At 42.3% G+C, this 461,373-nt stretch carries 305 protein-coding genes, 7 tRNA genes, 3 rRNA genes and 5 pseudogenes (2 of these 320 only partly in view); 205 read left to right on the top strand and 115 right to left on the bottom strand.

From position 1 onward, the window contains the following. Nucleotides 1-92: the start of a helix-turn-helix domain-containing protein gene (locus GKD17_RS19340; protein WP_007832842.1), read on the bottom strand. 202 nt of this gene lie to the left of the window's left edge; the window shows 92 of its 294 coding nt (coding positions 1-92); the start codon lies at nt 90-92; its stop codon lies off the left edge, out of view. Between the two features lie 238 nt (nt 93-330). Continuing rightward, nucleotides 331-1,161 (bottom strand): phosphoribosyltransferase, encoded by an 831-nt coding sequence (locus tag GKD17_RS19335; RefSeq protein WP_170272840.1) that lies wholly within the window; start codon nt 1,159-1,161, stop codon nt 331-333. Between the two features lie 210 nt (nt 1,162-1,371). On the opposite strand from GKD17_RS19335, the gene GKD17_RS19330 reads away from it, so the two are divergent. From GKD17_RS19330 to GKD17_RS19320, 3 genes are all read left to right on the top strand, one after another. Next, on the top strand, nt 1,372-1,665 hold the full coding sequence (locus GKD17_RS19330; RefSeq protein ID WP_004288683.1) for a helix-turn-helix domain-containing protein: 294 nt from the start codon (nt 1,372-1,374) through the stop codon (nt 1,663-1,665). Then, a complete protein-coding gene (locus tag GKD17_RS19325) occupies nt 1,662-1,964 on the top strand; it encodes a helix-turn-helix domain-containing protein (protein ID WP_007832848.1) in 303 nt (100 codons plus the stop codon). The genes GKD17_RS19330 and GKD17_RS19325 overlap by 4 nt, the downstream gene beginning before the upstream one ends. A gap of 348 nt (nt 1,965-2,312) precedes the next feature. Continuing rightward, entirely contained in the window at nt 2,313-3,092 is a 780-nt protein-coding gene (locus GKD17_RS19320; RefSeq protein WP_007832853.1) for a DUF4121 family protein, read from the top strand. Between the two features lie 100 nt (nt 3,093-3,192). On the opposite strand, the gene GKD17_RS19315 is transcribed toward GKD17_RS19320, so the two are convergent. Continuing rightward, entirely contained in the window at nt 3,193-4,056 is an 864-nt protein-coding gene (locus GKD17_RS19315) for a toprim domain-containing protein (RefSeq protein WP_007832855.1), read from the bottom strand. Nucleotides 4,057-4,519: 463 nt separating this feature from the next. Between GKD17_RS19315 and GKD17_RS19310 the strand changes: the two genes are divergently transcribed. The 3 genes from GKD17_RS19310 to GKD17_RS19300 all read left to right on the top strand — a co-directional run bounded on the left by GKD17_RS19310 (nt 4,520) and on the right by GKD17_RS19300 (nt 8,179). Beyond that, complete coding sequence (locus GKD17_RS19310) at nt 4,520-5,161, top strand: hypothetical protein (protein ID WP_007832856.1); 642 nt, start codon at nt 4,520-4,522, stop codon at nt 5,159-5,161. Nucleotides 5,162-5,750: 589 nt separating this feature from the next. Next, a complete protein-coding gene (locus GKD17_RS19305; protein WP_007832857.1) occupies nt 5,751-7,358 on the top strand; it encodes an alpha-galactosidase D in 1,608 nt (535 codons plus the stop codon). Nucleotides 7,359-7,408: 50 nt separating this feature from the next. Beyond that, entirely contained in the window at nt 7,409-8,179 is a 771-nt protein-coding gene (locus GKD17_RS19300; protein ID WP_007832858.1) for a LuxR C-terminal-related transcriptional regulator, read from the top strand. Nucleotides 8,180-8,197: 18 nt separating this feature from the next. Here GKD17_RS19300 and GKD17_RS19295 read toward each other — a convergent pair whose 3' ends face one another. The 6 genes from GKD17_RS19295 to GKD17_RS19270 form a co-directional block, all read right to left on the bottom strand. Continuing rightward, nucleotides 8,198-8,782, bottom strand: coding sequence for a hypothetical protein (locus GKD17_RS19295; RefSeq protein WP_007832859.1), 585 nt, complete (start codon nt 8,780-8,782; stop codon nt 8,198-8,200). Between the two features lie 114 nt (nt 8,783-8,896). Beyond that, nucleotides 8,897-10,189 (bottom strand): MATE family efflux transporter, encoded by a 1,293-nt coding sequence (locus tag GKD17_RS19290; RefSeq protein ID WP_007832860.1) that lies wholly within the window; start codon nt 10,187-10,189, stop codon nt 8,897-8,899. A 215-nt stretch (nt 10,190-10,404) separates the two neighbouring features. Beyond that, nucleotides 10,405-11,241 carry a hypothetical protein gene (locus GKD17_RS19285; RefSeq protein ID WP_007832862.1) on the bottom strand — a complete coding sequence of 279 codons (837 nt, stop codon included), beginning with the start codon at nt 11,239-11,241 and terminating at the stop codon, nt 10,405-10,407. A gap of 142 nt (nt 11,242-11,383) precedes the next feature. Beyond that, nucleotides 11,384-12,037 (bottom strand): leucyl/phenylalanyl-tRNA--protein transferase, encoded by a 654-nt coding sequence (aat, locus tag GKD17_RS19280; RefSeq protein WP_007832864.1) that lies wholly within the window; start codon nt 12,035-12,037, stop codon nt 11,384-11,386. An 87-nt stretch (nt 12,038-12,124) separates the two neighbouring features. Continuing rightward, on the bottom strand, nt 12,125-14,362 hold the full coding sequence (locus tag GKD17_RS19275; protein WP_007832866.1) for an AAA family ATPase: 2,238 nt from the start codon (nt 14,360-14,362) through the stop codon (nt 12,125-12,127). 17 nt (nt 14,363-14,379) lie between these two features. Then, on the bottom strand, nt 14,380-14,688 hold the full coding sequence (locus GKD17_RS19270) for an ATP-dependent Clp protease adaptor ClpS (RefSeq protein WP_032935709.1): 309 nt from the start codon (nt 14,686-14,688) through the stop codon (nt 14,380-14,382). A 472-nt stretch (nt 14,689-15,160) separates the two neighbouring features. Here GKD17_RS19270 and GKD17_RS19265 point away from each other — a divergent pair, with 472 nt between their 5' ends. From GKD17_RS19265 to GKD17_RS19225, 9 genes are all read left to right on the top strand, one after another. Then, entirely contained in the window at nt 15,161-15,856 is a 696-nt protein-coding gene (locus GKD17_RS19265; protein WP_007832870.1) for a hypothetical protein, read from the top strand. A gap of 93 nt (nt 15,857-15,949) precedes the next feature. After that, entirely contained in the window at nt 15,950-18,172 is a 2,223-nt protein-coding gene (locus tag GKD17_RS19260; RefSeq protein WP_007848853.1) for a GH92 family glycosyl hydrolase, read from the top strand. A gap of 196 nt (nt 18,173-18,368) precedes the next feature. Beyond that, nucleotides 18,369-18,944, top strand: a complete 576-nt coding sequence (locus GKD17_RS19255) for an RNA polymerase sigma-70 factor (RefSeq protein WP_008654540.1) — start codon at nt 18,369-18,371, stop codon at nt 18,942-18,944. 28 nt (nt 18,945-18,972) lie between these two features. After that, on the top strand, nt 18,973-19,965 hold the full coding sequence (locus tag GKD17_RS19250; protein ID WP_007832876.1) for a FecR family protein: 993 nt from the start codon (nt 18,973-18,975) through the stop codon (nt 19,963-19,965). Between the two features lie 17 nt (nt 19,966-19,982). Next, the gene (locus GKD17_RS19245; protein ID WP_007832877.1) at nt 19,983-22,265 is read left to right on the top strand and encodes a GH92 family glycosyl hydrolase; all 2,283 of its coding nucleotides are present in this window, start codon (nt 19,983-19,985) and stop codon (nt 22,263-22,265) included. Nucleotides 22,266-22,295: 30 nt separating this feature from the next. Further along, nucleotides 22,296-24,608: a GH92 family glycosyl hydrolase gene (locus tag GKD17_RS19240; protein ID WP_007832883.1), complete on the top strand. Its 2,313-nt coding sequence runs from the start codon at nt 22,296-22,298 to the stop codon at nt 24,606-24,608. Between the two features lie 288 nt (nt 24,609-24,896). Next, nucleotides 24,897-28,298, top strand: coding sequence for a SusC/RagA family TonB-linked outer membrane protein (locus GKD17_RS19235; RefSeq protein WP_007832887.1), 3,402 nt, complete (start codon nt 24,897-24,899; stop codon nt 28,296-28,298). A 23-nt stretch (nt 28,299-28,321) separates the two neighbouring features. Then, nucleotides 28,322-30,091 carry a SusD/RagB family nutrient-binding outer membrane lipoprotein gene (locus GKD17_RS19230; RefSeq protein ID WP_007832889.1) on the top strand — a complete coding sequence of 590 codons (1,770 nt, stop codon included), beginning with the start codon at nt 28,322-28,324 and terminating at the stop codon, nt 30,089-30,091. A gap of 43 nt (nt 30,092-30,134) precedes the next feature. Next, nucleotides 30,135-30,980, top strand: coding sequence for an endonuclease/exonuclease/phosphatase family protein (locus GKD17_RS19225; protein ID WP_007832891.1), 846 nt, complete (start codon nt 30,135-30,137; stop codon nt 30,978-30,980). Nucleotides 30,981-31,041: 61 nt separating this feature from the next. Here the strand turns inward: GKD17_RS19225 and GKD17_RS19220 are convergent. After that, nucleotides 31,042-32,143, bottom strand: a pseudogene (locus GKD17_RS19220) (PDDEXK nuclease domain-containing protein). Nucleotides 32,144-32,303: 160 nt separating this feature from the next. Between GKD17_RS19220 and GKD17_RS19215 the strand changes: the two are divergent. The 3 genes from GKD17_RS19215 to GKD17_RS19205 all read left to right on the top strand — a co-directional run bounded on the left by GKD17_RS19215 (nt 32,304) and on the right by GKD17_RS19205 (nt 36,775). Next, nucleotides 32,304-34,319: a glycoside hydrolase family 97 protein gene (locus tag GKD17_RS19215; protein WP_007832894.1), complete on the top strand. Its 2,016-nt coding sequence runs from the start codon at nt 32,304-32,306 to the stop codon at nt 34,317-34,319. A 123-nt stretch (nt 34,320-34,442) separates the two neighbouring features. After that, entirely contained in the window at nt 34,443-35,741 is a 1,299-nt protein-coding gene (locus tag GKD17_RS19210; RefSeq protein ID WP_007841087.1) for an MFS transporter, read from the top strand. A 32-nt stretch (nt 35,742-35,773) separates the two neighbouring features. Further along, nucleotides 35,774-36,775, top strand: coding sequence for a glycoside hydrolase family 130 protein (locus GKD17_RS19205; RefSeq protein WP_007832896.1), 1,002 nt, complete (start codon nt 35,774-35,776; stop codon nt 36,773-36,775). 680 nt (nt 36,776-37,455) lie between these two features. On the opposite strand, the gene GKD17_RS19200 is transcribed toward GKD17_RS19205, so the two are convergent. The 4 genes from GKD17_RS19200 to GKD17_RS19185 are packed head-to-tail and all read right to left on the bottom strand — an operon-like array spanning nt 37,456 to nt 40,551. Next, nucleotides 37,456-38,013 (bottom strand): NAD(P)H-dependent oxidoreductase, encoded by a 558-nt coding sequence (locus GKD17_RS19200; RefSeq protein WP_008654555.1) that lies wholly within the window; start codon nt 38,011-38,013, stop codon nt 37,456-37,458. A gap of 26 nt (nt 38,014-38,039) precedes the next feature. Next, nucleotides 38,040-38,789: an SDR family NAD(P)-dependent oxidoreductase gene (locus GKD17_RS19195; protein WP_007832903.1), complete on the bottom strand. Its 750-nt coding sequence runs from the start codon at nt 38,787-38,789 to the stop codon at nt 38,040-38,042. Nucleotides 38,790-38,795: 6 nt separating this feature from the next. Further along, complete coding sequence (locus tag GKD17_RS19190) at nt 38,796-39,659, bottom strand: aldo/keto reductase (RefSeq protein WP_007832905.1); 864 nt, start codon at nt 39,657-39,659, stop codon at nt 38,796-38,798. Nucleotides 39,660-39,702: 43 nt separating this feature from the next. After that, nucleotides 39,703-40,551 (bottom strand): aldo/keto reductase, encoded by an 849-nt coding sequence (locus GKD17_RS19185; protein ID WP_007832907.1) that lies wholly within the window; start codon nt 40,549-40,551, stop codon nt 39,703-39,705. A gap of 23 nt (nt 40,552-40,574) precedes the next feature. Here GKD17_RS19185 and GKD17_RS19180 point away from each other — a divergent pair, with 23 nt between their 5' ends. Continuing rightward, complete coding sequence (locus tag GKD17_RS19180) at nt 40,575-41,504, top strand: helix-turn-helix domain-containing protein (RefSeq protein WP_007832909.1); 930 nt, start codon at nt 40,575-40,577, stop codon at nt 41,502-41,504. 90 nt (nt 41,505-41,594) lie between these two features. Here GKD17_RS19180 and GKD17_RS19175 read toward each other — a convergent pair. Next, nucleotides 41,595-41,861: pseudogene (locus tag GKD17_RS19175) on the bottom strand (phage integrase SAM-like domain-containing protein); the annotation flags it as partial. Between the two features lie 136 nt (nt 41,862-41,997). Between GKD17_RS19175 and GKD17_RS19170 the strand changes: the two are divergent. Beyond that, nucleotides 41,998-43,239, top strand: a complete 1,242-nt coding sequence (locus GKD17_RS19170; protein ID WP_007832913.1) for a Gfo/Idh/MocA family protein — start codon at nt 41,998-42,000, stop codon at nt 43,237-43,239. 121 nt (nt 43,240-43,360) lie between these two features. Here the strand turns inward: GKD17_RS19170 and GKD17_RS19165 are convergent, their stop codons facing one another. From GKD17_RS19165 to lacZ, 4 genes are all read right to left on the bottom strand, one after another. Then, a complete protein-coding gene (locus tag GKD17_RS19165) occupies nt 43,361-44,371 on the bottom strand; it encodes a FecR family protein (RefSeq protein WP_007832915.1) in 1,011 nt (336 codons plus the stop codon). Next, on the bottom strand, nt 44,368-44,895 hold the full coding sequence (locus GKD17_RS19160) for an RNA polymerase sigma-70 factor (protein WP_007832916.1): 528 nt from the start codon (nt 44,893-44,895) through the stop codon (nt 44,368-44,370). The genes GKD17_RS19165 and GKD17_RS19160 overlap by 4 nt, the downstream gene beginning before the upstream one ends. Before the next feature lie 54 nt (nt 44,896-44,949). After that, on the bottom strand, nt 44,950-47,517 hold the full coding sequence (locus tag GKD17_RS19155; protein WP_007832917.1) for an outer membrane beta-barrel family protein: 2,568 nt from the start codon (nt 47,515-47,517) through the stop codon (nt 44,950-44,952). Nucleotides 47,518-47,917: 400 nt separating this feature from the next. Beyond that, the gene (lacZ, locus tag GKD17_RS19150) at nt 47,918-51,013 is read right to left on the bottom strand and encodes a beta-galactosidase, LacZ type (RefSeq protein WP_007832918.1); all 3,096 of its coding nucleotides are present in this window, start codon (nt 51,011-51,013) and stop codon (nt 47,918-47,920) included. 115 nt (nt 51,014-51,128) lie between these two features. On the opposite strand from lacZ, the gene GKD17_RS19145 reads away from it, so the two are divergent. After that, the gene (locus tag GKD17_RS19145) at nt 51,129-51,986 is read left to right on the top strand and encodes an ion transporter (RefSeq protein WP_007832920.1); all 858 of its coding nucleotides are present in this window, start codon (nt 51,129-51,131) and stop codon (nt 51,984-51,986) included. 25 nt (nt 51,987-52,011) lie between these two features. On the opposite strand, the gene GKD17_RS19140 is transcribed toward GKD17_RS19145, so the two are convergent. Continuing rightward, entirely contained in the window at nt 52,012-53,010 is a 999-nt protein-coding gene (locus GKD17_RS19140) for a lytic transglycosylase domain-containing protein (protein WP_032935774.1), read from the bottom strand. A gap of 7 nt (nt 53,011-53,017) precedes the next feature. Further along, on the bottom strand, nt 53,018-53,938 hold the full coding sequence (locus GKD17_RS19135) for an AraC family transcriptional regulator (RefSeq protein ID WP_007832923.1): 921 nt from the start codon (nt 53,936-53,938) through the stop codon (nt 53,018-53,020). Nucleotides 53,939-54,086: 148 nt separating this feature from the next. Between GKD17_RS19135 and GKD17_RS19130 the strand changes: the two genes are divergently transcribed. The 4 genes from GKD17_RS19130 to GKD17_RS19115 all read left to right on the top strand — a co-directional run bounded on the left by GKD17_RS19130 (nt 54,087) and on the right by GKD17_RS19115 (nt 64,772). Then, nucleotides 54,087-58,247, top strand: a complete 4,161-nt coding sequence (locus GKD17_RS19130) for a hybrid sensor histidine kinase/response regulator transcription factor (protein ID WP_007832924.1) — start codon at nt 54,087-54,089, stop codon at nt 58,245-58,247. Nucleotides 58,248-58,387: 140 nt separating this feature from the next. Next, a complete protein-coding gene (locus GKD17_RS19125) occupies nt 58,388-61,459 on the top strand; it encodes a SusC/RagA family TonB-linked outer membrane protein (RefSeq protein WP_032935713.1) in 3,072 nt (1,023 codons plus the stop codon). 11 nt (nt 61,460-61,470) lie between these two features. Then, nucleotides 61,471-63,090: a RagB/SusD family nutrient uptake outer membrane protein gene (locus GKD17_RS19120; RefSeq protein ID WP_007832926.1), complete on the top strand. Its 1,620-nt coding sequence runs from the start codon at nt 61,471-61,473 to the stop codon at nt 63,088-63,090. Nucleotides 63,091-63,257: 167 nt separating this feature from the next. Further along, a complete protein-coding gene (locus GKD17_RS19115) occupies nt 63,258-64,772 on the top strand; it encodes a right-handed parallel beta-helix repeat-containing protein (protein ID WP_007832927.1) in 1,515 nt (504 codons plus the stop codon). Between the two features lie 100 nt (nt 64,773-64,872). On the opposite strand, the gene GKD17_RS19110 is transcribed toward GKD17_RS19115, so the two are convergent. The 5 genes from GKD17_RS19110 to rhaB form a co-directional block, all read right to left on the bottom strand. Next, entirely contained in the window at nt 64,873-65,370 is a 498-nt protein-coding gene (locus GKD17_RS19110) for a DUF4251 domain-containing protein (protein WP_007832928.1), read from the bottom strand. Between the two features lie 358 nt (nt 65,371-65,728). Further along, nucleotides 65,729-66,538, bottom strand: a complete 810-nt coding sequence (rhaD, locus tag GKD17_RS19105; protein ID WP_032935776.1) for a rhamnulose-1-phosphate aldolase — start codon at nt 66,536-66,538, stop codon at nt 65,729-65,731. Between the two features lie 85 nt (nt 66,539-66,623). Further along, nucleotides 66,624-67,643, bottom strand: a complete 1,020-nt coding sequence (gene rhaT / locus GKD17_RS19100) for an L-rhamnose/proton symporter RhaT (protein ID WP_007832930.1) — start codon at nt 67,641-67,643, stop codon at nt 66,624-66,626. Between the two features lie 93 nt (nt 67,644-67,736). Continuing rightward, nucleotides 67,737-68,993, bottom strand: coding sequence for an L-rhamnose isomerase (locus tag GKD17_RS19095; protein WP_085930143.1), 1,257 nt, complete (start codon nt 68,991-68,993; stop codon nt 67,737-67,739). A 39-nt stretch (nt 68,994-69,032) separates the two neighbouring features. Further along, nucleotides 69,033-70,511: a rhamnulokinase gene (rhaB, locus tag GKD17_RS19090; RefSeq protein WP_007832931.1), complete on the bottom strand. Its 1,479-nt coding sequence runs from the start codon at nt 70,509-70,511 to the stop codon at nt 69,033-69,035. 307 nt (nt 70,512-70,818) lie between these two features. Here rhaB and argR point away from each other — a divergent pair, with 307 nt between their 5' ends. The 10 genes from argR to GKD17_RS19040 all read left to right on the top strand — a co-directional run bounded on the left by argR (nt 70,819) and on the right by GKD17_RS19040 (nt 80,983). Then, on the top strand, nt 70,819-71,295 hold the full coding sequence (gene argR, locus GKD17_RS19085; protein ID WP_007832933.1) for an arginine repressor: 477 nt from the start codon (nt 70,819-70,821) through the stop codon (nt 71,293-71,295). 23 nt (nt 71,296-71,318) lie between these two features. Further along, complete coding sequence (locus GKD17_RS19080; RefSeq protein WP_007832935.1) at nt 71,319-71,876, top strand: GNAT family N-acetyltransferase; 558 nt, start codon at nt 71,319-71,321, stop codon at nt 71,874-71,876. 107 nt (nt 71,877-71,983) lie between these two features. Beyond that, complete coding sequence (locus GKD17_RS19075; RefSeq protein WP_007832937.1) at nt 71,984-73,192, top strand: argininosuccinate synthase; 1,209 nt, start codon at nt 71,984-71,986, stop codon at nt 73,190-73,192. Nucleotides 73,193-73,197: 5 nt separating this feature from the next. After that, nucleotides 73,198-74,166, top strand: coding sequence for an N-acetyl-gamma-glutamyl-phosphate reductase (argC, locus tag GKD17_RS19070; RefSeq protein ID WP_005841042.1), 969 nt, complete (start codon nt 73,198-73,200; stop codon nt 74,164-74,166). A gap of 13 nt (nt 74,167-74,179) precedes the next feature. Continuing rightward, nucleotides 74,180-75,304: an aspartate aminotransferase family protein gene (locus tag GKD17_RS19065; RefSeq protein WP_007832940.1), complete on the top strand. Its 1,125-nt coding sequence runs from the start codon at nt 74,180-74,182 to the stop codon at nt 75,302-75,304. A 184-nt stretch (nt 75,305-75,488) separates the two neighbouring features. Next, nucleotides 75,489-76,262, top strand: coding sequence for a pyrroline-5-carboxylate reductase (gene proC, locus GKD17_RS19060; RefSeq protein WP_007832942.1), 774 nt, complete (start codon nt 75,489-75,491; stop codon nt 76,260-76,262). Between the two features lie 271 nt (nt 76,263-76,533). Continuing rightward, nucleotides 76,534-77,430, top strand: a complete 897-nt coding sequence (locus GKD17_RS19055; RefSeq protein ID WP_007832943.1) for an alkaline phosphatase — start codon at nt 76,534-76,536, stop codon at nt 77,428-77,430. Between the two features lie 179 nt (nt 77,431-77,609). Further along, nucleotides 77,610-78,992, top strand: coding sequence for an aldo/keto reductase (locus GKD17_RS19050; protein ID WP_007832945.1), 1,383 nt, complete (start codon nt 77,610-77,612; stop codon nt 78,990-78,992). 35 nt (nt 78,993-79,027) lie between these two features. Continuing rightward, a complete protein-coding gene (locus GKD17_RS19045; protein WP_008654581.1) occupies nt 79,028-80,554 on the top strand; it encodes a 4Fe-4S binding protein in 1,527 nt (508 codons plus the stop codon). A 12-nt stretch (nt 80,555-80,566) separates the two neighbouring features. Continuing rightward, entirely contained in the window at nt 80,567-80,983 is a 417-nt protein-coding gene (locus GKD17_RS19040; protein WP_007832949.1) for a DUF1893 domain-containing protein, read from the top strand. 260 nt (nt 80,984-81,243) lie between these two features. Here GKD17_RS19040 and GKD17_RS19035 read toward each other — a convergent pair whose 3' ends face one another. Beyond that, nucleotides 81,244-81,735, bottom strand: a complete 492-nt coding sequence (locus GKD17_RS19035; RefSeq protein ID WP_007832951.1) for a pyridoxamine 5'-phosphate oxidase family protein — start codon at nt 81,733-81,735, stop codon at nt 81,244-81,246. A gap of 246 nt (nt 81,736-81,981) precedes the next feature. Between GKD17_RS19035 and GKD17_RS19030 the strand changes: the two genes are divergently transcribed. The 3 genes from GKD17_RS19030 (at nt 81,982) to GKD17_RS19020 (ending at nt 84,782) form a co-directional block, all read left to right on the top strand. Then, entirely contained in the window at nt 81,982-82,536 is a 555-nt protein-coding gene (locus tag GKD17_RS19030) for a helix-turn-helix domain-containing protein (RefSeq protein ID WP_007832953.1), read from the top strand. 84 nt (nt 82,537-82,620) lie between these two features. Then, the gene (locus GKD17_RS19025) at nt 82,621-84,273 is read left to right on the top strand and encodes an AMP-binding protein (protein ID WP_007832955.1); all 1,653 of its coding nucleotides are present in this window, start codon (nt 82,621-82,623) and stop codon (nt 84,271-84,273) included. Nucleotides 84,274-84,317: 44 nt separating this feature from the next. Then, on the top strand, nt 84,318-84,782 hold the full coding sequence (locus tag GKD17_RS19020; protein WP_005841085.1) for an amidohydrolase family protein: 465 nt from the start codon (nt 84,318-84,320) through the stop codon (nt 84,780-84,782). Nucleotides 84,783-85,093: 311 nt separating this feature from the next. On the opposite strand, the gene GKD17_RS19015 is transcribed toward GKD17_RS19020, so the two are convergent. The 4 genes from GKD17_RS19015 to GKD17_RS19000 all read right to left on the bottom strand — a co-directional run bounded on the left by GKD17_RS19015 (nt 85,094) and on the right by GKD17_RS19000 (nt 96,032). Further along, the gene (locus tag GKD17_RS19015; RefSeq protein ID WP_005841087.1) at nt 85,094-87,064 is read right to left on the bottom strand and encodes a SusD/RagB family nutrient-binding outer membrane lipoprotein; all 1,971 of its coding nucleotides are present in this window, start codon (nt 87,062-87,064) and stop codon (nt 85,094-85,096) included. A gap of 21 nt (nt 87,065-87,085) precedes the next feature. Beyond that, nucleotides 87,086-90,241, bottom strand: a complete 3,156-nt coding sequence (locus tag GKD17_RS19010; RefSeq protein ID WP_008654582.1) for a SusC/RagA family TonB-linked outer membrane protein — start codon at nt 90,239-90,241, stop codon at nt 87,086-87,088. A gap of 466 nt (nt 90,242-90,707) precedes the next feature. Then, entirely contained in the window at nt 90,708-92,594 is a 1,887-nt protein-coding gene (locus GKD17_RS19005; RefSeq protein WP_007832963.1) for a SusD/RagB family nutrient-binding outer membrane lipoprotein, read from the bottom strand. A gap of 27 nt (nt 92,595-92,621) precedes the next feature. Then, nucleotides 92,622-96,032: a SusC/RagA family TonB-linked outer membrane protein gene (locus GKD17_RS19000; protein WP_170272839.1), complete on the bottom strand. Its 3,411-nt coding sequence runs from the start codon at nt 96,030-96,032 to the stop codon at nt 92,622-92,624. 329 nt (nt 96,033-96,361) lie between these two features. On the opposite strand from GKD17_RS19000, the pseudogene GKD17_RS18995 reads away from it, so the two are divergent. Continuing rightward, a pseudogene (locus GKD17_RS18995) lies at nt 96,362-96,904 on the top strand (ATP-binding protein); the annotation flags it as partial. Between the two features lie 511 nt (nt 96,905-97,415). Here GKD17_RS18995 and GKD17_RS18990 read toward each other — a convergent pair. From GKD17_RS18990 to GKD17_RS18980, 3 genes are all read right to left on the bottom strand, one after another. Continuing rightward, a complete protein-coding gene (locus GKD17_RS18990; RefSeq protein WP_007832961.1) occupies nt 97,416-99,371 on the bottom strand; it encodes a SusD/RagB family nutrient-binding outer membrane lipoprotein in 1,956 nt (651 codons plus the stop codon). 19 nt (nt 99,372-99,390) lie between these two features. Further along, complete coding sequence (locus tag GKD17_RS18985) at nt 99,391-102,561, bottom strand: SusC/RagA family TonB-linked outer membrane protein (RefSeq protein ID WP_007840925.1); 3,171 nt, start codon at nt 102,559-102,561, stop codon at nt 99,391-99,393. 335 nt (nt 102,562-102,896) lie between these two features. Further along, nucleotides 102,897-104,048, bottom strand: a complete 1,152-nt coding sequence (locus tag GKD17_RS18980) for a VapE domain-containing protein (protein ID WP_170272838.1) — start codon at nt 104,046-104,048, stop codon at nt 102,897-102,899. 312 nt (nt 104,049-104,360) lie between these two features. On the opposite strand from GKD17_RS18980, the gene GKD17_RS18975 reads away from it, so the two are divergent. The 9 genes from GKD17_RS18975 (at nt 104,361) to nanU (ending at nt 125,176) form a co-directional block, all read left to right on the top strand. Next, entirely contained in the window at nt 104,361-104,999 is a 639-nt protein-coding gene (locus GKD17_RS18975) for an HU family DNA-binding protein (RefSeq protein ID WP_007832967.1), read from the top strand. A gap of 78 nt (nt 105,000-105,077) precedes the next feature. After that, nucleotides 105,078-106,784: a PNGase F N-terminal domain-containing protein gene (locus GKD17_RS18970; RefSeq protein ID WP_007832968.1), complete on the top strand. Its 1,707-nt coding sequence runs from the start codon at nt 105,078-105,080 to the stop codon at nt 106,782-106,784. Between the two features lie 747 nt (nt 106,785-107,531). Beyond that, complete coding sequence (locus GKD17_RS18965; RefSeq protein ID WP_170272837.1) at nt 107,532-110,933, top strand: SusC/RagA family TonB-linked outer membrane protein; 3,402 nt, start codon at nt 107,532-107,534, stop codon at nt 110,931-110,933. 21 nt (nt 110,934-110,954) lie between these two features. Further along, the gene (locus tag GKD17_RS18960) at nt 110,955-112,868 is read left to right on the top strand and encodes a SusD/RagB family nutrient-binding outer membrane lipoprotein (protein WP_007832971.1); all 1,914 of its coding nucleotides are present in this window, start codon (nt 110,955-110,957) and stop codon (nt 112,866-112,868) included. Between the two features lie 327 nt (nt 112,869-113,195). After that, on the top strand, nt 113,196-114,389 hold the full coding sequence (locus GKD17_RS18955) for an ATP-binding protein (protein WP_007848762.1): 1,194 nt from the start codon (nt 113,196-113,198) through the stop codon (nt 114,387-114,389). Between the two features lie 193 nt (nt 114,390-114,582). Continuing rightward, a complete protein-coding gene (locus tag GKD17_RS18950; RefSeq protein ID WP_007840918.1) occupies nt 114,583-117,810 on the top strand; it encodes a SusC/RagA family TonB-linked outer membrane protein in 3,228 nt (1,075 codons plus the stop codon). A 15-nt stretch (nt 117,811-117,825) separates the two neighbouring features. Further along, on the top strand, nt 117,826-119,811 hold the full coding sequence (locus GKD17_RS18945; RefSeq protein ID WP_005845767.1) for a RagB/SusD family nutrient uptake outer membrane protein: 1,986 nt from the start codon (nt 117,826-117,828) through the stop codon (nt 119,809-119,811). A 439-nt stretch (nt 119,812-120,250) separates the two neighbouring features. Next, the gene (locus tag GKD17_RS18940; RefSeq protein WP_005845769.1) at nt 120,251-123,571 is read left to right on the top strand and encodes a SusC/RagA family TonB-linked outer membrane protein; all 3,321 of its coding nucleotides are present in this window, start codon (nt 120,251-120,253) and stop codon (nt 123,569-123,571) included. Between the two features lie 15 nt (nt 123,572-123,586). Continuing rightward, nucleotides 123,587-125,176: a SusD family outer membrane lipoprotein NanU gene (gene nanU / locus GKD17_RS18935; protein ID WP_005845771.1), complete on the top strand. Its 1,590-nt coding sequence runs from the start codon at nt 123,587-123,589 to the stop codon at nt 125,174-125,176. Between the two features lie 100 nt (nt 125,177-125,276). Here the strand turns inward: nanU and GKD17_RS18930 are convergent, their stop codons facing one another. From GKD17_RS18930 to GKD17_RS18915, 4 genes are all read right to left on the bottom strand, one after another. After that, nucleotides 125,277-125,918: a hypothetical protein gene (locus tag GKD17_RS18930; RefSeq protein ID WP_007832979.1), complete on the bottom strand. Its 642-nt coding sequence runs from the start codon at nt 125,916-125,918 to the stop codon at nt 125,277-125,279. 21 nt (nt 125,919-125,939) lie between these two features. Next, nucleotides 125,940-127,070: an AAA family ATPase gene (locus GKD17_RS18925; RefSeq protein WP_007840914.1), complete on the bottom strand. Its 1,131-nt coding sequence runs from the start codon at nt 127,068-127,070 to the stop codon at nt 125,940-125,942. Nucleotides 127,071-127,394: 324 nt separating this feature from the next. Further along, a complete protein-coding gene (locus GKD17_RS18920) occupies nt 127,395-129,587 on the bottom strand; it encodes a GH92 family glycosyl hydrolase (protein ID WP_007832982.1) in 2,193 nt (730 codons plus the stop codon). A gap of 206 nt (nt 129,588-129,793) precedes the next feature. Continuing rightward, nucleotides 129,794-130,576, bottom strand: a complete 783-nt coding sequence (locus GKD17_RS18915; RefSeq protein ID WP_007832984.1) for a Cof-type HAD-IIB family hydrolase — start codon at nt 130,574-130,576, stop codon at nt 129,794-129,796. A gap of 158 nt (nt 130,577-130,734) precedes the next feature. Between GKD17_RS18915 and proB the strand changes: the two genes are divergently transcribed. The 3 genes from proB to GKD17_RS18900 are packed head-to-tail and all read left to right on the top strand — an operon-like array spanning nt 130,735 to nt 134,093. After that, nucleotides 130,735-131,817, top strand: coding sequence for a glutamate 5-kinase (gene proB / locus GKD17_RS18910; RefSeq protein ID WP_007832986.1), 1,083 nt, complete (start codon nt 130,735-130,737; stop codon nt 131,815-131,817). Between the two features lie 37 nt (nt 131,818-131,854). Next, a complete protein-coding gene (locus GKD17_RS18905; protein ID WP_007832988.1) occupies nt 131,855-133,108 on the top strand; it encodes a glutamate-5-semialdehyde dehydrogenase in 1,254 nt (417 codons plus the stop codon). A gap of 19 nt (nt 133,109-133,127) precedes the next feature. Beyond that, nucleotides 133,128-134,093 carry a Rossmann-fold NAD(P)-binding domain-containing protein gene (locus GKD17_RS18900; RefSeq protein ID WP_007832990.1) on the top strand — a complete coding sequence of 322 codons (966 nt, stop codon included), beginning with the start codon at nt 133,128-133,130 and terminating at the stop codon, nt 134,091-134,093. 385 nt (nt 134,094-134,478) lie between these two features. On the opposite strand, the gene GKD17_RS18895 is transcribed toward GKD17_RS18900, so the two are convergent. The 6 genes from GKD17_RS18895 to GKD17_RS18870 form a co-directional block, all read right to left on the bottom strand. Beyond that, on the bottom strand, nt 134,479-134,877 hold the full coding sequence (locus GKD17_RS18895) for a rhodanese-like domain-containing protein (RefSeq protein WP_007832992.1): 399 nt from the start codon (nt 134,875-134,877) through the stop codon (nt 134,479-134,481). 29 nt (nt 134,878-134,906) lie between these two features. Next, the gene (locus tag GKD17_RS18890) at nt 134,907-135,557 is read right to left on the bottom strand and encodes a NigD1/NigD2 family lipoprotein (RefSeq protein WP_007832993.1); all 651 of its coding nucleotides are present in this window, start codon (nt 135,555-135,557) and stop codon (nt 134,907-134,909) included. A 58-nt stretch (nt 135,558-135,615) separates the two neighbouring features. After that, nucleotides 135,616-136,773: a 1-acyl-sn-glycerol-3-phosphate acyltransferase gene (locus GKD17_RS18885; RefSeq protein ID WP_007832995.1), complete on the bottom strand. Its 1,158-nt coding sequence runs from the start codon at nt 136,771-136,773 to the stop codon at nt 135,616-135,618. Between the two features lie 103 nt (nt 136,774-136,876). Beyond that, nucleotides 136,877-137,851, bottom strand: a complete 975-nt coding sequence (locus GKD17_RS18880; protein WP_007832996.1) for a D-alanine--D-alanine ligase — start codon at nt 137,849-137,851, stop codon at nt 136,877-136,879. After that, nucleotides 137,848-138,921 (bottom strand): RluA family pseudouridine synthase, encoded by a 1,074-nt coding sequence (locus tag GKD17_RS18875; protein WP_007856306.1) that lies wholly within the window; start codon nt 138,919-138,921, stop codon nt 137,848-137,850. Before GKD17_RS18875 ends, GKD17_RS18880 begins: the two co-directional genes overlap by 4 nt. 18 nt (nt 138,922-138,939) lie before the next feature. Next, the gene (locus tag GKD17_RS18870) at nt 138,940-139,581 is read right to left on the bottom strand and encodes a PASTA domain-containing protein (protein ID WP_007832998.1); all 642 of its coding nucleotides are present in this window, start codon (nt 139,579-139,581) and stop codon (nt 138,940-138,942) included. Nucleotides 139,582-139,730: 149 nt separating this feature from the next. Between GKD17_RS18870 and GKD17_RS18865 the strand changes: the two genes are divergently transcribed. Beyond that, the gene (locus GKD17_RS18865; RefSeq protein ID WP_007833000.1) at nt 139,731-141,077 is read left to right on the top strand and encodes a threonine/serine exporter family protein; all 1,347 of its coding nucleotides are present in this window, start codon (nt 139,731-139,733) and stop codon (nt 141,075-141,077) included. Between the two features lie 104 nt (nt 141,078-141,181). On the opposite strand, the gene GKD17_RS18860 is transcribed toward GKD17_RS18865, so the two are convergent. The 3 genes from GKD17_RS18860 to GKD17_RS18850 form a co-directional block, all read right to left on the bottom strand. Continuing rightward, nucleotides 141,182-141,427: an RNA recognition motif domain-containing protein gene (locus GKD17_RS18860; protein ID WP_007833002.1), complete on the bottom strand. Its 246-nt coding sequence runs from the start codon at nt 141,425-141,427 to the stop codon at nt 141,182-141,184. Between the two features lie 265 nt (nt 141,428-141,692). Next, the gene (locus GKD17_RS18855; RefSeq protein WP_032935720.1) at nt 141,693-145,625 is read right to left on the bottom strand and encodes a hybrid sensor histidine kinase/response regulator transcription factor; all 3,933 of its coding nucleotides are present in this window, start codon (nt 145,623-145,625) and stop codon (nt 141,693-141,695) included. A 132-nt stretch (nt 145,626-145,757) separates the two neighbouring features. Beyond that, entirely contained in the window at nt 145,758-147,143 is a 1,386-nt protein-coding gene (locus GKD17_RS18850) for a GDSL-type esterase/lipase family protein (protein WP_007840877.1), read from the bottom strand. Nucleotides 147,144-147,424: 281 nt separating this feature from the next. On the opposite strand from GKD17_RS18850, the gene GKD17_RS18845 reads away from it, so the two are divergent. The 10 genes from GKD17_RS18845 to GKD17_RS18800 all read left to right on the top strand — a co-directional run bounded on the left by GKD17_RS18845 (nt 147,425) and on the right by GKD17_RS18800 (nt 168,143). After that, nucleotides 147,425-150,646: a SusC/RagA family TonB-linked outer membrane protein gene (locus tag GKD17_RS18845; protein ID WP_007833010.1), complete on the top strand. Its 3,222-nt coding sequence runs from the start codon at nt 147,425-147,427 to the stop codon at nt 150,644-150,646. A gap of 28 nt (nt 150,647-150,674) precedes the next feature. Next, nucleotides 150,675-152,510 (top strand): RagB/SusD family nutrient uptake outer membrane protein, encoded by a 1,836-nt coding sequence (locus GKD17_RS18840; RefSeq protein ID WP_007833012.1) that lies wholly within the window; start codon nt 150,675-150,677, stop codon nt 152,508-152,510. Between the two features lie 207 nt (nt 152,511-152,717). After that, the gene (locus GKD17_RS18835; protein WP_032935784.1) at nt 152,718-154,301 is read left to right on the top strand and encodes a sulfatase family protein; all 1,584 of its coding nucleotides are present in this window, start codon (nt 152,718-152,720) and stop codon (nt 154,299-154,301) included. 17 nt (nt 154,302-154,318) lie between these two features. Beyond that, nucleotides 154,319-156,634, top strand: a complete 2,316-nt coding sequence (locus GKD17_RS18830) for a glycoside hydrolase family 20 protein (protein ID WP_007833016.1) — start codon at nt 154,319-154,321, stop codon at nt 156,632-156,634. Nucleotides 156,635-156,642: 8 nt separating this feature from the next. Beyond that, nucleotides 156,643-159,702, top strand: coding sequence for a glycoside hydrolase family 2 TIM barrel-domain containing protein (locus GKD17_RS18825; protein WP_007833017.1), 3,060 nt, complete (start codon nt 156,643-156,645; stop codon nt 159,700-159,702). A gap of 17 nt (nt 159,703-159,719) precedes the next feature. After that, entirely contained in the window at nt 159,720-161,579 is a 1,860-nt protein-coding gene (locus GKD17_RS18820) for an alpha-L-fucosidase (RefSeq protein WP_007833019.1), read from the top strand. A gap of 249 nt (nt 161,580-161,828) precedes the next feature. Beyond that, nucleotides 161,829-164,225, top strand: a complete 2,397-nt coding sequence (locus GKD17_RS18815; protein WP_007833020.1) for a ligand-binding sensor domain-containing protein — start codon at nt 161,829-161,831, stop codon at nt 164,223-164,225. A gap of 328 nt (nt 164,226-164,553) precedes the next feature. After that, nucleotides 164,554-165,330, top strand: coding sequence for an acid phosphatase (locus GKD17_RS18810; protein ID WP_007833022.1), 777 nt, complete (start codon nt 164,554-164,556; stop codon nt 165,328-165,330). Nucleotides 165,331-165,568: 238 nt separating this feature from the next. After that, entirely contained in the window at nt 165,569-166,714 is a 1,146-nt protein-coding gene (locus GKD17_RS18805) for an OprO/OprP family phosphate-selective porin (protein WP_007856317.1), read from the top strand. Between the two features lie 193 nt (nt 166,715-166,907). Next, complete coding sequence (locus GKD17_RS18800) at nt 166,908-168,143, top strand: anaerobic sulfatase-maturation protein (protein WP_007833026.1); 1,236 nt, start codon at nt 166,908-166,910, stop codon at nt 168,141-168,143. Nucleotides 168,144-168,317: 174 nt separating this feature from the next. Here the strand turns inward: GKD17_RS18800 and rpmH are convergent, their stop codons facing one another. Further along, nucleotides 168,318-168,473 (bottom strand): 50S ribosomal protein L34, encoded by a 156-nt coding sequence (gene rpmH / locus GKD17_RS18795; protein WP_005840676.1) that lies wholly within the window; start codon nt 168,471-168,473, stop codon nt 168,318-168,320. Nucleotides 168,474-168,675: 202 nt separating this feature from the next. Here rpmH and efp point away from each other — a divergent pair, with 202 nt between their 5' ends. From efp to GKD17_RS18770, 5 genes are all read left to right on the top strand, one after another. Further along, a complete protein-coding gene (efp, locus tag GKD17_RS18790; RefSeq protein WP_007833032.1) occupies nt 168,676-169,242 on the top strand; it encodes an elongation factor P in 567 nt (188 codons plus the stop codon). Between the two features lie 101 nt (nt 169,243-169,343). Further along, nucleotides 169,344-170,333, top strand: coding sequence for a glycosyltransferase family 2 protein (locus GKD17_RS18785; protein WP_007833036.1), 990 nt, complete (start codon nt 169,344-169,346; stop codon nt 170,331-170,333). 72 nt (nt 170,334-170,405) lie between these two features. Then, the gene (radC, locus tag GKD17_RS18780) at nt 170,406-171,095 is read left to right on the top strand and encodes a RadC family protein (RefSeq protein WP_007833038.1); all 690 of its coding nucleotides are present in this window, start codon (nt 170,406-170,408) and stop codon (nt 171,093-171,095) included. A 36-nt stretch (nt 171,096-171,131) separates the two neighbouring features. Next, the gene (locus GKD17_RS18775; protein WP_005840684.1) at nt 171,132-171,452 is read left to right on the top strand and encodes an iron-sulfur cluster assembly protein; all 321 of its coding nucleotides are present in this window, start codon (nt 171,132-171,134) and stop codon (nt 171,450-171,452) included. 131 nt (nt 171,453-171,583) lie between these two features. Continuing rightward, the gene (locus tag GKD17_RS18770) at nt 171,584-172,351 is read left to right on the top strand and encodes a UDP-2,3-diacylglucosamine diphosphatase (RefSeq protein WP_007833040.1); all 768 of its coding nucleotides are present in this window, start codon (nt 171,584-171,586) and stop codon (nt 172,349-172,351) included. Between the two features lie 66 nt (nt 172,352-172,417). Here the strand turns inward: GKD17_RS18770 and GKD17_RS18765 are convergent, their stop codons facing one another. After that, nucleotides 172,418-173,614 carry an acetate kinase gene (locus GKD17_RS18765; protein ID WP_007833042.1) on the bottom strand — a complete coding sequence of 399 codons (1,197 nt, stop codon included), beginning with the start codon at nt 173,612-173,614 and terminating at the stop codon, nt 172,418-172,420. Between the two features lie 22 nt (nt 173,615-173,636). Beyond that, on the bottom strand, nt 173,637-174,650 hold the full coding sequence (gene pta / locus GKD17_RS18760) for a phosphate acetyltransferase (protein ID WP_007833044.1): 1,014 nt from the start codon (nt 174,648-174,650) through the stop codon (nt 173,637-173,639). A 202-nt stretch (nt 174,651-174,852) separates the two neighbouring features. Between pta and GKD17_RS18755 the strand changes: the two genes are divergently transcribed. The 4 genes from GKD17_RS18755 (at nt 174,853) to GKD17_RS18740 (ending at nt 178,002) form a co-directional block, all read left to right on the top strand. Beyond that, on the top strand, nt 174,853-175,206 hold the full coding sequence (locus GKD17_RS18755; RefSeq protein ID WP_005840692.1) for a CidA/LrgA family protein: 354 nt from the start codon (nt 174,853-174,855) through the stop codon (nt 175,204-175,206). Continuing rightward, nucleotides 175,187-175,882 carry an LrgB family protein gene (locus GKD17_RS18750; RefSeq protein ID WP_007833046.1) on the top strand — a complete coding sequence of 232 codons (696 nt, stop codon included), beginning with the start codon at nt 175,187-175,189 and terminating at the stop codon, nt 175,880-175,882. Before GKD17_RS18755 ends, GKD17_RS18750 begins: the two co-directional genes overlap by 20 nt. A gap of 223 nt (nt 175,883-176,105) precedes the next feature. Next, entirely contained in the window at nt 176,106-177,008 is a 903-nt protein-coding gene (locus GKD17_RS18745) for a DUF2156 domain-containing protein (protein WP_007833048.1), read from the top strand. Further along, on the top strand, nt 176,992-178,002 hold the full coding sequence (locus GKD17_RS18740; protein ID WP_007833050.1) for a GNAT family N-acetyltransferase: 1,011 nt from the start codon (nt 176,992-176,994) through the stop codon (nt 178,000-178,002). The genes GKD17_RS18745 and GKD17_RS18740 overlap by 17 nt, the downstream gene beginning before the upstream one ends. A 77-nt stretch (nt 178,003-178,079) precedes the next feature. Here GKD17_RS18740 and cdaA read toward each other — a convergent pair whose 3' ends face one another. Together cdaA and folP are read right to left on the bottom strand one after the other, a co-directional pair. Then, on the bottom strand, nt 178,080-178,844 hold the full coding sequence (cdaA, locus tag GKD17_RS18735) for a diadenylate cyclase CdaA (protein WP_005840698.1): 765 nt from the start codon (nt 178,842-178,844) through the stop codon (nt 178,080-178,082). Nucleotides 178,845-178,875: 31 nt separating this feature from the next. Continuing rightward, nucleotides 178,876-179,733 (bottom strand): dihydropteroate synthase, encoded by an 858-nt coding sequence (gene folP / locus GKD17_RS18730; protein WP_007833051.1) that lies wholly within the window; start codon nt 179,731-179,733, stop codon nt 178,876-178,878. Between the two features lie 118 nt (nt 179,734-179,851). Here folP and GKD17_RS18725 point away from each other — a divergent pair, with 118 nt between their 5' ends. From GKD17_RS18725 to GKD17_RS18710, 4 genes are all read left to right on the top strand, one after another. Beyond that, on the top strand, nt 179,852-181,150 hold the full coding sequence (locus GKD17_RS18725; RefSeq protein ID WP_007833053.1) for a UDP-N-acetylmuramoyl-tripeptide--D-alanyl-D-alanine ligase: 1,299 nt from the start codon (nt 179,852-179,854) through the stop codon (nt 181,148-181,150). A 463-nt stretch (nt 181,151-181,613) separates the two neighbouring features. Next, on the top strand, nt 181,614-182,888 hold the full coding sequence (locus GKD17_RS18720; RefSeq protein ID WP_032935730.1) for an alpha-l-rhamnosidase: 1,275 nt from the start codon (nt 181,614-181,616) through the stop codon (nt 182,886-182,888). Between the two features lie 91 nt (nt 182,889-182,979). Further along, nucleotides 182,980-185,295, top strand: a complete 2,316-nt coding sequence (locus GKD17_RS18715; protein WP_007840846.1) for a DUF2264 domain-containing protein — start codon at nt 182,980-182,982, stop codon at nt 185,293-185,295. 144 nt (nt 185,296-185,439) lie between these two features. Continuing rightward, nucleotides 185,440-186,480 (top strand): DUF3810 domain-containing protein, encoded by a 1,041-nt coding sequence (locus GKD17_RS18710; protein WP_007833061.1) that lies wholly within the window; start codon nt 185,440-185,442, stop codon nt 186,478-186,480. A gap of 217 nt (nt 186,481-186,697) precedes the next feature. On the opposite strand, the gene GKD17_RS18705 is transcribed toward GKD17_RS18710, so the two are convergent. Continuing rightward, entirely contained in the window at nt 186,698-190,732 is a 4,035-nt protein-coding gene (locus tag GKD17_RS18705) for a hybrid sensor histidine kinase/response regulator transcription factor (protein ID WP_007833063.1), read from the bottom strand. A gap of 318 nt (nt 190,733-191,050) precedes the next feature. Between GKD17_RS18705 and GKD17_RS18700 the strand changes: the two genes are divergently transcribed. The 7 genes from GKD17_RS18700 to GKD17_RS18670 all read left to right on the top strand — a co-directional run bounded on the left by GKD17_RS18700 (nt 191,051) and on the right by GKD17_RS18670 (nt 206,838). Then, on the top strand, nt 191,051-194,359 hold the full coding sequence (locus GKD17_RS18700) for a SusC/RagA family TonB-linked outer membrane protein (protein ID WP_007833065.1): 3,309 nt from the start codon (nt 191,051-191,053) through the stop codon (nt 194,357-194,359). A 15-nt stretch (nt 194,360-194,374) separates the two neighbouring features. Next, complete coding sequence (locus GKD17_RS18695; RefSeq protein ID WP_007833072.1) at nt 194,375-196,399, top strand: RagB/SusD family nutrient uptake outer membrane protein; 2,025 nt, start codon at nt 194,375-194,377, stop codon at nt 196,397-196,399. A gap of 401 nt (nt 196,400-196,800) precedes the next feature. Next, nucleotides 196,801-199,902: a SusC/RagA family TonB-linked outer membrane protein gene (locus GKD17_RS18690; protein ID WP_007833074.1), complete on the top strand. Its 3,102-nt coding sequence runs from the start codon at nt 196,801-196,803 to the stop codon at nt 199,900-199,902. Between the two features lie 13 nt (nt 199,903-199,915). Further along, nucleotides 199,916-201,607, top strand: coding sequence for a RagB/SusD family nutrient uptake outer membrane protein (locus GKD17_RS18685; protein WP_007833076.1), 1,692 nt, complete (start codon nt 199,916-199,918; stop codon nt 201,605-201,607). 279 nt (nt 201,608-201,886) lie between these two features. Continuing rightward, a complete protein-coding gene (locus GKD17_RS18680) occupies nt 201,887-204,343 on the top strand; it encodes a family 43 glycosylhydrolase (protein WP_008655949.1) in 2,457 nt (818 codons plus the stop codon). 25 nt (nt 204,344-204,368) lie between these two features. After that, entirely contained in the window at nt 204,369-205,511 is a 1,143-nt protein-coding gene (locus GKD17_RS18675) for a glycoside hydrolase family 43 protein (RefSeq protein WP_007840839.1), read from the top strand. A 325-nt stretch (nt 205,512-205,836) separates the two neighbouring features. Then, nucleotides 205,837-206,838 (top strand): glycoside hydrolase family 43 protein, encoded by a 1,002-nt coding sequence (locus tag GKD17_RS18670; RefSeq protein ID WP_007833082.1) that lies wholly within the window; start codon nt 205,837-205,839, stop codon nt 206,836-206,838. A 119-nt stretch (nt 206,839-206,957) separates the two neighbouring features. On the opposite strand, the gene GKD17_RS18665 is transcribed toward GKD17_RS18670, so the two are convergent. The 3 genes from GKD17_RS18665 to GKD17_RS18655 all read right to left on the bottom strand — a co-directional run bounded on the left by GKD17_RS18665 (nt 206,958) and on the right by GKD17_RS18655 (nt 214,623). Continuing rightward, on the bottom strand, nt 206,958-208,511 hold the full coding sequence (locus GKD17_RS18665; RefSeq protein ID WP_007833083.1) for a RagB/SusD family nutrient uptake outer membrane protein: 1,554 nt from the start codon (nt 208,509-208,511) through the stop codon (nt 206,958-206,960). Between the two features lie 12 nt (nt 208,512-208,523). Further along, a complete protein-coding gene (locus tag GKD17_RS18660; protein ID WP_007833084.1) occupies nt 208,524-211,595 on the bottom strand; it encodes a SusC/RagA family TonB-linked outer membrane protein in 3,072 nt (1,023 codons plus the stop codon). A 514-nt stretch (nt 211,596-212,109) separates the two neighbouring features. Next, a complete protein-coding gene (locus GKD17_RS18655; RefSeq protein ID WP_007833085.1) occupies nt 212,110-214,623 on the bottom strand; it encodes a helix-turn-helix domain-containing protein in 2,514 nt (837 codons plus the stop codon). Nucleotides 214,624-214,826: 203 nt separating this feature from the next. Here GKD17_RS18655 and GKD17_RS18650 point away from each other — a divergent pair, with 203 nt between their 5' ends. The 17 genes from GKD17_RS18650 (at nt 214,827) to GKD17_RS18570 (ending at nt 248,736) form a co-directional block, all read left to right on the top strand. After that, entirely contained in the window at nt 214,827-215,387 is a 561-nt protein-coding gene (locus GKD17_RS18650; RefSeq protein ID WP_005840733.1) for an RNA polymerase sigma-70 factor, read from the top strand. Nucleotides 215,388-215,460: 73 nt separating this feature from the next. Next, nucleotides 215,461-216,405 carry a FecR family protein gene (locus GKD17_RS18645; RefSeq protein WP_007833090.1) on the top strand — a complete coding sequence of 315 codons (945 nt, stop codon included), beginning with the start codon at nt 215,461-215,463 and terminating at the stop codon, nt 216,403-216,405. A gap of 150 nt (nt 216,406-216,555) precedes the next feature. Then, nucleotides 216,556-219,942 carry a TonB-dependent receptor gene (locus tag GKD17_RS18640; protein ID WP_007833092.1) on the top strand — a complete coding sequence of 1,129 codons (3,387 nt, stop codon included), beginning with the start codon at nt 216,556-216,558 and terminating at the stop codon, nt 219,940-219,942. Nucleotides 219,943-219,963: 21 nt separating this feature from the next. Further along, nucleotides 219,964-221,436 carry a RagB/SusD family nutrient uptake outer membrane protein gene (locus GKD17_RS18635; RefSeq protein ID WP_007833094.1) on the top strand — a complete coding sequence of 491 codons (1,473 nt, stop codon included), beginning with the start codon at nt 219,964-219,966 and terminating at the stop codon, nt 221,434-221,436. Nucleotides 221,437-221,562: 126 nt separating this feature from the next. After that, nucleotides 221,563-225,081 (top strand): alpha-L-rhamnosidase, encoded by a 3,519-nt coding sequence (locus GKD17_RS18630; RefSeq protein ID WP_007833096.1) that lies wholly within the window; start codon nt 221,563-221,565, stop codon nt 225,079-225,081. A 253-nt stretch (nt 225,082-225,334) separates the two neighbouring features. Continuing rightward, a complete protein-coding gene (locus GKD17_RS18625; protein ID WP_007833099.1) occupies nt 225,335-227,278 on the top strand; it encodes a family 43 glycosylhydrolase in 1,944 nt (647 codons plus the stop codon). A gap of 27 nt (nt 227,279-227,305) precedes the next feature. Further along, the gene (locus tag GKD17_RS18620; RefSeq protein ID WP_007833101.1) at nt 227,306-229,804 is read left to right on the top strand and encodes an alpha-L-arabinofuranosidase C-terminal domain-containing protein; all 2,499 of its coding nucleotides are present in this window, start codon (nt 227,306-227,308) and stop codon (nt 229,802-229,804) included. A gap of 16 nt (nt 229,805-229,820) precedes the next feature. Further along, a complete protein-coding gene (locus tag GKD17_RS18615) occupies nt 229,821-232,169 on the top strand; it encodes a beta-galactosidase (RefSeq protein ID WP_007833103.1) in 2,349 nt (782 codons plus the stop codon). A 153-nt stretch (nt 232,170-232,322) separates the two neighbouring features. Then, a complete protein-coding gene (locus GKD17_RS18610) occupies nt 232,323-235,163 on the top strand; it encodes a two-component regulator propeller domain-containing protein (protein ID WP_007833105.1) in 2,841 nt (946 codons plus the stop codon). A gap of 211 nt (nt 235,164-235,374) precedes the next feature. Beyond that, nucleotides 235,375-238,323 carry a SusC/RagA family TonB-linked outer membrane protein gene (locus GKD17_RS18605; RefSeq protein WP_007833107.1) on the top strand — a complete coding sequence of 983 codons (2,949 nt, stop codon included), beginning with the start codon at nt 235,375-235,377 and terminating at the stop codon, nt 238,321-238,323. Nucleotides 238,324-238,344: 21 nt separating this feature from the next. Next, entirely contained in the window at nt 238,345-239,979 is a 1,635-nt protein-coding gene (locus GKD17_RS18600; protein ID WP_007833110.1) for a RagB/SusD family nutrient uptake outer membrane protein, read from the top strand. A 173-nt stretch (nt 239,980-240,152) separates the two neighbouring features. Then, on the top strand, nt 240,153-242,504 hold the full coding sequence (locus tag GKD17_RS18595; protein WP_007833112.1) for a glycoside hydrolase family 127 protein: 2,352 nt from the start codon (nt 240,153-240,155) through the stop codon (nt 242,502-242,504). A 141-nt stretch (nt 242,505-242,645) separates the two neighbouring features. Then, the gene (locus tag GKD17_RS18590; RefSeq protein WP_032935739.1) at nt 242,646-243,848 is read left to right on the top strand and encodes an exonuclease SbcCD subunit D; all 1,203 of its coding nucleotides are present in this window, start codon (nt 242,646-242,648) and stop codon (nt 243,846-243,848) included. After that, entirely contained in the window at nt 243,845-246,928 is a 3,084-nt protein-coding gene (locus GKD17_RS18585; protein WP_007833120.1) for an AAA family ATPase, read from the top strand. Before GKD17_RS18590 ends, GKD17_RS18585 begins: the two co-directional genes overlap by 4 nt. A 667-nt stretch (nt 246,929-247,595) precedes the next feature. Further along, nucleotides 247,596-247,820, top strand: coding sequence for a winged helix-turn-helix domain-containing protein (locus GKD17_RS18580; protein WP_007833123.1), 225 nt, complete (start codon nt 247,596-247,598; stop codon nt 247,818-247,820). Nucleotides 247,821-247,862: 42 nt separating this feature from the next. After that, nucleotides 247,863-248,126, top strand: a complete 264-nt coding sequence (locus GKD17_RS18575) for a hypothetical protein (RefSeq protein ID WP_007833124.1) — start codon at nt 247,863-247,865, stop codon at nt 248,124-248,126. Nucleotides 248,127-248,283: 157 nt separating this feature from the next. Then, nucleotides 248,284-248,736 carry a hypothetical protein gene (locus GKD17_RS18570; protein ID WP_007833125.1) on the top strand — a complete coding sequence of 151 codons (453 nt, stop codon included), beginning with the start codon at nt 248,284-248,286 and terminating at the stop codon, nt 248,734-248,736. Between the two features lie 1,121 nt (nt 248,737-249,857). Here the strand turns inward: GKD17_RS18570 and GKD17_RS18565 are convergent. After that, nucleotides 249,858-251,168: an acyloxyacyl hydrolase gene (locus GKD17_RS18565; RefSeq protein WP_007833128.1), complete on the bottom strand. Its 1,311-nt coding sequence runs from the start codon at nt 251,166-251,168 to the stop codon at nt 249,858-249,860. 171 nt (nt 251,169-251,339) lie between these two features. Next, a complete protein-coding gene (locus GKD17_RS18560; protein ID WP_007833129.1) occupies nt 251,340-252,212 on the bottom strand; it encodes an NAD kinase in 873 nt (290 codons plus the stop codon). 118 nt (nt 252,213-252,330) lie between these two features. Between GKD17_RS18560 and GKD17_RS18555 the strand changes: the two genes are divergently transcribed. From GKD17_RS18555 to folE, 14 genes are all read left to right on the top strand, one after another. Further along, the gene (locus GKD17_RS18555) at nt 252,331-253,047 is read left to right on the top strand and encodes a pyridoxine 5'-phosphate synthase (protein WP_007833130.1); all 717 of its coding nucleotides are present in this window, start codon (nt 252,331-252,333) and stop codon (nt 253,045-253,047) included. After that, on the top strand, nt 253,044-253,760 hold the full coding sequence (locus GKD17_RS18550; RefSeq protein WP_007833131.1) for a MotA/TolQ/ExbB proton channel family protein: 717 nt from the start codon (nt 253,044-253,046) through the stop codon (nt 253,758-253,760). The genes GKD17_RS18555 and GKD17_RS18550 overlap by 4 nt, the downstream gene beginning before the upstream one ends. A 6-nt stretch (nt 253,761-253,766) precedes the next feature. Then, complete coding sequence (locus GKD17_RS18545; RefSeq protein WP_007833132.1) at nt 253,767-254,186, top strand: ExbD/TolR family protein; 420 nt, start codon at nt 253,767-253,769, stop codon at nt 254,184-254,186. Nucleotides 254,187-254,195: 9 nt separating this feature from the next. Beyond that, nucleotides 254,196-255,104 (top strand): TonB family protein, encoded by a 909-nt coding sequence (locus tag GKD17_RS18540; RefSeq protein ID WP_007833133.1) that lies wholly within the window; start codon nt 254,196-254,198, stop codon nt 255,102-255,104. A gap of 3 nt (nt 255,105-255,107) precedes the next feature. Next, entirely contained in the window at nt 255,108-255,659 is a 552-nt protein-coding gene (locus tag GKD17_RS18535; RefSeq protein WP_007833134.1) for a DJ-1 family glyoxalase III, read from the top strand. After that, nucleotides 255,656-256,315, top strand: coding sequence for a 2-C-methyl-D-erythritol 4-phosphate cytidylyltransferase (locus tag GKD17_RS18530; protein ID WP_007833135.1), 660 nt, complete (start codon nt 255,656-255,658; stop codon nt 256,313-256,315). The genes GKD17_RS18535 and GKD17_RS18530 overlap by 4 nt, the downstream gene beginning before the upstream one ends. Before the next feature lies 1 nt (nt 256,316). After that, on the top strand, nt 256,317-258,413 hold the full coding sequence (recG, locus tag GKD17_RS18525) for an ATP-dependent DNA helicase RecG (RefSeq protein ID WP_007833136.1): 2,097 nt from the start codon (nt 256,317-256,319) through the stop codon (nt 258,411-258,413). A gap of 221 nt (nt 258,414-258,634) precedes the next feature. Continuing rightward, the gene (ndk, locus tag GKD17_RS18520; protein ID WP_007840786.1) at nt 258,635-259,099 is read left to right on the top strand and encodes a nucleoside-diphosphate kinase; all 465 of its coding nucleotides are present in this window, start codon (nt 258,635-258,637) and stop codon (nt 259,097-259,099) included. Between the two features lie 21 nt (nt 259,100-259,120). After that, nucleotides 259,121-260,008, top strand: coding sequence for a M23 family metallopeptidase (locus tag GKD17_RS18515; RefSeq protein WP_007833138.1), 888 nt, complete (start codon nt 259,121-259,123; stop codon nt 260,006-260,008). Nucleotides 260,009-260,121: 113 nt separating this feature from the next. Then, entirely contained in the window at nt 260,122-260,664 is a 543-nt protein-coding gene (locus tag GKD17_RS18510; RefSeq protein ID WP_007833139.1) for a DUF1599 domain-containing protein, read from the top strand. Further along, on the top strand, nt 260,654-261,955 hold the full coding sequence (locus GKD17_RS23475; RefSeq protein WP_007833140.1) for a BT_3928 family protein: 1,302 nt from the start codon (nt 260,654-260,656) through the stop codon (nt 261,953-261,955). Before GKD17_RS18510 ends, GKD17_RS23475 begins: the two co-directional genes overlap by 11 nt. Before the next feature lie 30 nt (nt 261,956-261,985). After that, on the top strand, nt 261,986-262,741 hold the full coding sequence (tpiA, locus tag GKD17_RS23470; protein WP_007833141.1) for a triose-phosphate isomerase: 756 nt from the start codon (nt 261,986-261,988) through the stop codon (nt 262,739-262,741). Nucleotides 262,742-262,846: 105 nt separating this feature from the next. Then, nucleotides 262,847-263,305 (top strand): SPOR domain-containing protein, encoded by a 459-nt coding sequence (locus GKD17_RS18500; protein WP_007833142.1) that lies wholly within the window; start codon nt 262,847-262,849, stop codon nt 263,303-263,305. A 4-nt stretch (nt 263,306-263,309) separates the two neighbouring features. After that, nucleotides 263,310-263,903, top strand: a complete 594-nt coding sequence (gene folE / locus GKD17_RS18495) for a GTP cyclohydrolase I FolE (protein WP_007833143.1) — start codon at nt 263,310-263,312, stop codon at nt 263,901-263,903. 15 nt (nt 263,904-263,918) lie between these two features. Here the strand turns inward: folE and dnaG are convergent, their stop codons facing one another. The 5 genes from dnaG to GKD17_RS18470 form a co-directional block, all read right to left on the bottom strand. Then, on the bottom strand, nt 263,919-265,994 hold the full coding sequence (gene dnaG, locus GKD17_RS18490; protein WP_007833144.1) for a DNA primase: 2,076 nt from the start codon (nt 265,992-265,994) through the stop codon (nt 263,919-263,921). Between the two features lie 78 nt (nt 265,995-266,072). Then, on the bottom strand, nt 266,073-267,074 hold the full coding sequence (locus tag GKD17_RS18485) for a malate dehydrogenase (RefSeq protein WP_007833145.1): 1,002 nt from the start codon (nt 267,072-267,074) through the stop codon (nt 266,073-266,075). 243 nt (nt 267,075-267,317) lie between these two features. After that, on the bottom strand, nt 267,318-267,608 hold the full coding sequence (locus GKD17_RS18480) for a winged helix-turn-helix domain-containing protein (protein ID WP_007840774.1): 291 nt from the start codon (nt 267,606-267,608) through the stop codon (nt 267,318-267,320). Between the two features lie 10 nt (nt 267,609-267,618). Then, nucleotides 267,619-268,206: a hypothetical protein gene (locus GKD17_RS18475; protein ID WP_007840772.1), complete on the bottom strand. Its 588-nt coding sequence runs from the start codon at nt 268,204-268,206 to the stop codon at nt 267,619-267,621. A 29-nt stretch (nt 268,207-268,235) separates the two neighbouring features. Further along, complete coding sequence (locus GKD17_RS18470; RefSeq protein ID WP_007840770.1) at nt 268,236-268,484, bottom strand: 2TM domain-containing protein; 249 nt, start codon at nt 268,482-268,484, stop codon at nt 268,236-268,238. Between the two features lie 1,164 nt (nt 268,485-269,648). On the opposite strand from GKD17_RS18470, the gene GKD17_RS18465 reads away from it, so the two are divergent. The 10 genes from GKD17_RS18465 (at nt 269,649) to der (ending at nt 279,251) form a co-directional block, all read left to right on the top strand. Continuing rightward, a 16S ribosomal RNA gene (locus GKD17_RS18465) occupies nt 269,649-271,180 on the top strand. A 131-nt stretch (nt 271,181-271,311) separates the two neighbouring features. Continuing rightward, nucleotides 271,312-271,385: transfer RNA gene (locus GKD17_RS18460), tRNA-Ile, on the top strand. 15 nt (nt 271,386-271,400) lie between these two features. Then, nucleotides 271,401-271,474 (top strand) — tRNA-Ala (locus GKD17_RS18455). Nucleotides 271,475-271,603: 129 nt separating this feature from the next. Then, nucleotides 271,604-274,492 (top strand): 23S ribosomal RNA (locus tag GKD17_RS18450). Between the two features lie 78 nt (nt 274,493-274,570). Further along, nucleotides 274,571-274,681 (top strand): 5S ribosomal RNA (rrf, locus tag GKD17_RS18445). Together the 16S, 23S and 5S rRNA genes with 2 tRNA genes alongside form the textbook arrangement of a ribosomal RNA operon. Before the next feature lie 418 nt (nt 274,682-275,099). Next, nucleotides 275,100-275,633 (top strand): YceD family protein, encoded by a 534-nt coding sequence (locus GKD17_RS18440; protein WP_007843675.1) that lies wholly within the window; start codon nt 275,100-275,102, stop codon nt 275,631-275,633. A gap of 11 nt (nt 275,634-275,644) precedes the next feature. Next, nucleotides 275,645-275,830, top strand: coding sequence for a 50S ribosomal protein L32 (gene rpmF, locus GKD17_RS18435; protein ID WP_002562387.1), 186 nt, complete (start codon nt 275,645-275,647; stop codon nt 275,828-275,830). A gap of 104 nt (nt 275,831-275,934) precedes the next feature. After that, nucleotides 275,935-276,939, top strand: coding sequence for a beta-ketoacyl-ACP synthase III (locus tag GKD17_RS18430; protein WP_008655190.1), 1,005 nt, complete (start codon nt 275,935-275,937; stop codon nt 276,937-276,939). A gap of 82 nt (nt 276,940-277,021) precedes the next feature. Continuing rightward, the gene (gene era / locus GKD17_RS18425; RefSeq protein ID WP_007830830.1) at nt 277,022-277,903 is read left to right on the top strand and encodes a GTPase Era; all 882 of its coding nucleotides are present in this window, start codon (nt 277,022-277,024) and stop codon (nt 277,901-277,903) included. A 34-nt stretch (nt 277,904-277,937) separates the two neighbouring features. Continuing rightward, nucleotides 277,938-279,251: a ribosome biogenesis GTPase Der gene (gene der / locus GKD17_RS18420; protein WP_007855548.1), complete on the top strand. Its 1,314-nt coding sequence runs from the start codon at nt 277,938-277,940 to the stop codon at nt 279,249-279,251. Nucleotides 279,252-279,333: 82 nt separating this feature from the next. Here the strand turns inward: der and GKD17_RS18415 are convergent, their stop codons facing one another. Next, nucleotides 279,334-280,098 carry an ABC transporter ATP-binding protein gene (locus tag GKD17_RS18415; RefSeq protein ID WP_007830834.1) on the bottom strand — a complete coding sequence of 255 codons (765 nt, stop codon included), beginning with the start codon at nt 280,096-280,098 and terminating at the stop codon, nt 279,334-279,336. Next, on the bottom strand, nt 280,095-280,838 hold the full coding sequence (locus GKD17_RS18410; RefSeq protein ID WP_032934389.1) for an MlaE family ABC transporter permease: 744 nt from the start codon (nt 280,836-280,838) through the stop codon (nt 280,095-280,097). Before GKD17_RS18410 ends, GKD17_RS18415 begins: the two co-directional genes overlap by 4 nt. 128 nt (nt 280,839-280,966) lie before the next feature. Between GKD17_RS18410 and lptB the strand changes: the two genes are divergently transcribed. After that, nucleotides 280,967-281,788 carry an LPS export ABC transporter ATP-binding protein gene (lptB, locus tag GKD17_RS18405; protein ID WP_008655196.1) on the top strand — a complete coding sequence of 274 codons (822 nt, stop codon included), beginning with the start codon at nt 280,967-280,969 and terminating at the stop codon, nt 281,786-281,788. 72 nt (nt 281,789-281,860) lie between these two features. Here the strand turns inward: lptB and GKD17_RS18400 are convergent, their stop codons facing one another. Beyond that, nucleotides 281,861-282,106 carry an RNA recognition motif domain-containing protein gene (locus GKD17_RS18400; protein ID WP_005840220.1) on the bottom strand — a complete coding sequence of 82 codons (246 nt, stop codon included), beginning with the start codon at nt 282,104-282,106 and terminating at the stop codon, nt 281,861-281,863. A 382-nt stretch (nt 282,107-282,488) separates the two neighbouring features. Between GKD17_RS18400 and tig the strand changes: the two genes are divergently transcribed. From tig to GKD17_RS18310, 18 genes are all read left to right on the top strand, one after another. Beyond that, a complete protein-coding gene (gene tig / locus GKD17_RS18395; protein ID WP_007830842.1) occupies nt 282,489-283,844 on the top strand; it encodes a trigger factor in 1,356 nt (451 codons plus the stop codon). Between the two features lie 180 nt (nt 283,845-284,024). After that, nucleotides 284,025-284,696, top strand: coding sequence for an ATP-dependent Clp endopeptidase proteolytic subunit ClpP (gene clpP, locus GKD17_RS18390; protein ID WP_007830844.1), 672 nt, complete (start codon nt 284,025-284,027; stop codon nt 284,694-284,696). Between the two features lie 124 nt (nt 284,697-284,820). Beyond that, a complete protein-coding gene (gene clpX / locus GKD17_RS18385; protein ID WP_007846841.1) occupies nt 284,821-286,071 on the top strand; it encodes an ATP-dependent Clp protease ATP-binding subunit ClpX in 1,251 nt (416 codons plus the stop codon). Nucleotides 286,072-286,228: 157 nt separating this feature from the next. Beyond that, a complete protein-coding gene (recQ, locus tag GKD17_RS18380; RefSeq protein WP_005840213.1) occupies nt 286,229-288,409 on the top strand; it encodes a DNA helicase RecQ in 2,181 nt (726 codons plus the stop codon). 297 nt (nt 288,410-288,706) lie between these two features. After that, nucleotides 288,707-290,182 (top strand): IMP dehydrogenase, encoded by a 1,476-nt coding sequence (guaB, locus tag GKD17_RS18375; RefSeq protein WP_007830849.1) that lies wholly within the window; start codon nt 288,707-288,709, stop codon nt 290,180-290,182. Nucleotides 290,183-290,195: 13 nt separating this feature from the next. After that, nucleotides 290,196-291,533: a peptidylprolyl isomerase gene (locus GKD17_RS18370; protein WP_032934388.1), complete on the top strand. Its 1,338-nt coding sequence runs from the start codon at nt 290,196-290,198 to the stop codon at nt 291,531-291,533. Between the two features lie 36 nt (nt 291,534-291,569). After that, nucleotides 291,570-292,442 (top strand): peptidyl-prolyl cis-trans isomerase, encoded by an 873-nt coding sequence (locus GKD17_RS18365; protein WP_007830853.1) that lies wholly within the window; start codon nt 291,570-291,572, stop codon nt 292,440-292,442. A gap of 4 nt (nt 292,443-292,446) precedes the next feature. Beyond that, on the top strand, nt 292,447-293,805 hold the full coding sequence (locus tag GKD17_RS18360) for a peptidylprolyl isomerase (protein ID WP_007846843.1): 1,359 nt from the start codon (nt 292,447-292,449) through the stop codon (nt 293,803-293,805). Between the two features lie 17 nt (nt 293,806-293,822). Further along, nucleotides 293,823-295,490: an OstA-like protein gene (locus GKD17_RS18355; RefSeq protein WP_007830856.1), complete on the top strand. Its 1,668-nt coding sequence runs from the start codon at nt 293,823-293,825 to the stop codon at nt 295,488-295,490. Nucleotides 295,491-295,492: 2 nt separating this feature from the next. Beyond that, nucleotides 295,493-295,789: a hypothetical protein gene (locus tag GKD17_RS18350; RefSeq protein WP_007830860.1), complete on the top strand. Its 297-nt coding sequence runs from the start codon at nt 295,493-295,495 to the stop codon at nt 295,787-295,789. 21 nt (nt 295,790-295,810) lie between these two features. Continuing rightward, on the top strand, nt 295,811-297,679 hold the full coding sequence (gene mutL / locus GKD17_RS18345) for a DNA mismatch repair endonuclease MutL (RefSeq protein ID WP_007830861.1): 1,869 nt from the start codon (nt 295,811-295,813) through the stop codon (nt 297,677-297,679). 228 nt (nt 297,680-297,907) lie between these two features. Then, the gene (locus GKD17_RS18340; protein ID WP_007855555.1) at nt 297,908-299,116 is read left to right on the top strand and encodes a BamA/TamA family outer membrane protein; all 1,209 of its coding nucleotides are present in this window, start codon (nt 297,908-297,910) and stop codon (nt 299,114-299,116) included. Nucleotides 299,117-299,130: 14 nt separating this feature from the next. After that, a complete protein-coding gene (cysQ, locus tag GKD17_RS18335; protein ID WP_007843659.1) occupies nt 299,131-299,940 on the top strand; it encodes a 3'(2'),5'-bisphosphate nucleotidase CysQ in 810 nt (269 codons plus the stop codon). Nucleotides 299,941-299,952: 12 nt separating this feature from the next. Further along, nucleotides 299,953-301,509: an SLC13 family permease gene (locus GKD17_RS18330; RefSeq protein WP_007830865.1), complete on the top strand. Its 1,557-nt coding sequence runs from the start codon at nt 299,953-299,955 to the stop codon at nt 301,507-301,509. Nucleotides 301,510-301,538: 29 nt separating this feature from the next. Continuing rightward, nucleotides 301,539-302,153: an adenylyl-sulfate kinase gene (gene cysC / locus GKD17_RS18325; RefSeq protein WP_007830867.1), complete on the top strand. Its 615-nt coding sequence runs from the start codon at nt 301,539-301,541 to the stop codon at nt 302,151-302,153. 11 nt (nt 302,154-302,164) lie between these two features. Next, on the top strand, nt 302,165-303,076 hold the full coding sequence (gene cysD / locus GKD17_RS18320) for a sulfate adenylyltransferase subunit CysD (protein ID WP_007830869.1): 912 nt from the start codon (nt 302,165-302,167) through the stop codon (nt 303,074-303,076). A gap of 36 nt (nt 303,077-303,112) precedes the next feature. After that, nucleotides 303,113-304,570, top strand: a complete 1,458-nt coding sequence (gene cysN / locus GKD17_RS18315; RefSeq protein WP_007843649.1) for a sulfate adenylyltransferase subunit CysN — start codon at nt 303,113-303,115, stop codon at nt 304,568-304,570. 26 nt (nt 304,571-304,596) lie between these two features. Next, the gene (locus tag GKD17_RS18310) at nt 304,597-305,703 is read left to right on the top strand and encodes a sulfotransferase family protein (protein WP_007830872.1); all 1,107 of its coding nucleotides are present in this window, start codon (nt 304,597-304,599) and stop codon (nt 305,701-305,703) included. Nucleotides 305,704-305,778: 75 nt separating this feature from the next. On the opposite strand, the gene GKD17_RS18305 is transcribed toward GKD17_RS18310, so the two are convergent. Both GKD17_RS18305 and yaaA read right to left on the bottom strand, forming a co-directional pair. Continuing rightward, nucleotides 305,779-306,978: an OmpA family protein gene (locus tag GKD17_RS18305; RefSeq protein WP_005852854.1), complete on the bottom strand. Its 1,200-nt coding sequence runs from the start codon at nt 306,976-306,978 to the stop codon at nt 305,779-305,781. Nucleotides 306,979-307,084: 106 nt separating this feature from the next. Further along, nucleotides 307,085-307,852: a peroxide stress protein YaaA gene (gene yaaA, locus GKD17_RS18300; protein ID WP_007830876.1), complete on the bottom strand. Its 768-nt coding sequence runs from the start codon at nt 307,850-307,852 to the stop codon at nt 307,085-307,087. Nucleotides 307,853-307,939: 87 nt separating this feature from the next. Here yaaA and GKD17_RS18295 point away from each other — a divergent pair, with 87 nt between their 5' ends. Both GKD17_RS18295 and GKD17_RS18290 read left to right on the top strand, forming a co-directional pair. Next, a complete protein-coding gene (locus GKD17_RS18295; RefSeq protein WP_007830878.1) occupies nt 307,940-308,440 on the top strand; it encodes a TlpA family protein disulfide reductase in 501 nt (166 codons plus the stop codon). A 20-nt stretch (nt 308,441-308,460) separates the two neighbouring features. Further along, nucleotides 308,461-311,265 (top strand): TonB-dependent receptor, encoded by a 2,805-nt coding sequence (locus GKD17_RS18290; protein WP_007830880.1) that lies wholly within the window; start codon nt 308,461-308,463, stop codon nt 311,263-311,265. Nucleotides 311,266-311,330: 65 nt separating this feature from the next. Here GKD17_RS18290 and carB read toward each other — a convergent pair whose 3' ends face one another. Further along, on the bottom strand, nt 311,331-314,552 hold the full coding sequence (carB, locus tag GKD17_RS18285; RefSeq protein WP_007830884.1) for a carbamoyl-phosphate synthase (glutamine-hydrolyzing) large subunit: 3,222 nt from the start codon (nt 314,550-314,552) through the stop codon (nt 311,331-311,333). 250 nt (nt 314,553-314,802) lie between these two features. After that, nucleotides 314,803-315,594 (bottom strand): hypothetical protein, encoded by a 792-nt coding sequence (locus GKD17_RS18280; RefSeq protein WP_007830885.1) that lies wholly within the window; start codon nt 315,592-315,594, stop codon nt 314,803-314,805. 103 nt (nt 315,595-315,697) lie between these two features. Here GKD17_RS18280 and trpS point away from each other — a divergent pair, with 103 nt between their 5' ends. From trpS to GKD17_RS18255, 5 genes are all read left to right on the top strand, one after another. Then, nucleotides 315,698-316,792, top strand: coding sequence for a tryptophan--tRNA ligase (gene trpS / locus GKD17_RS18275; RefSeq protein WP_007830886.1), 1,095 nt, complete (start codon nt 315,698-315,700; stop codon nt 316,790-316,792). 213 nt (nt 316,793-317,005) lie between these two features. Further along, nucleotides 317,006-317,080, top strand: a tRNA-Val gene (locus GKD17_RS18270). A 34-nt stretch (nt 317,081-317,114) separates the two neighbouring features. Next, nucleotides 317,115-317,189, top strand: a tRNA-Val gene (locus tag GKD17_RS18265). A gap of 40 nt (nt 317,190-317,229) precedes the next feature. Next, nucleotides 317,230-317,307, top strand: a tRNA-Val gene (locus tag GKD17_RS18260). Between the two features lie 67 nt (nt 317,308-317,374). Further along, nucleotides 317,375-318,025 carry a response regulator transcription factor gene (locus tag GKD17_RS18255; protein ID WP_007843630.1) on the top strand — a complete coding sequence of 217 codons (651 nt, stop codon included), beginning with the start codon at nt 317,375-317,377 and terminating at the stop codon, nt 318,023-318,025. Here GKD17_RS18255 and mnmA read toward each other — a convergent pair. Further along, a complete protein-coding gene (mnmA, locus tag GKD17_RS18250) occupies nt 318,022-319,086 on the bottom strand; it encodes a tRNA 2-thiouridine(34) synthase MnmA (protein WP_007830888.1) in 1,065 nt (354 codons plus the stop codon). The two genes, GKD17_RS18255 and mnmA, sit on opposite strands and share 4 nt — an antisense overlap. Before the next feature lie 9 nt (nt 319,087-319,095). After that, nucleotides 319,096-320,043: a cysteine synthase A gene (gene cysK, locus GKD17_RS18245; protein WP_007830889.1), complete on the bottom strand. Its 948-nt coding sequence runs from the start codon at nt 320,041-320,043 to the stop codon at nt 319,096-319,098. A gap of 145 nt (nt 320,044-320,188) precedes the next feature. Between cysK and GKD17_RS18240 the strand changes: the two genes are divergently transcribed. The 5 genes from GKD17_RS18240 to GKD17_RS18220 all read left to right on the top strand — a co-directional run bounded on the left by GKD17_RS18240 (nt 320,189) and on the right by GKD17_RS18220 (nt 331,048). Beyond that, entirely contained in the window at nt 320,189-321,127 is a 939-nt protein-coding gene (locus tag GKD17_RS18240; RefSeq protein ID WP_007830890.1) for an endonuclease/exonuclease/phosphatase family protein, read from the top strand. 22 nt (nt 321,128-321,149) lie between these two features. Further along, the gene (locus GKD17_RS18235; protein WP_007830892.1) at nt 321,150-323,606 is read left to right on the top strand and encodes an outer membrane protein assembly factor BamB family protein; all 2,457 of its coding nucleotides are present in this window, start codon (nt 321,150-321,152) and stop codon (nt 323,604-323,606) included. Nucleotides 323,607-323,806: 200 nt separating this feature from the next. Continuing rightward, nucleotides 323,807-325,111: a DEAD/DEAH box helicase gene (locus GKD17_RS18230; protein ID WP_007830893.1), complete on the top strand. Its 1,305-nt coding sequence runs from the start codon at nt 323,807-323,809 to the stop codon at nt 325,109-325,111. Nucleotides 325,112-325,775: 664 nt separating this feature from the next. After that, a complete protein-coding gene (locus tag GKD17_RS18225; RefSeq protein ID WP_007830895.1) occupies nt 325,776-329,012 on the top strand; it encodes a SusC/RagA family TonB-linked outer membrane protein in 3,237 nt (1,078 codons plus the stop codon). A 20-nt stretch (nt 329,013-329,032) separates the two neighbouring features. Beyond that, a complete protein-coding gene (locus GKD17_RS18220; RefSeq protein ID WP_007830896.1) occupies nt 329,033-331,048 on the top strand; it encodes a RagB/SusD family nutrient uptake outer membrane protein in 2,016 nt (671 codons plus the stop codon). 128 nt (nt 331,049-331,176) lie between these two features. Here the strand turns inward: GKD17_RS18220 and GKD17_RS18215 are convergent, their stop codons facing one another. The 4 genes from GKD17_RS18215 to GKD17_RS18200 form a co-directional block, all read right to left on the bottom strand. Continuing rightward, a complete protein-coding gene (locus GKD17_RS18215) occupies nt 331,177-331,323 on the bottom strand; it encodes a hypothetical protein (protein ID WP_007830898.1) in 147 nt (48 codons plus the stop codon). Between the two features lie 190 nt (nt 331,324-331,513). Beyond that, nucleotides 331,514-333,064 carry an Lcl domain-containing protein gene (locus GKD17_RS18210; protein WP_032935386.1) on the bottom strand — a complete coding sequence of 517 codons (1,551 nt, stop codon included), beginning with the start codon at nt 333,062-333,064 and terminating at the stop codon, nt 331,514-331,516. Nucleotides 333,065-333,289: 225 nt separating this feature from the next. Further along, nucleotides 333,290-335,968 (bottom strand): glycoside hydrolase family 2 protein, encoded by a 2,679-nt coding sequence (locus GKD17_RS18205; RefSeq protein WP_007830905.1) that lies wholly within the window; start codon nt 335,966-335,968, stop codon nt 333,290-333,292. Between the two features lie 102 nt (nt 335,969-336,070). Next, nucleotides 336,071-336,143: transfer RNA gene (locus tag GKD17_RS18200), tRNA-Met, on the bottom strand. A 231-nt stretch (nt 336,144-336,374) separates the two neighbouring features. On the opposite strand from GKD17_RS18200, the gene GKD17_RS18195 reads away from it, so the two are divergent. Genes GKD17_RS18195 through GKD17_RS18185 form a run of 3 tightly spaced genes read left to right on the top strand, consistent with a single transcriptional unit; the run spans nt 336,375 to nt 338,425 of the window. After that, a complete protein-coding gene (locus GKD17_RS18195; RefSeq protein WP_005840108.1) occupies nt 336,375-336,974 on the top strand; it encodes a TetR/AcrR family transcriptional regulator in 600 nt (199 codons plus the stop codon). 31 nt (nt 336,975-337,005) lie between these two features. Continuing rightward, the gene (gene fabG / locus GKD17_RS18190) at nt 337,006-337,752 is read left to right on the top strand and encodes a 3-oxoacyl-[acyl-carrier-protein] reductase (protein ID WP_005840106.1); all 747 of its coding nucleotides are present in this window, start codon (nt 337,006-337,008) and stop codon (nt 337,750-337,752) included. Between the two features lies 1 nt (nt 337,753). Further along, on the top strand, nt 337,754-338,425 hold the full coding sequence (locus GKD17_RS18185; protein WP_007830909.1) for an RluA family pseudouridine synthase: 672 nt from the start codon (nt 337,754-337,756) through the stop codon (nt 338,423-338,425). Nucleotides 338,426-338,489: 64 nt separating this feature from the next. Here the strand turns inward: GKD17_RS18185 and GKD17_RS18180 are convergent, their stop codons facing one another. From GKD17_RS18180 to GKD17_RS18130, 12 genes and pseudogenes are all read right to left on the bottom strand, one after another. Next, nucleotides 338,490-338,795 carry a hypothetical protein gene (locus GKD17_RS18180; protein ID WP_007830910.1) on the bottom strand — a complete coding sequence of 102 codons (306 nt, stop codon included), beginning with the start codon at nt 338,793-338,795 and terminating at the stop codon, nt 338,490-338,492. A gap of 286 nt (nt 338,796-339,081) precedes the next feature. After that, complete coding sequence (locus GKD17_RS18175) at nt 339,082-340,464, bottom strand: sigma-54-dependent transcriptional regulator (protein ID WP_007843612.1); 1,383 nt, start codon at nt 340,462-340,464, stop codon at nt 339,082-339,084. Between the two features lie 101 nt (nt 340,465-340,565). Further along, nucleotides 340,566-343,133, bottom strand: coding sequence for a hybrid sensor histidine kinase/response regulator (locus GKD17_RS18170; protein ID WP_007830912.1), 2,568 nt, complete (start codon nt 343,131-343,133; stop codon nt 340,566-340,568). Nucleotides 343,134-343,140: 7 nt separating this feature from the next. Beyond that, complete coding sequence (locus GKD17_RS18165; protein WP_032935388.1) at nt 343,141-344,457, bottom strand: MATE family efflux transporter; 1,317 nt, start codon at nt 344,455-344,457, stop codon at nt 343,141-343,143. Nucleotides 344,458-344,553: 96 nt separating this feature from the next. Beyond that, the gene (locus GKD17_RS18160) at nt 344,554-345,798 is read right to left on the bottom strand and encodes a M16 family metallopeptidase (RefSeq protein ID WP_007830915.1); all 1,245 of its coding nucleotides are present in this window, start codon (nt 345,796-345,798) and stop codon (nt 344,554-344,556) included. Nucleotides 345,799-345,810: 12 nt separating this feature from the next. Beyond that, nucleotides 345,811-346,656 (bottom strand): peptidylprolyl isomerase, encoded by an 846-nt coding sequence (locus GKD17_RS18155; protein ID WP_007830917.1) that lies wholly within the window; start codon nt 346,654-346,656, stop codon nt 345,811-345,813. A 266-nt stretch (nt 346,657-346,922) separates the two neighbouring features. Further along, nucleotides 346,923-347,171, bottom strand: a pseudogene (locus GKD17_RS23465) (ECF transporter S component); the annotation flags it as partial. A gap of 32 nt (nt 347,172-347,203) precedes the next feature. Beyond that, a complete protein-coding gene (locus tag GKD17_RS18150; RefSeq protein WP_007830921.1) occupies nt 347,204-348,181 on the bottom strand; it encodes a DUF362 domain-containing protein in 978 nt (325 codons plus the stop codon). A 19-nt stretch (nt 348,182-348,200) separates the two neighbouring features. Beyond that, entirely contained in the window at nt 348,201-350,111 is a 1,911-nt protein-coding gene (locus GKD17_RS18145; RefSeq protein ID WP_007830923.1) for a TonB-dependent receptor, read from the bottom strand. Then, nucleotides 350,108-350,539 carry a DUF1893 domain-containing protein gene (locus GKD17_RS18140; RefSeq protein ID WP_007830925.1) on the bottom strand — a complete coding sequence of 144 codons (432 nt, stop codon included), beginning with the start codon at nt 350,537-350,539 and terminating at the stop codon, nt 350,108-350,110. Before GKD17_RS18140 ends, GKD17_RS18145 begins: the two co-directional genes overlap by 4 nt. A 13-nt stretch (nt 350,540-350,552) precedes the next feature. Further along, nucleotides 350,553-350,636, bottom strand: a pseudogene (locus tag GKD17_RS23460) (acetyltransferase); the annotation flags it as partial. Nucleotides 350,637-350,711: 75 nt separating this feature from the next. Next, nucleotides 350,712-351,545 (bottom strand): carboxymuconolactone decarboxylase family protein, encoded by an 834-nt coding sequence (locus GKD17_RS18130; protein ID WP_117719730.1) that lies wholly within the window; start codon nt 351,543-351,545, stop codon nt 350,712-350,714. 982 nt (nt 351,546-352,527) lie between these two features. Between GKD17_RS18130 and GKD17_RS18125 the strand changes: the two genes are divergently transcribed. From GKD17_RS18125 to GKD17_RS18115, 3 genes are all read left to right on the top strand, one after another. Continuing rightward, entirely contained in the window at nt 352,528-357,186 is a 4,659-nt protein-coding gene (locus GKD17_RS18125) for a translocation/assembly module TamB domain-containing protein (protein WP_007830936.1), read from the top strand. 11 nt (nt 357,187-357,197) lie between these two features. Next, nucleotides 357,198-359,540: a translocation and assembly module lipoprotein TamL gene (tamL, locus tag GKD17_RS18120; protein ID WP_007843590.1), complete on the top strand. Its 2,343-nt coding sequence runs from the start codon at nt 357,198-357,200 to the stop codon at nt 359,538-359,540. Between the two features lie 134 nt (nt 359,541-359,674). After that, nucleotides 359,675-360,586, top strand: a complete 912-nt coding sequence (locus tag GKD17_RS18115; protein WP_007830940.1) for a nucleotidyltransferase family protein — start codon at nt 359,675-359,677, stop codon at nt 360,584-360,586. A 104-nt stretch (nt 360,587-360,690) separates the two neighbouring features. On the opposite strand, the gene GKD17_RS18110 is transcribed toward GKD17_RS18115, so the two are convergent. Continuing rightward, on the bottom strand, nt 360,691-361,593 hold the full coding sequence (locus tag GKD17_RS18110) for a helix-turn-helix domain-containing protein (RefSeq protein ID WP_007830944.1): 903 nt from the start codon (nt 361,591-361,593) through the stop codon (nt 360,691-360,693). Nucleotides 361,594-361,804: 211 nt separating this feature from the next. Here GKD17_RS18110 and GKD17_RS18105 point away from each other — a divergent pair, with 211 nt between their 5' ends. The 17 genes from GKD17_RS18105 (at nt 361,805) to hisS (ending at nt 386,975) form a co-directional block, all read left to right on the top strand. Continuing rightward, nucleotides 361,805-362,485 (top strand): zinc metallopeptidase, encoded by a 681-nt coding sequence (locus GKD17_RS18105; protein WP_005842367.1) that lies wholly within the window; start codon nt 361,805-361,807, stop codon nt 362,483-362,485. Between the two features lie 159 nt (nt 362,486-362,644). Further along, nucleotides 362,645-364,027, top strand: coding sequence for an MGH1-like glycoside hydrolase domain-containing protein (locus GKD17_RS18100; protein ID WP_032935375.1), 1,383 nt, complete (start codon nt 362,645-362,647; stop codon nt 364,025-364,027). Nucleotides 364,028-364,029: 2 nt separating this feature from the next. Further along, complete coding sequence (locus tag GKD17_RS18095) at nt 364,030-364,632, top strand: RNA polymerase sigma factor (protein ID WP_007830947.1); 603 nt, start codon at nt 364,030-364,032, stop codon at nt 364,630-364,632. Nucleotides 364,633-364,696: 64 nt separating this feature from the next. After that, on the top strand, nt 364,697-365,683 hold the full coding sequence (locus GKD17_RS18090) for a FecR family protein (RefSeq protein ID WP_007830948.1): 987 nt from the start codon (nt 364,697-364,699) through the stop codon (nt 365,681-365,683). Nucleotides 365,684-365,711: 28 nt separating this feature from the next. Next, on the top strand, nt 365,712-368,981 hold the full coding sequence (locus GKD17_RS18085; protein ID WP_007830950.1) for a TonB-dependent receptor: 3,270 nt from the start codon (nt 365,712-365,714) through the stop codon (nt 368,979-368,981). A 19-nt stretch (nt 368,982-369,000) separates the two neighbouring features. Then, nucleotides 369,001-370,698: a RagB/SusD family nutrient uptake outer membrane protein gene (locus GKD17_RS18080; RefSeq protein WP_022185921.1), complete on the top strand. Its 1,698-nt coding sequence runs from the start codon at nt 369,001-369,003 to the stop codon at nt 370,696-370,698. Between the two features lie 176 nt (nt 370,699-370,874). Continuing rightward, a complete protein-coding gene (locus GKD17_RS18075; RefSeq protein WP_007830953.1) occupies nt 370,875-375,197 on the top strand; it encodes a hybrid sensor histidine kinase/response regulator transcription factor in 4,323 nt (1,440 codons plus the stop codon). A 164-nt stretch (nt 375,198-375,361) separates the two neighbouring features. Then, nucleotides 375,362-376,966, top strand: coding sequence for a DUF5060 domain-containing protein (locus tag GKD17_RS18070; protein ID WP_007830957.1), 1,605 nt, complete (start codon nt 375,362-375,364; stop codon nt 376,964-376,966). Nucleotides 376,967-377,087: 121 nt separating this feature from the next. After that, nucleotides 377,088-377,702 (top strand): 3,4-dihydroxy-2-butanone-4-phosphate synthase, encoded by a 615-nt coding sequence (ribB, locus tag GKD17_RS18065; RefSeq protein WP_007830960.1) that lies wholly within the window; start codon nt 377,088-377,090, stop codon nt 377,700-377,702. An 11-nt stretch (nt 377,703-377,713) separates the two neighbouring features. Continuing rightward, nucleotides 377,714-378,469, top strand: a complete 756-nt coding sequence (locus GKD17_RS18060) for a DeoR/GlpR family DNA-binding transcription regulator (protein WP_005842359.1) — start codon at nt 377,714-377,716, stop codon at nt 378,467-378,469. A 342-nt stretch (nt 378,470-378,811) separates the two neighbouring features. Further along, nucleotides 378,812-379,657, top strand: a complete 846-nt coding sequence (locus GKD17_RS18055) for a transketolase (RefSeq protein ID WP_007830962.1) — start codon at nt 378,812-378,814, stop codon at nt 379,655-379,657. After that, nucleotides 379,647-380,585, top strand: a complete 939-nt coding sequence (locus tag GKD17_RS18050) for a transketolase family protein (RefSeq protein WP_007830963.1) — start codon at nt 379,647-379,649, stop codon at nt 380,583-380,585. Before GKD17_RS18055 ends, GKD17_RS18050 begins: the two co-directional genes overlap by 11 nt. A 25-nt stretch (nt 380,586-380,610) precedes the next feature. After that, a complete protein-coding gene (gene glpK, locus GKD17_RS18045; RefSeq protein ID WP_007830964.1) occupies nt 380,611-382,107 on the top strand; it encodes a glycerol kinase GlpK in 1,497 nt (498 codons plus the stop codon). Between the two features lie 33 nt (nt 382,108-382,140). Then, nucleotides 382,141-383,565 (top strand): L-fucose/L-arabinose isomerase family protein, encoded by a 1,425-nt coding sequence (locus GKD17_RS18040; RefSeq protein ID WP_007830974.1) that lies wholly within the window; start codon nt 382,141-382,143, stop codon nt 383,563-383,565. Between the two features lie 12 nt (nt 383,566-383,577). After that, entirely contained in the window at nt 383,578-384,594 is a 1,017-nt protein-coding gene (locus GKD17_RS18035) for a GRP family sugar transporter (RefSeq protein WP_007843565.1), read from the top strand. 37 nt (nt 384,595-384,631) lie between these two features. Continuing rightward, the gene (locus GKD17_RS18030) at nt 384,632-385,450 is read left to right on the top strand and encodes a substrate-binding domain-containing protein (RefSeq protein WP_007843563.1); all 819 of its coding nucleotides are present in this window, start codon (nt 384,632-384,634) and stop codon (nt 385,448-385,450) included. A gap of 160 nt (nt 385,451-385,610) precedes the next feature. After that, nucleotides 385,611-386,975: a histidine--tRNA ligase gene (gene hisS / locus GKD17_RS18025; protein ID WP_007843562.1), complete on the top strand. Its 1,365-nt coding sequence runs from the start codon at nt 385,611-385,613 to the stop codon at nt 386,973-386,975. A gap of 582 nt (nt 386,976-387,557) precedes the next feature. Here the strand turns inward: hisS and hydF are convergent. The 4 genes from hydF to GKD17_RS18005 form a co-directional block, all read right to left on the bottom strand. Continuing rightward, a complete protein-coding gene (gene hydF, locus GKD17_RS18020) occupies nt 387,558-388,748 on the bottom strand; it encodes a [FeFe] hydrogenase H-cluster maturation GTPase HydF (protein WP_007830995.1) in 1,191 nt (396 codons plus the stop codon). 49 nt (nt 388,749-388,797) lie between these two features. Further along, the gene (gene hydG / locus GKD17_RS18015; RefSeq protein ID WP_007830997.1) at nt 388,798-390,216 is read right to left on the bottom strand and encodes a [FeFe] hydrogenase H-cluster radical SAM maturase HydG; all 1,419 of its coding nucleotides are present in this window, start codon (nt 390,214-390,216) and stop codon (nt 388,798-388,800) included. Nucleotides 390,217-390,228: 12 nt separating this feature from the next. Beyond that, nucleotides 390,229-391,266, bottom strand: coding sequence for a [FeFe] hydrogenase H-cluster radical SAM maturase HydE (hydE, locus tag GKD17_RS18010; RefSeq protein ID WP_007846892.1), 1,038 nt, complete (start codon nt 391,264-391,266; stop codon nt 390,229-390,231). A 199-nt stretch (nt 391,267-391,465) separates the two neighbouring features. After that, on the bottom strand, nt 391,466-392,929 hold the full coding sequence (locus GKD17_RS18005; RefSeq protein ID WP_032935391.1) for a monomeric [FeFe] hydrogenase: 1,464 nt from the start codon (nt 392,927-392,929) through the stop codon (nt 391,466-391,468). A 380-nt stretch (nt 392,930-393,309) separates the two neighbouring features. On the opposite strand from GKD17_RS18005, the gene GKD17_RS18000 reads away from it, so the two are divergent. After that, nucleotides 393,310-393,582, top strand: a complete 273-nt coding sequence (locus GKD17_RS18000) for a co-chaperone GroES (RefSeq protein ID WP_005842331.1) — start codon at nt 393,310-393,312, stop codon at nt 393,580-393,582. Nucleotides 393,583-393,623: 41 nt separating this feature from the next. Further along, nucleotides 393,624-395,261: a chaperonin GroEL gene (gene groL / locus GKD17_RS17995; RefSeq protein WP_005842327.1), complete on the top strand. Its 1,638-nt coding sequence runs from the start codon at nt 393,624-393,626 to the stop codon at nt 395,259-395,261. A gap of 239 nt (nt 395,262-395,500) precedes the next feature. Here groL and GKD17_RS17990 read toward each other — a convergent pair. Beyond that, nucleotides 395,501-395,574, bottom strand: a tRNA-Thr gene (locus tag GKD17_RS17990). A 151-nt stretch (nt 395,575-395,725) separates the two neighbouring features. Between GKD17_RS17990 and GKD17_RS17985 the strand changes: the two genes are divergently transcribed. The 3 genes from GKD17_RS17985 (at nt 395,726) to GKD17_RS17975 (ending at nt 398,427) form a co-directional block, all read left to right on the top strand. Continuing rightward, complete coding sequence (locus GKD17_RS17985; RefSeq protein WP_007831003.1) at nt 395,726-397,078, top strand: MATE family efflux transporter; 1,353 nt, start codon at nt 395,726-395,728, stop codon at nt 397,076-397,078. A gap of 35 nt (nt 397,079-397,113) precedes the next feature. Beyond that, complete coding sequence (locus tag GKD17_RS17980) at nt 397,114-397,698, top strand: Crp/Fnr family transcriptional regulator (protein ID WP_007831010.1); 585 nt, start codon at nt 397,114-397,116, stop codon at nt 397,696-397,698. Between the two features lie 189 nt (nt 397,699-397,887). Then, complete coding sequence (locus tag GKD17_RS17975; protein WP_007843492.1) at nt 397,888-398,427, top strand: beta-class carbonic anhydrase; 540 nt, start codon at nt 397,888-397,890, stop codon at nt 398,425-398,427. A 124-nt stretch (nt 398,428-398,551) separates the two neighbouring features. Here GKD17_RS17975 and GKD17_RS17970 read toward each other — a convergent pair whose 3' ends face one another. Continuing rightward, nucleotides 398,552-399,967: a Gfo/Idh/MocA family protein gene (locus tag GKD17_RS17970; protein ID WP_007831013.1), complete on the bottom strand. Its 1,416-nt coding sequence runs from the start codon at nt 399,965-399,967 to the stop codon at nt 398,552-398,554. A gap of 281 nt (nt 399,968-400,248) precedes the next feature. Then, entirely contained in the window at nt 400,249-401,220 is a 972-nt protein-coding gene (locus tag GKD17_RS17965; protein WP_007831015.1) for a hypothetical protein, read from the bottom strand. A 758-nt stretch (nt 401,221-401,978) separates the two neighbouring features. Here GKD17_RS17965 and GKD17_RS17960 point away from each other — a divergent pair. Genes GKD17_RS17960 through GKD17_RS17945 form a run of 4 tightly spaced genes read left to right on the top strand, consistent with a single transcriptional unit; the run spans nt 401,979 to nt 404,062 of the window. Then, nucleotides 401,979-402,659, top strand: coding sequence for a zinc ribbon domain-containing protein (locus GKD17_RS17960; RefSeq protein WP_007831021.1), 681 nt, complete (start codon nt 401,979-401,981; stop codon nt 402,657-402,659). 5 nt (nt 402,660-402,664) lie between these two features. Continuing rightward, nucleotides 402,665-403,009, top strand: coding sequence for a DUF3795 domain-containing protein (locus tag GKD17_RS17955; RefSeq protein WP_007831023.1), 345 nt, complete (start codon nt 402,665-402,667; stop codon nt 403,007-403,009). A 2-nt stretch (nt 403,010-403,011) separates the two neighbouring features. Continuing rightward, nucleotides 403,012-403,629, top strand: coding sequence for a DJ-1/PfpI family protein (locus tag GKD17_RS17950; protein WP_007846893.1), 618 nt, complete (start codon nt 403,012-403,014; stop codon nt 403,627-403,629). Nucleotides 403,630-403,633: 4 nt separating this feature from the next. Then, a complete protein-coding gene (locus GKD17_RS17945; RefSeq protein ID WP_007831026.1) occupies nt 403,634-404,062 on the top strand; it encodes a hypothetical protein in 429 nt (142 codons plus the stop codon). An 865-nt stretch (nt 404,063-404,927) separates the two neighbouring features. On the opposite strand, the gene GKD17_RS17940 is transcribed toward GKD17_RS17945, so the two are convergent. From GKD17_RS17940 to GKD17_RS17885, 12 genes are all read right to left on the bottom strand, one after another. Then, nucleotides 404,928-405,428 (bottom strand): NUDIX hydrolase, encoded by a 501-nt coding sequence (locus GKD17_RS17940; RefSeq protein ID WP_007831028.1) that lies wholly within the window; start codon nt 405,426-405,428, stop codon nt 404,928-404,930. Nucleotides 405,429-405,545: 117 nt separating this feature from the next. After that, nucleotides 405,546-407,042 (bottom strand): histidine ammonia-lyase, encoded by a 1,497-nt coding sequence (gene hutH, locus GKD17_RS17935; RefSeq protein WP_007831029.1) that lies wholly within the window; start codon nt 407,040-407,042, stop codon nt 405,546-405,548. Nucleotides 407,043-407,076: 34 nt separating this feature from the next. Then, on the bottom strand, nt 407,077-407,700 hold the full coding sequence (locus tag GKD17_RS17930) for a cyclodeaminase/cyclohydrolase family protein (protein WP_007831031.1): 624 nt from the start codon (nt 407,698-407,700) through the stop codon (nt 407,077-407,079). A 20-nt stretch (nt 407,701-407,720) separates the two neighbouring features. Continuing rightward, nucleotides 407,721-408,965 (bottom strand): imidazolonepropionase, encoded by a 1,245-nt coding sequence (hutI, locus tag GKD17_RS17925; protein ID WP_007831037.1) that lies wholly within the window; start codon nt 408,963-408,965, stop codon nt 407,721-407,723. Nucleotides 408,966-408,979: 14 nt separating this feature from the next. Continuing rightward, nucleotides 408,980-409,882, bottom strand: a complete 903-nt coding sequence (gene ftcD / locus GKD17_RS17920; RefSeq protein ID WP_007831038.1) for a glutamate formimidoyltransferase — start codon at nt 409,880-409,882, stop codon at nt 408,980-408,982. A gap of 8 nt (nt 409,883-409,890) precedes the next feature. Next, on the bottom strand, nt 409,891-411,888 hold the full coding sequence (locus GKD17_RS17915) for a urocanate hydratase (RefSeq protein ID WP_007831042.1): 1,998 nt from the start codon (nt 411,886-411,888) through the stop codon (nt 409,891-409,893). A gap of 243 nt (nt 411,889-412,131) precedes the next feature. Beyond that, nucleotides 412,132-413,163, bottom strand: coding sequence for a helix-turn-helix transcriptional regulator (locus GKD17_RS17910; protein WP_007831047.1), 1,032 nt, complete (start codon nt 413,161-413,163; stop codon nt 412,132-412,134). Between the two features lie 165 nt (nt 413,164-413,328). Continuing rightward, entirely contained in the window at nt 413,329-417,360 is a 4,032-nt protein-coding gene (locus GKD17_RS17905; RefSeq protein ID WP_007831053.1) for a type I restriction endonuclease subunit R, read from the bottom strand. Nucleotides 417,361-417,427: 67 nt separating this feature from the next. Further along, a complete protein-coding gene (locus GKD17_RS17900) occupies nt 417,428-418,522 on the bottom strand; it encodes a PDDEXK nuclease domain-containing protein (protein ID WP_007831054.1) in 1,095 nt (364 codons plus the stop codon). Between the two features lie 18 nt (nt 418,523-418,540). Continuing rightward, a complete protein-coding gene (locus GKD17_RS17895; protein WP_007831055.1) occupies nt 418,541-419,812 on the bottom strand; it encodes a restriction endonuclease subunit S in 1,272 nt (423 codons plus the stop codon). Nucleotides 419,813-419,820: 8 nt separating this feature from the next. Next, complete coding sequence (locus tag GKD17_RS17890) at nt 419,821-421,797, bottom strand: class I SAM-dependent DNA methyltransferase (RefSeq protein ID WP_007831056.1); 1,977 nt, start codon at nt 421,795-421,797, stop codon at nt 419,821-419,823. A gap of 309 nt (nt 421,798-422,106) precedes the next feature. Further along, nucleotides 422,107-423,324 (bottom strand): S-adenosylmethionine:tRNA ribosyltransferase-isomerase, encoded by a 1,218-nt coding sequence (locus GKD17_RS17885; protein ID WP_007831057.1) that lies wholly within the window; start codon nt 423,322-423,324, stop codon nt 422,107-422,109. A gap of 64 nt (nt 423,325-423,388) precedes the next feature. On the opposite strand from GKD17_RS17885, the gene GKD17_RS17880 reads away from it, so the two are divergent. Further along, entirely contained in the window at nt 423,389-424,477 is a 1,089-nt protein-coding gene (locus GKD17_RS17880) for a DUF2027 domain-containing protein (RefSeq protein WP_007831058.1), read from the top strand. Between the two features lie 27 nt (nt 424,478-424,504). Next, nucleotides 424,505-424,915, top strand: coding sequence for a PaaI family thioesterase (locus tag GKD17_RS17875; RefSeq protein WP_007831066.1), 411 nt, complete (start codon nt 424,505-424,507; stop codon nt 424,913-424,915). An 82-nt stretch (nt 424,916-424,997) separates the two neighbouring features. Here the strand turns inward: GKD17_RS17875 and GKD17_RS17870 are convergent, their stop codons facing one another. From GKD17_RS17870 to GKD17_RS17855, 4 genes are all read right to left on the bottom strand, one after another. Beyond that, nucleotides 424,998-425,606: a histidine decarboxylase, pyruvoyl type gene (locus GKD17_RS17870; RefSeq protein ID WP_007831068.1), complete on the bottom strand. Its 609-nt coding sequence runs from the start codon at nt 425,604-425,606 to the stop codon at nt 424,998-425,000. 454 nt (nt 425,607-426,060) lie between these two features. Then, on the bottom strand, nt 426,061-427,767 hold the full coding sequence (locus GKD17_RS17865; RefSeq protein WP_007831071.1) for an acyl-CoA dehydrogenase family protein: 1,707 nt from the start codon (nt 427,765-427,767) through the stop codon (nt 426,061-426,063). Continuing rightward, entirely contained in the window at nt 427,767-428,786 is a 1,020-nt protein-coding gene (locus tag GKD17_RS17860; protein WP_007831072.1) for an electron transfer flavoprotein subunit alpha/FixB family protein, read from the bottom strand. Before GKD17_RS17860 ends, GKD17_RS17865 begins: the two co-directional genes overlap by 1 nt. 5 nt (nt 428,787-428,791) lie before the next feature. Further along, a complete protein-coding gene (locus GKD17_RS17855) occupies nt 428,792-429,685 on the bottom strand; it encodes an electron transfer flavoprotein subunit beta/FixA family protein (protein ID WP_007831073.1) in 894 nt (297 codons plus the stop codon). Nucleotides 429,686-430,051: 366 nt separating this feature from the next. Between GKD17_RS17855 and GKD17_RS17850 the strand changes: the two genes are divergently transcribed. The 8 genes from GKD17_RS17850 (at nt 430,052) to GKD17_RS17815 (ending at nt 439,099) form a co-directional block, all read left to right on the top strand. Further along, nucleotides 430,052-430,312: an NVEALA domain-containing protein gene (locus GKD17_RS17850; protein WP_007831074.1), complete on the top strand. Its 261-nt coding sequence runs from the start codon at nt 430,052-430,054 to the stop codon at nt 430,310-430,312. Nucleotides 430,313-430,569: 257 nt separating this feature from the next. Continuing rightward, nucleotides 430,570-430,806 (top strand): hypothetical protein, encoded by a 237-nt coding sequence (locus tag GKD17_RS17845; protein WP_007831075.1) that lies wholly within the window; start codon nt 430,570-430,572, stop codon nt 430,804-430,806. A 273-nt stretch (nt 430,807-431,079) separates the two neighbouring features. Beyond that, nucleotides 431,080-431,232 carry a S26 family signal peptidase gene (locus tag GKD17_RS23630; protein ID WP_008674139.1) on the top strand — a complete coding sequence of 51 codons (153 nt, stop codon included), beginning with the start codon at nt 431,080-431,082 and terminating at the stop codon, nt 431,230-431,232. Nucleotides 431,233-431,385: 153 nt separating this feature from the next. Next, nucleotides 431,386-431,928 (top strand): hypothetical protein, encoded by a 543-nt coding sequence (locus GKD17_RS17835; protein ID WP_007831078.1) that lies wholly within the window; start codon nt 431,386-431,388, stop codon nt 431,926-431,928. A 131-nt stretch (nt 431,929-432,059) separates the two neighbouring features. Next, the gene (locus GKD17_RS17830; RefSeq protein WP_007831082.1) at nt 432,060-433,457 is read left to right on the top strand and encodes an efflux transporter outer membrane subunit; all 1,398 of its coding nucleotides are present in this window, start codon (nt 432,060-432,062) and stop codon (nt 433,455-433,457) included. Between the two features lie 55 nt (nt 433,458-433,512). Beyond that, nucleotides 433,513-434,643, top strand: coding sequence for an efflux RND transporter periplasmic adaptor subunit (locus GKD17_RS17825; RefSeq protein ID WP_007831084.1), 1,131 nt, complete (start codon nt 433,513-433,515; stop codon nt 434,641-434,643). Between the two features lie 4 nt (nt 434,644-434,647). Next, nucleotides 434,648-437,764, top strand: coding sequence for an efflux RND transporter permease subunit (locus tag GKD17_RS17820; RefSeq protein WP_007831085.1), 3,117 nt, complete (start codon nt 434,648-434,650; stop codon nt 437,762-437,764). A gap of 141 nt (nt 437,765-437,905) precedes the next feature. After that, nucleotides 437,906-439,099, top strand: a complete 1,194-nt coding sequence (locus GKD17_RS17815) for a mechanosensitive ion channel family protein (RefSeq protein ID WP_007831086.1) — start codon at nt 437,906-437,908, stop codon at nt 439,097-439,099. 116 nt (nt 439,100-439,215) lie between these two features. Here GKD17_RS17815 and GKD17_RS17810 read toward each other — a convergent pair whose 3' ends face one another. Further along, a complete protein-coding gene (locus GKD17_RS17810) occupies nt 439,216-440,712 on the bottom strand; it encodes a sensor histidine kinase (protein ID WP_007831087.1) in 1,497 nt (498 codons plus the stop codon). A 154-nt stretch (nt 440,713-440,866) separates the two neighbouring features. On the opposite strand from GKD17_RS17810, the gene GKD17_RS17805 reads away from it, so the two are divergent. The 4 genes from GKD17_RS17805 (at nt 440,867) to GKD17_RS17790 (ending at nt 449,003) form a co-directional block, all read left to right on the top strand. Then, on the top strand, nt 440,867-443,191 hold the full coding sequence (locus tag GKD17_RS17805) for a TonB-dependent receptor (protein ID WP_007831088.1): 2,325 nt from the start codon (nt 440,867-440,869) through the stop codon (nt 443,189-443,191). Nucleotides 443,192-443,335: 144 nt separating this feature from the next. Next, entirely contained in the window at nt 443,336-443,698 is a 363-nt protein-coding gene (locus GKD17_RS17800) for a YkvA family protein (protein ID WP_007831089.1), read from the top strand. A 554-nt stretch (nt 443,699-444,252) separates the two neighbouring features. Beyond that, nucleotides 444,253-447,498 carry a SusC/RagA family TonB-linked outer membrane protein gene (locus GKD17_RS17795; RefSeq protein WP_007843455.1) on the top strand — a complete coding sequence of 1,082 codons (3,246 nt, stop codon included), beginning with the start codon at nt 444,253-444,255 and terminating at the stop codon, nt 447,496-447,498. A gap of 14 nt (nt 447,499-447,512) precedes the next feature. Next, nucleotides 447,513-449,003, top strand: coding sequence for a RagB/SusD family nutrient uptake outer membrane protein (locus GKD17_RS17790; protein WP_007831093.1), 1,491 nt, complete (start codon nt 447,513-447,515; stop codon nt 449,001-449,003). A 324-nt stretch (nt 449,004-449,327) separates the two neighbouring features. On the opposite strand, the gene scpA is transcribed toward GKD17_RS17790, so the two are convergent. Next, nucleotides 449,328-451,478, bottom strand: a complete 2,151-nt coding sequence (gene scpA / locus GKD17_RS17785) for a methylmalonyl-CoA mutase (protein WP_007831094.1) — start codon at nt 451,476-451,478, stop codon at nt 449,328-449,330. A gap of 9 nt (nt 451,479-451,487) precedes the next feature. Continuing rightward, nucleotides 451,488-453,398: a methylmalonyl-CoA mutase small subunit gene (mutA, locus tag GKD17_RS17780; protein ID WP_007831095.1), complete on the bottom strand. Its 1,911-nt coding sequence runs from the start codon at nt 453,396-453,398 to the stop codon at nt 451,488-451,490. 286 nt (nt 453,399-453,684) lie between these two features. Here mutA and GKD17_RS17775 point away from each other — a divergent pair, with 286 nt between their 5' ends. From GKD17_RS17775 to GKD17_RS17755, 5 genes are all read left to right on the top strand, one after another. Then, nucleotides 453,685-455,355 (top strand): putative transporter, encoded by a 1,671-nt coding sequence (locus GKD17_RS17775; protein ID WP_007831096.1) that lies wholly within the window; start codon nt 453,685-453,687, stop codon nt 455,353-455,355. Nucleotides 455,356-455,466: 111 nt separating this feature from the next. Then, on the top strand, nt 455,467-457,101 hold the full coding sequence (locus GKD17_RS17770) for an ABC-F family ATP-binding cassette domain-containing protein (RefSeq protein WP_007831097.1): 1,635 nt from the start codon (nt 455,467-455,469) through the stop codon (nt 457,099-457,101). 39 nt (nt 457,102-457,140) lie between these two features. Next, the gene (locus GKD17_RS17765; protein ID WP_007831098.1) at nt 457,141-457,722 is read left to right on the top strand and encodes an RNA polymerase sigma-70 factor; all 582 of its coding nucleotides are present in this window, start codon (nt 457,141-457,143) and stop codon (nt 457,720-457,722) included. Between the two features lie 130 nt (nt 457,723-457,852). Continuing rightward, a complete protein-coding gene (locus GKD17_RS17760) occupies nt 457,853-458,839 on the top strand; it encodes a FecR family protein (RefSeq protein WP_007831099.1) in 987 nt (328 codons plus the stop codon). 145 nt (nt 458,840-458,984) lie between these two features. Continuing rightward, nucleotides 458,985-461,373, top strand: partial view of a TonB-dependent receptor gene (locus GKD17_RS17755; RefSeq protein ID WP_007846909.1) — the 5' portion only. Its footprint extends 1,028 nt past the window's final position; 2,389 of the gene's 3,417 nt are visible here — the first part of the coding sequence; its start codon is at nt 458,985-458,987; its stop codon lies off the right edge, out of view.

Here is a 461,373-nt window from a genome sequence, read left to right as displayed (position 1 = left end):
CCCATCCTGTCCAGTTTCTTTTCTATACGGTCAAAACCTTCCACTATGGTCATTATCATTTTTTCAAGCACTTCATTGTCTATATACATCATGGCAATTTTCTCCTGTCTTTTTAAAGGTTATTACTGGAATACCCTTTTCTTGTGCGCACTTTCAAGAGTATATGCCATGTTCAGTGAAAAATGTATGCCACATTATCCGTTTATATTGGACGGGGAATTATATAATGCTGCAAATCAATAAAATACAGATATAAAAATAGTATAGGGGAAATTGAAATGTAAAAATTCGAGGTGTAAAATTGTAAAATCCGAATGTAAACTTTACAATTTACAGGTCGTCAGACCTTCTCCGGATCAGGACTGATAGATGGCGTTTCCATACCAGGCGTTTTACTTTTGCCGGCGAAGACATCTGAAAGGTACGGGCAAGAAATACAGCACCTTCCACTTTGGCACCGGCCCTTTCCAGATTATGGGCGTATTCCATCAGGCTGGATCCGCTGGTCAGCAAATCATCGACAATCACCACGCGCTTTCCGTACAGATCGTTTGACATCATATAGTTGGCGGTATTTATTTCAGAGCGTTTTTCTGAGGCGTGTTTACACTCCCTGCTTTCCGTAATGCATATTAAATCCAGTCCTGAACGGACATAGCCATGCGTTTCCAGAAAACTGGCAATACCTGAGAAACGTCTGTAATAGCGGTCTGATGTGCTGCACGGCATAAACATGGCAGTAATATCCTCATCAGTGGAAAGAAGCAGGAATGCTTGTGAAAAATATTCCGTACAGCTGTCTTTTCCATCCTTGAAATCATATACTTTTTGCACGAATGCCAACTGGTCATCACAAAGCCAACTTTCAAAGCGTTTGGGAAAATAATAGCCGGCAAACACGCAGCGAATGCTCCCGAATGAGAACAATCGCAACGGACGGACTTTATCAAACAGCTCAGGACAAGTCAGCGCATATAGCAGCGGTGCATGAGGATTTCCTGCTATGATGGCTTGACGTAGCGGTTTCTCCCTGTCTTCCCGCTCATCGTAGGCTGCTGCATATTGGCATAGCACCTTGCCGCACTTTTTTCTCCAGTATTGTCCGTATATCCAGAGAACGATAGCCGCTAGTAATAATGTTGCATTGATTATCAGTTCCATATTTCCTGTTTTTTTATTTTCGGACAGATTGTCCGGGATAAAAATACTGTTTTTCCGGTAAAGAAACAGACTTTTAGCCATTCTTTTACTTTGCTTCCCCAAACAGAGCGGTCTCTGACATCTGATGACATCTGATGCCGTTTGATGACATCCTTTTGCCCACGACTTTTACTTCCCGTATTTTCGTGCCGGACAAAAAAAGCAGAGTTTATGGAGTTTGTATGTATCGAAGCTAAGGCATTCATGGAAATGAATGAGGCTTTGGAAGCCGTTGAAAAGAAAATGCGTGAAACATGCGGAGGAGGCATCTGTAGTATGGATGACTGGATTGATAACCAGGAAGCGTGTATGCTTATGAATGTCTCGCCCCGAAAGCTGTTGCAACTTCGGAGAAGCAGGATTATCCCTTACAGCCATATAGACCGCAAGGTATATTACAGGCGTCAGGATATTATACGTTATTTGGAAAACAGTATTCACCATGTAACCCCCGAATCCTTATGACTCAATTCATACTGACTAAAGAAAGCCCTGAGATTATACGTTTTTTTCGGAACATAAGCACCCTGTCCAAAATGCTGGATGATCAGGAAAAAAGCCTTCGTCCGGTCCTGAACGGAGAGCGTTACATTACCGACAGCGAGTTGGCGGAGAAATTGAAGCTGACACGAAGGACGCTGGCTGATTACAGAATGAACGGCAGGTTGCCCTATTACAAAGTAGGAGGCAAATTATTATATAAGGAAAAGGACATTCTTGTTCTGTTGGAAAAAAACAGGGTGGAAACATTTGATCATTGGTAATACCCGTTTCCAAGTATCACGACATAAACATAAGAAAGTCATGGAAACAATAAAAAGAGAGGGTTTCATGGCTTTCTTATTACAGAACCGGCAGATTATAAGTTTTTTTATTTTGGAATCATATATCGGTCAGCATTTCTATTTCTTACATGTAAAGGTAGCCTTTTGCTTCTGATGCGCAAGGCGGTCCTTCGGACTGGTTGGCTGAAAAAATCATCCTCGCTTCGCTGCGGTATTTTTTCGCCAAGCCTTGCACTATCAGAGCAAAAGACAAATGTCTGACATGTAAGAGATAGAAATACCGGCTTTGCCAAAGCCGGAAATGTTTAATCACAAAATAAGAAAATTATGATTCAGACAACAAACAAGTATAGCAAAGAAACTTTCATCCGCCTGAACTACTGGTATGATCGGATACACGGACTTGTACAGGAAGATATAGATAAAGTGAATACCATGGTGGAACACATCGAAAAGACACGCTCCAGCCGGTATCCACGAACAGGAGACAACCTGTTCTTTGTTTCCGGTTATGGTGAGCGTTCCCGGCTGTTCTTTATAGATGCCGTATATGGAGATAACATTATACTCCGGGATTTTTCCTGTGTTCCATTCGTGTCCCGTGACAAAGAGGGTATCAAATGCGATATGCATGGCGGTGAGTGTCTGTTGGTAAAGGCAGGCGATGTAAGGTTCAAGGCATGGACTACCAGCCGTTTCAAGCATTGGGGCCATTACGGAGCATGTGAAAACGGGGAGGTTTACTACGATGCGAAAATAGCCCTGTGGGAGTGTGGCGCACCTGAACAGCCGGAAAGCCGGGAATGGTTCAAAATCCATATTCGCAAAAACACCCGGCCGGGCGAGGATATGTACGTCGGAGAAATATCCTGCAAGGATGAGGATGGACTCAAACAGTTTGTCAACGACCATGAAGGTAGCATATTCGCAGAAGAGGATTCTCAGGAAATGGTCATGCTGTGTTTCAGGCATTCCGACATGAGGATTTCCCCGGAAGAATGGGAAAAGATGGATTGTCCGGTATCCATGCGTGAGATATACGGACAGATGCATGAAGTAAAGATTGTAAAAGACCATAAAACGCATCTGACCACATTCTACTATTAACATAGTATCGCCACATGAAAAATCACCCTTGTTTTCTTCTGCCACATATGACAGGAAGGAAACAAGGGTATATCATAAGGCAGTCTTTTCAAAACTTCTATTAGATATGGAGCAGATTGTTCTTCCCGCACAAATATTCATTCAGATCCTTATATCCGGAATATTCATGCGAAAAATCGCATAAACGGATTCCGTATTTGTCCTTTAGTGCCTGCACCGCATTTTTCCCGGCGGTATCATTATCCAGACAGCAACGGATGCCGTCATATTGTGAAAGGAAAGAAAAAGCCTTCTGTAAGTTACTGACAGAATTCAACACTATATAATCCCCCTCTTCCAAAGATGGAAAAGCCGGTCTGAAAGACAGAAAATCCATAAACCCCTCAAAAATATAGCAAATCCTGCTTTCCGGCGTGCTAATGATGCGACTGATGTCCTTGGGAGCAATACAAGCCTTGAAATACCTGTTCCTGATTTCGTACCCTCCGGAAATATTAGGGAAAGCGATGGCAAAATAATTCTTCCCATTCCGTTTAAAATGGGCTTCCCTGCATATTTTTCGGGCAGTTTCCAGATCGATGCACCGTTCCTTCAGATAAGTAAGCAGTATCCGGTTGGCAAGAGGAATGATTTTCAGATCTTGAAAGGCGGGATATGCCTTTTCAAACGGACAGGAAACAGTAACCGGTTTCAGTACGGCTCTTTTATCCTCAATACACTGTAGTACATAACCTATATCTTGTGTCCGATAAATCTCCTTGGCCAACGTTATAATGTCCCCTCCCTTCCCCAGACCGAAATCATACCACAGTTCCTTATGGAGGTCAACCTTGAAAGAGGACTCCTTTTCCGTCCTGAAGGGCGATTTGTACCATACGCTGTTCCCACGCTGTATTACCGGCTTGTATCCGAATCCGGCTAAAAAATCAACAAGCCTGATGTTCTTTGCTTCTTGTATGTTCATGGCATCTCATTTTCAAGGGTTAGTTCACTATTAATACACGACAAAGAACCGCTTTATATCCGAAACATAAAAAGCAGTGTCATCAGATGTCATTAAAAGTCATCAGATGACATCCTGTATATCCTTTTTACATGAATGGCTCAAAAACTTTTCTGTTTTGGCATGCACACCTCCTTCATGCAGCAATGCCGCAAAGTATGATAAAGGCATGAATTATAAGTAAAACAAAACTGTACAAAATAATATTTATGGAGAAGTTATGACATTCTGAATAGTATCTGTATATTTGTAAAATCCAATAACACATAATATATTTGAATGGTATAATCTGTAGACATTATATCGAATAAGGTTTTAGGATATTGATAACCAATAGCCCTGTTTCTTTTCTGTATAAAATACAGTGGAAATTTAAAATGTTGACTGCCGCTTTACTATAAACTATTAATTTAAAAAAGTATTTATGAACAACATGAAAGATTTGATTGCGTTATTTGACAACCACAAGATTTATGATACGGATATATGGACAAATGTCCTTATTCTATTGGTGTTTACAGATTTGTATTTAGGTGTGTGTTGTCCCCAAAAAGAACCTGGAATTACGTTTCAGGATTTAACTCTAATAAACCTGATTCCATTCGTAATATTAGGTATTGTCTGTATTTGGACTGTGAAATTTTTTACTTGTATCCTCTTTGCATTATGTACACTAGCAGTACCCTTAATTGGGAATTATATTTTTCTATTTAATAATGAAGAAGTTTCGATATTTACGTTGAAAGAATATGCAATGAAAACCAATAATACTGTGATTGCACAAATTGTAAGCGATATAGAGATACAAAAATCAAGAAAGGTAAAGAGTGCTTTAGGAAAGGTGGGAGCTATAATCTTATGTTTAGTAGATCTCTTTGCAGGTGCCTTCATGCCCAAGTCAGTTCCAAACTTTTTGGCGCCTAGTGAAATAGTCGTCATTTGTATTTTTGCTCTTTTAGTGCTTTTGGTTTATTCATGCAAAATAAAGATTCAAGGGGTATATCTTTCTAATGATTTGCGAAGCAAAATTTCCAACTTTAAAGTCAACACCCCAAACAATAAATAAATTCTTAATGCATTTAATTAAGCACATGTTTTTATTTTTTTTCTCTTGTTGAAAACTATAATTAAAAGGAATGAAAATATTTGCAGAAATCGAACCTGTGTATTATATTTGCAGTGTCAAAGAGACAAATTCTGTCAGATTAGTAAAGAAAAACAATGAATTTAGCGTAAGGCCAATTCAATGGTTTTCATAAAAGATAAAGCAAAAAGGTACAGTCACTCAAGGAGTTAGAATAAACCGAAGCAAAAGGTTCGATTCCTGGTGGCACCACCAAAGAAAGTACATAACTTTACTTAAAAGCGCATTAGGCAGGTAATTACATATGTAATTACCTGCTTTCTTTTATATCTTTCCTATCAGTATTTTTAGATATTTGTCAGTTTGGCTTATATTTAAAGTTCAACTAATTCCCGGATTATGATGGCCACTATCCTGCCTGCCGAAAAATTCCGGGATAGTATATGGTGGGGTAAGAGTTTTTCGTTATCTTTGCTCTCTACATGATAAAACTGATTTTATTTTCCTGTTAACCATTAGGATCATAAGATATACCTTCTTGATGATTTCTTTAAGTAAAAAATGAGAATTAATGAATATGAGAAATTTGTTTTTGACTTTAGCTTTTGGTCTATGTTCCGGCATATTCGCCCAAAATACGACAGTTTTTGAATCTCCTATTATGGGGTGGAGCTCATGGAATACCTATCGGGTTCATATCAATGACACCTTAATAATAAGACAAGCGGATGCTATGGTGCAGAAAGGGTTGAAAGAAGTGGGCTATTCCTATGTGAATGTAGATGACGGTTTTTTTGGATGGCGGGATGAAAGAGGAGTGATGCAAACACATCCCGAACGTTTTCCGAACGGATTGAAGGGGGTGGCTGATCATATTCATTCTTTAGGATTAAAAGCCGGCATTTATTCGGATGCGGGAAGCAATACTTGTGGTTCTATCTGGGATAAAGATATGAACGGAATAGGTTCCGGTTTGTATGGACATGAATTTCAGGATGCCACGTTGTATTTTAAAGAGTGGGGATTTGATTTTATCAAAATTGATTATTGCGGAGCCGGTCAGGAATTGAATTTGGAAGAGGAAAAGCGATATACAGAGATTCGTCAGGCTATAGATAATCTGGGTTGCGGACATGTTTCTATTAATATCTGTCGATGGGCTTTCCCGGGTACTTGGGCTAGAAACATTGCTCGTTCATGGCGAATCAGTGCGGATATCCGTCCGGAGTGGGGATCAGTAAAGTATATTATCAATAAAAATCTTTATCTGTCTGCCTATGCGGGAGAAGGTCATTATAATGATATGGATATGTTGGAAATAGGCCGGGGGCTAAAGCCTGAAGAGGAAGAGGTGCATTTTGGAATGTGGTGCATCATGAGTTCACCTTTGTTGATAGGATGTGATCTGACAACCATTCCGGAGGCGTCATTAAAACTGTTGAAAAATAAAGAACTGATAGCTTTGAACCAAGACCCTTTAGGATTACAGGCATACGTAGTTCAGCATGAAAATGAAGGGTATGTGTTGGTGAAAGATATAGAACGGAAGCGTGGTAATGTACGTGCGGTTGCTTTATACAATCCTTCGGACACGATTTGTAACTTTACAGTTCCGATGAATATTTTGGAATTAGGAGGAAAAGTTAAGGTACGAGACCTGATGAAACAGCAGGATTTACCGGAGATAAAAGGGGGTGTTCTGAATCGGGAATTGCCTCCCCATAGTGTGCTGATTTTACGTATGGAGTCCGAAAAGAGGTTGGAACCGACTGTTTATGAAGCGGAATGGGCTTATCTGCCTTGTTTCAATGATTTGGGAAAGACTCCGAAAAGCATCGTATATGTTCCGTTACATGAAGCATCCGGAGGCATGAAGGTAAGCTATCTGGGAGGGCGAAAAGAGAATTTTGCAGAATGGAAAGAGGTGTACAGTGAGCAAGGCGGTAAATACGAAATGACTATCCGCTATGTGCCTAAAGCAGACCGTAAGCTGGAAGTCTGTGTGAATAATGAAAAAAGGATTCTTCTTGATTCGCTGTCGGCGGATGAAACTCAAAAAATAGCTTCGATTACTGTTCCGGTGCATTTGAAAGCAGGGTATAATAAGGTACGTATGGGAAGTTCATTTTGCTGGGCTCCGGATATTGACTGTTTTACTTTGAAAAAAGTAAGTGAGTAAGCTGAGAAGATCTATCCTCTTGAAGTACTACTTTGATAAAGAGTAAGAATATGAGTGTAACAGATGTCACCCGTGAGGAATTGTGGGCAAAGCAACATTTGTCTTGCAAAAACATAGATTATGCAGTATGGGAACGGGATAAATCCATGCTCCGGAAGTTATCTAGAATCAATGGCGGCTGTTCTTTCGTGGTGGATGTATATAAAGGATGTTATGCGTATGCTTCTACGGGTTTTGTCGATTGGTTGGGATATGACAGGCACAAGATAGAAACATTGGAAAAACAGGGTGATTATCTGGAGTCGCGTATTCATCCGCATGATCGTTCCCTATTGGAAGACTTGCAAGTCAGGCTGGGGAAGTTCATTTATAACCAGCCTTTGGAACATCGGAATGACTATTGTAATGTATATAGTTTTCGTATACTCAATGCTCGTGGTAACTATGTGCGTGTAACAAGCAGGCATCAAGTTTTGGAACAGAGCCATGACGGAAAAGCATGGCTCATTATAGGGAATATGAGTATGGCCCCCGGTCAGAAAGAATCAGAACAGGTGGAATGTACTGTTCTGAATCTGAGAAATGGAGAAATGTTTTCACCCGGTGTGGTGATAATGAATCCGGTTGTCAGTCTTACCGGACGTGAAATGGAGATATTACGCCTCATCCAACGAGGATTCTTAAGCAAAGAAATTGCCGATAAATTATGTATCAGTATTTATACCGTCCATATTCACCGGCAAAATCTGTTGCGTAAGCTGGGAGTACACAACTCTTTGGAGGCGATACGCCTGGGACAGGAGTCGGGGCTGTTAAGCTGATTGCCCGATTTCATCGGGTTAAGGCATCCATTCCACTACTCCCGTAATAGGATGCTGCTTTCTCCATTCCTTAAATCCGCTATAATCCCGTACCCCATCTCGGAGGACTGCCTGATAATATTCCACTCCGATAATCTTCTCGGTTTCCGGTGTCTCATATTTTAACCTTAGAATAGTTTCCCGTATTTCATCGGTCATAATTTCCGAAATGCGTTGGGCTACCTTTTCAAAATAACCGTCATAACGTGAACCTTCCCGGATGTGAATCATATCCATCTGCCAAAGTTCGTTTTCTTCATTCTGATACCATGCATGCCATTCAATACAGGCTTCAGAGGTATGCAGTAGATTGGCACATTCTATTCTTTTGATAGACGGATTCTCTGCTAGTCTGGCCATTGCCAGAAAACTGTCCGCTAGGTTCAAGGGTGATGAATAAATATGGAAATCAATGTCCCTATGTTTCATCAGTAACCCTGTTCTGAGTGAACCTACCAGATTAATTTTTGCACCGGCATCTTCCCATATCTGGATGATGTTCGTGTTTTTGATAACTTGCCAGGCTTTCTCCTGATTCTGTTTGGCAATGTCGAAAATATTCATACGCTATCTTTTATGGTGAGTTTGCAAAAGTAGAGAAAAGCTTTCAAACTGAAGATAGTTATAAATAACTATTTATTGCCGGAATGAATCGGGAGAAAGGGTGTGGCAAGGAACTTAGTAATGCTTCCTTTTCAAGTAAATGACAGATTGTATTCCTAACATGATGACAAACAGATATTCTGTTGTCATATATACCGCTAGAGGTGCATATATACAGTGGCTCAGCCAGTAAAGATAAAGAAGATATACCATAATGGTAACCATTTGAAAGATAAAGGCAATTTTTGTCTTTCCGGTTCCAGTGACAGCACTGATGTAAACATATCCGGGCACTGCGAATACATAATTAAACAGCATAACGATGAAAGGGGGGACAGTGTGTTGCACCAGTGTTTCATTGTTGGTGTAAAATCTGATAATCCAATAATTACAAAGCAATGCGATTCCTACCAGTGGAAGACCGATGGCATATCCCATTTTGATGATTTTGTGGCAGATAGGAAAAACACCTTTTCGTTGTCCAGCTCCTACAAGATTGCTTACCAAGGAACTGTTGGTGGTTCCTAAAGAACTGACAATCACAAAAAAAAGGGTGGAAACGCTGCGGGTAATGTTGGATACGGCCAGTTCCATCTTTCCTAAATGTTCGATGGCGACGAAGAACAGGAACCATGGCGCCATGCTGATAAAAGAATGCAGCATGCTCCATACGGACAGGTAAAACAGTCTTTTCAATAGTTTTCCATCAACTACCGATTGTAGTCCATATTTGTTTTTATCAATCTTTCTCCACATATAGACAAGGAGAATGATTAAAGATACCATTTCTGCCAGCGTTGAGGCTATTGCCGATCCTGCTATCCCAAACTTTAAGGTAAATATCAATAGATAATTGAAAGGGATGTTGATAAGTACGGCTGCTATTGCAGACCAAGATAAGGTCCTGGTCTTTGTTATTCCCACAAAAAAAGCCCGGAGTGCCAGAAAGGGAAATGAAAATAAAAGTCCGAAACTGCGCCAGTCCAGATAGTCCGTTATAGCCTGATAGATTTCCGGTGAGGTAATTAATTGTTTCAAAAGGAAGGGGGAAAGGCCCTGTATCAACAAATATAAAGAGAGCGCTAGTCCGGAAAGGAAAAAGAGTCCTTGAAAGAAGGTACGTCCTGTCTCGGCATAGTTCTGTTCTCCATTCCTGCAGGCAATCATGACTTGCAGCCCTATGCTGAAACCGAAGCCTAGCATATAAGTTACCAGATAATATATTCCTGCTAAGGCAGATGCGCCAAGTTCCACTTCACCGACATGGCCCAGAAAGACGGCATCGGTAATATTGATTAATTGCTCCATTAAAACGCTCATCATTATGGGAAAGTTGATGAGCCATATTTGTCTATATGTATAATTCATTGTTTAACTTAATGTATACACCATGCTTATGCACTTATCGGTTTGGGGATGGTGCATAATCTGTATGAATTGATAATAGGGGTATAAAACTCTGTAACGAATCTTGTTTAAGATCCGTCAGAATAGCTGAATAGCTTGGGGAGGTAGTGCTATTTGTTGAATGTAGCTATATACAGAGTTGATGTTTCATTAGTTAAACAATTGTGTTTTGCAGGTTAAATCAAATCTCCTGGTTCGGCATAAATTTTGTATTCGCTCTCTAGTCCCTTGAAATCTTTTCTGAGGAGTACAATTTTAGCTTTGGGGGTAAGCCAAATGTTTAGTGGAATGGCATTCTCTTCTTGAAATGAAAATATAGTGCTGAATTCTTTTCTCAAAGATTCGTCTGAGGTTGCGGTATAATTAGGTAATGAGAAAAATGAATTTATGTAGTCATACAGTATCTGTTTACTTTTTATAGATCCCCCTTTTTCATATTTCTCACTTCTAGCATACAGCACAACAGATGGAATACCTTGATGGATATGAGTCTGTGTACTCAGATGATATTCGTCTAGATTATTTGCATAGCCTGTGATAAAACTGGAGTCGGTTACGTCTTTCCAATTGAAAGCTAGGAAATCTTTTTTATTTGTGATATCAATGGATATTGTATCACTACTATAGATTATTTCATTGTTTTTGTAACCTAGCAGATAAGTCTTGTATGTGCCGGGTGAGTAATAAACATGTGCCCATTTGAAGAATGTTGTTTCCACATATCTGGCGTAATTTGAATGACTGAATACTTTAAAACTATTTGGGGAATGAGATGATTTCCACACTATGGAATCATACACTTCGCTTAAACAAGGTGCATCTTTACCAAAATCAAAAGATTGGTAGAACACAATAGGAGCAAATATGTTTTGAGAACTTTTTTCTGCTTCTAATATAATTTTTATGTCTTTATTTTCTGTTTCTTTATTTTTGTCACCATCCATATCGGCCTCTTCTTTGGAGCAAGACAAAGCAAAGAAGGTAAGTAGCAAACAGTAGAATCTCTTTTTCATATTGTTTCTGAGGCTTGGTAAATAGTTCTGTTTGTAATGTCGAAAACAAAGTTAGCAAATATATTTGATAATCTTAGCTCTATATCCTATATTTTATTTCAGACTGATGATTTGATAATCAAAATTGGTAAAAAAGAGACATTTACAGAGACTCGAAAGGTTCCTGCACATACCTCATATACTCCTCATAGTCTATATACCTTCCACCCATTGACTTTAAGTGTGGTGTCTCAAATTGACAATCTATCAAGGTCCCTCCCAATTCTTGAAATGTTTGTGCCAGATAGATAAGCGCCAGTTTCGACGCATTAGGAACCAAAGAAAACATACTTTCACCAAAAAAACACTTTCCCAAAGTGACTCCATAGAGCCCGCCGACCAGGCAAGATTCTTCCCATACTTCCACACTGGCTGCAAAACCTTGTTCATGCAGGCGGGTGTAGGCTTTCATGATATCCTCTCCCAACCATGCTCCCGCTTCTTCCATCCGCAGATTACCGCAAGTTTGAATCACTTCATGAAATGCCTGGTTAAAACTAACTCCGTATCGTCCTTTGTTCATAAGGGTACGCATGGAGTGGGAAATGTGAATTTCGTTAGGGAAAATCACAAACCGTTTCAGGGGACACCACCATTGTATCTGTTTTTCACGGAAAGCATACCAGGGAAATATGCCATTGGAATAGGCAAGGATGAGGCGGTCTACAGAGAGGTCACCACCCACAGCCAATAGTCCGTCCGGCTCGCCATAGTAAGGGTCGGGGAAAACAAGTTTTTGAGTTAGTTGAAAGACCATAATGTTTTTTATTTGTGTGATTCATATACTGTCTCCTGTAGGGACTGACTCGTATGTATGCCCCTACGGAGGAGTTACCGGTTTCATTTAGGCTTGTTGCTCTTTGAGTACTTGCAAGCTCAATTGTCCGTTCTCTACTGTCACTTCCACTTTGCCTCCCGTTTTTAATGTTCCGAATAGAATTTCACGCATAAGCAGTGGTTTCAGATGCGAGGCAATTGCCCTGTCCATTTCTCTGGCCCCATATTCTTTGGTAAAACCTAGCTTCAGCAGATGTTTATAGGCTTCCAGGCTGAGTTCCATTTCTACATGACGCGCCGACAGCTTGTTTCTCAGTTCGCCGAGCTTTTTGTTTAGGATGAGGGAAGCCATTCCGTAATCCATATCATGGAAAACAACTGTTGCAGACAACCGGTTGATAAATTCAGGCTTGAAAGTTTTCTTAACTTGTTTCAACATTGCCTCTCCAGCAGCAACCTGTCCGCCGAAACCTATAGAGGCTTGGTGTGCGAATTGCGCTCCGGCATTGGAGGTCATGATAAGTATCACATGACGGCAGTCCGCTTTTCGTCCTTTGTTATCCGTCAGTACGGCATAGTCCATAACTTGCAGCAGAATATTGAACACATCGGGATGTGCTTTCTCGATTTCGTCAAGCAGTAACACACAATTGGGAGTTTTGCGGATAGCATCTGTCAGCAGTCCACCGTCTTCATAACCTACATATCCGGCAGGTGAGCCGATGAGTTTGGCCACTGTATGCTTTTCCGTATATTCGCTCATGTCAAAGCGTTGCAGGGCGATACCTAGTTCGGAAGCCAATACTTTGGCTACCTCTGTCTTTCCCACACCGGTGGGGCCGACGAAGAGAAGGCTTGCCAGTGGTTTGTTTTCGTCCAGTAGCCCGGCTTTGGCCATTTGTACGGCTTCCACCACTTGGCAGACAGCTTCTTCCTGACCGTATATCTTTGCACTGATGCGTTCATGCAAGGTTTCTAATGTGGCATTGTCTTCTTCCTTCATGGCAAGTACATCCACTTTACAGATACGTGCCAGTATATCGGTTATCAATGCTTTGTCCACCGTTTGTTTTTCTGTATCTGTGGGGTGGATCTCACGATAAGCACCGGCTTCGTCTACCAGGTCTATGGCCTTGTCGGGCAAGAAACGGTCGCTGATGTACCGTGCGGCGGCTGTAACGGCATACGCTATCACTCCTTCTTCATAAATCACTCCGTGGAACGTTTCGTATTTTTCTTTTAACCCTTCCACTATGTGGATGGTTTCCTCGATTCCCGGTTCTTGTATGTCAATCTGTTGGAAACGCCGTACTAATCCTCTGCTACGCGAAAAATAGCGGTTGAATTCTTCGTAAGTAGTGGAGCCGATAAATCGGATCTCTCCTCCTTCCAGATAAGGCTTGAGCATATTAGAGGCATCCATCGAACCGTCTCCCGTCCGTCCGGCGCCTATCAGGTTATGTATTTCATCTATATATACAATGGCGTGTCCTTCTTTCCGTATTCCTTCCATAATGGCTTTCAGCCTTTTCTCGAACTCACCCCGATATTGTGTACCGGCCAATAAGTTGCCTAAATCCAGCTCGTAGATACGACAACCTGTGAGACGTTCGGGAACATTGCCTGCTTCTATACGTGCGGCCAGTCCGTAGGCCAGTGCGGTTTTTCCCACTCCCGGTTCGCCCACGTGCAGAGGATTGTTCTTTTCTTTGCGGCAGAGAACCTGAATGGTGCGTTCCAATTCCACATCCCTGCCTATAAGCGGATTCCGGTCTTGCAGGCCCTCGTTGAGGCAGGTAACATAGTTACGCCAAGGCTCGCTTTTCTCTTGCTCAGAGGAAGTTTCCTCTTGAAACTGATTCATGTGCTCGTAATTTGAAATGAGGGTGCTGAAGAATTCCGGCATATCTTCGCCCACTGTTTTTTTTAACAGATAGCCAGCCCATGAATCTTCCAGTTGAAGCATTCCTTGTACCAGATGAGGAACATCCATTTCTTCTGCGCTTGAATGGCTGATTGTCATATAGGCATATTGCAGCAGCTCGGAGAGTTGACCTGAAATTTCCAATTCATATTCTATTTCTTGAGGAACTCGTTCCACTTCTTTTGACAGATATTCGGAAATGGACTGGGACAGTTCTTCCGGGGTACAAAAACACTCTGCCAATGCTTTTTGAAAAGGAACTTGTTTCAGCAATGCGCTCAATAAGTGTTCGGGCGTGATAAATTCATGCCGATATTGCATCGCTTGGCTCTGCGCAGAAGCGAAAGCGTAGTTCACCGAATCGGTATTTGGTATATCCATATCTTATTCTTGATTTTTTATTCTTCTTCCGGTGTAACCGTGAGTCGGAGAGGGAATCCCTCTTCACGAGCCATACGGGTGGCTTTTTGTACTTTTGACCGGGCGATATCATACGTATAGATGCCTACTACGGCCGATTCACTTTTATGTACCTGTATCATCAAAGCTTCTGCTTCCATCGTTGATTTGAAAAAAACGGTAGTTAATATCTTTACAACAAATTCCATTGTAGTAAAGTCGTCATTGAAAATGATAACTTTGAAGCGTCGCGGCTCGTGAAGGTCTATACGTTCTTTTTCTTTATAAGATGATTGTTGTTGTTCCATATTGGTATTTGTCATACGTACTTATGGCACAAAGGTAGGGAAAGTATTGGAAAGGTAGGGTAGGGAAGAGATGAATTTTGTCTCCCAAAGTAGCTAGAATGGCGAACTTCACAAAACTCATAACCATACCATGGATTGCATTGAAAGATTTGTATCATTCATAAATGGTATCACTAATAAAAAAGGGCAGAAACAATGCTATTATAAATAAAAAGAACAGAATATCACTCTTTTTCATAGATAGAAATGTGTTTTTCATTAATATTTGCGACAAACATACGAAAAAACTTCTAACTTCCTAACCAAACAACAATTTAAATTCGAGGTGTGAAGGAATGGCAAATAAGATTGCTTTCAGGCAATTTTATGTATAATATGGTCTGTGATTAATAATTCGACGGCTCTTTATTTGTTATCTAGCCATAATCTTTTATCTTTGTTTCCCGTCATGGAATAAAGTAAAAAGGTTATTATGAAAACAAGAGGATGGATTTTAACTGTAATTTGTAGTATGTTGTTATTGGTGGCGGGTATCACTTTTGCATCAATGGTGCTTGTCGGGCAACCGGCTTTGGCAAACGAATCATTGTGGTGGTGGATCTTGATAAATCTTGGTGTGATGGTTTTATTATTCGGGTACGGCGTGAAGCGGGGAATCCAGATATTGCGTATCTTCAGCATACCGAAAAGCAAACTGACACGGGAACCAGGTGTCGTGGTTTGTGATTATAATATCAGCCTGAAAAAGTATGCTTTGTATAAATTGTGGGACATCCGTCATTTCAGTTTTTCTTTGTTGTTTATCATTTATATTTGTATTGCATTGTGTACAGGGCACTATATTGTTCCCGAAGAGCAAAGCCTGTTCAGCCCGCTGCTGATTTGGTTCTTGTGTCTTATCTATATCTTGATTATGCTGCCTGTCAGACTAAATAAAATTTATAAGCGGAGTATTGCAGGGCAGACTTGGGTGGAAATAACTCCGGAAGGGTTGACATATGACAAGGCGAAACTGAAACAGACATTCCCTTGGGAAGAGATAGCAGGTATAGCTCTTTATAAGACCTATTGCTTTCTGTATGATAAAAGAGGCGGTGAATTTTTGATTGTAACTTCGGATGAAAAGGTGAAAGAATCCCTTCTTTACTATTTAAATACGAAAAAATAATGAATTAAAGCTAAGTGTTTTTCATAATAAGGTTGTTCGTATTATTATAATGTGTATTTTTGTAACAAAGTAATAATGAAAAACCTCTTAAGTATGAAAACACCTGTTCTCGCGCTATTCATTTCTTTAGTGGCATTTGGAGCCTGTGTGTCCAATAAACAAACCCAGCCGTCAACCGATTATACCCAATTGGTGAATCCGTTTATCGGAACCGATTTTACCGGCAATACTTATCCGGGAGCGCAAGCGCCTTTCGGAATGGTACAACTTAGTCCGGATAACGGCTTGCCCGGATGGGACCGTATTTCCGGCTATTTTTATCCGGACAGTACGATTGCCGGATTCAGTCATACCCATTTGTCGGGGACGGGAGCCGGAGACTTGTATGATATCTCTTTTATGCCTGTTACTTTGCCTTATCAGGAAGCGGAAGCTCCTTTAGGCATCTATTCCAAATTCTCTCATGCGGATGAAGAGGCTTCAGCAGGTTACTATCGCGTGTTGCTGAAAGATTATGATATCAATGTGGAATTAACTGCTACAGAGCGTTGCGGCATCCAGCGTTATACGTTTCCTGAAGGGGAGTCGGCTGTCTTTCTGAATCTGAAGAAAGCGATGAATTGGGATTTTACCAATGATTCTTATATTGAAATAATTGACTCATGCACTATTCAGGGATATCGTTTTTCTGAAGGATGGGCAAGAGACCAGCATGTGTATTTTCGTACTCGTTTCTCCAAACCGTTTGCTTCGGTAGAGATGGATACTACTGCCATTACTTTGAAAGGTAAACGTGTAGGTACGGCTTATATCGCCCGCTTTAATTTTGATACGGAAAAAGGAGAACAGATTGTTCTGAGTACTGCTCTTTCGGGAGTGAGCATGGAAGGTGCCGCTAAAAACATGGCGGCTGAGGCACCTCACAATGATTTCGATAAATATTTGGCTGAAACTAAAGATAATTGGAACCGCCAGCTAGGAAAAATAGAAATAACAGGTGACAACAAGGACGATAAGGTCAATTTCTATACAGCATTGTATCATACTATGATTGCCCCGACTATTTACAGTGATGTGGACGGGTCTTATTATGGTCCCGATAAGAAAATTCATCAGACGGATGGTTGGGTGAATTATGGAACCTTTTCATTGTGGGATACTTATCGTGCCGCACATCCGTTATTTACTTATACGGAACCTCAACGTGTCAATGATATGGTGAAATCATTCATTGCTTTTTATGAACAGAACGGACGTTTGCCGGTATGGAACTTTTGGGGAAGTGAAACTGATATGATGATTGGCTACCATGCTGTGCCTGTTATTGTTGATGCTTATTTGAAAGGTATTGGTGATTTTGATGCTGAGAAGGCATTGGAGGCTTGTGTGACTACTGCTAATTTGGATAATTATCGTGGCATTGGTTTGTATAAAAAGTTAGGATATATACCTTATAATATAAAGGATGAATATAATGCGGAAAATTGGTCGCTTTCCAAGACATTAGAATATGCTTTTGATGATTATTGCATAGCCGAAATGGCCCGGAAGATGGGGAGGACTCAATTAGCGGACGAATTCTACAAGCGTTCTCAGAATTATCGCAATGTGTTCAATCCGGCATCAAGCTTCATGCAGCCGATAGATGATAAAGGAATATTCCAACCTAATTTCAGCCCGGATGACTACACTGCCCATATTTGTGAAAGTAACGGTTGGCAGTACTTTTGGTCTGTACAGCAGGATATTAAGGGGTTAATTGCCTTGACTGGTGGTAAGGATCGTTTTACAGAAAAGTTGGATAGTATGTTTACTTATATCCCGGCTAGTAATGCAGATTTGCCTCTTTTCAGTACAGGTATGATTGGTCAGTATGCTCATGGTAATGAGCCTAGCCATCATGTGATTTATCTATATAATAAGGTACGTCAGCCTTGGAAAACTCAGAAGTATGCGGCGCAGGTCATGCATGACCTTTATTTCAATGCACCTGCCGGACTGTGTGGTAATGAGGATTGTGGACAGATGTCTGCTTGGTATGTATTCAGTGCTATGGGATTTTATCCTGTCAATCCGGTAAGTGGTGAATATGAGATTGGTACGCCGTTGTTCTCCGAAATACAGATGCATTTGGATAATGGAAAAACGTTCACAGTACTGGCCCCTGGAGTAAGTCGTGAAAATATCTATATCCAGTCGGTGAAAGTAAATGGGCAACCATACGATAAGAGCTATATCACACACCGGCAAATAATGGACGGTGCTACTGTAGAATTTGAAATGGGTCCGGAACCGGGAAATATTTGGTATAGATAATAATTGGTTCAACTTATTAAGAATTGTACAGGAGGTGAGTTAAAAGTGATATTTGTTGTTATCGTTTTGCTGTAGAGGCGGGTTGAATCTGCGTGAAAATTGTATGATGAGCGGAAGCTTTCTACCCCTGCAGTGGATGATTGGATCGTTATTTGGAACATTGGCTCCCTCCTCATACAAAGGTGAATTATATAATATGAACGAGGAACTTGATGACACCTATAAGGCCGTCTTTCGTCAATGCTATCCTAAGCTGTTGTTTTATGCGACACGGCTGGTCGGTACCGAAGAAGCCGAAGATGTAGTGCAGGATGTTTTTGTGGAGTTGTGGAGGCGGAGAGATTCAGTCGTCATAGGAGAGCAGATTTTAGCTTTCCTTTATCGTTCTGTATATACCAAGGCTATAAATTTATTGAAGCATCAGGTTATAGAGAACAACTACAGTGCGGCAATGATAGAAATCTATGAACGAAAATTGCAATATTACCAGCCGGATCATGCTGAAGTTATTAAAAAGATAGAGAATCAGGAATTACGTCAGGAAATTTTTGAAGCGATTAATGAATTGCCGGATAAATGTAAGGAGGTGTTCAAACTGAGTTATCTTCATGATATGAAAAACAAGGAAATTGCTGATACTCTTGGTATTTCTTTACGTACCGTAGAGGCACATATGTATAAGGCCTTGAAATTTTTGCGCGAACGTCTCAGCCATTTATTATTGTCATTGATTATATTTTCAGCAAAACTGCTAAGTGTTTTTACAAGTTGAATTGTTTACTATATGAATAGGGAAAAAGATGAGTAAACTTAACGAAGATATTATTATCAGGTATTTGGAAAACCGATGCTCGGAGGAGGATTTTGTTCTTATCAATGAATGGATGAAAGAATCTGATGAGAATGCCGGAGAGTTATTCCGTATGGAGGAGATTTATCAGTTAGGTAAATTCCCCTTTGAGGAGGAAAATCTGGTAGCGAAGGCAGAGCGCAGGTTGGGTAGAAGATTGGAACAGGAAAATCAAAAGAGACAGGAGGTGTTCAAGCTTAAGAGTGTGTTGCGTTATGCAGCTGCTATAGTGGGCGTGATAGTGCTGGCTGCGGGATTGGCCTATTGGTTCCGGAATAAAGCGGAGGAATTGGTGGTAGCATCGGCTGCTCATGGACAAGTGCGTGAGATGTTGTTGCCTGACGGGACAAAAGTATGGTTGAACCAGTCGTCTGTTTTAAAATATCCGCGTGCTTTTGAAGGTAAAGAACGTCATGTATATCTGGATGGGGAGGCTTATTTTGAAGTGGCACGTAATCATGAGAAACCTTTTACGGTAAAAAGCCAGGCAATGGATGTCAGGGTCTTGGGAACCTCTTTCAATATAAAATGCCGTCCGGATAACAGTTTTGCTGAAACGACTCTGGTAGAGGGGGAAGTTGAGGTAAAAGATAAATCAGATAAAGGCAGAATTACTTTGTTACCGGGACAAAAGGCTGTTTTAAACAGGGTGACAGGGCGGATGCAGGTAAAACAGGTCGATCCCAAGATGGAGATAGTCTGGCATAATGATTTGATTCCATTTGAAAAATCATCTATTTTCCAGATTGCGGCAGCATTGGAACGGTTCTATGGGGTGAAGATTATCCTTTCACCGGATGTAGACAGTACCAATACTTATTCAGGAGTGCTGAAAAAGAAAGATAATATAGAGTCTGTGCTGAATTCTTTGCGTAACTCTATTCCTTTCAATTATAAGAAAGTAGATGATAACAATATATTTATCTCATCGGAAACGAAATAATTTTTAAATAAAGAACTATGAAAATCAACATGCTCTTAAGCGGCTGTCTTCTAGGGTTATTGTGTTTCACCGCATGTGATTCTGAGGGCAATGAAATGAATGATTACACCCATTATGTCAACTCTTTTATTGGTACAGGAGGCCATGGACATACCCATCCGGGTGCTATGGTTCCCCATGGCATGATACAGCCGGGACCAGATACTCGTATTGACGGTTGGGATTCCTGTTCCGGATATTATTATGAAGATACTACGATCAATGGCTTTGCCCATACACGTCTTAGTGGTACCGGGTGTGCGGATTTCGGAGATTTCCTGTTGATGCCGACTGTAGGTGTGCAACGCACTGATTTTTTGGGAACAGAAAGCCAGAAGCGTCCTTTCGCATCGGCTTTTTCTCATGAAAAGGAACATGCCGAACCGGGATATTATTCTGTCTTCCTGGATACATACGGGGTAAAAGCCGAACTGACCTCAACAGAGCGTGCGGCAATGCATCGGTATACTTTCCCGGAAAGTAAGGAGTCAGGATTTATCTTGGATATGGACTATAATATTCAGCAACAAATCAATCAGGTCATGGAAGTGGAGGCTGTGAATGATACTGTGTTGCGGGGGCGCAAACGCAGTGCCTATTGGGCATACCGGCAGGATCTTTATTTTTATGCCGTATTTTCCAAACCCTTCACGTATACTTTGTACACGGATACTGTTCAGGAAAATGACAAACAGATTCCTGTATGCAAAATGCTTTTGCATTTTGAAACGGCGAAAGACGAACAAGTGCTGGCTAAGTTCTCTATCTCTTCTGTTGATGCGGAAGGTGCTTATAAGAACCTCCAGGCTGAGATGCCCGGTTGGAATTTTGATGGAGTGCGTGCCGATGCTAAGAAGAAATGGAATGAATGCCTGTCAAAGATTGCAGTCAAAACCAATAATGAAGACCAGCGTGCCATTTTCTATACGGCTATGTATCATGCTTTCCTAAGTCCCAATCTGTTTACTGATGTAGACGGGCGTTACTTGGGAATGGATTTGAAAGTGCATACCACCGACATGAAACATCCGGTTTATACCATTTTCTCTTTGTGGGATACTTTCCGTGCGTTACATCCGTTACTGACTATTGTCGATCCTCAGTTGAATACGGAATTTATCCGTTCATTGATAAAGAAGCATCAAGAAGGTGGTATTTTCCCGAAATGGGATTGTGTATCCAATTATACCGGAACGATGGTAGGGTATCATGCGGCTTCGTTGGTAGCCGATTCTTATGTGAAGGGATATCGCGATTTTGATGTGCAGGAAGCTTACAAGGCATGTTTGCGTGCGGCGGAATATGATACGACCGGTATTGTCGCTCCCGGTTGGCTGATTCCTTATGTAATGCCTAAAGCTCGTTACTATAAGAATACCCTTGGCTATATCCCGTGTGATCGTGAGAATGAATCGGTTGCGAAAGCGTTGGAATATGCATACGATGACTGGTGTATTTCCGTGTTGGCAGACAGCCTGGGAGATACTGAAACCAAGGAGAAATATGCCCGTTTTGCGGATGCGTACGAATTTTATTTTGATCCTGCCACCCGTTTCATGCGCGGATTGGATAGTAAAGGTGAATGGCGTACCCCGTTCAATCCCCGTTCTTCCAATCACCGTAATGATGATTATTGTGAAGGAACTGCATGGCAGTGGACTTGGTTTGTTCCGCATGATATTCCGGGATTGGTGAAGTTGATGGGTGGAGAGGATGCTTTCGTTGGAAAGCTGGATTCTTTGTTTACGGTTTCTTCCCAGTTGGAAGGAGAGGCTACCTCTGCTGATATCACAGGACTGATAGGCCAGTATGCGCATGGCAATGAGCCGAGTCATCACATTACTCACATGTATAACTATGTAAATCGTCCATGGCGTACTCAGGAATTGGTTGACAGTGTGCTGCATAACCAGTATTTCAATGCTCCTGATGGCTTGTCGGGTAATGAAGATTGCGGTCAGATGTCTGCATGGTATATTTTGAACTCCATGGGCTTCTATCAGGTATGTCCCGGCAAGCCGGTTTATTCTATCGGACGTCCGTTGTTTGAGGAGGTGACGATTAATCTGCCCGACCGCAAGACTTTCGTTATCCGTACCCACAACAACTCGAAGACCAATAAGTACATTGAGTCGGTTCTGTTGAACGGAAAACCACTGGATGTTCCTTTCTTTACCCATAATGACATAGTACGTGGGGGAACGATGGAGATTACCATGAGTCCCGTACCGACGGAATGGGGAAAACAGATAAAGAATTAAAAAGTATAACTTAACCCAAATAACAATATCATGAAAAAATTATTTCTATCAGTTGCAGTCCTGTGTGTTACACTGTTTGTGCAGGCAAAGGATTATGCAGACTATGTGAGTCCGTTGGTAGGTACACAGTCTTCCTTTGAACTCTCTACAGGAAATACTTATCCTGCCATATCCCGTCCGTGGGGTATGAATTTCTGGACTCCCCAGACAGGAAAGATGGGGGACGGATGGCAGTATGTCTATACGGCTAATAAAATCCGTGGTTTCAAACAAACCCATCAGCCCAGTCCGTGGATTAATGACTATGGTCAATTTTCCATCATGCCCGTAACTGGAAAACCGGAATTTGAGGAGGACAAGCGTGCAAGTTGGTTCTCTCATAAAGCTGAAATTGCAAAACCTTATTATTATAAGGTTTATTTGGCAGAACATGATGTGGTGACTGAAATGGTTCCTACGGAACGTGCCGCTATGTTCCGCTTTACTTTTCCTGAAAATGACTCATACGTAGTGGTTGATGCTTTTGATCGTGGCTCATCTATCAAGGTGATTCCCGGAGAAAACAAAATTGTGGGCTATACCACTCGCAACAGTGGTGGTGTTCCTGCCAACTTCAAGAATTATTTCGTTATTGAGTTTGATAAGCCGTTTACTTATGAGGCTACGTTCTCTAACGATGTACAGCCTGAAAAACCGGACGGCAGTGTTCCTGTAACCTTGAAAGAAGGTAAACTGGAGCAGACTGATTTCCATACCGGAGCCGTTATCGGTTTCAAGACAAAGAAAGGCGAAGTAGTTCATGCCCGTGTCGCTTCTTCATTCATCAGTCCTGAACAAGCAATTCAGAATCTGAAGGAATTGGGTGGAGACAGTTTTGAAGTATTGGTACAGAAAGGTAAAGATGCCTGGAATGAGGTCTTAGGTAAAGTAGAAGTGGAAGGTGGAACATTGGATCAATACCGTACTTTCTATTCCTGCTTGTACCGTTCCTTGTTGTTCCCGCGTAAATTCTATGAACTGGATGCCAATGGGCAACCTGTTCATTACAGTCCTTACAATGGGGAAACATTGCCGGGATATATGTATACGGATACAGGATTCTGGGATACATTCCGTTGCTTGTTCCCTTTCTTGAACCTGATGTATCCTTCGGTAAATCAGGAAATACAGGAAGGTTTGATTAATACTTATAAGGAAAGCGGCTTTTTCCCCGAATGGGCCAGCCCCGGTCATCGTGGTTGCATGGTCGGCAATAATTCAGCTTCTATCTTGGTCGATGCTTATCTGAAAGGAGTACGTGTGGAAGATGTGGAAACATTATACAAAGGACTGATTCATGGAACGGAAGCTGTACATCCTGAAGTTTCTTCTACCGGACGTCTGGGATATGAATATTATAACAAGCTGGGCTATGTGCCTTGTGATGTGAAGATTCATGAGAATGCAGCCCGTACATTGGAATATGCATACGATGACTGGTGTATTTATCAGCTGGCGAAAGAATTGAAACGTCCGAAGAAGGAAATCGCACTCTTTGCCAAGCGTGCCATGAATTACAAGAACCTGTTTGATTCGGAAAGCAAGCTGATGCGCGGCAAGCAGAAGGACGGCAAATTCGCTCCTAAATTCTCACCGTTAAAGTGGGGAGGTGACTTTACGGAAGGAAACAGCTGGCACTATTCTTGGTCTGTATTCCATGATCCCCAAGGCTTGATTGACTTGATGGGAGGTAAGGAAATGTTCATTACCATGCTTGATTCTGTCTTTTCGGTTCCCCCTATCTTTGATGATAGCTATTATGGACAGGTGATTCATGAAATCCGTGAAATGACAGTTATGAATATGGGTAACTATGCACATGGAAACCAGCCCATTCAGCACATGATTTATATGTATGATTATGCGGGTCAGCCTTGGAAAGCCCAATATTGGTTGCGTGAGGTGATGAACCGTATGTATACAGCCGGACCTGACGGATATTGCGGTGACGAGGATAATGGACAGACTTCGGCATGGTATGTATTCTCTGCATTAGGATTCTATCCGGTATGTCCCGGTACAGATGAATATATTCTGGGTGCTCCGTTGTTCAAGAAAGCGACACTGCATTTTGAAAACGGAAAGAACTTGGTAATAACCGCACCGGATAACAGCGATACCAACCGATATGTAGATGAAATGCGTGTAAACGGTACTGTTTATACCAAGAATTATTTGAAACACAATGAATTGTTACAAGGTGGTGTTATCGATTTCAAGATGACCGACCGTCCGAATATGCAACGTGGAACACAAGAAAGTGATTTGCCTTATTCATTTTCAAAAGACGAAACAATGAAATAAAAGTTTCACCATGCATTTCTCTCTTGTAAAGAGAGGTTGGAGGGGGATGTTCTCTTTTGGCAGCATTGCAAGAGTACATCCCCTTTTTGTTTTTAAATATTTCTTCTATACGTCAAAGTCCGATGATATCACTACTTTTGCCTTTCCTCTGTTTTTTCTAGAAAATTTAGAAAAAAGAACGAGATGGAGTAAGTGTTTTCTTTTAGCTGCCTGTTTTTATTCTCGAAAGGGGCATGAGAACCCCTTCACTGGAGAAAAATAAGTCAGTGTTAACTAATTTAATAAATTATGAAAGGCAATCAATTAATGAGAAAGCCCAAATTACTCAGGGCGCTTTTGATTCTTTTGTTTGTGGCTGCACCCATGCAATGGACTCGCGCACAAATTGTTCTTTCAACTCCCAAGACAACTCTTGGAGCGGTAATCAAGAACATCAAATCACAGTCTAACTATCAGTTTTTCTATGATGACAAACTGGCTGAAACGCCGGTGAATGCCATTGATGTAAAGAACGGTTCATTGCAGTCTGTACTTGATGCAGCTTTGCAAGGCAAAGGAATTACCTACAAGATAGAGGATAATATTGTCTATCTATCAGCACCCGGAGAACCTCAGACACCTCAACAGACAGGACAGGAGCATACAGTGACCGGAACAGTGGTTGATGCGACAGGAGAGGCCTTGATTGGTGTAAACGTACAAGTGAAAGGAAACCCTACAGCCGGTACGATTACTGACTTTGAAGGTAACTATTCTTTGTCGGTTCCCGGAAATGGCGAGATTGTGTTCTCATACATTGGTTACCGTTCGGAAACGTTGAAGCCCGATGGCAAGAATGTACTGAACGTAACCATGCAGGAAGACACACAGCAGATTGGCGAAGTGGTGGTAACCGCTTTGGGGATCAAACGTGAGAAGAAGATGTTGGGTTATGCGGTTCAGGAACTGAAAAGTGATGAACTGAACAAGACAGGTGACCCGTCTGTGACCAGTGCCTTGCAAGGTAAGGTGGCAGGTCTTCAGATGAATACTTCGGCTACAGGTTTAGGTGGTTCTACGAAAATCACCATTCGTGGTAACTCTTCTCTTACCGACAACAATCAGCCGTTATGGATTGTGGATGGCGTTCCTTTCAGCGACACTAGCACTTCAAGCGCATCCCGCTATGATGGTGTTGACCGTGGTAGCGCTTCCATGGACATTAATCCGGATGACATCGAGAGCATCTCGGTATTGAAAGGTCCGAATGCGGCTGCTCTTTACGGTTCGCGTGCAGGTAATGGCGTTATCTTGATTACGACAAAGAAAGGCAGTAAGAAAGATGGTTTCGGAATCCGTTATAGTGGTAACTTCACTTGGACAGCTATCGGCGAGACATTGGATATGCAACGCCGTTACGGACAAGGACATATTGATACAAAAGATGCCAAGACTGCGGTGTATGACAAAACGGATAGCGGAAGCTGGGGCCCGGTATTGGATGGAAGCATGAAAGAGGCTTGGAACGGAGAAACTTACGCTTACTCTAACTATGGGGATAAGTTGAAAGATTATTTTGATACCGGTTTCTCGCATACGCATAACGTATCTATCAGCAACGGTACAGAGAAATCACATTTCCGTACTTCTTTCGGATACTCAGATAATGACGGTGTATTCCCCACTGAAAGTTTGAGCCGTGTGAATGCCGACCTGAATGCAGGAACGGAATTGAACAAATGGGTGTCTATGGACGGAAAGATTTCTCTTTCACGTACAAAAGCCGATAACCGTCCACTGTATGGTGATTACGGTGCTATTTCCCAGTTGATGAGAATCCCTAACAACGTCCGTCTGGATGACTTGAAACAATATTCTGATGAAACTCATGCGCATGTGAACTGGACAGGACCTACTGCCAGTATCCGTAATCCTTATTATGTATTGCATCAGCGTCAGAATTCAGATGAACGCTGGCGTGCTTTCGGATATTATAGCATGAAAATCAATTTCACAGATTGGCTGCATCTGTCTGCCAAATACGCTTTTGACTACTACCGCACCAGAGTGCAAAGCACCAATGCGGGTGATGGTATCAATGGAGAAGCCAATACTTCCATGATTACGAATGACTCAATGGACCGTAGTGAAGAAAACTTCTTCGAGTCAAATGCTGAAGTCATTTTGATGGGTGACCGTCAGTTGACTGATAACTTCCGTCTGGGCTTCAATGTCGGTGGTAACTTTATGTACCAGCGTTCGGAAACTTTGGGTGTGGGCGTAGGTAATATGGTGGATAAAGGTAATTGGATGCTGAATGCGGCCAATTTGTTGAGAACCGGTAGTGAGGATGGTTACAAGCGTGCCATGAACTCAGTGTTCGGCTCTGTACAGATGGCATGGAAGGAATATCTGTCTTTGGATTTGACAGCTCGTAACGACTGGTCATCCACTCTTCCGTCAGGTAACAATTCTTTCTTCTATCCGTCTGCCAACCTCAGTTTCGTGGTTTCCGACTTTTTGCGCTCCATCGACAAACCGTTGCCAAGCTGGGTGACATTTGCCAAGGCACGTCTGTCTGCCGCACAGGTAGGTAAGGACACAAGCCCTTATCAGTTATACAACACCTACTCTTTCAAATTCGATAATGGTGTATTGACTCCGACCAAGGATAATGTGAAGATGAACGATCAGTTGAAGCCTGAAATCGCGACCTCTTATGAAGCAGGTCTGGACATGAAGTTCTTGAACAACCGTCTGGGCTTTGACTTTACTTACTATTACAGCAAAACAAAGAACCAGATTATGAAAGTGCCCGCAGCAGCTCCCTGGAGTGGTGGCCAATGGGTAAACGCAGGTATGGTAACCAATCAAGGTGTAGAATTTATGTTGTATTCCACTCTGGTAGAAACAAAGGATTTCGCTTTTGATTTGAATGTGAATATGGCTCACAACGTATCGAAAGTGAAAGAACTGGCTCCGGAAGAAAATGTGAACTATATGTTCTTTAACGGTGATGGAAACTTCCCTGTAAAAGTAGGTACACGCGCCGGACACAAATTAGGCGAGATTTATGCTACATCGCTTTATAAGCGCAATGAAAACGGTGATATTATCGTAAATGAAAATGGTTTGCCCATGACTGTGACCAATGAGTCTGAATATGTGAACAAACCTATCGGTAATATCCAGCCTAAGCTGACCATGTCTGTATCTCCTACCTTTACTTATAAAGGGATTACACTGTCTGCACTGTTTGATATGAAATTCGGTGGTGATATCTTCTCTTATTCCGAGATGCTGGCTACCGGAAACGGTTTGGCTAAGCGTACCTTGAACCGTGGTGAGGAAAACAACTATATGATGGTATTCCCCGGTGTGACAGAATCAGGCGAGGTGAATACAAAACAGGTTTCCGCCTCAGAATACTACGGCTCATTGCAGGCTGAGGATTTCATCTACGATGCTTCATTCATTAAACTGAAAGAATTGTCAATTGGCTATTCATTCCCTTCATCTATGCTGAAGAAGACTCCTGTCAACTCGCTGAATGTTTCATTTGTAGCACGTAACTTGTGTTATCTGATGAAGCACACGCCGGGTACAAGCCCCGAAGGCGGCTATGACACTACGATGTTCTCACAAGCCATTGACTATGCATCGTTGCCGTTTACACGTACTTTCGGTATTTCTATCAACTTAGGTTTCTAATTAATTAAAAGGAAAAACTGATTATGAAAATCAAATTATATAAATCCGTAGCCTTATGCTCATTGCTGGCTCTGGCCGGATGCCATGATTTTGAGGAATTGAATACAAATCCTTACGCACCGATTTACGACCCGACTGTGGAGAATGTATCGGCCGATGGAATAGACATTGATTACACCTTGACAGACAATGCCATGGCAAGTTTGAAAGGGATGGAAGGCGCTATCGGAAGTATTTTTGCCAATTTCACCTACGAAGGTCTTTACAATGATTATCAGACAACGACCAATCTGACTCATGATATCTATGCCGGTTATTGGGGAAACAATGTCAGCGGCTTTGTGAATCAGGCGCCTACCTATTCTTATACGGATGGATGGTCGGCCAGCCGATGGAAGCATTTCTATGATGACCGCAGCACTTCGGAATACAGTCAGTTGGTCAAGACATTCTATTTCTGTAATAAGGATTATTATCATACGGCATTCTATATTACCCGCATTTATTATGCTTTCTTGTTGTCCATGCAGACAGATACTTACGGAGATATTCCCGTCGCTTATTATGTGAAGGGAGCTATGCCGCCGGAAGAAAATGTGTCTTATACGCCTCAGAAAGAGGTCTATAATATCCTTTTCCAGCTGTTGGATCAGGCTATAACAGAGTTGCACCAGGAAAATCTTCCTGCTGTCAGTCAGTATGATTTAGGTGACAATGACAAATGCTATGGAGGTGATGTGGACAAATGGCGTCGTTTTGCCAACACACTGCGTTTGCGCCTTGCTTTGCGTGTATCCAATGTAAATCCGGAATTGGCCCAGACTCAGGCAAAAGCAGCTTTGACAGATCCGGCCGGTCTGATGCAAAGCCAGGATGACAATATGAAGCAGACTCCAAAACGTCAGTATATCGCCGGCGGTAATGAAAATATATACGCATTGTTGTTCAGCTGGACCGGCAATGCTGTATTGTCGAAAGAAATGGAACGGGCCTATAAGAATCAGGCCTTGAAAGAAGGTGCGGCAGCCGATGCCGTTACTTTCAATGAGAATTCTGAGAATTGTTATCTTGACCCTCGTTGTGAAGTTTTATGGTTCCGTCCTACTCCGTTTGATTCGTTGACTACCAGTCCGCTTCCCACAGAGAATCTGAAGAGAGATTTCAACGGGGTGATGAATGGAGAAACCAATGTAGGCGGCTCTTATCTGAACAGATACTCTGCCAACCGTTGTATTCTGTCATCTGATGCCATGAACAAGGATTATTGGTGGAATCTGGCCCGTGAAATAGTCTGGATGGGGTATTCTGAAAGTTTGTTCCTGAAAGCGGAAGCAGCATTGCGCTGGCCGTCATTGGTGGATGAAACTGCTGAAGCTCTTTATTTGAAAGGTATCAAGGCATCTATGGATTATTATGAAATTGATGCGGACAAGGCCAATGAATACATCAGTCATCTGGATGGCGTAAAAGCATTTGCCGGTGGTAGTAAGGAAGAACAATTGGAACAGATTATTACTCAGAAGTGGATTGCCGTTTTCCCGAATGGAAATGAAGGATGGGCAGAAGTGCGTCGTACCGACTATCCGCGTTATCTGCTGGCTCCGGTTAATGGAAACAATTCCAATGGAGAAGTGGCGTCCGGCAAGCTTATCAAACGCATCAACTATCCTAACAGCGAGTCCCGTAACCCTAATAAACCGGGCAATGTGAACCAGGGTAGCCGTGTATGGTGGGATGTGGCCGATACGATGAATGATAAAGGTCAGTGGCATACTCCGAATAATTTCCGATAGAAATTGCTATCTTTGTATCCTAGGGAACATAAAAAGAAACAAAATGAAGCAAATTCTATTTTTATTGGCAGCCGTCCTGTTATTGGGCGGCTGTGCGGAAGAGAAGAAGACCGACGTTCGTTGGGCTACTTTTAATGTCCGTTATGACAATCCGCAAGACAGTTTGAACAATTGGCAATATCGGAAAGACCGTGTGTGCCAGTTTATTAAGGACCGTGAACTGGATATTGTCGGTATGCAGGAAGTTTTGCATAACCAGTTTCAGGATCTTCGTGCAGGCTTGCCCGAATACGATGGTATCGGTGTGGGACGTGATGACGGGAAGACAGCAGGTGAATATGCGCCGCTATTCTATCGTAAGGACAAATATGAGGTGTTGGACTCCAATACCTTCTGGTTGGCCGAAAATCCCGATAGCGTAGGAATGATGGGATGGGATGCGGTTTGTGTCCGTATCGCCACTTGGGCGAAATTTAAAGACAAGGCCACCGGAAAGATATTCATGGCTGTCAATACTCATTTTGACCATGTAGGTGAAGAGGCTCGCCGTCAAAGCGCATTGCTCATTATCCGTAAGATAAAAGAGATCGTAGGCGAACGCCCCGCAGTGGTTACGGGTGACTTTAATGTGACCGATGCGAGCGATGCATACGAAACGATCACTACCAACGAGTTTGTGATGAAGGATGCTTATAAGACGGCTGCCCGTGTGACCGGCGTTGATTATACTTTTCATGATTTTGCCCGTATTCCGGCCGAGGATTGTGAAAAGATTGATTTCATCTTTGTCACTCCGCAAGTTCTGGTAAAGAACTGTGAGATACCGGCTGAAGTACCGGAAGCTTTGCTTTCCGATCATAATCCTCAGTTGGCTGACTTGGAATTCTGATTTTTTTAATAGGTGAACTTACGCCGGTAGAGTCTTTAAAAGGGCTTTATCGGCGTTTGTATTACAATAACTTTTTCAAATCTTCAATGTTTGGCAGAGCGTTACGAAGTCGTTCCGGCATATCTTTAGATGCACGGTAAGTGGCAACTCCCATCGGCTTGTTATAATCACGAACGGCAAACTCTACAAAGGTTTGGTTCATTTCTTTGCAAAGAATTATTCCGATAGAAGGGTTTTCGTGCGGTTTTCTGATATATGTATCTAAAGCGGATAGATAAGTATTCAACTGCCCCAAATAAGAAGTGCGGAATTTTCCGGATTTAAGCTCAACTGCGACTAAGGAGTTAAGCTCCCGATTGAAAAAGAGCAAATCAATAAACATTTCTTCTCCTGCAACTTCCATGCGATATTGATTGCCTATAAAGCTGAAATCTTGTCCGAAGGTCATAATAAATTTCTTCACATTGGCAACAATTGCCTTTTCTACTATTTTTTCGTCTAAGTCCTCTTCCTGCTTTCAGTTCCTCCACATTGATGAAATCAAGCAAGTATTCATCTTTGAATGAACAAACAACTTTTAGCGCTTGCTTAGTATCAGGCAATGTTTGTGCAAAATTGTTGGGTAAAGTTCCCCGATGGCTGTATAGATCTGCTTTTAAGTAATCCCTTAACGTGTATTTACTCCAATAGCGAATGGCGCACTCATGTATATAAAATAGTCTTGCTTCTAAAGTCTTGGCTTTGGATATTATTTCGGTATGGTGACTAAAGCCGATTGAAAAGAAGTCTGACCAATTAAATTCATCCGCCACTGGCTGATGAATTGCTACAAGAAGCAATTTTTCATTCAACACCAAATCATCAGCCAATGGCGGATGATTTAAAACTTTATCCCACTCTTCATAAAAAATACGCATATTTCTTATGCTTGTTGCTGAAAATCCCCTCAGCCCCGGCAATTCTTTTTGTAACAGAGAAGATATTTGTTCAATGGCACCTTTCCCCCAAAAGCCTGTACGGGAATTTTCCGACACGTAACGCCCGATGCCGTAATAAAGAGATAATTGTTCCTTATTTACTGATGCGGCTGCACGGTACTGGCTTCGTAAGATAGCTTCTTTTATGGCCTTTACTGCTTCTCTATAATTCTGATTTATATTCATTTGCACTTTGTTGTTATATGTGACAAAAGTACAAAATTAATGCTGTCAGTACAAATAAGCTTATCATTCCCTCTCCCATTTAAAATAATTTTCCTCCTTCGATAAGTGTAATACCTTATTTAATTGTTTTATATTTGTATCATTAATCCAATTTAATATTATGAAGGCATACAGTTACTATGTATTATTTTTGTTAGTCGTGTTTTGTGGGTGTTCTCGCCCCACAGAATTGACATCGCCGGATGGCAATATAAAATTAGTATTCAATCTCAATGAAGCGGGAGAGATGACCTACGGAGTTTCTGTAGGAGGGAATCCATTCATCACCCCCTCCGTTATGGGCTTTGAAGGCCGTGACGGGGTAAATCTTTCCAAAGGTTTTCTGATAGAAAGTACCGAGTACACCACAAAGGATGAAACTTGGACCCAACCTTGGGGAGAAAATAAATCAATCCGGAACCATTATAACGAAATGGCCGTGCGTTTGAAAGACCAGGCAAATACACAGCTGACCCTCCGTTTCCGCGTGTTCGATGACGGCCTGGGCTTCCGCTATGAATATCAAGTACCCCAAGTGGACAGTGTGTTCGTAATGGATGAGCTCACTTCATTTAATTTGGCACAAGACGGCAAGTCATGGTCTATTCCCGCCAGTTTTGAAACCTACGAATTGCTGTATCGCACCCTGCCCGTCAGCAAGGTGGATAATGCCAATACCCCGATGACTTTCAAAACAGATAACGGGGTATATGCCAGTATCCACGAAGCAGCTTTGACCGATTTCCCCGAAATGACTTTGAAGCATACCGAAGGTTGTCACTTCAAATCGGAACTGGCTTCCTGGCCCGATGGGGTGAAAGCCCGTTTTGCCGGAGGGACTTTCGTGACTCCGTGGCGCAGTATTCAGATAGCTCCCAAAGCGGTAGGTCTGATAAACTCCGGCCTGATACTGAATCTGAATGAGCCTTGTGTGCTGGAGGGGGATTTGAGCTGGATACGTCCTATGAAATACGTAGGTATCTGGTGGGGAATGCATCTGGGAGTCGAAACGTGGACGATGGATGAACGCCACGGCGCCACCACCGCTAATGCCAAACGTTATATAGACTTTGCTGCTGCCAATAACATAGAAGCGGTAATGTTCGAGGGATGGAATGAAGGCTGGGAAAGTTGGGGCGGTATGCAGACTTTTGACTATACCAAACCCTACGCCGATTTTGATATGGCAGAGGTGGCACGTTATGCCAAGGAGAAAGGGATTGAAATAATCGGTCACCACGAAACAGGTGGCAATATCTTTAATTACGAACGCCAGTTGGACAATGCTTACAAATGGTATGCCGACTTGGGAGTGCACAGCGTGAAGACCGGTTATGCCGGAGGACTGCCGGGCGGTCACAGCCATCATGGACAGTTCAATGTACGCCATTACCGCAAGGTGGTGCAGACTGCCGCCGGTTATCATACAACCGTTAATGCCCACGAACCTATCAAAGATACAGGAATTCGTCGTACTTACCCCAATATGATGACACGGGAAGGCGCCCGCGGTATGGAGTGGAACGGATGGAGTGAAGGTAATCCTCCCGAGCATCACGAGTTATTGCCGTTTACCCGCTTGCTGGGCGGTCCGATGGATTATACGCCGGGTACTTTTGATATTCTTTATGAAAAGACACGCAATTCTCCCCGTCGCAAGAAATGGAATGACTTGGATAAAGGAAACAGCCGTGTGAATACCACCTTGGCAAAGCAGATTGCCAATTGGGTAATCATTTATTCTCCATTGCAAATGGCATCGGATATGATTGAGAATTATGAAGGGCATCCTGCTTTCCAGTTCTTCCGGGATTTTGATGCGGACTGTGACTGGTCTGAAGCCTTGCAGGGCGAACCGGGAGAGTTTGTAGCCGTAGTACGGAAAGCGAAAGACAATTATTTCTTAGGAGCCACGACCAATGAGGAAGCACGTACGCTGACCATTCCTCTGGATTTCCTTGAGAAAGATAAAAAATACCATGCGGTGATTTATGCTGATGGAGAAGATGCCGACTGGAAAACAAATCCTACTTCTTATCAGATTAAGGACAGAGAGGTGACAGCAGCCGATACCTTGTCTGTAGTCATGGCAAAAGGTGGTGGACAAGCGGTAAGCTTTATTCCTGTAACTGACTGATTTACCAAATGCTTCGTCCTATTGCATTAATAGATTCCGAAAGGTAACTTCATCCCCTCTCAGAAGGAGATGAAGTTATCTTCGGTTATAGCCGAATTCAACAACCTTAAAACTTAGATATAAATGAAAACAACCGAAACCCCAACTCCGTCCAGACGCCGTAGTCCTATTTTCTGGGTTCCCACCGCTTATTTTGGTATGGGGCTCCCTTTTGTTGTCCTCAATATGGTAGCCGTACTGATGTACAAAGGTCTGGGAGTCAGTGATGCGAAAATAGCCTTCTGGACTTCCCTTATCATGCTTCCTTGGACACTGAAACCCCTTTGGAGTCCGTTGCTGGAGATGTACCGTACCAAGAAATTCTTTGTTGTCCTCACTCAGATGGTGTCGGGAGTTACTTTCGGGTTGATCGCTTTGTCGCTTCATCTTCCGTCTTTCTTTGCGGTCACTATTGCCTTGTTCGCTATTGTCGCTTTTAGCGGAGCAACGCACGATGTGGCCTGTGACGGAGTATATATGGACGAGTTGAATGCGCAGGAACAAGCTAAATATATAGGTTGGCAGGGAGCTTTTTATAATGTGGCGAAGATTATCGGTACAGGCTTGCTGGTCTATCTGGCCGGTTTTCTGAAAGATGAATACGAAGGGCCTGCAGAAGATGCGGTACTTTATTCCTGGACGGTCATTATGATTATCCTCGGAGTAGTGATGTTCGCCTTGGGAATTTATCATACCCGTATGTTACCTTCGGGCAAGCACGCCCATTCGGTCACCTCTTTTTCGCAGAGTATGACCGAGTTATGGAATGTCATCCGGAACTTCTTTACGAAAAAGCATATTGTTTACTACATTTGCTTTATTATTTTATATCGTTTTGCCGAAGGGTTTGTGATGAAAATTGTACCTTTGTTCCTGAAAGCCGGTCGTGATGTGGGTGGCTTGGGATTGACAGAACAGGAGATTGGTATTTATTATGGAACCTTCGGAGCGGCAGCTTTCGTACTCGGTTCATTGCTGGGTGGATATTATATTTCCGCACGTGGATTGAAAAAGACTTTGTTCTCCTTGTGTTGTGTGTTCAATCTGCCTTTTATGGCTTACACGCTGCTTGCCATTTTCCAACCGCAGAGTGCGCCCCTTATCGGAGGGGCCATTGTGCTGGAGTATTTCGGATATGGTTTCGGCTTTGTGGGGCTTACCTTGTTCATGATGCAGCAAGTGGCTGCCGGTCCTCATCAGATGGCGCATTATGCTTTTGCATCGGGTATCATGAATCTGGGTGTCATGTTGCCCGGTATGATGTCCGGATATGTCAGCGACTGGCTGGGCTATAAACTGTTTTTCATCTTTGTGCTGGTGGCTACCATTCCGGCCTTTCTGATGACCTGGTTTGTACCCTTCACACACGAAGACAAGAAATAGAGAAAAACCATTAACCTAACAAAAAAGAGAATATGAGTGAATTGAAGATTGCGGGCAATCCGTTGCCCGGTATGCCGTGGGAGGAGCGTCCCGAAGGTTGTAAAAATGTAATGTGGAGATGTAGTGCGAATCCTATCATTCCCCGTGATTTGCTGCCTACATCCAATAGTATATTCAATAGTGCGGTAGTACCTTTCGGCGAAGGGTATGCCGGAGTGTTCCGTTGTGATGATACAAACCGCCGGATGGCGCTTCATGTGGGATTCAGCAAGGATGCCGTTCATTGGGACATCAATCCGGAGAAGTTGCAGTTCCAGTGTGATATCCCCGAGATAGGTGAATGGGTGTATGGTTATGACCCGCGTGTCTGCTTTATCGATGACCGTTACTATGTGACTTGGTGTAACGGATATAAGGGCCAGCCCACCATCGGCGTGGCATGGACTACGGATTTCAAGACGTTCCACCAGGTGGAGAATGCTTTCCTGCCTTTCAACCGTAATGGCGTGCTGTTCCCTCGCAAGATTAATGGTAATTTTGCCATGTTGAGCCGTCCCAGTGACAACGGGCATACTCCTTTCGGAGATATTTATTATAGCGAGTCGCCCGACTTGGAGTTTTGGGGACGCCATCGGCATGTCATGTCGCCTGCGCCTTTTGAACAGAGTGCATGGCAGTGCTTGAAAATAGGTGCCGGTCCTATTCCTATCGAAACCAGTGAAGGCTGGTTGTTGTTCTACCACGGTGTGCTTCGTTCCTGCAATGGTTATGTCTATGCCTTTGGATCGGCATTGCTTGATTTGGACGAGCCTTGGAAGGTGAAGTTCCGTTCGGGACCTTATCTCCTCTCTCCGCGTGAACCTTACGAATGTATGGGTGATGTGCCCAATGTATGCTTCCCTTGTGCGGCTTTGCATGATCCGGCAACGGGACGGGTAGCCGTTTATTATGGTTGTGCCGATACGGTGACCGGTCTGGCATTCGGTTATATTCCTGAAATTATAGAATTTACCAAGCGTACTTCTATTATTTAAGCACAGTTTGTACTGTTCTCATTAGAAAACAGAGGATGTGTCCTGTGGCTGTCACTTCGGCCCGGACACATCCTCTTTGTTTTTTCCCGGAAAAGGGACCTGTCTGGTTATAAAGCGGTTCTTAAGTGCCATCTTCTCTTTGGCTAAGTGTTTTCTTCCGGATGCTTAAGGGCTTTTATATTGAAACCTTCTACAGTCCATTGTAATGGACTGTAGAGTCTGCCGTAATGGACTGTACGGTCTGCTACAGTGGACTGTACGGTCTGCACCGGAAGACTATAGAAGATAATAGGAATAAAGACCTTAGTTGTATGGATAAAAAGGCTTATGTTTACTGTTGAACGTCTTCGTCGCAGAGGATGCGGAGTGTATTGCCGAAGTCGCGGAACAGTTCTTCTGTGACGGTTTGGGTGGCGGATTCCACCAAACGATCCGCATGGTATGATGTATCATAAATGTTCGTTTTATAAGTAAATAAATCCGTTTCTTCGAGTTTGTTTAAGTGGAACTCGGTGGAGAATTATTTTTTATAAAGCGAACAGCATCAGGCCATCAAAGTAGAAAACCAGCATAAACATACACGAGTACGTGTTGCGGCATACGAAATTCATTCAGCCAGTCATCGGGTAGGAAGCAACTGAATACTATATCATCGAAATTATGTAGTCTGTCTTCAAGCATTAGAGCGTTTCGAGTAATTCGATAAGACGTTCGGTGTGCGCTACTGATATATTTCTTTGTTGCTCGATAAGTTCCGGTGTGGTACGGTTGCCGTAACTTACGCCGCAGGTATAAACACTGCCGCTATACTCCATGTGCGTCAGTCGGCAGGTTGCTTTGTAGCAAGCTAAAAATTCGTCTATGGTGTAGCCCATCGCCCCCTTGTGGCTATACAATGCTTCGGGTGCTCCCGTTGTGAAAGAGAGAACGAGTTTCTTGCCTTTGAGTTTGTCTCCGGTACTTCCGTGCGAGAATCCGTGACGGAAAGTCTCTTCCATCCAGCGTTCCAATATGGAGGGTGCGGAGTACCAGAAAAGGGGGAACTGCAATACGATGATGTCTGCCCGGAGCAATTTCTGCTGTTCGGCTTCCACGTCGATTTTGAAATCGGGATAGAGTTCATCCAGCTTTACGATTTCGGCTTCCGGCAGCCGTTCGTTCAGGGTTTCGAGAATCGTTTTATTGGCTACAGATGCGGCAAGGTTTGTATGGCCGCTGATAATCAATACATTTTTCATATTCATTCTTTTTATTGTTATTTGTTTTATGCACCTACACCACCGTCCACTTTATAGTCGGCTCCGGTTACGAAGCTGGCTTCGTCGCTCGTCAGGAAAGCGACGACGGCGGCAACCTCTTCGGGCTGTCCCATTCTACCGAGAGGCACGCTCTTCGTTACCATATCCTTGTGGGCTTTCGCGGCCTCGTCCGAAAGCTCGGTCTTGCCGTAAATAGGGGTTTCGATGGGCCCCACGCCGAGTGAATTGACACGCACGCCGTCTTTTGCCAACTCTTTCGCCCATGCACGTGTCATGGTATAGACGGCAGCTTTCGAGGCGGCATAGTTCGCCATCGTCGCGATAGGATTGGTTGTCATAGTTGTCGTGACATTCAGGATATTGCCTTTTGCTGCCTTTATCATCGGCAGGCAGGCCTGTGTCAGCATGACAACGGCACGCACGTTGATGGCGAATACCTTGTCGTATTCGTCGATTTTCATCGTTGCAAACGGGGTGACGGGTGCCCATCCGGCATTATTGACAAGAATGTCGAGACGACCGTACCGTTCTCCGACAGTACGGATGATAGTGCGTATCCCGTCTTCCGATTCGAGGTCGATGGCAAGATAGGAGATTTTATCACTGTAAGCAGCCGTTTCGACAAGTGTCGTTTCCGTGCGGCCTACAATCAATACGTTAGCACCTTCATCGGCCAGACGTTGGGCAATAGCTCTTCCGATGCCCGTCCCGGCTCCGGTTACAAGAGCGACTTTGTTGTTCAATGACTTATACATGGGTTATTATTTGTTATTAGGGTTAAATTGCTTGTCGTAATTCAGAAGGAATTTTACGAGTTCGGGATTACGGTGCGACCAGCGGAAGTCGGCAGGTTTGTCGAGCGGACGGATACTTTCCATATCTTCCGGTGTAAGTGTGAAATCGAATACATCCAGATTTTGTTTCATTCGCTCGATATGCGTGCTTTTCGGGATGGCGATGATGCCGCGTTGCACCAAGTAACGCAGGGCGACTTGCTGTACCGTTTTATTGTATCGTTCGGCCAAAGCCGTCAGTATGGGATTGGTCAGAAGGTCGGGATCGCCTTGTGCCAGTGGGGCCCAAGCCATGATACGTGTATCATAGGGCTTCATTTCAGCTTCAGCATCCCACTGCTGACTGAATACATTGGTTTTTAGTTGGTTTACGGCAGGTTTTATTTCGGCACATTCGGCCATATCCACGAAGCGGTCGGGATAGAAATTCGATAGCCCAATGGCACGGACTTTTCCGGCCTTTACCGCTTTCTCCATCGCCCGCCATGTTCCCGGATAGTCGCTAAACGGCTGATGGATAAGCAGCAGGTCGATGTAATCGGTGCGCAACTTACGGAGCGATTCGTCGATGCTGCGGGTTGCCTTTTCCTCTCCGGCATTGGTAATCCACACTTTGGTCGTGAGAAAAAGTTCATCACGGGACACGCCGCATCTGGCGACGGCATTACCCACGCCCTCTTCGTTATAATACGCCTGCGCCGTGTCTATCAACCGATAACCCGCGTCGATGGCATCGAGTACGCAACGCTCGCACTCTTCGGGCGATACTTGAAATACACCATATCCTAATACCGGCATTTCGATGCTGTTGTTCAATTTTACAGTCTGCATATGATTCTGTTTTAAGGGTTAATATTCTATTTGTTTTTTGAAATCATTCATGGATTTTGTGCAACCCGATACCTTTTACCGTAAGTAAATCCATGTCATCGTAGATAGGACTTTTCCCTGTCTCCAGCAGGGCGATGGCATCCATTTCCTCTTTGGACAGCGTAAAATCGAGAATATTGAAGTTCTCGATCATCCGTTCCTTATGTACGGATTTCGGGATAACTACGATGTTGCGCTGGTTCAGCCAGCGAAGAATCACGGCTCCGACCCCCTTATCGTGTTGCTCTGCTATCGCTTTCAATGTAGGATGATTGAATATGTCATTCTGCCCTTCGGCAAAAGGCGCCCATGCTTCGTGCTGGATGCCTTCCTGCTGTAAGAAAGCATTGGCAGCCTGCTGCTGGAAAAACGGATGCGTTTCAAGCTGGTTTACGACGGGTTTTATTTCGTTATGCAAGAAAAGGTCTTGTAGGCGTTCATTAGAGAAACTCGTAACCCCGATAGCCCGGATGCGTCCCTCTTTATAGAGCCGCTCCATCGCCCGCCATGCGGCATAGTAATTCCCGTAGGGTTTGTGCATCAAGTAGAGGTCGAGGTAGTCCAACCCGAGTTTTTTCATCGAGAGGTCGAAAGCGCGCAGAGCATCGTCGTATTCGTAGTCCTGCACCCACAATTTGGTGGTTATGAAAAACTCCTCTCGTTTAATGCCGCTTTGCCGGATGGCATTTCCCAACTGTTCCTCGTTGAAATAAGCAGCGGCCGTATCGAATTTCCGATAACCGATCTCGATAGCATCATTTACGGCTCGTTCCGTTTCGTTTTCAGGAATCTGAAAGACACCGAACCCGATAGCAGGCATCATTACTCCATTGCTTAATCTTACATTTTTCATATCCTTTATGGTTTTTAATTCTGATGCAAAGTTACAGGGTACCTATCATTTTATTGTTTCATTATTCGGGGAAGAATTTTCACTATTCGTGGTTTTTCGTTATTTTTGCAGGAAATGAAAGAGAAATGACACATACAGACTTCGACGGGATTATTTTTGCTGATACATTGCAGGAATTTAATGCTTTACGATATGCAGGAAGAGTAATCCATATTCTTTGCAGCGGAGGAAATATGGGTTTCACGTTTCAGGATACCCGTTATAACATCGCGGCCGGGGATTATGTAATTCTGCCCAACGCCACACTCGTATCGGAATTTTCGGACTCCGAAGACTTTCAAGGTATCCTGATGAACCTTTCGGATGCGTTCGTTTCCTCGATTGCTATTCGCAGCAATTACGGCATTATTGGGTATCTATCACTCTTGCAGAATCCGGTCATGAAACTTTCCTCTCATGATTTTCAAGTATGCGAGCAGGCAATGCGCTGTATCCGGCAACGTCTGAAAGATAAAGAGCATCTGTTTTGGGAAGAATTGATGGGAAGCCTGCTTACGGCGCACATCCTCGACCTTTATGATATTCATGCACGCAGTCAGAATACCATGCAGGTATCGGAGCGTATTACGGTCTTACTGCGAAATTTCATAGAACTGTTATATAACGGCGAATATATCCGAAATCGAGATCTCGATTTTTATGCATCCCGGCTTTGCATAACACCTCATTATCTGTCGGAGATATGTAAAAAGGTAAGCGGCAAACCTGCCACTTATTGGATTGATCGTTTTACTCTTCAAGAGATTACCCGCTTGCTGCGACAAAAAGAGTTGTCTTTAACTACGATTGCCGAGCGAATGAATTTCTCGTCTGTTTCTTATTTCAGTCGGTATGTGCAAAAGAGGATGAAGACAACACCGTCAGAGTATAGGAAAGATATATCTGTCCGCTAAACAACAAGATATTTGTTCAAGATACAAATAAGAACAACCGTTTTATACGGCTGTTTTTTACTTAAATTTTTATTCCTCTGTATACGACTAGATCGTGTTATTGCAGTGGTCCTTTTCCACTTTGAGGAACAACTCGAAGTCGGTGATGAATGTCGGAGTGAGCTTTTTCAGCGCAATATCACTGGCCTTGTATCGCTTTTCGACGAACTCCGCGAGGTGTTTGTAAACGACGCAGTATTTCCAATAGCTGCGCAGGCTTTTGAGTTTACCGACCTGCGTCTCGTGGTTCATGCCCAAACCTAAATAGGCATTGCGAACTTTCTCGGCGGTAACATAGTTGTCGCCCGGTTTCAGTTGGCTTTTCGATGGCTTCGGTTTGGCTTCGATATCGCAGTTCGATTCTCTCTAAATCCCTTGTTTACAACCTTCTTGCTCCAATCCGCTCCCATTCTCGAATTTTCTCTTTATCTTTGTCAGAAAAATAAAGCAGTCCATGAAACGACCCAACGTACTTAATTTAACCTGCCCTGCCATCCCCGTAGTTCGGATCGGTTTTGTCGGATTAGGAAACAGGGGCATTCTTGCACTCGAGAGATATATGCACCTGGAAGGCATTGAGGTGAAAGCGCTTTGTGATTTGCGGAAGGAAAACATAGAGCGTGCAGAGCGGATTTTGCAGGAGTCCGGCCGCCCCAAGGCTGAGAACTATTCAGAAGAGGGGATGTGGCGCAGGATGTGCGAATGTAAAGAGATAGATCTTGTTTATATTTGTACAGACTGGCTGACTCATACCGAGATTGCGGTTTATGCTTTGCAGCAGGGACGCCATGTCGCTTTGGAGGTTCCTGCCGCCATGAGTGTGGCCGATTGCTGGCGTTTGGTGGATACAGCCGAAGAAACCCGCCGTCACTGCATGATGCTGGAGAACTGTTGTTACGATGCATTTGCCCTGACTACATTGAACATGGTGCAGCAGGGGGTGTTGGGAGAGATCACTCATGCCGAGGGGGCATACATCCATGACTTGCGCAAGCATTATTTTGCAGATGAAAAAGCGGGTGGGTATCACAATCACTGGATAAAGCTTTACAGTCAGCAGCATACGGGGAATCCTTATCCTACTCACGGTTTGGGGCCTGTCTGCCAATGGATGAATATTCATCGGGGAGACCGTATGGAGTATCTGGTTTCCATGTCCTCGCGTCAGGCCGGTCTGTCTGCTTATGCCGGACAGGTGTTTGGCGCATCCTCCGAAGAAGCGGCACAGAATTATGAGATGGGGGATGTGAATACCACGCTGATTCATACCGCAAAAGGAAGAACTATCTTGTTGCAATATGATGTGACCACTCCTCGCCCGTACAGCCGCCATCAGACGGTGTGCGGCACGAAGGGATTCATGCAGAAATATCCCGTTCCCTGTCTTATGCTGGATAAATACGGAAAAGAGCCTTTGTCCGGCGAGCAGTTTGAGCGAATGATGGAGCAGTATAAACATCCTTTTACAGCTGTTATCGGAGAAGAGGCCCGGCGGAAGAATATGCCGAATGAAATGAATTATATCATGGACTATCGGCTTATTCATTGTTTGAGGAACGGTTTGCCGTTGGATCAGGATGTGTATGATGCCGCCGAATGGTCCTGCATTACGGAACTGAGCGAGCGTTCCGTGCGGCAGGGCAGTGTTCCGGTGGAGATTCCCGATTTCACACGAGGGGACTGGAAAAAGAGATAATGCTGTAGGTTCTTTAGCACAGGGGGATAAACCGAATGGTTCTCACCTGAAGATGAAAAGAACGCTGATATTTTAATCTCCAGATGAAAATATAGGCTTGTTTATTGAACTCCCATTGATGTTATCGTTTCTTGTCTTGTGGTGTTTCCACTATTATTTTTCCTTCTTTCATGGTGAACTGTGCGATTTTCAAATCATTCAGCGCATCCAGTACGGTATTCATCGGGAGTTGGCGGTTGATATGGAAATAGATGCGTTCGTCCAGCAACGGACGTGAACGGAATACGATGCTGATGTTATACCATGAACCTATTTCTTGCATGACTTGCCTCAAGTCGGTATTGTCAAAAGAAAATTTATTCTCCGCCCATCCTTTTCTCTTCTCCGTATCGACTCTTTTCAATTGGAGTTTTCCTTGTTTATCCAAGGATATTTGTTCCCCCGGGTGCATTTCCCGGCTTTGACGGCGCTTGGTATGACTTACATTCACTCGTCCTTGATAGAGGATGACATCCGGCGAGTAACGGGGATAGGCTTTCACATCGAACACCGTTCCCAATACTCGTGTTTGTAGTTGCTCGGTGCAGACTATAAAGGGGTGGGAAGCGTCTTTGGCTACTTCAAAACGGGCCTCTCCGCTTAGTTTGACACTGCGAATGGTATCTGTAAACTCTTTCTGATACTCCAGACGGCTGTTTGCGCTGAGCAATACCTTGCTTCCGTCGCTTAATTGAACGGAGGTAATGGTAGCGGGCGGGGTGCTTACAATTATCCTTTTCCCTTCTTCCCGAAAAGTAATTTCCTCAGGAACTTCCAGTGAAGTGAAGACTTCCACTTCCTGCTGCTCAGGTTGCAGTAAAGGCTGGAATACAAGTGCCAAGGCGATGACAGCGGCGGCTATACCTAGTATCATTATCCGGCGGATAGATTGGTGTCTGATACGGTGACGACGGATGAATGTCTGCCAGGCTTTCCGGGTTTCGTCCGCGGTGGGAGTATCCCCCAATGCTTCACCGAAGAGCTGTTCCAATTGATGGTCATTCCAAGTCCCGTTTTCTTGGGAGCTTTGGTTATGGGTATCCTTTCCGCTGTCCGGATGGATGTGGTCATTTGTTGAAAACTCCTTTTTCATTGTTTCTCCTCCTTTCCCAGCATCGCTTCGCGCAGAGTCCGCAATGCTTTTGATATATGTTTTTTCACGGTGTCGGGGCTGATTCCCAGTTCTTCGGCTACCTGTTGATATGTTTTTTTCTCCCAATAGCAGCTTCGTAAGATAGTACAAGTTGGTTCGGGCAAACTGCGGGCTATGTTTTCCGCTTGCTGCAACAGTGCCTCGTGTGCACGATAACCTTGATTCATTTCTGCACGGGTGGCTTCGGTGAGGCGGTCGGTGTGTTGCTGTTCCACGTTCAAATGCTTCAAACGGTTGAGGCACCCATTACGTACGGTGGCATAGAGCCAGGCGCTACGGGTGTTTTCCTTCAGTTGGTCGAACTCCTTCCAGGCTTGTTCCATGGTTTCGCTTACTATGTCCTTGGCTTCTTCCGTATTGTCCATCAAGGTAGCGGCAAAGCGGACGAGGCGTGGGTACATCTCTGCGAACAGTCGTTCGAAGTGCTCTTCTTTATGGTTTCTTCTCCTGAATAAAATCTGCATGTTTCCTTGTCTTCCGTGAACAAAGGTACGGAAATTTCCTTTTCTCCGCTGGGGTTACAGACGATTCTTTTCGCTTTGTCCGGCTCCGGTTCCTTTATATTTGCTCTTGGTTGCATTGAATTTATAGGATACTTGGAGGCCGAAGCGTTGGAAGTCGCGGTAAATCCGATTTTCCATATAAGCGTTTATGCCGTATAAATTGAAATGATAGTAACCGGTATGAAGAATGTCATTGGCGGTAAGTGCTATGTTTAATGTTTCATTTAAAAATGATTTGGATAAGCGTGCACTGATTTGTCCTTCCGTGCGCGTTACAAAAAATCCTTGCCGGGAAGCGGTGGAGAGATATCCTTCTATATTGAAGAACCAGCCTTTGGGAAGGTTGAAGTTGTTGTCCAGACTGATATAGAAACGGGGTTGGTTCCGGCGTTCGGTGATTCCTATTTTATTCGCATTCATATCCAAAAAAGCCATATTCACATTGAGTTGCGGTTCCCAATACCCTAGCTTGGGAGAGGCGTTGAGACTAATGCCGTAATTATGGGTTGTAGGAATGGTCTGTGTGGCAAATAAGAGGACGCCCGGATGTGTATCTTCCTTGTATGGCATAATTATATTGGTATACATATTGAGAATACGGCTGAAATAGGCTGAGAAATAGAGCCAATTCCAAGAGGTACTGGCCGAAAAACGGTGCGTCTTTTGTGTTTTCAGCAAAGGGTTTCCTTGAGAATACTCATATTTGCTGCGATAGCGGATGGAATTGGTCAATAAACTATAGTCGGGATTATTTTTCCTTAACCGGTAAGAGAGGCTGAAACTTTTGCCATTGTGTGACCAACTGGCGGCCAATACAGGAATAATATCATTATAGGTAGGGCTTTGTGCATCTATCTTTATTCCTTTTTCATAATAATCTGTTTGTTGATGTTCATAACGTATTCCCATATTCAGTTTCCAATGGCGGATGGATTTTGAATAGTCAGCAAATGCGGCATATACGGATTGTTTGATGTGGTCGTCGGCATCGGCAGAGAAACCGTTTTGGGTAAAGATATCATGGCGGTTGGTAAAAGTTTCTTCCGTACCGAATGAAAAACGTCCGTTCCATAAAGGGGCACTGACTACCAGCTTGGCGGCATAGAGGGAGCTGCGCATACGACTGTCTGCTTGCACGGTTGCATCGTCATTATTAATGGCGTTCTGGTCGGAATGCGAGCGTTTGAATAGATAATCGGCGTTGAAGTCAATATTCCATTTGCCCAGTTCTCCTGCGTAGTAGGCGTTTGCCGCGTGATCCCAACCTGTATGTGTTTGTTCTGCTGTAGTAAAGTTTATCCGGTCGGTTTCTTCATCGTTACGTCTGGTGACGGTTCTACCGGATGAATTTCTGTCTGCATTCCCTATTCCGGTTTCGGGCATATAGCGCAGACCGAAAGAATGGTGTTCATCCGGTTCATAATTGAATCCCAGCTCACCGGAAAAACGTTGGCTCTTATGGGTTTGCACATCATTTTTGTTGGTTTGCCAAATGGCGGAACCCTTGATGCGGTTCATATTTGTGGTTTTTCCATACGAGTTTTGTTGTGCCAGATAGCCTTTTACAAAGAGATCCAGACCGCCGGTGCGATAATTTAATGCCATATATTCGTTGGCGTTGGCAGAATGTCCTTGTGAATAAGTCGTATTGAAATGGCCGCTCAACCCTTGTCCGCGCCGGCGGATGGTGTGGAGGCGGATGACGGCTGCTACGTCCGAGGCATATTCGGCTCCGGGAGTGGTGATGACTTCCGCGGATAAGATTTCGTTGGCTCGGATACGCTCCAGTTCTGTAATGTCGCGTACCTTCTTATTATTTATATAGATTACAGGAGAACCACATCCCATTACATTGTATTCGCCGTTACGGCCGGTGACGAAAGGAAGATGGGGCAACATTTCTGCGGCAGACCCCATTCGGGCCAGGGAAGTTCCTGCCACGTTGGCTTTTAGTCCGTTGGGACCCACTTCTATCATGGGGCGTCGGGCGCTGATGGTGACTTCCTGCATCAGTTGGGTGTCGGGAAGCAGGTGAAACGTAGGAGTAGGGTGGTAAGGTTGCACTTCTGTCTTATAGCCTATGTAAGAAACCCGTATCAAGTAAGGTCTCCCTTCTTCCGCTATCATCAGGAAACTTCCGTCTTCACGGGTGACACATCCGTTTACAAAGGTGGAATCGCCGGGGGTCAATAAGAGTACATTGGAGTAGGGCAGCGGTTCATTCTTTTCATTGGTTACTTGTCCTCGTATTTCGGTGGTGGGTACATTCTTTCCCTTTTTCTGTATGACGAAGTATTCTTCCCGTTCTTTGCAAATGAAAGGAGTGCCGTTCAGGACAGTGCCGATGGCTTCAAGTTCAGTTTTTTGCCGGATGGAGGCTGTAACCCGGTAACTTTCAGTTTCGTTATAGGAGAAGATAATATTCTTTCCACCTTCCTTTTCGATTAGTTTAAGGGCAGCGGGAAGTGGTTTGTCCTTTAATTCTATAGAGAATTGCCGGGGTGTTTGTGAATGAAGCGGAAGGATGATGCTGAATAATATGGTCATGATCCACGCTGTTTTCAAATAGCCGTCTGGTCTCATTTTACTAGTGTTTAATTGTTCTTTATGAGTAATACAACCGAGGTTTGTAATCGGGTACGGTAAAATAAGGAAAAAGATTCGATGGGTTGTCGGAATGGATTCCCGTGGTTGGTTCATGCAAAGGGAACGGATATAACTTTATGAAGAATTTATGAAGGATTGGAATAAGAATGATTCATTGTAATAGTTTGATATTCAGTGTATTGGTTGTGTATGAAGGATTTGAAGGGAAAAAAGGTGGAAAATGTATCTTGAAAGGAGATGATTAGGCCAGCTACTTGTGTTACACTTGTTGCATAGGAAATTGTAGATGGCGGTAGCTATGAAGAACAGAGAGAATAGAATAGGGTGGCTGAGAACCAAATCCAGCCACCCTGTTTCTATCGTTTAAATTCTTGTCTTATTCTATTTCAATCTGATGTTTTACCGGAGTCAGGATGAAAGTAAATTCATAATCACCGTAAGGCAACATATATTGAGGCAACGGCAGAGCTCCCCAGCTGTTTACACAACCTAATCCCATCTGAGCCTTGTCGATAATCAGGTTGGTCAGGTCTGCTTTCTGTACTTCGGGCGAGTGACGCTGGTCTTTTTGTTCGCCATCATCCAGTGAACAGATGGTATAATGCAAGGCAGATGCGGAGAATGGAGCATCACCTACCACCTTCAGTCCGTTACCACCGGCATTCAGTTGCTTCCACCAACGGATATCGGTCTTGGTTCCTGTTTCCTGCGGACGGATATAGGAATAGAATTGTTCATCCACACTTTGGCGATAAATACCCAAGTCTGTGCTGTGGTTGCGGTCACTGTAGTTTTCTACCGGACCACGACCATAATATTCTACGGTTTCAAAACACTTAGGCATCTGCATTTGCATACCGAAGCGGAACATCGGAGATACTGTGGCATTCTTGTCGGCTGTCATCTTTTGGGTCACTTTGATGGCTCCTTCGTTGTTGATGACATAAGTCAGATATAATTTGGCGGAAACATTCTTCATGTCATATTCCGCATTCACTACTATCTGGTCATTTTCTGTTTTGGAATTCAAGGAAACCAGTTTCAATCCCGGGTTCTTCCATGCTGCATATTTGTTTTGCAGGCCGGCTCCCATATCATTGTCTGTCGGGGCACGCCAGAAGTTAGGGGTCAGGGCTGCGCCTTCTTTCAGCATTTCCGTTCCGTCCACTGCATATTTGCTTAAGTAACCGTTCTGTTTGTTGAACTCGGCTACGAAGTTATTGCCTTTTACGATCAGATAATGATATTGGTTGTCGATGATTTGCGGAACAACGGTGGCTACATTGGTTGTTTCCACGTTCTTCAAATCCATAGACGGTGCTTTGTAATCATTCAGTGTCAACTGATTCTTGGCGACGGTGAAACCTGCAGGCAGCAAACCTTCGCGGTTTTTCAGTTTGTAGGAAACGTTCAGCAACCATTCCTTGCAGGTACAGGTCTTGCCGATATTCAACGTAATTTTGGCTGTTTCCTGAGGAGCGATTTTTAAATCATCCACGCGTCCGGTGCGGATTATTTTTCCATCTTTCAGTACTTGCCATTCCATATAGTAGGCGGATAGGTCACGGAAGAAGTTCTCATTGAACACATTTACTTCCCCTTTGCTTAAATCGGCGGGAGTAGTCCAAATGTTCTGATAGAAATAGCCTACTTCATACATGTGCGGATTAGGAACGCGGTCGGGGCTGATCAAACCATTGTCACAGAAGTTGTTGTCAGAAGCGTCAAAGCGGTTGAAGTCTCCACCGTAAGCGTAAATCATCACACCGTCTTTTCCTTTCCAACGGCAGGACTGGTCAACGAAGTCCCAGATAAATCCACCTTGCAGGTTCGGATATTTGCGAATCAAATCCCAGTATTCTTTGAAACCACCTTGCGAGTTACCCATTGCATGGGCATATTCACACTGAATCAATGGTTTGGTAGCATCGGTACGTTGACCGTATTTTTCCATTCCTTCGTAGCCATAATACATCGGACAGAAGATGTCGGTATGGTCTTTCTGGCGTGCTTGTTCATATTGGCAGGCACGGCTGGGGTCTTCTGCTTTAATCCATTGATAGCATTGTTCGAAGTTGGGGCCGTCGCCGGCTTCATTACCCAATGACCAGAAGATGATGCTTGGGTGGTTGAATCCGCGCTGTACATTGCGCTGGTTACGTTCCAGATGGGCTTTCTTATAAGAGGGGTTCTTGGCCAGAGTCTTTTCGCCGTAGCCCATGCCGTGAGATTCTATATTGGCTTCGGCTACGACATAGATACCGTATTGGTCACATAAGTCGTACCATAAGTTGTCATCCGGGTAGTGGCAGGTACGTACAGCGTTCAGGTTGAATTGCTTCATTATCTGGATATCCTGTAGCATACGTTCGGGAGATACTACATATCCTCCGTCCGGATCCATTTCGTGGCGGTCGGCCCCCTTGAACAGGACTGCTTTACCGTTAACTAAGATCTGGTCACCTTTCAATTCAATCTTGCGGAAACCTACTTTGACGGGAATTACTTCATTGCTGCCCTGCATACTGGCACGCAACGTATATAAATAAGGTGTTTCGGCACTCCACTTTTTGGGGTTTTCTACGTTCATCGTTACCAGACCGGATTTGTTGGCGGTAGCGGTTGCCACTTGCTTGCCCTGTGCATCCACCAGTTCCAAATCGACTTTGCCACTGCCTTTCAAATCCAGATTGATAGCCAGGCTACCGTTTTGATAAGCTGCGTCCAAATCGGGAGTTACACGGATATCTTGAATGCGTTTTTTGTTGCGGGCATATAGATAGCAGTCACGTCCCACACCACTGTAGCGGAAGAAATCCTGGTCTTCCAGGTAACTACCGTCGCACCAGCGGAATACTTGGAAAGCGATCAGATTCTTCTGACCCGGTTTTAAATACGGAGTCAGGTCAAATTCGGCTTCCAGTTTGCTGTCCTCGCTGTAGCCTACATAACGTCCGTTTACCCACAAATACATGTTAGAGGTAACCGAACCGAAATGAGCGATAATATCTTTTCCATTCCATGAGGCAGGAACTACAATTTCACGTCGGTAAGAACCAACGTGGTTGTTTTCTGTCGGCACTTCGGGAGGGTTGTTCTGGAACTGGTTGCGCCAGGCATAGCCTACGTTCACATAAATAGGATCACCGTATCCGTTCAGTTCCCATACGGCGGGCACTTGCAGGTCATCCCAGCCTTTGTCGTTGAAACCGGTTTTCCAGAAATCAGTGGGGCGGGAATCCGCATCCTTCACCCAGTTGAACTTCCAGGTTCCGTTCAAAGTCATGTAGTTGGTTGATTGTTTTTTGTTCGCTTTCTTAGCTGCATCTGCATTTTCAAAAGCAAAGTAGTTCGTGTGCATCGGCGCACGGTTTACCGCATTTATTTCCGGATTGCGCCATTCTTGGAAGGTCTGCGCACCTGCTGTAAGGGCGAGGACTGTGAACAGACCTGTCATAAGTTGTTTCTTCATGCTATTATTTTATTGGTTTTGTGCAAATATAGTGAAAATAATAGTGACCAATAGGACATAAATCGGGCAATATTTGTTATAATTATGAATGATTTGCGTTCTATTATAAAAAATTATGGCATTCTTGAAGCATATTTGGAACAGGTGGCAGAATTTACTGCATGATGAGAAATTAAAGCATAAAATATATGTGATTATTTTTGAGAGTGACACACCGATGGGAAAGTTATTCGATGTGGCGTTGATAGGGTTTATTGTCTTGAGTATTCTGGTGGTTGTTGCCGAGAGTATCAAGAGTTGGGATGCTGTTATCGGGCCTTATCTGCGAGTGTCGGAGTATGTTTTTACTTTCTTCTTTACGTTGGAGTATGTGTTGAGGCTTTATTGTTCTCCTAAACCGCGCAAGTATGCTCTTAGTTTTTTCGGTATAGTGGATTTGTTGGCTACCTTACCTTTATATATAGGCTGGCTTTTCGGCACGGCACGTTATCTGCTGGTGATCCGCACTTTCCGGTTGATTCGTGTGTTCCGTATCTTTAAACTTTTCAATTATCTGAATGAAGGTAATTTCTTGTTGCGCTCTTTGGTGTTCAGCAGTCGGAAGATTATTGTTTTTTTCTTGTTTGTACTGATATTGGTGACTTCGATCGGTACATTGATGTATATGATTGAGGGACAGCGGCCGGGTACTTCTTTCAATAATATTCCGAATAGTATTTATTGGGCGATAGTGACGATGACAACAGTAGGTTATGGGGATATTACTCCGGAAACTCCGTTAGGGCGCTTCCTTTCGGCCATTGTAATGTTACTGGGCTATACCATCATTGCAGTTCCCACAGGAATTGTGTCTGCATCTATGATTCAGGAACACAGGCGCAGGGTGGCCCTGAAATGTCCGCACTGTGGTAAGGACGGACATGAGGACGGGGCTGCTTATTGTAAATACTGTGGAGGAAAACTGGTAAATTGATTATGGAATGCTGTATGATAGAAAGTTATTCTATCACCCATCGCTTATCATGCGCCACCGTCTTTTTCGGATCATAAGTCATTCCTTCTTTGGTAGGGATTTTTATCACGTAAGTCCGCCCGCTATGGTTGGACAAGGATGTTTCCCGCAACCAGGGATTCATATTCTTTAATATGGCCAGATTGATTCCTTTGCTGCGTGCGAAACGTGCCAAGTCTGCAATTCCTTTCGTCACAGTGACTTCCGTATAGGGAATGGGCGGATACAAATCCGATGCGCGCAGACGGAAACCGAAAGTAGTAGGGGCACTGAACAATTGTTTGGCTGCAAGAATGCGGTACACATACCGGGCTGTTTCTTCTACCAGTTGCAAATCCAGCGAATCGTCCACATCCTGTTTAGCCAGTTGGCTGGCAATACGTGCCTGACCAGCGTTGTATGAGGCGGCAACAGCCACCCAATCCTTATATTTTGCATACGCGTCTTTCAGATAGCGGCAGGCGGCACGAGTCGCTTTCTCAATATGGTAACGTTCATCCACATTGTTGTTAACCTCCAGTCCGTAATCCCTTCCCGTACCTTGCATGAATTGCCATAGTCCGGCGGCTCCGGCAGAGGAACGGGCGGTGGGATTCATATTACTCTCTATGACCATCAGGTATTTAAAATCATCGGGGATTCCGTTCTCTTTCAGTATGGGTTCTACAATGGGGAAATAACGGTTGGCTTTTTTCAGCATTTGCAGGGAAGTACTGTGCATATAGGTGAATGCCAATAATTCACGGTCCATACGCTCGTGGCGGTCAAAGCGGCTCAAGTCAATCACTTTACCACAAAATTCAATGCTGGAGGGAACTTTGGGACTACTGTATTTCAATGCCGTAATACCTAAATCTTCTTGTATGATAGTGGTATCTTCCTGTTCCGTTTGGGGAGTAGCACAACTGCTGCTCACTAAGGCGGGTGAGGCGACTACAATGCAAAAGGCTGCCACAGCAGCCAGATTGATGGTTATTTTTCTCATTTTTCCTTTATTCGTTTTCATTCTCTTTTTCTTTTCCTCCCCGTCCGAAGTTACGATATTCGGTAGGGGTGAAGTTGGTACGTTTTTTAAATACCGAGAAAAAGTGTTCAGTAGAGGTATAATTCAATTCATAGCATATCTCTTTCACTGACATGGAACTTTCAATCAATAATTGTTTCGCTTTGCGCAGTTTCAGCTCTTGGAAATACTTGGCAGGCGCATAGCCGGTGTATTCTTTGAATACTTTGCGGAACCAGGAATAACTGATACCTAATTTCAGTGCCAGTTCTTCCGGATCTATATCCTTGTACACATTTTCGTGCATGATGATTTTGGCACTTTCTATTTTTTGTGCCGCATTGTCCACCTCATAGCGTTTGTTCTGCGAGATAGCAAGTACGGCTCCCATAATGTGTAAAACAATGCCGGACAAATATTGTTGCGCTGCGGTCTTGTCTGCTTCCGCTACTTCCAGTGCACGGGCAAAAAGACTGGCCAGTTCTTCATTGATACCGATATCCAAAATCTGGTTTTCTTTTGAAATAAAGCTGTTTTTTACCAGATTGTCTATAATCGGACCTTCAAAACCGATGTAATATTCGTTCCATCCTGTTTTTTGCAGCGGCGCGTAGGTATGCCACTGTCCGGGAAACAGGAAAAGTATCTGTCCTTTAGATATGTCGACAGACGGAGTAGTATCGCTGGCGAAAGTTCCCCGTCCTTTAGTAATGTATACCAACTGATATTCATGCAGCACACGTCCTTTCTGGGCCGTGAAATAATAAGCGTCCGGGTGGTTGCGTGGTGGATAAACGCTCCCGGCCCTGATGGCCTGGAATCCGACGGTAGTCACCGACAAGCCGAAACGCTTGTCACGTTCATTGACAATTAGGTATTTAAAATCAGCGCCTTGGTCGTTGTAATGCATGTTTCTCTGTTTTAAAATTAGGTCACACTTATCGGCAAATATACAATTTTTTATCTTAACTGCCTCTAACCTTTTTGTCCTAAGTGTTTCTGGAGGTATAATTTTAGTTTCTTATGTATGCGGATGAGGGAAATTTAGAACAAATCTTATGGAATATTTGCTTAAAATGCTTTTTTTTGCGAATATTGCATCAAATCTTAAAGTTGAATCTATGCACTTTGCACACCGTAACTGTGAATATATTCTTGGAGTAATATATCTTTTGTGTTTTCCCGTTTGGCTTTGGGCTGATAACAAGGTCAATACCTATCATTTTAAATCTATTTCCACTTCGGTGAATTTTCCGACCAATGAAGTCCGGAAATTATTTCAGGATAGCCAGGGGTATATATGGATATCGACTTACAATGGCCTTTTGCGCTATGATGGGTATTCTATTGTGGTATATAAACCCGATGGAGTGAATCATGGACGTTCTATTGATAGTTTTGTGAACATGGTGGCCGAAGACAAGGAGAATAATTTGTGGATAGGTACGCACAATGGATTATATGTATTGCATAAGGAAACGGATGAGATAGAAAAAATAATCAGTCCTTTGTTACAGGTAAGCAATGTGGAGAGTATTCTTTATGCAAGCAACGGGGACTTATGGGTGGGAAGCAACAAAGGGTTGTTTCGCAGGAAAGCCGGAGGACGTACTTTCGATTGTGAAAAGAACATGGACATAAAGTCCGTTATCGAAGACAGGGAAGGACAAATATGGATTGGTACTTGGGAACAGGGGTTGCTGCGTTATAATCCTCAAGAGGAATTGTATTATACTTACGAGGGGATTAACCCTGGTAATTCGGCGCATGTCATATTTCAGGATGAAGCCGGGAATATTTGGATCGGTACCTGGCGGTATGGATTGGTGAAACTCATTAATCCGTATGATCCGGAACATTTCTCATTTAAAACATTCCGGAACATCAAGGGAAATTCTCATTCTCTGTTGGATAATATTATCTACGCCATTGCTCAGGATAAAAATTCCGGAAAGCTCTGGATCGGTTCACGCAGTGGAGTCAGTATTTTGGAAGATGAATCGGGGGACGGGAATTTTACCAATATTGTTCCGGGTAACCTTCAAGGAGATTTACCTTTTAATGAAGTGAATTCTCTGTTGTGCAGTAAAGACGGGCTGATGTGGCTGGGTATGTTGGGGGGAGGTGTTTGTACTGTAAATACAAATAAGTTCCGGTTTAATTATGATTCTTTGGAGGCTTTGCGTGAGCATTGCCCTACCAGCTCTGTCCGCAGTGTCTATCAGGAGGATAATGGGAATCTGTGGATGGGAATCATGGGATTCGGTCTGGTTTTTTATGATATGGAACAGCATACCATTGTTCCTTACCGCTCTCATCCTGTATTGAAGAATATGGGATATACATCGACGGTCAATGATATTATTTATCGTAAAAGGACAAATGAATTGTGTTTTGCCACTTGGGATGACGGTGTGTGGTTCTATAACGTCAAAGCCGGGAAAGCACACGTGGTAAATACCGTAACCAACCCGGAACTGAGTGATATTTGTATTTATTCTTTGTTGGAGGATTCGAAAGGGAATCTGTGGTTGGGGACACGTTCGGGAGTGTTTATTTTGGATACGGAACAAAGGCTTCATTCTTTGAATGAACTGGTGACTTTGACAAATCAGGCATTGCCCCAAATTTCTATTTTCAAAATGGCGGAAGATCAAGATGGTTTTATCTGGATAGCGACTAGCAATGAAGGGGTATGGCGGATAGATACATCCGGAGAAACATATAAGGTTAAGTTTTATACGCCTTCGGATGGTACATTATCCACTATCGGGGCGATGAGTGTTTGTGTGGATGGATACAATAGAGTATGGGTGGGGTCGAATGGTAATGGACTCGATTTGTATGACCGGAAGAATGATCGTTTTGTTTCAGTCTTGAATGATTATTTCCGGAATGGAGATGTTGTTTTCAGCATGCTGGAGGATGATGAGCATACTTTATGGCTTACTACCAATGCGGAAATGTATCACATTGATATCCCTTTGGATGGTGCTGCACCGAAAATACATACTTACACGGTAGATGATGGTTTGCAAGACCACATGTTTAACCGGAATTCTTGCTTCAAGGGGGCGGATGGGAAACTTATCTTCGGAGGATTCCGTGGATTGAACAGCTTTTATCCTGATAAAATTGTTCAGGATACTGCTTATTCTCCGGTAGTGATTACAGATATAAAGGTACATAATGTATCGGTACGTACCTACCCTCTTTCCATCAGAAAGGGGATTGTTGCAAACAGGGCTATTGATTTTATTGATAAAATTGTATTAGGATACCGGGAGAATAATTTCAGTCTTGATTTTTCAATATTGAACTATATCAATCCTGAGTTGAACCGTTATTTATATCGGTTGGAGGGATATGACAAGGAATGGTTGTCCGTTGAGGCTGGACGTCGGTTTGCCTATTATAACAATCTTCCGGCAGGTACTTATACTTTTTGTGTAAAGGGAGCCAATCAGAATGGAATCTGGTCTCCGGATATGAAATGTCTGCGTATAACTATTCTTCCGCCGCCTTGGTTATCGTGGTGGGCTTATTGCCTTTATGTCTTGTTGTTCGTTTCATTGGCATGGTATACTTATCGGATTGTCAGAAACCGTATCCGGATGAAACAGGCCATAGAGATGGGGAAGATAGAGCGGCAGAAAATGGAGGAAATCAATCATGCTAAATTACAGTTCTTTACCAATATCACTCATGAGTTGCTGACTCCGCTTTCTATTATATCGGCTTCGGTGGATGAACTGAAACAAGAAGTACCGGCAAGTTCGTCGGTTTGTCCTGTGATAGCTGATAATACTGTGCGGTTAATCCGGTTGATTCAGCAGATCTTAGAGTTCAGAAAAGTGGAGAATGGCAAGTTGCGGCTGAAAGTCTCGCATGGAAATGTCAGTATGTTCTTGAAAAAATCAGTGTCGGCTTTCGCACCTTTGGTTAAAAAGCAGAAATTGTCCATACAATTTGATTTGTCTGAAGAATATTCGGGATATTTTGATGTGGATAAATTGGATAAAGTGGTGTACAATCTGCTTTCCAATGCCGCTAAATATACTCCTGAAGGAGGAACTATTGTGGTGTCACAGGCTCATGATGAGGAAAGGGGAACTTTTAAATTGAGTGTGAACAATCCCGGCGAGTTGATTCCAAAAGAGAAGTTGGATCATATGTTCGAGAGATTTTATGAAGGGGAGTATCGCAAATTCCATACCATAGGGACGGGCATCGGTTTGTCACTGACTAAAGACTTGGTATTGTTGCATCATGGAACGATACAAGTATTTAGCGATAAGGAGGAAGGGAATACTTTTGTGGTTGAAATTCCTATAAGACGTGAGGCTTTTGATGAGGATGAGGTAGACGAGAATACCGAAAATGTGGACTATGCTATTTTATCGGCAGATGAAATGGAGAATGTTTCGGAGATTGATATGTTGGAAGAGAAACCGGCAGCATCGACTATTTTGTTGGTGGAGGATAATGAGGAATTATTGGCTTTGATGGTTCGTCTGTTGCATGGCAAATACCATATTCTGAAGGCCGCCAATGGAACGGAAGCTTTGGAGATACTTGCCAAACAGGAAGTGGATTTAATTGTTTCTGATGTTATGATGCCCGAAATGGACGGTATGGAATTGTGCCGCCGGGTGAAGACTCAATTTGAGACCTGCCATATTCCATTGATTTTGTTAACGGCCAAGACTAGTGATGAAGACCGTGTGGAAGGGTATGAGTCTGGGGCCGATGGTTATATCTGTAAACCGCTCCGCCTCTCTGTCTTGTTTGCCAAGATAGATAACTTGTTGAAACGGCGTAAACGTATGGGGGTGGATTTCCGTAAGCAGTTGGTTTTTGAAGCCAAAGAATTAAATTACACCTCGATGGACGAAGCTTTCATTCGGAAAGCGGTGGATTGTGTGAATGCCCATTTGAGTGATTGTGATTTTGAACATGCACAGTTTATGGCGGAGATGGGTATGGCCCGGACTACACTAGCAGATAAATTGAAACTGTTGACCGGACTTACTCCCTCTGCATTTATCAGCAATGTCCGTTTGCAAGCGGCTTGTCGGCTGATAGACGAGAAAAAGAAAATCCGTATAGCCGATTTGGCGTATGCTGTAGGTTTCAACGACCCTAAATATTTCAGTTCCTGCTTTAAGAAGAAATTCGGACTTTCTCCTACAGAGTATATGATGAAGTATGATGGCTGATTATTACCGGAAATAGGCTCTATAGGGAATAAACAGCCTTTTTCCGGTAATAATTCTTCCTGTTTCTTTTCTGTTCCTCTTACTTTTGCTGGCAAATAAAACGAATTATCTTTATTTGTTAGACCTTTAAAAAAAGTATTATGAACATGAAAACTCTGACAGAAACCAGTACATTCCGGGTACTGAGCCTATTGCTGTGTTTCTGCTTCTTCATCCCTGCGATGAATGTGAGCGCTTCCAGTCTGCAAGCAGACAAGTTTAAAGTTTCCGGTATTGTAAAAGATGCCACAGGCGAACCGGTCATCGGTGCTAGTGTGGTTGAAAAAGGAACAACCAATGGAACGGTAACTGACTTGGATGGTAATTTCAATCTCTCGGTGGCTTCTAATTCTACTATTGTCATTTCTTTTATAGGATATTCCGATCAGGAATTTCATATTTCGAAAGACAATATGATACTGAATGTAAATCTGAAGGAAGATACGGAAATGATTGACGAAGTGGTAGTAGTCGGTTATGGTGTGCAGAAGAAGGAAAATCTGACGGGTTCTGTTGCTGCTGTAAATTTCAAGGATGTAGCTTCTATGCCGGTAGCTAATACTGCCAATATGCTTCAGGGCCGTTTGCCGGGTGTTATGTTGACCAACAATGGTGCCCAGGCCGGTCATGACAGTCCCGAAATCCGTATCCGTGGTGTGGGAACTTTTGAACACAATGATCCGATGGTCCTGATCGACGGAGTGGAAAGCTCGGTGAGCCAGATTGCGGAAATTCCTGCTGATGATATTGAAAGTGTTTCTGTATTGAAAGATGCGGCTTCGGCTTCTATCTATGGTGTGCGTGCTGCAAACGGTGTTATTTTGGTGACTACCAAACGAGGCGGTGAGCAGAAACCTACTATTACTTATTCTGGTAGCATCGCTTTGCAGGAGGCTACCGTGTTGCCCGATTATGTGAATTCTTATGAGTGGGCGAAGATGTATAATGAATGTTGGCCTTCCAAGGCATATACGGATGATATGTTACAGAAATTGCAAAATGGATCAGATCCCGATCATTTTGCCAATACCAATTGGGCTAAGGAAATGTTCCGTACGGCAGCTATGCACCAACACCATTTGTCAGTGAATGGAGGTAGTAAGGCAGTACATTACATGATTTCCACTCAATATTTCCAGCAAGATGGTATCTTGCGTGAGACAGCTAACCAACGTTTCAATTTCCGTTCTAATCTGGATGCGCAGTTGGGTATTGTAAAATTAGGATTGAATCTTTCGGGAAGCCGCCAGAACATTGATGAGCCTACGACCAGTGTTACCGGCGAAGGTTTGATGCGCTACCTTACTTGGTTTACCCGTCCTACTGTTCCTGTACGCTATTCTAACGGACATTATGGATTCCTGGATGGAAATCCCAATATTTCCCAATCCGTATTCAAAAATCCGATTGAAGCTTTGAATATGGGATATAAGGATAACAAGCATTATCGTTTTGATGGTAAATTCTTTGGTGAGATTGATATCATGAAAGGATTGAAGTTCCGTTCAAGCCTGGCTTATAAATATTATATGAATGATGTGACTACTTTCAATCCGAAGAATAATGTAAGATACGATGCTGAAGGAAATGCGCTGACCACGGTCGGTACCAATAAACTGACAGATTATCATTATCTGGAAACGACTTATATTAATGAAAATATCCTGACTTATGATTTTTCTGTAGGAAAACATTCGTTCAATCTGTTGGCAGGCCATTCTATCCAGGCTACCCGTTGGGACAAGAATGAGGCGTCCAAGCAGGGATTTGCTACCGATAATATTTATGAAATGGATGGAGGTACTATGAATGATCATGTGACCGGATCGGCGGAAGAAAGTTCCTTGCAGTCATTCTTCGGACGCTTGAACTATAATTACGGAGGCCGTTATCTGTTAGAGATGAATGTCCGTCATGATGGTTCGTCACGTATGCCCAAGGCACATCGTTATGCTACCTTCCCTTCATTTTCGGGTGCATGGATCATGACAAATGAGAAATTTATGGAGAATGTGAAGTTCCTCCACTCATTGAAATTGCGTGGTAGCTGGGGTAAATTGGGTAATCAGGAAATTGGTAACTATGCTTATGCGGCTACATTGGCGGCTAGTGGTAGTTACTATTTTGGTGATAGCAAACAGATTGGTATGAAGACTGCCAAGATACCTAATGAGAACATTAAATGGGAAACAACTACTATTACAGACTTTGGTTTTGATGCTGCTTTTTGGGGTGGAAAGATCAATGTCACTTTTGACTGGTATGAGAAAAATACCTCGGATATTTTGATGAAACTCGCTATGCCGGGTATTTTCCTGGGATCTTTGGATGCTCCTTATCAGAATGCGGGAAAGGTCCGTAACCGTGGTTGGGAATTGGCAGCTAACTATTTCGACCAAAAAGGTGATTGGGCATGGCAGGCAGGTTTCTCACTTTCAGGCGTGAAAAATGAGATTACTGATATGAAAGGGGTGGAAGATATAAGTAATAATACCATCAATCGTGAAGGTGAAGCCATCGGTTCTTATTATGGGCTGAAAGCTATCGGTATCTATCGTACCCAGGCAGATTTGGATCGTGTAAATGCGAACGGACAGAAGATTCTGCAAAACAACCAGGAACCGCAATTAGGTGATATCATGTATGAAGATATAGATAATAATGGCAACATAAATGATGCTGACCGTACTGTTATCGGAAATCCGTTCCCTAAAATGCAGTATTCTTTTAACTTGGGATTCTCTTATAAAGATTTTGATGTTAATACATTTTGGCAAGGCATTGCAGGCGTATATCGTTATAATTGGGATGAAACTACTATTTCCAATGGCGGAAACAAGACTAGCCGTTGGTTGGACAGATGGTCTGAAAGTAATCCGGATGGAAGCATGCCTCGTTTGGGAGGAACTATTAATAATAACTACTCTTCATTTTGGCTGACAAAAGGAGATTATTTGCGCCTGAAGAACTTGGAAATTGGATATACTTTCAGACAAAGAGAGTTTTTGACCAAGTTGGGCGTTCAGAGTCTCAGACTCTATTTGGCAGGAACTAATTTGCTTACTTTCACTTCCTTGGATGATTATGATCCTGAGAAACTGAGCACAGATTCCCGTAATGATGTGCATCCCAATACAAGAACTTATTCATTTGGTGTTAACGTTAAATTTTAAAAGCAACAACTATGAAATCAATTAATAAATTTATAGGGCTAGCTCTGTTGTCAGGAGCTTTGCTGACTTCTTGCTCTGACAGTTTTTTGCAGAGGGACTCATTGACAGAATCTTCATCCAATACATTTTGGCAGACACCGGATGATGCTTTGATGGCGTTGGCATCTTGTTATGATGCTTTGCAGAGCAATCAGCTTTATAATTCCGACCAATATTCATTGGGCCCTTTATATATGGATTGTATATCAGATAATGGCGGTCATTTTAATTGGAGTGGCTGGATGGAAGGTTATGATATGGCTATGGGGATTCATACCCCAAGTTCTTCTATTATTGGCAGTTATTGGAAAGATTGCTATGAAGTGATCAGTCGTTGTAATGTGCTGATTGCTAATATTGATAGAGTGGATATGGATGCTTCCCAAAAGGCGATTTATCAGGCTGAGGCAAAGACCATACGTGCATTGATGTATATAAACTTGACTATGACGTATCAGGATGTTCCTTTCCTGACCGCCCCTTTGACCATTGACGAGGCTGAATGTGAAAAGACGGACCGTGCAGCTATTGTGGCTCATATTATGACTGATTTGCAGGACGCGGCTGAAGTACTTCCGCAAAACGCGTCTTCACGGGGACACATCACCAAAGGAGCTGCTCTTTCCCTACTGGGGCGTGTGGCTTTGTATAATGAAAAATGGGATGACGCAATTGCTGCTTATAAGCAGGTGCAAGGTTTGGGATACTCGCTTGATCCGAGTTATGCCAAACTGTTTACTCAAAGTGGAGAAACTTCTCCTGAAATCATTTTTGCAGTCCGTTATGAAGGACCGGGTATGAGTGAAGGTGCTGCTTTTAATGCGCATTGGAATACTCCGCTGGAAGCAATGAATGGTACTATAGATTTGGCGGATGCTTATTATTGCAAAGACGGTAAGCCGACTACCGATACGAAGATAGCCGAATTAAACAATGAGGGTGGCTTGGATGTTAGCAAGCCTAATCCTGCTCATTTTGAGAATCGTGATCCACGTTTGTATAGTACTTTGTTTGTTCCCGGTATGCTTTGGAACGGTAAAGGAGGTATAGATACTTCGGCTTCAAATCCGTATGTCAATGTATATGGTGGAGCTGCCGCTTCCCTGTCTACCATATATGTTTATAAGTATTTTGATCCTACGGATACTTCTAACTCTTGGGATAATGGACAAGACTTTTATGTGGTGCGTTATGCTGAAGTTTTATTATCTTTGGCGGAGGCAATGGTACAGAAAGGAGGCTATGCTTATAGTGATGTAACTGCTTTAGTGAATGAAGTGCGGCAACGTGCAGATGTGAACATGCCCACAGTAGAGGAAGTGGAAGGCACTTCTCTTTCTAAAGATGAATTGTTGGAAGTCATTAAGCATGAGCGTCGTGTGGAACTGGCCTTTGAAGGCTTGCGTTTGTTTGACCTTTATCGTTGGAAGGAATTGGATAAGGCGGTAGCTAATATAGAGAATGAACGCACTATGTATGGCTTGGCTTATGAAGCACGTAAGTTCAACGGTGAGAGGGATTATGTATGGCCTTTGCCAACTGCCGAACTGGATACTAACAAGAAACTGGTTCAGCACGACTTGTGGAAGTAATGTAGAGTGTAGGTTTTCATCACAGGATACATGGATTGTCACAAAGAAGTAGGAGGCAAACAACCTTTAAATCAAAAAACTGTGTGAATTTGCGTAATCTGTGGTGAATCCTAGTTGTTCTGACAACTTCTGGAATAAATAGATAACTTTTTAAAAACGGAAGAGAAATGAGAAAAACAATGATCCTTCTTTTATTTTCCTTCCTGTTGGCAGCATGTTCTGATAGTCCAGTGTGCTATTATCTGGATGCTACCGGCGGTGATGATAATAATAGTGGGTTAGCCCCGGATGAAGCATGGAAAAGTCTGGAAAAACTACGTGGAGTGAAATTACTGCCGGGCAATAAAGTTTTGTTGAAGCGCGGTGAGGTTTTTAATGGCGAACTTGAAATCACCGGACACGGTATACCCGAAGATCGTATTTATATAGATGCTTATGGTGATGGTGAACGGAAACCTTGCATTGTGGGATATGATACTTCCTTGTATGCAGCTCGTATCTGTAATTCGGACTATATAACGATGCAGAATTTGGAAATCGTGAATACAGGTAGACAGCCTCTGCCTTATCGTTCGGGCTTGAAGATAGAGTGTATGGATTATGGCGTATCGCAGAACATTGTTGTCAATAATGTGACTGTACGGGATGTCAATGGTTCGTTGGTAAAAGAAAAAGGCGGAGGGTGCGGTATTTATATAGTGAATGGCGGTGAAAAGAAAATTTCAACATTCAATAGGTTAACCATAGAGAACTGCCATATTTTGAGATGTACCCGTAATGCTATGATTTGGGCCGCTTATAGCGATCGGCAGAACTGGCATCCCAGCAAGCATACCGTGATACGGGGAAATTTGATAGAGGAAGTACCAGGTGATGGTATTGTACCTATCGGTTGTGACAGTACCTTGATAGAATACAACGTAATGCGTGATTGTCCTGATATGCTTCCTGACACAGAGGCGGCGGCAGGTATTTGGCCGTGGAGTTGTGATAATACTTTGGTGCAATTCAATGAGGTAAGTGGTCATAAGGCTCCGTGGGATGCACAGGGGTTTGATTCGGACTGGAATTGCCGGGGAACGGTCATTCAGTATAATTATAGTCATGATAACTATGGTGGCTTAGTATTGGTTTGCAATGACGGCACGGCCGACGCATCTTTTAATGTAGGCAACTTGGGCACTATTGTCCGTTACAATGTGAGTATAGGTGACGGAGTGCGGCCTGAACCGACTCGTGCCGGGATGTTCTCACCAGCTGTTCATCTGGCAGGTCCTGTAAAGGACAGTCGCATTACCCGTAACATTATTCATGTGAACCGTAAACCTGCGGCTGATATCGATCGTACTATGATTACTTTGGATTCATGGGGCGGATATCCGGATAGTACATTTATTAGTGGAAATATTTTTTATGCTCCAGAATCCAGCAGATTCCAATTGACAGAATCTACACATAATTTCTTTGAAGGCAATTATTACCTTGGTCGGTTCGAGAAATTACCTGAAGATGGTAAAGCCTGCCAATCAGCTGAAATTTATCAGCAGGAAGTATTGGCAAAGGATGAAAACGGTTATCAGGGCTTGGCTTTGTTGATGGATACGGTGGAAGTGACCGGAGTAAAAGGAGTTTTTGTCAATAAGGAAGCCATTGAGAATTTCTTTAGCCGGTTAGAGAAATAAGTAAATAATAGCTGTAATTTAATCAGGGGGGCAAAACTAAAATGACCTGATCATATAGCACGATAGGTTGTTTTAGTTTTGACCCCCTTTTATTTATGGCTCATTCTTTCTTCTTTAGATCCATTTCTCCGGAGAAAGAAATAGATTGTCTGTTTGTAGGGGTGACCTGTATGTTACTGCTGCCATTGGGATAAATGATGATATTGTAAAGGTAATTGTCTTCCTCGTTCCGTACTTTTAGTGTGATTTTAGCATTCCCCTTTTTATTATATGCTGAAGTATATTCTGATAAAGGAGCACTAAAATTTAATCCTTTTCCACCCCCGTAAGGAACGTTATACGCCACTCCGAAATAAGGCAGATAGGAATAAACCGAATCGTTTCTTATTTCTAAAGAATAATCGGAAGTCAGGTGTTTGCTGCCTCCTTTCATAGGCATTACCCGGTCCACATTGATTTTGTATGTCTTTGCGTCAACAGCTTCGCGTACAGCTTGTTCTGTCTGTTGCTTCTTCTCTTTCTTACTCTGAGCCGCTATAGGTGTCAGGCTGCTTGATAGAAAGAAACTTGCCAAAAGGAATAATTTATTTGCTTTCATATATCTCTGTAGGTTTAGTGAATCTGTCTTTGTCAAAGATAGCCAAAAAGAGTACTCGTTGTTCTAAAAAAAACATAAGATACTCAAACTGTCAATGAGTTAAGTACGCGATTGTCTAGGAAGTGTTTGCTGTATAGGGAGTGTTAATCTTTTTAATCAATAGAATAATGAGATACAAACATAAATTGGTCATTTTATATGCTTGTTCATTTGTGATGAATATCGTGTGATGAAAAGCTTAAGTGGCAATCTGGATCTCATTTATCTTTTAAGCTTCGATAATAAAAAAGATGATTTGTCCCCATGTGGGTTCAAATCATCTTCAAAATCTCCCCATTAGGGGAAGACCATAAAAATATTATTTGGGTAGATTAAAAGCCACACTCATTTCTTTCATCTGTTCCTGGCTCATGCCGTCGGGTTCAAATCCCATATTTTTGGCAGCGATGTAAATTAATGCGGATTTATTTAAAACATCAATTTGGTCGAATGCGGCCATTACGTCACAGTCAACAGCAAAGATACCGTGTTTTTCCCACATGACTACATCATAATCAGCCAATTCCTTGATAGTTGCATCTGCTAATTCTACAGAACTGGGTAACTGATAAGGAATCATGCCCAATCCACGTGGGCAGAATGCTTTTGTTTCGGGAATCATGCTCCATAGCAGGTTGGTTGCCACATCTTTCTCCATGAACTTTTTGTTGTGAGACAAGGCAATCAGTTCGATGGGGTGTGTGTGTACGGATGCTTTATAAGGAGAGCCTATGCTAGTGAGATAATTGTGTACGCTCAGGTGGGAGGGAACTTCCGAAGTAGGTTGAACCGGTTTGTCGGCAATAATGACATAACTAGCACAATCATCTAAAATACGGATGACAGAACCGTTATCCATAGGCCAACGTGCCAAATCCCGCATACGCATATTGGTTCCTTTGCAATAAAAATAACAGCCTTTCAAGTGAGGCAGTGTTACACCGATTTGTTTTACTTCGCTGATAGCGGGCATCTGACGGATTTCATCGTCTACATACTCGGTGATATTGACGGTGATATTACCTCCGTTACGTTCGGCCCATCCTTTTTGCCACAAATATCCGGCTACTTCGGCTACTTTATTCACCTCTTTGACCAATTCGGGGCGATTGTCTAAGATTGATTTCATATCTTCTTTTATTTGATTGTTCATAGGGTATTGTTATTCATTTTTTTATTCTGAATAACAGTATGCTACAAATATAATAATTCTTTTAGAATAAATTAGGGAATACAAGAGAAAAGATAAGAACTACCAGTCCGGTTACCAGAACAGTGATAGTTTGGGTGGATACACCTTTCCATTCTTTTAATAAAATACCCCATACGTTACTGAAAGTAACATTCAAAGCCATTAATATACACCATGAGAAGGCAAGCAGTACAGGACTTCCGGTCAGGAAACTTTTACCCATTTCCAGTCCGAAGAATTGCATGTACCACAGTACTCCTGCCAAGGCGCAGAATATCAGGTTGTTTACCCATACATTGCCTTTGGCATAATCACTCATAGTTTTGTTGGCTACATTTTGTTGCAGACAGTAAACGGCATTGGTTAAAAAACCGCCTAGTGTTACCAGAAAGATTACAGGAAGTCCCGCATAAAGACCTTCTACACCTCCAGCTAACGCAGCTTCCTTGATGGGAGTTCCTGCATCGAGTCCCAAAGCGAAACAGGCACTCATCACACCTGCCAGTAGGGCTACCAACAGTCCTTTAGTCAGAGCAAAATCTTTTACTGCCGCGCGTTTATCTTCCTCGCTCATGTTTTTGGCGCGAAGACTGCCGGCATATCCTATAATGGCAATGCCCGACAAAGTGATACATACTCCTAGTAAAAGAATAAGTCCGTTTCCTTTGAACAGGTTGGTTCCGGCAAAGATGGCGGGGAACAGTGTACCGAATCCGGCACAAGTACCCAGTGCGATACTTTGTCCTAAGGCTACTCCCAGATAACGCATGGAAAGACCAAAGGTAAGGCCGCCCACTCCCCATAATATACCATAAAAGATGCTCATTGGAGCACCTCCCGCTCCCCAAAGGTCAAACAGACTGCCTCCTTGGGGAATACCTAGCAATGCGCCCAATAGTGGGAACACCAACCAGGCGAATACACCTTGTATCAGCCAAAAACTTTCCCAACTCCATTCTTTTACTTTCTTGATAGGTACGTATGAACTGGATTGGCAGAAGCTTCCTATAGCGATAATGATTAATCCGATAATGATTTCCATTGTTTATATTCTTTAAAACCACAAATACGTTCTCTGTAGGGGCAGATACATGAGGCCACCCTTACAGAGGACGATATTGTGGTTGGATATTGATTAGCGTTTAGAAGTAACTTCTGCTTCGTATTTCTCTACTTCTGCAATGAACTCTTCGCCTACGGGTACATTGTTCTTCAAGCAGAACATATCCCATACAGCATTCCAAGGCAAAGCTTTTTCTTCTTCGAGCAGAGCCAGACGTTGGAATCCTTGTCCGTTTGCTTCGTATTCGCGCAATTTGGCAATCGGTTCCAGCAAAGCGCGTACCATACATTTCTGAGCTGCACGGCTGCCGATAACGTATGCACCGATACGGTTGATGGAAGCATCGAAGTAGTCAAGTCCATAGTGTACACGATCCAAGGCGTTGCAACGAACGATTTCGCTGAACAAATCCATAGTCGGGTCGTCCATGATGGTTACGTGGTCTGAGTCCCAACGTACGGGGCGACTTACGTGCAGCATCAGTTCGGGAACATACAACAATAAAGAAGAAACTTTGTCTGCAACACTTTCTGTCGGGTGGAAGTGCCCGGTATCCAAGGTAATCATCTTGTTGTTCTTGGCGCCATAGCCGATATAGAAATCATTAGACCCCACTGTATAGCTTTCCAGTCCGATACCGAATACTTTGGATTCGATACAGTCTTTCATGTTCTTGTATTCTGTTGCGAAAATCTGATCCAGAGAGTCTTTTAACAAAGCACGATATTTCATGCGGTTTACAGTGATGTCTTTGCTGCCATCGTGTACCCACAGGTTCATGATACAAGGATCGCCTTGAGCTTTACCCATTTCTTCGGCTACGGCACGGCAACGTTTAGTATGTTCAATCCAGAAGTTGCGGATACCTTCATCGGGATTTGACAAAGACAGATCACCGCTTTTGGGATGGGAGAATGAAGTAGAGTTGAAATCCAGTTTCATGTTGTTTTCCTTACCCCATTCAATCCAACTTTTGAAATGTTCGGGTTCTACTTCGTCACGATCTACGACTTTTCCTTGAAAGTCGCCATAAATTTCGTGCAGATTCAAACGGTGAGTACCTGGTATATATGAAGCAGCTTTCAGAATGTCTGCACGCAGTTCGTCGATGTTGCGAGCTTTGCCGGGATAGTTACCTGTAGCCTGGATACCACCGGTCAATGAACCTGCCTGAACTTCGAAACCGGTTACATCATCTGCTTGCCAGCAATGCAGTGACAGATGGAAATTCTGCATGGTTTCCATTACTTTTTCTGTGTCAACACCTACAGCGGCATAACGTTCTTTTGCAATCTCATACGCTTTATTAATCAATTCTTCTTTCATGATATTATTTGTTTATTTAATGAATAAATTTCAAGGTGAATATTAAATATCTTCTCTATAATGAGCTAAATACTTCTTATATGCTTCTTCCCATTCTTCTGCTTGCTGGGGCTCAAAAGAAACGGTTTCTATGGAAGTGCTGATTAGTTGGCGCATAGCCGCAATATCGTTTACCAGCCCGTTGGCTTTTGCCTGTAACATAATGTTGCCGATAGCTGTTCCTTCACTGGGACCTGCTATAACAGGTACGCCCACTGCGTTGCAAGTGAATTGGTTTAACAAATTGTTTCGTGAGCCTCCACCGATAATGTGCAGCTTTTCGATGGGGAACGGGGCCATTTGTTGCAAATAGCCGAATACTTGTTTGTAGCGCAGGGCAAGACTGTCGAAAATACAACGAGTGATTTCGCCATAACTCTGTGGTACAGGTTGGTTGGTTTCTTTGCAATAATGTCCGATGGCTTGAATCATAGATGACGGATTGGCGAAGCAGGGAGCATCGGGATTGATGACACTGCGGAAAGCGGGAACTGCCAGGGCTGCATCTATCAGTTCTGTATAAGAATAGTTGTTGGTTGCTTCCCATTCTTTGCGGCAACGTTCCAACAACCACATGCCACAGATATTTTTCAGGAACCGGGTCGTTCCTTCCACACCTCCTTCGTTGGTGAAGTTCTGTTCAAAGCTTTCCTTATTTATAATAGCATCTTTCACTTCAATCCCCATCAAGCTCCACGTGCCGGAACTCAGATATGCGAATTTTTCGTTTTGTGCAGGTACGGCAGCTACGGCTGAACCTGTGTCATGACCGGCAACGGCAATAACAGGAATAGCTCCCAGACCTGTAATTTTTTGCACTTCTTCTGTCAGCACTCCAATAGGTTCCCCTGGAAAAACAAAACGGCCGAACTGTTCTTTCTTGATATCTGCTACATCCAGTAGTTCCTTTTCGAAGCATTTGGTGCGCGGATTCAACATCTGGGAAGTAGAAGCGATGGTATATTCTGTTACCATTTTACCGGTCAGCATATAACTTAAAGCATCCGGCATAAACAGTATTTTATCTGCTGCTTCCAAGGCCGAGCAATGATTGCGGTGGAGTGTTGATAATTGGAACAAGGAATTGAAATTCATAATCTGGATTCCAGTGATGTCATATACTCGTTCACGGGGAATATGGGTAAAATATTCTTCGGGTGCACCTATTGTGTGAGGGTCGCGATAACAATAAGGATTGCGGAGTAACTCTCCATCTTTGCCCACTAATACGAAATCCACCCCCCAAGTATCAATACCGATAGACTGGATAGGCAGATTGTCTTTGGCTACCACTTTCAGTCCCTTGATAATTTCATTGTATAAGGCATAAATATCCCAATAACAATGTCCTCCGGTTTCTATAATATGGTTAGGGAAACGAGTCAGTTCTTTCAACTCCATTTTGCCTTCTCCCAGGCAACCTAAGATGGTACGTCCGCTGGTGGCTCCCAGGTCTACCGCAAAGAAATAAGTGTGTTCCATGCCTTTATTTTTTGATTTTAAGGAATTAATAGTGATGCAAAAATAGTTTATTCCCCGAAAGTCGTCCTTGTTTTTTTGATATTATAACTGTTGGATTTGGTTGTACCTGTCGTAAAACATAATATTACCGTCTTTTTAAGAAGATTGCATTGAAAAGAAAAATTTGGTATGATTTTGGTTTATTCTTAGGATGATAGATAAAAGCTTTATTGAAAATATGCATAAAGTCGCAAAAATATTCTCTTTTTTGTATCTATATTCCCGAATATTCTGTAATTTTGCAGCCGAATTAGAATAATTATGCAGTATGAAGAGCAAGAATAGCAGACTTGATGCCATTAAGATTATTATTTCGAGTAAGGAAGTAGGTAGCCAGGAAGAGTTGTTGCAGGAATTGGCGAAAGAAGGATTCCAATTGACCCAAGCTACTTTGTCTCGTGACTTGAAGCAGTTGAAAGTGGCGAAGGCAGCCAGTATGAACGGAAATTATGTATATGTATTACCAAACAATACCATGTACAAACGTATGACTGAGCAACATTCGGCCAGTGAGATGTTGATGCATAATGGATTTATTTCCATTGAATTTTCGGCTAATCTGGCAGTAATCAAGACTCGTCCCGGATATGCTAGTAGTTTGGCTTATGATATTGATAACCGGAACTTTGATGAAATATTGGGAACTATTGCTGGTGATGATACTATTATGCTTGTCATTCGTGAAGGTTGCACAAGAGCGGGAGTGAAGAATGCACTTTCATTGATTATACCGAATATACAATAATATAATAATAGATAAAAAAGGAGATGGATGCTAAACAAGTGGATGTGATGGTGGCAGATGCCTCACATGAAGTTTACGTTGATAAAATTTTAGATACTATTAGAGAAGCTGCTAAGGTACGCGGAACAGGCATTGCAGAACGCACACATGAATATGTGACTACAAAGATGAAAGAAGGAAAGGCGATTATTGCCTTATGTGGAGATGATTTTGCAGGATTTACCTATATTGAGTCATGGGGAAACAAGCAATATGTAGCAACCTCGGGATTGATTGTGCATCCTAATTATCGTGGAATAGGTTTGGCCAAGCGTATAAAGGCGGCTTCGTTCCGATTGGCACGTCTACGATGGCCTAAAGCAAAGATATTCAGTCTGACCAGTGGCGCGGCGGTAATGAAAATGAATACAGAACTGGGATATGTTCCTGTAACTTTCAATGAACTGACTGATGATGAGGCCTTTTGGAAAGGTTGTGAAGGCTGTATCAATCACGATATATTAGTGGCGAAGAACCGTAAGTTCTGTATTTGTACAGCCATGCTTTACGATCCGGCTTTGCACGAAGAAGACACTATTTAATAAATTAAAAATTAAGAATTAAAAATTAAGAATTAAAAGATGGCTGCGCATTCATGTACTTATTTCTCAGTTTTCAATTTTTAATTCTCAATTAAAATAATATCATTATGGAAGAAAAGAAGAAAAAAGTAGTAGTGGCATTCAGCGGGGGGCTTGATACCTCTTTCACTGTAATGTATCTGGCTAAGGAAAAAGGGTATGAAGTGTATGCAGCTTGTGCAAACACGGGTGGTTTCAGTGAGGAGCAGCTGAAGCAGAACGAAGAGAACGCTTACAAACTGGGTGCTGTGAAGTATGTGACATTGGATGTGACCCAGGAATACTATGAGAAGAGCTTGAAATATATGGTATTCGGTAATGTGCTCCGTAATGGTACTTATCCTATTTCTGTAAGTTCTGAACGTATCTTCCAAGGGTTGGCTATAGCGCGTTATGCTAATGAAATAGGTGCGGACGCTATCGCACACGGCTCGACTGGTGCGGGTAATGACCAGATTCGTTTCGATATGACTTTTTTGGTACTGGCTCCGGGAGTTGAGATCATTACATTGACCCGTGACATGGCATTAAGCCGTCAGCAGGAAATCGATTATTTGAACGAACATGGTTTTGCCGCTGACTTTACAAAATTGAAATATTCTTATAATGTAGGTCTTTGGGGGACTTCTATCTGCGGTGGGGAAATATTGGACTCTGCGCAGGGTTTGCCCGAAAGTGCTTATTTAAAACAGGTGACCAAGGAAGGAAGCGAACAACTTCGTCTTACATTTGAAAAAGGTGAACTGAAAGCTGTTAATGACGAGAAGTTTGATGATCCTATCAAGGCTATTCAAAAAGTGGAGGAGATCGGTGCGCCCTACGGTATCGGCCGCGACATGCACGTTGGGGATACCATTATCGGTATCAAAGGGCGTGTAGGATTCGAGGCTGCTGCTCCTATGCTGATTATCGGTGCCCATCGTTTCCTTGAAAAATATACGTTGAGCAAGTGGCAGCAATATTGGAAAGACCAGGTTGCCAATTGGTACGGAATGTTCTTGCATGAAAGTCAGTATCTGGAACCGGTAATGCGCGATATTGAGGCAATGTTGCAGGAGTCTCAGCGTAATGTAAATGGTACAGCTATCTTGGAACTCCGTCCGCTTTCATTCTCTACTGTGGGTGTTGAATCAAAAGACGATCTGGTGAAGACCAAATTTGGTGAATATGGTGAAATGCAGAAGGGATGGACAGCAGAAGATGCTAAAGGCTTTATCAAAGTGACTTCTACACCTTTGCGTGTTTATTATAATAACCACAAGGACGAAGAAATTTAATAAGTATGATTAAAGCAGGAATTATCGGTGGGGCAGGTTATACGGCGGGCGAATTGATTCGTCTGCTGATTAATCACCCTGATGTAGACATAAAGTTTATAAATAGCAGCAGTAACGCTGGCAATAAGATTACCGACGTACATGAGGGACTCTATGGTGAAACGGATTTGGTTTTTACAGACGAACTTCCTCTGGATGAGATTGATGTATTGTTCTTCTGTACGGCTCATGGAGATACAAAGAAGTTTATGGATAGTCACAATGTACCCGAGGATTTGAAAATCATAGACCTCAGTATGGACTACCGTATCAAGAGTGATGACCATGACTTCATTTATGGTTTGCCGGAACTGAACCGTCGTGCTATCTGCCATAGCAAGCACGTGGCCAATCCGGGATGTTTTGCCACTTGTATTCAATTGGGTTTATTGCCGTTAGCCAAACATCTGTTACTGAACGAGGATGTAATGGTAAATGCCATTACCGGAAGTACAGGGGCAGGGGTGAAACCGGGTGCTACCAGTCATTTCAGTTGGCGTAATAATAATATGAGCATTTATAAACCGTTTTCTCATCAGCATGTTCCCGAAATCAAGCAATCATTGAAACAGTTGCAAAACAGCTTTAATGCTGAAATAGATTTTATTCCTTACCGGGGTGATTTCCCGCGTGGTATCTTTGCTACTCTGGTAGTCAAATGCAAGGTGGAACTGGAAGAACTGGTGAAGATGTATCAAGACTATTATGCCGAGGATTCTTTCGTTCATATTGTAGACAAAAATATAGATTTGAAGCAGGTGGTGAACACCAACAAGTGTTTGATTCATTTGGAGAAACATGGCGATAAGCTGCTGGTTATCTCTTGCATTGACAACTTGTTGAAGGGGGCAAGCGGACAAGCGGTTCATAATATGAATCTCATGTTCAATTTGGAAGAAACCGTAGGGTTGAGGTTGAAACCGTCTGCTTTTTAATAAAGAAGAGTTTATGAAATTATTTGATGTATATCCTCTTTTTGACATAAATATTGTCAAAGGAAAAGGTTGTCATGTCTGGGATGACCAAGGTACGGAATACCTTGATTTGTATGGTGGTCATGCGGTTATTTCTATCGGTCACGCACATCCATATTATGTGGAAATGATAAGCAAGCAGGTTGCACAGTTGGGATTTTATTCCAATTCGGTGGTTAACAAGCTACAGCAGGAAGTGGCAGACCGTTTAGGGAAACTTTCGGGTTATGATGATTATCAATTGTTTTTGATAAACAGTGGAGCTGAAGCTAATGAAAATGCGTTGAAACTGGCTTCTTTTTACAATGGTCGCAACCGTGTGCTTTCTTTTTGCAAAGCATTTCACGGACGTACTTCACTGGCAGTGGAGGTAACCCACAATCCGAAAATTATAGCCCCAATCAATGACAATGGGCATGTGACTTATCTGCCTTTGAACGATATAGAAGCAGCTAAAGCGGAATTGGCAAAAGGAGATGTCTGTGCGGTGATTATTGAAGGTATTCAAGGAGTAGGCGGTATTCAGGTTCCGGAAGTAAAATTCTTGAAAGAACTGAGTAAGGCTTGCGAAGAAGTGGATGCAGCCCTTGTTTTGGATGAAATACAATCCGGCTACGGGCGTAGCGGTAAATTTTTTGCTCACCAACATGCAGGTATCCGTCCCGATATAATTACGGTAGCAAAGGGGATTGGTAATGGCTTTCCGATGGCTGGTGTCCTGATCAGTCCGAAATTCAAGCCGGTATATGGACAATTGGGAACCACTTTTGGTGGTAACCACCTAGCTTGTGCTGCTGCTATCGCGGTGCTTGATGTTATGAAAGGTGAGAATCTGGTAGAGAATGCTGCCAAGGTAGGTGCTCATCTGCTGAAAGAATTGAAACAATTCTCACAGATTAAAGAGGTGCGTGGCGAAGGTTTGATGATCGGTATGGAATTTGAAGAACCGATTAAGGAATTGCGTCAGCGTTTGCTGTTCGAACAGAAAGTATTTACCGGAGTCAGTGGTACTAATGTGATTCGTCTGCTTCCGCCTTTGTGCCTTACTATGGCAGAGGCTGATGAATTTCTTGAACGCTTTCGTAAAGTGTTGGTATAAGCTGGAGATTCAAAAGGGATAATAATCTACGAAAGAAAATGAGGTCTCGTCAGGAAACATTTCGGTTCCGGCGAGGCTTTTTGATTTAATCTTCTTCAAAGTAATTTTATTTTTAGCTTTTCATAATACGTTCTTCTCCTTTTTTTCCCTTATCTTTGTAGCTATAGACTTAATCTTTAATAATATGAAAGTAGCAATTATTGGTGCGGGAAATATGGGAGGGGCTATTGCTCGCGGCCTTGCCCAAGGCACTATCATTCCTGCGAGTGATGTAACAGTAGCCGATCCGTTCAGCGGAAGTCTGGAAACTCTACAGGCGGATTATCCGGAGATTAATGTAACAACGGAAAACCCGAAAGCGATAAAGGATGCCGATATCGTTATTCTGGCTGTAAAACCGTGGTTGATAGATCAGGTATTGAGTGTGATTCATTTGACTCCTCAACAAGTATTAGTTTCTATCGCAGGCGGTGTAACCTTTGAGCAATTGGTGAAGAGTGTAGGCCCGGAACAGACTATATTCCGTCTGATTCCCAATACTGCTATATCTCAGCTGGAAAGTATGACCTTGATATCCAGTCGTAACGCCAGTAAGGAACAAGAACAACTGATGCTGGATATCTTTAATGAATTAGGATTGGCTATTCTTATTCCTGAAAGTCAGATGGCTGCTACTACGGCTTTGACTTCATGTGGTATCGCATATGTTTTGAAATATATTCAGGCAGCTATGCAGGCAGGTATTGAATTAGGAATTTATCCGAAAGATGCACAGAAAATGGTTGCTCAATCTGTGAAAGGGGCTGCTTCCTTGATATTGAATAATGATACTCATCCCAGTGTGGAAATAGATAAGGTGTGTACGCCCGGTGGTATGACTATCAAGGGTATTAATGAATTGGATCACGAAGGGTTTGACTCAGCGATCATTAAAGCAATGAAGGCTTGTCTGAAATAGATAATAGGTATGATGGAGCTGTGATGGAAATCAGCTTTTATGTCTCTATTTGAACTGAGCAGGCGTTTGGAGAAAGGAAACCAGCGCTTGCTCATCTTTTAATTTTTCATATTATAGGGATATCTCCCAATATTGGGATTAGATATCGTTTCCACCTTTCTTGATGAAATATTGTGTGTAAGTGGAAGTTTATCCGATGGAGAGTATCCAATCATTTCATAGTGTGGAGAATTGTTAAGATAATATGTATAACTGAAAAATATAAGTTGCTATGAAAAAAAATCGTTTATTTGCTATATTGATAGCATTCTTTACTTTTTCTTGCTTTGCTCAGAATTGGAAAGCCGACCATGTGTTCTTGATTGGCCTTGACGGTTGGGGGGCTTATAGTGTGGAAAAGGCTGAGATGCCAAATGTTAAAACTTTAATGGATGCAGGTTGCTATACTTTGAAAAAACGTAGTGTGCTTCCTTCTTCAAGTGCAGTAAACTGGGCTTCTATGTTTATGGGGGCAGGACCTGAACTCCATGGATATACAGAATGGGGGTCTAAAACTCCCGAACTTCCTTCACGTGTAGTAAATGAGCATCATATATTTCCAACTATTTTCAGTGAACTTCGTAAAGCTGTTCCTGATGCTGAAATAGGAGTGTTGTATGAGTGGGATGGTATTAAATATCTAGTAGATACTTTGGCTTTGAATTATCATGTGCAGGCTCCTGACTATAATCTATATCCCGCTGCTCTATGTGAGATGGCATGTAAGTATATTACAGAAAAGAAGCCGGTCTTGACTGCAATTTGTTTTGATAATCCTGACCATGTAGGTCATGTGGATGGACATGATACTCCGGCTTATTATGCAAAATTGAAAGAATTAGACGGATATGTAGGTCGGATAGTAGATGCTATCAAGGAGGCAGGTATTTATGATAATAGTATTATTATTGTTACAGCCGATCATGGAGGAATAAATAAGGGGCATGGTGGAAAAACGATGCAAGAAATGGAAACTCCATTTATTATTGCTGGAAAGAATGTAAAAAAAGGAGGAATTTTTGATGAAAGTATGATGCAGTTTGATTGTGCTTCTACAGTTGCTTTTATTTTTGGCTTGAAACAACCGCAGGTTTGGATAGGCCGCCCTATGATACAGTTGTTTAAATAATTATTTTCAATAGTGATCTATGTGAATTAAAAAGTGATTTGCTTTCTGTAATTAAAGTTGTTTTGATTATTAAGGTTGTGTTGCAAGGAATTTCATGAATTCTAATTAACTTTGCATTAACTGATGATCAGGCTATAGTGGTGGTTTACAGTAAATAAAGGAAGGTTAAGTAAAAGACTATGGACAAAAGAGACAAAAAGGAAATGAACCGTAGAGAATTTCTAAAAATTGTGGGTGTTAGTACAGTTGCATCTACGGTGGCAATGTATGGTTGTGCATCCGGCGAGAAGTCGAATGCGTCTGAGGCTTCTATTTTAGGCGAAGTGCCTGTTGATAAAATGACTTATCGTACTTCTCCAAAGGGAGAACATGTTTCACTTTTAGGATATGGATGTATGCGCTGGCCGTTGAAACCAGCGCCGGACAGTGATGGAAATGTGATAGACCAGGATGCGGTGAATGAGCTGGTGGATTATGCTATCGCTCACGGAGTGAATTATTTCGATACATCTCCTGTTTATTGCCAGGGATTTTCTGAAAGGGCCACTGGTGTGGCTTTGAAACGTCATCCTCGTGAAAGACTGTTGATTGCGACAAAGATGTCTAATTTTCAAAATTATACTCGTGAGAATTCCATCAAGATGTACCATCAGTCGATGAAAGAATTGCAGACGGATTATCTGGATTATTATTTGCTTCATTCTGTAGGTGGAGGGGAAGGGATCAAAACTTTCCATGACCGTTATATTGACAATGGAGTTCTTGACTTTTTACTAAAAGAGCGTGAAGAAGGCCGTATTCGTAATTTGGGATGGTCATTTCACGGATCGGTGGAAGTGTTTGATTATTTGCTGTCGCTGGATGTGAAATGGGATTTTGTGCAAATTCAGATGAACTATGTAGATTGGCGCCATGCTTCGGGTCGAAATGTTAATGCGGAATATTTGTATGGAGAGTTGGCCAAGCGTGGAATTCCGGCTGTGATTATGGAGCCTCTGTTAGGAGGACGTTTGTCTAAACTGAACGACCATCTGGTGGCGCGCTTGAAGCAGCGTCGTCCGGAGAACAGTGTGGCATCGTGGGCATTCCGTTTTGCCGGTACGTATCCCAATGTGTTGTGTGTGCTGAGTGGAATGACTTATATGGAACATTTGCAGGATAACCTTCGGACTTATTCTCCCTTAGAACCTTTGAATGAGGAGGAAAAAGAGTTCTTGGAAGAAACAGCCCAATTGATGCTGAAGTTCCCTACGATTCCTTGCAATGACTGCAAATATTGTATGCCCTGTCCTTACGGCTTGGATATTCCGGCGATTCTGGTGCATTATAATAAATGTGTCAACGAAGGAAATGTGCCTAAAAGCAGTCAGGATGAGAATTACCGCCGTGCACGGCGTGCTTTCCTGATAGGTTATGACCGTAGTGTGCCCAAACTGCGGCAGGCAAGTCATTGTACCGGATGTAACCAGTGTAACCCGCATTGCCCTCAAAGTATTGATATTCCCAAAGAACTGCATCGTATAGACGCATATGTGGAGCAGTTGAAACAAGAGACTTTATAATGGAATGGATAAACATGATAAAATAACGAATGCTTATGTTACGTAAAATAAGACTCGTCGCCGCCCTTTTGTTCTTTACAATGATCACGTTGCTGTTTCTGGATTTTACAGGAACTGTGCATAGTTGGTTTGGCTGGATGGCGAAAATACAGTTTCTTCCTGCCGTGCTGGCACTGAATGTGGGGGTGATGATAGCCCTTGTTTTGTTGACGTTGCTTTTGGGGCGTGTCTATTGTTCGGTTGTCTGCCCGTTAGGTGTGTTTCAAGATATTATTTCCTGGGTTTCGGGAAGGGTAAAGAAGAATCGTTTCCACTACTCGCCTGCTTTGTCGTGGTTGCGCTATGGGGTATTGGCGGTGTTTATCGTCGCTTTGGTAGCAGGGGTAGTTTCATTGACGGCATTGATTGCTCCTTACAGTGCATACGGCCGTATCATTTCTAACCTGCTGACACCTTTGTATCAGTGGGGGAACAATGTACTTGCCCTGTGGGCGGAGCGTGTAGACAGTTATGCTTTTTATTCGGTAGATGTTTGGATGAAAGGTCTTTCTACTTTTGTAGTTGCAGTGGGTACTGTGATAGTGCTTTTTATTTTGGCATGGCGTGGAGGAAGAACTTATTGCAATACCATTTGTCCGGTGGGTACAGTATTGGGACTCTTATCTAGATATTCTTATTTTAAACCGGTTATTGATACGTCTAAATGTAATGGTTGCGGACTTTGTGCTCGTAATTGCAAGTCTTCCTGCATTAATCCCAAAGCACATGAGATTGATTATTCCCGTTGTGTTGCTTGTATGGATTGTTTAGGTAAATGTCGTCAGGATGCGATAAAGTATGTATCTGGAGCAATAATTCAGAAAAAGCAGGTTTTGAGAAGAGAAGAAACAGGTCAGTCAGCTTCTCAATCGTCTTCAAATTCAGAAAAGGTGAATACGTCGCGGCGAAATTTTTTTACGGTTTCTGCTTTACTTGCTACAAGTGCCGTAATGAAAGCGCAGGAAAAGAAAGTGGATGGAGGATTGGCGCCTCTTATTGATAAAAAGAATCCTAAACGTGCCACTTCTATTGTTCCTGCAGGAGCGAGAGGTCTTCGTCATTTTGCACAGCATTGTACGGCTTGTCAGCTTTGTGTGTCGGTGTGCCCTAATCAGATATTGCGTCCATCGGGTGATCTGAAGCGGTTGATGCAGCCTGAGATGTCCTATGAACGTGGATATTGTCGCCCCGAATGTGCGAAATGTGCAGAAGTATGTCCTACTGATGCCATTCATTTGACTAGTTTGGCTGAAAAGTCGGCTATTCAAATAGGGCATGCCGTGTGGATTGCTCAAAATTGTATAGTGAATACGGATAAGGTAAGTTGTGGAAATTGTGCTCGTCATTGTCCTACTGGTGCTATTCAAATGATACCTAAAGATGAGAATGATGAAAGTTCACCTAAAATACCGGTTGTGAATACAGAACGTTGCATCGGTTGTGGCGCTTGTGAAAATCTTTGTCCGGCACGTCCGTTCAGTGCCATTTATGTGGAAGGACACGAAATGCATCGTGTTATTTGAATGAAATAAAAAATGGATAAATTAATCAAACTGTTGCATGAAGGTAATTATTCTTGTGTAATAAAGAATAAGGAAATCAGCACTTTTACACAGCGTGGAATAACTGATTTGTATGATTTGTTGAATACGGATCCGGCTTTTCTGCGTGGGGCTCAGATTGCTGACAAGGTGATAGGAAAAGCTGCTGCTGTTTTGATGGTATTAGGTAGAGTACAGGAAGTTTATACAGATATTATCAGTGAACCTGCATTGGTTTTATTGCGGCGTGCGAATATAAAGCTAGATTGTATGCAGGTAGTTCCTCGTATTCAGAATAGGGACCGGACAGGTTGGTGTCCTTTGGAAACTCTTTGTTATGAGGAGAATTCTTTGGAGATTTTGTATTCCATTATTCATGATTTTGTAGAAAGAATGAGAAATAATTTATAATGTGTACAACTTTTATGGTTGTTAAGATGGTTGCTTTTCCAAATACCTAATCTGAAAAAGGATAACATAAAGAAAATTTATTCCGGTAATATTGTTTTGCCGGAATAATGTTTTTATAGCATGTAATTTTCTCAATGATCCTTTATAAAAGTTGTATCGTGTTTCTTTTCGTCTTTCTCAATTATCTCCTTTTAACTCTCTTTTATCGGGGGAATAATAGTTGAGAATATTAGAGGAATAGTTCAATGAACTTTTAATACTTATTTCATAGGTATATGTTTGCATTTTCCGCTTGCCTCTTCTATATCTAGTCGGATAATTTCTGTTCTGTGAAAAGATTTTTGGGCATATTGGTTACCAATTACTTTGTCGTTTGGAGAGTATTTTTCTATTAATAAATGTAAAGCGTTTATTCGTTCTTCTTCATTTAAGCCAATGTATGCCCGACATTTCAATATAATGCTCTCATATTCAGTTGTGAATTGATTGGATATGATATGAGTCTTTCCTATAATACAGAAAGAAACGGTGTTGCAGCGTTTGATACAATGTAATTTTCGTCCTTCGGGAGCACAGTGAATGTAAATGGAATTTTTCTTGTTCCATACATAATTGATAGGAACTCCATAAGCGCCGTTTTCTTCATCTTGCATGGACAAAACTCCGTATTCTCCGTTTTTCAATAAGCTGATAGCTTTTTCTTTTTCTAACAGACGGTCTTGGCGTCTGATTTGTTCATTCGTATAATTCATTCTATTTCATTTTTCTGCAAAGTAAGTATAAATATGGTTATAAGAAAGGTTATGGGACAAAGATTATTTTATAGTTTCAAATGAAAGTATTTGAATGATCACTTTCTGTAAAAGGTTTGTTTGTGCTCATTGTAAGCGTGTTTGTGCAGTTTTATTGTCTGTTAGATAGTTTTCTTCGAAACTTAATGAAACTTTGCTAGGAATTCTCAAATCTTCATTATCTTTGAGGCATAAAACAATAAGATTATGAGTGACCAGATAAAACAAATAGCTGAGCGTCTCCAGGGATTAAGAGACGTTCTGGAACTGACTCCTGATGAAGTGGCTAAAAGTTGCCAGCTTTCAGTGGAAGAGTATTTGGGTATGGAAAGCGGGGAGAAAGATATTTCTGTCAGTGCTTTACAGAAAATAGCCCGTAAATACGGTATTGCATTGGATGTATTAATGTTTGGTGAAGAACCTAAGATGAGTTCTTATTTTCTGACTCGTTGTGGTTCAGGAGTGTCGGTAGAGCGTACCAAGGCGTATAAATATCAGTCATTGGCTTCCGGTTTTCGTGGGCGTAAGGCTGATCCTTTTATTGTAACTGTAGAACCGAAACCGGAAAATACTCCGATTCATTTTAACTCACATGAGGGACAAGAATTCAATTTGGTTATTGAAGGAAGAATGTTACTTAATATAAATGGAAAAGAATTGATCTTGAATCCAGGTGACAGTCTTTATTTTGATTCTTCTATTCCACATGGTATGTTGGCATTGGACGATAAGACTGTGAAATTCTTGGCAGTAATATTATAATAAATTGAGATTAAAAAGACTGTGTTGTCATTGACCGCATAATATTTCTAATTTTTAGTTCTCAATTTTTAATTGAATAAGATTATGGTAGAAAAATTCTTAGAACAGACCACATTTACCTCACAAGAGGACTTTATAAAGAATTTAAAGATTAAAATCCCTGAAAATTTTAATTTTGGTTATGATATAGTAGATGCTTGGGCTGCCGAAGAACCCGATAAGAAAGCATTGTTATGGACTAATGATAAAGGGGAGCATATACAATATACTTATGCTGACTTGAAAAAGTATACGGATATGACTGCTTCTTATTTTCAGAGCCTTGGTATTGGTCATGGCGATATGGTGATGCTTATTTTAAAGCGTCGTTATGAGTTCTGGTACTCTATTATTGCCTTGCATAAATTAGGAGCTGTGGTTATTCCTGCGACTCATCTGTTGACGAAAAAGGATATCGTGTATCGTTGTAATGCTGCTGATATCAAGATGATTGTAGCTGCAGGAGAAGATGTGATAACAAAGCATATTATAGATGCCATGCCCGATTGTCCTTCAGTAAAAAAGTTGGTCAGTGTAGGACCGGATATTCCGGAGGGTTTTGAAGATTTTCATAAAGGTATTGAGAAGGCTACTCCTTTTGTTAAACCGGAACATCCTAATACGAATGAAGATACTTCATTGATGTATTTCACTTCGGGTACTACAGGAGAACCTAAGATGGTGGCACATGATTTTACATATCCTTTGGGACATATTGTAACTGCCAGTTTCTGGCATAATTTGCATCGTGACAGTCTTCATCTTACCATTGCCGATACAGGTTGGGGGAAAGCTGTTTGGGGAAAACTTTATGGACAGATGATAGCAGGAGCCAATATTTTTGTGTATGATCATGAGAAATTTACACCGGCAGATATTCTTGGAAAGATTCAGGATTATCATATCACTTCTTTATGTGCTCCTCCCACTATTTATCGTTTTTTAATTAAGGAGGACATTAGTAAATATGATCTTTCTTCTTTGGAATACTGTACTACGGCGGGAGAGGCTTTGAACTATTCTGTATATGAAACGTTCAAGAAAATCACAGGTATTCGTCTGATGGAAGGTTTTGGACAAACGGAAACCACGTTGACTTTAGGTACTTTTCCCTGGATGGAGCCTAAACCTGGAAGTATGGGGGTACCTAATCCTCAATATGATATAGATTTGTTGACCCACGACGGGCGTTCTGCTGAAGATGGAGAACAAGGTCAGATTGTTATTCGTACAGATAGGGGTAAACCATTGGGATTGTTCAAAGAATATTATCGTGCTTCGGAATTAACGGAAGATGCTTGGCATGATGGTATTTATTATACAGGTGATGTGGCTTGGCGTGATGAGGATGGTTATTTTTGGTTTGTAGGTCGTGCTGATGATGTGATCAAGAGTTCGGGTTATCGTATAGGCCCGTTCGAGGTGGAAAGTGCTTTGATGACTCATCCGGCTGTTGTGGAATGTGCCATTACCGGTGTGCCTGATGAAATCCGTGGTCAGGTGGTAAAGGCGACGATTGTCCTTTCTAAAACTTTTAAGGGTAAGGAAGGACCTGAGTTGGTAAAGGAGTTACAAGATCATGTGAAGCGTGTGACTGCTCCGTACAAGTACCCACGTGTCATAGAGTTTGTAGAAGAACTTCCAAAGACCATCAGTGGAAAGATTCGTCGCGTGGAAATCCGTGAAAAGGATAAATAATCAGTTGTGGACTGATCGGAGTTTTATTGGTAAAATAATTAAAAATGAAAAAGGTTTTACTTCTTGTGTTTTTAAGTCTGGCTTGGCTATCAGTAAGTGCGCAAGCTTTGGTTCCTATTACATGGACAGCCTATGGTCTGACTTTTGAGGCTCCAAAAGGGATTTTGGTGGAGGAGGATACAGAGGAGACTTTTCTTCTGAACAATTCCAAGTTTTATATCACCATTCAGTCTTTGGATTCGGATGGTATGACAAAAAGTGACTTGAAAAGTGTATTAAAAGACTATGCCAATGATGACGGGGTGAAAGACCAGTCGGCAGTGCAGGAGTTTGAGTTACCACAGTTTTTCGGTACTTATTTAAGAGGGAGCTGCGAAACAGATCATTGCCTTTATGCTTGTTTGATGACTAAGACGGCAGGTAGTGGATTTTATATATCTATTATCTATAGCAAGGAAAATGAAAATATTGCCGAAAAAATACTGAAAAGTTTTATAATGGAGGAATAAACAAAAGAGCGTTAATGCTTGTTTCTTAGATAAGAGAGCGTTCAAAATTTACCAGAAAATTACTAGATTATTAATAGCAAATGAAAGGGCTGTCTTCGTGAGAAGGTAGTCCTTCTTTTTTGTGTAGTTATGAATGTTAAAGGACTCTATGATCCATGTGTAATATGCTTTGCCGGCATCAGAAAATCAAATGATTTTGGGCATAATAAGGGACACTCATAGAATATAAGTTAGCCAACTAATTCGCAATACTTTAAGTATGAATTAGCTGGCTAACTTATATTATTCTATGAATGTCCTAGGTTAAGACATTAACGTCCGGTCCACCATAAAGGAGTGATGATATTATCTGAGCCTCCTAACAACTCTACAGCTTGTTTATAGCCTTCGGGATCTGCATTCTCCAGACTGGAAGGATATCGCATACGTTGTGGATAAAATTCCCACTTCTGTCCGTCTTTCCAAGAATTAGGATTCCAAGCATTAACCATGTCTGAACCAGTCATTGAACTTTCGTTTGCAGGAATCTCAAAGAATGGTAATCCCAAACGGCGGAAATCCGACCACATTTCCAATACCAAATACGGAGTTTGTGCAATGAATTTTTGAGTGATAATTTTAGTCAAGTGGTCATTCAATGCTTTTCCATATAAAGTTTTAGAAGCTGTAGGATATTCATAAGTAACAGTTTTCTGTTCTTTGCTGTATCCATCCACATAAGTCATTTGTTCAGCAGTCGGTTCAGTGGTATGATCAAATTTGACTGAAGTACCTACACGATTGTAGTTGGTGGAATTCAGATAATCATTCACATATTCGCTAACACCAAAGTATTCAAAACTAGCTTTAATACCGTTCTCATAGGCTTCTTTTGCTGTTGTTCCAGTGTTCCAACCATACAATGAAGCTTCTGCTAACAAGAAATAAGTTTCCCATGCTGCAAAGAATATGCGAGATTTGCCCTGACAATAGTCTTTACCCAACATTGGAAGAGTACAGCCGGGGCCATATCCATTTGTCACTAGTTGGTTATAAGCCAAGGTTGGCGACCATCCACCGCGCGAACCAGCGGGATAACCATTCCAACAACGAGTTGCATCAATCTTTATTTCCCCAGGATTATCCTTATTAGGAATCGGATTCCCGTTTTCGTCTACTGTGTAAAGAACGAAATCTTTAGCTGTTCTATCATTATATTTATCTATGTAGTTCTCAGCATTTTCATCATCAGGTAAACAGAATATCTTTAATGCACGCGGATCAAGATTTTCCGGCATACCATCCAGCCAATATTGTTTAGTAGGATTATCTGTATTAGCAACATAATGTCTGTCATATTTAATACCTAAATAATTAGCTGGTTTAACATAACTAGCCAAATCGGAACGTTGTTCTGTTACTTTAATACCACCTAAATTGGTCAGAAGATTAGCAACTGTTGAGGAAAGAACCTGATCGTCAAATGAACGGGTATATACTCCGGAAAAGACATCCCATCCATCATTTTCTTTTACTGCAAACATCTCATCAGCCGTTAAAATCTTGTTACCTTTAGCCGCATCCTCAAATTCGGTCTGCGCAGTTGCCTTGTCGATGTTTGATAAACGCATAGCCAGACGCATACGGAGTGAATTTGCATATTTCTGCCACTTCACAGGATCATATTTTACATTGTCAAACGGGTCGCATTTACCTTCTGCCTCAACAGGTAGGACAGAGGTGTTGATAGCTGCTGCGGCTTCTTTCAACTCCTTTAAAATGAATTCATAATCATCTTTCTCTGAGTTGAAAACAGGATTTTCCCCTAGGAAACTTTCAATAGGATAAGGTCCGAAATTATCGACAAACTCACTGATAAGATAGGCACGCCAAATACGGGCAAACTGCTTTACGTTCGGGAAAAATTCTTTTTCATGTGCAGTGGTAGTGGCCGCTTCGAGTTGGTTCTCTACTGCTGTAATAGCCAACGTCGCATTTTTAATACTGGCGCTGAGATCAGGATAATAATAAGCAGATGTATAATCATCACTATAGCGGCCTACGTTCAGAAAACTCATTTCTCCACAAATTCTGGCAGCACTAGCCCAATTATAGACTACTATACGTTCTGCAGTACCGGGATTCATCTGTGCCTGTCCTATAGAATTATTCAATGCATATTGAGGTTTTACATATTCCTCACCGGCAGCTGTGGGATTGGTATTGACTTCATCAAAGTCAGAGCAGGAAACTAATCCGGCGCAAAAGCCAAGCCCCAAAAATAATTTATTCATTGTTTTCATTGTTCTTTTTCTTTTTTATGATTAGAAACCAAGAGTCACATTAAACAGGTAAGAACGTGATGTCGGAGCTGACGAGTTCTCCAAACCTGTTGCATTAGTGCTTGTAGCATATACTGATTCCGGATCAATACCATCCAAATGGCTTGAAATCATCCATACATTATTCACAGTGAAACCAAGCTTAACCTGTTGGAACGGAGTCTTTTTCAACATAGATGACGGGAAACGATAACTCAAGGCGATGTTACGCAAACGGATGTTGGTAGCATCATAAATATAAGCTTCCGAAATACCGGCGCGGCCTGTAGCCAAAGCTTTATAATAACGTTCTAAAGAAACACTTTGATCATTTACCTTATAACCATTACCATCTTTGATAACTCCCGCTACAACGATATCCTCACGTTTACCGCCAGGAGCAGTACATTCAGAAATACCACTACGTTGCAAGTTCATATTGGTGAATGAGAAAATATCACCACCAAAACGTCCGTCAATCAGGAAACTAAGTGTGAAGTTTTTATAATTAAATGTATTTGTCCATCCTAATAAGAAGTCAGGCTGTTGTTCACCAATCTTATGCTTGTCACTAGTGGCCTGTGGCAGTCCTGATTCATTGAGTAATAATTGTCCTTTAAATTCTCCTTCTTCTACTCGTTGATATTTGGTACCCCAGATTTCACCATAAGCACCTCCCGCAACTGCATAGACCTGCAATGCGTCAGAACCTCCTAAAGCATACTGCATACCTGGTTTTCCCGGCAATAATTCAATAATCTTACTCTTGTTCTGAGAGAAGTTCAATTGAGTATCCCAACTAAATTGAGTTGTTTCGATAGGGCGTGCATTCAACATGATTTCGATACCGGTATTTTGAATGTTACCTGCATTTACTTTCATGTTATCATAACCGGAAAGGTTATTTAAAGGAATATTCATTAACTGGCGTTTTGCGTTTGTCTTGTACCATGCAAAATCAACTCCTAAACGGTTATTGAAGAATTTCAATTCAGCACCGGCTTCCCAAGAAGTAATCAACTCACTGCGTACATCTGCATCGTATTTAGTTTTTCCTTGTCCGGCAGTTGTATTGCCATTAGGGTCTGAACCAATACTATATGTATTATATAACTGATATGCATCCATATCGTTACCTACTTGTGCGAAAGATGCACGTGCTTTAGCATAAGTAAACCATTCGGGCATACCTTTGCCGACTTTACCCACCATATCACTGATCACCCATGACAATGAAACAGACGGATAGAAGAATGAACGGTTTTCTTTATTCAAAGCTGATGACCAGTCATTACGGAAAGTTGCATCCAAGAATGCCCAACCATTATAGTTGATTCCAAGAGTTCCATACAAAGAATTGATTTTTTTATGAATATAGGTTTCGGTTATTGACAAATCTTTTTTGTCACCATTGGCTAGAGAGAATAAATCGGGCGCAGTCAATTTTCCCATAGCATTGTCCAAACCTGTAGATTTTCTTTCCATTAAGTTACCACCAAAAGAGAAATTGCCACCAAATTTTCCAAACAATTCATCTTTATGGCCACTGATCAAAAAGCTGAAATTATTTTCGAAGAACTTTTTCTCGCTAGTGCTATAACGGCTGTTCTTATTATTAGTAGGACTTCCTGCATACAATTTCTCTTCACCCTCAGTGAAATACATATCACTACCGGCTTTGATTTCAGCATCCAGCCAATCTGTGAATTTGTACTTCAATGATCCGTTCATCAAGAAACGATTACGGCTATCTTTATTTGGATTATAATCTTTGGACCAGTAAGGGTTGATTCCCCCTTTACTCCACCAGATCATTTCGCCATATTCGTCTTTGACAGGGCTGGAAAAGTCACGGATGTCAATAGTCGTAGGCATATTGAAAATAGTATAAAATGCATTATTCCCACGTGCACCACTGATAGGACGGTTTTCTGCGAGGGTATTGATGTATTGTACTTTTGCATCGATGCTCCAACGATCATCTTTACCAAAAGTAGAAGATGCACGCAAAGTTAAGTTTGTACGGCTTAAGTTAGCGCCCGGTATCATGCTGGAGTCATCCATACGATTCAATGAGGTGTAAATGGATGTTTTATCATATTGCTGCTGGAATGATATGCTTTCTGATAAGTTCACACCTGTATCAAAGAAATTTTTTACGTTATCAAAGATTTGCATATTTGCAGTTGTACCATCCCATTTTGTATAGCTTTGCCCTGTTACTTCAGGTCCCCAGCTATAGCCGTTAGTTGAATCGAACACACCATTCTCACCTTGTCCAAAGGTCTTTTGGCGTTTAGGGAGCATAAATGTTGTCTCAGCAGAAACTGAACCTGAGATGGTGATACCCAAACCTTCACGCTTTGTTCCTTTTTTAGTTGTAATCAAAATAACACCATTACCGGCACGAGAACCATAAAGTGCAGCAGCTGACGCACCTTTCAACACAGACATGGACTCAATATCTTCAGCATTAATATCTGAAAGTCCATTACCCATATCCAATGTCGGGTTATCAATATCATTATTACTTGCTCCTGTAAAGTTATCCATTGGCACACCATCGACAACAATTAACGGCTGGTTCAAACCTGTTACAGAATTCGCACCACGAAGCTGGATTTTGGAAGAGCCACCAGGACCATTGCTTGAACGAATAATCTGGACACCTGAAACTTTACCTGTCAAAGCATTTGCGAGGTTCGTTTCACGAGCTTCAAGTAACGCGTCACCCTTTACCTCCTGCATGGCATAACCTAGCGCTTTTTTCTCACGTTTGATACCAAGAGCAGTCACTACAACTTCGCCCAATGTTTGTGTGTCATCTTGTAAAGTTACATTCATGGGTTGTCCATTCCAAGGAATCTCTACTGTTTGATAACCTACAAATGAAATTTGAATGATATCCCCTTTTTTCACATTGGATAAAGAGAAGTCGCCATCAAGTCCGGTTATCGTACCATTAGTCGTACCTTTCACTATAACAGACGCACCAATGACAGTTTCACCTGTAGCGTCTACTACAACTCCTGTACAAGCTCCATTTTGTTGTGTGATTTTCACACCGGCAACGCCAGGATTGGCGACCGCGTATGCTGCTCCGGTAGAGGCACCCATTAGGAACAGCAACATACTGACTGATTTTAGTCGTTTTAACATAGCTGTGATTTTTTTAATATTTATTGAAAATCAGATAATTACATCTTCATTAGTTCCTTCAGAACTACTCTTACAGCTATATATCTGAATATCAGTGTATTTTATTTTTGTATCTCAAAAAGAAAAATTGTATTTAAAAGTCTATAGAAGGGCTTTTAAATACAATTTTCTATCTATTTTCTACCGAAATCACTACTTTGTACAAACAAATAAGGGAGTATTATATTCCGTAAAAGAATAAGAACTTCCAATAATTGATTGGGAAAGTTTTTCATCTTACAAATGAAAATAGCATCGGTTCATTGTTTTAAAAGGTCCTTATCTTTTTCAAGAAGAATCAATTCTCTACTTGCATATAAATAATATTTGCAAAATAATTCTATGTATAGTCCTGAGGGTCAAAATAAAACAATCCCCTTGTTCTTACAGGAAAAACAAGGGGAACTGCTATTCTTTAATTTTATTTTCAGTTCTTCGGTCCGTTACCAAAATCAGGATTTTCTTTATCCATCCATACACGTTCGTCATGCAAAACCTGTGGATTCTTTGCATTTGTACCTTGATATGTATAACCTTGTGCTTTATATGCAGCGATAGTTATGTCATGTAACTGATCTGATTCCAAAGGCTCCGTAACAGCAAATCTTCTAGGGATAGGATAGGAATCACCCAATTGTTCGTCAAATTCCTTACGCGGTAAAAGGGAACTATTTTTCATAGGAACACCAGAACGCATAATGTTAACATATTGATCAATCGGTGCATTAAAATAATGGAGATATTCTTGGATATACACTTTCTCCAGATCAGAAACTTTATCTCCACTTAAAATATAAGCCTCTTTCTTAAGCAGTTCTGTCAGCCATTCATCTTGCAGCTTAATAGATACATCATGAGGATCATTTACGTAGGGACTGTCATAATAAGGTATATGATTCTGACTGGCAACATAATCATATCCTTTTACTGAAGCAGTGATACCATCTGTAAAATACTCTTGGGCACTTTTTTGTCCATTCCAAGTGGCTCCCAACAGGGTGAATTCAGCCAAGAAGAAATTGGTTTCCGCTGCCGAAAAATACAGTCCATACCAACCATATTGTTGAGTGTCTTGAACCGGAGTAACATCCGGGGCATCCGGATAAGTATATGTCAACAGACCTTTTACCATTTCTTGATTCCGGTAAGTACACGGATAATAGCTTTTCTTGGCACCAGCTGCCGAGTACAAGACAAACAATTGTCCTGTGGGATCAAAATAATCCTCGTATTTGTCCATCTGCCCTGCACCTATTTCCACAGGAAGACCATAATAACGTACCCAAGGTTCACCTGGCCCCCCCCATTCTTTAAAGACTTTCTTTCCGTCTTTAACCTCAGAAATTACATTCTTCTCTACAAAATCCGGCATTTCTCTTTTTTGATCAAAATAAGCCTGTACAACATTAGAATTGTAGTCATTCTTTTGGAAGAAATAAAGCAAACGCGGATCTTTGTTGTTTACTAAAAAGTCTATAAGATGTTGCGTACCTACTCCTACAGAAAAATCATTATTCCAATTGTTATCGAACTTACCCTTGTTATATACAAAATCATCATCCGTAGTAGCAATTAAGCCAACAGGACTTTCTGCTACCTGTTTTACTATTTCAAAAGCGCGGTTCCGATCTTTGTTTATCAAACGGGCTGCAATTTTCAATTTCAAAGAATTGGCCAGTTTGCCCCATTTTTTCAAATCACCTTTATAAATAAAGTCCTGATTATTCAAAACATCTTTGATTTCATTACTGCTCAGATAATTAATAGTCTGGTCCAGTTCTTTCAGCCATACTTCCAAAAGTTCCTCTTGAGTGTCATATTTAGGCAATAACAAAGGAGGATTGGTATATCTGGCTTGTTCTGCTTCTGTATATTGACGTGATCCATATAGGTCAGCATCTTGGATACTTAAGTAAACCAACAAAGGATTACAAAGATATTGGATGTATTCATAAGTCGCTTTTTCCTCTTCAGGCAACAGGCTGATTTGATATCGAATCTCATTAGCATAACGAAGCACTTCGTTTACTTCATAACCACAACCATTGGCTTCATCAGTCGGACGATTTGAACGAGTTGTATTACCTCCTGATGAAACTGTTGTTTGCGACCAGGTAGAAAGGTCATTAAATCCTCCAAACCATTGTGCATAATCTCCCGGTTGGAAGGAAGCTTCACATTTAGTGAACAGGAAACGGATATCAGGCTTTGTAATAGTAGACGGATCTGAATTTAATTCAGAAAATTCATCTACACAGGAAGTGAACATTACACTTCCTAAAAGCAGTGCGGCTGCTAAAGTTCTATATTTCATTGTTGATAATTCTTTTAAAGTTAACAATTAGAAATTGGCATTAATTGTAAATATGTAACTTGCTGTATAAGGTTCGAAACCACGAATACGGAACTCTGAAGCTGAATTAGAACGTACAGATTCCGGATTTAGATTATTAGGTAATGAATTATACAGATATCCCAAATTACGTGCACTGAATGATAGGTTCAACCCTTTTGCACCCAATTTATGACTGATGCTATTAGGCAAACGATAATTTACAGTAATATTACGCAAAGCGATATAACTCAACTTGTGTACCCAAATGTCATCAATTGTCTGTGCTCCCCATGCATAATTATTTCCATACCATGAACCGGCATGAGTGGGCTCCAGTTTTCCTTCCTGTACCAACTGTGCGTAAGACAGACCGCTGACATCCATTTTTGTTCCATCCACCAAGGTCGCAATTGTTCCTTCTTTAAAAACACCTTCCGGAATCATACCATCAGTATATTGAATACCTTTAGAATCGGCATATTGACTAGTCCAAGTCATACCTCCATGTTCCGGATCACGGTATTGCAAAGAGCTTTCCGTCCAACCGGCCTGAGTTCCGTATAAGTTACAGTAAGATGCCACCAAACCTCCAAAACGCATATCCAGTCCAATATTCAAACTTAAATCTTTCCAAGTTAATGTTGTTGCTACAGATCCCAGAAAATCCGGTGTCATGTTACCTACTACTTCCGCTGTTTTGCTTTGTGCTCTATATGCGCCTCTCCAACTGTCATCCCACTCCAACAAAGGTACACCGTTTTCATTACGTGCCTGAGTGACATCTGACATCAACACACCATAAGACTCACCGACTTTTGCTACAGAGCCGATATGATAGTCGTATGCGTTTACATAACCGGACAATTCAATATAGTTGGCAACATTAGGATGCAAGGATACAATTTTACTTCTGTTTCGTGTATAAGTGAAGTCCAGATCCCACTGCCAGTCTTTAGTTTTGATAGGAGTGGTATTTAATGCGATTTCAATACCTGAGTTTTGGATATTACCAGCATTTACCAACTGTTGGGTAACACCGGAAATAGCAGGAACATTGATTTTCATAATCTGGTCTGTGGTATTTTCCTTATAATAAGTGAAATCCAAATTCAAACGATTATTAAAAGTACGGAAATCCAAACCTATTTCCCATGAATTCTTACGTTCCGGTTTAAGGTCAGCAATCTTCATCAGTTTGTCCAATTCATTGGTATAGATATTGCCGTCATACATTTCCATTGTGGCAAAAGAATACGTCTGATTGACTGTATATGGGTCTGTATCATTACCTACTTGTGCCCATGATGCACGAAGTTTTGCCAAGTTAATCCATGAAGGCATACTTTCACGGAAAGTTTCATTAATCAACCATGAACCTGATACGGAAGGATAGAAGTATGAGTGATTACCTGTACGATTGGCATATACCAATGCAGAAGACCAGTCATTACGTCCTGTAACATCCAAATAGACTTGATTCTTCCATCCTAAATTTAAAGCAAAAATGGTAGAAATAATTCTTTTGCTACCCGATATTGTCGCTTCGCTCTTTTTAGTCTTTTTTGAGTTCTCCACGAACCATTCTCCAGGCACCACCATTCCTCCGTCAGTTGATACTTTTGAATGTTTGGAAGAGGTGTTGTAATACTCAAATCGTGCGAATCCACCGAGTGAAAAATCTTTTATCTGCTTGCTGGCAGTAAAAGTTCCCCCTACGGTAAATTGTTCTTTTATATCTTGCGTAATACCATAATACCCTCCTTCGTTTGCATAACCGGAACCTAATTGCTTATCTTCTATTGAAGTATAATAACGGTTCATATTAGCGTCTGCTTTAAATTTCAGCCAATCTGTCATCTTTACATTTACTTCAAATGTAGGACGAATAACAGTTTCCTTCCGCACATAATCATAATTATCTACTTTGAAGAAATAATTTTTAGCGCTGGAAGGAACCGAACCATATTGGTCACCATAGCTGGTACTAGCGATACCACCATGCTCACCTAAATATTTGTTCCGGAAATAATCTACATCAAATAGCGGGTTAATCACATTGGTATTTGCATTGACAAATAATTCACCCGCATTCAGTTGTGCATTACGCGGTTTTGAGTTGGCAAAGCTAAAAGAAGCGGCAACGTCCACCCAATCGTTCAACTTATGGCTAGCTTTCAACAACATGGAGTAACGCTCAAAAGTATTGTTTTCTGTTGTTGATTTGGCATTTTTATAAGATAAAGATGTATAAAATGATGTTTTTTCATTACCACCGCGAATAGAAACATTCGTATTTGTATTGAACCCTAATTTATATAAATCCAGCATATTATTTTTACGTGGAGAATAGGTAGTCCATGTACCATCATAATTGCGGATTTGAGAGCCATCATATTTAGGTCCAAAACCAAAGTTGGGTACCCCTACTAATGTATGTTCTCCATTCTGATTTACCGTAAACTGATGTGCATCCCATATACTTCCATTTTGGTCGGCATCAGATTGTCCCGGCATATATCCAGGACCATATAAAGTTTGAATATCCGGAGTCTTGAAAGCATGGTCAATACCAAATGTTTGAGAAACGCTAATACCCAGTCCTTGCGTACCTTTACCGGATTTGGTAGTAATTACAACCGCACCATTCAAACCACGAGAACCATACAATGCTGTTGCTGCCGCACCTTTCAATACTGATACAGTTTCAAAATCATCAGGATTTAAGTTTTTCAACTCATTACCATAATCGCTGGCGTTGTTGGCACCTGCATCCCAGTCTGCTGTCGTATTACCAGATACACCGTTATCTAAAATCACTCCATCCACCACATAGATAGGCTGGTTGTTGGAACTTAAGGTTGAAGCTCCACGAATCTGTATCTTGGTACCACCAAATAAACCACCATCTGAGCCTGAGATTTCAACACCAGCTACTTTACCTTGCAATGCGGCTACCGGAGAAATGGTATTGGCAGCTTTTAATTCATCTCCCTTCACTTCAGTAACTGCATATCCCAAAGCTTTTTCTTCACGCTTCAATCCCAAAGCTGTTACCACAACTTCACCTAACTGTTGCGTGTCATCTTTTAAAGTTACATCAATAGGCTGTCCGGTCCATTTAATTTCCTGTGTCTGATATCCCACAAAAGAGATCTGAATGATATCTCCTTTTTTTACATTTGACAAAGAAAAGTCACCGTCAAGTCCGGTAATAGTACCATTAGTCGTACCTTTCACTATAACAGACGCACCAATGACAGTTTCACCCGTAGCATCCTTGACAACTCCTGTACATGTACCACTTTGTTGTGTGATTTTCACATCGGTAACGCCGGGATTGGCGACCGCGTATGCTGCTCCGGTAGAGGCACCCATTAGGAACAGCAACATACTGACTGATTTTAGTCGTTTTAACATAGCTGTGATTTTTTAAAGTTTATTGAAAATCAAGTAATTCCGTTTCATTAGTTCCTTCAGAACTGTCCTTATAACTATAGACTTGATAATCAATACTTTTACATATCATCACTTTTGGAATATACCTTTGTCATAGAGCGTATAAACAAGAAATGATTTTAAAATTTCTACTTATTTTCTACTAATTGCCATATTAAATTGTTGCCATGAACCATGTCAAGTCAGAACATGATATAATGGGCAAAATAAAAATACAACTCTTATATTTGCTCAATCCAAACTTTATTGCGTTATTTGCGTTACATGTTTTATGTAACATAAAAACTGCAATGAAGAGTATTTCTACTAATCCATTTTTAATAACCGGTTACCAAGGGCCCGACTATTTCTGTGACCGCGAAAAAGAAACAGCTTCTTTAATGTCAGCATTAAAGAATGGCAGAAATATTACATTAATCAGTCCGCGCCGTATGGGAAAGACAGGACTAATAAAGAATGTATTTTACTATATTCAAAAAGAAAATAAATCTGCCGCCTGTTTTTATCTGGATATATTTTCAACCCAGAATCTTCAGGAGTTTGTATCTCTACTGGGACGAAGTGTGTTGGGGAAATTAGATACCTTATCACAGAGTACCTTAAAATCGCTATTCTCATTCTTTAAAAGTTGCCGTCCGGTCATCAGCGCCAATGAAATTACAGGAATGCCATCTGTAACACTCGACTTTATTCCGGAACGTTCAGAAGAAACCTTGAAAGAGATTTTCACCTACCTAAACCAATCGGGAGTAGAATGTTATATAGCCATTGACGAATTCCAGCAAATAATGGAATATCCGGAGAAAGGAGTGGAAGGCCTGTTGAGATCGTATGGGAACAGTTACTCATGGCAGTGTTCAAGCAATTGATGTCAATGCACGCTTCCAACGTGTTAATGGTGAACAGAATTTAGACCTTTCGGTCTATAAATATGGTAACGGAGAATATTTACTATACTTATGTAAAAAGAAAGTTGAAGAGTTTTCGCAATGCAAAGACATTAGTTAATCTTTATCCTAAAAACAAACAAGAGAATGTGAAAGAGTTTGTAGATATAAACAATGTCAATTTTAAAAATTCAAAAGAAATACTGAAGCTACTGTATCAATTCTCAATCAAATAGAAAAAGATAAGATAATTTTTTTGCCCAATGTTATCCATTATCAATTAAATTTGCTTTTCGATTTGGAATTCAGATAAAAGGAATTAGTTTTAAAGGAAATAAATCCCCTTCATTCTTACCACTAATAATAGGAAAGAATAAGAGGATTTATTTTAAGAAAATTTCAATCTATAAAAACTTTCAGTTTCTATTTTTATCTGAAATATCTTTTCAGAATCAACTTATTTGATAGCCCACCAAAGTGGCGTCATCATTGTATTGTCTTCTGCACCTAATAATTGCAATGCATTTTGGTATTGTTCTTTATCTGCGTTTTCTAATGCTGTCGGATACCGCATACGTTGTGTATAATGATACCATTTCTGACCATTTTTCCATTCTGAAGCCTGAATATATTTCTCCATGTCAGAACCGGTCAGTGTACCTTCATTAGCTGGAATTTCAAAGAAAGGCAATCCTAAACGACGACGGTCATTCCACATTTCAACTACTCCATAAGGCACATTAGCAATATACTTTTGTGTAATGATCTTGGTTAGTTGGTCATTCAAAGCACCACCTTTGTATAAAATCTTACTGGCGTCTGGATAATTATAAGTCATTTTTCCAGCTTGCTTGGTATAACCATTCACATAATCAGCTTCAAAAGAAACCGGTTCTACGGTATGATCAAAATTTACTGAAGTACCTACACGGTTATAGCTGGTAGATGCCAGATATTGATTTACATATTGACTTAGGCCAAGGTATTCGAAATTGGCACGTACACCGTTTTCATACGCTTCTTTAGCGCTGATGGAGTTGGTCCATCCTCTTAAAGCACCTTCGGCCAACAAAAAATAGGTTTCCCATGGTGACATCCAGATACGTCTGGCGGTGTTATCACGATATTGTTTACCCAGCATTGGAGTAGTATCATACATACTGCCTAAAACATCATTGAATTTGAATGTCTCAGTACTCCATGCGGAACGAGTACCTGCCGGATAACCATTCCATGTGAACTGAGCGTCAATCTTTACTAGTTTTTTTTCAGGATCAGTCGGATCCAGCATGGCATGTTCTGCATGATTCTTAACGCCTTGCGAACCTTGATCTGGAAAATTTTCAGCTTTTTCATCATTCGTTAAACACCATACTTTCAAAGCACGCGGATCAAGATGTTCAGGAATACCATCCATCCACAATTGTTTGGTTGGATTATCAGTAGTTACCGGATAATGATTTACGTATTGTTCACCAATATAATTCATAGGCTTGATGTAAGGCGCCAAGTCCGGACGATAACTGGTTACAGGAATATCTCCTAAACCAGTTAACAGATTACACATAGTAGAAGAAATACATTGGTCATTCCAAGGACGATTCATTACACCTTCATAACAAGACCATCCGCCTGCCTCTGGAAACGAAAAGAAATCATCTGCAGAAGTCAACAAACTTTTGGATGCAGCATCCGCAAATTCAGCCTTGACATCGATTTTTGAAGTAGATACTTCGGACAGGCGCATGGCATAACGTAAGCGGAGGCTGTGAGCCAATTTGACCCATTTTGCAGCATTGTATCCAAAAGCAGGATCTCCTTTAGCTTCTGTTTCTGTAGGTTCTACAGACGTGTTAATTCCAGCGGCTGCTTCTTTTAATTCGGTCAACATGAATACATAAACATCTTCTACGCTGTTGAATGTCGGATTGACACCTTGAGCAGCGTCCAAAGCATATGGACCAAAAGAATCAGCAAAATCTGCAATCAGCATAACACGCCAAATACGAGCAAATTGTTTTACATTAGGAAAGAAAGCCTGTTCATGTTCGGAAGTTCCCGGATTTACATCTGCCATATTGATGGCATTGGTGGCATATTTTACCCAATTGGAGGTATAACTATACAATCTGTCGTTATACTCATTGCTATAACGGGCGGTTACTCCCATAGTGTTATCACCAATAATTCGTGTAATGGAAGCCCAGTTATACACAAATACACGTTCTGCAATATCCGGGTCCATTTGCGCCTCATAAAAAGATTTATTCAGTGCATAGTCCGGATGAATATATGATTCGCCTGCTGCAGAGGGACTAAAATTGATTTCCTCAAAGTCATCACATGATGTGGCACCTCCCATCAAAGCAGCACCCATTACCAGACTGAATAATAATTTATTTACTTTTTTCATTGTTGTCGAGTATTAAAAATTAGAAACCAAGTGTTACATTAAACAAGAAGGTACGTGATGTTGGTGATGACGCATTCTCAAATCCGGTTGCATTGGTACTGGTAGCAAACACGGATTCGGGGTCTATGCCATGCAGATTACTATGAATCATCCAAACATTGTTGCAAGACATCCCTAACTTAACTTGCTGGAACGGACCTTTTGCAAGCATCTTCCGGGGGAAAGTATAGTTTAAGGAAACATTACGTAAACGAACATTCGTTGCATCATACAAATTAGCTTCACCAATACCCATATTACCAGTTGATCCAGTTACGGCCGTCCAATAAGATTGTGGTTCTACTTCGATGGTGCTAGGTGAATAGCCCCCGTTTCCGTCTGCAATAACCCCATCTACTACAAATTTATCGCGTTTACCGTTTACCACAGTACATGCTGCCACACCATTGGCTTGCAACATTCGGTTTGAACCAGAAAAAATTTCACCACCGATACGTGCGTCTACCAAGAAACTCAATGTAAAATTCTTGTAAGAGAATGTATTGGTCCATCCTACCAAACAAGTAGCTTGTTGATCACCAATCTTTTGTATTTTTGAGTCACCTTGTGGCAAACCGGCATCATTCAACAACATTTTTCCATAATAAGGACTATTCTCATCAGTCACCCGCAGATAAGTAGTACCCCAAATTTCACCATAATTACCTCCAGCAACAGCCAAAATCTTTAAATTATCATAGGTACCTAAAGTATATTCGTTAATACCATCAGCTAGTTCTATAATCTTGTTTTTGTTGGTAGAGAAATTCACTTGAGTGTCCCAAGTAAATTCTTTAGTTTGTACCGGAGTAGCATTCAACATGATTTCTACACCTGAATTCTGAATATTACCAGCATTAATTTTCATTGAACTAAATCCAGACAATGAGTTCATAGGTAAATTTAGCAACTGACGTTTAGCGTTTGATTTATACCAAGCCACATCTAACCCTAGACGATTATTGAAGAAACGGACTTCGGCACCGGCTTCCCAAGATGAAATCAATTCGCTACGTACATCTTCATTAAATAAGGTACTACCAGACACAGACGCACTCGTACCTCCTGTTTCATAGATAGATCCAATACCATATACGTTATATAATTGATAAGGATCGAGGTCATTACCTACCTGTGCAAAAGATACACGAGCCTTGGCATATGTAAACCACTCGGGCATTCCCTTTCCCCGGTTATTAATCATATCACTGATTACCCATGAAGCACTGATAGAAGGATAAAAGAACGAACGGTTGCTCTTACTCAAAGTAGAGGACCAATCATTACGTCCTGTCAAATCCAAAAATGCCCAACCGTCATAGTTAACTCCCAGTGTACCATACAATGAATTGGTCTTACGATGAGTATAAGTCTGACTGATACTTCTGTTTGAGTCGGTTGAATTTGTCAACCAGAATAAATCAGGCACTGTTAAAGCACTAACAGAATTGCTAACACCTGTTGATTTACGTTCCATTAAATTCCCACCGAATGTAAACACACCTCCGAAATCGCCTAATACACGGTCTTTTTGTGCGGTAACCAAAAAACTGAAATTATTTTCATAGAATTTTTGTTCACCAAAAGAATAACGACCGTTTTCTGATGAAGGACTGCCAGCATACAGTTTGGTTTCTGTTTCTGTGAAATACATATCACTACCTGCTTTAATTTCTGCGTTCAACCAATCTGTAATCTGATATTTCAACGAACCATTCAGCAAAAAGCGATTACGTTTGTCTTGATTGGTATTGTAATCTTTTGCCCAATATGGATTCTGACCACTGCCTTTCTCCCACCAATACATTTTTCCATCTTCTGGATTTTTGGCCTGTTTAAACTCTCTTATATCCAAAGAAATAGGCATCATGTACATGGAATAGAAATAGTTGTCCGAGCGCGCACCGGATATAGGACGATTGGTAGCATCAGACAAAATATATTGTACTTTGGCATCCACACTCCAACGATTATCTTTACCAAATGACGAAGTGATACGTGACATTAAGTTAGTACGGCTATACTCTGCCCCTGGAATCTTGCTGAAATCGTCCATACGGGTAGCTGATAAATAAACGGATGTCCTATCAAACTGTTGCGAAAAAGCGATATTTTCAGTTAAATTCACACCTGTCTTAAAGAAATTAGCTACATTGTCAAAATATTGCATATTTTGAGTACGTCCGTTCCAGTCTGTATAGCTTTGACCTGTAATAGCTGGTCCCCAGTTAGAACTAGAGGTTGCATTGAAAATGCCATTAGAACCTTGACCGAAAATAGTTTGTCGTTCGGGTTTCATAAATACATTTTCCACCGAAACGGATCCGGAAAATGTAACACCAAGCCCCTCGCTCTTAGTACCCTTCTTTGTTGTAATCAGGATAACACCATTACCTGCACGCGAACCATAAAGCGCAGCAGCAGATGCACCTTTCAAAACAGACATTGATTCAATATCTTCGGAGTTGATATCCGATAAACCGTTACCCATATCAGTAGATGGATTCCACATATCATTGTTGTCGGCTCCAGTAAAATTATCCAAGGGTACTCCGTCTACAACAATTAACGGCTGGTTCAAACCCGTTACAGAATTACTACCACGAAGCTGAATCTTAGAAGAACCGGCAGGACCATTACTTGAACGGATGATTTGAACACCGGATACTTTACCGGAAAGAGCATTGGCTAAGTTTGTTTCGCGAGCTGCTACCAATGCATCACCTTTTACCTCCTGCATGGCATAACCTAATGCTTTCTTTTCGCGTTTGATGCCGAGAGCGGTTACTACCACTTCCTGTAGCGTTTGTGTGTCATCTTGTAATGTTACATTCAAAGGTTGACCATTCCAGGGAACTTCAACAGTCTGATATCCCACGAATGAAATTTGGATAATATCCCCTTTCTTCACTCCAGATAATGAAAAGTCGCCATCAATACCGGTAATAGTACCATTAGTCGTACCTTTCACTACTACAGATGCACCAATGACAGTTTCACCCGTAGCATCCTTGACAACTCCTGTACATGTACCACTTTGTTGTGTGATTTTCACATCGGTAACGCCGGGATTGGCGACCGCGTATGCTGCTCCGGTAGAGGCACCCATTAGGAACAGCAACATACTGACTGATTTTAGTCGTTTTAACATAGCTGTGATTTTTTTTAAGTTTATTGAAAATCAAGTAATTCCGTTTCATTAGTTCCTTCAGAACTACTCTTACAGCTATGTGTCTGATAATCAGAACATATTTACTTTAGTGGTTTTAAGATGATCTTTGTCCTTGAATTTACAAACAGGAAATAAATTTGTGATTTCTACCTGTTTTCTACTAGCTATTATCCCGTTATCATAGTCAAATTTAAATCAGGATAGGGTTAATGAATACTGCATTGCAATACTTTTTGTTCTATCACCACATATCGCTGGGCTTCAATATTATACGGTGACAGAACTTTCAGCATTCCCTCGAAATGGTTTATCAGTTAGAGCCGGTTCAGCAGATACTGGTCGCCATAGTGGGTACGTAATTTTTTCACTCCCATCAGGGCTAAATGTTTTCCGAAGACTCTCATCTTGACATCACGCATGGTTTCGGGACTGGCCCTTTTCATCACTTCATAAATCTGTCCGATAGTCCATCTTTGAAACTTCTCCCCATCCCGGGGCAGACTGAAGCAGCTATAAAAAAGGCTTTCCTCTATGGGGCGGCGCAAAAATGCGTCATTACGTAAACTGACAGCCTGTTCTTCTGTGGGTGAGAGCCAATAGCGGCGGTTATGTTTTAGTTCATCTCTTAACTGAGCATAAAGTTGTTTATAATTGATGCGAGGCAAACGGATACTCCCTTTGGTCATCACCGGATAAAAACGGCGGTTACCGGAGGAATCGGTCAGCAGATCGCAAAAATTGGAAGTGCCAATAAATGAACTAAGGCGCGGTTGCTGGCTATAGCTGCTTTGAAACGGACGGCGCATACTAAGACCGCTCATTTGGACTAGATTCTTCAGCCGTGCCAGTTTACCTTCTTCCATCCGATTGAATTCGTCTATATTGATAAGAGCCAAAGAGCGCATTTTGCGCAGGGCATCCCCCTCGCGAGTTACATCGAAGTCATCGGTATAATATCCACGTAACGCTGGTGGAAGGAGCGACCGGCAAAAGGTAGACTTCTTCAGTCCCTGAAGGGGATTAACCAAAATGGGAATCAAGCAGTTGCCATGCATCCGGTTTTTACCGCTCCATTGCATCACCATGCCCAGCATCCAGATATGAAACACCTCCACCCATTGCGTTTCATCGCTTACCGAGCGTGCCAGCTCGCTTACTCTGTCGTGTCCGTCCCAGTGTGGCAGATGTTCCAAATAGGCTGTCACGGGGTGAAAAGAAGGAATGCGTGACGAACCCAAATAACGGCGCATATCACGGTCCATACAGTTCACACCTTCTTCTATTGCATTAATAACCAATGTATTGAATTCTCGCTCATCCACCACACGGTATTTATCGAACTTGTGCTTGTCATGAAATTCGCATTGTTCTGTTATTTGGTTGTAACGAAAGGAATAATGAGTGGTGAGGAACGAATCAAGCCCTTTCATGGCTTGTTTCAGTTTTGAGTCTTTTTTTTTTTCCATTAAATCTGTTTTTTATTGATTTGAGGTGTGAAGATAGTTCTGCAAAACAGAGTTTTGCAAGAACTTTGCCCGACAATTTAAAATAAATCCAACGTGTGAAACATTTACGGCAGAATCTTTGCAAGAGGACGAAAGAATCCGTATCTTCGTCCGGAAGAATCTGGGTTCTCACTGACGTGAATATGCCTTCTCACTTTAGTGAAGAGCCGTTGCCACACAGGTGAAACTGCCGCTTCACTAAGGTGAAGCAACGGAATGTTTTGTAAGTTTGCACGATAACATCCTATAAATAAAACAAATACATAGTACATTATGTCAGACATTAAATTTGATATCTATGAATCTCCGGCAAATGACGGGGAAAAGAAAAAATACCATGTGAGAAATACCAACAAGCAGACGATTCACTCGAAGGACTTGATACACGAAACTACACTTTATACTTCAGTAAGCCGCTCGGACTGGGCGGCAGTGGTAGAGGGACTGATAGATATTCTGTCCGAGAAATTAGGTGACGGCAAGCGAATCCATATCAACGGATTAGGGTATTTCTCTGTCAGCATCGGCTCCACAGAGAGTGAAAATCCTAAGAAAATGACCCGTGGCACAGTACAGATAACAGGAATCAACTTTCAGCCCGAAAAAAGTTTCAAGAAGAGTATTATAAACCGGGCGCATTTTGTAAGAGAACGATACAAGGTGCACACGGTGGACTTGTCGCCTATCGAAGTAGACGGGTTGCTGAGTGAATATTTTAAAGATCATCGCAGCATCACCTGCGCCCGGATGCAGCAGGTCTGCGGAATGACTCGTTCTACCGCTTACCGTCGCCTGCAAACATTGACTCAAGGAGAGCATCCGTCATTACAACGCGAGGGCTACAAAAATGCCACTGCCTACATACCGGTTAAAGGGCATTACGGACGTTCCTACACCGCAGATCGCTGGTAACGAGTCGGATAGGGTGAAGGGAGGATTTTGTGTTTCATGTAAAACGAATTGTTATATCATACTTTAAAATAAGAAAAAATGAAAAGAACCATCTTGAAAGACGTAGGAATCGGCTTGTGCTTCCTGCTTAGCACCGGAACGATCTACGCGCAGAACTACCCTAGAAAAGTGAAGAATGCGCAAGGTATCGAGGTGACCTACCAATCGAATTACAAAGGGAGAGTCCGGCCGGGACATTTGTTGATGACCGTGTCCGGTGACCGCGTATCATTGACCAACGTATGGTCGGAGCAAAATGACCGTCCCGATCCCCGCCCGGAAGACAAGACACCTGTAACCGGCAGTTACATCGACTACACCACCCGGCAGGCATACCGCAGGGCTGAACTCCCCAACGGACAAGTGATATCTGCGGTCACTCCCTTCGAATTCGGCAAAGGCTTCACGCAAACGGGCGAAGGAAAACACTTAGGGATGAACTGCAAAATTTTGCGAACATCCATCAATTCCAACACTATCGAGGTATGGTATACCAACGACATCCCTTTTCGTGGTACTCCGCAAGCCAATGTGGGTGTACCTGACGGATTGGTACTGAGGGTCGTGCGAAACGGTGACATGATTCAAGAGGCTACCCATATTACCCCGCTGAAGAAAGGAAAGGATGTATTGCCACAGTCGTGGGGGAAAAGCATGGATGCGGCCGACTACCAATATACCATCAACCAAAGTGGAGTTATCACAATTCCGGTCTTCGACCAACAGAGCATCTGCTTCAACAACACTAAATTGCCCGAAGTACTGAAAGAAGGTGTACAATACAGTGCTGGAGGCGGCACCATTCTGTTAAAGAAAGTGAAGTTACCCGACTATGTGAAGAATCGCACCGTCTTTGCGGAAGTTGTTCAATACTCGGACGGCGATGCTTACGACCGCACCGGTTCTGTCTTTCTGATACCGGAAAGCAAGCGGCTGTCTTTTCTTGATGCCATGCGTGATTTGAAAAAAGTTCCCTCTTTTCACTCGGAAAATATGGATTACCACGGGCTGATTTCTACAGCGGAGTATGATGTGCCTTTAGAATTGATGCGTTTCTTCACCGGTTTCGGTGTGCGCAAGTTCAATTATAATAAAGTGAAGGGGCAGGACTGGGTGGACTCCGTACTTTACAAAATGGAGGTAACCCCACTGGCCGAAAAGTTGGAAGGAGAAGCTTGGATTGGCGCTTACATCGGCAACTGGGATGCCAAAGGGCATCGTCTGTCGTTGAAACTGAAGTATTATCCTGATGAAGAACATCGGGTTTATAACACTCTTCCGCTGTTCAATACAGTGAATTATCTGGAGCAGGCAGGACAGCCTTATCCGATTTTCATGCGTCAGGATTCTCTGATCGTAAAATTCACCTTGAAGGAGCCTGCCAAGAATGCCCGTCTGTACTACCTCACCACGGGACATGGCGGTTGGGGAGGCGGTGATGAGTTCAACCAGAAACCTAACACCCTCTATTTGGACGGTGAAAAAGTGATCTCTTTCGTACCTTGGCGAGATGACTGTGGAACTTATCGTAACTGGAATCCTTGTTCGGGTAATTTCTCCAATGGGCTGAGTTCTTCCGACCTGAGCCGTTCCAACTGGTGCCCGGGTACGGTGACCAATCCCGAATACATTTATTTAGGTGATCTGGAGGCGGGTGAACACAGCATCACCGTAAAAATACCACAGGGTGCTCCTGAAGGGGAAAGTAATAGTTATTGGTGTATCTCGGGTACACTTATTTATTAATGTAAATTCTTTTGTCCTGCGGTAACAGAAATGTTTCTGTTATCGCAGGACAAGGAGTGTTCCAACTTTTCTATCTCCTCAAGGGACAACTTTGTGCCCTATGCAATTTGCCCCATAGCAAGTTCAAGGACTTAAGATTACGACTACGGCTTATTGGGACTTCTTTCTCTCTTCCGCTATTCCTTTCTATGTTCTTCTATTCCTTCTTCCAACTTGGCAGAATCCAACATATCATTCTGAACCATCAAGACGTTCATATACTCGTCGTATGTATGGCATTCCTAAGGAAAGCATATAGCACAGCAGACAAACACAGGTTCAATCAAAGCGAATATACCCTTCCTGCAATTCTTTCACATTTTATAGATAAAAGGTATATTTTCTCTAGCAATAGACAAACAGCATGAACTGACATCACCTGTTTTCTTTTGGTTCTTATCTCAATAAACGTTACCTGTTTTCTACCAACTACCAAACAAACGGTAAATATTCAATGAAAAAACAATATAAATCATTTCAAGAAAGTTCCGTAAAAGTTACCAGTTCTCTCTTTAAATAAGATGCTTTGAACATCTCAAACGTTAAAAATCAGGGCATATTAAAAATATTTTTCAAGAGACCCTTTATATATATTAAAATTGTTATATATTTGCATCGTTAATCTAAATTAAATTGAAAAACATAGTTCTGAAGGAACTAATGAAACGGAATTACTTGATTTTCAATAAACTTAAAAAAATCACAGCTATGTTAAAACGACTAAAATCAGTCAGTATGTTGCTGTTCCTAATGGGTGCCTCTACCGGAGCAGCATACGCGGTCGCCAATCCCGGCGTTACCGATGTGAAAATCACACAACAAAGTGGTACATGTACAGGAGTTGTCAAGGATGCTACGGGAGAAGGTGTTATCGGTGCATCTGTAGTAGTGAAAGGGACTACGAATGGTACTATCACAGGGCTTGACGGTGACTTCTCTTTAAGTAATGTAAAGGAAGGGGATATCATTGTTATCTCTTTCGTTGGTTATGCTACTCAAGAAATAAAATGGACCGGGAAACCTCTAGATGTTCTTTTGAAAGATGATACTCAATTGTTGGGTGAGGTAGTTGTAACCGCTCTAGGAATGAAGCGTGAAGAAAAAGCTTTGGGTTATGCAGTAACCGAATTAAAAAGTGAAGAGTTATATACCAATACAGTCAATCCGGTTGCATCATTACAAGGAAAAGTAGCTGGTGTAGAGATATCTAATTCAGACGGTGGTATCTTTGGTTCTGCTAAAATCCAAATTCGTGGTGCGTCAACCTTAGGAAGCAATAACCAGCCTATATACGTTGTCGATGGTGTCATTCTTGATAATTCCACTCAAGGACGTGATATGGATGGTGAAGAAATTGATGCAATTGATTATGGTAATGAATTGAAAAACTTGAACCCGGATGACTTTGAAACAGTATCTGTACTGAAAGGTGCCGCAGCCACAGCGCTTTATGGTTCTAGAGGTTTGAACGGCGCCGTAGTTATTACCACCAAAGGTGGAGGAAAGTTCAAAGGATTCGGTGTAGATGTTACTCAAACATTAGGTATCGACCACGCCTACAAACAACCCAGTATTCAAACTGTATATGGACCTGGAGCCCGTCCAGGTAGAATCGGATATGGAGAAAATGGTAATACTTGGATTCCTACTTATTATACCAACGCAAAAGGAGAACCTTCATTAATCGGAGCGTCTACTTTAGGATGGGGACTCCCCTACGACAGTTCGGTAATGATTGAAGATTATGATGGCCGTAAAGTACCTTATTCTCCAATCAAAAATAATATGTTAGATATGTATCAATTAGGCTTTAACACTAATACTAATGTATCAGTACGTGGCGGTAATGAAAAAACATCATTCTATAGTTCTGTTTCTTACAAGAAAGTGAATGCCACCACTCCTAATAATACATTTGAACGTTACGCTTTCTTGGTAAAAGGTAGCCATAAAATCAGTGATAGAGTAGATGTTGCCGCATCTGTCAGTTTCGCCAATTCTAAGCCACGCAATGCTGCTCGTGCCGTAGGTGAATATTTCTACCAAGGATTAACCCCATTATATGATGCTAAGTACTATCGTGATAAATATTTAAGTGAACAAGGTGGTATTGCACGTTCTGGAGATACTTATGCCAATGTACCCGAATCCAGCAAAAGTTATTGGTTTAATATTGACAATATGGACTACAACCGTAAAGAAACCGTAGTACGTCCTATTTTAGAAGTCAATGTAAAAATTGCCGATTGGGTCCGTTCCAAAGGAGAAGGCAATATGAACTATGTATACATTCGTGAAGAAAATAAAGAACTTGGTACCGGAGTTGCTTACGAAGGAGGTAACTATAAATTAGCACAACAAACTAAAGAACAAACCACCTTTGCAGGAACTTTTACTTTTGATAAAGCAGTAAAAGATTTCAATTTGGGTGGTTTTATTCGTGGTGAATATTACAACAACTATCAGACTGCTTATTCTGTAGAAACTGATGGTTTGATTGTACCTGGGCAATTTTTCATAGGCAATAGTAAACGACAGGTCAAAGCAAGCGGAAAAATAGAAGGAACTAAACGGATGTTATCTGCAGTATTTGCTTTCAATGCTTCTTGGAAAAATCAATTATATTTAGATGTAACCGGGCGTAATGACTGGTCTTCAGCATTAGTTTATGCTAATAAGAACGGTAATTACTCATACTTCTATCCTTCAGTTTCCGGTTCTTGGCTGATCAGTGAAACATTCAAAGACAAAATGCCTTCATGGATTTCGTTTGCAAAAATTCGTGGTTCATGGGCACAAGTAGGTAATGATACAGGTGCTTACACTATTAATTCCGGTTACAATGTAGGTAATTTACAGTTAATAGATGGTAGCTATGTATATACAAATTCATTCTCAAGCACAGCCATTTCACCTAACTTAAAACCAGAACGGAAAAACGCTTGGGAAGTTGGTCTGGATTTACGTTTCCTAGACAATCGTATCAACCTAGATGCAACTTACTATAAAGAAAATACAAGAGATCAGATTATGAACATCTCTACACCATCTATTTCTGGTGTTAGCAATCAGTTAATTAACGCTGGTAATATTCAAAACAGTGGTGTAGAAATAGCTTTAAATACGATTCCTTTCCGTAATAAAGATTGGGAATGGAACTTAGATTTCACCTTTACAAAGAATAATAACAAGATTATCGAATTACACCCTGACGCTGCCGAATACATTGGCTTACGTGGTTCTACAGGATGGGGTAACATGCGTATCCAATCGGCAGCCAGAGTTGGCGGACCTTATGGCGTATTGATTTCCGATATAACTCCTAAAAGAGATGACAACGGCAATATCATTCTGAAATGGAGCGATTCTGACCGTTCTGCCTATGCTGATAGAAGCTTGAAAAATGAAGTGATCGGTGATATGAATCCAGACTTCTTAGGTTCTGTTTCGACCGGATTAACTTGGAAAAACTTAAGTTTCAGAATGGCCTTGGATATGCGTTTTGGTGGTAAAGTAGCTGTTTATGGTAATCGTTATGGTACAGCTTATGGATGGACAGAATCTTCTTTAAAATTCCGAGATGAGGCTCATGGCGGTATGACATGGACCAGCCAATATTTAAATGCGGATGGAAGTCAATCAGGAAGTTACGGTGTTACTTATCATGATGGTATGATCCCTCAAGGAATATTTGCTTCGGGGACTCAAGTTACAGGTATAGATGGTAAAACTCATGATGTAGGAGGTATGTCCTATCAACAAGCTTATGAAAATGGAATTCTTGAACCAATGCATGCTGCATCGTATTATAATTATGCCAACCAATGGGCAACAGGTGTAACAAATGACGGATGGATACATGATTTGAAATATATTGCTTTACGTGAAATTACCGTTGGGTATACATTCCCATCAAATATTGCCGGCAAAATTGGAGCAAAAAGATTGGGAGTAAGTTTCTCTGCACGTAATCTAGGATATCTATATAACTCACTACCTAACGACGTAAATCCTGAAGGTGTGCGTGGTAATTTGAGCGGTGAATTCCGTATTCGTAGTTTCGACCCATATACAGCTAATTACACAATGACTATAAATGTAGGATTCTAAACTTATAAAAAATTGAAGATTATGAAATTAAAATATATAATGGCAAGCTTTTTAATTGGCAGCTGTACTTTTATAAGCAGCTGCAAAGATGATTTTGCCGATATCAATACCAATCCAACTATCGTTTCAAAACCAGACCCTCGCTATTTATTTACTCAAGCATTAGCAAATTTTGATGGTCATGACTATTTTGCTTGGTATTACGATTACAATAATATGCTGAGATGGTCTCAAACAGTAGCTTCAACAGGAGGTAATGAAAACCTGATGACTACTATGTCCAATTCAGGCAAAATGGGATCACAAGTTTACAATGTAATGAACCAAGTAAATGAACTGACTTATATTGTAAATACAACTTTAGAGGGAGAAGAACAAGCAAAATATACTTATCTAAAAGCACTTTGTCAACCTTTAATGATTTACTTGGCTATGTGGGATACTGATATGTATGGCTCCATGGCATACACAGAAGCCTATCAAGCACGTTACGGAGGAACCCTCACTCCAAAATATGACACACAAGCTGAATTGTTTGATTTGTGGGAAAAACAATTGAAAGAAACTGTTGAAACATTAGCCAATGATGTAACTATTGATGGAAATAAAGTAACACAGCAGTCTTTAGGCTCACAGGATATCATCTACCAAGGCGATTATACCAAATGGTTGAAATTTGCCAACTCTCTCCGTTTAAAGCTAGCAGTTCGTTTAATTAACGAGGATAAGAATCGGGCACTGAATATTGTAAGAGACGCTGCCAAGTATCCTATTATGGATGGTTTGGAAGATGATTTCTTCTATAATAAAAGTGCTACAGACCGTCATATGCCTGGTGGAAATTCTATGGATAACCGTGGTGCAGGATCAATGCAATTAATCAACTTCATGCTTGAACATTTTGATCCACGTATCCGTGTCTTTTTCGAAAAGAATGATTATAATTCAATCGTCGTACAAGCGTTCTATGACAAAGGACAAAGACTACCTTCATTTGTAGAGGAAAATGTCATATCAGAAGAAGTTAACGGCAAAAAGGTTTTCAAAGGCTGGAAAGCTCCTGGTGAACCTTGGGTACGTTATTACGGTTTACCGACAGAAGTAGAAGCCGGTTTAGCCGACCAGCACCCAGAATATGTTGATTATTTTGACAAAGCTGGTAAGCTGTGGAAAGTTTCAGATAAGGACGGCAATGGAGAAACAACTTATTATCCATATTCTCCATTAAATCAATATATGTTTGACAAAAAAGTCATTATAGATTATCCGGTTGCTCCAGGTGCGCCAAAAGTTCAGATTACAGATTTATACGCATGGTATGGATTGTATCTATCCACAGCAGAAGTAAACTTGTATCTGGCAGAACTTAAGTTACTAAGCCAAGGACAAGATATCGGTTTTTCAGGAAGCGCAGAATCCTATCTGAAAAAGGGAGTAGAATATTCAATGCGTGCTTATGACAAGTTAGCAGGTTTAAATCATATCCCCTATTATGACAATACATTTGGGCAAGACAAATTTGATGTAACCATTAAGTTGCAGGAAAATGAAGTCACTAGATTACTAAATGATCCTATCTTGACTTTAGATGGATCTACTACAGAGAATCTGGAAAAAGTATACTTGCAACAGTATATTCACTTTATTTTCTTCCCGGCTGATCAATATATCATGATGCGTCGTTCCGGATGTCCTATGAAAGAAAGTGATTTATATCCCATGCTGAACTTAAATCCTAAAGTAAGCAACTATCCATTACCTCGTAGATTTCAAGTGACGCAACCAACTGTAGATGATAAAATGGGAGATATCAAGAGAAAAGCATATCAAGATCAAGGATATTCCTATGGTCCGGAACCTACAATACTAAATACAGAACGAGTTTGGTATGATAAAAAAGCTCCGCAATTTGGTGAAGGACCTAATTTGAATTAATGGAAAAACAGTCTGAAATATGACGCTAGTCCAAGTTTATTAATAAAAAAGGAAGAGGTTATGTGATATATTCTCTTCCTTTTTTATTATACCCAAAATCATTTGATATTCTGATATCGGCAAAGCATATTATGCATAGGTCATAGAGCCACTTAACATAAGCCAAATAAAAAAGGGCAGTACACTTGGGCGAAGGTCTGAACTTTATTTAAACAAATGGTAATGTGAGCATTTTATTGCTGCAACTTTTTAAAAAAAACTCATTTTGTTTATCATGATGAACAATTTATTACTATTTTTGTAATGTGTGATAAACAAAAAGAAGAAATGGAACGATTATTTGAGTCCTTTATCAAGAAACTGGCTATAACAAATACTTCTTTTGTACGTAGCCTGATGAATGAGATAGAATGGAAAGCTCGTCTTATAGGTATAAAGGGGGCCCGGGGAGTTGGAAAAACAACTTTATTGTTGCAGTATATCAAACTGAACCTTCCAATGGATAAAACCGTACTTTATGCCAGTGTGGATAATATCTGGTTCAGTGAACATAAACTTTATGATTTAGCTTCCGATTTTGTAAAGCGGGGAGGAAAATATCTATTTCTGGATGAAGTACACAAATACCCCAACTGGTCTCAAGAACTGAAAAATATTTATGATGACTTACCTGAACTTCATGTAGTCTTTACAGGTTCGTCCTTGCTTGAAATCTTAAATGCCAAATCGGATTTGAGCCGGCGAGCAATTGTTTATGAAATGCAAGGTTTTTCTTTTCGCGAGTATTTAAACTGGAATGAAAAACTATCATTGCCGATATTAACTTTAAATAATATATTGGATAATCATCTGTCATTATCTGTCGGGATAGTAGACAAAGTTAAAGTTCTGAAACATTTTCCTGATTATTTGAAACATGGGTATTATCCTTATTACAATGAATTACCCGCTCTTTATTATTCAAGAATAAATGAAGTGGTCAATCTGATTGTGGAATTGGAAATTCCACAGTTAAGAGGGGTTGATATTTCATATACAACTAAAATTAAGCAGTTACTATATATCATTGCAGAGTCGGCGCCTTTTATTCCTAATGTCAGTAAACTAAGCGAACGGATAGGAATCTCGCGTAATTCATTGCTGGCCTATCTGGATGCCCTCCATGACAGCTGTCTGACTATGAATCTCCAAAAAGAAGGCTCCGGCATAAGCCGCTTGCAGAAACCTGATAAACTGTTTTTAGAGAATCCTAATTTAATGTATGCATTGTCTGCCAGTCAAATTGATATTGGAAATGTCAGGGAAACTTTTTTTGCCAACCAATTGCGTTATTGCCACAAAATAAACGTTTCTAAAGAGAGTGATTTCTTTATTGATGGACGCTATACTTTTGAAGTCGGTGGTAGAAACAAAGGTAAACAACAAATAAATGGACTTTCTGATGCATATATTGTTGCTGATGATATAGAGTATGGAATAAATAATAAAATACCATTATGGTTGTTCGGTTTTCTATATTAGTACTCTTTTCGGTAGAAAATAGATAGAAAATTGTATTTAAAAGCCCTTCTATAGACTTTTAAATACAATTTTTCTTTTTGAGATACAAAAATAAAATACACTGATTATCAGATACATAGCTGTAAGAGTAGTTCTGAAGGAACTAATGAAACGGAATTACTTGATTTTCAATAAACTTTAAAAAATCACAGCTATGTTAAAACGACTAAAATCAGTCAGTATGTTGCTGTTCCTAATGGGTGCCTCTACCGGAGCAGCATACGCGGTCGCCAATCCCGGCGTTACCGACGTGAAAATCACACAACAAAGTGGTACATGTACAGGAGTTGTCAAGGATGCTACGGGTGAAACTGTCATTGGTGCATCTGTAGTAGTGAAAGGTACGACTAATGGTACTATTACCGGACTTGACGGTGACTTTTCTTTGTCAAATGTAAAAAAAGGAGATATCATTCAGATCTCTTTTGTCGGTTACATTACTCAAGAGGTTCTTTGGAATGGTACCCCTTTGAATGTTATTTTAAAAGATGATACCCAGACTTTGGATGAAGTGGTAGTCGTTGCATTTGGAACGCAGAAGAAAGTGAATGTGACCGGTGCTGTATCTACTGTCGGAGCGAAAGAGATTGCGGCACGTCCTGTTAGTTCTACGGTTGAAGCTCTGCAAGGAGTTGTTCCTGGCATGAATATTTCAACAAGTAGTGATGGTGGTTCATTGAAAGGTAACAAAGAATTCAATATTCGTGGTACAGGAACTATTGGTAAAGGCTCATCAGTATCTCCTTTGGTGCTGATTGATGGAATGGAAGGGGATATTAATGCTATTAATCCACAGGATATTGAGAATATTTCTGTTTTGAAAGATGCTGCTGCGTCTTCTATTTATGGTTCACGTGCGCCGGGAGGTGTCATTTTGATTACTACTAAAAAAGGTAAGTCAGGAAAACCATCTATTAATTATAATAATAATTTCCGATTTAACTCTCCATTGAATATGCCTCATATGGCAGATTCATACAGTTTTGCATTAGCTATCAACGACCAGCTGACCAATGGAGGACAGTCGCCAATGTATAGTGAGAAGAAATTGCAACAAATTTTGGATTATCAGCATGGTAAATCTACACAATATATGTGGGCTACGGATGCTGGACGTTGGAATGCATTTGATGACCCAAATCGTCAGGATGTTATGCCAACCGCTAATACTGATTGGTTGCATGAGTTGTTTGGTGATAGTTTTACTCAGGAGCATTCAATTAGTGTAAATGGTGGTACGGATGTAATGCAGTATTATATGTCTGCCAATTATCTGGATGAAGGAGGATTATTGAAATATGGGGATGATGGCAGACAACGCTATTCATTTACTGGTAAAATCAATGCGGATTTGGCAAAATGGTTGAAAGTAGGGTATAGTGTTCGTTTTAATCGTATTGATTATAGTTCCCCTTCCTTTGCAAGTGCCGGCGAGAATAAGGAAAATGTATTTTATTTTGATGTATGCCGTTATTGGCCTGTAATTCCTGTTGTAGATCCTAACGGTTTTTATACCGCAGAGTCTAAAATTTACCAATTGACTGAAGGGGGACGTTATAATACTCAGAATGACGTTGTGGCACAACAACTCCAGTTTCTTATTGAACCAATTAAAAATTGGAAAACCACTATTGAATTAAATTATCGTAGTAATTATAATTTCTCGCATACGGATTATCAAACGGTTTATGCTTATGATGTAAACAAGAACCCATATGCTATTGCCAACACAACTTCGGGAGTAACAGAATATGCATATAAAAGCAATTTCTTTAATCCGAATATCTTTACAGAGTATTCATTGGAGTTAGAAAACGGGCATAATATGAAAGCAATGGTCGGTTTTCAAAGTGAGTTGTTTAAACAACGTGATATTACTGCAAAACAAAATAACATAATGTCTGGCATTCCTACTTTAAATACAACTACGGATAATGCACGTGCCAGTGGTGGCTATCAGGAATGGGCAACAGCCGGTTTTTTTGGTCGTATCAATTATGATTACAAAGGTCGCTATCTGGTTGAGGCGAATCTGCGTTATGACGGTTCTTCACGTTTTTTACGCGATCAACGTTGGAATTGGTTCCCTTCTTTCTCTTTAGGCTGGAATGTGGCACGTGAGGCCTTTTTTGAGAAGTATACTAATATTGTCAATACATTGAAAGTTCGTGGCTCATGGGGTGAACTTGGTAATCAAAATACAGATAATTGGTATCCTTTTTATCGCATTATTGATTATAAACAAAATAATGGCGGTTGGTTGGTCAATGGCTTGAAACCTAATACTGCAGCCGAGTCCAGTCTCGTTTCGGCATTGTTAGGTTGGGAAAAGACCCAAACTTTAAATATTGGTTTTGATCTTGGTATGCTGGACAATCGTTTTAATTTGAATTTTGATTATTTCCAGCGTAAGTCAATTGATATGGTTGGGCCGGGACAGGAATTACCAACAATCTTAGGTATTGCCGTTCCAAATGTGAATAATCTGAATATGACTTCGAAAGGTTGGGAATTACAAGTAAGCTGGCGTGATCAGATACGTGATTTCAGATATGGTGTCACATTGGCTTTATCCGACAACCAGGTTGTAATTGATAAATATCCTAATCCGTCAAAAGATTTAGGCCAAACATATTATGATGGGGCACATTTGGGAGATCTTTGGGGATATCAGACAATAGGAATAGCTAAGACTCAGGCGGAAATGGATGCGCATCTGGCGAAGGTGGACCAATCTTCTATGGGTTCCAACTGGGGAGCAGGTGATATAATGTATGCCGATTTGGATGGTGACGGTGTGATAAGTGCAAAAGATAATACAGCAGACAATCATGGAGATAAAGTTTTGCTGGGTAATAAGACACCACGATATAACTTTGGCTTGAATTTGGATGCGGCTTATAAAGGCTTTGACTTGAAAGTGTTCTTCCAAGGAACATTGAAACGTGACTATATGCCGGGATCGGGTGCTGAAAGTATGATGTTTTGGGGAGCTGTAGGGTATTGGCAGACCAATTTTTTTGAGCCTCACTTAGACTATTTCCGTCCTGCTGATACAACGAGCCCGCTAGGAGCGAATGTCGACGGGTATTATCCACGTCCTTTAGAAAGCGACAAGAATCGTAAAGCACAAAGTCGCTATATGCAAAATGCTGCTTATTGTCGTTTGAAAAACGTAACGTTGGGATATACTTTACCGGCAGATTTGACTAAAAAATTCTACGTGAATAATTTACGTTTCTTTGTGTCTGCAGAGAATTTGTTTACTATAACCAACCTGTGTGATACTTTTGATCCTGAAACAATAGGTGTAGGCAATTGGGAAGGATGTACTTACCCATTGTCAAAGACTATTTCATTCGGATTAAGTGCAACCTTTTAATAAAATAAGATCTATATGAAAAATTATATTCAATATTTAACTATCGGAGCTTTGCTGATGGGCAGCCTGACAAGTTGTAATGACTTCTTGGATAGAGAACCATTGGATAAGGTTACTCCTGAAAAATTCTTTTCTGCAGAAGCGGATTTAGCAGCTTATGCCATAAATAACTATAAGTTTGTTACTGTGGATGATAAGTATGGTATTAATCTTTTTGGAAAAGATAATGATACAGATAATCAGGCAAGCGGAACAAGTAATTCGTTTTGGATTCCTGGTGAGAAAAAAGTTGCTGCCGACCGTGGCGAGTGGAAATGGGAGGATATTCGTTCATGCAACTACTTTTTTGACCAAGTATTACCAAGATATGAGGAGGGGGCTATAACTGGTAACCAAGATAATGTGAAACATTACATTGGAGAAATGTACGTGAACCGTGCATATAGCTATTTTCAACTTTTTACAAAATTTGGTGATCTGCCTATTGTCACAACGGCACTTCCCGATATTCAAGGTGAATTGGTGGAAGCTAGCAAGCGCCAACCGCGTCATAAGGTTGCTCGTTTTATTATTGAAGATTTAAAAAAGGCGGAAGACATGTTGTTGAATAATCCTCCGGGTGGTAAAAATCGTATTTCTAAAAATGTAGCTTATTTGCTTCATGCTCGTGTAGCTTTATATGAAGCTACTTGGGAAAAATATCATCGTGGTACAGCTTTTGTACCGGGAGGAAGCGGATGGCCGGGTAAAGATGCGCAAGGTTATGATGCTGATGTGGAAATTAATTATTTCCTTGATGAAGCGATTGCTGCTTCGAAGTTTGTTGCAGACCAAATGGTAGGCAATTTAGCAGAGAATACAGATACTCCGGAAGGAATGAATGCTTCATTGGTTTCTATCAATCCATATTATACCATGTTCTGTGATGAGAATATGGAAGGGTATAAGGAGATTCTAATGTGGAAAAAATTTGATGAATCATTGGGGGTAACCAGTAATTTGCAGATGGAACTTTGTCGTAATGGTGGTGGATCAGGCTGGACACGTGGTATGGTCAATTCATTCCTTATGCGTAATGGTTTGCCTGTTTATGCCAGTGGTTCGGGGTATAATCCCGATTGGGAGAAGGAAGGTGTAGTTGCTACGGTACAGAATCGTGACTCTCGTCTTGGTATATTCACTAAAAAGCCGGGAGATGTGAATTATTATGGTGATGATGGTACACCCAGTATTTGTCAAATCAGTTTGATATTCGGTGATGCGGGCAGTTTAGCAACAACAGGTTATATTGTAAAGAAGGGTAAACATTATTCAACTCATATGGCGAATGACCATTCTGCCGGTACCTCTGGAGGTATTGTTTTCCGTGGTGCGGAAGCTATGCTTATCTATATGGAAGCTTCATACGAGAAGAATGGAACTGTTGACGGAACGGCAGATGGATATTGGAGAGCGTTACGTACACGTGCAAAAGTAGATCCGGATTATAATAAGACAATTGCCGCAACTAATATGCTGGAAGAAGCAAAAGGGGATTTTGCCGCTTATTCACATGGAACTATGATTGATCCGACTTTGTATAATATTCGTCGTGAGCGCCGTAATGAACTTTGTGCTGAAGCTTTCCGATGGGATGATTTGAAACGCTGGAGGGCACTTGATCAGTTTAAAACGACTCCTTATCGCACGGAAGGTATGCGTTATTGGGGTAGTGTATATGAGGAACAATTAAAAGATCTTTGTATAGTAAATCCGTCAACAGGAAATATGTCTTCTCCTGAATCAAGTGTGTATATACTTCCATACGAAAAAATATTGGAAAATAATACCATTGCAAAACAAAAGGGATTCCTCTTTACTCCTGCCCATTATTTAGAGCCCATTGGGGTGGCTGTATTCCGTCAGACTGCATCAGATCCCAATGACTTCACCTCATCTTCGGTTTATCAAAATCCAGGATGGAAATATGAGGCTAGTACAGGGGCTGTTTCGGTCGAATAAGAATATATATTGATATTATTTTGTAGGGAAGTCTTTTTAGGCTTCCCTGCTTTTATTTAAGGCATTTATTTCTTAAGCGTGTATTTTACCTTTTGAAGGTAGGCATCGCTTATCTGTCTGAAGGTGTGATGAAACATTATAGTGAAGAGTATCATGAATAAAGAACTTCATAGTCGAGGGCATATGTGATGCGGTGATCTATTGTTATATTAATGCATAAAATAAACTATTTTCAAGTGAATATAAATAAAATAAAGGTGAATGATAATGTGTGATGATTTAATGTTTTATTAAATAACGGAGGTTATAATAAAATATTTTTGTTTATATTCTTAAATATATCAAATATATTATATATTTGCAGCGTCAATCTTGGTTTAGTTTAAGAATAATATCTTAAACTGGTTGATTTTTAATAAATATTTAAAGAATCACAGCTATGTTAAAACGACTAAAATCAGTCAGCATGATGCTGTTCCTAATGGGTGCCTCTACCGGAGCAGCATACGCGGTTGCCAGTCCCGGCGTTACCGATTTGAAAATCACACAACAGAGTGGAACTTGTACAGGTGTTGTCAAAGATGCTACAGGGGAAACTGTTATTGGTGCATCTGTGGTAGTAAAAGGAACTACCAATGGTACCATCACAGATTTTGATGGTAATTTCACTTTAAATGATGTAAAGAATGGAGATGTTATTCAGATTTCTTTCGTTGGTTATATCACTCAAGAAATGAAATGGAATGGAACTCCGCTGAATGTTATTTTGAAAGATGATACTCAAACTTTGGATGAAGTTGTTGTTGTCGGCTATGGTGGTTCTCAAAAACGTGCAGCTTTGACTACTGCTATTACTAAAATGGATGACCAGGTCTTAAAGAAGGCGGCTTATAGTAATGTGGGACAGTCATTACAAGGATCTGTATCGGGATTACGTGTTGTCAATACTACAGGGCAGCCAGGTAGCTCACCTAATATAACTTTGCGTGGGGGAGCAACAATTACGGGGGATAATAGTGCCGCATTAATTATTGTTGATGGAATAGTGCGTAATAATATGGCAGATATTAACTCCTCGGATATAGAATCTATCCAGGTTTTGAAGGATGCTGCATCGACCGCTATCTATGGTGCTCGTGCTAATGGGGGTGTTATCTTGATTGAAACGAAAAAAGGTAAAGAGGGAAAAGTAGATGTTAATTATAAATTCAAGATGGGTATGAACTTTGCCCGCAAAGGATATGAATATCTGAATGCTGGTGATTATTTGTATTATACTCGACTGGGATTTAAAAATGCTAACCAAGCGGTAGCAGGATATAGTGATGGATGGAATCCTGATACTCAGAATGGTTGTGGTACAACTAAAAATAACTATGATGTACGTTATTTGGAAGGCAATGAGGATTTGGTGAATCAAGGATGGCAGACGATGACTGATCCTTACTCTGGTAAACAGTTGGTTTATAAAGATTATCATGGAGCTATGGATGATGAGATTTTTAATTCACCTGCGTTGATGCAAGATCATTATATCAGTATCAATGGTGGAAATGATAAAGGAACTTTTGCTGCCAGTTTAGGGTATTATGATGAGGATGGTCAGGTCGTTGGAACTGGTTATCAACGTTTTAATGGCTCCTTGAACGGCTCCTATAAGCTCTTCCCATTTTTGACAATAAATGCAGGAACTACTTATTCCTGGTCTACACAGCCTACATTGTCATGGACAGGTACTTATGAGTTCTTTTATCGTACACGTGGTATGCGTCCTACTTGGAATCCTTGGAATGAGGATGGTAGTCCTAATTCGGCTGATACTAATATTTCCGATGGTAATCCCGCTTATTTCAGAGATAAATTACTGTATTCTGACGGAACGAATAAAAGCACTTATAATATAGGATTTAAATTGGATATTCTTCCAAAGAAATTAGTGTTAAACGGTAACGCTTCTTTGTATCGTTATGATTACATGGTGGAAAAATTTAATAAAGCGTACCAATTGGAGAATAAAGATACAAATACAACACGTGAGGCTTCTGTGGAGCAGGAACGTTATACTCAACAGCAATATAATGCTACATTGACTTATACCGACACTTTTGCTGATAAGCATAATTTGGAGGTCATGTTAGGGGGTGAATATTTTACTTATGATCAGTTTAAGCTTGCGGCAAAAACTCAAAATTCTCCTACTGATGATATCCCTACTTTAAATGTAGGCGCAACTCGCACTGAAACTAGTACTACTAAGAGTGCTTATCGAATACTTTCTAGTTTTGGACGTCTGAATTATAACTATGAAATGAAATACTTACTTTCTGTTGTGTTCCGTTATGATGGTATTTCTAAATTGAAGGATAATAGATGGGGATTTTTCCCTGGAGTTTCTGCCGGATGGAATATTACAGAAGAGCAGTTTTGGAAGGATTCCAACGTTTCTGATTTGATTTCCACCTTTAAACCTCGTCTTAGTTATGGTGTGAATGGTAATGTGAACGGTTTAGGTAATTATACGGTATATGGTGAGTATGCAACAACGAAACCTTATGGTGGTGAAACCGGTATATACAATAGTGCATTGGTTAATACAGGGTTACGTTGGGAACAGAGCCAAAGCTTTGAAGCCGGACTTGATATTGGTTTCTTCAATAATCGTTTGAGCTTTATTCTGGATTATTATAATCGCAAGACAAAAGATTTGCTTACCGATCTTGCTTTACCAGGGTATACAGGATTTGATAAGATTGCTACTAATTTGGGTACTCTTCGTAATTCTGGTTTTGAAGCGGAAGTACGTGCTAATATCATAAATAAAGGTGGATTCACTTGGGATATGACAGCAAACCTTTCTACTGTAGCTAATAAAATTATAAAATTGCCTGACAATAAGGAGGTTAATAACCGTGTAGGTGGTGCTCAGGTATGGGATCCTAATAAAGGAGAGTTAGTATGGGTTGGCGGCCGTCAGGAAGGTGGAAAGTTAGGTGAGCTTATTGCCTATAAACAAAATCATATTTTTAAAGATTGGGATGATGTAAAAAAATATGCAAACAATCGAATTGATAATGTCGCAAATTTGTATGGTCCGGGTAAGGCAGCAGAATATGCAGGTAAACAAGGTTGGAAACCTATTGAACCAGGAGATGTTTGTTGGGAGGATATGGATGGAAATGATGTGATAGATTCATATGACCGTTATGTCGTTGGTAATATATTTCCTAATATAACCGGTGGATTCTCTACTACATTCAGCTATAAAAATTGGTCGTTGTATGGACGTTTTGATTATGCATTAGGACATACATTGTATAATGATTTAAAGGCTCGTACATTGGGCCAGTATCAAGGCACATGGAATATTATAACTGATGTGAAAGATATGTGGACAGAAGATAATCCGAACACAGATTTATCTAAATATTATTTTGGCGATCAGAATATCAAAAAGAATATCACACGTTCTAATAATGGTTTAACTGCTGCTGATAACAACAATTCTCATTATTATGAAAAGGGGGATTATTTGTGTTTGCGAGAGCTTACATTAAGTTATACATTACCGAAATCACTAATCAGTAAATGTTTCATGACGGATGCTTCTGTTTATGTCACAGGTCAGAATTTGTTTTATATAACTGGTTATGAAGGTACATCTCCGGAACCGGCTGTAAGTACAGAATATGGTCGTGGTATTGATAATGGACGTTATCCTACTCCAAGAACTGTATTATTTGGTTTATCTGTTTCATTTTAATCAACAAGACTCATTATGAAAAAAATATTAGCATATTTAATGGTTGGCATAGCTTTTACCGGGTGTAATTCTTTGGATTTGGAGCCAATAAGTAGTATTGCCGATAATAAATATTGGCAGACAGAAGCACAGGTGGATGCTTTTAATGTGGGGTTACATTCTAAGTTTAGAGAGAAATGTAGTTATAGCATTTTTCTTTTTGGAGAACCTCGTGCGGATTATTATTTTGGAGAGTCAACATTTGGTAGTGCTACCCAGGGTAATGAACGTATGTGGAACAACAGTTTGAACGATGTGAATACGGTTGTTTCTAATTTTGGAAATTTATATGAGGTGATTAATCAGGCTAATCTGATGATAAACAAGGTGGAAGGTATGTCGATGAATGAAAGTACCAAGAAATATTATCTGGGCGAAGTTTATGGTATCCGTGCTTTCCTTTACTTTCAGTTGTTACGATCTTATGGAGATGTAGTGATATGGACCGATTTCTCGGAAGGGTCGAGCTTGGATCTTGGAAATTTAGCAAGACCAGCTTCTTCTGCTGCTGACGTAATGAAATTGATTGTTGATGATTTACAGGCTTCAGAAACTGCTTTTGGGGATAATTATGGGTTTAGAAATGATTCTCAGCGTTATTTTTGGTCTAAAGCAGCTACCATGATGTTGAAGGGTGAAGTATATATGTGGAGAGGAAAACACATGGGAGGTGGTAACGAAGATTATACAACAGCGAAAAATGCATTGCAGGAAGTGAGAAATCAAACCGATAAATTTGGTTTGTTGGAGGATTTCTCTGAAGTATTTTCTTATGATAACAAGAATAATAAAGAGATAATATTTGCGATTCGCAATGCACGCGATGAATATAATATGTGGGGGGATGTAACATATAATAATAATATGTTTCCACAGCAAAATATATTATTCGGATATATGGATGAGAATGGTAATCCCATTAGTTCATTGGGTGATAAAGTGAAAGTGAATGGTACGATCCGTTACCCAGTTAATAAGGATGTGTATACTAAATGCTTTAATGATAACGATACCCGTAAGCGAAGCACACTTCAGGCTGCTTATGAAAAAAAGGAAGATGGAACTTTATCTCTTTATGGGTTGTATCCGGCCAAGTTTTTGGGTACATTGCTTGATGGGGCTGATACGCGTAGTCCATTGGATGATTATCCTGTTTATCGGTATGCAGATTGCTTGTTGTTGTTAGCTCAAGCTAAGGCTTTTTTAGGAGAGGACCCTGTGGAAGAAATTAATGCAGTACGTAAACGTGCCTATGGTGAAGATTATTTTAATGCACATCCGGAAGTACAATATCCCAATGATAATGATGCCGCACTTTATGCGGATAATAAGTCTGTAAAACCGGATAATGCCGGTGCAATGGAAGCTGTTCTAAAAGAACGTATGCGTGAGTTTATGGTTGAAGGAAAACGTTGGTATGATCTGCGCTTAGCAGGTGATGAATATGTATTGGAACATACTACAGCAGAAGCAACCCGTTTGCTTTGGCCTATTGATAAGAATACATTGACTAATAATTCGGCATTGAAGCAGACACCAGGATATGAATCTAGTGGAGGAAAATAAAGTATTAGTTATATAATAAAAGAAGGTGTCTGAAATGGACAGCCTCCAAAAGTTAGACATAAAACTTTTAGAGGGCACTTCACTTTTCGGACACCTTCTTTTATTGAAACCGTTTCAAGACTTTTAGTATATCTTTGGGTTTTTCTATCTTAATCTTTTCTGTTTCAATGAACTCTTTGATAAGTTGTTGCTTATCTTTTGAATACAATTTCAGAAGTGAATGGATATTTCGAAAGCTTCTCAACTTGCCTTTAATCTGAGTGTAATAAACATTTTCCGTTACCATTTTATAGACCGAAAGGTCTAAATTCTGTTCACCGTTAACACGTTGGAAGCGTGTATTGACATCAATTGCTTGAACACTGCCATGAGTAACTGTTCCCATAGCTCCTTTCTTCCCGATATCTTTTGGCTTTACTTTCCAGTCTATAAAAAGAGTGGTATGCTGATCAGTCATCACTTCCATAAAATGTCCCTCAAACGGAATAAAGCGGTGTATATCAATGACTACTGTATCAATATCTTCCAAATTCTCTATAACCATGTCTGTCGATTCATTCAAAAAATGCATTTCCTTGTTTATACAGTCATAGTTAAATTTCCCTTTGGCAAACTGTTTGTTTTTCAATAAAACTTTTCCTGGAGTAAATTCCTTGAAGAAATAGCCGGCAGGTTGTTGGGCATTTATCAACGTTATGCTTCCCAATGCCAGAATTGCAATAAGAATTCCTTTTGTATTCATAGTGATGGAGATTTTAATTATTCATACTAGTCCTTTGAGCCAAATTGCCAAAAAACGATCGTATACTATATATCCTTGCTGCTCTTTTAAGACAAACTCCTTATTAATTAAAGACTTTAATGCTACATTTATGCTGCTGGCTCCTTTTAAATCATATTTCTTTATGAATGTGGCACTGTTAATCTCATTTACAATTTCCTCTTTGGCTATAGCTTTCAGCAACTGAATCTGATTGGAAGTTAAAAACTGGAAATAGGTTTGATAAGTATATTCTTCCTCCTGTATGATTTCCTGGATGAGTGTATGCAACAGCTCTATGGTCGGAGTCTGCTGTGGCAATGAATACAATCTGTTTAAAAGATATTGCATATACCACGTATGTCCTTTTACCGATTGATAAATTTCATGGAAGATATTTTCCTGCAAAGTTTTTTTCCTTTCATCAAACAGTTTCTTGGCAAACTCCCGGTAAGGAGTATAAGGAATAGGGGCCAGGAAAAGTTTCTGCGTAGATTGGTAAAAAGGTCTTTTGATGGAAAAGAAGATAGACTCCATCAAATGCTTTTTGCTGCCCGAAAAGATAAAATGCACATTCGGGGTGAACTGGATATACGATCTCAACAGGCCTTCCACTCCTTTCTCCGGATATTCCATTATTTGCTGGAATTCGTCAATGGCTATATAACATTCTACTCCCGATTGGTTTAGGTAGGTGAAAATCTCTTTCAAGGTTTCTTCTGAACGTTCCGGAATAAAGTCGAGTGTTACAGATGGCATTCCTGTAATTTCATCGGCGCTGATGACCGGACGGCAACTTTTAAAGAATGAGAATAGCGATTTTAAGGTACTCTGTGATAAGGTATCTAATTTCCCCAACACACTTCGTCCCAGTAGAGATACAAACTCCTGAAGATTCTGGGTTGAAAATATATCCAGATAAAAACAGGCGGCAGATTTATTTTCTTTTTGAATATAGTAAAATACATTCTTTATTAGTCCTGTCTTTCCCATACGGCGCGGACTGATTAATGTAATATTTCTGCCATTCTTTAATGCTGACATTAAAGAAGCTGTTTCTTTTTCGCGGTCACAGAAATAGTCGGGCCCTTGGTAACCGGTTATTAAAAATGGATTAGTAGAAATACTCTTCATTGCAGTTTTTATGTTACATAAAACATGTAACGCAAATAACGCAATAAAGTTTGGATTGAGCAAATATAAGAGTTGTATTTTTGTTTTGCCTATTATATCATGTTCTGACTTGACATGGTTCATGGCAACAATTTAATATGGCAATTACAAGATATCTAAAACAGAAGTTATGCTGATAATGATAATGATCATGTTTCATGGATAAGGGCATAAATACCTGGAGCATTATGATCCTTTGAAAAGCATCAGGAACAGAAAGCAGGAAGAGGGTATGACAGTCGGCTCCAGCTATACATACCCTCTTCCTGTAATGAGGTAGATTCCTTATTTCATCTTATACACCAAAGTCCCGCCCTTTAGGATATCTTCATGCGAGATATAATTCTTTGTATAAGGTTCACCGTTCAGTGTAATACTGTCAATATACTTGTGTTCCTTTGATAATCCTTCGGCAATGATCGTGAAAGTCTTTCCATCGGCCAGGTTCAATACAATTTCAGGCATCTGTGGGGCGCCGAATACATAATTGCCACTTACCGGATCTACCGGATAGAACCCCATAGCAGAGAACATATACCATGCTGACATCTGTCCGCAGTCATCATTGCCACAGAGTCCGTCGGGTTCGGGATGATATTGCGTATCAAAGATTTCACGGATCAGTTCTTGGGTACGTTCGGGGCGACCTGCCAACGTATATAAATAAGTAATGTGATGGCTGGGTTCATTGCCGTGTGCGTATTGACCGATCAAGCCGGTAACATCTGCCTGGGTGGTTTCCAGTTTCAAGGTGAATAAAGAATCCAATTTGTTTAAGAATGCTTGTTCTCCGCCGAATAACTCAATAAGCCCCGGCACATCATGTTGCACATGCCAAGTGTACTGCCATGCATTACCTTCGGTATAGTCTCCACCGGTACTTTCCATGTGGGCAACCTGACTAGGGTTGAAAGGAGATTTCCAACTCCCGTCAGCATTGCGGGGACGCATGAATTGCGTTTCAGTATCGAACAGGTTCTTATAAAAATCGGCACGTTTGGCAAAATAAGCGGCATCTTCCTCTTTACCCATACGTTGGGCCATATCGGCTGCGGCGTAATCATCATATACCGATTCCAGCGTAGAGGATACTGATTCTGTCTTAATCAAGTCAGTAGGGAAATAACCGTATTTCATATAAGTTTCCCAATCGGATTTCAGTTTATGAGATACGGTTTGGGTATTTTTGATAGCATTGAAGGCACGCTCGGCATCAAAGCCTCGGAAGCCTTTGCGGTAAGCTTCGGCGATAACTGAAACACCGTGGTTGCCAATCATGGTATATGTTTCTTTTCCCCAAAGTCCCCAGATAGGCAGGAAGCCCTGTACTTCAGCCTGTTCTACCAATGAATTGACGAATCCATCTACTTTTTCAGGAACCATTAAGGTGTAAAACGGATGGGCGGCACGGTAAGTGTCCCATAAGGAGAAAGTGGAATAAAAAGCTCCGTTACCGGCTTTAACGATGGAATCGGCTGCATTACGGTACCATCCGTCTACGTCCGAGATTTGGTTGGGCTGTATCAGGGCATGGTAGAAGCTAGTATAGAAGTTGGTCTTCTCATCATCCGTACCGGTTATTTCAATGCGGCTCAGATAATTATTCCATTCGTCGTGTGCTGCTTGCTTCACTCCTTCAAAATTCCAGTCGGCTATTTCCGCTTCCATATTCTTCTTGGCTCCATCCACGCCGGTGGTGGACATGGCTACTTTCATCAGCAGTTCCTCTCCCGGCTCCATGTCAAAAGTAGCGATGATACGTTTCCCTTTTTCTGTTTCGGCCATGGGCAGATACAGGGTATCTATGACGGGACGATTGAACTTCATAACAAAAAAGCAATCCTGGTTCACCCATACGCTGTTGCGTACATGTCCGGTCAAAGTTTGTGCATCTTCCCAATTGGTTTCGCAACTTTGTACTTGCGAATGATATTGGTTTTCGTTCCACGCAGGTCCGTGCTGAAGGTCAATCAATACAGATGCCGAGTCGGCGTTATGATAGGTATAACGGTGTAGGGCGGCATGGGGAGAGACGGTCAGTTCGGCTTTCACGCCGGGATCAGTCAGCTCTACGGTGTAGTATCCGGGAGTCGCTGCTTCCTTGTCTTTGGGGAAGTGGCTGCGATAAGCGTCCCAGGCACGGGCGCGTGTGCCGGTAACTGGCATCACCAGGATATCTCCCAAATCCATACACCCTGTTCCATTAAGGTGTGTTTGGGTAAATCCCCATATCAGGGAGTCGGTGTACACATATTCCGAGCAATATCTCCAGCCGATAGCTCCGGTTACGGGGCTTGTCTGGATCATGCTGAAAGGACGGCAGGCACCGGGAAAGGTATGTCCGTTGTCTGCTGCTCCGATGAACGTGTTAACATACTGCGTGTAGTCAGTTTCGCTTGTCTTCTGCTGTGTTGTGGAACAGCCGAAGAACGAGCCTGCCAATACAAATGCGCAAAGGATAGAATAGGTTTTCTTCATAGATTCGCAATTAATAAATATTTTGTGTAAAGATAAAGAGTTTTCTGGAAAAATGGGTCAAGAAATCAAAACAAGAAACGAATTAATAAGAAGTAAATGAATATCTTGGTACATCTTAAATTAATAAACGACATGAAAAACCTTAGTTTTGGATCTCTCATGAGGATACTCTCTGCATCATTCATTTTCTTTTCATCAAATCTTCTTTAGATTAATCCGAAATGTTTCAAAGCATTGGCTATCCCGTCTTCATCTACGGAGGTTGTCACGTAGTCGGCCACAGCTTTGACATGGGGCTCGGCATTTCCCATAGCTATCCCTGTGGTTACGTGTTTCAGCATGGGGATATCGTTGCCGCCGTCACCGAAAGCCATTGTGTCTTTCAGGTCAATGTCAAAATATGCCAGCACTTTGTCTATTCCCGTACTTTTACTGTTGCCCCGTGCAATGATATCGGCAAACAATGGATACCAGCGCATCGGTTCGCAATGAGTCAGCACTTTGCCGAATATATCTGTTTCTTTTTCCTCTTCGGCCGTAAAGTATCCCATTATTTGCAGGATATCTTTTCCACGGGCTTCTTCTATGGAGGCGACAGGGGGAACAGGAATTTCAATCAGATCGGAAACAGCCTGTACTCTGTCATTCACTTCAGTGACGAACATTTCATTGCCGTGTACAAAAACGAAAGGTACCGGATATTTCTGTTGAAAAGTTATTAGCCGTTCAATGTCTTCTTGCGGGATGCAACCTTTATAAATGGGCTGGTGGCCGGCAGTAAAACAATAGCTGCCGTTGACTGTGATATACCCGTCAAACTCTAAATCACTCAGATTGTTTATTAAACATTGTGGGCGTCCGGTGGCAATAAATATTTTAATGCCTTTATCACGAAGTGCTTTTAATGCTTCTTGGGTTGAAGCGGGAATTTTATGAGTTTCAAAAGAAACCAATGTACCGTCAATATCGAAAAAAATAGCTTTAACCATACGTTTGCCTATTGAATATTATCGTTATATATTTTCATTTTGCAAAGATGAGAATTAAAATACATGCACACAAATACGATAAAGGTTAATTTTTGGCTTATTTGACTTTACAGATTGATTTTAATATCTATATTTGTGTTTCTAAAATAACAAGAGAAATGGCAGTTCAGTTTACAAGAATAGCAGTAAAGATAGGTAGTAATGTGTTGGCGCGTAAAGACGGTACACTGGATGTGACGCGTATGTCGGCATTGGTAGACCAAGTGGCGGAATTGCGCAAAGCCGGAGTGGAAGTCATTCTGATTTCATCTGGGGCGGTAGCTTCGGGACGCAGCGAGATCAAACCTTCCAAAAAATTAGATAGTGTGGAGCAAAGGCAACTTTTCTCGGCGGTGGGGCAGGCAAAGCTGATCAACCGTTACTATGAGCTGTTTCGTGAACACGGTATTCCCGTCGGGCAGGTGCTGACTACGAAAGAAAGTTTTGGCACGCGCCGTCATTACCTGAACCAGCGCAACTGTATGATGGTGATGCTGGAGAACGGTGTCATACCTATCGTAAATGAGAATGATACTATTTCGGTCACCGAACTGATGTTTACAGACAATGACGAACTTTCGGGAATGATCGCTTCTATGATGGATATGCAGGCATTAATCATACTGAGCAATATTGACGGCATATACAATGGCTCTCCTTCTACCCTCGGTACGCAGGTGATACGGGAGGTGGAGCAGGGAAAGGATCTTTCGGACTATATACAGACGGAGAAATCGGGCTTTGGCCGGGGCGGTATGCTGACAAAGACTACCATTGCCCGCAAAGTGGCCGATGAGGGTATCACAGTCATTATAGCCAATGGCAAGAAAGACAATATTCTGGTCGATTTACTGCAACATCCGGCAGGGACAGTCTGTACGCGCTTTATTCCGGCAGAAGGCGGAGTATCCAGCGTGAAGAAGTGGATTGCCCACAGCGAAGGCTTTGCGAAAGGCGAGTTGCATTTGAACGAACAGGCCGTGAAAGTGTTGAAAGGACATAAGGCGGTAAGCCTGCTTCCTGTGGGAGTGGTCCGCATAGAAGGGGAATTTGAAAAAGATGATATAGTGAAAATCATAGACCACCGGGGCAGGCAGATAGGAGTGGGACGCATCGGATTTGATTCGGCAGAAGCACGTGCATTGCAGGGGAAACATGGGCAGAAACCTATGGTACACTATGATTATTTGTATTTGGACTGATGCGGTGTGGTAATGATTTAGATAAAATGAAGTGACTATGGAACAGATAAAAGATATTTTTAAACAGGTGCGGCAGGCAAAAGGATCTCTTGCTTTCTGCAAGGAGGAGATCATCAATGACACTTTGTATGCATTGGCCGACAGGGTGGAGGCTGCTACGGATCGGATTCTGGAAGAGAACGCCAAAGATTTGGCGGCGATGGATCCCTTAAATCCCAAATATGACCGTTTGAAACTGACGGCGGAACGTATTCGCGCTATAGCTGGAGGCATACGGCAAGTAGCCACGTTGCCTTCTCCGTCGGGGAGAATACTGAATGAGACTGTGCGTCCCAATGGCATGAAGCTGACCAAGGTAAGTGTGCCTTTTGGGGTGATAGGCATTATTTATGAAGCTCGTCCTAATGTGACTTTGGATGTGTTTGCACTTTGTTTCAAGTCAGGCAACGCTTGTATATTAAAAGGGGGAAGCGATGCCGATTTCTCCAACCGTATTCTGGTGGAGATTATCCGGAATACATTGCTGGATGTAGCCCACTTGTCTCCTTATCTGGTGGCATTGTTGCCGGCAGGACATGACTCGGCTGATGCACTGCTCCATGCCCGTGGCTATGTGGATTTGATTATTCCCCGGGGCGGCAAGGGGCTGATAGATTATGTGCGGCAGAACGCCACGATTCCCGTTATCGAGACAGGAGCTGGTGTGTGTCATGTTTATTTTGACAAGGATGGTGATGTGGCGAAGGGAGCCGTCATTATCCGTAATGCCAAGACACGTCGTGTCAGCGTGTGCAACGCATTGGACTGCCTGATTGTAGATGTGAACCGGCTGACCGACCTTTCCACTCTTTGTAGCGATTTGCAGCAGGACAACGTGGAAATCTATGCCGATGACTTGTGTTATAATTATCTGAAAACTTCTTACCCTTCCCACTTGCTGAAACATGCTTCTACGGATACTTTCGGAACAGAGTTTCTGGACTACAAAATGGCAGTGACGGCGACTATGACCATACAGGCGGCTGTGGCCCACATTTCTATTTATGGTTCGGGACATAGTGAATGTATTGTGACGGAGAATGACCGGGCGGCCGATTATTTTATGAAGATGGTGGATGCGGCTTGTGTTTATGTGAATGTGCCTACTTCGTTTACCGATGGAGGTGAGTTCGGATTGGGAGCGGAAATAGGTATCAGCACGCAGAAGCTTCACGCCCGTGGTCCGATGGGCCTGGAGGAACTGAACACATACAAGTGGATTATTCAGGGGGATGGACAAATAAGACAATAATAATATAAATGAAAGGATTATGAGATACTTTACAAACGTACATGATTTGGGCGACTTGAAGAGTGCCCTTGCCGAAGCTTTCGAAATCAAGAAAGACCGCTACAAATATGAAACCCTGGGAAAGCATAAGACTTGTCTGTTGATTTTCTTCAACAACAGTCTGCGTACCCGTTTGAGTACCCAGAAGGCAGCTCGTAATTTGGGGATGGATGTGATTGTACTCGATGTGAATCAAGGTGCATGGAAGCTGGAAACAGAGCGCGGTGTCATTATGGATGGCGATAAGAGTGAACATTTGCTGGAGGCTATTCCGGTGATGGCTTCTTATTGTGATATCATCGGTGTGCGTTCGTTCGCTCATTTTGAGAACCGCGAGGATGATTATACTGAAAAGATTCTGAATCAGTTCATAAAATATTCCGGCAAGCCTGTATTCTCCATGGAAGCCGCTACCGGTCATCCGTTGCAGGCTTTCGCCGACCTGATTACTATTGAAGAATATAAAAAGAAAGACCGTCCCAAGGTGGTATTGACTTGGGCGCCGCACCCGCGTGCATTACCTCAGGCTGTACCTAACTCGTTTGCCGACTGGATGAACGAGGCCGATGTGGATTTTGTCATCACTCATCCCGAAGGCTATGAGCTAGACCCGAAGTTTGTCCGTGGCGCGAAGGTGGAATATAACCAGATGAAAGCTTTTGAAGGGGCTGACTTTATTTATGCCAAGAACTGGGCATGTCCCGGTGTCACCCATCCTGCCGACTATGGAAAGATCCTGAGCAAGGATATGAGTTGGACGGTAGATGCGGCGCACATGGCAGTGACAAACAATGCTTTCTTTATGCATTGTCTGCCGGTGAGAAGAAACATGATTGTGACCGATGAGGTGATTGAAGCTCCTACTTCGTTGGTTATTCCTGAAGCGGCCAACCGGGAAATTTCTGCTACAGTTGTTTTAAAGAGAATGCTGGAAGGGTTGGAATAACCGGCAGTCGGAATGACGTATGCTTCCTTTTTTATTTATCGTTTCACCTGTGTGATGAAACAGTATCACCCATGTGATGAAAATTGATCACCTTAGTGATAAAACTTCATCACTAAGGTGAAACGATAAGCCTAAAAAGGACAGCATAGTGATTTCTATCGGACGAAAAACTGTGTGTATCCTTGGCTTGATTATAAGACAGTGCGTGGCAAGATTGCCATTCAAGAGGAAAAGGTATCGCTTCGGAAATAGAAGACCGGACGGGGACTCTGGAACAAACTTACAGAGATGAAGAATTTATGAAGGATTGAAAAAAAATCCTTCATAATAAGTGACAGTAAATCAACTTGCTAAACCATAATGAAGAATTTGAAGGAAAAAACGGTTAAAAACTTATTTCCTTCCCTAATTCCTTCCAGTCTAGGATACCCTTATCCAGATTATACACTTTGAATCCTTTTTTTACCAAAATATTGGCCGCATTGCGGCTGCGCCTTCCACTTTTGCAATAAACGGCTACGGGACGGTCTTTTTGAAGAAGCTTCTCGATGTTTGTACCAAACTCATTGTCCAATACATTGATATTGATGCTGCCCGGTATATGGCCTTCGGAATATTCGGCTACCGTGCGTACATCAATCAGTTGGATGGTCTTGTCCTGTATCATTTCCTCAAACTGGTCAGAGGAAAGATTCTTGAATTTGTCACTGTCTTTGCCGGTACATGCCCATAATCCTAGTGAGAATGCGCAGATGAAGAATATGAAATAAATGGTCTTTATCATAAAATGGAATGTTTTGATGTTTTTGTTTGCTAAAAATAAAAGATACGACTGGTCATACCTTCTTTATAAGTATGGATGTTGAATACAATCTTATCGCCTTTATGCAGTTTGCCGGCGTATGCCCATAAGGGAACAGACAGATAGACTTTACGGTTGAAACCTTCGATGTCATTATTCCTGTCATGATAGAGTGTCAAGTATAATGTTTGTTCTCCATCTTTGTTCTCCAGTTTGTTCTCAATAAAGTGATAGCCGTGCTTCTGATCTTTGACTTTGACTTGTAAAATCAGGTTCAGGTAATTCCCACCCCGCCAGATGCTTTGAATGGCCACCGGATCGGTCTTTATCTCCTTGAATTTAGATTCGGGCAAGGGAACAGGAGAAATAACCAGTTGGGTATTGTAAAGTATGGCTTCTTTTTCTGCTTCTTCCGAGTCTGTCAATGGAGCGTACATGGTAACCGTGCGGTACGTGGTGTCTGGTGCCAGTCCGTCAAGACCGGTACGTGACTGGATGCGCCACTCTGTCCCTTCGTCCGTTATCAGATATCGTCCGGTTCCTGTATGATCGGTTTTCAAGTCGATCATATCTGTCAGAACATTGGGATATACATAATCGTCTTCACCGCACGCGCCGAGAAGCAAAGAAGCTAGAAAAGATAAAATAACGACTTTCCTCATGTTTGTAATTTTCTTTTTCAGGGTGGACTGTAAAATCCACCCTTTACGGTAAACGTTCTTATCCTTTTGCCGCTTTCAGGTAATTGATGAGCGGATTGGCATACATAGTCAGCAAAGCATGGCGCAGGAAAGAGGCATCTTTATTGTGAAGGTCTACTTTGGCAATCTGTTGTTCCATGTAGTTTTCAAAATGCTCTTTTTCTTCTTCTGTGTACTCGGCCGTGAAACGGTTGTCTCCCATCAAGAGGTCACACGCCACATAATTACCTGCAAACAAGCGGTAACTGCTGTGTATATGCCGGTCTATGGTTTCCGATATGGCGGTAAACAAATCACATTTAGGCAAATTGTGTTCTTTCAGTTCGTCCAGTTCATGATTCAGACAGGCGGAAGTCTGGAAATGGATGCGTCCTTTGTATCCGTAAAGGCCGGTCTGCATATTGATCAGGTCGTCTTCGGGACTTTTCTGGAAATAGGGATCATCCCGTTTCTGTTGTAATTCCTTGGCTTTCAGGAAATCGCATGGGTCATATTCATAAGAGATAGCGAGCGGAACGATGTTCAGTTCTTTCAGTCTTTCGGTGACATCGCCTTCACCTGCCATGGCCATCATTTTCAATACACTGTCTTGGGTACGGTCATTGGAATCTTTGGCACGTCCCTGACGTTGCGCTATCCATAAATTCTCATGTTTTTCCTTCATGGCGAAATGCATGTAGCGCGACATCAAAGCAGATGCTTCCAGTTTCTGCCGCATGTTGAGGCCGCGTTTCACGATGAATGATTTATTGACACGTACCAGCTTATGAATCCATGGGTAGATGAGCAGGTTGTCGCCGATGGCGATTTCTACGGTGGTCATTCCTTTGTCTATCAGTAGGATAGATAGAAAAGCCGAATCCAGAATAATGTCACGATGATTGGAGATGAAAGTGTAGTTCCGGGTTAAGTCAGACAAGGCGGAACAGTCGAATGTCAGTCCGTTGGCTGTTTTTTTCACCAAATCCCATAACAGTCCGTAAAAGAACGCTTTTTGGAATTCCAGGTTTGTTTTGCATTGACGCATCTTCATGGCAAGACCTTCGAAAGGTACGCCCGGCATAACAGACTCTACCACTGTCCGGAAAACGGGGTCAGCGATTAATTCTTCATAGATTTGCGGTAACTCTTCGGGAGTGTACGGACGAATCTCGTTAAATTCAGCTGGTATGTTCATAATTTATAAGGGTTAGTCAGTGATGAGTGGCCAGTGGTTAGTGGTTAATAGGCTGCATTATGTGCCGCATGGATATTAATCACTAACCGCTAATCACGAACCACTAAAATTTATTTTCTATAATGTCAGTCATCACATCTTTTATATCCAATCCTGCGGCACGCACCTGTTGGGGAATGAAGCTGGTAGCTGTCATGCCCGGGGTGGTATTGATTTCGAGCAAGTTTACTTTTTCGCCTTCGGTAATGATATAGTCAATGCGGATAAGGCCGGAACACCCCAGAATGTCATAAATGGCCGAAGTGAGCAGACGTACACGTTCGGCTATATCTTCGGGCAGGCGGGCAGGGGTGATTTCCTGTGATTCTCCATTGTATTTGGCTCCATAGTCAAAGAATTCGTTGGCACTCACCACCTCGGTGATGGGGAATACCACTTCCTTGTCCGAGGTCTTGTAACAGCCGCAGGTGATTTCCGTTCCTCTCATAAAGGCTTCAATCATTACTTCGTCACTTTCCTTGAAAGCTTTTTCGATGGCGGGTTGTATATCTTCCTTAGTCTTTACTTTGGTGACACCGAAGCTGGAACCGCCGGCGTTGGGTTTGATGAAACAAGGCAGACCAATTTTGTTGATTACTTCTTCGTCTGTAATTTCAAACCCTTTACGCAGGATCAGTGATTCGGCTACGCGGATACCGAAGCCTTTCAGGTATTGGTTGCAGGTGAATTTATTGAAAGTCATGGCAGATACCAGTACGTTACAACTGGAGTAGGGAATTCCTAACAGGTCGAAGTAACCTTGCAGGATACCGTTTTCCCCCGGAGTTCCGTGGATGGTGATGTAGGCGAAGTCGAAATGTTTCTTTTCGCCGTTCTCCATGAAACTGAAATCATTACGGTCTATCGGGGTTTTGGAACCGTCCGGAAGGACTACTTCCCACCGATGCCCTTCCATCTCTACTATATATAGGTTATAACGCTCTTTGTCAATGAAAGAGTAAAGTCCCTGTGCACTGCGCAGGGAAACGACAAGTTCACTGGAATCTCCTCCGGCTACTATGGCAATAGTACGTTTCATAGTTCTTCTCTGTTACTGATATAGTTTCTCCACTTGTCTATCAGGTTTGTCATATCCTCGGGCAGCGGAGAGGTGAAGAACATCTCTTCGCCTGTACGGGGATGGACAAAGCCCAGCGTCATGGCGTGTAATGCCTGGCGGGGGCAGGTCTCGAAACAGTTGTTTACGAATTGTTTGTATTTACTAAAATGAGTTCCTTTTAAAATTTCGTTTCCGCCATAACGCTCATCATTGAACAGCGTGTGCCCGATGTGCTTCATGTGGACACGTATCTGGTGGGTGCGTCCCGTTTCAAGCACACACTCTACCAGCGTGACATAGCCCAGACGTTCCAGTACCCGGTAGTGGGTGACGGCGTGCTTTCCTTGGGCGGGGTCACTCAGTACAGCCATTTGCATGCGGTCTTTGGGGTTGCGCCCTATATTCCCTTCTATGGTTCCTTCGTTATTTTCTACGATACCCCATACCAGAGCATTGTATTTACGTTTAGTGGTCTTGTTGTAGAACTGAAGTCCCAGATGAGTCTTGGCATCGGGGGTCTTGGCTACCACGAGCAGGCCCGAGGTGTCTTTGTCTATACGGTGGACTAATCCCACTTGCGGATCGTTAGGGTCGTATCTGGGGTTGTCTTTCAGATGCCATGCTATGGCGTTGACCAGCGTACCGTGGTAGTTTCCGCATCCCGGATGCACTACCAGTCCGGCCGGTTTGTTGATTACCATCAAATCGTTGTCCTCATAGACTATATCCAGTGGAATATCTTCGGGAATGATATCATTATCATAACGTGGACGGTCCATCATCACCGTCAGCACGTCGCAAGGCTTTACTTTATAACTGCTTTTCACCGGTTTGCCGTTCGCCATGATGAGGCCGGCGTCGGCAGCCTTCTGAATACGGTTGCGCGAAGAGTTGACAAGCCGTTCGAACAAATATTTGTCCACGCGCACCTGTGACTGTCCTTTGTCTACTACTACACGGAAATGTTCATACAGTTCGGCGGGGTTGTCCACTACCGGTTCCACATCATCCAGTGTGTCGTCTAGTTCATCCACATATTCTTCTCTCATCATCACTGTGTGTTAAGTTTAAAACCAGGATTCGTCTACCACAGGTTTGTCATCGTTCGCAGTTCCGGATTCATTTACCAATGCAGAATCTTCGGGCATGGTTTCATTGCCGTTGCCTACCGTGAGGGTCAGTACGGCTTCGTGAGGAATCTTTTCTCCGGCTTTCAAGTCGCGTCCTCGGTATTTTATGCTGTATACCCAGTCTTTTTCGCCGCTGATATATTCGGGTTCGGTTATTTTAAAACCTAACGCACGTAATTTAGCTTCGGCTTGGCGGAGAGAACTATTATCCATGATATCGGGAATGGCTACCTTGGGGGCGCTGTCTGCATTGACGGTCAGATAGACGGTTCTGCCCGACTTCACCTTGGAGCCACCGGCGGGATTCTGTTCCAAAATAGCACCGGGGGCTATTCCTTTTACATAGCTGGAGTCTATGACGATTGATTTTAGTGACTGCTTGTCGAGTTCATTTTCTGCAATCCGCAGATTCATTCCTTTTACATCGGGCACTACCACTGCTTCGCCGTGGCGTGTATAGTTGTCCAGCCATTGAAGGGTTCCCAAAGGTGCTGCCACAATGACCACTACCATCGCTATCAGATTGAGCCAGAAGAAGCGGTTATTCTTGAATGAAAAGAATTCTTTGAATGTTACCATATCTAACTTAATTATTTCGGGTCAAAGATACGACAATTTCATTTCTGTTCCTACATTTAGTTATGAATATCATATACTTTTTGTACCTTTGCATCCCGAAAAAACAACCTGTTTCCTGTCAGAGTAAATAAAATTGAGGTAAAAAGAAGATGAACGAGACAACAAATGAACAAGAGGTGCTGTTATTGCGCCGTAAACTAGACCTTTTATTACGTACCGGCAAGCTGCTGATGGAGAGCGCGGCAGACACTAACCGAATTGAAAGAAACATGAAGCGCGTGGCCGCTTATCTGGGTATTCCGGAAGAGAAACTGCATATTGATATCCGGTGGACGATGCTGATGGTCAATGTGAGTGACGAGAAGCACTCTTTTTCCAAGTTTCAGAAATGCGAGAAACATGGTATCAATATGGAAGCCATTTCAAAAATCAGTAAACTTTCGTGGCGTGCCATTGAGCAGGATTATTCATTGGATAAATACGAGGAAGAACTTGAGAAGATTGCTCGTCAGGAGCGTAATTATACCCCTTATGTCGTGGCAATCTGTACCGGGTTTGCTTGTGGAGGGTTCTGCAAGTTGTTTGGTGGTGACTGGATTGCTTTTCTGATTACGGCTATTTGTACTTTTGTGGGGTTCCGTACCCGTGCCCGTTGCATTGAGTTCGGTATCAATGTATATATGAGTATTGCGATCTCTGCATTTTTATGTACTTGTCTGGCTTATGCGTTTTCTTTTTCCGGTTTATCTTCCACTCCGTATCATCCGTTGCTGGCCTGTACTTTATATATAGTACCCGGTGTGCCGCTGATAAATTTTGTGGACGATATGATTGACAATCACTTGTTGGTAGGTATTACGCGTGCAGCCAACACGGTAATGATGGTAGGAGGCATGGCGTTTGGTATCGCTTTTGCCTTGAGGCTGCTGGTGATGAATGATGTGACTATCGACCAGAAGTTCAGTGAACTGAGTATGGTGCCGCACGATGCTTATTGGGTATATGCTGTTGCGGCTGCAATTGCGGCTATGGGATTCGCTACTATTTTTAATGTGCAGAGACGTTTGTTGTGGGTGGTGGCTGTAGGTGGAATTATTGCAGTATGCACCCGTAACTTTGTAAACTTTGAATTAGGATATGGTCCGGTGATCGGTTCGTTTATGGGAAGCTTTGTCGTGAGTTTGATAGCTGTCAAAGCCGTTCATTGGTTTCATGTCCCTAATCATGTGCTGACTATTCCTTCTGTCATTCCGATGGTACCTGGTGTCTTGATGTATCGTTCGTTGCTGGCGCTTATCAATATGCGTGGAGTGGTAGGGGAAGTGACACTTGCTTTTTCCAATGGTATTAACTCGGCGCTTATTATTTTCTGTATAGCTTTGGGGGTAGCTGTTCCTAATATTTTTGCCCGGCGTTACATTGCTAAGGACCGTCAGCGTTTCCTTACACAGATGTTGGCAGAACGCAGAGCTCGTGGTAAATTTATTGAGTGGTAGCAGGTGTATGTTTACGAAGTAGTATTCATTAAAACTTGATAGACAAAGAAAAAGGATTTTCCATTGCGGAAAATCCTTTTTCTTTGTCTATCAAGTTTATGCTATTAATTTCTGGGTAAGGCTTCTTTTACTACCATTGGACGGCCGGCATATTCTACACCGTTCAACTGTTTGATAGCGTTTGAGGCTTCTGAAGTTTCCGGCATTTCGACAAAAGCGAAACCTTTTGATCTTCTTGTATCACGGTCAACGATTAACTTGACTGAGCCTACTGTTCCATACTCTTCCATAACTTCTCTCAAATCTACTTCCTTAACGTTGTAGCTAAGGTTTCCAACATACATATTCATAACTGTCAATATAAAAAATTAATAATCTAACAACGAAATTTCAAGAAGCTCTAAATCAGGAATGAATATACTCAATGTGGGTAACTGAGAAGATACATGATGAGAATAAAACTAGAATAAATCTCTAATTGTTTGTTGGACAAAGTAAGCTCTTTCATTTGGATTATGCACTATATTTCTGCTTTTATTCCATATTATATATCATTTATTATTATAAATGGTCGGAAATTAACACAATATGGAATGAAAACAGGGTTTTATGGGGTTATTGAGTGCTGACAGGCGGTTTCTCCCTGTATTGAGTAGGGGAGCAACCTGTATGCTGTTTGAATACAGTACTGAAATATCTGGCGGTTGAGAATCCTGTCTTATCTGCTATGTCATTGACGCTGAGTTCTGTATGGAGAATAAGCCAGATAGCTCTCTCCATACGTATTTGGGTTATATAGTCATTGGCTCCCATATCTGTCAATGCTTTTAGCTTATTGTATAAAGAAGCTCTGCTGATTCCTATTTTGTCGCAAATGAATGGAATACCCAACTGTTCGTTATCCAGATGTTCTGTGATTATCTGGTTCAGGCGATTTAAAAATTCTTCATCGGCAGAACTGAAGGTGCCTTCCTCGGGTGGCGGCAGAGGGCCGATGTCTGTATAACGGGTACGCATCCGTTCCCGGTTATGCAGTTGGCTACAGATAATCGCATATAGCATACTTACTTCAAAAGGTTTTGTGACGTAGGCGTCTGCTCCGTTTTTATAACCATATAGTTGGCTTTCTTCGTCATTACGTGCAGTGAGCAGTATAACCGGGATATGGCTTATTTCCAAATCTTCTTTTATTTGTTTACATAGCTCATAGCCGTTCATACGGGGCATTTGGATATCGCTTACAACTATATGAGGACGTTTTTTCCGGCAAAGACGCAATGCTTCCTCTCCATCGGCGGCTACCCATATTGTTTTAAACCGGTCTTTCAGGGCTGTTGCCAGATAATCGGTCAGGTCTTTGTTGTCATCTACTACTAATAAGGTATGGTTTGGGGCTGTTTTATTTTCTTCCTGTTGTTTGGGAATACTTTCTGTTTCTTGCGTGGGTGCCAGAAGTGTATTCAGATATTCTTGTGGGTGCAGCGTGATATTTCCCGGTTCGGTATTTAATGGAAGTTCGAACCAGAAAGTGGCTCCCGGGCTTCCGAAATTCTTGTTGTCGTAGGCTCCAATGTTGCCTCCGTGTTGTTCGACCAGTATTTTAGAATAGGACAATCCGATTCCTGTGCCGGGACGACTGTTGTTGCCTTGGTAAAAGCGGACAAAGAGATTGTTGGTATCCACATCTTTCAGTCCCGGACCTTGGTCGGAAATGGATATGCGTACTCTTGTCTTGTCTTCCGACAAACGGGTTGAAATACTGATTGTACTCTCATCGGGAGTATATTTCAATGCGTTAATTAATAGATTGGTCAGGATAGTGGTACATTTTTCTTTGTCGAAGCACAAGGTCTGAATCTCCGGTTCAGGTTGATAGACGAGCGTGATGCCCCTGACGGAGGCTTCTGGTTTAAAATCGGAAATCAGTTGCTCTGCCCATTCATCCAATTGTATGCTCTGGACATGGAGTGTGCTTTGTCCTACTTCCATCTTGCGAACATTCAGAACAGTATTCAGAATGTTCTTCATCCGTTCAGATTGTTTACAGATGCTTTGGATCAACGGATAATTTTCGTTGTCGGCGGTAAGTTTATCCATTAGTTGTTTCAAGGGTGCATGTATCAAGGTCAGTGGAGTCCGGAACTCATGGCTGATATTGATAAGAAAGCGTACTTTTTCTTCGTATACCTGCTGCTCATGTTCTTTCATTGCCCACTTTAACTTGGTTTCTTTGTTACGCAATAACAGGATGAAAATGAGGATAACGCTAACGAAGATAAAAAGGGTGCAACTTAGGATGAACCAGCCAGATTTATACCAAGGAGGCAGTACTATCAGGGTAAGAATATCATAGTCTGCTGTCCAGTCACCGTTGCGGGTACTGCAGGCGGCTTTTATGTGATAACTGCCTGTTGGCAGGCTGCTTAAGTTTATTTCCGGTAAATAAGAATAGATGTTTTGTCCGTTCAGTCCTGTAATGGTGTATCTATACATGGGTTTGCGGAAAATATCCTTATTACGGGTGATGATTTTGATGATGATCGGTTTGCTTTTTTCATTGACACTGAGTTGGTGGTCATTTGATATCCGGTCGTAGACACGTTCTCCGCCCACTAGGATGTCGGCCAGTTGAAGAGTGGGGAGAAGTGCCGGTTCGTCAGGTAAGTGCCGGTTGATATGTAGTAAGCCGTTTACACCTCCCATATAGATATCTCCGGATGAAGAGAGTAACCGGGGTTTCTCCAGATATTCGTTTTGTACCACTCCGTCCGGTTCACCGAATAAGATGAATTTCTTTTCTTTAATCAGATATGCGAATAATTTTTCTTCCGTTCCTATCCATACACGCCCTTGCCGGTCACAAATGAGTGAGCTTATTTCATTAATCAGGGTATTGGGGACAAGGGTGTATTGCTTGGTAACCGGATTATAATAACTTAAACCATAGTTACTGCCTATCCATAGCAATCCGTTCTCGTCTAGTGAGACAGAATTGAACACGGTGTCTGTTTGACAGGTAAATATAAGCTCCAGTTCGTTGAGGCTGGAGTTGATTTTATAGATATGTTCCAAATCGTGCAGATAGCAATCCTCTCCTGTGCTGTTTATGGGTAACAATGTACCGACAATATCAGTGATGCCTTTTCCTTTGGTGATGGGAATGAATTGCTTTTTACCAATATGGTATTTATAAGGTGTTTCGGATAACATCAAAATGGTTTCAGGAGTATTTTGATATACATTGACTGTTTTTCCCCGATGGCATAAAATATCATTAATGCTGTCGTTGATAATGACAAGTGGCTGATATCGGTGGGTTTCTTTATGAAAGACAAACAAGCCTTGGCTGAATAGCGAAACCAGTAGATGGTTTTTGTCCATGCCGGTGATGGAAGCTACCTTTTCTTCCCAGGTAGAAAGTATGTGATGAAACTTTCCGGTGGCCGGGTCGAAGAGGTTGATACCGCCTCCGTCTGTTCCGATCCATATTTGGTTGTCATTGTCTTGATAAATGGACAGGATTGTTTTCTCGCTCAGCCCGTAATTCTGTCCCGGCAGCACGTCTTGATAAGTTTTCATTCCTACCTCTTTAATATTGATTAATCCATTGCGTACACTTCCCGCCCACATATTGTTGCTTTTGTCGTTATATAGACAAAGAATAGAGTTGGCAGGCAAGGAGTAACGATCTCCCGGAATATACCTCAATGTCGATATCTTGCCGGTCTGCGGATTGAGAATATGGATTCCTCCGCCGTCTGTACCCATCCATATTTGTCCATTATGCTCTTCTAATGATAGCACTACATTGGTTTTGAGAGGAGAATTTTGTGTATGATAGGTCTGTAATTGTTTTCCATTACGGCCATAACAGCTTACTCCCTGATTGTAATGAGCTACCCATACATTTCCTTTTCTATCAATCAACAATGAGATAATCTGTTCACTGTTGAAGGGAACAGGACGGGTGTTGCCCGTAGCGATATCAATAAATAAAGCTTTTGCCCATCGGTTGGTGGCTAGGAGAGTGTGGGAATCCCATTGGTAAAGATTGGAAATATGATACTTGCCGTTCGGTTTCAACGTATGGAACAGGTTGATAATATGGTCTTCATAGTTGTATTTATATAGTCTTCCTCTTCCCCCGAAGATTACTCCGTCCTCCCATAGGCAAAGAGAACTGGCTATTACCGGATTGTTGTCTTTATCCCGCACAAGGATAAAATTGTCTTCTATTTCATTGTAGCGGAATACTCCCTTTTCTGTGATGACCCAAATGGTATGTTCTTCATCTTCCAAAATATGTGTGACATTACCGCGCAGATATCTTCGCTGTTCGTAACCGTCGAATCGTCCGATTCCTGAGCGTGTCCCTATCCAGACATATCCTTTTTCCTGACTGACTTCCATACAGCGTACCATGGAGGAAAGTCCGTTTTGAGAGGGAATTTGTTGGAAAAAGTATTGTTTGGCTTCTGATATAGAATGTAATAGAATGAATAGAAGGAGCAAGGACAGGATTCGTATGTTGTGGGCAGATGTTTTCATTACTTACTCAAGGTTTGGGAACAAAAATAGTTGATTGTCTTGAATAACACAACAAAAAGACGATGAATAATGTGGACAACCGATAAAAATCTCTTTTTTGCTGATTAATCCCTGTCTGCTCCTTCGTTTCCTTTATTTTTTTATAGCATCATAAACAGCTTTTGCCATCACCTTCGCTCCTTCTTCATTGGGATGGATATGATCGGGGAATAATTCCGGCATTCCATCCATTGCGCTGTGAAGGTCAATGACAGGCAGCTTGTTTTTCTTGGCAACCTTCTTAATCATAGGTATAATCTCTTTTGAGATGATATCATCATTAATGCTTTCTCCGGTAAGATATGCCTTTGAAGGATAGCATAGATAGATTTCAGGTTGTGAGGGAAGGGCTTTAAAGGCGTCAATCATGGTCTGTGTATCTTTTATGAAATCTGCTTTATATACCCAGTTAAATGACTTGCTGTCATTAGTTCCTAGTTTGATAACAACGATATTGGGGTTGAACGCCAATGCTTGTTGATAAGCTTGTTCTTTCATATAAGGGTGATCACCTTTATTCAGCATAGTACGTGCGCTGACTCCAAAGTTTTTCACCCAGTATTTATCTCCTAACAAACGGCCTAGAACGGCGGGGTAGCTGTCGTGGCTCCGGTTTTTGATTCTTGCTCCGTAAGTAATGCTGTTGCCTACACAGGCTACACGGACAGCATCTTTACGGGGAGCTTTGAAACTGCGCAACCAGGCAGATAAATCGTTTAACATCTCATTCTTGTAAATGAAGTTTTCGCGGATACCCCAGCCATGTCCGCCACTGGCATAAATATGGAGTACGGCTGGTACATGATTCTTGTGTAGCCCTAGGTAATAATTTACTCCATTGGCAGGAGGAACTGTCTTGTCATCGTCACTGTAGGCGATAAAGGCGCGGGGAGTTTCTTTGGTTACTTGTTTCTCATTGGAAAATTCGGTTTCCAGTTCGGCGGAAGCGTCTTTACCTAAAAGATTATCGTGAGACCCTATGTGAGTATAGGATTTATCCATGGTGATGACAGGATAGAATAGGATTTGAAAGTTAGGGCGGAGTTCGGGGCGGGTATGTGTGGCGATGGTTGAAGCTAGATGCCCTCCGGCAGAGGAGCCCATTATACCTATATCATATGGATTCAGATTCCATACATCGGCACTGTCGCGTGCCATTTTCATGGCAGCTTCGGCGTCCGAGATGGGGAGAGTGCGGTCACCATGAGGCATCCTATATTTCAGTACAATCAGTGCGATGCCTTGTTTGTTGAAGTAAGGTGCCCAGTCATAGCCTTCGTGGTTGACAGCCAGTCCGCCATATCCGCCACCCGGACAGGCTACTATGGCACGGCCTGTCGCTAGCTCGGGAGCCGGAAGGAAGACGCGGAGCGAAGGGGTGTCAATATCAAACGGTTGGGGAGCCTTTTGGGCGGCCAAGGGAAAAGAGGCTGATAAGAAGAACAGCAGGATTGTTAAAATAGAAAGTTTTAGTTTCATAATATATTGATTAATGGATAAAAACATATTTGGAGATACAAAGATACTTGTTTTTGTATTTGGGTCGGTTGTCATTGTCTTTAAAAAAACAATAGCCAGGTTTCCGACTTTGTTTATTCCTCCTCCAAAATTGACTATTTCTCGGTGAAATGGACCTTTTTAGCTAATTTTGGACTTAAAAATAGTGATTATTGTACCTCTTATACCTCTGTTTTCCTCTACATTTGCCACAAATTAAAATAATGTTAACTATCATAAATTACTAATTTAAATTTAATTCTATGAAGAAGAACCTCTTTAACGTTTTTCTAGTGTGTGTCTTCTGTATGGCAGCAATTCCAGATATGTTTGCCCAGCAGATAAAAGTAACAGGTAAAGTTACTGATAGTACTAACGAGGGGATGCCCGGTGTGAATGTACAAGTGAAAGGTACAACCACGGGAACCATTACAGATTTTGATGGCAATTATTCTATTGATGTCCCTGACTCCAAATCTACATTAGTGTTTTCTTTTATTGGCTATGTGACCCAGCAATTGCCGGTAGGAGGGAAAAAAGTATTGAATGTTCAGTTGAAAGATGATACTCAGACATTGGATGAAGTAGTGGTAGTGGCTTATGGTACGGCAAGAAAGAGTGATTTGACCGGTGCTACCGCCAGCTTGCGTCCGGATGCTAACGATGCTTCTAAAACAGCTTCTTTTAATAATCTGTTGCAAGGTAAGGTGGCGGGGCTGAATGTAACTTCATCTATGGCTGCTCCGGGAGCTGCCAGTTCTGTGACAATTCGTGGCGCTAACTCATTGCGTGGAGATAACCAGCCTCTGTATGTTATTGATAATGTCCCGCAATCTTCCACCGGGGAATTTGCAGAGTCGGCTATGGGTGGCGGTGATTTCCAAATTGCGCAAGATCCTTTAAGTGCTTTGAATCCTGCGGATATTGAAGATATCACTGTATTAAAAGATGCCTCGGCTACGGCAATTTATGGTTCCCGCGGTGCGAATGGTGTTATTATCATTACGACTAAAAAAGGGAAGGCAGGTAAGGCTAAAGTAAACGTGACTGCAAACTTTACTATTGCGGACGCCCGTAACCTGCATAATATGTTGAATCTGGAACAATACGCTGCTTATGCCAATATGAAGGCTAATTCCGGCGAGGAAAAGTACTATCCGCAAGCAAATGGCGAGATGCATTATGTGTATGGTGAAAACTTGGATAAATATAAGAAAGATCCTACCAACCCTGAATACTATCGTGTCTTGAGTTATAAGAACTGGCAGAAAGAAGCCTATTCATCCGCTTTCTCTCAAGTTTATTCTGCATCGGTCAGCGGAGGATCGGATGCAATGACTTATTATGTTTCGGGTGGCTTTAAGGATATAAAAGGTATTGTAAGTAATACAGGTATTAAACAAGGTGATTTGCGTGCAAACCTTACGGCTAACCTTTCAAAGTCCGTTACTATGGCACTTGCTCTGAATGGATCTATCAAACAAAATGATATGATGACCGGAGGTAATACGACAGGTGGTATTGCCGGTTCATTGGCACGTACAGTACTGGATACAGCTCCTTATGAAATTCCGGCAGACGACCCGACATTACAAACGGACATGGATGCAAAAACTACTGTTTATAGCTGGCGGGATGACTATGATGATATAACGGATGATAAAAGCTTTGGCGGTAGTCTGGATTTGAAATGGAATATTTGCAAATATCTTTCGTATAATCTTCGTGCCGGGGGAAATGTGAATATAAACGAACGTGCTCGTTGGTATGGTATGCAGCTCACTATCGGTGCTAATGATCAAGGTGTGCTAGCCATGGCTAACTTGAATAAGACCAATTATAATATAGAAAACTTATTGAATTTAAATATTGACTTGGCGAAAGGTATTCATCTGGGAGCTACTGCTGGTGTAACTTATGACGGACATACATTCTTGAATAAGAATGTGAAGGGTACTCGTTTCTCTAATTTTGACTTACGTACAAAAGGGTTACACCTTGCTTCTGTGAAGACTCATGAACAACCTACCCAAAAGGATTATCAGTTACTGTCTTATCTAGGTCGTATCAATCTTTCTGCTTATGATAAATATTTGCTTACTGCATCTGTACGTGCGGACGGATCAAGTAAATTCAAAAAGGGTAACCGATGGTCTTACTTTCCTTCCTTCTCTTTAGCTTGGCGTATGGAGCAGGAAGAATTTATGAAGAATATTAACTGGTTGAATCAAATGAAAATACGTTTAGGTTTTGGTGTTACAGGCAATCAGGGCATTAATCCTTATGCTACTTTCTCTGATTATTCACAAATAATAGATTATGCAAAAGCCACAGGGGATCAGATTTTGGCAATGGCGGTAAGCAATTTGCAGAATGACGGGTTGAAGTGGGAACGTACATCTTCTTGGAATGTGGGTTTTGATTTTGCTTTTTTCAACAGCCGTCTGTCAGGATCAGTAGATGTATATCAGAAAAAAACTAATGATTTGCTTATTTCGCGTTCATTGCCTGCTTCCAGTGGTTTTGCAAGTGTGATGTTGAATCAAGGTTCGTTGAAAAACAAAGGTGTTGAAATTAGTTTGAATGGAGATATTCTCCGTAACTTGAACGGTTGGAGTTGGAGTTTGGGCGGAAACATTGGTTTTAATAAATCAAAAATTGGTGATCTGGGTTTTGCACCGACAGATTTTGGAACCTTGAAAAATGTGCGTGGATATCAGGGAACTTCTATAGGGGATCATTTTGGTATTGCTAATCTTTTCATTGCAGGTGAGGCACCGGGATTGTTCTTCGGATATAAGACTCAAGGTATTATTCAGCCGGAAGATATTGTAGATGGAAAAGTTGCTTATACGGCTGCTGACGGATCAACCAAATATTATTCCAGTTCTGTGGCCAATGACTTGGGAGCCGGTAATATAAAAGCGGTGGATATGAATGAGGATGGTGTTGTGGATGAAAAGGATAAAACCATTTTAGGCAATCCGAATCCGGACTTTACTTATGGTTTCCAAACTCGTATTGCCTGGAAAGACCTGTCTGTCTCGGCTTCTTTTAATGGTGTGCATGGTAATCAGATATTGAATACGAATATCCGTTATTATACGCCCTCTCGGCAAGCTGGTAATTTGACACAAGAAGCATTCCGGAATATCTGGACGGAAGAAAATCATTCAAATCTTTATCCGTCGGCTACGGCGAATGTAAAGAACGTGGTTTATGACCGTTATATTGAGGATGGAAGTTACTTGCGTTGTTCGGATATCACTTTGAATTATACATTGCCAAAATCTTGGATGAAGAAAATCGGCTTTCAGAATATAGGTGTATTTGCTTCGGTTAAAAATGCATTTGTCATCACTAATTACAGTGGATACGATCCGGAAATCAATTCGTTTGCTTTTGATGGATTACGCCCGGGCATTGATATGAATGCATTTCCAAGCCAACGTTCTTATGTCTTTGGATTAAATGTGGCCTTTTAAATAGTTTAACCGATAATTTTTTTGTAAAATGAAAAAACTAAAATATATATTTTTATTAGCAGGTGCTTTGTTATTGGCATCCTGCGAATCGTGGCTGGATGAAGACCCGCAATATACGATAAATACAAAAACTCAGTTTAGTACTGTGGAAAATGCCAAACAGGCTTTGATGGGATGTTACGGATATATGTCGGCTGATAATGCTTATGGCCAGGCATGGCAGGAAGTAACATTTGGATATTGTGGTTTTGGATGGTCACAAACAAATGGCAGTTCTACAGATTTATTGGTCTCTATGGACGGAGGAATTGATGAAACTATAAACACAATGGCGTGGAGAGGGATGTATAAAGTGATTGGTGAAACAAATGCATTCATTGCCAATATTGCCGATAGTCCGTTAGAATCGGCTGATAAATTGCCAATGGAAGCGGCTGCTCGTTTTTTGCGTGCATTGGCTTATTACAATTTGGCAGTTACCTATGGAGATGTACCTTTAAAGACCACTCCCTCTGCTCATGACGGAGTAGCTGTTCCTCGTTCTCCTAAAAATGAGGTCTTTGAATTGGTACGTACTGACTGGGAGTTCGCTTATGAGAATTTACCGGAAAAAGATGATGACGGTTTTGCAACGAAGTGGGCAGCGAAAGCGTATCTAGGAAAACTTTATCATACTTTGGGCTGTCAGGGTGATAATACGGCTTGGGAGAAGGCGAAAGCGTGTTTTGATGAGGTAATGCCTAAATATCGGCTGGCGGATAAATTCAGTGATTTGTTTGTTGATTATGTACAAGGTTCTCCGGAATCTATTTTTCAATTGAATTTTGCACTTGCAGGTTCTACCACCCGTAACCGGGGTAGCTGGCTGGTCGCTCCTAATGGCTCTTGTAATGGGCAGGCTTGGGACCGCATACGTGCTTCAAAAGCTTTGTATGATTATTTTTGGGCTACTTATCCCGGTGATCCACGTATTGAAAGCACATTCCTGACTTATTGGAAGTCTTATGCCGGAGTAGGAAAAGGTGAGAAACCTAAAGAGGAGCCTATAGCTTCGGCACGCGATACTGTATATGCATATCCTTATTTTACATATACCATTGGAGGAGAAGAAAAACCTGCCGGATGGAAGAAACCCAAGTTGTATGTAGGACGGATTCCTTACGAGAAGTTAGCTGATCCGGCTAGTCCGAAAGCTGAAGAACTTTATGCTATGATTGCCGATACGGCTACTGCGACTCCCGCTGAAAAAGGGTATTTGAAAGGCTTGTTGTCTTTGTTGGAAAATGCGACAAAAAAGCCATCTACCAATACAAAGTCATGGCCCTATTTCAAGAAGCCGTGGGATCCTGAGCAGAGTGGTAATAACAGTCATAAGAATTTAATTTTGTATCGTTATGCAGATATGTTACTGATGGCAGCGGATGTATATAATGAATTGGGGCAGACTGATAAGGCGATAACATTTGCCAATGAGGTGCTGAAGAGAGCGCGTCAATCAGGAAACGCATCTCAGCCGGCTGACTGGAGGAGTGGCTTGTCTAAAGAACAAGTGCGTGAGAAAATTTATTTTGAACGTATTTTTGAAGGTGCCGGTGAACCGGAAATGTATCAGAAAATGCGTTTACGCGGCACAGAGTTTCTGAAAAAGGCTTTTGAGGTCAACAATGGGCATGGAATTATTCAAGAATCAGTGGCCAATAATCCTAAACGGAACGGCAATTGGGGAGAACGTATTTTTAATGATGGAAATTTGAATGATGAAAATTTCTTGAAGAAAAATTTATTGCTCCCGGTTCCGAAAGATGAGATAGACACCAATTCAGCTCTTGACTATAGTGACAATAATTATGGTTATACTAATTAAGGAAACATGATAGAACGCTTTATTCAATAGGTCTTTATTGGATTTTTCCGGATGCAGGGCGCACCTGCGCCTTGCATCTGTTTTTTTCTTGTCTGTAACCTGTTTCTGGACATTCTCAGATATAAAATAGTCATTTCCAGACAAGAAACAATAATATAACTTGTATCTTTGCGGATGTTAATTCTTTGCTTATTTAAATTTATGAATATGAACAACCTACAATCAGGATTATTTTTTTCTTTGACCGGCATTACTGCTGTGGCATCTCTGTCATCATGCGCTTCACAAAAGAAAACTGAGGAGCAGAAACCTTACAACATCGTGTATATAATGACCGATGACCATACTGCCCAGATGATGAGTTGCTATGACAAGCGTTATATGGAAACGCCCAACCTTGACCGCATTGCTAATGATGGAGTGCGTTTTACAAATAGTTTTGTGGCCAATTCATTGAGTGGTCCCAGCCGTGCCTGCATGATTACCGGCAAGCATAGTTGTGCTAATAAATTCTATGATAATACCACTTGTATATTTGATGGTTCGCAACAGACTTTTCCGAAGCTGCTGCAACAGGCCGGATACCAGACCGCCCTTATCGGAAAATGGCACTTAGAGAGTTTGCCCACAGGTTTCAATTATTGGGAGATTGTACCCGGACAAGGTGATTATTATAATCCGGATTTTATTACGCAAGACAATGACACCATTCAAAAACATGGGTATATAACCAATCTCATTACTGATGATGCCATAGACTGGATGGAGAACAAACGAGATAAGGACAAACCTTTTTGTATTTTAATTCATCACAAGGCTATTCATCGCAACTGGCTGGCAGATACTTGTAACTTGTCTTTGTATGAAGATAAAACTTTTCCGTTGCCCGATAATTTCTTTGATGATTATGAAGGACGCCCTGCGGCAGCGGCACAGGAAATGAGCATCGTGAAGGATATGGATATGATTTATGACCTTAAGATGCTTCGCCCCGATAAACAAACCCGTTTGAAGGCTCTTTATGAAAATTATATCGGACGTATGGATGAGGGGCAGCGTGCGGCATGGGATAAGTTTTATGGTCCCATTATTGATGACTTTTATAAAAAGAATCCTCAGGGTAAAGAACTGGCCGATTGGAAGTTCCAGCGCTATATGCGTGACTATATGAAAACAGTGAAATCGTTGGATGATAATGTAGGCCGTGTACTGGATTATCTGAAAGAAAAGAATATGCTGGACAATACCTTGGTGGTTTATACTTCAGACCAAGGCTTCTATATGGGAGAACATGGTTGGTTTGACAAACGCTTTATGTACGAAGAATCCATGCATACTCCGCTTATAATGCGGTTGCCCAAAGGTTTCGACCGGAAAGGTGATATTACAGAATTAGTGCAAAACATAGATTATGCACCTACTTTTCTGGAATTGGCAGGTGCTCCTGTTCCTGAAGATATCCAAGGTGTTTCGTTGCTTCCACTGTTGAAAGGAGAAAAACCTGCTGATTGGCGCAAATCATTGTATTATCATTTTTATGAATATCCGGCAGAACATATGGTGAAACGTCACTATGGTGTACGTACAGAGCGTTATAAATTAATTCATTTCTATAATGATATTGATGTATGGGAATTGTATGATTTACAGGCAGACCCTACGGAAATGCACAATCTTTATGGTCAGAAAGAATATGAACCGGTTGTGACGGAGCTGAAGGCTGAATTGGCAAGATTGCAGGAGCAGTATAATGATCCGGTACGCTTTTCACCCGATAGAGACAAAGAATAAGAAAAATAGCATATATCATGAAATACGCTTGTTTGATTTTGCTATGGTCGTTATTTGCGACTATGGCCTTACCTGCTGACAATCTAATCCAACCTATATCTATTGTTCCCTGCCCGGAGAGTGTCACTCCGGGTACAGGTTACTTTACTTTCTCCGGAAAAACAGACTTTACGGTAGAAAATGAGGAGCAGGCAGAGGTTGCACGCTGTTTCTCTGCTCTTTTTACCCAGGCGGCCGGATTTACTCCTTGTGTGAAGGTTGGAGAAAAGAAGGGAAAAATCAGTTTCCTTACCGATGACGCATTAAAGAGTGAGGCGTATCATCTGGAAATAACTCCCAGGCAGATAATAGTTAAAGCTTCAGATACAAAAGGTTTCTTTTATGCCTTGCAGACTATTCGTCAGTTATTGCCTGCTTCCATTGAGGGCACAGCGGTGGCGGAAACTGCGGATTGGAGCGTGCCGGCTATGACAATCAAGGATGAACCTCGTTTCGGATATCGTGGATTGATGGTGGATGTGGCCCGCTTTTTTATTCCGAAAGAGAATCTGCTTCGTATTATCGATTGTATGGGAATGTTGAAAATCAATACCCTGCATCTGCATTTGGTGGATGATAATGGTTGGCGTATTGAAATAAAGAGATATCCTTTACTCACTGAAATCGGTTCACGGCGTGTAGATCGTCCTGGAAAATCTTTTCCGGAGCGTCGTAATCCCCGGCAGGGTGAACCGACTGTAGAAAAAGGATTTTATACTCAGGAGGATATCCGTGAGATAGTGGCGTATGCCGCTCGACATCAGGTTGAAGTGATTCCTGAAATTGAGATGCCGGCTCATAGTAATGCGGCGTTGGCTTCTTATCCGTTGCTGGCTTGTCCTGTGGTCGATAAATTTATCGGTGTCCTTCCAGGACTGGGAGGAAGTCATGCGGATGTGATCTTCTGTGCAGGAAATGATAGTGTGTTCACTTTCTTGCAAGGGGTGATTGATGAGGTGGTGGAGTTGTTTCCCTCTAGATATATTCATTTGGGTGGGGATGAGGCTCGGAAAACGCATTGGAAGGAGTGTCCGCTTTGTCAGGAACGTATGCGACAGGAAGGCCTGGAGGACGAAGAAGCGTTGCAAGGTTATTTTATGACGAGAATGAGTAAATATGTGCAAAGCAAAGGGAAAGAAGTCATGGGATGGGATGAACTGACCAATACCCGGATTCCCGACGGAGCAATTATTTATGGTTGGAGAGGTTACGGTCAGGCTGCCGTCAAGGCGGCGGAGCAAGGGCATCGGTTTGTCATGACTCCTGCACGTATCATGTATTTGATTCGTTATCAGGGACCGCAATGGTTTGAACCTTTGACCTATTTTGGAAATAATACATTGAAGGATATATATAGGTATGAACCGATACAGAAAGAATGGAGCCCGGAGGTACGTTCCTTGCTGATGGGAGTACAGGCTTCTATGTGGACTGAGTTTTGCAATAAACCGAAAGATGTGGAGTATCAGCTGTTCCCTCGTCTGGCTGCTTTAGCCGAAGTGGCTTGGACACAGCCTTGGCATAAGAATTGGAGAAGTTTTTTGGTGGCAATGGATAAATTCAACGAGCATCTGTCTGCAAAAGGGATTGTGTTTGCCTGTTCCATGTATAATATACAACATACGGTAACTCCTGTTAATGGAAAACTACAGGTGAGACTGGAATGTGAACGTCCTGATGTGGAAATCCGTTACACAGTGGATGGTAAGGAGCCGACAGACCGGTCTCTGCTGTATAAGAACCCGTTGATGGTGACTGATACACAAACTATAAAGTGTGCGACTTATAGAGCAGGTCGGCAGATGGGAAAAATATTGACATTGCCTTTGGCTTGGAATAAGGCTACCGCCAAACCTGTTTTAGGAAATAAACAGGCCGGGAAGATTTTAGTAAATGGCATACGTGGCAGCTTGCGCCAGTCGGATTTCGAATGGCATTCATGGGAAAGCAGTGATTCTGTTGCTTTTACTATAGATTTGCAAAAGAAGGAATTGCTTCGTTCTGTATCAGTGGGATGTATAACGAATTATGGCATGGCTGCCCATAAACCGGCAGATATTGAAGTGTGGGTTTCAAATAATAATCGGGATTATCGTAAAGTATCCGGTAAACAGTTCACAGATGGAGAGATTTTCCGTGAAGGGACTTTCAAAGAGGATGTGGTACTTGATTTGAATAAGGAAATTGGCCGTTATGTGCGGATTATTGCTAAAGGAGTCGGAGAGTGTCCTGCAACCCATGTACGTCCCGGACAAGAGGCAAGGATTTATTTTGATGAGGTAATGATAGAATAAATAGATATATGAGAAATACATTATTATATTTTTTGGCTATCCTGGTTATATTTCCGGTAACGGCGCAACAACAACCCGAATGGCAGAGCCAATATGCTGTCGGACTGAACAAACTGGCCCCTCATACTTATGTGTGGCCTTATCAAACCATATCTGATATCCGTAACGGAGATTATGAATCTTCTCCTTATTATATGAGTCTGAACGGTAGTTGGAAATTCCATTGGGTAAAGAATCCCGATAACCGTCCGAAGGATTTTTATAAACCGGAGTTTTATACAGGAGGATGGGCGGATATTCAGGTTCCCGGCAATTGGGAACGCCAAGGATATGGAACAGCTATTTATGTAAACGAAACCTATGAGTTCGATGACAAACTGTTCCATTTTAAAAAGAATCCGCCTTTAGTTCCATATAAAGAGAATGAAGTCGGTTCCTACAGACGTACCTTTACAATTCCTGCCGATTGGGAAGACCGCCGTGTGGTTATCTGTTGTGAAGGAGTGATTTCTTTTTACTATATTTGGGTGAACGGACATCTGTTGGGCTATAATCAAGGTTCAAAGACACCGGCCGAATGGGATATCACTGATAAATTGAAGAAAGGTGAGAATACGGTGGCATTGGAGGTTTACCGTTGGAGCGCCGGATCGTATTTGGAGTGCCAGGATATGTGGCGGTTGAGTGGTATTGAACGTGATGTGTATCTTTACAGCACTCCTAAACAGTATATAGCCGATTATAAAGTAACCTCTTCTTTAGACAAACAACAATATAAAGAAGGTATTTTCGGTTTGGAAGCTACCATTGAAGGGCCTTCTACTTCCATGACTACCTTTGCTTACCGACTGGAAGATAAAACCGGTAAGGCGGTTCTGCAAGGTGAATATCCTATCAAATCGAAGGGATTGAGCCATTTCTTGAAGTTGGATGAACAAAGTTTGCCGGATGTGGAAGTCTGGAGTGCTGAGCATCCGAATCTTTATACACTGATCTTGGAATTGAAAGATGTAACAGGTAAAGTAACGGAACTTACCGGATGTGAAGTAGGTTTCCGCACTTCGGAAATTAAGGACGGACGTTTTTGCATCAATGGTGTGCCGGTTTTGGTAAAGGGAACGAACCGTCATGAACATTCCCAATTAGGACGGACTGTAAGCAAGGAACTGATGGAAAAAGATATCAAATTGATGAAACAGCATAATATCAATACGGTCCGCAATTCGCACTACCCTACCCATCCTTATTGGTATCAGCTTTGTGATCGTTATGGACTTTATATGATAGATGAAGCTAATATTGAATCGCATGGCATGGGGTATGGACCTGCTTCATTGGCCAAAGATTCCACTTGGTTGCCTGCCCACATGGATCGTACCCAACGTATGTATGAGCGTTCCAAGAATCATCCGGCTATCGTTATCTGGTCATTGGGGAATGAAGCCGGAAACGGTATTAACTTCGAACGTACATATGACTGGATGAAGTCAGTGGAGAAAAGTCGTCCTGTACAATATGAACGGGCCGAACAGAATTATAATACCGATATCTATTGCCGTATGTATCGCAGCGTGGAAGAACTCATGGCCTATGCCCGCCAGACAGAACCTAAAGTTTATCGTCCTTTCATCATGACAGAGTATCTGCATACTATGGGTAATAGTGGCGGAGGATTAAAGGAATATATGCATGTATTCGAAACCGAACCGATTGTTCAGGGAGGTTGTATCTGGGATTGGGTGGATCAATCTTTCCGCGAGATAGATAAGGATGGTAAATGGTATTGGAGTTATGGTGGGGATTATGGTCCGAAGGATGTGCCCAGTTTTGGCAATTTCTGTTGTAACGGGTTGGTCAATGCAGTCCGCGAACCGCATCCGCACCTCATTGAAGTGAAGAAGGAGTATCAATATATCAAATCGGTACTGACCGATCCTAAGAAGCTGACAGTGGAAGTCAAGAACTGGTATGACTTTACCAATTTGAATGCCTATACGTTGCACTGGCAGGTCATGGGGGATGATGGGAAAGTGATAGCAGAAGGAACTCGAAAAGCAGACTGTGCCCCTCATGAGGCTGTAACATTCTCTTTGGGTGCTGTAAAGTTGCCTTCTACGATTCGTGAGGCTTATTTGAATCTGTCTTGGACGCCTGATAAGGCAACTCCCTTTATTGGAACTCATGACGAAGTGGCCTATGACCAGTTTGTACTGTCTGCCAATAAAGGGTATCGTGCGCCGGAAATCAAATTGGCTGATAAGGTGAAGATAGATATTGATCCTGCAACCGGCGCTTTACGCTCTTATATATATAAAGGTAAAGAGATGCTTTCATCTCCTGTAGTTCTCAGCCTTTATCGTCCTGTTACGGACAATGACAGCAGGGAAAAAACAGGAGGAGCCAAAGTTTGGAGGAAAGAAGGTTTGGATAATATGATTCAAAAAGCTACTTTTGTCAAAGCATCTGAAACAGGTGGTAAAGCGGAAGTAGAGTTATGGAATGCTAAAGGCGTAAAGTTGGGAATGGCTACCTTTGTATATACCTTGCAGAGCAATGGTGCATTAAAAGTAAAGACAACTTTCTTGCCGGATACTTCTGCTGTTACTTCATTGGCTAGAGTGGGCCTGGCATTTGAAATGCCGTATGCCTATAACAAGGTTTCTTATTTGGGACGTGGTGAACATGAAACTTATATAGACCGTAATCAGTCTGGATGTATCGGAATTTACCATACAGATGCAGAACGTATGTTCCATTATTATGTGAAGCCCCAGGCTACAGGAAATCGTACGGATGTGCGTTGGATGGAATTGGCGGATGAGGCAGGAGAAGGTTTGTCTTTCCGTTCGGATAAAGTGTTTCAGTTCTGTGTTATTCCATTTACGGATTCTAATGTAGATAAAGCTACTCATATTAATAAACTTGAGAGAACAGGGATTATAAATGTTCACTTAGATGCGGAACAGTCGGGGGTAGGTACTGCGACTTGTGGTCCGGGGGTATTGCCGCCATATCGTGTTCCGGTGGAGAAGCATACGTTTGAGTTTATGATTTGTCCATTAAAATAACCTAGTAATAAAGAAAAATGAGAAAAACGATTCTAACCGCAGCCTTACTTTGTGCTTTTCTGGGAACTCAGGCACAGGAGTATTATGAGAAACACGTAGCTTTTCCGGCAGGAGCGACTACGGCACAGAAGATAGATATGGCTTCCCGCTTGGTGCCTACACCGCAACAGTTGGCATGGCAACAAATGGAATTCACTTGTTTCCTTCATTTTGGTATTAATACCTTTACAGGTCGTGAATGGGGAGATGGTAAAGAAGATCCGGCCATTTTCAATCCTACCGAATTGGATTGTGAACAATGGGTAAGAGCTCTGAAGGAAGGTGGCTTCAAAATGGCTATCATTACTGCCAAGCATCACGATGGTTTCTGTTTGTGGCCTACCCGGACAACCAAGCATTCGGTTGCTTCTTCTCCATGGAAAAACGGAAAAGGGGATGTGGTACAGGAGCTCCGCAAAGCTTGTGACAAGTATGGATTGAAATTCGGAGTTTATCTTTCTCCTTGGGATCGTAATGCGGAATGTTACGGACAAGGAGAAGCTTATAATAAGTTTTTCATCGAACAGCTGACTGAACTGCTTACCAATTATGGAGAAGTGCACGAGGTATGGTTTGATGGAGCTAATGGCGAAGGACCTAACGGAAAGAAGCAGGAATATGATTGGGACGCTATTTTGAAGACTATCCGTCGTCTTCAACCTAAGGCAGTTACCGCTATCATGGGCGATGATGTGCGTTGGGTAGGTAATGAAGGTGGATTGGGACGTACCACGGAATGGAGTGCAACGGCTTTGATGCCTAATTCTTATCTGGGTTCTGATGAAGTCTATAAGAGATTGGGCATAAATGCTATGTCCAAGGATTTGGGAAGCCGTGAATTGGTATCTAAAGCATCGGATTTGTTCTGGTATCCTTCTGAAGTTGATGTTTCTATCCGTCCGGGATGGTTCTATCATGCCGAACAGGATAATCAAGTTCGTTCACTTGCCAACTTGGTGAATATTTATTATCGTTCTGTGGGCTGTAACTCTGTTTTGTTGCTGAATATTCCACCCGATAAACGTGGTTTGATGCACGAGAATGATGTGAAACGTATCAAGGAGTTGACGGAATATATAAAAAAGACCTTTGCCGATAATAAAGTTGAGAAGGGAAATAGAATATGGACAGCCAAAGTAGGAGATACGAAAGAATATAAGGTGAGGAAGAATACACTTGTTAATACTTTCTTAATTCAGGAGGATATTACAAAAGGCCAGCGTGTGGAAGGTTTTACAGTAGAAGTGTTTGCCAATGGCGCATGGCATCATGTGGGTGAGGGAACTACGGTGGGATATAAACGGTTGTTGCCTTTCTCAGATAGTTATGCCGAAAAGGTTAGAGTGACAATTACGGGTGCTCGTGGAACCGTCAATATCAGTAACATCGGCTTGTATTATGCTGAACCATTGGTTGATAAAACAATGAAAGTAACCTTGAGTGATGTCCCGGTGGATGGTTGGAAAACAGTGGGCATGGATGCAGCCGCAGCCATTGATGGAAAACAGGAAACTGTTTGGAAAACCGAAACTTTAACTCCCTTGGTGGTTGATATGGGTAAAGAAGTGGAAATAGCCGGTTTTAGTTATGCTCCTGCACAGGAGGAGGATCTGACTGGCACTATCTATAAATACAACTTTTATGTCAGCCGGAATGGTAAGGATTGGATGAAGTGTGACGCTACAGGTGAATTCAGTAATATCATGCATAATCCTGTTCCTTATTTTGTACGTTTCGGAAAGACTTATCCGGCCCGTTATTTTAAATTGGAGCCTGTTACCGAAATAAATAATAAGGCAGTAACTGCTGTTGGTGAGATAGGAGTACTGTTGAAATAAATCAGATTAATATATTTTTTTATTTCAGGAGAAGTTATGTTAAGCCGGGTGAGAGAATCATCTGGGTTTTGACATAACTTCTTTTGTATATAGAGGGCATATGAAGGAATTAGCTAATAATCTGTTAAGAACCTTCCGGATTTTGAGAAAACGTATTATATTTGCATAAACATAACGGACATTCAACTTTTTGATTGATTGTAGAAAGCCTTTGTTTAATCGATATCACTTAAATGAGTAAAATTGAATATGAAAAAAAGCCTGTACTTTCTTTTTATATTAGCCTTGTTCTGTTTGACAGGCTGCAAGGATGCACTTGTCCCGAAACCTATAAAGCTCACTTGCAATATCAATACATTTGACGCTCCTATATCATGTATCAGCCGTTCGACAGCAGATGCGGATAAACTTTATATTGGTCAGGAAGACGGTTGTATCATAGAAAAAGTGAATAATAATTGCCAGACCTATTCCATTAATAGCAACCGGCGTATATATGATATATTGGAATATAGTGAAGATTCTCTGTTTGTGGGAACAAGAGATGCTGGTTTGAAGCTGCTGGCTAAATCCTCTCAGCAGACCCAGACTTACTACATAAAAAATAAGAGGATGAATTATTCGGTATATAGTATGACTTTGGATGATGATAAACAGTGTTTGTATGTGGGGACTAGTAATGGACTGTTTAGATTGAATTTGAAAGATGGTTCCACATCTCATGAACTTACTCCCATTCAACTAGGGAAATGTAGTAAAAACTGTGGGGTGAACAAGGTCGTGATAAAGGAAAAAAGACTATATGTGGCTAGTGAACAGGGGTTGTTCGTTGTCCGTAATCTTGAAACGGATTTTAAACGACCTGTTATAGATTCTCTGGTTACCAATGTCAGTGTTTATAATGATACGGTATATGCTTTGTTGGAAAATTCGGTTTTCAAGATAGCTCCCGATGGAAAAAAGACGTTTGTACACAAAGGACGGTGCTACTTGTATGCTCAAGGCCCCGACAAGGATGAATGGTTTATCAGTGCTAATTCTATACTTTATGTTAAAGACGGTTACACTTTAAAATATGATTTGCCGAATGGAGTCAGTACTATCGCCAGACAGATAGGCTTTATGGGGAAAGACTTTCTGCATCTGGCATGTAAAGAGGCTATGCTTTCTTTTGCCTTGCGGCAGAACTCGGCAGATTTAGACAATAATGTATTGGCGGTTAGTGATAAAAGGACGGGAGACTCCATTTTCTTTATTACCGATGATCTTCGTTTACATCTGTATAAGTTCGTCTATAATCATCCGGAATTCAAATCAAAGTCTTTAGGAAAGATTGAAGGTTTGGATATTGTAGGTAATGATATTATAAAATTTTTGGAAACCAGTCCTAATACTTTCTTTCTTGCTACGCGTAAGAAACTTTATAAGATTAAAAGCAATAGAGCGGAGTGTCTTTTGCAGTTCAGTAACACGAAAGAGCAGAATAATATCACTTCTCTTTATTATTCCACCGCGGAACATTGTCTTTATGTGGGTACTAGGGAATATTTAGGTATTATAGATGAACAGCAGGACCATATTGTAACTTCTATTCCGGTCGTGTCAGATAAGGGGGAGAAAGATACTATCGACGCTTATATTACCGGAATTTGTGAGAATGAGGACAGTATTTATGTAACGACCTTGAACAAAGGATTGTATGGAAGGCCTTTAAACAGGCCGCAGGAATCTTTCTGGCAGATACGTGATTTATCAGGGTATGAGAGTGTTTATGGTGTGATAGTGAATGGTAGAAATAAATACTTGAATACCTCGTTGGGAATCGTTAATGAGGAAAATGCGACCTTGCTGCCAGTGAAACATGTGAAATCAATATCGGGAGCTCTTGAAAAGAATCCTAATGAGGGCTTTTTCATACTCTATTATTATGGCATGAGTTTTAAGGGATTGGATGATGCCGGTGTTCCAGAACCATTATTCTGCGATTTGGCTTTTAGCAAGCCTTGTATTGCCGTCAATGGACGGAAAGCGGTTTTGGGATGTAAGTCAGGATTATTCCTTTTTGATGGTAAATCAGGCTTGCTTCCTATCTTGATAGAAAAAGAAGAGATGTCCTATGCGCTGTATATCATCCTGTCAATAGCAGTGCTGCTATCGGCTTTTCTTGCTCTTTTCCTTTTGAAAAGACGGAAAAGAGAAACTCGGAAAGCACTGATGGATAAAAAAAGGATAAATCCGGATGATGTCGGGATGAATGGGGAGGAACTGGAAATGGATGTTCATGAGGTTGCCAAAAAAGTCAAGACCCTGTTTGATGCCTTGGGATACAGAAAAACAGAGGGAGAGGATAAGATGCGTCAGGAACTGAAACAGGTGTGTTTGGATTTTGCTGACAAATATCCTGAATTGGGTAAATTATCCTTTATGAAACGAAGGGGAAAAGAAAGATATTTTATAACGATACTTTTGATGATAGAAGATATTGATGCTACTATTATTTCAAGAGTGCTGGATGTAGATCAGGCAACGGTAACAAGACATAAGTATAATGTAAGGAAAGAAATAGAACAACTTTATCCTGAGGGGGAGTTTGATTGTAAAGTCATCAATCTGCTTTATGACCGTATCAGTTCAAGAAGAAAATAAGTTCATCTTTAGAGTTATCTCAATTTACTGTATTTCGTAGAGCCGGTTTCGTGTATCTGTTTTATTATAAGGAATGGCTTTTTTGCCGGAAGTGCTGAAACACTTCCGGCTCTCCTTTTTCTCTCCTTTTCTCTTCTAGGATGTTTTGGTCATATAAAAGGAAGAAACGGGATTAAAAAGGTATTTTCGGGATAATTTCAAACACTACTTTTGTTTCCGTCAGATGCGGACACTCTGATTGTCTGTCGTATGTTCCGTAGATGATTAAAATGTTTTTCGAAAAACCAATTGAATTTTATTAATTAACCGTTTAAACTAAACTTTTATCATGAAAACAAAGTTTGCCTTACTTCTAGTGTTTTGTGCCGTTTCATTAAACATCTTTGCACAAGAGAAAAAAATAAAGGATAGAAGAACCAATCCCGAACTTTATTATTTGGAAGAATCTGAGGTTGCCAATAGTCTGGAGTTGCTGCCTCCTCCTCCTGAAGCCGGAAGTATTTTGTTCTTGTATGACAAAGCCCGTTACGACTGGGGGAAATTGCAAAGGGATACTCCTCGGGGTGAACAAGCTGCCAGTGATGCCCGTGTAAATGGTGATGGCGTTCCCTTTGCCTTTTCGGAGGCTTTTGGTATTGAAATAACGAGGGATAAAACACCAGAACTGTATAGGCTCATTATTAATATGAGAGAGGATGCCGGAGATTTGGCTACCCGTCATGCTAAAGAGTATTATATGCGTGTACGTCCTTTTAGTTTTTTCAATGAAATGACTTGTAATCCCGAACAGCAGGAAGAACTTTCAACGAATGGTTCCTATCCTTCGGGACATACAGCCATAGGATGGGCTACTGCCCTTGTTTTGGCAGAAGTCAATCCTGACAGGCAGAATGAGATTCTGAAAAGAGGATTTGAAATGGGACAGAGTCGTGTTATTTGTGGGTATCATTTCCAAAGTGATGTGGATGCTGCCCGAATTGTGGCTAGTGCTGTTGTTGCCCGTCTCCATGTCAACGATGCTTTTGTGAAACAGCTTAATAAGGCGAAAGATGAGTTTTCCAAGCTGCAAAAAGCAGGACTCGTTCAGTCTGTTTCCAAAAAATAATCCCCTATAACTTAACCATAAGCCGTAACTATTTAATGTAATGTTTTTCTTAGATGAACCGGACAAGCGTTTTTGCTAATCCTAAAAGCATGACTATTGACCGGGTGCTGATGGGAGGAAGAATCTGGTTGATTGCTTTCATTGTGTGGCCTTACAGATTCTTCACTGCCCTCAGTATGACAAAAATCAGAGACCGATTGACAAGGCACTTAGATGGTTACCATTAAAACTGTATATTATGAAAAATCTTGTATCATTAGGAGTCTTTCTCCTGATATTGCTCTCCGTACAGGTAAATGCACAGGAACAATCAGTCTTGCAAATACGTCCTACGGGACGAATCTTAATGGATGGAGGCTTGTTTCATTCAGATAATAAAAACTTTGTAGATGGTGTAGCGATTCCTGATGCCCGGATAGGTGTAAAAGCAACCTATGGAAAATATAAAGCGAAAGTGGATATAGGCTATGCGTATGGAAAGGTCAGTTTAAAAGACATATTTGTAGAAAGACAATTTTCCTCACATGCGTTATTACGTGTAGGGAATTTTGTACATCAGTTCGGGCTTCAAAGTTCTACTAGTTCGTCTATGAAAGTAACCATGGAGGAGCCGGCAAGTAATGAGGCTTTTTTCAACAGCCGGCTGATGGGAGCTATGTTTGTGTATGACAAAAATGATTTTTTCGGTACAGCTAGTGTTCATGTGGAGAGCGAGGCTCTTAAGAAGAAATCCAATGAATTGGGTAAAATGGGTTATGGTGCTATGAGCCGCTTGGTCTATCGTCCTTTACATGATACAGGGAGATTGTTTCAGTTGGGTATTTCCGGTGCTTACGAAACACCTAGATACAATAGCGAACCTACACTTAACCATACTAGCTTTGACTTGGGGGCTAATTTCCCGACGCGTATTGCAAAAGTCAGAGCTGTGAATGCCTTGATTCCGGATGCAAAGAACCTGATAAAATTTACACCGGAGATGATAGCAGGATATGGTCCTGTGGCATTGGAAGCACAATATTATTATCTTCAAGTGAATCGGAAAAAGGATTTTAAGAATTATAAAGCGAGTGGTATGTATGGAATACTGAGAGGTTTGCTGATAGGTGGTAATTATAGATATTCACATACGGATTGTGGTATTGCCACTCCGGACTCTGGTTCGTTGGAATGCGTATTCGGATATAACTATACTGATATGTCGGATACCCGGTCCCATATTTATGGCGGGCGTTTGAACGATGTCTCTTTTACTGTCAATTATTATATCAATAAGTATATGATATGGAGATTCCGGTACTCTTATACTAAGATAACGGATAGAGTGGGATTTGAAAATCAGTCATTAAGTGCGTTTCAGACACGTTTTCAAGTGATATTTTAAATAGAGGGTCAGAGTTTCATTTTGTTTCAAGAGTTTGAAGCAAGGTGGAACTCTTATATTTGAAACAGATTGGGTGGCAAGAAGAATGTCCTTTTGGAGGTAGAGGGTAGCATAAACCTGTTACTGTAAGAACGAATATTGAAAAATAGCTTTATCTTTGTATTCTTTATACTAGGAATTAAATGAAAAACAAATGAAAGAAGCAACCATAACTCCTTTTGCAAAGCCGCTATATATAATGACCAAACCTGTAGGTGCGGTTTGTAATCTGGCCTGTGATTATTGTTACTATTTGGAAAAATCCAAGTTATATGAGGAACAGCCGCGTCATGTGATGAGCGATGAATTACTGGAGAAATTTATTAAAGAATATATTCAGTCGCAAACCATGCCGCAAGTTTTGTTTACCTGGCATGGGGGAGAAACTTTGATGCGTCCTTTAGTTTTTTATAAGAAAGCCTTGGAACTTCAGAAAAAATATGCAGGTGGTAGAACCATTGATAATTGCATTCAGACAAATGGCACATTGCTGACAGATGAATGGTGTGAATTCTTCCGTGAGAATAATTTTTTGGTAGGCATTTCTATAGACGGTCCTCAGGAATTTCACGATGAATACCGGAAGAATAAGATGGGGCAACCTTCTTTCTATAAGGTAATGAAAGGGATTAACCTGTTGAAAAAGCATGGAGTGGAATGGAATGCCATGGCAGTGGTCAATGACTATAATGCAGATTATCCGTTAGACTTCTATCGTTTCTTTCGTGACGAGCTTGATTGCCATTATATACAGTTTACTCCCATTGTCGAGCGACTGTCTAACCGTGCAGACGGTCTTCGGCTTTCTTCATTAAAGCAAAAAGACGGTGAACTGGCTTCTTTCTCCATTACTCCTGAGCAGTGGGGGAATTTCCTTTGTACCATTTTCGACGAATGGGTGCTGAATGATGTGGGTAATTACTATATTCAGTTGTTTGATTCTACGTTGGCCAATTGGGTGGGACAGCAGCCAGGAATTTGTTCATTAGCTAAATATTGTGGACATGCAGCTGTGATGGAATTCAACGGTGATGTGTATGCTTGCGATCATTTTGTCTTTCCTGAGTATAAATTGGGAAATATTTATCAGAAGACTTTGGTGGAGATGATGTATAGTAAAGAACAGGAAACTTTTGGTGCGATGAAGCACAATAGTCTGCCACAGCAGTGCTTGAACTGTTCTTATGAGTTTGCCTGTCATGGGGAATGTCCGAAGAATCGTTTCATGTTAAGTAAAGACGGTGAACCAGGATTGAATTACTTGTGTAAGGGATATTATCAATTCTTTGACCACGTAGCACCCTATATGGATTTTATGAAGAAGGAATATCTGGCGGAACGCGCTCCGGCTAATGTGATGGAGTGGGCGAGAGAAAGGAGAAATAAATAGACTGTTTTCAGTAAGCCGACTGTATGGGACAAGCAAGTCAACTTACCTAGTTGTTTCAGTTGACTTATTTGGTCATTTAAGTTACTTTTTCATGGCTGTTTGGTTTAGTCAGAAAAAATAAAAGGAGCAAAGTCTCTGCGACTTCACTCCTTTTGTTTTTTCCGGTCAGATGAATTATTTTCCGTTGTATTCATCAGATACAGTTAATTTCTTACGGCCTTTTGCACGACGGCTGGCCAATACGCGACGACCGTTAGCAGTTGCCATTCTTTCACGGAATCCGTGTTTGTTTTTTCTCTTTCTGTTAGAGGGTTGGAACGTTCTTTTCATTGTATATACTTATTTTATGTTATTATTCACCATGAGTAACGGGCTGCAAAATTAGTGACTTTTTTGAAATAAACAAAGAGATAACTCATTTTTAGTGATTTCTTTTTGCGTTTTTTCTTGATTTACATTACTTTTGCACTCGAAATCACAGCTGTAAGTGAATATAATCTGAAATAATAATCAAATATAAGCAAAGAAAAGTATGATTAATGCTCAAGACATTAAAATCGGAACAGCTATCCGTATGGACGGTAAATTGTATTTCTGTATTGACTTCCTGCATGTAAAACCGGGAAAAGGTAACACATTCATGCGTACTAAATTGAAAGATGTGGTTAATGGTTACGTTTTGGAACGTCGTTTCAACATCGGTGAAAAATTGGAAGATGTACGTGTGGAACGTCGCCCGCACCAATATTTGTATATGGAAGGTGCAGACTATATTTTTATGAATCAGGAAACATTCGACCAGATTCCTATTGCTCATGACTTGATTAACGGAGTAGACTTCCTGCTGGAAGGAATGGTGGTGGATGTGGTTTCTGATGCTTCTACAGAAACAGTATTATTTGCTGATGTTCCGGTAAAAGTGCAGATGAAGATAACTTATACTGAACCGGGCCTGAAGGGGGATACGGCTACCAATACGTTGAAACCTGCTACAGTGGAATCGGGTGCTATTGTGCGTGTTCCTTTATTCATCAATGAAGGTGAAACGATTGAAATCGATACTCGTGACGGTTCATATGTAGGCCGTGTGAAGGCATAATCTATTTATATATGCATATAAAAAGGCGGAACTTGTTGCAAGCTCCGCCTTTTTTATGTTTCTTTGTACTTCTCTGTGATGGATAAAATCAAAATAAAGCAATGAGATATTCTTTTATTATACCGGTTTATAATCGTCCTGAAGAGGTGGATGAGTTATTGAACAGTCTTACAAGGCAGACAAATAAGAATTTTGAAGTCCTGGTAGTGGAGGATGGTTCATCTGTTCCGTGCAAGGAAGTGGTAGATAATTACGCTGACCGGTTGGATATATGTTATTATTTCAAATCCAATTCCGGTCCCGGGCAGACCCGCAATTATGGAGCGGAACGGGGGCATGGAGAATATCTTATCATATTGGATTCTGATTGTATTTTGCCTGAAGGGTATTTGGCGGCTGTCGAGTCAGAGCTTCAACAGCAGAAGGCGGATGCTTTTGGTGGTCCTGACCGTGCTCATGATTCGTTTACCAATATACAGAAAGCGATAAATTATGCCATGACTTCGTTTTTTACTACCGGAGGTATCCGTGGAGGGAAGAAAAAAATGGATAAATTCTATCCCCGTAGTTTTAATATGGGGGTACGGGCTGAGGTATATAAAGCGTTGGGAGGATTTTCTAAGATGCGTTTTGGAGAAGATATTGATTTCAGTATCCGTATCTTTCAAGGGGGATATGCTTGTCGGTTGTTCCCTGAAGCATGGGTGTGGCACAAGCGTCGTACCGATTTGAAGAAGTTTTTCAAGCAAGTGCACAATTCGGGTATTGCCCGTATCAATCTGTATAAAAAGTATCCTAAATCATTGAAAGTTGTACATTTGTTACCGGCACTTTTTACTATAGGAATTGTATTCCTGTTGTTATATTCGTTGGTTTGTAGCTGGAGTTTGTCTTTGCTGCTGCTTTTTGCTCTTATCATTTGTGTAGATTCCACATTGCGAAATAAAAGTTTCAAAATAGGATTATTATCCATCCTTGCTTCTTTTATTCAGTTGATTGGCTATGGAACAGGTTTCCTGAGGGCCTGGTGGAAACGCTGTGTGTTGGGGAAAAACGAATTTGCCGCATTTGAGAAGAATTTTTATAAATAGAATTTTACCATAAAGAGGTGTTTAAAGTGATGGACTTTTTATGTATCTTTATGGTGGGGAAAATAAAGAAAGATGGCAGAAAAACTAACCATAAACCAATGGGCGGAAGAAGATCGTCCTCGTGAAAAGATGATGTTGCATGGAGTGGGGACACTTTCGGATGCTGAATTGCTTGCTATTCTGATAGGTTCGGGAAATACGGAGGATTCTGCAGTGGAGTTAATGCGTAAAGTGTTGAGTGATTATCATAATAGTTTGAATGAATTGGGCAAAACGACTGTAGATGAGCTGTGTCACTATAAAGGGATAGGTCCTGCCAAAGCTATCACCATTTTGGCGGCTTCCGAATTGGGAAAGCGCCGAAAGGAGGAAGAGGGAAAAGAACGTAAGGTCATTCTCAGCTCCCGTGATGTTTATCAATATTTTTATCCGTTGATGTGTGATTTGCCTATAGAGGAATGTTGGGTATTGTTGTTGAACCAGGCTTCCAAAGTAATTGACCGTATAAAGATAAGTTCCGGAGGACTGGCCTCTACAGCGGTGGATGTCCGTTGTGTATTGAGGGAAGCATTGTTGAAACGGGCCGTTGCCATGGCACTTTGTCACAACCATCCTTCCGGCAGTATGCGACCTAGTACAGAGGATGATCGGTTGACGGAACATCTTGACAAGGCGGCAAAAGTAATGAACATAAGACTGATAGATCATGTTATTTTAACGGATGGCAAATTTTATAGCTATGCTGATGAAGGAAGAATGTAGAAAATCATTAAATTTGCAATTAAAACAACGAGAGATATGGATGCAGATACCCGTTTAAAAACAGAAGAGAAGATTATAGCCATGTTGAAAACCGTATATGATCCCGAGATTCCGGTGAATATATACGATTTAGGCTTGATATATAAGATTGATTTGCAAGATGATGGAGAAGTAGTGTTAGATATGACATTGACTGCTCCCAATTGTCCTGCTGCAGATTTTATTATGGAGGATGTCCGTCAGAAAGTCGACTCTGTGGAAGGAGTTACTTCATCGGTCGTGAACTTGGTTTTTGAACCCGAATGGGATAAAGATATGATGAGTGAAGAAGCTAAATTGGAATTGGGTTTCCTCTAATAAATTGAAAGTTGAGAATTAAAATTGGGGAATAAGAATTGCCAATATGTCTAAGTTATTGGACAAGGTGTTGTTTTTTAATTCTCTATTCTCGATTTTTTAATTTATGAGGTATTTAATTTAGTAAGATTATGAAGAACGTATATTTCCTTTCCGATGCACATTTAGGTTCTCGTGCCATAGCACACGGGCGGACACAGGAGCGCCGTTTGGTGAATTTTCTGGATAGTATAAAACATAATGCTGCAGCAGTGTACCTGTTGGGAGATATATTCGACTTTTGGTACGAGTTCAAACTGGTAGTGCCGAAAGGCTATACTCGTTTCTTGGGGAAGATTTCCGAGTTGACCGATTTGGGAGTGGAGGTGCATTTCTTTATCGGTAATCATGACATCTGGTGTGGTGATTACTTGGAAAAAGAGTGCGGGGTGACTATTCATCGTCAGCCGTTGACCTGTGAGATTTATGGGAAGGAGTTTTTCTTGGCACATGGTGACGGATTGGGAGATAAAGATGCCAAGTTCAAATTGTTGCGTTCTATGTTTCATAGTACCACTTTGCGAACACTGTTTTCTACCATACATCCCCGTTGGAGCATAGAACTTGGCTTGGAATGGGCCAAGCATAGCCGTCTGAAGCGTGAAGGTGGTAAGGAACCCGAGTATATGGGAGAGGACAAGGAACCGTTGGTATTGTTTACTAAAAATTACCTTAAAGACCATCCGGATATCAATTATTTTATTTATGGTCATCGCCACATTATGCTAGACTTGATGCTGAGCCGTACTTCACGTATGTTGATTCTTGGTGACTGGATACAAGATTTTTCGTATGCTGTATTTGATGGTGAAAATATGTTCCTTGAGCAGTATGTTGAGGGAGAAAGTCAATATTCCTAAAAAAAGGCTACTATGCATCACGCGTAGCAGCCTTCTATAATTTATATATTTAACCAAACAATAAAATTACTTATTCAGAATAGCCAGAGTATCGCTGGCAATCATCAGCTCTTCATCAGTTGGGATAACAGCTACTGTCACTTTGGAGTCATCGGCAGAAATAATAGCTTCTTCTCCACGAACCTTGTTCTTTTCAAGGTCAATCTTCACACCCATGAATTCCAAACCTTCACAAACTTCAGAACGGCAATTGGCTTGATTTTCACCTACACCACCAGTGAACAGGATGATGTCTACACCACCTAGAGCGGCAGCGTATGCACCAATATATTTCTTGATGCGGTAGAAATACATCTTTTCAGCCAAAATAGCTTTCGGATTTCCGGCAGCAACAGCGGCTTCCAGTTCGCGCATATCGCTGGATACTCCTGAAACGCCTAATACACCACTCTTCTTGTTTAGTAAGTTGGATATGCCGGTTGCATTTAATCCTTCTTTTTCCATGATGAAAGTAACGGCGCCTGCATCGATGTCACCACTACGAGTTCCCATTACAAGACCTTCCAATGGGGTCAGCCCCATACTGGTGTCTATACATTTACCATCTTTGATAGCTGAAATGGAACCACCGTTACCGATGTGGCAAGTGATAATTTTCTTTCCTTTCGGATCAACGCCAAGGAATTCGCATACACGTTGTGAAACATAGCGATGAGAAGTTCCATGGAAGCCATAACGGCGCACACCGTATTTTTCATACAGTTCGTATGGAATGGCATACATATATGCATAGTCGGGCATTGTTTGATGGAATGCCGTATCAAATACACCTACTTGGGGAACGTTGGGCAGAATGGCAGAAACAGCATTCACACCTTTCAGGTTAGCCGGGTTATGAAGCGGAGCTAAATCGTTGCAAGCGATAAAAGCATCCAGTACTTCTTTATTCAGCAATACAGATTCGCTGAAACGTTCTCCGCCATGTACCATACGGTGACCTACTGCGTTGATTTCATCCAATGACTTGATTGCGCCATATTCCGGGCTCACCAATGTATTCAGAATGAACTCGATACCTGCGGTATGTTCTGGGATGTCTTTTTCTAATATTTTCTTTTCACCGTTAGGCAAAGTCAGTTTCAGGAAAGAGCCTACCAAACCGATTTTTTCTATACCGCCCTGTGCCAGGACTTCTTTGGTAGTCATATCAAATAATTTATATTTAATAGAAGAACTACCGCAATTAAGCACTAATATTTTCATGATGTTGTTGTTTGGAGAATGATTATTTGTTTTCTTTAGCGGCAATAGCCTGATTGGCAGTAATGGCAATCATCTTATAAACATCGTCGATAGAGCAGCCGCGTGACAGGTCATTCACCGGACGAGCGATACCTTGCAGGATCGGGCCGATAGCGGTAGCGTGTCCCAGACGTTCTACTAATTTATAAGAAATATTACCTACTTCCAGACAAGGAACAACCAGTACGTTTGCCTTACCTGCGATTTCTGATCCCGGGGCTTTGCTTGCACCGATGTGCGGAACCAAAGCTGCATCAGCTTGCAGTTCACCGTCAATCTTCAAATCGGGAGCCATTTCCTTAGCGATTGCCAAAGCTTCCACCACTTTATCTACCACTTCATGTTTGGCAGAACCCTTGGTTGAGAAACTTAACATAGCTACGCGAGGATCAATTCCGGCAACAGCTTTGGCGGTCTGAGCGGTACAAACTGCAATTTGAGCCAGTTGGTTGGCATCCGGTACCGGGGTTACAGCAACGTCACCCATTACAATTACACCGTTATTTCCGTATTCGGGAGCATGAGTCAGCAACAGCATGGCACCGGATACGCAAGTGATACCCGGAGTAGTCTTGATAATCTGTAAAGCGGGACGAAGTACGTTACCTGTTGTGTTGCGTGCGCCGGCCAACTGTCCGTCGGCATCATCAGCCTTGATAATGAGACATCCTAGATACAGCGGATCGACAACCAGTTTACGGGCCTCTTCGATGGTCATACCTTTTTTCTTGCGGAGTTCACACAGCAATTGTGCATACTCTTCTTTCTTCGGGTGGTCTGTGGGATCAATAATAGTGGCTTTACCGATATTCCCTAACCCCCATTGTTTAGCCAGGCTCATGATTTCATCGGGGTTTCCCAATAAAATTAGGTCGGCAACACCGTCTGTCAATATTTGGTTGGCAGCTTTTAAAGTACGTTCTTCAGTTCCTTCCGGAAGAACAATGCGCTGTTTGTTTGCTTTCGCGCGCTCAACGATTTGAGAAATTAAATCCATGATAATATATTAATTATGTACGTTCTAAAGACGAGTGTTGTTTTTCACGATGCAAAATTAGCTAATTTTGCAATATCTACATTGCAAAATCAATATTATTTTTGGTTTAAAGTATGCTAAAAGTGTATGTTATTGAACACCAAACGGGATGTTTCCTTAACTTTGCGCAGTTTTCAATAAGTATTTAATAAATTTATAAGGTATGATTCGTCAGTGCGCCATATTATTTGGCTGTTTGGCTTTGGGTGAATTGATTGTTTTTTTGACGGGTATCAAGCTTCCGTCCAGCATTATAGGAATGCTGTTGCTCACCCTTTTTCTCAAATTGGGTTGGATAAAACTGCAATGGGTGCAGGGGCTGTCCGATTTCTTGGTTGCTAATCTGGGCTTTTTCTTCGTTCCGCCCGGTGTGGCACTGATGCTTTATTTTGATGTCATTGAAGCACAGTTTTGGCCGATAGTAATTGCGACAGTGGTCAGTACGGTTTTGGTACTGGTCGTAACAGGATGGGTTCACCAATTAGTTAGAAAATCAAATGGAATATTTAGAAAATAAGTTCTTTTTGCTGGCATTCACCTTCGGGGTGTTTTTTTTGTCACGTGTCTTGCAGAAAAAGACTGGATGGGTAGTGTTAAACCCGATTCTGCTTACCATTGCCGTGTTGATTCTGTTTTTGAAATTTACCGGCATCAGTTATGAAATATATAATGAAGGAGGTCACCTGATTGAATTTTGGTTGAAACCAGCGGTGGTAGCGTTGGGCGTGCCACTTTATTTGCAGTTGGAGATGATAAAGAAACAGTTGCTTCCTATTGTCATTTCACAGTTGGCAGGTTGTTTGGTGGGATTGGTGGCCGTGGTGGTCATTGCCAAATTGCTGGGAGCTACTCCGGAGATTATTTGTTCATTGGCTCCTAAATCTGTGACTACTCCTATTGCTATGGAAGTTTCGAAAGCCACGGGAGGAATTCCGTCTTTGACGGCCGCCGTTGTGGTGGTAGTCGGTCTGTTCGGAGCGGTGTTCGGTTTCAAGGTACTTCGGGTAGGTCATGTGGGGAGTCCTATTGCGCAAGGTCTTTCTATGGGTACGGCTACTCATGCGGTCGGTACTTCTACAGCAATGGAAATCAGTGGGAAATATGGAGCATACGCTAGTCTGGGATTGACTTTGAACGGAATTATGACAGCGATTTTCACACCGACAATTCTTAGATTATTAGGTGTGATTTAACAAAAAAGCTGTTATCTTTGTTATATATAGAAAATCATCACAGATTATAGAGGATTGATTTGATTTTCAATAGGTATGGTCATTGGGGTGAGCATTGCTTATAAAAAGTCTATCCGCATTTAGTAGTAACAGAGCATTCTTACAGCAGTCTGATAACTATTGTCACTTTGAATGAAATGAAGATTCTGTGATTTGTGGTGAGAAAACAAGCAACCCATATTTTATGATAGAATTTAAAGATATAACTTTAGCGGATAAAGACTTGATACAGTCCTTTACCTTAGGCAGTTTGCGTCGTAATTGCGACTTGTCGTTTGCCAATCTGTGTAGTTGGATTTTCCTGTACCAGACTAAATATGCCGTGATGGATAATTACCTGTTGCTGCGTTTCTATGCGGGAGAAGAATTGGCCTACATGATGCCCGTCGGAACTGGAGATGTGAAACCTGTTCTTGAAGCATTGATAAAGGATGCTGAAGAGATGGGGGCAAAATTGCGTATGCTGGGGGTATGCGTGGGGATGAAAGCGGATATAGAGGCGGTGATGCCCGGACGTTTCACTTTTACAGAAGACCGGGATTACTTTGATTATATCTACTTGCGTACTGACCTGGCAACCTTGAAAGGAAAGAAGTTTCAAGCCAAACGTAATCATATCAACAAGTTCAAGAAGCAGTATCCTGATTATGAATACAAACCGTTGACTCCAGATCTGGTTCCCGAATGTTTGAAGCTGGAAGAGGAATGGTGTCGTGCCAATAACTGCGAGGAACAATTGGCATTGGGGGCAGAACGTAAGTCCATGACATATGCCTTGAACCATATGGAGGCGTTGGGTTTGACGGGTGGCGTGCTTCATGTCAACGGGAAGATTGCCGCTTTTACATACGGTGCTCCCATCAATCATGAAACATGGGATACTTGTGTTGAAAAGGCGGATACGGGAATAGAAGGGTCGTATGCCATGATTAACTATGAATATGCAAATCATATCGACGAACAATATATATATGTAAACCGCGAGGAAGACCTTGGCCTGGAAGGTTTGCGCAAAGCAAAACTTTCTTATCAGCCCGTTATTTTACTCGAGAAATGTATAGCAGAGCTCAATGACCACAAAAGATGAAGTGAAAACATTATGGAAACTCTGCTTCAATGATAGCGATGAGTTTACCGACTTATATTTCAAGATGAGATATAAGGATGAAGTGAACAGGGTGATTCGTGAAGACGGAAAGATTATTTCCGCATTGCAGATGATACCTTATCCTATGACTTTTTGTGGTGAGGTGATTTCTACTTCGTATATATCGGGTGCTTGTACGCATCCGGATTACAGGAAGCATGGAGCCATGAAACGCCTACTGAAGGAAACGCATCGGTGTATGTATGAAGATGGAGTTTTGCTGGCTTCGTTGATTCCTGCAGAGGAATGGTTGTTCGGTTATTATGCCAGGTCGGGATATGCTCCAGTTTTTGGGTATGCGGTTGAGCAGGTAAGGGTAGACAGATTACGCCCTGTGCCCAGTTGCCGGATAGAGGTATGCGAATTTCCCGGTGTGGAACATTATCATTATTTTGATTCCCGTATGCATGGGCGCAGGAGTTGCATTCAGCATCCTAAAGAGGATTTTCTAGTTATAATGGCCGATTTAAGACTGGGTAATGGCAAATTGCTGGTTGCCCGGGAAGCGGATAAAATAGTGGGGATGGCATTTACGGTAATGGGGGATGATACATTATATATAAAGGAATTGCTGGCAGATACGGATGCGGTGCAGGATACTTTATTGTATGAAGCGGCCCATATATATAAGGTACAGCGTATGGATTATTTTATTCCATCGTCTGCCGATACTTTGTTTTTGGGGATGGCAAGAGTTATCCGTGCAGAGGAGTTGTTGAAGGTTTTCGCCCATAAGTATCCGGCATCCGAACTTTATATACATATTGAGGGGGATGAAGTTATTCAGGAGAATAACGGCTATTATACGGTACGGGGTGGTATCTGCTTTCGTGAGAGAATACCGGAAAAAAAATATCACACTTATACGTTGGATGGTTTTACCCGGTTGTTACTGGAAGCGGAGCATCCTTATATGAGTTTGATGCTGAATTGATTTTCATTACTGGTTGCATAGGTTGAATTTCTATGTTTAAGATTGATAATCTGTGGAGTAAAAATCCGGATAGGTTATTAGTCTTCTTTTGTCAGAATACGTTCCAGCTCTTCTGCAGTCAGTCTGAGATGGAATTGTCCTTTATAAGCCACGGATATGCCACCTGTTTCTTCTGAAACGATAATGGCCAATGCATCTGTTTCCTGCGATACGCCCATGGCAGCCCGATGCCTTAATCCCAATTCTTTAGGGATATTCAAGTCGTGAGATACCGGGAGAATACAACCGGCTGCTTCTATCCGTTTATGGCGGATAATCATGGCTCCGTCATGTAATGGACTGTTTTTGAAGAAAATATTTTCTATCAGTCGTTGGTTCACATTGGCGTTGATAATTTCTCCTGTACGGATGATGTCATTCAGAGGTACACTTTTTTCGATGACAATCAGTGCCCCCACCTTCCCTTTGCTCATGCTCATACAGGCAAGTACAATCGGCATAATATCCGCTTTTTCCGTCTTTTCCTGCTTGTTTCCCGTCAGGAAGCGGAAAAAACGTCCCAACTGTTTATGCGAGCCCAGTGTGACAAGGAACCGGCGTATATCATCCTGAAAAAGAATAATCAGGGCTAGGACACCTACACTGACCAATTTATCGAAGATAGACCCTAGCAGTTTCATTTCCAAAACCTGAGATACAATCAGCCAGATACCTATAAATACTAGGATACCGATGAAGATATTGATAGAACCCGAATCTTTCATCAGACGGTAAGTCTGATAAAGCAGATAGGCTACCAGCAGGATATCGATGAGGTCTTTTATACTAAAATCAATAAACATCTTTCTAGAATTAAAAATTGAAAATTAAGAATTAAAAGGCAGCGGAGTCTTTCATCTTCTGTACTATCTTCACGGTTTCTACAGCAGCTTTTACATCGTGCACTCTGAGAATATCCGCTCCTTTTAGTAGGGAAATGGTATCCAGCACTGTTGTTCCGTTCAAGGCATCATCAGGGGTTCCGCCTAGCAGCTTGTAAATCATTGATTTACGTGATATACCGACCAGTAACGGTAGTTCGAACAGGCTGAATTCTTCCAAATGATTCATCAACTGGTAATTATGTTCCACTGTTTTTCCGAAACCGAAACCAGGGTCCAGAATAATATCTTTTACTCCTAAGTCGCGTAATTTCTGTACTTTTTCCGAGAAATAGAGAAAGACTTCTTTCAACAGATTGTCATAATGCGGATTCATTTGCATATTTTGCGGCGTGCCTTGCATATGCATAATAATATAAGGTACTCCCAGCCTGGCAATCATGTTGAACATCTGCGGGTCCATTTCTCCGGCGGCAATGTCATTGATGATTGCCACTCCGTACTCCTCTACACACATCTGGGCTACATCCGCACGGAAAGTGTCCACGGACACCACACAACCGGGATGATAGCGATTGATGATTTCCAGTCCGGTACGCAGACGGCGCATCTCTTCCTCGGGGCTGATGTGCTCGGCATTGGAACGTGAGGAATAGGCACCTATATCAATGATGGAAGCTCCTTCTTCTATTATTTGGGAGGTACGGTTGATAATATCTTTTTCCGTTTGCTGCCGGCTGCCGGCATAGAAAGAATCGGGTGTCACATTCAGGATTCCCATTACTTGCGGATGGGAGAGATCCATCAGTTTCCCATTAACATTAATATATTTGACGGTTTTGGTTTCCATTGTTTACGGCTTGTCATTTAGGTCGTACAAAAGTACGCACAATTCTTGAGTTTTTGTTATTTCATGAACTATTTTTCAGTTATCTTTGTTGCAACTTAATTTAAAAGCAAAGCGAAAGATGGATATTTCAGCTTTATATAAGTGTTTTACGGAATGCGGCAAGGTAACTACCGACAGCCGTAACTGCCCCGAGGGTTCTATGTTCATAGCTCTGAAAGGGGAAACATTCAATGGAAATGCATACGCGCTTCAGGCGCTGGAAAAGGGTTGCCAGTATGCCGTAGTAGATGAAAAAGAATATGCCGCCGATGGGCATCCGCGTATCTTGTTAGTAGACGATTGCTTGAAAGCATTGCAGGAACTGGCTAATTATCACCGGCATAAAATGGGTACCCGAATCATCGGCATCACGGGAACCAATGGGAAGACTACTACCAAGGAATTGATAGCCTCAGTGCTGCAAAAAAGATATGAAGTGCTTTATACACAAGGTAACTTGAATAACCATATCGGTGTTCCTCTGACTTTGCTGAGGCTGACTCCCGAGCATGAACTGGCTGTCATCGAGATGGGAGCGAACCATCCGGGTGAAATCAAGGCACTGACCTGTATTGTAGAACCAGATTACGGTATGATCACTAATGTGGGTAAGGCGCATTTGGAAGGCTTCGGGTCTTTTGAAGGGGTCATCAAGACTAAAGGTGAGTTGTATGAGCATCTGCGTTACAATGGCAAGCATATTATTTTCATAGACAAGGACAATGAGTATCTCACAGCTATCTCTCAGGGCCTTACCCGTATTTGTTATGGTATGGAAGGAGGAGAGGGACTTTATATCAGCGGCAAGCTGGGCGCTTGTGCTCCGTTTCTTTCGTTTGAGTGGGAACACGAGGGACAGAAGTTCGAAGTGAATACCCACCTTATCGGCAGTTATAACATGAAGAATGCATTGGCCGCCATTACGGTGGGCCGGTTCTTCAGTGTACCGTCCCGGCAGATTTGTGAGGCACTGGAGGCGTATGTTCCTCATAATAACCGCTCGCAATTGACAGAAACCACGGATAATAAACTGATAGTTGATGCATACAATGCGAATCCTACCAGTATGATGGCGGCTTTGGAGAATTTCCGGTTGATGAATGTCGCTCATAAAATGGTTATTCTGGGTGATATGAAAGAACTGGGAGAAACCAGTCATGAGGAACATCAGAAGATTGCGGATTATCTGGATGAATGTAAATTTGACCGGGTACTTCTGGCAGGAGAGGAGTTTGGCAAAGTGATTCCGTCCTTTGAACATTTTCAAGATGTGGTTGCATTGAAAGAGTCGTTGGAAAGATATAAGCCGAAAGGATATTATATTCTGATTAAAGGTTCCAACAGTATGAAGTTGGGCCAGCTTCAGGAAATATTATAGTTAACCGGTTGGCAGTTTCATTCACAGTAGGAGGATGAATGTGTCAAAAGTCCAAAGTAACTATTAAATGTGCTGTTTGCACCTGTATAGGTATATTGTCCCACCTGGGTGGAACTGCCATTTCACAAAGGTGGAACTACGCTCTCACCTAGGTGAAATGCCCATTCCACCCAGGTGGGATTTCTATATATACTGTATGGAAACATGAATGGTAAAGATCCTTTTGGAAATGATCCTTCACATAGTCTGCCTCTATGGTAAATGTAATTTGGGGCGTGATGGCGTGTAGTGCAACCTGCCTTGCCTTTTCATAGAATCTTTCTTCTTTATTATTTCTCTGAATTTTTCTTTAAAATAGATATAATAATCGGTTTTGACCGTTTTCTGACTCCTTCCTGCCGAATTATTATCCCGTGTTATTACAGAAATCAGTTACTTTTGCAATGTTATCAATAGAATTGCTATGAGGAACTTATTTCTACTAATCGCATTATGCTGTGTGGCTTTTTCTGTTCGTGCCCAACGTCTGGTTGAAGTGGGGAAAGGCTTTAGCAGTACTTCGGTAAATACTACTGTATTCCGTAATAACTCCATTGTGACGCATGGAAACACACAATACATTTCTTATTATGACGCTGAAGGATGGCTGATGTTAGGCAAACGCCGTCTGGGCACTGGGGAATGGATTTTGCACCGTACCCAATACAAAGGACATGTAAAAGATGCACATAACATTATCAGTATGATGGTGGACGGCGACGGCTATCTTCATCTTTCTTTTGACCACCACGGACATAAACTGAACTATTGCCGCAGCATTGCCCCCGATACACTTGTTTTGGGAGATAAAGAGCCGATGATAGGCAACGAAGAAGAGGATGTGACCTATCCTGAATTTCATTTGTTGGCTGATGGCGGTTTGCTTTTTGTATATCGCTCGGGCGCTTCCGGAAGAGGAAATATGGTAATGAACCGATATGATGTGAAATCCCGTAAGTGGGAGCGTGTGCAGGATGTCCTTGTAGATGGAGAAAACGAGCGGAATGCCTATTGGCAGTTGTATGTGGACCAATCAGGAACCATCCATCTTTCCTGGGTGTGGCGTGAAACCTGGCATGTGGAAACCAACCATGATTTATGCTACGCCCGTTCTTTTGACGGAGGTAAAACCTGGTATAAGACCAACGGACAGAAATATGAGCTTCCTATCCGCCTGGGCAATGCCGAATATGCCTGCCGTATTCCTCAGAATGCCGAACTGATAAACCAGACCAGTATGAGTACGGATGCCGGAGGTCATCCGTACATCGCTACCTACTGGCGCAATCCCGATAGTGATGTTCCCCAATACCGCATCGTTTGGCACGATGGTGTGAACTGGCACAACCGACAGGTTTCCGAACGCAAGACCCCTTTCTCGCTCAAAGGGGGAGGAACCAAGATGATTCCCATGTCCCGTCCCCGGATGGTGGTGGACAATGGAGAAGTGTACTATCTGTTCCGTGACCAGGAACGTGGAAGCAAAGTTTCCATATACTATACCAAAGACGTACAGTTTGGTGAATGGCGCGTGAAAGACCTGACGGATTTTGCCGTAAATGCGTGGGAACCCAGTCATGACACGGAGTTATGGAAAATGAAGAAGCAACTTCATATTTATGTACAGGATACCCGACAGGGAGATGGCGAGAAGCAGGTGGAAACAGAACCGCAAATGGTTTATGTGTTGGAATTGTAAATAATGTGCTGATTTGCCAATGGCCATGCGGCATATAGCGCAAGCACATTAGTACATTAGTAAATTGGCAAATTGATAAATTATTAATATGATGAACAAATTATTGAAACAAACCCTTGTTTGTGCAGGTACCTTGCTGCTTTCCATGCAGGTTGTCGCCAAACCTTCTTCCGAAGCCAAGGAAGTACGGGGGATTATAGACAAGGTAAACACTTATTGGCAAACGCATAACAAGCCCGAAGTCCGTTCGTTTTGGGACAATGCCGCTTACCACACCGGAAACATGGAGGCATACTTTCTGACCGGTAATGAAAACTACCGTGCATATTCTGAAACCTGGGCTATACACAATGAATGGAAGGGAGCCAAGGAAAAGGATAAGTCTAAATGGAAATACTCTTACGGTGAGAGTGATGAATATGTATTGTTCGGAGATTATCAGGTTTGTTTTCAGACGTATATCGACCTTTATACTATTCTTCCGGACAACTATAAGATAGCCCGTGCCCGCGAAGTGATGGAGTATGAGATGAGTACACCCAATCATGATTACTGGTGGTGGAGCGACGGTCTGTATATGGTAATGCCTGTCATGACCAAACTGTATAAGGTGACGGGCAATCATCTCTATTTGGATAAATTGTATGAATATATTGTATATTCGGATAGTATCATGCTCGACCGGGAAACCGGCCTGTATTATCGGGATGCCAAATATGTTTATCCTAAACACAAGACTTCCAGCGGAAAGAAGGACTTTTGGGCACGTGGTGACGGATGGGTGCTTGCCGGACTGGCGAAGGTGCTGAAAGATCTTCCCGCTGATTACGAGCATCGTTCTTTTTTCGTAAACAAGTATGTGAAACTGGCCGAAGCAGTCGCAGCTATCCAGCAACCGGAAGGCTATTGGACCCGTAGCATGATGGATCCCACTCATGCTCCCGGACCGGAAACCAGCGGAACGGCTTTCTTTACTTACGGCTTCCTTTGGGGAATCAATAATGGCTATCTGGATGAGGCAGTGTATAAACCGGTGATAAATAAAGCATGGAACTATTTGGCAAAGACTGCTTTGCAGAAGAATGGCAAGATTGGTTACGTACAGCCGATTGGTGAGAAGGCCATTCCGGGACAAGTAGTCGATGCTGATTCTGAAGCTAATTTCGGGGTAGGCGCTTTTCTGTTGGCTGCTTGTGAATATGTTCGTTATCTGGAAGCTCCTGAAAATCAGGATCGTGCCTACTGGTGCAATCTGCTTTATAAGATGGCAGCTCCCGTACTGAGCAATATGGCGGAAGGTAATCTGAAAAAGAATATGCTGGTAGAGGTGAGTCCTAATTGGGATGGACGTAACAAAGGAGTGACTTATATGGAAACCTTCGGACGCCTTATGGCAGGTGTCGCTCCCTGGCTGACACTTCCCGATGATGATACGGAGGAAGGCCGGATGCGCAAGCAACTTCGTGAATGGGCTTTGAAAAGCTATGCCAATGCAGTAGACCCTGCCAATCCCGACTATCTGTTGTGGAGAGGACACGGCCAAGCTTTGGTAGATGCGGCATACGTGGCCGAAAGCTTTCTGCGTGCTTACGACCAACTCTGGATGCCTTTGGATGATACTACCAAGAAACGTTATTTTGAAGAATTTACCCAATTGCGCCGGGTAGATCCGCCTTACACCAACTGGTTGCTGTTTTCTTCTACCATCGAGAGTTTCCTGGCAAAGGCAGGGACGGAATGTGACGAATACCGTATCAATTCGGCTATCCGCAAGGTGGAGGAATGGTACACGGGAGATGGCTGGTATGCGGACGGCCCTTCTTTCGCTTTCGACTATTATAGCAGTTATGTCTTCCATCCCATGTATCTGGAAACGTTGCAGGGCATGAAGGATGCAGGGAAATACACTCGTATTCATTATAAAAAATATTATGACCGCGCCTTGAAACGTGCTAGGAAATTCAGCCTTGTACTGGAACGCTTGATTTCTCCTGAGGGTACTTTCCCGGTATTCGGCCGTTCCATTCCTTACCGTTTGGCCACTATGCAACCCTTGGCGCTGATGGCTTGGTATCAGCAGTTGCCCGAAGGGGTGAGCAACGGACAGGCGCGTGCCGCACTGACTTCTGTGATGCACCGGATGTATGACAACACCGAGAACTTCAATGAGGCGGGCTTCCTGACCATAGGTTTTGCAGGCCGTCAGCCCAATGTGGCGGATTGGTACACCAATAACGGCAGTCTTTATATGACATCACTGGCATTCCTTCCGCTGGGGCTTCCTGCCGCACATCCGTTCTGGACAGATGCCGCACAACCTTGCACACAAGCCAAGGCATGGGGCGGACAGCCTTTCCCGAAAGACCATCACTGGAGTGATGATATACGCACTTGGGATTTATTCTGATTGTTTTCAGATGCGAATGACGCAGAGGTGATACGAAGTTGTTTTTTATACTTATCCGTATCATCTGCGTTGTTCGTGTTTAAAAAATAAAAGCTTTGTGTCATCTGTATCTGAAAATGGCAAAAAGATAGTAGCTTTGTATCCATGAAAACAAAACTTCTCCCTATTCTGAGATATATAGTACTTGCATTGCTTCTTCTGTGCATTGTACTTTGCCGTTTTTTTCCCGTCATGGCCGAAGGGTATGCTCGTCATATTTATCCGTGGCTGTCGGCGGCGTTGTCCGCTATAGCTTCTGTTTTCCCTTTTTCTTTAGAGGAGGTGCTAGTGGTCGTAATCATTTTATGGATGATTATTTATCCTTTTCTTAAACGCCGGAAGAAGAAAAGCTGGAGATTCATTGTGGGCAGGGAAGTGGAGTTGCTGGCATGGGTCTATATCTGGTTTTATCTGGGGTGGGGTTTGAATTATTTCCGTTACGATATTTACCGGCGGATGGAGGTGGAACCTGCCGGTTACGATGAACAGGCATTCCGTCATTTCCTTGCTTCCTATACAGATAGTCTGAATCAGTCCTATACGGCTGAGGTGAAAACGGATCCTGAAAGGATGCGGCAGGAGATAAAGGAGATTTACCGGCAGGTTCCGTCTATGTATGGTTTGGCTCTTCCCCAGGATTATCAGCATCCCAAGCAAGTGTGGTTCAATCCGCTTTATTCGGGTGTGGGAGTATTGGGATATATGGGACCTTTTTTTGCGGAGTCGCAATTGAATGAAGAATTGCTTCCTGTACAATTGCCATTTACGTATGCCCATGAACTGTCTCACCTGTTGGGGGTAAGTAATGAGGCGGAAGCGAATTATTGGGCTTACAGGGTTTGTCGCTCTTCAAAGCGGCCGGCGGTGCGTTATAGTGCCTATTTCGGTCTGTTGCCCTATGTGCTGGTCAATGCATCTTCTGTGTTGACGGAAGAGGAATTCCGTGAATGGATTAAGACGATCCGTCCCGAAGTGGTGAAGGATTATGAATATAAACGTATGTATTGGAATGAGCGTTATAGTACCCTGTTGGGTGAAGTGCAGAATAAAATTTATAACCTGTTTTTAAAGGGTAACAACATTCCTTCCGGCAGAAAGAATTATGCGGAAGTGATCGGGATACTGCTTTCTTTGGAAGAAAAATAGAAACAGAATGTTCAGGCTGGACTTGAATTCGATTGTGACAGTTATAACTTGATCCAAGAGTTCTACAACAAACGAGCTTTATATTGTTGCTCCACTGCTACCACTTTTCATTGGCATTTCAGCAGGAAGGGTGGTAGCAGTGGCAGCAGAAATATAAAACTCTAAAGAAGAACTGTTCAGGATGATTCCAAGCAATGATCAGAATCCGCCGGGGAGTCTACTGTTTCTGTTTCACATAATCCGAAGGCGACATTCCGTATTCGTCCTTGAAACATTGGCGGAAATAGGCCACACTGCTGAATCCTATCATATAGGCTATTTCTGAAATAGTATATTGTCCGGACATCAGCAGTTCCACTCCCTTGCGCATTTTTACCTTACGGATAAATTCGTTGGCGGACATATCTGTCAGTCCTTTTATCTTGCGGTAAAGGGTGGAGTGACTCATGCACATCTTGTCGGCAATGAAAGCGATATCCATCTTTTCCATTTCCAGATTCTCTTCGATTATTTGCGTGATTTTCTGCAAGAATTCATTATCCAGTTTGTTTAACGAACTCACGGCACTTTCCTGTTTGGGCTGCGTATCGGCCAGTGCCAGCAAAGAGGCTATTTTCTTACGGGTTTCCAACAGATTGTTGATGCGACTGTGCAGTAGCTTGGCACTGAACGGTTTGGTAAGATAGGAATCTGCTCCGGATGCATATCCTTCTTCCTTGTCTTGTAAAGAATCTTTAGCCGTCAGTAAGATTACAGGGATATGGCTGGTGCGCATATCCTCTTTTATTCGCTTGCAAAGTTCGATACCGTCCATGACCGGCATCATGATATCACTGACAATGATATTGGGAATTCGTGCCTGTGCCAGTTCCCAGCCTTCTTTACCATCCTTGGCAGTGATTACTTCATAGATATCTGTAAAAGAGCTCCGGATGTATTCCCGTATGTCGGCATTGTCCTCTACCACCAGTACAATGGGATGATTTTCGGTTGGTGTATCGGTAATGGTGGTTTCCTCTGCATCCATCGGCTTCTTTTCCATATCATGTTGGGCATGGATAGCGTTGGGATACGTATTCTCGGTGAGCAGGCGCAGCGTGAATGTGGTTCCCGTATCCACTGCGCTTTCTACTTTCAGGATTCCTTCGTGCAATTCGCTCAAACCTTTGACCAGAGCAAGCCCGATGCCCGAACCCGATGCCTGATATTTGCTTTTTGCCTGATAATAGCGATCGAAAATGTGTGGTAACGCTTCGGCGTCAATGCCATGGCCGGTATCACTGACACTGATTTCCGTGTATTTTATCTGGTTCTCTTCTACTGAACGGAGTGATAAGGTGATATCTCCCTCGGAAGTATATTTGGCAGCATTGCTCATCAGGTTGTCCAGTATGATGGTGATCATGTCCGCGTCATAGAAGATTTCCGTATCTTCTGTTTCGATATGAATGTGATAATTTACCTTGTTATTGGGATTCAACTCTTTGTAACGTAATCCCACTTCCTGTACCAATTGTCCCAGATCTCCCTTGGCCACAGATAATTTACGGTTCTGGGTCTCGGTCTTGCGGAATTCCAGTATGCGGTTTATCAGATTCAGCAGACGGGTGGCGCTATCATGAATGATGCTGATTTTGTTGGCGTGTTTGGGAGACAGGGTGGCATCACTCAACAGGTCTTCCAATGGACCTAGAATCAGCGTGAGCGGAGTACGCAGTTCATGGGTGATGTTGGTGTAGAAGCGCAGGCGTTCTTCATTCAGTTCTTGTTTGTTCAGACTTTGCTTGCGCTCCACTTCCAGTGAACTCTCTAAGTCCAGTTTACGTTTATAAAAACGGAGCAATGCATATAATGCGAAGATAAACAATATGACATAACCCAATTTGGCATACCAGGTAAGCCAAAGGGGAGGAGCAATTACCACTGTCAGTTGTGCTGCATTCTCGTTCCATTCCTGATTGCGAAATCGGGTTTTCACTTTAAACACATAGTTGCCGTGCGGTATGTTACGGAAGGTGACCTGATTATCTCCTTGGGTGCTGTACCATGCATTCTCAAGTCCTTCCAGCATATATGAAAATTCTACTTGTGAACTTTGTGTATAATCCAACACATTGAAAGATATGTTGAAAGTGTTTTGATTATAAGGTAGCTCAACAATTCTGTTACTGATTGGAACCGGTAACCGGGTATCCCTGCTTTCTGTCTGTTTATTATAGATAAAGAATTGGGTGATGGTAACAGGGGAAACTTCGCGTGGTGATGATAGTTCACGCGGATTGAAATAACATGCCCCGTTTTGGGAGCCGAAAAACAGAGTACCGTCTGGAGTGATGCAAGTGGAACCATCCATGAAATCACCCATAGGTATACCGTCATGATAATTATAATTGTAGAATCTTTTGTTTTTTTCATCTAGACGAGAAATGCCACCATTGGTGCTTATCCATATATAGCCGTCATGGTCTTCCTGTATGGCACGTACCTGTGTGTTTTCCAAACCTTCCTTTGCACCGAATGACACAAAGACATTAGGTTGACTTACATCTTTAAAAATAATAATACCTTCCCGGGTGGCAACAAGAATGCGTTTGCGAGAATCTTCCATCATATAATTCACGGCATTGGATGGAAATGAATGGTCTGTTGTGAAATTATAAAGCTTTTTATCATCTTCATCAAACACACATACTCCTTTGCCGAATGTTCCTACCCATAATTTCCCGTTTTTGTCCCGTATGATACCGTGTACCATAATATCGGGTAACTGGGCGTTTAATTCTTTCTCGTACGACAATTGGTTATTAAAATAAGAATAAATTCCCGTTTGGGTACCTATCCATATCTTGCCGTTTATATCCTCACTGAAGGAGCAGATATCGAGGAACTCCGAGCCTTTATCTCCTATGCGGGTGATACGTCCGTCTTTGGGAGTATAAAGCAATATGCCATTTTTATAAGTGCCTAGCCACAGTCGTTCTTGTTTGTCTTGGTAAATCACATTGATATGTGTTTGTGGGTGCAGCCGGCATTCGTGTAAAGAGAAGTTTTTGGTTTTCTTTCCTTTTTCATAAATTCCTAATTCACCTTCTCCTCCCAGCCATATTTGGTGATTATCTGCCCATAATCCCCATACTTGTTTATTATTGATCTTACCTTGTTTTTCAATAGTATAGGCAATGGTGTTGAATAATGGCTGTGCATAACTGATAAAATCCACTCCACCGCGGTAGTTGCCAATCCAAATATTTCCGAATGAATCTTGTATGATGCTTCGTGCATTGGGTCCGGATAATCCATGGTTGTCATTCGTTACCGTAATATTGGAGAATGTAATCTTTTCTGGAGATATAAATGTATTTTCCCTGAGATTGAGAATACTCACTCCTCCCATGTTGGTACATATCCATAGAGTGCCGTCTTTCATTTGTTTGATATCAAGAATCTGATCTGACAATAATGAGTTTTCATTTCCTTCTATGTGTTTGAATGTGATGAATTTTTCGCTTTGCGGATTGAAAAGTGCCAGACCGTTGTTGGTGCCTACCCATACGTTCTTATTCTTGTCTATGCATAGAGCGCGTACTTCATTATCGGGAATGCTATAAGGATTATTGGGGTCATGCTGATAATTTTTTGCAGTACGGTCTTTAAGGGATACAATGCTTAATCCTCTGAGATGATGGCCAATGTACAGATTGCCGTTACCGTCCTCTTTTGATACCCAGTTATTACCTTCCAGACCTTTTACATTCTTAGAAGAATAGGGGGTAAACAATTTGGTTTTCCGATCATAGTAATCAACTCCGAAATGATAATGTGTGATCCATAAGCCGCTGTCGGTAGCAACAGATAAGTCTGTGATATCATTACTGAGCATATAATTGCCCGTGGCAGGAATGCGTGATATGGTTTCTGTTTCATAATCAAAATAACAAAGTCCATCTCGTTGTGTGCCTATCCAGACTTTGTTTTCATAGGGGTCTGCAAGTACGACATTCAGTTCGTTACCACTTAATCCTGAATTATTCTTGGTATAGATGTTGAATTGACGTCCATCAAACCTGTTAAGACCAGATTCGGTTGCTATCCATAAGTAACCCTTTTTATCTTGAGTGACACTGACTACATAATTGCTGGACATACCGTCTTCCACTCCCAGGCGTTTGATAACATAAGGTTGTGCAGATGCATGGAACAGATAAATAAGACTTAATAATAATGAGATTGAAAATGAATATGTGTGTTTCATATAAAGGTACTTTTATGAGTACAAATATATAGTATTTTCTAAAATATTTCTGTTAATGTACATGACATATTCAGCATACGACAACTAAAAACTCGTTATGAACGATTTTTATATCCTTCTTGCTCAGTTTTTCTCTACTTGTCTTTTATAATATTTTTATATTTGTCTCAGGAAAATAAAACAGATTAAAAATTCTAATGCTTATGAAAACATAGACTTAGGTTCTTTGCAGGTTTGGTCCGGATGCCTTTATATACAATTCGGAGTTAGGAATGAGAGTTTATTACCTTAATTAAATCTAATTATAAAAGAAAGACGATGAAAGAAAATTCGTTTAAAAGAAATCGAAAGGCTATGATGGCCTTGCTGCTTTGCACAGGTTTCATTGTAACTCAGCCAATTAGTGTTATGGCTGAAGAGATTATGATTTTTGCTCAAACTGCTCAGCAACAAAAACAATCCGTTTCAGGAGTTATTAAAGATGCTACGGGGGAACCTGTAATTGGTGCTAGTGTGCTAGAGAAGGGGACTACGAATGGTACAATTACCGATTTTGATGGTAGATTTACGTTGAATGTAATTCCTGGCACTACACTAATAATCTCTTATATTGGTTATAAGACGATAGAAATGAAAACTGTAGCAGGACAACCAATAAATTTAACATTGATTGAGGACAGCGAAATGTTGGAAGAAGTGGTAGTGGTAGGTTACGGTACAATGCGTAAGAAAGACTTGACAGGTTCGGTAGTACAAATTAACCCTTCCAAGATTGCTGATCAAAATCCGACTTCTGTTCAAGATGTTTTGCGCGGTACACCAGGATTGCAAATAGGTTATGATGCATCGGCTAAAGGTAGTGATGCTTCTATTTTGCTACGTGGACAGAATTCTTTAGGTACCAATGCAAGCCCAATGATTGTATTGGACGGTATGGCTTTTTATGGTGAACTTTCTGAAATTAATCCTGATGATATTGCACAAATTGATGTGTTGAAGGATGCTTCTTCTGCTGCTATTTATGGTGCTAAAGCTGCTGCCGGTGTCATTATTATCACGACAAAGAAAGGTAAGGAGGGTAAGCCGGTTATTAATGTAGGTGCTAATCTTTCGGTTTCTAGAAAATCAGATTATCGCGATTATTTTGATGCGGCTGGTTATTTGAAATTTCATCAGGACTGGCGTAAAATGTATTATACGTATGGACAGGGTGAGGATGGTTTGTATGACTACTATCAAGCAAAAGATGGTAGTGGTAATTTGTTATATCCAGCTGGTTATTATGATGACCCCCGTACCTTGACAGAAGCAGAACAGAAAGCATGGGCTTCCAATATAGGTGTCAGTGGTATTGGTCTTAGTGAAAGTGAATCCATGCTTGGTCTGTTTGCCCGTCGTTTAGAATTCAATAATTCTCCGATGATGATGGAAAATTTTTTGAATGGTCGTATGGTTGATTGGAATGATGCTACTTTCCGCACTGGTTTCAATCAAGATTATAATGCAAGTATTTCGGGAGCTACTGAACGTGTGAATTATTACTTTTCATTAGGTTACATTAATAATGAAGGAGCTGTACAGGGTAATGAATACAATGCTTTCCGTTCTAACATGAAAATCAATGCGAAGATTACAGATTGGTTGGAGGTAGGAGCGAATGTTAATTTCCAGGACCGTTCGGATGGAGATATTCAAGTATCTCTTGGAAGTAATTATTGGGATAATAATATGTTGCGTAATTCTCCATATGCTTCCATGTATGATAACAATGGTAATTATGAGCAATATCCTATGTCTGGTTTGCCTACCAATGGTGGGTACAATTACTACTTTGATCGTCAGTATTACGATTTGGAAAAGGGGTATACCGTATTAAATACTATTTTTAATGCAAAAATTACTTTGCCAGCAGGTTTTTCTTATCAATTCAATATTGCTCCTCGTTATCAGTGGTTCTATGACCGTTATTGGATGTCTGCTGATTTGCCTAATGCATCTGCTGCTGATCGAGGTGTGAATCGTGGTTGGTCGAAAAATTTTGATTGGAATTTGAACAACACCATTACATGGGACAAGATATTTGGCGAGCATCATTTCACCGCAACCTTAGTACAAGAGGCTGAAGAACACCGATATTGGAGTGACAATGTTAATGCACGTAACATCACGCCGAGTGATGCTCTAGGTTTCCATTATACGCAAGGGGCTAACAAGACTCAGAGTGGCTTTAGTACTAATGATACTCATTATACTGCTGCTTCCTATTTGGGGCGTTTATTCTATAGCTTCAAGGATCGTTATATGTTTACAGGAACATTCCGTCGTGACGGTTATTCCGGTTTCGGTTCTAATAATCCTTGGGGTAACTTTGGATCTGTTGGGCTTAGCTGGGTATTCTCTGAAGAAAACTTTATGTCTGATGCTCACGATTGGATGGATATGGGTAAGTTGCGTTTGTCTTGGGGAACTAATGGTAACCGTGAATTTGGAGATGTTTACTCTACGTTGTCTAATTTGTCACTGGCAGGTGGAAGTATGGTATATTACCAAAATGGTAACTCGAACGTTGTCAATCCACTTTATATGAGTCGTTTGGCTGCACCTAATTTAGAATGGGAAAAGACTAAAGCGTGGAATATCGGTTTGGATTTTTCATTTTTGAATGGAAGACTTACTGCTAACATGGATTATTATTTGAAGAAAACAACAGACATGATAATGAGCCAGCGTTTGCCGAGTTTTTCTGGTTTCGGTTCCATCATGGCCAATTTGGGTGAAGTACAGAACCAAGGCTTTGAAATCGCTTTGAATTCTACAAATATTCAAAATAGGAATTTTACATGGAATACTTCCGTAGGATTTTCTATTAATAAGAATAAAATTAACCATATCTACTATGATTATGACGAGAATGGTGTAGAGAAGGATGATACCTCCAATGGTTGGTTCATCGGTCAGGCAATCGGTACTATATGGTATTATGAAACCGATGGAGTTTGGCAGAATACTCCTGAAGACATTGCTTCTGCTGCTTTGGTAGGGCAGAAACCGGGTGATCCGAAAGTGGTGAATCACTATACTGAAGATGACCGGATTTTGGAAGATGGTACTCGCATACCTGTCTACAATGATAATGATAAGGTTTATCAAGGGACTACAGCTCCTCCTGTTTACTGGAATTTACGTAACGATTTCACTTTGTGGAAGGATTTGACTCTTTCTGTTTCATTATACTCTTATATGGGACACAAGAGCCGTGCTGGTTATTGGTTGAATCAGGAGAACGGAGGGTCACAGGTAACTAACGGCTTTAATGTGGCAGCTCGTAAATATTGGACTCCTGATAATCCGACTAATGATTATTGTCGTTTGAATGCTGCAGGTCCCAATACGGGGCTGGCTAATGGTGTAGATAAAGTTTACAACCGTAGTTTCGTTCGTTTGGATGACATAACTTTGGGTTATACTTTGCCACAGAAATGGACTAGGAAATTTATGATAGACCGCATCCGTCTTACTGCAAGTTGTAAAAACGTCTGCACCTTTGATAATTGGGAATATGGTGATCCCGAAACTGGCGGATTGGCTACACGCACTTTTAACTTTGGTATTAATGTAACACTCTAATTTCTGAAAAATATTATGAAAACAAGCAATATGATATTTACAAAAGCATGTATGGTACTGGCTGCGACTGCTTTGGTGAACGTTAGCTGTACGGATGATTTTTTGAAACAGGACCCTTTGTCGTTTTACAATCCCGAAAATACTTACACAACAGAATCTGGTTTGCAATCAGCCTTGGCTATGTGTGATTATGGCTTGAAAGAAATGCTGATGGACGGAAATGGTAACGTGATGCCTATGGCTTCCCTTTATTTCATGACAGATATTGGTCTGTATGGGAAAACCGATGCGGGCGATATGCAAGACGATTTTGCCAATAAGATAACTCCGACATCCGGTATGAAAGGTGGTGGGGATGAGAATGCTATGTCACGTTTCTGGGACCGCACATGGAATAGTGTGACTTTTGCAAATACTATTATCTCCAATGTAGGTAAAGTAGAAGGGTTGGATCCCACTTTGCGCGATGAATATTTAGGACGTGCTTACTTTCATCGCGCCTATGCCTACTATCACGGTGTATTATTGTTTGGCGATATACCTTTAATTACGAAGCTGATTGAAGTACCTAAACAAAACTATAAATCCACGAGTAAAGAGGCAATCTTCCAAATGTTGGTGCATGATTTGGAATTCGCTGTAAAACATGTGTCTCCACAGAAAGAGATCGGTTATATAGGTACTGTCAACCAAGAAGCATGTAAGCAATTGCTTATCAAGTGTTATTTAGTTGTAGGTGAATATCAGAAAGCTGAACAATTAGCTACCGATTTGATTAACAATCATGGTTTGGCTTTAATGAATGCTCCGTTTGGAACGAATGTTTCTTCTGGTAATCCGGAAACATGGCCGGTAGAACGTAATGTAATTTGGGATTTGCATCGTGGAGTAAATATAACTGATGCTTCTAATACGGAAATGATTATGCCTATTTTGAATTATTATGCTGAAGGTTTCATCTCCTATCCGCAGATGCGAGCTATGTGTGTGCATTGGAGTAATGGTATTATCCGTGATCCTCATAACTTAGGATCTCCAACTTATAATTATGCACGTACTGCTGGGGAATATGATGCGAAATTAGATTGGGTACGCGCTATGGGACGTGGTATTGGTTGTTTCCGCACTTCTTATCATTATAATCAGACCATTTGGAATTATGATGGTGAAACAGATTGGCAGGATATGCGTCATAATCGAGAAATAGGTAATTGGATGGAAATGACGGATCTTAAATACAATAATCCAAATTCTGCTTATTATGGGAAAAACATGATGCTTTATGCACCAGAAGATTATTATGATCCGGAATCAGGTGATTTGTTGGTGAGAAAAGGGGATTTGCTTTGTTCTGATACTATTCGTAGTTGGTTCCCGACCCCATTGTACAAAGTATATATACTTGATCAAAATGCTGAAGAAAATATGGGGGCTAATCAGTTTAATGGAGCAACCAAGGGCAATAGTGTGTCTAATGGTAATCTATACTTGTTCCGTTTGGCAGAAACTTACTTACTTCGCGCTGAGGCTAAGTTCTACCAAGGTAACCCGATTGGCGCTGCAGAGGATGTGAACGTAGTTCGTCGTCGTGCTAATGCCAAAAAGATGTTTACTACTGTAACTATCGGTGACATTGCTGATGAACGTGCTCGGGAATTGTATTTGGAAGAATGGAGACAGCCTGAATTGACTCGTATTTCTTGGTGTCTTGCTCGCAGTGGTCAGCCGGATGAATGGGGAGAAACTTATAATCTGTCTACTTGGGATAAGCAGAGTGGTACGGATTTGAATGGAGGAAGCTACTGGTATAAGCGTACTACGCGCTACAATATTTTCAATCATGGGCCTATTGTTTCCAACAAGGAATTGAATTATCAAGTAGATAAACGTAATCTGTTTTGGCCGATTCCCAACTCGGCTATTACTGCTAATACAGGTGCGCGGTTGCGGCAAAATTATGGATATGACGGCTATGATGAAGCGATTCCGATGTTTACTAATTGGGAAGAAGCAGTGGCTGATGAAGAATTGACAAAATAATGATAGTTTTCAACAGGCGTTGTTGATACTGATAAAGCAAGTCTGATTAACTTGCGAATTAGATTATAGGAGGACTACGGCTTGAAGTGATTTTAACCCGTAGTCCGTTTTTATCCCTTTTAAGTAGAGGAATATAAAATTTCGGAATTCACTATAGAAAAATCGTTCATGCTTAATTTTTCTACTACTCTTGATTATTTTTTAGCCTTTTTTATTCTTTTAAAGCTTTAAGTTTGCAATGTGAAAAATAGATAAAACGAACTTTAAATATAATGCTTATGAGGAATAAATCTGCTCCCGATTAATATTGGGAATGTGACAAAATTCAGCCCAAGGAGTTTCTAATCACAACTCTATTCGGATAATATTATTACCTATAATCTAATTTAATAAGAAAAACGATGAAATCAAACTCGTTCTTAAGAAATCGAAAGGCTTTGACTGCCTTATTGCTTTGTACAGGTTTCGTTGCGACCCAGCCGTTCAGTGTGATGGCTGAAGAAATTGTGACTGCCGTACAAACTGTCCAGCAACAGAAACAATCCGTTTCAGGTACTATTAAAGATCCGGCAGGGGAACCGGTTATTGGTGCCAGTATTTTAGAGAAAGGTACTACCAATGGTACAATTACTGATTTCGATGGTAATTTTACATTGAATGTGGCTCCAGGAGCTACATTGGTTATTTCTTATATAGGATATAAGAATCAAGAAATGAAAGTTATTCCGGGAAAATCACTTAACATTATTTTGCAAGAGGATACAGAAACGTTGGAGGAAGTGGTGGTAGTCGGTTATGGTGTGCAGAAGAAATCAGATGTGACCGGTTCTGTTACTTCAGTAGGGAAGGAGCGTCTGGGAAAACTTCCTGTGACGAATGTATTACAAGCTGTTCAAGGTGCGGCAGCAGGTGTTACTATTACACAAACATCTTCCATTCCGGGCGATGCGCCGGATGCTTTGGTGCGTGGCCAGAATTCCATCAATGCTAATTCCGGGCCATATATTGTTGTGGATGGTGTGCCTATCAGCAAGTCGGGAGGTACATTGAATGATATCAATCCGAATGATATTGAATCTATGGAAATTTTGAAGGATGCTTCGGCCACTGCCATTTATGGTACAAATGGTGCGAATGGTGTTATTTTGATTACTACTAAGCGTGGTACTTCCGGCAAGCCGACCATTCGTTATAACGGATATTTCGGGGTGGAGGATTTTTCTCATAAACTAGATTTCTGTGATGGTTCGCAAATCACTCAACGTTATAGAGATTATGTGTCACAGAATCCCGGAGAAACCATGTACAATGACTATGTGAAGAATGCATACGAAGCAGAAAATCAGGCCAATGGTATAGAGAACGATTGGATTGACGCTGTATCGCAAACAGGTATCATCCAAGACCATAACGTAAGTATCGGCGGTGGGGCGGATAATGTGAAGTATTACGTTTCTGCCGACTATATGAGTCAGAAAGGTGTGTTGAAAGGGTTCAATTACAAACGTTACTCCATTCGTACCAACATTGATATGAGTGTGACTGATTATATGAAGGTAGGGACTAATTCATATATAGTATCTCATAACCGTGACGGTGGGCGTGTTAACTTTCTGATGGCTGAGGCTATGTCTCCTTATGCAAAAATGTATGAAGAAGACGGCAGCTATTGCATCAATCCGATGTACAGTGAAACTTTGTTTACCAATCCGTTGATGTGGACTACTACTAATCCCGAACGCCGTCAGTGGAATATTAATATAAACGGTTATGCCGAAATTGATTTCGAAAAATTGATTTCTCCTCTTAAAGGACTGACTTATAAATTCAATGGCGGTTATGCATATATGCCCAAACGTTATAATAATTATGAAGGTAAGTCGGTAAATAATCAGACTGGTTATGCTGAAATAAAGAATGAAGAAACACAAAGTTATACCATAGAGAATATCCTTGCTTATAATCGTGATTTTGGAAAGCATCATTTGGATTTGACAGCTTTGTATGCCGCTTCACGTAAGAAATATCAACGTTCGCAAGCTATGGCCAGCAAATTTATTAATGACGACCAGCAGTGGCATAACATGGGTAGTGCGGAAACACCTAGCGTAGCTTCATATACCGACCTTTATACTACTGTTTCACAAATGGGACGAATTAATTATTCTTATGACAGCCGTTACTTGTTTACATTTACAGTGCGTCGGGACGGTTCTTCTGTTTTCGGTGATAATAACAAATACGGTGTATTCCCTTCTGTCGCTTTAGGTTGGAATATTGCCCGTGAATCATTTATGGAATCTTCCAGTAATTGGTTGAATACATTAAAGCTGCGTGCGTCTTATGGTAAAGCGGGTAACGAGGCCATCGGAGTATATCAGTCACGTGTGAAGATGGATTCGGGCATGTTGGCTTTAGGCGGAGCTTCGAATGCAGGTTTATGGCCCAATGATTTGATGGGGAATGCGGATCTGACTTGGGAAACCACAAAGAGTTTCAATGTCGGTCTGGACTTCGGACTTTGGAATAACCGTTTGACAGGTAATATTGATGTCTATTTCTCAAAGACCAACGATTTGCTTCTGAAACGTAATTTACCTAAAGTAACTGGTTACAACACCGTGTACTCCAATATGGGTGAAACAGCTAATAAAGGTGTGGAATTGACATTGAATTCTCGTAATATTGTTTCAGGCGACTTTACATGGAGTTCCAATTTGGTCTTTTCATGGAATAAGAATGAGATAAAGGACCTTTATGGGGACGGCCAGAATGACTTGGGTAACCGTTGGTTCCTTGGACATCCGATAGGCGTGATTTATGATTATACAATGGTTGGAATCTGGCAGGAAGATGAGATAGCCCGTGGCGACCATTTGAATTGGGACCCGATTGCAGAAGCTGGTGATGTGAAGTTGGCGGATATCAGTGGCCCTGACGGAGTACCTGATGGCAAGATTGATGACAATGACCGTACCATCAAAGGGCAGACAACACCGAAATGGATTGGTGGTCTGACGAATACGTTCACTTATAAGGATTTTACATTGAGTATCTTTATCCAGACTACACAAGGATTGAAAAAGAACAATTCATTGATCGGTATGGCAGGTGATGAAATGGGACGTCGTAATACCACTACTGAAATAGGTTATTGGACTCCGGAAAACAAGAGTAACGAATGGCGTTCATTGCGTAAGAACTCAAACAAACATGGATATGGTTTCCCTTGTGATGCCAGTTATACACGTATCAAAGACATCACATTAAGTTATACTTTCCCACAGCGCATGATTCAGAAGATGGGTATCGGTGGTTTGCAGCTTTATGTGAGCGGACGTAACCTGTTTACTTTCACGGATTGGGTAGGTTGGGATCCTGAAGCTCGTCAGGTAGCTCGTGGTAATAGTTCATGGGATAGTACAAGAGGTGAAACTGTATATGACAGCAGTAACTACCCGATGACTAAGAGTTGTGTATTTGGAGTTAATTTAACATTCTAAAAAACGAAGAACTATGAAATTTAGAAATATATTATTAACAACTTTTGCTGCATCGGCATTTGTTATTGGGACTACATCATGCAGCGATAGTTTTCTGGATGAGAAAATGTACTCTAGTTATGGTCCGGAAGTATCAGATGTAAATGCGAAATTGGTAGGTCTGCACCGTCAATATGCTGCTATATGGGGAATGTCCAGTCAGCAGGGATTTGTAGGATGCTGGCAGGTAGGTACGGATGTAGGTGCTCCCGGTGACACTCAGGGGGTAGAGGTTCCTTTTTACAGATATCAGGAATTGAATGCAGAGAATGCAGGGGTAAGTTTCCTTTGGGAAAAATTATATGAGCTCATTAATAGTGCGAATCAGATTATCGCTTCACAAGCTGAAGGCGGTGATGCGGCGGCAACAGCCGAAGCCATGTTCTTTCGTGCTTATGCATACAATATGTTGGTGACATTATGGGGAGATGTACCTTTGGTGACAGAATCTACTAGTATTCCGCGTACAGATTATACCCGTAATGCGGTTGCCGAGGTGGATGGAGTCATTGATTCTGACTTGGTTTATGCCATGTCTAATCTTCCGGTAGTGGGAGCTGCCAAAAATGAAAGCCGTATAAATCAGGATATGGCAAGACAGTTGGCAGGAGAAGCCTATCTTCGGATGGGTATGCGTGATGCTTCCTATTTCAAGAAGGCGGAAGATGCGGTGACGCCTATTATAACAGGTGGTAAATATGAACTGATTTCAGCAAGATATGGTAAATATGCGGCCGAGCCGGGTGATTATTATCATGATATGTTCCGTTGGGGGAATCAGCGTCGTTCACAGGGGAATATGGAGGCTATCTGGACTTTCGAAATGGAGTATAACCGTGATGTGAATGGCGGTACGATTGACAATCCGCAACAACGTCGTAACTGGGTTCCTGCTTTCCATAAACTGGATGGTATGGTGAATGCGGATTCCATAGGCGGTCGTGGTAATGGCCGTTTGCGTATCAGCAATTTTGTGAAATACGGATTGTATGAGAAAGGTGATATCCGTAATTCTAATTATAATATCCGTCGTGTAATGTGGTATAACAAGCCCGGTTTTTCAAAAGAAGTTGGTATTGATGCTAAAGGGTTCTTGGTGGATAAAGACAAAGGTGTAAGAAATGTGACATTAAAAACGGGCGACCAGGTCATCCCTCACGAGGGAGATTCATTGAACGTATTTTATCCTCATCCCACTAAATGGGGGGCTTATGATGAAACCGATGATTTTGGTTATGCTGTAGTGAAGGACTGGCCTGTGATGCGTTTGGGAGAAACTTACTTGCTTCGTGCAGAGGCTCGTTTCCGTCAGGGGAATACACAGGGGGCGGCTGATGACATCAATGTGTTGCGCGACCGTGCCTTTAAAGACTATCGTGCGGTGGCTCCGGGTGCCGGTAAAGTAACGGCTGATCAGATTGACATTGACTTCATTTTGGATGAACGTGCCCGTGAATTGATTAGTGAGGAGAACCGTCGTATGACTTTAGTTCGGACCAATACGTTGGCCGAACGTATCAAACTGAATGGGGATGTGGAACCTGCTGCACCAAGCAATAAGGTGATTACAGGTTTTGATGCCAATATCCATACACTGCTTCCGATACCTCTCACCGAGATTCAATTGAACAAAGATGGAAATTTGAAACAGAATCCAGGTTATTGATTCTGTCGGATATAAGTAAGATATATATAAAATATTGAAAGAGCATGAAGGGCATATCTCTCAAAGAGAATGCCCTCATTTTATTTCCTCCAGTTTGGGAAATTCGACGTGATTTATTTCTTTAGAAAGAATAAAAAGCGACTTTTGGCTGATTTCTGTCCCATTTTGCACGAATTATACCCCCTTTTTTATTAGCAGAATATGTATTTTTGAAGAATAAAAAACAGCTGTATCGGGTTGGGACTCGATGACAGGTAATGAATAACCCCATAAAATACTATGATGCGACTTTTATTATCCCTTTTATTGCTTTTGTCATTCTTGCAGATGAATGCACAGACTTATCCTAAAGTGATTCTTCCGGGTGATTATCCTGACCCTTCCATTATGCGTGACGGCAAGGATTACTACATGACTCATTCTCCTTTCTATTACGCTCCCGGATTCTTAATCTGGCACTCGCAGGATTTAATGAACTGGGAGCCGTTATGTCGTGTCATGCCTCAATATGAAGGTTCTGCCATGGCGCCTGATTTGTTGAAATACAAGGATACTTATTACATCTATTATCCTGCCGCAGGAACCAATTGGGTGATGTGGGCGAAAAACATCCGTGGTCCGTGGAGCCGCCCCGTTGACTTGAAGGTGGGAGGGATTGACCCCGGTCATGTGGTGGATAAGGAGGGTAACCGCTATCTTTATTTGGATAAAGGGGAAATGATCCGATTGACAGAGGACGGACTTGCCACCGTCGGGGAAAAGAAGAAAGTATATGACGGATGGAAATATCCTGACCATTGGGATACGGAATGTATGTGTCTGGAGTCCCCGAAACTGAATGAACACAACGGATATTATTATCTTACTTCCGCCCAAGGAGGGACTGCGGGACCCGCAACGAGCCACATGGTTGTGTCCGCCCGTTCAAAAAGTGTGACCGGCCCCTGGGAGAATTCACCTTACAATCCCATTGTGCATACATATAGTGTAACGGATAGTTGGTGGTCTAAAGGCCACGGCACGTTGATAGATGATGTGAACGGCAACTGGTGGATCGTTTATCATGCGTATGCCAATGACTATCACACGTTGGGACGCTCCACCCTGATTGAACCGGTAGAATGGACGGAGGACGGCTGGTACCGTACCGTATCTGCCGCTACCCCTGTCACTCCGGAGCAGGAAATCAAACATGGATTGGAACTGTCCGATGATTTCAAAGGTCCTCAATTGGGACTTCAGTGGACTTTCTGGAAAGAATATGCTCCTCAATCCCTGACTTTCAAGGAGGATATCTTATGGATGAAAGCCAAAGGCCGGACTCCTGCTGACGGACGGGTGTTGCTGACCACCGCTGAAGACAAGAATTACGAAACACAAGTGGAAATCCGGACAGGGAATGGAAATGTGGCCGGGCTTATCCTGTATTATAATGAAAAGGCTTACGCCGGAGTCGTTTCCGATGGAAAGACATTCTATATTTACCGGGATGCGGAGCACAAGACGGAACTTCCCAACCGCATTGGGAAACATTTCTTTGCCAGACTGCACAATTGCGGTAACCGTCTGTCCGTAGAGGTGAGTAAGGATGGGAAAGAATGGACTCTTCTAACTGGTGATATGGATGTTTCCTCCTTGCATCACAATAATTATGGCGGTTTTTATGCTTTGCGTGTCGGTCTGTTTTCTGCCGGAAAAGGAAGTGCGGGTTTCAGCCGCTTCCGTTATCGGAATGCGGTTCCGCAAGAGAAAGATATGAGCGCCTATCTGATGGTCTTCCACAAAGACGAGGACCATGGACTTCACATGGCAATCAGTCCCGACGGCTACACTTTTACCGCTTTGAACGAAGGAAAGCCCGTCATAGCCGGAGATACGATAGCCGAACAGAAAGGTATCCGCGATCCGCATATCTTCCGCGGTCCGGATGGAGCATTCTATCTGTCGATGACCGATTTGCATATTTATGCGCAGCGTGACGGATATCGTGATACAGAGTGGGAACGCGACGGAAAAGAGTACGGATGGGGTAACAACCGGGGGCTGGTATTGATGAAATCCTGGGATCTGATTCACTGGAAGCGTACCAATCTGCGCTTTGACAAGTTGTCTGCCGTTTTTAGTGAGATTGGTTGTGCCTGGGCTCCCGAAGTGACCTATGATGATAAAAAAGGAAAGCTGATGATGTACTTCACCATGCGCTTCAAGAATGAGGCGAACAAGCTTTACTATGTATATGTCAATGACGACTTTGACAGGTTGGAGACTTTACCCCAGCTTCTGTTTCAATACCCCGACGAGAAGATCTCTGCTATTGATGCGGATATTACCCGTATAGGAGATAAGTATCACATGTTTTACGTTTCACACGACGGGGGAGCCGGTATCAAGCAGGCTGTTTCGGACAGGGTAAACAGTGATTACGAGTATAATGCCCGTTGGTATGATCCTGAACCCACGGCGTGCGAAGCTCCGAACTTGTGGAAACGCATCGGTGAGGATAGATGGGTGTTGATGTATGATGTGTACGGGCAGAAGGTTCATAATTTCGGATTCAGTGAAACTTCCGACTTCGTACATTTCACTCCTTTGGGACAGTTTAACCAAGGAGTGATGAGGACTACTAACTTCACTTCTCCCAAACATGGGGCAATCATTCATCTTACTCGCCAGGAAGCGGAACGCCTGGCAGAACATTGGGGGATGTCTTACGATGCTTTGCTTCCATCTGAATAAGAAACATTTTATATAAAAATAATTTATGATGAGTAAACTGAGAAACAGCTTGTGTGAGTTGTGCACAGCTTTGATTTTCCTTTGCGGATGCAGCAATGAACCGTTGCAACCCATTCGTTCAGGCGAGATGTGGCCTGATAACAACGGAGAGCATATCAATGCCCATGGGGGCGGAGTAATGTACTATGACGGAACATACTACTGGTTCGGCGAGAATAAATGTGATACTACCAGCAGTGCCATGGTGGGAGTAATGTGTTATTCTTCTCGGAATCTTACTGACTGGAAGAACGAAGGCGTAGCGCTTTCTGTTGTTGATAACGACAGCAGCGACATAGCGCGTGGATGTATATTGGAACGTCCTAAAGTGATATATAATGCGAAAACAGGGAAGTTTGTGATGTGGTTCCATCTGGAATTGAAAGGAAAAGGTTATGCAGCCGCCCGTGCCGGGGTGGCAGTCAGTGATACCCCTGCCGGTCCTTACCGTTTCATCCGTTCGGGACGTGTCAATGCTGGTAAGCTGCCTGTTAATATGGACGGGCAGGCTGTTGCAGTGCTGGATACTCTGAATGCCAAGAATTATGAGAAATGGTGGACTCCCGAATGGACGGATGCTGTGAACAAAGGCTTGATAGTAAAGCGTGATTTGGATGGCGGACAGATGTCTCGCGATATGACCCTTTATGTAGATGAGGATGGTAAAGCCTACCATATTTACTCTTCTGAAGAAAACCTTACACTTCAAATAGCGGAATTGAGTGATGACTATCTTTCACACACAGGGAATTATGTGCGTGTGGCTCCGGCAGGACACAATGAGGCACCTGCTATCTTCAAAAAAGACGGAACCTACTGGATGATCACTTCCGGTTGTACCGGTTGGGCTCCCAATGAGGCCCGTATGTTCTCGTCTTCTTCCATCTTCGGACCATGGTCTCAGCATCCCAACCCTTGTGTGGGACCGAAGTCGGAACTTACGTTCGGTGGACAGAGCACTTATATTCTGAAGGTGGAGGGGAAGAAAGATGCTTTTATATTTATGGCAGATATCTGGCGTCCGGAGCATCCCAGTGATGCCCGTTACATTTGGTTACCTGTTCAATTTAAGGAAGGAGTTCCATACGTGGAGTGGATGGACAACTGGACACTGGATTTCTTTCAGTAATCCCTGTTGAAAATAGTCCTGAAGGATGGAAAATAGTGCAATAGTCTGTTCTTGACCGATTATTGCATCCATCTTGCTCGATTTTACCTCTATGGTTGTCAATTAGATTTTTTATCTTTGCTATCGGTAAAAAGAGATAATAGGTATTAAAGATAGGGTTTTAGGAAGAAGGTTAACATACTGTGATGTGATAATAGAATTTTAGGTTAGGTTAAGTTAGAATTGAAGGCATATTTCGTGAGGAAATGTGCCTTTCTGTTTTCATAGCCCTTCTAGGTTCGTATATTTGTAATGTTGAATTTGTGAAACTTAAAATAGAATATGCATGAAAAAGATTGGATTGTTTTTATTGTTAGGTGTTTCTCTTTCATGGTTGGTGTCTGCTTGCCAAGGACGTCAGCAGGAAGTGCGGAAGGAAGTGCCTTTGGATTCTATTGTGCTGAGTGACCCTTGCATTCTAGCAGACAGGAAGACGGCTATGTATTATATGACTGGAACCGGAGGTATGCTTTGGAAAAGCAAGGATTTGAAACTTTGGGAAGGACCGTTCCATGTGGCAAAGACTGACTCTAACTCATGGATGGGACCTGATCCCATGGTCTGGGCCGCTGAGTTGCATCCATATAAAGGCAAGTATTATTATTTTGCCACTTTCACCAATCAGGCGGTGAAGATTGATACGGTACAAGGGAATGTAATAGAGCGTCGTGCCAGCCATGTTTTGGTAAGCGATAAGCCGGACGGACCTTACGTTCCGATGAAGGACTCTACTTATTTGCCTGCTGATAAACCGACCTTGGACGGAACTTTTTGGGTGGATAAAGACGGAAAGCCTTATATGGTATATTGTTATGAATGGTTGCAAACCTTGGATGGTACGATAGAGAAAATAGAACTGAAGCCTGACTTAAGTGGAACCATAGGCGAAGGGAAATTACTGTTCCGTGCCAGCGAATCGCCGTGGAGCCGTGAAAAAGATGCGGATGGCAAGGATAAACCGAATAAAGTCACTGACGGTCCGTATCTGTTCCGTACAGGAACAGGTAGACTCGGTATGATTTGGACTAGTTGGATTTATAATGTGTACACTCAGGGAGTGGCTTATTCTGAAAGCGGAACCTTGGATGGACCATGGATACAGGAGAAAGACCCGATTACTCCTCCCGATTTCGGTCATGGGATGTTGTTTCAGACCTTGGACGGTAAATGGTTGATGTCTGTACATCGTCATAAGGATGTAAACGGACGTTATATTCGTATTCCTCGCTTGTTTGAAGTCGATTTTTCCGGAGATAAATTGATGGTGGGAAAACCATATATTCCTTGAAAGTGCTTTATCTTTTTTCGAGAGGAAAGGTAATTACTTTTGCCTTCAATGAAAAGAGATGTGTAGAAAGAGTTGGAGGGACAGCTTTATGAGCCTGTCCCTCCAAATAAATGGCCGGGTTAATCCCAACCCGGATTCTGTTTCAGTGCACCCTGAGCTAGGTCTACCTCTTCCAAGGGGATAGCCCACAGATAGTCACGGTTGGCATTGAATTTGCGGGTTTCAATAAAAATGCTTTCTCCTTTTGCATTTATCCCGTATACTGGTTTAGTAACATCCTTTTCGGTTGTTTTATAGCTACGGGTATCAAACAGGTGCATTCCCTCGAAAGCAAATTCCAAACGACGTTCCAAACGGATAGCTTCGCGCATTTGGTCTTTGGACAAGCCGGAGGGCAGAGGAGGAAGACCTACGCTGGGACGCTGACGGATTTGATTGACCGCATCATATACTTCCGTATCCGGAGCAGACAGATTTTCGTTACGAGCCTCGGCGAAAGTTAGCAGCACTTCTGCATAGCGGATATAGATAAAGTTGGTCCAGTCGTAATTATTGATACCGTCATTGTCCGGATTGATATACTTTTTCATGCTATATCCTGTACGGGTATGGCTGCCATCTCCCATATTGTTCAGGTTGAAAGTCTTTCCTGCTATTTGCGAACCGTTCCACAGTACGGAGAAGCCTAGACGGGGGTCACGGTCGGCAAAAGGGTCTTCCGGATTATAGAAAGGAGACTCTCTGATTGATTTGCCATCCTTACATGGATAGGAGTCTATCAAGTCTTGAGTAGGTGATAAAGCTTCCCACCCTCCCATCATGACGGGAGCGAAGAACTGTCCTATATAACTGCCTTCATTGGAGTTTTTCGGGTTTTCCAGATATTCGCGATCAAAGATGATTTCATTACATAACTCTGCTACAGGTTGGAACAAGTCACCATAGTTATCATACAGTCCATACACATTCATGCCCATTACTTTGCGTGCGGCGGCTTCCGCCACATCATATTTGTGTGAGTAGAAAGCAACTCTGGCTTTCAGTGCGTAGCAGGCTCCGGCACTCGGTTTTCCGTGGTCACTGTTGCTGCGGATATCGGGCAAGCTGGCTGCTGCTTTATCCAATAATCCTACTATATGATTATAAGTCTCCTCTTCAGAACTGCGTGAAGGAAGTTTCTCGTTCAGTTCCAACGGATGATCCAGCAGGGAGGCGCCACCCATATATTTTAATATGTTAGCGTATGAGAAAGCTTCGAGAAACTGTACTTCGGCTGTCAGTTGCGCTTTTTCTTTTTCATCCATCGGCACATCGCCTATATGCTCGTAAAATACCAGGCATCTGCGGATGCATTGATAGGCATTTTTCCATAATTGTAGGAAATGTGGATTGCTGGAAGTAGCCGTACCAGCAGACAACTGCCCCTGTTCGGCTGTGACATGTACCGGAATAGCATTGTCGGTGTAGCAATCTGTCATGATAGTATGGTTCTCCGGTTCTATCAGATACAGATAGATTCCGGTTGCGAATTTCTGGGCATCTTCTGCGTTTTTCCAGAAAGATGCGTCGGATAATTGGTCTTTTGGATTTCTGTCCAGAAAACTGTCATTGCAAGAGCTCAGACCAAGGCCACATGCCAATATTAATCCTATAAAGTTATATTTTAGTCTCATAGTTGTCAGTGTTTAGAATGTTACATTCAGACCGAATGAATAATTTCGGGTCAATGGATAATAGTTGCCGCTGATGGCTTCGGGGTCTACACCGTCGAAGCCGGAAATCATAAAGAGATTGTCGATACTGCAATACACTCTCAGACGGCTGATTCCGTATTTGGATATCAGCTGTTTGGGCAGGCTGTAACCTACTTGCAGGTTTCTCAGCTTGGCATAAGAGGCATCCTGCATCCAGAAACTGGAAGTCACGCGGTTTTTGGAGTCACTCATGGACAATCGGGGATAAGTGGCATTCGGGTTTTCCGGAGTCCAACGGTCCAGATGCTGTTCCGTTACTTTACCGCCATTGTAGAAGGCGTATCTGATTTCGGCTACAGGAGCGCTCTTTACATCAGCCGCACCTTGCAGCAGTGCACTTAGGTCGAAATCTTTATATTGAACTGAAAGATTCAGACCGAAGTTGATTTTCGGAAAGTAGGAACCCAATACTTGCCGGTCTTTGCTGTCTACCACTTTGTCCCCGTTCAGGTCGCGGTATTTTAAGTCACCCGGAACCGGAGTACCCATGCTCTGTGTAGGATGATTCTTGATCTCTTCTTCGTTTTGGAAGATGCCGTCGCATACGTAGCCGTAATATGCCCACAGTGGATCGCCTACAGATTGTCCTGGTGTGTCACCGCCTTTCAAATCTATAATTTTGGTAGTTACATAACTGAAATTGGCTCCGATAGAATAGCTCCAATCATTGATACGGTTGTTATGTCCTAGTTGCAGTTCGATACCAGTATTGCGCACTACGCCGGCGTTTTGCATCGGAGCACTGACTCCCATCATGTTGGGAACGGGAAGTTGCAGTAATATGTCCCGTGTTTCCTTGCGGAACCAGTCTGCGCCCAAGGTCAGTTTATTGCTCCAAAAAGCGGCGTCCACACCTACGTTCCATTGGTCTGTTTTTTCCCACGTAATGTCTTGGTTGGCCATCGGGCTGGAAATGGAGATACCTGGAGTCAAAGTGTTTCCGAAACTGTAGTCATAACCGAATAGATAGGTGTTCTGATACGGATAATAGTTGGAACTGTTGTCTGAGTTTACGGTTTCCTGATTACCCAGCAATCCCCATGATGCACGTAGTTTCAAATTATCCACCCAATCAACTTTGAAGAACTCTTCTTCTGAGATTCTCCATCCGATGGAGAAAGAGGGAAATGCGCCGAAGCGGTTGTTCTTAGGGAAGCGTGAAGTACCGTCATAACGCAGGTTGGCTTCCAGTAGATAACGGTTATCGTATGAATAATTCACGCGTCCGAAAACTGAGCGAAGAGCGTATTCTATTTCTGTACCGTATGTTGTCTGTCCCGTCACTTCGCCGGCGTTGATCTGGTCCAGCGAATTGGAGTTGGGCAGGTTCTTACGGTAAGCTTGCAGGTAGCGTGTCTGTTTATAAATTTGTGAATAACCCAGTAAAGCTCCTACAGTGTGTTTACCGAAGGTTTTGTTATAGTCCAGATAAGCTTGCAGGTTTAGTTCCATACTTTTGATATCATACTCTGTGATGGAGTTGGTGGTTTTCTTTACCGGAGTGTCTGAACCTGCTTGATAGAATGTCATGGTATTGACGTGGGTGGGATTGTCGGTCAGGTTGAAAGTCGAAGCGGCAATCCCTCTCAGTTTCAGTCCGTCTATAATGTCTAGTTCCATTCCTACGTTACCTTGGAAATTGCTGTTTGTTTCTTTGTAGGTTCCTCCTTCACGTGCATAGGCTACGGAGTTGTGCTCGTTTTTGAACAAAGCATAGTTGCCGTTGCTCAGTTGGATGGGAGTAACCGGAGTTTCACGGAAAGCATAGTGCATCAGGTTACTGATACCTGCTGCTGGAGCAGTCATATTACTGCGGTATACTGCCATATTTGTAGTCAATTTCAGACGACTGTTTATCTGAGCGTCAATGTTGGCGCGTACATTGAACTTGTTGTAGTTGGTATTGACTATCAATCCGTCTTTATCGTGATAGTTGAATGCCAGCGAGTAAGTTACTTTGTCTCCACCGCCTTTGATACTCAAATGATGGTTGTTGAACAGGCCGTTTTCACTTAGTAGTGTACCCAGCCAGTCGGAATTGGGATAAAAGTCGGGATCACTTCCGTCTTTGAACTTTTGCAAGGCTGTTTCGTCATACGGACCTTTCAAACCGTCATTGGTGTAAGCTTCATTCATCAGCACTGCATAATTGTAAGAATCCAAAAAATTGGGCATACGTGAGGCACTTTGCCAGCCTGCATATCCATCGTAAGATACAATGGCACGTCCTTTGGTTCCCTTTTTGGTTGTGATAAGAATAACACCATTGGCAGCACGTACACCATAAATGGCTGAGGCGGCTGCATCTTTTAATATAGAGATGTTTTCAATATCGTTGGGGTCCACGCTACTCATGGTAGACTCTACTCCATCCACCACAACCATGGCACTGGCATCTCCCATGGTTCCTAGACCACGTACACGCAGTACTCCGGCATCAGCTCCTGGCTGACCGGTATTTTGGATAATGGTGACACCCGGCATTTGTCCTGCCAGCATGTTGGTGACATTGGCACTAGTGCGGTTGACTAGTTTATCGGATGAGATGGTTGCCACAGAACCTGTCAGGTTTACTTTTTTTTGAGTACCGTATCCCACTACTACCACTTCATCTAAAGATTCAGTATCTTCTTTCAAGATAATGGTGTAACTGTTGCTGTTACTTACGGTAATTTGTTGGTCGTTGTAACCGATATACGAAACTTTCAGTTTAGCCCCTACGGATACATTCAACGTGAATTTGCCATCCACATCTGTAATGGTACCGTTGGTGCTTCCCACTTGTACTACATTGGCACCGATTACAGGATCTCCGTTTGCATCTTTTACGATACCCGTAATTTGTTTAACATGCTGTTGTACGATGGCAGTTGACAGCGAAGCCCACAAAGGCATTGGGAAAGCCATTCCGGCAAATAGTGTAAGACATGCGTAAAAAGAGGCTTTTTTCAGAATTACATGTGTCTTTACACAATTTTCCCTTGTTTTTTGGTAGAATTGCATAGATTAATAAGGTTAAATTAGTAAATAGTTTGGTTTAGGGATTTTATTCCCTTTCTATTTCGGTCGCTGCAAATGTATTATTTTATAATAATATAATGCTATCTTTTCTTTTCTTTTTTTTTGTTATTCTTAATAAATTACAAGTTATGAAACACTCATAGTGGCGCTTTTAAGAGAGAATGCATGTTATTTTGTACGTTCTTTATAAATGGAATATCGCATATTGCTCAAAAAAACAAATAACATGATTCAGTGGGATAAAGATGTTAAATATCAGTTTCAAGGATCATTTTTCCTAATCGGTTTATGAAAGGCTCTTCCTTTCCCCTCCTTTTTCTTGTTAAGTAGCCATTCACAATAATTTCATCTATTCACAAATCTCCTTATCATCTTTCTCATCCGGATAGTCACTTTTATGTAGCAAAACAAGTAAGTGTACTTACTTCGTCATTTAAGTATACTTACTTGTTTTATGAAATGCACTTACTTTTTGGGACTTCAATATGAGTGAAATTTATGCCGGTATATGTTTTTTATATACTTCAAAGACAAAACGTATTTCATCGTAAGAAGCATATTCGCCTAACTTTTCTTTTATTTCCTTCACTCCTTGTGGCAGAGAGGGGAGTTTCTGGAGATGAGCTGTAATATAATTTATTTTTTCTTGGTCGACTAATTCTTGTAGTTTGATATCTCCAGTCTGGACATAGTGTAAAAGGTGGTTGCTGATGGTACCGGTAGTCAATTCCCGGAATTCAGCGATTTCCTTTACCTTCATCCCTTCTTTAAATAATCTGAAACTGACCTTTTTGGTGTCTTCTTTATTTTTTTTATTTTCCCGGGGGACAAATACGGTTCTTATTTCAGGGCGTTGCAGATTTTGTTCTTTCATATAATTCCGGATAATTTCCAGAAGTTCCAAACCATAATTCTCTACCCCCTTATGTCCGAAATAAGGGACAGCTTCCAATGATTCTGCATCATTAGGCAATAGATTGACCATTCCCAACAGAGCTTTTTGCTGGATAATGACATAGGCCGGCATACCGGTTTCTTTTGCTTTAGTTCCACGCCATTCGGTGATTTTCCGATAAAGTTCTGGGTGGAGTATGTCGTTGGGAACTTCAATTCTCTTCCGTTCCCTGGATGCGCGTTCTCTGGGGGTGCGCTCTTTTCTGTCGTGTGCCGTTGTACCTGAGGAGTTTTCATTATCGGTTCCGCTTAAAAGGATATATGCTTTTTTACGTAGATAGTCGCTGGCGTGAAAACCATTATCTTCTACATATTGTAGCAAGGAAAGTTTCTGTGTCAAAGTGTTTAAGAACTCTTCCAAGGTGTTGTTCGTTTTCTTTCTTAGTTCTTTATTGTCCGTGGGAAGATTAGTCGCTTCAGCCAGTTTATGGAAAGGGCGTAGTTTTTGTTCAAAATAGGCGGCTCCTTTTATGATGCGTATTTGCAGGTTGTTATTCGTATTATAATCAGTAGATTGTGTTACCAGACGTTCATATTGTTTGTGGAAACGATAGGATACATCCACTATTTCAGTAGTGAATATTTGTATCTGCTTTTTATATTCTGCCAGTAACTGAGGGAAGAGTTTGTAGAAATGTTCGTCAATCAGTCGGGCTTGCTCATTGAATGAACGGGCTATCGGTGAGAAATCGAATAGTTCGCTAACGAGATTGAGAAAATAAGTTTGTTGCATGGCACAGAGCAATTCTTCATTGGGGGTATGTGTTTCTATATACTGATTATAATCATCGATTATTGTATCGCTGATAATGGCGTTGACGGAAAGTGGGGAACTGAGAACCATCCCTTCCAATGTTTTGCATCGGCTCAAGGCAACGTATGCCTGTCCGTGGGCGAAAGCGGAGCGAGCGTCAATAATGGCGTGTTCAAAAGTCAGTCCTTGGCTTTTATGAATAGTGATGCCCCATGCCAGTTTTACAGGGTATTGCTTGAAGACTCCTTCTTGTTCTTCGGTTATTTCTTTTGTTTCTTCATTTAGCACATATTTGCTGTTTGTCCATTCCTCGGGTTGGACAATGATTTTTTCATTCTTTTCTTTGGTGTGGACGGTAAATCCATCCTCATCTATAGAGGTGATTTCGCCAATCATACCATTATAATAACGTTTTTCCGGTGAGGGGTCATTTTTAACGAACATGATTTGCGCTCCTTTTTTCAGCATCAATGTTTCATCTGTAGGATAAGAATATTCAGGAAAAATTCCGGCGACTTCTGCCTTGTAACTGAAAACCGGTTCTTTGATGAGTGAAAGCTCGTGATCATTAATCTGTTGTGCTTGGTAATTGTGAGTGGTGAGTTGGATATATCCTTTTTCTTTGGCAGGATGGAAATTGGGAATATATCTTTGGTTCAATTCTGCGAGTGTCTGTTCGTCGGCTTTATTCTCCCGGACTTTGTTCAGTAGGGAAAGGAAATAGGGATCATTTTGGCGGTAGACTTGTTTTAGCTCGATGGTGGCGTAGGTGGTTTTTTTTAAGGCGAGGCTTCCAAAGAAATAGGAGGTATCATAATAGTGGTTCAGCATATTCCATTCCGTTTCTTTCACTACGGGGGCAAGTTGTTGCAGGTCGCCTATCATTAGCAGTTGTACGCCTCCAAAAGGTTTATACCGGTCCCGGTACCGGCGGAGTACAGAGTCGATGGCATCTAGCAGATCTGCTCTTACCATACTTATTTCATCAATAATCAGCAGATCCATGCTTCGGATGATGTTAATTTTTTCTTTGCTGAACCGGAAATGTTTTTGTTCGGTATTGAACGTGGTATCGGGGATGAAAGGTGCAAATGGCAGTTGGAAAAAGGAGTGGATGGTAACGCCTCCCGCATTGATGGCAGCTATTCCGGTGGGGGCGACTATGACTGTGCGTTTGGGAGATTCTTTCTTCAGATTGCGTAGGAAGGTTGTTTTTCCGGTTCCTGCTTTTCCGGTGAGGAAGAGATGGGTGCCAGTATTCTCTATTATTTGCCAGGCACGCTGTAGTTCTGGGTTATTCATTATTTCCTAATGTTAGTATATTATTTGGTAAAGTTACTGCTTTTATTTAAGGCGGGGAAACTTTGGAGGAATATTTTCTTTGTTTGGTGGATTGCTATCGTTGTTGGAGGCATAAAATTTGAGGCAGCTTTCATTTGCTTTTAAAAGTAAAAATGTATATTTGTACCATTATTCTCCTTTTATTTAATACGGTTTGATAGGCAATGAGCATTGATTTGAATGCATTTAATAAATTCTTTATAGACTACCAGCAACGTTTTGTCCACTTTGCCTGTACCTATGTGCATGATGAAGCTGTTGCCGAAGATTTTGTTGTGGAATCAATGATGTACTATTGGGAGAACAAAGATCGTTTGTCTGCTGATACTAATATTCCGGCTTATGTCTTGACCACGATAAAGCATAAGTGTATTGACTATTTGCGCCATCAACAAGTCTATCAGGATGCTTCTGACGAAATAGCCCGAATCTATGCATGGGAATTGTCGGGCAGAATCATGACTTTGGAAGATTTCGAGCCCTATGAGGTTTTTACAAAGGAAATACAGGAGATTGTTGATAGGACACTGGATGCTTTGCCCGAACAGACTCGGAAAATCTTTGTGATGAGCCGTAATGAAAATAAATCCCATAAAGAAATAGCAGAACTATTGGATATTACAACCAAGGGAGTGGAATTTCATATATCGAAAGCTACCAGGACGTTACGTCTTGCATTGAAGGATTATCTGCCGGTATCCTTACTTTTTTTCTATTTGCATTAAAAAAAACAGTTTTTCACTAGGGAATGTTCTTTCCCATCCGCTATTACTATAAATACGTAAAACAAAAGTGTTTATGGATAAGGATTTGTTATACCGTTTTTTTGAAGGTCATGCTTCTTTGGAAGATATGAAAGTGGTTAAAGAATGGGCCGGTGCTTCTGAGGAGAATGCCGGGCTGTTGCGTAGGGAACGCAAACTGTTTAATGCTATGATTCTTGCAGGTCATTCCCGACGGACTGATATACAGAGAATGAGGAACAGGAGGAACTATTTTATCAGGGAATTCCTGAAAATAGCTTCTGTAATAGTGATAACGGTGAGTGTGACGGCTGTATTATTTTCAATAGGTAAAGATAATGGAGGTATGTATTTAGCGATGCAGACCATTACCGTACCGGCCGGCCAGCGTGTTAACCTCGATTTGCCCGATGGGTCAAACGTTTGGCTGAATGCCGGAACTACAATGCAATATCCTGTTTCTTTTATGACAGACAAACGGGAGGTGATATTAGATGGAGAGGCTTACTTTGAGGTGGCTCATAATGAAAAGAGTCCGTTTGTGGTACATACAAGTACATTGGATGTAGAAGTATTGGGAACAAAATTCAATGTGGAAGCTTATTCAGCACGAAAAATATTCGAAACGTCTTTGATGGAAGGCAGAGTAAAGGTAAAATTACCTCACGATGAAAAGAATTCCGTCATCTTGGCACCCAATCAGAAAACGACTTTGATAGACGGCCGATTGGTGGTGAGTAAAATTGATGATTATAATGTATATCGTTGGAAAGAGGGGTTATATTGTTTCAGAAATAAACCTTTTGCTGATATTATAAAAGACTTGGAGAAATATTATGATTTGAAAATACAGATGGATAAAAAGGAAATAGCAAAGGTTGCATTAACTGGGAAATTTAGGATTTCTGATGGATTGGACTATGCGCTGCGTGTCCTGCAAAACGATGTAGCCTTTATTTATCAAAGAAATCGGGATAATGACGTCATTCATATAAAGTAAGAAATGTATTAACCTTCTAAAATGGAAAATCAGCCTATGAAGCAATCCTTATGAAAAACAACTAAAGAGCCGATGGGTGTTTGCACCACCCACCGACCCGACTAACACAATTATTTTTAATAAATCGTATTAATAACCATTTGCAAAGATATGAAAAACATTCCTTTGCCGGATCTTTATTATCTTGAAAATCCGGATTTAAAACAATTATTTAGAATTATGCGAATATCAATATTCTTATTGTTCTTCTGCCTGTTCAGCCTGATGGCCGAAAATAGTCACTCACAGAATGCGAGGGTAACTATCAATAGAAGCGATGCCCCGTTGGAATCTATATTGAATGAGATAGAGTCTCAAACGGACTATCTTTTTATATATAAGGAAGATGTGAACGTAAAGATGCGTAAAAGCATTCATGTAAGCAGCAAGCCGGTAGCGGAAGTCTTATCGATTTTACTTGCAGAGTCATCTGTTGCATACAAGATGGCGGGAAATCATATTATTCTTACCCGGAATGCTGCATTGGCGGCACAGCAGCAAAAATTGGGAATAGCTGGTACTGTAACTGATGCATCCGGAGAAGTTTTAATAGGTGTTTCGGTATTGATAAAAGGATCGGGTCAAGGTACCGTAACAGATCTTGATGGTAATTTCTCTTTGGCAGCGAATATGGGTGATATACTTCAATTCAGCTATACAGGATATATTCCGCAAGAAATCAAACTGAAAGACAATCATTCATTGAGCATTGTCTTGAAAGAAGATGTGAAGTCGCTGGATGAAGTAGTAGTGGTAGCTTATGGCACCCAGACCAAACGAGCTGTTACTGGTGCTATGGAAACATTGGATTTTGATAAACTTTCTGATGTTCCTGTAGCGCAGTTTACCCAAAAGATGCAAGGACAAATTGCAGGTGTACAAGTGAATCAGGGAACGGGAGTACCAGGACAAGGAATGAACGTCCGTATTCGTGGAGCTGCATCACTTTCTACAGGATCAAATCCTCTTTATGTAGTGGATGGATTTCCTATTGTGGGTGATATCAATGATATTAATCCGAATGAGATAGAGTCAATGACTATACTTAAAGATGCAGCTGCAACTTCTTTGTATGGTTCCCGTGCAGCTTTTGGTGTAGTACTTATTCAAACTAAAGGTGCGAAAGCTGGAAAGACGAATATTAGCTTCAATGCATATATGGGAGTTCAGAATGTGCCTCAAAAAGGCAGACCTGAAATGATGAATGGAACAGAGTGGGCGCAATTCAAGAAAGAGAGCTATGAAGACTTGGGGCAAAGTGTTCCTACCGCTTTTCAGAATCCTTCACAATATGGTAAAGGACATGACTGGTATGCTGCTATGCTGCGTAGTGCCATGATACAAGATTATAATGTATCTGTTAGTACAGGGAAAGATAAATTTACAAGCTCTTTTGTACTGGGGTATTTCAATCAGGATGGTGTTTTGTTGAACTCCGATTACCAACGTATTTCAGCAAGGGCTAACTCTACTTACCGGATTTCCGACAATTTGAAGCTAGCTTTCAATCTGGCTCCGACTTATAGTTTTGAAAACCGACCGTCATCAGATGGAGCATTCTTTAGTGGGGGAGGTTTACTTGCTAACGCTACATTGACTCCTCCTATTCTTGACTATCGAAACGAAGATGGAACCTATCCCGTAGTAGTGACAACACCCGGTGTCACTGCCTTTGAGACCCCGAATTGGGTGCGTTCCATACAAGATATCGTCAACAAGCGGGAAGCGAAAAGATTGCTTGCAAATGCGAGTCTGCAATATGAACCACTTAAAGGTCTTGTCTTGAAGACGAGTCTGAATGGAGATATAGGTTCTAATTATCAGCACAATTTCCAACCTTCTACTGCCGGACGGGCATTTGCAGCTGCACCAAGTGCCATTGCAGCTAATCTTTACGAAGCGAATAACCGATATTGGTCTTGGTTGTCCGAAACCACTGCTAATTATTCAAAAGAAATAGGTAATCATACGTTTGAACTGTTGCTTGGATATACTACACAAAGATTTCGTAGTGACTATAGTGCCATAAGTGGTTCGAACTTTTCGGACGATAGAATACAGACTATTGATGCGGCATTGGTGAAGAACAATCCGACTATGGATGTTCAAGAGTGGAGTATGATTTCATATTTAAGTCGTGTCAATTACAGTTATAAAGGTAAATATCTGATTGGAGCAAGTATTCGTAGGGATGGTTCATCCCGTTTCGGAAGTAATAATAAGTGGGGTAACTTTCCATCGGTATCTTTAGGATGGATTGTGAGTGATGAGGCTTTTATGGGCAAACTTAAGAGTGTGTCTTTGCTGAAAGTACGTGGAAGTTATGGTATGATAGGGAATAACAATATAGGAAATTATACTCATTACAATACGGTAAGTGGTAACACGAATGCTGTGTTTGGTAGTACTGTCGCAAGCGGAAGTGCTGTTACGAATCTTGGAAACGATGATCTGGGATGGGAAAAAACTCGCCAATTGGACTTTGGAGTCGATCTTGGTTTCTTCAATAATCGTATTACTTTTACATATGACTACTATAACAAGATAACATCCAATATGCTTTATTCACTACCTGTACCCGAAGAATCAGGCTTCTCTACACTGATAGGGAATGTTGGTAAACTTAAATTCTGGGGACATGAGTTTAGTATTAATTCCCATAATATTGTAGGAACATTTAATTGGAGCACGAATTTCAATATTTCTTTCAGTGATAACCGTGTGCTGGCATTAAGTGATTTGAGTAATCAGTTGGTGGCTTATTCGGGCATTGTAAGTACGATTTCACGTGTAGGAGGGCGTATCGGGCAATTCTATGGAATGGTTCAGGATGGAATTTATGTAAACCAGTCAGATTATGACCAGTCGCCTAAAGCTGTGGATTCCCAAGTAGGTACTATCAAATTCCACGATGTTAATGACGATAAACAAATTACTTATGGCGATGATGAAAGTGGTGATAAGGCGGAAATCGGTAATCCTCTTCCTAAATTCACATTTGGTTTAACGAACAATTTTGAATACAAAAATTTTGATCTGACTATAGTTGCCACAGGCACTTACGGAAATAAGATTGCCGCTGCTGTAGAGCAAGGTATGGCCAACCTTGACGGCCCTTTTAATGTAATGAAAGAGGTGAAGGACCGGTGGCGCTCCCCTGACAATCCCGGTGCCGGACTTTATGGTAAGACTACTAGTGGGACTTCACGTGAAAGGGATATCTTTCATTCCCGTTTTGTATACGATGGAAGTAACCTGACCATTAAGAACATTACATTAGGATATACCTTGCCAGCTAATCTCATTAAGTTTGTCAGCAGACTGCGTGTGTACGCCAGTGTCCAGCAGGCATTTGTATTCAGCAAGTACAAATATGGAAATCCCGAAGTGGGTGTGGACTTTAATGGCAACTCACCGGGAGCATTATTGCAAGGTATAGATTATTCTACATATCCCGTACCAAGGACATTCACTTTTGGCTTGAATATAAACTTTTAACTTTTAAAATTGAATACCATTATGAAGAATCATAAATATATGTTGGCGATGTTGCTGTCATCTAGCCTATTGGTAGGATGTCAGGGCGATTTCTTGAATTTACCATCTGAGACATCTTTGAGTACTGCTGTTTATTACAAATCACAAAGTGACTTTGAGCAGGCAATCAATGGTGCTTATGCTCCTTTACGCGATTTGTATAACGGGACGTATGGAGCATGGGCGATGGGCGAAATGCGCAGTGATAATACCACTTATAAATATAACCCCAATGACCGGGGAACGATAGAGGCTGAGTTCGTGAAAAACTTTTTGGACGATGCGACGAATGGAGTGCCACGTTCCAAATACGTGATTGACTATCGTATTATTTCACGGGTTAATCATCTGTTGGAACCGATAGATGCCGTCAGTTTTGATCAGAAGATAAAAGATAATATTAAAGGTCAGGCCTACTTTCTTCGGGCATTGGCTTATTTCGATCTTGTACAGTATTTCGGTAGTGTACCCATACACTTGAAACCGGCCAAGACACAAGCTGATACTTCACAGCCATTGGCAAGTGTGGAAGATGTGTATAAACAGATCATTGCAGATGCCGGACAGGCCGTTTCTCTTTTGCCATCCAAAGCGGATCAAGAGCCTGGTAGGGCAACGAAGGGAGCGGCAAACACTCTTTTGGGTAATGTATATATAGTGCAGAAACGATGGGCGGAAGCCGAACAGGTATTAAAAGAAGTAACGGGTTATGAGTTGATGCCACGCTATGCGGATGTTTTTGAACTTGCTAATAAGAATGGTCCGGAATCCATTTTCGAGATTCAATTTAAGGATGGTAATGAAGGATTGCATAGCTCCTTCTTTTATACCTTCTTGGTGCAGCCGATAACAGCCGAAGAGACAACAGCTATTACGGGTATTCCTGAGGTAGCACGTACAATAGAAGGTTATAATATACCTACGCCTGATATTATGGAAGCTTATGAACCAGGAGATGTGCGTAAAGATGTTTCCGTGGGCTTTGTTACCGCCCATGGTATCTCTTATCCTTATATCAAGAAATATTGCCATGCTCATACACAAAGTGGGAAAACCGGTGATAACTGGCCGGTTTACCGCTATGCTGAGGTCTTGCTTTTTATTGCTGAAGCTTTGAATGAGCAAGGCAAGACGGAGGAGGCATTAGTATATTTGAATAGAGTAAGATCAAGAGCGTTGTTGCCTGTAAGCAGTGCTTCGACTCAATCAGATGTACGCGAGGCTATTATTAAGGAACGGCGTGTGGAACTAGCTTTTGAGAACAAACGTTGGCTTGACCTTGTACGTACCGGAAGTGCAGAACAGGTTATGAAATCTTATGGAGAGCGGGTAAAAGCTAATCCTTCGGCTTATTATTTTCCCGAGGGATTTTCGGTGGCTCCTACTGCTTTTACTGATATCCGTATTTTGTTTCCATTGCCCGCATCAGAGGCTGCGCTTAGCCCTTATTTTTAAGGTTTAGGGTATATTGTAACTTGGCGGAATGACATTGAATAATTCTAGTCTTGGTAAAAATGTCGTTCCGTAAAGTCTTTATTCATAAATATATGTCAATAACTTAATCAATATAAACTAGTATATATGAAGAATTGTAAACTTCTTGTTTTGCTTCTTTCTGTTTGTATTGCTTGCCATGCAACGTTGCAATCTGGTAATGCTCATTTCATAGTCAAGAATTTAAAGACCGAATATGCTGTTACACCTCTAGGTCTTGATGTTGAACTTCCCCGTTTTAGTTGGCAGATGGAATCCCTAGGTGCTGAACGCGGTCTGCAGCAGACAGCCTATCAAATTATCGTTTCAGATGAAAAAGGAAACATTGTGTGGGATAGTGGAAAAACACAAAATGGATTCTCTTTAAATGTAGTGTATAATGGCACTTCTCTGCAACCCTCTACTCGTTATTCATGGACTGTAACGGTTTGGAATCAAAGAGGCGAACAAATGTCGGAAACTTCTTGGTTTGAAACAGGATTAATGAGTTGTGATTCCACTTATCAAGGTTGGAAGGATGCCAAATGGATTGGAGGCAGTGATCAGGATATGGTTTTGTATTCGCATTATCTTCCGGTTTTCAGATTGGAATATACAATTCAATTAAATGAAATATTAAAAAGTACTTGTGCAGGTCTTGTTTATGGAGCTAATGATGCACGTCTGATGGACAAAAATAAGAACTTGTATCATTTGGAAAACGGGAAGAATGAATCTTACATCAAAGTGGAATTGGATATTGCTCCAATATCCATGAAAAAAGAAGCGATATTGAATGTCTATCGGGTGGGCTACCATCCTAATGACAAGCCGGACATGCCTTTTGCTAGTTTCTCCATTCCTAAGAATCTGATTCATAAAGACAATATGTATGGTTGTCATACGATAACATTAAGTTCTGATTTAGGTTTCACTAAGTTCTATATTGATAATGTAGAAAAGGAGATTGGCGTTGTCAATCTAAATCCGTTGGGGAGAGGAGGTGATTTCATTGCTTTTCCGGTAGTCGGTGATATGGGCTTTATTGTCCCGGCTGAACAGGCTGTTTCTTTTTCAAAAGTGAAAATCATGAATTTTAGAAGTCCTCAAAATGTAATAACGACAGTGAAGGATGAAGCGTATCAGATCTTTGGTGGAACGAATGGTGCTTTAGAAATTTTCACTCCGAAAGGAAAATCATCTCCTATGCTCCGTACAGTTTTTACTTCTCCAGATACTGGGGTGGTAAAAGCGCGTCTATATGTTACGGCACGCGGAATTTATGAAATTTATATAAATGGACAGCGTGTTGGAGAGGATTATTTCAATCCTGGAGTTACTCAATATAATAAAACTCATTTATATCAGACCTTTGATGTTACAGACTATGTACAAATAGGTCAGAATGCTATCGGAGCTTTCCTTGCAGAAGGTTGGTGGAGTGGAGGTGCTACATTTACTGGAGAAAATTGGAATTTCTTCGGCGATCGGCAATCTTTATTGGCTAAATTAGTTATCACCTATAAAGATGGGCATGAAAAAGTGATTGTTACGGATCCTTCTACTTGGCAGTATTGTAATAATGGTCCTGTTCTGTATGGCAGTCTCTTTCAAGGAGAAGTTTATGATGCTCTGAAAGACTCGGAAATGGAAGGGTGGAATACAGCTTTATACACTCCAAACGAAAGTTGGAAACCAGCTGTTGAAGTAGCTTTGAACGGACATATAAGTACATCAGGAAATCCAAATATGCCTTGGGTGGATGATTATTCTAATTATAAACTGGTAGGGCAGTTCGGGCAAACAGTAAAGGCGGTCAATGAGCTGACTGCAATCTCTGTAGAAGAAGTCCGTCCAAAAGTCTTTGTATATGATATGGGACAAAATATGGTAGGTGTACCTCAAATCCAACTTTCAGGAATGAAACCAGGAACAAAAATCTGTCTGCGTTATGCCGAAGTAAAGTATCCTGATTTGCCCGAATATGAAGGAAGTATTGGTATGATTATGCTTGAAAATATCCGTGCCGCCATGGCTCAAGATATCTATATAACGAGAGGCGGTCGGGAAACTATTCATCCGCGTTTTACTTACCACGGTTATCGTTTTGTGGAGATAACCGGTATAGATGCTCCTTTGGCGACAGAAGCGGTGAAAGGAATAGTGCTTAGTTCCATCCATAACTTTGCCTCTTCCTACGAAACATCCAATACATTGGTTAATAAATTGTGGAAAAATATTACGTGGTCTTCTTCCGGTAACTTCTTGTCTATTCCCACAGATTGTCCTCAACGCAACGAGCGTTTGGGATGGGCGGGAGATATTTCTGTCTTCTCTCGTACAGCGACTTACCTGGCTGATGTCTCTCAATTCCTTAGAAGATATGTACAATCTATGCGTGACGTACAACGATCTGACGGACGTTTTCCCGATATAGCTCCACTGGGAGGAGGGTTTGGTGGGCTGTTATGGGGAAGTGCCGGAATCACAGTGCCTTGGGAGTGTTATCAGCAATATGGAGATAAAAGATTGTTGAACGAACACTATGATGCTATGAGTCAGTACATACAGTATATACTTGATAAAATGATTGAGAAGGAGACAGGCTTGCTAGTTCAGAACAGAGCATGGGGTGACTTGGGTGACTGGTTGGGATTGGAAGATGAGAAAAATGATAAATCACTCTTATGGGAAGCATATTTCATCTACGACTTGGAATTGATGAATAAGATAGCTACCATTTTGGGCAAGCAAATGGATGCAGAAAGATTCAGTAAATTATATGCTGAGCGGAAAACTTTCTTTAATAAAACCTATATTCGCCCCAATGATGGTAAGACTATCTTTTCCTCCTTTCTTCCTAAAAAACGAGGTACATCAATTGATATTCAAACTTCTTATGTGCTTCCGTTGGCATTCAATATTATTAATGATGAGCAGAAAGAAAAAGCCATAAAGAACTTGTTGGAAACCATTACACGGGAGAATACAACTGATTGTGGCAAGTTATGTCCATCTTATTCGTTAATGACTGGTTTTATAGGCACTGCATGGATTGGTAAGGCACTGTCAGATAATGGTTATTCTGATATTGCTTATAGATTATTGCAACAAACAAGCTATCCTTCTTGGCTATATTCCGTAGAACAGGGTGCGACGACTATTTGGGAACGCTTGAATTCTTATACCCATTTGGATGGGTTTGGCGGGAATAACCGTATGAATTCATTTAATCATTATTCATTTGGTGCAGTAGGAAGTTGGATGTATAATTATTCTTTGGGTATACAGCGGGATGAGGCTTTTCCCGGATTTAAACATTTCATCTTAAAGCCGGCGATAGATTTGGCTGGTAAAATGAAGTATGCAAAAGGATATTACGATTCTATGTATGGACGCATTGAAAGTGGTTGGGAAATAGAGAATGAAATCATTCGATATACTTTCAATATTCCTGGCAATACTTCCGCTTTATTATATCTACCTGCTTCATCTGTAAAAGATGTGAAGGAGAACGGAAAGGGTATTTTAAAAAAAAGTACTGGAATCAAGTTTATCGGTGAAAATAATGGAAAGGTTATTTTGGAGTTGGAATCGGGTAGTTATCAATTTGAGGTGAAAAAATGAAATACTGAATGGTTTGTATTCTATGATAGCATTCGGAATAATAATATTTGAGTCTTCAATCAATGATTTTGTTCTTCTAATTAATTTCTATTTGCAAGATGGAAAATGTTCTATTCTTAGAAATAGAGATTGCTGTATTTTTTCTATTTTCCCCCATTTGACCGAATAAAGTCCCTCTTTTGAAAGATTTATATACCTATCGTTAGGATTGTATTTTCTATCTTTGCATCAAACAATTTTTGAACTAATTATTATGAAACACAAAATCCTTACTTTCTTTTTGGCTTGTCTTGTGCCCTGGCTGGCAGGAGCACAGCAATCTGCCAATAGTCAAAATAATGTAGCCGAAAAAGATTACATAGCTTATCTCTTTACCTATTTTACAGGTAACCACATCAGCGAGGAAGCCGTATGCTATGCGGTAAGTACGGACGGATATACCTATTGGGCATTGAATGACAACAAACCTGTCATTGATTCCAAAATCATCAGTTCTACCGGTGGTGTGCGCGACCCGCATATCCTGCGTTGCAAAGACGGAAAGACATTCTATATGGTGGTTACCGATATGGTTTCTGACAATGGATGGGATTCCAATCGTGCCATGGTGTTGCTGAAATCTACAGACTTGGTGAACTGGAACCATTCTGTCATCAATATGCAGAAACGTTATGCCGGACAGGAAAAACTGAAACGGGTATGGGCGCCTCAGACTATCTTCGATGCGGAAGCCGGAAAATACTTGGTCTATTGGTCAATGAAATATGGTGATGAGGCAGATGTGATTTATTATGCTTATGCCAATAAAGAATTTACCGACCTGGAAGGTGAACCGAAACCGCTTTTCATCCCTGAAAACAAGAAATCTTGCATAGACGGTGATATCGTATATAAAGATGGAATCTACCACCTGTTTTATAAAACCGAAGGACATGGAAACGGCATCCGGGTAGCAACTACCCGTTCGCTGACTTCGGGACAATGGGAGGAAGAACCCGACTACAAGCAGCAGACCCCGGAAGCGGTGGAAGGTGCGGGAACTTTCAAACTGATAGGTCAGAATAAATACATCTTGATGTATGATGTCTATATGAAAGGTAAATACCAGTTTACCGAAACGACCGATTTGAAAAACTTTAAAGTGATAGACAGTGAGGTGAAGATGAATTTTCATCCGCGTCACGGAACTATCATCCCCATTACCCGTGCCGAGTTGAAGCGCATCACCGACAAATGGCCTTCAAAGGAAATGGGCAATATGACGATTCCCAACAATCCCGTGCTGCAAGGTTTCCATGCTGACCCCGAGATATTGTATTCTCATCAGACTAAAAAATATTATATCTATTCCACCACCGACGGACAGCCCGGATGGGGCGGATGGTATTTCAGTGTCTTCTCTTCGGATAATCTGAAGGACTGGAAAGATGAAGGGGTGATGCTTGATTTGAAATCCGACCAGGTGACATGGGCGGATGGAAACGCGTGGGCTCCATGTATTGAAGAAAAAATGGTGGACGGAAAGTATAAATATTTTTTCTATTTCAGTGGTAACCCTACAGCCGGAGGCGGCAAGCAGATCGGGGTGGCGGTAGCCGATTCTCCCACCGGTCCGTTCAAAGACTTGGGACATCCCATCCTCACCGAATCTCCTGTGGGCCACGGACAGCAGATTGATGTGGATGTGTTTACCGATCCGGTTTCGGGAAAATCCTATCTGTATTGGGGTAATGGCTATATGGCAGGCGCCGAGCTGAATGAGGATATGCTTTCCATCAAGGAGAATACCCTGACCGTATTGACTCCGAAAGGGGGAAGCCTGAAGGATTATGCTTTCCGTGAAGCGGCGTATGTGTTCTATCGTAACGGACTTTACTATTTTATGTGGTCTGTGGACGATACCGGTTCGCCTAACTATCATGTGGCATACGGTACGTCAAAATCTCCGTTGGGTCCCATAAAGGTGGCCAAGAAGCCGGTGGTGCTGATTCAGGACCCTGCAAAGGAAATCTATGGGCCTGCCCACAATGCGGTGCTGCAAATTCCGGGTACGGATGAGTGGTACATTGTATATCATCGTATTAATAAGAACTTTATAGACCGTGAGAAGGGTCCTGGCGTGCATCGTGAAGTATGTATAGACCGTATGGAATTTAATCCGGACGGAACCATCAGGAAGGTTGTTCCCACGTTATAAAAGAAACATAACAATAAAGTATATACCATGAAAAAGACCTTATTATCTCTGGCAATCGCCTCATTGGCAACAGGCCAATCCGTCTGTGCTGCCGTGGAAAAAGTATATAATGAGCCCGATTCGGTCTACATCTTCTCTTACGCCCATCCGGAAGACGAGGGACGCAGCGGACTGAAATTCGCATGGAGCCCCGATGGTGACAAGTGGCTGAGTGTATCCGATGGCTTTGCCTATCTGAAATGTGACTTCGGACGTTGGGGGTCGGAAAAGAGAATGATTAAACCTCTTCTGGAAAAAGCGGAAGACGGACGTTGGTATTGTCGGTGGCAGCTCACCCCCAGCGGAAAAGTATGGGGTACTTCCCATTCTTCCGACTTGTTGAAGTGGGCTCCCCAACAATATGTCAATGCGGAGAAGCCTGCTGTGCCCCGACTGGTCACTGCCCGGCAGATTGTTCTTGATAAAGATACTTTGAACGGCTATATGCAGAAAGTACCTTATGTGGATATAGAACAGTTGATTCGTTTTGCCGAGCATAAGAAATTCCGCGATATACAGAATAATGAGCGTACCGAACAGGACGCCGTTCGTTTTGCCGGACTGAAACCGGTCACTGCCACCATCCGGGTGGATGCCGGACGGGTAAAGCCCATCAGCGAGCATTTAATAGGTATTTTCTTTGAGGATATCAATTATGGGGCCGATGGCGGGTTGTATGCGGAGCTGGTTCAGAACCGTGATTTTGAATATTCTGCTAAAGACGGCGCAAGAGATAAGAACTGGAACAGCACGTATGCGTGGAGCATACAGGGAACTAATGCGGAACTGTCTGTCAGTGAGGACAGTCCCATTCATGCTAACAATGCCCACTATGCAGTGTTGGAGGTACACCGCCCGGGTGCTGCCCTGGTGAATAACGGTTTTGACGGTATTGCCGTGAAAAAAGGTGAGAAGTATGACTTCTCTGTGTTTTCCAAACTGCTGGATGATACGAAAGGTGGAAAAGTGCTTGTGAGACTGACTACCAAAGACGGCAAGGAGATTGCGCAGGCTGCTATTCGGGTTTCATCTACAGAGTGGAAAAAACAAAAGGCTGTACTGACAGCAACGGCGGATGCTGCGGATGCCGTGTTGTCCGTTTGTCCGCAGATGGCTGGGAAGTATGCCTTGGATATGGTTTCTCTTTTCCCACAGAATACATTTAAAGGCAGAAAGAACGGGCTGCGCGCCGATTTGGCACAGACCTTGGCCGACCTTCATCCCCGTTTTGTCCGTTTCCCCGGCGGATGTGTGGCTCACGGAGATGGTGTGGACAATATTTATGATTGGAAAGGCTCTATAGGAGCGTTGGAGGAACGTAAGCCTCTGCGCAATTTGTGGGGCTATCATCAGACACGTGGTTTGGGATATCATGAATATTTCTTGTTCTGCGAGGATATGGGTGCTGAACCTGTTCCCGTGGTGGCAGCCGGAGTGCCTTGTCAGAACTCGGGAACTTGCAGCCATCACTCGGTAGGCGAACTGGGTTGTGGCGGTCAGCAAGGCGGAATCCCGATGGAGGAAATGCCGCAGTACGTGCAGGATGTATTGGACTTGATAGAATATGCGAATGGAGATGCGAAGAAGACCGTATGGGGAAAGAAGCGTGCGCAAGCCGGACACCCCAAGCCCTTTAACCTGAAATACATCGGCATTGGTAACGAGGACCTGATTACCGATATCTTTGAAGAACGTTTCACTATGATTTTCAATGCGGTGAAGGAGAAATATCCCGAAGTGACCGTTATCGGAACCGTAGGTCCGTTCTATGAGGGCAGTGATTATGAGGAAGGATGGAAATTTGCTACCAAAATGGGTATTCCGATGGTGGACGAGCATTATTACAATACTCCGGGATGGTTTATCAACAACCAGGATTTCTATGACCGTTATGACCGCAACAAGGCAAAAGTGTATCTGGGAGAGTATGCGGCTCACCTGCCGGGACGCCCCAACAACATGGAAACAGCATTGGCTGAGGCCTTGTACCTGACTTCCGTGGAACGTAATGCTGATGTGGTGACCATGACTTCATACGCTCCTCTGTTGGCCAAGGAGGGACATACCCAGTGGAATCCGGATTTGATTTATTTCAATAATACGGAGGTGAAACCCACCGTAGGTTACTATGCGCAGCAGATGTACGGACAAAATGCGGGCAGTGAATACATCGCTTCTTCCGTGACTTTGGATAATGCACAAGATGCGGTGAAGAAACGGGTAGGTGTGTCGGTAGTCCGCGACGGAAAGACAGGAGATATGATCGTGAAACTGGTGAATCTGCTGCCGGTAGCGGTGAATGCGAAGGTGGAGCTCCCATCTTTGGAAGGAATGAACACCACTGCCGTAAAGACGGTTCTGGCAGGCAAGCCGACCGACAAGCAGGCTCGTCCTGTAGCCGGTACAATGGAAGTAAGCGAGAAATTCGGATATGAATTGCCGGCTTATTCATTTACAGTAATCCGGATAAACAAGAATGAAAAATAACAATAGATAAATAAACATGAAGAAATTACTGACTTTGTTGCTGGCAGTCCTGCTGCTGGCGGGATGTGCCGGCAATAAGTCCGGAACATTCGAAGCGGGCAAGAATACCTTTCTGCTGAATGGGAAACCGTTCGTGGTCAAAGCGGCAGAGGTGCATTATCCACGCATTCCCCGTGAATACTGGGAACATCGTATCGAAATGTGTAAAGCCTTGGGCATGAATACGCTCTGTCTATATGTCTTTTGGAATTTGCATGAGGAAACTCCCGGCAATTATGACTTTACAGGCAACAAGGATATTGCGGCTTTCTGTAAATTGGCTCAGAAGCATGGCATGTACGTCATTGTGCGTCCCGGTCCGTATGTATGTGCGGAATGGGAAATGGGCGGTCTGCCTTGGTGGCTGCTGAAGAACGACAGCGTGCAGCTTCGCACTCTCGATCCTTTCTATATGCAGCACGTGGGAGCCTTTATGCATGAAGTGGGCAAGCAATTGCAGGATTTGCAGATTACCCGTGGCGGTAACATCATCATGGTGCAGGTGGAAAACGAATATGGTTCGTATGGCACGGACAAGCCCTATGTGTCTGCCATCCGTGACACGGTACGCGCCGCAGGCTTCACCGAAGTGCCTTTGTTCCAATGTGACTGGAGTTCTAATTTCCTGAATAACGGTTTGGATGATTTGCTTTGGACTGTAAACTTCGGTACGGGAGCCGATATCGACAAGCAGTTTGCCAAACTGAAAGAAGTACGTCCTGACGCTCCACTGATGTGCAGTGAATTCTGGAGTGGATGGTTTGACCACTGGGGACGTAAGCACGAAACCCGTGACGGACAAATCATGGTGGATGGTCTGAAAGAGATGATGGACAAAGGCATTTCCTTCAGTCTGTACATGACTCACGGAGGAACGACCTTTGGCTGGTGGGGCGGTGCTAATAATCCGGCTTATTCGGCTATGTGCAGCAGTTATGACTATGATGCTCCTATCAGCGAAGCGGGCTGGACCACCGACAAATATTTCGCCTTGCGCAATATGTTGAAGGATTACATGGACGAAGGCCAGACATTGCCCGAAGTTCCCGAAGCCTTACCGGTAATGGAAGTTCCGGCTATCAAATTCACTCAAGTGGCTCCGCTGATCAACAACCTTCCCGAACCGAAGCAGACAGAGGAGATCCGGCCGATGGAGAAATTTGACCAGGGTTGGGGAAGTATTCTGTATCGTACCCGTCTGCCGGAAGATGTGAAAGCAGGAACCATTTTGAAAATTACCGAACAACATGACTGGACACAGATCTTTGCTGACGGGAAACTGTTGGGGCGTCTGGACCGCCGTGGCGGAGAGCAGGAGTTGACATTGCCTGCATTGAAAGCCGGAACTCAGCTTGATTTATTGGTGGAAGCCATGGGACGTGTGAACTTTGACAAATCCATTCACGACCGTAAGGGAATCACCGAAAAAGTGGAACTGGTGAACGGTAAGAATGCCGAAACGTTGAAAGGCTGGACTGTTTATAATCTTCCCGTAGATTATGAATTTGTATCTTCCCGGAATTTTCAGGATATGAACTCGTCTGCCGCCTGTGGCATAGAAAAAAATGATGAAAGTGTTCCGGCCTACTATCGCGCCACTTTTACCTTGGATAAGGTGGCTGATACATTCCTGAATATGGAGTCATGGGGAAAAGGTATGGTATGGGTGAATGGCCGTGCCATGGGACGTTTCTGGGAGATCGGTCCTCAGCAGACTCTGTTCATGCCGGGGTGCTGGCTGAAAAAAGGAGTGAACGAAATCATTGTTCTTGACTTGAAAGGTCCGAAAGAGGCGACCATCGTCGGATTGGACAAACCTATCTTGGATATGCTTCGCGTAGCTGTTCCAGAAACGCATCGTAAACAGGGGCAAACCATTAAACTGGAGAAGGAAACACCGGTAGCTGCCGGTACTTTCAAACCAGGTAACGGTTGGCAGGAAGTGAAAGTACCTGCTACGAAAGGACGTTACTTCTGTCTGGAAGGCTTGGCTTCCTTTGATAATACCAATATTGCTGCTATTGCGGAGTTTGACGTGTTGGATGAGAAAGGACAGAAAATCTCTCGTGAAAACTGGAAGATTGTTTATGCCGACAGCGAGGAGACCCGTAGCGGCAACCGCACAGCCGATAAGATCTATGACCTGCAGGAAAGTACTTTCTGGCAGACGGTGGACAATACAGCTTATCCCCATCAGGTGGTGATAGATCTCGGCAAGGAATATAACGTGACTGGTTTTCGTATCCTGCCGCGTGCGGAACAAGGAGCTCCAGGCATGATTAAAGATTATAAGGTATATGTAAAAACAACCGGTTTCGGTTATTAAAATGAAGGTGCTACAGAAGAAAAATAAAACACAGATGTAAGGAGAAGATTCCAAAAGTAGGAAACTTGCAGATAGAACAGTTATCGGATACTTTAGCAAATTTTAAAAATTACTAGAGTATCCGATTTCTTTTTTATAATTTTGTGGCGGTCTATGATTCTAATAGAAAGCACAATGAAATATATATTGACCTTTATACTATCTTTTCTCTCTTTCTTGGTGTGTTCTCAGAACATAACTATTACAGATATTCCTACCATTGACCAGTTGCCGGTAAATGCTATTCATCGTGTTTTCAGAGACAGTGAAGGATATATGTGGTATGGCACGGTGAACGGATTATGTCGTGACGACGGCTATCATGTAAAGGTGTTTCGTTCGGACATTGATACTCCGGGGCTATTAGAGGACAACTTGGTAGAATGTATCGCTGAGGATAAGAAAGGAAATATATGGTTCGGTACAGACAAAGGGGCATATATTCTTAATAAATCGGATTACAGTGTACATCCTATAGATCCGAAGCGTCTGAAGAATATTCCAGTGATGTATCTTTATGCTACCAGTGACGGCTCTATGTGGCTGGGGTATCGCTCTGTATTGGCTAAATATGATACCAACGGGCAGTTGGTTAAAGAATATCCTATCCGGAATGAACACGGAGGAGCCTCCATCTCCGGATTTTGTGAGAGTCGCAACCATGAAATTATTATTTCTGTGTGGAATGGTCGGGTATATCATCTGGACAAAGAAAAAGATGAGTTTATCCCTTATCCCGATAAGATGAGAAGTCGAAATCCTACGGTGATGGTTCAGGATAATGAACAGGATTATTTTTGGTTGGCTACCTGGGGGGATGGCGTGGTACGTTTCGATCCTTCGGCCCCAGGGGATTCCATGTTTGTATACTCTGAAATACCGGTCAATGCGGCCGGTGAGGAGGACGGACTCATCCTCAGTCTGGCACAGGATGATAAACTGGGATATATCTGGTTGACTACCGGCCACGATTTCATGGCTTTGCAAATTCAACCGGACCGGACGTTGAAGCAGTTGAAATTTCCGGCAGGACTTTTGCCTGTCAACCACATGCTGGTAGAGGTCTTGAAAGGAAAGGAATGTTTGTGGGTATCAGCTTTTGACCGTCCTAGTTTCATCCTACATCTGATGGATAATATAACCAAAGATTATGCTTTGCCCGCTTTGGCGGACAGGGTAAACCGCAGTCCGGCCATAATGGCTTTGTGTGATGATGGAGATGGCATGATGTGGATGATGCAGGAACGAACTGGTCTTGCACTGTATGACTTGAAACAGGATAAAGTGAAAATCTATTCGGATTTTCCCGCACTTGCTTCTTTGCCTTTGAATAATGGACGAGAGATGACGAGAGCACGCATCAATAACGGGGTCTGGGTGGCGAAGGATTTGAATAGATGGGTCTATGGCATGGCTCGTCAGGGAATGGAGATGCATCTGAAAGATGTTATCGACTTGAACGGACAGGTGGAACAGAATGCTACAGTGACAAAATTATATGAAGACTCGCATGGAATCTTGTGGATAGGCTTGAGCAAAGGACTTTGTAGCTATGATGTTCGTCAGAAAAGAGTCAAACGGGTTTATCCGGATGTGGGTCATGTGATGGGGATAGTCGAAAATAAGGAAGGACTGATATGGATTTGTACTCAGGACAACGGTTTGTTTCAGACAACGGCAGATGAAAAACTGCGTTCTTTTAAATTAGAAAAGAACTTCTCCTGTCTGTCTATCGCTCCTGATGGGATTTTGTGGTTGGGAACTTGTGACGGAGGGGTCTACTCTTATGACCCTTCAGAGAATAAGTTGCTTTGTTATAATGGGGCCTGCGGCATGAATGGTAATCAGGTGAACCAGATAGTGGCTGATGCATATAATCATATTTGGATTGATACGAACCAGAAACTGATAGAATTTAATCCTCGTAACGGTTCGTTCCGCACCTATCTTACCACGGATGGTTCTATCTTGTTGCATCGCTTTCTTCCCACTGCTGTTTGTCAAGCAAAAGATGGCAATATTTATTGGGGCGGCATTCCGGGTATTTGCATGGTTACTCCATCAAACGGGTTGGAAAGAAAGGCTAGTGCAGTGAAGACCAAGATAACTGATATAAAGTTGCAAGGAGAATCATTGATATTCGGAGATAGAAAGAGTAGCAATTCCATTAACCGGATAGAATTGCATCCCGATGATCAGAATTTGGAAATTAGTTTTTCTTCTCTTAACCACCGTTATGCTTCAAAGATACGCTATGCTTATCGGTTGATAGGAGTGGACAAAGCGTGGGTATATGTGGAAGGTGGAAAAAACTCGGCTTTTTATAATCATCTGAGTAAGGGCACTTATACTTTTCAGGTGAAAGCGACGGATGAAAATGGTCTTTGGAGTAAAGAGGTAACTGAACTGACTATCCGACGCCTTCCTGCTTTTTATGAAACTTGGTGGGCGTATTTGTTCTATGTATTGATAGTGATGGGTGTATCCGGTTATAGTCTGTATCTTTATCTGAAGCGCGTGGACCGTAAGAATAATGAAATGTGGGCGGACAGCAAGGAGATGATTAAAATGCGTATTTATTTGGATAGTAAGGTGAATTTGCCTGAACCTGAGTTTGTACAACTGGACAAACTTCTATTGGAGAAAGCGGTAAAAGCCGTGGAAGATAACCTTACTGAGCCTGATTTTGATGTGACAGCTCTAGCTGATGCCATGAATATGTCCCGTTCTACTTTGACCCGTAAATTGAAAGCCATAACAGGTCGAACTCCATTGGATTTTATCCGGAACATCAAGATGAAGCATGCCAGACACATGTTGGAAGATAAAGACAAAAGTGTAACAGAGGTTGCCGCTACGTTGGGGTATTTTAATCGGAAGTATTTCACCACTTGCTTTAAAGAGGAATTTGGAATGACTCCCAGTGAGTTCCAGAAATCACAACACGAAGAATAAACATCTTCCTGTCCTTTAATTGTTGCAAATAGGGGGTACAAATGCGTCAAGTTATAGCTAGAGCCATTTGTATCCCCTGTTAGCATGGTTCTTCACCTGTATTTCTATTTCCTATTTCATTCTTTTGCCACAACCTTTTACGGGGAGAAAAACACATCTTCTTCATTCATTCCCGCAGTAAAGGTATGTATAACTTTAAATTTAATATAGAATGAAACATTTGTTTTTGTTGCTTACTCTGTTAAGCTTTTCATTAACAGCCTTAGCCCAGCAAAAAGTGACGGGTAAGGTGAAGGATTCTTCCGGCGAGCCTGTCATAGGAGCCAGTGTTGTCGTAAAAGGCAATAATACCATGGGAACGATTACGGATTTTGATGGAAACTTTATGTTGGATGTTCCTACAAAGAGTGTATTGGTTATTTCTTATATTGGTTATGTCACTCAGGAAGTTCCGACAGTAGAAAAAAAATCATTAGAGATTATTTTAAAAGAGGATACCAAGACCTTGGACGAAGTGGTGGTGATTGGTTACGGTACACAGCGTAAAGGGGATGTAACCAGTTCTGTAGCTAGTGTGAAAGCCGATAACTTTGTAAAAGGAGCCGTGAAGGATGTGGGACAGCTGATTCAAGGAAAAGTAGCCGGTCTGGCTATCACAAATCCTAATGGTGACCCGACGGGAAGTACTCAGATACGTCTTCGTGGTACAAATACCATTGGTGGAGCCAATACAGCCCCCTTGGTGTTGATTGATGGAATTCCGGGCGAACTCGGTACTGTGGCTCCGGAAGATGTGGAGAGTGTGGATGTGCTGAAGGACGGTTCTGCTGCCGCTATCTATGGTACGCGCGGTACGAATGGTGTGATTTTGATTACTACCAAACAGGCTAAAGGAGTGGATATCAACCAGGTGGAGTATAATGGTTACGTCAGTACTTCTCTTATTGCCAAGAAATTGGATATGTTGAATGCGGATGAGTTCCGTACCCTTTATCCCGACCAGGATCATGGGGCTGATACGGACTGGATTGATGAGATTAGCCGTACGCCGATCAGCCACGTTCACAACTTGTCATTGATGGGTGGTAACTCAAAGACTAATTATATTGCCAATTTGAACTATGCTTCTCGTCAAGGGATCATGAAAAAATCAGATTTCGAAAGTTTTCAAGGACGTATTGAGGTGACTCACCGTATGTTTGATGATAAGTTGAAATTGAAATTCGGTTTGTTTGGTAAGAAAAATCAAATGGAATCTACAACTAGTGGGGGTAGCTTCAGAGGTTGGGTATATGGTCAGGCAACTCGTAGAAACCCGACTGATCCGGTAAGAAATGAGGATGGTACATGGAATGAGAATGTGAGCAAATTCGAATATGAGAATCCGTTGGCTTTGTTGTATGAGGCTGAAGGAAATGTAAAAAAGACTCAGTTGCGTTACAATGGAAATATTGTTTATAATCCTATCAAAGATTTGACTCTTTCTGCCGTATTCTCTTATATTCGTGACAATATGAACCGTGGCTACGGCGAGACTTTGAGCCATATTTCTGCTTTGCGTGATGGATTGGCAGGTTGGTCTTCGGTAGGTGCTTATACCAAGATGGAGAAGTTGATGGAACTTACTGCACAATATAACAAAGAAATCGGTGCGCATAAATTCAGTGTCTTGGGTGGTTATAGTTACAATGAAACAGATTTTGAAGAACTTTGGATTGATAACTATGGTTTTCAGGATGATTATTTTGGCGGATGGCATAATATTGGCATCGGTTCTGCTTTGAAAGACGGTAAAGCGAACATCGGCTCAAAGAAAACTCCTACAAATTTGATCGGCTTTTTCGGTCGTGCCACCTATTCATTCAAGAATCGTTATTTGTTGATGGGAGCCCTTCGTTATGAAGGAGCCAGTCAGTTATGGGGTACTGATAATGCATGGGGACTTTTCCCGTCCGTATCTGTAGGATGGAGAATTACCGAAGAAGCATTTATGAAGAATCAGAAGATTTTTGATGACTTGAAACTTCGTGTGGGATATGGTGTGACAGGTTCACAGCCTAAAGATCCTTTTCTGGGTGTGGCTATGTTGAAATACGGATCGTATGCTTTTGTAAATGGAAATTGGATACAGACCATCGTTCCGGCATCCAACCCGAATCCTGATTTGAAATGGGAGGAAAAGAAAGAAACTAATATTGGTTTGGACTTCGTTTCATGGGGTGGCCGTTTGTCCGGTTCTATTGATTATTATAACCGTGATGTGGATGGCTTGATATACGAATATGGAGTACCGACTCCTCCGAACTTGTATAATAAGACAATGGCCAATGGGGGTACAATGAGAAATCGTGGTGTGGAAGTGTTGGTGACTGTGGTTCCTGTTCAGAATAAAGATTTTGAATGGAGCACTACCGGAACATTCTCTTTGAACTCTAATAAGCTAATCAGTTTGTCTGGCAGTATCTTTAAGTCGGATTACGACTATTTTAATACGGGTACAGTGGAATACTCCGGTCAGGTAGCCGATTCTCACAGAGTACAGGTGGGTGAAAGTATCGGTAATTTCTATGGCTTTAAAGTAGTGGATGTAGACAGTGAAGGGCGTTGGATCTATGAAGACAGGAATGGTGAGCTGGTGAACTATAAGGACTTTACCCATGCTCCTGAAGATAAACATGTGATTGGTAACGGTCTTCCTAAATGGTATGCAGGATGGAACAATACTCTTCGTTATAAAAACTTCGACTTGAATGTGACTATGCGTGGCGCGTTTGGCTTCCAGATAATCAATGGTGGACGTATGAATTACGAGAATGTAAAGAACAGCCGTTTTGAAAATCGTTTGAAATCTGTGAATGACTTGGTGTTTGGCAAGCATACGTTGAGCCCGGAAGTGGAACCGGAATTCAACAGCTATTATGTAGAAGATGGTGACTACTGGAAGATTGACAATATAACCTTGGGATATAGTTTCGGTCAGGTAGGTAAATATATAAAGTCACTCCGTATCTATGGTTCGGTATTGAATGCTTTGACTATAACCGGATATAAAGGTATTGATCCGGAAGTATCAACAGACGGCTTGACTCCGGGATATGATACACGTGACAGATATCCGAGTGTGCGCTCATTTACTTTCGGCGTTAATGTGAAATTTTAATGAACTAAAAAGGAATTGAAGATGAAAACAAATATAAAATTATGGACAATGGGACTGATGACAGCCGCATTGTTGGGAAATACAGCTTGTACTGATTTACTGCATGAGAGTTATGGGCAGGTAGTGTCTGAGGATTACGTGCCGAAAACGGAGGAAGATGTCAGTTATCTGGTAAATGCCGCTTATATACCTTGGCGCGAAACGTTATTGCAATGGAACGGAGTGGTTCGTGCACAGGAATTATGTGCGGATCAGGATGTTCTTCCCGCTCGCGATGGTATTGGATGGGTAGACGGTTATATCTATAAAAGATGGCATCAGCATACTTGGACTACCGAGGATGACGGTGTACTTCAAGGATGGGAACGCACGTACAATGGTGTGAATACCTGTAACCGTATTTTATCTCAGATAGAAGAAGGTGTGATCAGTGTGGATGGAGAAACGAAAGAAAAGTTGATTGCCGAATTGAAAGTACTGAGGGCTTCCTATTATTATATTTTGATTGATTTGTATGGTAATGTGCCCATTGTGACAGACTTTAAAGATACTTCATTACCGCAACAGTCTACTCGCAAAGAGGTCTTTGACTTTATTGTGAAAGAAATAACAGAGAATATGGATTTGTTGTCCGAAACGCCGAGAGGTTATTATTATGGACGTTTCAATAAGTGGGCGGCCCATGCATTGCTGGCTAAAATATATTTGAATGCTGAAGTCTGGTCGGGTACTGCTCAGTGGCAGAAATGTATCGACGAGTGTGATATCGTGATTAATTATGCCGAGAAGTCCGGAGAATATGCATTGGAAAATAATCAGAAGGATGTTTTTGTAACGCATAATGAGAATTCCAAAGAAATAATCTTTGCATTGCCGTTTGATGAAATTTATGTGACGGGATGGAATGATTTTGATTTCCACATGTACACTTTAGCACCTGAAAACCAGGAAACCTATCAGTTGACTGCACGTCCTTGGGGTGGTGTGTGTGCAGTGCCTCAGTTTATTAATTCTTTTGATAAGGATGACGCACGTTTGGAGGCTAACTATATTCAAGGCCAGCAATATACCTATTCCGGTGAAATCTTGAAGCGTAGTATTGATGGAAAGCCATTGATTTATACGGTAGATGTCCCTTCTGTTGACCAGTCGGATGTGGATGATGGTTTCCGTTGGGGTAAGTTTGAATATGCCACCGGTATAACAAACCGCTTGAGTAATGACTGGCCGTTGTTACGTTATGCAGATGTATTGATGATGAAAGCGGAGTCATTGATGCGTTTGGGCAAATCGGGAGCAGGTGCTTTGGTGACTCAAGTACGTGAACGCGCCTTTAAGAATGATCCTGAAAAATCGCAAGTTACAGATGCAGAATTGATGGGAGGAAGTGTATATGATTATGGCCGAAGAGATAGTTATAAGGCAGAACATGATGGTGGAGCGGATATTAAATATGGTCGTTTCCTTGATGAGTTAGGTTGGGAGTTTTGTCAGGAAGGACGCCGCCGTCAGGATATGATTCGTTTTGGAATCTTCACCACGAAAGCTTGGTTCTCTCATGATAAGAGTGATGAAACCAAAAATCTGTATCCTATTCCAAATAAAGTATTGTTGACCAATAGCAATCTGAAACAGAATCCGGGATATTCTAAATAATCAGGTTATTTCATCCGGTGGAATTTACTTTGGATTTTCACAAAATAGTTCCATCGGATGCTCTTTGTTTAATCATAGGTTGTTCAATAGGATTTTTTTAAGGAGTAAAAGATTGTTTTCATTTATTCCATTAATTTTGCAAGGAAATAAGACTTTGAAATAAACCCCTAATTATGAATTTACTTAAAATCATTTTGTCCACTTCCGCTTTTGCCATAGCTTCAGTAGCTTTGCATGCTCAGTTGCCCACAAAAGTAGAAAGTTTTCCGGTTAGGGATGTGCGGCTCACCGCCAGCCCTTTCAAACATGCAGAGGATATGGATATCCGTTATTTGCTGGGAATAGACCCCGATCGTTTGTTGGCTCCTTATTTGAAGGAGGCTGGCCTGTTCCCTAAAGCAGAAAATTATACTAATTGGGAAAATACAGGACTGGACGGACATATTGGCGGACATTATTTGTCGGCCCTTTCCTATATGTATGCCGCTACAGGCAATCAGGAGATCAAGGTTCGTTTAGATTATATGATAAGTGAACTGAAACGTTGTCAGGATGCCGCCGGTGACGGTTATCTGTGCGGAGTTCCAAACGGGCGCAAAATGTGGAAAGAAATAGAAGAAGGGAACATTCGTGCCTCCGGTTTCGGACTGAACGATCGTTGGGTTCCTCTTTACAATATTCATAAAATGTATGCCGGCCTTCGTGATGCAACTCTTCAGACAGGTAGTAAGGAAGCAAAAGAAATGTTGGTGAAACTCACTGACTGGATGATTCGTCTGATATCCAAACTGAGCGATGAACAGATACAGGATATGTTGCGCAGCGAACATGGAGGACTGAATGAAACATTCGCCGATGTAGCCGCTATCACTGGCGACAAACGTTACTTGAAACTAGCTCATCAGTTCTCTCATCAGACTGTGTTGCAGCCTTTATTGAAACAAGAGGATAAATTGACCGGCATGCACGCCAATACCCAAATACCGAAAGTGATAGGTTTCAAACGTATTGCCGATTTGGAAGGCAATCGGGACTGGAGTGAGGCTGCCCGTTATTTTTGGGAAACAGTAGTAGACCATCGCAGTATCACCATCGGAGGTAACAGTGTGCGTGAGCATTTTCATCCGGCTGATGATTTCAGCAGTATGCTCACCAGTGAACAGGGGCCTGAAACTTGTAACACTTATAATATGCTCCGCCTTACAAAAATGTTGTATGAAACGAGTGCGGACGCTCATTTGATGGATTATTACGAACGGGCGCTTTATAATCATATCCTTTCCACACAAGATCCTGTACAAGGTGGTTTTGTTTATTTCACCCCGATGCGTGCCGGTCATTATAGAGTCTACTCGCAACCTCAGACCAGTTTCTGGTGTTGTGTGGGATCGGGGATGGAAAATCATGCCCGCTATGGTGAAATGATTTATGGACACAAGGATAATAATCTGTATGTCAATCTTTTCATTCCCTCTACCTTGCGTTGGGGAGATATCCATATTGAGCAACAAACGGCTTTCCCCGATGAGGAAGGGACAACTCTTGCTGTTTCTCCGGAAAAGGGAGAGAAGGAATTCGCACTTCTTTTCCGTGTTCCCGAATGGACGAATCCGGAAGCATTACGCTTGTCTGTCAACGGTGAACAACAGAAAGTAACGGTCAAAGAGGGATATGTTAGCTTGAACCGTACTTGGTCAAAAGGTGACAAAGTGAGATTGGAACTGCCGATGCATCTGCGTGCCATTGCATTGCCGGATGGTTCTGCCAACTATTCCATCTTATACGGACCGATTGTGCTGGCCGCCCAATTGGGCAAGCAAAATCAGGATGGTATGTTCGCCGATGACAGTCGTGGCGGACACATAGCCGCCGGGCCCCGTCTGCCTTTACAAACGATGCCTGTCATGGTGGGGGATAAGAATGATATTCTCTCTCATCTGAAGAAAGTGGAAGGCAAACCGTTGACATTTGCGTTGACCGGAGTCTATCCCGAACGTTATGAGGGCATGATTGTGGAACCGTTTTTCCGTTTATACGAGTGCCGGTATATGGTTTATTGGCCCGTCCTGTCCAAACAGGAGTTGCAGGCAAGGCAGGAACAGTTAGCGAAAGAAGAGAAGGAACGTGCTGCATTGGATGGTATTACTACCGACAAGGTGATTTGTGGGGAACAGCAACCGGAAAGCGACCATTTCATCCGGATGGAGAACTCTCGTACGGGGGATGATGAAGGTGTTCATTGGCGCGAGACAACCGGTTGGTTCAGTTATCGTATGAAGACGAATGGAAAACCTGTTCATAAGGTCCGTATCCTGTTCCGTCCTGAGATTCGTAAGGATGCAAAAGTATGGATAAACGGGCAGGAAGTAGGTAAATTAGCTGACAAACCAGCTTCGGATTTGTCGGTTGGCATAGTTGACGTGCCTGTATCTATGCAATCTGATGATCAGTTGGAAATAAAGATTGGTAGAGGAAATGAGAAAGTGACTCCGCATATTTATGAGGTGCGGTTGGTGACTGAATAAATACATGCTTTAAAGTAATAAAAACGATCATGTCTTATGGGTATGATCGTTTTTTATTTCTTTTTATAAATGAAGTACCTGTTTGCTATCTGTCTTTCCGAAAAGATTCTCTATTTTTGCAGGAAACAAACCGAACAGCTAATGAAAATTCTCCATACAGCAGACTGGCATCTGGGCCAGACTTTTTATGAATATGACCGCCGGGAAGAGCATTTCCATTTTCTAGAATGGCTGAAACAGCAGATAAAACAGCATGAAATAGATGTATTGCTGATAGCAGGCGATGTATTCGACAGCCCAAATCCTTCAGCAGAATCTCAACGAGTGTATTATCGTTTTTTAAGAGAAGTCACATCTGAGAACCCTTCTTTACAAATTGTCATCATTGCCGGAAATCATGACTCGGCAGCTCGTCTGGAGGCCCCCAATCCTTTATTGGAGGATATGAATATCATTGTTCGTGGCACGGTGCGGCGCAATGCGGAAGGCGACATAGATCTGCAACACCTCATTGTTCCCCTTTATACAGAAGGAAAAGTGACCGCTTATTGTCTTGCCGTTCCCTATCTGCGTCAGGGTGATTACCCTTCGGCAGAAAATTACTCAAAGGGAGTCCAGCAGCTTTATGAACAGCTTTTCAACAAAGTGAAAGAGAAGGGAATTCCCGTTGTCGCCATGGGGCATCTGCAAGCCACAGGCTCGGAAATCTCGGAAGACGACCGGTCGGAACGTACTGTTATCGGCGGCTTGGAATGTGTATCCCCCGATACCTTTAATGAAGCCATTACTTATACCGCATTGGGGCATCTGCATCGCTCCCAACGTGTATCCCATCGGGAGAATGTGCGTTATTCCGGAACTCCTATGCCTATGTCTTTTGCTGAGAAGAATAATGCATCCGGTGTAGTCATGATAACGATAGATACGGAGGGTACAAATATTGAAAAATTGGAATTCCAGCCGTTGGCCGGTTTAGTAAGTATCCCCCCCGAAGCTCGTCCGTTGGAAGAAGTGTTGCAAGTCATTGGTGAATTGCCTGACGGTGATGTCACGTTGCATTCACCTTATCTGGAAATCAAGATCTTAATGACTGAACCCGAGCCTTCTTATAAATATAAGATTGAGGAGGCCTTGAAAGGGAAAGCAGTCCGTTTGGCACGCATCGCCGCCATGCTTCCACAGAAAAAGGCAAGTGGCATTGCCGCCACTTCCTATGAGGGATTGCAGACCATCCGTCCGCTGGATATGGCACTGGATGTTTTTAAACGAAAATATGGAGGGACGGAGATGCCCGATACCATGAAACAATTGTTGGAAAGTGTGATCAAGGAGGCCGGAATATGAAAATAGTAGCGATAAGAGGGAAGAATCTAGCCTCATTGGAAGGCGAATTTGTTATTGACTTTACCGTTGAGCCTTTATGTTCGGCAGGTATATTCGCCATTACAGGCAGTACCGGAGCCGGAAAGTCAACCTTGTTGGATGCCTTATGCTTGGCCTTGTTTGATTGTACGCCGCGTATGAACAAGGCGAAAGAGAATAACGTTTCTGTTATGGATGTCGCCGACAGGGGAATTGCTCAAAACGACAGCCGTTCCATCCTTCGTCGGGGTACGGCCGAAGGTTATTCGGAAGTGGACTTTGTAGCTTTGACAGGGGAGGTTTTCCGCTCACGTTGGACGGTGCGACGTTCGCGTGGCAAAGTGGATGGTTCCTTGCAAAAAGTGGAAATGACATTGACTAACCTCACTTCAGGAGTAGAACAGCAAGGAACAAAGACAGAATTATTATCTCACATCAGTAAATTAATCGGGCTTTCTTTTGAACAGTTTAACCGTTCTGTATTGCTGGCTCAAGGTGACTTTGCCACCTTCCTGAAGGCTCGTCAGACTGACAAAGCCGAAATCTTGGAAAAGTTGACCGGAACCGAAATTTACTCACGTATCTCTGCTTCCATCTATGAACGCACCAAGCGGGCGGAAGGTGAATATAAATTATTGCAAGAACGTATCAAAGGCATTGAGTTGTTGACAGAAGAGCAATTACAGCAACTTTCAGCTGAAAAGGAAGAATTACAAGTTCGCTTGTCCGTTTCGAAGAAAAAAGAGGAAACCCTGTCCGGCAAGTTGAAATGGCTGGAAGAAGAAGGACGCTTGAATACAGGTTGCATACAGGCGGAAGAAACACTTTCGGTTGTCAGAAAAGAAATAGAAGCAGCCCGTCCGCGTTATGAACTGTTGTCCCGTATAGAGCAAGCGCAGGATATCCGCGATGTGTATATGGAACAGCGTAATGCCCGGCAACAGACTACTGCCGGACGTTCCCGATTGAACGAAATACAGGTTGCCATACAGAAAAATGCTGCTTTGCAAACTTCCGCGACCGCACAGTGGGAAGCTGCTCAGAAGGCGCAAACGGAATTCAAGGCTTATCTGTTACAACAAGAACCACAATTGGATAAGGCTAGAGCATTGGATGTGCAATTGGCAGAAAATAGAAAACAACTGGTGGAAAGCCGGAAGGAAGTGGCTTTGGCATTACAAGCTAAGGATAATTTGCATCAATCTATCTGTAGGACTGAAAAGGAAATAAGTCTGTTGGCAGAGAAGCAAAACATTTTGCAAACTTGGTTTGAGCGATATACTGCTTATTCCCAACTTATTCCGGCTGTTGAATTGATAACCAGTTTGCTTAGTAATTTGGAAATAGCAAAGACGCAGACTCTGTCGAATCAGCAGTTGCTGGAGAAAGTAAGGAATGCGAATGAAATGGAGGAACAACGTTTGAAATCCGTACAACAAGAGGCCGAGCGCCTGAACCGTCTGTTGCCGGCAGAAGTTCTGTTGCTCCGTGCGCAGTTGGAGGAGGGAAAACCTTGCCCTGTTTGCGGCAGTCTTCATCATCCGATGAGGGAACAGATCAATGTCCAATCCTTGCAGGAAGAAGAACTGAACCGTGCCAAAGAACAGGTTGCTAAGGAAATGGAACAACTGAAGAATACGTTGAATGCCCGTCAACTGGAGATGGCCCGTCTGTCCACCTTGATTGAGAATTATACAGTACAAAGTGAAGATATCTTGAAAAAAGTTGAAACCTGCGTTTCCATTATTCCTACCTGGAAGGATTTATTGGAGCAGGGAACGTTGAAACGTTATGTCCAGCAATTCGGCAGGCAATGGAATACCCGTCTGCAGGAGCAGACCGAAATAAAAGAGGCTCTTACCTCAAAATCTGCCCAAAGGGATAGTTTGAAAAATGAAGAGGCGAATGCTATTCGTTTGTACGAAGAGAAAAAACAGAAAGAAGAAAAGCAACAGACTGAACTGGAAGAACGCACTTGTCTGCGCGCCTCTCTGTTGAATGGTGAACTTACCGAAAAGGTCGTTGCAAACAATGTTAAACGACAAAAGGAATTGGAACAACAACAGGAAAAAGCAATGAACTTGCATCATTCTCTAACCGTACAAGCAGAATCTTACAAAGGGCAGATCGCGCAGTTGGAAAAGGAATTAGTCCGTCTGACTGCTGTTTTGCAACAAGACGAGTTGAAAATAAACGAGTGGCTCACTCTTCAAAAGGAAACGTATGCCGAGTTGGAACAATTGCTTTCCAAAGACAAAAACTGGATACTGGCTGAAAAACAAGCATTGAGTGCATTGAAAGAGAAGGAAACCGTTTTTCAGGCAGTCCTTTCAGAGCGAAGACAGAAAAAGGAGGAACATCAGCAAGCTCCCTTGAAACCGGATACCACGGAGAGCAGGGAGTCGCTGGCTGAAACATTGACAGCCTGCACCGCCGCCAAAGAAGCGGAAACCGGGCGCTTGGCCCAAATAGAAGTGACGATACAGAATCATATAAAAGGTAAAGAACGCATAGCCGGCATTAAGAAGGAATTGGAGGAGAAAACTTCCATCTACGAGAATTGGGCGAAACTGAATGAGTTGTTCGGTTCCCAAACGGGGACTAAGTTTAAGGAAATAGCTCAAGGCTATACGCTCGATGTTCTTTTACTTTATGCCAACAGGCATTTGCAGGATCTTGCCCCCCGTTATGAATTGCAGCGTATTCCGGACACGCTGGCCTTGCAGATTGTGGATCTTGATATGATGGGTGAGGTACGTAGTGTCCATTCCCTTTCGGGTGGGGAGTCTTTCTTGGTATCTCTCGCTTTGGCATTGGGCTTGTCTTCCTTATCCTCCAACCGGATGAATGTGGAGTCGCTGTTTATTGACGAAGGTTTCGGATCATTGGATATGGACACCCTGCGCATTGCGATGGATGCTTTGGAACGGTTGCAGATGCAAGGGCGTAAGATAGGGGTGATTTCCCATGTGGCGGAGATGACGGAACGTATCCCCGCGCAGGTGCAGGTGGTGAAGACCGGAAGCGGAAGAAGCAAGGTGCAGGTGATGGGACAAATATAAGGATTGGGCTCCATTACAGATGATGAGTTATAAAGGCAAGTTATAAGGATAGAATGTAGCAAATGATATTCTATGTGGAAATATCTGTCATATTTCGTGTATGTGAAAATGCTTTGTATGATTTGGTTATGAATTGTTTAAAAAAATGTTTTCAAACAAAAAACTCAAAAAAAGTTCTTGACATTGTTGTTTTTTTGGTAAAATACATGTATGTTTGGAATGTTCATCAAAATGGACAAGGAATTATAAACAAAAGCGTTTAGCTGGTTCTGTATAAGTGAAAAGTCGAAATTTCCCGGAAAGTACCAAGAACAGCCATACGTTCAGCCTGCAATATTTAGCGGGGGGCGTTTCCTGTTTGTACCAAAGGCTTCGACTCCCGCACTTATAGACGAGGTTAATGCCCTTCCGCTTTTAATTTAGATGGGTTTGCACATAGGGCACAAGCCTGGAGATTATATTATGACAAAAATAAACACGTGCAAATCTCGCTCTTACCTGAAAAGTATTATCAAACATTGGAACTCCACTGAAAAGAAATTTCCAATACAAGGCTGATATATAGATTCATGTGTCTGGTCTATATGTCATAAGTATCTGGTTTTTTCCTGGAAACCGATATTACTTCATATATAAATTCAATTCGGAACTACTTATAAATAAGATCATGGATAAGAAATCTGTAAAAATCAATGCTGAAAAAATATGGTATACACTGAATGAGGTGAAGTCTGTTTCAATATCCGAACTTGCAAGGATACTTAACCTGAGTATTGAAAGTACTGCATTGGCTGTCGGTTGGCTGGTATGTGAAAATAAAGTTTTCATAGGAAGTAAAAACGGACAGATTGAAATCTGTAGTGAAAATACCTATAATTTCTGTTTCGGTTAAATTGAAAGATATGTTGCAATGAATAAGAACGGTTCGGTATAAATGCTGGACAATCAGATGAAAGCTGCCCCTTACCGTTTTTACAGGCATTGTACAATAGATGAAGATGGAATCATGACTTGTCATGCTGGAAGTGGCAGTGAACTGAATATTTCTGAGGAAGTGTTTGAATTCCGTCTTAGAGATATGGAATCCCTGAACTGGATGATGAGAAAGGCCAGACTGGAAGGACGAAAAATCAGACCGGCCTCTCTTGATGAGAGATATTTTGACAACTTGCTAAATTATAAAAGATTCCAGTATTAATGGTATGATTGCTGGCGCAGACCTTTTATGCCTCGCTTTTATTATAATATAAGAATGAAAGCGTGTCCTGATTGATGAAAAAGACAACAAGGAGGGACTTGAACAGATTATTTTATATATCGGTATAGTATTCAATAAAATAAAAAAGTGACGGACTATGAAAAAAACATTAATTGGATTATTGGGCTCGACAGTTATATGCGTACTGTTTCTTGCAGGTTGTATTGATGAACATTACGGGGAGGATAGCAATACCATTGTTACCAATCTGACCGGCTATGCATGGGAGAGAACATTTCAGATACGTACTGAGGATGGCAGGGATGCGGAAGTCTGTGAACATTATGAGTTCGGGCTGAATGGTAAGGCTTCCTGTAAATCACGGACGACATGTGATGGCGAGGAAGTGGAAGAGCATGTACATTATTTCCGGTATGATTTTATCACTCCCAATAACAGATATCTTCTTCTGGATTACTGCTACTGGCAGATTGACAGGATCAGTTCTTCAGTATTGAGCATATATGAAACCTCTGACAATCCTGTGATTGTGATGGGGCAGACCAGGGAATATAAGAGTTTCTCGGCTGTTCCGTTGGGGAATGACTGATGCGCTATGTTTGATGTGTTTTTAGGAACAGAGGCGTTACAGGCATAAGTGAGGGAAAAATATGATTTTTGTCTCCATATTGAATCACTGTTTTTACTTATGAGAATCGGACCGGTGTTTTTGATGGGATTTTGTATTCAGAAATTCCACATCAAAGACAAGGATGTTTTTTAAAAAGATCAAGAGCTTTTAAAAAAAGAACAGGAGCTTTTTCAAAAACAACAGGATGTTTTGATGTTTTTCCACTCGTATTGTATAACATGGCAAAACACCTTGTTTTTCTTTCAGAAGTTTCAGTCTCTCCGCAAACGTCCTGTTCATCGGCTTTTCGGCTGAAGGATATGCACGATAAAATCCTTCAGCCGAAAAAGATCTTTCAGCGTGACAGGGTAAGCGATGTCGTATTGTTTGGTTTTCTATCGGTGTTCGGATTCACCTTTATACATTTATTGACCACGGCTGAAAGAAAGAACTACGCAGTTGAAGGATCTCAGTGCATCAATCTGTCAGCCGGAATGCCGATGAATAGGACGTTTGCGGAGAGGCTGAAACTTCTGAAGGTTTTTGGGGGGATTCTCCGGGAGAGGGGGATTTCTTTTCAAAAGATGGATACGCATATCAAAAAGAACGTAAGAAGACTTTGCATACTTGCCGCAAGTTTTTCGGAATCTTGTAGCAGGATTTGCAGATTCTTGGTATAGGAATATCTTGTTTGATTTTATTGTTGTCTGGTAAAAATGCCGAAGTTTCCCAAAAACGGTCCAGGCTTGCGATAAACAGATTCGGTTTTAATGGTAAACAAATATGATTGTATCTGATACAAAGGTAGTAATTTCCTGCCAACGGGCAAAATTTTAATATAAAAAGGGGTAATTGCTTTACGCCGATCAATAGTTGTATGGAAAAATAATATCTTTACAACTTTGTTCAGATTTAAGGTGTTGAACTATATACTGGTCATACTAGGAGTATGTGAGAGATAATATATTCAGGTGATTGTTATCGTCCGTGAGGTGAAAAATCAAGGATTTATCAAATAAACATGTAACTTATTTGATATATATATTCCGATAATTTCAGTATATTTTGTAGAATGTGTCTGTGCAAACTAGACGTAGCATCTATCGTCTGTGAAAAGTTGGATACTTATTATTGAACCTGAATCCGAATCCCAGCATCAGATAGTTAGGATCATGGAAATCCTGTAAATTATATCCGATATGAAGGAATGAGCTGCGCGTAACTTCTATCTTTAGTGCCAATATCTGGTAGAAAGATTTTAAATCTCCGCCTGCATGAATCACATTTGTACCTAATCCTATTCCAACTGTGAAGTAAGGCATTACGTACTCGGCACGTCCCGAAACTCCTAGGGCTAATTGTTTGCCGGCAGACGGCTTGAGGAATTCGTCACCGTATCCGTCCGGACTATATACATTCGCACTGCCGTCATAAACACCGTCCAATGAAATACCTGCACGGAACTTATATCCGAAATTATACATCGGCGCGAAATTAAATCCAAGTACCGGATAAGCTTCAGGAGAAGCAACCATTTGTCCTTCGCCAATAGTTACTCCTTTTCTGCGCCATGAACCGAACAATACCAAGTCATAACTGATATGACGGGGGAATTTAGGTACGGGTGATTGATATAGAGGTTTTGCAAAACATTCTTCTTTTCTGTTAATATTGTAGACCAATCCTACTTTTAGTCCGATGGAATTGAGTCCCGCATTCGGGAATTTTGTATTACCGTTAGAGAAATGCGTCACTGCCACACCTGTTGTGAAATCAAATTTGGGAGAGAGCATCCAGTTGAAATAGAAGTTTGTATTCAGATAGGCGTTTACTTTTGAACCTATCACCTTATTATATGGGTTCAAATCACTGTGATATGGTTTCCAGCCAAATGAAGCGCCGAAGTTCCATTCATAGTTTAACGACAATCGTTGGTTGAAACGGGCGATACGCGCTCCTTGAAATAAATAGACAGTAAGCGGGTTGCCCAACTGCGGCTTCTCATACATATTGTAGTAGGCCACACCGATACCTTGATAGGCTCCTCTGTAAATACGGTCGGTATAGGTGTTCGGATGAAATTGGAATGAGTATTTCAAGTGAAGCGACAGGGAATTCTCTATGGGTTTCCAATTCAGATTTTCTCCTCTGAAAAAGGAACTGGTGGGGAAAATATATCCGGGACGTGCCTCAATGCCGATACGGTGGATAAAGTGACGTTTTAATGACAGAGAATCTACATAAAGCCGGTCGGGGATGTTGGTTTTGTCTGAAATGGAAACTTCTGTTGTGTCTATAGGGATTCCCTCTGTATAATGATTGATTTTGTCTTCAGCAAAGGTCATGTTACTTAAGAACAGTAATGCACCCAGAAGTATCATGAATTTCCATTTTTGTATTGTGCCTTTCATATGCCGTGTAATGTTTTTGTGTTTTTTACTGATCTATTGTATGGTCTGAATTTTTTATTTGTGGCACAAATATAATCATAGTATTTGAAAAAAGAAATTTGTTAGATATAAAAAGGTTTTGTATAACCTTGATAACCACTATTTAAACTATTTTGAGGATGAATTGTAATATCATCCTCTACCATCGGCTCCCCACATCATTTTGTTGCGGAGTGTGTTGAAAAAGATATGGCTGTTTCGTTTTACTACATTTATTTTATAGTCGGCTTTGCGGATAGTGAGCCGGCTTCCTTCACGGCAAGTTTCGCTACGTCCGTCGATGGCAATCAGGAAATTGTGGCTGCGGCTCTCTATATCCAATGTGATTTCCCAGTCGTCGTTGATGACAATGGGGCGTACATTCAGGCTATGTGGTGCAACCGGAGTGATGGCGATGGTATTACTGTGTGGCACGATGACAGGTCCCCCGATGCTCAGCGAATAGGCTGTAGAACCGGTAGGAGTGGCAATTACCAATCCGTCCGCCTGATAAGTGGTGAGATAGGCCCCATTGATGGCTGTGTGGATGGAAATCATAGAAGAACTGTCACGCTTCAGTACCGCTATCTCATTCAGACCGAAAGGGTAACCTTTCAGTTCTTGTTCTTTGCAGGATACTTGCAATACGCTGCGGTCTTCTATCCGATAGTTTCCATTGTAGATATCATTAAATGTGTCCTCCATCTCTTCAGGGGAGACATCGGCCAGAAAACCTAATCGTCCGGTATTGATACCTAGTATGGGAATGTTGCGTGAACCCACACGGCTGGCAGCTTTCAGGAAAGTGCCGTCGCCTCCGATACTTAGTATCATGTCGGCTTCAAAATTATTTCCATCGAAAACACCGGCGTGACGGATGCTTATCTTGAGGTCGTTCGTCAGAAACTGGTAGAACTCGCGGCAGATATGGACTTCGGCGTTATGTTGTGACAGAATGGATAGCAAACGTTCCACATGAGCCGATTTCTTGGCTTGATAAGTGTTTCCGAAAAGGGCGAATTTCATTGGGCGTATATTCATTAGTTAATTTTATAAATCTTTTGTTTGTCAAAATGGACCAGGTTTTAATAAAACCTGCTAACTTTGCACATCAGAACTGCAAAGATAATAATATATTGCCAAGATGACAAAGTTAAGTGTAAATATAAACAAGGTAGCCACCTTGCGTAATGCCCGGGGAGGCAACAATCCGGACGTGGTGAAAGTAGCCTTGGACTGTGAGGCGTTTGGTGCGGAAGGTATCACTGTACATCCTCGTCCCGATGAACGGCATATCCGCCGCAGCGATGTGTACGAACTTCGTCCGTTACTTACCACAGAGTTTAATATTGAAGGGTATCCCGCACCGGAGTTCGTTGACCTGGTACTGAAAGTGAAACCTCATCAAGTAACGCTGGTGCCCGATGCGCCCGATCAAATTACGTCTAATGCCGGATGGGATACCAAGGCCAATCTTTCTTTCCTTACCGAACTGATGGATACGTTCGGACAGGCAGGCATTCGTACCTCTATCTTTGTCGGTACGGACAAGGAGATGATAGAATATGCCGCCAAGGCGGGGGCCGACCGGGTGGAACTTTATACGGAACCATACGCTACGATGTACCCTCAGAATCCCGAAGCGGCCATTGCTCCTTTTATAGAAGCGGCGAAGGTGACACGTAGCCTGGGGATGGGACTGAATGCAGGTCATGACCTTAGTCTGGTAAATCTGAAATATATGCATACGCATATTCCTTGGCTGGACGAGGTGTCTATCGGTCATGCATTGATAAGCGATGCGCTTTATATGGGATTAAAACAAACTATTGAAGAATATAAAAATTGTCTTCGTTCATGATGAATATCACTTTATTGGCTGCACAGGCGGCTTTGGCGGATACCCTTGCCGGGGGTAACCCCACATTGACACCCGTTTCGGGGGAGGCTCAGATGAACCTTTGGGATATGGCGGTAAAAGGCGGATGGATCATGCTTGTGCTGGCTCTGCTGTCCGTTGCGTGTTTTTATATCTTTTTTGAACGTCTTGCTTACATTCGCAAGGCTGGTAAGGAAGACCCTTTGTTTATGGAACGTATCCGGGATTATATTCGTACCGGAGAGGTGAAATCGGCCATCAATTATTGCCGTATTACTAATACGCCTTCTGCCCGGATGATTGAAAAAGGGATTTCGCGTATGGGACGTCCCGTCGCCGATGTGCAGGCAGCCATAGAGAATGCCGGAAACATTGAAGTGGCAAAATTGGAAAATGGCTTCCCCGTCATCGCTACGGTTTCGGGTGGTGCTCCCATGCTTGGCTTTTTAGGAACAGTGACTGGTATGGTGCGCGCTTTTTGGGAGATGGCCAATGCCGGAAATAATATTGATATTACATTGCTGTCAGGGGGTATCTACGAGGCGATGATTACTACTGTAGGTGGTCTTATAGTAGGTATTGCAGCCATGTTTGCTTATAATTATCTGGTGGTACGTGTGGATAAGGTAGTTGGCCAGATGGAAGCCCGTACCATGGATTTTATGGATCTGCTGAATGAACCGGTTCAAAAATAAAAATATATGGCGTTAAAAAGAAGACAAAAAATATCACCCAATTTCAGTATGGCGTCTATGACAGACCTCATATTCCTGTTGCTGATATTTTTCATGATTACCTCTACTATGGTGTCACCCAATGCCATTAAGGTATTGCTTCCGCAAGGCAGGCAGCAGACTTCGGCGAAACCACTTACACGGGTAATTATAGACAAGAATCTGAACTTCTATACCGCTTTCGGTAATGAAGATGAAATGCCGATAGACTTGGAAGAACTGCCCGCATTCCTGCAAAGGTGTGCCGAGAAAGAACCCGATATGTATGTGGCCCTTTATGCGGATGAGGTTGTGCCTTACCGTGAAATAGTAAGGGTACTGAACATTGCTAATGAAAATCACTTCAAGATGGTGTTGGCTACACGTCCGCCTGAGAAGAAACGTTAAGCTGTAAGCATGAAGAAAAATAAGATAACAGGACTGATTGGTACGGCTGTACTGCATATTCTTCTCCTAATCCTGCTGTTGGTGATTGCTATCCGTCGCCCTCAGGCTCAGGAAGAAGGGGGTGTCCCTGTTATGCTGGGAAATACGGAACTTTCTCAAGGAAATGCCGATCCTTATACGCTGACGGATGTGGATATAATGAATGAGCCCGAGGTTCCGGCTCCCGATGTATCCGAACCCGAAATGGTTTCTCCCGTCGAAACAAAAGAGGAAATCATCACGCAAACAGAAGAGGAAACGGTGACAGTCCCCAAAAAGGAACCTAAAAGAGAAATTCCTAAAAAAGAAAAGCCCAAGAAGGAGACTCCTAAAAAGGACGTACCGAAAAAGGAGACGGTAAAGCCGAAAGAGAAGACTGAGGCCGAGAAGCGTGCTGAAGCAGAAAAAGCAGCGGCTGAGAAGAAAGCGGCTGAGAAGAAAGCGGCAGCCGAAAGAGCGGCAGCGGAAGCGGCGGCGAAGAAGATAGCCGGTGCTTTCGGAAAAGGAACTCAAATGGGAAATAAAGGAACCGGTACTACAGGCTTCGGTTTGGAGGGTAGCCCGACGGGAAACTCTTCGGAAGGGAAATCCAGCGGAGTGGGCGGTTACGGAACATTTGACCTCAATGGACGTTCTTTGGGTAGTGGCGGTTTGCCGATGCCTGTCTATAATGTGCAGGATGAGGGACGGGTGGTAGTGACTATTACCGTAAATCCCGCAGGACAGGTGATAAGTACTAGTATCAACAAACGTACCAATACAGTAAACGCTTCGTTGCGGAAGGCGGCGGAAGAGGCTGCCCGTAAGGCACGCTTTAACCAAGTGGACGGAGTGAATAACCAGACAGGTACTATTACATATTACTTTAAACTGAAGTAGCTTATGAAAACAATTTATGTATTTTTGGCAGAAGGCTTCGAGGAAGTGGAGGCACTGACCCCGGTAGATGTGTTGAGACGTGCAGGTTTGCCTGTAAAGACCGTTTCTATAACAGGTGTGCTGACCGTAAACGGTGCGCATGGTGTTCCGGTAGTAGCCGATATGGTGTTTGAAGAAGTAAAAGAAGAGGATGCGGAAATGATTGTATTGCCCGGCGGTCTGCCTGGAGCGACAAATCTGGATGCTCACGAAGGTTTGGGCAAGTTAATTATGACATTTGCTGAAGCGGGACGTCCGTTGTCTGCCATCTGTGCCGCTCCGTTGGTATATGGAAAGCGTGGTTTGTTGAAAGGTAAGAAAGTAACTTGCTATCCGGGATTTGAGAAGTATCTGGAAGGTGCTGAGTATACTGCCGCTTTGGTAGAGAAAGACGGTAATTTTATTACTGGTAAAGGTCCCGGTGCCGCTATGGCATTCTCATTTGCTATTGCTGGGAAATATGTCGGTGCGGAAAAGGTGGCAGAATTGAAGCAAGGGATGATGATTGCAGAATGAACAGGCATGTCATTATAGTTGCGGGAGGCAAAGGGTTGCGTATGGGGGGAGATATTCCCAAACAGTTTTTGCCTGTGGGAGGCAAGCCTGTGTTGATGCGTACCATAGAGGCTTTTTACGCTTTTGATTCTTCTATACATATTATATTAGTTCTTCCGGTGAGCCAGCGGGCTTACTGGAAAGATCTTTGTGAAACGCATCATTTTGCTTTGCGTCATGATATTGCCGATGGGGGCGAGACCCGTTTCCATTCTGTAAAGAATGGATTGGCATACGTGAGGGGAGAAGGCTTGGTAGGTGTTCATGATGGCGTGCGTCCTTTTGTTTCCCGGGAAGTGATAGCCGGATGTTATGAGGCGGCGCAGACTAAGCAAGCGGTCATTCCTGTAATTGATGTGGTGGAAACCGTGCGTCATCTTACGAAGCCGGGAAGTGAAACGGTTCCGCGTAATGACTATAAACTGGTTCAGACTCCTCAGGTCTTTGAAGTGCAGTTGTTGAAAGAGGCATATCAACAGGAATATACGGATGCCTTTACTGATGATGCTTCTGTAGTGGAGGCGATGGGCAGGGAGGTCTGTCTGGTACAGGGAAATAGAGAAAATATTAAATTAACCACCCCTTTTGATTTGAAAATAGCGGAAGTCTTAATTTGAAATGTTCGATATCACTACGCGTGACATAAAATATTTGCAAGGAGTAGGCCCGCAGCGTGCAACCGTCTTGAACAAGGAATTAAATCTGTTTTCCTTGCATGATTTGTTGTACTATTTTCCATATAAATATGTAGACCGCAGCCGCCTTTATTATATTCATGAAATAGACGGCAATATGCCTTATATCCAGTTGAAAGGCGAAATCCTCAGTTTTGAGACTTTTGGTGAGGGAAGACAGCGCAGACTTGTCGGTCATTTTTCTGATGGTACGGGCATCATTGATTTAGTCTGGTTTCAAGGAATTAAATATCTGTTAGAGCACTATAAAACCAAGACAGAGTATATTGTCTTTGGTAAACCAACCGTATTCAATGGTCGTATCAATGTGGCTCATCCCGATATGGATCCTTCAGGCGAACTTACCTTATCTACGATGGGGTTGCAGCCTTATTATAACACAACGGAAAGGATGAAGCGCGGTTTCTTGAACTCTCATGGGCTGGAGAGGTTAATGAAGAATGCGCTTGCCCTGCTACAGGAACCTCTTGCTGAAACATTGCCTCCTCAGTTAGTAGAGGAGCATCATTTAATGTCTTTGGATGAGGCCATCCGTAATATTCATTTCCCCAAGAATCCCGAATTGCTGCGGAAGGCCCAATATCGTTTGAAGTTTGAAGAGCTGTTCTATGTGCAGCTCAATATTCTACGTTACAGTAAAGACAGGCAGCGTAAATATCGGGGCCTGCGTTTTGAACGGGTGGGTGAGATCTTTAATACTTTTTATTCACAGAATCTTCCTTTTGAACTGACCGGAGCGCAAAAACGGGTGATAAAGGAGATAAGAAAAGATATGGGAAGCGGACGGCAGATGAACCGTTTGCTGCAAGGTGACGTGGGAAGTGGGAAAACATTGGTGGCTTTGATGTCCATGCTCATCGCACTGGATAATGGCTATCAGGCATGTATGATGGCTCCTACAGAGATTCTTGCCGCCCAACATTATGAAACTATTCGGAAATTCCTGTTTGGCATGGATGTGCGCGTGGAACTTTTAATGGGATCTGTCAAAGGAAAGAAGCGTGAGAAGATATTGAGGGATTTACTGACGGGGGATGTTCAGATTCTTATAGGCACGCATGCCGTTTTGGAAGATACTGTGGGCTTTTCTTCTTTGGGAATGGTGGTTATAGACGAGCAACATCGTTTCGGGGTGGCTCAGCGTGCCAAGTTATGGAGTAAGAATGTTTGTCCACCTCATGTGCTGGTCATGACGGCTACCCCTATTCCCCGTACCTTGGCTATGACACTGTATGGTGATCTTGATGTATCAGTTATTGACGAATTGCCGCCGGGCCGTAAACCCATCCAGACTATCCATCAGTTTGACAATCGTCGCGCCAGTCTTTATGCCTCCATTCGCAAACAGATAGAAGAAGGGCGGCAAATCTATATTGTTTATCCTTTGATAAAAGAGAGTGAGAAAATGGATATCAAGAATCTGGAAGAGGGGTATGAACTGATTTGTGCGGAATTTCCCGATTGCCAGGTCAGCAAGGTGCATGGTAAGATGAAACCGGCGGAGAAAGATGCCGAGATGCAGCGTTTTGTCAGTGGTGATACTCAGATTATGGTGGCCACTACAGTGATTGAGGTCGGGGTGAATGTCCCTAACGCCTCGGTAATGGTCATTGAAAACGCCGAACGTTTCGGACTTTCACAATTGCATCAGTTACGTGGCCGTGTGGGGCGTGGCGCCGACCAGTCTTATTGTATTCTGGTCACCACTTACAAACTGACCGAAGAAACTCGCAAGCGGCTTGAAATAATGGTACAGACCAATGATGGTTTCGAGATAGCGGAAGCCGATTTGAAGTTGCGCGGTCCCGGTGACTTAGAGGGAACCCAGCAGAGTGGTGTCGCTTTTGACTTGAAGATAGCCGATATTGCCCGTGACGGTCAATTATTGCAATATGTCCGTGATGTGGCAAATCGTATTGTAGATGAAGACCCCACAGGGACTCGTCCGGAAAATGCTATTCTTTGGCGGCAATTGCAAGCATTGCGTAAAACAAATATAAATTGGGCGGCTATTTCTTAGTTTATGTTACTACATTGTTAAAAATAAAGATATATGTTGCATAACATATTTGCGATGTTTTCTCCCTGTTTATAGAGGTTACAGGGTATTTTACCGGGATTTTGTATATAACTTATATAAAAAAAGAGTTAAAGAAGTACCTTGTTTCTCAAGGAAAATCTCTATCTTTGGGAGAATTTTTGAAAAGAAGCACAGTATTAACCTTAAATGAACCGAATATTATGATGGAAAAAACGCTGGTTATTTTGAAACCTTGTACTCTGCAGAGGGGGTTGGTAGGTGAGATTACTAATAGATTTGAAAGGAAAGGTCTGCGTTTAGCCGGAATGAAAATGGTTCAGTTAACGGATGAAGTGCTTAGCGAACATTACGCTCATTTAAGTTCAAAGCCGTTCTTTCAGCGCGTGAAAGATGCAATGATGGTTTGTCCTGTTATTGTATGTTGCTTTGAAGGTGTGGACGCAGTTCAAGTAGTGAGAACATTAACCGGTCCTACTAACGGACGTCTGGCGGCTCCTGGAACTATCCGTGGAGATTACAGCATGAGCTTTCAGGAGAATATAGTTCATGCTTCCGATTCGCCGGAAACCGCTGAAGTGGAACTTAAACGATTTTTTAAACCAGATGAGATATTCGAGTATAAACAAGCTGTGTTCGGCTCCCTTTATGCTAATGACGAATATTAAAAGAAAAACCAAAAAAAACGGATGATTTTGAAATGTGTTAAAGTAGTCGCAGCGGCAGCCTTCGCCCTAGTCAGCCTGAATGTGTCAGGACAGGATCTGTTGGCACGCCAGGCACCTATCGACCGAAAATTGAAAGCAGTAGATTCTGTTGCATTGATTCGTCAGATAAAGGCGGAAAAGTCAGCTTATCCTGCATATAGTCTCTATCCTAATTGGAGTAACGAGCGTGTACACGCTTATGGTAATACTGTTACTATTCCTGATACATTCCGTATTGATATGACCGGTTTCCGTATGCCGACAGAACACACAAAAATAACTTCTAAATTTGGTCCCCGTCGTCGTCGTATGCACAATGGATTGGATATAAAAGTATATATAGGTGATACGATCCGTGCAGCTTTCAGTGGAAAGGTGCGTATGGTGAAGTATGAACGTCGCGGATATGGAAAATATGTAGTGATTCGTCACGAGAATGGGTTGGAGACTGTCTATGGTCACTTGTCAAAGCAGATTGTGGATGAGAATCAGTATGTAGAAGCAGGAGAACCTATCGGATTGGGTGGAAATACCGGGCGTTCTACTGGATCACATCTTCATTTTGAAACCCGTTTCTTGGGACAGGCCATTAATCCGGCACTTTTATTTGATTTTGAAAAACAGGATATTGTAGCCGATTCTTATTTGTTTAGAAAAGGTAATAACAGATACCAGCGTAACACGAATAGTAAGAACGTGAATTTGTTGGCTTCATCAGATGGTACTATCCGTTACCATAAGGTAAGAAGTGGAGATACATTGAGCCGCATTGCACAGAAAACAGGTACATCTATTGATGCTTTATGCAAGTTGAACCATATTACCCGTAGAACTATTCTTCGTCCGGGACAAGTGTTAAGATGTTCTTAAGCTTTAGTTAATTAAGAAATACAAAATAGGGCGGGAAAGAGTATTCTTTTCCGCCTTTTTGTTTACGCTTAAGCAGAAAAATGCGTAACTTTGCCGTCTAATCATAGAGTGTGATGAAAGATACGAAACAACAATTTGAACATGTAATAGCTGTCTGCCGTGATTTGTTTGCGAAAAAACTGCACGATTACGGCGCAGCATGGCGTATCATGCGCCCTTCATCTGTTACCGATCAGATATTTATCAAGGCAAACCGCATCCGTAGTATTGAAATCAAAGGGGTGACGATGGTAGATGAAGGTATCCGTTCGGAGTTTATCGCTATTGTGAATTATGGAATAATCGGCCTGATCCAATTGGAGCTGGGATATGCTGATACGGATGATATGACTGAAGAACGTGCTTTGGAATTGTATGACCGGTATGCCAAACAGGCATTGGAACTGATGCTGGCCAAGAATCATGATTATGACGAAGCATGGCGCAGCATGCGTGTCAGTTCGTATACTGATTTGATTTTGATGAAAATCTATCGTACCAAGCAGATTGAAGGTCACGATGGAGCCACATTGGTATCAGAGGGCATTGATGCCAACTATATGGATATGATTAATTATTCTGTATTCGGATTGATCAAGTTGGAATTTGGAGAGTAAACAGTTACATAGTATCATTGGAATCTGGACAAATGCCTGCCGCTTTTTGCTGGCGGTAGTATTTATATTTTCCGGTTTTGTCAAAGCGGTAGATCCGCTGGGTACCCAATATAAAATTCAGGATTATTTGGAGGCTTTCGGTTGGGCTGCTTCGGTGCCTGCCTTTCTTCCGTTTCTGGCGTCTATATTGCAGGCAATGGTTGAGTTTTGTTTAGGAGTATATCTTTTGTTTGGTATCCGCAGAAGAATGACAACCTTGTTTGTTGTGCTTATCATGGGGGTGATGACTCCGCTCACTTTATGGTTGGCTCTTTCCAATCCGATATCGGATTGTGGATGTTTCGGCGATGCTGTGACTTTGACTAATTGGGAAACTTTTGGGAAGAATGTATTTTTGTTGATAGCTGCGGCTTCCGTTTTTAAATGGGGAAACCGTATAACTCCTTTGGTGACCAAACGTTTCGATTGGTTGGTGGCTATGTATGCGTTTCTCTATATTTCGGGGATGACTTTGTATTGTTACCATGAATTGCCTGTCTTTGATTTCCGCCCTTATCATATCGGGGCAGATATACGTAAAGGGATGGAAATTCCGGAAGGAGCGAAGCCTACTGTTTATGAAACTCGTTTTATTCTTCAAAAAAATGGAGTGGAGAAAGAATTTACATTAGAAAATTATCCCGATAGCACATGGACTTTTGTAGATTCCCAAACGATGGTGAAGGAACAAGGATACGAACCGCCTATTCATGACTTTTCTATTATTCGTCAAGAAGATGGGGAAGATATAACCGATGAAGTACTGGATGATGATAATTATACTTTTCTGTTGGTGGCGCATCAGCTGAGCCAGGCGGATGATAGTACCATTGACCTGATAAATGAACTGTATGATTATAGTGTGGAGCATGGATATCAATTCTATTGTCTTACTTCATCACCCGATAGTGACATTGAAGACTGGCAGGAGCGTACGGGAGCCGAGTATCCTTTTTGCCTGATGGATGACATTACACTGAAAACCATGATACGCTCTAATCCTGGACTGATGTTGCTGAAGAACGGAGTAGTTATAAACAAGTGGAGTGTGAATAGTCTGCCTGATGAATATGTGCTGACCGACAGGCTGGAAAAATTGCCCTTGGCACAAATCAATGAAAAGACTTTCAGTCATAAAGTGGTGCTGGTATTGGCATGGTTTGTCTTCCCGTTGTTGTTTTTCAGCATGGTGGATGTCATTTGGGAGCATTTTCATAGGAAAAAGAAATTGAAAGAGAATCGAACAAAATAATTTCATTAACCCTTTAATAAAATAAACAAAATGAGAAAAAACATTGTTGCAGGAAACTGGAAAATGAACAAGAACCTTCAGGAAGGTATTGCTCTGGCAAAAGAATTGAATGAAGCTTTGGCTGTTGACAAACCTAATTGTGATGTAGTAATCTGTACTCCGTTTATTCACTTGGCTTCTGTTACTCCTATTGTTGACAAAGCTGTAATTGGTGTAGGTGCAGAAAACTGTGCAGATAAAGTATCAGGTGCATATACCGGTGAGGTTTCTGCTGAAATGGTTGCTTCTACAGGTGCTGAATATGTAATCCTGGGTCACTCAGAACGTCGTGCTTACTATCACGAAACAGTAGAAATTCTGGAAGAAAAAGTTAAATTGGCTTTGGCTAATAATTTGAAGCCGATCTTCTGCATCGGTGAGGTATTGGAAGAGCGTGAAGCTAACAAACAAAATGAAGTGGTTGCTGCTCAGTTGGCATCGGTATTCTCTTTGTCTGCTGAAGATTTTAGTAAGATTATCCTGGCTTACGAACCGGTTTGGGCTATTGGTACAGGTAAGACTGCTACTGCTGAACAGGCTCAGGAAATCCACGCGTTTATCCGTTCTTTGATTGCTGACAAGTATGGTAAAGAAGTTGCTGATAATACTTCAATCCTTTATGGTGGCAGCTGCAAGCCTTCTAATGCTAAAGAATTGTTTGCTAACCCTGATGTAGACGGTGGTTTGATTGGTGGTGCTGCTTTGAAAGTTGTTGATTTCAAAGGCATTATCGATGCATTCAAATAATTAATTTCATCACAGATTACTCAAGCTTACACAGATAAAGAATCATAAAATCGTCTGTGGGAATCTGAGTAATCTGTGATGATTTACCTAAATTCATAAAACGACATGAGATACATTTTTATCCTACTCTTTTTAAGTCTCGGACTTTCCGCCGTGGCACAGCAGAACATAGTAGAAAGCTTGCAGCGTAACCGTGCCGGAGAAGGTACTGTAACCATCTATCAAGATCCTAAAATAACAGGCTTGATTGGTAGTATCTATACAGGGAATGTTACGGGAGGTGAGCAGAAAATGTTGAAAGCCAGAGGGTATCGGGTTCAGGTCTATGCAGGAAACAATTCGCGTGTGGCTCGTAATGAAGCTAATAACGTGGCTACCAAGGTGAAAGAAGAGTTTCCCGATATGCCTGTCTATGCCTATTTCCAGCCGCCTCGTTGGCTGTGTCGTGTAGGTGATTTCCGCAGTATTGAGGAAGCGGATGCCGCTATGCGCCGTCTGAAGGCTACCGGTGTTTTTAAAGAAGTATCTATTGTTCGTGAACAAATTAATATTCCCCTGGACTAATAACATGGAAGAACTATTGCATCCCGAATGGTCAGCAGAGAAAATTGAACAGTTGAAAGGCCATTATCAGAGTATTTTATCGCTATTGGGTGAAGATGTAGAAAGAGAAGGATTGCTGAAAACTCCTGAGCGCGTAGCCAAAGCTATGCTGACATTGACACGCGGTTATGAACAAGATCCGCATGCCATTTTATTGGGAGCAAAATTCAAAGAAGAATATAGTCAGATGGTTATCGTGAAAGATATTGATTTCTTCTCTTTGTGCGAACACCATATGCTTCCGTTCTATGGAAAGGCACATGTTGCTTATATTCCCAATGGTTATATCACCGGTTTGAGTAAGATTGCCCGGGTAGTTGATGTGTTTTCTCATCGGTTGCAGGTACAGGAACGTATGACATTGCAAATAAAAGAATGTATTCAGGAAACTTTGAATCCGCTGGGAGTGATGGTAGTGGTCGAAGCCAAGCACATGTGCATGCAGATGCGCGGGGTAGAGAAACAAAATGCCATTACTACTACTTCTGATTTCACAGGTGCGTTTAATCAAGCCAAAACACGTGAGGAATTTATGGATTTGATACGGCATAACCGGTAAGGAGTTATGCCTCCTTTATTTTAATACTACCCGGTCTCCGGCACGCTTGGCCATAATTTTTTGTAATTCACTTAATTCTTTAAAGTGGGCCATGACTTCAAGGCATTTATCGGCATTGGCTGCTACTTCAGGCTTGTTCAATGCTTGCAGCGTATATTTCATATCTTCTTCTAAAATGGCAAGTTTGAAGTCGATAAGTTGGTGTGGTACTAGTTCGTGTAAGCGTTCTTCATCTTTGACCATCGCTTGTGAATTGCTTTTACTCAATTGGTAACGATCATTTATCATATCTGCTGCCAGCTTGCTGATTGTAGGGTCGGGATGAGCCAGAAAATAACGCTCTGCCGTGAAGTTGGAGTCATGCAGATGAGCTTCTGCCTCTGCTAGTATTTTCCGGTGCAACGGATTATGGAACTGTAATTCATCCTGTTTCAAATCCATGGAAATATATTCTATCACAGTGAGCGGAGTTTCCGTATTTTCTTCCGTTTCTACATAGCACATGACTTTCTCTCCGTGGCGTATCAAAGTTTGAAGCAGTAACTGTTCTTTTACATAAAAAACGTACTTTTCCCGTCCTTCTTGGGGAATATACGATTGATACCCTGCTTCTGCTTCTGCAGGAGGAAACGGAGGGGGAACATCATCATCTACTTCTATGGGGGGCATATCGGCAGGAGGTATGCTGCCGGCAGGAAAAGGTGCATCGGCAGAAGGCAGAGAGCCGATAGTGGCGGATGCGTCTTTTTCTTTCTTGATTTGTTCCAGATAGTTATCATCCCGTTGAAGCAGATGCTTTTTGATCTCGTCTAAAATAATTTGCTCGTTTACGTTCAAGAGGGTAGCACATTCTGTCAAGCAGGTATATCGAATTACTTTATCCGGAATCAGTCCGATACTTCGTGCCATGTCCGATATCAATCCGGCCCGTTTGATGGGGTCCCTTTGTGCATCTTTTAGTAAAAGGTTGGTCTTGAAACGGATAAAGTTCTCTTCGTGATCATCAATGTATTTTCTGAATTCCGTGGCATTGTGTTTTCTGGAAAAACTATCGGGATCATCTCCGTCAGGCAGAAGCAGCACTTTGATATTCATGCCTTCTGCAAGTAACATATCGATACCTCGGATGCTTGCTTTTATACCGGCTTCGTCACCATCATATAATAGGGTGATATTGGAGGTGAAGCGGTGTAGCAACCGGATTTGTTGTTCGCTCAATGCTGTACCCGAGTTGGCCACTACATTCTCCAGCCCGCATTGGTGCATGGCAATTACATCGGTGTATCCTTCTACCATGTAAACACAGTCGGCTTTTACAATGGCAGCTTTAGCCTGATAAATGCCATATAGTTCTTTTCGTTTACTGAAAATTTCGGATTCGGGCGAATTGACGTATTTTTGGTTTACTCCCTTGGTGCGGCTGTCCAGTACACGTCCACCGAAGCCAAGCACTTTTCCGCTGATGTTAAACCATGGAAATATCACACGTCCCCAAAAACGGTCGCGTAAACTGCCATCTTCTTTTTCGTAACATAGTCCGGTCTTGAGCAGAAATTCTTTTTTATATCCTTTTCGCATGGCTTCTTGTGCCAATGCGTCAGAAGCGGTAGTGCTGTATCCCAATTGGAATTTCTTGACAATATCGTCACGAATGCCCCGTTGGCGGAAATAAGACATGGCAATGGCTTTTCCGTCAGCGTGGTTGTAGAGGATGTTTTGAAAATAATCGCGGGCAAACTCATTGACTACAAAGAGACTTTCCCGTATATTTTGTACTTGTTTCTCCTCATCGGTCAATTCGCGTTCCTTTATTTCTATATTGTATTTTTTGGCCAGCCAGCGTAGTGCTTCGGGATAGGTCATCTGTTCGTGTTCCATAACGAAATGGACAGCATTTCCACCTTTTCCACAGGCGAAGCATTTACATAATCCTTTGGCCGGTGATACATAGAATGAAGGGGTTTTGTCATCATGGAATGGACAAAGTCCGACAAAATTCACACCGCGTTTCCGCAGAGTGACAAACTCGGATACCACATCTACAATTTGTGCGGCATCCAGTATCCGGTCTATGGTGGGTTGGTCTATCATTGCGAGTGCGAAGATACAAAAAAAAACATCGCCAAGGGTGAACCCGGCGATGTTTTTAACGGAATATTGTAATCAGAATTATTTAATATTAGGATTCAGCTTGTTCCATTCGGAAACCGGAGGAAGTACTCCCATCGCAATCACTTCATCACGCAAAGCACAAAGGTGTGCATAACTTTTTTCTAATGCGGCTTCTTCTTCGGGCGTGCCTTTCACTTCTTTTAAGTGGCAGCCATCCTTAGCGATAGAAGTTTCCCAGGCCATCATGATATGGTCGAACTTACCATTGGATACGTAAGTACCTGCAGGCCAGCGGAATGGCTTTCCTCCCATGGCGGCGGCAATCATTTCGATAGAAACATATGACGGGCTTTGGAAAGAAGAGCGGCCGCGCAGGTTGATGATGTTTGCACCGCCTTTAGTTACTTTTTGTTGTATTTCAGTCCATTGTTCTTTTGTCAAAGCATCAGTGCCGATGATATCAAGTAATGCTTTTCCGTTTACTTTAGCGGTAGAAGCATAAACAGCCATCTGCTCACCATGACCGCCATACGTGCGGCAGTTTTCTACATTATCCATGGCGATGCCGAAATGCTTGGACAATTCGCTGCGCAAGCGTGTAGAGTCAAGAGCGGCAAGAGTTGTAACTTGTGATGGTTTCAGGCCTGAATATAATAAGGTGATCAGACCGGTAATATCAGCCGGATTGAAAATAACCACGATATGTTTTACGTCCGGACAATAGGCCTTTACATTTTTTCCGAATTCTTCAGCGATGGCTGCGTTTCCTTTCAGCAAGTCCTCACGGGTCATGCCGGCTTTACGTGCCGCACCACCTGAGTTTACAATATATTTAGCATCGGTCAAAGCTTCCTTGATATCGGAAGTGAAAGTGATGTTCATGCCTTCGAAACCACAATGGTATAGTTCTTCTGCCACACCTTCCAGACCGGGAGCGTATGGGTCATACAAACAAATATTGGGAGTAAGGCCCATCATAATAGCAGTTTGAGCCATGTTCGAGCCAATCATTCCGGCAGCACCTACGATTGTCAGCTTTTCATTCGTTACAAATTCCATAATTCTTTTATTTAAAGTTTGTATAATATAAACGCTTTTGTGGGAGAGGATGTTCTCTCTTCCGGGTACAAATTTACAAAACCTTTTATTAAGGTGTTTATTCTAAAAAATTATATGGGATAATAGAAAGTTATCTCATATAATCATCCTAGGATGGTGAATTTCAGAATGCCTGTCAATCAAGATGTTAAACAGTATTTATTCAAACAGGTTTGTGGATGGAACAAATAATGATATGATCTGTTATGTATTTATGTTTATATAACTTTTTAATGCATCTACATATTCTTCAAAAGCTTCAAGCCCTTTTTGTGTAATCTTACAAATGGTACAAGGCATTTTTCCTTTAAATGTCTTGATGACTTCTACATAGTCAGCCTTGTTTAGCTTGTCTATTTGCACACTCAGATTACCTGCCGTTGCTCCTGTCTGTTGTTTCAGATAGCTGAACTCGGCTTCTTCCACTGAAACCAGTATGGACATCACGGCAAGTCTCAGTTCGGAATGTAGTAATGGATTCAATTCTTTGAACATAGGCGCAAAGTTACGATTTTTTTTGTTTACGGGCAGCATGATTCAACACATGTCCCGGAATAACCATCATAAAAATAAAGACAGGAGCGAAGATTAATATCTGGTTTAGACCTGGATAAAAAAGGCATCCGATGGAGCTTAACGCTCCCAGTGTGCCGCAAATAGTGACAGTTTTATAACCTATCACCAGACCTGTTAGTGTAGTTCCCATGCCCATCAGCAGAAGGACCATGAATAGGATGGGAAGTTGCCAGAAAAACATGGCGAGCATGGATATCAGAAAGCCGGTTATGCCGAATACCAACCAAATATAATTGATTACTTTGTCCAAATGAGTCTTGATACCCGGCTGCTGATTACGTGTGGAAAGGTAAGTTCCTGTTCCTGCGATGATGGGGAGTAAGAACCATAGGTATTGCCAATAATAATTCCGGGTAGTTACTACCAGAAACCAGACCAGTAGGCTGACAAAGATAGTGGTATATCCCCAAAAAAGGAACGGCATGCCACAATTGGTTTCTAGCCTGTTTTTTGTATTCTGAATCATTTGAGCGATGAGTTCCAAACTCTCTTTCTCATTCAATTTTCTTTCTTCCATACTGTTTTTTCTTTTTAGTTTGTGATTAATTAATATTTGATGCTTTTCTCTATGGCTGTCATCAGCAAGCTGATTCCCCAGCCTGCTATCACCCATAGTACCCACCAGTAGTGTGGACTGGTAAACCAGTTTATAGCTATAAGAAACAGGTTTATTACCACATAATAGACTAATGACCAAGTGAGCCAATTCCAAAAATGACGGGCTCTTTGCCGGCATACTACTTCGATTTGTTCCTGAGTTGGAACGGTTTTTTTGTTGTTCTGATTTGTTTTCATAGCTTTATTTCTTATTATAGTGATATAAAGTCGGTGGTTTGTGCTATATTTTCAGTGGCAAATCTCGGAATAGTTAGTGTGGCGCATGCCAGGATAGTGGCACGTTTCTTGTGAAATGTTGTGTTTGTTTTCATTGTTATGATGTTTTATAGGTTGAATGATAAAAGTTTATTTTACTTAATTACTTTACAAATATAATATAGTTTATAATATAAACCAAATTTTCATAGAACTTTTTTCAAATAATAACTGTCAAGTGTGTATGTGTGGTAGAGGGGGAAGTGCAAAATATGTAGTCTTCTTTATGGATTTTACATTCAGACTTTTGTTGGCACGTGCTTGAACAAGGAAATTCTTCTCTGCTTTTTCCCTCCTAAAGTTTTTCAAGAGTGGTAGCATTGGCATCTGTTTTTGCTAACTCAGTTGTGTGTGCTGCGTACATCGTCCTGTGTTTTCCGTAGCTGTCTTCCCTTCCCTGTCCTGGCTTACGGTGTTTGGTTGCCCCTCCGGACTCGCGCCTTCCCCTTCTTTAGTTCCAGCTCTTCCGTTTTTGTTTACGCGCGTGCGAATATTATAATGTGTCTGTCTTTTTCCTCCCGTGTCCTCCGTTATAAAAACCTTCTTTGTAACACATCTGTGATTCAGCGTATTACAAAAAAGTTTCAGGGAATCCGGATAATTTGTCTTGTGAAAGTTTGCCTGTTAGCGTTAAAAGGTCTACTTTTGCACCCGCAATCGAGAGAGATGCGGCACTTCAGACAGTGTTACTGACTTGGTGAAACAAACGTGGGAGATTTTCCTTGATAGTGATCTGCACCTGGTATCTTACCTTAGCGGGGCTAAGGGAGCGAGAACGGATAAGACCTCGGGAGGATGGGTGGTCCGCCTTTTATGGAAGTTTCGAAAAAAACTTTTTCAAAAAAACTTTCGAAAACATTTGGTGGTTACGATAAAATCTCTTACCTTTGCATCCGCTTTCGGAAACGATGGCAAACAAGAATAAGAGTTCTTTGAAAGATTTAAGATAAACAAACAAGTAGTACAAGCCGGTGCACCGTATATATATGGTGTACGGAAAAACAAGAACCGTCAATATTTTTATTGTATTGATAGATTTGGAGTCCTTGAGCGTAAAGTCAACTTAAGTGTTGAAAGAATATTTTTACAATGAAGAGTTTGATCCTGGCTCAGGATGAACGCTAGCTACAGGCTTAACACATGCAAGTCGAGGGGCAGCATGGTCTTAGCTTGCTAAGGCTGATGGCGACCGGCGCACGGGTGAGTAACACGTATCCAACCTGCCGTCTACTCTTGGCCAGCCTTCTGAAAGGAAGATTAATCCAGGATGGGATCATGAGTTCACATGTCCGCATGATTAAAGGTATTTTCCGGTAGACGATGGGGATGCGTTCCATTAGATAGTAGGCGGGGTAACGGCCCACCTAGTCAACGATGGATAGGGGTTCTGAGAGGAAGGTCCCCCACATTGGAACTGAGACACGGTCCAAACTCCTACGGGAGGCAGCAGTGAGGAATATTGGTCAATGGGCGATGGCCTGAACCAGCCAAGTAGCGTGAAGGATGACTGCCCTATGGGTTGTAAACTTCTTTTATAAAGGAATAAAGTCGGGTATGCATACCCGTTTGCATGTACTTTATGAATAAGGATCGGCTAACTCCGTGCCAGCAGCCGCGGTAATACGGAGGATCCGAGCGTTATCCGGATTTATTGGGTTTAAAGGGAGCGTAGATGGATGTTTAAGTCAGTTGTGAAAGTTTGCGGCTCAACCGTAAAATTGCAGTTGATACTGGATGTCTTGAGTGCAGTTGAGGCAGGCGGAATTCGTGGTGTAGCGGTGAAATGCTTAGATATCACGAAGAACTCCGATTGCGAAGGCAGCCTGCTAAGCTGCAACTGACATTGAGGCTCGAAAGTGTGGGTATCAAACAGGATTAGATACCCTGGTAGTCCACACGGTAAACGATGAATACTCGCTGTTTGCGATATACGGCAAGCGGCCAAGCGAAAGCGTTAAGTATTCCACCTGGGGAGTACGCCGGCAACGGTGAAACTCAAAGGAATTGACGGGGGCCCGCACAAGCGGAGGAACATGTGGTTTAATTCGATGATACGCGAGGAACCTTACCCGGGCTTAAATTGCACTCGAATGATCCGGAAACGGTTCAGCTAGCAATAGCGAGTGTGAAGGTGCTGCATGGTTGTCGTCAGCTCGTGCCGTGAGGTGTCGGCTTAAGTGCCATAACGAGCGCAACCCTTGTTGTCAGTTACTAACAGGTGATGCTGAGGACTCTGACAAGACTGCCATCGTAAGATGTGAGGAAGGTGGGGATGACGTCAAATCAGCACGGCCCTTACGTCCGGGGCTACACACGTGTTACAATGGGGGGTACAGAGGGCCGCTACCACGCGAGTGGATGCCAATCCCTAAAACCCCTCTCAGTTCGGACTGGAGTCTGCAACCCGACTCCACGAAGCTGGATTCGCTAGTAATCGCGCATCAGCCACGGCGCGGTGAATACGTTCCCGGGCCTTGTACACACCGCCCGTCAAGCCATGGGAGCCGGGGGTACCTGAAGTGCGTAACCGCGAGGATCGCCCTAGGGTAAAACTGGTGACTGGGGCTAAGTCGTAACAAGGTAGCCGTACCGGAAGGTGCGGCTGGAACACCTCCTTTCTGGAGAGGATCCAAAGTAAAGGTTTTTGTTTTTGTACTGCTGTTGTTGTTTATTCAAGATATGATTCCGTATTAAGACGGAAGAGAGAAAGTAAGAAGCCGGGTCTAATGAAACAGACTAGGTTGAACTTAGTCCTATAGCTCAGTTGGTTAGAGCGCTACACTGATAATGTAGAGGTCGGCAGTTCAACTCTGCCTGGGACTACGAATCTTGAGATTCGGGGGATTAGCTCAGCTGGCTAGAGCATCTGCCTTGCACGCAGAGGGTCAACGGTTCGAATCCGTTATTCTCCACTCCATCAGAGACGTAAGATACGAAGATGACCGATCTATGACATATTGTACAAGCAAACAGTAATTTTAGTAGTAAAGAGCTGAAAGTATATATCATCCCGCTGGCACGCAAGTGTGGGCGAATGAATAAGGAAAGTAAAGAAGGGCGCATGGCGGATGCCTTGGCTCTCGGAGGCGATGAAGGACGTGATAAGCTGCGATAAGCTCCGGGGAGGTGCAAATAACCTTTGATCCGGGGATTTCCGAATGGGACAACCCGGCGTGTTGAAGACACGCCACCTGATCATTTCAGGAGCTAACGCAGGGAACTGAAACATCTTAGTACCTGCAGGAAAAGAAAATAACAATGATTCCCCCAGTAGTGGCGAGCGAACGGGGAATAGCCCAAACCGTTCATGTTACGGCATGATCGGGGTTGTAGGACTACGTCGTTGCATGAAGACATCGGAGAAGAACTTTCTGGAAAGAAAGACCATAGAGCATGACAGTTGCGTATTCGTATGTTGTCGAAGCATAGTAGTATCCTGAGTAGCGCGGAGCACGAGGAATTCTGCGTGAATCTGCCGGGACCATCCGGTAAGGCTAAATACTCCCGAGAGACCGATAGCGAACCAGTACCGTGAGGGAAAGGTGAAAAGCACTTCGAACAGAAGAGTGAAATAGTTCCTGAAACCGTGCGCCTACAAGCGGTCGGAGCTGCTTAAAGCAGTGACGGCGTGCCTTTTGCATAATGAACCTACGAGTTGCCTTTGCCGGCAAGGTTAAGTGTGACGACACACGTATCCGAAGCGAAAGCGAGTCTGAAGAGGGCGTATAGTCGGCAGTGGCAGACGCGAAACCAAGTGATCTACCCTTGGCCAGGTTGAAGGCTGGGTAACACCAGCTGGAGGACCGCACCAATAAGCGTTGAAAAGCTTCTGGATGAGCTGAGGGTAGGGGTGAAAGGCTAATCAAACTTGGAGATAGCTCGTACTCCCCGAAATGCATTTAGGTGCAGCCTTGTGGGTTACTGATGTGAGGTAGAGCGACTGATAAGATGCGAGGGCTTCACCGCCTATCAAGTCTTGACAAACTCCGAATGCGCATCAGTTTTACCTCAGGAGTGAGGGCATGGGTGCTAAGGTCCGTGCCCGAGAGGAGAAGAATCCGGACCACCTGCTAAGGTCCCGAAATGACAGCTAAGTTAAACTAACGAAGTCTGACTGCTAAGACAGCTAGGATGTTGGCTTGGAAGCAGCCATTCATTTAAAGAGTGCGTAACAGCTCACTAGTCGAGGAGTCTGGCGTGGATAATAATCGGGTATTAAGTTGTCTACCGAAGCAGTGGGATCATTGAAATGATCGGTAGGGGAGCATTCCAGTCAGCGTCGAAGGCGTACCGCGAGGTATTCTGGAGCGTCTGGAAAAGCAAATGTAGGTATAAGTAACGATAAAGGGGGCGGGAAACCCCCTCGCCGAAAGACTAAGGTTTCCTGATCAACGCTAATCGGATCAGGGTAAGTCGGGTCCTAAGGCTCAGCCGAAGGGCGATGCCGATGGCAGAAACGGTTAATATTCCGTTACTACCTCCAGGAGTGATGTGGAGACGCAGTAGTGACAATGCCGCCATCTGACGGAATAGATGGTTGAAGGGTGTAGATGTTGATCTTGGCAGGCAAATCCACCATGAGAATCGAACCTGATAGTATGCCGCGTCCCTCGGGACAAGGCAATAGTGCATGTAATCATGCTGCCAAGAAAATCCGCTAAACTAAATCCTGTAGGTACCCGTACCGTAAACGGACACACGTAGTCGGGATGAATATTCTAAGGCGCTTGAGTGATTCACGGTTAAGGAACTAGGCAAACTGACCCTGTAACTTCGGGATAAAGGGTCCCTACCCGGTGACGGGAGGGCGCAGAGAATAGGTCCAGGCAACTGTTTAACAAAAACACAGGGCTGTGCTAAATCGAAAGATCCTGTATACAGCCTGACACCTGCCCGGTGCTGGAAGGTTAAGAGGAGACGTCATCGTTGAGAGAAGCGTTGAATTGAAGCCCCAGTAAACGGCGGCCGTAACTATAACGGTCCTAAGGTAGCGAAATTCCTTGTCGGGTAAGTTCCGACCTGCACGAATGGTGTAATGATCTGGACGCTGTCTCAACCGTGAGCTCAGTGAAATTGTAGTATCGGTGAAGATGCCGATTACCCGCGATGGGACGAAAAGACCCCGTGAACCTTTACTATAGCTTATCATTGAATCTGGGCACGTGATGTGTAGGATAGGTCGGAGGCTTTGAAGGGGGTACGCCAGTATCCTTGGAGCCGCTGTTGAAATACGACCCTTCATTTGTTTGGATTCTAACCCGTGTATATGGGGACACTGATTGGTGGGTAGTTTGACTGGGGTGGTCGCCTCCAAAAGCGTAACGGAGGCTTCTAAAGGTGCCCTCACGGCGATTGGTAACCGCCGTTAGAGTGTAATGGCATAAGGGCGCTTGACTGGGAGACTGACAAGTCGATCAGGTAGGAAACTAGAGCATAGTGATCCGGTGTTTCCGTATGGAAGGGACATCGCTCAAAGGATAAAAGGTACTCCGGGGATAACAGGCTGATCCCTCCCAAGAGCTCATATCGACGGAGTGGTTTGGCACCTCGATGTCGGCTCGTCACATCCTGGGGCTGGAGAAGGTCCCAAGGGTTGGGCTGTTCGCCCATTAAAGTGGCACGCGAGCTGGGTTCAGAACGTCGTGAGACAGTTCGGTCTCTATCTATCGTGGGCGTATGAAATTTGCGTGGCTCTGACACTAGTACGAGAGGACCGTGTTGGACAGACCTCTGGTTTACCGGTTGTGCCGCCAGGTGCATTGCCGGGTATCTAAGTCTGGATCGGATAAGTGCTGAAAGCATCTAAGTACGAAGCCGGCCACAAGATTAGATTTCTGAGGGTCGTTGTAGACTACGACGTTGATAGGATGCAGGTGTAAAGGTAGAGATACCAAAGCCGAGCATTACTAATTGCCCGTCCACTTTCCTTATATTTAGGATGGTGTATACGTTCGGTTATTACTACAGGATAAGATAACGCTGATGGCTTGTCGATATGTCGCCCTTATTCAGGTGGCTATAGCACAAGGGTTCCACCTCTTCCCATTCCGAACAGAGAAGTTAAGCCTTGTCACGCCGATGGTACTGCGTCACAGTGGGAGAGTAGGTAGCTGCCGTTTTTGATTGAAGCCTCCGGACTTGAAGAAGTTCCGGAGGCTTTTTTTTGCATCCACGTGTGGCTCCGGACACTCATGCCTTGGAAAAAGGCGGGAAATAGAACAGGCAGGTCTGAAGGCCCGCCTAACAGAGAAACGGAAGATGATTATAGCGCCTTTATGCAAGCTGCATGAACCGAAAAAGGATGGTGTAGTATAAAGGGAAAAAGTGTACGATGGAAACACTGATATGAGATATGAAGGGCAAACACACTTCAAAAAAAACGCTAAATTATACGCTAAAAATAATATATGTCTAATTTATATTTGAAAAATACGCACTTATATTATACATATTGGAATATTATTCGTATCTTTGTCGCCCGATTTATATAGTATTGCTTTGGGAAAGTTTGATAAATATAAGGTTGAATTGAAGAATATGAAAGCGGACTCTGCTAAGTATGAGTTTACGCTGGATAATCAATTCTTTGTAGATCTGGATGGACCGGAAGTACAGAAGGGAAAACTGACAGTAGAACTGAATGTGAAAAAAACATCCGGTGTTTTTCTGTTGGATTTTCAAACTGAAGGCTTTGTCATTGTACCGTGTGACCGTTGCTTGGATGAAATGGAATTACCTGTTTCAACTTCAGATAAACTGAAAGTAAAATTAGGTTCTTCATTTGCGGAAGAGGGTGACATAGTTGTAGTACCTGAAGAAGATGGGTATATTAACATTGCCTGGTTCTTGTATGAGTTCATAGCCTTGAATATTCCTATGAAGCATGTACATGCGCCTGGGAAATGTAACAAAGGTATGGTTGGCAAGCTGAGCAAGCATTTGCGTACTTCTGCGGACGATGAAGATGATGATGACATAGCGGTGGAGTTACCCGAAGGAGATGTTAGCGAAGGGCCTCAGGAAATAGATCCGAGATGGAATGAATTAAAGAAAATATTAGATAATAATTAAAGTTTAGAAAAATGGCACATCCTAAAAGAAGACAATCAAAAACGAGAACTGCAAAGAGAAGAACTCATGATAAGGCAGTTGCTCCTACTTTAGCTATCTGTCCTAACTGCGGCGAATGGCATGTTTATCACACTGTATGTGGAGCTTGCGGTTATTATAGAGGTAAGTTAGCAATCGAAAAAGAAGCTGCTGTCTAATCAGTAGCTTTAAACACGTTTGTACGTTTTATAAAATAAAGCCGGCGAGCTTCGGCTCTGTCGGCTACTTTTTTGTAAGGGTATAAACTAATTAAATTGGAATGATGGAAAAAATAAATGCAGTAATAACAGGAGTCGGTGGATATGTACCAGATTATGTCTTGACTAATGAAGAGATTTCAAGAATGGTAGATACCAATGATGAATGGATTATGACTCGAATCGGAGTTAAAGAAAGACGTATTCTGAATGAAGAAGGATTGGGTACATCGTATATGGCGCGTAAGGCTGCCAAACAACTGATGCAGAAAACAGCTTCTAATCCGGATGACATTGACGCAGTAATCGTAGCAACTACTACTCCTGACTATCATTTCCCTTCCACTGCTTCTATCCTGTGTGATAAGCTGGGATTGAAAAATGCATTTGCATTTGATTTGCAGGCTGCCTGCTGCGGATTTTTGTATTTAATGGAAACAGCTGCTTCACTTATCGCATCGGGCAGACATAAAAAGATTATTATTGTCGGTGCAGATAAGATGTCATCTATGGTAAATTACCAGGATCGTGCAACGTGTCCTATCTTTGGTGATGGTGCAGCAGCATGTATGGTGGAAGCTACTACAGAAGATTATGGTATTATGGATTCTATTCTTCGTACAGATGGTAAGGGGCTTCCTTTTCTTCACATGAAAGCCGGTGGCTCTGTATGTCCTCCTTCTTATTTCACTGTTGATCATAAGATGCATTACCTTTATCAGGAAGGAAGAACAGTATTTAAATATGCTGTTTCCAATATGTCGGATATTACAGCGACTATTGCCGAAAAGAATGGTTTGAATAAAGATAATATCGACTGGGTAATTCCTCATCAGGCTAATCTGCGTATTATTGATGCGGTAGCTTCTCGTCTGGAAGTTCCCTTGGAGAAGGTAATGATCAATATTCAGCGATATGGTAATACTAGTGGTGCTACACTTCCGTTGTGTCTTTGGGATTACGAAAAGCAGCTGAAGAAAGGAGATAACCTGATATTTACAGCTTTCGGTGCAGGTTTTACCTATGGAGCCGTTTATGTGAAATGGGGTTACGATGGTAGTAAGAGATAATAATCATTAAACTACAAATACAAATGAACGCATCCGTATTCCGATGCGTTTTTTTGTCTGTAGCCAATAAAATGAAAGAATTATGCATAAGGCAGGATTTGTAAACATAGTAGGAAACCCCAACGTAGGTAAGTCAACACTGATGAATTTGCTGGTGGGGGAACGTATTTCTATTGCAACGTTCAAGTCGCAGACAACTCGTCATCGTATCATGGGAATCTTGAATACGGACGATATGCAGATTGTATTCTCGGACACTCCGGGAGTGGTGAAGCCAAACTACAAGTTACAGGAATCTATGTTGAACTTCTCAGAGTCGGCGTTGGTGGATGCGGATATATTGCTGTATGTGACAGATGTGGTAGAGAAAACAGATAAAAATGTGGACTTTATAGAGAAAGTTCGTAATGTCAAGGTTCCTGTCTTATTGTTAATTAATAAAATAGATTTGACCAATCAGGAAGACTTGGTCAAGTTGGTGGAAGCGTGGCACGAACAGCTTCCTCAAGCTGAAATTATTCCGATTTCTGCTACTTCTAAATTCAATGTGGATACGGTAATGAAGCGTATCAGGGAGTTGCTGCCCGATTCACCTCCCTATTTCGGGAAAGATCAATGGACAGATAAACCGGCACGTTTCTTTGTTACCGAGATTATCCGCGAGAAGATTCTGCTTTATTATGATAAAGAGATTCCTTATTCTGTAGAAGTGGTAGTGGAGCACTTTAAGGAAGATGCTAAGAGTATCCATATCAATGCTGTGATTTATGTGGAGCGTGAATCGCAAAAAGGTATTATTATAGGTAAGCAGGGCAGGGCACTGAAGAAGGTGGCTACCGAGGCTCGTAAAACGTTGGAACATTTCTTCCAAAAGTCTATTTATCTGGAAACCTTTGTGAAAGTTGATAAGGATTGGAGAAGCTCGGACAAAGAATTGAAGAACTTTGGGTATCAAATGGATTAAAATCGACTGTGATAGCCGTAAAACAAGAAAGAAAATGGGAAATTTAGTAGCAATCGTAGGACGTCCCAATGTGGGAAAGTCTACACTTTTTAATCGTCTGACCAAAACGCGTCAGGCAATTGTAAACGAGCAGGCAGGAACTACCCGCGACCGCCAATATGGCAAGTCGGAATGGGTGGGACATGAGTTTTCTGTCGTTGATACCGGTGGATGGGTGGTAAACTCGGGTGATGTTTTTGAGGAAGAGATCCGTAAACAGGTAAGTCTGGCCATAGATGAAGCGGATGTAATCTTGTTTGTTGTGGATGTAGTGAACGGGGTTACCGATTTGGATATGGCTGTAGCCTCTATTTTGCGGCGTACAAAGAAACCTGTTATTATGGTAGCTAACAAGACTGATAATAATGAATTGCAATATAATGCCGCCGAATTTTATAAATTGGGTCTAGGTGATCCTTATTGTATTTCTGCATTGAGCGGAAGCGGTACAGGGGAATTGTTGGATCTAGTGGTAGGTAAATTCAGTAAGGAGGGTGAAGAACTGCTGGATGAGGATATCCCTCGTTTTGCAGTAGTAGGACGTCCGAATGCCGGGAAATCTTCTATTATCAATGCCTTTATCGGGGAGGACCGTAATATTGTAACAGAGATTGCAGGTACTACCCGCGATTCTATCTATACCCGTTATGAAAAGTTTGGTTTTGACTTTTATCTGGTAGATACTGCCGGTATCCGTAAGAAGAATAAGGTAAATGAGGATTTGGAATATTATTCTGTCATCCGTTCTATCCGTTCTATTGAGAATTCGGACGTGTGTATTCTTATGCTGGATGCCAGTCGTGGCATTGAAGGACAGGATTTGAATATTTTCTCTCTCATTCAACGTAACCAGAAAGGTTTGGTAGTAGTGGTGAACAAATGGGATTTGGTAGAGAATAAGGATGCCAAAGTGATGAAAACTTATGAGGAAGCCATTCGTTCCCGTCTGGCACCGTTTGTTGATTTTCCCATCATCTTTGCTTCCGCTTTGACAAAACAACGTATTTTCAAGGTGCTGGAAACTGCAAAAGAGGTATATCAGGCACGTACTACCCGTATTCCGACAGCTCGTCTGAACGAAGAAATGCTTCCGTTGATCGAGGCTTATCCGCCTCCTTCAAATAAGGGTAAGTATATCAAGATTAAATATTGTACGCAGTTGCCAAACACGCAGGTTCCTTCTTTTGTGTTCTTTGCTAATTTGCCTCAATACGTGAAAGAGCCTTATAAGCGTTTTCTTGAAAACAAGATACGTGAGAAATGGAATTTGTCAGGAACACCGATAAATATCTTTATCAGACAGAAATAAAAATAGTGGTTAGTGGTTAATGATTTGGTTAATGGGCTTCGCCGTGATATTCCCAGATTATTAACCACTAATCATTTTATTATTATTTTCTATGTTCTTCCACTTCTCTTACCTTGCGGAGCAGATCAGAGGCGAAGATAAAATTATTCAGCCGTTCATTGGTAGCAGTAAACACATCATCTTTTGTCCCTTCCCATTCTTTATGCCCTTGGTAGATGTAGAGAATACTGTCACCGATTCCCATTACGGAGTTCATATCGTGGGTATTGATAATGGTTGTCATGTTGTATTCAGTGGTAATGTCGTGAATCAGTTCATCGATAACCAATGAGGTCTTTGGGTCCAGACCGGAATTGGGTTCGTCGCAAAATAAATATTGAGGATTCAAAGCTATGGCACGTGCTATAGCTACACGTTTCTGCATACCTCCACTAATTTCTCCCGGATACTTGTTCTGCGCTTCCATTAAGTTTACACGGTCTAAACAGAACTGGGCACGCTTTACACGATCACGATACGTGTCGTTGGAAAACATATCCAATGGAAACATTACATTCTCTAGTACGGTAAGAGAGTCGAACAAGGCAGCACTTTGGAAAATCATTCCCATTTCGCGGCGCAATGTCTTTTTTTCTTTTTTATTCATGTTAAGGAAGTTGCGTCCGTCATACAGGATCTCGCCCTTTTCAGGAGTCAACAGACCGACGATACACTTCATCAATACAGTTTTTCCAGAACCGCTTTGACCGATAATCAGATTAGTTTTACCATTGTTAAAAGTAGCATTGATATCCACCAATACGTCTTTTCCCTCGAATGATTTATATAATGATTTAACTTGTATCATCCCATTAAAAGTTGTGTTAATACTAAATCGGAAAATAGAATAAGCACACTGCTCATTACCACAGAATCTGTACTGGCTTTACCTACTGCAATAGAACCTCCTTCTACCGTGTAACCGAAATAAGCAGATACACTGGAAATAATGAAAGCGAAAAAGATAGATTTAATAAAACTGCACCATACAAACCATTCCTGAAAACTATATTGCAGACCATAGGCCAAATCCTCGGCATTCATGACTCCTCCGAACCAACAGGTGCAAAAAGCACCAATAATTCCCGAGAATATGCTGAAAATAACCAAAAAAGGAATCATTGTCATTAAAGCTATAATTTTAGGAAGAATAAGGTATCCAGCAGAATTGACTCCCATGATTTCCAATGCGTCAATCTGTTGGGTTACACGCATGGTGCCTATTTCGGAGGCAATATTAGAACCTACCTTTCCTGCCAGGATCAAACACATGATGGAGGAGGAGAATTCCAATAACATGATTTCGCGAGTGGTGTAGCCTACCACAAAACGAGGCATCCACGGGCTTTCGATGTTTAATTTGATTTGAATGGTAATTACGGCACCAATGAAAAAAGAAATCAGCAGTACAATACCGATGGAATTTACTCCCAACTGTACCATCTCATTGAGATATTGCTTGAAAAACATACGCATACGTTCCGGACGAGCAAAAGTACGTCCCATCAGCATGATATATTTCCCTACGGTTGTTATGGGTCTTATCATCATAGTTTTCACAATTTCCTGCAAAAGTAGCCTTTTTTGTCTATATAAATGCAAAAGAAGTTCTGATTTTCTGTTCTGTTATGCGTTTCCTAAACTTTTTTAGTATTTTTGTCGCAAAATACATGGATATGTCAGAGCAGGAAATAGAACAACAAAATACGGTGAGCGAAGACAACCGTATGATACTTCGTACAGAAAATCTGGTGAAGAAATACGGCAAGCGTACGGTAGTAAGTCATGTTTCTTTTGATGTGAAACAGGGAGAGATTGTAGGGCTGCTGGGACCGAATGGTGCCGGTAAGACTACTTCATTTTATATGACTACGGGACTTATCGTGCCGAATGAGGGGCATATATTCCTAAATGACTTGGATATTACCAGTTATCCTGTATATAAGCGTGCTCAGAATGGTATTGGATATTTAGCGCAGGAGGCTTCTGTCTTTCGTAAGATGAGTGTGGAGGATAATATTGCCTCTGTGTTAGAGTTAACTAATACTACTCCGGAATATCAAAAGGACAAACTGGAAAGTTTGATTGCCGAGTTCCGTTTGCAGAAAGTACGTAAGAATTTGGGAGACCAACTTTCTGGAGGTGAGCGTCGTCGTACGGAGATTGCACGTTGTCTGGCTATCGATCCTAAATTCATTATGTTGGATGAACCCTTTGCAGGAGTAGACCCTATTGCTGTAGAGGATATCCAGCACATTGTATGGAAATTGAAGGATAAAAATATCGGTATTTTAATTACCGACCATAATGCATTGGAAACGTTACGCTTGACCGACCGTGCGTATCTGTTATTTGAAGGAAAGATTCTGTTTCAGGGAACCCCTGAAGAACTAGCGGAAAATCCTGTTGTCCGTGAGAAATATCTAGGTACTAATTTTGTGCTTCGCCGTAAGGACTTTCAATTGGCGGAAAAGGACAGGCAGGAAAACAATGTATAAAACCGGAGACGTGGGATATAAAAAAAGCTCTGAATCTGTTCAGAGCTTTTTTTGATTGTATCAGATAAGTAATTAGTCTCTAGGTCTTGCTTCCTTGATTACCAATTGGCGTCCCATGAATTCCGAACCGTTCAGTTCATTCATGGCCTGGGCTGCTTCTGCATCATTTTCCATTTCAACAAACGCAAATCCTTTAGATTTACCTGTTTCGCGGTCTTTGATAACTTTTACAGAAGTAACAACTCCATAAGCCGCCATTGCTTGTTCCAAATCTCCTTCCTTAACACGGTAGTTAAGGTTTCCAACATACATGTTCATAAGTGAAAAAATAAAAATAAATAAAATAAAAAATACTCTCTGAATGGTGATTATTAATGAAGTAGGGGATTCGAACGACAGAGAGTTTACATAAGTGCTATTCGTACAAAAGTAAAACCTTGTAATAAAAATCACTAGCTATAATTAGTATCACCAGTCGGACACAAAGGAACGCATAAATTTTGAATTTGCAAGAAAAAAAACGACTTTTTTTTCTTTTTTTTGAATCAGTTTCTTGCCCGATCATTTTAAATAAATACTTTCTGCTGTCAATTAGTATTTTTTAGTCTGTGTATTTGGTAATTGAAAGATTAAACACTAATTTTGCAACCTCTTTGGTTAAAAACAGAAAGAAGTAATAATTAAATAAATAAAGTTCAGAATGAATATTTCATTGCAAAACGTTGACAAAGTGAGCGCATTGCTTACTTTGAAGCTGGAAAAGGCTGATTATCAGGCAAGAGTAGAAAAGACATTGAAGACTTATCGTCAGAAAGCTAATATTCCGGGTTTCCGTCCGGGTATGGTGCCTATGAGTTTGATTAAAAAACAGTTTGGTAAGTCTGTTCTTGTAGAAGAGGTTGACAAAATGATGCAGGAAAAGGTAAACGAATATATCCGCGATAATAAAGTGAATATGTTGGGTATGCCGTTGCCTAACGAAGAGAAGATGGCTCCTATTGATTTCGATACTCAGGAAGATTTCGAATTTGTATTTGATATTGCTTTGGCTCCTGAATTCACAGCAGAAATCTCATCAGCAGATACAATTGATTACTATACGATCGAAGTTTCAGACGAACTGATAGACCAGCAAGTTAAAATGTACACTCAGCGTGCTGCAAAATATGATAAAGTAGAGCAGTATGAAGACAAAGACATGATTAAAGGTCTGTTGGCTGAATTGGATGAAAATGGAAATACTAAAGAAGGCGGTATTCAGGTAGAAGGTGCGGTAATGATGCCGGCTTATATGAAGAATGATGAGCAAAAGGCTATATTTAACGGTGCTAAAGTAAATGATGTACTGGTATTTAACCCTGCTGTAGCATTTGATAATAATGAAGCTGAACTTTCTTCTTTATTGAAGATTAAGAAAGAGGAAGTTGCTGGTGTGAAAGGTAACTTCAGTTTCCAGATTGAAGAGATTACCCGTATGGTTCCCGCTGAGTTGAATCAGGAATTGTTCGATAATGTATTTGGCGAAGGCGCTGTAAGCAGTGAGGAAGAATTTCGCGCTAAGATCAAAGAAGGAATTGCAAAGCAGTTCGAATCAGATAGCGATTATAAATTCTTGATTGATGTTCGTGAATATTTGGTTAACAAGATTGGTAAGTTGGAATTCCCCGACGCGTTGCTGAAGCGTATCATGTTGCTGAATAATGAAGAGAAGGGTGAAGCTTTTGTCGCTGAAAACTATGACAAGAGTATTGAAGAGCTGACTTGGCATCTGATTAAAGAGCAATTGCTCAAGAATAATGATATTAAAGTGGAACAAGCTGATGTGATGAATATGGCCAAGGAAGCAACTCGTATTCAGTTTGCTCAATACGGAATGTTGAATATCCCTGAAGATGTTCTAGAGAACTATGCAAAAGAAATGTTGAAGAAGCAGGAATCTGTAGAAGGTTTGGTAAACCGTGCTGCTGAAAGCAAACTTTCTGCCGCATTGAAAGCTAAGGCTACTTTGAACCACAAAACGGTTTCTATGGAAGAATTCAACAAAATGTTTGAATAATAACTTAGTAAGTCGAAGTAAGTGATTGCTAAAACTTTCTAAAAAAAGGGTTTTTGACCATAAATTTTCGTTATAGATAAGAGTATTAGATACGTTAACCGTATTTTTTTGTACTTTTGTTTGTTTGAAAAATAGGGGTTGAAAACCCTTTTTTGTTACTAATAACTAAACCATTAGATTATGGATGATTTTAGAAAATTTGCTACCAAGCATTTGGGTATGAACAGTATGGTGCTGGATGATGTCATCAAGTCGCAAGGATATCTGAATCCTTATATTTTGGAGGAGCGTCAGTTGAATGTGACTCAGTTGGATGTGTTTTCCCGACTGATGATGGACAGAATTATTTTTCTGGGTACACAGATTGATGATTATACAGCTAATACACTCCAGGCGCAGCTTTTATATTTGGACTCAGTAGAGTCTGGTAAAGATATATCTATTTATATCAATTCTCCCGGAGGATCTGTTTACGCTGGATTAGGTATTTATGATACCATGCAGTTCATCAATAGTGATGTTGCCACGATCTGTACAGGTATGGCCGCTTCGATGGCTGCCGTGCTGTTGGTTGCGGGAACAGAAGGTAAACGTTCTGCGTTGACTCACTCACGCGTGATGATTCATCAGCCGATGGGAGGCGCGCAAGGACAGGCTTCGGATATTGAGATCACGGCCCGTGAAATCCAAAAGTTGAAGAAAGAACTGTATACCATTATTGCAGATCACTCTCATACGGATTTTGACAAAGTATGGGCGGACTCTGACCGTGACTACTGGATGACAGCTCAGGAGGCTAAGGAATATGGTATGATTGATGAGGTGCTGTCACGCAAACCGGCTACTCTATAATGTATTTATTTCCATTTGAAAAGAATAACAGTACTAAAAACAACTCAAGTTTCTGCTATCATTTAATGTAGGCTTCTTTTTTAAAGACGCATTAGGGAAACTTGAATATTTAAAGGAATAAACATTGGAAGATAATAAAACACCTAGAAACAGTAGAAGGAAATGTAGTTTCTGCGGACGTTCGGAAAATGAAGTCGGATTTCTGATAACCGGAATGAACGGTTGCATTTGTGACAGTTGCTCGGAGCAGGCATATGAAATTATGCAGGAGGCCATGCATCAAAAAAAAGGTGCACCGGGTGAGTTGAACTTGAAGGAACTTCCGAAACCAAAGGAAATTAAAGAATTTCTTGACCAATACATTATTGGTCAAGATGACGCGAAACGCTATCTTTCCGTTGCCGTGTACAATCATTACAAGCGTCTGCTCCAAAAAGTGGATAAGGATGATATCGAGATTGAAAAGTCCAATATCATTATGGTAGGTAGTACGGGGACGGGAAAAACGTTGCTGGCACGCACTATTGCCAAATTATTGCATGTGCCGTTTACCATTGTTGATGCCACCGTGCTGACAGAGGCCGGTTATGTGGGTGAAGATATTGAGAGTCTTTTAACCCGTTTGCTTCAAGTGGCAGATTATAATGTGGCGGAAGCTGAAAGAGGCATCGTATTTATTGATGAGATTGACAAGATTGCCCGTAAAGGAGATAACCCCTCCATTACTCGTGATGTAAGTGGTGAAGGTGTACAACAAGGTCTGTTGAAATTGTTGGAAGGATCTATAGTGAATGTACCGCCTCAGGGAGGACGTAAACACCCCGACCAGAAAATGATTCCGGTCAATACGAAAAACATTCTGTTTATTTGTGGTGGGGCGTTTGATGGTATTGAACGCAAAATTGCACAACGTTTGAATACGCATGTGGTAGGTTATAGTGCGGCGAAGGACGTGGTGAAGATAGACCGTGGCAACTTGATGCAATATATTGCCCCTCAGGATTTGAAATCATTCGGGCTGATTCCTGAAATCATAGGCCGTCTGCCCATTTTGACTTACCTGAATCCGTTGGATAGAACCGCTTTGCGCAATATCTTGACGGAACCGAAGAATTCCATTATCAAGCAGTATATTAAATTATTTGAAATGGATGGAGTCAAGCTGGAATTTCAGCCCGAAGTATTCGAATATATTGTAGACAAAGCTATTGAGTATAAGTTAGGAGCACGCGGATTACGTTCCATTGTGGAAACGATCATGATGGACGTTATGTTTGAAATTCCCTCTCAGAAAGCGAAAAAGTATGAAGTGACACTTGATTTTGCAAAACAGCAGATGGGAAAAGCGAATATCTCGCGGATGCAAACAGCTTAGTATCAAGATATAAAGGGAGAGAGAAAGAAAAAATGCAATTCTTCTGAAAAATATTACCCGAAATATTCGTGTAATTTGAGAACTTGTTTATAACTTTGTTAGGCAACAAAAGATGTAAAACAAGAAATCGGGAAAACCGTGAAAAACTATTGATACAATGACGGAGAATATAAATTTAACGGACGCATTAAAAAAGTATTTTGGATTTGATACTTTCAAAGGTAATCAGGAAGCGATCATCCGTAATCTGCTTGCCGGAAATGATACATTTGTTTTGATGCCTACGGGCGGTGGTAAATCGTTATGCTATCAGTTGCCATCCCTTATCATGGATGGAACAGCAATCGTTATATCTCCTTTAATTGCATTGATGAAAAACCAGGTGGATGCCATGCGTAATTTCAGTGAGGAGGACGGAGTAGCACACTTTATTAATTCGTCATTGAACAAATCGGCTATAGACCAGGTTAAATCGGATATCCTGAGCGGCAAAACCAAATTGCTCTACGTTGCTCCCGAATCTTTGACAAAGGAGGAGAATGTAGATTTCTTGAAAGGAGTGAAGATTTCATTTTATGCGGTGGATGAAGCACACTGTATTTCGGAATGGGGGCATGACTTCCGTCCGGAGTACCGTCGTATCCGTCCTATTATCAATGAAATAGGAAAGGCGCCGGTGATTGCCCTTACTGCTACTGCAACTCCGAAAGTGCGTATGGATATTCAGAAAAATTTGGGTATGCAGGATGCGCAGGAGTTCAAGTCCTCTTTCAATCGTCCGAACCTGTATTACGAAGTGCGCTCGAAGACAAATAATATTGACAGGGATATTATCAAGTTTATCAAGGCTAATCCAGGTAAATCAGGTATTATCTACTGTTTGAGCCGTAAGAAGGTGGAAGAATTGGCTGAAGTGCTTCAAGCTAACGGAATCAATGCGCGTGCTTATCATGCCGGTATGGATTCTGCTACACGCACAGCCAATCAAGACGGGTTCTTGAAAGAGGATATAGATGTGATTGTAGCTACCATCGCTTTTGGGATGGGAATTGACAAACCCGATGTGCGCTTTGTGATACATTATGATATTCCGAAAAGTCTGGAAGGTTATTATCAGGAAACGGGGAGAGCCGGTCGTGACGGAGGGGAAGGTCAGTGTATTACGTTCTATTCTAACAAGGACTTGCAGAAGCTGGAGAAGTTTATGCAGGGAAAGCCTGTGGCAGAGCAGGAAATCGGTAAACAGTTGCTGTTGGAAACAGCTGCATACGCAGAGTCTTCTATATGCCGTCGTAAATCATTGTTACATTATTTTGGGGAAGAATATACAGAGGAGAATTGTGGAAATTGTGATAATTGTTTAAATCCTAAAAAGCAAGTGGAGGCTCAGGATTCATTATGTGCTGTGATTGAAGCAATCATAGCAGTGAAAGAAAACTTTAAAGCAGATTATATAATTGATATTCTTTTGGGTAAGGAAACGTCAGAAGTACTTGCTCATAAACATGAAGAACTGGAAGTATTCGGTTCAGGCATGGGAGAAGAAGAAAAAATGTGGAATGCTGTCATCCGTCAGGCTTTGATAGCGGGTTATTTAAGTAAAGACGTAGAGAATTACGGTCTATTGAAGGTTACTCCCGAAGGACATAAATTCTTGAAAAAACCGAAATCCTTCAAGATTGTTGAAGATAATGATTTCGAGGAGGAGGAAGAAGAAACTCCGGTTCGGGGAGGTGCTTCTTGTGCAGTAGACCCTGTGCTTTACTCTATGTTGAAAGATTTGCGTAAGAAGCTGTCCAAGAAACTGGATGTGCCGCCGTATGTTATTTTCCAGGATCCTTCTTTGGAGGCGATGGCTACTATTTATCCGGTGACTTTGGAAGAATTGCAGAATATTCCGGGCGTAGGTGCTGGAAAGGCAAAACGTTATGGCCAGGAGTTCTGCGTATTGATAAAGAAGCATTGTGAGGAAAATGAAATAGAGCGTCCGGAGGATTTGCGTGTCCGTACAGTGGCCAATAAATCCAAACTGAAGGTGTCCATCATTCAGGCTATTGACCGGAAGGTGGCCTTGGACGACATTGCTGTGTCAAAGGGATTGGAGTTCGGTGAATTATTGGATGAAGTAGAGGCTATCGTTTATTCGGGGACTAAGCTGAATATTGATTACTTCCTAGAGGAAATTATGGATGAAGACCATTTGAACGATATTTATGATTACTTCAAGGAATCTACAACAGATAAAATAGATGACGCGATGGATGAGCTGGGTGATGACTATACCGAGGATGAAATCCGGTTGGTTCGTATTAAGTTTATTTCTGAAATGGCAAATTGATTTATCTTTGGTTGTTTTGATAATAATAAGAAAGCCGGGCTTGCATAACTCCAAGTCTGGCTTTTCTTGTATCAGTGTCACATTCATTATATAGACAGCTTTCTTTTTATTTTTTGTTATTAGGGATGAGATAGAGTAAGTTGTTGAGTTATCCTTGCAAAATGCAGGGGAAGATATAAAGGAAGACATGTTCTACTAAAATTCCTTTCTTCTTAACAAAAAAATATTCCATCGTTTTCCCATATTGAATAAAATGCGTATATTTGCACGCAATAAAATCTAAACGCATAAAGCCCTATGTCATTTATTGCAGATAAAATCGTAATGGACGGATTAACCTACGACGATGTATTGTTGATCCCTGCCTATTCTGAAGTTTTACCAAAAACAGTCGAACTCACGACTAAGTTCTCACGCAACATCGAGTTGAAAGTTCCCTTTGTGACTGCCGCTATGGATACGGTTACGGAAGCGAAAATGGCCATTGCCATTGCCCGTGAAGGGGGGATCGGTGTGATTCACAAAAACATGTCTATTGAAGAACAGGCACGTCAGGTAGCTATAGTGAAACGTGCGGAAAACGGTATGATTTATGATCCCGTAACTATCAAGAGAGGATCTACTGTGAGAGATGCACTTGCGTTGATGTCTGAATATAGAATCGGCGGTATCCCTGTAGTAGACGATGAAAGATATTTGGTAGGTATTGTGACGAACCGTGACCTTCGTTTTGAGAAGGATATGGACAAACGTATTGATGAGGTAATGACGAAGGAGAACATTGTGACTACCAACCAGTCCACTGACATGGAGGCTGCTTCGCAGATTCTGCAAGAACATAAGATTGAAAAATTGCCTGTGGTAGATAAGGACGGTAAACTGGTAGGTCTTATTACCTATAAAGATATTACAAAAGCAAAGGATAAACCGATGGCTTGCAAGGATGCCAAAGGCCGTTTGCGCGTAGCTGCCGGTGTAGGTGTGACTGCCGATACATTGGATCGTATGCAGGCTTTGGTGGATGCCGGTGCGGATGCTATCGTTATTGATACTGCCCACGGACATTCCATGTATGTGATTGAAAAATTGAAAGAGGCCAAGAAACGCTTCCCGAACATTGATATTGTGGTAGGTAATATCGCTACGGGCGAAGCCGCCAAGATGCTGGTGGAAGCCGGTGCGGACGGGGTGAAAGTCGGGATAGGTCCGGGCTCTATCTGTACTACCCGTGTGGTTGCCGGTGTGGGTGTTCCTCAGCTTTCTGCCGTATATGATGTTGCCAAAGCACTGAAAGGCACCGGTATACCTTTGATTGCCGACGGTGGTCTGCGTTATTCGGGAGATGTAGTGAAGGCTTTGGCTGCCGGTGGGTATAGTGTGATGATTGGTTCGCTGGTTGCCGGAACGGAAGAGTCACCGGGTGATACAATTATCTTCAACGGACGTAAATTCAAGTCTTATCGGGGTATGGGTTCTTTGGAAGCGATGGAGAATGGCTCGAAAGACCGTTATTTCCAGAGTGGAACTGCTGATGTGAAGAAACTGGTTCCGGAAGGTATTGCAGCCCGTGTTCCTTATAAAGGTACTTTGTATGAAGTAATCTATCAGTTGGTAGGCGGTCTTCGTGCAGGTATGGGATACTGTGGCGCTGCCAATATAGAGCAGTTGCACGATGCCAAATTTACCCGCATCACGAATGCAGGTGTCCTGGAAAGTCATCCGCATGATGTCGCTATAACTAGTGAGGCTCCTAACTATAGCCGTCCTCAATAAAAACTTATAAATGATGCCGCGTAGAGTTGTCGGTATTCTGTCGCTTCTCCTTGTGTTCGCGTTCAAAATGCGGGCGCAAGGAGAAGTTGTGTTATCTATTGGTGGAGAACCGGTAAAACGCACTGAATTTGAATACTATTTTCGTAAAAGCCATAAGCATACTCCGGATTCTTTTCTATCTTCTTTTATCAACTATAAATTAAAAGTACACTATGCTCATGATACGGGAATTGATACTTTATCGGCATTCCGCAGGCAGATGGCTTGGTATCGTGGTAAGCTGCTGAAAAAATATCTGGTGGATGCTGAGAAGGAAGAGCAGACAGTCCGTCAGCTATACCTGCGAAGTGAGCAACGCCTACAGACGAATGATTGGATAAGAATTGCTCATATCAGTAAATACCTGCCTCAGAATGTCGGTCGTCAAGATGAATTGAGGGTATTGCAGCAAATGGATTCTGTTTATGCAGCATTGCAGGGAGGTGCGGATTTTTCTGCGTTGGCTTGCCGGTATTCAGATGATACGACTTGTAAGAATATGGGAGGGCTGTTACCTTGGATGCCTGTGAATAAAAATATGCAAGAATGGATAGATAAACTGGCTTCTCTGGAAAAGAATAAGATTTCAGCTCCTTTTTATTCTCCTATGGGAATTCATATTATAAAATGGATAGACCGCAAGCCTGGAATTAGTTTTGAAGAGAAACGGGAACAATTATTGAATTATCTGGAGAAAAATGGTAATCGTACCTGGCAGGAACTTTCTGCCGGGCAGAGAGAAAGGCTGGCATTTCAGGTGCAGGAATTACATGATGGGTTACTTGCCGCCTGTTTATCGCAAAAATATCAGTCGGGTGATGGAACTTGGCAGGAAAGTGACTTGGAGCATTTTTTCAAACAGCATAAATCGGATTATTCTTGGGATTTGCCGCACTACCGTGGAGCAGTGATTCATTGTAAGGATAAAAAGATGGCTTCTGCCATTAAGAAACAACTGAAAAGAAAGCCGGTATCCCAATGGGAAGATGTATTGCATAGACTGATTGGAAACGCTTCTTTTCCCAAAGCTCGTATAGAAACAGGTGTCTTTCAGATAGGAACCAATAGATATATTGATAAGCTGGTTTTTAAATGTGGTGACTTTCAGCCCGATCCCGCTTTGCCTTATGTTTTTGTGATGGGAAAGAAACTGAAAAAAGGTCCGGAGAGTTATGAGGACGTAAAGGATGCGGTTATCAAAGATTATCAGGCTGTTTATCAGGATGCCTGGTTGAAAGATTTGAAGCGGAAATATAAGGTTGAAATTAACCAAGAGGTTTTAAAAACAGTTAATAATAACGGAAGTAATTAATTATTGCAGTATCTTCGTTCACTATTTTAATGTTATATGAATATCGTGAAAAACTGGGGAGTGTTACTTGTTATTGCGGGTGTTTTGTCGGGGTGCGGTCCGGAGCACGACCATAAGGGAAAAACTCCTTTAGTGGAAGTAGCCGGTGAATATCTCTATAAAGAAGACTTGCAGGCTGCACTTCCTTTTAATATTTCAAAAGATGATAGTGTCTTGTTTGCCGAACACTATATAAGGAATTGGGTGGAAGATGTGCTGCTTTTTGATAAGGCGGAAGGGAATATTCCTGATAACGCGAAGATTGCCAAACTGGTGGAGAACTATCGCAGGGCGTTGATTATGCATACGTATCAGGAGGAACTGGTTAATCAGAAATTGGCAAATGAGATAAGTGATGAGGAAATCAGCGCTTATTATGAGAAAAATAAGGAGCTGTTTCATACGGAACATCCTTTTGTGAAAGGATTGTTTATAAAAGTACCTCTCCATTCTCAGGATTTAGCGAGTGTGCGCAAGTGGTATAAGAAGAATAACCAGGATGCTATTGAGAATTTGGAAAAATACAGCTTACGTAATGCGGTAAGCTATGATTACTTTTATGACCGATGGCTGCCATTGTCCGATATTGCTGTCAAGATTCCTTTGAAAGCGCTTGATACGGATGAGAATTATTTGGACAAGAACCGGAATATAGAAGTAAAAGACACAGCGTTTTGCTATTTTCTGCATGTGGAAGAATTCTTGGGTAAGGATGAACAGAGGCCGTTGGATTTTGCAAGAAAAGAAATTAAGGAGATTTTAATAAACCTGAAGCGGGTTGATTTTATAAATAAAGTCAAAGAAGAGTTATACCAACGTGCTTCAGATAGGAACAAGATTAATTACTATTATTTGAATTCAAATGAATAAATTGATGTGTACCAAAGTTTATGCACTGGTGTTGATGCTGTTTGCTGCCGTTTCTGTATACGGGCAGGACAATGTGATAGACGAGGTTGTATGGGTAGTAGGTGACGAGGCCATTCTTAAATCGGATGTAGAGAATGAGCGTCTGAATGCCCAGTATGAAGGTCGTAAGTTTGATGGTGATCCGTATTGTATTATTCCGGAACAGCTTGCCATTCAGAAATTATTTCTTCATCAGGCTGCTATTGATAGTATTGAGGTTTCCGAACAGGAAATTATCAGTGATGTGGAAAGACGTACAAATTGGCTGATTGATCAGATTGGTTCTAAGGAAAAAGTAGAAGAATATTATAATAAGACTTCTACACAAATACGCGAAATGCTCCGCGAGAATATACGTGATGGAAAAACGGTACAGAAAATGCAGCAGCAGATTGTGGGGGATATCAAGATTACTCCAGCCGAAGTCCGTCGTTATTTCAAGGATCTTCCTCAAGACAGTATTCCTTTTATTCCTACTCAGGTAGAAGTGCAGATCATTACTATGGAACCTAAGATTCCGCAGGAAGAAATTGAGCGTGTGAAGAAGACTTTGCGTGACTATACGGAACGTGTTACTTCCGGTGAAATAGCTTTCTCTACTTTGGCGCGTCTGTATTCGGAAGATGAAGGTTCACGCCGTCGTGGTGGTGAACTCGGATTTATGGGCAGGGCTGAGTTGGTACCTGAATATGCGAATGTGGCATTCAATCTGCAAGACCCTAACAAGGTATCCAAGATTGTGGAGTCTGAATTTGGCTTCCATATTATCCAGTTGATCGAAAAACGTGGTGACCGTATCAATACCCGCCATATCTTGTTAAAACCGAAAGTGGATGAAAAAGATCTGGAAGCAGCTTTGTTACGTTTGGATTCTATTGCCAATGATATCCGTAATGAGAAATTTACTTTTGATGATGCCGCTACTTATATCTCTCACGATAAGGATACGCGTAACAACCATGGTTTGATGGCGAATCCGCAGACTGGTACGGCGCGTTTTGAAATGCAACAATTGGCACAGGTGTCACAAGAGGCTGCAAAGATGGTGGAAGGCATGAATGTGGGGGAAATTTCCAAACCTTTTACCATGATTAATGCAAAAGGAAAGGAAATTTGCGCTATCGTGAAATTGAAAACCCGCTTGAACGGGCATAAGGCAACCATTACGGAAGACTACCAACGCCTGAAAGGCATCGTGATGGAAAAACGCAGTGAAGAAAAACTTGACAAGTGGATCAAGGATAAACAAAAACATACCTATGTGCGTATTAATGAGAAGTGGCAGAAATGTGATTTCAAATATCCAGGTTGGGTAAAGAAATAATGTAGTGTATAAAGTATATGCTTGGAAAAAGAAAGAATACATACTCTTCGGGCAGGCATAGGATACTTGTGGTAAGTGTCCTGTGCCTGTTCGGCTTTTGCTTGCTGGCTCAAGTGAGACCAGCTAAAAAAGGGGAACAGAAACCGGCTAAAAGTAAGGTGTATCTGTTGCATTCGGATGTGTTGAAGAAAAGTCCGTTGAATCCAGACCCGGATGCACAGATTCTGATTGGAAACGTTGCGTTCCGTCACGACAGTGTATATATGTATTGTGACAGTGCTTGTTTCTATGAGAAAACGAATTCGCTGGAAGCTTTTGACAATGTGAAGATGGTGCAGGGGGATACCTTGTTTCTGTATGGGGACTATTTGTTTTATGACGGGAATACCCAGATTGCCCAGGTACGCTATAATGTGCGTATGGAAAACAAGAACACGACTTTGTTGACAGATAGTTTAAACTACGATCGTATTTATAATTTGGGATACTACTTTGATGGCGGGACATTGATGGACGAGGAAAATGTATTGACTTCGGAATGGGGGGAATATAGTCCGGCTACCAAAATATCTGTGTTCAATTATGATGTGAAGTTGGTCAATCCTAAGTTTACTTTGACTTCCGATACATTACGATACAGCACAGCAACCAAAATTGCTAATATCCTTGGCCCGTCTGATATTGTCAGTGATGCTAACCATATTTATTCAGAATTGGGTTTTTATAATACTCAGATAGGGCAGGCAGAATTGTTGGACCGTTCCGTGCTGACCAATGAGGGGAAGCGTTTGATAGGAGACAGTCTGTTTTATGATCGTGTAAAAGGATACGGGGAGGCGTTTGATAATGTGATCATGACAGATACAGTAAACAAGAATATGCTGACTGGTGATTATTGTTATTATAATGAATTGACCAAGTATGCTTTTGCTACTAAAAAAGCGGTAGTAGTGGATTATTCACAAGGTGACAGTTTGTTTATGCATGCCGATACATTGCAAATGTATACCTATTATTTGAATACTGATTCTATGTTCCGGGAAACGCGGGCGTATCATAAAGTGCGTATGTATCGCGCGGATGTGCAGGGGGTATGTGACTCGTTGGTCTTTTCCTCTAAGGATAGTTGCTTGACCATGTATTATGACCCTATACTGTGGAATAATAACCAGCAGTTGTTGGGAGAGAAAATCATGATTTATATGAATGACAGTACGATAGACTGGGCGCATATTCAGAACCAGGCTTTGTCTGTAGAGCAACTGGATTCTACTAGTTATAATCAGGTGACAGGAAAAGAGATGAAGGCTTGGTTTCAAGGCGGTGAGATGCGCAAAGTAGATGTGATCGGTTCGGTTCGTCTGGTATATTATCCGATGGAAAGCGACAGTACGCTGATTGGAATGAATGTTTCTGAAACCAGTCTGCTGAATATGTTTTTGGAGAACCGAAAGATGAAAAAAATGATTATGAGTCCGAAATCGAACGGTACTCTTTATCCTATGCTTCAACGTCCGCCGGAGAAGATGAAGCTGGATAACTTTGTGTGGTTTGATTATATCCGTCCGCTTGATAAAGAGGATATCTTTGAGTGGCGTGGAAAGAAAGCTGGTCAGGAGTTGAAGAAGAGCAATCGGAGTGCTGTTCCTTTGCCCAATCATAATTTATTTAATAAAAAGAAATAGCTATGGGAATGTTTAAGATGGAAAAGCCCCGCCGTTTCAACCATCAATATATTTATGTGGATGAACGGAAGGAGAAGCTGCAGAAACTGGAGGAGAAAGCTAAACGCGATTTGGGTATGCTTCCTCCCAAAGAATTTTCTCCGGAAGATATCCGTGGAAAGTTCGTTGAAGGTACTAAGCATTTAAAACGCAGAAAAGAAAGCGGACGTAAGCCAATGACTTATGGGGCTTTGTTTGTGGCCATTTTGGTTTTGTTGTATATTTTGCATTACCTGGTGACCGGTGAGTTTACTTTTTAATTACGCAAGTTTATAAGATATATGAGCGATATTATCCGTTTGCTGCCGGATTCCGTTGCCAATCAGATAGCAGCGGGAGAGGTGATTCAGCGTCCTGCATCAGTGATTAAAGAATTGGTGGAGAATGCTATCGATGCAGGTGCGCAGCACGTTGATGTGTTGGTTGTGGATGCAGGAAAGACTTCCATTCAGGTGATTGATGATGGAAAAGGTATGTCGGAAACAGATGCACGTTTGTCTTTTGAGCGCCATGCGACTTCTAAAATTCGTGAAGCTGCTGATTTATTTGCTTTGCATACCATGGGATTTCGTGGAGAGGCTTTGGCTTCTATTGCCGCTGTGGCTCAGGTGGAGCTTCGTACTCGTATGGAAGGGGAGGAATTGGGAACGATGTTGACGATATCCGGTTCCAAGGTAGAGGGACAGGAAGCGGTTTCGTGCCCGAAAGGTAGTAGCTTCTGTGTGAAGAATTTATTCTTTAATGTACCGGCGCGTCGTAAGTTCTTGAAATCGAATCAGACGGAGCTGAGTAATATATTGACGGAGTTTGAACGGATTGTATTGGTTAATCCGGAGGTGTCTTTCACTTTGCACCATAATGGGGCGGAACTGTTCAATCTTCCTGCACTTCAGTTGCGCCAACGTATCATGGGAGTTTTCGGAAAGAAAATAAATCAGGAGTTGTTATCGCTGGATGTAGATACTACAATGGTCCGTGTTTCCGGGTTTGTAGGAAAACCTGAAACAGCCCGTAAGAAAGGAGCCCGCCAATATTTTTTTGTAAACGGGCGATATATGCGCCATCCTTATTTTCATAAGGCTATCATGGATGCATACGAGCAGTTAGTTCCCGTGGGTGAGCAAGTATCTTATTTCATTTATTTTGAGGTGAATCCTGCTAATATTGATGTGAACATACATCCTACTAAAACAGAGATAAAGTTTGAGAACGAGCAAGCCATCTGGCAGATATTGGCGGCTGCCGTGAAAGAAACTCTAGGTAAGTTCAATGCGGTACCTTCTATTGATTTTGACACGGAGGGAATGCCGGATATTCCAGCCTTTGATGCATCTCCATACACTGGTATACAGCCACCAAAGACGACTTATAATCCTGATTATAATCCTTTTAATGTTTCGGCTGCTCCTCCCTCCTCTTATTCAAAGCCTAGTAAGGACTGGGAACAACTGTATGCGGGGCTGGAACGTCATGCTTCTTCTCAAAACTTTCATCCTGACGAGAATGATTATAGGGCGGAAGAGACTTCTCCTGCGGAGGAAAATCCCGGATTGTATGATCATGTGGAGGACTCTTCAGTCAGTGAGAAATCCGGCCAGCATTATCAGTTTAAAGGACGTTTTATTTTGACTTCTGTAAAGTCCGGGTTAATGATCATTGATCAGCAGCGTGCCCATATCCGTATTTTATATGACAAGTATATAGATCAGATAAGTCGTCGTCAAGGTATTTCTCAAGGAATGTTGTTTCCAGACATTGTACAGTTTCCACTTTCCGAAGTTGCTATTTTGCAGGAAATTATGGAAGACTTGTCTTTCCTAGGATTTGAACTGACTGATTTGGGAGGAGGAAGTTATGCCATAAACGGTGTTCCTGCAGGTATTGAAGGCCTTAACCCGATAGACTTGATCCAAAATATGGTGCACACTGCTATGGAAAAAGGTGGCAAAGTAAAAGAAGAGGTGCAGAGTATTTTGGCATTGACTTTGGCAAAAGCGACGGCAATTGTTCCCGGACAAGTGTTGACGAATGAAGAAATGACTGGTTTGGTGGATGGCTTATTTGCTGTGGCTACCCCTAATTATACTCCGGATGGTAAAACGGTTCTTTCTGTGATTAATGAAGATGATTTGGAAAAGCTGTTTAAATAATTTGCTAATGTGCTGATTTGCCAATGTGCTGCGCTATGTCCACATGGCAATTGACACATTGGCATATTGATGCATTGTTACGTTATAAAGAACGTGAAGATTCTTGAACTAAATAAAAACAAATTCAATACACCGTTATTCTTTGGCAGGACTTTTGTACTTTTGAAAACTCATTTGCCGTAGAAAGTTTTTTTGAGTAAGGACTTTGGGCAGACAATAAACTATTATATGAAAATAACATTACTTAGCTTGGTCCTGTGCCTGTTTTGTTCTTTGAATATGGCGGCACAAGGAAGTGACATAGGTAGTAATCCTGAGGATACCACCATTCATCAACTTTCAAAAAAAGAATTAAGACGCCAGAAGGTGGCTAAGCGCAATATACATTATAATATATTGGGAGGACCGAGTTATACTCCGGATTTTGGTGCGTTAATAGGAGGTAGTGCTCTTGTTACATTTCGTATGAATCCATCGGATACCTTGCAGAAACGTTCTGTGTTGCCGATGGCTGTTGCGGTAATGTTCGAGGGGGGCTTGAATCTGATGGTGAAACCTCAGTTGTTTTTCAAGAATGATAAATTCCGTATTTTTGGAAAATTCACTTACAAGAATACATTGGAGAATTTTTATGGTATCGGCTATGCTACCAATAAGCATTATGAGCGCAGTGACTCTACCAGTGAATATCGTTATAGCGGTTTCCAGATTAATCCGTGGTTTTTATTCCGTTTAGGTAAAAGTAATTTCTTTGCCGGTCCCCAGATTGACTTGAGTTATGATAAAATGTCCGAGCCTGCCAAATATTTGGTAGATCAGTCTGATTATAAAAGGTTGGGAGGTACTGCTCACGGATATTCTAATTTCAGTTCGGGGGTAGGATTTCTGCTGACTTATGACAGCCGGGATATTCCTGCTAATGCTTATAAGGGCATTTATCTGGATTTTCGTGGGCTGATGTACCAGAAGTTTTTGGGAGGAGATAATAACTTTTACCGCTTGGAAATGGACTACCGCCAATACAAAAGGGTAGGAAATAGAAAAGTTATAGCTTGGACTGCCCAAACCAAGAATGTGTTTGGTGATGTTCCTATGAACCAATATGCTTTAAGTGGCACTCCTTTTGATCTTCGTGGATATTATATGGGGCAGTATCGTGATAAATCCTCTCATGTGGTGCTTGCCGAATATCGTCAGATGTTCAATACGGATAAAAGTACATGGGTAAAGCGTATGTTGCATCATTTGGGTTTTGTTGCTTGGGGAGGGTGCGGTTTTATGGGGCCTACCATGGGTAAGATTGAAGGAGTTCTTCCCAATGCTGGTGTGGGACTTCGTATTGAGGTGCAGCCGCGTATGAATGTACGTCTGGACTTCGGACGTAATTTTGCCAATGACCAAAGTTTGTTCTATTTCAATATGACAGAAGCATTTTAATGGAAGTAAACACTATGCAGACCGAATATATATTAAGAGCGATGGATGCGGCTTTAGCTGCCGGTAAAGAAATTCTGAACGTTTATAATGATCCTTTTTCTGATTTTCAGATTGAAAGGAAAGCCGATAATTCTCCACTGACTCTTGCAGACCGTAAGGCGCATGAAATCATTATGACTTATTTGCAAGAAACAGACTATCCGGTATTGAGTGAGGAAGGAAAGCATTTGCCTTACGAGAAACGGGCGCAATGGGATACGTTGTGGATAGTCGATCCCTTGGATGGAACAAAGGAATTTATAAAACGAAATGGGGAATTTACTGTCAATATTGCTTTAGTAAAAGAAGGAATTCCTGTTTTTGGAGTGATCTATGTTCCTGTCAAAGAAACGCTTTATTGGGGTGAACTGACAACCGGCGCTTATAAAATGGAAGGAGTGACCGGACGTGCAGACCGTTCACTGGAAGAAATGAAGGCATCGGCATTCCGTATGCCTTGTGCCGAAACAAATGAAGTTTTTGTTATTGTTGCTTCCCGTTCCCATCTGTCGGCCGAAACAGAAGAGTATATTAAGGAAAAGCGAAAGATATACCCTCATGTGGAGTTGGTATCTGTGGGCAGTTCCATCAAGATTTGCAGGGTTTGTGAGGGACTGGCCGATGAATATCCCCGTTTTGCCCCTACTATGGAGTGGGACACGGCGGCCGGTCATGCCATAGCTAAGGCATCCGGAGCAGAAATATATCAGGCGGGACAAAAAGAACCGTTGAAATATAACAAGCCGGACTTGCTGAATCCTTGGTTTATCGTTAAACGAAATTAATACCCGGAAACGATGCTGACATTTAAAATGATTATTGTGTTTTTTGGATTAATAGGGATGGTGACTGCGCTAGTCCTTGATAAAATGCGTCCCGGAATGATTCTGTTCTCTGTTACTGTACTCTTTCTTTGTTTCGGTATATTAACTCCGAAAGAGATCTTGGAGGGATTCAGTAATAAAGGGATGATTACCGTAGCGCTGCTTTTTCTGATCAGTGAAGGAGTCCGGCAATCGGGAGCGTTGGGACAGTTGATAAAGAAACTTCTGCCTCAAGAGAAAACAACGGTCATGAAGGCGCAGGCACGTATGCTGCCCGTTATTTCTTTTGTTTCTGCTTTTCTCAATAATACGCCGGTGGTCGTGATTTTTGCGCCTATTATTAAACGTTGGGCGGAATCTGTCTGTATTCCGGCAACCAAATTCTTGATCCCTATTTCGTATGCTACTATACTGGGGGGAATGTGTACGCTTATTGGGACTTCTACTAATCTGGTAGTGGATGGTATGATTTTAGATGCCGGATATAAGGGCTTTGGTATGTTTGAATTAGGCCGGGTGGGTATTTTCATTGCTTTGGCAGGAGTTGTTTATTTGTTGTTCTTTTCTTCTAGGTTGTTGCCGGAGGTACGGAAAGACACGGTAGGCGACGAACATGGGGAAGCGGATGCGTCTTCTTTTCATCGTGTTGAAGCGGTGATAGGTGCTCGTTTCCCGGGTATCAATAAAAGGGTGGGGGATTTTAATTTTGTCCGTCATTATGGCGCTGAAGTAAAAGAAATAAAACGAAGCGGAGTTAGTATTGTAGATAATCTGTCACGTGTGAAGTTTCGTGAGGGAGATACGTTGGTGCTATGGGCAGATGATTCATTTATCTCTACATGGGGAGACTCTTCTGTATTCGTGTTATTGGCCAATGGCAAAGATACCGAGCCGAAAGCTGGGAGAAAGAAACGTTGGTTTGCATTGACTTTATTGGTGTTGATGATTGTGGGGGCAACAGTAGGAGAGTTGCCTTTTATGGAAGAATTACTTCCTGGTATTGATCTTGATATGTTCTTTTTCGCAGCTATAACGACTGTGATAATGGCATGGACCAAACTTTTTCCGGCACGTAAATATACAAAATATATATCATGGGATATCTTGATAACCATTGCCTGTGCGTTTGCTATAAGTCGCGCCATGGTAAATTCCGGAGTGGCGGATGTCATTGCGCATGGAATCATTGATATGAGTGATGATTATGGTCCGCATGTGTTGCTGGCTGTTTTGTTTATCATTACAAATCTGTTTACCGAACTGATAACCAATAATGCTGCCGCTGCATTGGCTTTTCCGCTTGCCCTTTCCTTATCCAATCAGTTGGGGGTAAGTCCTATGCCCTTTTTTGTTGTCATCTGCATCGCTGCATCTGCCAGTTTTTCCACTCCTATCGGTTATCAGACTAATTTGATTGTGCAGGGTATCGGAAACTATAAGTTTATGGATTTTGTACGTATCGGTTTACCGTTGAATATATTGACATTTATAATTTCGGTTATTCTGATACCGCTGATATGGCCTTTTTGATGAAGTTAAAGACAAAATGAAAATAGAGAATGGAAGAAGAAAACATATATCCTATATTTGACCGTATGCTTTCCCGGAAAGATAAAGAAGAACTGCTGGGACAACGGGGAGTTATGCTGTGGCTGACGGGACTCAGCGGTTCCGGTAAGAGTACTATTGCCATAGCTTTGGAACGTGAATTACATAAACGTGGTTTGCTCTGCCGTATATTGGACGGGGATAATATTCGTAGTGGCATCAATAATAATTTGGGCTTTTCGGCAGAGGATCGTGTGGAAAATATCCGTCGCATAGCCGAAATAGGCAAGCTGTTTGTTGATACAGGAATCATTACCATTGCCGCTTTCATCAGTCCCAGTAATGAGCTCCGGCAGATGGCAACCCGTATCATCGGGGCGGAGAATTTTCTGGAAATTTATGTCAGCACTCCTTTGGAAGAGTGTGAGAAACGTGATGTAAAAGGACTTTATGCCAAAGCGCGTCGGGGTGAAATTAAGAATTTTACCGGCATTTCTGCACCTTTTGAAGCTCCGGAGCGTCCTGCATTGTCTTTGGATACTTCCAAACTGAGCTTGGAAGAGTCGGTCAATACTTTGTTGGAACTAGTGCTCCCCACTGTTGGTAAAAAAGGAGAAAAAATATAATTCATTATAAAATGGAAGAAAATTATAAATTGAGCCACTTAAGGGAACTGGAAGCTGAGTCTATCCATATCATTCGTGAAGTGGCAGCTGAATTTGAGAATCCTGTTATGCTTTATAGTATTGGTAAAGATTCGTCTGTCATGGTACGTTTGGCAGAGAAGGCTTTCTATCCGGGAAAGGTGCCTTTCCCTTTGATGCATATCGATTCTAAATGGAAATTCAGGGAAATGATAGAGTTCCGTGATCAATACGCCAAAGAACATGGATGGAATTTGATAGTGGAAAGTAATATGGAGGCTTTTAATGCCGGAGTAGGGCCTTTTACGCATGGCAGCAAAGTGCATACAGATTTAATGAAGACACAGGCGTTGCTTCACGGGCTGAATAAATACAGGTTTGATGCCGCCTTTGGTGGAGCACGTCGTGATGAGGAAAAGTCACGTGCCAAAGAACGTATATTCTCTTTTCGTGACCGTTTTCATCAATGGGATCCTAAAAACCAGCGTCCTGAATTGTGGGATATTTATAATGCTAAGATTCATAAAGGGGAAAGTATCCGTGTGTTTCCATTAAGCAACTGGACTGAGCTGGATATTTGGCAGTACATCCGTTTGGAAAATATTCCTATTGTGCCGCTTTATTTTGCCAAGGAACGTCCTGTGGTGAATATAGATGGAAATTTGATTATGGCTGATGATGACCGCCTGCCCGAAGAATATCGGGACCGTATTGAAATGAAGGAAGTGCGTTTCCGTACTTTGGGGTGTTGGCCTTTGACTGGGGCCGTAGAGAGTGATGCCGATACGATTGAGAAGATTGTAGAGGAGATGATGACCACTACTAAAAGTGAGCGTACCACCCGTGTCATTGATTTCGATCAGGATGCCAGTATGGAGCAGAAGAAACGTGAGGGATATTTTTAAATGGATAAGTAGGAATTTAAAATGAAGAAATGGGTGATGGAGAATAAACTGAATATAAAGGAATATTTAGATAAGGATGAACAGAAAGACTTGCTACGTCTGTTGACAGCCGGTTCGGTAGACGATGGAAAGTCTACCTTGATAGGACGTCTGTTGTTTGACAGTAAGAAGTTATACGAAGACCAACTTGCCGCTTTGGAGCGTGACAGTAAACGTGTGGGGAATGCAGGTGACCATATAGATTACGCTTTGTTGTGCGACGGGTTGAAAGCAGAACGTGAGCAGGGTATTACGATTGATGTAGCTTACCGTTATTTTTCAACGAACAATCGTAAATTTATTATAGCCGATACTCCGGGACATGAACAATATACCCGCAATATGATTACCGGAGGTTCTACTGCCAATCTTGCCATAATCTTGGTAGATGCTCGTTTAGGTGTGATTACGCAGACCTGCCGCCATACTTTTCTGGTATCTTTATTGGGAATAAAGCATGTGGTGCTGGCGGTGAACAAGATGGACCTTGTCGGGTTTTCGGAAGAGCGTTTCAACGAAATCGTGACCGAATATAAGAAGTTTGTAGAGCCATTGGGAATCCCGGATGTGACTTGTATTCCTCTTTCGGCACTTGACGGTGACAATGTGGTGCAGAAATCTGAACGTACGTCATGGTACAAAGGTACTTCTTTATTGGAAGTGCTTGAAACGGTTTCCATCGAGAATGATCATAATCTGGCCGATTTCCGTTTCCCGGTTCAGTATGTATTAAGACCGAATCTGGATTTCCGCGGTTTCTGTGGAAAGATTGCTTCCGGTGTTATCCATAAAGGAGATGAGGTGATGGCTTTGCCTTCCGGCAAGAAATCTCATATCAAGAGTATTGTTACTTATGATGGTGAGTTAGAGTATGCTTTCCCGCCGCAAGCGGTGACGTTGACTTTGGAAGATGAGATTGATGTGTCTCGCGGAGAAATGTTGGTACATGCCGATAACATGCCTGTGATAGACCGTAATTTTGAAGCTATGTTGGTATGGATGGATGAGGAGGTGATGGACCTTGACAAATCTTTCTTTATCAAGCATACTACCAATACGGGACGTACCCGTATAGATGGCATTAAGTATAAAGTGGATGTGAATACGATGGAGCATTTGTCTGTTGAAAACGGTAAATTGAAAAAGGAGGATCTGCCTTTGCAATTGAATCAGATTGCCCGTGTGACATTTACTACTGCCAAGCCGCTTTTCTTTGATTCTTATCAAAAGAATAAAGCTTGTGGTTCTTTCATTTTGATTGACCCCATTACCAATAACACCAGTGCGGTGGGGATGATTGTAGACAGAGTGGAAGCCAAAGATATGCTGAATGCCATGGAAGTTCCTACTTTGAATCTGACGGATTTGGGTATTGGTGAGGAATATTATGAAGCCGTAGAAAAGGTGGTGAAAGAATTGGACCGTCAAGGCATTACAGTCAAGATAGAAAAATAACAGCGTACAATTAAAAAAGAAGAGTAATGGGATTACTTGAATTCAATAAACTGCCAATCAATACATTAGTAGGCGCCGATTGGAAAACTTTTAAGGCGATTACTACAGGAAGGGAAATTGATTCGGCATATAGAGGAAAATACCGTTTGACGAAAGTTGTATGCCGTTTGCTTTCCACCTTGGCTCCATTGCAGGAAAAGCGATACAGGAAACTGTTGGCCGATAAGTCTTTGGAACACGACCCGGTCTTTATCCTCGGACATTGGCGTAGTGGGACTACCTTTATGCACAATGTATTCTCTTGTGACAAACATTTCGGATATAATACTACTTATCAGACTGTGTTCCCTCATCTGATGATGTGGGGACAGCCTTTTTTCAAGAAGAATATGAGTTGGCTGATGCCTGACAAGCGTCCGACAGATAATATGGAACTGGCCGTAGATTTGCCTCAGGAGGAAGAGTTTGCATTGGCCAATATGATGCCCTATACCTATTATAACTTTTGGTTCCTGCCTAAGTACCAACAGGAATATGCTGATAAATACTTGTTGTTCAATGATATCAGTGATGAGGAATTGAAAGTGTTTGAGGATATATTCACCAAACTTATTAAAATTTCTCTTTGGAATACAGGCGGAACACAATTCTTAAGTAAGAATCCGCCTCATACAGGTCGTGTAAAAGAGTTGGTCAAGATGTTTCCGAATGCCAAATTCATCTATTTGATGCGTAATCCGTATACGGTATTCGAATCTACGAGGAATTTCTTCACCAATACAATCCAACCGTTGAAACTGGAGGATATTTCTCCAGAGACGTTGGAACAGAATGTGCTTTCCATTTATGCCAAGCTGTATCATAAATATGAGGCGGATAAAAGATTCATTCCTGAAGGAAATTTGATGGAAGTGAAATTTGAGGATTTTGAAGCGGATGCAATGGCTATGACTGAGTACATCTATAAATCTCTTTCTATTCCCGGATTCGAAACAGCTGCTCCGGCTATTAGCCAATATATAGGCGGAAAGAAGGGATATAAGAAGAATAAGTATAAGTATAATGACCGTACGGTCCGGTTAGTGGAAGAGAATTGGAAGTTTGCACTAGATCAGTGGGGGTATTCCATCTAAAAAATAAATGCCCGCAATTCTGTTTTTATAAGGAATTGCGGGCATGATTACCTTCTGCTGACAGAAGGTAGTGTATTATTGGGCTTCGATAATTACACGACGGTTGAATGCCGGAGGAGTTAAGGTGTTTACACCACCCATTCCGCTGATAATCAGATTGTTTTTGTTGACACCCAATTTAACCAGTTCATTAGCCACGTTGTTGGCACGGTCTTCACTTAACTGCTTGTTCCATGCAGCGCTACCTGTATCACTATCAGCATAACCGGTTACTTTCAATTTTAGTCCCGGATTGTCTTTTACCAAATCTGCGATTTGTTGCAAATTTACAGTAGAGTTGGTAGGAAGAACCGCTGAACCGATCTGGAAAAATACAGATTGAGGAGCCGGAGCAATTTGGTTCACTGTAACTTGTTCTGTAACCACTTCAGTGGGTTGGTTGGCAAGTTGGGCTTTTAATTGACGGTTTTGTTCTATCTGTTGAGCCAAAGCGGTATTGATAGCATCCATTTGTGAAGAGGTAAGTGCCATGATAGCATCTACATCCGGAGCTGGTTTGAATCCTCTTTGTGGAAATTTATAAGTGATACCCACTGTAGCACCTGCCATAAAGTCAGGGCCTTTACTGGTGGTTTTTCCATCAAATTTGTTTTCTGTACCCATTCCGTAAAGTTCCAGATTTAAGTCCCAGGCACTGGCCAGATGGAATGTATTGATGATACCGAAATTGAATGCCAGTGAATTACGACGTGGAGCATCATATGAGTGGGCAAAACCGAAACCTACGAATGGCACGAAGTCGTATATGCGGTCTTCATTATATCCGGCTATCATGTTGCTGACATTGAATAAGATGTCACCATGCAAATTCATGTAGTTGAACTTATCCTGATAGTATCCTTCGCTTAACATGTGAGGTTTGGAATATGCGGAAGGTTCACTGGAAAAACTCTTCGACTGCAAACCGCTATATTGCAAACGTAATCCTAAGCCGGGAGTAAACCATTTACCGATTGATATTTGAAGAGCGGGAGCAATACGTTTCTTGAATTTACCAAGATCGGACTGATCGCCGAACAGTACTTGTGCACCTCCACCAACAGAGAAGAACCAATTATCGAAGAAGTGATTGGTCTCTACCTTGTACTTATCCACAGGTACCTCCATTACATCTACACTCTCGCCTACAAGGACGTTTTGTGAATTGCTTTTCTGCTGTGCAAACGCTACAGAACTTAAACTGGCCGCAGCCAGCAAAAACATTAATTTTTTCATACTCATTTCTATTAGTTAATTATTGTCCAGGTTTATCTTCCCAAATTCAACTAAATAACATGAGTGCTGATAAAAAGTTTGAGTAGGTTGACTATTTAATATTTTTTTATGAAAGAAGGCTAAAAAGATAGTGGGTATCTGTGCTGTATCCGGCATCAAAACTGAATCCTTCCCATTTGAATCCTTTTAAATCCCCAGGATTCTCTATCCGGTTTTTAATGATGAAGCGTGTCAATTCTCCACGGCACATTTTTGCATAAACCACAACGGTGGTTAATTTTCCTTTTTTCCATACCTGAAATTCTGGTGTGATCACTTGTACTTCTTGCTCCACGCGTTTCCAATCGAATAAATCTTTCATCTCCCCACTTGCCAGATTGATTAGTATTCCTCCTTTTGCTTTAATTTCTTTGATAAAGGTGTCGGTCAGAATTGGCTTCCAATAGTCAAACATGGATATTCCTCCACGTTCAGGTAGTTTGATATCTCCTTCCATTCTGTAATTCTTGATCTGGTCTAACGGGCGGAGTAATCCGTAAAGAAAAGAAGTGATTCGCAAGTGATCCTGTGCATATTGAAAATCTTCAGGGGTAAAATCCTGTGGGTGGATACGTTTATATACGATACCGGTATAAGCCAGTAAGGCAGCTAAAGCCGAGGGAGAGTCCGAACAGAAATCTTGAAATCGCATATAGTTCTCTGCTGCTATTTTACTGTTCACACGTAAAAGTCGTTCCAGTTCTTCAGCAGAGAATTGGGACATATCAAGTGCATTCTGTATCGCTTCAGTTTGGAATTGTGGTGTACTGGTAACAGGAGTTTGTATTTTGCTCCGTCCGGTCATTGTTTTGGCACATGAAATAAAAGTCATCATAGGCTAAAAAATAATATTTTCTGGCGGCAAATATAAGAAAAACAGATATATTTGTCTTTGTTATTCCATAATTAAATATTGAGAACTATGAAAATGAAAGAGTTAGGATTATTGTTCATGATGCTTTGCATGGTATTTGCCGTAAATGCTCAAGAATTGAAAAAAGGAGATAAATTACCTGATTTTCATTTAAAATCTGCAGTATATGGAGATATTTCTTCGACTGAATTGAAAGGTAAGGTCGTTTTGGTGAGTTTATTTGCCACTTGGTGCGGGCCATGTCAGCTGGAACTGGCTGAAATAGAGAAAACTTTGTGGGCTGAATATAAAGATAACAAGGACTTCGTATTATTAGTAATTGGTCGTGAGCATACGGATGAACAGTTGAAGGCTTATAATGAACGGAAGAAATTCACTTTCCCGTTATATCCCGATCCTAAACGTGAGGTGTTCTCTTTATTTGCTGAAAAGTCAATTCCTCGCGCCTATCTTTTCAATAAAGAAGGAGAAGCCGTTTATACTTCCATCGGGTATGAGAAAGAAGAATTTGGATATCTGATGAATGCCATTGCGGAAGCATTGAAATAGGACCCTGTTGATATTTCAAGATGACTAAACTGTTCTCGTTGTTTATTTTATTATCTTTTGTTCTCCCGGTTAGTGGACAGAAAAAGCTTGATTCAGATAAAGCAAGAAAAGAAAAAGCTTATCATTTGACAGGTTCTGTCAGAGAACAGGGAGAACGCCCTTATCCCGATCCTTTGCCGGATGTAAATATCCAACTTTATTCTTTGCCTGATACGAGTTTTATAGAAGGTACGGTGAGCGATAAGAAGGGTGTTTTCCGTTTGTACCCTATGAATCCCGGTAATTATTTAATAAGGGCTTCTTTTTTAGGATATGAAACCCTTGAAAAAAAAGTGAATATTCCTGCTTATCGGAAAGAAGTTTATGGAGGTGCTCTGATGATGAAACCTTCCAGTATTGTATTGGATGAAACGGTGATAAAGGCCGAACTGCAGAAAATGAAGATGTCCGGAGATACATTAGTATATAATACCGGAGCCTTTAAGACATCGGAAGGAGCTGTTCTGCAGGATTTGGTGAGGCAGCTTCCCGGATTGGAATTAGACGAGAAATCCGGCAAGATGAATTTTCATGGAAAGGAAATCACTCAGATCTTATTAAATGGAAAGGAGTTTTTCGCAGATAGCAAAGTTGCTTTGAACAATATGCCGGTAGATGCTTTGAAAGAGGTAAAGGTATACGAGCAGCAGTCGGATAAAGAGCAAATGACAGGGGTGTCAGATGGTAAGAAGAAAACGGTGATGGATGTGAAGACCAAGAAGGATTTGACAGATGGATTAATGGGGGACGTTTCAGCTTTGAAAGGTTCGGGGGATATGTATGGAGCGAAAATGAGTTTGAATAAATTTGTCGGAAAATGGCGGATGTCCTTGTATGGTGATTTAGGAAAACTCCCCAGATATGGTAATTTTATCAGTGATATGGCCGATAATCCTGCTCAAATGAAGGATATTGGTTTTAGCTTGGGAACGGAAATAAAGAAGCTCAACCTCAATGTCAGTGCTTCATATAATAATAATAAAAGCGCGGATGAATCGCGAAGCCAGTCAGAAGAATATCTGCCTAACGGTAGCCAATATGCCTATAATAATGGCTTGAGTACGGGTAGGAATAGTTCTTTTTGGGAGAATATATATATGACGGGAAGTTTGAGTGACCGGACGGAAATTAATTTCAGGCATAACATCAATCATAGCCGGTTAAATTCGGTATCAGAAAATATTTCGGCGACTTTCAGTACCAATCCTTTGGACTATGTTTCAGAGCCTTGGAGGGACGATGCAATGATTCCTCCTGAGTTCAGGATAAATAAAAATACGGGAAATTCTCAAAATAAGACGAACAATCTGATGATAGGCAATAATCTTTTGATCACTCATAAATTGAATGATATCGGTCGGAAACTCTCCATAGAGTTAAGAAATGATTATAGTAATCAGGCGAGTGGTAATTATCAGCAATCGTCTATTACTTATTATCAATTGAAGAATGACCTGGGGGCAGATTCGGTTTTATATAGAAATCAATACCGGGAGTCACCTGCCAGAAATTTATTATTGGCGGGGGAGGTCAGCTATACGGAGCCAATAGGAAAACAAATGCTTCAGGTTTATTATCGGCATGAGTATCAACGGCAGAGTAATAATGCGGTTACGTACAATTTGGATGAGGATGCTTTGTGGGGAAGTCTTCCATCTGGTTATGAGGCAGGAAGGGTGGATAGTTTAAGTGATTATACTCGTAATGATCTTCATTCCAATGAATTCGGACTGCGTACCACACTTAATTGGAGAAAAGTGAGGTTGAATATCCGGTTTGGGCTGTCGCCTCAGAAGTCTACGACGAAAAGCAACAGGGGAAAAGTGAAGATAGATACGACCATTACCGTGTTGAACATAGTGCCCGAACTGCATTTTGATTATGATTTGGGCAATAACCATAATATGAGTGTGTATTATAGCGGATACACCCGGCAGCCTTCCATTTATGATTTGTTGTCTGTGCCTGATTATACTAATCCTCTGAACATAACAATGGGGAATCCGGGGCTGAAACCCGCTTTCGGGCAAAGTATATCTGTGAATTACAGAGGAGGAAATATGGAAAAGCAGGAAATGTTATATTGTGGTTTGAGATATAATAATACGATAAATGATATAAGCCGGAAAAGAACCTATGATGAGAAGAGTGGGGTATATACCAGTCGGCCCGAGAATATAAATGGTAATTGGGGCATTGGCGGGAATATATATTATACGAATAAATTATTCAAGAAAATTTTCGCTCGTCTTGCTACTAATGCAAATTATAACCGGAGGGTTTCGTATGTGCAGATAATGGGAGAAGCCAATGAGAATGATCGTAACACCTCCCAAATGCTCTACTTGATGCAGGACGTGGAGTTTGCCTATAAATTGGAAGAGCATGAGTTTAAGATAAATGGAGCAATCACTTATCAGCAAGCCGATAACAGTTATACAAACAATTCGGATTACAGGACGTATGATTTTTATTATGGCGCGGAGTGTCGACTGAAGTTACCTCTCAACTTGAATCTTTATACCGTTGTGAGAAGTATGAATCGCAGGGGATATAAGGATGAGGCCTCCAATACGACGCAGTGGCTTTGGAACAGTGAGCTGACTTACAGTTTTCTGAAAGGGAAAAGAGGGTTACTTAAATTTCAGGTTGTTGATATTCTGCAACAACGGGATTTTGTCAATCGTTGGATGAATGATACCGGACAGGGAGAAACTTGGACTTGGGGATTGGGACGTTATGCGATGGCTACTTTTACTTATCGTTTTAATGATCTTTCCCGTTAGGAGATAAAAAAGGAGCTGATTCAAGAAAAACGAATCAGCTCCTTTTTGAATATCCCTAAGAAAGATTATTTGTAATCTTGCCAGCTCTTTATCTGAATATCCTTTTCACTCATTTCACAGAATGCTTCAATGAAAGCACTTGCCAAACGGGCGTTGGTAATCAAAGGAATATTGTGGTCGATTGCTCCACGACGAATTTTGTAACCATTAGTCAGCTCACGTTTGGTATGGTTTTTCGGAATGTTGACTATCAGGTCGAATTTATGTTCGGCAATCATCTTCATGACATTGTTTTCTGCATCGGGCTTTTCATCCGGCCAGTAAACCGGTGTGGTATTTACTCCGTGTGCATTCAAGAAAGTTGCGGTTCCGGCAGTTGCATAGATCTCATATCCTTTTTCTGCCAGCATACGGCTTGCTTCCAGCAAATCTACTTTGGATTTGGTGGCACCTGACGAGAACATGACAGATTTTGTAGGAATCTTGAAACCTACAGCAATCATAGAGTTCAGCAAAGCTTCATGGAAGTCATCACCGATACAACCCACTTCACCTGTTGAAGACATATCTACGCCCAATACAGGGTCTGCCTTGTGCAGACGGGAGAAAGAGAACTGGGAAGCTTTAACACCGATCCAGTCAATATCGAATGCCGACTTATCCGGTTGGCTGTATGGAGCACCCAACATGATGCGGGTTGCGGTTTCAATGAAGTTGCGTTTCAATACTTTGGAAACAAACGGGAATGAACGTGATGCGCGCAGGTTGCATTCAATCACTTTCACTTCATTATTCTTAGCCAAGAACTGCATGTTGAACGGACCGGAAATGTTTAATTCTTTAGCGATACGGCGACCAATCTTCTTGATACGGCGAGCTGTTTCGAAATAAATCTTCTGAGCCGGGAATACTAATGTGGCATCACCTGAATGGACACCTGCATATTCAATGTGTTCGGAGATGGCATATTCCACTACTTCACCGTTTTGGGCTACAGCGTCGAATTCTATTTCTTTAGTATCTTGCATGAATTGTGATACGACTACCGGATATTCTTTAGAAACTTCTTTAGCCATCTGTAAGAATTCCTTCAGTTCATCTTCGTTATAGCATACGTTCATGGCAGCGCCCGAGAGCACATAGGAAGGACGGACCAATACCGGGTAACCTACTTTGTTTACAAATTCTTCCATGTCTTCCAGGCTGGTCAATTCTTTCCATGCCGGTTGGTCAATACCCAGCTGGTCAAGCATGGCCGAGAATTTATGACGGTTTTCCGCACGGTCGATAGAAAGCGGAGAAGTTCCCAATACAGGTACCGACTGACGGTGAAGCTTCATCGCCAAGTTATTAGGTATTTGTCCACCTACTGATACAATGACACCACCCGGTTGCTCCAGATCAATCACGTCAAGTACACGTTCAAATGAAAGCTCGTCAAAATACAGACGGTCGCACATATCATAGTCGGTAGAAACTGTTTCGGGGTTATAGTTAATCATGATGGATTTGTAACCCAACTTGCGTGCGGTTTGGACAGCGTTTACAGAGCACCAGTCGAATTCTACGGATGAACCGATACGGTAAGCGCCTGAACCTAATACAACTACCGATTTTTCGTTCTTATAATAATTGACGTCATAACCCGTAGTAGCGTATGTCATATATAGGTAATTGGTTAATTCGGGATGTTCAGATGCGACGGTATTGATACGCTTGACAGCCGGAAGGATATTCAAAGCTTTACGACGGGCACGTACAGCCAAGTTCTCCTTTTCCATATTGCCACTGGCTTTTAATACGAAGCGTGCAATCTGGAAGTCGGAGAAGCCTAATACTTTAGCCTGGCGAAGCACATCTTCAGGTAGATCCTCGATCTTATTATAAGTCGAAAGTTTGACCTTATAGTCAACGATGTTTTTTAACTTACTTAGGAACCACGAGTCGATTTTGGTCAGTTCGTGGATGCGTTCAATACTGTATCCTTCTTCCAATGCAGAGGCGATGGAGAAAATACGGAGGTCTGTCGGGTTGGCCAGTTCCTCATCCAGGTTTTCAAATTTAGTATGGTCATTTCCTACGAAACCATGCATACCCTGACCTATCATACGAAGACCTTTCTGAATGATTTCTTCGAAAGAGCGGCCTATAGACATGATTTCACCCACAGACTTCATGCTGGAGCCAATCTGGCGTGATACACCTGCGAATTTAGTTAAGTCCCAACGGGGAATTTTACAAATCAAGTAATCCAACTGGGGAGCTTCGTAGGCTGAGTTGGGAGTACCCTTTTCGCCAATCTGGTCTAGTGTGTAGCCTAAAGCGATTTTAGCGGCAACGAATGCCAGAGGGAATCCGGTTGCTTTAGAAGCCAAGGCAGAAGAACGGCTCAGGCGTGCATTTACTTCGATAACACGGTAGTCATTTGTTTCTGCATTGAAAGCATACTGGATATTACATTCACCCACAATACCCAAGTGACGGATACATTTTGTAGATAAATCTTGCAACATTGTTACTTGTTCTTCTGTCAGAGAGCAAGTGGGGGCCACCACGATAGATTCGCCGGTATGGATTCCCAGTGGGTCGAAGTTTTCCATGCTTGCCACTGTAAAACAATGGTCGTTGGCATCGCGGATTACTTCAAATTCTATTTCTTTCCAACCTTTCAATGACTCTTCAACCAGGATCTGTTTAGAGAATGCGAATGAACTTTCAGCCAGTTTGATGAAAGCTTCTTCATCCGGACAGATGCCGCTGCCTAAACCACCTAGTGCGTAAGCAGAGCGTACCATAACCGGATAACCGATTTCGCGGGCAGCTTTCAGAGCCTCTTCCATACTTTCCACAGCGTGGCTCTTCGGGGTTTTCATCGGAATTTCATCCAGCTTCTTTACGAATAAATCACGGTCTTCAGTGTACATGATGGCTTCTACCGAAGTACCCAGTACTTCTACACCATATTTCTTTAATGTACCATTCAGATAAAGTTCGGTTCCGCAGTTCAATGCAGTTTGTCCGCCGAAAGCCAGCAAGATACCGTCCGGTTGTTCTTTCTTGATAATTTCTTCAACAAAGAAGGGAGTGACAGGAAGGAAATAAACCTTGTCAGCTATACCTTCCGAAGTTTGAATAGTCGCGATGTTCGGATTTACCAACACCGAGTGAATACCTTCTTCGCGCAATGCTTTCAGCGCTTGTGAACCTGAGTAGTCAAACTCTCCTGCCTGGCCTATCTTGAGGGCACCCGAACCCAATACCAGGACTTTCTTTAAATCCTTTTTCATTGAAAGTTTCTTTTATATAGTTGTTTTTAATGTCGCTAAATATTAAAAAAAATGCGTCTATCCTCGTAAGAGGACTAACGCATTTGTTCGTATGTCTATATTATCTTTATTCCTGTAGGATACATAGCACTATTAAATTTTGTGCAAAGTAACGACTTATTTCCAAGATAACAAAATAAATCGAACTCTTTGTCAACGCAAATTAAAATAAAATTCCGCAATCCTGTCAGGATGATATCTTTTTGTATATTTATTCGGAAACTTCTGTGTCATCGGCATACGTAAAGCGGAATGAGTATCCTACATTTTCTGATCCGCCAATCAAGGTCATATCCTTCAACCTTCCATCTTGTCGGAAGCTATAGTCGTATATATAGTAGGTATCTTCCAAAATATGGGCACTTCTTTTTCCCAGAATTCCAGCCATCTGTCCGAAAGTATTCATTACAGTGGTGTAGTTCTCGCGGTCATCAATCCATTGTGCCAGTGTGTTCAGGTCCAGGCTGTAGTCATTGGCAATAGTGGAAACCTTGTAATCACTGTTGTAAGTTCCTCTCGGGGTAGTGGTTATAGAAGATAGATTTCCATTTTTCCAATTGTACTCCAGTACGGTTCCATTGTTGTTGCAGCTCTTCAGGTAACCTTCATTATCATAGGAATAGGTTACAGGATTCTCCCGATTGGAGAATTTGCATACGTAACTTCTGCCGTTTTCCAATGAGGTGCTGATTTCTACCAAAGGCGAATTTTCCGTAGAGTAGGTATAACTGGCTTCGGAATTCTCTTTGTACGTATAGTTGACTGCTGCCAATGGCGAATTGCTGTAGATACGGGTCAGTCGTTTGTCATTGTCGTATGTAAGGGTGATTACTCCCTGATAAGTGATAACATCCGAAATCTTGTGTACTTTTATTCCGGTAATTACTCGTGAAGGTTCCGGTACGGGAATGCTTTTGTCATCGTCATCGGAACATGAAGCAAAGAACAAGCTTGCTACAGAAATAAATAGAACTAGTTTAATGCTCTGTCTTAGTTTATTCATAGAAACAATTATTATATGTGAAATAGCGATTCAAAGTTAAGTGTTTGTGTCAGAATATTCCTATCTTTGCGTAATTTTTAATATAAGATAATATTTAAGAGATATGGGAAAAGAAAAAATCATATTGACCGGCGACCGTCCTACAGGAAGATTGCATATCGGTCATTACGTAGGTTCGTTGAAACGCAGAGTTGAGCTTCAGAATTCCGGATTGTATGACAAGACTTTTATTTTCATTGCCGACGCACAGGCATTAACCGATAATATAGAAAATCCCGAGAAGGTACGCCAGAATGTGATTGAGGTAGCGCTTGACTATATGGCTGTCGGTTTGGACCCGATGAAATCTACTATCTTTATCCAGTCTCAGATTCCCGAATTGTGCGAATTGACTTTCTATTATATGGATTTGGTTACCGTTTCACGTCTGCAACGTAATCCGACGGTGAAAACCGAAATCCAGATGCGTAACTTTGAAACTAGCATCCCGGTGGGATTTTTTACTTATCCTATTAGTCAGGCTGCCGATATTACCGCTTTCAAGGCGACTACTGTTCCGGTAGGTGAGGACCAGGAGCCAATGATCGAGCAGACTCGTGAGATAGTACGCCGTTTCAATTATATTTATGGTGACACGTTGGTAGAACCTGAAATCCTGTTGCCGGACAATGCGGCTTGTCTTCGTTTGCCGGGCACAGACGGAAAGGCAAAGATGAGCAAGTCGTTAGGGAACTGCATCTATCTGTCCGATACGGCTGATGAAGTGGAAAAGAAGGTGAAGAGTATGTACACTGACCCGACTCATTTGAAAGTCTCTGATCCGGGTAAATTGGAAGGAAATACCGTATTCACTTATTTGGACGCTTTCTGCAAACCCGAGCATTTCGGTCGTTATTTGCCGGATTATCCTAACTTGGATGAACTGAAGGCGCATTACACCCGTGGTGGATTGGGAGATATGAAGGTGAAAAAGTTCCTGGCCGCTATAATGCAAGAGGAATTGACTCCTATCCGCGAGCGTCGTAAAGAGTTTGAAAAGGATATTCCGGCTATTTACGAAATGTTACGTAAGGGTTGTGAGACAGCTCGTGCTACAGCGGCTGCTACATTGGATGATGTGCGAAAAGCGATGAAGATTAACTATTTTGATGATGTGGAACTGATTGCTGAACAGGCAAAGCGTTTCGGCCAAGAATAAAATAAATTTCGATATAAAGGGGGAACTATATATAATAAGGTATAGTTCCCCTTTTTGTTTTACTTAATTCATAAATTAAATGATGATTATATATTCTGTATATCAGTGATTTAAGTGTTATGGTGAAAAATAAATGAAAAATTAGTATGCATAAAATTTGCAGTTATCAGAAATAGCCGTATCTTTGCAACGCTTTTAAAACAAGAAGCTACCGGGCGTTTAGCTCAGCTGGTTCAGAGCATCTGCCTTACAAGCAGAGGGTCGGCGGTTCGAATCCGTCAACGCCCACTTTTTCCTTTTTCTTGTTTTAGAAGCAACCTTCGGGCGTTTAGCTCAGCTGGTTCAGAGCATCTGCCTTACAAGCAGAGGGTCGGCGGTTCGAATCCGTCAACGCCCACCGAAGAAAGAAATTAAATATTGCACGAGAAAGCACTATCGGGCGTTTAGCTCAGCTGGTTCAGAGCATCTGCCTTACAAGCAGAGGGTCGGCGGTTCGAATCCGTCAACGCCCACCAATAGAATGAAGCCTTGCACACAATGATGCAAGGCTTTTTTTATATTAATAAGCTCCGTTTAGTATGTATGGTCATGAAAACATTGCTACTTGTCGATAACCAGGACATTACCCGTGAAGGTATGAAAGCTGTGGCCGGTCGGGTGGGAGGTTTTACCGTGATAAAGGAAGCGGGCAGTCAGAAAGAGCTTACCCGACTTTTGATTGATCATCCCAATGCCGTTGTCGTATTGGACTATACATTGTTTGATACTTCAGCTGAATACTTGCTTATTTTGCAAGAACGGTTTAAAGAAGCGCATTTCATTCTGTTCAGTGATAGTTTAAGTGAGGATTTTATCCGGCGTATGGTTTTTGGCGGAACTTCATTCAGTGTGGTGATGAAAGATGCGCCGATGATAGAGATAGAGGAAGGGCTGCGGAAGGCGGAGCAACGTTTGCAATACATTTGTACACGCATTGCCTGGCAATTGCAGCATAAAGAAGAAAAGAAAGAAAAACGGGGCTCATCGCTTACGGTTACCGAGTGTGAAATATTGAAACTGATGGCATTGGGTAAAACAACGAAAGAGATTGCGGCTGAGCGTTTCCTTAGTGTATATACGGTGATGACCCACCGCAAAAACATCTTTCGTAAATTAGAAGTCAATAACGTGTACGAAGCGACAAAATATGCACTTCGTGCGGGGATTGTGGATGCGGTGGAATATTACATTTAGGGTAAAGTGATTTCGCCACTTCCCACACAAATTTCCGCATCTTTGTCATACAGCACGCCGAACTGTCCGGGGGCAATGCCCTGCAAAGGTTCGTGGCTGTGGATTTGGAACAGACCATTTCCCCGGGTCAGTGTTCCTTTCATGAAAGTATCGGTATGTCGAATTTTGAAGGAAACGTCTACAGGTGAGTCTCCTTCCCATAAGTCCTCTGTGATGAAATGGAAATCGTGTAAGGCAAAGTCCGTACCGTATTGCTTTTCGGTATCATATCCGCGTGAAACATAAATAATGTTCTCATCTATATCTTTGCGGATGACAAACCACGGTCCTCCACTCAGCCCCAGTCCTTTGCGCTGTCCTATGGTATGAAACCAATATCCTTTGTGAGTGCCAATCCGCTTTCCTGTTTCCATTTCAATGATGGCTCCTTCTTTCTCACCCAAGAAACGGCGAAGGAAATCATTATAATTGATTTTTCCAAGAAAGCAGATACCTTGGCTGTCCTTGCGTTGAGCACTGGGTAATTTGGCGACACGGGCAATATCTCTGACTTCATTCTTCATCAGACCGCCTAAAGGAAACATCAGTTTTGAAACTTGCAGATAATCTATTTGTGCCAGAAAATCCGTTTGGTCCTTGACGGGATCTTGTGCGGTTCCCAGCCATAGTTTTCCATCTTTTTCAAGGATACTGGCATAATGGCCGGTGGCTGTTTTGTCATACAGATGTCCCACCTCCTGCTCGAAGCATCCGAATTTGATGAGCTTGTTACACATCACATCCGGATTGGGGGTAAGTCCATGCTTCACTTTATCGATGGCGTATGCCACCACATTGTCCCAGTACTGCCGGTGCAGGTCGATGATATTCAGGTTCAAACCATATTTGCGGGCAGTGGCGGTACATAGTTCGATATCCTCTTCTGCGGTGCAGGTCAGGTCTTCATCGCCATCCATTCCGATTTTTATATAGAAAAGGTCCGGTTTATATCCTTGTTTACAAAGGAGGTGTACGACAACTGCGCTGTCTACACCTCCTGAAATTAATGCAGCTATATTCATTTTGTTTTATTATAACGGATATTCTTCAAAAGCATAAAGTACAGTAGACAAGTAGCGTTCTCCCGTATCGGGTAAGAGGACTACAATTTGTTTCCCCTCATTTTCTGGCAATTTAGCCAGCTCCAAAGCGGCATAAGCTGCTGCTCCCGAAGATATTCCAACCAATAACCCTTCTGTCAGAGAAAGTTCGCGTCCTGTGCGGATGGCGTCATCATCTTTCACCCGGATTATTTTGTCTACCAATTTTCCATTGTAGGTATGGGGGATAAATCCTGCTCCAATACCTTGTATCTTGTGCAGCCCCGGATTTCCACCCGAAAGGACGGGGGAGTTATCCGGCTCTACAGCTACAATCTGTATGTGGGGATTCTGTTTTTTTAATCCTTCCGCTACTCCGCTTAAAGTGCCGCCTGTGCCTACTCCGGCAACAAATATATCTACCTTTCCGTCCGTGTCATTCCATATTTCCTGCGCGGTGGTACGTACATGGGCGGCAGGATTTGCCGGATTCTCGAATTGTCCCAGAATGACAGCTCCCGGAGTCTGTTCACGCAGTTCTTCCGCTTTTTCTATGGCTCCTTTCATACCTTTTGCACCTTCGGTCAGTACTAATTGCGCTCCCATAGCTTTCAGCAGGTTCTGGCGTTCCTTGCTCATGGTTTCGGGCATTGTCAATATGGCTTTGTAACCTTTCACACTGGCAACCCATGCCAATCCTACGCCGGTGTTGCCGCTAGTTGGTTCAATGATAACGGCTCCGGGTTTCAAGATGCCTTTTGTTTCCGCATCCTCTATCATTGCCAGGGCAATGCGGTCTTTTACACTTCCGCCGGGATTGAAATATTCCAGTTTGGCAACTACTTGTGCTTTCGCGTCGTGTTTTCGGCTGAGGCGTGACAGTTCCAACAGAGGAGTTCCTCCGATGAGCTCAGTCAATTCTTTTTTAATTCTTGCCATAATCTTTTCATTTAGTGGATTCTAATGTTATAATGCAAAGATAGGGGGAGATGTTCATGATGACAATACCCTATTTATGGTATATTTTATAGTGTTGTCTCTTGAATAATTGTGTATCTTTGTCCGGAATTAACAAATCTAACCTATGATGAAAACAAGAAATCTTATTGGGATGATAGCCTTTTACTTGTTTGCATTGGCAGCTTGTACCCCTTCAAAAGAGTCGGAAAAAACACTGACTGTTCTTTCATGGAATGTATGGCATGGCGGTCATTCAAAAACTTATCCCGAAAAGGGATGTAAGGGAACTATCGATATTCTGAAAAAAAGTGAGGCTGATGTGATCTTGATGGTTGAAACTTATGGAGCCGCTCCGATGGTAGCCGATTCATTGGGATATTCATACAATCTCATTTCTGATAATCTTTGTATTTATAGCCGCTATCCCATTATCCGGAAATATGCTTTTGCCGACAGCATAAGTACCTTTAATTTCGGCGGAGTGATGATAGATGTGAATGGGAAACCTGTCCGGGTGTTTGATACTTGGTTGCATTACCTCCCTGATATGCGTTTGGCACCAACAGATAAATCTGAGGAGGAAATATTGGCTTGGGAGATGGAGGGGACACGTGATGAGGAAATACATAGGATTTTGGCTGTTCTTCGGCCTTTACTGGCAGAAACAGACAGTATCCCAATTATAATGGGAGGTGATTTTAATGTGCATTCTCATCTGGATTGGACGGAAGCGACCCGTAACCTGTACCATCATGGGGGTGCTGTGGTGGATTGGCCCGTTTCCATTGCTATGGAAAAGGCAGGATTTAAAGATAGCTTCCGTGAGATGAATCCCGATCCGGTGGCCAGTCCGGGAGTAACGTGGCTGGCAGATGCGGATTCGTTGGAAACCGAATGTCGTATGGACCGCATTGATTTCATTTATTATCAGGGGAAAACCATTCAAGCGATAGCGTCTGAGTGCTATGACAATAGCTTGGGTAAAACTTTTACTTTCAAAGGAGAAGACTTTTTCTATCCTTCAGATCATGGTTTTGTCCTCTCGAAATTCGAACTTAAATAAGAATTGATTAAAATAAATATTCATGAAAAAGACTTTTTTATTATCATGCCTGATGCTGGCGGCAATGCCCGTTATGGCTGCTTACACAGGTCGTGTATATGTAGATAAAAACAAGAATGGCGTGTTTGACCCAGGTGAAAAAACATGGGCGGGCATCAAGGTTTCCGATGGCTTGAATGTGGTGGAAACGGCTGCCGACGGTAGTTTTACTTTACCCGGTCATGAACGTGAGCGTTTTATTTTCATTACCACTCCTTCGGGATATAAAACATTTAATCGTCATTATCATAAAATAGAAGAGAAACAGTCCGGTTATGATTTCGGCTTGATGCCTTATAGTGGACGGATTCGCAAGGATGGTTCTCACAAGTACATTCATATTGCTGATACTGAAATATTTAATACGGAAAACCATGAAGACTGGGTGAATAATGTGCGTGACTATGCCAGGAATGAACAGGCGGCTTTTATCATTCATACCGGGGATATCTGCTATGAAAAAGGCTTGAAGGCTCATATCAAACTGATGAATACGGAAAATATGGACTGTCCTGTCTTCTATTGCATCGGAAATCATGATTTGGTAAAGGGGAAGTATGGCGAAGAACTCTTTGAAAGCATTTACGGACCGGTATATTATTCTTTTGATGCAGGGAATGTGCACTATATTGTCACTCCGATGCCCGGAGGAGATCATGCTCCCGGCTATACCGCCGATGATGTCTGCCGTTGGTTGAAAAATGATTTGGCGCATATCCGCCCCGGAACTCCCGTTGTTGTTTTCAATCATGATTTACTGACCTACGAGGATGCTTTTATTTTTAAAAGCAAGAATGCGGGAAGCATTAATTTGAATGAACATAACCTGAAAGCGTGGGTATATGGTCATTGGCATATTAACTATGTGAAAAAACAGGGAGATGTTTACAGTGTTTGTACTTCCTCATTGGATAAAGGAGGAATAGATCATTCCACTACCGCTTTTCGTGTGATGCACGTAGATAGTAAGGGAGATTTCACTTCCGAGCTCCGTTATACCTATTTGGACAAGAATATCTGTATCGCTTCGCCTGCCGGAGTGATGGCTTCGGGTGTTCTTCCGGTAGCTGTCAATGTGTATTCTTCCGTGTCACCGGTGAAAGAAGTGCTCTATACCTGTTTGGCCGACGGAAAACCTGTGCTGAAAAACAAGAGATTGCTGCAAAGCACTGACTGGTCATGGAACGGGGAGCTTCCTTTGTCTGATAAACACGTGGCCAAAGAACTTACTTTGCAGGTAACAGCTCGTTTTAATAACGGAGAGATAGCTAAGGCAGAAAGCAATTTTGTCTGCCGGACTGAAAAGGTGGCTCCTTTGTTTTCTGCTGATTGGGATAATCTGTTAGGCAATGCGAAACATTCCGCCCCCGCTTCCGGCCCATTGAATCTGCCTTTGCAACTGGCATGGACCCACAATGTCGGAGCTAATCTTTACATGACTTCCCCACTGATACACAAGGGAAAAATAATTGTAGCCTCTGTGGATGAAGATTTAAAAGGTGCGGGGCATGTATATGCTTTGAACGGGAAGGATGGTTCAACTCTTTGGAGTTACCCTGTTCGTAATTCCATTAAAAATTCCATTGCCATTGATGGTGATATCGTGTTTGCCCAAGATGCTCAAGGTTTTTTGTATGCCATTGATACCGAAACCGGCAAGTTATGTTGGGAAAAGCAATTGCCTGTAAATGGTTTACCAGCCCTCATCGACGGACTGGTGGCCGATGAAGGAATGGTTTATGCAGGAACAGGAAAGGGACTTTGTGCTTTTGAAGCCCGGACGGGCAAACAACTCTGGAGAAATGAAGGTTGGGGACAAGGAGAAGGGACTACGAGCACGCTGACTTTGGGGAATGGTTTGCTGATTGGTTCCGCACAGTGGAATGCACTTTATGGCAATGATGCCCAAACAGGTGAGAAACTTTGGGCGGCCAGTGACAACGGGTTGCGTAATCGGGGGGCATCTCCTGCCATGCATGGTGCTTTGTTGTATCTTATTTCGGATAAATCTTTCTTTATATTAGAGGCGGCTACCGGAAAAGTGATAGTTCGTAAGCCTTTGCCTTATAATGTGGATGTAACTTCTACTCCGTTGCTCACCGACAAAGAGATTATCTTTGGCTCTGCACAGAAAGGGCTGATAGCCTTGGACAGTGAAACATTGGAAGAAAAATGGACTTGTCCGGTGGGGGATGCTTTGGTTTATACCTGTCCCTATAGTCGTCAATCTTCCGCTACCATTGAAACCAGTGCGGTATGGGCGGGAGATATCGTTTATGTAGCTGCTTCGGACGGTACAGTGTATGGAATTAATAAAGAGAATGGAAAAGTGGTATGGAAACACGCTACTGGGGCTCCTGTTTTCGGGTCGGTAGCCTTATCGGGCAATGCGTTGGTGGTTTCGGACTTTGGTGGAAATGTTTATTTGTTCTGTAAGTAGAGTTACTTTGATTACGATATAATATGGATGGTTATTGTGAAATATCTTCCTTTTGGGGCAGCCGTCCGATTAGTTAAGCAGGAACTATCTAGTTAAATAACCATAAAGTCTGCCCGGAAATACTTCCGGGCAGAATCATTACTGTACCTTTGTTCCCATAAAATATATACAGGCCGTGAGGCCTAATTTAATTATTTTACATGACATTTAAAGAATTAGATCTTATAGAGCCTATTTTGAAGGCTTTACAACAAACCGGCTATACAACGCCGACCCCCATTCAGGAACAAGCAATTCCTGTATTATTAAAAGGTAAAGATTTGCTGGGATGCGCCCAGACAGGAACAGGAAAAACAGCAGCGTTTGCTATCCCCCTCATACAACGGCTTTATCAATCAGACCATAAAAAAGGTATCAAAGCATTGATACTCACCCCGACGCGTGAGCTTGCTATACAGATAGGCGAGAACTTTGATCAATATGCTAAATATACCGGAGTGAAACATGCCGTTATTTTCGGCGGAGTGCCCCAAAAGGCGCAAGTTGATGCTTTGAAACGAGGCGTGCAGGTATTGATTGCCACTCCCGGACGTTTGCTTGACTTGCAGTCGCAAGGTTGTATTTCATTGAAGGGATTGGAGTATTTTGTATTGGATGAGGCAGACCGTATGCTCGATATGGGCTTCATACACGATATCAAAAAAGTATTGAAACTGATTCCTGCCCGGCGACAGACTTTGTTTTTCTCGGCTACCATGCCTTCTGAAATAGAGAAGCTGGCAGATTCCATGCTGACTAATCCGAAGAAGGTAGAGGTGACTCCTGTTTCGTCTACTGTTGATACTATTCAGCAAAGTGTTTATTTCGTAGAGAAGAAAGAGAAGAAGGACTTGCTGCTGCATTTGTTGAAGAATCCGGAGATAGAATCTGTATTGATTTTCACCCGTACCAAGCATGGGGCGGATAAATTGGCGAAGATATTGAATAAGAGTGAGATCGGGGCGGAAGCTATTCATGGAAACAAATCGCAGAACGCACGCCAAAGGGCGTTGACGAACTTCAAGGATCACACCACAAGAGTGTTGATAGCCACAGATATTGCAGCCAGAGGTATTGATGTGAACCAGCTTTCTCACGTTATCAACTATGAGTTGCCCAATATATCGGAAACTTATGTGCACCGCATCGGCCGTACCGGGCGTGCCGGACACGACGGAATAGCCATCTCTTTTTGTGAATCGGAAGAATTACCTTATTTAAAAGATATCCAAAAACTGATAGGACTACAGATTCCGGTTGTGAAAGACCATCCTTGGGTGACTGTGGAAGGAGTGAAAGCGCAGGCCGGTAAGACGGAAGAACTGAAGGAAAAAGCAAAAGCCAATAAGGCATACCGGGGCAGTAAGGGCAATGGTGATTATTGGCGTAGGAAGAAACAGGTTCAAAGCAGGCAAGGGCAAGGCAGGCAGAGTTCGGATAGAAAGGCTTCCGGCAGGCAAGGATAAAGAATGACTTGCCTGGGCTGTATTACAAAATAGCATGGACTTAAATGGATGTTTTTATACATTTCCATGAGTCCATGTTTTTTTTCGTTTTTATATGCTCCGGTTTAAGTTGCGATTTTTATTGTGTGGTTTTAATTATGTTCTTCTTATTTTTTGTTATTTCTTGCTCTTAAGAATAAACTTAATTTCAGTGATTTACGGGTTTATAGCAGCGAAGACTTCCATTTAGGTAAAAATAAAAGCTTTATATGTCCATAAAAATGAAGTATCTACCCTTTTTCTATAATCATTGGATTTATAAAATGTAATATCTTGATAATTAGAGATTATTGAGATATATGCAAAGTTCCATTAGAACTTCGTCATTCACTATTACTTATTGAAAATAAGTGCTTGAGGTCTAGTATAAAGACTATTACTACCAATTTAGAGTGTATTTTTGAAAATCATATATATAAAATATTTTCCATATACCCAGCATCTTATAACAGGTAATTTTATATATTTCATTAAGATTATAATAAAAATAAGTATTTCAATTGTCGTCTACAACATTTTTTATATATTTGCAGCGTTAATCTAAATTTTATCGAAAAGCATAAGTTCTAATGGTACTTGGTACTTTAAGAGTTTTTGCTTTTCTAAAACTTTTAAAAATCACTATATGATTAAGTATCTAAAGTCCGTGGGTGTTTTACTGTTCTTGTCAACAGTCTGTAATGGAACGGTTTACGCCAATCAAGAAGGAAGAAAAACAGACGTGAGAGTGACTCAGCAAAATGGTACTTGTACCGGAGTTGTAAAAGATGCTACAGGCGAAACGATTATCGGTGCATCTGTGGTAGTAAAAGGTTCCACGAATGGAACCATTACAGGGATTGATGGAGATTTCTCCCTGTCTAATGTGCCCAAAGGAAGCACGATTGTCATTTCATTCGTAGGGTATCAGACGCAGGAAATAAAGTGGACGGGAGTGCCATTGAATATTATTTTGAGTGATGATACAAAAGTCTTGGATGAAGTGGTGGTAGTGGGATATGGAACGCAGAAAAAAGTGAATGTGACGGGTGCGGTAAGTATGGTCGGTTCGGATGTGATAGAGTCACGCCCTGTTGCCAACGTAAGTCAGGCATTACAAGGGGCGGTTCCCGGTTTGAATCTTTCTACCAGTTCAAGTGGGGGTGACCTTAATACCAGCATGAATATCAATATTCGTGGTACAGGTTCTATCGGCGACGGTTCTGTAGATAGTCCTTTGATTTTAATTGATGGTATAGAGGGAGATTTGAATTCTTTGAATCCTAATGATGTAGAAAGTGTGTCTGTTCTGAAAGATGCCGCTTCGGCTTCTATCTATGGTTCGCGTGCTGCATTTGGTGTAATCTTGGTTACGACTAAGAGTGGGAAGGCCGGTAAGGTGAAGGTTAATTACTCCGGCGATATTCGTTTCAGTACCGCGACACAGGTGCCCAAGATGGCTAATTCATTGCAATTTGCCACTTATTTCAATACTGCGAATATTAACGCTGGCGGTTCAAATATATTCAGCGATGAAACGATGGCGAATATCAAGAAGTATATGAATGGCGAATTCACAGACCCTAGCCAGCCGGAATATTGGGGAACAACAGCCAATGTGGAGAATGGGAAGTGGAACAACTATGGCTCGGCTTTTGCCAATACGGATTGGTTTGAGGAATTCTATAAAAAGAATGTGCCTTCTACACAGCATAATCTGAGTCTGAGTGGGGGAACTGAGAAGTTTAATTGGTCGGTCAGTGGGAGTTTCTTGCTACAGAATGGTCTGATTTCTCATGGGCACGACGAACTGGACCGTTATACGTTGAATAGTAAAATCGGAGCCGAACTGGCTTCATGGGCACGCCTGGATTACTCAACAAAATGGACACGCAAGGATTATGAGAAGCCTCAATATCTGACAGGGTTGTTCTTCCATAACATTGCACGCCGCTGGCCTTCTTGTCCGGTAGTCGATCCGAATGGAAACTGGATGGCAGAAATGGAGATTTATGAATTGGAAGACGGGGGGATATATAAGGAGAACAACGATGAGTTCACCCAACAGTTAAAGTTTACCTTCACGCCGTTGAAAGGATGGAACATCTATGCTGAAGGTGCTCTGCGTCTTACCAATAATAAGACTACTCAAAACAAAATTCCTATTTATAATTATAATGTAGCCAATGAGCCGATGTTACGTGATTCTGGATACGGAACAGTGACTTATGTGTATGATAACCGCTACAAGCAAAACTATTATGCTGTAAATGTTTATACCGATTATTCTCACAGCTTTGGAAAACATAATGGAAAAGTTTTGTTGGGCTTGAACTATGAACGTTATAATCAAGACAATATGTGGGCAAGCGGTACAGACTTAACAACTGAAGATAAACCTTTCTTGAGCCAGACACAAAGTAACAAGAAGAATGGTGACGGTTATTGGAATCGGGCTACAGCAGGTTATTTCGGACGTTTCAATTATGATTATGACGGTAAGTATCTGGCGGAGTTTAATATTCGTTATGACGGTTCTTCACGTTTTCTAGCCGATAAGCGGTGGGCATGGTTCCCGTCGGTATCTTTGGGATGGAATATTGCCCGTGAGGAGTTCTTTGAGAAATTGAGTGAAACAGTTAATACGCTGAAACTTCGTGGTTCTTGGGGACAATTAGGTAACACTAGTTCCAATTATAACAGTTTCTGGGATTGGTATCCGTTCTATCAGCAGCAGGCCATCAGTTCTGCATCCAGCAACTGGCTGATTAATGGCGAAAAACAAAATACATCTTCCCTTCCCAGCATCGTTAATGCTACCATGACTTGGGAAACGGTGGAAACATGGGATTTCGGTTTTGATTTCGGCGCTTTTAATAATCGCCTGACCGGTACTTTTGATTGGTATAGTCGTACTACAAAAGACATGATTGGTCCGGCACCTATCTTGGGTTCTGTATTGGGTACTAATGCTCCCAAAACCAACAACTGTGATATGCGTACTTCGGGGTGGGAATTGGAAATCGGATGGCGTGATCAGATTAATGATTTCAAATATGGTGTTCGGTTCAATCTCTCGGATAATCGATCTAAAATTCTGACCTATCCATACGATGGGGAGTTTAGCAATCAAAGTATCGGAGGGTATTATAATGGCAAGTATTTAAATGAAATTTGGGGGTATGAAAGTGTCGGTCTGGCTTCTTCAAAAGTAGAAATGGACAATTGGCTGACAACCAATAAGCCCAACTGGGGAAGCAACTGGGGTGCAGGTGATGTGATGTATAAGGATTTGAATGGAGATGGCATTGTCAGTTCCGGTGCAAATACTTTGGACGATCACGGTGATTTGAAACGTATTGGTAATGCGACTCCTCGTTATCGTATCGGTTTGAACTTAGATGCGGCATACAAGGGATTTGATTTTTCTATTTTCTTTCAAGGAGTGTTGAAACGCGATTGGTTCTTCGGTGCCGGTGATGCATACTTTTGGGGAGCGCAAGGAAATATGTGGCAAAGCGCCTGCTTTGAAGATCATTTGGACTATTGGACGGAAAACAATACTGGTGCATATTATCCGAAACCTTATTTTGGCGGTATTCAGAAAAATCAGCAGACACAGACGCGTTATTTGCAAAGTGCCGCCTATCTCCGTTGCAAGAATATCCAGTTGGGGTATACTTTGCCGAAATCTCTGTTGTCACCGGCCGGAATCAGTAATTGCCGCATTTATCTGTCATGTGATAATTTATTCACTATCACTAGTCTGTCCGATATATTTGATCCCGAAGCTTTCGGAGGATATGGTGACGAAGGATGGGGCAGTGGTAAAACTTATCCGTTGCAACGTACTGTTTCTGTGGGTGTAAATCTTAGCTTTTAACTAATAAAAAGAAGAATATTATGAAAATAAATACAAAACACATCGGATTATGTCTTTTGTTGGGTGCTGCTATGAGTACCACCTCGTGTAACGATCTGCTCGACCTTGATCCTGTAAGCCAAATCACACCGGAGTCATTCTATACATCAGCCGATCAGCTGGCTACTTACTTGAATAATTATTATAGTTCCTATTTGGTTGCTCCCTATAGCGGAGAGATGTATCATACGCAGAGTTATAGTGATGGTATGGCACGTTCTGACGGTAATACCGATATCATGTTGGCTGGGTTGAACGGTAATACGACTCTTTTTGCCGATGACCATTGGGAAGTTTCTTCGGGAAAAGCCCTTCAGGGATACTATGGAGGGGTACGCGTTTACAATTATTTTTTAGATAAGGCAGTTACCGGTTATGAGAATGGAACGATTACCGGCGATGCGGAACTGATTAAGAACTATATCGGAGAGGGTTACTTCTTCCGTGCATTGTGTTATTTCCGAATGTTGGCCTATTATGGTGATTTACCCATAGTTACCAAGGTCTTGGAAGATAATGATGAGGTCATTGTAGAAAACAGTAAGCGTACTCCGCGTAATGAAGTGGCACGTTTCATATTGGAAGATTTGGACAAAGCTATTTCATATTTAGCAAGTCGAGGCAAGTTCAATGGTCAGCGTGTCAATAGAGAGGCGGCTTTGCTGTTTAAATCTAGAGTAGCCTTGTTTGAAGCCACTTTTGAAAAGTATCATAAAGGAAGCGGACGTGTACCGGGAGATAATAATTGGCCGGGAGCCAATATGCCTTATAACAGTGGAAAGAATTTCAGTATTGATAGTGAAGTGGATTTTTTCTTGACAGAAGCTATGAATGCTGCAAAACAGGTAGCCGATAATGCGCAACTGACTACCAATAATCATGTAATAGAACCTCAACCGGGTGTCATCACAGGTTGGAATGACTATTTTGAAATGTATAGTCAGCCTTCACTGGCTAATGTCCCCGAAGTCTTATTGTGGAAACAGTACAGCTTTAGCCTGAGTATCAGTCACGATGCAGCCTATCGTGTGAAGACTGGTTGTGCCGATGGATATACCCGTACCTTTGCAGAGTCTTTTCTGATGAAGAATGGATTACCCATTTATGCCAGCAATGACTATCAGGGTGATGTCAGCATTGATAATGTGAAAGCCGGTCGCGACGAACGTCTTCAGCTTTTTGTTTGGAGTGAGAGTACGCTGCTTGATTCTGATCCTAGTGCGCCTCAGTACAGTCAGCCATTCAAGAAACCCGGTATCGATAATTCAAATCAAGAAATACGTTGTATCACAGGGTATCAGCCACGTAAGTATTATACGTATGATTATACCCAGACTCCGAATGATGAGTTGCGCTGTACTAACGCATGCCCTGTTTTCCGTACAGCTGAGGCATTATTGAACTATATGGAAGCTTGTTATGAAAAGAATGGAACACTGGATGCTGATGCCAGAAAGTATTGGATGCAATTGCGTGAACGTGCCGGGGTGAGCACTGATATTGACGCTACAATTGCTGCTACCGATCTTTCCAAAGAAAAGGATTTCGGGGTGTATTCAGGGACTTCCATGGTGGATGTGACCTTGTATAATATTCGTCGCGAACGTATGAACGAGCTTTTCAGTGAAGGACAACGTTTTGCCGATTTGATTCGTTGGCGCTCCTTTGACCGTATGATAACTGCAAAGTGGATTCCTGAAGGAGTGAATTTTTGGGATAATCTTTATCTGTTGTATGATGCTGATATCAAGGCGGACGGGACATCGGATGCAGTTGTCTCTGGTAAAGAGCAAGGCAAGTATCTACGTCCTTACAGCCGTAATTTGGAGAGTTCCAACGAACTGCGTGATGGTTATAACTGGCATGAGGCATATTATTTGTATCCGATAGGAATCAGTGATATACGTACAGCTTCTGCTGACCGCGATATAAACAATAGCAATATATATCAGAATATAAATTGGCCCACTACGGCAGGCGGACATGCTGAAAAATAATTTTTTTCATAAGGTTGGGTCAATAAATATTCAGAAGTAAAAGTATTCGTTTTTTGGGATAATATTTTTAACATAGCAAAAGGGCAGGGAGTTCGTGAGGATTCTCTGTCTTTTGTCATATATGGTCTTTAGATTTTTCGGGCTGTTTTTGGTTGAAATACCTGGCAGTGATGGAGGTTTCGGGTTTGTAATCCGTTGATGTCAGCCAATGCCCTGACTTGGAAATGCTTTATATCAACTTCCAGCATCAATTTACCCAATTTGATGCAATTCATGGGTGGATCGTATTTTCATAGGCGTAAGAATTGGTGTGCTGCAAAGATCGGAAAATCTCCGGGTTGATAAAGGAAAGAGTGAAAAATATGAAAAAAAGAAGCCCGGTCCATTTTGTGGTAAGCGGACCGGGCTTTACAATCAATTTGTCAATCGTTTATAACCAATGGGGCTGCTACCTCCATTGGAACTTTAGAACTGTGCGACAGGGCGCGTGGCGTAATTGCTGGCTTTGCTGTTGGCAACTATCGCACCACTAACGAAATTCAGATACCAGGCGGATTCTGCCGAGTGTTCGGAAGAAGACCAGTACCCCTTGCGTGTGAAATCATTGAAACAATCTTGTTTGTCTTTGCAAATGACTCCGGTTTTTTGAAGTTCCCACAACAAAGTCAACTCGCCTGCCGACGGTAAATACCATTCACCTGCCGATTTGCCGCTGGTACTGTATTGGTAGCAGTAACCTCCTGCCGGGTAACTGGAAGAACTTTTACCAAGATAGGCGGTGTGAGCCTTTCCGTTGAAGTCGCTGATGGCTCCTTCTGACACCCAGGTGGCAGGTTGTCCGGTTTCAACATAGATGGTTGCTCCCTTGATGCGTTCCTCGTCCTTATCGGAGAAGAAAGAATCGGCGGTTCCGTCATAATAAGGGAGAACACCGCTTGTCAATGTACCGTCAGCGGTGGTATAGTTTTCGATGCCTTCTATATCTTCTGCTTTGCTGATCCATTTGGTACTGGACTGGTTGTCGCTTAATGCCACGATGCGTCCGAATGGAGAAGTGGACAGGGTGGGCGAGAGATTGCCGTCCGCATCATCCAGAGCATAGACAATACCGATGCAGGTTTTATTCTCATTCTTCTCGCTGGAGAAGGTAGCGTCGCTATAGTAATAATCGCCTACCTTGGCAGAAGGTAAAAGAGTGCAAGTGAGTGTCGGCGCTTCGTATACTTTGCCTTTCTCCAATTTGATGGTTGTCGAAGTAGCTGTCTCATACACTTCACCGGTGGTGGTAACAAGGGTGAAATGCAATTGTGCTTCGGAAGGGAAGAAGGAGATGTAAGTGGTTCCGGAAATACCGGTTTTGTTTTTAATAGTGATATTTCCTGTTTGGGTACTGCTAAACTCTCCGTCTTTTAGTTTCATAACGGCACTCGAGTAGAGGTTTCCGGCAGTGGCGGTTACGGTAATTCTTGTGATGTTGTTCAAAGGACTGTCACCGTTGGCGGTGAACTGGAATTTACCGATGGTGACCAAGCTAGTCATTTCGCAGGCGGAAGAGCCTGTAGTTTCGTTCATGCTGGCTTTACACAGTGCCCACGAGTAATCATAATTTGTTATACCTGCCAGTGTTCCGTCTTGTCCGCTCAGGTTGAGGGTTTGAGTCAGAGTGTCGCTGCTGGTCGCGGTGATGGCTGCCGCCGGGTAGAATACGGCAATTTCATTCTCGTTCTTTACTAGTGTCGAAAGATCGCCCGTAAAGGTATCAGAAGAGTCAGTTTCTCTTGTGAGAATCGTTTTGGGAACACCGCTGGAACCGGTTTTCATTACGGCCAGTTGGCTGTTGGCGTTCCAGTTGCCTTGCAGGATGCCTGTATCCTCTGCATCTGAAGAACGGGGGGACAGTGATGCTGTGAGAGAAAAAGGAACGGTGGAGGTTGTTGTAACTTGATCATCGTCATCGCTACACCCCAACATGCATAGAGCGATGCCCAAACAGAGAATAGTTGTTGTCTTTTTCATCATCGTTTTCGTTTTGCTGTTTTATGATTAAAACTTGAATGGTATTTATTATTTAATTTTAGATAGCAAAGGTAAATGTTCTCGGTCGATTTTTCTAATCTATTCGGCGAAAGCTGTTTTTTTTTCGATAAATTAGGGGAATAAGGGGAAATTTGAGGTGAAATGTAAAGAAGTGGATGGACGGGAAGCGAACACTTTCCGTCCATCCTGTCAGGATGGCGATGATTATTTCTTTTCACCGAAGTCGGCTTGTTGTTTTTCCACCTCTTTCAGCCTTTGTGCATTCCGTTCTTTCAGCAGACGTTCTTGTTCCAGTTCGGAAGCCGATTTGGCGGCTGATTGTCCAAAAGGTGAGTCGCTGCTCATGGGAATCAGCGCAGCTTCACTTTCGGTATAGATGAAAGGATGAGCTGCCGGCTTGCTTTCTAATTCCAACACTGCGCTGGCAGGCATTTGCGAGCCTTCGAACAATACGCTGGCAGTGATTTTGATTTTACCCGGCTTTAAGGTGGATTGTATCAGCACGGGGGCTGTCCCCCATTTTACCGGAGCCGGATTGGCCAGTATATTCGCTCCGCCTAAAATACGTCCTTCTCCTTCTACATGGAATTTCACATAATAGTTGTTCAGACGTTTGATATTCCCGTTTTTATCGGCTATGGCGGCTACTACGGTTACAAAGTCGGAGCCATCAGCTTTTAAGTCGGTGTTTTCATTGTCAACCCAAAGCAGCAGTTTCTCGGGACGCCGGGCCGGTCGTACTTCGTGCGTGGCAACTACTTTTCCGTCTATGATGCCTTCGGCCAGTAGGAACACCTCGTCCTGTTTCTTCTTTCTCATAGACATGTTCTTGTCTATCATGAAGTCGTATATATCTTTGAATGTTATAACGGGTGAGGGCATTCCTTCTTTCGTTGCCGGCTTGGTGTAAGTCCATGTCTTGCCACCTTTATTATAAGTAAGCCGCACCTCGTCACAATTGGAGTATACAGTAACGTCTTTGGGTGAGAAGGGAGTCATTTCATGGGCGATGTGCACCATCGGTCCTGTTTCGAAAAGACGGTCTTGCTTTTCGGGCGAGCGCTGGGCTTTGAACATATAATAAGCATATTTGGGTTGACGGAATACGTCCATCACACCACCATAGAAGGGATCGGGATGATAGCCGCGTTGGTGGTCGAACGAGTGCCACAAACAGCCGCCGACGTGTTGGCGCGGAGTACGGCAGAGTACATCGTAACAGGTGAAAGGATAACGGGGAGCGGCATAGTGCTGTGCCTGGATGAGCATAGCCTGTTCCCCCCAGTTGCGTGCCACACGGCTGGGGGAGTTGTGCGAATTCCAGTCGTCTACATTATCTCCCCACTCGCGGGTGAAATAGGTTATTTTAGGGTCGAGGCTTTTGATGGCCCAGTCCTTGTCCGCGTTGGCCGGATGAGTGAAGAGTACCGGATATACCTCATGTCCCCGTGCTTCGCTGTCGCAACCGGAGTAGCAATACGGATAAGGGTATTCTTGATTGACAATATCGAGGGTATTTTGGGCGAAGTCTGCCGGATACCAGGTTTCATTCAGAATAGGTTCCCATAACCATACACAAGGGTGATTGCGATCACGCCGTACCAGGTTGCGGATATCGCTATAGACACGTTGTGCAAATTCGGGGGCGTCATTCCAGAATTGCCATCCCGGAGTGTTGACGATGACGAACAAGCCCAGTTCGTCGCAGGCGTCCATAAAGGCGGGGTCTTGAGGGCAGTGAGCATTCCGGATGACTTTCATACCTGCGTCGCGTAGCTTTTTAGCGTCGCGCCAATGAATGCTGTTGGCAACGGCATTGCCTACTACGGCAAAATCCTGATGGCGGTTGGCGCCAATCAGTGGGCTTGGATAAGGTTTGCCGTTCAGCCAGAATCCGTCCTTGCCCTTGAATTCTACGCTGCGGATACCGATGCGGCGGCGGTAGCCGTCCACTACATTTCCTTCATTGTCGCGGATACGGACAATCAGGTTATATAACGTAGGCGTTTCAGGGCTCCAAAGCAGGGGAGACTTCAACATTATTTTATCTTTTGAAGTGACTGCCTTGCCCGGACGTACTTGAATGACATCGTTCAGAAATGCGGCTTGTGTGCCGTCGGGTTGCTGAAGTTCATATTCTACTACTCCTTTGAAGTTCTTTTTACTGTCATTACGTATATGGGCTTTCAGGATTATTTCTGCGGAAGTGTCGGAAACTTTGTCGTATGACACGAAAAGCCCGCCGCCTGCCATTTCGTTTTCGAAATTGGGATCGGTGATGAAAACCGGACGATGGGCTATTAGCCAGCAGTCACGATAGATGCCGCCAAAATAAGTATAATCCAGTACATCCTGTGCTTTGCCGGGAGGATAGCTGGGGTCATTGCTGTTGTCTGCCCATACGGCTATCACATTGTCTGTTTCCCAATTCAGTGCGTCGGTGACATCAACGACTACAGGCAGGTATCCGCCAAAGTGTTCGGTCAATAAATTGCCGTTTACGAAAACTTTGCTTTTCCCCATGATAGCTTCGAAATGCAGGAAAAGTTTTTTGCCTTTCAATTCATCTGCCGGAGTGAAATGTTTGCGGTACCATACCTCGCCTTGATAGTTGATACATCCACTGGCCTCAGTCGGTACATATTCAATGCCGTCGGGCAGGGAAACCATTTTCCAGTTCCGGTCATTAAAGTCGGTAGCTTCTGCACCTGTAGCGGCTCCTTTGTGGAATCGCCATGCCGGATTCATGGAATATACTTCACGTCCGGAGTTTGCCAGTTCATAGAAACCGGCAGTAGAGAATTCAGGTTGGTGGGCTGCCTGCATCTCATAGAGAGGGAAAAATAGTAAAGCGATGAGATAAAATAAGATGTTTTGTTTCATGGTTCTATGTATCTTGATAATTTAATGAAGGTCAAAGATAAGAAATAAAAAAATACTGGGGAAATAAAAAAGAGAAGCAATTCTGCTTCTCTTTGATTGAAGTTGCGGAGGCCTGACTCGAACAGACGACCTTTGGGTTATGAGCCCAACGAGCTACCAACTGCTCCACTCCGCGATGTTGTGTTTTGATTACGGGTGCAAAGGTACGGCTTTTTTTCTAATCTCCAAACTATTTCTGTATCTTTTTCTCAAATAAAATAATCTTTTTAGCTAATATGTTGATATATAGAGCGTATACGATATGTTAATTAACGTTTGCTTCAAGATTATACTTTATTTGTTTGTGTGGTACAAAGAAAAAATGTAATTTTGCTCACATATATATGTAATGTGCAATTGAACTTATATGGCAGTATCAAAGACTAGGGCTAAATTGGTAGACGTCGCCCGTCAGCTTTTTGCGAAGAATGGGGTGGATGATACGACAATGAATGATATAGCGGTGGCTTCCAAGAAGGGAAGACGCACGCTCTATACGTATTTCAAGAGCAAAGAAGACATTTATATGGCAGTGGTGGAGTCGGAGTTAGAGATGCTGTCGGGGGCTATGGAGAAAGTGGCTGAACAGGATATCGCTCCTGATACGAAAATACTGCGGCTGATAGAAACACATCTGGACTCTATCAAGATGGTGGTGTTCAGGAACGGGACTTTGCGTGCCGGCTTTTTCCGTGATATATGGAGAGTGGAGGCGGTGCGGAAGAATTTTGACCGGACGGAAACAAAGCTGTTCAGGCAGGTGTTGACGGAAGGAAAGGAAAAGGGAATCTTTGATATAGACAATGTGAATATCGTGGCGGATATTGTGCACTATTGCGTGAAGGGCATTGAAGCGCCTTATATACGTGGCCAGATAGGTGAGGAACTGGACGATGAGACAGGATGGGCATACGTGGCAAAAATTGTGTATGGCGCATTGGGGCGTAAAGAACAGAATAAGGAATAAAATTAACTTTATAATTATAAAATCAAAAATTATGGGATTATTAACAGGAAAGACTGCGATTGTGACAGGTGCCGCTCGTGGTATTGGTAAAGCGATTGCATTGAAGTTTGCTGCCGAAGGAGCAAATATTGCTTTTACAGACTTGGTAATTGATGAAAACGGTCAGAATACAGAAAAAGAAATTGCTGCGTTGGGTGTAAAGGTGAAAGGTTATGCTTCTAATGCTGCGAATTTTGAGGATACAGAGAAAGTGGTTAATCAGATTAAGGATGATTTCGGTTCTGTTGATATTTTGGTGAACAATGCAGGTATCACGAAAGATGGATTGATGATGCGTATGAGTGAGGCGCAGTGGGATGCGGTAATCGCTGTGAACTTGAAGTCTGCCTTTAACTTTATCCACGCATGTACTCCGATCATGATGCGTCAGAAGAGTGGAAGCATTATCAACATGGCTTCCGTAGTGGGTGTTCACGGAAATGCCGGTCAATGTAACTATTCTGCTTCAAAAGCCGGTATGATCGGTTTGGCTAAATCCATCGCTCAGGAATTGGGCTCTCGCGGTATCCGTGCCAATGCCATCGCTCCGGGATTCATCATCACGGATATGACAGCCAAATTGTCTGACGAAGTAAAAGCTGAGTGGGCCAAGAAGATTCCTTTGCGTCGTGGAGGTACTCCTGAAGATGTGGCGGATGTAGCTACTTTCCTGGCTTCTGATATGTCTTCGTATGTATCAGGACAGGTTATCCAGGTTGACGGCGGTATGAACATGTAATATGACAGTTGTTTACGAGGATAATCATATTGTTGTAGTCAATAAGACTTCTTCCGAGATCGTTCAGGGAGACAAGACCGGTGATACTCCCTTGTCGGAGATGGTGAAACAATACCTGAAAGAGAAATATAATAAGCCGGGAAATGTTTTCATTGGAGTGACCCACCGCTTGGACCGTCCCGTCAGCGGGTTGGTGGTGTTCGCCAAAACGAGCAAGGCATTGCCCAGACTGAATGAGATGTTCCGTAATGGTGAGGTGAAAAAGACCTATTGGGCCATAGTGAAAGAATGCCCCAAGGAAACGGAGGGCGAGCTGGTTCACTATTTGGTGCGTAACGAGAAACAGAATAAGTCTTATGCATACGATAAGGAAGTAAAGAATTCCAAGAAAGCTGTACTTCATTATAAACTTATCGGCCATTCTCAGAATTACTATTTATTGGAGGTGGATCTGAAAACCGGAAGGCATCATCAGATTCGTTGCCAGTTGGCCAAGATGGGATGTCCCATTAAAGGTGATTTGAAATATGGCTCTCCACGTTCCAACCCGGATGGCAGTATCTGTCTGCATGCCCGGACGGTACAATTCGTTCACCCTGTGTCGAAGGAAATGATCCGGTTGACTGCGCCGGTACCCGAAGGTAACTTGTGGAACGGTTTTGAGATAGACTAAAGATAGAAAACAAAAAGGGAATGCTTCACAGCATTCCCTTTTCTTACTTTTAGGCATCTTTCATTTACTTCAAAACTTCTCCGCTTTCGCTGAAAAGTACAGTGCTTTCAGTTCCCTCTTTATCAGTTAAAACAACCTTGTAAGTTTTAGTTCCATCTTCGTTTGCTTCTACGGCAGCTTCTTTGATAGTAGATTCTGCATAGTTCTTTGTGATAGCTTCCTGCACGGCAGCCGGAAGGTCTTTCACTTCAATAGGGGTAAAATCATTTATCATAGTTATGGTCACAGAGTCCACCATAAAGTTGTCGGCGAATGCTACTGATGTTCCTAATCCCATTACCAATGCTACTGCAACAAATAACTTTTTCATAATTGTAGGTTTTTACTGTTAATACTATGTTGTTTTGTTTTCTCTGATAACAGAATGACAATATCTGTGCCAGAAAATAGATTGAATCTTTAAAATATTGATAATTAATGGATTACTCTTAGTGGAGGATGAAAGGAACATGGGGATAAGTGTGGAACATGGGGAATGCTTTGTGGAATTATTCCACATATCCGGCGGGAAGATGAGTTTATATGCTGTAAGGCTGTGCCCGATAGGAACAGTAGGGACAACAGCCTTACGGTACAGTAGCTTCTTGTTGGTAAAGTTATTGAATATCGTACAGTTTCAATTTGTTATATAAAGTCTTCCGGTCTATGCCTAATAAGATGGCGGCTTTACTTTTATTGTTTCCTGTCTGCTTCAATGCCTCAAGGATACGTTTCTTTTCCGCCGCTTCATCGTGCAGGCTGAACGTCTGCGGACTGGCGGACATTACAGGTTCCTGCAACTCATAACCTAATTCGGCAAGGGTGATAAAGTTGCTCTGTGCCAACAGGGTGGCACGTTTTACTATATTCTTCAGTTGCCGGAGATTTCCGGGCCATGAATACGTTTGTAAAGCTTGGCTGGCAGCGGCGTCAAACCCTATCAGCTGGCGGTCCAGTTCCCTGTTTGCCTGGTCCAAAAAGAAATTGGCGAATAGCAGGATATCTTCTTGCCGTTCTTTTAATGCCGGCATACGAAGGGTAAATTCATTGATACGGTGGTAAAGATCTTCGCGGAAGTTTCCTTTTTCAATGGCTTGTTGCAGGTTCTCGTTGGTAGCGCTGACCAGCCGCACATCTACCTCTATTTCTTTATTGGAGCCGACCGGACGGATGCGTCTTTCCTGCAAAGCACGGAGCAACTGTATTTGTACTTCATAACTTAAGTTGCCTATTTCATCCAGAAACAAAGTACCTCCGTTGGCTTCTACGAATGCTCCTGTTTTGTCGTTTAACGCCCCTGTGAAGGAGCCTTTTACATGACCGAAGAATTCGGAAGCCGCCAGTTCTTTGGGGATAGAACCGCAGTCTATGGCAATGAACGGTTTGTCGGCCCGTTTGCTTAGCTGATGAATACGGTGCGCCACATACTCTTTACCTGTTCCGCTGGCACCGTTTATCAGTACGGACATGGGGGTGGGAGCTACCAGACCTACATAATTGTAGAGTTGGCGCGCCGCCTCGCTTTCCCCCTCCAGGAAATTAGAGGGAGGAACGGTTGCACTATGGGGAACGGCTTTGCTCTTGGATGCTTTGGGCGTGACTGTGTTCTTTTCTATTCCTGCCGGTGTAGGTAAAGCTTTGTTTTGCAATGCCTCATTAATTTTCTTCAGCAACTCATCCGGTTGTACCGGTTTTGAAATGTAATCACTGGCTCCATGTTTTATGGCCTGTACAGCGCTTTGGATGTCAGCATAGCCTGTCATGATGATGAGTGGGATGTTGTATTTCTGTTCTTTCATCCATGAAAGCAAGAAGATACCATCTTGATCGGGCAGGCGCAGATCAGACAAGACAAGATCGTATGGTTGTGCGTCCAGTTGTTTGCGTGCGCGCGCATTACTGCTTGCTGTATCAACCGAAAATCCTTTTTTACCCAGCCAGGTTTTCAACATGGTGGCAAAAGTCAAGTCATCTTCTACTATCAGAATGGAATGTGGCATCTTTATGTGTTTTTTATTCGTACAAAAATAAACTTTTTTCACGGTGTGCCGAAACACGGACTCTATTTCTAATACCTTTTAACTTAACAGGGTTTAATTCTTCATTCTTCATCCGGAATTTCAATCTGTTTTTGTGCTTCGTCAATTACTTTTTCTATTTCTTTTACTATAAAGTTTGTTTTCTCTACCGCTTCTTCACTGATTTCAGCCGTCCCTCGTCTTTGTTCCATCCATGTCAGTGCAGGAATGCAACGGGTGGCTCCCAGCATGGTGAACAGCGGCAACAGTTTATGAGCTATTGCCGTGATGCCTTCCATATTCCTTTTCGCCAACGCTTCTTCCATATACTCTCGGTTCTTTTTTGTTTCGCTGATGAAGGTGCGGAGTATTTCTGCGGCTGCTTCCGGATCATCTTCCGAGAAGGCGGTCAGGGCAGAGAAATCCAACGTTTCTTGTTGGGGATGGTTTTCTTTGGCCGGTGCTGTGTGAGGAGCCGGATTTCCTGCGGCGGATACGTCCTTTCCTGTGGCCTGGAAGATGGCTGTAAACAATTCGTTTATGGTGAAAGGTTTGTGCAGGCAACCGGCAAAGCCATGTGAACGGAAATAATTTTCGTCCATATCGCTACGGGCGGTCAGCGCGATCACCGGCAGGGTTCGCACCCATGATGTGTCCAGCGTGCGGATGGCTTTCAATAAATCGAATCCGTTCATGGCAGGCATCTGTATGTCGGTGAGCAGGGCGTCGAAGCGCTTGTCTTTCAATTTGTTGAGAAGCTCTTCGGGATGATGGCAGCAGGTCACAGTCACTCCGGGGCGTTCCAGCATGGCGGTGGTAAGCTGTAACTGTATGCGGTCATCGTCAATTAAAATCAGGTGGATCGGCTCACTGTCTTTGCGGGGAGTGTCTATTTGCCGGATTCCGGTTGAGTCAGGGGAAGCAGGAGTATGTTCCGCTTCCGGTCCGGAGGGGTTTTCATCCGGATGGGAAGGCCCCTCAGGCAAAGGCAGATATACATGGAATCGGCTGCCTTTCCCTTGTTCGCTTTCTATCTTGATATCTCCTTCGAGCAGAAGCACCAGTTTACGGGTGATGGCCAGTCCCAAGCCGAATCCTTCTTGTCCTTGTGCGTTGTGGAGCCGGGTGAATTCCTGAAAGATACGTTGTTGCTCTTCTTGGCTGATACCACATCCTGTGTCACTGATACTGAAATGCAGTTGGCCGTTTTCCAACGCTGCTTGCAGAGTGATGCTTCCTTCTTTGGTGAATTTCAGTGCATTGGATAGCAGATTCTCTGCTATCTGGCGGATACGGAACGGGTCTCCTATGTATACGCGGTTTAATGATTCGTTGCAATGATAGTTCAGTTCCAGCTGTTTGGAGTCCGCCATCGGTTTGAAGCTGATATAAATGGTGTCGAACAGTTGGTGGGGGTTGAATGATACCCGGTTGATGTCCATTTTATGTGCGTCCAGCCGGTGGTAATCCAGCAGGGATTTGACTAGGCTGAGCAGGTGATTGGCTGAACTTTGCATATTGTTCAGATAGAAACGCTGGCGTTCTTCGGTAGTGATCCGTTCCAGCAGGTCGGTATAGCCCAAGATGGAACCCACGGGGGCCTTGATATCGTGTGTGATGGTCAGCATCAGTTTTTCACGCGCCACCAGCAAGTCTTCGGCACGGCGTTTGGCTTTTTCCAGTTCTCGGCGGTAGTGGTTGCTGCGAGTGATGTCCCTCCATATCAGGACCAGGAAGAAAATAGCCAGAACCACGGCGACAATGGCGATTCCTGCCACAGTGCGGATAGAGCTTTGGCGGATGTATTCCTCTTGTATATGTTTGTTTTGTGCCAGAGCCTGCTCTTCTTCCTCTATGGTACTTAATAGCTGATTGACTTTCTGACTCAGTTTCAAGCCACTGAGGCGCAGGGACTGGGTGCGGCGATTCACCATTTCCATCCGTTCCTGATGGGTGTCGGTCACCCGGCTCTGTATGTCTTTCAGCATGGTGACCACCGTGTCTGCCGGGCTGTATGCTTCGGTCAGCGTATCGGTATATTCTTCCTGAATCACATTGCTGACTTGTGTGGAATCCGCTTTCCCGGGTGCGAACACTTCTCCTAGTCGTTTGAAGAAGCTTTTGGGCTTTTTGCGGATAACGTATGAATTGGTGTGTGTGATTACTTTTTTGCGCACGTGGGGAAGGCTGAGTAAAGAGTCTTGCTCGGCAATCAGTTCGTCAATATGCTGTTTGTAAATTTTATCTGTTCCGCCGTCCTGAATTGCTTTTAGCAGGTTGCGCATATTCCGTTCTTTATCCATGAAAAGCATTCCCACCGTATCCAGCCGTGCCAGTTGTATGCTGTCGGTCAGCAGTGTGCGCAGGGAGTCCAGCGCTGTGTTGGCCTGTTTCATGGCACGTTTGTATCGGTAGTACTGTCCTAGTTGTCCTGTACTGAGTGATTGTCCGATAACTTCCGCCTGATAAAGCTGGCCGATAATCTGATTGGTGACATGGCGCCGTTGGCTCAGGATGGCTTCATCATCGCTGGTTCCGGTCAGTGACTTCATCTCCTGATAAATATATCCGATGGATATAAAGAGCAGTGCAGTCAGCAGGATATAGCCGAATGCAACTTTCAGCTTGGTGGAACGGTTGGGCAGGCTCATGGTGGTTTTATTTTAATTTCGTATCACGGTTAAAGCGTAGGTAATAGAGTATTCCGGCTGTAGTCAGTCCGAAAGGAAATGCCATCCATATTCCTATAATTCCCCAGTCCATGATGAAACCGAAGAAATAGCCGGCCGGCAGGGAGATAAGGAAATAAGCGATGAATGCGATATACATCATGGGTTTCACATCTGCGATTCCACGAAGGGCATTGGCGAAATTTATCTGTAATCCGTCACCAAACTGGTAGATGATGAACGGAATGATAAGTTGTGCTACCATCACGCTGACCGCCGGACTGTCACTGAACCATCCTCCCAGTTCGTTACGCAGCAGGAAGATGGGCAGGGCTCCTATTAGTGCGATGAACAGCATGATATGGAATCCGGCGTATGCCGAGCGCCGGACGTTTATCCGGTCATTCTGTCCGCGGAAGTTGCTAACCCGCACAGCAACGGCTGCTCCCATGCCATAATACATCATAAAGCAGATTTGGGAAATGGCGAGCATCACTTGGTGGGCTGCCAGAGCGGTAGTCCCGATCCATCCCACCATAATGGCGCTGAGGCTGAACGAAGCGGTTTCCATCCCCATCTGCATGGCAATGGGCCATCCCAGTTTGTTCAGGTACAGGAAGTCTGCCCGGTTGAGCGCATTGTGTAGAAATCCTTCTTTATAAATATGATAACGCCGGGTACAGAAAAAAATGACGGCGAACACGACCACCATCATGATACGGGAGGCCAATGTGGAAATTCCCGCTCCCAGCAATCCCATTTCGGGCATTCCCAGTTTACCGTAAATCAGGATGTAGTTGCCGATGATGTTCATCACATTTCCTGCCAATAAGATCCACATGGAAACGCGGGTGTCGGTTATGCCATCGGCAAATTGCTTGAAACCGTTGAAAAGCAGTACAAACAACAAGGATATCAGTAAAACGATGAAGTAGGGACGCATTAAAGGCAGCAGTTCTTCGGGTTGCCCCAGCCGGTGGATATTCAGATAGAGTATCCACATGATGAGTGTGAGCAATACTGCCAGCAGTGTATTGGCAAACAGGCTGTTCTTCAGCATCCGTCCCACTACATGGGTTTCTCCCCGTCCGAACAGGCTCCCCACGATAGGGGTCAGCCCGTATGAGAATCCGGTAGCGAAAATAATGGCCAAAGTAAACATATTGTTGACAAAACTGGCGGCGGCTAATTCATTCGTGCTGTGATGGCCTATCATTAATGTATCGGCAAAACCCAGAATGATGACACCTATCTGGCCGATAACGATAGGGATACCTAAAGTGAAAAGTGCTTTGTAATGTTGCATGGTTAATAAATTGCTAATGTGCCAATATGCCAATATGCTAATTTGCCAACTAGCTGCGCTGTGTTCCGCATGGCGCATTGGCAAATTAGCATATTATCAGGTCGGCAAATTACTTTTATAGTAGAGTGTGGAACAATTTTCCCGCACAAATGTTTTTTGTGCCGCTTCTTTTATCTGTCCGGCAGTGACCGAGCGATACTTGTTTACTTCATTGTTAATATCCTCCGCTTTGCCGGTCAGTTCAAAATAAGCCAGATTGGTAGCCACATTCAGGTAATTCAGGTTATTGAATATCTGTTCGCTTTCATAGCGGTTCTTTACTTTTTCCAGCTCGTCCTCGTCCACACTTTCTTCCGTCAATGCCTTCAGTTCCTGCCATACGGCTGTTTCGGCAGCTTCCAGCGTGACGCCTGGGGCGGGTTTGCCGGTGATATGGAACAATCCCTCGTCAATGCTGCCCGAGATATAGGCGTCGATGCTGTTGAATACCTGTTTCTTTTGCACCAGATGCTGCACCAGGCGGCAGGAACGTCCGCTACTTAGCAAGTCGCTCAGCATATCAAAAGCATAATAGTCGGGATGGCGTCGTTCACAGATATGGAATGCCATAAAGAGCGCGTCTACAGGCACGTTCCGCTCCACTGTCAGCCGGCGTTCCTCCGTTTGCCGGGGTTCTGCCGGCAGTGAGCGGGGGGGTACGTTGCGGCGCGGGATAGGGCCGAACCACTTTTCGGCCAGTGCCACTGTCTCTTCAAAAGTAATATGTCCCGTTACAGCCAGAATGGCATTGTCCGGTGCATAATATTTAAAGAAAAAAGCTTTTACCTCTTCAAGGGTGGCATTGGCTATGTGGCTGATTTCTTTGCCGATGGTAGGCCACTGGTACGGATGCACCTTATAAGCCAGGGCACGTAGCAGATGCGAGGCGTCTCCGTATGGCTGGTTCAGGTTTCGCTGTTTGAACTCTTCGATTACTACTTGCCGTTGCACTTCCAGACTGCGCGGGTTAAAGTCGAGAGACAACATACGGTCACTCTCCAGCCAGAATCCGGTTTCCACATTCTGACGGGGGAGGGTGATGTAATAATTGGTTATGTCATTATTTGTCCATGCGTTATTCTCGCCTCCGGCATTTTGTACCGGAGTGTCATAGTCGGGCACATGGACAGAGCCTCCGAACATCAGGTGTTCAAACAGATGGGCGAATCCGGTATGGTCAGGATCTTCATCGCGTGCGCCCACATCGTACAGCAGGTTCAGTGCCACCATCTGGGTTGTATTGTCCTCATTGTGTATCACACGCAGCCCGTTAGACAAGGTGTATCGGTTAATGTTAATCATCTGAGTCGCAAATTACTGAATACTGGCCTTGAGAATCCGGATATTCTCTACAGGGCGGTCTGCGCGGTTCGTTTTTGCTATTTCAATATTCTCCACTACTTTCATGCCTTCGGTTACTTCACCGAATACGGTATAAGAACCGTCCAGGTGGGGAGCGCCGCCTACGGTGCTGTATGCTTTGATCTGTTCGGGGGTGAAGCGGAATTTCTCTTCTTTGTCCGCCAGTTCACGGGCTTGGGCTTCCAGTGTGTCCTGCAATTCCAGTAATCCGGCATTGTCGCCCGCCTTGCGCATCTTGTATATTTCCTTCATGTGCTGGCGTGCTAGACTGTCGAACAGGGCCTCTTCGTGCTGTTCGTTTATTTTGTTCTCCATGCCCAGCAGTTGCGGTTCGGTGAACTTGCGTCCGGTAACAATATAGAACTGGCAACCCGATGAAGCCTTTTCGGGGTTCACATCATCACCCTGGCGTGCTGCCGCCAATACTCCTTTCTTGTGGAAGAATTTCGGATTGAATTCGGCGGGAATGGTGTAACCCACATCACCGCTGCCCAGCATGGCGGTATCCGATGCGTTTTTGCTGTCCGGATCGCCGGCCTGGATCATGAATTGTTTGATAACCCGGTGGAACAACGTACTGTCATATACTCCCTCTTTTACCAGTTTGATAAAGTTATCACGATGTTTCGGTGTTTCATTATACAGGGCCACTGTGATATTCCCCATGGTGGTTTCCAGTTTCACTAGGGTACGCTTTTCATTTTCCATATGATGATTCGTTTGTTTTTTCGAGCCGGCGCTGCATGCAGTCAATGCGATGAAGGCCAGGCATATTAGTAAAATTTTGTTTGAAATCATGAGCTGTTTTTTTATTTATCGGACAAATATAACAAAACTCGCTCACATACGGATGGATTTCGCAGGAATAATGCAAACTGTTGGAAATAAAGGGAGATATGCAGGTTTACTCTATATTCATCCATTGAGGGGTTTTGACCTGTTCAGCAGGAGTTAAGAGAATAATGGCTACTTATCCATTGCCGATTTGAGGTTGCAAAGGAACGGGAAAAGACCTTTTCCTCTCCTTGTTTATTATTTTCATTCAAAAATCAATAGGAATGGTATTACTTACGAATGATGCGGTTAATGAATAGCCAGCTCCCGAATATCTGAAGCAGCATGCCTGGAATACCAATCCGGAAATCCTGTGCGGCAAGCCAGAAATCTCCTTTCGTTGCCTATTCTCCCAGCATCCCGACAAGCTGATAGGCCAAGACGACCCCAAGGAGCAGTCCGGGCGAAGCTTTCCTGAAATGCGAAGCCGCATACCCGGCAACCACAGCCAACAGAACGGATTTGAGAAAGATGGCGGGGCAGTACAGCCATAGCAAGCATCCCGAACAGTCTATTTCAGTTCGACAAGTTCGTACTTCTGACTTCCCATACCGAGCTGTTCGGCATAGTCGAGTGTATGCATCCCGTGGCGCGAGTCGATACGTTCGATCAGGTGAATTTTACCGTGGTCTTCGGAGGAGCGTACCAGATCGGTGCAGGCCCGGTCAAGCGCTACCGGGTCAAGCGAGGCAAGGATACCGATGTCGCCCATCCTCGGATCTTCAGGCGAGGAGTCACAGTCGCAGTCCACCGAAAGATTGTTGGCCACACTGATGTAGAGAATCTTATCGCCGCAATGGTCCGTGACGGCTTTGGCGGCCTCGGCCATCGACTCCAAAAAGTTATCCTGTTCGGGAAGGTTACCCCAGACTTTGCTTACGTCCTTGGTCGTGCCTGCCGAATGAATCCACGCCTTGCCGCCCGACGAGGCGATGCCGATGGAGATATTCTTGATTGCGCCGCCGAAACCACCCATCGCATGACCTTTGAAATGCGACAGCACAACCGTAAAATCGTAATTCAAGTAGTTCTTGCCCACGAAATCCTCTTTCAGGTGCTTGCCGCCTTTTACCGGCAGGGACACTTCGCCGTCGGCATCCATGATGTCCACTTTCGCAATCGCCGTAAAACCGTGGTCGGCAGCAGCCTTGAGGTGTGCCTCCGTATTGGCACGTCCGCCACCATAGGCCGTATTGCACTCCACGATTGTGCCGTTCATTTTCCGTACAAGTGGTGCAATGAGTGTCGGCTGGAGAAAATTATGTCCGCCCGGTTCGCCGGTGGAGAGTTTTACCGCAACCTTTCCTTCGGCTTTACGACCGAGAGCCTCGTAGATCTTCACAAGATTTTCCGGGGTAATTTCCTTGATAAGATAGACCTTTGGGAGTTCAGATGCGCTATCCGATGTCTTGTCCTGTGCCTGTACATATCCTGTTCCTATGGTCAAAAATACCATTGCAGCCATTATCATGCTCATTATCTTTTTCATATATACTGTAATTTATCAATTAAAAGTTCAGATTTATACCTGCCATCACCGTAGCTCTCGGCATCGGGTATCCGGCATTGATTTCGTAACGCTGTGCCAGCAGGTTTTCTCCGCGTGCCCAGATGTCGAGCCATGGGGTGGCACGGAATTGTCCGCGCAGATTCCATAAGACAAAATCCTCGGTTGTAGCCGGATCTGTCGAGGTGTAAAGTCCGGCGATGTACTGTATGCCCGTCGATACCGACCAGCGTCCTTGCGTGAAGTTTGCTCCGGCATAGAGCTTATGTTCGGGAGCGGCAATCACGGGATTCTCCATGTGCAGGTAGCTGTAATTGGCATCCACCGACCAACTCTTATTGAAACGGTAAGCGACCTGTGCTTCGACGCCTGCATTGTCTATCTCTCCCGAATTCTGGTTCAGCATACCGCTTCCGCTCGGATTGGGCAGGGTCATAATCAGGTTCTTGCCATCGATATAGAAGAGATTGATGCCATACGACAGGCTTCCACCCAACAGTCTTTGCGAGAAGGCTATCTCGTAGTTCCACATAGATTCCGGCGTCAAGTCGGGATTCTGCGGCGGGAACATGTACATCTCACGGAGAATCGGGTAACGGAAACCTTTGGAGGCAGAAGCCTTCAGTTCGATGGTATGAGGCAGGTGGAATGCCAATCCAGCCTGCGGCACCCATTCTGTTCCGACACGGGAATGATGATCAACGCGCAATCCTGCGTTGAACGTGAGCCACTTCCCGACATCCTGCCGGAAGTCCACATAGCCTGCCACCTCGTTTTCATGCTTATCCACCAAATCGCTACGTGTTCCCGCGTCTTCTCCGCTCACATATTCGCTCCATGCCTCGCCACCGTAACGGAACCAGTCGAAGCCTACGGTGATGCGGTTATCCTTGAAGAACCGGGCGCTCTGATACCATGAGATACCCATCATGTCGTCATACGAGTTGAAGCGGTCATCCTGCGGACCTTCCCCTGCGGAAGGCGTATAGCCGTCGTTAATCCAATGGTCGCCCCAGTTGTAGAAGAAACTCAACGCACCGGAAGTCTTCCCGTATTCATTTTCGACGGCAAAAGAGGTCATGCCCCGTGTAATGTGCTGGTCACCGTCCAGCAGCGGAGCCGATACCGGGCCGGGATAAGAGGCGTTGAAGTGGGTCACGTTCACGTCGGCACGCAGATTCCAGTGGTCCGTCACCTCGTAACCGATCCGGCCGTAACCGCCGTACTGCTCGAATCCCATGTCGGCACGATGCCCGTCCGTGCGGTTGTACGAGCCGCTGATGACGCTCGAAAAATGCCCTTTGCGGATGCGGTTCGTCAGTTCGGTTTCCAACGTGTTGTAGGAACCGTACCCTGTGTGCAGGTGGGTGCGAATCCCATCCTCGTGCATTTTGCGGGTCACAATATTTACTACGCCACCCATGGCATTCGAACCGTAGAGTACGGATGCCGGGCCACGCAGTACCTCCACCCGGTCGGCCAGGAGCGTCTGGTAGGCATCGGCAATCGGATGTCCGAAGATGCCGGCATATTGTGGATGCCCATCAATAAGCACCATCAGGCGGGCATTGCCGCCACTTAACCCGCGTAACGAAATACCGCCTGCCGCCCCGTTGGAGACCCCGTAGCCCATCACGCCGCGCGAAGTAGTGAACAGACCCGGAACCTGTTCCGTGAGCACAGGGAGCAGGGAAGGCTGCATCGACTGCTCGATTCTTTTCCTGTTCACTACTGAAACAGTCTGCGACAAGTGGCGTATATCCGTCTGATGACGGGTTCCGGTAACGACCACTTCGTCGATAGTCAATGTTCTTTGGGCTGACAAGCTGTCTGCCGTATCAGGTGTTTGGCCCGAAACGGTCAGGCTTCCGGCCAATATGAATGTTGCAAATAGTAAATGTTGTTTCTTCATTTATCTGAATTCATTCTTTTAGATTGTAATGTTATAAACTCTTCAATTCGGACGAGACAATCCTGTGGAGTAAGGCAATACCGGCAACAAGTTTCCAGCGGGCACCATCCCGTCTTTGTACGGTTGATAATGTGCGGGACTTCCGTACCGTAACTGACGCGTACCCCGCTATCGGCAAACAAGTCGAGGGCCGGACGGCTGACCACGTCCGCATGGAGCTCTCCGACCTCTCCCAAAATCATCAGCGCCGCAGCCGCCTTGCCTACGACTTTGTCCGCAACGGAAGCTCCTTTCAGGAAATCGGAATCTTCCTGCAGCAGGGCATACAGGTCGGCCACACCGCGTCTGTCGAAAGTTCTGACTTCTCCGTTGGAAACGACTAAAGAATGTTTCCCTTCATGCAGTAATCGGATGATATCTTCCAGCATAATGTTTCAGAAACTATATTCGTCGAATGAGTTTGGCGGGATTGCCCGCGACAAGGGTATTCGGCTCCACATCGTGCGTGACGACACTGCCGGTTCCACAGTCTGTTTTGGTGCTTTCGACGGATTACTGAAAGTAAGTAGGCTCATAAGTATCAATACTATCTGTTTCATGTCATTTTAATTTGGCATATTCTTCATCACCGACAGGTTCCAGCCATTCGGTACTGTTGTTCTCACCGGGCACTTCGATGGCTAAATGCGAGAACCAGCTGTCGGGAGCAGCCCCGTGCCAATGTTTCACGCCTGCCGGAATATTGATTGCATCCCCGGAATGTAGTTCCACCGGCTCTTTGCCCCACTCCTGATAGTAGCCGCGACCGCCCACGCATACGAGTGTCTGACCGCCGCCTTTCGTTGCCTTGTGCACATGCCAGTTGTTGCGGCAGCCCGGCTCGAAAGTCACATTTACCACGGGGACTCCGTCCGTTACCACGGGAGCCGTGTAACTTTGACCGATGAAATACTTGGCATAGGCATCGTTGGGTTTCCCCACGGGGAAAATGATAGTTTGCGCGTAGGCTTCGAGCGAACCTGCCGCCACGCTGTCTGCATTACCGCCGGTCCAAACCTCTTTTGCCATACGGAAAGCCGCCCACGCTTTCGGCCAGCCCGCGTAGAATGCGGCATGGGTGAGTATTTCGGCTATCTCGGTTCGGGTCACTCCGTTCTTCTTCGCCGATTCGAGATGGTACTTGAACGAGGAATCGGTCAGTCCCTGCGACATCAGGGCCACTACGGTTACGATGGAACGGTCGCGGAGCGAAAGCAGATTGTTCCGGCTCCATACTTCCCCGAAAAGAATATCATCGTTCAAACGTGCAAATTCGGGGGCAAATTCTCCGAGCGCGTCGCGTCCGGCAGTCTGTTGGATTTTTACTTGTGATTTTGCCATGATCGGAAAAATTAAAGTCAATAATAAAGCTAATGATGCTACTTTTGTTTTCATACGATATGATTTTTAGTTCGACATTTCCAAGACAACCGACAGAGCTTTCCTGTTTCCGATACAAAAGTACAGGTATTATTCCACAGTAGCTTTGCTGTAAGGCTCAAATATGCGAAACAGATAAAATATTTTTTGTACTCTTGACCTTGCATGGCAGCAGTCGCCTTACTGTTATTATAGAAATAATATGCTCTTTTTCTTTATCTGTCATATACAGACAGATAAAGAGTTATTTGAAAGCATGAGGAATATGGTGGTTCTAAACAGTTTGCCTTTTTCTTATCCGTTGCCCGTTCTCATGTGAGTTTCATATAGGTTACTGATAGTCATATAAAATACTTCAGACGCAGACGCGGCAGACGCAGGTCCTTTTTTCTCACACACGTGCGTGTACCTATTATAGAGAAGAAAAATAAACGAGGCAGAGTGAGGAGAAGAGAAGCGCCGGAAAGAGAAAAGACGAAGGAAAAAAGATAAAAAGACCGGCGGCAAAACTGGAAGGGGATGATAAGACTTGGAAAAAAGGAAATTAAAAAAGTTTCTGAATAACATGGCTTGCATAAGTCTTGAAATTCGCATTAAATGGTAGTATGGCATACATCGTTTCAGGGGGAGGAGCCTTTGATGAGAGATGCCGGATTTATATCGCATTATAATGTACACGCACGTGTGTGAGAAAAAAGGACCTGCGTCTGCCGCGTCTGCGTTGGAAGTAGCTTCCGTCTTCTTGGGCATCTGCCGTTTTGTGTCTGTATTGTTCATGTTATGGGAACAGACGGGAGAGCTGAAAGATTTAAATCTTGCGGCGGTAAGATTATAGATCTTATACCTGAAAGATTATAAATCTTTCCCGGTAGCAACAGGTATGCCGTAAGTTCTTTTTTTAATAAATTATGGGAAACAAAAGATAAAAGCTGCGTTCTTTCAACCATTATGCCGATAAAATTGTTTAAATTTGCAGGAATATTTGTACAGACACTCAATGAAGAAAAAACAGCTTCGTTGGACATTGTGGACGATAGCATCTCCGTTCATTCTGTTCATCATTTTATGTATATTGATTTATTTGCCACCCATTCAGAACTTTCTGGTGGACAAAGCTGCTGTATATGCCTCGGAAGCTACCGGTATGAATATCTCCGTGGGACGTATCTCTTTGTCTTTTCCGTTGAATTTGGTGGTGACCGATGTAGATGCCGCTTCCCCGCATAAGGATACGTTGCTCAGTGTGCGCCGCCTGCAAGTGAATGTGCAGTTGCTGCCACTGCTGAAAAAGCAGGTGGAAGTGGATGGCATATCCCTGCAAGGAGCCACAGTGAATTCTAATGACTTGATACATGGCATGAGGTTGAACGGTACTTTGGGGGAATTGTTCATCTCCAGTCATGGAGTGGCGCTGGACCCCGAAACTGCCATCGTTAACAAAGTCTTGTTGAAAGATACGGATTTATCTCTCTGCCTGAATGACACCGCTGCGGCCGATACGGCTGCAAGCGACACCACCTATTGGAAAATAATATTGCAGGATATTGATTTGCAGAATGTATCCTTTGCGTTGGATATGCCTTTGGACAGTTTGTCATTGGCGGCTTCGCTGGATAATGCCACACTGCGCGACGGGCTGATAGACTTGCATAAATCGGCCTATTCGCTGCAAACTTTCCGGATAAAGAACGGGCGCGTGCGCTATGACAGCGGGAGGCCGAGTGCCACCGCATCTGCCGACAGCTTGTCCGCCGGACTGGATCCGTCCCATATTGCCTTGACGGATATCGGTGTGAAGCTGGACTCCCTGTACTACGAAGGCAGGAATATGAAAGCCATCATCAGTCAGTTTGTGCTGAAAGAGCGTTCGGGGGTGGAGATCGTTTCTACCGAAGGGCGGCTGGTATCCAATGACAAGGTGCTGCGTGTGCCTTCATTGAAACTGGAAACCCGGGATTCTTATCTGGAACTGAATGCTGCGATGGATTGGGATGCCTTGGATTTCAAGAAGGAAGGCTTGGTGTCCGCACGCCTGATGGCCGATATCGGAAAACCGGATGTGGTGAGATTCATGGGAAGCATGGATGAAAAGTTTATCCGGAAATATCCTTCCGAACCCCTGCGCATCCGTACAGGGATTGACGGGGATTTGAACAAACTGAAACTGACCACTCTTACCGCAGAACTTCCCGGTGCATTGGAACTGTTCGCCAAAGGTGAGCTGACTAGCCTGACGGACAGCTTGCTGCGTGGAGGAGATATCACGCTGCAAGCTGAAACCAAAGATTTGAAGTTTATCTCCACGTTGGCCGAAGGAATAGAAATTCCATACGGAACGCGCTTGGAGGGTAAATTTACGATGGCGGGCCCTAAAATGGGCACGGACCTGTTGCTGATGCAGCCTGAAGCGCACGCGGTGGCTGTGGCCGACACTATTCCTATAACAGTTTATAATGACAGCATCTCCGTGGCGGATGATTTCAAGATGGAACGGGCGGCCCGTCTGTTTGCCAAATACGACTTGTCGCGTGACAGGTATGAGGCAGACTTGGCTGTCAATCATTTTGACTTGCACCAGTTTATGCCAGCCGATTCTTTGTACACCCTGTCCACCCGTCTGAAAGTGGAGGGGGAAGGTTTTGACTTTTTCTCCCCCCGTACTTATTTCAATGCAAAGGGCGGTATAGACCGTTTTCATTATGGCAGTTATCATTTGACAGGAATCTCACTGGCTGCCGGACTGGAGAAATCGAAGGTACATGCTTCACTGGCAGTGAAAAACTGGACCATGGATATCAAGGCGCATCTGGATGGTATCTTAAAACCTCATGATGTTTCGGGCAACTTGAAAATGGATGTGGCTCATTTGGATTGGCAGGCGCTTCATCTGATGGATACCCGTTTTCAGACCTCCCAGCACTTGGGTGTCCGTTTCAGCAGTGATCTCAGAAAAAGGTATGCCGTAGAAGCCGAGATGACAAATGCCACGATTGTCACTGCCAAACGTACTTCCCATTCCAAGGACCTGTTTGTCGGATTCAGCACTTCCAGAGATTCTACTTCTGCTTATTTACGTGCAGGTGACCTTGATCTGAGCCTGGAAGGAGCAGGGCACATTGAATCTATTTCCGGCAGGGCGGAGATGCTGATGAAGAAATTGACGGAACAATGGAATAGTAAACATATTGAGCAGGAAGAACTTCGGGAATTCCTTCCGGGGCTTTGCCTGAGGATATCTTCAGGTCCCGATAATCCGATAGCCAATTACCTTTCTATGATGGGGTTGTCATACGGCCGTTTGTTTATGGATATGGATTCATCTCCGACAGAGGGATTGAACGGAGAGGCTTATTTATATGGATTGCGTACGGACAGTCTGGTGTTGGATACGATCTATCTGGACGTGCAACAAGACATGAATGGAATAAACCTGCTGAGTGGAGTGGTAAATGGGCCTAAACCGGGGCAGGAAGCGTTTGACGTGACTTTGGAAGGAAATATAGGAAATAATAATGCCCAGCTGTTGGTGCAGTATCTTAATGCCCGTAAGGAACAGGGGGTATATATGGGCGTGACGGCCGACTTGCGCCGTCACGGCATACGCATGAAGGTCTTTCCGGAACACCCCACGCTGGTATACCGTCCTTTTACCGTAAACAGGGATAATTATATTTATCTGGCGGATAACGGGCGGATTCATGCTAATCTGAATTTGCATGACGACCAAGGCTCCGGACTCAGTTTTTATACGAATCGTGAGGATACTATTGCTAAACAGGATATGACTTTTGAACTTTCACGCATTAATTTGAAAGAATTCCGGCGTATTCTCCCTTACATGCCTGATATAGAAGGGTGGATAGGGGCGGAAGCACACTATATAGACTCCGGTCCGTATATGATGGTGAGCAGTGATTTGCGCGTGGACGAATTCAAGTACGAAGGTAGTGCGCTGGGAAATTGGGAATTCAGCGGGGTGTATCTGCCGGGTGAGGAGAAAGATCATCATCTGGACGCTTACATACGCCGTGATGGCAAGGAAATAGCTCATTTGGGAGGTATCTATCTACCTGCTGCGGAAGGGACAGGAAGTCTGAGTGCGGATATGGCTTTTGAGCATTTCCCGCTGAATGTTGTCAATCCGTTTGTTCCCGACCGTATGGTGGAACTGAACGGGGATATTGACGGAACTTTATCCATGAAAGGTGACCCGGCCAAACCCCTGCTGAATGGGGAACTGGCATTGGATTCCGTGACCTTCTTCATGCCGGAAATGTCTGCCATGTTCCGTTTTGACAATGAACCGGTGCAGGTGGTGAACAGTAAGATGATGTTCAAGGATTTTGATATATTCACCAAAGGGAAAACCCCTTTTACGATTAATGGAGAGGTGGACTTCTCGGATTTGGAACGGACGGCGGTGAACCTTAAAATGCATGCCGAGAATTATGAGTTGCTGAATGCTCCCCGTACCAAGCGGGCTATGGTTTACGGCAAGATGTATGTGGACTTTAACGCAACGCTGCGCGGTCCTGTGGAGGAACTGGTGATGCGGGGGAACATGAACATATTGGGGAAAACCAATGTGACCTATGTTCTGAAAGACTCTCCCTTGACGGTGAACGACCGTTTGGGGGATATGGTGACTTTTGTCAATTTTAACGACACAACCTCGGTGGAAGAGTCCTCTGTCCAGCAAATCTCTTTGGGAGGGATGGATGTGGCCATGACCATGCATATAGACCAGGCGGTGCAGGCACGTGTGGATCTGGTGCCGGACGGCTCCAACTATATGTTGCTGGAAGGGGGCGGAGACTTGTCATTCCAGTACACTCCTCAGGGGGATATGTTGCTGACCGGGCGTTATTCTTTGATGAGCGGGGAGATGAAATACCAGATTCCGATTATTCCGCTGAAGACTTTTAATATTCAAAATGGCAGTTATGTGGAGTGGACGGGAAATATCATGAATCCGCAACTGAACATTACCGCGACTGAAAGGGTCCGTGCTTCGGTGGGCGAGGATGGAAAGACTTCGCGTATCGTCGGGTTTGATGTAGGGATCGCTTTGAGCCAGAGTCTGGAGAATCTGGGGCTGGCGTTTACCCTTTCGGCTCCCGAGGATGCGTCTGTGCAAGACCAGCTGAATGCCATGTCGGTGGAGGAACGGGGAAAACTGGCTGTCACCATGCTGGTGACTGGAATGTATATGGCTGAAGGAAACTCTACGGGAGGATTTAATGTGAATAATGCCTTGAACTCATTCTTGCAGAGCGAAATCTCGAATATTGCCGGAAAAGCACTTGATATCAATGTGGGCATGGAAACGGTGGATGATGCCGATAGCGGCGGGAAACGCACGGATTATAACTTCCAGTTCGCCAAACGTTTCTGGAATAACCGCTTCCGTATAGTGGTAGGCGGTAAAGTGTCTACCGGAAGTACGGTACAGCAGGATGAAACCTTTATTGATAATGTATCCATAGAATACCGCCTGGACAACAGCGGTACCCGGTATGTCAAGCTCTTCCACGACAAGAATTATGAGAGTGTGCTGGAAGGTGAGATCATAGAGACCGGTGTGGGTATTGTGCTTCGCAAGAAGATGAGCCACCTGGGCGAACTGTTTATTTTCAAGTCTAAGAAGAAAAAATGATCGTTGGAGATATGGAGAGAAAACATAACATAAACCTGCTTCTATTATCGGTATTGTTGCTGGTGACAGCTGCCTGCTCTACTACCAGGAACTTGCCGGAAGACGAAACGCTATATGTCGGTGTGAAAAATATGGAGATTCTGAATGAGGACAAGACCCCTGCCGGTGTCCAGACCTTGGAAGAGGTGGAGGCTGCTTTGTCTTATCCTCCCAATAATGCCATTCTGGGAAGCAACTCCTTGCGTTTTCCCATTCCTTTCGGTTTGTGGATATACAATGATTTTGTGAAATACCAGGATAAAAAGGGGGTGGGGCATTGGATCTTCAACAAGCTGGGGGCTGCTCCGGTGTATTTGTCTACAGTGAACCCGGAAACCCGTGTGAAGGTGGCGACCAATCTGTTGCACGATTATGGCTTTTTCAATGGTGCTGTGACTTATTCTGTAGACTCGTTGAAGAATCCTCGGAAAGCCAAGTTAAGTTATAAGATTGATATGGCGAACCCTTATTATCTGGACTCTGTCATGTATCTGAAATATCCTCCTCGCGCCGATAGTCTGATCAGGGCTGCTTATGACCAGAGGGTATTGCATAAAGGAGATAATTTCAGTGTATTGAAACTGGAGGAGGAACGCCAGCGGCTGAGTACCCTTTTCCGTAACAATGGTTATTATTATTTCCGTCCTGAATTCATTACTTTCCGTGCGGATACCTTGCGCAAACCGGGAATGGTCAGTTTGCAGGTTGTCCCGAAAGCCGGAGTGCCTGCCGATGCGAAAAAACCTTATTATATAGGGAATACCTCTGTTTATCTCACCGGATATAAAGGGGAGGAACCCACTGATTCCATCGTCTTTCCGGGAATGACTTTACACTATAGCGGTAAGAAACCCGGTATCCGCCCCGGAGTATTGGCTAAGCGCTTCTTTTACCAGAAAGGGCAGCTTTATTCTCAGGCCCGCCAGAATTTTACGCAGGAAGCCTTGGCGCGTCTGGGCATTTTCAAATTTGCCGAGTTCCGCTATGCCCCGCAAGATACATTGCCGGGGTGTGATACGCTGAATGTGCGGATGAATGCTACATTCGATTTGCCGTATGACGGAGAACTGGAATTCAATGTGACTACCAAAAGTACGGATCAGACTGGTCCCGGAGCGATTTTCAGCCTCTCGCGGAAGAATTTCATGCGTACAGCCGCCACGCTTTCTTTCCAGTTGAAAGGGTCATACGAATGGCAGACCAATTCTACGGCGGATGGGAACAGTTCTAAATTGAATTCATACGAGCTGGGAACTTCTTTCTCATTGGAGTATCCTCGCCTGGTGTTGCCGTGGATGAGTAAAAAAATGATGCGCTCACGATTTCCGCAGCATACCTCGTTCAAGTTGTATGCCAGTCAGTTGAACCGTGCCCGTTTCTTTAAAATGCTTTCTTTCGGTGGAACGGTGTCATACGATTTCCAGCCTTCGCGGGTATGGAAACATACGGTGACTCCTTTCAGGCTGGCATTTAATACGTTGCAGCATACTACTACACGTTTTGATACGATAGTGGACAAGAACCGGAGTTTGAAAATCAGTTTGGGAAATCAGTTTATCCCGGCTATGAGTTATACGTTTACGTATGATAACGCCCCGTTGAAGAAACGCAATAATTTATGGTGGGAGACGTCCTTTACTTCGGCTGGTAATCTGACTTCGTTGGTGTATGCTGCTTTTGGGAAAGGATTCAAGGAAACAGATAAGAAGTTATTGAACAGTCCTTATGCGCAATTCCTGAAAATGACATCCGAAGTGCGTTGTTTGTTTAAAGTCGGAGAGAAACAGCATATAGCCACTCGTTTGATGGGGGGGATTTTGTATGCATACGGGAACCAGACTGTAGCGCCCTACAGCGAGCAGTTCTATATTGGGGGAGCCAACAGTATCCGTGCGTTTACAGTGCGCTCTATCGGCCCCGGTTCTTATCGTCCCGAAGATAAACAGTATGGTTATCTGGATGAGACCGGAGATGTGAAGCTGGAAGCGAATGTGGAATACCGTTTCCCTATCCTGGGTGATTTGTATGGGGCAGCTTTTCTGGACGCGGGAAATGTGTGGCTGCTGCGTGAGCAAAAGAATGAGGAAGGTGAGAATATACGCCCCGGCGGTTTGCTTACTCTTCGTAATTTTGCTAAAAGTGTAGCTTTGGGTACTGGGGTGGGGTTGCGTTATGACCTTACTTTCCTGGTGATCCGCCTGGATCTGGGTATTGCTCTTCATGATCCGTATGACACCGGCAAGAAAGGATATTATAATATTCCTAAGTTTAAGGATGGACTGGGATTGCACTTTGCTATCGGCTATCCTTTCTAGAAATAGGGCTTGATTTGCGTCAAAAGGAGGGAAATGATTGATTTATGCTCGAATTTGAATGGAATGTAGCTTTTTTCCTCCGTATTATTTTGTAGCTTTGTACCATCAAATATTCAATTTTAAATAAATAAACTATGAAACCAACTTTATTTTTATTGGCGGCTGGTATGGGCAGCCGTTACGGAGGATTGAAGCAATTGGATGGTCTGGGTCCTAACGGCGAAACTATTATGGATTATTCTATTTATGACGCTATCAACGCCGGTTTTGGAAAACTGGTCTTTGTTATCCGTAAAGATTTTGAACAAGATTTTCGTGAAAAGATTATTTCTAAATATGAAGGTCATATTCCTTGCGAACTGGTATTCCAGGCTTTAGACAATCTGCCGGAGGGTTTTACTTGTCCTGCGGAGCGTACAAAACCTTGGGGAACTAACCATGCTGTCATGATGGGAGCTGATGTGATACAGGAACCGTTTGCAGTGATCAATTGCGATGACTTCTATGGCCGTGACTCCTTTCAGGTGATGGGTAAGTTTTTGTCTGCATTGCCCGAAGGCTCTAAAAATACATATTCTATGGTAGGTTTCCGTGTAGGTAATACTCTAAGCGAAAGCGGTACTGTATCTCGTGGTATTTGTGGAACTAATGCGGATAATTTGTTGACTTCCGTTGTAGAACGTACCAAGATTCAGCGCATAGACGGAGAAGTGAAGTATATTGACGACAATGGCGAATGGACAGCTACCCCTGACACAACTCCGGTGAGCATGAACTTCTGGGGCTTTACTCCTGATTACTTTGCTTACAGCAAGGAATTCTTTAAAGCATTCTTGAGTGATCCTAAAAATATGGAAAACTTGAAGAGTGAATTCTTTATTCCGCTGATGGTGGACAAGCTGATTAATGACGGTACTGCTACCGTTGAGGTATTGGATACTACCAGCAAATGGTTTGGAGTAACTTATCCTGAAGACCGTCAGAGTGTGGTTGATAAGATCCAGGCATTGGTGGATGCCGGTGAATATCCTGCGAAATTATTTTAAGATGAGAGGTAGTGTGGTCACACTTATATAATTTACTTTCGGGGGCTGTCCGTTTTTTTTCGGACAGCCCCCGTTGGATTACTATTTCTTATCTTCTGTTTTTATTATTGCATCTTGTATTCGCTGGGAGATAACCCGGTATGGTGCTTAAAGTATTTGCCAAAAAAGGAAGGGTTCGGGAAATTCATAAAATAGGCTACTTCTTGAATAGACATGACGGAATATTTCAATAGAGCTTTAGCTTCCAGTATTACATATTCGTCAATCCATTCTCCGGCGGTTTTTCCGCTTACTTTCTTTACTACGGTGGAGAAATGTTTGGGACTCAGGAATAATTGCTCCGCGTAAAAGTCTACGCGTCTTTCTTTGCGGTGATGTTCAGTCAGCAGATTAATGAATTGATTAAATAATACTTCTTCTCTTTTCAGTGATTTCGGATTTTCAGAAAGGAATTCCGGCTGTCTTCTATGAAGAATAGAACCTATCTTGTATAAATAGGCTCCCATCAGCCTACGTACGATTTCTGTTTTGAAGTTATCGTTCCGGCTTACTGTTTCTTCTATGAGTTGATAGAAGGATTTCAGTTCCTGCACTTCTTCTTCTGTCAAATGGAATTTGGGATTCTCTTTCAATGAGATGAAAAATGGCATGAAACTGTTCAGGTTGATATACATCTCTTTTAAGAAATCAGATGATATTAAAAACATTTGTGACAAATGAATGCCCGGTGATAACATGGACTGTAGAATATCGCCGGGAGCGCAAATAATCAGATCGTTTTTCTCAATGTCGTATTCCCGTAAATTGATATTGACTTTGGCAGAGCCTTTTTCACGGATAGAGATAATGATTCCATCCAGCCGTAATGGGTATTTAAAGATGGGGTTCATATTCTCGGGGATGTAATGTTCGCTTCTATCCATTACAAAATCATTGTTAATCCCTTTTAAACAGGGATTCATCTGTCGGATACGGGCTATGGATATATTTCCTATTTCATGTTCCATATTTCTTAATTTTGCCCCAAATGTATAAATCAAAAATCAATAATCCATTCTTTTTTTCTCATAATATTATTTTTTAAATGAAATTGACGGATGTGAATACAGAAGAGCTTGATGGCAGAAAATCTTAATTCTATTTAAAAGGGTGAGGTTGGCAAACTGTTTGTACATAATAACATGTATATTTAACAACAAAATTATAAAGAACAAAACTATGTCAATGTATTGGATCTTATTTATTGGAATCGCGGTAATCAGCTATATTGTACAGAATAGTCTGCAAAGCAAGTTTAAAAAATACTCGAAGATGCCTTTGGCTAGTGGTATGACAGGAAAGGATGTGGCTGAAAAAATGTTACATGATAATGGTATTTATGATGTGCGTGTAACCAGCACTCCGGGTATGCTGACCGATCATTATAATCCGGCAAACAAAACGGTGAACCTTAGTGAAGGGGTATATGGAAGTAACAGTGTAGCTGCTGCGGCAGTTGCCGCCCATGAATGCGGACACGCCGTGCAACATGCGCGTGCATACGCTCCGCTAAAGATGCGCTCGGCTTTGGTACCTGTGGTGCAGTTCTCATCTTCTATTATGACTTGGGTGTTACTGGCAGGTATTTTGATGGTGAATACTTTCCCGCAGTTATTATTGGCAGGAATTTGTCTTTTTGCCATGACTACTCTTTTCAGCTTTATTACGTTGCCTGTTGAGATCAATGCCAGCCAGCGTGCGTTGGTATGGTTGAGCAAGGCCGGAATTACCAATTCGTATAACCATCATGCGGCAGAGGATGCGTTGCGTTCGGCTGCTTATACCTATGTGGTTGCGGCACTTAGTTCGTTGGCTACACTGATTTACTATATAATGATTTATATGGGACGTCGCGACTAAGACCTTATAAGGGAAATATATTTTTATTATAGAGGGCTGCCTGTGGGTAGCCCTTTCTGGTTATATTTTGATTTGTTTCGAAATAATTTTTGTTTTAATCTCTTTTTCTTTTCGTTTTAATTTGTATTTTTGTCCCGTCAGCAAAATGAGATAATACCTATGAAAAAACAATTACTGATCTTTTTAACAATTTGTTGTTTCCCGTTTATGCTAAATGCACAAATGCCGGAACGTACTCCCGGGAATATTGCAAAATACAAAGAATTGTGCCGTGCTCATATTTATAAAGATATGAAAGGCATGTATCGTGAAGCCGGAGGAGCTTTAGTCTTTCCGTTCCTTGCTCCGGGAAGTAATCAATACTTGGATATGCTATGGGATTGGGATTCTTGGTTGAGCAACATCGCTCTGCGTCAAATCTTATTAGAGAACGGCACGGAAAAGGATAAGCAGGAGGTCCTGAAGTATGAACAGGGATGCATCCTCAATTCCTTGCACTATGGAGGTATGGACGGTTGGATTCCTATCTGGATAGAACGGAATGCCCCTAGCCGCGAAGAGATGTTGAAAACACGGAACCCTTGGAAAAGCAATATGCACAAACCTACATTGGCACAACATGCCGCCTTTATTGTCCGCAATATGAACGGGGATGCGGAGTGGTTGCGCGATGATTTTTATACGTTGCAGGCATTTGTCTGTAAATATTTGAATTTTCATCGTCACAAGGCGACCGGGTTATTCTATTGGGAAACTGATGAGGCTATCGGAGTTGATAATGATCCCAGTACTTTTTATCGTCCTCAAGGCAGTTCGGGATCCATCTTCTTGAACGCGTTGATGTATCGCGAATTACAGGCTATGGCATACTTGGCCGGCTGTCTGAATTTGGATGATATAGCAGTTTCCTTTGAGAAAGAAGCGGCGGTATTGAAAGGAAAGGTACAAGAACATTGTTGGGACCCGCGTGACCGTTTTTATTATAGTGTGGATTTGAATCTGCTTCCGGTGGAGAAACCGGATATAAAGGGGCTGTACCCGGGACAATTGTTTCTGCACGTAGGGCAGCCGCGTGATTATGATTGTTTGATTCAGCGTCTTAGTGTGTGGAGCGGATTTATGGCGATGTGGGCTGAAATAGCCACTCCGGAGCAAGCAAAGGAAATAGTGCGGATTCATTTTCATGATACTTGCTCCTTTAACGCTCCGGCGGGAATCCGTACTTTGTCTCCTTTGGAAAAAATGTATAATGTACGTGCCAGTGGGAATCCGTCTTCCTGGCAAGGTCCGGTTTGGATTAATGTGAATTATCTGGTCTTTCGTGGATTGGTGAAATATGGATTTACGGAAGAGGCCCGGGAATTGGCGGAAAAGACCATTTTGCTTTTGGGACGTGACTATGAACGTTTCGGGGCATTACATGAATATTATCTGCCTGATAATGGTGAGCCGGTATTGAATAAAGGTTTTCAGAACTGGAATTTACTGGTGTTGAATATGGCTGCATGGTTGGATGGGAAACCGTTCGTTACTGAATTCTAGGTATGAAGCTGCCTCTTGACATAGAGCGGGAATTAATTCGGAAACTTATAAATGGAGACAAGATTGCTTTCAGTCATCTTTTCTCTTTTTATAAGTCCCAGGTCCTTTATTATTGTGTCCATTTTGTCAAGGATAAAGAGATAGCTGAGGATATAACACAAGATATTTTTTTGATCGTTTGGGAAAAGAAGGAAGATATTCGGATTGAGCAGTCTTTTTCCGCTTTTCTTTATACTATAGCAAGAAATCGTATTTACGATATATTTCGTTCTCTGTCTGCCCGATCTGTGCTATACGAAAAACTGATGGAACAGGCCATTGATTATGTAGATGATGTAGAGAAGAGTCTGGAAGAAAAGAATATTCAGGAATTGATTGCACAGGCTTTGGAACAGCTGAGTCCGCGCCAACGGGAGATTTTCGAATTGAGCCGGAATAGAGGACTGTCTCATAAAGAAATAGCTGAACAACTTGGTTTGTCTGTTTATACCGTGCAAGATCATATAAAAAATGCATTAGAGAAAATTCGTGCTTGTCTGATCCCTTTCATAAGTGCCTGTCCAATACTTGTAAGCCTAATCATATTAAAATACGTTAAACCATAAGATTCCTATCCCCACCTTTTGCTTTTGATTCGTATCCTTTATAGAGAAACGAAAGAAATGCATAATGAAAGAAAAACAAAAGATACATTATTCGGTTTGGAAAAGATTTGTTGACGGTATTTATACCTGTAAGGATATTGAGGAACTGTTGGCAGACAAAAAGACAGACCGGTCAAAAGACTTTGATGAAGCTTCTGCTTGTTTATGGAAAACTGGTGAGGAAGAGTCTTCATCCTCATGGGAGGAATGGATTTCCAATGAGCGTCAGGCACTTCAAATTATCAGCAATTACGAGGACAGGCGTCGGAGTCAATCTATCTATTTAGTAAAAAAATGGGGGAGCATTGCTGCGGCTGTATTGCTTTGCATCGTTTTGAGCGTAGTTTATTTTGCTAATCCGGCAGACATGAAGGTTGCTCAATATGAAATACACGTACCTTATGGTAAAAGACAAAAAGTGGTGCTCCCTGACGGGACAAAAGTGATCTTGAATGCAGGCTCTTATATGAAATATCCGAGGCAGTTTGGAAAAGAAGACCGTTACGTTCATTTCAAGGGAGAGGCTTATTTTGATGTAGCTAAAAATAAAGACTGTCCTTTCATTATTCAAAGTCAGGATTATAAAATACGTGTTTTGGGTACTACTTTTAATCTGAATAATTATGAAGATAGTGAGGAACTGCAACTGACTCTATGCACAGGAAAGGTGCTGATGAATTTCGGCGAAGAACAATTGAAACTGACTCCCGGAGAGCAATTGGTATTGGATAAAACCAATATGCATCTGGAACGTGAGCATGTGAATACTCAAAATTATATGTTGTGGATGCAGAACAAGTTATACTTTAACCGTACTCCGATACAAGAAGTGACGAGGAGGTTGGAACGGGTGTATAACTACACTATACAATTGGACTCAAGTTTTGTCTTTAATAATTTTCTTTCAGGTACGCATGATAATAGGAGTTTGGAGGCGGTTTTGGAGTCCATTCGCTTGGCTACGGGAATTAAATACAGGAAAGAAAACAATTCGTATATTCTATATAAATAATACCTTAATAATTAAATAATCAAGATCTATGAAACAACATGCGAAGAGGGCTTCGTGGGCCCGAGTATTGCTTGTACCGACCTTGTTGCTAGGTTCGGCATCTATGGCTGCTTTCCCTGTGCATGCAGCACAAGTTGAATTGAATCAGACTGTTACATTGCAGATGCGTAAAGTAAAATTGGCTGATGTGTTCAAGAAACTGAGTAACCTTTCCGGTTATGAGTTTTTCTATGATGAGAGTGTTGTCCAAAAGTATAATACGATTGATATTGATTTGGACAATGTAAGTTTCGACCAGGCTTTAGAGCAAATCAGGAAACAAACTAGTCTGCAATTGAGCAAGGTGAATAATACCATTGTGGTGAGTCTTGCCAAACAAGTACTGGCATCTTCCGGTAAAGTACAGGCTTCCAGGCATAGAGTCACCGGTAGAGTAACCGATGCTAATAATGAGCCGCTGATTGGGGTAAGTATAGTTATTCAAGGAAATAGCGGAGGAACTATAACGGATATTGACGGACGTTATACGTTGGAAGAAGTGGATGCCGATGCCACTTTGGTCTTCTCTTACATCGGTTATGTTCCACAGAAAATAGTTGTCGGAAATCAGCAGACATTGAATGTACAAATGAAAGAAGACAACCAGACTTTGGAAGAAGTCGTAGTAATAGGTTATGGTGTGCAAAAGAAAAGGGATATGACCGGTTCCATTGCTTCTATTAAAAGTAAGGATATCACAGCTATTCCTACTACCAATGCCTTGGAGGCATTACAAGGAAAAGTAGCCGGACTTGATCTTACAAACTCTTCGGGGCAAGCAGGAAGCACACCTAATTTTACAATCCGTGGAGAGCGTTCATTGACGGCTAGTAATGCTCCGTTGATTCTTGTGGATGGTATTGATTATGGTACCTCGCTAGATATAAATCCCACTGATATAGAATCTATTGAAGTGTTAAAAGATGCCTCTTCTACAGCTATTTATGGAACACGGGGTGCGAATGGTATTATTATGATTACGACTAAAAAGGGAAAAGAAGGAAAGTCAAAAGTATCCTTTAATGCTTTTGTTTCTTCTACCATGATAACTGATTATCCTGATATCATGGATGCTGAAGAATATGCCCAATACAAAAGAGAGGCCTATCGGGACAGAACAACAGGAAAATACGCAGAGGATGCTGCTGTATTTGCTCCTGAAGAACTGACTTATCTGGAAAAAGGATATGATACGAACTATCGTGACATGTTGATGCACAACGGATTTAACCAAAATTATGAGGTGTCTGTATCCGGGGGCAATACGAAAACCAAACATAATATATCTTTGGGTTACAGAAGCGAAGAGGGACTCTTTAAGGATGATAACTATAAACGGTATAATGCCCGTGTAGCACTGGACCATCAATTGTTTGACAATGTGCAGGTAGGGACAAACATTATCTATGCCTATGTAGATAAGAATAATCGTTATAGTCCGCTGAATATGGCTAATAAAATTGTTCCTATCTCGAAACCTTATGATGAGGAGGGGAATTTAGTGATGTATCCGTCTCCCGGTTATAATACTCAGATGAATCCGTTGATTGACGATCAGGAGGGCATGCGTGTGGATAATACCATCCAGGAGCGTTTCTTCGGCAGCTTGTACCTGAACTGGAATATCACCAAGGATATTTTATTCCGTACAACGCTGGGATTGAACTCAGTGAATGTGCGTAGAGGCTTTTTCTGTGATAAGAACTCGTTGCAGGGAAGTGGCAAGGATTCACAATCCTATAAAGAGCACACCATGACACGTAATCTGACATGGGAGAATGTGCTGACTTATTCAAAGGACTTCTCTGATATCCATAGTTTGCAGGCAATGGTTGGAACCAGTACGATTCTCAACTCTAAAGAATATACCTATGCAGGTGGAAAGGGACAAGTATATGCTGATAACTGGTTCCATAATTTGTATTCCAATGAAAAAGAAATCACTATAAAGAGTTCACTGGTTGATCAAAATCTGGCTTCCTTCTTTGGGCGTGTTAATTATAAATTGATGGATCGCTATATGCTGACTGCTTCTTTGCGTGCCGATGGTTCTTCTGTTTTTGCACCAGGTAAGAAATGGGGCTACTTTCCGTCTGTAGCACTGGCCTGGCGTATCAATGAAGAGAATTTCCTGAAAAATGTGGATGCTATTTCAAATTTAAAACTCCGGTTGAGTTGGGGACAATCTGGCCAATGTGCTATTGATCCTTATCAAACCGTTGGTTTGCTGGGTAACTCCACTTATTCGTTCAATAATGAGGGAGCTTATGGATTCTATCCTAAAACGATGTCAAACAAGGAACTGACTTGGGAAACTACCACGCAGTATAACCTTGGTCTGGATTTCGGATTTTTTAATAATCGTATTTCAGGTAGTATTGATATTTACAAGGCAGAAACCCGGGATATTTTAATGAATCGTGTAATTCCATCTATTAACGGTTATGCTTCGGTTATGGAAAATATCGGTAAGACTGAAAGTACTGGTGTTGATTTGACACTGAGCACGGTTAATATTCAAAACAAGAACTTCTCCTGGTTCTCAGATTTCTCATTGTCACACAATAGGGAAAAAATAAAAGAACTTGCTTCGGGACAATTAAAGGATGAGGCGAATGCTTGGTTTGTAGGAGAACCTTTCAAAGTGTTTTATGATTATAAGAAAGAAGGTATCTGGCAATTGGGTGAAGAGGCTGCCGCTGCTGCCAATGGACAGGAACCGGGTGATATAAAGGTACAGGATGTGGATGGTAATGGTGTCATAACGACAGATGATCGTATCATTTACAGTCAGCGTCCGGATGTAACTTTTGGTTTCAATAATACTTTTAATTATAAGGGGTTTGATTTGTCTGTATTCTTGTATGCTCGTTTGGGTCAGTGGATTGCGTATGATTATAATACTACGTATCGTATCAATGCGTTGGAAAATGGTGGAAATGTAGATTACTGGACTCCCGAGAACCCTACCAATGCTTTTCCGCGTCCTAATAAAAGTAAGAGTTATACACAGGTTACTTACTATTCAACGTTGAAGTATGAAGATGGTTCTTTCTTTAAAATACGCGATATTACGTTGGGATATACTTTCAAACCGGAACTTTTGAAACATCTCAATCTATCCAGACTCCGTGTATATGCTACAGCAAAGAATTTCTTTACTTTCAGCAAGATTGATAATTATGATCCCGAACAGGGAGGAAGTATTTCTTTCCCTATGACAAAACAACTTGTATTTGGTCTGAATGTAGAATTTTAACTGGTAAAGAATGAAAATTATGAAACGAATTACATTATTATATGCATTGGCAGCTACTCTTATGGTTTGCTCGGGCTGCTCTGATTTTTTGGAAGAACACAATCGTAGTGCGGTTACTACCGAAGGTGGTTATTATGATACTGAGAAAGGTTTTGAGTCTTTGATTAACTCTTGTTATACTCCCTTGCGTTTTTGGGGTGGAAAGTCTGCTGCTATGGCATTCAGTGAAACGGGAACGGATATATTGGCTCCGGGCGGCGGTTGTGATTATCCCGCCATTGTTTCTTATCAGAATGATTTTGATGGGACCAATCCTATCAGTAAAGAGTATTATGACCGTTTTTACAAAGCGATCAACTTTTGTAATACAGCCATCTATCATGTAAAGAATGTTCTGTTCAGTGATAAGGCACTTACCAGTAAACGAGAAGCAGAGGTGCGTTTCTTACGGGCGTATTATTATTGGATTCTGGTGGAAACATTTGGAGATACTTATTATACGGATCAGCCATCGGAGTCTATTGTTATGGCACCTAGGAAAACCTCGGTTTCAGAGATTTATACTCATATTTTTGAAGATTTGGATTTTTGTATGGATAGCCGGTTGTCTGTTGCGCAATCGGATGGAGGGCGTGTTACGATGTGGGCTGCCAAAGCTTTGAAGGCTCGTTTGCTATTGACTAGAGCAAGTGAATTGAATGATAAAGCATTGTATGAACAAGCCTATACTTTGGCAAAAGAAGTGATTGATAATGGCCCTTTCGAGTTATCAAAGGATTTTGCCTCAGTATTTGATATGGAAAATTCTGATGGAAATGGCAATAAGGAAGTGATTTGGTATATTGATTATTCTTCTACTAATCAGTTGTATAATCAGGAAATGGATAATGATATTATTCGTTCAGGGGGTAACCATACTCATTTGATTTTCTGTATGAAGTATGATGACCAGCCCGGTATGGTCAGAAGCATAGAATATGGTCGTCCTTTTAATCACTATATGCCGACGCGTTATTTGCTGGATTGTTATGACGAGAATATAGACCAACGTTTTGAAGTGACTTTCCGTTCGTTATGGAAGGCTAATGGAGGAAAAACCGGAGATAACTACCCTTATATGGTACAAGGGGATACTGCTATATGGGTAACAAAAGATGTTGTTCCTCAGGTAAAGCGTCAGTGGGCCAAAGGACGTTATCAGATACTTGATCGGACAGATATTTATCATGAAGATGGTTCTGTAAAAAGTCAGAAACAATGTATGCCTATCTCTAAATTTGAAGACCCTACTCGTGCTACGGTGAACGAGGATCGTGGAACACGGGATGCTTTTATAATCCGTGTGGCAGAAATGTATTTAATTGTGGCGGAAGCAGGAGCAAAAGCCGGCAAAGCGGATGCGTTGGCTTATATGAATATTCTTCGTTCCCAAAGAGCTAAGGCTGGCAAAGAGGAGGCTATGAAAGTTGCTCAAAGTGACATTGAGGATATTGATTTCATATTGGATGAACGTGCTCGGGAATTGGTCGGAGAACAATTGCGTTGGTTTGATTTGAAACGAATGGGAAGTGAAATATTTATCCGTCGGATAAAAGCCGGAAATCCTGATGCCGGTAAAAATGTGAAAGCTTATCATATGTTGCGTCCATTTCCACAAACTTTATTGGACGCCATAACGAATAAAGACGAATTTTTACAAAATGAGGGATATAAATAGGCTTGTAGGAAATAGGGTGAAAAGGTAGTTAGGGAAAATGGCAGCTGTTGGTTCTTATACCAAAGTTGCCGTTTTTTTCTATTTTAACCTTGTATTTTATGTCTAATTGATAATTTATTCTAGGAGGAAATCTACATTTGGTTATCTTTGTACTTTGTTTGGTAAATCGATATAAAATGGAAAACACAATAAAGTTAAAATATATATGGGGCATCTTGTTGTTAGCTCTTCATTTTGTTTTTGTCAAAGGACAACCGATTTGTGTTGCACGTCAATATACTGTTAGAGATGGATTGATTCAAAGTAATCCGGCGCAGATTCTTCAAAGTCATAATGGTTTTATATGGGTTAGTACTTGGAATGGGGTAAGCCGGTTTGATGGACGCGATTTCGAGACTTTTCAGTTTGATTCTCTTTTGAACCAGCACATGCAGCGGCTGGAGAATACGGCCGACGGCAATTTATGGATGATTGCATACGATCGTCATAGCCTGTATTTATATGATATTCGTGAAAATAAGCTGATTAATGTTCTGAAACAGTATGAACAACATTTTAATACTCCGTTGCAAATAGAAAATTTGTATCCTTTATCCAAAGGGATTACTTGGGTTACTTTAAATAATGGAGGATGTTTCAGAATTTCAGATAAAGAGTGTACTGTTTCTTCAGGGATTCAGTATATTACAGCTATTGATGATGTGGAACTGGGGAAAGTCAGTAGGGTCTTTGAAGATAAACAGGGAGAGGAATGGGTATTTAGTGACAAGGGAGTTAGCATATTTGGCAAGCGGACCATTAGTTCATATCCCTTTTCTATGTTCGAAACAATGGATAATCTTGTTTTTCTTGCATCACAGAATGGCAGACTAGCCTATTATGATGTAAATACCATGCAATTCAACATCGTTCCTTTTCAAGAGAAGATTCAGCATATAAACGGAATTAAAGTGTTGAAAGATAATCAGCTGGCTGTTTTGTCTGATAAAGGTTTGTACCTATGCCGTTTCCCTGAACTGGCGATGGAGAAATATGATTTCTCTCTTCCGGGGCATGACGATGCGGCTGTGAGAAAAGTCTATCAGGATTCTAAAGGATTTCTATGGATATTTACCGGATTGCCGGGAATTATCCGGCTTGATCCGGAAACCGGAGTGAAACAATATTTGAATACTCCTTCCGGATACATGGCTTCTTCTCCGGAAAATGAACTCTTTATTTATGAAGATCCTAACGGAGTGGTTTGGACTATTCCTTATAAAGGTATATTCAGTTATTATGACGAAAAGAGCCGGGAGTTAAAAGTCTATTTTACACCGGGAAGGAATCATATACCTTATTCTCCTATTATTAAAACAACTTATGTTGACAAACAAAATAATTTGTGGATCAAATCCCAGCGCTCATTTATAAAAATGTTCTTTCCGCCTAGTCCCTATACTTATAGGGAGTTGGACAATTATTTTGATACAAAATCATTTCTGTTTGATAGCGACGAACATTTATGGATTGCAACAAAGAAAGGGATTATACGTATTATGGATTCACAGAAAAACTTGCTGGGTTATTTGTCGCCTGATGGGGAACTGGCTCAAACGGAAACAGTTTTTGCAGAAGGTGGAATCTATGTCATGCTGAAGGATCAGGCGCAGACAATATGGCTTGGCAGTAAGGAAAACGGATTGTTCAGGCTTGTTCCTCGGAATCGTCCTTATCATTATGAGGTATATCATTATATGAATAATCCGTCGGATCCTTATTCCATCAGTGACAATAAAATATCATGCATTGATGAGGATCATAACGGAAGTATTTGGATTGGTACTTACGGTGGCGGATTGAATTTGGTTGAGGAAAAGGAAGATGGGGCGATACGTTTTATTCATGCGGAGAATAAATTGTCCGGTTTTCCTATTAATCGTACCAACAGTATTCGTTGTATGGTGGAGGGACCCGGTCATACTATGCTGGTGGGTACTATAGAAGGTTTGATTACTTTTTCTTCTGATTTTTCGGATTACGAAAATATTCGTTTTTATCTTAACCTTCCTCGTCCGCAGGCGGCTGACGGGTTGTGTAGTGCTGATGTGATGTCTGTTTTACGAACGACAGATGAAACTATCTATTGTTATTGTTATGGAGGTGGCCTTTGCAAGTTGGTTTCATCAAATTTATTATCTGATGAACTTCGATTCCGGTCGTTCGGCAAAGAGACATCTCCGTTGGCTAGAGCCTTGATTGAAGATAAAAATCATAATATATGGATCGGCTCGGAAACGGATATCACTCTGTTTGATGTGCACGATCAGACTTTTGAGTCTTTTGGAGAAACTTTTTTCAATCGTTCTTTTAATTATAGTGAATGTCTTCCGGTTGCAGACAGGCAAGGGGATATCTTAATGGGTACAGAAGGCGGTATGCTTGTCTTTTCTCCGGATAGTATCGTTAAGCAGGCTTATGAAGCTCCTATTGTAGTGACAGGTATAAAATATTCGGAGGATAATTTATCTCATGTATTGAGTGATGCGGATTATTTAGAGATTCCTACCCGGCGGAGGAATTTTACCATCTCATTTGCTGCGTTGGATTATACTAATTCCTTGGATATCGAGTATGCTTATAAGTTGGATGATAATCAATGGTATTATATAGGTAAGAAGAACTCGGTTAGTTTTGTAAGTCTTCCGGCAGGAAAATATCAATTTCAGATAAAGGCGACCAATGGGGATGGTATTTGGATGAACTCTGTGAAAACGGTTACTTTACAGGTATTACCCACCTTTTGGGAAACCGGTTGGGCTAAGGCTTTTTATATAGTTGTTGTCTTGGTGATATCTTTAGCTATCGGATATATTTTTTTCTATATTTACTATTTGAAACATAAGGTAAATATGGAACAAAGATTGGCGGAAATAAAAGTACGTTCTTTTATTGATATCTCACATGAACTACGTACTCCTTTAACCCTTATATCCGGTCCGGTATCCGAAGTGTTGTCCCAGGAGCCTTTGACTTCCCGGACCCGGCATCATCTTCAATTGGTGCAGAAAAATATCAATCGTATGTTATTGCTCATTAATCAAGTATTGGATTTCAGAAAGATACAGAATAAAAAAATGGGCTTGACTATTGAATACCGGGATATCATTATCATGCTTCATAATATAATGGATAATTTCCGATTGTTGTCTGAAGAGAAAAATATAAATTTTTCTCTTCAGACAACGTTGCCTTCTGTTTTTTTGTGGATAGATAGTGATAAGTTCGAGAAAATTATCTTTAACTTGCTTTCCAATGCCTTTAAGTATACACCGGATAACAAGTCGATTACCTTGATTGTGATGGAAAGCGGACAGTTTGTTTCGATTGCCGTAAAAGATGAAGGTATTGGCATTCCCAAAGATAAAGTGCCATCCATATTTGAACGTTTCACTACAGTGTCCAAGGAAAATGACATGCAGCCTTCATCGGGTATAGGGCTTTCGCTGGTGAATGAGTTGGTTAAAATGCTGCATGGGGAAATTCAGGTCGAAAGTGAAGTAAAGAAAGGAAGTGTATTCAAACTGGTTTTGCATAAGGGAAAGGAAATATATGCTCAGGATAAAAATGTTGAATATATATTGAACGACACTTCGGAAGAACAGGAAACGGTCTTGGCGGAACCGGAACAAAATGATGAAATATCTTTGCCGGACATGCCTCCGGCAACAAAAGAAACTTTAGTAAAAGTGATGGTAGTGGAGGATAATGCTGAGTTGCGTCAATTTATATGTGAAATATTGTCAGGTACTTACCGTGTTGTTGGAGTTGCCGATGGAGTGATGGCATTGGAAGAGATAGAAGAGGAAGTTCCGGATTTTATTATTACAGATATTATGATGCCGCGTATGGATGGTATTGAATTGATAAGGCACATCAAGGAGAATGTCAATACTTGTGATATCCCTATTATTATCCTTTCTGCAAAATCGTCTGTTGAGGATCGTATTCAAGGTTTACAATTAGGGATTGATGATTATATACCTAAACCTTTCAGCAGCGATTATTTAAAATCGAGAATTGAGAACTTGATCAGGCAAAGAAAAGTGCTTCAGTCGGTTTTTTTGTCAAAATATGGTGCTCAGCCGAAGAAAGAACCTTTAGAAGCCATCGCTTATCCTGTGTCGCAAATTGTTCCTTTGGATGAGCTGTTTATGCAGAAGCTGGTAGGGTTTATGGAAGAGAATTACAGTAATCCGGGACTGCGGGTTAATGATCTGGCAGAGTTCATGAATATGAGCCGTTCTGTATTCAATCGGAAAGTGAATGGTATCATGGGGATTTCTCCGATAGAATATATAAAGAATTATAGGTTGAATAAAGCGAAAAGTTTTATACAAAGTGGTATGTCTTTCTCTGAGGTTGCTTTTGCCGTCGGCTTCTCTGATCCCGGTTACTTTGGCAAGGCGTTTAAAAAAGCATTTAATCAGACTTTGACTGAGTATAAAAATAATAACTAAGTTCCGTTTTGTGCTGTTTATGAAGGTAAATAGCAAGAAAATACCTTATTGATGTAAGATTTTACCTTTGGTTCTCAAGGGTAAAATCTATCTTTGTGCTCATTGACACAGTATGAAAATGTTCCGGAAAACTTTTATGAATATAATTTTTTAAACATGATAGGATGAGTACGAAATTTTATGTAATAGCTGTTTGGACGCTGTTAAGTTTTGTGGTAAAAGTAAATGCACAAGACAAAGTGGAATGTTGGGACCGGTTTGAGTTGAGTTTTAAACAGGTGACCAAAGGGAATCCTTTTGATACACGTCTTTCCGCTACTTTCATTTGTGGAAAGGAAAAGAAAACGGTGGAAGGATTTTATGATGGTGAGAATACTTATAGGATACGGTTTATGCCTGCTGTCGCCGGGGAATGGAGGTATGTTACATCTTCCAGTATAGGAGCTATGAATGGTCGGAAAGGTACATTCACAGTGGTACCCGCCGGAAAAGATAATCATGGCATGGTGTTGGTGGACGGAGAACATAATTTTAAATATGCGGACGGTACCCGTTATTATCCGATGGGTACGACGGCCTATGCATGGACACATATGAAGGAAACGACTCAGGAGGCTACTTTGAAATCGTTTGGTGAAGCCGGTTTTAATAAGGTAAGGATGTGTGTGTTTCCTAAAAACTATTCTTTAGTGAAAGACGAGCCCGCGCTTTATCCTTTTGAAATAGAGAAGACGATAAAAGATAAGGAAGGAAATGAAAGGAAAGAATGGGACTTTGACAGATTTGACCCGGCTTTTTTTCAGCATTTGGAGAAACGGATAGACCAACTGAACCGTTTGGGGATTGAGGCGGATTTGATCCTTTTCCATCCTTATGATAAAGGAAGATGGGGCTTTGATGCTATGTCGAATGAGGTGAATGTACGTTATATTAAATATATTACTGCGCGTTTGGCTTCTTTTAGAAATGTATGGTGGTCTATGGCAAACGAGTGGGATTATGTAAAAGCGAAAACTGTGGACGATTGGAAGCTGTTGACGAAAACAGTGGTTGAGAATGATCCTTATCGCCATTTATGTTCTATTCATGGAGCGACGGCTACTTATTTTGATTATTGGATGCCTGAATTTACCCATGTCAGCATACAAGATGAGGCACCGGTACTGAGTTCTACCGCTTCTGCTACTTTAAGAAAAATTTATCGCAAACCGGTTATATGTGATGAGGTTGGGTATGAAGGGAATCTACCTTATCGTTGGGGAAGGTTAAGTCCGCAGCAGATGACTTACTTTATTTTGAATGGTTTGTTGGGTGGGATTTATGTCACTCACGGTGAATGTTATCAGCAGGGGAACGAACCTATCTTTTGGGCGCAAGGGGGATCTTTAAAAGGTGAAAGCTGGAAACGTGTGAAATTTTTGAGAACGATTCTTGAAGCTGCTCCCTATCCGTTGGAGATGGCAGATATCAGTCGTGACTTGGTTACTTCTACTGCTGGACCGGACTATTATCTGGTCAATATGGGAAAAGATGTGAAAGGTTTCTGGACTTTTAATCTGCCGGTAAAAAATGCAGATTATAACAAATTGCAAAAGAATAAACGGTTTAAAGTAGAGATTATTGATGTGTGGGCCATGACTGTCACGGAATATCCTGTGATATTTGAAACAACAGAGGAATTGGATTATCGTGTTTTTGATATACATCATCGGGGAGTAAGAATTCCGGATACTCCTTATATTGTTCTTAGAATAACAGAGGTGAAATGATGGGATAAGCCTTCTGACGGGAGATGATTGATTTTTTTTATCATAAAAAAGGCTAATAGTTTTCGATTCTTTTTGTTTTAGCTTAAATTTGCAGTATAATTAACTCCCTAGATACACTAAAATGTTAAATACAGTAGAAGAAGGATTGGAAGATATTCGTCAGGGCAAAGTATTGATCGTTGTTGATGACGAAGATCGTGAAAACGAAGGCGATTTTATCGTTTCAGGAGAAAAGATTACTCCTGAAATTGTAAATTTTATGATTACTCATGGCAGAGGGTTGTTATGTGCTCCTCTGCCACGTTCACGTTGTGAAGAACTTGGTCTGGCTCCGATGGCAGAAGAAAACACTTCATTGCTAGGTACACCGTTTACTATGTCGGTAGATTTAAGAGGGTATGGCTGTACTACGGGAGTTTCTGCTTTCGACCGTTCGTCAACAATAAAAGCTTTGGTGGCAGGAAATCTGAATCCTTCCGAGTTTGCTCGTCCGGGGCATGTGTTCCCCCTTTACGGTGCGGAAAATGGAGTATTGGAACGTAATGGACATACCGAAGCTACACTGGATATGACAAGAATGGCAGGTTTGAAACCCGGAGGAGCTCTTGTTGAAATTTTGAATGAAGATGGTACAATGGCGCGTCTTCCCCAACTAGGTGAGATTGCAGCAAAATTCGGTTTGAAAATTGTTTCCATTAAGGATATTCAGGAATATCGTAAAAAACATAACCTCTAAATCTAATAAATATGGCACTCAATCAAAGAAGAGTAAAGATATTGCATCTGATTCGTGAAGACGGACATGCAAAAGTTCAGGACCTTAGTAAAATTTTCAATGTGACGGATGTAACGATCCGTCAGGATTTGGAAGCCTTGGAACAAATGGGGTATATCCAAAGAGAGCATGGAGGTGCGTTTCTGAAAGGAGTAGGGTCGTTTGCCAAGACCGGACAATTGTTCAATCAGACTCATTTGGAGGAAAAGAAAGAAATTGCTCAGAAAGCTATTCAGTTTATTCAGGAGGGGGACAGTATAATTCTTGATTCCGGTTCTACAACTACAGAGATCGCAAAGCTTTTAATGAATTATAAGGACCTGACAGTCATTACTAATGCTTTGAATATAGCTTTGATTTTAGGTGAGAATCATGGTATTAATCTAATTGTTACCGGAGGTGAGTTCAAGGCTCCTACACTTTCTTTGACAGGAAAAATGGCGGCCGATTCATTTAAAGATATACGCGCTAATAAATTGTTTCTAGCTACAGCTGGTATTTCTTCGGATATGAAACTGACTTATCCTAGTCTAAGTGATTTGGTCGTGAAATCTGCTATGATAGAATCTGCCAGTAAAGTGTATCTGGTGGCTGATTGTTCAAAAATAGGTGTCAGTGCTTTTGCTAGTTTAGGCTCGGTTTCATTAGCCAATGCTATTATTACAGATAGTACTATAACCGAGGAGGATTTTGAAAGATTAAAAGAATTGGAGGTCGAAGTAATCTGATTCTTACTGAAATAAAGGTAATATGGGTGATTGAGAATGTTGGAAAATACATTCTTGATCACCTTTTTTATCAACTCTGATTTTTGCTTCCCTATTTGTCCTTATTGTTTGCTTCTTTTTTTATAACTGTTCTGCTGGGTACAAAAGAGACGATCGAAGAGTCTTATTTATATAGAGATATAACCTTGTTGACAGAATAAATTAATTGTTCCGGTTTATAGGTTATATGGAAATATATTGTTAATATAATCAAATTGAATTTCATTTTCTTTCGTTTAATGTTGGATAATTCCGGTTGAATTCCGTTATTTGCGAAAGAATAAGAAAGTAAATGATAATAATATGCAAGTTGAAACGTTAGAATTACAATCGGAAAAGAATCGGAAACGATTGGTTGAGATTGTGTATAAAGCAAAAGCAGGGCACATTGGAGGTGATCTATCGTGTCTTAACGTGCTTACAGCACTTTATTTTGATATAATGCGTGTTTGGCCGGATAAACCAAAGGAAACGAAAAGAGATCGTTTTGTAATGAGTAAGGGACACTGTGTGGAGGCTTTATATGTTACTCTTGAGGCAAAAGGCTTTATTTCTCATGAGATAACCGATACTTTAGGTGAGTTCGGGTCTATTTTGTCCGGTCATCCTACTATAGAGGTACCGGGTATTGAAGTAAATACGGGAGCTTTAGGGCATGGCTTGTCTGTAGGCGTTGGAATGGCGATTGCTGCCAAAATGGATAAAGCTGATTATAAAACGTATGTACTGATGGGAGATGGTGAGCAAGGGGAAGGTTCGATATATGAAGCTGCTATGGCAGGAAACCAATATAAATTGGATAATCTGGTAGCCATTATTGACCGTAATCGTTTGCAGATCAGCGGTACAACCGAGGAGGTCATGTCATTGGAGAGTATGCGTGACCGCTGGACTGCTTTCGGCTGGGATGTGTTGGAAATGAATGGGGATGAAATGGAAGATATCATCCGGACTTTCCATTCTATTGATTATACGAATAAAAAGCCTCATTTGCTTATCTCCCATACTACAAAAGGGAAAGGAGTATCTTATATGGAAGGCATTGCAAAATGGCATCATGGCGTGCCTACAGCCGAACAATATGAAGAGGCTGTTCGTGAGATATCCGAAAGAATTGAAAAACTAGAAAAAGAAAACAATGGCAAATAATATAATAGCGTGCAGAAAGAGCTTTACAGATACATTGCTGGAGTTGGCTCGTCAGGATAAAGATATTGTGGCGGTTACAACAGACGCCAGGGGTTCTGTTACTTTGGGAGATTTTGCAAAAGAATTACCCGCACAGTTTGTAGAATGTGGAATAGCCGAACAGGATGCGGTAGGAATTTCAGCAGGTTTGTCACATAGCGGAAAAAAAGTGTTTGTATGTGGCCCGGCTTGCTTCTATGTGGCCCGTAGCTTGGAACAGGTGAAAGTTGATTTGGCTTACAGTCAGAATAATGTGAAGATATTGGGAGTGAGTGGTGGTGTCGCATACGGTGCTTTAGGGGCTACTCATCATAGTCTGCATGATATTGCCGTATTAAGAACTTTTCCGGGAATGAATATCGTTCTCCCCTGTGATGCCCGTCAGACACGTAAGTTGGTCAAGCTATTGGTCGATTATCCCGAACCGGTGTATGTACGTGTAGGAAGAGCTGCTGTTCCCGATGTGTATGAGAATGATGATTTTGATTTTGTTCTGGGAAAAGCTAATATGCTGCTGGATGGTACGGACCTGACCATCATTGCCGCCGGAGAAACGGTTTATCATGCTTATCAAGCTGGTTTGATGTTACAGGAGAAAGGCATTAAGGCACGTGTGTTGGATATGTCTTCCATAAAGCCTGTTGATGTGGAAGCTATCAAGAAAGCGGCAGAAGAAACCGGAAGAATTATCACTGTGGAAGAGCATAGTCAGTTTGGTGGTTTGGGAGCTATTGTGGTTGAGACGCTTTCTGAAAATCCGGTTCCGGTACGTATTATCGGTATTCCCGATGAAAATGTAGTTCATGGAAATTCTCATGAAATCTTTGCTCATTATGGGTTGGATAAAGAAGGAATCTGTAAGGCTGCTCTTGAATTCATGAAAAAATAAACATGTCCTTTTAAAATCTAATAGTATGATTAGCAAAATAATTACCATAGACCAAAGTACTTCGGCGACAAAAGCTATGCTGTTCTCTGAAAGTTGCGAATTGTTGCATCGGGTCAATATAGAGCATCAGCAATTCTATCCGCAACTAGGATGGGTGGAACACGATGCCGAAGAAATTTATAAAAATACCATAGAAGCTATACATTGTTTGCTAGAGAAGGAGGAAGTGAATGGGAAAGACATTTCTTATTCTCTTGCCATCACAAATCAGCGTGAAACGGTAGTTGTTTGGAATAAGCGGACTGGTAAACCTGTTTATCACGCCGTGGTATGGCAATGCCAGCGAGGGGCAGCTATTTGCAAGGAACTGAAAGATAAGGGATACAGCGGACTGGTACAACGGAAGACCGGATTGCTTATCGATCCTTATTTTTCTGCCAGTGGTGCTAAGTGGATATTGGATAACGTGGAAAATGCACGTGAACTGGCAGAAAAGGGTGATTTGTTGATGGGAACTATTGATTCCTGGCTGATTTGGAAACTGACCGAAGGCAGGAATCATCTGACTGATTATACGAATGCGTCGCGTACCATGCTTTTTAATATTCATACTTTAGACTGGGATGAAGAGTTGTTGAAACTCTTCACTATCCCCCGGAGTATGATGCCGGAAGCTTTGCCCTGTGATGCTATTTTTGGAGAAACAACGATAGAGGGTTTGTTCAAATCTCCGATACAAATAGCAGGTGTTTTAGGTGATTCCCATGGAGCATTAACCGGTCAGATGTGTTTTGAGGCAGGTATGGGGAAGGTGACATACGGAACAGGATCATCTGTTATGGTTAACATTGGAGAAGAGGCTGTTACTGCTCCTGAAGGGCTGGTCACGTCCGTTGGATTCTCGGCTTTAGGCAAAGTGTATTATGCTTTCGAAGGAAATATCCATTGTACCGGAGCCACTATCAAGTGGATGGTGGAGAAATTGGGATTGGTGGATTCGTTCAATCAAATTGAAACCTTAGCGACTTCGGTTAAAAACAATGATGGAGTCTATCTGGTTCCGGCTTTTACCGGATTGGGAGCTCCCTGGTGGAAACCGGATGCCAAAGCTGCCATCTGGGGAATGACACTGAATGCAGGCAAGGCACATGTGTTGCGTGCGGGATTGGAATCTATCGCTTATCAAGTGAAGGATTTGATAGACATGATGACACGGCAGGCAGGTATCGAATTGAAAGCCCTTCGTGTTGACGGAGGCCCCACGAAGAATCAGTTCCTGATGCAATTTCAGGCTGATATGTTGCAGGCTGTCATTAACCGTTCGGAAATAGAAGAAGCTTCTGCATTAGGGGCTGTTGTCATGAATGGCTTTGCCCGTAAGAAATGGACTAGTTTCCAAGAAGCTGCTGCCATGCGTACCATTGATAATTGCATTACTCCCTGTATGGAGGAAAAGGAACTTCAATCCTTGTATAGCGGATGGCGTGAAGCTGTCAAAAAAGTAATAGGACAGAATAACTAACTGAATATATCGTAACTTTTAATACCATTAGAAATGAAAAACAAGAAGAAAATGTGTTTTGGTGTTATCATTGGAACACGCGCTTATTTTAACTCGGAATTAGCAAAAGACGTTCGCAAACAATTGCTGGAAACACTGACAAAAGAAGGGTATGACTATGTCATTCTTCCCGAAGACGCTACGCCGACAGGCAGTAGCAGTATCGAAACAAGAGAAGATGGCTTGAAGTGTGCTAAATTGTTCCGTGAGAATCGGGAACGTATAGATGGAATCATTGTTTCACTGCCCAATTTCGGTTTTGAAATCGGTATCATCAATGCCATCAGTGTGGCCGATCTGAATGTGCCTGTTTTGGTTCAGGCATGTGATGACGAGAATGATAAAGTTGATTTGGATAGCCGTCGTGACGCATTCTGTGGTAAGATTTCCGTATGCAATAACTTGTATCAGTACGGCATTCCTTTTACTGATACCACCCTTCATACTTATTCTATTTATTCTGATTTGCTGGCTGCCGATATCAATAAATTTGCAGCTATCTGCCGTGTAGTTAATGGTCTTCGTCATGCTCGTATCGGTGCTATCGGTACTCGTCCCGCAGGATTCCAGACGGTTCGTGCCAGTGAGAAGCTGTTGCAGGCATCGGGTATTACAGTCATTCCGGTAGACCTTTCCGAGATTTTGGCTGCTGCCCATAAGATTGAGGATACCGATGAGGTATTGCAGGCCAAACTGAAAGAAATCAGACAGTATGCTGTTGTTCCTGAACAATACAGTGATAAGCTGGTTTTGCAGGCTAAATTTGGTGTGGCCGTAGAAAAATGGATGGAGGCCAATGAAATTGATGCTGTAGCTATCCAGTGTTGGGACTCTTTGGAACAAAACTACGGTTGTGCGGCTTGTGTGACTATGAGTATGTTGAGTGAGAAACTAATTCCTGCTGCCTGTGAAGTGGATATTGCCGGTGCAGTATCTATGTATGCGTTGACTTTGGCTTCCGGGTGTCCGTCGGCGCTGCTTGACTGGAACAATAACTTTGCCGAAGATCGTAACAAGTGCGTATGTACACATTGTGGTAACTTCCCTAAATCATTTGTAATGAATGAATTGAAGTTAGGAACATTAGGAGTATTGGGTAGAACCTTGGGTAAAGTACACACTTTCGGTGCCGTTTACGGTAAAGTAAAACAGGGTGATTTTACATTCTTCCGTATCTCGACAGATGATACGAAGGGTTGTATCAAGTCTTATTTGGGTAAAGGTGACCTGACTGATGATCCATACGGAATGGATGGTTGTATAGCAGTAACCAAGGTGGATAATCTGCAGCCGCTTATGAAATATATCTGTAAGAATGGATTCGAACATCACGTGGCTATGTGCCGTGGCAATGTGAAAGATATTCTGGCAGAAGCTATTGAAACTTATCTGAACTGGAATATCTATATTCACGAATAATATCGATGAAATATGATATTGGTAGATAATTACTTTTTGGCAATCCTCTGCTGTGTCATTTGCTGTGCCTGTTGGGGCTCTTGGGCAAATACACAGAAGATGGTCGCCGCCAAGCAATGGAGCTTTGAACTGTTTTATTGGGATTTGACCGTCGGTTTGTTCCTTACAGCTTTATTGGGGGCGGTGACTTTAGGAAGTATGGGAAGTGAAGGCCGTACCTTTTTTCAGGATTTGGCAGTCATGGACTGGTCTAGCATTCAATATGCATTCTTGGGCGGTGTTGTATGGAATTTCGGCAATATATTTCTTACAGCAGCCATTGCTGTAGCCGGAATGTCAGTAGGTTTTCCTATCGGTGGAGGCTTGGCCTGGATTGGAGGTATTGTATTCAATTATTTATTAATCTCTTTGGCCGGTCAGACCTATCAGGGAAATCAGTTTTTACTATGGAGTGGTGTGTTAGTCATCATTATCGCTATCTTGATTTGCGGAAAAGCATATGGAAAGTTATCATCCGGTAAAGCTTCCACACCCAAGAAAGGTATCTTGTTGGCTATTATGGCAGGTATTGCTATCATGTTCTTTTATGGATTGGTTGTAAAATCCCTGGATCCGCAGTATGTGGCCGGTGGAACCGGAACATTGACTCCTTATACAGGTGTGTTCTTCTTTGCGGTAGGTATATTGGTTAGTACACCGATATTTAATACATTCGCCATGAAACATCCCGTGGAAGGCAGGGTAGTGACCATGAAAGATTACTTTGCCGGTGATGCAAAGACTCATCTCACAGGGATGCTGGGAGGTTTTATATGGATGGGTGGCATGGTGATTAGTTTTATGGGAGCCGGTGCTGCCAATCCGGCTATCTCATACGCCCTTAGCAACGCGGCCCCTGTGGTGGCCATGATATGGGGAGTCTTTGTCTGGAAGGAGTTTAAAGATGCTCCGAAAGGAACTGATAAACTGATTGTGGCTATGTTTGCTTTGTTTATTATCGGCTTAATAAGCATAACTTTGTCGAATTGAAATTTGAATGAAGAGAAACTATAAAATAGGGCTTGTAATGAAGTCGTTACAAGCCGATTTTTTCAAAGTGATGAAAGAGGGGGCTATTCAGTATGCGGCCCCTCTTCCGTTTTTGGATTTGGTTTGTGTGGGAACGGCTACACAGACAGAGGTAAAGGAACAGATTGACTTGATGTATTCTTTGATTCATCAACAAGTCGATGCCATCGTATTGGTGCCTATAGACTCAAAGGCTTTGGTTCAGCCTGCAGTAGAGGCTGTCAGGAAAGGAATTCCGGTAATTAATATTGATATTCAGCTGGATGCTCAGCTATTGGAGCAGGCAGGAGTAGAAGTGGCTTTTGTGGGACCGGATAATTTTGCGGCTGCGTATGAAGTGGGTAAATTATTGGGTAAGAAGTTGCGGAATGAAGATAAAGTTGCTATTATTGAAGGATTGGCGGCAGCCGATAATGCGCAGCAGCGTAAAAGAGGTTTCATCAAAGCGATAGAAGAAAAAGGGTTAAGATTGGTGGCGTCCGAACCAGCCGACTGGGAAACGGAGAAAGCCGCCGAAGTCTTTCAGGCTATGTGGATGCGGTATCCTGATTTGAAAGCTGTATATTGCAGCAATGATGCGATGGCGTTGGGGGTTCTTCAGCAAATGCAAGAAAAAAAATGCTATTTGCCGGTAGTGGGTTTTGATAATGATGCGGTAATGAAAGAATTTCTTTCTACAGGAAAACTGGTTGCTACAGCTGACATTTTCAGTTCACAAATGGCTGTCCGAGGGATTGAGTTCGCTTTGGATGTACTGGAAGGAAGAATAGAGAATAGAGGGGTTCATTCTACTGCCTATGAAATTATAAAACAATGAGTTTATATTGGGAAACGGCCTATACTGAGATATGCACCCAAAGCACCGGCTGTTTAACTTCTTAATATGACTGACAATGAGCAATATTAAGAAGTATTCTTTTTACGAATGAAATATTTAGTGTAATTTTGTGGCTCAAAATAAATTAAATAGAATCATTATGGCAGCAAAACCAGGTATACCTAAAGGAACGAGAGATTTTTCGCCGGTGGAAATGGCGAAACGTAATTATATATTCAATACGATTCGTGATGTATTTCATCTTTTCGGCTATCAGCAGATTGAAACTCCTTCTATGGAGAATTTGTCTACCTTGATGGGAAAATACGGTGATGAAGGGGATAAGTTATTGTTTAAGATACAGAACTCAGGTGATTATTTCAACGGCATTACCGATGAGGAATTGCTGAGCCGCAATGCGGTAAAGTTAGCGAGCAAATTCTGTGAAAAGGGATTGCGCTATGACCTCACTGTACCGTTCGCCCGTTACGTGGTCATGCACCGTGACGAAATCAGTTTCCCTTTCAAGCGTTATCAAATTCAGCCGGTTTGGCGTGCGGACCGTCCTCAGAAGGGCCGTTATCGTGAATTCTATCAGTGTGATGCCGATGTGGTAGGCAGTAATTCTTTATTGAATGAAGTGGAGCTGGTACAGATGATAGACCGGGTATTTGGCAAATTCGGAGTACGCGTTTCAATTAAAATCAATAACCGTAAGATATTGACCGGTATTGCCGAGATCATAGGTGAGGCCGATAAAATTGTGGATATCACCGTAGCTATTGATAAGCTGGACAAGATAGGCTTGGAAAATGTAAATGCGGAATTGGCTTCTAAAGGGATTCCTCAAGAGGCTATTGATAAATTGCAGCCGATTATTTTATTGAGTGGAAGCAATGAAGAGAAATTGGAAACTTTGAAAACAGTCCTTGCAGCCAGTGAAACGGGAATGAAGGGAGTAGAAGAAAGTGAATTCATATTAAAAACCGTATCTACACTGGGTGTGAAGAGTGAAGTGGAACTGGATTTGACTTTGGCTCGTGGCTTGAATTATTATACTGGCGCTATTTTTGAAGTGAAAGCCTTGGATGTACAGATTGGCAGTATCAGCGGTGGTGGCCGTTATGATAACCTGACCGGTGTCTTTGGTATGGACGGTATGTCTGGTGTAGGTATCTCTTTCGGAGCCGACCGTATTTTTGATGTGTTGAATCAGTTGGATTTGTACCCGAAAGAAGCGGTGAACGGAACTGAACTGTTGTTTGTAAACTTCGGTGATAAAGAAGCTGCTTATTGTCTGCCTATCCTGGCAAAAGTCCGTGAAACAGGGGTACGTGCCGAAATTTATCCGGATGCTGCTAAAATGAAGAAGCAGATGGGATATGCCAATGACAAGCAGATTCCTTTTGTTGCCATTGTTGGTGAAAATGAAATGAACGAAGGGAAACTGACTTTGAAGAATATGACTACGGGCGAGCAGTCACTGGTTACACCGGATGAGTTGTTGGCAGTAGTGAAAGCTTGATCTCATCAAGCGGATGTTGTCGGAATAGTCCGGTATATTCATCCGTGATTATCTATGCGGATTAACAGATTATTTTTTTTCTTCCGTCACTATATCTCCTTTAGAATCAGTGAGATGTGGTGACGGAAGTTCTTTTTCCCCTCCGAAATGGTTTGTTCTCCTTTCCCTGTGTGGAGTCGGCCTGATAGCTACCGGTCACTATGGCAGATGTGTTTAGTACCCCTTTTTATATTCTCGTCCGGTTTCTTTTGTAACTTTGTCTGTCTTCTTTTGTTGTTTCACCTAGGTGACAATGCATTGGCACCTAAGTGGAGAGGCGTAGTCACCCAAGTGATACGATTGCTTCACCTTGGTGAAACTATAAATTCAACTAAGTGTTTGCACGATAAGGCCTTGTAAATGAAGTAAATGGATGAACCATCATGTAGGACACATCAAGAAGGAAAATCTATGAGTCTTCAGAAACAATGGTAAAAATCCACATACATACCAGTTAAGGGGAATTACGGATCCTTTTACACCACAAACCGTTGAAAATAAATGGTTTGTGGTGATAGAAACAAAAAAAGAACAGATGTCTTTTTAATACGCTATCTTATCCAATATCCCGTTCAAGTGTGCAATAGCCACTCCATAATTAGTCATGGGAATCTGTTGCTTACGGGCATTATCAATCCGGTTTAGTACATATTTGCGATTGAACATGCAGGCTCCGCAATGAATGATTAAGTGATAGGGTGTCAAATCCTCCGGAAAGTCTGTACCTGCAACGATATCTATTTGTAGCTCTTCGCCTATCTTTTTACGCAACATACGTGGAAGCTTTACTCTGCCTATGTCCTCGGTGGCAGGGGCATGAGTGCAGGCTTCCGCTATCAGTACCCGTGACTGTGGGGTGAGGCAGTCTATGGCTGAGGCTCCTTCTATATAATAATGTATATCTCCCTTATATCCTGCCATCAGGACAGAGAAAGAGGTGAGAAGGCTATCTGCCGGCTTTTGTTCATAAACGGTATGAAAAACCTGGGAGTCGGTTATAATCAGTTTCGGAGGGCGGGACAGAGCCTGCAAGATGGAAGCTATTTGGTCTGTTGTACAACTCATCACCAGACATTTCTTGTCCAATAATTCGCGCATCGTTTGTACCTGTGGAAGGATGAGACGGCCTTTGGGAGCCTGTATATCTTGCGGCATGACTAAGAGCACTAAATCTCCTTCTTTAACCAGATTTCCGGTAATGGTTTGTTGCCCGAAATCTGCCGGTAACTTTTCCAGAATCGCCTGATGTATCTTCTTTATACCTGTTCTTTCCTTTGCGCTGATAACGAGAGGCTTTTGACCGCAATCTTTTTCTATACGGAGTAGGGTGGATGCTATGTCTTTTCGTATGTCAGCCTTGTTCAGTAGCAAGATGACAGGGATGTTTTTTTCCTCCAATTGCTTCATCCACTTCTTTTCCTCTTCATGGGCTTCGTCTTCACAAAGAAGTAAGGCTATGTCTGTTTGTTCGATGGCTTTCAGCGTGCGGATGATGCGCATTTCTCCTAATTCTCCTTCATCGTCAAATCCCGGCGTGTCGATAAAGAGACAAGGGCCGATTCCTTGAATCTCCATGGCTTTGCTCACGGTGTCTGTCGTGGTACCGGGGATATCCGATACAAGGGCAGTATCCTGTCCGGTCAAGGCATTGATTAAAGAGGACTTGCCACTGTTGCGCCGCCCGAAGAGGGCGACGTGCAGGCGGTTGGCAGATGGGGTGTTGTTTAAACTCATATGTGGTTACTTTATCAGTCTGGAAACATCGCCCGGCGCGTGGGCCGGATTAGAATCTGAAATCTCGTTTCCCTTCTTCTATCTTTTTCAGGTTACGGGTTGTTATTTCTTTTATTTTCGGGTTGGGAATGTGTTCCAATTCTTTTTTTATCAATTGGATTCCCTTGGCTCGTGTATCCGCTGTCGCATAATCTTCCAGATACTCTTTCAGTGTCATCAATGCATTGGGTGCACAACAATTAGCAATTTGTCCCGATTTGACTAATGACATAAAGCGGTCACCTGTACGTCCTTCTCGGTAACAAGCTGTACAGAAACTGGGAATGTGCCCTAAATCGAGCAACCAGTTCACTACTTCATCCAAAGTACGGGTATCGCTGATATCGAATTGTGCCGAGTTTTCTTCCGGTGTTTCCGGAATGGCATAACCGCCTACGCTGGTCCGGGAACCGCCGCTGATTTGTGAAATTCCCAGATTCAAGACCTTACGTCGGGTTGCAGCCGATTCCCTTGTAGAGATAATCATGCCTGTATAAGGAACAGCAATACGGATTACTGCCACAATCTTACAGAATATCTCGTCCGAGATGGCGTCCGGAAAGTCTTGCGTGGCGATATCATCTGCCGGACAAATACGAGGAACGCTGATGGTATGCGGACCTACTCCGAAAGTGGCTTCCAGATGTTCGGCATGCATCAATAATCCTACAAAGTCATAGCGGTAGGTATTCAGCCCGAATAAAACACCTAGTCCTACATCGTCAATTCCCGCTTCCATGGCACGGTCCATCGCTTCGGTATGATAAGCATATTTGCTTTTCGGACCGGTGGGATGCAGGGCTTCGTAATTTTCTTTATGATAAGTTTCCTGAAACAAAATATAAGTGCCGATACCTGCGTCTTTCAGTTTGCGATAGTTTTCTACGGTGGTGGCGGCTATGTTGACATTGACCCGTCGGATGGCTCCGTTTTTATGCTTGATGCTATAAATGGTCCGGATGGATTCCAATATATATTCTATAGGGTTCCGTAGCGGGTCTTCTCCTGCTTCCAGTGCCAGACGTTTGTGTCCCATATCCTGCAAGGCAATTACTTCCTTACGAATTTCTTCTTGTGTCAGTTTCTTGCGTGCTATGGTCTTATTCTTCAAATGATAAGGACAGTAAACACATCCGTTCACACAATAATTGGAAAGGTACAGGGGGGCGAACATCACAATACGGTTACCGTAAAACTTATGTTTGATTTCCTGTGCCAGATGGAAGATACGTTCTATCAAATCCGGTTGGTCACATTCCAATAGTAACGCTGCCTCACGATGGGATAGTCCTTTGCATCGGGCGGCTTTGTCAATCAGTTGCTCTATCAGAGCACGATTACTTTTGTTGCTGCGGGCATACTCCAGTGTTTCCAGTATTTCCTGGTGGTCAATGAATTCTTCCGCTATTTTAGAATCTGCTTTATACATATTTATTAGTGGTTAGTGATTATAATCACCTCTATCTGTTGATATCCGGTAACCGATTGTTTCCAGTCGTTGTGCCAAGTTTCGTAGACCTTCGGCGGCTTCGGCGCCGAAAGCTGCTTTGTTGTCATACAAAGCATATTTTTCTCTTTGCTCCCGAGGGGAGAGATTGGGCATCACTACATTAGCTCCTGCCAATATCCCTTTTTCCCGTCCGTCCGGTGACAAGGTGGCAAGGGCGGTGGTCGATGGAATCAGGGCGGACGGGTGCATCAACCGGAAAAGGGATAATAGCTTGAGAGTCATTTCCACACTTCCGGCCGGTTCCATTCCGAATGGTGTTTCATGGTGGGGGATAAAAGGACCTATACCAATCATCTGGGGATGGAACTGTTCTATGAACAACAGGTCTTCTACCAGATGGGGCAGAGTTTGTCCCGGACTACCTACCATGATTCCTGTTCCGGTTTGATATCCTATTTCTTTCAGCCATTGTAAACATTGGAGGCGATGCTTTAGTGACATTTCTTCAGGATGGAGTTTCCGGTAATGCTGTTCGTTATGTGTTTCGTGTCGAAGCAGGTATCGGTTCGCTCCTGCCCGGAAAAAACGCTCGTATGCTTCCCGTGATTTCTCTCCTAACGAAAGGGTGATGGCACAATCGGAGAACTCATTGCGGATGGCGGCTACGGTTGCTTCTATCCACTTGTCTGTCAAGGCAGGGTCTTCGCCGCCTTGCATTACGAAGGTACGGAACCCGAGTGCGTATCCTTCACGGCAACATTCCAAAATGGTTTCGCGCTTTAATGCGTAGCGGGCCACAGCAGGATTTCCTTTTCTTATTCCGCAATAATAGCAATTGTTACGACATCGGTTGCCCACTTCGATAAGCCCACGGATAAAGATGGCATTCCCGAAATGCGCTAAAGTAACCTCTTGGGCCTGTTGTTGGAGATACATTAAAGTATCAGCGTCCTGACAGGTGAGGAGAATAGCATATTCTTCGCCGGTCAAGCTATGTTTATGGCGCAATTTATCAATCAGTTGCTTCATTCGTACTTTTTTATTAATGGAAAACCTGAAAAGCTCACCAGCTACTGTAGGGGCGGCCTCCATGCGTTTGCCTAGTGGCACACAATGAACTTTATACATTCGAAGGTGTGTCAAAATGATAGATTGTTTTCATTTTGACACACTTCCCTATGGTGAAGGATTGCGAATAACGTCTTTCCGCTAAGGCAGTTTTCTACTTTTAATACGTCTTCTCCTGTTTAGCCAGTTCTTGTACCAACTGACGTTTCCCGTTACTGCCGCTATGAGTACTGGGTCCTGTGATACACCCCCCCTCGCAGGCCATCACTTCGATGAACTGTCCGGGAGCTTTTCCCGATTTTGCGTATGCACGTAATGTTCCGATATTCTTCTTGTTTAAATCAGATACCTGTATGGCATTGATTTTGTCCGCTTCCATTTTCAAGAATGCCTTTACGGCTCCCATCACGCCGCCAGCTTGTGCAAACCCATGCGCTTCGCGAACAGATGAGAATTCCATGGCGTATGGCTGTACAATCTCCAAGTTGACTTCGAAAGCATCGAAAATAGAAGAAACTTCCTCAAACGTCATCACAAAATCCACAGCTTCATCACGTTGGGCCTCTTTACGTTTGGCTACACATGGGCCTACGAATACGATCTTTGCATCAGGATACTTCTCTTTGGCTATACGTGCTGCATAATACATAGGTGAACCTGTGCCGGAAACGTATTTTTTCATATCGGGAATATACTTGTTCACCAGCTCGATGTACGATGGACAGCATGAAGTGGTCATGAATTTCTGTCCTTCCTCCAACTTCTCTATCAGTTCGTGTGCTTCGTGTTCTACGGTAGACATGGCGCCTTGTGCCACTTCAATTATATTGGTGAAACCGATTTGTCTGAATGCACCATATACCTGTTCGATAGTTGTGCTGAATTGCCCTAAAATAGATGGCGCGACAATGGCTACCACTTGTTCTCCTTTACGGATGCGTTGCAACACATCGAATGTCTGTGATATTTCAAAAATGGCCCCGAAAGGACAAGCATTCATACATTTACCGCAATAAATACATTTGTTCTCGTCGATATGCTCTATACCGTGTTCATCTTTGCTGATCGCTTTGACAGGACAAGATTCTTCGCAAGGAACAGGAATATAAACGATTGCGTGATAAGGACAGCTTTTGTGGCAGATGCCGCAACTGATGCAGGTATCATGGTCGATCCATGCCTTGCCGGTGTCAGCATGTACATGTACGGCTCCTTTAGGACAATTGTACTGGCAACTGCGGGCGGTACATCCCCGGCATAAGTCGGTGATTTCGTAATTGATCTGTACGCAGGCCGAGCATGCTTCGTCTATAACACACATAATGTTGTCTTTGGGCTTTCCATTGTTTGCACGTTCTATAGCACGTGCGGCATATTCGGATAGTGGAGTGAGCTCATCGGTTTCGTCATCCATATCCAGCCCCAATAGAGGAAGGGATTTGTATTTCCATACAGCGCGTTCTTTGTGTACGCAGCAGCGCCCTGCATGTTTTGAACGTCGGGGGCTGAGTTCTAATGGCAGACGGTCTATTTTGTCTGTTGTCAGTTCTCCGTTTTTCCACAATTTTACAAGTTCTGTCAGCAATCTGTGGCGGACAATCATAATGTTGTTCGTAAATGCCATATAGTTAAAGGGGTTAGTTATTAGGTTTTGCAAAGATAGTGATAGTTTGTGTCCTATGGAAATATTAAAAAAAGAAAAATCACATTTTCCTCTTTTTATATTCAGATTTGTTCTGTCGCTGTGGAATGTAGCCGACTGGTTTATATATGAATCTTTATAGGTAAAAATAATAAATTTCGTAAAAGCAACTGATAATGGCAGGGGAAGAGGAAACCATTTTAGTGAAAGATATGTTATAGCTGTGCCAATTTGGCAGAATAAAACTGTCAATTTCTCCTTTTTCATGTTTGGCACGTTTTTCGCAAGATATTTTGCGTCACTGCTTAAAGATGACGGATAATTGATATAATTAAAAGTATAACATATAAAAATTAAGAACTATGAACATTAAACCATTAGCAGACAGAGTATTGATTCTTCCAGCTCCTGCGGAAGAAAAAACAATCGGTGGTATCATTATTCCTGATACAGCAAAGGAAAAACCATTGCAAGGTGAAGTTGTCGCAATAGGTAACGGAACGAAAGACGAGGAGATGGTGTTGCATGTAGGTGATCAGGTATTGTATGGCAAATACTCGGGTACAGAATTGGAACATGACGGTAAGAAATACCTTATCATGCGTCAGAGCGATGTTCTCGCTGTTTTGGGATAATTAAATAGTACATTGTAAATCATTAAATTGTAAATAGAATTATGGCTAAAGATATTAAATTCAACATTGATGCCCGTGACGAATTGAAGAAGGGTGTAGACGAATTGGCTAACGCAGTGAAAGTAACTCTTGGTCCGAAAGGACGTAATGTGATTATTGAAAAGAAATTCGGTGCTCCTCACATTACTAAGGATGGTGTAACTGTGGCAAAGGAAGTGGAATTGGCTGATGCGTTTCAGAACACAGGTGCGCAATTGGTGAAATCTGTTGCTTCAAAGACAGGTGACGATGCAGGTGACGGTACTACTACTGCTACTGTGCTGGCTCAATCAATCGTAGGGGTAGGTTTGAAGAATGTTACTGCCGGAGCAAATCCGATGGATTTGAAACGTGGTATTGATAAAGCTGTTGCCAAAGTGGTTGAATCTATCAAGTCTCAGGCCGAGATGGTAGGTGACAATTATGACAAGATTGAACAAGTAGCTGCGGTATCTGCCAATAACGATCCTACTATCGGTAAGTTGATTGCAGACGCTATGCGTAAAGTTTCTAAAGATGGTGTGATTACTATCGAAGAGGCTAAAGGAACGGATACTACTATCGGTGTGGTAGAAGGTATGCAGTTTGATCGTGGTTATCTGTCTGCTTACTTTGTAACCGACACAGAAAAGATGGAATGTGTGATGGAACATCCGTACATCTTGATTTATGATAAGAAGATTTCTAACTTGAAGGATTTCTTGCCTATTTTGGAACCGGCTGTACAGAGCGGACGTCCTTTGCTGGTGATTGCAGAAGATGTAGACAGCGAAGCTTTGACTACATTGGTTGTAAACCGTCTGCGTTCTCAGTTGAAGATTTGTGCTGTGAAGGCTCCGGGCTTCGGTGACCGTCGTAAAGCTATGTTGGAAGATATCGCAGTATTGACCGGTGGTATCGTTATCAGCGAGGAAAAAGGTTTGAAGTTGGAACAAGCTACTCTTGAAATGTTGGGTACTTGCGATAAGGTAACTGTTTCTAAAGATAATACTACTATTGTAAACGGTGCCGGTGCAAAAGAAAACATTCAGGAACGTATCAATCAGATTAAAGCTGAAATAAAGAATACTACTTCAGATTATGATAAGGAAAAGTTGCAGGAACGTTTGGCTAAGTTGTCAGGTGGTGTAGCTGTTCTTTATGTAGGTGCGGCTTCGGAAGTCGAAATGAAAGAAAAGAAAGACCGTGTGGATGATGCGTTGTGCGCTACTCGTGCAGCTATTGAAGAAGGTATCGTTCCGGGCGGTGGTGTAGCTTACATCCGTGCTTCTGAAGCGTTGGAAGGTCTGAAAGGCGATAATGAAGATGAAACAACCGGTATTGAGATCATCAAGCGTGCTATCGAGGAACCGCTTCGTCAGATTGTGGCTAATGCAGGTAAGGAAGGTGCTGTTGTCGTTCAGAAAGTACGTGAAGGTAAAGGTGACTTCGGTTATAACGCTCGTACTGATGTTTACGAAAACCTGCATGCTGCCGGTGTGGTGGATCCTGCTAAGGTAACTCGTGTAGCTTTGGAAAATGCAGCTTCTATTGCAGGTATGTTCCTGACTACAGAATGTGTAATTGTGGAAAAGAAAGAAGATAAACCAGAAATGCCGATGGGTGCTCCTGGAATGGGTGGCATGGGCGGCATGATGTAATCTTTGCCCCATAAATGATTAACGGACTCCCTGTTGGCGAAATGTTGACAGGGAGTTTTTTTATAGACCATAGTGGATTATCTCCTCAAGTTTTATTTACTCCCTAAATTTCGGTTCATCCGAGAAATAATGAGGAGACTGTCACTCTTGAAAGATTATGTGGTTTTATTTCAAATTGAATTGTCTTATAAAAAAAGAAACTGTTTCTGAATGTTCAGAAACAGTTTCTTTTTTTAGTGAGCCTCTTGTCGGATTCGAACCAACGACCCCGAGATTACAAATCACGTGCTCTGGCCAACTGAGCTAAAGAGGCGTTGCTTTTTGTTTAGCGGGTGCAAAGGTAAGAATATCTTTTAAAAGAACAAATTTTTTCATAGGAAAAATTGTTGGAAATTACCATTTGGTAATTTTTACTCCGAAATAACGCTCTATCTTTGCATCCGCTAAACAAAAAAGTGAAGTTTATGAAGGATAGTATTGATTTTGGTAGTATGGAAATTCCGAAATTGTTTCGGAAATTGCTGATACCTACTGTGCTGGGGATGGTATTTTCGGCTGTGTTTGTGATAACAGATGGTATTTTTGTAGGTCAAGGGATAGGTAGTGACGCATTGGCGGCAGTGAATATTACTGCTCCTTTGTTTTTGATAAGTACAGGTATCGGATTGATGTTTGGTGTTGGTGCATCGGTGGTGGCATCTATTCATTTATCTCAGGGAAAGTTGAAAGCTGCCCGTATCAATGTGACGCAGGCTGTTGTGGTTTCTTCTTTGTTTTTGGCTGTGTTGTGGGGAGTGGTATGTTTGTTTGCTCCACAAGTAGCTGTGTGGTTGGGAAGTTCGGAACGACTGTTGCCTTTGGCGGTGGAATATATGTATTGGTTTTTGCCTTTTCTGGTATTTAGTGCTTTACTAAGTTCAGGGATGTTCTTTGTCCGTCTGGATGGTTCTCCTAATTATGCCATGTTGTGTAATGCTATTCCGGCAGTGGTGAACATTCTATTGGATTATGTATTTATTTTTATTTTCAAATGGGGAATGATGGGGGCGGCGCTGGCTACCAGTCTGGGCTATATTTTGGGAGCCGGAATGATTGTAGTTTATTTAAGTCGCAGAAAAAATGTGATTCATTTTTGCCGGGTGAAACTTAGCAAGAAGAGTATGCGGCTCACTTGGCGCAATGTGAGATATATGTGTCATTTAGGAGCTTCCACCTTTTTGTGCGAGGCGGCCATAGCCTGTATGATGTTTGCAGGTAATTATGTGTTCATTCATTATTTAGGCGAAGATGGAGTGGCTGCTTTCAGTATTGCCTGTTATTTCTTTCCCATTATATTTATGGTATATAATGCCATAGGACAATCGGCTCAACCCATTTTAAGCTATAACTTTGGAGCGGGCGATGCCATGCGGGTACGCTCCGCTTTCCGTCTGGCACTGGGAACGGCCGTGACCTGTGGACTTGTGTTTTTTGCGTTAACAGCTTTGTTCAATCATCAGATTGTGGCTATGTTCATTGATCGTTCCTATCCAGCATACGATATTGCTGTGGCGGGACTGCCTTTGTTTGCGTCTGGCTTTATTTTTTTTGCTGTAAACATTGTTTCCATTGGCTATTTCCAAAGTGTAGAGCGGGCACGTCCGGCTATGATGATTACAGTTTTGCGTGGGTTTGTTTTTATGGTACTTTGTTTATTTGGCTTGCCGTTGCTATTGAAGGTGCCAGGGATATGGCTGGCGGTTCCTTTGGCGGAAATACTTACTTTTTTAGTGATAATGGCAATTTATTATCGTAAACATCAGTGGGTTCGCAGATGATTTTTTACCTTTGTGGTAATTAATCGGGTGGATATATGGATGCATTCATACAGAAGTTTTGTGAGAAATATAGTTTGCCAATAGCTTTGAGCTTGCAGTTGTTGGATAATATGGAGAAGTTCACTTTTCGTAAAGGAGATTTTCTTGTACAGGAAGGCGGGCGGAACTCAAACTTCTATATTGTAAGTAAAGGAATCTGGCGGGGGCATTACCTTAATGACGGGGTAGATGTTTCCGTCTGGTTTGCTTCTGAAGGGGAGGCCATCTTCTCGTCATGGGGATATGTGGAAAATACAGCTTCGTTGGTTTCTATCGAAGCGATGTGTGACAGTGAACTTTATGGTATTTCGAAGGCAAAACTCGAAGTATTATATGCCGAATCTGTTGAACTGGCTAATTTTGGAAGACGATTGTTCGAACAGCAGCTTTTAGGGCTTGAAAGTTGGATGATAACGGGAGGAAGCCCCCGGGCCAAAGAACGTTATCTTACTTTGTTGGAAGAGAATCCGGAACTGTTGCAGTATGTACCTCTGAAGCATATCGCTTCTTATTTATGGATTACCCCACAGTCGTTAAGCCGTATCCGTGCCGAATTGGGGAGAAGGAAAAAAGACCAATGACAATTTTAGCATTTACGGGGTTGGTTTTTTCGTATGGAAACGCATTGCTCTCTTAGCTTTTTCTTGTATGGTTCATCCTTGCCTTGATGGATGGTAGAAAAGTTGGTATCCGATAAATATTTATCTTAAAAGTGTCATTGCATTTTATTTTTGCGTAAGTTTGTAGTGAATCCTAAAAAACTTATGGCAATGATAGATGATATTTTAGAGTTTAACAAGAAATTTGTTGAGAGCAAGGGGTATGAGAAATATATTACCAACAAATATCCTGATAAAAAAATAGCTATTCTTTCTTGTATGGATACCCGATTGACGGAATTGTTACCTGCTGCTTTGGGCATCAAGAATGGTGATGTAAAAATTATCAAGAATGCAGGTGGGGTTATCTCGCATCCGTTTGGTAGTGTAATCCGTAGTCTGATGGTGGCTATTTATGAGTTAGGTGTAAAGGAAGTTATGGTTGTTGCTCATTCTGATTGTGGGGCCTGTCACATGAATAGTAATGAGATGATAGAACACATGAAAGCACGTGGCATCAAGCAGGAAACCATTGATATGATTCGTTTCTGTGGTGTAGATTTTGGAGCATGGTTGGATGGTTTTGAGGATACGGAGAAATCGGTGAAAGGGACTGTACGGGCTATTATGGAGCATCCATTAATACCTGAAGATATTATGGTGAGGGGATTTATTATTGATTCGGTGACGGGTGAACTGACAAAAGTATAAAATGTGAGCTTTTTTATACAATCATGTTCATGTGACTTTGTGCATTATAAGAAAGAGAGGTATTTCTGCCCGATGCAGTATGTACCTCTCTTTTTATGGAAGTCTGTATTTATTTCATGTCTTTTTATTGAGCGAAAGCATGATGATATCCATCCACTTTGTTCCAATTGCCACGGGTAAAGTCGGGTACGGCAACAGGTGCATTTCCGTTTTCTATAGAAAGACGGGTCAAGTCGGCCATACAGCACCATTCTGCTAAATCATAAACGTCCATGTCCAGAGGAAGTCCGTTGCGCAAGCAATATACCAAGCGATAATCCATAATGAAGTCCATCCCTCCATGTCCACCTATTTTCTTTGCTGTTTCTTCTAATTCTTGGTGGATAGGATGTTTGTATTGGCTCATCAAAGTTTCTTTTACTTTTTCGGGAACAGCCGAGTGCATACTCAGATTTTCGTGATCGGGTATGCTGGTGCTGTCAATTTGATCCGGGCGGAAACAATATTGCTCGATGGGATATTTGTTGGCAAAACCTTTGGTACCGGTCAGCTGATACATACGGCTATAGGGACGCGGATTCATTACATCATGTTGTATGTGGATGGTTTTGCCGTTTTCTGTGCGGATAAAAGTCATGGTATGGTCGCCGTTTTGGAAATCGGGTGCTTCTTCTTTCTGATATTGTTTTACCAGCTCGGGACCGGTTACAGCTTTGGTGTCCATGGCTACCAGTGTCTTCATGCGGTCACCGCGGTGAATGTTGAGCAATTGGCAGGCAGGACCTAGGCCGTGTGTGGCATAAACGTCTCCACGGAACTCCCGGTTGTAGTCCAAACGCCAGTTGTTCCAGTAATAAGGCCAGAATTCTTCCAGATTATGGATGTATGAACCTTCTACATGGAGCACTTCGCCGAAAAGACCTTTTTGTGCCATATTTAATGTCGTCAGTTCGAAGAAGTCATAAACACAGTTTTCAAGTTGCATACAGTGTTTACGGGTCTTTTCGGAAGTATTGATAAGTGCCCAAATTTCATCCAGTGACATGGCGGCAGGTACCTCGATGGCTGCATGTTTTCCATGTTCCATGGCATAGATACCCATTTCAGCATGGTGTTTCCAGTCTGTTGCAATGTATACTAAGTCGATATCGTTTCGCTCGCACAGTTGTTTCCATGCATCTTCGCTGCCAGAGTAGAGGGCAGGGGCTTCCATACCGGCGTTAGTTACAATTTTTTGTGCTTTTTCCGCATTTTCAGGCAATAAGTCGCAAAGAGCGACAATTTTAGTTCCCGGTATGTGCGTCCAACGTTCTACCGCACTGGGACCACGCATACCCAAACCGATGAAACCTACACGCACAGTGTCAAGTTTAGGAGTTATTAGTTCGATTACATCCTGTTGTCCCGCAGGACGTTCGGGAACTGGAACTTCAAGAGGTGCATACTCTTTTGTTGCAGTTGTTTCTTTGGGAATTGGGGTACAGCCGGCGAGGCATAATAACGCTATACCGACGAAGAAGGTAGATAGGTTTTTAATCATGGCTCTATTAATTGAAATTTATAGGTTAATAGTAGATGGTTGCAAAAATAGGAAATATCGTTGGAAAAACCTCATAAAATCGGCAGATTGCAGCAACTAAAATTGATTATTAAGAAGTTAGTGGCAAATCGGAGAAATTGGGAAGATGGTATAAAACGGTCTTAAAGCGGATTGCAGCAGGAAAACGGTTTCCTAGCCGTTACCCGAAAGCAATGCAGATTTAACACACTCCATTTCGTTTGCGGCATTCTGCGTAGGTTTGCTTATCAAGAGATAATTCGTTAATTTATTTCACATAAAAGTTTTATCGGAAATTTTACGTTTCTAAATATTTCCATGTGTCTATCTATATCATTTAAAATATCTTCAAATCTCTCAAGATTCGATAAATAGTCATAACCTCCCGACCTGTTAAAGTTTTCTTTTATTTTTAATTTGCCAATAACTTCAAACTTGTCTTTCATAAGTGTCATATCCTTATGAGTAACTAATTTAAATGGAAATCCAAAAAAGAACTCTTTTTTTCCTTCAAAAATTTCAATGGAATCATTGCTATAAGTTCTTTGCCTTTGTGCTTCTGTCAGTAGTATGGCATTGTGTGTATGATAATCCCAAAGTATGTTGATTTTGGGTTGTTGCTTTAAGATTTCTTTTCTACTCGGTCCACCCATTAGGTGTCCGACTATAAATTCATCTTTTAACGTTTCAATTGTTGGTTTTTGTTTTCCCTTGTAGGTTGTAAGTACAAAATCATAGGTTATTTGTGATTTTTCTTGCGTGATTTGTGCACAAATTATAGCACAATAATTGTTGTCTGAAAGTTTAAAGGACAGAACATCATTTGATTCAAAATATAGATTTTTTACAACTCTGTATTTTTTTCTATTTCTAACTTTTTTGTTTGGTGCAGATATTTTTTCTAAAAATCGGTCAAGGACTTTTTGTCTTTTTTTGCCTTCCTTTTCGTCTACATCTTTTGTCCAAAGATTTACACCTGCTTTGAGTTCAATAACTCGTTTCACTTCATTTAAGATTTCATCAGTCAGTTCTCCGATTTCCCAAAATGCCAAGGCGTAAGCTGTAACAAAAATTTCGTGATAAAAATCCGTTTCATCTCCATAATCTTCTTTTATGAATGGAATTTCTTTCTTAATTATTTCAGCACTTGCTCCATTATCATACAATTCCATTATATATTCATAGGTGTCGTGTGCTAAATCTCCATCAATTATTTTTACTCCGTCTGTTGCCATTTCGATTTTATGTTTTTACTATCCCGCTTGCCGATAAATATACGCACTGAATTATTTAAAATACGCAATGCGTAAAAAGTATATTGCAAGTGCGAAGAGTTATCTCCCCCCCCCAAAGGTACTAATTCTTGGGGATACAGACGTTGTTTTCCGTGTGAAACTAATATCAACTTACTTTGCTTTCCTTGATTATCTTGAAAAACATAATAAAATTTATGGAACTTTCCTTATGTGGAAAAGCTACTGCCGTTGATTGACTTCTGCCGGAACATATTGAGATTCTCGGAAAAGGTATTTTCAAATATGTGTGAACGATGTTCCACTTGTGCAATGGTTCAGGCAGAATGCGAATGAATGGAGGAACGGTTTGGGGACTGCATCTACTAAACAGGATAAAGAACTGAAAATATAGAATGCACCCTAAATTCTATTCCAAAAGTAAATAAAAGCATTAGAAGATAAAAGATTATCAGAAAAATTTCCGACTTTTGTAGTCGGATAGAGGCAACTCTTTTCAAAACATACGGGAAAAAAAGAAGCGTTATGTTTATCTTGTAGGTTGGAAACGTAGGAAATTTCGGACTTGGTACAAGGGATAGCATAGTGGTTCTCACGCCATAGCGTGGGCTGCTATTATCATATCTGTGCCAAAGGTTTCCTACGACCTCCAACTTAGACGTGGTAGCATTGCAGTTCCACGCTCTCGCATTTTATAACCGCCTATAAAGGGACTGATAGGCATCGAATAGAATACATATATGGAACAACAGTTTTGTCAAAGTTGTGGTATGCCCCTAACTGATGAAAACAGAGGGACAAATGCCAATGGGAGCAGTAGTGAGGATTATTGCGTGTATTGTTACAAAAAAGGTGAGTTTACCCAAGATTTCACAATGAGCCAAATGATTGAGTTCTGCCTGCAATTCTTAGACCAATGGGCTGTGCAGACCGAATGTAAGTTGAGTCCCGTACAAGCAAAGGAACAAATGCTTCAACACTTTCCCTACCTGAAACGGTGGAAAGAAAAAGATGAACGGACACTAACGGAAAAGGCAACCCACTTGCTTGCCCAATGCGAAAATGTGACCATCGCATCCATTGATGCCGACGGTTATCCGCGACCTGTGCAGATGTCCAAGATACATGCCAAAAGTTTTAACGAAGTCTGGATGGCGACAAGTGTCGGCTCCATGAAAGTGAATGATTTTAAGGCGAACAACAAGGCGGGTCTTTGCTATGACCATTACGGGGATGGCGTTGCCCTGCGTGGTACGGTAGAAATTATTACGGACGATACTATCCGCAAGGACATATGGCAGGACTGGTTCGTTCATCATTTTCCCGATGGACCAAGTGATCCCAATTATGTGCTTCTACATTTCATGGGTACGGAAGCCACCTTTTGGATAAATGGCGAATTTTCTCACTCCAACATCTGATATTTATGAAAACTATTGCACCTGATAATAAAAACATAGCCGCTTGCGGTCTTTATTGTGGAGCCTGCCGTAAGTTCTTGGCGGAGAAATGTTCCGGATGTAAACCAAATAAAAAAGCAACTTGGTGTAAAATCCGCTCATGTTGCCAAGAAAACAAGTTTAATACTTGTGCTGAATGCTCCCATGATGTCAGGGAATGCAAGTTGTTTTCCAATTGGATAAGCAAAGTATTTGCATTTTTGTTTAATTCTGACCGTTCTGCTTGCATTAGCTATATTAAGGAACAAGGTGAACAAGCCTTTGCCGAAGAGATGACAAAACGTAAATGTCAAACCATCAGAAGAAAATAAATATGAAGAACGAGGTGTTATATCTATTGTTAAATAACTATGCTGACCATGAAGCCGTGTTCCTAGCTTCGGCTATTGCGTGTGATGAACGTAGTATAAAAGAAAATCCCAAATACATGAACAAAGTCGTAGCTCCTACATTGGATGTTGTACGCTCATGCAGTGGTTTCCATACTTTACCCGACTATTCTTTTGAAACGATGCCTAATGATTATGCCGCTTTGGTGCTAATTGGTGGTTTCGGCTGGTTCGACGAACTGGAAGCAGATAAAGTCGTGCCAATCGTTCGCCGTGCCATAAAGAAGGGGATTATCGTAGGAGCTATCTGCAACGCTGCTTCTTTCCTTGCCAAACATGGTTTCTTAAATGAGATAAAACATACGGGAAATGGTTTGGAACAGCTACAATTATGGGGAGGAGGCAATTATACCAATAAGGCAGGTTATATGAATGAGCAAGCTGTATCGGACAAACGCATTGTTACGGCAAATGGCACAGGTTACTTGGAATTTGCTAAAGAGTTGTTGTTATTGCTGGAGAATGATACCCCTGAACAAATAGAAATGTTTTACTGCTTCAACAAAGAAGGATTGGTAAAGCTGTTCAGTCAATTACCTTGATAGTATGGATTTGTCAGATTGGTTCAAAGGTTTTGAGAAAGGTATCGCTCGACTCTCATCGGAACAACGAGCAGCCTTCTTTTCAGAATGTAGCAAGAATTGCGTGGATGGTGGTGTGCTTTCCATTTACAGGAAACTCTACAAGGATGCCAATGGAGATATGGATGTTTTCTTTCAGATGGCAGATGAATTGCCGGGAGTAAAAAGCGAGATTGTAGAGAAAGGTCGTGTCTATCATCTTATTTTCTTGGAATGTACTTGTGGCTTGTGTAAAAAAGGATATGTCACCACACCTTTGCTTTGTGAATGTTCACGTCAGAGTGTTCTTTATTCTTTGCAAAACCTTTGGAAAGAACAGAAATTTAGAGTAACACTTTGCCATTCTATTTTGCAGGGTGGACAGAACTGTAAAATAAAAATTGAATTGATATAGGATACTATTCTACCGCGAATCATGCAGCAGGTAAAAAGAAAATGAGTTCATCTTTCTTTTTGCCTGCTATATTTTACTATATTTGCATCTGTAAGAGTTACCCAAACCAGCAAAGTGATGCAGATCACGGTAATTAGGATGGTTGCCAACTCATTATCCTAAAATGAGGTGAATTTTCTAACTCTCTTGATTTCAAAGAGGTATATTCTTTTTGAAGAAATACAATATATTTTTAATGTTAGTGTATTGCTTGTCGGATAAATTGATTTCACTTATACTGTATTTATAACAAAAAAGCAGTCTTGACTTTTCAAGACTGCTTTTTTGTTATAATTGTAATTCAATTCCCTCAATCAAAAAGTACGGTTCTTATTTAGGTCTATAACCATACATTAATGCGGCATTAATTTCAATAGCCCTCATATATTCTTTGAAAATTTTTTTTACTCTTTTCATCCTGCTATCCTTTTTTAAAACATTAAAAACTAATCTTTTGTACCTTTTACTTTGTATCGTACCCCCAAGCACGGAGGGCGTCATTTCCCATATCTTTGAGACCTGCTTTGATGATCTCTTTCAATTTCTTCATAATGTTATCCTTTCTTTGATTAAAAAAATAGGGTTATTTTCTTACTTAATCCCTATACCCCAAGCTCTTACTTCGTTTTCACCCATTAGAGCAAGGGCTTTCTTAAAAATACTTTTTACCTTTTTCATAATCTCGTTATCCTTTCTTTTTATGTTTTACAACACAAAATTATACTGTTTTGTTCTAGATTGTACTCTGATAAAGATAAAATGTATGCGAAAATGGCAAATTCTTGACCTGCATCAAGAATTTGCCATTTTTGATTAAAAAACTATTTCAGAAGCCTAGCTTCTTAAATTCATTTTCAAAATTAGGTGTAAATATTTCTTTTCCAATATTGCTCCTGATCTCTTCTAGTGACCAAAAACGGCCGCCATCCAGTTCCTCGCTGGGAATAATGAGACCGTCATAAGTGGTTTTATGCGAGAATACCAATTCTTTTTCCCGGGTGGATTCGAATACATAGCTAGTCAGTAATTCGGGAGTAAAGTCGGTGATGCCCAGTTCTTCTTTTACTTCACGTTTCAAGGCTGTTTCCACACTTTCACCCAAATCTATGTGTCCGCCTACGGCTGTGTCCCATTTGCCTGGCTGAATATCTTTCCAGTCAGGACGCCTTTGCAAATAGAGTTCGCCTTTACTGTTGAATACATGCAAGTGGACTACCGGATGTAGCAATTTACTTCCATTATGACATTCTCCACGGGTTGCAGCTCCTGTTATGTTTCCTTGTTCATCTACTATAGGAAACATTTCTTCTTTATTATCATAATTCATCTTCGCTATTTTTTGTTACTGCAAAGATATGAATTCGGACTCGGATTATATGGATCTTATAGTTTTTAATAGTAAAAAGGGATGTGAAATCTTTATAATCCGATTCCGAAATGCCGTTTAATAATTTACTTGATGCCGTTTTAAAAAAGCTACTGTTTTATGTATTTCCTTATACATCACAATATCTTCTTTTATAAAAGGTACCTCGTTGCGGTAGGTGGCGAGAAACTTCTCAATAAACGGTGAACTACGGAGCGGACGGCGGAAATCTATACCTTGTGCGGCGTTCATCAATTCGATGGCAAGTATATGTTCCAGATTATCCATCACTTTGTAGAGCTTGGTGGCGGCGTTGGCTCCCATACTTACATGGTCTTCCTGTCCGTTGCTGGATACTATAGAGTCGCTACTGGCGGCATAACAGTACATTTTATTCTGGCTTACCATGCTGGCAGCCGCATATTGGGGAATCATGAAACCGGAGTTAAGTCCCGGATTGGCAACTAGAAATTCGGGCAATCCGCGAAGTCCCATAATGAGTTGTGCCACACGCCGTTCGGATATGTTTCCCAGTTCGGCCATAGCAATGGCAAGATAATCATATACCAATGCCAGGGGCTGTCCGTGGAAGTTGCCACCTGAAATGATAAGGTCTTCATCGGGGAAGATAGTGGGATTATCGGTAACTGAATTTATCTCGGTCAACAGTACTGAAGCTACGTGGTTGATGGCATCTTTGGTTGCACCATGAACTTGTGGGATGCAACGGAATGAATAGGGGTCTTGTACGTGTTGTTTGGGCTGTACGATGATTTCACTGCCTTCCAGCATTCTTCGGAATGCGGCTCCGGTTTCTATCTGGCCTTTATGCGGACGCATTTGTTGGATACAATCCATGAACGGATCGATGCGGCCGTCAAAGGCTTCCAGGGAGATGGCGGCAATGAGGTCGGCTTTCTTGGAAAGACGGAAGGCTTTGAGTATGGCATACACTCCGTTGGCACTCATAAACTGGGTACCATTGAGCAGAGCCAGTCCTTCTTTGCTTTTCAATTTGACTGGTTCCCAACCAAACTCATCAAGCACGCTGATAGCTTCGCAGCGTTTGCCTTTATAATACACATCGCCTACGCCGATCAACGGAAGGAAGAGATTGGCGAGCGGGGCAAGATCTCCTGAGGCTCCCAATGAACCGCGGTCATAGACAATGGGCATTACATCGTTATTGAAAAAGTCGATAATTCGCTGTACAGTGATGACTTGTACGCCACTGTGTCCCAAAGAAAGAGCATGAGCTTTTAATAAAAACATCAGCTTCACAATGACATGGGGCATTTCTGCGCCTACACTGCAAGCGTGGCTTTTTACCAGGTTCTCTTGCAAAGTACTCAGTTCATCGGAAGAAATATTACGGTTGCACAGGCTGCCGAATCCTGTAGTGATGCCATAGAGAGGGACATCGGATTCCTTGATCTTTCTGTCCAGGTAATCCCGGCATTTCTGAATCCGGTCTTTAGCTTCGGGAGCCAGTTCCAATTTCAGATTTTCATTAATAATACGTTCGATGATGTCAAAAGTGAGGTCACCCGAACCTATTTGATATACATTCTTCATGGTCTGATTCTTTTTTTAACCGCGGAGGTTGGGATTAAAACATGGTTTTCACATAGTCCAGTATTTTCTGTTCTTCGGCAATGGTCGTCTGTTCTATCATATCGGCCTCTTCGCTCATCTCTTTGACGAATTTTTCGTCTTTGATAGAAGTGAGGTTGATACGTACATTCAGCAAGGCTCCCAGAATGGCAGTCCGGGCACACATCATGGACACGCAGGCATCGGTTACAGCGTTGCTGTTCCCTTTTCTGGCTACCACATCAATCATGGGCAGAATGGAGTGGACGGTACGTGCCACCTCCATAGGCACTTGGGCGGCATATTTGCTTTCCTTCTGTATGGTTTCACTGCGGATAGCCTTTTCTTCATCCGTTTCTTTTGGAAGTTTGAATGCGGAGAAAACACGGTCGTATGCTTCTGAATCACGGTCTACATCGGTTATCAGCTGGCGGGTGAGTTCTTCGAAACGAACAGAAAGATCTTCCATAATTTCGTTCACTTCTACATATTTCTTGCGGCCTATGGTAAGATTGGCTACCATAGCTGCCAGTGAGGTGGCAAGGGCTCCATTGAGTGCTGAAACACTGCCGCCACCGGGGACAGGATCATTACTGAGTACTTTATTGATAAATTCTTTGATGGTAAGTTCTGTTAACATGGCTATTAGTATTTAATTGGTTAATTTGAATTTAGAATACGTCCTCCTTTGATGGTCAGCTTGACTGCGTTCATACCTGTATAATAAGGTAATATATGGGGGGTGTCGGTTCCCAGTAAAACAAAGTCTCCCTGTTTTCCGGCTTCTATGCTTCCGATGCGGTCGGCGCGTCCGAGAGCTGCCGCACCGTTCAGTGTGATGGCTGTGATAGCCTCTGCAACGGTCAGTTTCATATAGATGCAGGCTAGAGCAAAAGTCAGCGGGATGGAACCGGAGAAACAACTGCCTGGATTTAGATCGGTGGCAAGGGCTACGGCACAGCCGCTGTCTATCATTTTCCTGCCACGGGCGTAGGGCTCTTTTAGTGTAAAGGCAGTTAGTGGCAATAGAGTGGCTACTACATTATTTTGTGCCAAAGCTTTTATGCCTTCATCGGATGCTTGCAACAGATGGTCGGCGCTGAGGGCCTTCAATTCTCCTGCCAGTTCTGCTCCTCCAAAGCTGACAATTTCATCAGCGTGCAACTTGGCACCGAAGCCTAGAGCTTGCGCAGCTTTCAATAACTTTCGAGACTGATCTACAGTGAATACCCCTTTTTCACAGAAAATATCGCAATTTTCGGCCAATTGTTTCTGATGAATCATGGGCAACATTTCGTTAATCAGAAAATCAATATATGCGTCACTTCGCCCTTTGTATTCTTCGGGTAAGGCGTGAGCACCTAAAAAAGTGGTGGCAATATCTACTTTCCGGTCGGGACATTCATTGATAACTTGCATGACACTGAGTTGTTTCAGTTCTGTATCACGATCCAGACCATATCCGCTTTTTCCTTCCACAGTGGTGACCCCCATCCGGCTCATGGTATCCAGAAACCATTCGGCTTTATGTTTCAGTTCTTCAAAGGAGGCTTCCCGGGTGGCACGTACAGTATTGATAATGCCTCCGCCACGTTCCATGATGCTCATATAACTGTCGCCGTTGAGCCGCCAGATGAATTCGTCGGGGCGAAATCCTCCGAAAACCAAATGGGTATGAGAGTCAACGAATCCTGGCAACAATACATTCCCTCTGGCGTCAAGTACTTTATAGCCGGGCTTTTCATGGCTTATACGGTTTTCGCCAACATAGGTAATAATACCGTCGGTTATTCTTACCGTTCCGCAAGGAATGTTGAGAAGTTCGTTCATGGCTTCTCCTTTCCGGGCGGTTCTGCCTTGCGGAGTAACGATGTGGGCATTGATGATAATCAAGTTGTTGCTCATAACTTTGTTCTTGTTTATTCCATGATACGTGCTTCCAGCACTTGTTGCATGGAGAAGTTTTCCAATCCCAGATAGTAAGAGGCAGTGTCTATCAAGGCCTCCATAGGAACAAGTCCTACGATTTCGCTGCCGATGATGCTTACTCCGTAGCGTTTGGCTTCAAAACGTACCATTTCGAATGCCCGGTAGATAGCGGTTTTACTATAGTCGGTGAGATTCATGGATACCTGAGTGATACCCCGATCCTTCAGTTCCACGCCCATGGCCTTGCAATAGCGCAGTCCGCCACCGATAAAACGGATTTTCTTGGCAATGTCATGCGCTATTTCTAGGCTGGGAGTATTGAGATTTATATTGTAGGCAACTAAGGGCATACGGGCTCCGATGGCTACAGTTCCAGCAGTGGGGTGACGTTCCGCAGGACCAAAATCGGGATGCCATTCGGGTTGGTGAATCTTTTCCTTCATTCCTTCGAATTCTCCTTTACGGATGACAGCAAGATTTTCACGATGTGGTGCACTAGCTGATTTTTCATATAAGAATACAGGGAGATTATATTGAGAGGCCACCCGTTGTCCCACTTCTTTGGACACCGCTATAGCATCTTCCATGGTACATCCTTTGATGGGAATGAATGGAACTACATCTACAGCTCCCATACGGGGGTGCTGTCCTTGGTGATGGTTCAGGTCAATTAGTTCTACTGCTATACCGATAGCTTCTATCACAGCTTCTTTCAAGGCGTCCGGTTCTCCAACGACGGTAACTACCAGCCGGTTGTGGTCTTCATCGTTACTATAATCCAATAATTTTACGCCTGCCTTGGTACGAAACAGAGATACAATCTCGTCTATTTTTTGTAAGTCACGTCCTTCGCTGAAGTTGGGGACGCATTCCATAATTTTTGTCCAGTTCATAATATCACTTATTTAATTCCTTTATCTTTTAATATTTTATTGATTAATGAGTCTTCTGCTAGATGCGGCAGGGTGATATGATAACCATCGGCATGGCTTTCGTTGAACTCCGCCGAAGTTTCCATGGCATGAGGGTTGCGTGCCCACGAACGGCGTGCCACTCCTCCCATTACATCCCATAACATGGATGAGCGGAGAATACGGTCTACCCGTTCACTGCCGTCGCATACCATTCCGAATCCGCCATTGATGGCTTTACCTATACCTACACCACCTCCATTGTGCAAAGCGACAAGGCTCATGCCCCGGGCACAATTTCCGGCAAAGCATTGCACAGCCATATCTGCCATTACATTGCTGCCGTCCTTGATATTGGAAGTTTCCCGGAAAGGAGAGTCGGTACCGCTTACATCGTGGTGGTCACGTCCCAACATGATAGGACCTACCTCGCCCCGGCGTACCATTTCATTGAAACGCAGTGCGATATTCATACGTCCCAGTGCGTCTTGATACAGAATTCGTGCTTGGGTCCCTACCACCAGGTTATTTTTTTCGGCGTCGCGAATCCATATCCAGTTGTCCATATCCTGTCCGCGGCGATCTTTAGGGATACACTCCATAGCAGCATGGTCGGTCTTTATCAAATCTTCCTTTTTTCCGCTCAGGCATACCCAGCGGAAGGGGCCGTAACCATAATCGAAAAGTTGGGGTCCCATGATATCCTCTACATAGGACGGCCAGATGAATCCATCCTTCTCGTCTGTTCCATTGCGTGAGATTTCTTTCACTCCAGCGTCATAAATCGCTTTCATGAAAGAATTGCCATAATCGAAGAAATAAGTGCCCCGTGCCACCAGTTCCTTGATAACATGGAAATGGCGGCGCAAAGTTTCGTCCACCATTTTATCAAAAGTTTCTCTGTCTTCTTTCAGCATACGGGTACGTTCTTCGAATGAGATACCTGCAGGACAATAACCGCCTTCGTAAACGGCATGGCAGGAAGTCTGGTCACTGAGAAGTTCGATGTGGATGTTGTGATGTAGCGCATACTCCAACAGATTGACTACATTGCCATGGTAGGCTATGGAGCAGGGGATTCGTCGGGCCATGGCATCGGTAGCCAGCCGGTAGGCTTCAGACAAATCGGATGTGATATGCTGTACCCACCCTTGGCGGTGGCGGGTTTCTATGCGTGAATAATCTACTTCGGCTATGATGGCCACTGCTCCGGCTATCTCTGCCGCTTTGGGTTGTGCGCCACTCATTCCGCCTAATCCGGAGGATACGAAAAGATGTCCGTTCAGGTTGCCGTCCTGAGGGATTCCTAATTTCATGCGGCCGGCATTTAATAAGGTGTTGAATGTGCCGTGCACGATTCCTTGGGGACCGATGTACATCCAGCCTCCGGCCGTCATCTGTCCATAATTGGCTACTCCCATCTGCGCGGCGATTTCCCAGTCTTTCTGGTTGTCGAACATGCCTACCATCATGGAGTTGGTGATGATGACACGGGGAGCTTCGGGATGTGATTGGAATAAGCCCAAAGGATGGCCGCTTTCTACCACTAGGGTCCGTTCATTGGTCATTATCTCCAGATACTGCTTGATAAGCCGGTATTGCATCCAGTTCTGACAAACTTGTCCGGTTTCGCCGTATGTCACCAGTTCGTAAGGATAGAGGGCGATATCAAATGAAAGGTTGTTGTCTATCATGACTTGGAATGCTTTCCCTTCGATGCAATTCCCTTTGTATTCGTCAATGGGCTTTGCTTTCAAATCACCTTCGGGCCGGAAACGGTAACCGTATATTTTGCCCCTGGTAAGTAATTCGTCCGTCAATTCGGGAGCGAGTTGCTCATGCAGTTCCACAGGAATGTACCGCAATGCATTCCTCAACGCCGTTTCCGTTTGGGCGGGTGTCAAGCGGTAGCCCCGGTCGGGAGCGCGGCGGATGCCTTCCGTGAATGTAGGATAGGCAGGTAAGTCATTGGATAAAGTGATAGTCATAGTATGTAAGTGTTTTGTCACAAAGATAGCAAAACTACTGGAATACTATAAGTTTGAGGATATGTTTAGTGACATAAAGTTATATAAACTCAGTATAATATATTGTTGATTTTTAGAAATACAGCGATGGCATGTGCTATGGGAGGCTCTCCGGATTTGTTTTAAGTAAAATAATTATTATTCAATACTATAGAATAGTGATAATTGTCGCTTACAGGTATAGTATCTTCATAGTATACAGGTTTAGTCTTTATACATTTGGAGAACACGCTGTGCCATTTCTTTCATTTCTTGACGTAAGGTAACCGGAGCCATTACCTCAACGCTATCGCCAAAGGAACGTAGAAGTGAACGTAATTCATAGTTGTCTTGTACTTTCAGTCGAACCTCCCATTTGCCGTCGGCTTGTTTGCTGTTTAGCACAGATTGAGACTCATGCAGCGGCTTTGTTGTAATGTAATTCCACGCCTGGTCGGTAACGTGCAAAATGACATTTTCCACGGGGGCGCCTTCAACTACGGAAACACCGACCACGTCACTAAAGAACTCTTCAAAATCAAAGTCATTGTCCAGAGGCTCAAAGGTTCGGGTCGTTTCCTTTATTCCTTCAATCCGGTCTATCGCATAGTTGGACATTTTATCGAAGTCTTTGCGTTTCGCCACCAAGAACCAGCGATTATTGTACTGTTTCAAGTGATAGGGGCTCACCACAACTGTTCTGACATCTTTACCGAATGGATGGTAATTTATTTCTATTACTTTCTTTGCTACAATAGCTTCGAATATGGGCTTGTACCATTTGTCTATACCTGTAAGGTATTGGTTGTGCTGGAAACTGACTGCCTTTTGAGTCTCACTGCCTAGTTTTGAAGTGGTATAAAGTTTCTTTTCCAGGTCATCCAGCCAGTCGAACTGAGGAACACCTTCAAAGCGTTTCATGATGGCGGCGGCTTCGAGTATACAATCCATTTCTTCTTGGGAAGGACCGGATTCGGCCATAGTCTTTGAACCGACTGCATAGCGGTAATACTTTTTATGGCCGTCTTGGATTCTGTCGATAATGACTCCGTACATCAATTCCATATCGTTCATATCGTCAAAGATTTGACGACGCTGTACTCCTTCGGCACCTTTTGAACCGCTATCACCATTCTGTCGTTCAAGTGCCATACGGCAGGCCTCGATGAGGTCGTTCATGTAGTATTTTCTGGTTCTGCTGCTAAAGCATTTGTCTAAAGCTCTGTATCGAGCCATCGCGTTTTTATTTGTTGCCATCGCCTTCTGTTTTATGACTGTTTTTTATTTTGGTACAAAGTAAAATAGCAACTGTGCATTCTTGCCGCACAGCTACTATAAATTTCACTTTTCCATGCGGAATAACACCCTGTCTGTCATGGCATAAAGTTTTCAATGTCTTCTGTCCGGATTAGTCTTTCGGGTTTATTCGTTATGTCTGGTTTCGTCTATGATTTCGCCGAATTTTTCTGCGGTTTCCTTGATGTCGGTGAACTCAGATCGTTTCATGCCGCTTAAGCCGGTACTTGTCCATTCGCTGAGGTCATCAGCAAAAACACCTTTGTTCATACGGTCCAGATAGTTCGCGGATAAACCGTCAGGCATATTTTTCAGATCCATCATGCCGATACGTTGTACAAAGTATGCATAATCGCCGTCGATGATGATGTTCTTGTGCGCTGCCATCTTATAGATTGACATCCAATGACGCTTTTTGGTGAATAGCGGAGTGTAACTTTGCGCTTTCAGAATGCTGCGTTTCAAAAGGTCCATCTTCTCTTCTTCGTTCATCTTGTTAATAGGACACTCTGCCACCTTTTGGACAGGCTCATCCTCTTCGGAATTATCCCTGCTGTAAGTATCCATTTCGTAAGAGGCTGCAGGAGCTGAAGGATACATAACAGGAACGGTGACTCCCGAATTGTCAAGTTCACAACCTGCCATTTCCAAGTCTGTAATGCTGACCATTACGGCATAGATATACATGCTGACCACCATGTGGATGGCTGGAGCAACCTCTGCATCGGGGAGTTCCGGAGCATGGTGAACGTTCTCGTTTCTCCACTTTGAAATACACTTGTAGTAGGTTTCAAAAGTGTTCAATTTCGGATTTTTGCCATGATTATAGTAGAGGTTATCTATTTCATGGAAAGTCTTTACAATGGCCACCCAACCGTCTGCACCTTTTGTAGACATAAATTGTTCTCCCTCTTTCAGGTAATAGAGTTTGCGGAGGAATGCCTCATACTTGGGCAACAATGCTGCGAATATCACTTTCAAGTCTACCGGCTCGTTCTCACCACGATAGAACTTGTTCAATTGATTTGGAATCATGGTGTTCAGACCATCCAAGTTTTTCACAGTATGGGTCTTCAAGATGGCGAAAAGACAATCGAGCACTTCTTCAAGTTCACGATAGCCGTGTCCGCAAAGTTCACTGAAAGTATCTTCTAGTTTCTCAAACATCACATCTTTAAGCAACTCCTCATTATATTCAAGCACGTTACTTGTATGGAAACTTTGCCCCAGGAAGGTTACCAGCATGTTTAAGAATTCCTCATTGAATGCTTGGTTGCTGTTGAGCAGTTTCTTCAAGTTGATATACTTGCCTAACTGTGTTGCGACTTTTTTGTTGAACTCCTTTTCTACCATCTTCAACAGGCTGGAACGAGAGTTTTCTGCGCTGAATGCCTGCTTTATGTTGGGGTCATTTCTCAACTGGCGCAGCAACTCAAGGATGATCTGGTCATTTTCGTTAAGAAAACCTTCATAAGGCTCGTTCATCATGTGGATGAGATGATCGAGATGATCAAACTCCTTCTCCCCGCCGCTAATGCCAGCAGTACTTGGAGGCGTCAGTTCACCATCTTCTCCTTCTAATGTGATACAGCCCTGTTCTGCCAGCTGGATACGATACTTGTCGAGGTCAATCTTTTCCAAGATGTCCAGTGGCAAAGTCTCCTTAGTATAAGGCAGGTATTTGTAGTAGAGCTTGCAGAACATGTAGAAACGTTCCAAGTCAGGATCAAGGAATTTCATTAACTGAGCAAGCAATCCGTACTGGCGGATGTAACGGTTCACTTCCTTGCGGATGAGTTCCTGTTCCTCTTCAGGTAACGGTTTCACATATTCGTTTACCAGTTGTCCTAAGATAGATGGAATGCCGGCTATCTGTTGTTCATCTCCGCAGAGCAATAAGGTTACCACCTTATCTATATCGTTCTGTGTAAAGAGTTTCCTGCGCTCGATGTCATTCTTATATTCATAGATGTTCGACGGGTTATAGTTTCCTTGCAACCAGGTCGTATCATAGTAGGGCTCGAATGCAGCCTTTATGTCTTCGTGTTTGTTTACGAAGTCGATAATCAGGGTATCTTGCTTGTCGGGATGGCAGCGGTTCAAACGACTCAGCGTTTGGATGCACTGCACACCGCCTAGCTTTCTGTCTACAAACATAGTATGGAGTAAAGGCTGGTCGAATCCGGTCTGGAACTTGTCGGCTACGACTAAGAACCTTTGATTAGGCTGTTTGAATTCAACGGCAATGCCGTTGTCTTTGATTCCGAAGCCGTTTATTTTCTCCTCTGTATATTTGTTGCCATTGATTTCTACTTCACCACTGAATGCCACAAGTGCTTTTATCTCGCCATTGTATTTCTCTTTCAACCGGCGTGTGATGGCTTGGTGGAACAATATGGCGTTGGCGCGGCTGGAAGTCACTACAATGGCTTTGGCCTGCCCTTTCATCTTTTGGGCAGAGTGCTGCATGAAGTAGTCTACCATCATATTGGCTTTGTAGTTGATGACGTATGGGTGCTGGTTCACATATTGCATCATCAAACGGAGTGCGTTCTGCTTTTCGTATTCAGGTGTGTCTTCAGGAAGGTCTATCTTGCTTACCAGCTCAAACATGGTCTGGAAGGTGGTATAGTTTTTCAGCACGTCAAGGATAAAGCCTTCCTCGATGGCTTGTTTCATGGAATAGGTGTCGAATGCCTTTCCGTTACGGCCATAGAGTGCAAAAGTCTGTGACTTTGGTGTGGCTGTGAAAGCAAAGTAACTGATATGGCCGCTATTGATGCTGCGGGCAGCTTGCAGTTCGGCCAACATTTGGTCTTGCATATTGTTCTCGGCTTCACGGCTCTCAATTCCAAACTCTTCTACTGTTTCGCGAAGTTCATTCTTGTCGGTGAGAACTTGACGCACATTGTGCGATGCTTGCTTGCCAAAGGCTGTATGCGCTTCGTCTATGATGACAGCGAAGTGTGAACCGGCAGCCTCCTTCAACTTAGGTAATGCAAAGCTGAACTTTTGTTCCGTGGAGATGATGATGCGGTGACCGCCTTCTGCTAATGCCTTTGCCAGATTACGTGAACCTTTGCGGATGTCTTTCACAGTACCGGCTACTTCTTCCATTCCCTTTATTTCATCGGCAATGTTCCGGTCGAGCACAATACGGTCGGTAATCATAATAACCGAATCGAATACCGGGGTGTTGTCTACATTCTGAAGGTTTGCCAGTTGGAAGGCCAGCCATGACATGCTCTTTGTTTTGCCTGAACCTGCTGAGTGCTGCACGAGATAGGTTTGCCCTACACCTTTCTCGCGCACGTCGCTAATGATGTTGCGTACGCAACGCAACTGGTGATAACGGGGGAATATATAGAACGGTTCACCCTTCTTAGGTGTAATGTGTTTAATGAAATGCTGAATGAGATTTAGTAAAGAATCAGCTTGCAGCACCTCTTTCCACATATAGCAGGTCGGATAATCTCCTTCTACTTGTGGATTCACCGTTTCCTTGTTGAATGGGAGGAAGCGTGTATTATCGCCGGCCAACTGGGTGGTCATCATCACCCGGTTGTTATCCATGGCGAAATGGACCAGGCAGGTGCGAAGCATACGGTTCTGCGGGTGGCGGTTGGTCTGATATTGGTGCATGGCGTTTACCACAGTCTGACCGGTAGCTTCGTTCTTCAGTTCCAGAGTAATGATAGGCAGACCGTTTAACAGAATGCAGAGGTCGAGTTCGTTATCCTTATCGAAGCCCTGCGTGCTGTACTTCATCTGGCGAACCACGCTGAAGATATTTTTCTTGTAGAGGTGGTCAGCATCATCATCATCAAGGGTCATCTTCGGTTTGAAAGCTGCCAACCGGATGCGTCGGCCTTGCAGCATGAAGCCATTCTTCAACAGTGACAGCAAACTTTCACCACGATTAATTTTCGTGTTGATAGTTTCAATCACAATGTTGAGCGCATCTTGTTCGTCTGCGAAACTTTGAGTGATAAGTTTCTGCCACATAGGTTGCTCGCGCAAAAATTGTAAAAGCATATCTGAGTCCACCAACTTTTGAATATTGAAATCCTTTGGTGTGCGTTGATTGTACATCTTGCTTCCTGCAAGGTATTCTGCTATGTGTTTCTCAAAGAGAGTTTCGTTTAGTAGTTCAAACATATCGGTTCATATTTTTCGTTTTATGATTGCAAAGCTCGTATATAACCGTGCAGTGTTTCTGCACAATTTACTCTTCTATTGCATTTTCTATGTCTTCAATACTTGGCAGTTTCTCTGCCAGTGTCTTTTTCAGTACTTCATCAAGTTCATAGGTTGCTATTCCCAACGGTCGGTCGATGCCTTCAAAAGCCCATTTAACCACCGTCTCGTTTTTCGACTTGCATACCAGCAGTCCTATACTGGGGTTGTCATTGTCATCTTTCAAAAGATGGTCTGCCGCCGACACATAGAAGTTGAGTTTACCGGCAAATTCAGGCTCAAATTTCACGACTTTTAGTTCAAGCACGACATAGCATTTCAGCTTTGTATGATAGAATACCATATCCGGAAAGTAGCTGGTTCCACCAGGCATGCGAAGTTCCATCTGACTTCCAACGTATGCAAAACCTGTACCTAATTCCAGCAGAAACCGACGGATATTGTGTTCTAAGGCTTCTTCAAGCATGTGCTCATTGTATGGTTCTCGCAATGTGAGGAAATCGAAGTTATAAGGGCCTTTCAATATTTCTTGTGCCAGTTCATCTTGTGGTTGTGGCAACTTGTCGTTGAAATTGGTCTGCGCTTTTCCTCGTTTTTCATAAAGACTTGCTTTCTGCATATTCATCAGCGTGGCGCGACTCCAGTTGCCGGCAATCACTTCGTTTATATAGAATAATGCTTCGTTCACAGTCTTACTCTTTGCCATGATTTCAATGTGATGTCCCCAAGGCACAAGAGCGAATTTTTGTGGCATGGATAATTCGTCAACAAGTTGTTGGCAAATTGACTCATCATCGCTTGTATAGAATCTGAACCACTGTGCCGCATACCGCAAGTTGGTGTATGATAATCCTTTCATACCAGGAAACTCATCTCGCAAATCAAAGCTGAGCTGTTGCAAAACACCACTTCCCCATGCTTGTTCCGCTTTCATCTTTACAATGTCACGACCTAAGCTCCAATAGAACTCCAGCAGCGTGCTGTTTACTTTGATGGCGGCTTTTATCTGACTGTTTCGCAAACGAGATTTGATATCGGCAAACCATTGCTTATATTCTGCGGTTATAGCAAATTTATCTCGCTTTACGAAATGAGGTTCTTCTTCTTTATTGCTTGTTTTCATGGTCTTATGCTTTATGTGTCAGCTTACTTTTATCTTGCCTGTCACTACGTTGGTAATGAGGCTTTGTTTCAGTTCTTGAAGATAAGCAATTTTTTTCTTTTGGGTAGCGATAATGTGGTCAATCTTTGAACATTTTGTATCAAGGTAGGTGGCGATTTGTTGTTGCTCGGAAAGAGGAGGTATTGGAATCTTTGTTTTATTCATATCACCCATTGTAATGTGCATCATTGTACTTCCATGCATATCGCTCATTTTTTGATTTGTCACTGCTCTTAATAAATAATATGAATACATTTTATCCATTGATGTAGCCAGTTGCACTTTCCATATATGGTAATGATATATTGTTTTTGCTTCATTCCAAATATATGGGCCAACTGAAGCTGACCAAGCATATAGTAAATCATCCTTATCACAATACTTATCGGGTTCTAGTTCCATATTTGAATAGTACCACGAATCATTTGTGAAGAAGTTTCCAACACGAAGTACCTTGTATTTTCCACTTGGTAGCAATTCGTTTTGTGAATACGCACGTCCGTTTATAAGTCTTAAGAAGAAACGTAAACAGGCGATGTCCCAGTGCATAGGAATATTACCAATCCAGTTTACACCACTGTCTTTTAGTGGCGTATTTGGATTCAATCCCCGTGTCACGGCACGAGTGATAAGTGATTGTTTAAGTTCACCAAGATATTCTATTTTCTTTTCTGCCTTAGCAATCATCTTGTCAATCTTCTCGGTCTTGACATCAACGTAGGAGGCAATGGATTGCTGTTCGGATAACGGAGGAACAGGGACTTTTAATTTTCTGATTATATCTTGGCTTATATTAGGTTGTCCACCTCCAAATGATGATAATAGTAATTCTTCTTTAGCTATGATAAATGAATAAAAAGTATACTTTGGGCATATTCTTTTAGATGGTACAATTATACAACAGGCTTGATTGGTTGCTGTCTCTATATCAAGTAAACCAACTTTACCAATTGTTGCTCCATACATTGCAATCACAACAGAATGAATAGGATAGAACTTCATTTTGCATTCATCTACAGCTTTTGGGGTTATTTTCTTACTTGTTTCAGTTATCAATCCATTATTTAAATCACCTGTTTGAAGCCAGTTGAGACCTTTTTCTGAATAATAGTCTTCACGCGAGGATAATGGCGTTGTACCACTTCCTATTATTGGATGTACACGTGATATCTTTATCGCCTCCCAATGATTGGGTATTTCTCCAATCCATTTCACTCCACTATCTTTATAAGCATCATATTTCTTCATCATCCCTCTTTTTAATCATTCAACAATGAAGATAATTCCTGTTCTTCATCTTCTTCAAGTGCCCGAATATCCGCAAGGATATCCTCTACTGAGCGTAGCGGCTGATATTCATAAAACAGTTTTGAAATAGGGAACTCGCAACCTATCTTATCTTTCTCTCTATCCATCCATGCGTCAGGAGCAAAGCGAAGGACTTCGTTTTGAAAATACTCTTGAATATCCGTCTTGAATGGAATCGATTCATAGTCACGCAAATTAGTGTCAGCGACCAAGTCGCTGTTATCATCAAGTGGTATGACATGAACCTCGGGGGCAGTTTCAGACACTTCACCAAAGAAGGTGCGACAATCTTTGATAAGTTTTGCGGTAGTCTTTATCTTTTTTGACTCCAAGTAAGCAAAGAACTCAGCATCGGTGCGCTCTGTATCAATATCGTCCAACGCAATGATGTTTGCCAAAGCTTCGCTCTGTTTCTTTTCATCGAGCGCAGCATATTTTGTCTTCACATCCTTGTATATAAGACGGAGAGGACGTTCAACGGTAATATAAGTATAGAAGAAATCATCCTTATCCATAAGTTTTGCATTGTCGCAAGTCTCAAAAGCATGGTAGATACGACCTATTTCACTTCGACCGTAATCGCTGACCAAGACATTTTTCATACCGAGGTTCTTGCGCATAGGCTGTACGTACTCGTCTTTAGCTGCATTTATCAGTAGCACTTTATTCTTGTGGCTTTCGGGCTTTTTGTTATCAAATATCCAAAGGTAGGTAGCGATACCTGTGCCATAGAACAAACCGCCGGGCAAAGCAATGATAGCGTCAAGTAAATCATTGTCAAGCATGTGCTTGCGAATATTGCTCCAGCCGGAACCTGCACCACCGTTAAACAATGGTGAGCCATTAGAGAGAATGCCTACACGACTGCCTTTGGGGTCCATCTTATGGAGCATGTGCAAGGTGAATAGTAACTGACCATCGCTTTTGTCGGGCAGTCCCGGAGCAAAGCGGCTGTTTTTATCTTCCGCTTCGGCAGAAACGGAGTCGTATTCACGTTTCCAGTCCACACCGTACGGAGGGTTCGCCAGCATAAAGTTGAACTTTTGGTCGCGGAACTCATCGACAAGAAGCGTGTCACCTACAGCGATGCCCTTTGCTTCGTCCCCTTTCATGATGATATCACTCTTGCAGAGTGCGTATGTTTTGTCGTTTAATTCCTGACCAAACAGGTTGACGGTTACATCCACTCTACGCTCCTTTGCTGTTTCTTCTATGGTGTCCTTGGTCAATGTCAGGATGCCGCCTGTACCACAGCAGGGGTCATACACAGAGATTATCTTCCCATCTTGGTAAATCTTATCTTCTTGGCCGAGCAAGGTAATCTCCGTCATCAAGCGGACGATGTCACGAGGAGTATAGAACTGACCGGCACCGATACCTACAGATTCTTTTGCGTAACGAATGACAATTTCGAAAACAGTACCCATCATGTGGTTGTCTACTTTGTCGGGACTGAGGTCGATGTTCAGTACAAAAGCTTTAGTCACTTGGAGCAGCAGGTTCTTGCGGGCAAGGTTTGAGAAGATGTCGCTCAGGCTTGCGTTTTCACCTTTACCGGTGAAGTTTTTCAGAATCTCACGGATGTTTGGACTGAAACCTTTAAGGTAGGTCTTAAAGTTGTTCGTCAAGTCGGCAGGAACTGTTATCAACTTAGAGAGTGACAGACCACTCGTGTTGTAGAATTTGTAGCCGGCAGCATCCATGAGCATCGGCATCATATTGTCGATATCCTCTTGTGAGGTCTGACCAAGTTCTTCAAGCTGCTTCATGTTAGTTGCCACAAGGGCCTCTGAACCTACAAGTACGCAGTCCAGACGGCGGAGGAGAGTGAACGGAAGAATTACATCCTCCACGTCCTTATTGTCATATACATTGCGAAGGAGCTCCTTCACGTTCCATATCATCTGACCTAATTCTTCTGCTGTCATATTGGATTTTTCATTGTTCGTTTCTAGTCATATTGTGTATAGTCTTTTACTCAAATACAAAAATAGTGGATTATTCTCAAATTCTTTTCTCGTTGACTAAAAATCTATTTCCGTTTACCAATGTCTTTTTCCAAGTTGCTTCTTGGGCATAGCTAAGACTTTTTATACGGATGACTAATTCTTTTTATACAGCATACTAAGACGCCCCATTGCAATAGGATATACGTCCTGCTGTCGTAGGATGTAGTAAACATTTGTATAAAAAGCCTTAATAATACGGAAGAAAGGCTTTATATCTGTGATGAAGTTTTAGGGGATCAGCAACGAACTGTCTCCATAGCTCAGGAACCTGAAATCATGTTCCAAAGCATAGTCATAAATCTTTCGCCAGTTTCCTCTCACAAAGGCAGAAACCAATAGCAGTAATGTACTTTGTGGTTGATGGAAATTGGTGACCATTTTCCGGACTATTTTGTATTGATATCCCGGTGCGATGATAATTTGAGTACTGCTATGCAACGCTTCCATTTCGTGGCGGTGCAGATAATCCAGAATTTGTTGCAGGGCTTCCACTGGAGTCAGTTCATTCTTATCTTCATAGGGCATCCATTGCTGTACGTGCAATTCGTTTTGGGCGGCATCAGGGTTATGGTGGATAAGGACCCCGATATAATAAAGACTTTCCAGGGTGCGTACAGAAGTGGTTCCTACCGCAATGGCTTTTCCATTATGGGCGATTAGTTTTTCAATGGTATGCTTGCTTACAGAAATGTATTCCGTATGCATCTCATGTCCCTCTATCTCTTCACTTTTTACGGGCTTGAAAGTACCTGCGCCTACGTGTAAAGTCAGTTCCTCACGGTCAATTCCCCGTTCGTCCAGCGCTGCCAGTACTCTTTCCGTAAAATGAAGCCCTGCGGTAGGAGCGGCAACGGAACCTTTTATCTTTGAATAAACCGTCTGATAAGTTTCCTTGTCACTTTCTTGTGTTTCACGGTTCAGGTAGGGAGGGATGGGCAGTTCACCTATTACTTCCAACAGGTCGGCAAATGTGATTGAATCATCATCCCATGAGAAATCAATCCAATGACTGGTTCCCCTACACTCTCCACGGGTGGCGGACAGGACAATTTGCTTTCCTTTCACATCCACCACGCGGCTTAACGTACCTTTTTTCCATTTTTTCAGATTACCTATCATGCATAGCCAGCTGCACCGGCGTGTTTGTTGAAAACTTAGCACATAGTCATTGGGCTGGATAGGTTCCAGACAGAAGACCTCTATCAATGCCCCTGTTTCTTTACGGAAATGCAGACGCGCTTGAATTACTTTGGTATTATTGAATATCATCAATTCTCCGGATTCCAAATATTGCGGCAAAGAAGTAAAGACATCTTCGTTCACCTCACCGTGGCGGTAAACTAACAGTTTGGACTGGTCGCGTGTGGCGAGGGGGAATTTGGCGATCCGTTCATCGGGTAGCGGGTAGTTGAACTCACTTATTTTGATATGTTTGGTATCTTCCATCTGAATCTATTTCTTTTTCTGCGCAAAAGTACCGATATTTGCGCTAACTAAAAAAGAAAAGAGTATGAAAATAGGAGATAAAGTCCGTTTCCTTAGTGAGGTAGGGGGCGGTGTTGTGACAGGATTTCAAGGAAAAGACATGGTCTTGGTAGAAGATGCCGATGGTTTTGATATTCCGATGCCCATAAAAGAGTGTGTGGTTATAGACACGGATGATTATAACATGAAGCGTAAACCCGTAGCTCCGGCTCCTAAACAGGAGGTTGTCAGTGCAAAGGCAAAAGGAGCGTCAGTCAAGGTACGTCAGGATGAAGAGGAGGATGAACGTCCCATTACTTATCGTCCGGCTGAGCGAAAAGGGGGGGATATCTTGAATGTGATGCTTGCTTTTGTACCACAAGATCTCAAGGCCATTTCAGCAACGGCATTTGACTCGTATCTTATTAACGACAGCAATTTCACATTGTACTTTACTTATCTTACTGCCGAAGGAAGTAACTGGCGGGTACGTAGCCATGGCACGGTGGAACCGAATACTAAATTCTATATAGAGGAATTCGAGAAAAGCGCTTTAAATGAATTGGAAAGGGTGGCGGTGCAGTTCATCGCTTTCAAGGATAACAAAAGCTTTTTGTTCAAGCCTGCCGTATCGGTAGAACTACGTATAGATACAGTGAAGTTTTATAAACTGCATACTTTCCGTGAGAGTATTTTCTTTGAAGAACCGTCACTTATTTATGATATTGTGAGAGATGATGTTCCGGTGAAACAGGTTTTTGTTTCAGCGGAGGATATAAAGGATGCATTGCTACAGAAAAAAGAACCGGAACCGCAAATGGCAAAACAACCACAACCCAAGAAGGTGAAGAGTGAAATTGTAGAGATTGATCTCCATGCTCACGAGTTGCTGGATACGACTGCCGGTATGAGCAACAGCGAGATATTGAATTATCAATTGGATGTTTTCCGCAAGACATTGGAAGAATACAAGAACAAGAAGGGACAGAAAATTGTCTTTATTCATGGTAAGGGAGATGGTGTGCTACGCAAATCTATCTTGCAGGAGTTGAAATATAAATATAAAAACTATGAAAGTCAGGATGCTTCGTTCCGTGAATATGGTTTCGGGGCTACGATGGTGATTATTCACTAAAAGTCTTTCATTCATACAGATTGTAATATGACAACATTGAAAGAATTTTTGAAGACGGATCGTTTCGCTACCTGTACGGGAGTGGAACTTCTTGAAATAAAGCCGGGTTATGCCCGTGCGCGTATGGAAGTGACTGATCGTCATCTGAACGGAGGAGGGGTATGCCAAGGGGGAGCTTTGTTTACATTGGCAGATTTGGCTTTTGCCGCTGTGGCGAACAGCCGTAAGAAGCTTACACTTTCCGTGAATGCCAATATCACTTTTCTCCGTCCCGCCAAACTGGGTTACGTGTATGCCGATGCTACTGAGGTGTTCAATCATCATCGCATTCCTTTTGTCGAGGTGAAGATAACAGATGAACAAGGAGAACTGATAGCTATATTTACTTCATCAGGCTATCGTAAAGAATCAGATTTGCCGGTAGATACGTTAGAGTGATTCACGAGAATAAAAAAGCCTGTTACCGTTTTTCGGCAGCAGGCTTTTTAATGGTTATCGGTGAAGATAATGTTTCGTTATCCTATCCTTCTTTTACTTTAGCTTTTCCTATTCTTCCCGGTTCTACAAACAGATATTTGTAGCCTACACGAATACTTGCCAGATGCAGTGTTTTTAAATGTGCGCGGCGTACTAGCAGAGCGGTCATTTCATGAATACGCCCGTCAACATAGCCTATCATCTCACTTTCTGTTGTGTTTTCAGAGCCGTAAGTACCTGCTCCTTGAACAATCATAAAAGGTGATTCGGTACCTGCTTTATCCATACCGATAGCAATAGCCACATAAATCCACATAGGACCATGAGCAACTACTTTACGTGCTGTGGCTGTGCGGCTTTCGCCTTTTGTCAGTGTCTTGTGGCAACAGCCTTCTATGGATTTGATTTTCTTTCCCAAATCATATACGGTTACTTTGTCATCGGCGGCATCCAAAGGTTGCTCGAATAAAATTGTGTCTTTTTTGTCCGGATAGCTGATGTGATAACATTCATATTCCGGTTGCATTCCTCTAGGTTCATCATCGCCCACGGAACCTGCTACAAGTTTAACTTCAAGAAAAGAGCCGTTCAGGGCGGTTTCATATACCGCATCCGTCAAAGCGGCGTTACTGGTTAATTCTAATTCTTTCATAAGTCAAGGTTTTTAATAAGTTTCTCTCATAACATTAGGTGGAAAGAAAAGTTCGAAATAGTTTGATAAGGAACAAAAACGGGTGTTAATAGATGAAATAAGGAGATTGGTCGATAACTCTTGTCTCAATGATAATAAAGCTTTAATTTTACTTGTGGAAAAAGAAAAAGTTTGAGAATCAAGATTGAGTAGAAGAAAGGTGGACGGATTATTAGTTTGTCTGGATAGAGGGATCGATATGGTTGTAGGAAGGATATGAAGAAGCAGTTTTATAAATACGTTAATAATAAGTTTGTTAGTAAATAAGGTCGGATGAGGCTTTGTTTATAAGGAAAACGCTCGTTGTGAAACGGGCGTTTTTGATTTTGTATCAGTATGTGTTTAAAAGTAAATCCTACAAAAAACGTTCTATTCGGTGAAGAATAGAACGTCTTTTTATAGAATGGAATGAAGTTTACAAACGATAGTCGGCTAAATCATCTGCTTTTATTTTACGGATGAAATTGAAATGTTTTTCTATTTCAGCTTCTGCATAGTTTACATATACATGGGCTGACTTGGCGAACAATTCAGGTGCTTTTGTCGCATCTTGGATAAGAAGATGTGACATGATGCATACGGCAGCCATTTCATAAAGACGGCGTGCAACGAAATCAAGCAACTCTTGATTCTGGGCCTCTTTTACTGCATTAGTGCATGCGTCAAATTTGTTGGCCATTTCTTTCACACGGTCCATCAGCGGTTGCATTTCTTCACTGCAAGGAATAGCCTCGTAATTACGTAAGGTTGCGATATAAGAACCGTTGGTTACATAACGGATAGCGGCTACAGTCTGCAACTGGGTCGTTCCTTCGTAAATGCTGGTGATGCGTGCGTCGCGATAGATGCGCTGGCAAGCATATTCCATCATGAAACCTGAACCACCGTGAATCTGGATACAATCGTATGCATTTTGGTTGGCATATTCAGAGTTCATACCCTTGGAAAGCGGAGTAAAACTGTCTGCTAGCTTGGCGTAGACTTTTTGTTCCTGACGTTCTTCAGGAGTCAGTTTGCGTTCGCGGGCAATATCATCCAATGCTTTGTAAATATCCACATAGCGTGAAGTCTGGTAAAGCAATGCACGGCCTGCATCCAGTTTGGCTTTCATGATAGACAGCATGTCATATACTGCTGGGAAATCGATGATGGCTTTTCCGAACTGCTTACGTTCTTTGGCGTATGCCAGTCCTTCGTTGTAAGCGGCTTGTGACAAACCTACTGACTGGGCGGCGATACCCAGACGCGCACCATTCATCAAGGCCATTACGTATTTAATCAAACCGAGCTTACGGTCACCGCAAAGTTCGGCTTTCGCGTTCTTGTAAACCAGTTCGCAGGTAGGAGAGCCGTGGATACCTAATTTATTTTCGATGCGGCGTACATCTACACCTCCTTCGTTTTTGTCATAGATGAACATAGACAAACCACGTCCGTCTTTGGTTCCTTCTTCGCTACGTGCCAATACCAGGTGAAGATTAGCGTCACCGTTAGTGATGAAACGTTTCACACCGTTCAGACGCCAGCAGTTGTTGGCTTCATCGAAAGTAGCTTTCAGCATTACTGACTGAAGGTCGGAACCGGCATCGGGTTCGGTCAAGTCCATAGACATGGTTTCACCCGCACAAATACGGGGAATGAAACGGCTGTGCTGGTCTTCGTTACCGAACTCATACAGCGTTTCGATACAGTCTTGCAAAGACCAGATGTTTCCGAATCCCGCATCGGCAGCGGCAACAATTTCCGCGCACATGGTGTACGGGGTGATGGGGAAGTTCAAGCCACCGAAACGACGAGGCATGGTCATACCGTTCAGTCCGGCTTTTACCATAGCGTCGAGGTTCTGCTTGGTTCCTGAAGCATATTCCACACGTCCGTTTCCACAGTGAGGACCTTCTTCGTCTACCCCTTCGGCATTGGGAGCGATAGTTTCACCTGTAATCTCACCTGTGATCTCCAGAATCTTATCGTAAGAGTCCATTGCATCGGCATAATCCTGCGGTGCATAATCGAACTCGTCTTTATCTCTATAGTCGCGCTCTTTCAGTTGGCAGATGCGCTCCATCATCGGATTGTTCAAGTGATACTTGAGTTCCGGTATATCGGTATAAAAGTTTGCCATTACTTACTGTTCTTTTTATAATACTTAATCAATTTCGGAACGACTTCTTCCACAGTGCCGTTAATCACATAGTCGGCAATGGTGTTGATCGGAGCGTTCGGGTCACTGTTTACAGAGATGATGATACCTGCATCCTGCATACCTGCGATGTGCTGGATTTGTCCGGAGATACCGCAAGCGATATACAGTTTGGGACGGACGGTTACGCCCGTCTGACCAATCTGGCGGTCATGGTCTGCATAACCTGCATCGACAGCTGCACGGCTGGCACCCACTTCGGCGTGAAGTTCTTTGGCCAGTTCGAACAATTTGTCAAAACCTTCTTTAGATCCCATTCCGTAACCTCCGGCAATCACGATAGGTGCGCCTTTCAGGTTATGTTTGGCTTTTTCTACATGGCGGTCGATGACTTTTACTACATAGTCTGTTTCAGGAACAAACTTGGCAACGTCGTGGTTCACCACTTCTCCCTGGTAGCTTTCATCCAGAATCTCTTTCTTCATCACGCCTTCGCGAACGGTCGCCATCTGCGGACGGTGCTCGGGGTTGACAATGGTTGCAACGATGTTACCACCGAAGGCGGGACGAATCTGATACAACAGATTTTCGTAAGTGATGCCATTTTTCTTGTCTTCGTGGGTACCGATTTCCAACTGGGTACAGTCGGCAGTCAGTCCGCTAGTCAATGCGGAAGATACACGTGGTCCCAGATCGCGGCCGATAACGGTAGCGCCCATCAGACAGATTTGCGGTTTTTCTTCTTTAAACAGATTCACCAAGATAGAAGTGTGGGGCAGTGAAGTATAAGGGAACAGACCCGGAGCATCGAATACATGAAGTTTGTCTACTCCGTAGGGCAATACTTGTTTTTCAATTCCTGCAAGGCCGGTTCCGGCAGCGATTGCCTCAAGCTGGCAGCCTAACTGATTAGCTAATTTACGGCCTTTGGTTAAAAGTTCGAGACTCACATCGGCCACTGTTGTGCCTTCAATCTCGCAATATACAAATACATTATTCATAATCGTTATCCTATTGTATGGTTAGCTAACAGTTCGACAATCAATCCTTCCACATCCTGGTCGCTTCCTGTCATGGTCTTGCTTTCTTTTGCCTGGAAGACGATGTTTTCAATCTTCTTCACTTTGGTGGGAGAGCCTGACAGACCGCACTGCTTGGTGTCTCCTTCTACATCGGCCACACTCCATTCAGTGATATTCAGGTAAGGGAATTTTTCATATAGTTCAGCGTAAGGCAGTTCAGAACCGTCTTTAGTGATGGCTGCTTTTTCCTGTGTACCGAGAGCGCGTTTGTATTTCTGTAACAATTTGGCATTGCGCGGACGGCAGGGAGCTGCACTTCCGTTCACTGTCAGTACAATAGGCAGAGGACCTTCCACTGTTTCTACCCCGCCGTCAATATGGCGTTTTACAGTGATGCGGCGGGCAGTTTCGTCCACATTCAGAATTTCTTCCGTATAAGTAATCTGGCTTAACCCCAGTTTTTCCGCTACCTGCGGACCTACCTGTGCGGTATCACCGTCGATAGCCTGACGGCCACCGATAATCAGATCACATTCGCCTATTTTGCGGATAGCCGTAGCGATGGCGTATGAAGTGGCCAACGTGTCAGCACCGGCAAAAGCACGGTCGGTCAATAAATATCCATTGTCTGCTCCTCTGTATAAACCTTCACGAATAATTTCGGCAGCGCGTCCGGGGCCCATGGTCAGGATAGTTACCGTAGAGCCGGGATGTGTGTCTTTCAGTCTGAGTGCCTGTTCCAAGGCGTTCAGGTCTTCCGGATTGAAGATGGCCGGAAGTGCCGCACGGTTGATAGTACCGTCAGCGTTCATGGCATCTTTCCCCACATTGCGTGTGTCGGGAACTTGTTTTGCCAGTACTACAATTTTTAAACTCATATACTTTAATATATTTGGTATTAGTAATATTCCGACGGCAAATTTACTTAAACAATTTGAGCGACAAAAGGATATGGGGAGAAAATATGCACAAAAAGGTGAGGTTTGAGCATGAATCGAGGAGGATACAAATGTTTTTATGATAATTCTATTGTAAAATAAAAGCGGAAATGTTTGTTTAAGTGGAAAGTTTTTATGTTCTTTATAAAAAGTGATACAATGAAAACATTCACCTCCAAATGCAATCAAACTAAATGGCCTTCGTGGACTGTCTGTTTCTGATGATAGGGACAGACGGTATCTTTTTCATCATACATCTTTGAATCATCATGAGATATCCCTATTTTAAACTTAAAAAAATATATTATGAAAAGAACACTTAAAATGGCATTGATTGCCTCATTGGCAGTTGGTGGAAGTTATGTTTTGTATGGTTCTCGAAACAAAGAAGAATTGTCCGATTTAGCTTTGTCAAATGTGGAGGCCTTGACTTTAGGTACGAAGGATTGTATGTATCAACGTAATTCACGTTGTTATGAACTCGTTGTAGGTCCTCCGGGCGAACCTGTTATTATTGAGACAAGTAAGGAAGCAAATTGGGTAAATCGATATACCATTCCTGAGTAATTAGACATTTATGTAATACGGGACAAAATAAATAGGCATTAAGCATTTGTTTTGTCCCGTTTGAAGAGTATTAAAATTATGATTAAAATAAAATTGTATTATTCGATTGTTGCCATCCTTTTTTTATTTCCTGTGTCAGTAACAAAGGAAATGACTTTTTATCTATTCCCACCAAACCGATCTATGGCTTTTATTATGATAAAGAAATTATCTCCAATGAGTTGGTTACATTCTCTTCTTTTGATTGTGGAATTCTTATGGTTCAACGTTGTAAATTTTCCGGTGAACCTATTTGTCAGATTCTAGAGGAACAGACAGGCGAAAGAGTGGGTAGCTTTGGAAGCAGTGGACAAGGGCCTGGAGAATTTATAGCTACTGAATTTATTGGAAAAACAGAGGGGGACGATACTTTATATTTTGTTAATTTGCCTTCTACTGTCCTGTTGTATGCACGGGAGGAAAAGAGTGCTGATTCACCGATGGTGAACTGGTAGGCAAGTACGCATTGGAACACCAAAGCATGAGTGTGCTTCTTTCTCAATATACCCCTCGGTTGTACTTGTTAAATTGTGAATCGGAATGTAATGTTGAAATATTTGAGATGGATGATATCCTGAAAGCAAAATTATGAAAATCCTGCTTTATGTGTTGTTGGCTTTTGGGGTATTTTGTTTCTTCTCGTGTAAAAGGATAGAAAAGGAGCAGTTGACTTTTTTGATGAAAGAATGGACTCGAAAAGAAATTCTCTTTCATGATAGAGCTGTTTTATGCTGGGAGACAATATACACCATTCATTGGATTCACGACATTGGGGATTGGTGCCTGATGATTTCATTGTGGGTGTAGTACAATGGATTTGGTATTCAAAAGATGAAGAGCAAAATTCAATTCGTTGGAATCGAATCGGTAGAGTAGATTGAAATAAGAGATGCGAAAGGTTATAGTTCTATGCTTGTTCGGATAAAAACGTATAAATGATGCGTTGTGATATATGTTGTATGAAAAGTTTTTGTTAATATTGTCATCATTATGAGTTTGTTTTTGTTGTATGATGAAATAATAACTGAAGAATTATGAAGAAAGTATTGTTTTTATTCGTCTTTTTGCTTCTGAGTGTAGGAGCTATGGCGCAAAAGGTAATTTACGATGAAACCAACCAGACCGGAGTGCGTACAGTGGTATGCGAGGGTATGAATCTGGGTGTTTCCAATAATATGGACGTATATGTGGCACTCGCTGGATTTCAGTATAAAAGTACCATACGTTATTCGCTGGCTGTTACTATCGGGTCGGGGCATGAGGTGGAAATTCTTAATGACAGTAAGTGTGTCCTGACGTTGGATAATGGAAAGACATTAGAGCTGCCTACGGTAGCAGGCGGCGCTTCCGTATTGCAGCATGTAGATGTGGAGATGAGTGATGTGTATCAAAGTTTCCGCCGTTTTGCCTATTATAATATAAAGGCTAAAGAATTGAAGAAAATCAGCAAAAACGGTATTGTACAAATGGATATACAGTTATCTCCCGAAAACTATTCCATTGCATTTAATCAGGATGTCTTGGGAAGTATGCTGACTGGTTCTATGTCATTAATAAATAATATGTTTGGTAAATAACTTCTCTTTTCATATTTTATGGTTCAGCCTTTTCTTCTCAGAAGGAGAGGCTGTTTTGTTTTTGAAAGTCAAAGGGTTAAACAAAACGTTGCTTCATGTGTTTTCCTAATGTTTTTTAATGTGATAAACTTATGAGGAAAATACGTAGATGGGGAGCATGGCTCCTTTTAATCATTCCTTTGGCACTGAATGCCCAGCAGCGGACCGAAAAATTATTGAATGTACCCTTGCCGGAACATTGGCAAGAAGAGGATGCGATGTTTCAACAACAGCTTCCGGTGGATGACCATTGGTGGACTGTATTTCAGGATGCCACACTGGATTCATTGATTCATGTGGCTGTCAGGCAGAATCCGTCTGTCCTTACTGCCTTGAATCGTATAGATATGGCGAAAGCGAATCTGAGGATAGCCAGAGGAGGCTATTATCCGGCTTTGTCATTGGATGCCAGGTGGAACCGCCAACAGACTAGTGGTAATACCGGTACGGGACAGCCTCAATCCAGAGTGGGGTATTATGATGCAACGGTTAATATGAGCTGGCAGGTGGATGTGTTCGGTTCCATCCGCCAACGGGTGAAAGCGCAGAAAGAAAATTTTGCGGCAAGTCGTGAAGAGTACAATGCGACGATGGTAAGTCTTTGTGCAGAAGTGGCGTCAGCCTATTTTAATTTGCGTGAGGCCCAACAGGAACTCAGTGTGTTACAGCGCAATGCTTTATCTCAAAAGGCGGTAGTGGATATAACTGAAGTGCGTTATAATACCGGATTGGCTTCCAAACTGGATGTGGCTCAGGCTAAATCGGTTTATTATAGTACATTGGCTTCTATTCCTGCTACAGAATCCGGTATTATTCAATATATGAATGCGTTGGCTGTATTGCTCGGGCTTTATCCTCAGGATGTGACGGCTGCACTGGAAACGGGAAAACCGTTACCCGATTATATAGAGCCGGTAGGGGTTGGTCTTCCCGGACAATTACTTTTACGACGTCCCGATGTACGGGTTGCCGAACGTCAAGTCAATGCACAAGCAGCCCTGTTGGGAGCTTCTAAGACCGATTGGCTTCCCTCATTTTTTCTGAACGGTTCCTTCGGCTATGCTTCACATGATATGAAAGACTTTACTAAACGTAGCAGTATGACATGGAGCATCGCTCCCTCTATGAGCTGGACGATTTTTAATGGTGGCCAGCGTGCGAATAATGTACGCTTGCAGCGTGCACAACTGGATGAGACAATCAATCAGTTCAATATTACGGTTCTTACAGCAGTGCAGGAGGTGGATAATGCCATGAGTAGTTATAAGAATTCCATCAAACAGATTGTGGCATGTCGTGAGATGCTGAATCAGGGGAAAGAGGCATTTAAACTTTCATTGGACTTATACAAACAGGGGCTGAGCCCTTTCCAAAATGTGTTGGATGCACAGCGTTCGTTACTGTCATACGAGAATTCATTGGTGCAGGCACAGGGATATTCATTGCTTTGTCTGATTCAGATGTATCAGGCATTGGGTGGAGGCTGGTAGACTGTGACGGAAAAGTTGTTGAACTATAGAAATAATAAAAAACCTAACCCAAGATATGAAAAGAATAATGATAACTTTCGCATGGACGGTATGTGTGCTCACCGCCTGCGATAAAAATAAACCTTCTCAGACAGGAATGCAGGCATTGCCTATAGATGTAGCGAAACCTTTGGTGGAAAATGTGACGCTGACCAAAGATTATCCCGGTTATTTGGAAGCGGAATCCACTGTAGATTTGGTGGGACGAGTAAATGGAATTTTACAATCCAAGAATTTTGCACCTGGTTCCCGGGTACGTCAGGGACAGGTATTGTTTGTTATAGAACCGACACTTTATGAAAATTCAGTGAAACAAGCGGAAGCTGAATTAAAAACGGCTAAAGCCAATCTTGAATATGCTGTCAGTAGTTATCAACGTATGAAAGAAGCGATAAAAAGTGATGCGGTGAGCCGTATACAATATTTGCAGGCAGAAAGCCATGTCGTTGCTTGTGAGGCTGCCGTAAGTAATGCTGAAGCAGCTTTGAAAACTGCGCGTACCAACTTGAGTTATTGCTATGTCAAGGCTCCTTGTGATGGAGTGGTTGATGTATCAGCTTATTCTGTCGGAGCATACATCGGTGGTGCTTTGCAACCGGTTAAATTGGCTACTGTTTATAAGGATAACCGTATGTATTCCTATTTTAATATTGCAGATAACCAATATCTGACATATGAGCTGACCCAGGAGGCTGCCAGCAAGATTCCTGCAGAAACTCATTTTGTAACCTTGCGCTTGGGGACTGACGGGGCACAGGCATGGAAAGCGAAACTAGATTATCTTTCTCCCAATGTGACATTAACTACAGGTACTCTCCGTTTGCGTGCGGAATTAGATAACTCTGACGGGAAGCTTCGTCCCGGATTATTTGTCAGTGTCACGTTACCATACGGTGAAGCGCGGAATGCAGTGCTGGTTAATGATGCTTCTATCGGAACAGATCAGTTGGGCAAGTATTTGTATGTAGTGAATGATAGTGATATAGTGAATTATCGGCATATTGAAGTCGGGCAATTGGCGGATCATAATATGCGTGTTGTAAAAAGTGGCTTGTCACCTTCCGAACGTTATGTCACCAAGGCATTGTTGAAAGTGCGCCAAGGCATGAAAATTAAACCGATAGAACAAACCAATAAACTTCAATAGCCTTATGTTTTCAAAATTTTTCATAGAACGGCCTATATTTGCCACGGTGCTGGCTTTGTTATTCGTGGTGGCCGGACTTGTAACTCTGAATATATTGCCCGTGGCGCAATATCCCGATATTACGCCGCCTACCGTGCAAGTCAGTGCGGTATATCCGGGTGCCAATGCTGAAACTGTAGCTCAAACTGTCGGTATCCCCATTGAACAGCAGGTAAACGGTGTGGATGGAATGTTGTATATGAGCTCCAATTCCTCCGCATCGGGTGCTTATTCGCTGACTGTGACTTTCGAAGTGGGAACGGATATTGATATGGCAACTGTAATGGTACAAAACCGAGTTAGTGTAGCGTTGAATTCTTTGCCTGAAGCTGTGAAAGTACAGGGAGTGACGGTGCAGAAGCAGTCATCCAATATTGTGATGATGCTTACACTGAGTGGTGATAGTATTTATGATGGCCTTTATCTGACCAATTATGCCAATTTGAATCTGGTAGACCAGTTGACACGTGTGCCGGGAGTAGGAGCGGTGAATGTGATGGGAGCCGGAGACTATTCCATGCGTGTATGGCTGAATCCTGAAACAATGCGTATCCGCAATATTACTCCGCAGCAAGTTTACTCTGCTATTCAAAGTCAGAACATGGAGGTTTCAGCCGGTTATGTGGGACAGCCTATCGGTAGTTCGGCCAATAATGATTTTCAATATACGCTGAATGTGAAGGGACGGCTTTCTACTTCTGAAGAGTTTGGGGACATCATATTGAGAGTGGAAGACCAGGGGAAGGTACTTCGTCTGAGAGATGTTGCCAAAATTGAGTTGGGAAGTGCCGAGTATGGAGTTGTTTCCAAATTGAAGGGACAACCTACAGCAGGTATTGCTGTCTATCAGTTACCGGGGAGTAACTCATTGGATGTGTCTAAAGGAGTTCGTGCACGCATGGCGGAATTGGCTGAAACATTTCCGGCAGGGGTGAAGTATAATGTAACATTGGACACTACAGATGTGGTTCATGACTCTATTGATGAAGTGATGAAGACTTTCGTGGAGGCGATTGTTCTAGTGGTGCTGGTTATCTTTTTTTTCCTGCAAAGCTGGCGGGCAGTTCTTATTCCATGTCTTACTATCCCTGTTTCTCTTATCGGAACACTGGCGGTAATGGCTGCTTTAGGCTTTTCTATCAATACATTGACACTGTTCGGCTTGATATTGGCTATAGCTATTGTAGTGGATGATGCCATTGTGGTGACTGAAAATGCCACCCGTATTCTAGATGAAGGGAAGCTGGACGCCCGGGCGGCCACCGAGCAGGCTATGGGAGAGATTACCGGACCTATTGTCGGAGTGGTGCTGGTACTGCTTGCCGTTTTTATCCCTACTACACTGATTAGTGGAATTTCCGGGCAGCTTTATAAACAGTTTGCATTGACTATTGCGGCTTCTACGGTTATAAGTGGTTTCAATTCATTGACATTGACTCCGGCTGTTTGTGCTCTGTTGCTCCGTCCTACTCCGATGCATAAAGCGCGTTTGTTCCGTTGGTTTGATAGTATGAATGACTGGATGCAGCGGGTTTATGACGCTTCAGTAAAATGGTTGTTGGCACGTCCGGTTATTGCTATCGGTTCTTATATCGTAATATCAGTCATTGCTATTCTGATGTTTGTAAAATGGCCCAGCACCTTTATTCCCGAAGAAGATGACGGATATTTTATGATTGCCATTCAGCTTCCGGCTGCCTCTTCTTTAGAACGTACACAAATGGTGGGTAAGCAGATTGATGCTATTTTGTCAGAGTATCCCGAAGTGAAGACTTATTTGGGAGTAAACGGATTCAGTATCATGGGAGGTGGTCAGTTGCCTAATGCGGCTACCTATTTTGTGGTGCTGAAGAATTGGAAAGAGCGTGCGGGTAAGGAGCATACCGCTCAAGCGGTGGTTAATCGTTTTAATGAACAGGCATATGCCATGATACAGGAAGCCCAAGTCTTTGGTATTATTCCTCCTGCTATCCCTGGTATGGGTAATACAGGTGGTTTACAACTCGAACTGGAAGATCGCAAGTCTTTGGGTGCAGAAGAACTGCAAAAGGCGGTTGAGGCGTTATTGGCTAATTATCACAATGAGCCGGCTATTGCTTCTATAAGCAGTATGTATCAAGCGGATGTACCTCAGTATTTTTTGAATATAGACCGTGATAAAGTTCAGTTAATGGGCTTGCAGTTGAATCAGGTTTTCTCTACATTAGGGTATTATATGGGGCAGGCTTATGTAAATGATTTTGTAGAATTCGGCCGTATCTACCAGGTAAAATTGGAGGCTGGTGAACAGGCCCAAAAGGTGATTGATGATGTGTTGAAACTGAGTGTGGTCAATTCGAAAGGAGAGATGGTTCCTTTCAGTAGTTTTACACAAATAGAGCAAAAACTGGGAATGGATCAGATAAACCGATATAATATGTATTCGGCAGCTTCTATCACTATTACTCCGGCTGCGGGGAGTAGTTCCGGTCAGGCGATAGAGGCTGTGGGGAGTTTGATAAAAAATCAGCTAGGAGGAGAGTTTGGATATGAGTGGACTTCTGTTGCTTATCAAGAAACTCAGGCTGGTAATACTACTACTATTATTTTAATCATGGCTTTGTTGGTAGCTTATTTAGTATTGGCAGCTCAGTATGAAAGTTGGACAAGCCCGGTGGCTGCCGTAATGGGATTACCGGTAGCTATTTTGGGAGCGATGCTCGGTTGTTGGGTGATGGGAGTTCCAGTCAGCATTTATACACAAATCGGTATTATTCTGTTGATAGCCTTATCGGCGAAAAATGGTATTTTAATTGTGGAGTTCGCCCGTGATTACCGTAAGGCCGGCAATCCTATCCGTGAGGCGGCTTATGAGGCGGGGCATGTGCGTTTGCGTCCTATTCTGATGACTTCATTTACTTTTGTATTAGGTGTGATGCCGTTGCTGTTTGCAACAGGCGCTGGTGCCGGAAGCCGTGTGGCACTAGGTGCGGCAGTAGTATTTGGTATGGCCGTGAATACGATTTTTGCTACCGTTTATATTCCTAATTGGTATGAAGTGATGCAGAATATTCAAGAGAAATGGTTGACAAAGAAACAGTGAATGTTTCCTTTTCATATTTCACCACAGATTATACAAATTAACACAGATTGAATATAAATTGCTGATTGTCAATATAAATAATCTGAGTTGATATATATAGTCTGTGGTGAATTTATTATCTTTGCAGCAAACGTATAAAATATGGATACAATAAACAACGATCTTACTAACTTATTGCAACAGATGGGGGTGCATCAGGAAAGTCTGGGCATCACTCAGCGTATTGTCATGATAGCAGGGATTCTGATCATTGCTTTTGTGGCAGATTACTTTTGTAGAAAAATAATAGTTCCTACTATAAAAAAACTGACAGCAAGAACACAGGCTACTTGGGATGATTATTTATTCAATGATGCTGTACTGGATAATATGTGTCATCTTATTCCACCTATAATATTGTATGTATTACTTCCTTTTGCTTTTCCACATGAGCCTGTGACTTTGACATTCATACTGAAGCTATGCTGGGTTTACATCACGGCTGTAGCCATGAAATTGATCTGTTCTTTTTTGACCTCTCTCTATACCATTTCAAGTGAACATGAGAAGCTGAAAAATCATCCTCTGAAAGGAGTATATCAGATGATAAAACTGATTGTGATTTGTGTAGGGGTAATTATTATAGTCAGTACATTGATAGATAAAGATCCTGTGAACATTCTTACAGGATTGGGTGCTTCTGCTGCTATTTTGATGTTGGTTTTCAAAGATACGATTATGGGATTGGTTGCCGGAGTCCAGCTTTCTGCCAATGATATGCTTCGACCGGGAGATTGGATTACTATGCCGAAATATGGAGCTGACGGTACAGTAATAGAAGTGACCCTTACCACTGTAAAAGTACGCAATTGGGATAATACTATAACCACAGTTCCTCCTTATGCATTGGTCAGTGATTCGTTTCAGAACTGGCGTGGTATGCGGGAAAGTGGTGGACGTAGGGTGAAGCGTTCTATTAATATAGATATGAATACAGTCCATTTCTGTACACTGGAGCAAATGAAGACATTTGAAAAACAAGCTTGGATGTCAGACTTTGAAAAAACGGGAAAGGAGGAAGTGAATCTTTATGTGTTTCGTCACTATCTGGAATATTATTTGCGTCATAATCCTCGGGTGAATACAGAATTGATTTTGATGGTGCGTCAATTACAACCTACGCCGCAAGGATTGCCCATAGAACTTTATTTCTTCTCTGCCAATAAAGACTGGATTCCATACGAACGCTTGCAAGCAGAGGTCTTTGACCATTTGTTGGCTGTGCTTCCCGAATTCGGATTAAGGGTATTCCAAAGCCCTTCAGGATTGGATGTGTTGTCTCTTTCTTCTCATTAATTTATAATCTCACTAACGGAGAGATACAGGAAATCATTACATATTAACACGGATTAAATCAAATTTATTGATTGTCAGAATGAATAATCCATGTTAATATGTGAGAATGTACACTATTATACATGAAGTTCCAGTATAAACCGGGTCCCTTTTTTATAATCAGTGTCCAAAGTCAGTGTGCCATTTAATTTATAAGCGATAAGGCTGCAGGTAGGCAACCCTAGTCCGTTCCCTTGTGTTAAATCGCGTATTTTTGCAAATGGCTTGAACAGTCTTTCACGCGCTTCAACCGGAATTCCCGTTCCCGTATCAGTTAGTATGAATTGATGTGTATGAGCGCTTCGTTTTTTGAATTCCAGTGAAATCTTACCGCTTTTCGTATATTCTGCTGCATTGTTCAATAAATGGTTTAATATGCGTTCCAATTCTTCTGCATTTGTCTTAATATTTACACGTGGGACGTTTACCACTGCTTCTACTCCGGACTTGAAGTTTATTTTCGCTTTTTCCATAATACTTTCACATAATGTATTTATGTTCAGTTCCTTTAGCGGATAATGTTCTTCACGTGTTTCTTCCAATGAAATATACGTCTGGATAGCTGTCATTAGTTCTTTCAGTGCCTTGATGTTTTCATGTAATATTGGGGTAGATATTGTTCCCTTTGTTGCTTCATCTATTGTATTCAGACTTGGTTCAATTTGGGCGCTGATATTACCGATAAACTTAGACTTCTGCTCATTGTTTTCATTCGCTATCTGTAGGCTATGTTTCAATTTCTTTACTTGGCGGATATGTTTAAATAACAAGGTAGCTAAAAATAATAATCCGGCAGCTAATATGGCAGATAACACACATAATGCAATGATAATAATTAGATTTGTGGTAATCTTGTCTTCTTTTTCCTGCAAAATTTTTTGACTGGTTTCATATTTTTGTTGTAGTGTGTTTAGCTCATTGGCTGTTTTTACTGCTTTTATGGAATCTTGCCATGAAGTATAAAGTTTTCTCATTGCAATAGCCAATGGGGCATTATTATTCTGTTCGGCATATCCCAACATGTCTTTATAGCATTGGTCTATTCCTTTTTCATCTTTACCGGTAGAGCGCTTTTGGAATAAGATGTTGTAACATTCCAAGCTTTTGTCTGTCATACCGAAAGTTTGATAATAATTGGCTTCCGTCATTAGAAGTTCTTCTTGTAAAGAGTCTGATTTTAATAGGTCTGTATAGGAGTGAAGTTGTTTCAATAGTATCTTGCATTGTTCTGTATTTTTTAGATTCGTATACATACGCAGGCGTTCTTTACCCACCATGAAACGCAATTTGTACTCAGGTGATTTTTTTTCTTGCTCACTATAATAAATCAGTGCGTCCATTTGTCGGCAAGTGGCAAAGGCTTCTTTATATTGTCTGTTTTGAGTAAAGAGCGTACTTACCCGTATTCCCTCTTCTACCGCTTTATTTATTTGCTTTTGTTCGGCATACTGAGTGAATTTTGCCCACTTTGTATTTAACTCTTGAATATTGACACCTGCCGGTATGGCTGTAGTTTGTCCTTGCCCTGCAACACAACAAAAGGCAAGTGCTAATGTTAGAAGAATTTTTTTCATTATTGAAACAGGTTTTCTGCAAATATAACCTTTTTTTAAGCAAAAAGTTCGGGAAGTGCAACTTTTTTTCATCTTCTAGCGTCTAAACTGTAAAACAATAACTTTTAAGCAGGACAGGCCATCTTGTAAAAAGAATAAAATCATAATATTTAAAATGAGAAAAATAGTAATGATAGTCATACTGGTAGCCAGTATGGTACAAGGAGTTTTTGCCCAACAAATAATTATAAAGGGCACTGTGAAAGACGCGACAAGTAAAAAGGCTGCAGAATATGTTAATGTAGTTTTACAAACAGCAGATTCGGTTTTTGTTGGAGGAACTATTACGAATAGCAAAGGCGATTTCTTACTGAATAAGGTCTATGCAGGCGATTATTTATTGGCATTATCCTGTGTGGGGTATCGTACGCAATTTATTGTATTAAACGGAATTAAACAGAATATAAATTTAAGGGAAATTTTATTGGAAGATGATGCTGTGGCTATGGAAGGTGTAACAGTTAGTGCTTCCGGACAAATCAGTCATTCGGATCGTAAGTTGATTTTTCCTTCTGAACGGCAAATGAAGATTTCAACAAATGGAGTCAATCTGTTGCAACAGATGATGCTTCCCCGTATTCAGATAAATCCCATGAATAATGAGATAGGAGTGTTAGGGGGAGGAGAACTTCAGCTTCGTATCAATGGAGCGAAAGCAGAAGTTGAAGAGATTAAGGCATTACAGCCATCAGACATTATTCGTATAGAGTATCATGACAACCCTGGTTTGCGTTATGGTAATGCTGAGGTAGTGCTTGATTATATTGTCCGTCGTCCGGAAACGGGGGGAAACTTTGGAGTGGATTTGTCTCAGGGGATGAATGCCATGTGGGGAGAATATAATGTTTTTGGAAAAGTGAACCATAAGAAGTCTGAGTTTGGTGTTTCGTATTACATGGGACCTCGCGATTTCTATGGTATGTATCGGGATAATGAAGAGGAATTCCATTTGGCGGACGGAACAACATTACATCGTATAGAAGAAGGTGAACCGGGGCACGGATCTGTGTTTATGAATAATTTAAGTATGAATTATAATTTACAGCAGACTGAAAATTCATTGTTCAGTGCTACTTTTCGTTTGAGAAGTAATAGCCAGCCTCATTGGGATTATCAAGGAGTATTGACTAATGTTGCCGATTCTGATGATAAGGTGGATATGATAGACCGTACTAAAAAAAGTTGGTCTCGTCCTTCGTTGGATCTTTATTATCAACAGGGATTGAAAAATAAGCAACTTTTGGTATTCAATGTGGTAGGTACTTATAATAGGGAAAAATCACGCCGTTTGTATCAAGAAAGCTTGCAGGATGAGTTGTTGACTGATATTAATAATAATGTATTAGGAGATAAATATTCTCTAATTGGGGAGGCTGTTTATGAGAAGCAATTTTCTAAAGGAAATTCGTTGAGTTTCGGGTTGCGCCATACCCAGTCTTTCGCCAATAATGCATACCGTAACGGTCATTATTATGAAACGGATATGAATCAAGGGGATACATATGTTTATGGGGAATATAGAGGAAAGGTAAATAAATTGGACTACAGATTGGGTGTAGGTGTTACTCGTTCTTATTACAAACAAAGTGGTGATGATTCGTATGAGAATTATAGTTTTAATCCTCGTTTGGTACTGCATTATACGTTGCCGGGAAATTCATTCGTCCGTTGGAAATCCGATATCAGTAATGCTTCTCCGTCATTGGGGGATTTAAGTGCAGTAGAACAGATTGTGGATTCGTTGCAAATCAGACGAGGCAATCCGAACTTGAAAGCCTATTTGCGTTATCACACAGAGTTGACATACGAATGGCAGAAAGGTATATTTTATTCTAATCTTTGGGGGGCGTATGATTATCAGCCGAATGCCATTATGGACGAGAAGTATCAGGACGGTGACAAGATTGTACAGACATGGGACAATCAAAAGGATTGGCAGAAATTATCAGGGCGTCTGACTTTGCGTGTTGGCCCTATTAAGGATATGCTACAGTTCTCGTTTACCGGTGGAGTAAACCATTATATGAGTCATGGTAATACATATTCTCATACTTATACAAACTGGTATTGTAATGCTGAAGCATCCTTTAATTACAAGCAGTTCTCTCTTTACTGGCAGATGAATACTAATTGGAATAATTTCTGGGGGGAAACCTTGTCAGGGGGGGAGAATATTCAGGTATTGGTGATGTATTACACGCACAAGAATTTGCGTGTAGGGTTGGGAGCTTTTAATCCGTTTACGGATAATTATAAACAGCAGACTGAGAACTGGAATAAATATGCTTCTTATAAAAAAACGAATTATGTGAAGGAGAGCTCGCAAATGTTTTTGGCAAGTGTTTCTTATAATTTCTCGTTTGGCCGTAAGTTTAAAGCAGGCCAACGGAGGGTGAATAATAGTGATAACGATTCCGGAGTGATGAGTACCGGAAAATAAACAAGATAATCATTTTAATGAACTTAAGTTCATGGGGCAAGTAAGTTAAGTAACTTGGCTCACGAACATAAGTTGCTTGGCTTACGAAGTTAAGTTCATAAATTTATCGAAATAATAGATATATTACCCTTAACAAAATCATATATGAAAATGAAAAAAAACTTGATTGATTATGAGCTCCTGTGGGAGAAAATTACGGATTACGTAAAGGCCACCAGTAGAACGACTGCTCGTCCTGTACTTCTATTATATTATGTATTGCGAAGCCCCGAAACTCCCTCTTCGGATAAAATGTTGATTGTGGCGGCACTTTCGTATTTGGTATTGCCGATTGATTTGATTTCGGCTAAGCGGTTACCAATTATCGGCTGGATTGATGAAGCGGTATCTTTGGTTTATGCTTATAAAAAGGTGTGCCGCTATGTGACTCCTGAGATTGAATCAGAAGTGGATAATGTACTGGAACGCTGGTTTCCGGAAGGAAAGTACGAATTGATAGAAGAATAAATATTGTACTTATCTTTGGGGAGTAAGGATGGGTAAATGGAGTATTTTAGGAATGGGCTTCGTCGACTTTCGGCGTGGCCCTTGCTGATTGTAGACAAAGGTAGATTGTAATTCTACCCCAAGGAACTTCATTTTGTTTCATATATTATGCATCTATGATTTTTAACTGGTACGGAAAGAATTATAGAAACTGTCTGTTCTTACGTTCCGGATGGAAATAAAGCAATATATTTGGAATGAAATCATTTTGTCTGAGAATATGTGATGTATGTAAAAGTGTTACAATATGTTTTGAGTATTGTCAATACCTTATAGTTCAATGTTTAACATGACCTAAGTTCTCTTAGAACTTTATATTAAATATTGCTGCAAAGATATGAAAATATATTAAATACCAAGGATATCGCAGCTAAAATGTTGGATAATAAATAATTTTATTCTAACAGGATTTACTTTTTGCTTGCCAAACTCAGCAAAACAACTCTTTTTGAACGTTTTTATCTAAGTTCTAAGAGAACTTAGCATTTATGAACGTTAAATTAAAAAGTTTTTTTATGAAAAAGAGAGTTTTGTTTACGTTGACTTGTCTATTCCTATGGACAGGTATGGCAATGGCTCAGGTATCCCGAATTACTGGAGTTGTAGTTTCGGCAGAAGACAATGAGCCGATTGTCGGAGCTTCGGTTCTTGTGAAAGGTACTACCCTTGGAACTATTACCGATATGAATGGCCGGTATAGTATAAACAATGTTCCGGTCAATGCAAAATCTTTGGTAATATCGTTTGTCGGTATGAAAACACAAGAATTGGCTATAAAGGGTGGTGAGCAAAGAGTAGTGATGCAAAGTGATACAGAATTGATTGATGAGGTCGTTGTAGTAGCTTATGGTACACAGAAAAAATCATCTTTTACCGGAGCTGCTTCCACAGTAGGGGCCAAATCCATAGAGAAACGTGCTATCACTAATGTTACAGCTGCATTGGAAGGGAATGCTTCCGGAGTTCAGGTGACTGCTGCCACCGGACAACCTGGTGAATCTTCTTCTATCCGTATTCGTGGGTTTGGCTCAGTCAATGCATCCAATGCTCCTTTATATGTAGTGGACGGAACTATATATAATGGTAGCATAGGTGATATTAATCCTGCAGATATTGAGTCTATGACTATATTGAAAGATGCGGCATCTACTTCTTTGTATGGTTCAAGTGCGGGTAATGGTGTTATCTTGATTACTACTAAAAAAGGTAAAGAGTCAGGTGGAACAGGAGTAAACTTGACTATTAACCAAGGATGGTCAAACAGGGCTTATAAAGATTATAAAAAGGTGGGAATTTATGATTACTATCCTTTACAATGGGAGATGTTGAAGAATTCCTATATTACATCTGGTAAAGATGTCGCAACGGCGGCCTCATTGGCAACATCTAAAATTGGAAGTACGTTGAAATATAATCCTTTTGTTGGTGTCGCAGATGATGCCATTGTCGGAACTGATGGAAAGCTGAATTCTTCAGCCGATGCATTGAAGTGGGGAGATGATTTGGATTGGGAAGATGCAGCTTTCAAGACCGGCTATCGTCAGGAATATAATTTGAGTTATAATACAAAAACAGAAAAAAGTGATACTTATGCTTCTGTTGGTTATTTAAATGACGATGGTTATATGATTAAGACTGACTTTGAACGTTATTCTGGTCGTTTGAATTATAATGTGTACCCTACTAAATGGTTCAAGACTGGTTTGAATTTGGGAGTAACTCGTACGGTATCCAATTATTCAACTTCAGATTCGGGAAATTCGAGTTCATATAGTAACCTTACACGTTTTATTCGTACCATGGCTCCTATATATCCCGTTCATAAACATGATTTGGAAACCGGTGCTTATTTGGATGCTAATGGTAAGGCAACTACTGATCCGGGTGAATATATTTATGATTATGAAGGAACTCGCTTGTCGAATAATGGACGTGATGCGATAGCTGAAACAGAGTTCAATCAACGTGAACTAGTGCGTGTTAATCAGACTGGACATACTTATCTCACTTTGACTCCGGTTGAAGGGTTGAACCTTACAGCCAATTACTCTATCAATAATATTGATTATCGTCGTAAAGTCTATGAAAATCCTTATGTGGGCGATGGTACTGCAGGACCGGGCCGTTTGAACCAGATGTCTACCCGGACGCTGACTCAGACCTTTAATCAATTGATAACTTATAACAAGTCTATCGGAAATCATAACTTTGACGTTCTTTTAGGACATGAAAACTATTCTTATAAGTATGAGTATTTATATGGTATGAAGACTCAGGAAACAGTTTCGGGTATGTATGAATTTGGTAATTTCGTAAATATCAGTTCACTTAGCTCCTATACAAATACCTATAAAAAGGAAGGTTACTTTGGCCGTATCAATTATGATTATGCTCATAAATACTACGCTTCACTTTCTTATCGCCATGATGGTTCCTCGCGTTTTGCAAAAGAGAACCGTTGGGGGGATTTCTGGTCGTTCGGAGCAGGCTGGAGAATTAGTGAAGAGGCATTTATGAAGGATGTGAAATGGGTGAATAACTTGAAATTACGTGCTTCTTACGGTGAAACAGGTAATGATAATATATTGGATAGTGATGGTGATCCTGATTATTATCCTTATCAGACCTTATATGGTTTGGGATATAAAAATGGTTCAGAAGCTGGAGCCTACTTCACGGTGATAGCCAATCCCTCATTGAAATGGGAAACACAAATATCTACGGATATTGCTCTTGAATTTGGTTTGTTTGACTGTTTGACGGGTACTATTGAATATTTTAAGAAAGATTCCAAGGATTTGTTGTTTGATGTTTCTCAGCCCGCTTCTGTCGGAGTAACATCCATTATACAGAATATTGGTAAGGTCACTAATTCAGGAGTGGAAATAGAGTTGGATTATAATGCATTTAAAAATAAAGACTGGAGTGTATCTGTTGGGGCCAATGCTACTTTTGTGAAGAATAAGATAAAGAACCTGCCGGCTACAATGAAAGAAAATGGATATATCAGTGGTTCTAAAAAGTGGTTGGAAGGAAAGTCCATTTATGAATTCTGGCTTCGTCAATGGCATGGGGTAGACCCTCAGACCGGTGATGGTTTATATGTGGCTGATGTAAGTAAATATAATCAAGGGAATATTGGAACAGGGGATGGAAACATTACACAGAGCCAGTTTGATGAGTATAAAAAAACAGTAGTGACTATTGATGGTAAGGAATTGACCAATTCGTATACTTATGCTAAATACGACTTCAGTGGTTCTTCTATTCCTGATGTGTTTGGTGGGTTTAATGTCAGAGTAAGTTATAAGAACTTTGATTTGGCTGCTGTATTCTCTTACCAGTTGGGCGGTCAGGTTTTGGATACTAATTATGCTACCATGATGAGTATGACTGAATTTGGTTATGCACAAAGTCCGGATTTGTTAAAAGCATGGAAACAGGCAGGGGATATTACTGAGGTTCCCCGCATAGACAATAGTGCAGCTCATACCACGAATATTGGTCAGTCTTATTCAACTCGTTGGCTTACCAGTTCGGATTATCTTAATTTAAGATCTGTCACTATTGGCTATCAGTTCCCAAAAGCTTGGTTGAGCAAAGTGATGCTTAAGAGCGCCCGTTTGAATCTGACTGCGGAAAACCTGTTCATGTTGAAAGCCCGTCAGGGATTGAATCCGATGGCTAATTATTCCGGTGTAACTTATAATGAATATATGCCGTCCCGTAATATCACGTTAGGGCTTAATGTTTCATTCTAAAAAATAAAAGAATTATGAGATCAATTAAAAATATAACATTAGGATTAGCGACAGTTGGAGTAATGTTCTTATCTGGTTGTGCCGGTGATTATCTGGATACTATTCCCTCTACCTCTGTTTCAGAGACGACAATAAACACCTCGTTGGACAATCTTTATATAGCATTGAATGGAATTCATAAAGAGATGGTTTCTCAGGAAAGTGGATATCAGTGTTTGGGCGGTGAACCCGGTTTTATGATGTCACGTGATGCAGAGGCTGATGATATGAATTGGCAGACAAATACATGGATGAAGGCGGCCTATTTAGGATGGCAATGCAATATGAATGAAACGAATGGTTATAATTATAAGTTCTGGCAGATTTATTATCAATGGATTCTGAATGCCAATAAAATTTTGGCGGGTTTGGAGGAAGTTGAAATAACTAGCCAGGAATTGTTTGACCAGATAAAGGGAGAAGCCTTATGTATCCGTGCTTGGGCTCATTTTAATTTGGTCCAGCTTTATGCAAAACGTTATGAAGCCGGCAAGGATAATACACAGGATGGAATTCCTTATCGTGAAAAAGCTGTGGCCGAAGAGCAGGCACGTAATTCCGTAGAAGATGTTTATGCTAAAATCAATAATGATTTGGATGAGGCTTGTATACTTTTGAGTGGAATAAAAGTAAATGATGTCAATCATTATAGCGAGATGGTGGCATGGGGATTGAAGGCACGTGTAGCATTGACCATGCAAGATTATAATAATGCGGCGGTTTATGCAGGGAAGTCTATTTCTTTAGCTGAAGCAGGTGGTCACCAGTTGATGACTGGCAGTCAGTTGAATTGTGGGTTTGCCAATATTACGACGGACACTAAAGAAGCGATGTATGCTGCAATGACTCCCGATGATAAGACTGTTTATTTTTATTCTTATTATGCATATATGTCATGGAACTTTAACTCCAGTGCCATTCGTCAGGGAGTGAAGTGCATAAATGTGGATGCTTATGAAACGATGTCTGAAACAGACTTACGGCGTGCGTGGTGGGATCCGACTGGGGAAGCATCTGTTCCGTCATCAAGTTATGCAAAGAATGCTTATCAAAACCGTAAGTTTACTGCCCGTTCTACAGCCGATGCTGTAGGTGATGTCGCATTTATGCGTTTGGCAGAAATGTATCTCACCCAGGCTGAAGCTTTAGCTCGTGCAGGAAAAGATAGTGAGGCGCAGACTGTGTTTACTAAATTCCAGATAACCCGCGATCCCTCTTATGTCTCGAAAGGTAATACTGGTGATGCTTTGGCAGAGGAAATTATGAATAGTCGCCGGGTGGAATTATGGGGTGAAGGTTTTCGTTTTTATGATTTGAAACGTTTGCATTTGTCTATTAAACGTGGATCAAATTTTGATATAGCTTTCTGTACTTTCCTTGAAAAGGATAAAGATGCACAAGGTTGGGTGTGGGAGATACCTAAAATTGAAACAGACTTTAATTCACTTTGTACGAAGAACTATTAATAATTCTCTCTAACACATAAATTTTCTCTTAAAGGAGGTGGGCAGACTTTTTCTTGAAAGTTTTGTACCACCTTTTTGCTTAACATAACCTTTGTTTTACAAGGCCGATAGCTTTTCTGGTTTTCTTTTTGTGTTACTTGTATTGTCTAATATCAATTTTGTTGATGTTTTTTTAGTAATTTAGAAGAAATGGATTTAATTTATACTTGTTCTAATTGCTATAATCCATTGTTTTGAATGAAGTAAAGAACCTGTAAACACAAAATAAGTGTAAACAGATTCTTTACTATTGTTTAAAATGATAAACTATTTAGGTGAAAAAGTTTATTCCTCTTCGTCCAGTAAAATGTTCATAATCTGAACAGCTGCTTTGGCAACAGAAGTTCCGGGGCCGAAGATTGCTACAACACCTGCCTTGTATAAGAAGTCATAGTCTTGAGCGGGGATAACACCACCAGCGATAACTAAAATATCTTCACGACCTAATTTCTTTAATTCTTCAATAATCTGCGGGATCAGTGTCTTATGTCCGGCAGCCAATGAAGAAACACCTACTACATGAACGTCGTTTTCCACTGCGTCACGAGCAGCTTCGGCAGGAGTTTGGAACAACGGTCCCATATCTACGTCGAAACCACAGTCGGCATAACCTGTTGCAACTACTTTTGCACCACGGTCGTGTCCGTCCTGTCCCATCTTGGCAATCATGATACGCGGACGGCGGCCTTCCTTCTTTGCAAATTCTTCGGTCAGTTCGCAAGCTTTTGCGAAGTCTGTATCCTTTTTACTTTCTGATGAGTACACGCCTGATATAGTTCTGATTACTGCTTTATAACGTCCTACAATTGTTTCACAAGCATCCGAAATCTCGCCCAAGGTAGCACGGACATGAGCCGCCTCTACAGCCAGTTCCAGCAAATTGCCTTTACCTGTCTTTACACATTCGGTGATGGCTGCCAAAGCTTTGTCTACTTCTGCTTGATTGCGGCCTTCTTTCAAACGCTTCAGATTTTCAATTTGTTCCAAACGCACAGCTGTATTGTCTACTTCAAGGATATCGATAGGATCCTCTTTTTCCAAACGATATCTGTTGGTGCCGACAATTGTCTGGGCACCGGAGTCGATACGGGCCTGAGTACGTGCCGCAGCTTCTTCAATACGCATTTTGGGTACTCCGGTTTCGATAGCTTTCGCCATACCGCCCAAGCTTTCAATTTCCTGAATATGTTCCCAAGCCTTGTGAGCCAATTCGTTAGTTAAAGATTCTACATAGTAAGAACCACCCCATGGGTCAACGTTCTTGCAAACATATGTTTCTTCCTGAATATAAATCTGAGTATTACGTGCGATACGTGCAGAGAAGTCGGTGGGCAATGCAATTGCTTCATCCAACGCGTTGGTGTGCAGTGACTGGGTGTGTCCCAATGCTGCTGCCATAGCTTCAATACAAGTACGACCTACATTGTTGAATGGATCTTGCTCTGTCAATGACCAGCCCGAAGTCTGGGAATGGGTACGCAATGCCAGTGATTTCGGATTCTTCGGGTTGAACTGTTTGACAATTTTGGCCCACAACATACGTGCTGCGCGCATTTTGGCAATTTCCATAAAATGATTCATGCCGATAGCCCAGAAGAATGACAGACGTGGAGCGAATGCGTCGATGTCTATACCTGCAGCGACTCCGGCCCGAAGATATTCCAAACCGTCAGCCAGTGTATAAGCCAATTCAATATCTGCTGTGGCACCTGCTTCCTGCATGTGGTAGCCCGAGATGGAGATAGAATTGAACTTAGGCATTTTTTGTGAGGTATATTCAAATATGTCAGAGATGATCTTCATGGAAAAGGCAGGTGGATAAATATATGTGTTACGCACCATAAACTCTTTTAAGATATCATTCTGGATGGTTCCGGCCATTTCTTCCAATTTAGCTCCCTGTTCCAAACCTGCATTGATGTAGAATGCCATGATGGGAAGTACGGCACCGTTCATGGTCATGGAAACAGACATCTTATTCAAAGGAATACCATCGAACAAAACTTTCATATTTTCCAATGAGCAAATAGACACACCTGCCTTACCTACGTCACCTACTACACGTTCATGGTCGGGGTCATAGCCGCGGTGTGTCGGAAGGTCGAATGCGACAGACAAGCCTTTCTGACCTGATGCCAAATTACGGCGATAGAATGCGTTGCTTTCTTCGGCAGTGGAGAAACCTGCGTACTGGCGGATAGTCCAAGGACGGAAAGTGTACATCATGGAGTACGGGCCGCGAAGATAAGGAGGAATACCTGCTACATAGTTCAAGTGCTCCATGCCTTCCAAATCTTCTTTAGTGTAAACAGGCTTCACATTAATGTGTTCCGGCGTTTTCCAGTCGGCGGTGATGCCGTTTTCTTTTTGCCACTCCATACCATTCTGAGGTTGGAATCCGGCATATATATCTATATTTTTAAAATTCGGTTTCATTGTTCTTCCTTACTTAATTCCTAACTTAGCGTTGTATTCTTTCAATGTGTCCAATACGTTAACACGTACATGGATAAAGTTTTCGATGCCTGCGGCTTTCAGCTCTTCCATACAAGCAGGAGCACCTGCAACAATGAAGATGGCTCTTCCATCTAATGCCTTGAATGCAGGAATAGCATATTCTGCGTATTCATCATCGCTGGAACAGATAACTACGATGTCTGCACCGGCTTTCATAGCTGCTTCGACACCGGCCTCTACTGTGGGGAAGCCCAAATTGTCGATTACTTCGTAACCGGCACAAGCCAAGAAGTTGCATGAGAATTGGGCACGTGCTTGGCGCATGGCCAGATTACCGATAGTTAGCATAAATGCTTTCGGGCGTTTGCCGGATTTCTCTGTCTGCAAACGAAGTGCTTCAAACTGGCTGGCAGCACGGTCGAAGTTTAATGTGGCAAACGGTTTTTCACAGTTGTCATGATTGCCTCCACAACAACATTTGGCTTCTACAGGAGCCTTTTCGCCTGCTTTTTCATTGAAGTTAGGATATTGGTTGGTACCCAGTAAAATTTCTTTGCGTTTTGAAACGGAGTCGTGGCGGGCCTTGTTGCTTGCGTTGATCGCTTCCTGTACTTTTCCTGCTTTGACTGCTTCCAGCATTCCTCCTTCGTCTTCCACTTTCAAGAATAACTCCCATGCCTGTGTGGCAATAGAAATTGTTAAATTTTCAATAAAGTAAGAACCCGCGGCGGGGTCAACTACTTTGTTGAAATGACATTCTTCTTTTAGCAATAACTGTTGGTTACGGGCGATACGTTCAGAGAAGTCGTCCGGAGTTTCGTAAGTCTTGTCAAACGGGGTTACAGTGATGGAGTTGACTCCTGCCAAGGCGGCACTCATCGCTTCGGTTTGAGTGCGGAGCAGGTTTACATGTGCGTCAAACAAAGTCAGGTTGAAAGTGGATGTTTCAGCATGTGCCACCATTTTGCAGGCACAGAAACAAGTGCCGTCTTCCGCTTTGTTCGGACATTCGGGTTGGCAGTTGCATTGAGGATGATATTCTTTTACGATGTCCGCCCATAACATACGTGCTGCGCGGAACTTGGCAATTTCCAGAAAATAGTTGGAACTGATGCCGAAATTGAATTTTATTTTCTTGGCAACCAGTGCAGCAGGAACTCCTGCTTCTACCAGTTTGCTCAGATATTCGTTACCCCAAGCCAATGCATATCCCAGTTCTTGTGAAATATAAGATCCGGCATTGTTCAGTTCTATCGCATTGACACAGATACAACGGAATTTAGGTAGCGGAGCCAGTACTTCTACCAATTCTTTGGCGGTAGTGATGAAATTGCTAAGGTCTTTGCCTTTTACCATCATTTTACCCATAGGGTCATAGTTGACGGAGCCTTGCAATTTGGTCAGGTCGTATTCTTTCTTTTGGAAGTAAGCAACCAACAATTTGGCTAATTCCACCGTATGTCCTTGACAAGTGGAGAAGTTTAACTCAATGCATTCCGCACAGATATCATTCAATAATGTTTCGATATATTCAGGACTGAGATCTTTCTTCTTTACGTAGAATCCCAATGAGTCAACACCTTTGTTCAAAATATCCAGTGCTTTAGCATTGGCTTCTTTAGGACACTCTACTTTGATTTCCTGACGCACGAACCAAGTATTGTCGTTTTTCTTCGTGCCTCTTACATAGGGGAATTCTCCGGGTAGTCCTTCGGTTGTTTTCAAACCTTCCAGATCTTCCTGGCGATAAAATGGTTTTACTTTAAAACCTTCGTTGGTTCTCCAAACCAATTTCTTTTCAAAATCAGCGCCTTTCAAGTCTGCTGTAATCTTTTCCATCCACTGTTCCGTAGAAACGGCTGGGAAGTCCGAAAAGAGTTTCTCTTTACTATCTGCCATAGTTTATTCGGTATTAATATTTAAGAATTATATCACATACTTTTTCAATAGTATGGGCAAATATACTAAAACCTTTTAAATAGAATCCTTTTTTTAGCTATTTTCATAAAGGAGAAAGAGAGGTTTCTGTCATTTTGTTAACTGACGAAAGCAAAAGATGTTCTTATTGCAAAGTGGATATTGCAAAATAAATAAGAATCATGAAATAATAGTTTTCAAATTGTTGGGTTGAGTGAGGGGAATTCATTAATTTTGCGGCAATTTTATAAAAACATAGTATTATATCATGGACTGGTTACAAAATCTATTATTTGATGAAAACTCAATAGCGCATATCGTGCTGCTTTATTCTTTTGTGATTGCAGTAGGAGTGTTGCTGGGAAAAATTAAATTTTTCGGAGTATCGTTAGGTGTTACTTTTGTTTTGTTTACCGGTATTGTCTGCGGACATTTCGGTTTAACGGGGAATACACAGATACTTACATTTTTACAGGATTTCGGACTAATATTGTTCGTGTTCTGTATCGGACTTCAGGTAGGTCCTTCTTTTTTCTCTTCCTTCAAGAAAGGAGGGATTGCAATGAATCTAGTAGCAATGGGGATTGTCGCATTGAATATTGCTGTGGCTGTGGCTTTGTATTATGGCTTGAACGGCCGGATAGAGCTGCCTATGATGGTGGGTATTCTTTGTGGTGCAGTAACGAACACGCCGGGACTGGGTGCTGCCAACGAAGCGTTGAGCCAGCTGAATTACAATGGCCCGCAGATAGCGATGGGATATGCGTGCGCTTATCCATTGGGAGTGCTGGGTATCATTGGTTCTATTATTGCTATCCGCTACATTTGCCAGATTAATTTGAAAAAGGAGGAAGAGGATATCGCTAAAGAAGAAGCTGCAAATCCTCATCTGACTCCTCGTATGATGCACCTGGAAGTTCATAATGAGGCATTGGCAGGAAAAACGTTGCTTCAGGTCAGAGACTTCATGGGGCGTGATTTTGTTTGTTCACGTATTTTGCAGAACGGTCATGTCAGTATTCCTAATCGTGATACTGTTTTCCATCTTGGTGATCAGTTGTTTGTGGTTTGTGCAGAGGATGATGCGGAAGCCATTATTGCTTTTATCGGTCCTAAAATTGAAGTGGATTGGGAAAAGCAGGATACTCCGATGGTATCCCGCCGTATTTTGATTACACAACCTAAAATGAATGGTAAGCAATTGGGGGAATTTCATTTCAGTAGTATGTATGGTGTGAATGTGACTCGTGTCAACCGTTCAGGTATGGATATCTTCGCTTCACGTAACTTAACCTTGCAGGTAGGTGACCGTGTAATGGTGGTAGGTCCTCAGGATGCGGTGGAACGTGTTGCCAATTTGATGGGTAACTCATTGAAACGTTTGGATCATCCTAATATCGTGACTATTTTTGTGGGTATCTTCTTGGGGATTTTCTTTGGTAGTCTGCCTATTGCATTTCCAGGTATTCCTACTCCGGTAAAATTGGGTTTGGCCGGTGGTCCGTTGATTGTATCTATTTTGATAGGTCGTTTCGGATATAAATTGAAATTGGTGACTTATACCACTATGAGTGCCAATTTGATGTTGCGTGAAATTGGTATTGCTTTGTTCCTTGCCAGTGTGGGGATAAAGGCTGGTGCGAATTTTGTGAATACGGTTGTCGATGGAGATGGTCTGTTGTATGTGGGTTGTGGTTTCCTCATTACAGTTATACCTTTATTAATAATGGGAGCGGTTGCACGCTGGCATTACAAGATGAATTATTTCATGTTGATGGGGCTTATTGCAGGTAGTAACACAGATCCCCCCGCATTGGCGTATTCTAATCAGACAGCAGGTAATAATGCTCCGGCGGTAGGTTATTCTACTGTGTATCCGGTATCCATGTTCCTTCGTATTCTGACTGCCCAATTATTGATATTAATATTGGCAAGTTGATATTGGCAAAAAGTATAAAAACAATAAAGTATAACTTGTAGGAGGGGGTGTCAAAAAATGGTAGCTTGAATCATTTTTTGGCGCACCCTCTTGCTGATTAAAAGAATAAATATGATTTCAGTAGATGGATTGACCGTTGAGTTTGGCGGTACCACCTTGTTTAGTGACATATCTTTTCAGATAAATGAGAAAGACCGTATTGCCTTGATGGGGAAAAATGGTGCGGGTAAGTCTACCTTATTAAAGATTTTGGCTGGTGTACGGCAACCTAGTCGTGGAAAGGTGTCGGCTCCTAAGGATTGTGTGATAGCTTATCTTCCCCAGCATCTGATGACAGAGGATGGGCGTACTGTATTCGAGGAAGCTTCTCAGGCATTCTCGCATCTTCATGTTATGGAGGCAGAAATAGAAGCCATAAATAAGGAACTTGAAACGCGTACCGATTATGAAAGTGATTCATATATGGAGTTAATCGAGAAAGTTTCTGCCATGAGTGAGAAGTTTTATTCCATTGATCTTACCCATTTTGAAGAAGATGTGGAAAAGGCTTTGCTGGGACTTGGTTTTATGCGTGAGGACTTCAATCGCCCTACCAGTGATTTCAGTGGTGGCTGGCGTATGCGTATTGAGTTGGCTAAATTATTGCTCCAGAATCCAGATGTATTATTGCTGGATGAGCCCACTAACCATCTTGATATTGAATCCATCCAGTGGTTGGAAGATTTCTTGGTCAATAGTGCCAAAGCGGTAATTGTCATCAGCCACGACCGTAAATTTGTAGATAATATCACAACCCGTACCATTGAAGTGACGATGGGGCGCATCTATGATTATAAAGTGAACTATTCCCAATATCTGATATTGCGTAAAGAACGACGCGAGCAACAGATGAAGCAATATGAGGAACAGCAGAAGATGATACAGGAAACCAAGGATTTCATAGAACGGTTCAAAGGAACTTATAGTAAAACTTTGCAAGTGCAGAGCCGTGTGAAGATGCTTGAGAAATTAGAATTGGTTGAAGTGGACGAAGAAGATACCTCAGCATTGCGGTTGAAATTCCCGCCTTCTCCACGAAGTGGAAATTACCCGGTCATTATGGACAGGGTGGGAAAGACCTATGGTGACCATGTAGTTTTCAAGGATGCCTCATTGACCATCGAGAGAGGGGATAAAGTGGCTTTTGTGGGCAAGAATGGTGAAGGTAAGTCTACTTTGGTAAAGTGTATCATGCGTGAGATAGAGCATGAAGGGACTTTAACGCTGGGACACAATGTGCAGATTGGTTATTTTGCTCAGAATCAAGCCTCTTTATTGGACGAGAACCTCACGGTTTTTCAAACGATAGATGATGTGGCGAAAGGGGAGATCCGTAATAAAATACGAGACTTGTTGGGTGCATTTATGTTTGGCGGCCCCGAAGCTTCCATGAAGAAGGTGAAAGTGCTCAGTGGTGGAGAACGTACTCGTCTTGCCATGATCAAACTATTGTTGGAACCGGTGAATCTGTTGATTTTAGATGAGCCTACTAATCACTTGGATATGAAAACCAAAGATATCCTGAAACAAGCTTTGGTGGACTTTGACGGCACATTGATTGTTGTGTCTCATGACCGTGACTTTTTGGACGGATTAGTGACGAAAGTGTATGAATTTGGGAATAAAAAGGTAAAAGAACATCTCTGTGGTATCTATGAGTTCCTGGAAACAAAGAAAATGGAAAGTTTGCAGGAGTTGGAAAAATAAATTAGCTTTGCATCTGTTAACTTTGGATTGGAGGTGGAGATGCAAACAATTTCTATAGATATAAATAAAGTACAAAAAGGAGACGAGGCGGAGTTTCGTCTTCTTTTTAATCTTTTCTATCCTCGTCTGATGTCTGTAGCTTGCCGTTTTGTGCCTGAACATATTGCTGAAGATATTGTACAAAGTGTTTTTGTCATGTATTGGGAACAGAAGTCTACCTTGACACCTAATGCCATTCATTCTTTCCTCTATAAATGTACACAGAATAATTGCCTGAATTATCTGAAGCACCAAGCTGTTGTGCTGGGGCATGAGGAGGAGGTGCGTTTGGCGGAAGAACGCATGGCCTTTCAGCTGGCAGGATCGGATGCCAATGAATTGTGGAATGAGGTGGTTGAGCGTGACATCCGGAAATTGTTGGAAGCTTCCATCTCTAAATTACCTCCTAAATGTCGTCAGGCTTTCGAATTGTCTTATTTTAAAGAGATGACTTATAAAGAGATAGCGGAGGCTATGCATATTTCATCCCGTACGGTGGAAGAACATGTACAGAAAGCCACAAAATTCTTGAGAGAGGATTTGAAGGAGGTATTGTTCTGCCTGTTGTTTTTGCTTCGTTAATACTTTCATGCAGGCTTTTTCTGGAGTCTGTAAAAAATAAAATGCAAAAAAAAGCATTTTTTCTTCTTTTTAACCCCGTAGTTCTTTCTTGGTTAATTGTCTTAATAATGAAAGACAATAAAGAAAGTAAATGAAGGACGATATTTTAATTCGATATATTAATAAGCATTGTACTGCAACCGAAGAAAAAGAGGTTTTAGAGTGGTTGAAGGAGAAAGATAGCCGTCAGCGTTTATTTGAGCTGGAGCAAATCTGGGGTCTGAAAACTGAAATGCGTTTTTCGGATAAAGGACGTATGGATGAAGCTTATCGGCAACTGAGCGGACAGCTTGGCTTGAGTAAGCAGGCAGAGAAAAGAGAGAAACCGGTACAGAGATTCACCATCGGGGAATGGTGGAAGTATGCGGCTGTGTTGGTTACTGTTTGTCTTTTTGCAACAAACTTGTTTTATATCACGAAAGAGGAACCGGAAGCATACAATACGGTAGTGGTTCCGAAAGGCCAACGGGTTTCTTTATTGCTGAGTGATGGGACAACAGTTTGGCTGAACGCTGAGAGCCGTTTTTCTTATCCGGCTAAGTTTTCGGAAAAATATAGAACGGTCACATTGGAAGGAGAGGGCTATTTTGAGGTGGCACATAATCCAAAATGTCCGTTTACGGTGAAATTGCCGATGTTGAATATCAGGGTGTTGGGTACAAAATTTAATGCAAAAGCCTACTTGGATGAACCGAGTTGGATTACTTTGAAAGAAGGTTCGGTAGAAGTGTCAACCTTAGATGACAGAAGTAAGGAAAGGATGTCGCCCAATGACCAGGTATATTACACCGTTAGTGACGGCTTGGTGTTAATAAGGAGTTCGGCGCAGACAAATGTGGATAGTTGGACTACTGGTGACCTGAGATTCGACAACAAGACCTTGAAAGAAATGGCAAAGGTTATAGAACGTCGGTATGATGTGAAAATCAGGATTATGGATAGTTCGCTGGTTGAAGAATATTTCACTTGCCATTTTAGGAAAGACTTGACCATAGCCCAGGCGATGGAATTGCTGAAAGAAACCAGACGGGTGGATTATAGAATTGAAAAGAAAACGGTATACCTATATAAAAAATAACAGTATGTGAAACTTTGAAAAACAACGGATGCCTATGAAGTAAAACCCTTGCAAAAAAATGAAGGGTCGAAGACGCACCACCATCTTTCGACCCGGATTAATGAGTAACCTTATAATTTATTACAAACTAATCAATTACAAATGTATGGATAATATTATGAAATGCACACCATTGGGTGAGCAAAAATCACTATGGCTACGAAAAACATTGTTAATTATGAAATTCTTTGTTCTTTTTCTATTATTGGGAACTATCCCGTGTTGGGCAGGTGTCGCTTATTCACAGAATGTGAAGATGTCTTTGGATATGGAAAATACTACGGTGCATGATGTGATTAATGCTATTGAGAAAAAAGGGGAATTCTATTTTACCTATAATCTGAATCAAATCAATGTCAATAGAAAAGTATCCATTAAAGTAGAAAATAAAACGATAAACCAGATTTTAGATCAGTTGTTTTCGAAATCAGGTATCGATTATAAAATAGAAAATCGTCATATTGTATTATATAAGCAGGCGGCTTCCGAAGTAGAAGCTGTGAAACAACAGAAATCTATAAATGGTATTGTAGCCGATGAGCAGGGTGAACCTATCATTGGTGCCAGTGTATTGGAAAAAGGTACTACAAACGGTACGATTACTGATTTGGATGGTCGTTTTACTTTATCTATCGGCAAGGGAACTGAATTGATTGTTTCTTATGTAGGTTATACCACAAAGACCGTGAAAATAGGTAATCAGTCTACTATAAAAATCGTATTAATAGAAGATACCAAGACTTTGGATGAGGTGGTTGTAATTGGTTATGGTACACAGAAAAAGTCTGATGTTTCAGGTTCGGTAACATCAGTATCGGGTGATAAATTGTCTAAGATTCCTACTGCAAATGCAGAGATGGCATTGCAAGGTATGGCTCCAGGTTTGTCGGTAAACTTTGGCAGCGGTGCTGCTGGTTCTTCTGCCACTTTGCAGGTGCGCGGTGTGACTTCTTGGAAAGATGATGATGGCGAGAACAGCGAAAGTAACGGTCCACTGGTGATTATCGATGGTGTCCCGGGTAATATGTCTTATCTTAATCCTGAAGATATTAAATCGATTTCCGTATTGAAAGATGCTGCTACTGCCGCTATCTATGGCTCACGTTCGGCAGCTGGTGTTATTTTGATTGAAACACATCGTGGTACGATGAATTCAGCTCCGAAGATTACTTTTTCCGGTTATTGGGGATTGAGTGCCGTGCCGAAGCGTCTGGAAGTTTGTAATTCAGCTGAGTTTATTAAAGTACGTAAGATGGCATTAATAAATGCAGGTACGGACGAGAGCCGCTGGCCTAAATATATCAGCGAGTACGAGAGAGACCCGAGCCAGTTTGCTGATACTGATTGGCAGAAAGAGTATTACCAACGTGGTTTTACACAAAAATATAACATCGGTTACACGGCAGGTAGTGCTAATTCCAATGTGTCTCTTTCTGCTTTCTATAGTAAGACGGACGGTGTGACTATTGCTACCGGAGATGAAAAGTTCGGTTTCCGTTTGAACTCTGATGTTACCCGTGGTAAGTTTAAAATGGGTGAATCGGTAAGTTATAGTCGTTGGTCGGCCGATTTGGAATCCAATTCGGGTTTCTCCTCCATTTATCAGGTGACGAATATGGAGCCGTTAGCGTTCCTTTATGATGAGAACAATGATGGCGGTTATGGTGGTGCCATCTCTGGTATGGGCATGTCTGACGCCGGTAATCAGGTTGCTTTCAATAAATTGATTGATAATACAAGCTCTAACGATTATATCGCAGCTTCCGGTTATTTGCAGTACGAGCCGATTAAAGGGCTTATCGTGAAATTCAATGCTAGCCGCAATATGTACTTTGGCAAATCTCGTCTTTTCAAACCTACCTACGAGATTGGAGCGGCCAAACGGAATACGATGGCTAGTTTGTCTGAATCACGTTCGCAGACTACCAACGATTTGTTGGAATTGACAGCTAATTATGACAAGACCATTGCTGAAAAACACAATCTTTCTCTTTTATTGGGACTTTCTCAGGAAGAAAATAAGTATGAAGATCTTAGTGCTTCCGGTTCTGATTTTGAGAATAATAGTATGAGCTTGATGGGACATGCTAAAAGTAACTATTCTGTAGGTGGTACTAAGACTCGCAGTGCTCTCCGCTCTCTCTTTGGCCGTGTGAACTACAACTATATGATGCGCTATATGATTATGGCTTCTTTCCGTTATGATGGCTCTTCACGCTTTGCGAAAGGCAACAAGTGGGGTTTCTTCCCTTCTGTATCATTGGGTTGGAACATTGCTAATGAACCATTTTGGGAAAATTTGAAAGAAACTGTTTCCATGTTCAAATTTCGTTTAAGTTACGGTGCTTTAGGTAATCAGAACATAGGTCTTTATCGATATATTCCTACTTTGAGCTATAATAATCATGCATTGAACTATCCTTTTGATGGTCGTGAAACTTCTATGGGATATGCCATCACTGCTTTTCCATCCAGCGATATCAAGTGGGAAACGA

Origin of the sequence: Phocaeicola dorei (assembly GCF_013009555.1) — a bacterium.
Classification (GTDB): Bacteria; Bacteroidota; Bacteroidia; order Bacteroidales; family Bacteroidaceae; genus Phocaeicola; species Phocaeicola dorei.
This window is presented reverse-complemented; position numbering and strand designations above follow the sequence as displayed.

What these genes read in the sequence shown, in the direction of transcription:
- GKD17_RS18820 (WP_007833019.1), top strand. Translation starts at nt 159,720, where the DNA reads ATGAGAAAAACGATTCTAACCGCAGCCTTACTTTGTGCTTTTCTGGGA.
- cysN (WP_007843649.1), top strand. Translation starts at nt 303,113, where the DNA reads ATGGAGAATAAACTGAATATAAAGGAATATTTAGATAAGGATGAACAG.
- GKD17_RS18360 (WP_007846843.1), top strand. Translation starts at nt 292,447, where the DNA reads ATGTGTACCAAAGTTTATGCACTGGTGTTGATGCTGTTTGCTGCCGTT.
- GKD17_RS19035 (WP_007832951.1), bottom strand. Translation starts at nt 81,735, where the DNA reads ATGAATTATACGAATGAACAAATCAGACGCCAAGACCGTCTGTTAGAA.
- GKD17_RS17880 (WP_007831058.1), top strand. Translation starts at nt 423,389, where the DNA reads ATGAAAATAGGAGATAAAGTCCGTTTCCTTAGTGAGGTAGGGGGCGGT.
- GKD17_RS17905 (WP_007831053.1), bottom strand. Translation starts at nt 417,360, where the DNA reads ATGTTTGAACTACTAAACGAAACTCTCTTTGAGAAACACATAGCAGAA.
- GKD17_RS17875 (WP_007831066.1), top strand. Translation starts at nt 424,505, where the DNA reads ATGACAACATTGAAAGAATTTTTGAAGACGGATCGTTTCGCTACCTGT.
- GKD17_RS18565 (WP_007833128.1), bottom strand. Translation starts at nt 251,168, where the DNA reads ATGAAAGGCACAATACAAAAATGGAAATTCATGATACTTCTGGGTGCA.
- ftcD (WP_007831038.1), bottom strand. Translation starts at nt 409,882, where the DNA reads ATGAACTGGACAAAAATTATGGAATGCGTCCCCAACTTCAGCGAAGGA.
- GKD17_RS19310 (WP_007832856.1), top strand. Translation starts at nt 4,520, where the DNA reads ATGAACAACATGAAAGATTTGATTGCGTTATTTGACAACCACAAGATT.
- glpK (WP_007830964.1), top strand. Translation starts at nt 380,611, where the DNA reads ATGATTAGCAAAATAATTACCATAGACCAAAGTACTTCGGCGACAAAA.
- GKD17_RS18475 (WP_007840772.1), bottom strand. Translation starts at nt 268,206, where the DNA reads ATGGAAGAAAGAAAATTGAATGAGAAAGAGAGTTTGGAACTCATCGCT.
- GKD17_RS19290 (WP_007832860.1), bottom strand. Translation starts at nt 10,189, where the DNA reads ATGAATTATACATATAGACAAATATGGCTCATCAACTTTCCCATAATG.
- GKD17_RS18920 (WP_007832982.1), bottom strand. Translation starts at nt 129,587, where the DNA reads ATGAAGAAAACCTATTCTATCCTTTGCGCATTTGTATTGGCAGGCTCG.
- GKD17_RS17940 (WP_007831028.1), bottom strand. Translation starts at nt 405,428, where the DNA reads ATGAATTATGATAATAAAGAAGAAATGTTTCCTATAGTAGATGAACAA.
- hisS (WP_007843562.1), top strand. Translation starts at nt 385,611, where the DNA reads ATGGCAGCAAAACCAGGTATACCTAAAGGAACGAGAGATTTTTCGCCG.
- folP (WP_007833051.1), bottom strand. Translation starts at nt 179,733, where the DNA reads ATGGAAACCAAAACCGTCAAATATATTAATGTTAATGGGAAACTGATG.
- GKD17_RS18815 (WP_007833020.1), top strand. Translation starts at nt 161,829, where the DNA reads ATGAAAAAAAGCCTGTACTTTCTTTTTATATTAGCCTTGTTCTGTTTG.
- GKD17_RS17965 (WP_007831015.1), bottom strand. Translation starts at nt 401,220, where the DNA reads ATGGCAACAGACGGAGTAAAAATAATTGATGGAGATTTAGCACACGAC.
- GKD17_RS19160 (WP_007832916.1), bottom strand. Translation starts at nt 44,895, where the DNA reads ATGCAGATTTTATTCAGGAGAAGAAACCATAAAGAAGAGCACTTCGAA.
- GKD17_RS18540 (WP_007833133.1), top strand. Translation starts at nt 254,196, where the DNA reads ATGAAGAAAAATAAGATAACAGGACTGATTGGTACGGCTGTACTGCAT.
- GKD17_RS19140 (WP_032935774.1), bottom strand. Translation starts at nt 53,010, where the DNA reads ATGAGAAAAATAACCATCAATCTGGCTGCTGTGGCAGCCTTTTGCATT.
- GKD17_RS18400 (WP_005840220.1), bottom strand. Translation starts at nt 282,106, where the DNA reads ATGAACATGTATGTTGGAAACCTTAACTACCGTGTTAAGGAAGGAGAT.
- GKD17_RS19205 (WP_007832896.1), top strand. Translation starts at nt 35,774, where the DNA reads ATGAGTGAATTGAAGATTGCGGGCAATCCGTTGCCCGGTATGCCGTGG.
- GKD17_RS18150 (WP_007830921.1), bottom strand. Translation starts at nt 348,181, where the DNA reads ATGAAAAAGATAATGAGCATGATAATGGCTGCAATGGTATTTTTGACC.
- recQ (WP_005840213.1), top strand. Translation starts at nt 286,229, where the DNA reads ATGACGGAGAATATAAATTTAACGGACGCATTAAAAAAGTATTTTGGA.
- rpmH (WP_005840676.1), bottom strand. Translation starts at nt 168,473, where the DNA reads ATGAAAAGAACGTTCCAACCCTCTAACAGAAAGAGAAAAAACAAACAC.
- GKD17_RS17895 (WP_007831055.1), bottom strand. Translation starts at nt 419,812, where the DNA reads ATGATGAAGAAATATGATGCTTATAAAGATAGTGGAGTGAAATGGATT.
- GKD17_RS18715 (WP_007840846.1), top strand. Translation starts at nt 182,980, where the DNA reads ATGAACAAATTATTGAAACAAACCCTTGTTTGTGCAGGTACCTTGCTG.
- GKD17_RS18825 (WP_007833017.1), top strand. Translation starts at nt 156,643, where the DNA reads ATGAGAAATACATTATTATATTTTTTGGCTATCCTGGTTATATTTCCG.
- GKD17_RS18085 (WP_007830950.1), top strand. Translation starts at nt 365,712, where the DNA reads ATGAAACAACATGCGAAGAGGGCTTCGTGGGCCCGAGTATTGCTTGTA.
- GKD17_RS18700 (WP_007833065.1), top strand. Translation starts at nt 191,051, where the DNA reads ATGAAAGAAAATTCGTTTAAAAGAAATCGAAAGGCTATGATGGCCTTG.
- GKD17_RS17930 (WP_007831031.1), bottom strand. Translation starts at nt 407,700, where the DNA reads ATGTTAACAGAACTTACCATCAAAGAATTTATCAATAAAGTACTCAGT.
- GKD17_RS18230 (WP_007830893.1), top strand. Translation starts at nt 323,807, where the DNA reads ATGACATTTAAAGAATTAGATCTTATAGAGCCTATTTTGAAGGCTTTA.
- efp (WP_007833032.1), top strand. Translation starts at nt 168,676, where the DNA reads ATGATTAATGCTCAAGACATTAAAATCGGAACAGCTATCCGTATGGAC.
- GKD17_RS18800 (WP_007833026.1), top strand. Translation starts at nt 166,908, where the DNA reads ATGAAAGAAGCAACCATAACTCCTTTTGCAAAGCCGCTATATATAATG.
- hydF (WP_007830995.1), bottom strand. Translation starts at nt 388,748, where the DNA reads ATGAGTTTAAACAACACCCCATCTGCCAACCGCCTGCACGTCGCCCTC.
- GKD17_RS18930 (WP_007832979.1), bottom strand. Translation starts at nt 125,918, where the DNA reads ATGAATACAAAAGGAATTCTTATTGCAATTCTGGCATTGGGAAGCATA.
- GKD17_RS23630 (WP_008674139.1), top strand. Translation starts at nt 431,080, where the DNA reads ATGCTGGGAGACAATATACACCATTCATTGGATTCACGACATTGGGGA.
- GKD17_RS18765 (WP_007833042.1), bottom strand. Translation starts at nt 173,614, where the DNA reads ATGAAAATATTAGTGCTTAATTGCGGTAGTTCTTCTATTAAATATAAA.
- GKD17_RS18555 (WP_007833130.1), top strand. Translation starts at nt 252,331, where the DNA reads ATGACAAAGTTAAGTGTAAATATAAACAAGGTAGCCACCTTGCGTAAT.
- GKD17_RS18940 (WP_005845769.1), top strand. Translation starts at nt 120,251, where the DNA reads ATGTTAAAACGACTAAAATCAGTCAGCATGATGCTGTTCCTAATGGGT.
- GKD17_RS18750 (WP_007833046.1), top strand. Translation starts at nt 175,187, where the DNA reads ATGGAATATTTAGAAAATAAGTTCTTTTTGCTGGCATTCACCTTCGGG.
- GKD17_RS17945 (WP_007831026.1), top strand. Translation starts at nt 403,634, where the DNA reads ATGGATTTGTCAGATTGGTTCAAAGGTTTTGAGAAAGGTATCGCTCGA.
- GKD17_RS18055 (WP_007830962.1), top strand. Translation starts at nt 378,812, where the DNA reads ATGCAAGTTGAAACGTTAGAATTACAATCGGAAAAGAATCGGAAACGA.
- GKD17_RS19155 (WP_007832917.1), bottom strand. Translation starts at nt 47,517, where the DNA reads ATGAGACCAGACGGCTATTTGAAAACAGCGTGGATCATGACCATATTA.
- GKD17_RS18990 (WP_007832961.1), bottom strand. Translation starts at nt 99,371, where the DNA reads ATGAAAAAAGTAAATAAATTATTATTCAGTCTGGTAATGGGTGCTGCT.
- GKD17_RS18605 (WP_007833107.1), top strand. Translation starts at nt 235,375, where the DNA reads ATGAAACATTTGTTTTTGTTGCTTACTCTGTTAAGCTTTTCATTAACA.
- GKD17_RS18215 (WP_007830898.1), bottom strand. Translation starts at nt 331,323, where the DNA reads ATGAATTGCATCAAATTGGGTAAATTGATGCTGGAAGTTGATATAAAG.
- GKD17_RS17915 (WP_007831042.1), bottom strand. Translation starts at nt 411,888, where the DNA reads ATGACTATCACTTTATCCAATGACTTACCTGCCTATCCTACATTCACG.
- GKD17_RS18895 (WP_007832992.1), bottom strand. Translation starts at nt 134,877, where the DNA reads ATGATAAAGACCATTTATTTCATATTCTTCATCTGCGCATTCTCACTA.
- GKD17_RS19330 (WP_004288683.1), top strand. Translation starts at nt 1,372, where the DNA reads ATGGAGTTTGTATGTATCGAAGCTAAGGCATTCATGGAAATGAATGAG.
- GKD17_RS19265 (WP_007832870.1), top strand. Translation starts at nt 15,161, where the DNA reads ATGAAAACAAGAGGATGGATTTTAACTGTAATTTGTAGTATGTTGTTA.
- yaaA (WP_007830876.1), bottom strand. Translation starts at nt 307,852, where the DNA reads ATGATGACTTTTATTTCATGTGCCAAAACAATGACCGGACGGAGCAAA.
- GKD17_RS18210 (WP_032935386.1), bottom strand. Translation starts at nt 333,064, where the DNA reads ATGAAAAAGACAACAACTATTCTCTGTTTGGGCATCGCTCTATGCATG.
- GKD17_RS18145 (WP_007830923.1), bottom strand. Translation starts at nt 350,111, where the DNA reads ATGAAGAAACAACATTTACTATTTGCAACATTCATATTGGCCGGAAGC.
- GKD17_RS17765 (WP_007831098.1), top strand. Translation starts at nt 457,141, where the DNA reads ATGCAAACAATTTCTATAGATATAAATAAAGTACAAAAAGGAGACGAG.
- GKD17_RS18580 (WP_007833123.1), top strand. Translation starts at nt 247,596, where the DNA reads ATGGATAAGAAATCTGTAAAAATCAATGCTGAAAAAATATGGTATACA.
- GKD17_RS19180 (WP_007832909.1), top strand. Translation starts at nt 40,575, where the DNA reads ATGCAAAGTTACAGGGTACCTATCATTTTATTGTTTCATTATTCGGGG.
- GKD17_RS18610 (WP_007833105.1), top strand. Translation starts at nt 232,323, where the DNA reads ATGATTCTAATAGAAAGCACAATGAAATATATATTGACCTTTATACTA.
- GKD17_RS17885 (WP_007831057.1), bottom strand. Translation starts at nt 423,324, where the DNA reads ATGGAAGATACCAAACATATCAAAATAAGTGAGTTCAACTACCCGCTA.
- GKD17_RS17975 (WP_007843492.1), top strand. Translation starts at nt 397,888, where the DNA reads ATGATAGATGATATTTTAGAGTTTAACAAGAAATTTGTTGAGAGCAAG.
- GKD17_RS18805 (WP_007856317.1), top strand. Translation starts at nt 165,569, where the DNA reads ATGAAAAATCTTGTATCATTAGGAGTCTTTCTCCTGATATTGCTCTCC.
- GKD17_RS18160 (WP_007830915.1), bottom strand. Translation starts at nt 345,798, where the DNA reads ATGATTAACATTAACCGATACACCTTGTCTAACGGGCTGCGTGTGATA.
- GKD17_RS18280 (WP_007830885.1), bottom strand. Translation starts at nt 315,594, where the DNA reads ATGAATAAACTAAGACAGAGCATTAAACTAGTTCTATTTATTTCTGTA.
- cysD (WP_007830869.1), top strand. Translation starts at nt 302,165, where the DNA reads ATGGAAGAAAATTATAAATTGAGCCACTTAAGGGAACTGGAAGCTGAG.
- GKD17_RS19145 (WP_007832920.1), top strand. Translation starts at nt 51,129, where the DNA reads ATGGCATTCTTGAAGCATATTTGGAACAGGTGGCAGAATTTACTGCAT.
- rhaD (WP_032935776.1), bottom strand. Translation starts at nt 66,538, where the DNA reads ATGAAATCAATCTTAGACAATCGCCCCGAATTGGTCAAAGAGGTGAAT.
- GKD17_RS18785 (WP_007833036.1), top strand. Translation starts at nt 169,344, where the DNA reads ATGAGATATTCTTTTATTATACCGGTTTATAATCGTCCTGAAGAGGTG.
- GKD17_RS18665 (WP_007833083.1), bottom strand. Translation starts at nt 208,511, where the DNA reads ATGAGACTAAAATATAACTTTATAGGATTAATATTGGCATGTGGCCTT.
- GKD17_RS18685 (WP_007833076.1), top strand. Translation starts at nt 199,916, where the DNA reads ATGAAATTTAGAAATATATTATTAACAACTTTTGCTGCATCGGCATTT.
- guaB (WP_007830849.1), top strand. Translation starts at nt 288,707, where the DNA reads ATGTCATTTATTGCAGATAAAATCGTAATGGACGGATTAACCTACGAC.
- tpiA (WP_007833141.1), top strand. Translation starts at nt 261,986, where the DNA reads ATGAGAAAAAACATTGTTGCAGGAAACTGGAAAATGAACAAGAACCTT.
- GKD17_RS18130 (WP_117719730.1), bottom strand. Translation starts at nt 351,545, where the DNA reads ATGAAAACAAAAGTAGCATCATTAGCTTTATTATTGACTTTAATTTTT.
- GKD17_RS19235 (WP_007832887.1), top strand. Translation starts at nt 24,897, where the DNA reads ATGAAAGGCAATCAATTAATGAGAAAGCCCAAATTACTCAGGGCGCTT.
- GKD17_RS18620 (WP_007833101.1), top strand. Translation starts at nt 227,306, where the DNA reads ATGAAAAAGACCTTATTATCTCTGGCAATCGCCTCATTGGCAACAGGC.
- scpA (WP_007831094.1), bottom strand. Translation starts at nt 451,478, where the DNA reads ATGAAACCGAATTTTAAAAATATAGATATATATGCCGGATTCCAACCT.
- GKD17_RS19200 (WP_008654555.1), bottom strand. Translation starts at nt 38,013, where the DNA reads ATGAAAAATGTATTGATTATCAGCGGCCATACAAACCTTGCCGCATCT.
- GKD17_RS18905 (WP_007832988.1), top strand. Translation starts at nt 131,855, where the DNA reads ATGGAACAGATAAAAGATATTTTTAAACAGGTGCGGCAGGCAAAAGGA.
- GKD17_RS17800 (WP_007831089.1), top strand. Translation starts at nt 443,336, where the DNA reads ATGAAAATGAAAAAAAACTTGATTGATTATGAGCTCCTGTGGGAGAAA.
- GKD17_RS18125 (WP_007830936.1), top strand. Translation starts at nt 352,528, where the DNA reads ATGAAGAAAAAACAGCTTCGTTGGACATTGTGGACGATAGCATCTCCG.
- GKD17_RS19120 (WP_007832926.1), top strand. Translation starts at nt 61,471, where the DNA reads ATGAAATCAATTAATAAATTTATAGGGCTAGCTCTGTTGTCAGGAGCT.
- GKD17_RS19305 (WP_007832857.1), top strand. Translation starts at nt 5,751, where the DNA reads ATGAATATGAGAAATTTGTTTTTGACTTTAGCTTTTGGTCTATGTTCC.
- GKD17_RS17870 (WP_007831068.1), bottom strand. Translation starts at nt 425,606, where the DNA reads ATGAAAGAATTAGAATTAACCAGTAACGCCGCTTTGACGGATGCGGTA.
- folE (WP_007833143.1), top strand. Translation starts at nt 263,310, where the DNA reads ATGGAAGAACTATTGCATCCCGAATGGTCAGCAGAGAAAATTGAACAG.
- cdaA (WP_005840698.1), bottom strand. Translation starts at nt 178,844, where the DNA reads ATGTTTATTGATTTTAGTATAAAAGACCTCATCGATATCCTGCTGGTA.
- GKD17_RS18655 (WP_007833085.1), bottom strand. Translation starts at nt 214,623, where the DNA reads ATGAATAACCCAGAACTACAGCGTGCCTGGCAAATAATAGAGAATACT.
- GKD17_RS18950 (WP_007840918.1), top strand. Translation starts at nt 114,583, where the DNA reads ATGTTAAAACGACTAAAATCAGTCAGTATGTTGCTGTTCCTAATGGGT.
- dnaG (WP_007833144.1), bottom strand. Translation starts at nt 265,994, where the DNA reads ATGATAGACCAACCCACCATAGACCGGATACTGGATGCCGCACAAATT.
- GKD17_RS18660 (WP_007833084.1), bottom strand. Translation starts at nt 211,595, where the DNA reads ATGCAATTCTACCAAAAAACAAGGGAAAATTGTGTAAAGACACATGTA.
- GKD17_RS18255 (WP_007843630.1), top strand. Translation starts at nt 317,375, where the DNA reads ATGGTCATGAAAACATTGCTACTTGTCGATAACCAGGACATTACCCGT.
- GKD17_RS18830 (WP_007833016.1), top strand. Translation starts at nt 154,319, where the DNA reads ATGAAATACGCTTGTTTGATTTTGCTATGGTCGTTATTTGCGACTATG.
- GKD17_RS19315 (WP_007832855.1), bottom strand. Translation starts at nt 4,056, where the DNA reads ATGAACATACAAGAAGCAAAGAACATCAGGCTTGTTGATTTTTTAGCC.
- GKD17_RS18845 (WP_007833010.1), top strand. Translation starts at nt 147,425, where the DNA reads ATGAAGAAGAACCTCTTTAACGTTTTTCTAGTGTGTGTCTTCTGTATG.
- GKD17_RS17795 (WP_007843455.1), top strand. Translation starts at nt 444,253, where the DNA reads ATGAAAAAGAGAGTTTTGTTTACGTTGACTTGTCTATTCCTATGGACA.
- GKD17_RS19335 (WP_170272840.1), bottom strand. Translation starts at nt 1,161, where the DNA reads ATGGAACTGATAATCAATGCAACATTATTACTAGCGGCTATCGTTCTC.
- GKD17_RS19185 (WP_007832907.1), bottom strand. Translation starts at nt 40,551, where the DNA reads ATGAAAAATGTAAGATTAAGCAATGGAGTAATGATGCCTGCTATCGGG.
- GKD17_RS19030 (WP_007832953.1), top strand. Translation starts at nt 81,982, where the DNA reads ATGAGTGACCAGATAAAACAAATAGCTGAGCGTCTCCAGGGATTAAGA.
- GKD17_RS18175 (WP_007843612.1), bottom strand. Translation starts at nt 340,464, where the DNA reads ATGCCACATTCCATTCTGATAGTAGAAGATGACTTGACTTTTGCCACC.
- GKD17_RS18945 (WP_005845767.1), top strand. Translation starts at nt 117,826, where the DNA reads ATGAAAAATTATATTCAATATTTAACTATCGGAGCTTTGCTGATGGGC.
- GKD17_RS18705 (WP_007833063.1), bottom strand. Translation starts at nt 190,732, where the DNA reads ATGAAACACACATATTCATTTTCAATCTCATTATTATTAAGTCTTATT.
- GKD17_RS18140 (WP_007830925.1), bottom strand. Translation starts at nt 350,539, where the DNA reads ATGCTGGAAGATATCATCCGATTACTGCATGAAGGGAAACATTCTTTA.
- GKD17_RS17970 (WP_007831013.1), bottom strand. Translation starts at nt 399,967, where the DNA reads ATGATTAAAAACCTATCTACCTTCTTCGTCGGTATAGCGTTATTATGC.
- GKD17_RS18500 (WP_007833142.1), top strand. Translation starts at nt 262,847, where the DNA reads ATGAGATACATTTTTATCCTACTCTTTTTAAGTCTCGGACTTTCCGCC.
- GKD17_RS18890 (WP_007832993.1), bottom strand. Translation starts at nt 135,557, where the DNA reads ATGAGGAAAGTCGTTATTTTATCTTTTCTAGCTTCTTTGCTTCTCGGC.
- rpmF (WP_002562387.1), top strand. Translation starts at nt 275,645, where the DNA reads ATGGCACATCCTAAAAGAAGACAATCAAAAACGAGAACTGCAAAGAGA.
- GKD17_RS18205 (WP_007830905.1), bottom strand. Translation starts at nt 335,968, where the DNA reads ATGAAACAAAACATCTTATTTTATCTCATCGCTTTACTATTTTTCCCT.
- GKD17_RS19295 (WP_007832859.1), bottom strand. Translation starts at nt 8,782, where the DNA reads ATGAATATTTTCGACATTGCCAAACAGAATCAGGAGAAAGCCTGGCAA.
- argC (WP_005841042.1), top strand. Translation starts at nt 73,198, where the DNA reads ATGATTAAAGCAGGAATTATCGGTGGGGCAGGTTATACGGCGGGCGAA.
- GKD17_RS18350 (WP_007830860.1), top strand. Translation starts at nt 295,493, where the DNA reads ATGGGAATGTTTAAGATGGAAAAGCCCCGCCGTTTCAACCATCAATAT.
- GKD17_RS18970 (WP_007832968.1), top strand. Translation starts at nt 105,078, where the DNA reads ATGAAAAGAACCATCTTGAAAGACGTAGGAATCGGCTTGTGCTTCCTG.
- GKD17_RS18710 (WP_007833061.1), top strand. Translation starts at nt 185,440, where the DNA reads ATGAAAACAAAACTTCTCCCTATTCTGAGATATATAGTACTTGCATTG.
- GKD17_RS18755 (WP_005840692.1), top strand. Translation starts at nt 174,853, where the DNA reads ATGATTCGTCAGTGCGCCATATTATTTGGCTGTTTGGCTTTGGGTGAA.
- GKD17_RS18235 (WP_007830892.1), top strand. Translation starts at nt 321,150, where the DNA reads ATGAAAAAGACTTTTTTATTATCATGCCTGATGCTGGCGGCAATGCCC.
- fabG (WP_005840106.1), top strand. Translation starts at nt 337,006, where the DNA reads ATGGGATTATTAACAGGAAAGACTGCGATTGTGACAGGTGCCGCTCGT.
- GKD17_RS18030 (WP_007843563.1), top strand. Translation starts at nt 384,632, where the DNA reads ATGAAGTCGTTACAAGCCGATTTTTTCAAAGTGATGAAAGAGGGGGCT.
- GKD17_RS19245 (WP_007832877.1), top strand. Translation starts at nt 19,983, where the DNA reads ATGAAAATCAACATGCTCTTAAGCGGCTGTCTTCTAGGGTTATTGTGT.
- GKD17_RS19255 (WP_008654540.1), top strand. Translation starts at nt 18,369, where the DNA reads ATGAACGAGGAACTTGATGACACCTATAAGGCCGTCTTTCGTCAATGC.
- GKD17_RS18430 (WP_008655190.1), top strand. Translation starts at nt 275,935, where the DNA reads ATGGAAAAAATAAATGCAGTAATAACAGGAGTCGGTGGATATGTACCA.
- GKD17_RS18290 (WP_007830880.1), top strand. Translation starts at nt 308,461, where the DNA reads ATGACTAAACTGTTCTCGTTGTTTATTTTATTATCTTTTGTTCTCCCG.
- GKD17_RS19010 (WP_008654582.1), bottom strand. Translation starts at nt 90,241, where the DNA reads ATGTTAAAACGACTAAAATCAGTCAGTATGTTGCTGTTCCTAATGGGT.
- GKD17_RS18630 (WP_007833096.1), top strand. Translation starts at nt 221,563, where the DNA reads ATGAAGAATTGTAAACTTCTTGTTTTGCTTCTTTCTGTTTGTATTGCT.
- GKD17_RS18745 (WP_007833048.1), top strand. Translation starts at nt 176,106, where the DNA reads ATGATAGAATTTAAAGATATAACTTTAGCGGATAAAGACTTGATACAG.
- cysK (WP_007830889.1), bottom strand. Translation starts at nt 320,043, where the DNA reads ATGGCAAGAATTAAAAAAGAATTGACTGAGCTCATCGGAGGAACTCCT.
- GKD17_RS18770 (WP_007833040.1), top strand. Translation starts at nt 171,584, where the DNA reads ATGAAGAACGTATATTTCCTTTCCGATGCACATTTAGGTTCTCGTGCC.
- GKD17_RS18975 (WP_007832967.1), top strand. Translation starts at nt 104,361, where the DNA reads ATGTCAGACATTAAATTTGATATCTATGAATCTCCGGCAAATGACGGG.
- GKD17_RS18835 (WP_032935784.1), top strand. Translation starts at nt 152,718, where the DNA reads ATGAACAACCTACAATCAGGATTATTTTTTTCTTTGACCGGCATTACT.
- GKD17_RS18965 (WP_170272837.1), top strand. Translation starts at nt 107,532, where the DNA reads ATGTTAAAACGACTAAAATCAGTCAGTATGTTGCTGTTCCTAATGGGT.
- GKD17_RS17950 (WP_007846893.1), top strand. Translation starts at nt 403,012, where the DNA reads ATGAAGAACGAGGTGTTATATCTATTGTTAAATAACTATGCTGACCAT.
- GKD17_RS18220 (WP_007830896.1), top strand. Translation starts at nt 329,033, where the DNA reads ATGAAAATAAATACAAAACACATCGGATTATGTCTTTTGTTGGGTGCT.
- GKD17_RS17865 (WP_007831071.1), bottom strand. Translation starts at nt 427,767, where the DNA reads ATGGCAAACTTTTATACCGATATACCGGAACTCAAGTATCACTTGAAC.
- GKD17_RS19190 (WP_007832905.1), bottom strand. Translation starts at nt 39,659, where the DNA reads ATGCAGACTGTAAAATTGAACAACAGCATCGAAATGCCGGTATTAGGA.
- GKD17_RS18675 (WP_007840839.1), top strand. Translation starts at nt 204,369, where the DNA reads ATGATGAGTAAACTGAGAAACAGCTTGTGTGAGTTGTGCACAGCTTTG.
- GKD17_RS18885 (WP_007832995.1), bottom strand. Translation starts at nt 136,773, where the DNA reads ATGAACATACCAGCTGAATTTAACGAGATTCGTCCGTACACTCCCGAA.
- GKD17_RS18865 (WP_007833000.1), top strand. Translation starts at nt 139,731, where the DNA reads ATGAACGAGACAACAAATGAACAAGAGGTGCTGTTATTGCGCCGTAAA.
- GKD17_RS18295 (WP_007830878.1), top strand. Translation starts at nt 307,940, where the DNA reads ATGAAAATGAAAGAGTTAGGATTATTGTTCATGATGCTTTGCATGGTA.
- GKD17_RS18615 (WP_007833103.1), top strand. Translation starts at nt 229,821, where the DNA reads ATGAAGAAATTACTGACTTTGTTGCTGGCAGTCCTGCTGCTGGCGGGA.
- GKD17_RS19045 (WP_008654581.1), top strand. Translation starts at nt 79,028, where the DNA reads ATGTTACGTAAAATAAGACTCGTCGCCGCCCTTTTGTTCTTTACAATG.
- GKD17_RS19050 (WP_007832945.1), top strand. Translation starts at nt 77,610, where the DNA reads ATGGACAAAAGAGACAAAAAGGAAATGAACCGTAGAGAATTTCTAAAA.
- GKD17_RS19230 (WP_007832889.1), top strand. Translation starts at nt 28,322, where the DNA reads ATGAAAATCAAATTATATAAATCCGTAGCCTTATGCTCATTGCTGGCT.
- GKD17_RS18680 (WP_008655949.1), top strand. Translation starts at nt 201,887, where the DNA reads ATGATGCGACTTTTATTATCCCTTTTATTGCTTTTGTCATTCTTGCAG.
- GKD17_RS18570 (WP_007833125.1), top strand. Translation starts at nt 248,284, where the DNA reads ATGAAAAAAACATTAATTGGATTATTGGGCTCGACAGTTATATGCGTA.
- GKD17_RS19000 (WP_170272839.1), bottom strand. Translation starts at nt 96,032, where the DNA reads ATGTTAAAACGACTAAAATCAGTCAGTATGTTGCTGTTCCTAATGGGT.
- GKD17_RS17820 (WP_007831085.1), top strand. Translation starts at nt 434,648, where the DNA reads ATGTTTTCAAAATTTTTCATAGAACGGCCTATATTTGCCACGGTGCTG.
- aat (WP_007832864.1), bottom strand. Translation starts at nt 12,037, where the DNA reads ATGGTCTTTCAACTAACTCAAAAACTTGTTTTCCCCGACCCTTACTAT.
- GKD17_RS19075 (WP_007832937.1), top strand. Translation starts at nt 71,984, where the DNA reads ATGGAAGAAAAGAAGAAAAAAGTAGTAGTGGCATTCAGCGGGGGGCTT.
- GKD17_RS18980 (WP_170272838.1), bottom strand. Translation starts at nt 104,048, where the DNA reads ATGGAAAAAAAAAAAGACTCAAAACTGAAACAAGCCATGAAAGGGCTT.
- GKD17_RS18060 (WP_005842359.1), top strand. Translation starts at nt 377,714, where the DNA reads ATGGCACTCAATCAAAGAAGAGTAAAGATATTGCATCTGATTCGTGAA.
- GKD17_RS19115 (WP_007832927.1), top strand. Translation starts at nt 63,258, where the DNA reads ATGAGAAAAACAATGATCCTTCTTTTATTTTCCTTCCTGTTGGCAGCA.
- GKD17_RS19020 (WP_005841085.1), top strand. Translation starts at nt 84,318, where the DNA reads ATGAAAAAGGTTTTACTTCTTGTGTTTTTAAGTCTGGCTTGGCTATCA.
- GKD17_RS18850 (WP_007840877.1), bottom strand. Translation starts at nt 147,143, where the DNA reads ATGAAACTAAAACTTTCTATTTTAACAATCCTGCTGTTCTTCTTATCA.
- GKD17_RS18070 (WP_007830957.1), top strand. Translation starts at nt 375,362, where the DNA reads ATGAGTACGAAATTTTATGTAATAGCTGTTTGGACGCTGTTAAGTTTT.
- GKD17_RS18810 (WP_007833022.1), top strand. Translation starts at nt 164,554, where the DNA reads ATGAAAACAAAGTTTGCCTTACTTCTAGTGTTTTGTGCCGTTTCATTA.
- GKD17_RS17790 (WP_007831093.1), top strand. Translation starts at nt 447,513, where the DNA reads ATGAGATCAATTAAAAATATAACATTAGGATTAGCGACAGTTGGAGTA.
- GKD17_RS18985 (WP_007840925.1), bottom strand. Translation starts at nt 102,561, where the DNA reads ATGTTAAAACGACTAAAATCAGTCAGTATGTTGCTGTTCCTAATGGGT.
- GKD17_RS18225 (WP_007830895.1), top strand. Translation starts at nt 325,776, where the DNA reads ATGATTAAGTATCTAAAGTCCGTGGGTGTTTTACTGTTCTTGTCAACA.
- clpP (WP_007830844.1), top strand. Translation starts at nt 284,025, where the DNA reads ATGGATGATTTTAGAAAATTTGCTACCAAGCATTTGGGTATGAACAGT.
- GKD17_RS18590 (WP_032935739.1), top strand. Translation starts at nt 242,646, where the DNA reads ATGAAAATTCTCCATACAGCAGACTGGCATCTGGGCCAGACTTTTTAT.
- GKD17_RS18530 (WP_007833135.1), top strand. Translation starts at nt 255,656, where the DNA reads ATGAACAGGCATGTCATTATAGTTGCGGGAGGCAAAGGGTTGCGTATG.
- GKD17_RS18155 (WP_007830917.1), bottom strand. Translation starts at nt 346,656, where the DNA reads ATGATTTCAAACAAAATTTTACTAATATGCCTGGCCTTCATCGCATTG.
- GKD17_RS17760 (WP_007831099.1), top strand. Translation starts at nt 457,853, where the DNA reads ATGAAGGACGATATTTTAATTCGATATATTAATAAGCATTGTACTGCA.
- mutL (WP_007830861.1), top strand. Translation starts at nt 295,811, where the DNA reads ATGAGCGATATTATCCGTTTGCTGCCGGATTCCGTTGCCAATCAGATA.
- GKD17_RS17910 (WP_007831047.1), bottom strand. Translation starts at nt 413,163, where the DNA reads ATGGCAACAAATAAAAACGCGATGGCTCGATACAGAGCTTTAGACAAA.
- GKD17_RS17900 (WP_007831054.1), bottom strand. Translation starts at nt 418,522, where the DNA reads ATGAAAACAAGCAATAAAGAAGAAGAACCTCATTTCGTAAAGCGAGAT.
- GKD17_RS17855 (WP_007831073.1), bottom strand. Translation starts at nt 429,685, where the DNA reads ATGAGTTTAAAAATTGTAGTACTGGCAAAACAAGTTCCCGACACACGC.
- GKD17_RS17830 (WP_007831082.1), top strand. Translation starts at nt 432,060, where the DNA reads ATGAGGAAAATACGTAGATGGGGAGCATGGCTCCTTTTAATCATTCCT.
- trpS (WP_007830886.1), top strand. Translation starts at nt 315,698, where the DNA reads ATGGGAAAAGAAAAAATCATATTGACCGGCGACCGTCCTACAGGAAGA.
- GKD17_RS18195 (WP_005840108.1), top strand. Translation starts at nt 336,375, where the DNA reads ATGGCAGTATCAAAGACTAGGGCTAAATTGGTAGACGTCGCCCGTCAG.
- GKD17_RS18720 (WP_032935730.1), top strand. Translation starts at nt 181,614, where the DNA reads ATGAGGAACTTATTTCTACTAATCGCATTATGCTGTGTGGCTTTTTCT.
- der (WP_007855548.1), top strand. Translation starts at nt 277,938, where the DNA reads ATGGGAAATTTAGTAGCAATCGTAGGACGTCCCAATGTGGGAAAGTCT.
- GKD17_RS18775 (WP_005840684.1), top strand. Translation starts at nt 171,132, where the DNA reads ATGGATGCAGATACCCGTTTAAAAACAGAAGAGAAGATTATAGCCATG.
- GKD17_RS19320 (WP_007832853.1), top strand. Translation starts at nt 2,313, where the DNA reads ATGATTCAGACAACAAACAAGTATAGCAAAGAAACTTTCATCCGCCTG.
- GKD17_RS18535 (WP_007833134.1), top strand. Translation starts at nt 255,108, where the DNA reads ATGAAAACAATTTATGTATTTTTGGCAGAAGGCTTCGAGGAAGTGGAG.
- GKD17_RS18870 (WP_007832998.1), bottom strand. Translation starts at nt 139,581, where the DNA reads ATGGTAACATTCAAAGAATTCTTTTCATTCAAGAATAACCGCTTCTTC.
- GKD17_RS19285 (WP_007832862.1), bottom strand. Translation starts at nt 11,241, where the DNA reads ATGAAAAAGAGATTCTACTGTTTGCTACTTACCTTCTTTGCTTTGTCT.
- GKD17_RS19130 (WP_007832924.1), top strand. Translation starts at nt 54,087, where the DNA reads ATGGAATATTTGCTTAAAATGCTTTTTTTTGCGAATATTGCATCAAAT.
- GKD17_RS19055 (WP_007832943.1), top strand. Translation starts at nt 76,534, where the DNA reads ATGAAAAAAAATCGTTTATTTGCTATATTGATAGCATTCTTTACTTTT.
- GKD17_RS18035 (WP_007843565.1), top strand. Translation starts at nt 383,578, where the DNA reads ATGATATTGGTAGATAATTACTTTTTGGCAATCCTCTGCTGTGTCATT.
- GKD17_RS19125 (WP_032935713.1), top strand. Translation starts at nt 58,388, where the DNA reads ATGAACATGAAAACTCTGACAGAAACCAGTACATTCCGGGTACTGAGC.
- GKD17_RS17770 (WP_007831097.1), top strand. Translation starts at nt 455,467, where the DNA reads ATGATTTCAGTAGATGGATTGACCGTTGAGTTTGGCGGTACCACCTTG.
- mnmA (WP_007830888.1), bottom strand. Translation starts at nt 319,086, where the DNA reads ATGAATATAGCTGCATTAATTTCAGGAGGTGTAGACAGCGCAGTTGTC.
- GKD17_RS18105 (WP_005842367.1), top strand. Translation starts at nt 361,805, where the DNA reads ATGTCAATGTATTGGATCTTATTTATTGGAATCGCGGTAATCAGCTAT.
- GKD17_RS18180 (WP_007830910.1), bottom strand. Translation starts at nt 338,795, where the DNA reads ATGAAAAAGTTATTTGTTGCAGTAGCATTGGTAATGGGATTAGGAACA.
- GKD17_RS18040 (WP_007830974.1), top strand. Translation starts at nt 382,141, where the DNA reads ATGAAAAACAAGAAGAAAATGTGTTTTGGTGTTATCATTGGAACACGC.
- GKD17_RS18305 (WP_005852854.1), bottom strand. Translation starts at nt 306,978, where the DNA reads ATGAAAAAATTAATGTTTTTGCTGGCTGCGGCCAGTTTAAGTTCTGTA.
- GKD17_RS18310 (WP_007830872.1), top strand. Translation starts at nt 304,597, where the DNA reads ATGGGATTACTTGAATTCAATAAACTGCCAATCAATACATTAGTAGGC.
- GKD17_RS17890 (WP_007831056.1), bottom strand. Translation starts at nt 421,797, where the DNA reads ATGACAGCAGAAGAATTAGGTCAGATGATATGGAACGTGAAGGAGCTC.
- GKD17_RS18470 (WP_007840770.1), bottom strand. Translation starts at nt 268,484, where the DNA reads ATGAAAACAAATCAGAACAACAAAAAAACCGTTCCAACTCAGGAACAA.
- GKD17_RS18670 (WP_007833082.1), top strand. Translation starts at nt 205,837, where the DNA reads ATGAAAAAGATTGGATTGTTTTTATTGTTAGGTGTTTCTCTTTCATGG.
- tamL (WP_007843590.1), top strand. Translation starts at nt 357,198, where the DNA reads ATGGAGAGAAAACATAACATAAACCTGCTTCTATTATCGGTATTGTTG.
- carB (WP_007830884.1), bottom strand. Translation starts at nt 314,552, where the DNA reads ATGAAAAAGGATTTAAAGAAAGTCCTGGTATTGGGTTCGGGTGCCCTC.
- GKD17_RS18955 (WP_007848762.1), top strand. Translation starts at nt 113,196, where the DNA reads ATGGAACGATTATTTGAGTCCTTTATCAAGAAACTGGCTATAACAAAT.
- era (WP_007830830.1), top strand. Translation starts at nt 277,022, where the DNA reads ATGCATAAGGCAGGATTTGTAAACATAGTAGGAAACCCCAACGTAGGT.
- GKD17_RS18095 (WP_007830947.1), top strand. Translation starts at nt 364,030, where the DNA reads ATGAAGCTGCCTCTTGACATAGAGCGGGAATTAATTCGGAAACTTATA.
- GKD17_RS18860 (WP_007833002.1), bottom strand. Translation starts at nt 141,427, where the DNA reads ATGAATATGTATGTTGGAAACCTTAGCTACAACGTTAAGGAAGTAGAT.
- ndk (WP_007840786.1), top strand. Translation starts at nt 258,635, where the DNA reads ATGATGGAAAAAACGCTGGTTATTTTGAAACCTTGTACTCTGCAGAGG.
- GKD17_RS19210 (WP_007841087.1), top strand. Translation starts at nt 34,443, where the DNA reads ATGAAAACAACCGAAACCCCAACTCCGTCCAGACGCCGTAGTCCTATT.
- GKD17_RS18510 (WP_007833139.1), top strand. Translation starts at nt 260,122, where the DNA reads ATGAAAGATACGAAACAACAATTTGAACATGTAATAGCTGTCTGCCGT.
- GKD17_RS18550 (WP_007833131.1), top strand. Translation starts at nt 253,044, where the DNA reads ATGATGAATATCACTTTATTGGCTGCACAGGCGGCTTTGGCGGATACC.
- GKD17_RS18240 (WP_007830890.1), top strand. Translation starts at nt 320,189, where the DNA reads ATGATGAAAACAAGAAATCTTATTGGGATGATAGCCTTTTACTTGTTT.
- GKD17_RS19300 (WP_007832858.1), top strand. Translation starts at nt 7,409, where the DNA reads ATGAGTGTAACAGATGTCACCCGTGAGGAATTGTGGGCAAAGCAACAT.
- rhaT (WP_007832930.1), bottom strand. Translation starts at nt 67,643, where the DNA reads ATGGAAATCATTATCGGATTAATCATTATCGCTATAGGAAGCTTCTGC.
- GKD17_RS17955 (WP_007831023.1), top strand. Translation starts at nt 402,665, where the DNA reads ATGAAAACTATTGCACCTGATAATAAAAACATAGCCGCTTGCGGTCTT.
- GKD17_RS18415 (WP_007830834.1), bottom strand. Translation starts at nt 280,098, where the DNA reads ATGATACAAGTTAAATCATTATATAAATCATTCGAGGGAAAAGACGTA.
- cysQ (WP_007843659.1), top strand. Translation starts at nt 299,131, where the DNA reads ATGCAGACCGAATATATATTAAGAGCGATGGATGCGGCTTTAGCTGCC.
- GKD17_RS18115 (WP_007830940.1), top strand. Translation starts at nt 359,675, where the DNA reads ATGAAACCAACTTTATTTTTATTGGCGGCTGGTATGGGCAGCCGTTAC.
- GKD17_RS18695 (WP_007833072.1), top strand. Translation starts at nt 194,375, where the DNA reads ATGAAAACAAGCAATATGATATTTACAAAAGCATGTATGGTACTGGCT.
- GKD17_RS18075 (WP_007830953.1), top strand. Translation starts at nt 370,875, where the DNA reads ATGGAAAACACAATAAAGTTAAAATATATATGGGGCATCTTGTTGTTA.
- GKD17_RS17815 (WP_007831086.1), top strand. Translation starts at nt 437,906, where the DNA reads ATGGATACAATAAACAACGATCTTACTAACTTATTGCAACAGATGGGG.
- GKD17_RS18900 (WP_007832990.1), top strand. Translation starts at nt 133,128, where the DNA reads ATGAGATACTTTACAAACGTACATGATTTGGGCGACTTGAAGAGTGCC.
- GKD17_RS17960 (WP_007831021.1), top strand. Translation starts at nt 401,979, where the DNA reads ATGGAACAACAGTTTTGTCAAAGTTGTGGTATGCCCCTAACTGATGAA.
- GKD17_RS18595 (WP_007833112.1), top strand. Translation starts at nt 240,153, where the DNA reads ATGAATTTACTTAAAATCATTTTGTCCACTTCCGCTTTTGCCATAGCT.
- mutA (WP_007831095.1), bottom strand. Translation starts at nt 453,398, where the DNA reads ATGGCAGATAGTAAAGAGAAACTCTTTTCGGACTTCCCAGCCGTTTCT.
- GKD17_RS18515 (WP_007833138.1), top strand. Translation starts at nt 259,121, where the DNA reads ATGATTTTGAAATGTGTTAAAGTAGTCGCAGCGGCAGCCTTCGCCCTA.
- GKD17_RS19080 (WP_007832935.1), top strand. Translation starts at nt 71,319, where the DNA reads ATGGATGCTAAACAAGTGGATGTGATGGTGGCAGATGCCTCACATGAA.
- GKD17_RS18340 (WP_007855555.1), top strand. Translation starts at nt 297,908, where the DNA reads ATGAAAATAACATTACTTAGCTTGGTCCTGTGCCTGTTTTGTTCTTTG.
- GKD17_RS19170 (WP_007832913.1), top strand. Translation starts at nt 41,998, where the DNA reads ATGAAACGACCCAACGTACTTAATTTAACCTGCCCTGCCATCCCCGTA.
- GKD17_RS17810 (WP_007831087.1), bottom strand. Translation starts at nt 440,712, where the DNA reads ATGAAAAAAATTCTTCTAACATTAGCACTTGCCTTTTGTTGTGTTGCA.
- GKD17_RS18370 (WP_032934388.1), top strand. Translation starts at nt 290,196, where the DNA reads ATGCCGCGTAGAGTTGTCGGTATTCTGTCGCTTCTCCTTGTGTTCGCG.
- GKD17_RS17850 (WP_007831074.1), top strand. Translation starts at nt 430,052, where the DNA reads ATGAAAAGAACACTTAAAATGGCATTGATTGCCTCATTGGCAGTTGGT.
- GKD17_RS19250 (WP_007832876.1), top strand. Translation starts at nt 18,973, where the DNA reads ATGAGTAAACTTAACGAAGATATTATTATCAGGTATTTGGAAAACCGA.
- hutI (WP_007831037.1), bottom strand. Translation starts at nt 408,965, where the DNA reads ATGAGCAACAACTTGATTATCATCAATGCCCACATCGTTACTCCGCAA.
- hutH (WP_007831029.1), bottom strand. Translation starts at nt 407,042, where the DNA reads ATGAAGAATGTATATCAAATAGGTTCGGGTGACCTCACTTTTGACATC.
- GKD17_RS18485 (WP_007833145.1), bottom strand. Translation starts at nt 267,074, where the DNA reads ATGGAATTTGTAACGAATGAAAAGCTGACAATCGTAGGTGCTGCCGGA.
- GKD17_RS17985 (WP_007831003.1), top strand. Translation starts at nt 395,726, where the DNA reads ATGAAGGATAGTATTGATTTTGGTAGTATGGAAATTCCGAAATTGTTT.
- GKD17_RS18545 (WP_007833132.1), top strand. Translation starts at nt 253,767, where the DNA reads ATGGCGTTAAAAAGAAGACAAAAAATATCACCCAATTTCAGTATGGCG.
- tig (WP_007830842.1), top strand. Translation starts at nt 282,489, where the DNA reads ATGAATATTTCATTGCAAAACGTTGACAAAGTGAGCGCATTGCTTACT.
- hydG (WP_007830997.1), bottom strand. Translation starts at nt 390,216, where the DNA reads ATGTATAAAGCAGATTCTAAAATAGCGGAAGAATTCATTGACCACCAG.
- GKD17_RS17980 (WP_007831010.1), top strand. Translation starts at nt 397,114, where the DNA reads ATGGATGCATTCATACAGAAGTTTTGTGAGAAATATAGTTTGCCAATA.
- GKD17_RS17860 (WP_007831072.1), bottom strand. Translation starts at nt 428,786, where the DNA reads ATGAATAATGTATTTGTATATTGCGAGATTGAAGGCACAACAGTGGCC.
- proB (WP_007832986.1), top strand. Translation starts at nt 130,735, where the DNA reads ATGGCAGTTCAGTTTACAAGAATAGCAGTAAAGATAGGTAGTAATGTG.
- GKD17_RS18560 (WP_007833129.1), bottom strand. Translation starts at nt 252,212, where the DNA reads ATGAAATTCGCCCTTTTCGGAAACACTTATCAAGCCAAGAAATCGGCT.
- GKD17_RS18840 (WP_007833012.1), top strand. Translation starts at nt 150,675, where the DNA reads ATGAAAAAACTAAAATATATATTTTTATTAGCAGGTGCTTTGTTATTG.
- GKD17_RS18600 (WP_007833110.1), top strand. Translation starts at nt 238,345, where the DNA reads ATGAAAACAAATATAAAATTATGGACAATGGGACTGATGACAGCCGCA.
- GKD17_RS17845 (WP_007831075.1), top strand. Translation starts at nt 430,570, where the DNA reads ATGGTTCAACGTTGTAAATTTTCCGGTGAACCTATTTGTCAGATTCTA.
- GKD17_RS18645 (WP_007833090.1), top strand. Translation starts at nt 215,461, where the DNA reads ATGGATAAGGATTTGTTATACCGTTTTTTTGAAGGTCATGCTTCTTTG.
- GKD17_RS19270 (WP_032935709.1), bottom strand. Translation starts at nt 14,688, where the DNA reads ATGGAACAACAACAATCATCTTATAAAGAAAAAGAACGTATAGACCTT.
- GKD17_RS18110 (WP_007830944.1), bottom strand. Translation starts at nt 361,593, where the DNA reads ATGGAACATGAAATAGGAAATATATCCATAGCCCGTATCCGACAGATG.
- GKD17_RS18440 (WP_007843675.1), top strand. Translation starts at nt 275,100, where the DNA reads ATGAAAGCGGACTCTGCTAAGTATGAGTTTACGCTGGATAATCAATTC.
- GKD17_RS19215 (WP_007832894.1), top strand. Translation starts at nt 32,304, where the DNA reads ATGAAGGCATACAGTTACTATGTATTATTTTTGTTAGTCGTGTTTTGT.
- GKD17_RS18410 (WP_032934389.1), bottom strand. Translation starts at nt 280,838, where the DNA reads ATGATAAGACCCATAACAACCGTAGGGAAATATATCATGCTGATGGGA.
- rhaB (WP_007832931.1), bottom strand. Translation starts at nt 70,511, where the DNA reads ATGGAACACACTTATTTCTTTGCGGTAGACCTGGGAGCCACCAGCGGA.
- argR (WP_007832933.1), top strand. Translation starts at nt 70,819, where the DNA reads ATGAAGAGCAAGAATAGCAGACTTGATGCCATTAAGATTATTATTTCG.
- lacZ (WP_007832918.1), bottom strand. Translation starts at nt 51,013, where the DNA reads ATGAAGAAACAACTTATGACAGGTCTGTTCACAGTCCTCGCCCTTACA.
- GKD17_RS18640 (WP_007833092.1), top strand. Translation starts at nt 216,556, where the DNA reads ATGAAAAACATTCCTTTGCCGGATCTTTATTATCTTGAAAATCCGGAT.
- GKD17_RS17775 (WP_007831096.1), top strand. Translation starts at nt 453,685, where the DNA reads ATGGACTGGTTACAAAATCTATTATTTGATGAAAACTCAATAGCGCAT.
- GKD17_RS19195 (WP_007832903.1), bottom strand. Translation starts at nt 38,789, where the DNA reads ATGTATAAGTCATTGAACAACAAAGTCGCTCTTGTAACCGGAGCCGGG.
- GKD17_RS18725 (WP_007833053.1), top strand. Translation starts at nt 179,852, where the DNA reads ATGGATATTTCAGCTTTATATAAGTGTTTTACGGAATGCGGCAAGGTA.
- GKD17_RS18880 (WP_007832996.1), bottom strand. Translation starts at nt 137,851, where the DNA reads ATGAAACGTACTATTGCCATAGTAGCCGGAGGAGATTCCAGTGAACTT.
- GKD17_RS17825 (WP_007831084.1), top strand. Translation starts at nt 433,513, where the DNA reads ATGAAAAGAATAATGATAACTTTCGCATGGACGGTATGTGTGCTCACC.
- GKD17_RS19025 (WP_007832955.1), top strand. Translation starts at nt 82,621, where the DNA reads ATGGTAGAAAAATTCTTAGAACAGACCACATTTACCTCACAAGAGGAC.
- GKD17_RS19135 (WP_007832923.1), bottom strand. Translation starts at nt 53,938, where the DNA reads ATGCATTACAACGACCAAGGCGCTGATTTTAAATACCTAATTGTCAAT.
- GKD17_RS18080 (WP_022185921.1), top strand. Translation starts at nt 369,001, where the DNA reads ATGAAACGAATTACATTATTATATGCATTGGCAGCTACTCTTATGGTT.
- GKD17_RS18960 (WP_007832971.1), top strand. Translation starts at nt 110,955, where the DNA reads ATGAAATTAAAATATATAATGGCAAGCTTTTTAATTGGCAGCTGTACT.
- GKD17_RS17805 (WP_007831088.1), top strand. Translation starts at nt 440,867, where the DNA reads ATGAGAAAAATAGTAATGATAGTCATACTGGTAGCCAGTATGGTACAA.
- GKD17_RS19005 (WP_007832963.1), bottom strand. Translation starts at nt 92,594, where the DNA reads ATGAAATATAGAACTTTAGCAGCCGCACTGCTTTTAGGAAGTGTAATG.
- GKD17_RS19260 (WP_007848853.1), top strand. Translation starts at nt 15,950, where the DNA reads ATGAAAACACCTGTTCTCGCGCTATTCATTTCTTTAGTGGCATTTGGA.
- GKD17_RS19015 (WP_005841087.1), bottom strand. Translation starts at nt 87,064, where the DNA reads ATGAAAACAATGAATAAATTATTTTTGGGGCTTGGCTTTTGCGCCGGA.
- nanU (WP_005845771.1), top strand. Translation starts at nt 123,587, where the DNA reads ATGAAAAAAATATTAGCATATTTAATGGTTGGCATAGCTTTTACCGGG.
- GKD17_RS18050 (WP_007830963.1), top strand. Translation starts at nt 379,647, where the DNA reads ATGGCAAATAATATAATAGCGTGCAGAAAGAGCTTTACAGATACATTG.
- GKD17_RS18100 (WP_032935375.1), top strand. Translation starts at nt 362,645, where the DNA reads ATGAAAAAACAATTACTGATCTTTTTAACAATTTGTTGTTTCCCGTTT.
- GKD17_RS19065 (WP_007832940.1), top strand. Translation starts at nt 74,180, where the DNA reads ATGAAATTATTTGATGTATATCCTCTTTTTGACATAAATATTGTCAAA.
- GKD17_RS19275 (WP_007832866.1), bottom strand. Translation starts at nt 14,362, where the DNA reads ATGGATATACCAAATACCGATTCGGTGAACTACGCTTTCGCTTCTGCG.
- GKD17_RS18355 (WP_007830856.1), top strand. Translation starts at nt 293,823, where the DNA reads ATGCTTGGAAAAAGAAAGAATACATACTCTTCGGGCAGGCATAGGATA.
- GKD17_RS19325 (WP_007832848.1), top strand. Translation starts at nt 1,662, where the DNA reads ATGACTCAATTCATACTGACTAAAGAAAGCCCTGAGATTATACGTTTT.
- GKD17_RS18365 (WP_007830853.1), top strand. Translation starts at nt 291,570, where the DNA reads ATGAATATCGTGAAAAACTGGGGAGTGTTACTTGTTATTGCGGGTGTT.
- GKD17_RS18915 (WP_007832984.1), bottom strand. Translation starts at nt 130,576, where the DNA reads ATGGTTAAAGCTATTTTTTTCGATATTGACGGTACATTGGTTTCTTTT.
- GKD17_RS18625 (WP_007833099.1), top strand. Translation starts at nt 225,335, where the DNA reads ATGAAACACAAAATCCTTACTTTCTTTTTGGCTTGTCTTGTGCCCTGG.
- GKD17_RS18875 (WP_007856306.1), bottom strand. Translation starts at nt 138,921, where the DNA reads ATGAGAGAAGAATATGTGGATGAACTAGACGACACACTGGATGATGTG.
- GKD17_RS19165 (WP_007832915.1), bottom strand. Translation starts at nt 44,371, where the DNA reads ATGAAAAAGGAGTTTTCAACAAATGACCACATCCATCCGGACAGCGGA.
- GKD17_RS18090 (WP_007830948.1), top strand. Translation starts at nt 364,697, where the DNA reads ATGAAAGAAAAACAAAAGATACATTATTCGGTTTGGAAAAGATTTGTT.
- GKD17_RS17835 (WP_007831078.1), top strand. Translation starts at nt 431,386, where the DNA reads ATGAAGAAAGTATTGTTTTTATTCGTCTTTTTGCTTCTGAGTGTAGGA.
- GKD17_RS18925 (WP_007840914.1), bottom strand. Translation starts at nt 127,070, where the DNA reads ATGAAGAGTATTTCTACTAATCCATTTTTAATAACCGGTTACCAAGGG.
- GKD17_RS18585 (WP_007833120.1), top strand. Translation starts at nt 243,845, where the DNA reads ATGAAAATAGTAGCGATAAGAGGGAAGAATCTAGCCTCATTGGAAGGC.
- groL (WP_005842327.1), top strand. Translation starts at nt 393,624, where the DNA reads ATGGCTAAAGATATTAAATTCAACATTGATGCCCGTGACGAATTGAAG.
- GKD17_RS18690 (WP_007833074.1), top strand. Translation starts at nt 196,801, where the DNA reads ATGAAATCAAACTCGTTCTTAAGAAATCGAAAGGCTTTGACTGCCTTA.
- GKD17_RS19110 (WP_007832928.1), bottom strand. Translation starts at nt 65,370, where the DNA reads ATGAAAGCAAATAAATTATTCCTTTTGGCAAGTTTCTTTCTATCAAGC.
- GKD17_RS19225 (WP_007832891.1), top strand. Translation starts at nt 30,135, where the DNA reads ATGAAGCAAATTCTATTTTTATTGGCAGCCGTCCTGTTATTGGGCGGC.
- GKD17_RS18650 (WP_005840733.1), top strand. Translation starts at nt 214,827, where the DNA reads ATGAGCATTGATTTGAATGCATTTAATAAATTCTTTATAGACTACCAG.
- GKD17_RS18185 (WP_007830909.1), top strand. Translation starts at nt 337,754, where the DNA reads ATGACAGTTGTTTACGAGGATAATCATATTGTTGTAGTCAATAAGACT.
- GKD17_RS18855 (WP_032935720.1), bottom strand. Translation starts at nt 145,625, where the DNA reads ATGAAAACATCTGCCCACAACATACGAATCCTGTCCTTGCTCCTTCTA.
- lptB (WP_008655196.1), top strand. Translation starts at nt 280,967, where the DNA reads ATGTCAGAGCAGGAAATAGAACAACAAAATACGGTGAGCGAAGACAAC.
- GKD17_RS18005 (WP_032935391.1), bottom strand. Translation starts at nt 392,929, where the DNA reads ATGGCATTTACGAACAACATTATGATTGTCCGCCACAGATTGCTGACA.
- ribB (WP_007830960.1), top strand. Translation starts at nt 377,088, where the DNA reads ATGTTAAATACAGTAGAAGAAGGATTGGAAGATATTCGTCAGGGCAAA.
- pta (WP_007833044.1), bottom strand. Translation starts at nt 174,650, where the DNA reads ATGGATTTAATTTCTCAAATCGTTGAGCGCGCGAAAGCAAACAAACAG.
- GKD17_RS18330 (WP_007830865.1), top strand. Translation starts at nt 299,953, where the DNA reads ATGCTGACATTTAAAATGATTATTGTGTTTTTTGGATTAATAGGGATG.
- GKD17_RS19040 (WP_007832949.1), top strand. Translation starts at nt 80,567, where the DNA reads ATGGATAAATTAATCAAACTGTTGCATGAAGGTAATTATTCTTGTGTA.
- recG (WP_007833136.1), top strand. Translation starts at nt 256,317, where the DNA reads ATGTTCGATATCACTACGCGTGACATAAAATATTTGCAAGGAGTAGGC.
- GKD17_RS18480 (WP_007840774.1), bottom strand. Translation starts at nt 267,608, where the DNA reads ATGTTCAAAGAATTGAATCCATTACTACATTCCGAACTGAGACTTGCC.
- GKD17_RS18170 (WP_007830912.1), bottom strand. Translation starts at nt 343,133, where the DNA reads ATGAGCCTGCCCAACCGTTCCACCAAGCTGAAAGTTGCATTCGGCTAT.
- GKD17_RS18165 (WP_032935388.1), bottom strand. Translation starts at nt 344,457, where the DNA reads ATGCAACATTACAAAGCACTTTTCACTTTAGGTATCCCTATCGTTATC.
- GKD17_RS19240 (WP_007832883.1), top strand. Translation starts at nt 22,296, where the DNA reads ATGAAAAAATTATTTCTATCAGTTGCAGTCCTGTGTGTTACACTGTTT.
- radC (WP_007833038.1), top strand. Translation starts at nt 170,406, where the DNA reads ATGGCAGAAAAACTAACCATAAACCAATGGGCGGAAGAAGATCGTCCT.
- GKD17_RS18000 (WP_005842331.1), top strand. Translation starts at nt 393,310, where the DNA reads ATGAACATTAAACCATTAGCAGACAGAGTATTGATTCTTCCAGCTCCT.
- GKD17_RS18635 (WP_007833094.1), top strand. Translation starts at nt 219,964, where the DNA reads ATGAAGAATCATAAATATATGTTGGCGATGTTGCTGTCATCTAGCCTA.
- hydE (WP_007846892.1), bottom strand. Translation starts at nt 391,266, where the DNA reads ATGAAGCAACTGATTGATAAATTGCGCCATAAACATAGCTTGACCGGC.
- cysC (WP_007830867.1), top strand. Translation starts at nt 301,539, where the DNA reads ATGGAAGAAGAAAACATATATCCTATATTTGACCGTATGCTTTCCCGG.
- proC (WP_007832942.1), top strand. Translation starts at nt 75,489, where the DNA reads ATGAAAGTAGCAATTATTGGTGCGGGAAATATGGGAGGGGCTATTGCT.
- GKD17_RS18575 (WP_007833124.1), top strand. Translation starts at nt 247,863, where the DNA reads ATGCTGGACAATCAGATGAAAGCTGCCCCTTACCGTTTTTACAGGCAT.
- GKD17_RS18740 (WP_007833050.1), top strand. Translation starts at nt 176,992, where the DNA reads ATGACCACAAAAGATGAAGTGAAAACATTATGGAAACTCTGCTTCAAT.